The sequence below is a fragment of the Sorangium sp. So ce693 genome (genome assembly GCF_051521375.1).
In the GTDB taxonomy this organism is placed as follows: domain Bacteria; phylum Myxococcota_A; class Polyangia; order Polyangiales; family Polyangiaceae; genus Sorangium; species Sorangium atrum.
Genome location: NZ_CP150347.1, coordinates 5,595,145 through 5,957,500, shown reverse-complemented (window position 1 = coordinate 5,957,500; position 362,356 = coordinate 5,595,145). Strand labels below are relative to the sequence as shown.

Here is a 362,356-nt window from a genome sequence, read left to right as displayed (position 1 = left end):
GGGTGGGTCCACGCGGCGGGGGCGGGCGGGCGCGCTGGAGCACCGACCGAGGTGCCATGAGGCTCCCGGAGGCTCGAGGTTTCAGGCGCGCCTTATGTGGCGCGCAACATGACGTCCCAGGTGGCATGGCCCGAAGGGAGACATGCCGGGCGGTGTTCCACGCGTAAGCTCCAGGTCCCCGCCTTGGCGGATGGCCAGCGCCCGCCCGCCCCCGCCGCGTGGACCCACCCGCCGGCGCGGCTGGAACGATCTGTTGCGCCGCCTCCCGCCGCGAGGGATGGCTCTTGCATACAAGCGCTCCCCGCTCAGGCAGGGACCGCGCAAGCGCCGCCGATGGCCAAGAGACGCCCCCCCGCACCCGATCCGCTCGACCGCTTCCACCCCGCCACCCAGGCGTGGTTCCGCGCGGCTTTCGACGCGCCCACGCCCGCTCAGGTGCAGGGCTTCCCCCCCATCCTCGACGGCGCCTCCACCCTGCTGCTCGCGCCGACGGGCTCGGGCAAGACGCTCGCCGCGTTCCTTGCGGCCATCGACCGGCTCATGGCATCGCCCGAGCCCGAGGCCGCCGAGCGCTGCCGCGTCGTCTACGTATCGCCCCTCAAGGCGCTCGCGATCGACGTCGAGCGCAACCTGCGCGCGCCGCTCGCCGGCATCGCCGCCGCCGCCGAGCGCCTCGGCCTGCCCTACCGCGTCCCCCAGGTCGGCGTGCGCTCCGGCGATACAAAGCCCGAGGATCGTGCGCGGCTCGCCAAGAAGCCGCCGGACATCCTCATCACCACCCCGGAGTCGCTCTACCTCCTGCTCACCGCCGCCGCGCGCGACCGGCTGCGCGCCGTCGAGACCGTCATCATCGACGAGATCCACGCGCTCGTCGCGACGAAGCGCGGGGCGCACCTGGCCCTGTCCCTCGAGCGGCTCGAGGCGCTCCGCTCCGCGCCGCGGCCCATGCAGCGCATCGGGCTGTCCGCCACGCAGCGGCCGCTCGACGAGGTCGCGCGGCTGCTCGGCGGCGGCGAGACCGACGGCGCCGGCGGGCGCTTCGCGCCGCGGCCGGTGACCCTCGTCGACGCGAGCGCCCCCAAGGCCCTGGAGCTCCGCATCGAGGTGCCCGTCGAGGACATGACCAAGCTCGGCGAGGCCGCCCGCGCGGGCGACGGCCCGAGGGGGGCGCCCGCCGAGCCGGCGCAGCGCTCGATCTGGCCGAGCATCCACCCGCGCCTCGTCGAGCTCGTCCGCGCCCACCGCACCACGATGATCTTCGTGAACAGCCGGCGCCTCGCCGAGCGCCTCGCCGCGGCGCTCAACGACACCGCCGGCGCCGAGATCGCGCTCGCGCACCACGGATCGATCGCCCGCGAGCAGCGGCAGCAGATCGAGGAGCGGCTCAAGGCGGGCCTCCTGCCGTGCATCGTCGCGACCTCGTCGCTGGAGCTCGGCCTCGATCTCGGCTCCGTCGACCTCGTGATCCAGCTCGAGGCGCCGCCGTCGGTCGCCGCCGGGCTCCAGCGCGTCGGGCGCGCAGGGCACGAGGTCTCCGGCACGTCGCGCGGCGTCGTCTTCCCGAAGCACCGCGGCGACCTGCTCGCGTGCGCCGCGGCCGCGTCCCGCATGCGCGAAGGCAAGGTCGAGGCGACCCTGTACCCGAGGAACCCGCTCGACGTCCTCGCCCAGCAGATCGTCGCCATCGCCTCGATGGACACGCTCCACGTCGACGCGCTCTTCTCGCTCGTGCGCCGGGCGGCGCCCTTCGCCGAGCTGCCCCGCGCGAGCTTCGAGGGCGTGCTCGACATGCTCTCCGGCCGCTACCCCTCCGACGAGTTCGCCGAGCTCCGGCCCCGCATCGTCTGGGACCGGGTGGGCGGCGCCGTGCGCGCCAGGAAGGGCGCGAAGCGCCTCGCCGTCGTGAACGCCGGCACCATCCCCGACCGCGGCCTCTACGGCGTCTTCCTGGACACCGGCGGCGACGCAGCGCGCCCCGGCCGGCGCGTCGGGGAGCTCGACGAGGAGATGGTCTTCGAGGCCCGCGAGGGCGAGGTCTTCCTCCTCGGCGCCTCCTCGTGGCGCATCACCGACATCACCCACGACCGCGTCCTCGTCGTCCCCGCCCCGGGCGAGCCGGGCAAGATGCCGTTCTGGCGCGGCGACCAGGCCGGGCGCAACGCCGAGCTGGGCGCCTCCATCGGCGCCCTCGCGCGGCGCCTCGCCGCGCTGACCGACGGCGAGGCCGAGCGCGCGCTCGCGGACGAGCTCGGCCTCGACGAGCGCGCGGCCTCGAACCTCGTCCGGTACGTGCGCGACCAGGCCGCGGCCACGGGCGACGTCCCGAGCGACCGCACCCTCGTGATCGAGCGGTTCGTCGACGAGGTCGGCGACCACCGCATCTGCCTCCTCTCGCCGTTCGGCGGCCGCGTCCACGCGCCGCTCGCGACCTGCATCGCCGAGCGGTGCCGCCTCGAGCTCGGCCTCGCCGTCGACACCGTGTGGACCGACGACGGCATCGTCCTGCGGCTGCCCGAGTCGGAGTCGCCCCCCGACGCGAAGCAGCTCCTGCCGCAGGCCGACCAGGTGGAGGATCTGCTCGTCCGCGCCCTCGGCGACACCGCCCTCTTCGCCTCGCGCTTCCGCGAGTGCGCGGGCCGGGCGCTGCTCCTGCCGCGCAAGTTCCCCGGCAAGCGCTCGCCGCTCTGGGCCCAGCGCAAGCGCGCCGCCGACCTGCTCGCCGTCGCGTCGCGCTACGGCTCGTTCCCGATCCTGCTCGAGACCTACCGCGAGTGCCTGCGCGACGTCTTCGACCTCACGGCGCTCGAGGATCTCCTCCGGCAGATCGCCGCCCGGAAGGTCCGCGTCGTCACGGTCGACGTCCGCGCGCCCTCGCCGTTCGCGGCCACGCTGCTCTTCACCTACGCCGGCAACTTCATCTACGAGGGCGATCTGCCGCTCGCCGAGCGAAGGGCGCAGGTGCTCACCATCGATCACAGCCGCCTGCGCGAGCTGCTCGGCGAGGCCGAGCTGCGCGAGCTGTTCGACGCGGACGCCGTGCTGGCCCTCGAGGCGTCGCTCCAGCGCCTCGACGGCCGAGCGCCGCTCAAGCACGAGGACCAGGCGCACGATCTCCTGCTCTCGCTCGGCGACCTCACGCGCGACGAGATCGCCCGGCGCGCGGTCGGCCCGGACGCCCCACCCGACGCGGCCCGCGAGCGCGCCGACGCGTGGGTCGACGAGCTCGTCCGGGATCGGCGCGCCATCGAGGTCCAGATCGGCGGCGAGCGCCGCGTCGCCGCCGCCGAGGACGCGGGCCGGCTGCGTGACGCCCTCGGCGTGGTGCCGCCCCTTGGCCTCCCGATCGCGTTCCTCGAGCCCGTCGCCGACCCGCTCGGCGAGCTCGTCGCCCGCTACGCGCGCACGCACGGGCCCTTCCGCGCCGACGACGTGGCCCGGCGCTTCGGCCTCGGCCCTGCGCCGGTGCTGGCCGCGCTCGCGCGCCTCGCCGAGCGAGGCCGCGTGGTCGAGGGCGAGTTCCTCCCCGGCGGCCGCGGCCAGGAGTTCTGCGACGCCGAGGTGCTGCGCTCGCTGAAGCGCCGCTCGCTGGCCCGGCTGCGCGCCGAGGTCGAGCCGGTCCCGCCGGAGGCCTACGCCCGCTTCCTCGCCGACTGGCATGGCCTGCACCGCCGCAGGCGCGGCCTCGATGGCCTGCTCGCGGCGCTCGAGCAGCTCCAGGGCGCGCCCCTCTCGGCCTCCGCCCTGGAGGCCGAGATCCTGCCCGCCCGCGTCGAGGGCTACCGGCCCGGCGATCTCGACGCGCTCTGCGCGGCCGGCGAGGTGCTCTGGCGCGGCGTCGAGCCGGTCGGCGACGGCGATGGCCGCGTCGCGCTCTACCTCGCCGAGGCCTTTCCGTACCTCGCCCCGCCGCCTGGCCGCGCCGAGGGGGCGCTCGCCGAGGGCATCCGCGCCGCGCTCGCCCGCCGCGGCGCGCTCTTCTTCTCCGACCTGTCGCGTGAGACGGGCGCCTTCGGCGCGGACCTGCTCGCCGCGCTCTGGGATCTCGTGTGGGCCGGCGAGGTCACGAACGACACGCTCGCCCCGCTGCGCGCCCTCGGCCGCGCGTCCGGATCGAGCGGCCGCCGGCGCGACCGCGACCGCGCTGCGGCCGGCCGCGGCCTCTCGGCGCTGCGGGCGCGCCGGATCGGCCCGCCGGGGAGCGAAGGGCGCTGGTCGCTGCTGTCGTTTCCCGGCGCGTCCGGCGCTGCCGGCGGCGCGTCGTCCGGCGCGCCTGGCGAGACCGAGCGACGCGCGGCGCTCGCCCGCGCGCTGCTCGAGCGCCACGGGGTGCTCACGCGTGAGGCGGCGGCGGTCGAGGGGCTCGCTGGCGGCTTCTCCGCCGTCTACGACGTGCTCCGCGCCATGGAGGAGGCCGGTCAGGCGCGGCGCGGCTATTTCGTCGCCGGGCTGGGCGCCGCGCAGTTCGCGGTGCCCGGCGCCGACGATCGCCTCCGGGCCTGCCGCGAGCCGTCCGACGATCCGCGGACGCTCGTCCTCGCTGCCACGGATCCGGCGAGCCCCTGGGGCGCCGCCGTCCGCTGGCCCGAGCTCCCCGCGCCCGTCGACGGCGGCTCCGAGGGCGCCGTCCGTGGCCCGGTCCGGCCGCAGCGGGCCGCGGGCGCCCTGGTGATCCTGCACGACGGCCGGCTGCTCGCCTGGATGGGCCGCACCGAGCGGAGCCTCACCACGTTCCTGCCGGAGGCCGAGCCGGAGCGCGGCGACGCGATCCGGGCCATCGCGTCGGCGCTCGGGGCGCTCGTCGACGAGGGGCGGCGGCGCGCCGTGCTCGTGGCCACGATCGACGGCGAGCCTGCGCACAGCTCCCCCCTCGCGCGCGCGCTTTCGGACGTGGGCTTCACCTCCGGAGCGCACGGCTACCTCAAGCGGGCCATCGCGCCCGAGGGCGGCGGGTGGCGGCCGCGGCACGTACCGCCCCCGAACGCGCCCGACTGGGCTCGCCGCGCGGCGGCGGCGGGCCTCGATGCACCCGAGGACGAGGTCGACGGCTTCAGGCCGCCGCCCGGGCTCCGCTCGTGGCCCTCCGGGCCTCCGACCGGCGGATGGCGGATGTCGCCCCCCGGCGCACCCGAGGGCGGCGCACACGCCGCGGAGGGCGGCGCGCCGGACGAGAGCGACCTCGACGATGACGATCCGGCGATGTTCGAGGACGGAGCGGGGATCGACGACGGCCCGGAGTAGCCATCGGTCAGGGGCTGGAATGGCTCTCTTCGAGCCCGTGATTCCGAGTACTGGCGTCTGCGTTCCGGCGATCACCACCGTCGACAGCGCACGGGCGTGGCGGAGGGAGCGCTGCGGCGTCGCGCGCGTCGACAGCGCCAAGAAGGACCGCCGAGCAACCGTGAAAGGAAGATCCCTTTCGTGGTTCCTCGGCGGCTCTTCGTGGTCCTCGCGCCCTCGGGGGATCCCGAGAGGCGCGCCAGGACGGCTCAGTTCTGTTGGGGGTGCTCGTCCACCTTCACATGTTGCTCATGGCCTCCGCCGCGCCCCTTCCGGCTCCGGCCCTCGCCGTTCGTCGCCTGACTTCGCGCCTCGGCCCCCTTGCGCCCGATCTCGGCCATGTGCTCGCGGTTCTGACTGACAGCCTCGCCGCCCTTGCGGCCCGCTGCGCGCGCCTCCTCCGACGTGAACTCATGCGCCGTGCCCTTCTCATGAGCGGCCTTTCCGCCCTGACTCGCGATCTGGCGCTGCTGCTCCGCGTTCATCGCTGCGAAGCCACGCTTGCTCTCGCTGGTTTGTCCCATGAATCACTCCTCGGATGGATTGCCTTGTGAACGCCACTCGACGACCGTGGCTACCTGCTGCTTGGCCACATCAGGCCGGCGGTGCCGGCGACGCCGGGGCCATGCTGCAACGCGGGTGCCAGGCGGGGAGCTCGGACGAATCCGCCGATGCGTCGAGGCCGGACAATTGATGACCGTCGGGTCGCCTGGCGTGTCCTCTCGAGGGCTCGCTGTGGCAAATTGCCTCACTGTGCGCGCCGCCGTGTCTGGTCGCCCCACTCTGCGAGCTCCGCCGTGACAGGCTCATTGGACGCGTCCGGTCGTTCGGATCGTCTTCTGTCTCTCTCGCTGATCGAACGAGCCGGCGAGATGACTGTCATCATTGCGCAACACAAGAGCTCACCGTGGCCCTGTCAGGACTCGCCTGTGCGGCCGCCGCTGCTGAGGATCGAGCGTCTGGCGTCTCGGATGGCTCCCTTGCGTTCTGTCCGCTCCCACGGACCTGTTGATTCTCGTGGAGTTGTTATTTTGCGGTGACATGGTTGCGCCTCGATGGCCGAGGGGCCACCTTGACGGCTCTTGTGACGGCAGCTTTCAGGTGGGGCGTCGAAGGGCTGCGCCGCTGGCGCGTCGCGCCTTGACAACACGATGCCGCTGCCGCTCTCGTTGCACTGCATCATCACCTTCAGCGCCCGGCCCGACGACGAGGCTTCCGGGCGGCCGGGGTGACGGCATTGCAGGAGATTCACATGGCGCTTGCGATCCAGGGGGCCCGTCTCGATGGGGGCCAGCTCTGCTCAACGAACATGACATCATGGCCTCGCCGCGCGTGCGGCCGCTCTCCGGGCTGCGCGCGCGGCGCGGGCCTGGTCGCGCTATCCATGGCGCTCCTCGCCGGCTGCGGCGGTGCCAGCGGCGCGGCGCCCGCGGAGACCCCTGCGCCGGGCCCCGCGCCCGCGCCCGCGGCGAAGGAGCCTTTCGACATCGAGGAGGCGCTCGCCCGCGAGGCGGGCGAGCTGCCCGCCAGGGAGCTCCGCGCCGCGGACTGGTCGGCGCGCGTGTTCGGGGCAGGGGAGGCGAAGATCGAGCCGAAGGAGAAGCTCGTCGCGATCTCCATCCCCCTCGGCACGGACACCCATGTCGAGTGCTTCGTCTACAATACGATGCTCGACTCGGGCGAGGTGATAAGGAACTTCATCGAGCTGCTCGACCCTGCGAAGGTGGAGGTCGCTCGCGTCGTTCCCTGGGAGGTGAGCGTGCACCGGGAGAGCCCCGCGGTGTTCGTGCAGGCCCTCTACCTCGTCCCGACCGCCGGCGGGAAGGCCGCCGGCCTGCTCAAGATCGCGCTGCACGCGGACAGGGCGCGCCCCATCGCCTGCCTGCATGACGAGGTCGGGTATGTCCGCACGTTCGAGCGGCTCGCCAAGGGGCTGTTCGACTCGTTCGAGTCGAAGAGCGCCGCCCCGAAGCCCGAGTACACGGACACCGTGATCCTGCGCCTCGACAAGGTGCCTGTCGGCTTCGAGACGAGCGATCTGCTCAAGGACGACGCCGGCCAGCGGCGATGGCTCTCCCGCTCGGCCTCCTTCCTTCCGCGTGACCCAAAATCTCTGCACATCGAGGACGAGGCGTCGAACGTGCTCATCGATCCTCAGGGGCAGATCAAGGAAGGCGTCTGGATCGAGACGTCGGGAGGCAAGGCGAACCACCGTATCGAGCTGTCCCAGAGGAAGAACTTCGAGTACGAGTACTCGGGGGAGGTCGAGGGCAAGAAGGTCCAAGGGACGTTCACGCCGGCGGCCAAGGCGTGGCTCGCGTCGCCCGTCGCCACCGCCTCGGCGCTCGCCCGGCTCCTCAAGAAGAAAGGCTCCTTCGACCTGAAGCAGCAGGAATACATGCCCAGCGTCGATCCGACGAAGCCCGTCGACGTCCAGTACCTCCGCGACGCCTCGGGCGCTGTCACGGTCTCTCTGAAGACCATGCGCCTCGTGGGCAGCCTCGCGCCGGACGGCCGTCCGGAAGCGTTCGAGATCTCCGCCGGTCCGCCCAAGCTGACCATCCAGCGAGCCTACGTCAGGGGCAAGCTGTAAACCCACCCGCGGCTGCGCTTCCGGGCCTGTCCGGGAGCGCCAAGGCGCTCGCCGACGGCCATGCGCGGTGGGCCTCGCTGGTCGGACACAATCGAGCGCAATCGCCAGCCGGCGCCGTCGAGGGAGCCGGTTCCTGTGAAATTGAAAAGTTATCACACAGATGAAATGTCATCGGGTGCGCTGGCTGGCTTCAACGCTTGAGTATCGTCGTCATTTTTATCGATTCATGACGATTTGGTGATCCTGCCACGCTCAGATCAGGTTATATAACCCCTCCCGGTCGGCCGAACGACTCTTCGCTGGAACAAAGAATCATTTCTTCGAGCGGAAGGAGCTCTCAATGCGCTCTGTGAGATCGCGTAGATCGCGTGTCTGCGGCTCGGCCAGCTTCAAGCTTGGCGTAATGGTCGTGGGTGTATTCGCCCTTACGGCCTGCGTGTCGGATCTCGAGGACGAGCCGGTCGAGGACGTCGGCAGCAGCCGCGAAAGCTTCGAGGCGTTCGAGAGGGCTGCGTTCCGCGAGCCTGACTCTGGTGTCTACATTGTCAATGGGGACACGCCCGTCGCCGACATCAAGCATCTCCGGGAGTTCTGGGAGACGTACGTACGCGATGGCGCGCTCATCGTGCAACGCAGCGGCGGCAGCGATGTGGTCTGGTCGGCGGCCCAGAAGAAGAGCATCACCTACTGCGTGAGCACGACCTTCGGCGCGCGCTATGCCGCCGTCGTGGCGGCCATGGCTGCCGCCACGGCTTCCTGGGAGAGCTCTGCAGATGTCGATTACATCTACCAGAGCGCTCAGGACGCGAGCTGCACTGCTGGCAACAGCAACGTCGTCTTCGACGTGAGGCCGACGAACTCCGGCGGCCAGTACATCGCGCGGGCGTTCTTCCCCAACGATGCGCGATCGGTGCGGAACGTGCTGATCGACTTCAACGAGCTCGAGGGATCCGGCGTCGCGCTCGAGGCAGCCCTCCGGCACGAGCTCGGCCACACGCTCGGCTTCCGGCACGAGCACACGCGCCCCGAGGCGGGCGCCTGCTTCGAGGACGACGCGTGGCGCGCGTTGACCACGTATGACTCGGATTCCGTCATGCACTATCCCCAGTGCAACGGCACGGGCGACTGGGGCTTCGCGCTGACCACAAGAGACATCCAGGGCGCCCAGGCGCTCTACGGCCCGCCTGGTGGAGGCGGCGGAGCCGGTGGAGCCGGCGGTAGCGGCGGCGCTGGTGGAGGCGGCGGCAACGGCGGCGCTGGTGGAGCCGGCGGTGGCGGTGGAGCCGGCGGTAGCGGCGGCGCTGGTGGAGGCGGCGGCAACGGCGGCGCTGGTGGAGGCGGCGGCAGCACGACGGTGACCGAGAAGTTCAGCAGCAGCGTCAACGCTGGTGCGTTCGTGGACATCGGATCGAGCGCCGGTTTCGCTGTCACGCCGGGGACGGGCCTCACCGTGGTGATGACGGGCGCCGGCGATCCCGACCTTTACGTGAAGTTCGGATCGGCGCCCACGACCGCCTCGTACAGCTGCCGCCCGTACCTCTCCGGGGCGTCCGAGACCTGCACGTTGACCGTGCCGACAGGGCAAACCAAGGCGTACGTCAAGGTCAGAGGGTACACAGCGGCCACCTGCAACGTGGCGGTGACCTATACCCGACCGAGCGACGCCAGCGGCAGCGGTACGGCCACGTCGGCCACCTTCAGCGGTCGCCTCGCGGCGGGCGCATCGGCGTCGCACGGGCCCCTCTCGGTGGTTCCTGGCACGAGCTTCCGGCTCGTGATGACCGGCACCGGTGACCCTGATCTCTACGTGAGGTTCGGCGCCGCTCCGACCCTGACCTCGTACGACTGCCGTCCGTATCTGGACGGCGCCGCGGAGACCTGCAATCTGACGGTCCCGGCGGGGCAGACGCAGGCCTTCCTCTCGGTGAACGGCTTCGCGGCCAGCACATATCAGCTCAGCGCGACCTACACGGCTCCTTGAAAAAGCGGGGCGCATCTTCATGCGCTCCGCGGGGCCCCGCTGACGCACCGGGCCATCCGAGGCAATGGATTGGCCGAATGGTCGCCCAACCGGGTGTGCTCCCACCCATCGACGGCATCTTTTCGACGTGACGCGACGCGCCTCTGCTGGCGGCGACCTGGACACCACCGCTGACGAACCCTCGATACGGGGAGGTGGGTATCAGGCGCAGGATGAGCAGAGTACGGAGAGTCCATCGTCCAATCTGCGAGCGACATTCTGCACAAAAATCGTCACCGAAAATTGGGCACCTCAAGTGAACCCTTCCTAGGGTGCTCTCATGGACAAGAAAATTTTAGCCGCAACTCTCCTGCAGGCGCTCGCCATGGCTCAACGCGAAGGACGCTCCGAGACACTCGATTCGCTGGTCGAGAAGCTGCGCGTTCGCCGCCGCGATGTCCGCGGCACGCTGACCCTGCTCCACCGCCAGGGCATGCTGGACGTGCTCCACATGCGACTCACGCTCTCCGGGTTCGCCATCGGCTCGGCGCTCATCGGAAAGACGCTGCCGGCGCTCCGGGCCGCGCCGCGGGCTTCCACCGCGGCGGCGTGAGCCAGCGCCGCGCTGCACGCCACGCGCGGTGAGGGCGGCGCGCGAGCTTCCAGAGCTCGCCACGCGCCCCCCGCGCGACGCCGCATCCTAGGCCTCGACGAGGCCCGCTCGCACCGCGAGGCGGGTCAGGTCGGCCACGCTGTGCGTCGCCACCTTCGCGCAGAGCCGCGCCCGGTGCGTCTCGACCGTCTTCACGCTGATCGAGAGCTGGACGGCGACCTCCTTCGCCGAGAGACCCATCGCGAGCAGCCGGAGCACCTGCCGCTCCCGGTCGCTCAGCGCGGCCACAATGTCGCCGCGGGCGGCGCCGTCGCGCCGCTGGAGCGCGCGCACCATCGCGGCGCTCACGTCCGGCGATACGGCCGTGCGCCCCCGGACGACGGTGCGCAGCGCCTCCACGAGATCGGCGAGCCGGCTCTGCTTCGACAGATATCCATCGGCTCCAGCCCGCATCGCCTCGGCGACCCGGAACTCATCGCGGTGCATCGAGAGCACGATGACGCGGAGCTCCGCGATGCCCTTGAGCTCCCGGATGAGGTCGACGCCGCTGCGGTCGGCGAGGCCGAGCTCGATCACCGCCACCTGACAGCGGTGGACCTCCTGCGCTCGGAGCGCCTCCTGCCCGCTTGCAGCCTGAACGACCTCGCTCACCCCCGGCTGCGACGTCAGCGCGTACGCCAGCGCTTCCCGGACGACGTTCTGGTCATCGACGAGCAGGATATTCATGTCGAAGGCCCCCCTTACCAAAGGGCCTTGTAACAGACTACTTTGAGCTCCATGAACCTGTTTTCTCGGTAAGGGTTCGCCTGGCGACGGCGATTCGATTCCTGTGGTGCTGGACTGGGCTCCTCGCAGAATCGCCTTGGACGAGCGCAGGAGAGAAATCGACGTAGGGACGATGGTCCTGGAGCGTCGTTTCATCCGAGCGGGGCGTTGTGCCTCGGTGGGGACGCACGCGCTCCTTGAGCCTGCAGCCCGCAGCCCGCGCGTCTCGTGACGAGCCCTCGGCAGGCTTCGCCACGGCGGCGCGGGGCCCGGGCTCGATGCCTCTCCCTTGGCCGTTATGTTTGCGGTAGATAGGCATGCCTCATGGCTCGCCCGCTCGGAGCGCTCTTCTCCGGTCTACGACATGACTCGGCCTTCTGGCGCCGCGCCCTCACCGCGGGTGTCACGCGCGGGCCGGACCCCTTGGTGCGCCATAGCCCTCCGCTCTTCGGCGTGATCTTCGCGGCCGCGCTCCCCGAGCTGCGCCGGCGCGTCGAGGAGAACCTCCGCCGCGTTCGCGGGCCGCGGTCGCGCCTCGTCGACCTGCTCGACAGCAGCGCGGTGTTCGCCGCCTATGGAAGCTGCATCACCGAGGCGCTGCTGCTCGCGAGCGATCGCGGGTACACGGTGGTGCGGCGCTCCCGGGGCGTCGAGCACTACCACGCGTGCGCCGCGGCAGGCCGGGGGGTCATCATCGTCACCGCGCACACAGGGGGCTGGGACATCGCCGGCCAGATCCTGGGCGTTGTGCACCCGGCGGGCGTCATGCTGGCGATGCAGCGGGAACGGGACGCCGAGGCGCGCGCGATCCAGGATGCGGCGCGGCAGCGCGCTGGTGTCCAGGTGGTCCACATCGGCGAAGGGCCGCTGGACGCCCTGCCGCTCCTCAAGCACCTGCAGCGAGGCGGCGCGGTCGCGGTGCAGATCGATCGCGCGCCGCCCGGGATGCGCAGCCGGGAGGTCACGTTCCTCGGCGGCCGCTGGCGAGCGCCCGAGGGGCCGATCGCGCTCGCCGCGATGAGCGGCGCGCCGATCTTGCCCGTGTTCACGCACCGCCTCGGCTTCCTCGATTACGAGGCGGTCGTGGCGCCGCCGATCCGGCTCGCCCGCCGGGCGACCGAGGAGGAACGGGACGCGGCGGCGGCCGAGATGATGGGCGCCCTGGAGCGCTTCGTCCGGGCTCACCCGACGCAGTGGTTCCACTTCTCCGGCGACGGCCCGGTCGCGCCGGCGGAGGGCGGGGCGGGTTGAGCTGAACAGCGGAGAAGGCAGCAAGTGGACCGATGAGCGCAAAGCACGCAAAGGAGGAGAGGAGGATACGAGCCGAAAGAACGCCGGAGACATCGAGAGCAGAGATTCCTCTCCGTCTCCTCGTGACGCCTTTCTCTCTTGTTCCAGGGGTGCCTTGCGCGGCGCGGGCGCTGCTCTACAGCGGCCCTTCGGTCAGCCCGTGGACGAATTGCCTCACGCGCGGGTCGTCGCTCGCCTTCGCTTCTGCGGTGGTGCCGTCGAAGATGAGCCGTCCGCGGTAGAGCATCCCCACCCGGTCGGTGACCGTGAGCAGCCGGTCGAGATCGCTCGAGACCATCACCACGGTCGCGTTCATCGCCCTCTGCTCGGCGCGGAGCAGGTCGAAGATGCGCTGCGACGTGACCGGGTCGAGGCCGGCCGCGGGCTCGTCGTAAAGGACGATCTCGCCGCGCGCGATCGTGGCGCGGGCGACGCCCACGCGCTTCTTCTGGCCGCCGGACAGCCCCGCCGGTGTCCGCCCCTCGAAGCCCGCGAGGGACACCGCGCGGAGCCGCTCCGCGACCCGCTCCTCGATCTCGTCCTCGCTGAGATCGTAGAGGCGGCGCAGAGGGAACGCGATGTTCTCTCCGACGGTCATGTAGTCGAACAGCGCGTTGTTCTGGAACAGCATCCCGAACTTGAGGCGGAACGTCTGGAGCTCGAGCTCGCTGAGCGCGTGGACGTCCTTCCCATCGACGAGCACGCGCCCGTGATCCGGCCGCAGGAGCCCGGTGATCATCTTGAGCAGCACGCTCTTGCCCGAGGCGCCCGGCCCGATGAGCCCGTAGAGGCAGCCGGCCGGCACGTCGAGGTCGACGCCACGGAGGACCGGCATGCCCCCGAAGCTCTTCGTCAGCTGCTCGATCTGGATCATCGGTCGCGTGGACACGGTCGCCGGGGAGGGGCGCCCCAGCCTCGTCGTTCGGCGGGGGAGGGGCGCGCCGGTCTCCTTTACTTGAAACTCGTCCGGGCGACGTCGAGCCGCGGGTGGGAAGGGAACGACATCCCGCGGATTTGCCCGGAGATGCACGAAGCGATGCTCGGGTTCGACGGGCTCGTCGTGACGGTGACCCCCACGGCGCGGCCGTTCTGCACCGCGGCGCAGACGTTCACCTCCATGCTCGACGGCACGTTGCACGCATTCAGGTACGTGCCGCGGTTCAGGACGTTGCCGTAGGCGCCCGCCGTGAGATCGGGCGCGCCGTTGTTGCCTATCTTGTATTCCTCGACGTAGCGCGCCTGCGCCGCCTCACAGCTCAGGCCGCCGCCGAGCGTCGGGTAGCTGCCGCCGCCGGCCGGCCGCGCCCCGCCCCCGGCGCGCCCCGTCTTGCCGCTGCCGAGGCCGGCGTCGACCTCGATCGCGACGCGGTCGGTGGCGCCCTGCACCGCGAGCTCCTGCTCCTTGTGGCTGCGCTCGCGGTACCACCAGCCCGCGCCCGCGGCGAGGATGACGCCCATCAGGGCCAGACCGAGCAGCGCCTTGTACTGCGTGCCCTGCTTCTCGGCCGACACGACGGCGTCGAGCGCGCGCTTCTCCTGCACGATGTCCCGGTTCAGCTTCGCCTGCTCGGCGAACGGGGCGAACTCCTCCCAGTCCTGGATCGCGCGCTCCTCCGCGGAGAACGTGTCGCGCAGCACCTGATCCCCCGTGAAGGAGCCGGACGCGATCTGCTGGAGCAGCTCCACGGACGAGAACGGCCCATGGTCCATGCCGTCCTTGATGACGACGTACCGCGGCCGCGGATCGGACTCGAGGGCGGCCTTGAGATCCGCGAGCTTGCGGGTCGGATCGTTGCCGTGCAGGCGCTGCGGCTGGTTGACCGGGATGGCGACCGCGAACGGTCCGTCCCCGGAGACCGCCTGGATCCTCGGCACGGACGGCGCTGACGGGACGCGCGCTTCCTCTTGGTGCCCGGTCGGCGGCATCATCGAGAGGTTGACGTCGACCTCGAACTCGCCGTCGGCATCGAGGTGCGACGTGTCGGCGCTCGGGGGCTGCTCCGACGCGCTCGGGACGATCTGATAGAGCGCCTGCGCGAGGGCGGCGAGATCCGCCGGGCGGTGCTTCGGATCGGCCACGAGCGACTTGCCTAGCACCGTTTCCAGCGCGGGCGGCAGGTCCGGGATCACGTCCGCCGGACGCCGCATCCCGGGGCCGACGCTGCTGTTCGTGAGCATCTCGTAGAGGATGGCCCCGATCGCGAAGACGCTCGCGCGCGCGTCGCCCTCGTTGCCCTTGCGCTCCTCGGGCGCCAGGCAGGCGCGGTCGCGCGGCAGGAGCGGAGGGGTGTGGGCGAGCTCCTCGATCAGCTGGATCGTGCCGTTCGCGCCGTGACCGAGGCACGAGGGGTGCACGAACATGGTCCGCCCCTGCGCGTGCAGCTCGTGCAGCTGGGTGCAGAGCGGCACGGCGAGGCCGATGGCCTCGCGGATGTCGAAGCGGCGACCGGTCGCGCGGCGCGACTCCATCTCGGCGCGGAGCGTGCCGGCGGGGATGGACATTCCGGCCGGCAAGGGTGTGAGCAGGGGCTGAACCTGAGAAGACATCGGGGACGAACACTACGACAACACGCCGGGTCCGCTCAACGCCGCACCGCAACGTTGCAGTGTCGACGTGCGGCGAAGCCTGGCGCGAACGTGGGACGAGCAGTGACGGCGTGCGCTTGCGGCGTCAGCGTCCGTCAGCGCGCGTTCAGCGCGCGTTTGCGCTGGTCTGCGCCTGCTCGTGTCGGTCAGCGTCCGTCGGCGCGCGTTTGCGTGCGTCTGCGTCCGGGTGCGGCGGCCGGCGTCCGTCAGCGCGCGCTGGTGTCGATCTGCGTCCGGGGGCGCTCAGCGATCTCGGGCGGCGGCGTCCGCGCCGAGCGCCAGGACGTGCCCTGCGAAGAAGCGGAGCAGGTCGGTCTCGCGCGACTTCGGCCAGCGCGCGTGGTTGATGGCGCCCTTCTTCGCGGAGCAGCGGTTCCGGAGCGCGCAGTGGGGCTCGTCCCTGCTGGCCTCGTCGAGGCGCAGGAACGAGGTGTTCGCGGAGAGCGCGTCGCGCGCGCGCAGCCATCGCTCGACCGACTCACACGGGAACATGTCGTCGCACGCGCGGTAGACGGCCATTGCGGGTGGGGGAGGGCCGGGGCACGCCCACTCGGCGGGCGGCGCGTCGCTGCCGAAGGTGGCGAACGCCGCGACGCGGTCCGCGCGCATCATGGCGTACGTCGCCGCCATGTGGCCGCCGTAGGAGCCGCCGAGCGCGTAGATGCGCCGCCTGTCGACGAGCTTCTTCTCGAGCAGCTGGTCGACGAAGGCGTCGACGGTCACGACGTCGACGTTGCCCTCGCCGGTGAACTCGACGTCGAACGGCGCGGTCGCCGTGTACATCTTCGTGCCGCGCTCGCGCTCGGCCTGGCTCGGCGTCTTGAAGGCGCGGCCCTGGGGCGCGAGCACGATGAAGCCCGCGTGGGCGGGGTCGCCGGTCAGGTTCCACGTGGCGCCGAGCTTGCGCAGGCCCGTCTCCTTGTCGACGCTCGTCGGGTTGTCGCCGTCGGCGTGGAAGAAGACGATGAGCGGCAGCGGCGCGCGCGTCTCCACGCCGCTCGGCGCGATCACGCAGGCGTAGCGGGGCGATCCCTCGGCGTCGCGCGTCTCCAGCACCTGGGCGCCGCGGCACGGCGGCCTGCCGAGCGTCTTGCGGAGCTCTCGTCCGGGGCGCCCCTGCTCGGCGACGCAGCTCCCTTCGCTGGGCGGCCTCGCCTCGGGCGGCTTCGTCGGCGGCGCGGCCGCGCTGGCCGGACCGGCCGCGCGGGCGCCCGCGTCCTGCCGGGCCGCCGAAGGCCGCGGCTGCCCGCCATCGGCCGAGGCTGCGCCGGCGTCCTGCTCGAAGACGCCGAGAAGGTCGCCGCCGTCGACCCCCGACGAGGGCGTGGAGCACGCCGCCGCGATCCACGCTGCGGCGCCGGCGAGCGCGGCGGCGAGGAGGACTCGGCCGCGCAAGGGGACAGGGAAATCGGGCGTCGAGATGCGTCGCGGGCGGGTGCCGGGTCGAGGTCGAGGCACGCGCGCACTCTAGTACGACGTCGGCGGAGCTCCGCCCGGGATTTCTCCTTGGAGACCGCCGGTGAGCTCCGCGATCGCGCTTGCGCGATGCGCCGCGGCGCTGCCGGCGACGGGCTCGGCTGTACTGCTGGCAGCGAGCCGATCGCGCGCGCGGCAGTGGCGTCCCTCGGCAGCCCCGAACGGCTAGAGCGACCAACGGGTTGAAGCCGCCTGAAAAGCGCAGAGTTTCGAACCGCCAAGAACGCCACAAGACGCCAATATATTTGTGTTATTCATGGCGTATTATGGCCTCTTGGTGGCTCATTTCTCGCTTGAACAACGTGATCGGTGTCCTTGCGCATCGATCAGTTTGGAGTCCCGAGGAATCAACAGAAGGGAAGAGAGACCGCAAGGGGCGCAAGGGGAAGGAAAGATAATATCTCGTCTCTGGTCCCTTGCGTCCCTTGCGGTCTCTCTCTTTCCCGCATTCCTTGCCCTTGGAGCTTGCTTCCTGGCAGCTCGGCAGGGCCTCGCAACTCATTGAATCCGAACTCTGTCGCTGGTCCGTACTCCTCAGAGGTCCCGTGGTCGGCGACATCACCCGTGAAGCGGACGAGATCGATCGGGATCCCATCCTTCACGAGATCATCGAGGTTCATCTCCCACGCCTCACCGAGCACGCGCCTCCGGCGCCAGCCCTGTGTTTCGCACGGTCCGCGCACGTGGAGAGAGATCTGAGATGTGCAGGACCCGCAACCTGTGCTCGTGCTCATGGGCCATGCTCGCTCCGACGAGGGTCGCAGGTCCGGCAGATTGGCCCCTTGTCTGGATACGGTCAGAAAGGGCAGGCGGCGGGTTGCAGGGGAGGCAGGAAGTGTCACCGGAGGCGGTCGGAGCGAGCTGGAATGCAGTGAGGCAGCCCCGGGAGACGATCGAAGTAAGAGGCTTTACTCCGAAGCGCCGCCAGGAGGCGATCGGCGCGAGCTGGAACGCGGCGAGGCGCTCCCGGAAGGCGATCGAAGTAAGATGCCTTACTCCGAAGCGCCGCCAGGAGGCGATCGGCGCGAGCTGGACGCGGCGAGGCGCCCCCGGGAGGCGATCGAAGTAAGATGCCTTACTCCGAAGCGCCGCCGGGAGGCGATCGGCGCGAGCTGGAATGCGGTGAGGCGTTCCCAGGCGGCGCCTTGAGTCGGTTGAGCGCGCGGCGAGCGTCGATCCCGACCGGCTCATGGACCGCTCATGAACCATCAGGCCGTGCCCGGCGTGACGCAGCCGCGGACGGCCTCGCTCGGTCGCCCGCCCGCCGGTGCGTCGGCTCCGTGCCCGCCGGGGACGAAATCGCGACGGCAGGCGCCGCTGCCTTGCAGGGGGGCCCTTCATGGCTAGGCTGTCCGCGGCCCACCCATGACGCTCTTCGATATCCTCGTCGGTGCCGCGATCGCGGCGGTCCTTGCTTTCCAGGTCTACGTCACCGTGCGCGTCTTCCGGAGCCGCGTCTACGAGCCCAAGCAGAAGGTCTGGCAAGCGCAGCTCGTCTGGCTCCTGCCGATCATCGGCGCCGGCCTGGTGTTCACGATCCTCCAGGAGGAGGACCGGGCCCACCGCGACGCCTCCTCCCATCTCCGGAGCTGAGCCGGCGCCTCCCGGCCGCGCGGCTACCTCGGGCCACGTGCGGTCGCGTTGAACGGCCGGCCTCGCTCCCCTCTCCGTCCTCTACGCCCATCTGGTCACCCCGGCCCCTCCCCAACGCGGGGGGACCGGTGGACCTGGGACGATCGAACAGGAAAATTAGGTTTCACCCTTCGGTCCAGCGGCCCCGTGCGCTATGGCTCAGGGAGCATGGCGGACGACGTCTTCGGCATCGTCGGGACCACGCAGGCGGGTAATTTCCACGTCGAGCAGGTGGTCGCGGAGGGAGGGTTCGGCGTGGTGTACCGCGCGCTCCACGCCGGCTTCCGCGCGCCTGTCGCCTTGAAATGCCTGAAGGTGTCCGAGGCGAAGACCCCGCGCGAGCGGCAGCTCTTCCTCGAGAAGTTCCGCGAGGAGGCCCAGCTGCTCTTCCGGCTCTCGGCCTCGATCCCGGAGGTCGTCCGCCCGCTCCACGTCGACGTGCTGCACCTGAAGCGAGGGGAGTTCGTCCCCTTCCTGGCCCTCGAGTGGCTGGAGGGCGAGTCGCTCGACAAGGTCATCGATCGACGGAGGCTCAAGGGAGAGCCGCCGATCCCCCTCCACAGGCTGATGAAGATGATGCGCCCCATCGCGCAGGCGATCGCGCGCGCGCACCGCTTCCCGAGCCCGAACGGCACGGTGTCGATCATCCACCGCGACCTCAAGCCCGAGAACATCTTCATCACGACGCAAGAGGGGACGGAGCGCCTCAAGATCCTCGACTACGGCATCGCGCAGGCGAAGACGCTCGCCGAGCAGGCGGTCGGACGGGTGACGAACGGCGACCCGCTGAACGCGTTCTCCCCGGCGTACGGCGCCCCGGAGCAGTGGGCGCCGAAGCGGTTCGGGCAGGCGGGAACTTGGACCGACGTCTGGGGTCTCGCGCTCACGATGGTCGAGGCGCTCGTAGGGCGGCAAGTGATCGACGGCGAGGCGCAGGCGATGATGGGGACGGCGCTCGACGTGAAGCGTCGGCCCACGCCCCGGGCCGAGGGCGCCAACGTCCCGCCGGAGGTCGACGCGGTGTTCGAGCGCGCGCTCGCGGTGAGCCCGCGCGACCGCACGCGCGACATCGAGGCCTTCTGGACGGAGCTGGAGGCGGCGATGGGGCTCCCGTCGACGTTCGGGCGGACCTCCGCGCAGGACGACGCGTACTCCGTCCCGCCGCCGCCGTCGTCGTCGATGCGCGCGGCCCCGCAGGTCAAGCGCGCCGCGCACGTGTGGCTCGACACGCCCAGCGACGCCGGGTCGCTCGAGCTCGATCTCGACGTGGCCCCGGCCTCGATGCGCGCGCCGAGGGGAGGGCGCCGCGAAGGCCCTGCGAGCAGCGTGCGCCCGCCGCCGCCCTCGGATTCGGCCGGGCTCGAGATGGACCTCCCCGAGGCGCCGCAGAGCCCGCACAGCAGAGGCATGGGCGCGCTCGTCCCGGAGAGCGTGCCGACGAGCGCGCGAGGTCGCGCCGGCTTCGCGGAGGCGACGCCCGTGGGCGCGCTCCCGCGCGGCGGCGGGATGGAGAGCGCCGCGCCGAGCATGCTCGCGCGCGGGGGCGGGATGGGCGGGATGATCGAGAGCACGCCGCCGCTGGAGATGGCGCTCAGCGTCGCGCCGCGCACGACGACGTCGGTAGCGCCGGCCGCGGTGCGCTCGCTGTCGGACATGCCGTCGAGCAGGTACCGGCCGACGGCGCGTCCGCCGGCGGACGCGCGGCCGCGCCCGCCGGATCCGAAGCCGCTCACCGGGCCGACGCTCCTCCAGCAGCTCGCGCTGCCCGTGGTCTGCATCGTGTTCGCGTGCGTGGTCACGGTGGCCGACCTCATCATGAAGCAATCGGGCGAGGCGCTGAGCTTCGGCCCGGTGCGCTCGTTCTGGGTGGCCGGCGTGCTGCTCCTCTTCGGCGTCGGGCTGTTCTTCTGGCGCATGCTCGGAGATGCTGGAGATGCCTGAGCTGACGCACGGGAGCGCCGCCGCGGGCGAGCGCGCCGATCAGAGCGTGTCGGCCCGCTTCACGCGGCTGATGAACGCGTCGACCTCGCGGTGGGGCGTGCTCACCGATCCGCCGCTCGTGGCGCTCGCCTCCGGCGTCTTCCTGCTCCTCTTCCTCGGGGCGCTCGGCCGCGACGCGGGCCCCGAGGTCGCGCGCGCGCTCGGCGTCCTCGTGTTCGCGCCGATCTCGGTCGCGCTCGTCGTCAGCGTTGCGCTGCGCGGCGCGCGTCGCGCGGTCGTCGCGTGGCTCGCGCGCCAGCCGTTCCCGGTGGAGAACCTGAACGCCGTGCTGAACGGCCTGGGCGAGGCGCTGGAGGTCACCTTCGTCGGCGCGGCGCCGGAGGCGGCGGAGCTCAACGTCGAGCTCGACAAGGTGCACCCGGACGCGTTCGTGACGGGGGGGGTCGAGGACGCGCGCACGCTGGACATCCGCATCGGCGTCGTCGACTCGAAGCGCAATCCAGCCGCGACGAACCACCAGCGCTACGCGCGCGTCCGCGAGCTCGTCGAGCGCGTGCTCGTGCCGCTCGCGGAGCGCTACCCGATCCAGGTCGTCCGGGTGAAGTGAGCGCGCGTCGGACGCGCGCTTCCAGACGGCGGGGAGCCGTGCGGTCGTCGCGCGCGCTCGCGCGGGCGCTTGCCATGCCGCCCCGTTCCCCTGCTATCGTCGCGGCCCATGACCGCCTCGACCTCCGAGAAGCTCCTCTCCGATCTGGAAGCGCGGGGCATCACCCGCGCGAAGATCGGCGGGTTTGACATCGACGGCATCCTCCGCGGGAAGTACGTCTCGCTCGAGAAGCTGAAGAGCGCGCTCAAGAGCGGCTTCGGCTTCTGCGACGTCATCTTCGGCTGGGACATCGCCGACGTCCTCTACGACAACGCCAAGGTCACCGGCTGGCACACCGGCTACCCGGACGCGCACGCCGTCCTGGATCCGAGCACGCTGCGCGACATCCCGTGGGAGCCGGGGACCGTCGCGATGCTCGCCGACTTCCGCGACGAGCGCGGCGGCCCGCACCCCGCGTGCCCGCGCTCGCTCCTCCGGAGCGTCATCGCGAAGGGCGAGCGGATGGGGTTCTCGGCGAAGTTCTCGTGCGAGTTCGAGTTCTTCCTGTTCGAGGAGACGCCGCGCTCGCTGCACGAGAAGCGGTTCGCCGGCCTGACGCCGCTCAGCCCGGGCATGTTCGGCTACTCGTGGGTCCGCGAGGGGCAGAACAAGAAGCTCATGGCCGCCATCCTCGATCAGATGCAGGCCTTCGACGTCGAGATCGAGGGCCTGCACACCGAGACCGGCCCGGGCGTGTACGAGGCGGCGATCCGCTACGACGACGTGCTCCGCGCCGCGGACAAGGCCGCGCTCTTCAAGGTCGCCATGAAGCAGATCGCCCACGAGCACGGCCTCGCGGTCACGTTCATGGCGAAGTGGAACGCCGAGCTCCCCGGCTCGAGCGGGCACCTGCACCAGAGCCTCTGGAAGGACGGCTGCAACGTCTTCGAGGACGCGTCGTCGCCCGATCGGATCCCGGCGGCGCTGCGCCACTACGTCGGCGGCCAGATCGCCCTGATGCCCGAGCTCACGGCGATCTACTCGCCGACGATCAACGCCTACAAGCGGTACGTGCCCGGCGTCTGGGCCCCGCTCACCGCGAGCTGGGGCGTCGAGAACCGCACGGCCGCGATCCGCCTCATCGGCCTCGGCACGCCTGGCGCGCGCGTCGAGTACCGGCAGACGGCCGCGGACATCAACCCGTACACCGCGATGGCCGCGTGCCTCGGCGCGGGGCTCTACGGCATCGAGCACGGCGTCGAGCCGCCGGCGCAGGCCTCCGGAGACGCGTCGTCCGCCGAGTCCTCGCGCTTGTCGCTGCCCCGTACGCTCGCCGACGCGACCCGGATGCTCGCGGGCAGCAAGATGGCCCGCGAGATCCTCGGCGAGAAATTCGTCGAGCACTATGTCCTGACGCGCGACTGGGAGGTGCGGCAGTACGAGCGCGCGGTCACGGATTGGGAGCTGAAGCGTTACTTCGAGGCGGTGTGATCATGAGCCAGTTCACGGTTTGGAGCTTTCCCACACGCATCCTCTTCGGCGCCGGCGTCGTCGAGCAGACAGGCGCCGAGGCGCGCCGGCTCGGCGCTGCGCGGGCGCTCGTCGTCACGGACAAGGGCGTCGTCCGCTCGGGGCTGCTGGAGCCCGTCGCCGCGTCGCTGCGGAAGGAGGGCCTCGAGGTCGCCGTCTTCGACGACGTCCTCGGCAACCCCATCGAGAAGAACGTGCACGACGGCGTCGCCGCGTTCCGCGCGGCCCGCGCCGATCTCGTCGTCGCCCTCGGGGGCGGCTCGCCGCTCGACGTCGGCAAGCTCGTGCGCCTCGGCGTGAACCACGATCGGCCGCTCGTCGACTACGACGACGCCACGGGCGGCGATCGCTTCATCACGCCCGACGTGCCGCCGATGCTCGCGATCCCCACGACGGCCGGGACCGGCAGCGAGGTCGGCCGCTCGGGCGTGGTGACGCTCGACGTGAACCACCGGAAGACGGTGATCTTCTCGCCGCACCTGCTCGCGAACGCCGCGCTGCTCGATCCGGTGATGACGCGGTCGATGCCGGCCTTCCTCACGGCGGCGACGGGCTTCGACGCGCTCACCCACTGCATCGAGGCGTACGTCGCGAAGGGCGATCACCCGATGGCCGACGGGATCGCGCTCGAGGGGATCCGCCTCGCCGCCGCGCACCTCGCGCGGGCGGTCACGCACGGCGACGACCTCGAGGCGCGCGGCGGCATGATGAAGGCGGCGATGATGGGCGCCGTCGCGTTCCAGAAGGGGCTCGGCGCGTGCCACTCGCTCGCGCACCCGCTCTCGAGCGAGTGCGGCCTGCACCACGGCCTCGCCAACGCCCTCTGCCTCCCGCCGGTCGTCGAGTTCAACGTCGCCGCGGCCGCGCCGCGCCTCGCGCGCGTCGCGGCGCTGCTCGGCGCTCCCGAGGACGCCGCCGCGTGCGCCGACGCCATCCGCGCCCTGCGCGCCCGGATCGGGCTCGCGGCCGGCCTCGAGAAGGCGGGCGTCCCCCGCGACAAGCTCGACGCGCTGGCCGATCTCGCCGCTCAGGACGCGTGCCACACGAGCAACCCGCGCCCGTGCTCGCGCGACGATCTCCGCCATCTCTACGAGGCCTCCTTCGCGAGCTGATCGCGCGCGCATGCCCCGGGCGCGCCGCGCGGCTCGGGGCGGACGCAGGCTCGACCCGAACGCGTCGCCGCCGCGGAACGATCGCGCCGGCGAGCGCTCACCGTGACGGGATCATGGTCATTTCCCGGCGTCCAGCGGGCCGTTGGGCGTCGGGCTACCGCTGGCCGACAATGGATAAATGCGGTACCAGGGGTGCACGATGACCGTCACCTCCACCGAGCGCACCGCGCGTCCAGCGACATGCCAAATGTTCGAGACGCCGCTCATCGAGCGGTTTTCGCGGATCCATCCGATCACGCCGTTCGTCTTCTGGCTGCCGGTCTACAGCTATCTGGGCGTCCGCGCCGCCCGGCATGGTGTCGGCCTCCTGACCGGGCTCGGGCTCGTGCTGGTCGGCCTGTTTCTATGGACGTTGGCCGAGTACGTCCTGCACCGATACGTGTTTCACTACGTCGGGCCGCGCCTGTGGCAGCGCCGGATGCACTTCGTTCTCCACGGGGTGCACCATGATTTTCCGCAGGATGCCGACCGGCTGGTGATGCCGCTCGGCGCGAGCATCCCCCTCGGCATCGCGTTCTACACGCTGTTCCGCGTCGTCTTTGGGCCTGTTCCGGCGGATCCGCTGTTCGTCGGCTTCGGCCTCGGATACCTGGCGTACGACGGGACGCACTATGCCATTCATCACTTCCGGATGAGCTCGCGCTGGGGGAAGTGGATCAAGCGCCATCACATGGTCCATCACCACACGGGAGAAAATGCCCGGTGGGGCGTGTCGTCGCCGCTCTGGGACTGGATCTTCGGCACGATGGGCACGTCGCAGGCGGGAAAAGGCAGCTGAGCCGGAGAGCGGCGCGCTCCGGAGCGCGCCGGTGCCGATCATCGACAGGGTGGGAATGGGCCCCGAGCGCGGCAGGTTGAGGGGCCATGAATCGGTCGCGCCCGGATGCTCGCGCCTGCGCGGGAGATGCTGCGCAGCGGCGCCGCGCGGGGCCGCGCGGCCGCGACAGCGTGGCGCCCGCCCAGGCTCAGGCGCGCGGCGGATGGATTGGCGCGACGCGCGGACCGAGGAGGTCGCGGCGCATCGGGGGCCTCACGGCGAGGAGGTCGTGCCGGGAGGAACGAGCCCTGCCGCGGGCGATGCGCTCGCCGCAGGCAGCCGCCTCATGGCGCCCGCATCGAAGGTGCGGAGCGTGTTGCGCCCGCAGTAGGGGCACAACCACGCCACGTCGAACCGGTCGAGGTGAGCGTTGATGCTGTGCGCCGGCGCGAGCTCCTTGTCGGCTTCACCGGCGGCCGACCGGCCGCGGGGACTCCGGGTGGCCCACCCGGCGGTGACGTGCCGGTGCTCGTCCAGGGTGGCTGACAGGCTTGCCTGGCACTCGCAAGGAGTGGAGATGAGAAACCGACTCATGCGTGACCGTCCTTCGTAGATGTTTCCGTAGACCTTGCTGGCATGCCGCGTCGCGGCGTGGCTGTGAACCGAGACGAACGAGAACCAAGACGAACGAGAACCAAGAACCGGCGACGAGGAAAGAAGCGCGCCCTCATATAAAGGTTGGTCAGTTTGAGCTCAAGGGGTGTTAGCCTGGGGCACGGTTGCCCTGGTGTAGCTGAGGAAGGGGAGTCCATGACCGTTCGACGTGCACCTCGTGAGCGCGAGACGCCGCCCTCGGGCAGGTTGCAGGTCGTCGAGACCCGCCGGCCTGGGCCGCGCTCGGTGCGCGGCTTCAGGATCCTGCTCGCGCACGACGCCCGCGCCGCGACATGCGACGCGCTCGCCCGTGCGATCGAGGGTGCGCTGACGAACGTGGAGATCGTGGACGCCTCGTCGATCGACGACGCCCTGCTCGCGTCGGCGACCGAACGGTTCGACGCGTGCCTCGTCTGCCTCGATCTTCCGCCGGCCCCGCTCGGCGGCGCGCGCCTCGCGAGCGAGCTCGTGGACAGCAACCACCCGGTCGTGCTCGTCACGCGGAGCCTGCGCTGGCTGCCGCCGGACAGGCCCATCCTGCACGAGCTGCCCTGGATCCCGCCGGACGCGGGCACGATCGAGATCTCCAGCGCGATCGCGGCGGCGACCAGCGACTGCGACAGCGCCATCCGCGCGCGCTCGCCGCTGCCGGGTGAGGCGCTCGACGCGTCTGCGCTCCGCGCGCGCGCGCGCCGGTAGCGCCGCGGCTGGGCGTGGGCCGCTGGCGGCGCGGCTGGGCCGCTGGCGGCGCGGCTGGGCGCCAACGGCGCGGCTGGGCCGCTGGCGGCGCGGCTGGGCCGCTGGCGGCGCGGCTGGGCCGCTGGCGGCGCGGCTGGGCGCCAACGGCGCGGCTTGGAACGAACGTGGAGCGCGCGCCGAGCCCCGGCGCCTGTCGAACCAGGCGAAGACGTGAAGACGTGAAGACGTGAAGGCGCGAAGACGTCGGGATCGAAAACGAAATGAAGGGGTTGCTAAGCGGCCCCGGATTCGGTAGAAGCTTCCTCCACCTCGCGCGGGACTAGCTCAGTTGGTAGAGCATCAGCTTCCCAAGCTGAGGGTCGCGGGTTCGAATCCCGTGTCCCGCTCCGAGGATCGCCGACCCCCTTTTGCGCTGGCGATCCTCCTGCACTTCGGGTGCTTCGAGGTCGAGGGACGGCTCGCGTTGGAGCGCCGTTTCAAACGGCGTTTCCTGATCGAGCGGCGTCTCGGACGGCGCTTCCTGCCCGAGCCCGAGCGACGGCGCTCGCTGAGCGGAGGCTGCGCTCGCGCGGCCGGGCTGCGCTCGCTGCGCGAGACGGACGCTCTCTGGGGGCGCACGACGCTCGAATGGGGGCCGATCCCGCTGCGCGGACAGCGGTGCCCGACAGCATGGGGAACACCAGGAGGTGTTCATGAAGGATGGCCGGCGCATCGCGCTGAACGCGGCGCTGATGCTCCTGAAGCAGGCGATCATGGCCGTCCTTGGCGTCGTGTTCGTCGGCTATCTCGCGCGGAAGGTGGGGGTCGCTGCCTGGGGGGAGTTCCAGGCGTCGCTCGCGATCGCGGGGATCGTCACGATCGCCGCCGGCGTCGGGGTGAGGGGATATCTGGCCCGGGAGGTCGCCGTGAAGCCCGAGCTCGGACCGCGTCACCTCGGCGCAGCGCTCGCCATCCGGGGCGTGACCGGGACGGTGGTGCTCGGCGCGACCGTGGCCGTCGTGCTGGCGACGCGCTCGGGGCTCGGCGCGCAGCTCATCGTGCTCGCCGCGGCTTCCCAGCTCGCGACGCTGCTCTACTCGACCATGTGGCTCTCGTTCGAGGCCCACGAGCGGTTCCAGTACATCCTGTACGCGGAGCTCGGCGCGCGGCTCTTCGTCATCGCGCTCTCGGCCGCCTTGCTCGCGCTCGGCTTCGGCGTCGTCGCCGCGGCCGCGGCGTTCCTGCTCGGCAACGTGCTGGAGCTCGCCATCACCTCGCACTATCTCCGCTCCCGGCTCTACCGGCCCGAGCTCACGACGCCCCCCGCCGAGCTCTGGCAGATCGCGAAGCTCAGCCTGCCGATCGGCGCGCTCGGGGCGCTCTCGAGCGCGCTGCTCCAGATCGACCGCGTCATGCTCCGCGCCCTCTGCGACGAGAAGGCCGTCGGGGTCTTCAGCGCCGCCTGGGTGCTGAGCGAGAACTTCAGGATGCTCCCCGACGTCCTTCTCGGCGCCGCCTTCGCGGCGGGCATGCGCCTCTACGTCCAGGATCGCGACGCGTTCGGGCGCCTCTACGGCGGTTGCATGCTCGTCGCCGCGCTCTTCGGGCTGCCCGTCGCCGCCGGCATCTTCCTGCTCGCGCCAGACGTCATCCAGCTCGTCTACGGAGGGGCGGGCGACTACGCCCCGGCGGCCGACGTCCTCCGGATCCTGGCGTGCGGCGTCCCCGTGACGTTCGCGTTCCAGGTCGTGACGCTGCCGCTGCTCGCGGCGAAGCGCGAGGTCGCGATGGTGAAGCTGCTCGCGGTGGCGCTCGTCGTCGACGTCGCGCTGAACCTGCTCCTGCTGCCTCGCTACCGCGCCATGGGCGCCGCGTGCGCGACGCTGGCCGTGAGCGCCGGCGCGCTGATCGCGTCGTGGGGCATCTCCGCGCGCTGGGCCCACGTCGTGCAGCTCGGCCGCATCCTCGCGGTCCTCGCCGCGACCGCGGCCATGGTCACCGCGGCCTACGTCGCGCGCGTCCTCGCGGGCATGTGGGCGTCGATCGCGGTGGGCGTCGCTGTCTACGCCGTCCTCCTCCTCGCGTTGCGCGTCGTCTCCTTCCGTGAGCTGCGCGCGCTGCTCGCGCGCCGCGTCCGCGCCTCACCGGCCACCGTGGCCTGACCTGCGTTCCATCGCGGGCGGGCCCGGCGCTGTGCGCGCTCCTCTGCGCCGCTGTGTGGAACACGGGGCCATCGAGTTTTCCGCATTTTCCGCCGGGAGCAGCGCTCGCCGCGGGTCTCTGCGGCTGCCGACATGCGCTCTCATCCGGCGGGATCCACGCAGGACCGCGCGACGCCCATGGCTCGGAGGTGACGGTGCCGCGGCACTTTCCGTGGCATGCAGCGTGAATAGCGAAGGCGCGATGTGGCGGCGCGGGCAAGTCCGGGGGCTGGCCGGGGTGGGGCGACTCCGGCAGTGGATGGCGCGGCGGCCGTCCTCGCTTCGCGCGTTCGGGATGCCGGCGCGGAGCGAGGGGGGCGCGGCAGAGCTGCCGTGGAGGGGTCGAGAGATGGACCTGCCCATGGGCGACGGCGGCTATGCGTTGCTCGCGCGCCTGTCGGCGGGCGGCATGGCGGAGCTGTTCCTCGCGTGCCGGCGCGGGCCGGCAGGTATCGCCCACCCCGTCGTCGTGAAGCGCCTTCGGCCCGAGGCGAGGCGCGATCCGTCGATCGTGCGGATGTTCCTCTGGGAGGCCTGGATCAGCGCCCGGCTTCAGCACCCCAACGTGATCCGGTTCCACGACTTCGTCGTTCACGAAGGACGCCATCACCTCGTGATCGAGTACGTCCCGGGCTGCGATCTGGCCGCCGCGGCGCGCTCTCTCTTCGCGGAGGGGCGGCCGTTCCCGCTCGAGGCGGCCATCGAGATCGGCCTGGGCGTGCTGCGGGCGCTCGGGCACGCGCACGGGCTCCGCGACGACGGTGGGAAGCTCGTCGGTCTCGTGCACCGCGACGTGAGCCCGCAGAACGTGCTCCTCTCGCTCGAGGGGGAGATCAAGCTCATCGACTTCGGCGTCGCGCAGATGACGGCGATGAGCAGCGCGGAGGACGCCGACCCCTTCGGCTCCCCGTGCTCGTCCGACGACGCGGCCCCGTCGAGCGGCGGCGGCACGGTGAAGGGCAAGCTCGGCTATGTGGCGCCCGAGCAGCTGCGCGGGCAGAGGGTCGACGCGCGGGCCGATCTCTTCGCGGTCGGCGTGATCCTCTTCGAGCTGCTGACGGCGCGTCGCCTGTTCCACCGCAAGGACGACGGCGCGACGATGGGCGCGGTGCTCTCCGGCGAGGTGCCGGCGATCGCGCCGCTCCGCCCCGCGTGCCCGGCGCTGCTCGAGGAGGCGATCCGGCGCGCGCTCGCGCGCGATCCCGAGGGGCGCTTCGAGACCGCGGCGCAGATGGAAGAGGCGCTCGCCGAGGTGCTCGCCTCGCTGCGCCGAGCGCCGAGCGGCGGCGACGAGCCGAGCTCGAGCGAGCGCGGGCTGCTCGCGGGCCAGGAGATCGCCGCGCTCGTGCGCGAGGTCGCGAGCGGGCGCGATCGGCACCGGTCGCTGCTCGTGCGGGGCTGCCGGAGATCCGCCGGGTCTCGCGGGCGCACGGGCGCGCGGCGGACCGCCGCGGGCCGCTCAGGGGACGATCGCGGCGAGGTGACGCCGACGCTGCGCGGGACGGACGCGCGCCCATGCGCGCCGGAAGAAGGGAGCGAGCGCAGCGAGGCCAGGAGCGCCGTCACGCCGCACTGGCGGGACGCGCGCCCGCTGCGGCGCGTTCGACTCCTTCCCTGGCTCGTGATCGCGGCGGTGACCTTCGCCGCCGGGGCGCTCGCGGGCAGGGCGATCGGCGCGTTCGACGGCGGCGTTGCGCCGGCGAGCGGCGGCGCGCCCCGCGAGTGACGAGCGCTCCAAGGCCGGCGCCGCAGCGCGGAGAGCCGTGAGCCCGCGGAGATCTCCATTCGGCGCCGCAGTTGTGAGTCGTCGAACGAGAACGGCCGTTGGCGTTGGCGCGGGTAGCGACGGGCTCGCTAGCCTTGTCCGCCCTGATGCCCGTCCGGAATCTCCTGAGCCGTTCTCTCCCGATCGCTGCGCTGGCCGTCCTCCTCCTCGCGAGCTCCACGGGTGGGAGCGCGCTGCCGCGCACGGTCGCCGGTGATCCGGCGGAGCCGACGGAGCTCGGCGCGGCCATCGAGCGGCAGCCCGTCTGTGTCGGCTCGACGGTCGCGAGCGCGGGCGAGCTCGGCGACGTCCTGTACTACCGCAGCTCGGTCGGAGAGCGCGGCGAGGTCTCCGTCGGCTATTACGCGTTCTTCTCGGAGGAACGGCCGTGGGGCAACAACTGGCTGACCTGGACCGTGCTGCCCGCGCTCGCCGTGGACCTCGTCTACACGCACGCTCTGCTCTTCGCTCCGGGAGTCCAGCGCGCCGTCTACGGCAAGGGCGATGTCGAGGGGTTCAGGATCGTCTACAGCGTCGGCGACGGGGGGCGGCTCACCGCGGACCGCGGCGCAGCGGACGGCGGCGATCACGGCGATGTGCGGCTCGAGCGCTCGGATCTGCTCTCGGTCGATCCCGAACGCCCTACCGTCTACTCGCGGTGGTGGAGCCACCAGCTCGGCGGGCGGGGCGCTGGGCCGGGCGATCTCGTCTATCACCGCTGCTACGGCGCGGGCGCCATCCGGCGGCTGCCGCCGGACGTCGCGCTCGATTTCCGCCTGGATCGGCGCGCCGCGCCGGCCCGCGTGGTGCCCGCCGCCGCGCTGCTCGGGCAGCTCTCTGCCTCGCGGCGGGGCGAGCCCTTCGATGGTGGGAGCGATCAGGGCCTCATCGTTCGCCGGCCGATCGTCGCGTTGTAGATGGCGAGGATGACGATGGCGCCCAAGATCGACGTGAAGAAGCCGCCGCTCGACTGATACGACGGATAGAGCCCTATCGCCCGGCCGATGAAGCCGCCGAGCAAGGAGCCGGCCACGCCCAGCAGCGCTGTGACCACGAAGCCACCCGGGTCGCGGCCAGGGGTCAGCAGCTTGGCGATGACGCCGACGATGAGGCCAAACAGGATCCACAACAGCACGGACATGGTTCGCTCCTCTCGACACCGCGTGACGCCGAGGGCCGTCCTCCCGCGTCGACGCGGAGGCCAGCGTCCAGCGTTTCGCCCGGCGCCAGCATCTGCGCCAGCGTCTGCAGACGACGTGCCGCGCGCGGTGAGCTCCGTTCGCACCGCCATGAAGCGGAGACCCGGTGGCCAGCGTGAACTGCGTCGCCATCAGGCGCGCTGCGCTGGGCATCGGCTGTACATCGGCGCGCAGCGGCGCGGGCGGGATCGAGCATCGCGGCGCGCTCGGCGCGCTCCTGGCGCGGGGTGAGCGCTTCGTTCGCACCGCGCGCGCCTCGGCCCTCGCCGTCGGTCTGCTTCGTATCGTTCCTCGAGCGCTCCGAGCCCGATCCGGGCGTCGCGTGAGCGGGCGCGGGCGCGTCTCCCGCGCCCGTCGGCCCGCCGTGCCCCGGGGCGTACCCGGCGTGCGGCCCGGCTGGGGCGTTCACCGCGGCGGTCCCGCAGGGCAGGTGTGGTCCGGCTCTGGCGCGCGCGCCGGCCATGCGCGTCCCTCGGCGGTCGGGGGCGCCTCGCCCTCGCCCTCGCCCTCGCGCTCCGGCGATGACGATGGCGAGGTGAGCGTGGCGAGCGCCGCGCCTGCAGCGTTGAAGAGCAGGCACAGCGATCCGCCGAGCACCGTGGCAGCGACGGTGCCGATCACGACCGGCGCGAGACGCCCGCGCCGGCGTCGGCGGAGCGCGACCAGGCTCCGCGATCCGCAGGAGCGGTGCGCTCGAAGCAAGGAGAGCGGCTCGATCGTCGCGTCGAGCGCCGGTGCGCGCTGGGCGCTGGCCGGAGCGTGCGCGGGAGGCGGCGCCTCGGCGGGCGGGGGTGCCGCGTCCACCGGCGGCGCGCCGGCCGGCGCGGGGGGCGAGGCCGTCTCGACGAGCGCAGCCGGGAGACAAGGCGTGGAGCGGTGGCCGACCCACGTTGGAGCGGACGACTCGTCTCGCTGCGTGGTCGGCGGAGAGCCGGGGCGATCGAGGTGCGCGCTCTCCGGCAGAGACGGCGAGCGATAGCCCACCCACGTCGAGGCTCCCGCCGAGCGCGCCGTGGCGGCGTCCTCCGCGGAGGACCTCCAGCGCGACGAGGACGCCGTCGCTGGGCGCCCTCCCTCCGAGGGGCGCGGAGAGCCGCTGACCGCGGCGTGCTCGTCGGCGGCGGAGCGCGCCCGGCGAAGCGCGATGTGCCCGAGCGCCTCGCGCAGCGCGCGCGCGCTCTGCGGGCGGTCCTCTGGATTTTTGCGCAGGCACTGGAGGATCAGCGCCTCCAGATCCGGATCGAACGCCGGATGGAGCGCGCTCGGTCGGGGCGGCGGGGACTCGACGTGCGCGGCGGCGAGCGCGACGGGCGTCGGGCGCTCGAAGGGGAGCCGCCCCGTGGCCATCTCGAAGAGCAGCACGCCGCACGCGTAGACGTCGCTCCGCGCATCGACAGCCTGCCCTGCGGCCTGCTCCGGGCTCATGTAGGCCGGGGTTCCGATGACGAGCCTGCCGTTGTCCTCGTCGGGCACGGGGAGCAGGGGCGAGCCGCCGAACGCGCCGGATCGGTCGTCGTGGAGCAGCTTCGCCGTCCCGAAGTCGAGGAGCTTCACCTGCTCGAACGGCGCCCCGTCGTCGTCGACGCGGGGCACCAGGCGGATGTTCTCGGGCTTGACGTCGCGGTGGATGACCCCCGCGTCGTGCGCGTGCTGCAGCGCGGAGCACAGCTGACGCATGATCGAGACGATGCGCTCCGGTGGCAGGATCGGCGTGGCGTTCAGGAGGTCGATGAGGTCCTCGCCGTCGAGGTGCTCGGTGACCAGGTACCAGAGGCTGGGCGGCTCCGCCTCGTGTCCGCCGGCGTTCGCCCCGAGCGCGCCGTGCAGGCTCACCGGCTCGCAGCCGAAGTCGAGGACGCGCACGATGTTCGGGTGATCGAGCCGGCTCGCCGCGAGCGCTTCGACATGGAACCTCAGCACGGCGTCTCCGGCGCGGACGCCGCCGGAGCGCGACCTCTCTTCGGAGCGCGACCTCTCGCTCACGCCGCTCGAGCCTCGATGGCCGGCTCCCTCGCCGCGCGGCGACGCGGCGACGCGCGTCGTGCAGACGCGGTGGCTCGCTCTGCCGCCCACGCGCGGCGCGGCGACGCGCTCGTGGATGACCTTCACCGCGCACGCGCGCCCGAGCCCGAGGTGCCTCGCGCGGTAGACGCGCCCCATCGCGCCGGCGCCGATCATGTGCTCGACGAGGTACCGCCCCCCGAGAAGGCGTCCCCTGAGGAATCGCTCCGAGGACGGGAGTCCCGCGTCGAGGGGCGCGGAGGAGCGGAGGCAATCCATGGCGCGTTCCACGCAGCAGAATGGGTGCCATCGCGCTGTGCGGACGGTTCACAGGGGCCGCGAGGCGGAGCGTCGGGCGCGGCCGCGCCGCGGGCGCCCTGCGCCGGCGCTCGCGGCGCTGGGCCGAGCGGCCAGCTCGCCGCGCGCGTTTCGCGAGGGAAAGCGCCGCCTACGCCCGTGCAAGGGCGCCGCGAGGGCTGATTTGTTCCGTTGTCGACGGCGTGTGATAGCGTGGCGCGCGAGGAGGCCTGAGTGCTCTTGAGACGATGCGTTCCGTTCGCTGCGGCGCTGTTCCTGCTGCTCCCGACGGGCGAGGCACTTGCGCAGTCGGACCAGGACAGAGCAGCGGCGCGGTCGCTGGCCACGCAGGGCGCCGAAGCGTTCACGTCCGGCCGCTTCGAGGAGGCGATCGATCTGTTGGGTCGGGCCGAGGCGCTCGTGCACGCTCCGACGCACCTCCTGCTGATCGCGCGCGCACAGGTGCGCCTCGGCCGGCTCGTCGCTGCGAAGGAGACCTACCTGAGGATCGTCCGCGAGGAGCTCCCGCCCACCGCGCCGTCTCCGTTCAAGAGGGCGCAGCAGGACGCGAGGGAGGAGCTCGCCGCGATCGAGCCCAAGATCGCGTCGCTGCGCATCGCGCTGGAGGGCGCCGCCGGCCGGAAGATCGGCGTGAAGCTGGACGGCCAGCCGGTCGCGGACGCACTGCTCGGCGTGCATCGCCCGATCGATCCGGGGAATCACGTGGTCACCGTGGTTCCGCCGGGCCTCGCGCCGATCGAGCAGGGGGTCACCATCGGCGACGGCGAGCGGAAGGAGCTGAAGATCCCGGTCCCGGAAGGCCCGGCCGTGGTCCCCCCGCCGGGAGGCTCGGTCGAGGCGCAGGGCACCTGGGGCGGTGGGCAGACCGAGGTGCCCCCTGTCGCCCCGCACGGCACCCCGGAGCGAAAGACGAACGCGGCGATGCTGGGCGGGGGCATCGCGGCCACGGCGCTCGGGCTCGGCGGCGTCGTGATGGGCTCGGTGTTCCTGGCCAAGAGCAGCGGTACCCAGAAGGAAGCGAACGATCTCAGCGCCTCGCGCGGGTGCGAATCGCAGAGCGGTGTCGGCGCGGAGTGCGGCCCGTTGATCCAGGCCAAGATCAAGTCGCTCGACTCCGATGCTGCGTCACAGCAGACGATCGGCGCGGCCGGCCTCATCGGGGGTGGCGTGCTGCTCGCCGGCGGCGTGACGCTGCTCGTGCTGGAGCTGACGTCCAAGCCAGAGCCCTCGAGCGCCGCCTGGATCGCCCCCTACGTAACGCCGACCGGGCTCGGGCTGCGCGGCGCGTTCTGATCCCAGCGCTCTGCGCGGCGCGGGCGTCAGTAGCCGAAGTCGCCCGGTACCCCCGGCTTTTGCGGCTTCTGGGGTGACGTGCTCGGCTTCGTCGACGGGGCCGTGTGCGGCGGCCTCGTGACCGGCAACGGCTTCGTCTGGGGAGGCTGTGGGCGCGGCGGGAGCGGCTTCACCTGGGCCGAGGAGGCCGTCGGCGCTGCGACGGGCTCGGCGGTGACGGACGGAGCAGGCTCTGCGACCGTGGCGCTCGCGGTGACGATCGGCTCGGTCGGTGGGGCGGTCGGTGGTGCGGGAGGAGGGGGCGAGGGCGCCGGGATGGCGGTCGCGCCGACAGCGCTCGGACCCGCGCTGGCCGCGCCCGTCGTCCCGCTGTGTCCGAAGGCGAGCCAGACGGCGACGCCCGCGCCGAACAAGCTGGCCGCCCCGGCGATCGCGGCGAGGAGCGGCATCCTGGAAGCCGGGCGCGTCGAGCGGCCCGTGACCCCTGACGAGGCGCCCCACGAGTTCGCGGTCAGCTGCGGCGTCTGGCCCATGCCGGGCACCGCCGCCCCATGTTGGCCACCCCATGGCGGCTCGGTGCGGGTGGGCGGAGGTGTGGTCGTATCGGGCTGGGACGGCAGCGACAGCCGGGGGAAGGACGTCCGTCCCGTGGTCAGCAAGGCCAGGCTGGGCCGCGCTGCGGCCCAGGCGAGGAGCGTGTTCTTGAACTCCGCGCAGCTCTGGAAGCGGCCCCCCGGCTCGCGCGCCATCGCCTTCTGGATGATCCCGGAGAACTCGGCGTCGAGGTCGGGCACGAGCTGCTGGGGCAGGGGAGCCGGCTCGAGCACGATCTTGAAGAGCAGCTCGTTGAAGGTCGCCGCATCGAACGGCACCTGACCGGTCGTCGCCTGAAAGAGCAGAACGCCCATGGCGTAGATGTCGGTCCGCTGATCCACGGGGCTGGAGCCGCGGGCCTGCTCGGGCGACATGTAGTACGGCGTCCCGACCACCGCGCCCGTGCGCGTCATGCTCATCTCCGAGCCGGCGAGCTGCGAGAACTTCGAGACGCCGAAATCGAGCACCTTCACGAAGTTGCTGAGGCCGGCCTTCGACGGGATGACGAAGATGTTGTCGGGCTTGAGATCGCGGTGGATGATCCCCGCGGCGTGCGCGGCGCCGAGCGCCTCGAGCACCTGCACCATGATCGGCACGGTGATCTCGGGCCCGAGCCGCCCCATCCGCTCGATCTTGGCCCCGAGGGTCTCTCCCTCGAGGTACTCCATGACCATGTACCGCGTGCCGTCCGGCAGCACGCCGAGGTCGAGCACCTCGCAGATGTGATCGGAGCCGATGCGGGCGGCGGCCTGGGCCTCGCGCTCGAAACGCGCGACGGACTCGGCCTGGCTCGAGATGTTCGCGTGCAGCAGCTTGATGGCGACGCGGCGCCGGATGCGCACGTTCTCGCCTTCGAAGACCGCGCCCATGCCCCCCTGGCCGAGCAGCCGGACGATCCGGTACTTGCCGTCGATGATCTCGCCGACCAACGGATTCATGACAGCGTTCCCGGTCCGGAGAAGCAAATCACGCCGCCAGGCTAGCACGGTCGCCCGAGCCCGGCCTACGCCCTCGCAGAGCGACGACGGGCGTCGCCTTCGCCCACCGCCGTGCGGCGTGGACACCCACAGGAGGATCGATGGCGTGGGCGCCTGAGCGCCTGAGCGCCTGACAACCGACGCCCCGCTCCCGCGATCCCCGGGCCGGCGCAGGGGATCTTCGTGATAACGTCGCCCACGTATGCCGGTTTACGAGCTGTCCGTCGATGGTGCGCTGGTTCGCGAGGCGGAGAAGATCGTCTCCCTCGAGGGCCGCGCGTTCCCGACGCTCGTCATGCGCTGGGAATCGCGCCTCTTCGACCAACCTTGGCTCACGACGCTGGTGCTCGACTACGTGATCGCGTTACCGCCGCTCATCGTCGGGCAGGCGACGTTCAACGAGGTCAGGATTGCCGCCTTCACCGGGGGCGCCGGCACGAAGTTCATGTACTTCGGCACCGAGATGAGCGCGAGCGTGCCTCGCATCGCGCCCGAGATGGAGAACACGATCGCCCCGGCCGCGCTCTACCAGGAGTTCCGCCTGGACGAGCAGACTTGCCCGATCCCCTACCTGAAGCTGATCCAGGTCAGTCCGCGCATCTACGGTGAAGGGCTCCAGAACTACTACTCGCCGCCGATCAAGGTCGAGCGCTACGACGGGGTGGCCTCGCCGGAGCACATCGCGGACTTCTTCCCCAAGGTCGTCGCGAACCTCGATCCGGTGAAGGGGGCGACGCTGGTCGATCCCGCGCAGGGCTTCTGGACCGGCGCGCGCTTCCTCGGCGCGACGTCCATCGCCATCGTCCGACAGGGCCGCGTGGTCGGGCTGCACCGCCGCACCGGCAAGACCGACAAGGACCCGATCCCGCCCGAGGTGAAGCGGCGCGATCCCCGGCTCGACGTGCGCGCCGACTGGGTCGCCGTGGACGTCGGCGCGGCGTCGACGGCCGTCGCCGTCCGGGGCGAGCGCGGCGGCGCCGAGTTCGTCCGGATCGGCGCCGACGCGCCGGTCCGGGTCTCTGCCGACAACGAGAACCCGAGCGAGGTCGCGTTCGAGGCGCTGGCCCGGACGACGAAGGCCTGGCGCGATCGGGTGATCCTGCCCATGACGCGCTGGGGCGACGTGCTCGTCGGGCACGCAGCGCGCGACATGCGCCTCCGGCCGGGCGCCGACGTCCACGAGCGCGCCGCGGCCTCCCTGCCGGCCCTCCCGCTCCTGCGCGAGCGGACCGAGCGCGGCGAGCCGTTCCGCTTCCGGGGCAGGAGCGACCCCGACACGGCGGAGGCGCTGAAGAAGCCGGCGCCGCCCCTCATCGACGAGGAAGGGATCGGCGCGCACGACCCGTTCGATCCGCTCGAGCTCTACGCGTACTACGTCGGCCTGCACCTGAACCAGCGCTCGCGGGGGCTCTCCACGCGCTACGCGATCACGATGCCGACGGGCTGGTCGCCCGAGCGCCGCGAGAGCGTGCTCATCGCCTTCCGCCGCGGCCTGTTCCGGAGCCTGCCCGCGGGCCTCTGCGAGTACCACGACCTCGACGGCCTGCAGGTCGTCGACGGGGGGCCGTCCGCGATCGCCTATGCGGTCCAGGCGTTCCGGATGTTCGGGATCCAGCCGCGGGACGGCGGCGTCCCGTTCTGCGTCGTCGACGCAGGGGCCAGCGAGGCGGGGCTCGCCTTCGGCATCCTGCGGAGCGCGAAGGCGCACGAGGCCGCGCAGGGGCTGGAGCGGATGGTCGAGTACCTCGAGCCCACGGCGATCCCCTGGCTCGGGGGCGAGCGGCTCCTCCACCGGATCGCCTACAGGGTGTACTCGTCCAGCCAGGCCGCGATGCTCGATCACCGGATCCCCTTCGAGCGACCGCCCGAGGAGGATCCGATCGACGGCGCGGAAGATCTGCTCGTTTCGTCCCCCGATGGGCGCGCCAACGCGTGGGCCCTCAAGGAGCTGCTGCGGCCTCTCCTCGAGGGGGGGCCGAGCGCGCCGGTCGCGGAGCGGCTCTCGCTGGTCGGGCTGGACGGGGTTCCGGTCGTCGTGCCGCTCTCGATCGATCGCGGAGCGCTGAGCAGCGCGATCGACGCGTGGTTCCGGGACGGGGTCGAGGTGGTCCGCCGGCACCTCGAGGGCGCGGTGGCCAAGATCGGGAGGGAGCCGGATCCTTACCAGGGGCTCCGGATCCTGCTCGGCGGGCGCCTCGGGATGAACCAGCGCTTCGCGGAGCTGCTCGCCGGCGTGCTGCCGGCGGGCGTGCAGGTGCACCGGTTCAAGGAGCCGGACAAGGCCAACCTGGGCGCGCCCACCGTGAAGATGGCCGCCGCGCTCGGCGCGCTGTCGCTCCGGTTCGATCGGATCGGGGCCACGCTCCGCGCGGAGAAGCGCGACGCGTTCCGTTACCGCGTCGGGCGCGCCCGCCACGGGCAGCTCGCCGACGTCCTGGATCCGTCCGTCGACTACGACGTCTGGCGAGAGGTCGGCGCTTGCTTGAAGCCCGAGGTCGAGCTCCTGTTCATGGCCGCCGACGACGAGGGAGAGGTCGCGGCGGACGATCCGCGCGTGCGCCGCGCGATCTGCGCGCTCGGGCGCGGCGCCGTCGGACAGCGGCTCTACGTCCGTGCCGTCGGGCCGGCCCGCGCGGAGGTCAGCGTGGGGCCGCCCGGCGGTGAGCCGGCCTCCGGCGCCGTATGCTGGACGGTGCACCTCGAGAGCGGCGCCGCTGAGAAGACCGGCGGCTGAGCGCATGGGGGCTCCGCGGCTTCACGTGCCACACGACGATCTCGATCCCGAGGGACAGGCCTACGTCGGCGCAGCGCCAGGCGGCCTCGGCGAGGTCCATCCGACCGAGGGCCGGCAGGCCGAGGCCCGGCTGGCCGCGCACCTCGCGACGACGAGCGCGCTGTGCGGGGCGGCCTCGCTCGCGGAGGCTGCTCCGCGCGTGCTCGCCGCGCTGATCGACCACCTCGGCTGGGACGTCGCCGCGCTCTGGCTCGCGGAGCCGGAGCCGAGCGCCGCGGGCGACGCGCCGCGATCCGCGGCGAGGGCGGGCGCGCTCCGCTGCGTCGAGGCCCGGTCGGCGGCGCACGTCGATCGCGAGGCGCTCGCGGAGGTGCTCCGCCAGGGGCCGACCCTCGCCGCCGAGTCCGAGCTGGTCGGCGAGGCATTCCGGCGCGGCTCGCCGGTGTTCCGCGCCAGCGCGGGCGTCGTCGACGTCGACGAGCATGCCGCGGGCGCGCCGCACTGGGAGCGCGCGGCGTGCGCCGTCCCGATCCCGTGCGGCCCCCGCGTCGCCGGGGTGATCGAGCTGAGGAGCCGCGCCCCGCACCGCGGCGACGAGCAGCTGCTCCGCGTCCTTGCGTCCGTGGGCAGCCAGATCGGGCAGAGCATCGAGCGGTGGCGCGCCGAGCGGGAGGGCGCGCGCGCCGCGGGCGAGCTCCGCGCGCTATTTCACGCGATCCCCGATCTCTGCTTCCGCCTCGACGCCGAGCTGCAGATCGTCGACTTCAACCAGCCGCGGCTCTCCGAGCTCCACGTCGCGGCGGAGGCGCTGTCGGGCAAGCGCATGACCGAGGTGCTCCCGCTGGATCTCGGGGAGCGGCTCGAGCGCGCGAGCCAGGAGGCCCACGAGGCGGGCGCCGTGGTCGCGCTCGAGCACGCCGTCGCGAGCGCCGGCGGAGAGCGGCACGTCGAGGCGCGGGTGATGCCGTTCCTCGAGGGGCACGTCCTCGTCCTCGTCCGCGACATCACCGAGCGGCGGCGCACCGAGGAGGCGCTCCGGCAGCGCGAGGAGCGCTCGCGCGAGTCGCAGAAGATGGAGGCGCTCGGGCGGCTCGCCGGCGGCATCGCGCACGACTTCAACAACATGCTCATGGTGATGCTCGGCTACGGCGAGCTCCTCATCCGCCGCCTCGGGCCCGACAGCGCGCTGCGGCGCGACGCCCTCCAGGTCACGAAGGCCGGGGAGCGCGCCGCGGCGCTCACGCGGCAGCTCCTCGCGATGAGCCGCCGCAAGGCGCTGCAGCGCGAGGCGCTCGACATCAACGCGGTGGTGCTCGACATGCAGACGATGCTGCAGCGCCTCATCGGCGAGGACATCGATCTGCAGACGAACGTCGACCGGGATCTCGGCTCGATCAAGGTCGACAAGAGCCAGCTGGAGCAGGTCATCCTGAACCTCGTCGTGAACGCGCGCGACGCGATGCCGAGGGGCGGCAAGCTCGTCGTCGAGACCTCCCTGGGCGAGCCAGGCGAGAGCCCAGCGGCGAGGTCCTTCGCGCCGGCGGAGCGGGACGACGACGACACGCCCGCCGCCGGGGGCCCTCCCTACGTCGTGCTCTCGGTGACCGACAGCGGCAACGGGATGGATCACGACACGCTCTCGCACCTGTTCGAGCCGTTCTTCACGACGAAGGCGCGAGGCAAGGGCACGGGGCTGGGCCTCGCCACGGTGTACGGGATCGTGAGCCAGAGCGGCGGGCTCATCGAGGTCGAGAGCGAGCCCGGGCGCGGCACGACGTTCCGCGTCTACTTCCCGCGCGTCGAGGAGCGCGCCGAGGTGGCGCCCGCCCGCGCGCGGCCGTCGCCGGCGGGCGGCGACGAGACGGTGCTCGTCGTCGAGGACGACGACGCCGTCCGCAAGCTCATCGTCGATGTGCTCGAGCGGCGAGGCTACGGCGTGCTCTCGGCCGCGAGCGGTGAGGAAGCGCTGGCGGTGCTCGCGCGGGAGGGAGAAGACGCCGTGGACCTCCTGCTCACCGATCTCGTGATGCCGGGCATGAACGGCCGCGAGCTCGCCGAGCGCGCCGTCGCGATCCACCCGCGCGCCCGCGTGCTGTACATCTCCGGCTACGCCGAGGACGTCCTCGCGGGCGCCGAGCCCGATCGCGAGCTCGCGCTGCTGCAGAAGCCGTTCACCCCCGAGACGCTCGCGCAGCGCCTGCGCGACCTGCTCGATCGCCGCTAGTCGCGGCGAGGGCCGGTGGTCACCGCCCGCCGCGATCGAGGACGTCGCTCTCGGGCGCCGGATCGGCGATCCCGAGCGGCGCCGGCGGTCGACGGCGTCGCAGGTAGAAGAAGTCGCGCTGCGCCGGCTCCGCGACGTACTCCTCGGGCTTGAACTGCACGTCCGGGATCAGCGCCGAGCTGGCGCGCGGCCCCGCGCCGTCCGCGCCGCGGGCGTACAGGAGGAAGCGCGGGTAGGCGTGGTTGACGTCGAGCTCCGCCACGTCGTGCGCGCCCGCGGCCTTCATCCCCCGGGCGAGGCTGCGGGCCGTGACGGCCTCGCCGAGCCCGTAGAAGAGCAGCTTGCCCGTCGCGTCGACGCCGAGCGCCGAGCGCCGGATCACCGTCTCGCCGCTCACCGTCGCACCCCAGTCCCGGTTCGAGTCGTACAGCGCGTGGTGGAGCTCGCCCTGCTCGACCAGGCAAGGCGGCGTCTGCCGGTACGCGGCCATGCGGGCCTCGCCGTCGCGCAGCTCGGGCCAGGTCCGGATCCGCACCGCGCCGCTGCGGTAGAGCGCGATCGTGCACGCCCTGTCGCGCGGCGGCAGGAACGTGTCGCCGTCGAGCATCATCCCGTAGTGGCCGTGCATCGCCTTGAAGCCCCCGTTGAAGGCGGCGACGAGCTCCGCGGCGTCGCCTGCTGGCACGAGCCCAGGGCGCCGCTCTGCCGGGATGTCCGGCGAGAACGGCTCCTTGGTGCCCGCGACGAGCCGGAGGTCGACGCGCCCGAGATCGATCGCCACCACCGCGATGGCCGCGAACACGCGCTTCGGGTCCGGGTGCACGACGCTCTTCCAGAGCACCTGAGCGTCGCCGGGCCGGGCGGCGCTGTCGGCGATCGGCGTCCAGACGCCATCACCGGTGGCCGCGACCTCGGGGAAGGGCGGCTGGAACGAGGCGGGCGACGTGACCGGCTCCGCCTCCGGGCCCTCGGCGCTCTTCACCGCCTCCGCGGCGACGGCGGCGGGCGGGGGCTCCCAGAAGGTCTTCGGCGCCGCGTGGCGGTAGATGGCACGGTTCAGCCGATCGGCGACGCCGTAAGCGACGTCCTCGGCCCACGCGACAGGCGCAGGACCGACCACGGCGCGCACGCCGTCGGCGAGGGCCGGGCCGAAGCCGCGGACCTCGTGGATGCCGTACCAGAGCGCCTCGACGGCGATCGCGCAGATCGCCGCGCAACGCAGCGCGCGCTCGGGCAAGCGAGCGCGGGATCGCCGCCTGCGCAGGGACCCGCTCGCAGGAGGGGGCGAAGGGTTGTCCAAGGCGATGCCGAGGCTACCCGATCGCGCGGGCAGCCCCAAGTTTCGGGCTTCGAGCGAGCGCCGCGGCGCTCGTTACGGCTGCCCGTGCGCCATCGTCCGGGGGCCATCCTTGAACAGGATCTCGATCTTGCCCCGATCGATGACCTTCGCGACCACGCCGTCGCCGAACTTGCTGTGGTGGATCAGCTCGCCCTCGCCGAAGGTCAGCGTCACGCGGTACGGCTTGAACGCGCCGGACGGCTGCCCCGCGATGGCGCGCTCCCACGCGAGCGTCTGATCGCGCTCGGCGCGCTGGGCGGCCGTGAGGCGCTCCACGCCGCCGCGCGGCGAGCTCGACGCCGCCCGCGGCTCGCTGCTGCTGCGAGCGGAGGCGCGGGCCGCCGCGCGGTTCTCCCGTTCGCTCTTCGGCTGGCGGTAGAGGTGGTGCGACATGCAGGTCTTGCACTCGACCTTCTTCACCACGTCGCCGACCATCGCGATGATCCGATGGGTAAGATCGAGGCGGCACTTGGTGCACCAGGCGTCGACTTCGCCGCCTGTCCTAAGCTTTTTCGTCGTCACTTCTCCTCACGGCGCCGGTCTCGCCCGGTCTCTTTGCTTCGGTCTTTGACGTTCACCTGAGCGGTGACCTCCGGCTTCGGCAACCCGGTCCTCGGCTCGTCCTGGCTGTCGTCTCGCTTCGCCGCTTCGTTGGGAATGAAGCGGATCTCGGTCTTGATCTCGAAGGAGAGCTTCGTCAGCACCTTCGTGATCTCGTCCGCGAACTGGGTGTGCTCGAGCACGTCCCGGATCTCCTTCGCGACGACCCGGTAGAGACCGTTCTTGGTCTCGTCGATCTGGGTATAGAGGTAGTGGAGGACCTCTTTGGGAAGCTTGAGGTCGCCCACGAAGTGCCGGAGGTTCTCGGGCCCCTCGCTGAGCTTGTCGATGCCGCTCTCGACGGCGCGCTCGACCACGCGCTTGAAGATCTCGGGGATAGCGCGCTCGAAGAGGCGTTTCTTCTCGCCTTCGCCTTCCACCTTGTCCCCTTCGTCCTCGCGGAGCGGCTCGGTGTCGTCGGCCATGGCTCGGGCTCCCCTAGCGGGACGGGGCGGCCACGTCAATGCAGGGGTGCGTGCAGGGTGCCGGCGTCGCGCCATGGTCCATGGATCTGCCGGATTTTGATGACGATGGGGAGCCTTTCGCGCGCGTCCGGCAGCCAGCAGAGCTCTGCCTTGCAGCTGTCGGCAGCGGACACTGCAGTGACCCGGACGGAAATCGTGACGCCGCGATGTCTGTGGCTCGGGCGATGGTCGAGAGGGCGCCAGCTCAGAGCTCCTCGTAGGTGTCCGTCTCGTTGTTCATTTCGTACGTCTCGTCCTCTCCCGTTTCGGTGCCGGCGTCGCCTTGGCGCGCTCGTTTGTAGGATTTCAGCATCCAGACCTCCGCTGCGAACCGGCCACTGCCGCGGCGGGCGCTGATCTCCACGGTGGCGTCGTCGTCCTCGAGCGGGCAGAAGGGCCGATCCGGCTGGACGATCGGCCATGCGTCCTCGGTGCCATCGCTCGCGATCATCGCCCCGCGGCTGCTCCGCACGGCGACGTCCAGGTTGAGGACCCCCGGTCCGCCGACGGCGAATACCCGGTAACACGCGCCCCGGACCGCCTGCAGCTTCTCCGTGACGATCGCGCCGCCTTCGGCCACCTGACCTTCGATCGGCTTCGGCGAGATCCGGCGCATGCCGTTCTCCGGGCCGCAGAGCAGCGACAGGCGCGTCACGTCCTTCAGCGGATCGCCGCTGATCCTGAAGTTCCCATAGCAGCGTACCCAGGGACCGCCGACGCGCACCGGGAGGACCGGCAGATCGAGATCCGTGCGCGCGCCGGCGTCGCCGTCGCCCTGTCCTGCGTCGGCGTCCGCGAGCTCGCCGGTCCCGATCGTGGCGGCAGGGTGAGGCGGCGCTGCCGAGAGCACGACCGCGGGGCCTGGCTTGCCCTCCCAGGGGCGCGGCTCGTCGCGGCACCCGGGCGCGACGAGCCCGAGGAACAGCGCGGCGCAGAGGCGCGCTGCCCGAGGGAGCAGCTGGGGTGGGCAGGGGCGCCGGGACGACACCGCGGTCGGCTCTTGCGCTAGAGTCCCGCGCGATGGAAGCGTTTTCTGAGCACCGCGAGCGGCAGCCGCGCAACCTCAGCGATCCGTGCGGCCTCGGCGATCCGCGTCGACAGCGCAGAGGCGGGGCCTTTCGCGCGTGAGCACGACGTCGCGGCCGCCCGCGCGCAAGCGCGCGGGCGCAGACCAGCAAGAACCCGCGCGCAGCCGTGCGAGCGCACGCGAGGATGATCAGGAGCGGCAGCGCTCTCCGCGTCGCCGCGCCTCGTCCCGCGAGCAGGGCGCGGGCGCCCCTCCGCCGGAAGCGCTGGACCCAGGCGAGCGCGACCGGGAGATCGCTGCCGCCCTCGATGCCTGGTTCGGCCGCGTCGCGCGCGATCTGCCGTGGCGGAGGACGCGCGACCCCTACGCGATCTGGCTGAGCGAGGTGATGCTCCAGCAGACCCGCGTCGAGACGGTGATCCCGTACTACGAGCGCTTCCTCGCCCGCTACCCGACGGTCTTCGCCCTGGCTTCCGCCGAGATCGACGACGTGCTCTCGCTCTGGAGCGGCCTCGGTTACTACCGCCGCGCCCGCGTGCTCCACCTCGCCGCGCGCGAGGTCACCGCCCGCCACGACGGCGCGCTCCCTCGCGACGTCTCCGCGCTGCTCGCCCTGCCCGGCGTCGGCGCGTACACCGCGGGCGCGATCGCGAGCATCGCGTACGATCAACCGGTGCCGCTCGTCGACGGCAACGTCGCCCGGGTGCTCTCCCGCATCGAGGGCATCGACGACGACATCCGCAGCGCCTCGGGCACGCGCAAGCTCTGGTCGACGGCCGAACGCCTCGTGCGGGGCGTGCCGAGCAGCGTCCATCCCGGACGCTTCAACCAGGCCTTGATGGAGCTCGGCGCCACCGTGTGCACGCCCCGGAATCCCCGCTGCGATGCCTGCCCCGTCGACGGCGCGTGCGTCGCGCGCGCCACGGGGCGGCAGGCGGATCTGCCGGTGATCGCCCCGAAACGCGACGTCCCGGCGGTCGCGATGGTCGCCGCCGTGGTGCGGTCGGGCGATCGCGTGCTCTTCGTCCGGCGCGCCGAGGGAGGTCTCTTCGGCGGGCTCTGGGAGCCGCCCATGGTCGAGGCGCGCTCGCTCGCGGACGCCCGCGCGCTCCTGGAGCTGGTGGGCGTCGCGCGTGACGCGCCGCTCCGCGAGGTCGGCCGCGTGCGCCACATCCTCACGCACCGGCGCCTCGACGTGACGGTGGCGCGCGCCGAGGTGGCGGCCCCCTGGCGCATCCGGGCAAAGCTTGCCTCCCCCTACGAGAAGGCGGCGTGGCTCGATCCGGGCGCGCTGGATATCGGCGTTTCCAAGCTCGCGCGAAAGGTCCTGTCCGCGGCATCGGCGCCGGACGTCGGAACGGCGCGAAGACCGCGATGACCGCGCGCGGGCGGGCTGAACGCCTGCGCGCTTCGGCCGTCGGAGAGGCCAGAGACGGCTCGAAATCGCGGTCTTGCGGCGCTCCGGGCGCGCCGCGCTCCGCTGCGGGCGGGGAGCGGCGCCGCTCGCGGCTGAGCCGCAGCGACGCAGCGGCGCGGGCCAGGGCGAAAGCCATATGTCGCCGTGGAACGCCGCGGGCTCCGGCGCTGCTGCGCCAGCGTCGTGGCATGGAAGGCGCTTGGTGAGATGACGGGCAGGCCCTCTAGCCTCGCGGCGCCGGCGGTGGCCGGAGCTCGACTCAAGCCTGGGAGCTCAAGCGACATGGATGCGCGACGACGGACCACAGAGACGCTGCCCACGGCGAGCGCGCCTGTGCGATCCATGACGGTGATGGCGGACGACGGAGCGCTGTACGTGCTGCCGCTGTGCGAGCGGATCGTGCTCGATGTGCTGGCCTACGAGGACGAAGGTCTGCTGGCCTTCATCCGCATCGACGGAGAGGTGGTGGCGGAGCTGCCCGTGCTCGGTCAGGCGTGACCGGGCCAGACCTCGTCGCGCGCCGCGCGTGGCGGCGCGCCGCGACCTCACGCCGTCGCGCGCTGCCCGTCAGCCCGCGTGCCGCCGCATCCGCTGGGTCACCGGTTGCTCGTCCTCTCCTTCGGCGTCTGGCTCGACGGACTCGACGTCCTCGTCTTCCAGGAGATAGGGCAGGTCGCCGTCGTCATCGTCGTGCGACATCACGACGTCGCTGATGTCCTGGCCCCTCGTCGCGCCTTCCAGGAACTCCGCCCCGAGATCGCTCGCCAGATCGGCGGCGGCGTCGGCGGCGTCGGGGTTCACCTCGAACTCGGTGCAGCCGGCGTCGTTCGGGTGGTGGTGGTAGCCACGGACCTCGTCGTCGAGCGTCGGGATCACGTCGCTGATCTCGCTGCGCGGGTTCACCTTGCCCCGCAGCGGGGGCGCCGCCGCGGCGTCGAGCATGTCGACGAACGGCTCGTCCAGCTCGCCCGCGCCGGTCCACGCGGCGTCCTGGGCCGGGTTGCGCGGCCTTCCCGGTTCGCTGCGATCTTCTCGTTCTCGACGCCGCGTCGCGCTGGCGCGCGGCGCGCGCAGCGCCGACGGCTGTGCGGCGGTGCCTTGCCTGCCTCGGGTGCTTGAATTGCTCACGGTGGTCTCACCATGCAGGGTCCGGTCCGCAGGTGAAGCGGGCGGATACGCAGCGGTGGCGAGCGCCGTGCCGGGGGCACGCGGCGCGCCGTCGCCGGGCGGCGATGCCGCGGCGAGGCTCGCGCGGCGTGCGGGCGGGACGCAATTGAGCGTGCCAGCGGGCGCTGCCTCGGGGTAGAAGGCTCGTGGCAATGCTGGAACTCCGGACCGGGCTTGCGCTGGTGGCGGTTCTGCTCGGGGCATCCTGGGGGCGCGCCGCCGCGGCCCAGCCTGCCGCAGACAGCGGCGCCGAGGGGGCCGCGGCGTCGCTGTCCGGCGAGGATCGCGGCGGCGCCGAGCTCGATGCGTACCGCGCGCTCGCGCGGCCGCCGGGGACGGCGGCGCGGGTCGTGTCGACCGTCGCGATGGGGAAGGGGATCCGGTTCAACAACCCCTACCGGCTGCAGACGCAGCTCGGCGATACGGCGGAGTCGCTCTCGCTCACCGCGGGGTACCTCGATCTCGGGGTCGCGCTCGCGCTGGGGCCGGCCGACGGCGTCCAGCACGGCGGGGCGCTGCGCTTCTCGGTCGCCGTCGGCGGCGTCCCGCAGGAGTCGCTCACGCCGAGCTACTTCGTCGCTTACCGCGGCCTCACGCGCGTGCTCGGGTACGGGCGGCTCGGCGCGGCGATCCTGATCGAGCCCGACGTGAACGTCGGAGGCGAGCTCGCCCTGGGGCTCGGGTACTCCCTGCTCGCGGGCGTCGCGCTCTCGGGCGAGATCGTCGGGGATCTCTTCTATGGCGCCGCGACGTACGACGCGGCGTACACCGTCTACCCCGTCGTCTCGGCGCAGCTCGGGCTCATGATCGATCACGAGCTCCTTCCATGAGCTTGCCGGAGCGCGAGCGTCGAGGCGGGCGCCCACGGGCGAAGGAGATCGCCGGCGCGGCGGCGCTGCTGCTCTTCGTGGGCATCGCGCCGGTGGTCGGGGACATCGGCAGCTGCGGCCAGGCGCCGGAGGAGCTCGACCCCTACAAGTTCTTCGCCCTGAAGGCGCAGATCGACTGCGCCCGGTGCGACGAGTGCGGCCTGCGCACGCGCGCCTGCGACGCCGCCTGCGGCTTCGAGGCCGCGCCGGAGCTCCCGACCGGCTGCTATCCGCTGGTCCACGACGGCGAGGTGTGCCTGCACAAGCTCAAGTTCGCGAGCTGCGACGAGTACCGCGGCCACATGGCCGACGAAGGCGCGTCGACCCCGACGGAGTGCAATTTTTGCCCATTGGAAGAGGCGCCATGAGCGGGCGTGGCGCAGTCGCCTCCCGCCGACGCCTTGCGACTTCCGCTCGGATTTTCTCGTGCGCGGCGCTCGTCGCGGTCCTGTCCGGGTGCGCCTCGACGCCGGCGCTCCTGGCTGGCTACGACGACTACGCGGCGTACCGGGCGACGCGCGTGTCGAGGACCCTCGAGGGGCGGCTCGCGGCGGCGTCGGCCTACCTGGAGCGCCATCCGCGCGGGGCCTTCGCCGGCGAGGTGCGCGCCTACCTCACGCGCGCCGAGCCGATCTATTACGCAGCGAAGCGCAGGACGGCCGCGGGCCTCACCGCGTACCTCGCGACGCTGCCCAGGGGCGCGTTCCGCGATGAGGCGACCCACCGGCTGGGCGAGCTCGTCCGCGAGCGCAACACAGGCGACGTCCTCTCGCGCGCCGCTCAGCAGACGGAGGCGCAGCTCGCGACGCAGCGGGCGGAGCGCGCGCGGATCGGCGAGGAGGTCACAGCGTGGCTGCGCCGGTTCCTGGACAGGCGGGCCTGGGGGCGGCCCCTCGCAGAGGCGCCGGCGGAGGTGATCGTCCCGTTCAGCCTGGCGCTCCCGCCTCCCCGCTGCGCGCCCGCCGACGAGCGCGCGCGCCCGGGCGCGGCGGTCTGCGCGAAGCGGATCCCGCTCTGGTTCGTGGTGACGGCCGAGGGGGAGAGCGCGCCGCGGCAGGCGGAGATCGAGGTCGCCGTCCTCGAGGACGCGGCGGGCCGCCCGATCGAGGTCACGATCCGCGGGCCCGCCCTCTTCACGCGCCTCGAGGAGGCGCGCTCGGCGCGCGAGGTCGCCCCGGACGACGCGATGGGCCGCATCGGAGGCATCGCCCTGGCGGTCGAGCTCGCGCGCAGCGCCTTCGCGGCGCGCGTCTCGAGCGATCCGTCGTGCGGCCGCCAGGCGGTGGCGCCCGTCGTGCTCCACCTCGAGTGTGAAGGCGCCCGCCTCGTGGCGCGCGCCGGGATCGAGGCGGGCGAGGACGACGTCGTGACGCTCACCGTCGCCCCGCCGGCGCGCTAGCGCTGCTGCTCTGCGGCGCGCCGCTCCGCTCCGCGCGCTAGCACCGCTTGTTGCTCTTCTTCCCCTTGAGCTTCGCCGTGTTCTTCGGGCACACGTCCTTGATGGCCGCGGAGCGCTCCTTGTAGAGCGCCTTCATCTCCTCGAAGACCGGCGCCTGCGCTCGCTTGAGATCCTTGGTCTCCCCCGGATCCGCGACCACGTCGAAGAGGTCGAACGCGTCGTCGTCGCCGTATGCGATGAGCTTGTACTGCCCGTGGATGAGCGCCCTGCGCCGGTCGTTGTCGCTCGTGCGCGGAAGATCGACGATGACGTCGCGCGGCTCCGGCGTCGCGCCGTGGAGCTCGGGCACCAGGCTCTTGCCCGGGAAGGACGGCTCTGCCGGGGCGCCGGTCAGCTCCAGGATCGTCGGCGCCAGGTCGATCGAGCTGCGAGGCACGTCGATCCGGCGCGGGGTGATCCCGGGCGCCTGGATCATCAGCGGCACGTGGGCGAGCACGTCCCACACCTCGAAGCCGTGGCGGAACATCTTGTGCTCGCCGAACGCCTCGCCGTGGTCCGCGGTCACGATGATCGCCGTCTCCTTGGCCCACGGCTGCTGCGCGACGAAGTCCAGCAGCTTGCCGACGTGCATGTCGGTGAACCTGACCTCCCCGTCGTACTTGTCGCGGGCCCGCTTGCCGAACTGCGGGATCCCCTCGTGCGTCATGTACACGTCGTGCGGATCGAGGAAGTGGAAGTACGCGAAGAAGGTGCCCGACGTGTTCGCCTTGTCGGAGAGCATCTTCATCGCGAGCTCGAGGTGCCCCGGGCTCGTGACGTTCCGGTCGGTCGTGTTGTCGGCCGAGAGCCCCGGCACGATCTCGTACACGTCGAAGCCCTGACGGAAGCCCGCCTTCTGGTCGAAGTAGAAGTGCGCGTGCGCGCTCATCGTCCGCACCCCAGCCTTCTGCAGGAGCTCCGGGAACATGAGGACGCTGTCGGGGTAGTTGCCGAAGAAGTAGCCGCTGCGATCGACCTCGCTCGGGTACCGGCCGGCGAGGAATCCGCCGACGCTCATCGAGGTGTACGACGAGATCGCGTAGTGGCGCGTGTAGCTGACCGCCTTCTTCTCGAACGCGGTGAGCGCGGGCGCGATGTCGCGCTCGTAGCCGTTCCACGGCATGTCCGCGCGCAGGCTGTCGATCGAGACCACGAGGACGTTCAACCTCTCGCGCTGACCTGCCGGCGGCGCCGCCGCGCCGTCCTTCCTGTCCGTCGCGGCGGTCGCCCCGGCGCCCTCTGCCGTGGCGGCCGGCGCCGCCGCGGAGGGCTCCTGCCGCGCCGCGGGCTCCGGCGTGCGCGCGGGCGGCGGCTGGCCGTCGCCGTCGCGAGAGCAGCCCGCTCCAGCGCTGGCGAGCGCGAGCGCGAGCGCCGCCGCGACGCGCCGGCGAACCAGGCGCGGGTGCGCCATGGGCGAGGGGGCCGGCGAGGAGGGCGCCCGAGGGCCTTCCGGTCCCCCGGCGCACATCGATGAAGCGAGCGTGTGCATGGCCGCCGTCTTACTCCGACTCGCGCCGCTCCGCCAAAACCGCACACCACGGGCCAGTTCCGCTATGCTGTCGGGTCATGGCCCCGGTCCCTCGGAACCCTCCGCCGCTGCCGCCCTCGGGCCGATCGCAACCGGGGGGGAGGCCGGCGCCCGAGCCGCCGAGGCCGCTGCCGCCCGACGCGCCGCGGCGGGTCGGCGAGCACGTCAGCCAGGCGCTGAAGGACCACATCACCGAGATGGCGCTCGGCCTGCTCGAGGAGCAGATGCAGGCCCGCATCGTCCACTACCGCGCCGATCTCGAGACCAACCCCGAGCTCGACGCGGTCACCGCGCAGGTCGTCGCCCAGCTGAAGGTGATCCAGGCGTCGGCGGGCGCCGCGGATCGCGGGGCGAAGAACCGCGACGCGATCCGCGACGCGCACGAGAGGACGCTCTGCGCGCTGCTCGAGCGGGTCATCCGCGAGGACGGCATCTCGCTGCTCGTCGAGCGGCGGCTCAAGAAGATCCACAGGAACCTCGCCCGCCTGTTCTTCCAGTCCGAGCTCCACGAGAAGACGCGCGGCCGCGACGGCGCGCCGAAGGTGATCCACCACGGCGAGCAGGCGCTCTTCTACGTGCTGACCCGCTACAAGAACCGGATCGAGGCCGAGCTCGACGGCTTCGAGTTCGCGTCCGAGGACGCGCGGGAGCAGTCGTTCGAGCTGCTCGCGAAGCTCACGAAGGACATGCAGGACGCCTTCCTCTCGCGCCGATCGAGCGAGCTCAGGCGCATCGTCTCGGTGGTGCACGCCGTGCTCGTCGACTTCTTCAGCGTGCAGCTCGCCCAGAGCCTCGGCGAGATCTCCGCGCGGGTCGTGCAGGACGCGCGGACGTTCGAGGGCAGGGCGTACGCGTACAAGCTGACGAGCGAGGCGTTCCCCCGCTTCCGCAGCGCGTTCGAGCGCCACCTCATGGTGATGCTCGTCGGCTTCGCCGAGGACGAGCTGGTCGCCCAGCTCGCGGACACGGCGGGCGCCGAGCGCGACGAGACGATCCTCTTCATCACCGATCCCCACCTCTTCAGCATGATCTGCGGCGAGGTCTGCGAGGGGCTCTACGAGTTCCTCTGCAACGAGGGCTTTCTCGACCTGCCGCCCGACTGGCGTCGCGCCTCGACGGCGCCCTCCGACAGCTGACTCAAGCGAAAACCCAGGGACATTCATGAGACGGTACGACGTCGCGAGAGCGGGCTCCGGCCTGCTCCTCGCTCTCACGCTGCTCGCCGGCTGCGCGCGCGGCCCCGATGTGGACGCCTCGGGGCTCGCGCTGCGGCGCGTGGTCATCTACAGGAACGGCGTCGCTTACTTCGAGCGCCGGGGGCTCATCGACGCCGATCAGGTCACCTTCCGGGTCCGCAAGGAGAAGGTCGGCGATTTCCTCGCGACGCTCGCAGTCATCGAGGCCGGCGGCAGCAGCGTCCGGAGCGCGTCGTTCCCGGTCGAGGTCGACGACGGATCCGGCGAGGACGAGGCGCCGGATGAGCTCGGGCCCGATGTAGCGCCGACGCCGCCGCCGAAGGCCAAGGGCGCGGCCGCGGGGGAGAAGAAGCGCGACGACGAGCACGAGAAGGTGAAGCTCACCCTCGACGGGCGGGAGCACGATCTCGTGGTCGGCTACGTGGCGGAGACGCCCGTGTGGAGGCCGTCGTACCGGCTCGTGATGGGCGCGGGCGGGGCGCAGGGCACCGCGCCGCGCGCGGACGCGAAGCAGGCGCACCTCCAGGCGTGGGGCATCGTGCAGAACCTCTCGGGCGAGGACTGGAAGGGGGTGAAGCTGTCGCTCGTGGCGGGCGCGCCGCTCGCGTTCCAGGCGACGCTCGATCAGGCGGCGATCCCGCCGCGCCCCGTCGTCAGCGACCAGGGCGAGGTGATCGCGTCCGTGCCGACGAGCGAGACGACGCTGGCCACCGAGGCCGCGCCGCCGCCACCGCCGCCCGTCGCGCCTGCGCCCGCGGCGCCGGGCGACGACGGGGAGGGGTACGCGTTCGCCGACGAGGCCGAGCTCGAAATGGAGAAGGGCGGCGGCAAGAGGCGGAGCGCGGTTGCCACGGTACCCGCCGCGAAGCCGATGCCGAGGCTAGCCGACCGCGAAGACGCGCGCGTCGGCGGGCAACACGCGGGGCCGCAGTTGAAGCGGTCAGCGCCGGCGGCGGCGCACGCGCCGCCGCCCATGGCGATGAACCCCTCTCCGCCGCGCAACATGAGCGCCCTCGCCGCGGTCGCGATGGAGGCGGGCACGACCCGCTACGACATCCCGTTCCCTGTCGACATCCCCGACAAGAGCGCGACGATGGTCCTGCTGCTGGCCAGGCAGGTCCCGGGCGAGTCGATCTTCCTGTTCGCGCCCGACGGCGGCGTGCCCGCGTCGAGCTCACACCCGTTCCGGGTGGCGCGCTTCACGAACGACACGAAGGGGCTCCTCGAGCGCGGCCCCATCGCCGTCTTCGAGAACGGCGCGTTCCTCGGCCAGGGCATGGTCGAGCCGCTGCCGCCGGGGGCCACGACGACGGTGCCGTTCGCGCTGGAGCGGGGCCTCGCCGTCGACACGACGCGCGAGGAGAGCGCGGAGGGCGCGCGCATCGCGAAGATCGAGGCCGGCGCGCTCGAGATCGAGCGCGACTGGGTCACGCATACGAAGTACGCCGTCCGCAACGGCGGCGACCTCGCCGCGAGGACGCTCGTGAAGCACCCCCGCCTGCACGGGACGCGCCTGCACGCGCCCCCGAAGGGCACGGAGGACAACGTCGGCACGGGCAGCGCGCTCGTGCCGGTCGACGTGCCGCGCCGTGGGACGGCGGTGCTCGACGTGGACGAGCGGCGGCTTTTCCGGCAGCAGATCGACTGGCTCGACCAGCTCGCGGACGACGCGGTGCAAGGCTACCTGAAGGACCCGCGCGCGGACGCAGCCGTGGCCAAGCAGCTCGGTCAGGCCTGGGACATCCGGGGCAAGCTCCGCCCGGCGATCGACGAGCGCGACAGGATCCTCGCCGAGCAGCAGCGCCTCGAGCAGCAGAGCCACGAGCTCCGCCAGAACCTCAGGGCCATCGAGAAGAACAAGACCGCCGACGAGCTCCGCCGCGACCTCACGGATCGGCTCGCGAAGGCGTCGGCGCGCCTCGACGAGATCACGAAGCGCGTCATCGTCCTCGAGATGCAGATCAACGAGCAGCAGATCCGCTTCCGCGATCTCACGAACGAGATCAAGCTCCTCGCCCCGCTGGCCCCCGTGCGCGCGGCTCCCTGAGCGCTGCTCTCCCGCTCCCCGGTCCCCGGTGGAAGGCGGCTCCCGCGCTGTGGGGGCGGCCTCGCCACCGGGATCTCGGCCCGGCTACCTCGCTGGTTTGCTCGAGCTGGCCGGCTGCCGCACGGTGCCCGCGTGGGTCCAGCTCCGCTCCATACCGGTCGCGAGCCAGGCCACCTCGACGCGCTCGCTCCCGAAGATCGCCGCGACGCGATCGCCCCACTGCGCGGGGGCGGGGAGCTCCACGCTCTTCTGCTCCTTGATGCTGCCGAGCGCCTCCGTGCCGACGAGGAACGTGGCGATCCCCTCGCTCGCGAACGCCGACACCGCGGTGCTCGGGACGAAGGGCGCGACCACCGCGCGCACCGTCGAGAGATCGGTCGCGCGCTCCGCGACCGCCCGCACCTCGTCGAGCGTCGACAGGACGAGCGCCACGCCGCCGGCCGCCTTGCCCTCCGCCGGCGCGGCCTGCCCCTGCTGCTCCGCGGCGGCCGCAGCGGGCGGCTCGACCGGCGCAGGGGCGGCGCGCCCGGGTGCCCCGACCGCCGCGTGTCCGTTCACCTTCGGCACGCCGGCGAGCACGTCGAGCGTCAGCGGCCCCTTCCACGGCACCGCCGCGGGCGCCGGCGGCGGCTTCTTCGTGCTCACCTGCTCCCCCTTCTTGTCGCGGAGGATCAGCACGTCGTCGGTCGGCAGCGCCCGCGGCACGGTCACCCGCACCGGCCGCTTGAACGACCGCGGATCGCCGACCGCGCCCGTGGCCACCGCGTAGGCGAGGGTCTCCGCCGAGGCCACGACGAACGACGGCGCCCCGGCGATGCGCGGCTCCGGATCCGCCGTGCGCAGCGACAGGCTGCCGGGCGGCGGCGGGTAGATCTCCGACGTGACGACGCGCCTGTCCGGCTCGACGATGCGCGCGCCCGTCGCGACGAGATCGACGAGCGCGCCCGACTGCGCGAGCACCTCGAGCACCTGCCGCGACGGCGGCGCGACGAGCAGGTCGAGCCGCGACGGGACGCGCTTCGACTTGAGCAGCAGCGCGGCCGCGAGCATGTCGCGCAACGTCACGCCGGAGTCGCCGCCGAGGACGACCTGCGCCACGGGCTTGCCGGCGAGATCGCGGACGGGCCGGACCACGCCCTCCTCGTCCATGAGCAGCGGATCGACCGTGCCGAGATCGATCGAGACGACCTCCTCGCACGGCGCGCCCGGGTCAGGCACGAGCGCGCGGTGGGCCTTCGACCTGCGCTGATCGCGGAGGAAGACCTCCGTCTTCTCGTCGCTCACGAACAGCGCCGCCGCCGCGCCGACCTGCGGCGCGATGCCGCAGAGCACCGCGCGGTCGCCCACCGAGAGGAGCCGCGCGCTCGGCCCGGCGAACTCGAGGATCACCGGCGCGTGGTGCTCGCCTTCGATGCGGCGCACCACCTCGTCGAGGTTCCTGCGGAGCAGCTCGAGGGCGACGTCCCTGGCGCAGACGAAGGGCCGCACCCTGCCCGAGAGGTGGATCTGCACGCTGCGGGGCGGCCGGAGCCAGACCGAGCCCGTGGCGAGCGCCTGCCCGAGCTGGCTCGGCGAGACGACGAGCGACAGCATGCCGATGCCGCCGACGGTCGTGAGGCGCGGGTCGTCCGTGAGGGCGAGCCGCGCCGGCGCCGCGAAGCGCTCCAGGTGAACCGGCGCAGGAAAGCCGATGCCGGGCCGCGCGATCGGGATGTTGTAGGTCGGGAACTCGGGCGACACCGAGTGCGGGCTGCCCTCGTCGATATCCGCGAGCGAGCTCGCGTCGGCCACGCAGGTGCCGTCGTAGGCGACGGCGACTTCGACCGGCGTCTTCTTCATGCCCGTGGCGATGGCCTCGGCCAGCGCGCGCGACGGCGCCCTGGAGAGGATCACCTGGTCGACCTTGACCTGGACGAGATCACCGCGCAGCTGAGGATCCGCCGCCCGCCCGGCGAGGATCTTCTGGGGCATCGTGCGGGGGGGATCCCCGGCTCGAGCACGCATAGATGTTGGGCCGTCCTTGTTTTTCTTGATGAGATGGCGGGTACGGCGCACGCCGCTCCCGACCACGTTTGACGTCGGCCCCCCGGCGAGACGCGCCGGTGGGATCCGCCTCCGGGCCTTGCCGCGAGGCGAAAGAACGGCCGCACGTTAGCCGCTCGCCTGGACGAGGGTCAAGGCGTGCTTTGGAGCGGGCCCCCAGGGGCGGGAATCGCCCGGCTGGGACCAGGATGCAAGAGGCAAAGCGCCCGCCCGGTCCAACGTTTCGCAGCGCTTCGTCTGTCGCGTCTCGTGGCGTCTCGTGGCGTCGGTTGCGTGGTTGCGTCGGTTGCGTCGGTTGCATCGGTTGCGCTCGTCCCGCTGGTCCGGTGGCGGGCGGCCGGATCGAGCTTTCGTGGCGCTGCGCCCGCGCTCGCTCGCGCCGCTGCCGCGCAGCGCCATCCGCCACCGCCGCGCGCGGCCGGTCGCCATCGGCTCCGCTCGCGCGCGGCCGAGCGGGTCGGGCGACGATGATGAGCGCCGGCTCTCCCGGGCTGCGGCGCGAGATGCCGGCCCAGGTTCGTTTGTTTTCCCGATCGTGCCGCGCTTGGGTAATCTCGGCGCATGTTCCAGGCCGTGCTGAAGGAAGTCGTAGAGAACACCGAGGGCGGCATCGCGACCCTTCTCATGGATTTCGAGGGGATCCCGGTCGACAGCTATTCCAAGCCGGGGGCCGCGTTCGACATCACCACCATCGGCGCGGAGTTCAGCGTCGTGTTGAAGTCGATCCAGCGCGCCGCCGAGATGCTCGACGCGGGCAACGCCGCCGAGATCGCGATCCAGGCGGAGAAGGTCACGACCCTGATCCGCGTCGTGAACAACTCGTACTTCGTGGCCTTCTCGATGACGCCCGACGCGAACATCGGCAAGGCCCGGTACCTCCTGCGCACCAAGGTGCCGGTGCTGCTGAAGGAGCTCGCCTGAGCGGCTTCAGCATCTCGGTCATCTCCGGGCCGAACCTCGATCGACTGGGCAAGCGCGAGCCAGCGATCTACGGCAAGGCCACGCTGGATGACATCCACCGCGCCGTCGAGGAGGCCGCGAAGGGCCACGGCGCCTCGGTGTCGTGCATGCAATCGAACTGCGAGGGGGAGCTCGTGACCGCGATCAGCCACGCTGGCGATCGCGGCTTCCACGGCATCCTCCTCAACGCCGGTGCCTACACGCACACCTCCATCGCGCTCTATGACGCGATCCGCGCGAGCGCGCTTCCTACCGTCGAAGTGCACATCTCCAACCCGGACGGTCGAGAGCCGTTCCGCCGTCGCTCCCGCATCGCGCCTGCGTGCATGGCGCGCGTCGCGGGCTTCGGTGCGAGCTCGTACGTCCTTGGGCTGATCGGCCTGCTCGGGCATCTGGAGAAGCTGCGATCCGACGAAAGAGGTTGAACATGCGCCGTCACTCTGGTTGAAAGGCGGCAAACATCGATGGCCGAACGTCCTTCCATGAACATCAACCTCAAGCAGTTGCGGGCGCTGGTACGCATCTTAGAGAAGCGCAACGTGAGCGACTTCGAGTTCGAGGACGAACACGTTCGCATTCGCCTCACGCGCGGAGGCGTCATCCCGCAGGGCGCGGCGCAGCACCTCGCGCCCGCCGCCTTCCAGATCCACAGCGCGCCGGTCGCCGCGCCGGCGGCGCCGCCCGCGGCGGCGCCTGCGCCGGCTGCAGCGCCGGCGGCCGCGGCCGCGCCCGCGGCGGCGAGCGACGAGGGGATCTCGTATGTGACGTCGCCGTTCGTCGGCACGTTCTACCGGTCGCCGTCGCCCGACGCGCCCCCGTTCGTCGATGTGGGCAGCGCGATCCGCGTGGGTCAGGCGCTCTGCATCATCGAGGCGATGAAGCTGATGAACGAGATCGAGGCGGACTCTCCGGGCACGATCGTCGAGATCCTCGTCGACAACGGCAAGCCGGTCGAGTTCGGGCAGCGTCTCTTCAAGGTGCGGAGCAGCTAGCGCTGCCCGGGCGAGGGTGCCGTGTTCCAGAAGATCCTGATCGCCAATCGCGGCGAGATCGCGATGCGTGTCATCCGCGCCTGCCGCCTGCTCGGCATCCGCACGGTCGCCATCCACTCCGAGGCGGACGCCGCGGCGCTGCACGTCCGGTTCGCGGACGAGGCCGTGTGCGTCGGCCCTGCCGAGGCGTCGAAGAGCTACCTCAACATCCCGCAGATCATCGCGGCCGCGGAGGTCACGGGCGCCGACGCGATCCATCCGGGCTACGGGTTCCTCTCGGAGAACGCGAAGTTCGCCGAGCTTTGCAAGAAGTGCCGCCTCACCTTCATCGGGCCGACCGCGGAGGCGATGCGGACCTGGGGCGACAAGGTGTCCGCGCGCGAGGTCGCCAAGCGCTTCGGCATCCCCATGCTCAGCGGCACGGGCGTGCTCAAGAGCGCGGCGGACGCGGCCGAGCAGGCCGAGCGCGTCGGCTATCCGGTGATCCTGAAGGCCTCCGGCGGCGGCGGCGGCAGGGGCATGCGCATCGTCCGCGAGGCCGGCGAGGTGCAGCGCTCGTTCGAGATCGCGACGCAGGAGGCCCTGAGCGGCTTCAAGAACCCGGACGTCTACCTCGAGCGCTACGTCGAGGCGCCGCGCCACATCGAGTTCCAGGTGCTCGCGGATCAGCACGGGGGCGTGTGGACGCTCGGCGAGCGCGAGTGCTCGCTCCAGCGCCGGCACCAGAAGGTGATGGAGGAGTCGCCCAGCCCGGTGATGGACAACGAGAAGCGCTCCCGGATGGGCGACATCATCAGGGGCGCGATCCTCGAGACCGGCTACACCGGCCTGGGCACGCTCGAGTTCCTGATGGATGAGCGGGGCGAGCTCTTCTTCATGGAGATGAACACCCGCGTCCAGGTCGAGCACCCGGTCACCGAGATGGTGACCGGCGTCGATCTGGTCGCGCAGCAGATCCTCGCCGCTGCTGGCGAGCGGCTCTCGCTGCCCGACACGCGGCCCTGGAGCTTCCGTGGCCACGCCATCGAGTGCCGGATCAACGCCGAGGACGCGCGCTCGTTCGTGCCGTGGCCGGGCCTCATCACCGAGTACCACTCGCCCGGCGGCGTCGGGATCCGCGTCGACTCCGGCGTGTACGGCGGTTTCCGCGTGCCGAGCTCCTACGACTCGCTGGTGGCCAAGGTGATCGCGCACGGCGCGAACCGGGCCGAGGCGATCGCCAGGCTCCGGTGCGCGCTCGACGAGTTCATCATCGGCGGCATCCGCACGAATATCCCGCTGCACCAGGCGCTGCTGCGCGATCCAGAGGTCGTCGCGGGCAACATCTCGACGCATACGATCGAGCGCGTCGTCTCGCAGGGGTTCTGACGCTCCGCGCTGCCGGCAGCCGCGTCGATGAGCGCGCAGCCGTTGCGCGTTCGTCGAGCTGACAGACGCAATCCGATTGCGATGATTGTTGCCCGAGCGACAGGTCGAAGGTGCGGCCAGGTGCTACTTTACGTCGCTCTCGAGGCCGCGTGGGCAGGCCATCGTCGGGTGAGCGAACCCTCCTTGAAATAGAAAGCATTTGCCGCGGGTATGGAAGCGAACGCTGGAGTGCAGGCTGACTTCTCTTCGTGGGTGCAGGCGACCTCGGATGCCTCCGAGCTCGAGCTCGGGCTCCCTGGTTTCGGCTACGCCGACCTCTTCGACCCCGCGAGGCTCGCCGAGCTGACGGAGCGCTTCGAGGAGTATTTCCACGCGGCGGACGAGGGCGCCTACGCGCGCTTCGACGCGTACCGGGCCTCGCTGCGCGCGGCGCAGGCGGAGGCCTCCGGCGCGGAGGGCGGCGGCGCGGGACGGCCCGCGCTCACGCCGGAGCAGGTCTCGGAGGCGCTCCTCGCGGCGGCGCCCCACGTCGGCCGCTTCGTGGCGATGCTCTTCCGGGTCGAGCGGGAGACGCAGGCGCAGATCGACGCGACCCTCGAGCGGAGCGCGCTCTGGGACTTCAAGCGCGAGTTCTCGAAGAAGCGCCTGTTCAAGCCGAACCCGGGGAAGGCGTGGCGGGGCACGCACGTCGAGGCGGCGCACGCGGCGCGGCGGTCGCTCGCGGCCGTGGGCGCGCCTGCGAGCGCGCTCGACGGCGGCTCCGCCGCGGAGGAGCTCGCGATCGCGCGCGCGACGCTCGCCCTGATCGAGGTCGACGAGATCGCCCGCAAGGCCGCGAAGGCCGGCGGCGCGAAGTGGACGGACGAGCTGCGCGAGCGGGCGGCGAAGGTGCGCGCGGCGCTGCGGGAGGACCAGGCGCTCGCCGAGAGCGTGGCGCCGGCGGTGGCGGTCGCCGGCGCGGAGCCGACGGAGGCCGAGGACGGGGCGGTCGTGGCGCTCGCGCTCGACGCCGTCGAGGCGTGGCTCGCGGCGCGCCGCGCGGACGAGCACGATCCGGCGCGGCGGTGGCCGACGCTCAAGGCGCCGCGCACGCTGGACTACCAGGAGCTCGTCCAGCTGCAGAGGAAGGGCGCGAACGGCAGCCCGGGCTCGGCCGAGCTCCTCGTAGGCCCCGAGCACGAGCGGAGGGATCGCGACGGCTTCGCGCTGACCGACCGCCGCGCGCCGCCGCGCGAGGTCGAGAGCCAGGTCGACTACTGCCTCTTCTGCCACGATCGCGACAAGGACTCGTGCTCGAAGGGCCTGCGCGACAACAAGACCGGGGCGATCAAGGCGAACCCGCTCGGCGTCGAGCTGAACGGCTGCCCGCTCGACGAGAAGATCAGCGAGATGCACACCATGCGGGGGCGGGGCGAGTCGATCGCCGGGCTCGCGCTCGTCTGCGTCGACAACCCGATGTGCCCCGGCACCGGTCACCGCATCTGCAACGACTGCATGAAGGCGTGCGTCTTCCAGAAGCAGGAGCCGGTGGACATTCCGCAGATCGAGACCGCGGTGCTCACGGACGTGCTGTCGCTCCCGTGGGGCCTCGAGATCTACGGGCTCCTCACGCGCTGGAACCCGCTCGACGCGCTGCGGCCGCACGCGCTGCCGTACAACGGCAAGAACGTGCTCGTCGTCGGCCTCGGCCCGGCCGGCTACACGCTGTCGCACCACCTCACGCGGCAGGGCTTCGCGTGCGTGGCGATCGACGGGCTGAAGATCGAGCCGCTGCCGGCCGAGCTCACGGGCGACGAGTCGCGCCCGCCGCGCCCGGTCAAGGATTTCAAGCGGCTCTACACGGAGCTCGACGAGCGCGTCCTCCTCGGCTTCGGCGGGGTGAGCGAGTACGGGATCACGGTGCGATGGGACAAGAACTTCCTCACCGTCCTGTACGTCACGCTCGCCCGGCAGCGGCTGCTCCGGATCCACGGCGGCGTGCGGTTCGGCGGGACGATCGATCTCGACGACGCCTTCCGGCTCGGGTTCCACCACGTCGCGATCGCGGCGGGCGCGGGGCGTCCGACGATCATCCCGCTCAAGAACAACCTCGCGCGCGGCATCCGCAAGGCGTCGGACTTCCTGATGGCGCTCCAGCTGGCCGGGGCCTACAAGCGCTCGGCGCTCGCGAACCTCCAGGTGCGCCTGCCGGCGGTGGTGATCGGCGGCGGCCTCACGGCGATCGACACCGCGACGGAGCTCGCCGCGTACTACGTCGTGCAGGCCGAGAAGACGGCCGATCGGCTCGACGCGCTGGTCGCGGAGCGCGGAGAGGCGGCCGTCCTCGCGATGTTCGACGAGGAGGAGCGGGAGTTCCTGGCCGAGCAGCGGCGCCACGCGGAGGAGATCCGCGACGAGCGCGCGCGCGCCGCGCGCGAGGGGCGCCCGCCGCGGTTCCAGGGCCTGATCGACGCGTGGGGAGGCGTCTCGCTGGTCTACCGGAAGCGGCTCATCGACTCGCCGGCGTACCGGCTGAACCACGAGGAGGTCGCCAAGTCGCTCGAGGAGGGGATCCGCTACGTCGAGAACCTCGCCCCGGTCGAGGCGGTGCTCGACGAGCGCGGGTGCGTCTCCTCGCTCGTCTTCGATCGGCAGGAGATCGTGGACGGCAAGTGGCGGAGCGCGGGGCAGGCGGTCTCGATCCCCGCCCGCACCGTGTGCGTCGCGGCCGGGACGAGCCCCAACGTCACGTACGAGAAGGAGCGCCCGGGCTCGTTCGTGTTCGACAAGTGGCGGCAGTTCTTCCAGCCGCACCGCGCCTACGTCGACGAGGGCGGCGCGCTCAAGGTGGAGCCGGCCAAGCCGCGGGAGGGCTTCTTCACGAGCTACAACGACGGCGAGCACGCGGTGAGCTTCTACGGCGACAACCACCCCCACTACGCGGGGAGCGTCGTGAAGGCGATGGCGAGCGCCAAGGACGCGTACCCGTCCGTCGTCGCGCTGTTCCGCCACGACATCGCCCGGCTCGGCGAGGAGCCGCAGGCCGCGCGCGACGCGCGGCGGCGCGACCTCTTCGCCCGCCTCGATCACGACCTCGGCGCGGTGGTCGAGCGGGTCCAGCGGCTCACGCCGACGATCGTCGAGGTGGTCGTGCGCGCGCCCGCGGCGGCGCGGAAGTTCGAGCCCGGGCAGTTCTACCGGCTGCAGAACTACGAGGTGCGCTCGCCCGTGATCCGCGGCACGCGGCTCGCGATGGAGGGCCTCGCGCTCACGGGCGCGTGGGTCGACAAGGAGAAGGGGCTGCTGTCGCTCATCGCGCTCGAGATGGGCGCGTCCTCGCGCCTGCTCGCCGCGCTGCGCCCGGGCGAGGAGGTCGTCGTGATGGGGCCGACCGGGACGCCCACGGACATCCCCGAGGGAGAGACGGTGCTGCTCGCCGGCGGCGGGCTCGGCAACGCCGTCCTGTTCTCGATCGCGAAGGCGCTCAAGGCGCGCGGCGCCCGCGTGATCTACTTCGCCGGCTACAGGCGGGGCGAGGATCTCTTCAAGCAGGACGAGATCGAGGTGGCGACCGACCAGGTCATCTGGTGCACGGACGGCGGCGCCGAGGTCACCCCGCGGCGCGCGACCGACCGCCACTTCCGCGGCAACATCGTCCAGGCGATGCGGGCCTACGCCGAGCGCCAGTTCGGCGGCGAGCTGGCGGCCCTCTCGGAGGTCCGGCGCATCATCGCGATCGGCTCGGACAAGATGATGAACGCCGTGCGCGAGGCGCGGCACGGCGTGCTGGCGCCGCACCTGGATCCGAAGCACGTGGGCATCGCGAGCATCAACTCGCCGATGCAGTGCATGATGAAGGAGGTCTGCGCGCAGTGCCTCCAGCGGCACGTGGACCCGGAGACGGGCAAGGAGACGCTGGTCTTCTCGTGCTTCAACCAGGACCAGCTCATCGACCACGTCGACTTCAAGAACCTCGCCGCGAGGCTCCGGGCCAACACGGTGCAGGAGAAGCTGTCGAACGCCTGGCTCGATCACCTGCTGGCCGAGCGCCCCACGCTCCGGCACGTGTGACGTCGGCTCCGGGGCCTCGGCGATCCGAGGCCTCGCCGCCGGGGCACGTGGGAAGGCGGCCTCGGCGGCGTCTCGTCGACGTCTCGTCGACGTCTCGTCGATTCGATGCGCCCGAGGCCGCGCATGGGGTGGGCGCGCGCGCGGCGGGCGCTTGCGCTCAGCTGCCCGCGGGCAGCTTGATCTTCGGCTCCTTGGGGTGGCGCCGGTACAGCAGGATCGTCCGCCCCAGCGTCTGCGCGACCGCGGCGCGGAGCTTCTCGGAGAGGGAGTCCGCGACGTCGTCCAGCTCGTCCGGGCACTCGGTGCCCAGGCGTATCTTCACGAGCTCGTGCCGCTCCAGCGCGGCGTCGACGGCCGCGACGACGCCGTCGGTGAAGCCGGCCTTGCCGAGCAGCACGACCGGGTCGAGGTGATGCCCCAGCGCGCGGAGGTGGCGGCGCTGCTTTCCTGTCAGATCCAAAGCGTTCGGCCTTTCTTGAGGCGCTCGCGCGACTCGGGCGCTCGATGGTCGATGGGACGTCCCTGTCGCGGTCGCGCGCGCGGTCATACTGGCCTCCGGGCCGAGCGAAAAGGGCGCGCCGCGCGGGCTCGGGCTCTTCGCGCAACGCCCGGATCGCCCAGGCCCGGAGCCGGAAAACCGGAGGATGCAGCCTGCGTGGGTAGCACGTGGGTTTGCATGGGTAGATGTGCGACACGGACCAGCGGGGCGCAAGCGGGCGGAGCTCTCAGCGGGCCAGGGCCGCTCTGGGTTTTGCTTGACGTGGCAGTGCAACAGGCATCCCCTTGATCTAGCGGCCGGGAGCTCGATGGTGGGATCGAGCGCTCGGATCGACACCGACATGGGCTCATCGAGCGAGCGAGATTCGGTAGCGGGGCAGGACGCCGAGCTCCCTCGGCTGGACGAGGGAGCGAACCCTATCGAGCTCACGGTCCATGACGAGGTGAGCCCCTGTCCGTACCTGCCCGAAGCCGAAGCCCGGATGCCGCTGCGCGTGCCCATCCGCCCGCTCACCCGTGCGGAGTTCGACCAGAGGCTCGTCGCGGGCAACCGTCGCCATGGCAAGCTGCTCTACCGCACCCAGTGCCCCTCGTGCCGCGCGTGCGAGCCGATCCGGATCGTCGTTCGTGACTTCGTCCCCGGCCGCACGCAGCGCCGGGTGCTCCGCCGTGGAGAGCGGGTGGTGGACGTGGAGATCGGCCCGCCCGTGACCACGCGAGAGAAGATCATCCTGTACAACCGGCACAAGCGCGGCCGGGGGTTGATGCGCGACGACGGCCCGCTCGGCGCCGCGGGGTACGAGGCGTTCCTCGTGGACAGCTGCTGCGAGACGTTCGAGATGCGCTATCGCGTCGGCGGCCGTCTCGTCGGGGTCGCCGTCGTGGATCGGGGGCAGGATTCCCTGTCCGCGGTCTACTCTTTCTATGAGCCCGAGCTGGAGCCGCTGAGCCCCGGTGTCTTCTCGATCCTGAAGCAGCTCGAGCTGTGCCGCTCCTGGGGCCTCCGCTACCTGTACCTCGGCCTGTACGTCGAGCGCTGCTCGCGGCTTGTCTACAAGGCGCAGTACCTGCCGCACGAGCGGCTCATCGATGGCCGCTGGCGGCGCTTCGAGCGGCAGCCGCGCGCGGCGCCCTGACAGGAGCACGTCGCTGAATTTTGCGAGCGCGCCGCCCGGCGTCTCGTGGCAAGGACGTACCCATGTGGAATCGCGCTCTCGCTTTCACCTCGTGCGCTGTGCTCTGGGCTCTGCTCGTCGTCGCGTGCGGCGACACGAGGCCGATCTTCGACGCCGTCGGGGGCGCCGGGGGCGCCGGCTCGTCGGCGGGCGGGGAGGGCGGAGCAGGCGCCGGATCGTCCGGCGGCGGCGGTGAGGCCGGCGGTGATGGCACGGCCGGCGGTGATGGCACGGCCGGCGGCGGCACGGCCGGCGGTGGTGGTACGGCGGGCGGCGGGGCAGGGTAGGTAGGCCGGCGCGGCGTTGGCCGCGGGCCGGTTGTGTTCCGGCATCGCCGGGCCTAAGCCGCTCGCGTGCATCCGCTCGCAGACAGGGTCCTCGCCCGCGAGACGCGCGCGACGGCGCGGGCCTGCCGGCTCGTCGACGACCGCGTCGGCGACTATGCCGCGATCCTGAAGGATCTCTTCCCCCATACCGGCCGCGCCTGGATCCTCGGCGTGACGGGGAACCCGGGGGCAGGCAAGAGCACGCTCACGGATCGGCTGATCGGCGTGTTCCGGGGGCAGGGTCGCCGCGTCGCCGTGGTGGCGGTCGATCCCACGAGCCCGTTCACCGGCGGCGCGATCCTCGGCGATCGCATCCGCATGCAGGCCCACTTCGGCGATCCCGACGTGTTCATCCGGTCGCTGGCGACCCGGGGCGCGCTCGGCGGGCTGTCGCGCTCGGTGGTGGACGTCGTGCGGGTGCTCGACGCCTGGGGCGCGGACGTCGTGCTGGTCGAGACCGTCGGCGTCGGGCAGGACGAGCTCGAGATCACCCGGATGGCGCACACCACCCTGGTCGTCGCCGCGCCGGGGATGGGCGATGAGGTGCAGGCGATCAAGGCGGGCATCCTGGAGTGCGCCGACGTCTTCGCCGTGAACAAGGCCGACCGGGACGGGGCCGACACGGCGGTGCGCGATCTGGAGCTCATGATCGCGCTCGGCGGAGAGGTGGCGGCGGCCTCCGGGCGGGCGCGCGGGCACAGCGCCGCGGCGCTCCACGCCCGCGCGCAGGGGGCGCCATCTCCTGGAGGAGAGCCAGTCGAAGGGCCGTGGGAGCCCGTGATCGCGCGGACCGTGGCCACACGTAACGAGGGCGTGGCGGCGCTCGTGGACAAGCTGGAGGGGCACCGAGCGTGGCTGTTCGGGACCGAGGCCGGCGCTGCGCGCCGTGAGGAGCGCCTGCGCGAAGCGATGCACGTGCAGCTCCGCGACGCGCTCACCGACGCCGCCGTCGCCGCGCTCGGCCCTGCGCTCGAGGCCGCGGTGCACGCCGTCGCGCGGCGCACGGTCGACCCCTACACGGCGTCGGAGCAGCTCGTCGCGGCCTTCCGCAGCGCTGGCGCCTTCGCGCCCGGCGCCGCCGTCGCGCCCGGCGGCGGGACCTGAGCCGGCTGCCACGAGGCCGGGCGGCCGGCGCCGGTCGGGCGCCCGGCGCTACTAGTCGATGCAGCGATTCAGAGCGTCGTTCTCGTACTTACAGGACGTACTCCATTTATCATCGCGGTTGCAGACCCCGGTGTCGTCCTCGCACTCCAGGAGAGCGTCGTACTCGTCGACACAGTCGCGGCGGTCGGCGTCCACGTACCTGTGATCGTAGCGATCGAGGCAGTCGCCGTACTCGCGGTCGCTGCACCCCTCGCAGTCGCACTGGTAGTCGCAGAGATCGTCCTCCAGAGGGCTGCACGCGGCGGTGACGAGGCAAGCGAGGGCGAGGATCATGTGCGGAGCCTTCATTGGCCCAAGTTTATCCCGCGCCCTCGGCTCCAGCGCGATAAACAGCTCGCTGGGCGCTGGGCGCTGGGCGACGATGCGCCGCGTTCGCCTGCTTTTACCTTCCGTCGGTGCGCTCGACACCCAGCGTGTGCGCCGAGCGCGGCTGACGTTCACGGCGCGGCGCCGCGGCGCCGCGGCGGCTTGCGCCCCACGTTCTCTGCGTGGAATGCGCTCGGGCACGCGTCGCTGATCCCGCAGCCTCCGCACGCTGGCTTCTTCGCGAAGCAGATCCGGCGGCCGTGAAAGATCAGCGTGTGGGACAGCATGTCCCAGTCGCGCCGCGGGAAGAGCGCCACGAGGTCGCGCTCGATCTGCTCTGGCTTGTCGCTGGTCGTCCACCCGAGCCGCTGCGACAGGCGCTGCACGTGTGTATCGACCACGACGCCCTCCGGCGCTCCGAAGGCGACGCCGAGCACCACGTTCGCCGTCTTGCGCCCGACGCCGGGCAGCTTCACGAGCTCGGCGAGCGTCCTCGGCACCTCGCCGCCGTGCCGCTCGACGAGGCCTCGCGCGAGCCCCACGATGTTCCTCGCCTTCTGGTTGAACATGCCCATCCCGAGCCGCCGGAGGAGCGGGCCCACCTCGGCGGCGTCGGCGCTGGCGAGCGCGCGGGCGTCGGCATACGCGCCGAACAGGTGGGGTGTCACCTTGTTGACCAGCACGTCCGTCGTCTGGGCGCTGAGCACCGTCGCGACGAGGAGCTCGAACGAGGAGCGATGATCCAGCTCGCAGTGGGCGTCCGGGTGCAGCGCGCGCAGCCGCGCGAAGGTGGCCTGCGGCGCGCTCGGCGCTGCGCGTGCCGGCGTCGGCCGAGCCGCGTCTGCGACCGCCGCCTTCTCGGGCCTCGGCGCGCGCGTCTTCGCCGCCCTGAGGGCACCCCCGGGAGCCGCCTTGCTCGGCCGCTTCACCGGCGCGGCGACGCCCTCGTCTCGATGTAGACCTGCGGGATGGACAGCGACCGACGCGGGCGGTCGGCGCGCGCCCCGCCCAGTCAGGGCGAGGCCTCGCGCGCGACCGCCCTCTGCCGTCTCAGCTGACGAAGGCGCGCTTCCGCGTCTCATGCTCATCGAGGAGCTTCTCGACGCTCGCGAGCGCGTTTTCCACCGACTCCTGCACCATCTGCAGCACCGTCGTCGCCGAGCCCTTCAGCGCCTCGTAGTAGCGCTGCCGCTCGGTCGAGTGGATGATCGACGGAGGCAGGCCCGTGCGGAGCAGCAGCATGTTCATGAACAGCCTCGCGACCTTGCCGCTGTCGTTCGGGAACGGATAGACCCGCAGCAGATCGTAGTGCGCGCGCGCGGCGATCCGGATGCCGTTCCGCGTCTTCCGCGTCTCGGGGTCGTTCAGCCAGTCGATGATCTGACGCACCTTGTAGGCGATCTTGTCCGGCGGAGCGTACTCGTGGAAGTAGAGCCGATGCTGGGGGATGTCCTTGCGGTATTTGACCGTCTTGAGATCCCCCTCCTCCGGATGGAGGATCAGGTACAGCTTCTTCATGCAGTCGAGCGTGAGCGGGGCCCGCTTGTTCTCGCCCTGCTCGCGCACGTACGCGATGGCCTCCTTGTGCCGCCGGATGTCATCGTACGTCGGCTGAAGGCTCGAGTCCGTGACGAGCGGCGCCGGGCCGGCGAGGGCCGCGCGCAGCTCGTCGAACGTGTAGACCACCCCTTCGAGCGCGCTGTCGTGGTAAATCCACGACATATCGAGGCTGTCGATGTAGCGCCGCCGGAAGTCCTCCGACTGCGCGTTCAACCGCTGCTCGATGATCGCGCTGCGCTCCTCGATGGTGGCTCGCCGAGGCGGCGGCAGCATCGGCAGCGGCAGGGTGACCACCCGCGGCGCCTCCCGGAGCGGGGCGCGACCCGGACGGCGCTCGATCGACGCCCCTGCGCTCTTCCCCTTCGCCCCGCCAGGCCGCGCGCTCTTCTTGTCGGCGACCGGCTTGTCGCTCGTGCGTGACGGCCTGTCGCTCGCCCGGCGCGGTCGCTCGACCTCGCTCGGCGCGGCCTGCTCCGCGACGTCCTTGAGCTTCAGCTTCTCCTTGAGCTTCGGCTTCTCCTTGAGCTTCGGCTGATCGTCGAGCCTCAGCTTCAGCTTCTTGCGGAGCTTCGTCGGCTCCGCCGTCGGCGCCGCGAGCGCCCGCTCGGAGCGCGCCGCGACCTTTCTCCTGACGAGCCTCGGCTTCGTGACCTTGACCCGCACGAGCCTCGGCTTGGCGGCCTTGACCCGCACGAGCCTCGGCTTCGTGGCCTTGACCTGCGCGGCCTTCGTCTTCGCGGCCTTCGCTTTCCGCGCCCGCCCGGCGACCGCCCTGGTCTTCGCGGCCCTGACCTTCGCGGCCCTCGGCTTTGCGACCCTGGCGCGGGTCACCCTGGCCTTCGTGGCCTTGGCCCTCGCCGTCTTCGCCCGCGTCGCCCTGGCCTTCGCCGCCCTCGCCTTGACCTTCGTCGCCCTGGCCTTCGCCCTGGCCTTGGTGGTCCTGAGCTTGGCGGCGGTGCGCGTCGACCTGGCCTTCGTCCTGGCCGCGGCCTTCTTCGCCTTCGACGCGCTCGCTCGCTTCGCGGCCGCGCGGGTGGCCTTCTTCGCCCTCCCGACCGCCGCTTTCTTCCTCGCGCCCGTACGGGTTGCCCGCGCCGGTGTGCGCGCCGCCTTGCGCCGCGCCGGGGCAGCCGACTTGCGGGTGGTCGCCCGTTTTGTCGTGGTTTTCCGCCGCTTTGCCGCCTTCACAGCAGCGGTGCGTCGCGCAGCAGGACGAGAGGATGCGGCCTTCCGCTTCGGCTTGCGCGCGGCGGAGCGGGCGGCAGGCTTCGCCTTCCGCGTCCGCGCTGTCGAGGTTGCTCGCCTCGAGCTTGCCGCGCTGGCCTTGGTCGCTCTCTTCCGGTCTTTTTTCGAAGTTTTTCGGGTCTTCTTTGCCGCCATGGGCGTGCTTTCACACAATCGCTCAGGCTGCCCGCTGCCACGCTGCGGCGAGCTAACATACGATCGAAAAGGCCTAATGCCGGCCAGCAGCCTAGCAATTTGAGGATTTATCCGTCAACCAGTCCGGTGCGGAAGTGGGCAGGAAGCGACATTCCCCAGCTGGATCGCCGATGATCCAGTTGACCCGGCCTGCCAGATTTCACCGGCGGCGGTCCCGGCTGGCGCAGCTCGAGGCCGGGCGCCAGCGCTCCGCGGCCTGGGACGGTCCTCAGCTGTCGATGTTGATGCCGAGCCGCTGCCGGATGGCGAAGTACTCCTCGCTGGCCGCGTAGAGCGTGAGCTCCTTGAGCCTCTCCTTGTGGGGCAGGGCGGCGCTCGCCTCGTCGGTCGCCTTGATCATCTCCTGCGCCAGCTCGAGGTCGTTGGCGAGGAGGAACCCCGCGCGGTCGGCCGTCAGGTCGACGCCGGACACCCAGCGCTTCAGGTCGATGGCGCCGGCCTGGAGCAGCTTCGTCACGGCGCTCGCGAGCTGATCGCGCGCCGGCCCGACGAGGATGGGCTCCAGGACGGCCAGGTCGTCCATCACCGGCCCCTCCAGCTCCTTCGTGATCGGGAACGTGGGCGAGATCAGCTTGATCGCCGCGAACAGCCAGGCGCGCAGGCCGGTGCCCGTCGGCACCAGGTGCCGGAGGTACATGCCCGGCCGGTAGTAGGTGAGGTGGCGGGCCGCGATGAACGCGGCGGCCTGCGTGGGCAGGTCCATCTGGAGCGCCGCGGCGCCGAGCACGATCGCCGGGACGTGCGCGTGGAGGAACGAGACGCCGCCGCCGTCGTTCGGATCCTGGAACGTGAGCGGCGGCGAGAGCCCCAGGACGCCCGCCGCGTAGTAGAGCGTCTGCGACATGGGGTAGGGGTGACGCGAGAGATCGAGCTGGTAGGCGAGCTGGTAACCGAGCTCCTCCAGCGGCCGCCCGTTCTTCCTGAGCACGGCCGGCTCGATGACGCCGAAGACCGCGGTCAGGAGCGGATCCGCGTCGGGGTGGACGAGCGCGGTCGCCCACGCGTCGTCGTCGAGCGGCTGCTGCGCCGCCGCGGCCGTGTCGGGGCGCAGGCGCCGGAAGAAGCGCTCCTCGTCCGGCTCGGCGGCGCTCAGGCAGCAGAGCACCTGGCACAGACAGAAGGCCGCGTCGGCGCGCTTCGCCTCGGTGTACATCTTCCGGAGCAGCCGGTACGCGTCCGGCTTGTACGGGTTGCGCCGCAGGATCGGGGCCTGCGCGGCCACCGCCTTGTCCAGGTACTCCGCCGGGTTGCTGGCGTAGAGGTTCACAAGGAGCTCGTTCCGCTCCTCGCTGTCGGGATCGAGCGTCTGCGCTGCCTCGTAGGCGTCGATCGCCTCGCTCGTCCAGCCGAGCTTGTCCTTGTAGAGGGCGCCCAGCCGGTCGAACGTCTCGAGCATCTTCGCCGTATCGTTCTCCTCGGTCGCCCTGTCGAGCTCGACCTTGAGCAGGCGCTCCACCTCCTCGTGGTCGCCCTTCTCGCCGCGGAGCTCGATGGCCTCCGCGAGCGCCCGGGTGAGCGACGGGTCGAGCGCCAGCACCTCGTCGTAGAACGCGGCGGCCCGGTCGAGATCGCCGAGCTGCCGCGCGCTCACGATCGCCGCCGTGTGCAGGTACTTCGCCTTCTGCCGGCTGTCGTCGATCTTGGCGGCGAGCTTGAGGACGATGTCGACGAGCTTCGACCAGTCCTTCTCCTCGCTGTAGAGCTGCATCAGCTTGGTGAGGATCTTCCGGTCGTCCGGGCGCTCGTCCAGCGCGGCAACGTAGCTCTTCGCGGCGCGCGCCCGGTCGTGGAGGTGCGCCGCGAGCAGGTCGCCGATCTCGAGCAGGAGCGCGCTCCGCTCCTCGCCGGTCACCACGTCGAGCCGCCGGTGCTTGAGGCGCACGACCTCCTCCCAGTCCCCCTTGGCCTCGAACACTTTGGAGAGCAGGGCGAGCGGGGCAGGGGACTCCGGGAGGAGATCGGCGGCGCCGTTCAGCGCGGTCACCGCGCCGTCCGGATCGCCGGCCGCGAGCCTCGCCTCGCCGAGCCCGAGGAGCGCCTCCGCCCGGTCGCGCTCCGGCAGGCCGTCGCCGAAGCGGTCCACGAGGCGGCCGTAGAGCTCCGCGGCCTCCTTGGCCCTGCCCGCGTCGAGGTTGACCCTGGCGGCCCGCGCGAGCGCGGCCGGGTCGTCCGGCGCGAGCGCGAGCAGCGCCTTCACCGTGCCGATCGCCTTGCCGCTCGAGCCGCTCTTGCCGAGCGCGTCGACGTAGCGGAGGAGCAGCTTGAGCCCCTGCTCCTTCGGCAGGACGTCGACCCGGCTCGCCAGGAGCTCGTAGTGCCGCGCCGCCTCGAGGAAGCGGCCCGCCTCGAACGCGAGATCGCCCGAGATCATGAGCCCGGGCACGCACGTCGGATCGAGGTCGACCGCCCTCGTCGCGGCCTCCGCCGCGCGCTCGTCGTCCTTGAGGCGCTCCCGGAGCAGCAGGGCCATCTCGCCGTACAGGCGGCCCTTGGCGAGGTTGCCCTCCGCGGCCTCGGCCTCGCGCGCGATGAGCTCGACGGCGCTCGTCGCGTCGCCCCGGGCGAGGTAGGCCGCGCGCAGCGCCGAGGACGCGCCCGCGTTCTGCGGCTGCGCGTCGAGGGCCATCTTGTAGCGCTCGATCGCCCCGTCCCGATCGCCCTTCTCCTCGAGCATCTTCGCCGCGCGGATCCAGAGATCGGCCCTGCTCTCCGCGGTCTTCGCCGTCGCCGCGAGCGACTCGATCGCGCTCAGCGCCGCCGCGGCGTCGCCCGTCGCGGCCCGCACGTGCGCGAGCGACTCCAGGGCCCCCGCGTGGTGGGGATCGATCGCGAGCACCCGCTCGTAGGCCTTGCGGGCGCGCTCGGGCGAGCCGACCTGCTCGAGGAGCACGCGCCCCATCGCGAGCAGCAGCTCCTCCCGGCGCCTGTCGTCGGACACGATGCCGAGCTGCCGCTCGTAGAGCGACACCACGTCCTCCCAGCGCTCGAGGGCCCGGTAGTGCCGCCCGAGCGCGGCGAGCGAGCCCTCGTGCGCGCTGTCGATCCCGAGGATCGCCTCGAGGGCCTCGGCCGCCTTCGCGTGGTCGAGGAACTCCTCGTCGTGGATGCCGGCGATCCGCTCGTAGAGGTTGATCTTCTGGCGCGGCGTCGCGCTGACGTCGATCTGGCGCGCCAGGTTCTGGAGGAGCGCCGCGTAGCTGCCGGCGCGGCTGTGGATGCGATCGAGCCCGCGCAGGGCCGTCAGGCTGGCCGGATCGAGCTCGAGCGCCGCCTCGTAGCGGCGCGTCGCCTCGCCCAGGTCCCCGAGCCGGTCCTCGTAGAGCTCGGCGAGCTTGCAGATCGTGTCGACGCGCTCCTCGCCCCGCTGCGCCTCCGCGCGCCGCTCGAGGATCTTGGCGTAGCCCGCGTGATCCTCGGCGCGCCGGTAGATCCTGAGCAGCGCCTCGCACGTCCTCGTGTGCCCCGGATCCTCGGCGAAGATCTGCTCGTACAGGTCGCGCGCGCGGCCCGCGTCGCTCAGCTTCGTCTCCAGGAGCTCGGCCGCCGCGGCGCGGAGATCGCGCGCCTCCCCCGGCGTCGCGGCGCGGTCGGCCCGCGACAGCAGCACCTGGACGAGCTCCTGCCACTGCTGGGCGCGGCGGTAGACCTGCGAGAGCCCCTCCAGCGCCTCCTCGTTCGCGGGGTCGAGCCCGAGCACGAACTGGAAGCACGGGATCCCGAGGTCCGCCCGCGCGACCTTCTCCGCATACCAGGGCCCGAGCCGGTTGAAGAGCGCGAGCTTCGCCTCGGCCGGCATCGCCTCGTCGGTGCTCGCCTGGCTCAGGATCTGGAGCGCCTCGGACCAGATCTTCATGTCGTTGCCGGCCGCGCGCTCCAGGTCGACGGCGTAGGCGTCCTGCTCCGGATCCTGCGCGAGCGCCTGGGCGAAGGCGAAGACCCCCTGGTCCTTGTCGTCGAGCTCCCGCACGTAGAGGTGCCCGATCTCGTTGAGCGCCCGGGCGCGCTCGCCGGCGGTCTCGGCGCGCTCGCTCCGCTGGAGGAGCATCTCCACGAGCTCCTCGTGCTTGCCGAGCGCCTTGCGGAGCTCCTCGAGCGCGCTGAAGGCGATGTCGTCGCCCGGGGCGAGCTCGAGCAGGCGCAGGTAGACCGCCTCCGCCTTGTCGTGCAGCCGCCCCTTCTCGTAGATCCTGGCCGCCCGGAAGTGCAGGAGCTTCTTCGCAGCGGCCGCCTGGTCATCGCCCTGGCCGGGCGCCGAGCCCGCGTCGATCTGCTCCGAGGCCATCACGAGCGCCTCGGCCACGCGCCCCGGGTCCGCTCCCCGATCGACGGCCGCCTCGACGGCGAGCGCGAGCTCCGTGTCCATCGGGCTCGCGACGAGCCGATCGATGAGGTCGTTCAGCTGCGCGCCCTCGATCGCCGCCTCCTTCTGCTGCGGCTTGCCGAGCGGCTCGATCGCGTCGAGCACCGCGCGCGTCCCCCTCGGCCGGGCGTCCTGCGCCTTCGCGAGCAGGCGGCTCGAGAGCTCGTCGACGTCCTTGCCCACCCAGCCGCGCGGCGCGACAGCGCTCGGCGGCGGCGGCGGCTCGATGAGGTGCGCGACGGCGATGTCGACAGCGGCGGCGCCCGAGAACACGGGCTTGCCCGTGAGGAGCTCGAAGAGCAGCGCGCCGAAGGCGTAGAGATCGCTCGCGGGGCCGACGCTCTCGCCGCGCAGCTGCTCGGGGCTGGCCGCCTCGACGAGCTCCGGGCTGGACCACCCGGCGCCGAGCCGGTCGCCGCCGACGTCGACGAGGACCGGGAGCGGCTCCCCGTCCTCGCCGCGAGCCACGACGACGTTCTCGAGCTTGAGCGCGCCGTGGACGAGGCGCTGCTCGTGGAGCGCGGCGAGGCCGCCGAGGATCCCTCGGAGCAGCGGCTTCGCCTCGTTGATGTGGAGCGGCCCCGAGCGCGCGAGGCGCGCCGAGAGCGGCAGCCCGTCGACGTGCGCGTACGCCACGAACGCCCGGCCGCCCACGATCCCCGCGTCGACGCCGCTCGCCAGGTTCTCGTGGTGCACCTGCGCGGCCAGGCGGACGTGGGTGAGGTACCTGCGCACCGCCCGGCTGTCCCGGGTCGCCTCGCGCCGGAGCACCTTGAGCGTCCGCGGCTCGGTCCCCCGGGTCGCCGCGTAGACAAGGCCCCGGGGGCCCTCGCCGATTTTTCTCGTGACGATGTAGTCGCCGAACGCCTCGCCGGGCCCGATCTCTTCCGGCAGGCCGAGCCCATGCGCGCCGAGGGCGCGGACGCGCGCGTCGACCTCTGCGCGTGAGGCGATGACGGCATCGATCAACGCATCGATGGCGTCGAGCTCCACGCAATGATCCGTGAGGGCGCGCGCGAAGGAGGCCTTGGAGGCGCTGCCCCCGATCTCGGCCGGGTTGAAGCCGAGGAGGTCGGACGACAGGGCCATCATTTCATCGAGCGAAAAGAGGCGCTCGAGCTCGCCTCGAACGATATCAATGGACATGGGACTCCTCGGGCCGAGCCATCGTGCCGGCGTTGCGCGCGCAGCGGACCTACCGGACGGCGGGGGACGTGGGGCATGCTAGCGAAGCTTGGGGCTCCATGCGACATCCGACGATCGCCTGTTTTGCAGGGCGCTTCCGCGGCGCGCGGCGCGACGGCGGCGCTCGACGTGGGCGCAATCGACGTGGATCGACGTGGCGCGCGGGGTCGTGCTCACCGCGCCTGCCCGCCGAGAGTCCGGGTAAAAGGTAACGCGGAGTTGCAGGAACCCTGGAGGAAAGTTGACAGGAGCGCGGAGGACGTGCGAGCGGATGCCTGTGCGTCGAATAGCGCAGTTCCTGGAGCGGACCCTCCCCATCGCGGTGCTCATCGTCGCCGTCGTGGGCGCACCGATCATGATCTTCTCGCCGCAGGGGCTGCCCCGCCTGCGGGAGCTCGAGAGAGAGCTCGCCGACGTCGAAGAGGAGAATGCCGACCTCGGGCGGCAAATCGAGGCCCTCCGCGGCAAGGTGGCGCGCCTGCGCGACGACCCGACCGCCGTGGAGAGGATCGCGCGCGACAACCTGGGTCTCGTGCGGCAGAGCGAGGTGGTCTTTCAGTTCTCCCGCTGAGGACTCGAGGTCTCTCGGCCCTTCCCAGGCCTGTTGTTGTATCGGCCACAGGGCTCCGCCGCGGAAGCGCTCGACGTGAGGGCGTGAGCCAGCGCTCCACGCCAGGACGTGAGCCGGGGCTCGACGTGAGCGCATGAGCTCGCCTGGCCCGCTCGCTCGCCCAGCGCGCCACCCCGCCGCCCGCGCTGGCGAGGGAACGCGCCCGCTGCCCTCCAGCCGCCCGTCCGGAAGGCGCAGCGTCCGTCGTGACCGGATGCGGGGCGCTGCACGCTGGCAGCGTCCTTTCTGGTATTGTGCAGCGAGTGTCGCTAGACCTGGGCCGCCTCCTCATCGCCGCCGGCGCCGTCTCCAAGGCTGAGGTCGAAGCCGCCCTCTTCGTGGCGGTCCTGCGGGGCATCCCGTTCCCTCGCGCCCTCATCGACCGCGCCGCCATCAGCGAGCGCGCCCTCGAGGAGGAGCTCGATCGCCACGGCGGCCTCGCGCTCCGGCAGGTCGTCGGCGCGCGAGAGCTCGTCGCGCGCTTGCCGCGCGCCATGTGCCGCCGCCTCGGCGCCGTCCCGATCCGCATCGATCCCGGCGTCGGCACCATCGACGTCGCGGCGGCCGATCCGCTCGATCGCCACATCGCCGACGAGTTCAGCTTCCACCTCGGCGCGCCGGTGCGCATCGTCCGCGCGCCAATCACGGCGGTCGAGGAGGCCATCCGCGCCCTGGATCTCGACGAGCGGGAGCAGGTCCCCTCCCGCGCGCGGCGCGCGACCCCGGCGTTTCCGCACGGCGCGCCCCAGTCGACCATCCCCCCGCCGCCGTCGTCCGAGGTGCCCATCCCGCTGATCCGTCGCGCCTCGGTGCCCTCGTTCGACGAGGCGGGCCTCGTCGAGGCGCCGAGCGGCAAGCACGGCCACCGCGGAGCGGCGCACAACGGTCACGCTCAGCGCGCGGACACGCCGGCGGCGCACGAGGACGCGATCCTGCCGCTCCGCCACTCCAAGGCGGCCCCCGGCGCGCGCGGCTCTCCCTCGAGCGCTCGCCGCCCGGCGGACGCCGAACGCGGCGCGGGCGGGAGGGCGACCGGGCGTCAGGCGGCCCTGCGCGCTCCGGCGGTGGAGCCGCCCGCCGTCTCCTTTCCGCCGCCTCCGCCGGTGGAGATCTCGCCGCCCTTCAAGCTGCTCGCCTCGATCATGCCCCAGGCCTCGCCTGGCCCCGACCGCGCGCCGGACAGCGCCGGGCGGGAGCCGGCCCCCTCGACGCGGCGCCTCGGCCGGCTGCCGCTCGACGCGCCCTCCGGCCTCGCGCCGCTCTCGCGCCGCCGCTCCGCCACTGCAGAGGCCCCGGCGCCGGGCAGCGGCAGGGCTCGCCCGGAGAGCGCCGCGCCGCCGTCGAGCCGGCGCTCCGGGCGGCTCCCGGCGCTGCCTCCGGCGCCCGAGCCGGAGCGCGCCGATCCCCTCGACGACGATCCGCCGCCGCAGCCCTTCGTCGATCTGAGCGACGTCATCGACGCGCTGTACCTCGCGCGCACGCGCGACGACGTCATCCGGCTCGCGCTCCGGGGGCTGCGGCTGTTCGCCGGGCGTGTCGCCATCTTCGCCGCGCACCGCGGGGTCTTTCGCGGGTTCGCGTGCAACGCGGAGTTCGGCGACCAGGAGGCGCTGCGCAAGCTCTCCCTCCCGATGGATCAGCCGAGCGTGCTCGCCACGGCCGTGGCGACCCACCTCTACGTCGGCCCGATCCCTGGCACCCCCACCCACGCGCCGCTGCTCGACGTCATGGTCAACCCGAGCCTCGACGTCGCCGCCGTCGCCGTGCAGGTCGTCGGCCGGCCCGCGATGATCCTGGTCGCCGATCGGATCCTCGACACCTCGAGCGGCTCGCGCCGGATGGTCGAGCTCGCGCGCGCCGTCGGCGAGGCGTTCAGCCGGATCCTGTCAGCGCGCGGGTGAACGCCCGCCGTCGTCCCGCGCGACGAGCGCTGCGCGCTGTTCCGACGCCACCCTGAACGATCGCGCCGCGCTCGGCGTCCGCGGAGGCATCCGCGCGTCGTCGGCTGCCACGGCGCTCGCAGCTGCGCCCGCACGCGCCGCGCCGCAGCCGTCGCGTTGCATGCGTGCGTTCCGCGCCTTTCATCGACGCAACGAAGGCAGGAGGATCCTGATGCCGCTGCGATGCAAGTACGCATTGCCCGAGCTCAAGATGTGTTGTTTTCCAGTGTATCTGTCCGACGTGATCTGTTCACTTCGCGTGCGACAGGAATTTTCCCGTGACAAGGGAACCGTATCCGCTCTCTTCGAAATTTTTTACAATCCTGAACCCTTTTTATGAACGGCGGTCAGATTTGGCTATCCGACTGAGGGTCAAATCGGGTTAAGGCATTTGGGTCTCATCGAGTTCGCGTGGACAGCGTGATTCGCCTCCCCCGAAAGGAGCTCCAAATGCATCCTGCAAAGCCGCACGAGAGCAATGTGATCGCCCGTAAGCTCGTTTTGGTGATCGCTGGTTTGACCGCCGCCGCGGCCGGTTGCTCGGCAGACGTCGGTGGCGCCGACACCGAGGAAATCGGCACGAATCAGCTGGGATTTGAGCGGTTCGAGCGGACGGTGTTCCGCGAGCCTGACACTGGCATCTACATTGTTAACGGGGACACGCCGGTCGTAGATATCAAGCATCTGCGCGAGTTCTGGGAGGCGCATGTGCGCGATGGTGCGCTGATCGTCAACCAGGAAGGGGGGGAAGACGTCATCTGGACGGCGGAGCAGCGGCACAACCTCTCCTACTGCGTGAGCAAGAGATTCGGGGACAAGTACGGGGCGGTCGTGACGGCGATGGCGGATGCCGTCAAGGCCTGGGAGGACGTCACGGACGTCGACTTCATCCATGTCGAATCGGCCGACGCGAACTGCACATCGAGCACCAGCCAGGTCCTGTTCGACGTGAACCCCGTCAACACCGGCGGTCAGTACCTGGCGCGCGCCTTCTTCCCCGGCCAGTCGAGGTACTCGCGGAACGTGCTGATCGACGGGAACGCTTTCGACAGCACGCGGCCCACGCTCACGGGCATTCTCCGCCATGAGCTAGGGCACACCCTTGGCTTCCGTCACGAGCACACCCGTCCTGAGTCGGGCACCTGCTTCGAGGACGACAACTGGCGTGCCCTCACCGAGTACGATGGCGCGTCCGTCATGCACTATCCCCAGTGCAACGGCACCGGCGACAGCACGCTGGTCCTCACGGAGAAGGACATCGCGGGCGTCCAATCGCTCTACGGCACGCCGAGCGGAGGCGGCGGAGGTGGTGGAGGCGGCGGAGGTGGTGGAGGCGGTGGAGGCGGCGGAGGCGGCGGAGAGCCGACCGGGGAGCCGACCGGGGAGCCGACCACCGAGCACTTCAGCGGGCGCCTCGCCCGGGGAGCCTTCGAGACGGTCGGGCCCGTCGAGGGGTTCGAGGTCGTGCCCGGGACGACCCTCACCGTCGTCATGACCGGGACCGGAGACCCCGATCTCTTCGTGAAGTTCGGCGACGCGCCGACGGCGAGATCGTTCGATTGCCGGCCTTACCTCAGCGACGCCAACGAGACATGCACGCTCGATGTGCCCGCGGGCAAGACGAGGGCCTTCGTCAAGGTGAACGGCTTCACGGCCTCGACCTACGACATCGACGTGCGCTACTCCGCGCCGAAGGCGCCCGGAGGCGAGCCCGGAGGCGGCGGCACCGCGGGCGGCACCGAGACCTCGACGAGCTTCGAGGGCAGCGTCTCGCGGCGCGAGACGGCGTCCCATGGGCCGATCTCGGTGGTCCCTGGCACGACCTTCCGGGCCGTGATGAGCGGCACCGGAGATCCCGATCTCTACGTGCGGTTCGGCGAGCAGCCCACGCTGAGCGCCTTCGACTGCCGGCCTTACCTCGACGGGGCGGACGAGACGTGCGAGCTGACGGTCCCGGAAGGGCAGTCGGAGGCCTTCCTCCTCGTGCAGGGATATGCGGAGAGCACGTACACGGTGAAGGTCGATTACACGACGCCGTGACGCGACGGCCCCTCGGTCCGCAAAGGCGGAAAGGGCGCCAGACGCGACCTGCGTAGAAGAAATCGACGCGGCGGAGAGGCACCGAGGTGCAGGGGCTCAACCCCACTCTCCGCTGCGCGTCGTTCTTCCATCATGCTCGCTTCGCCTCTCACGGGCCGGCCGACCCGCGCGGGCGGCGCGAACGCCGTCGACGCGGGCGCGGGGGGAACGAAGCGGCGGGCGGCCGGCGGGGGGCAACGACGCGAGCCTGCCGCGCGAGGCGCCTGCGAGGAAGTCGACCCCCGTGCCCCGGTGAATGATAGGCTGCTGGCCCGGATCCTTTCCAGGCGCCGCCGCTTGCCCATGCCCAACGAGACCCCTCACGCCCTTCGCTTCACCTGGCTGTTGGCCGCGTTGCTCGTGGAGTCCGTCACGCTCGCCGGATGCATCGGAGAGCCCTTTCAGATCGGTACCGGCACCGGCACCGTGGGCTCGACCGGCGGTGGCGGCAGCGAGCCGATCGGCGGCGGGGGCGCCGGGGGAGGGACCGGCGGAGGGCCGCCGCCCGTGCCGGTGACATGGCCAGACTCGCCGACGACGCGGTGCTCGAACGGGACGACCGTGCTGGAGGAGTGCCCAGGACCCTCGGCGCCCTTCTTCGGACAGGACGGGAACTACGAGATCGCCGTTCCCTCCTACACAGAAGCGAACGGCGCGGTGAAAGACTCGGTGACCGGGCTCACCTGGGAAAAGGTAGCGGAGAACGCGATGTTCACGCTGGTCGGCGCGCAGGAGCACTGCGCGGCGCTCAGCGCCCAGGGGATCGGCGGCCTCTCGGACTGGCGCGTGCCGACGCGGATCGAGCTCGTCTCCATCCTGGATTTCGGCCATACGACGGCGTTTCCCGATATCTTCTTCACGTCCAGCCAGGACAGCTTCTACTGGTCCGCGACCGACGTCGCCGCAGACACGTCGTTCGCCTGGGGCGTGCTGGCCAGCGATGCGTCCCTCGGCTTCTTCCCGAAGGACGACACGGCCGGCGCGCGGGCGCTGTGCGTCGGAGGCGTGAAGGGGATCGCGCCGGCCGAGCTCTCGCCCGGCGAGGACTGGGTGCTCGATCGCTCGACGGGGCTCGTCTGGCAGCGCCACGCCTCCCAGACCCGGTTCATCTGGAGCGACGCGCTCGCGCACTGCGAAGGGCTCGACCTCGCCGCGAAGAGCGACTGGCGGCTGCCGAGCGCGAAGGAGCTGCTCTCGATCGTCGATGATCGGCTGTCCGGGCCGGCGATCGACCTGGAGGCCTTCCCGGGGACGCCGTCCGACGTCTTCTGGTCGTCGACGCCCGCCATCGGCAGCGCGGAGAAGGCCGTCCTCGTCAACTTCACGAACGGCGCATCGCAGGACCACACGGTCCGCGATCGGCGGCTCGCGCGCTGCGTTCGCTCCGACGGGTGAGCGCCGCCCTCGCCCCGAGGGGCGGCGGAGGCGGCGGATGGCGTGCGCCGCCGCCACCCGCTGCCAGCGATGAGCCCAGGCCGCCGCGGCGGCTCAGCCTCCGGGCTTGACGAACTTCAGGACGAAGCGATCGCTCGTGCCCCGCTTTTCGCCCGCCACCATGGGCGAGGCGTTCCAGTCGCGCGTGTCCGCGGCGCTCCGGAGGAAGGTCGCCTCGGCCGCAAGACGGAAGCCGGCCCGCTCGATCTCCTCGCGCACGATCTTCTCCTCGATGCGGTGGAGCGTCTTCACCTCGGTCACGCCTGTCCCGGCGCGCCCCGCATGATCGACGATCGCGAACACACCGCCGGGCTTGAGCGCGCGGAAGACCGCGCGGTTCATCGCGGCCCGGTCCGCCTCCATCCACACCGTGTCGTGGTAGAAGAGCACGAGGAACACGGCGTCGAGATCGCGCGCCTCGGGCGGCAACGGGTCGTCGAGCTCGCGATCGACCCGGACCACCGGCTTCATCACGGGCTTCTTGAGCCGCTCGCTCCACGGCTTCTCGGCGAAGCGCTCGAGGACGAAGCGGTTGTTCTGCGCATAGACGACCCCTCCCGGCCCGACCGCCCGAGCCAGGAGCTCGGCCGAGTAGCCGCCCCCCGCCGCGAGCTCCGCGACCTTCATCCCCGGCTGGATGCCGAAGAATGCGAGCATCTCCGCAGGCTTACGGCCGGCATCGAGCGCCCGGTCGGCGTCCGCGCGATCGGCGGCGTCGACGACGGCGCGCAGGGCAGCGGGCACGTCGACCGAGGTGGCCGGCGGCGGCGTCGAGGCGGCCGCGTCGCCTGGGGCGGGGGCCGCCGCAGCGGGCGGCGCGTCGGGCTGAGCCGGAGGCGCAGCCGTCGGAGGCGGAGCTGCGGGCGGCGAGGCGCTACAGCCGGCGAGCGCGGTCAGGGCGAGGGCAAGGAGGACGTGAGGGCGTCGCATGCCGCGCTGCTAACCGAGCGGACCGAGCGCCGCAAGCGAGGCGGCTCACGGGGTGTCCGTGGCCGGCGCAGCGGCGGGGGCGGAGACCGCGGCCGGCGCAGCGCCCGCGGTGGAGCCCGTGGCCGGCGCAGCGCCCTCGGCGCGGCTCGCAGGGGAAGGAGCTCTTCGCAGGGGCAACAGCGCGGCCTGCACGGCGGCGGCGATCTGCGGCTGCACTGCCCGAACGACGCGGTGCACGGCCGCGGGGGAGGCTGCGCTCGGTCCGCCGCGGCCGACGCGCACGCTGGCGATCGCGATCCCCGCCAGCGCGGCGCAGGCGATCGCCCCCGCGAGCAGGCGCTGCCGCGTCGCCCCGGCCGGCGGGAGGACCGCGCCCGGCGCCGAGGACGGAGGCCGCGCCTCGTCGCGCGGCCTCGGCGCCAGGGAGACCGCCCCCCTCAGGCTCGAGGCCAGGAGCGGATCGAGCGAGCCGTCGTCGCCGGACGCCGGCGCCACGGCGTGGAACCCGCCGCTCACCGGGGCGCTCGACGGCGCCGGGAGCGCCGCGTCGATGCCATCGAGCGCATCGAGCGCCTCGGCCTCGCCGCCGAGCACCTGCGACGATGCGCCGGGGCGCCGCGTCGCGCGCAGGGTGAAGGGGCTGTCCGCGTCGGCGCGCGTCAGCTCGCCACCCTCCAGGTCGTCCTCGTCCTCGGGGAGCTCGGGCGTGTGGGGGCCCGGCGGACGCGACTCCGGCGACTCCTTCAGCGCCGCGCTCACGAGCGCCCCGAGGTCCTCCGGCGTGCCGATCTCGTGGCCTGCCTCGCGCAGCGCCTCGATCGCCTCCAGCATCGCGCGCGCGTCGGGGAAGCGGTCGTCCCGGCGCGGCGCGAGCGCGCGCGCGAGGATCGCCTCCAGCGCGGGGCTCACCTCCGGGCGCAGCTCGCTCGCCCGCAGCATCTGCCCCTCGCGCGCCGCCGCCATCCGCGAGGCGGCGCTGCTCCCGGGGAAGGGCCGCGTCCCGGTGAGCATCTGGAAGAGGACCACCCCGAGGGCGAACACGTCGGCGCGCGCGTCGACGCGCTCGCCATCGAACTGCTCGGGCGGCATGTAGCTCGGCTTCCCGACCAGGTCGCGCCTGGCGGCGTCCCCCACCTCGCCCCGCGTGGCGATCGCCACGCCGAAGTCCGCGATCTTCACGACGCCGCTCAGCGAGATGAGCACGTTTCCAGGGCTCACGTCGCGGTGCACCATCAGCCGCCCCTCGGCGGCCGAGCGCTCGTGCGCGTAGCCCAGCCCCTCGAGCACCTGGGCGGCGACGAAGAGCGCGATCGGCACCGGCACCGACTCCCCGCGCGCCCAGAGCCCCTTGCAGAGTCGCCCGAGATCCGTTCCGGACACGAGCTCGAGCACCAGGTAGAAGTCGCCCGCTTCGTCGACGCCGAAGTCGAGCACCTCATCGATGTTGGGGTGCTTGAGGCGGGTCATCATGCTCGCCTCGGCGATGAAGAGCTGCCGGAGATCGTCGCTGCCGGCGTGCATCGGGACGATTCGCTTGATGGCGACCGGGACCTCCTCGCCGTCCGGCCCGAGCGCGACCGCGCGAAACACCTCGCCCATCCCGCCGCGCGCCATCCGCGGTCCAATGGCGTAACGCCCCAGAACAACCCCCCTCGATGGCGCGCTCTCCACGGTGCCCCGACTCTAGATTGCACCGAGGGGCGGGGTAAAGGGGCGACAGCGCTCGATCTCCAGAGATGCTGCGGTCGATTGCACAAATCGACTCGCGGTGTTCCCCTTTGTGCCGAAACATGGTTGTCACGATCGCCAGCGCGGGCGGCGGCGACACGTCCACGACGAGCGCCCATCGCGAGCGCGGCAGGGGCTCGGGGGCGCGGAGCCAGGTGGATGTCGCTGGATCTGCGTGGGTCTGGTACAAGTCCGCTCAGGACATGATGCACGCTGTCACGAACGATTCCGCGCCGGTTGTCTTCATCACGGGCGCTTCTGCTGGATTTGGCGCCGCGATCGCCCGTCGCTTCGCCGGCCTGGGCGCCCGCCTCGTCCTCGCGGCGCGCCGCTACGAGCGCCTGGAGGCGCTCGCCGCCGAGCTCATGGGTGGGGCGGGCGCGTCACGCGAATCCCGCGACGGCGCGCGGCCACGGGCCGCGGCGGTCCACCTCGTCCGGCTGGATGTGCGCGATCGGGCGGCGGTGGACCGGGCGATCGCGGAGCTCCCGGCGGAGCTGTCGGAGGTGTCGGTGCTCGTCAACAACGCGGGCGGCGCCATCGGCCTCTCGCCGGCGCACACGGCGGATCCCGACGACTGGGAGCAGATGGTCGACACCAACATCAAGGGGCTGCTCCACTGCACGCGGGCGCTCCTGCCCGGCATGGTGGCGCGCGACCGGGGGCACGTCATCAACATCGGCTCGGTGGCGGCCGAGACGCCGTATCCCGGGAGCAACGTCTATGGCGCGTGCAAGGCGTTCGTGGCGCAGTTCTCGCTGAACCTGCGCGCGGATCTCCTCGGCAGCCGGGTTCGCGTCACCGACATCGAGCCCGGGCTCGCCGAGACGGAGTTCTCGGTGGTGCGCTTCAAGGGGGATCGGGACAAGGCCGCCGCCGTGTACCAGGGAGTGAAGCCGCTCTCGGCCGAGGACGTGGCCGAGGCCGTCGTCTGGTGCGCGACGCTCCCGGAGCACGTCAACGTGAACCGGCTGGAGCTGATGCCCGTCATGCAGGCGTTCGCCGGCTTCGCTGTGAAACGGAGTTAACGCGCGCGTCGGGGCGACCGCCGCCGGGCTCACGCCTGGTGGAGCAAGATCGCGAGGAGCCCGAGCGCCGCGCGCTTGCGCTTCGCGTCGATGGTCTCCGTGGCGCCGACGCAGAGCGGGCAGCCAGCCTCGTCGCAGCCGCACCCGGCGATGAGCTGCCGCGTGCGCGCGAGGAGCTCGTCGCGCTGCTCGTAGATGCGCTCGGAGAGCCCGACGCCGCCTGGCATGTTGTCGAACAGGAACAGCGTCGGATCGAAGACCCCGGCCGCCTCTCCGCCGGCCGGGGCCTCCCGCGCCTCGCTCCCGTCCTCGAGGGTCTGGCCGATGTCGCGCGGATCGCACATGAGCGAGAGCGTCGCGACCGTCTCCAGCGCCCGCGCGATCCCGCGCAGGCCGTCGATGGCGGTCGCGCGGCCGAGGCCGAGCTCCTCGCAGAGCGGCTCGGGCACGGTGAGCCAGAACGAGGTCGTGTGCATCTGGATGTCGGGCAACCGCACGTCGCCATATCCCGTGTTCTCGTGCGTGTAGAACTTGATCTTCTTGTACCCGACCACCTTCTCCACGATGCTCACCTCGCCGAAGGAGGCGGTCGCCCGGCCGAGCGGGGCGGCCGCGCTCTCGTCGAGGATGCTCACCTTCCGGTGGGTGAGCGCGGTCGTGAAATAGTCGGGGACGACCTTCGTCACGAAGGCCTTGTGGTTCTCGTAATCGAGCCGCTCGACCTGGTACTGCTCGCCGTCGTGCTGGTAGATGGCCTGTTCGTGGAGCATCGTCGGCGCCGCGCGCCAGTCGAGCTCCGCGAGCGTCTTGCCAAGGGCCTTGTCGATGATGACGAAGTTGTCCCAGCCCACCGAGCGCAGGCTCACGTGGTTCGCCGGATAAGCGTCGGTCGCCCAGTGGAAGCGATCGTTCGACTCGTGAACGACCCCGTTGTCCTGCAGGAAGCGGAGCGCCGCCACGGTGTCGTCGGGCTGCATCGCCGCGTACGGCTCCCCCTTGAGGAACGGCAGCTCGAACGCCGCGCACTTGAGGTGCTGCACGAGGATCTCGGTGTTCTGCGGATCGATCCGGGCCGACTCGGCCCCGCGCTCCAGCAGGTACCCCGGGTTCCTCGCGAGGTACTGGTCGAGCGCCGCGCTGGTGGCGCACAGGACCGCGATGCTCGTCTTGCCGCGCCGGCCCGCCCGGCCGAAGCGCTGCCACGTCTCGGCGACCGAGCCGGGGTAGCCGGCGCAGATCACCGCGTCGAGCTCGCCGATGTCGATGCCGAGCTCGAGGGCGTTCGTGGCCACGACGCACAGGATCTCGCCCTCGCGCAGCCCCCGCTCGACCCGCCGGCGCGTCTCCGGGAGGTAGCCGCCGCGGTACGCCATGATCGCGTCCTCCGCCCCGATCTCCTTGCCGACGCCCTCGCGCAGGTACTTCAGCATGATCTCGACCGAGTTGCGCGACTGGCCGAACACCAGCGTGGGCACGCGGGCGCGGGCGAGATCCCCGGCGAGGCGCACCGCGCTCTTCAGGGTGCTGGCGCGCACCCCGAGCTCCGCGTTCACCACGGGCGGGTTGTACAGGAAGAAGCGCCGCGGCCCCCGCGGGGCGCCGGACTCGTCGATGAGCTCGAGCTCGTCCTCGGCGATGCCCAGCAGGCGCGCGGCGTGCGCCCGCGGGTTGCCGATCGTCGCCGTCGCGCAGAGGAAGGTCGGGCTCGATCCGTGGAACGCGGCGACCCGGCGCAGCCGGGCGAGGACGTGGGCGACGTGCGACCCGAACACGCCGCGGTAGGTGTGGAGCTCGTCCAGCACGACGTAGCGCAGGCGCTGGAACGTCCGCGCCCAGTGCGCGTGGTGCGGCAGGATCCCCGCGTGGAGCATGTCGGGGTTGGTCATGACGATCGGGCTGCGCTCGCGCGCCGCCCGCCGGGCGTCGCCCGGCGTGTCCCCGTCGTACACGATCGCCGGGATCGTGAGCCCCGCCTCGCGGATGAGCGCGTGCAGGCCGGCCTCCTGGTCCCGGGCGAGCGCCTTGGTGGGGTACAGGTAGATCGCGCTGCCGCCCTGGCCCGACGCGGCGCCCTCGGCGAGCGCGTCGAGCACCGGGAGATGGAAGCAGAGGCTCTTGCCGCTGGCGGTGGGCGTCGCGACGACCACGTGCTGCGCCGGCTCCGCCGCGGCGCGCGGGCCTGCGGGCTTCGCGCGGGCCGCCGCGAAGGCCCGCGCCTGGTGGTCGTAGAGCCGGGAGATGCCGCGCCGCTCCAGGGCGCCGCGGAGCGCCGGCGAGAGCGCGTCGGGCATCGGTGAGGTGCGCGCGTCGGCCGGCGGAAGCTCGCGATCCGCGGTGAAACAAGGGCGGACGTAGCCGGAGGCAAGCCACGACGAGATGACGGTCTCGACGCCGGTCTCGATCTTCCAGGGGGGCGACGGCATGACGCAGGTATACTAAACAGATGCGCCGTGTCACTCAACCGGATCGGGCGCGACGCACACGTCGACCGGCGTGGCGCTGCGCTGGTCTGCGCGGCCGGGATCTCGGCAGGCGGCGCGCGGGCGAGGGGAGGGCGGCGCGCGGGCGAAGCGCTGACGCGGCGGATCGGCGCGGCAGGCGGGCGTAGCAGACCGGCGCGGAACGCGGTCGCGGCGGGCCGCCGCGGCAGGCGGGCGTACAGCGGAGAGCGGGCCTCTCCCGTCCTCGAACGAGATCCGGTGTCTGGGGCTCTCGTGTGGTTCAGCCGCGGCGCGCGACATGCGCAGGGGCTCCGGCGAATGGCTCGTTTGCGCGCAACGGATGGGAAGCCCGGATACGGCGCGTGAGGCGATGTCTCAGTGCCGTCGTGATTCCTCCTGCACCGACGGACGCAGGGCGGCGCCTCTCGCGGGCGGGGTCAGGCGCCGCCCCGAGGCCGTCGGCGCTGGTGTGCTGGTTGCCTGAGGAAGAGCCGATCGACGACGGAGATCCGGAGTCGATGATCCCATCCGCTCTTTCACCCGCCTTCTCCGGACGACCCCTCGTCCGGGGCTGGCAACGAGGTGTCGCACATGAAAAACGCAGTGTTCTTGACGCTCTTCGGCGCGTCGGCGGCGGGGTGCGCCGCGTACGCTCCGAGCTTCGGCGAGCGGCTCGGCGCGTCGGAGGCGATGATTCGAGCCGCCGAGGAGGTCGGAGCCGACGAGGACCCGCGGGCGGAAGCCCACCTCCGCCTCGCCCGGGAGCAGGTGCAGCGGGCGACGACGCTGTCGGCCGACGGCGTGCCCGAGCGGGCGCAGCGCATGCTCCTGCGCGCGCAGGCGGACGCGGAGCTCGCGCTCGCCCTCCTGCGCGAGGCGCAGGCTCAGGCCCGCACGCACGAGGCGCTCGAGGAGGTCGGATCCATCCAGCGGCAGCTCCGCTAGGGCTCACGGACACGGAGAGGAGGCGCGGAATCATGCGAACCAATCACGGGACGGTGGCCATTCTGCTCGTCGGCGGTCTCCTGGGGTGCGCGAGCGCCCCGCTCCCGCCGAAGGAGCTCATCGAGGCGAGGAAGAGCTACGAGCGCGCCCGGACGAGCGCGGCGGCAGAGCTCGCGCCCGCGGACCTGCGGGGCGCCACCGAGGCGATGGAGCGCGCGGAGCGCGCGTTCGCCGGGGGGAGCGAGCTCGCCGAGGCGAGGGATCTCGCGTACCTCGCAGGGCGCCGGGCGCAGCTGGCCGAGTCGCTGGGGCGCACGGCGGCCACGGAGCGGCAGCGCGGCGCGGCCCTCCAGGCGTACGGCGAGGTGCACCTCGCGCTGCGAAGGAGGGGGGCGCCGGCGGTCGACCCGGCCGCTCCGGCCGCTCCTCCCGGACGGGAAAAGGCGCCGGCCCGATCGCGCGCCCCGGAGCGTCCGCTGGTGATCCTGAACCGGAGGTGAACCGGCGTGGCGATCGGCCGAGGAGGCGCGGGCGAGAACGGAAGACGGAACCGGAGGGCGCGAGACGGACGAACGGAAGCGTGGAAGCGCGAAAGCGTGGGAAGCATGGAAGCACGGAGGCAACCGCCGCCGGGCATCGCTCTGCTCGAGGCTGTTTGCTCCGTGCCACGCCATCGCGTAGAAGCGAAGACGATGTCCTCGGACGCACCGCAAGCGTCGCCCGCCGCGCACCTTCCCGACGACCTCCCCAGCGAGGAGCGCGCCTCGCTCCGCTTCTTGGCCGTCGTGGCGCTCGTCTCGTGCGCCGCCGACCTGGTGACGAAGGGGTGGGCGCACGCGCGCCTCACCGGGTTCGACCCGAAGCGGTCGGGCGCGAAGGTCCTCACGATCATCCCGGACCACCTCGATTTCATCTTCGCGCAGAACCCCGGCGGCGCCTGGAGCTTCCTGCGCGGCCTCCCGGACGGCCTGCGGCGGCCGTTCTTCCTGTTCGTCTCCGCCGCGGCGATGGTCTTCATCTTCTCGATCTACCGGCGCGTCCACAGGGACCAGACCGGGATGAAGTGGGGGCTCGCGCTGGCGCTCGGCGGCGCGATGGGCAACCTGGTCGACCGGATCCGCTACGGCTGGGTCATCGACTTCATCGACGTGTACGTGATCCGCGGCGGTCGGGAGTTTCACTGGCCGACGTTCAACGTGGCGGACATCGCGATCGTCGCGGGGGTCCTCCTGATGTCCAAGGACATGATCGTCGCGACCCGCAGGGCGAACGCGCCGTCGCCAGACGCTCGCGGCGCCTCGGAGGGCCTGGCAGGCGGCGACCCCACCCCTCCGCTATCGACGGAAGCGCCTCCGCCCGTGCCGCCGGCCAGCTGAAGGACGCGAGCGGGCGGCTCGGCCGGAGCGGATGGCACGCGGCGCGCGCAAGTCACGCAAGTCGCGCAAGTCACGCAAGGCACCTGCGACGCGCAAGACGTGAAAGACGCGCGCGGCGGCGCCCGCGGAGGGAAGCCTTTGCCGGAGCGCTCGGTTTGTCGTAGAGGAACGCGCTCCGCATGACTGAAGAAGCGACGCCGCGAGACGCTCCCGCCGAGAACGAAGGTGCCCATGCGGAGTCGCATCGCTCCGCCCCCGTGAACGCGCCGGCCGGCGAGCCGCTGGCCTCCGCCGGCGAACGCGACCACGACGGGCGCGGCTCCTCGCTGGAGGGGGACGCCGACGACGTTGTCGCGCCGACGAAGCCCACCTACCGGCCTTCGTACGTGTTCCTGATCGCCGTCTCGGCCATCACCCTGGCCGCCGATCTCGGCTCGAAGTGGTGGGCCAAGGACCGGCTGGATCCGCAGGCGCTCACGGACCTCACCGCCGCGCCGCGGCCGCTCTCGTTCCGGAAGATCGAGGTGATCAAGGATCACCTGAACCTGATCTTCGCGAAGAACCACGGCGGGGCGTGGGGCATCCTGGGCGACGAGAGCGAGGCGATCCGCCGCCCGTTCTTCCTGCTGGTCTCGCTCGCGGCGATCGTCTTCATCGTCTCGCTGTACCGCAAGCTCCACCCCTCCCAGATCGCGCTCAGGTGGGGGCTGCCGCTCGTGCTCGGCGGCGCGCTCGGGAACCTCGTCGACCGCATCCGTTACGGGTACGTCATCGACTTCATCCAGGTCCGGCTCACCTCGACGTTCGTGTGGCCGACGTTCAACGTGGCCGACATCGCGATCGTCGTGGGCGTCGGGCTGATGGCGATCGACATGTTCTCCCCCCACCGCCCCGAGCGCGCCGGCAAGGCGTCCGGCGCGAAGGCGTCCGCGGGCTGACCATGCGGCCCGAGCTGTTCCGCCTGCTCGACGTCGCGTTCCCCGCCTACTTCCTGCTGCTGCTGACCGGCTTCCTCTTCGCGACGGCCATCGGCGCGCTGTGGGCGCGGCGGATTGGCCAGGATCCGGACGTGATCGTCGACCTGGGGCTCGCCTGCCTGCTCGCGGGCGTCGTCGGCGGCAGGCTCCTCCACGTCGTCGCCGACGGGTACTTCTGGGATTACGTGCACCTGTGCACCGACCCGTCGCTCGTCGACTGGAAGGTCGAGCAGGCGCTCTGCGCGTCGCGGTACCACGGCGTCTGGGACGCGGCGAAGGGGGTCTGCCACCCGATCGAGCGCGATTGCCTGGCGTGGGCGAAGTTCTGGGCGGGCGGCCTGACGTACTACGGCGGCTTCCTTGGCGCGTCGGGGATGGCGTACTGGCTGCTCAAGCGCGATCGGTTCCCGTTCTGGAAGGCGGCGGACATGGCGGGCTTCGCCGTCCCGCTGGGCCTCGGGTTTGGCCGGATGGGCTGCCTGCTCGCCGGTTGCTGCTTCGGCTTGCGCACCGAGGGGGCGTTCGGGCTCTCGTTCCCGCCGAACAGCCCCGCGAGCGAGGCGCAGTTCAAGCTGCTCGAGCTCACGAGCCCGCGCCTGCCGTCGCACCCGGTGCACCCGACGCAGATCTACGAGTCGGCGATGTCGTTCGCCATCGCGGCGATCTGCCTGCTCTACGTGCACGGCCGGAAGCGGTACGACGGGCAGGTCTTCGCGACGTTCCTCGGCCTCTACGCGCTGGGGCGCTTCGTGCTCGAGTTCGTGCGCGCCGACGACCGCGGGGGCCTCCTCGGCCTGTCGACGTCGCAGCTCATCGGGCTCGCGATGGCCGGCGCCGCGGTCGCGATCCACGTGGCGCGGACCCGGAAGGCAGCGCCCGCGGCGGCCGCGCCCGCCGCCTGACCTCCGCCGCGGCGGAGGACGGTGCGCGGAGGAGGGGCGCAGCGTTTTGAGCTGCGCCGTCGCCGAGGAGGGCGCGCGGACGAGAGGGCGCAGCGTTTTGAGCTGCGCTGGTCGCCGAGGAGGGCGACCGGACGAGAGGGCGCAGCGTTTTGAGCTGCGCTGGTCGCCGAGGAGGGCGCGCGGACGAGAGAGCGCAGCGTGCCGAGCTGCGCCGCCCGTCAGCCCTTGGTGACTTCCTTGTCCTTGCGCGCCTTGTAGGCCGCGCGCTGGGCGTCGGTCGGCGGCTTGCCGAAGATGTACGCGAGGCCGATCGAGAGCACGTAGAGCAGGCACATCGGCACGGCCATGACGAGCTGGCTCGTGACGTCCGGCGGCGTCAGGACGGCGGCCACGACGAAGGCGCCGAACACGAACCAGCGGCCGAACATGATGAGCTGGATGTAGTTGACGAGGCCGGCGATGGAGAGAAAGAGCACGATGAGCGGGATCTCGAAGATGATCCCGAAGCCGAGCAGGAGCTGGGCGACGAAGTCGAGGTAGTCGCCCATCATCACGGTCGGCGTGATCGTCACCCCGTCGCCGCCGACCGTGCCGGCCAGGCTGAGGAAGTAACCGAACGAGATCGGGAAGGCCGCACGCCAGCCGAACAGGCCGCCGCCGACGAACAGGATCGTCGAGAACAGGACGAACGGGATGACGTAGCGCTTCTCGCGGGCGTAGAGGCCGGGCGCGACGAACGCCCACAGCTGGTAGAAGATGAACGGCGAGGCCATCGCCGCGCCGCCGATCATCGACAGCTTGAAGTAGGCGACGAAGGCGGCCGCGGGCGCGCCGAAGTGGAGCGAGGGGTTGCCCGGCAGGTTCTGCTCCCGCCACGCCTGCACGAACGGGACGGTCAGGAAGTGCAAGAGCTCCTCGCGCACCTCCCACCCCACGACGCAGGCCGCGAAGAAGACAAGGATGCTCCGGACGAGGCGCTTGCGCAGCTCGTCGAGGTGCTCCCAGAACGACATCGGTTTGTCTTCGTCGGGCTCCGTCGCGGCGTCGCTCGACGCGCCCGTCGCCTCCGGGGAGCCGCTCTTCACCGCCGCCGCCTGCTCCTGGCTCATGACGTCGCTCCGGTCGCCACGCCCTGCGTCGCCGCGGCGGTGTCTGCGGCCGCGGTCGCTGTGGCCGCGGCGGTATCTGGGGCCGCGGTCGCTGTGGCCGCGGCGGTATCTGGGGCCGCGGTCGCTGTGACCGTGGCGATGTCTGCGGCCGCGGTCGCTGTGGCCGCGGCTGACCCCGCGTCGGCCGTGGCGTCTGCCGCGCCAGCCGTGGTGTCTGCGCCGGCCACGCCGGCCGTGGCGTCCACAGCGCTCGCGGTCTCCGTGGGGGTCGCGCTCTCTGCTGCGGCCGGCAGGCTGGTCGCGCCGTCCGGCGCCGCGTCCAGCGTCACGCCGTAGGCGTCGCAGCCGAGGACGGGGTACTCGCGCTCCCGGAGCGGCTTCACGTCGGGCGGCGGCGGCGGCTCGGGATCGGGCGGCCTCACGCGCGGCGTGGACGAGGCGACCGTACCGGCGGTCACGGCGCCGACGACGGGGTTCACCAGCGTCTCGATCACGTTGACCCGCGACAGGGCGCGGAGCTCGCGGAGCTCACGCTCCAGCCCCTCCTGGCGGATCAGATCGTCGATGCCGCTCTGCGTCCGGAGCTCCGTGCTCAAGCGGCGGAGCTTGGCGATCCAGCTCCCCGCTGTCCGCATCATCGCTGGCAGCCGCCGGGGACCGACCACGATGATGCCCACGATGGCGAGCACCATGATCTCGCTGAAGCTGAAGCCGAACACGCGCGCAAGCTAGCGCGCGCGGGAGCGGGGATCCATAGCGACGCTCACGCTGGCCTGGGAGGCGCGCCTGGCCCGGCGTCGGCCGCGCCCGCGGTCGCCCCGGCGCGGGGCTGCGCCCGGCGGCCGCCCGGCCGCTGCGCCTCCGCCAAAGGCCGCGCGAGCTGCCCGCACGCCGCGCCGACGTCGCCCCCGCCCGAGTAGCGCACGATCGAGCCGACGCCGGCGGCGGAGAGGACCGCGCGGAACGCGTCGAGCCGCGCCGAGCGCACGAACGGATCGGCCGACGCGCCGCGTTCATCGCCGCCGCCCGGCGAGGGCGGGGGATCGCCGGGCGCGCCTATCGCGTTGTAGGGGATGAGGCTGAGCCGGGGAGAGATGCCGTGCTGCGCCGCGAAGCCGCGGGCGAGCGCGGCCAGGCACGCGGCGTCGTCGTCCGTGTCGTTCTGGTCCGCGAGGAGCGTGTACGCCCACATCGGCGCGTGCCCGCTCGCGCGCGCGTGCTCGCCCACGGCCGCGAGGACCTCGTCGAGCGGGTGCGCGCCGTCGATCGGCATGAGCAGGCGCCGCTTGCCGGGGCGCACCGAGCCGAGCGACAGGCCGAGCCGGACCGCGGGGACCTCGGCCGCGAGCCGCCGGATGCCGGACGGGAGCCCCGCCGTACAGACGGTGATGTTGCGCATGTCGATGGCCTGCGCGCTCGGCTCGGAGAGCACCCGGATCGCCTGGATGACCCGGTCGGCGTTGGCGAGCGGCTCGCCCATGCCCTGGAACAGCACTCCATGGACGCGCGCGCCGCCTCCGACGGTGGCGTCGAGATCGCGGCGGATGAGCCGCACCTGCTCGACGATCTCCCAGGCCTCCAGGTTGCGCGTGAGGCCCATGCGCCCGGTGGCGCAGAAGGCGCACGCGAGCGCGCAGCCGACCTGCGAGCTCACGCACGCCGAGTACCGGCCCGGCCGCTCGAGCGGGATGCGCACCGACTCGACCATCGCCCCGTCCTCGAGGCGGAAGGCGTACTTCACGAACGGATCCTCGGCGCTCGCGCGCCGCTCGACGAGCGCGAGCGTCCTGATCTCGCCCGCCGACCGCGCCGCGTCGAGCGCGGCGCGCCGGACGGTCGCGGGCGCGCGGGCGGGGAGCTCGCCGAGGCGGTGCGCCAGGGAGACGATGCGGCGCGCGTCGGCGATGTCGATGCCGCACGCTCCGGCGAGCTCCTCCGGCAGCACGGCCTGGAGCGCGAGGCGGGGGCGGCGTTCGTCCGGGCTGCTTCGAGGGCTGAGATCCACGGCGGATACCGACTAGCGCGCCAGGGCGGCCCAGTCTACGGTCGCGCGCGCATGTTTCGCCGGATCCGCCGGAGGGGGCGCGGGTTCGCGCCGCTCCTGGCGGCGGGGCTCGCCCTCGCACACGGCGCCGCGGCGCAGGCGTCGCCGGAGGACGTGCTCGGCTTCGGCGCGCGATCGAGCGCCCTGGGCGCGACCGGCGCCGCGGCAGCGGAGGGCTACGAGGCCGTCCACGCGAACCCGGCGCTCCTGTCGCTGTCGCGCGAGCGCCGGCTCACGCTGGGGCTCGCGGGCGCGATCTTCGACCTCCGCGCCGGCGACGTGCGGCTGTCCTACGCGCCGCTGCGCGGCAGCGTGATCGGCGCGACGGTGCCGATCCCGTTCGGCGGCGCGCTCGCGGATCGCGTGACGATCGGCCTCGGCTTCTTCGCGCCGTTCGACGTGGTGGTCCGCGGGCGGATCCTCTACCCGGAGACGCCGCAGTTCCCGCTGGCGGATCGCACCCAGTCGGTCGCGGTGCAGGCGGCGCTCGGCGCGCGGCTGGGCCGCGGCGTCCGGGTGGGCGCCGGCTTCGCCGCGCTGGCGGCGCTGTCCGGCGCGGTGACGGTGGCGACCGACGCCTCCGGCCGCGTGGGCACCCTCGTCGAGGACACGCTCGTCGCGAGCTACGGGCCGATCCTCGGCGCGAGCTACGACGTCGGCGCCTACCGCGTCGGGGCCGCGCTCCGCGGCGCGCTCGTCGGGCGGTTCAACGTCGTCATCCACGCCGAGGATCTCGGGGGGATCGCCGTGCCGCCGCTCCACATCGCGGGGATCGCGCAGTACGATCCCGCGCAGATCGCGCTCGAGGTGGCGCGCGTGAAGGGGCCGTGGAAGGTGGCGATCGGCGCGACGTACAAGCGCTGGTCGGACTACCCAGGAGCGCTCGAGGCGACGGTTCGCTGCCCGGAGGTCGACCCCGAGACGGGCGAGCCATTCGCCGGCTCGTGCGCGGCGCCGGCGCCCGAGGACCCGGGGTACTCGGACACGGTCGTGCCGCGCGCCGGCGTGGAGCGCAGCCTCGCGCTGGGGCGGGGCGCCACGGCGTACGCGCGCGCCGGCGCGTTCTTCGAGCCGTCGCCCGCGCCGGAGCAGACGGGCGCGTCCAACGTCTACGACAACGCGCGCGTCGCGCTCTCGCTCGGCTACGGGCTCGCGCTCTCGGCGCCGCTGCCGCGGCTGACGCTGGACCTGTTCGGCCAGGTCCAGCTGCTCCTGCCGCGCGCGCACCGGAAGCGGGAGGAGGGAGCGGCGGGCGACGTGGAGCGCGGCGCCGGCGCCGTGCGCACGCGGGGCGTGCTCGTCGCGGGCGGGACGACGCTCGGGGTGGCGTTCTGATGCGCCGGCTCCCCTGCGCCGCTGCCGCGCTGCTCTCGCTCGCCGCCGCGGGTCGAGCGCGCGCGCATGCGCCCGACGCGTATGGCCTCGGCTCGCGCGGCGCCTCGATGGGCGGCGCGCTCGTGGCGGACGCGACCGATTTCTCGGCGAGCTACTACAACCCGGCGGGCCTCTGCGGCGCGACGGGCCTCGGCCTCTCGATCGGCTACGGCTACGCGTCGAACCGCCTGCGCACGAACGGCCGCGACAGCGGCGTGCGCGACGTCCACGGGCTCGCGGGCGGCCTGGTCGTGCCCGGCGAGGTGCTCGGGGTGCCGTTCGCGCTCGGCCTGGCGACGTTCCTGCCGGACGACGGGCTGTCGCGGATCGAGGCGATCCGCCAGGAGACGCCGCGCTGGGAGCTCTACGACGACCGGCTGTCGATCCTCTTCCTCGCCGCGAGCGTCGCGGTCCGCCCGCTCCCGTTCCTCGAGCTCGGCGGCGGCGTCGCGTTCCTCGCCTCGACGCGGGGCCGCTTCGCGGTGACGGGCCGCGCGGACGCGCTGTCTCCCTACGACTCGGCGCTCCGTCACGAGGTGGACGCGGATCTCACGTCGATCCGCTATCCGCACCTCGGCGCCCGGGTGCGCGTCGGAGAGCTCGGCTACGTGGGCATCGCCTACCGCGGGGAGGCGAAGCTCCCCCTCGCGATCGACGCGCGCTTGCAGGGGGTCGTGGACTTCGCGGGCATCGAGGTGCCGCTCCTGTACGAGCTCGAGTCGCGCACCGTCGACGCGTTCCTGCCGCGGCAGGTCGTCGTGGGGGCGAGCTTCCAGCGGATCCGCGGCCTCCGCGTGAACCTGGACGTGACGTGGGTGAACTGGTCGGCCTACGAGAGCCCGGTGGCGAGGACGCGGGCGCACCTCGAGGCGGCGCCTCCGCCGGAGGTGCCGATCGACCTGCCCGACGATCCGAGGCCCACGGCCGTCGCGCCGCTCCGGTTCGGGGATCGGTTCGTGCCGAGGCTGGGCGTCGAGTACGTCATCCCGGCGGCGGGGGGCCTGCGCAAGGTGGCCGGGCAGGGCGAGCGCCGCGCGATCGAGATCCCGCTCCGCGCGGGCTACGTCTACGAGAGGTCCCCGGTGCCGCCGCAGGGCGGCGTGACGAACTACGTCGACGCGGACCGGCACACGATGTCGCTGGGGGCGGGCGTCGTCCTGAACCGGCCGCTGGAGGAGCTGCCAGGGTCGCTCCGGATCGACCTGCACGGGCAGCTGTCGGTGCTGCCAGAGGTGGTGGTCGAGAAGGACAATCCGGCGGATTTCGTGGGGGATTACCGGGCCGACGGGACGATGCTGAACCTGGGGGCGACGGTGACGGCGGCGTTCTGAGGCGGCGCACACATAGTGACATTTCACATGCAGATCGATGAACGTCGGCACACATGTCGTGTCACCGCCTGTTCGCCAGGGACTGGGCCACGTCTGGCGTTGCAGCCATCGTCTCTGCGGGCGCTCGCGCTCGTCGCAGCAGGGTTGTTCGCCGCCTGCGCGACGCTCCCGTCGGAGGGCGGCGAGGGCAGCCTGCCGAACGCCCACGCCGGCCCGTTCCGGGAGATCGCGGGGGAGGAGCTCGGCAACGCGCGGACGGCCCCGCACGTCATGGAGGACGACGAGCGCTTCGTGCGCGACGCGTCTGTCGTCGATCTCGACGGCGATCCCTCGACGCTCGCCGCCGCCGGCTTCTTCGCGGCCACCCTCCACCCCGAGGACGCCCCGCCAGACCCCCTCGCTCCGCCGAACGCCGTCGTCCGCTACGATGCCGCGGACGGCCGCTCGTTCGAGCGATCGTCGGCGACGGTCCTCGCGCCGGAGCTGCCCTGGGAAGGCGGCACGGTGGCGGCCCCCTCGGCGGTGCTCGTGCGCGGCGAGATCTGGCTCTACTACGCGGCGGCGGGCGGCATCGGATTGGCGCGCAGCGCCGATGGGCTCGCCTTCACGCGCGAGCCGGCGCCCGTGCTCGCGCCGGCCGCTGACGGCGACGGCTGGGAGCGCGGCGCGATCCCGAGGAGCCCCGGCGTGGTCCGCCTGCCCGACGGCTCGCTGCGCATGTTCTACGAGGTCGCCGGTGAGGCGGGCGCCTCGTTCCTTGGCGAGGCGCGCAGCGACGACGGCCTCGTCTGGGAGCGCGTCGGCGGCGGTCCCGCGCTCGAGCCGGCGTCCATCGTCGGCGCCGGTGCCCCGGAGGGCGCCGGCGCGCCGGCGGCGGAGGGCGAGCCCTTCGACAGCGCGGCCGTCTCCGATCCCGCCCCGGCGCTCGCCGTCTCCGCCACGGGCCGCCCGCTCCTTCGCGTCTACTACGCCGGAAGGGACAGCGCCGGGCGCTCGGCCATCGGCCTGGCCGCCCGCCTGGGCCACGACGGCCCGCTGGAGCGCGCCGTCGCGCCGGTGTTCGGCGCGTCGTCCGCGCTCTCGCCGCGTGCGCCCGCGGTGGCGGTCTACCCCGGGTTCTCGCTGCTGTTCGTCACGCAGGCGGCCGGGACGCGCCGAGGCCAGGGCTACCCCGTGGTCGCCGCCGGCGTCGCGCCCGCCGACGCCGCGCTCCCGCCCCCGACGCGGTGAGCGCGAGACGTGAGAGCGCCTCGGCGCGAGCCGAAAAACTTGCGTTCGGCCGCCCGCGACGAAACATAGGGGATCATGCCCGCCAGGTCGTCGGGAGGCGGGGCCCCGGGCCGGATCGCGCGGGTTGCCCGGAACCGCAGGTAGACAACGAGCCTGACGAGCTCTCGCCAGGGAGGCGGACCATGGCGTTCAAAGGCGCAGTCATCGGTCACACGACGCAGACAACCAGCAGGATCTTGGCCGTCTTCGAGAGGCCCAAGGCGAGAGCGAGGCTGGCGTTCGCGGACGACAACGGCGTTCGCACGCTCGACGTGCCGATCAACAGCGCGCCGCCCTTCGGGCTCGCCACGTTCGAGCTGAGCGGGCTGAGCGGCGAGAGGGTTCGCTACGGCATCGTGGAGCACGACGCAGGAGATCCGCTCCCTACACCCGCGGACAACCTGAGCATGAACGGCTCCGCCTTCCGCACCGTCGCGAACGGGCCGATCCGTATCGGCCTCGTGAGCTGCAACGACATCGACAATCACGAGTTTCCCAAGGAGCGACGCGGGGCGATGTGGCGGGCGCTCAAGGCGCTCGTGGACGAAGGCAAGGTGAACCTCCTTGTCCACGCCGGAGACCAGATCTACGGCGACGGCGATCCCACGGGGTGGTCGCCCTCGGAGGGGCGCACCGCCGCGTACCGAAGGCACTACGCGCAGACGTGGTCGCACCCCGACGTGGCGGCGGTCCTCGGGAGCTGCCCGAACATCATGATGTGGGACGACCACGAGATCTACGATGGCTGGGGGTCGAACAACAACGACGGCACCGCGCAGGCCGTGGAGCGCTACAGGGCCGCGGAGCAGGCGTTCAAGGAGTTTCAGATGGCGCTGAGCCCAAGGGACCGCCTGAGCAGCTCGGGGTTCGGCTGGATCGCGAAGTATGGCGACGTCGCCATCCTCGCGGTCGATGGGCGGTCACAGCGCTCGTGGAAGAACGGGACGATCCTCGGCAAGCAGCAGCTCGACGACCTCGAGCTCAGGCTCAACGAGCTCGCGGCGCTCGATCTCAGGCACCTCCTTGTCGTTGTCGGCACGCCGGTCGTCTACCTGCCGCTCGCGGCCGCCGAGGCGCTCTCGAGCGTGTTCAGCAAGGCAACACTCGACGATATCCGGGACGGCTGGGCGGCCTCCAACAACCAGAACGAATGCAGGCGCTTCCTGATGTCTCTCATGAATTTCGCCGGCTTCAGCCCTGGCACCCAGGTGACGCTCCTGGGCGGCGATATCCACGTGGGCACCATGGCGCACATCGACACGGGCCTCGGGTTCGGGAAGCCGCGCTCGCGGCCGCGCCTGTACCAGGTGACCGCATCCGGCATCGCGCGCCCACCTCCCAAGGGGATGTTCGGCATGATCCTCTCGGTGCTGACGAACGGCGGTAGTCAGAACCTGTTCAACGGAGACATCAAGGGATCCCTCCGGGAGATCGCGGGATCGGATCACAAGTACTGCGTCACGCACCGCAACTTTGCGATCCTCGATCCGAGCGACGGCGGAGATGACTGGGACAAGAACAACAACCTGTCGGTCCGCTTTCATGTAGAAAGGGACAACGGCACCGTCGGCGTCCTCGAGCAAGTGCTCCCGAGAGTGCACACGTAAGCAACGATAAGCCGTGAGCTGGCCCTCCGCGTAGCGGAGAACGCCCCGTGGGTGCGAGACGAGCGGGCGGCGCCGGCGGGACCGCGGTCACGCACCGTCACGGCGGAGGGGCGTGAGCACGTCCTGCACGCCTATCCAACGAGCGGCCGCTCGTCGCCATCCTGCTCCGAGGTGGTGTCTCTCCTGCCATGGCAGTCGCCGCTACATGGCACGGCCGATGCTCAGACCTTGGCGCTCGTCGCGGGGGTGCACGCAGCGCCAGCACCGGACCGGAGACACGATGAACACGAGAACGCCGTCCCTGCTCTTCTCCGTCGCGCTCTTGCTGGTCGCCTGCCAGAAGGAACCTCCCTCGCGCTGGGACGAGGCGGCCGCCAAGGCGCCCACGCCTGCCGCGAGCGCCGCCCCTGACATCAAGCCAGGATCCGCGTTCAATGCGTTCTTCCCCCCGGAGGGAGCCGAGGGGACGAGCCGCGTCTTCACCGCGGAGAAGCCTGGCTACGCGGAGGCCAAGCTGCGGAAGGACGGCGGCGACGTGGCCTCCCTAGCCATCTCCGACACGGCGGGCGATCCCCAGGTCGTCGCCAAGTTCGCGAGCGCGACGGATCACCTCGCCGGCATGCCGGTCGTGACCGTCGGGAAGAACCAGTCCGCGCTCCTCGTCAAGAATCGTTTCCAGGTGAAGGTGTCATCCCAGACCCTGGACCCCGAGGCGCGAAGAGAATGGCTGAAGCGATTTGACCTGAGCGGTCTAGCGAACCTCTGAAGGGCCCCCATGACGCGCGAATCGATTCACTCCATCCTCGAAGACCTCCCGAAGTCGAGCATGACCACTCGGCTGCTGGGGGCGCTCGACTACATCGTGCCGGGCGAGTGGAAGAACGTCACGAGCTTCGAGGAGATGATCAAGCTCGTCACCGGCGAGGAGGATCAGGGCCTCATCCAGCAGGTCGGCGAGCGTGCGATCGCCCTCTATGCGGAGTCGGAGCAGGGCTACCAGCGCGCGGTCCAGATCTTCCGGCTGGTCGACGACACGAGCGGCCTCGCCGGCGTGGCGACGATCGCGCGCAAGATCGGCGATGCGTCCGATTTTCTCTCCTTCCTGTCGAAGATCACGCCCAAGGCCGACACCACCCAGGCCATCGATGCGGGCGTGAAGCTCGTCGCCGAGCTCGCGGCGTTCTGCTCGATCAACGGGCTGCCGGGCGACAGCATCGGCGACTTCGCCGCCTCGCTCGCCAGCTACGAGAAGGACGACGCGATGCGCCTCGCCGCCTGGATCGTGTGCGACGGCATGATCCCGCTCGGCCCCGACTTCCTCGCTCGGGTCGTGGACACCGTTTCGAGCGCGACGAACGAGCAGCTCGGCCAGCAAAGCCGCTTTGCGCGCCTGCTGGGATACCTGCCAGGCGGGAGCGTGGATGCCAAGCGCGAGATCATGAAAGAGAGCCTCGGCGCGTCGCAAACGGCGATCACCGGCTTCATTGCGAAGAAGGGCATCGAGCGGCAGGGCGTGCTCGAGCGGATCAGCGGGCACCTCGGCGCGGCGGGCGGCAAGCTCGATGGCCTCGCGGCCGCGATCGATCTCGCCACCAACTACTTCGAGCACACCGGCATCCAGTCGGTGGCCCGCCGGGTGATCGCAAGGGCCTACGGGGAGATCTGAAGATCGGCGCCGGTACCCTGCTTCCGCAGGCCGGCGCCGGTACCTTGCTCCTGGCGTGGAGGGGGTGAGCCGCGGCTTCAGCGGCTCAGGACCGTGACGTCGATCCGGCGGTTCTGCGCGCGTCCCCCGGCGGTGTCGTTCGGCGCCACCGGTTGATCGGCGCCCATCCCGGCCACCTCGATGCGATCGGGAGCGATCTGCCGCGCGGCGAGCTCGTCGCGCACCGCCTCGGCTCGCGCCAGAGAGAGCGATTGGTTCCCCTCGGCGCCGCCCATGGAGTCGGTGTGCCCTTCGATGCGCACCCGCGCGGAGGGATAGGCGTCGAGGATGGTGGCCAGCGCGTCGAGCTTCGGTCGCGACGCGTCGGTCAGCTCCGTGGTCCCGAACTGGAAGTTGATGCCTTCCATCGAGAAGCGCTTGGGGCCATCCGCGGCTCCGGCGTCGAGGTACCGCGCGATCTCCGCCTCGGAGCCGTGCTCGTCGACGGAGAGGACCTTGCCGCCCGGGAGCGTCATCTCTCCGGCCGTGATCTTGAGCTGCTCGACGATCTCCGGCGCGCTGGGCGGCGCGTCGCTGGGCGCGGCGGCCGTGGGCGCTTCGGCGCGCGGCGGCTCGGCCTGCGGCGGCGGCGCGGCGGGCTGAGCGAGGTCCTCCCTCGGAGCCGCCGCGATCGGGGCTTCGTGCGTGGGCTCGGCGGCGGCGCGGTCCAGCCTTCGTTCGCGGACGAATGCCCAGAGGCCTCCGAGCACCGCCGCTGCCAGCAAGGTCGGGAGCAGCCATTCTCGCGTCTGCGTGTTGCGGAGGAGCCCTTCACGTGAGGAAAGCGGGGTCGAAGAGGTCGCCATTCGGGGCGGGGCCGACGACACCGCATCGCGCGGCCGTTCGCGCGCCGCCGCGACGAAGGGAGCGCTCGCCGCGATCGAGGGAGCGAGGAAGCCAGGGAGGCCCGCCGGGGCGCGTGGATCGTCCTTGAAGGCTTGCTTCTGATGGGAGAGCAGATCGGCGAGCCCCCGCGCGGTCAGCCCTCTCGACCTCACCTCGCGGCCGAGCACGCACGCGACGATCGGAGCGACCAGGCCCAGCATCGCGGTCGAGCACCGCTGCTCCGCGCCGGAGGAGCGGGAGATGAGCTCGATCATCCCGCTCGCGCGCTCTCCGAACAGGCGGGCGATCATCGACTGCCCATGATGCGAGAGCTCCTCGGCCTGCTCGGCGCGGAGGGGCCCTGCTCTCCCGAGGAGGCCTTCGTAGTCCCGCTCCGTGATCATCCTGAACAGCTGCGCTGCGCCGCCCTCCGAAGAGGCGACCTGAGCCATTCCGGCGAGCAGCGTCGGCACCGAGCTCTCCGCGGCGGCGCGCACGCTCGTCGGCGATTCATCGCTCAGGCCCAGCCCCTTCGTTGCGGCCGAGATGAGCTCGGGCGTCAAGAAGCCCCTGGTCGTGTCCAGCAACGACATGGTTCCGATCCCTCCGGGAAAGTGGTCATCGGCGCGGGCGAGGCAGCGTCATCGCGGACGCGATCCTGACCGCACGAGCGTCGATCCCGTATCTGTCTTCGTCTGTCTTCTTCCGTCGACTCTGCGCGATGCGAGCGACGTGCCGGCACGACCGCGCATCGCGCGCTGTGCCGCGGCTGCACACGGTCTGCTCCTGCCGCGCGCGTCCCGACGCTCGTGCTCGCCGAGGCGAGCCGGCGGCGATGGCGCGCGGAGCTCAGCGCTGTGCGAGCGCGGCTGTGCGGGCCTCGGCCGTCAGCGCGGCGAAGGCGTCCGTGCGCGTATAAACGTGGTTGCCAGCCGCGGTGCACCCCGCGCCTCGCGAGGTGACGCCCACCACGTCGCCGCGGTCGGCGTCGATCACCGGACCCCCCGAGTCGCCGGCGCAGGTCGCCCCCTCGATCTCGAACTCGCGCGGACCGAGGACCTTGCCGGTCGCCGGATCGGCGCGGGGCCCGACGGCGGCGACGAGGCGCGGACCGCGCGCGGCGCGGACGCCGAGCCGGTTGGACGCTCCGCCGCCGTACCCGACGGCGATCACGCTGTCGCCTGGATCGATCGCCCCGACCTCGCGCATCCGCAGGGGCGCGACGTCGGTGAGGGGCCGATCGAGCACGAGATAGGCGATGTCCGCGTCGCAGAGGACGCGTTCTTTCCCGTGCAGCGTGGCCACGGCGCGCGCCCGCGCGGCGTCGCGGGAGACATCGATATGGTCCCCTGTGTAAATGGCGATCTCGGAAGGATCGATGGTTGCGCCGACGTGATCGCCGTTGTGCGACTTGCCCGAGCGATCGCAGCGAGGGGCCGCTGTCAGGCTGCGCGAGATGCAGTGACGCGCCGTCAAGACGAGGTTCGGCTCGACGAGCGCGCCGCTGCACAGGCTCACGCGTCGCTCGCCGCTCCTGGGATCGTGGTGCGATACGGCCACGGCGACGACGGAGCGCGCGGCGCCCGCGATGACGGGCGCGGGCGCGCCGGTCGCGAGGGGCAGAGCCGCCGCGGCGGGCGCGGCCGCCGCCTCCAGGGCGGGCGAGGCCTTGGCCGGGAGGACGGCGATGACGCTGCGTGGGACGAGGGCCGCGACAAGACAGCCAATGCACCCTGCGAAGCGCAGGACGAGAGAGGGTGACGCCATGGATGAGGGGTGCCGACAAAGAGCATGGGAGGAGCGGCCGTGCAAGCCGACCCTGGAGCTTTTCTCCGCCGTCCCAAGGGGTCACCCCCAATGGAGTGTTGTCCCTGCCGAGGGGAATCAGAGATGGAAACCAGGCCAGCCCGGTGAGCGGCGCCCGGCCGGACACGCGTTCTCCGGACGCTCACGCTCGTCCCCCGCGATCGCGGATCGGCGAGCGATCGGGACAGGCGCCTGCGTCGGCCCGCCGCTCCTCGAGGGGGCAGACCCTGGCGAAGAAGCTGAGCATCCGACCGGGGACGGTCGGCGAGCGGGCGTCGCCCGGAGCACCGGCGGTGCTCGGCCGGCGCGCAAGGCTCGCGTGATCGCGGTACATTTTTGACCCGGGGAGGCGCCCCGGAGACAATGCACGGCGAGCCACCTCACGCGGAGTGGCAGCACAGCGCCGGCCGCTGCCGGCGTGAGTGTCTCGAATCGCCTCTGGCGGAATCACGAGCATGCCCTCCTACGACGATCTCGACCTGCTCAAGAAGCCCACGCGCGACCTCGACCTCGACCGCGTCACGAACCACCACGTCGGGGAGCTGCAGAATCGCATCGCCACGACGCCGCGCAGGAACATGGTGCGGCTGCTGGAGGCCGGCGCATCGCCGCTCGAGAACCGGCCCCAGGCGCTGCTCGGGTTCTGCATGCTGAGCAGGTCGATCCTCCGGCGCTATGGCAAGGAGACGCTGTTCGTCTGTCTCGGGCGTAGCCCGACCCCGATCGCGGCCTGGCTGATGAGGCACACCCCTCATGTCTGTATTCTACCGTTCTCGTCGGCGCGGCTGGCCGGAGATGCGGCGACGGCGCAGGAGAGCGAGCGCGCCGGCACCCACTTCCGCAACGTGCTCCTGCCCTATGTGCAGAACGCAGGCGGCATCACCTCGATCGCGCTGATCGACTATTCGACGTCGGGCGAGAGCCTGCTCACGACGTACCGGCTGGTCTACGACTTCCTGATCGTCCGGTACGCCCCCCTCCTGAACGGCCGCGTTCGCCTGCGAGCGCTCTCGATCTGGGCCCGAAAGAACACCCACGAGGCGGCGGCGCCGCAGTTCGATCACCATGCCCAGCGGCTCAACCTCACGTCGGCCGCCACCCAGGGCTGGCTCGACTGGTTGCGCGGCCGGCGAGCCTTGATCGAGCACCTGTATCTCCACGAGGCCATCGAGGATCAGTTCGGCTTCGCCTTCACCTACACGACGCGGCTCAGCCAGCGCGTCAGAGCGTCGATGTTCCGCGGGATGATGGACATGCTCGACAATCAGAGCTTCGATTTCCTGTCTCCGTACGGGAGGGCTCCCATCCTGGTCAACCCCAGCCCGCGCAACTACATGACGGCGGATGGCTGGAGCCGATTCCTGCGCCTCCAGCAGGATCTCCAGGAGGCGGAAGCCCAGCACGCCGAGCTGCAGGACCTGGTCTTCAGGGCGTACGATGAACGCCCCTTGAGGGTCGACACCGCCAATCAACGCTGACGCGCTGCAGGCGGGAGGACGCGTCCGCGGCTTGTTCCCGCCACGGATCGCGACAGGCGGAGCTAGCCGCGGCCCTCCAGCGCGCGCGCGGCGCCGGCGCTGCTCGACGCCCCGAGGGCGAGGTGCCGCTCGATCAGGAAGATCAAGCAGGACGACGCGAGCGTGAGCGCGATCGCCAGCGCGGCCACGGCGTCCATGCCGTCGAGGCGCCGATCGGGGAGCTCGTGCAGCATCCGGGCCGCGAGGAACGCGGCGAGCGCCGACGAGAGGTGATCCACGGCCGACTGGATGGATCCGAAGCGCGCCCGTTCGGAGGGGAGCGGCACCTTCGAGGCGAGCGTGCTGTGGGAGATGTTGCGGATCGCCGTTCCCGTCATGAAGGCGACGAAGACGACGAGCACGGGCAGCCCCGGCACGTACGAGTGGAACCCGGCATAGAGGACGGCCACGAGCGTCGCCGCCCCGACCAGGCTCGTGCGGAACGCGCCGATGCGATCGATCAGCGCGCCCGCGGTGCGCATCACGACGAAGGTGAGCGCGCCGCCCACGAGGTAGAGCAGGCCGAGCCGCTCGCGCGGATAGCCGAGGTTGTGCTGCACGTAGGCCGAGATGTTCGGGATGACGAGGAACGACGCCATCGTCATGGCCGCCGTCGTCGCGTACGAGAGCAGCACGAGCGCGCGGAGCTCGCGCAGGGCGTTTTCCTCGGCGCGCGCCCGCGCCCCGGCGAGGTGGCCGCGCATCGAGGGGAGCAGCAGCAGGGCGAGCCCCGCGACGGCGAGCCCGAGCGCCGCGACGGCGAAGAACGGCGCCTGGAAGCCGCCGCGCCGCGCGAGCTCGAGGCCGGCCGGCACGCCGAGCACCGCGGCCAGGGAGTAGGCGCCCATCACGACGCCCATCGCCTTGCCGCGCCGCTCCGGCGGGATCGCGTCCGCGACGATGGAGAAGGCGATCGAGGTCGCGGGCCCCCCGAACGCGCCGGCGAGCACGCGCGCCGCGAGGAGGCTCGGCAAGCCGGTGGCGAGGCCGCCCGCGGCCGTGCCGAGGACGAGGCCGAGCATTGCGACGGCGAGCGCGCTGCGCCGGTCGAAGCGGTCCAGGAAGAACGCGCCGGCGACCCCCGAGACCGCCGCCGCCGCTGTGTAGCTGCCGCCGATCAGGCCGATGTCGGACATCGGGATGCCGAGCGCGACAGCGAAGTCCGGCCCGAGCGGCATGACGACCATGAAGTCGAGCAGGTTGACGAACTGGACCGCGGCGATGAGGAACAGGAGGGTCCGTTCGGAGCGAGCGTTCTGCACGACGGTGGGCTCAGCTCTGGGCCTTCGCGCCCGCGCCGCGCTCGATGACGCCGCGGCTCGCCAGCTCGATCAGCGCGTCGTGCGCCGCGTCGATCGTGTGATCGATCTGCGCCTCGGTGTGCGCGCCGCAGAGGAAGTTGACGTCGCGCCGCAGCAGGACGCCGCGCCTCGCCATCGCGCCGACGAACGGCTCCATGCGCTTCGTGTGGACCGCCAGATCCTCGGCCATGAGGAAGAAGGGGATCGCGTCGTACCCCACGACGCGCAGCGGGAAGCCACCCTGCTCCGCGCGCCGGTTGATGCCCTCGCGCAGCCGCTTCCCGAGCGCGGCGACCTTCGAGATGGTGTCGGTCTCGCGGTACTCGCGCAGCGCCGCCCTGCAGACCTCGAGCGAGAGCATCTCGCCGCCGAACGTCGTCGACACCTGGAGCTCCGAGAGCCGGCTCATCACGTGGCGCGGCCCGGCGATCGCCGAGAGCGGCATGCCCGCGGCGATGCCCTTCGAGAGGCACACGAAATCAGCCTCGATCTGGTAGAACTCCTGCGCGCCGCCGAGCGCGAGACGGAAGCCGGTGACGACCTCGTCGAGGACGAACAGCACGCCGTGGGCGCGGCACGCCTCGCGCACATTGCGCAGGTACTCCGCCGAGACGCACCGCTTGTAGGGCAGCGAGAGCAGCACGAGCGCGAGCTCCGAGCCCTTGCTCGCGATGAGATCGAGCAGCGGCTGCTCGTCGGCCTCGGCCATGAGCGGCATGCGGTGTGTGTACTCGCGCAGCACCGCCGGGACGCCGGGGGTGTCGAACATGAAGTGATCGTGCCAGCCGTTGTAGCCGACGGTGACGACCTTCTCCTTGCCGGTCACGTGGCGGGCGAGCCGGACGGCCGCGGACGTCGCGTCCGCGCCGGTCTTGAAGAAGCGGGCCATCTCGGCGCCCGGGGTCAGCGCGACGAGGTCCTGCGTGGCGGTGACCTCGACCTCCGTCGGCAGCGAGTGAAGGATGCCCCTGTCGAGCCGCCGCCGGATGGCGTCGACGACCGCAGGGTGGTTGTGCCCAAGCGTGTTCGCCCCGAGGCCGCAGATGTAGTCGATGTACTGGTTGCCATCGACGTCGCGCACCAGCGCGCCCTCGCCGCCCTCGAGGTACACGGGGAACGAGCCGAGCGCGAACATCTCTGGCCGCTTCATGAGCGACTGCGTGACGCCGGGGATGAGCCTTCGCGCCTCGGCGAGCAGCGCGTTCGAGCGGTCGAGGCGGAGCCCCTCCGCGGCGCCTTGCGGCGCGCCGCCTCCCTGCTTCCTGTCCCGTGTGTCGATCGTCTGTGTGGTCATCGTGGTCGTTCTCTCAGGCTGGAGGTTGTCGTCCGTGAGCCGGTGTCATGAGGGTCGCGGCGCCCGCTGCGCCGCGCTGGAAGGGGGCGGCAGGAGGCCTTCCTCGACGCAGCGATCGAGGTAGCGGTAGAAGAGCGCGCGATCGATCGGCGGGCACGCGATGCCGGCGCCGGCGAGGCCGCGCTCCAGGTTGTCGCAGCGCACGCGCCCGATGCCGAAGGTCGCCTCTCCGTCGGCCGGGGCCGACTGCAGATCGAAGAACGCGAGCGTCGCGCTGTCCGCGGCGTCGGCGCCGTCCTTGAGCCGCGCGCGCCACGCCGCGACCGGGCGGCGCTCGACCGGATAGCCGTAGTCGCGCGCCCAGTCGAAGAGCTCCGTCAGCCGGACCTCGGGCGCGGGGGCGACGTTGACCACGGCGCCCGTGGCCTGCGTGGTGAGCGAGAGCCGCACGATCGCGCGCGCCACGTAGTCGACGGGCGTCCACACCTCCCGCACGTCGAGATCGGGCAGGACGCCGGCCGGGATGCCTGCCCGCAGCAGCCGGAAGACCAGGTCCTGCTCGTTGACGACGCCCGTGCCGGGCGCGCCGACGACGCGGCCCAGGCGGTACACGGCGACCGGCAGCCCGCGCTCTGCGGCCTGCTGCACGAGGCGCTCGGCCGCCCACTTGCTCTGCTGGTAGCCGTCGCGCAGGCCGGGGTGCGGCGGCACGAACGCCTCCGCGACCTCGGGGCTCGCCGCGATGCCCGGGGCCACGGCGAGCGTCGACACGTGGTGCAGCGGCTTGGGGCGCGCCGTCGCGGCCAGGCGGAGCGCCTCGCGCGTGCCGATCACGTTGGCGGCGCGCAGGCTGCGGTAGTCGCGCACGAGGCTGACCACCGCGGCGTTGTGGTAGATGGCGTCGCACTCCGCGGCGAGCTGGCCGAACCGCGCTGCGCTCAGGCCGAGCCGGGGCTGCGTCAGGTCGGCGGGCACGGCCAGCACCCGCGCGTCGATGCCGTCGACCGGCAGGCGCTGCTTCGAGAGCGCCTGCCGGATCCGCTCCGCGGCGCGCGCCTCGCTCTCGGCGCGCACCAGGCAGACCACTGTCGCGTCGGTCTGTGTCAGGAGCTCGTGGAGCAGGTGCGCGCCGACGAAACCGCTCGCGCCCGTGAGCACGACCTGCCGCGGGCGACCGCGGCCGCCGGACCACGCGAGCGATCGGGGGACGACGTCCTCGGGGAGCTCGGCGTCGGCCAGCATGGCGCCGGGGGGCCCGCCGCTCGTCTGCGCCGCCGCCGCGCCCTGCGCCTCGTCGAGGGCGCGCGCGAGCGCCGCGACGGTCGGGTGGCGGAAGACCATCGCGACGGGGATCTCCCGCCCGAGATCGACGCTGAGCCGGTTGGCGACCTGGATCGTCTGCAGCGACTGGCCGCCGCGCTCGAAGAAATCGTCGTGCGCCGACAGGCCGCTCACGCCGAGCACCTGCTCCCAGACCTGCAGCACCTGCCGCTCGAGCGCCGTCGCGGCGGCAGGCGGCTCCGCCGTCGCGGCGATCGGCGCCTCGCGCAGCGCCTTGCGATCGATCTTGCCGGAGCTCGTCCTCGGCAGCCGATCGGTGAGCACGAAGGCCGAGGGGATGGCGGCCGCGGGGAGCAGCGAGCGCGCGTGCCTGCGGAGCTCGGCCGGCGAAGGGGCGGGGTCCCCGGCGACGAGGAACGCGGACAGGCGCTTGCCGCCGCCGGCCGAGGCGTGCCCGATGACGGTCGCCTCCCGCACGGAAGGGTGGCGCAGGAGCGCGGCCTCGATCTCGAGCGGATCGACGCGATGGCCGCTGATCTTGAGCTCGTCGTCGACGCGCCCGACGAAGACCATCTGCCCGTCGGTCCGCTGGAGGACCAGGTCGCCGGTGCGGTACGCGCGCGGGCGGCCCTCCAGCTGGTCGAGGACGACGAAGCGCGCGGCGTCGAGGTCCGGCCGCCCGAGGTACCCCCTCGCCAGGCCGGGCCCGATGAGGTGGAGCTCGCCCACGGCGCCCTGCGAGACCAGCCGGCCGTGCGCGTGTGTGTCGACGATGGCCGCGCGGACGCCGGGCAGCGGCGTGCCGATCGGCGCCTCGTGTTCATCGTCCGGCGCGTCGCCGCCGCTCAGCGTGGCGGCCGAGGCGACGACGGTCGCCTCCGTGGGGCCGTAGGTGTTGAGCAGCCGCGCGCGCCGACCGACGGCGCTGCGGAAGCGCTCGACGCGCTCGGGCAGCGCCGCCTCGCCGCCGATGATGACGGTGCGGACGCTCGCGGGGAGCGACGCCGCGCCGGTGGAGAGTCCGTAGGCGAGCTCGTGCCAGAACGCGGTCGGCAGATCCAGGATGGTGATCCGGTGCCTTTCGCAGGCGTCGAGCAGCCGCGGCACGGACTGCAGCATCTCGTCCGTGCGCAGCACCAGCGCGGCGCCCGCGCACAGGGTCAGGAAGATCTCCTCGACGCTGGCGTCGAAGTGCAGCGGCGCGAACTGCAGCACCCGGTCGTCGCGGCGCAGATCGTAGTGGTGGGTCGCGGCTGCAACGAAGTGCGCCAGCGCGCCGCGCTCGATCATGACGCCGTTCGGGCGGCCGGTGGAGCCGGACGTGTAGATCACGTACGCCAGGTGCTCCTCCGCGCCCTGGACCGGCGCCCGCGCCGGCGCCGGCGCGCCGCGCGTCGCCTCGTCCAGGAGCACGAGGTGCACCGCGCGATCGCTCCCCACCTTCGCGGTGTGCTGCGACGTCGTGACGAGGATTGCGGGCCCGGCGTCGTCGAGGATCGCCGTGGTCCTCGGCTGCGGCCCGTCCGGATCGAGGGGGAGGTAGCCTGCGCCGGCGTAGAGCGCGCCGAGGATCGCGGTGATGGCGCCGACGCTGCGCGGCAGGAGCACCGCGACCAGCGTGTCGGGCCCGGCGCCGAGCGCGGCGAGCCGGGCGGCGAGGTGCCGGGCGGCGAGGTCGAGCTCTCCGTAGGTCACGCGCTCGAGGTCGTGGTGGAGGGCGGTCGCGTCCGGCTGCTCGCGCGCGCGCAGGGCGATCTGCTCGACGACGGGGCGCGCCGGCGCGGGCAGCGGGCCCCCGTCGAGCAGCGCGCCGGGCCGCCCGGCCGCGGCCGCGTGCGCGCCCGGCGCGCGCGCCGCGGCGCGCGGGAGGTCGATCTCGGCGCGATCGAGGGCCTGCTCGGGGGCGGCGGCGACCGCCTCCAGGAACGCGAGGAACCGGCGCTGGTGCGCCGAGAGGTCCTCGTCGCCGTAGCAGGCCGGGTTGGCGTCGAGGTCGAGCCGCGGCCCGCGCCCGTCCGACCTCGCGTAGATGCCGAACGACAGATCCTCGACCGGGCCTGCGGCGATGTTGTGCGCGATGCCGCGATGCCCCGCGAAGCGCAGGTCGTAATCGAACGGCATGATGTTGATCACCGGGCCGAACAGCCGGCGGCTGCCGCCGATCAGCTTGAGATCCCGGCGGAACTGCTCGTAGCGATACCGCAGGTGGGGCCGGATGGCCGCGAGCTCGGCCGCGACCTGCCGGGTGACCGCGGACAGGCTCGCGCCCTCCGGGATCGGCACCCGGAGCGGGACGATGTTCATGACCATGCTCGGGATGCGCAGCGACACCGAGCCGAGGCGCCCCATCACGGGCAGCCCCAGGACGATCTCGGGCGCGCCGGTGAGCCGGTGCACGTACGCCGCGGTCGCGGCGACCACGACGTCCGGCCACGTCGCCTTCGCCTGGCGCGCCACGTCCTTCAGCCGGTCGACGGTGGACGGCGCGAGCGAGGCCGTCCGGCGCAGGCAGGCGCGCGACGCGGGCGCCGGCTCGTCGCCGAGGCTCACCGGCTCGGGCCGGTCGGCGAAGCGCTGCGTCCAGAAGGCGCGATCGCGCTCCAGATCGGGGGAGGCGCGGTAGGCCAGATCCTCGTCGACGACCCGGCGCAGCGAGCCGAAGGCGCCGCTCTCGCTCGAGCGGCCCTCGGCGCGCGCGGTGTAGATCTCGGCCACGCGCCGCGCGATCAGCGAGAAGCCGTAGCCGTCCAGCGCGATGTGGTGCGCGCGCTGGTACCAGAAGAGCCTGTCGGGCCCCGCCGTGAACAGCGCCTCCGTGAAGAGGGGCCCGCGCGCGAGGTCCAGAGGCCTCGCGAGATCCTCGCGCATCCACGCCTCGGCCGCGGCGAACGCGTCCGGCGCCGCGCTGACGTCGACGCGGTGGACAGGGAAGTCAGGGGACAGGTCGAGTCGCTGGCGCGGTCCATCCGCCTCGCTCGTGAAGCGCACGTGCAGCGTCTCTGTCTCGGAGACGGCCTGGCGTATCGCGGCCTCGAGGGTGGCGAGATCGATGGGCCCGCAGATCTCGACGCACTCGCCCGCGTTGTACACAGGGCTCGCCGGGTCGAGCTGCTGGCCTAGCCAGATACCGTGTTGCGCGGCCGACAGCGGCCAGCGCGCGTCCTGAGGAGCGACCATGACGACAACCCTCCTGGTTCAACCGGCGCTCGACGGGACAGCCGCCACAGGCACGCTCGCGGCAGGCGATCTGCGGCCCGCGACGACGGCGCAACGGCGGCCGTGACGTCCGAGCCAGCCCGTTAAAACGAAAGCGGCGCCCGCCGGCGCAGCAGGGCCCGAGCCCCGAGAGCACGCAGGGCAGGGGCGCCGGACATCGTCCAGGCGGCGGACGCAGCTCGACGACCCCGCGATGAGCGCAGCCACCTCGGCATCGGCGATTGAGTGAAAATGAAAACTACTTTCAAGTTCGTTTATGGTGAGGTAGGGTGGACATTGTCAAGTGAATTCGTTGGGACCCCAGCCGCGGGCCACCGTCCGGTGGGGGGCCGCCCGCGCCATCGAGGCACGGCGCCGGCGACCCGAGCGAGCGCGCCGATCGCGCACATCGCCTCCGTTTGGGCGCGATCTCGCGCTGCTCGGACCTGCGGACCATCGCGGCCCTCCGCGGATGTCGCGGACGCCCCCCGACCGCTTTCGCTTGACAACGCTGTTGGTAGCATGGCAGGTTCCGGATTGAAATTGAAAGTGACTTTCAATATTGAAATGGGGTTCCACGATGGACAACCTGATGTCGAAGGCGACGGCTCCGCTCGACAGCCGGTGTGATCACTGCGGCGTTGCTGGACATGCCGAGCCCAACGCCGTGCGCTGCGGGTGCGGCAGCCTGCTCGCCCGGTATGTGCCCGGCGGCGTCGAGCTGAAGTGCCGGCGGTGCAAGCGCGTCGTCGTCGTCCCCGTCCCGGCGGCGGAGGACGTGAGCGGTTGAATCCCCGAGAGCCCTGACATGACTGCTCGCGGCGGCGATCCCTGGCCAGCGCGGTTTGCGCCATCCGAAGAGGCCTGAGGAGCCGGCGAGCGAGACGCCACGACAACCAGCTTGCGCAGAGCCGGCCAGAGCGCCGCATCGTCACGCTCCGGTGAGCATGCCCGGTGATCTCATGATTCGATTACGCCCCTTGCGTTGCGCCGCGCTGGCCGGGACTCTGGTCCTCGCCCCCTGCGGTGCCCTGTTGGCCTTCGCAGCGGACGCGCGGGCGAGCGACGAGGCCCCTGCCGACGAGGGCGTCGAGGGAGCGGCTCCGCAGGCCGAGACAGCGCCGGCGGCGCGCGCTCCGGGCGATGGCGCCGCGCCCGCGGTGCGCCCGCCCGAGCTCACGGGCGCCGTCGAGGCGGCGTATCCGCAGGCCGCGCGCGAGGCGGGGTTGGAGGGGAGCGTCGTGCTGCGGCTGACGATCGACGCGGAAGGGCGTGTCACCGGCGCAGAGGTCGCCGAGCCTGCGGGCCACGGGTTCGACGAGGCCGCGCGGGAAGCCGCGCTGCGCTTCCGCTTCACGCCGGCCCGGCGGGGCGACCGGAGCGTCGCGTCGCGCATCCTCTACCGCCACGACTTCCGGCTGCCTGCGTCGCCCCCCGCGGCGGTCCCCGGTGCGGGGATGCCGGCCGGGCGGGCAGTCCCCGCGGCCGTGCCGGTCGCACGCGCCGCCGAGGCCGCGCCCGCCGCGGGCGCCGCCGGGCCAGCTCTGCCCGCGATCGAGGTGAGCGTGCGGGGGGCCTCCGAGGCCGAGCGGCTCCGGACCTCCGCGCAGGCGGTCCAGGTGATCGAGACCGTCGAGGCCAGGCGGCAGGCCGCGGATCTCGGCGAGGTGCTGTCGCGCGCCGAGGGCGTGAGCGTGCGCCGCCTCGGCGGGCTCGGCTCCGACGCGCGCTTCTCGCTGAACGGCCTCACCGACGACCGGATCCGCTTCTTCCTCGACGGCGTGCCGCTCGACCTCGCCGGGCACTCCTTCGGGGTCGCCAACGTGCCTGTCAACCTCGTCGAGCGCGCCGAGATCTACCGCGGCGTCGTCCCGCTGCGCTTCGGCTCGGACGCGCTCGGCGGCGCGGTGAACCTGGTGACCGATCAGGACACGCGCGGCACGGGCGCGGCGGCGTCCTACCAGGTCGGCTCCTTCGGCACGTACCGGCTGACCCTCGGCGCGCGCCACGCGCACGCGCCGAGCGGCCTCTTCGCCCGCGCGAGCGGGTTCGTCGATCGCGCGCGGAACGACTATCCGATCGACGTCATGGCGTTCGACGAGAGCGGGCGCCCGTCGCCCGCACGCGTCCGGCGGTTTCACGATGGCTACGTCGCGGCCGGCGGCGCGGCCGAGGTGGGGGTCGCCCGGCGGCCGTGGGCCGACCGCCTGCTCGTTCGCGCCTTCTTCACCTCGCACGACAAGGAGCTGCAGCACGGCCCGCTCGTCACGATGCTCGACGGAAGGGTCACGTCGCCGCCCTTCGGAGAGGCGACCTTCGGCAGGCAGACCGGCGGCGCGCTGCTGCGGTATGCGCAGCCGTTCTTCGGGAGGGCGCGGCTCGACGCCCTCGCGGGGTACTCGTACGCGCGCACGACCTTCCTCGACACGGCCACGTGCACCTACGACTGGTCCGACCGCTGCAAGGAGCGCCCGTATCGGGGGGAGGTCGGGGACGACGCGAACGACCAGCAAGTCCGTCAGCACACCGCCTTCGCCCGCATCAACGCGGCGTGGCACCCCGCGACCGATCACCTCCTGCGCTTCGGGCTCTCTCCGACCCACGTGACGCGCACCGGGAGGAACCTTGTCGTGGCCGAGCGCGAGAAGGACCCGCTGACCGCGGAGCGGGACCTGTGGAGCGGGGTGGCAGGCGTCGAGTACGAGGCGAGGCCGCTCGAGGGCCGGCTCGCGAACATCGCCTTCGCCAAGCTCTACCTGCAGTCGGTCCGCGCCCGGGAACACCTGCCGAGCGGCCGGATCGGCGACGTCGATCGGGCGACCCACCGGGTGGGGGCAGGGGACAGCCTGCGCTTCCGCTTCACCGACGCGATCTACGCCAAGGCCTCGTACGAGGTCGCCACCCGCCTGCCGACGCCGGAGGAGCTGTTCGGCGACGGAGGGCTCGTCGTCTCGAACGTCCACCTGGAGCCGGAGGCGAGCCACAACGTCAACGTCGGCGTGACCCTGGAGCGCGCGGAGACCCCCGTGGGACAGCTCCGGTTCAACGTCAACGGCTTCGGTCGCTTCACCGAGGATCTGATCACGCTGCAAAGGTTCCTTGGCTACTCGGCGTACGGCAACACGCTGTCGGCGCGATCGGTCGGCTTCGAGTCGACAGCCGGGTGGACCTCTCCGGGTGACTGGCTGTCGGTGGACGGTCACGTCACATGGCAGGACTTCCGGGACGGCTCGACCGACGTTCGCATCCAGAACCTCCCGTACCTGTTCGGCGGCGTCGCCGCGCGCGCGCAGTGGCCCGAGATCGCGGCGCGGCGCGATGTCCTGTCGCTGACCTGGATCACGGATTACGTACACGCGTTCTTCGTCGGCCCGGAAGGCCGCGGCGCGGCCCGCTCCAAGGCGGAGATCCCGTCGCAGCTCCTGCACACGCTCGCGCTCACGTACCTGGTCGAGCGCGGCGGATGGACGGTGAGCTCGACCGTCGAGGTGCAGAACCTCACCGACGAGAAGGCCTTCAGCTTCCACGGCATCCAGCGCCCCGGGCGAGCGGCGTACGCCAAGCTCGCCTTGAGCCTGTGAGCCGATGTTCGTGCGACGGCAGTTGAAACCCGACACAAGGAGATCCTTCATGTTATTTCGTGCGCGCTACGCGAATGCCCTCCTCTTGACCCTGCTCCTCCCGTGCTTCGCCGCCTGCGGCGACGACACGAGCGATGGCACGAGCAGCGGCGCGGGGGGCGGCGGCGGTGGAGGCACCGGCGCCGGCGGAGCCACCAGCGGCACGGGGGGGACACCCAGCGCGGGGCCGGCGTACGCCCTCACGATCCAGGTGTTCGGGCCGGACGGCGGCGACACCCAGAGCTACATCGCCGTGACGGACGACATCGACTCCGCCGAGGCGCTGTCGCTGGAGAACGCGATCGAGGTGCAGGGGCGCGCCCTCGGCGTCGGGCTGGACGGCGGAGGCGCGGTGTTCGTGGCGAGCGACGCCGCGGCGACCGTGACCCGCTACGACCTCCAGGAGGACGGCAGCCTCGAGGAAGGGGACACCATCAGCTTCCAGGGCAAGGGCCTCGCGAAGATCGGCGAGTACGGCACGCAGTTCCACTTCGTCTCGGAGACCAAGGCGTACTTCTTCGATGGTCCCACCGCCCAGGTGGTGGTCTGGAATCCCGCGGAGATGACGGTGACCGGAGACATTCCGCTCGAGGATCTTGTGATCCCGGACGCCACGCTCACCTATTCTTCCTCGCCGCCGCTTCGCCAGGGCGACGACGTGATCACCTTCGGCGGGTGGCGCGTCGGCCCGGAGGTCCCGAGCGTGGCCGCTGTCATTGTCGTGGACAGCACGGCGGACGAGGCGACCGTCGTCACCGACGATCGCTGCGGTTACGTGCGCGATGGGGTCGAGGGGCCCGACGGCATGATCTACGTGGCCACCGAGGCGTACGGCGCGGCGGTGCACCGGCTCAACCCCGAAAACGCTGCTGCCCCGTGCATGCTGCGCTTCGACCCCGAGACGAGGCAGTTCGATCCCGAGTTCCACGTCGAGCTGAGCGCGCTGTTCGACGGCGACACCGCCGGCTCGCTCTTCGGCGGCCCGGACGGCAAGGCGTTCCTGCGCGTGCTCGACGAGAGCCTCTTCGCGATCGCGGACGACACCCACCCGCGCGTGCTGGCGAGCGCCGCGGCGTGGCGGTGGGCCAGCGTGACGCTCGGCGATACGCCGACCGCCACAGTGCTCGACGCCGCGCCCGGCGGCGGCAGCGTCCTGTCCGTCGCGCTCGGCGACCGCACCTACCTGCTGGAGTTCGAGGGCCAGGAGTCGACGACGCTCCGCGAGATCGGCGAGGACGGGCCCGGTGAGGCGGGCGTGAGCGCGCCTGGGCTCACGTTCTCCGTCGCGAAGATCCGATGACGCTCGCGCCCGATCACGAAGAAGCGGTGAGGGACGACGCCGCGCGAGGGCCCCGTTCGCCACGGGGCCCCCGCGGGCGGCCACGTTACGGCGCGATCATGAAGGTCGTGCGCCGCGTGCACATGTACCTGGGCTTGCTGCTGTTCCCCTGGATACTGCTGTTCGGGATCAGCGGCACGCTCTTCAATCACCCGCAGATCGGGCGAGACATCGACAGCCGGTCGCTCTCGGGAGAGCAGCTGTCGGCGCTCACCGGGTTCCAGCCCTGGGATCCCGGCGAGCTCTCGCGCCAGGTCGTCGAGCAGCTCAACGCAGGCTCGCCCTCGCGCTACACGCTCGATCCGGGGACCCAAGGCGCGTTCTCCGGGTGGCCCCTGCTCGCGGCGCCGAGCGCGGGCGGGGGACGCCAGGTGGTGATCGTGCGCCTCGACGACGGCAGCGCGACGGTCTCCAGCCATCCTCCCGAGCCCGATGCCCCCGCGCCCCCGTTCGCCGGCGTCGCGATCGACCTGCCTGGATACAGGATGGCGGCGGTGCAGGAGCAGATAAAGGATCTCCTGCCCAAGATCGGCGTCGACGCCGCGGGACCGCTGCGCGCCCACCCGAAGATCAGCCCCGAGCTGCGCTTCGGTATGCGGGACGCGGACGGCCGCGCCTGGAACGTCACATACAACCTGGGCACGGGGCGGCTCGACGGGCGGCCCGCCGGCGCGCGGGGGTGGCCTCGCTTCGTCGAGGTGCTCGAGACGCTTCACAAGACGCATCATTTCCCCGTGCACGGCGGCGTGGCCTGGCTCTGGGCGCTGTTCGCGGACATCACCGGGATCACGCTGGTCGTGTGGGCGCTCAGCGGCCTCGCCATGTGGTGGCAGATGAAGCCCTCGCGGGTCCTCGGCGCCCTCGCGATCGCCGCCGCCGTGGCGCTCGCCGCGGTGGTGATGGTCGGCACGGCGTCGGACGCGCTGTTCGGGAACGTCGCGAAGGAAGGCCCTTAGAGCGACAAACAGCGCGATCGCCGTTCGTCGAGATCAAAAAGACCGCCGAGGGCGACCGCTCGAGCTTGCACGCACGCTGCTGCGTCGTTTAGAGGATGGAATCGATGGAAGCACACGACGCCCCCACCGCTCGTCCGATCACGCTCTACGGCTTCGGCAAGGTGCCCAGCGTGGTGATCGGCCTCACGCGAGACCTCCGCATCCTCTGGGCGCTCGAGGAGCTCGGCCTTCCGTACGAGGTGCACGGCCTCGATCAGCCGAAGGGCGAGCTGAACGAGGGGCATTTCGCGCGGATCAGCCCGTTCAACCAGGTGCCGGTGATCGAGGACGACGGCTTCGTGATCGCGGAGAGCGGCGCAATCCTCCTCCACCTTGCAGAGCGCGCGGGGGAGCTATCCGACCTCCGGAAGCGCGCGGAGGTCACGCGCTGGACGTTCGCGGCCCTCACCACGGTCGAGCCGCCGATCGCGCAGATCGTACTGCTCGATCTGAAGGCCAAGTTCGGAAAGACGGCCGGCGCCGACCTCCGACCGGAGCTCTGCGCGTGGGCGCAGCGCTGCCTCGGTGCCCTCGACCGCTGGCTCGACGGCAAGCAATTCGTCACCGGCGACGACTTCACCGTTGCCGACATCGCGATGACTACTGTCCTCCGCCAGGCCTGGCGTGCGGATCTCCTCGGCGACCATCCGCACGTCCGGCGCTACCGCGAGCTCTGCGAAGCGCGTCCGGCCTGGGCCCGCGCGCTCGCCAGCTACGAGCAGCGCCTCGGCGTGGCCGCGGGCGCCGCCAGGACGATGTCGGCTTGACGGACGTGCGCCGATAAGGCGCCAGGGACGCCAAGATAGGATTCTGTTCTTGGCGTCTTCGTCTTGGCGTCTCATTGCTCGCTCGAACGAAGTCCGGCCAGGATCAGGCGCCCAGCGTGGCGCCGCCGTCGACGCAGAGGTCGTGCATCGTGATGTGCCGCGCCTCGTCCGAGAGCAGGAACAGCACCGCGCTGGCGACGTCGTCCGTCGTGGCGATCCGGCGCAGCGGGATACCCAGCCGGAACGCCTCGGGAGCGCCGGCGATGACCGCCTGAGCGCCGCGATCGTCCGCCCAGAGCGCGCGCTGCATCGGCGTGTCCGTCGAGCCAGGGGACACCACGTTGCACCGGATGTCGTGCTGCGCGAGCTCCAGGCCGAGGCACTTCGTCCACTGGGCCGCGGCGGCCTTCGAGGCCGCGTAAGCGCCCATGTTCATCCGCGGCGTGCGCGCGGCGTTGGACCCGACCGTCACGATCGACCCCGATCGGCGCGGCACCATGCGGCGCGCCACGGCCCGGCTCACGTTGAACACCCCCCTGGTGTTGACCGCGAACGTGCGCTCCCAGTCGTCGCTCGTCAGCGAGAGGGCGCCGCCCACGCGCAGCACGCCGGCCACGTTGACGAGGATCTCGAGCGGGCCGAGCTCGCGCTCGATCCGCTCCACCGCGCCGTCGACCGCCTCGCCGTCGGCCACGTCTACCGCGAACGCCGCGGCGCGATGGCCGCTCGCCTGGAGATCGGCGACCACGGCGCCCAGGCGCTCCCGATTCGCGTCCACCGCCGCCACCGCGGCGCCCCGCGCGGCGAGCCTCCGGGCGACGGCCTCGCCGATCCCCTGGGCCGCGCCCGTGACGAGCGCCGCCTTGTGTTTGAACTCCATCGTTCGCTCCCGTCAGGCCCTGTCGAGCCCGTCCATGATCCGGTGCCGCTCCGCGTGGTACGCCTCCTCGGACTGGCTCGCCTTCCAGTAGGGGATCGCGTACAGCGCCTCGCGCCCGAGCCCGCGCTCGTCGAGCAGGTGATCGCGGATCGCGACGACGGACGACGACTCGCCCGCGACCCAGGCGAAGACGCGGCCGTCCGGCCACCCCAGGGCGCGGACGGCCGCCTCGAGCCGGGGGCCCGGGGCGTGCTCGCCCTGCAGGTAGATCCAGGTCAGCGCGACGTGCGGCGGGTGATCGATCTCCTGCACGTCCGCCGCGTCGGGGACCGCGACGACGGCGTGGCCGCGCGCCGTCTTCGGCAGGGCCTCGAGCAGCGCGCCGATGGCCGGCAGCGCGGAGAGGTCGCCGGCCAGGAGGTACCAGTCCGCGGGACCGAGCATCGGATCGGGGCCGCCCGGCCCGGCGATGCCGATGCGGTCGCCCGGCCTGGCGCGGTGGGCCCACCGCGACGCGGGGCCGTCGTCCCCGTGCAGGACGAAGTCCACGTCCAGCTCGCCGGCCTGCGCGTCGAACCTGCGCACCGAGTACGTGCGCGTGATCGGCCGCCGACGCATCGGAGGCCAGACGGGGCCGTCCGGGCCCAGCGTGGGCAGCTCCGGCGCCGCCTGGTCGCCGCGCGGGAAGAAGACCTTGATGTGCGCGCCGCCGCAGCGCGCGGGGAACCCCGCGATCGCCTCGCCGCCCAGCGTGATCCGCCGCATGCGGGGGGAGATCGCGGTCGTGCGCAGCACCTCGAGCAGGCGCGGCGGGGTGCGCGCCACCGGCCCGGGTGGGGATGTCGCGACTCGATTCATGGTGACCTGTGCCATGGGGAAGCCGTCGTGCAGCAAGCTCGGCCGGTCAGCCTGTAGCTTCCTGGATGGGCGCCTCCGCGCGGTGTCGGGGCGCTGGCCTCGCCTCGCGCGGCAGCCGGGTCGACAGGAGCTCCCACCAGTGCCCGAGCGTCGGCAGCTCGGCGAGGTCCACGAACGCGACGTCGATCCCCGCGGCGCGCCACTGCTCGACGAGCGTCATGAGCCGTATCGAGTCGAGCCCCAGATCGAGGACGTTGTCGCGATCGGAGATCGCCGAGGGGAGCTGGTCGAGGACCTCGGCCACGTCGCCGCGCAGGCGCTCGACCCACGGCGTCCGGTCCTGCGTCCCCCCGAGCGGCGCCGGCGCCTCGCGCCGCGGGGGGCTCGCCCGCTCGCGGGGCGCGAGCGCGGCCGCGAGCGCGGCGAGGACGTCGCTCGTCGGCAGCGCGACGCCGCACCGCTGCGCGACGTAGGTGATGGCCATGTCGTGCTGCTGCCGGGAGAAATCGGCGGTCCCGTCGGTCACGAGGAACGGCTGGACGTCGTTCATGAACGCCTCGCACGCGGTCAGCAGGCACCCGATGTGCGCGTACACGCCGCACACGATCAGCTGATCGCGGCCCCACCGGCGCATGAGATCCAGGAGCTCCGTGCGCTGGAAGGCGCTGTAACGCCACTTGGTGAGGACGGTGTCGGCGCTTCCCGGCGCGAGCTCGCGCACGATCTCGTGTTTGTCGGGCTGCTGCGTCAGACCGGGCCCCCAGAGATCCGTCAGCAAACCGCGCTGGGCTCTCGTCTGCTCTGCCGGCTGCTTCGTGTAGACGACCGGGATCCCGCTCGCCGCGCACCTCTCCCGGAGCAGGCGGACACTTTCGATCAGCTCGACCATCGGGGACGCGCTCGCGTCGTAGAAGCCGAGGAAATACTCCTGCATATCGTGGATCAAGAGGACGGAGCGCCCCGGATCCGGCCGCCATGACGCCCGGCTCTCCGGGAGCTCATCGGCTCGTGGCATGCGATAGGTCTGGATGCGGGGGATGGCCATGGTCGTTCCTCTCTCTCTTCTCGTCTCTTGTGGTCGCAGCGCTCCTGTCGACGGAACGGCCGCGGGCGTCGCTGCGCCGCCTCGGCTCGCGCTGTCCTCTCAGGCGCGCGCTCCCTGCGCGAGCCTGTCGGCGATCCAGCGGCGGAGCGCCTTCTTGTCCACCTTGCCGACGCTCGTCGTCGGGAGGGCGTCGAGCCACTCGATGCGATCGGGCACCTTGTACGGGGCGACGCCGCGCTCGCGCAGGAAGGCGTTGATCTCCCTCGCCGGCGGCGGCTGCCCGCGCGCCACGAGGAACGCGCACGACCGCTCGCCGAGGTGGGCGTCCGGCATGGCGACGAGCGCCGCGTCGCGCACCGCCGGGTGGGCGAGGACGTGGTTCTCGACCTCCTCGGCCGCGATCTTCTCGCCGCCGCGGTTGATCTGATCCTTGGCGCGGCCCTCCACGACGAGGTAGCCGGCGGCGGTCCGCCGCACGAGATCGCCCGTGCGGTAGAAGCCGTCGCGCGTGAACGCCTTCTCGTTGTGCGCGTCGGCCCTGTAATAGCCGCGGATCGTGTAGGGCCCTCGCGTGAGCAGGTGGCCGACCTGCCCGGGCTCGACGTCGCGGTCCTCGTCGTCCACGACGCGGACCTCGTCGTGGGGCGAGATGGGCCGACCCTGCGTCTCGAGCGCGATGGCGTCGGGGTCGTCGAGGCGGGTGTAGTTGACGAGCCCCTCCGCCATCCCGAACACCTGCTGCACCTTGCAGCCCAGGGTCGGCCCCACGCGGCGCGCGACCTCCGCGGGGAGCCTGGCGCCGCCCACCTGGAGCACCTTCAAGCTCGACAGGTCGTGCCGCGCCGCCCGGGCCGACTCCAGCCAGACCGAGGCCAGCGGCGGCACGAGCGCGGTCAGCGTGACCCGCTCCCGCTCGATCCACGCGAACGCCTCGTCCGGGCTGGGGCGGCGGCAGAGCACCACGCGGCCGCCGGCGTGGAGCGCGCCGAGGCTCCCGGGAGAGCTGAGCGTGAAGTTGTGCGCGACGGGGAGGACGGCGAGGTAGACGCTGCCCTCGTCGAGCCCGCAGATCTCCGCGCTGGCCCGAACGCTGTAGAGGTAGTCGTCGTGCGTCCTCGGGATGAGCTTCGGTACGCCGGTGCTCCCGCCGGACAGCTGGAAGAACGCGACGTCCCCCGCGGCGGGCTCCGGGAGCTCGACGGGCTCCCGGTCCAGGCTGGAGAGCGCCGTGTGCTCGCCCGGCTCGCCGGCCACGAGCACGTGCCGCAAGGTCCTGACGTCACGCCGGATCTGGCTCGCCAGCTCCCGGTAATCGAACCCGCCGTCCCGGTCGGCGATGACGTACGCGACCGCCTCGGTGTGCTCGCAGAAATACGCGATCTCGGCGCGCCGGTGCGCGGGCAGGGCCAGCACGGGGAGCGCCCCGAGCCGGAACAGCGCGAAGCACACCTCGAAGAACTCCGCGATGTTCGGGAGCTGGACGACGACGCGATCCCCCGGCCGGAGCCCGAGGCGCAGGAGGCCCGCGGCGAGGCGATCGGCGCGCCGATCGAGCTCACCGTAGCTCAGCCGGCGATCGCCGCCGACGAGCGCGATCCGATCCGGGTGCCGCGCGGCCCGCTCGCGGAGCAGGCGCCCGAAGGTGTCGCCGCGCCAGTAGCCGGCGCGCCGGTAGAGATCGGCCATCTCGGCCGGCCACGGAGTCCAGCCGTCGAGCGCCTGCGTTCGCGCCTGCGCGGGCGCCTGCCGGCTTTCCTCCTGAGAGCTCATGCCCTCTCCGGCGCCTTGTCGAGGCCGAGCGCGTTCAGCATCGTCCCGAGCTTGGCGGTGGTCTCGGCGAGCTCGTGCTCGCCGCTCGATCCGATGACGATCCCGGCCCCGGCATAGAGGCGGAGCGCCCGGCCGGCGACGTCGGCGCAGCGGATGACGACCGCCCACTCGCCGTCGCCGCTGGCGTCGGACCAGCCCACGAGCCCCGTGAAGAACCCGCGGTCGAACCGCTCGATCGCCTCGATGGCGTCGCGGGCGCGGTCCGTGGGGTATCCGCACACCGCGGGGGTCGGGTGCAGCGCTGTGGCCAGCTTCATCGAGGAGATCGAGAGATCGCGCAGCTCCCCGGTGAGCCGGCTCGACAGGTGCCACAGCGTCGGGGTCTGCGTGAGCGAAGGCTCGTCGGGGACGCTGAGGCGCCGGCAGAACGGCCGGAGCGCGGCGGCGACGGCGTCGACGACGATGGCGTGCTCGTGCCGGTCTTTCTCGGACGCGAGCAGGGCGATCGCCCGCCGGCGGTCCTCGTCGGGGTCCGGGCTGCGGATCGCGGAGCCGGCGAGCGGATTGGCGATCACCCGGAGCCCGGAGCGCGACAGGAGCAGCTCCGGGCTCGCGCCGAGGAGCGTCCGCGCGCGCGACGTCGCGCCGCCGCGCTCCGCGCCGGAGAGCCCCGCGGTCGGATCCGAGAGGTTGGCGGCGAAGGTGTAGCCGTTCCGGTTCTGCTGCGAGAGGCGCTGGAGGACGAGGCGGAGATCGACCGGCTCTCGCAGGACCATCTCCAGCATCCTGGAGAGGACCACCTTGCTCAGCACCTCGGACCGCATCAGGCCCACCGCCGCCTCGACGCCGCGCACGTAGTCGCGGGGCTCCGGGACCTGGCGCAGCTCCTGGATGGCAATCGGCAGGTGCGCCCTCGGCGACTCCGACGTGTGGTTGAGCGGGCCTGCGCTCTGGATGGTCCGCGGCACGATGAGGTGAGCGGGCGACGTGCTGTTGAACGGCACCGCGCCGACCACCATGGGGAGGCCCTGACCGGCGCCGGTCCTCGAGGCCGCCGCGAGCACCCTTGTGACGCGGTCCGCGAGGCGATCGCCCTGATCCGCGCCGTTCGGCTCGAGGATCATGTCGTGTACGCCCTGCGCGAGGAGGGTGCGTGTCGGCGACGCGAAGAAGAACGCCGACTCAGGGGTGTATTGCTTCAACAGCTGCCCTGCGTTCACCGCGGGCAGCGCGGCAGAGGCCGGCATCGAGATGGAACTCGTCACATTCAGCTCCGATGGGCGTCGAGAGCCACGTGGGCTCGGGTCATCGGGCGCTGGACGTCAGGTCTCGGGCCGCTTGATCCTGATAAAGAAAATCAGTTTCAAGTAACTCATGGCACGGCCGAGCAAGACTGTCAAGGGACTCCCGATTCCGTCTCGGGTGTGTGCCGTCGGTGGGGCCCGTGGACGGGGCGCTCCGGGGCTTCGCTTCTGCGTTGACATCCTGCGTGACGGGTGCGACGAGTCGCCCCGCCATCGGTGCTCGTCCGGCCATCGCCGGGCGAGCTGAAAAGGGAACCCGGTGAGAATCCGGGACTGCCCCCGCAGCGGTGAACGGGAACGACGATCACCAAGAAGCACTGGGCATGCACCAGAGCAGCCTGGGAAGCGGTGATCCGTAGGAGAGCGGCCGGCGATGGCCGCAGCGCCCGTGAGTCCGAAGACCTGCCGAAGGTGCGCGCGCCGGTGCGCTGGCGCGCGCTGACCTGAGCCTTCGAGGGGAAGGCGCGCAGGCTCTCGACCACCTCGCTCGCGCGCGGTGCCGTGGCCCGTCACGCAGCCCCCTCGCTTCGGCTCTCGGCTCACCCGGAGCAGCGCTGGGTCGACGCGGGCAGGCGGCGCGTGAATGGTTGATTCCTCTGATCGTCGGTCGCGTCGGCGCCGGAGCGCCGGCGCGGCGTGCTGGCTCGCGCTCGCGGTCGGCAGCGTCGTGGCAGCCTCGCCTGCCGCCCGCGCCGACGATCGGCGCAGGCCGGCGGGCGAGCAGGGGGGCGATCGCGCTGTCGCTCCGCCGGAGACAGCCCCGCTGGAGGTGCGCGTCGAGGGCGATCGCCTGCGCGCGCCCGCGCCGCCCAAGGACAGGTCCGTCGCGGGGTCGGTGCTGAGCCGCGATCGCCTCACCGGCGCGGGGCTCGGGGCGGCGGACGTGCTCCGCACGCAGCCGGGCGTCCGCGTGGAGGAGTCGGGCGGCTTCGGCGGGCCGGCGACCGCGGCCCTCCGGGGAGCGACCGCCACGCAGACGCCTGTGTACCTCGCCGGCGTCCGCCTGAACGACGACGTCGTGGGGACGGCGGATCTCTCCCTCGTGCCCCTCTGGCTCATCGAGCGCGTCGAGATCTACCGCGGCAACGCGCCCATCGAGGCCGACCGCCTCGGCCCCGGCGGCGCGATCTTCTTCGAGCCGCGGCGGCCCTCCCGGACGACGGCCGGCGTGGGGGCGATGGCGGGCTCGCTCGGCGCGCGGCGCGGGTGGGCGTTCGCCGGCGCCAGCGCGGGGCCGGTGAGCTCGATCGTCGGGGTGAGCGCCGAGGCCGCGGAGAACCGCTACACGTTCGTGGACGATCGCGGGACGCTCTTCGACGAGAGCGACGATACCCTGGAGCGCCGGCAGAACGCCGACGTGCGCACGATCGACGCCTGGGCGCTCGCGCGCGTCGAGCTCGGGGGCGGCGCGATCGTCGACGTGATCGCGAACGGCACCGATCGCGAGCAGGGGATGCCGAGGCTCGCGCTCCTGCCGTCCCGGAAAGCGCGGGGGGAGTCGCGGCGCGCGCTGACGTCGGTCGTGGCGCGCGTGCCGTTCGGCGGCGAGGCGCAGCACGCGATCGAGGCGCGTACCTCGTTCATCGAGGCGCGCTCGGAGGTCCACGACCCCCTCTTCGAGCTCGCGCTGCTCACGCCGGAGCTCCGCCTCGCCGGCCGCCGCCTGGAGCAGACGCTCGGGGCGACGCTCGCCTTCGCCGACCGGCTCCGGGTGCGGCCCGTGCTCTCGGTCGCGCGCGAGGGCATCTCGCGCGCGCCGGACGACGTCCCGCTCGCGCGGGCGCGGCGCTCGTTCGCGCGTGGCGCCGTCAGCGCGGAGGTGCGGCTCGGCGAGGGGCTCGCGCTGCACGCCCTCGCGAGCGGGGAGTGCCACGCCACCGGCGCGGACCCGGAGCGCCCTTGCGACGTGCTCGTCCCGACCGGGCGGGTCGGCGTGGAGGCGGGGAGCGACCGGATCCGGCTCCTCGCGACCGTGGGCCGCTACGTCCGCGTCCCGACGCTCGGCGAGGTGTACGGCGTCTCCGGCGTCGTCCACGGCAACGTGGAGCTCGAGCCGGAGTCCGGCGCCACGATCGAGGCCGGGATCCGGGCGCAGACGGGGCGCGGCGCCGTCGTGCGCGGCGCCTTCATCGACGTCTTCGCGTTCGGGAGCGCGGTCTCCGGGCTCGTCGCGTACGAGAGATCCGGCCAGGGCTACGTGAGCCCGTACAACGTCGGCCGCGCCCGCGTCGTGGGCGCAGAGCTCCTGGCCGGGGTCGAGGTGACCCCGTTCCTCCGCGCCGAGGTTGCGGCGACGCTGCTCGATCCGCGGGACACGACGCCGGGGCGGACGACGAGGAACGACATCCTCCCGTTCCGCTCGCGCCTCGTCGTCGCGCCGCGCCTGCACGCCGAGTGGAACCGCCCGGACGGCGCCGTGTTCTCGGGCGCGTCGGGCGAGCTCCGCGCCGTGTACCAGTCGAGCCGGTACGCCGATCCCGCCGGCCTCGGCGTGATCGCGGAGCAAGCGACCCTCGACCTCGACGCGGAGGCGAGGTGGCTCGACGGGCACCTCGCGGTGAGGGGTCGCGTCGCGGACCTGCTGGACGCGCGGCGCACGGATGTCGTCGGGTATCCGCTCCCGGGACGGAGCGTGTTTTTCACACTGGAGTCAACATGGTGAAGATCAGTCTATCTGCGATCGCGATCTCGATTCCGCTCCTCGGGTGCAACGTGGATTCGCCGCCGCCGTCGACGGGCGGCGTCCACGGCGGTGGCGACGGCGACGCGTGCGAGGGCGGCGTCGTCATCGTGACGAGCGACTACCAGTCGACGAACATCGCTGTGTCGGAGCTCGACGGGACCACCCTGTCGCCCTCCTTCGTGTCGAGCGGCGCGGCGAAGCCGGGGCTCAGCCTCGCGCTGTCCGGCGACGTCGACGTCCCGCGGGCGGCGCCGCCGTCCGGCCGCGTGGTCCTGCTCGATCGGTTCGGCACGAACGTGATCACCTGGATGGATCTCGAGACCGCCGAGGTCCTCGCGCAGCTCCCGGTCGGGCAGGGGTTCGAGTCGAACCCGCAGGACTACATCGAGGTGGGCGCGGACCGCGCGCTCGTGTCGCGCTACGGGAGCAACCCGACCCCGGGCGTGGAGCCGTTCGACGAGGGCGGCGATCTCCTGATCGTCGACACGAAGGAGTACTCCATTGCGGGGCGCATCGCCCTTCCGGAGGAGGAAGAGGGGCTCCTGCCGCGCCCGTCGGGGATGGCGCGCATCGGCGACGACGTGGTCGTATCGCTCGGCCGGCTCGCCGCGGACCTCTCGACCGCGGGCGAAGGGCGCTTCGTGGGCGTCTCGCCGGAGCAGGGCGCTGTCACATGGACGGTCGACGTGCAGGGGCTCTACGGCTGCGGGCGCCTCGCCGTGTCGCCCTCGGGAGAGCGGCTGGCGGTCGCCTGCTCGAGCCGCTTCAACGCCGAAACGATGGAGTACGACCCGGCGACGAGCGACATCGTGATCTACGACGCTCGCACCTCGCCCCCGGAGGAGATCAAGCGGCTCGGCGTGGCCCGGGCGCTCGGCGCCGCGGTCCAGCCCACGCTCGCCTTCGCCTCCGAGGACGTCCTCCTCGGGACGGCCTACGCGGGCAGCGCGTCCGCCGGGGATCGCGCCTTCTCCGTGAGCATCGCCACGGGCGAGGTCACGACGCTCGCCCTGGCAACCCAGGCCTACGCCTTCGGCGGCGTCCACTGCTCGCCCGGCTGCGGCGACGTCTGCCTGCTGAGCGACGCGGAGAAGAACAAGCTCCGGCGCTGGAAGGTCGCTGCGAACGGCGCGCTCGAGCCCCTGGAGGACGCGACCGTCGACACCGAGATCGGGCTCCCGCCGCGAGGGATCGGCGGGCTCTGATCGGCCCTGCGGGCGGTAGGTTGATCGCGTCAGAACGAGGCGTCGAGGACGACCTCGCCGGAGACGCCGACCTGATACGCGGAGACGCGGCGCTCGAAGAAGTTCGTGACCTCCTGGACGTCTTGGAGATCCATGAACGAGAACGGGTTCTTCGCCCCGTAGCGCTTCGGCATGCCGAGCGTGGCGAGCCGCTGGTCGGCGCAGAACTCGAGGTAGCGGCGCACGTCGCGCGCCGACATGCCCGCCACGCCGGCCCCGAGGAGATCCTCGGCGAACCGGGCCTCGCAGGCGATCGCCTCATCCATCATGTCGAGGATCGACTGAGAGAGCCCGGCGTCGAAGAGCTCGGGCTCCTCGCGCCGCACCGTGCTCACGACCTCGAAGGCGAAGCGCATGTGCGCGCTCTCGTCGCGGAAGACCCAGCTCGTCCCCGCGGCCAGCCCGTGGAGCAGGCCGCGCGAGCGCAGGAAGTACACGTACGCGAACGCGCCGAAGAAGAAGAGCCCCTCGACGCACGCGGCGAAGCAGATGAGGTTCAGCAGGAACCGCCGCCGATCGGCGCGCGAGTCCAGCCGGCCGAGCGACTCGATGGAATCGATCCACCGCATGCAGAAATCGGCCTTCTGGCGGATCGAGGGGATGTTCTCGACGGCCGCGAAGGCGCGGTGACGATCCTCGGGATCGGGGACGTACGTGTCGAGGAGCGTCAGATAGAACTGGACGTGAAGCGCCTCTTCGTAGAGCTGCCGCGACAGGTACATCCGCGCCTCCGGGGCGTTGATGTGCCTGTACAGGTTGAGGACGAGGTTGTTCGCCACGATGGAGTCTCCCGTGGCGAAGAACGCGACGAGGCGCTGCACGAGGTGCCGCTCCGCGTCGGTCATCTTCCGCAGGTCGCCCACGTCCGTGGAGAAATCGACCTCCTCCACGGTCCACGTGTTCTTGATGGCGGAGCGGTACATCTCGAAGAAGGCCGGATAGGCCATCGGGCGCAGGGTGAGGCACTGGCCCGGATCCAGGAGGCGCGCGGGGCGGCTGACGCGGCTCACTGGCAGGCCTCGCAGGCTTCGGGGTTCTCGAGCGCGCACGCCACGTCCGCGGCCGCCTTCGCCGGCGGCGCGGACACCCAGCCGCCCTCGCGGCGCGGCGCGGCGCCGCCCTCGGGCGTGCGGTCGGGCGCCGCCTCCACGGTCGCCTTGGCGATGCGCGTCGCGGGGCGTGATCGCAGGTAATAGGTCGTCTTGAGCCCCTTCTTCCATGCGTGGAAGTACATGCTCGAGAGCTGACCGATCGTGGGGTTCTCGACGAAGAGGTTCAGCGACTGGCTCTGATCGATGAAGGCGCCGCGATCCGCGGCCATGTCGATGAGCGAGCGCATCGGGATCTCCCACGCCGTCCGGTACACGGCGCGCAGCTGCTCGGGCAGCTCGTCCATGCCCTGGACCGAGCCCTCCGCGAGCTTGAGCCGGGTGCGCGCCGCGTCGTTCCACGCGCCGAGCCGCTTGAGCTCCGCGACCAGGTAGCGGTTCATCTGCAGGAAGTCCCCCGAGAGCGTCTCGCGCTTGAAGAGGTTGGACACCTGCGGCTCGATGCACTCGTAGCAGCCCGCGATCGACGCGATGGTGGCCGTCGGCGCGATGGCGACGAGCAGCGAGTTCCTGAGCCCCTCGGCCTGGACGCGCGCGCGGAGCGCCTCCCAGCGGGCCGTGTCCTCCGGGACGGCGTTCCACGCGTCGAACTGGAGCTCTCCGCGCGCGGCGCGCGTCTCGTCGAACGCCGGGTGTCGCCCCTTCTCCGCCGCGAGGTCCGCGGACGTCGAGAGCGCGTGGTGATACACCTCCTCCGAGATCCGCCTGGAGAGCTCCCGCGCGGCCGGGGCGTCGAAGGGCAGGCGCATCTGGAAGAACACGTCCTGCAGGCCCATGAGCCCGAGCCCGACGGGCCGCCAGCGGAGGTTCGAGCGCCTCGTCGCGGGGATGGGGTAGTAGTTGAGGTCGATGACACGGTCGAGCTGGCGGACCGCGGTCCGCACCGTGCGCGCGAGCTTCTTGAAGTCGAACGCGATCGCGCCGTCCGCCAGCGTGGTCGTGTGGCGAGCGAGGTTGATCGAGCCCAGGTTGCAGACGGCCGACTCCTCGTTCGAGGTCACCTCCAGGATCTCGGTGCAGAGGTTCGAGAGGTGCACAGTCCGGCCCGGCAGCGCCGTCTGGTTGCAGGCGCGGTTCGACTTGTCCTTGAACGTCATCCAGCCGTTGCCCGTCTGCGCGAGCGTGCGCATCATCCGCGCGTAGAGCTCGCGGGCCTTCATCGTCTTCTTGGCGAGGCCCGCCCGCTCCGCCTCGACGTAGCGACGATCGAACTCCTCCCCGTAGAGATCGGGGAGATCGCGCACTTCCTTCGGGTCGAACAGGCTCCATTCGCCGTCGGCCTCGACCCGCTTCATGAAGAGGTCCGGGACCCAGCTCGCGAGGTTCAGGTTGTGCGTGCGCGCGGCCTCGTCGCCCGTGTTGTCGCGCAGCGAGAGGAACTCCTCGACGTCGGCGTGCCACGGTTCGAGGTAGACGCAGCAGGCGCCCTTGCGCTTGCCGCCCTGGTTCACGGCCGCGACGGACGCGTCGAGCGTCTTGAGCCAAGGCACGATCCCGCTGGAGTGCCCGTTGGTGCTCTCGATGAGCGAGCCGCGCGAGCGCACCCGGTGGTAGGCGAGCCCGATGCCGCCCGAGAACTTCGAGAGCATCGCGACGTCGGTGTAGCGCTGGTAGATGGTCTCGAGGTGATCGTCCGGCGAGTCGAGCAGAAAGCAGCTCGAGAGCTGCTCGTGGCTCGTCCCGGAGTTGAACATCGTCGGTGAGCTCGGGAGGTAATCGAGCGACGAGAAGAGCCGGTAGAGCTCGACGGCCTGCGCCACGGTCTCGGAGAGCGCGCATGCGATGCGCAGGAAGAACTGCTGCGGCGTCTCGATGACGAGGCGCGTCTCCGGGTGCTTGAGCAGGTAGCGGTCGTAGAGCGTCCGCAGGCCGAAGTACTCGAGCTCGTGGTCGCGCCCCGGCTCGATGGCGTCGTTCAGCTTGCGGGCGTTCTGCGCGACGAAGCCGTGGAGCCGATCGTTGATGAGGCCCAGCCGCCGCCCCACGGCGATGGACTGCGAGAAGGCGTGGATCTCCTGATTGCGGACCTCCTTGTCGATGTAGGTCGCGAGCAGGCGCGCCGCGAGCTTCGCGTACTGGGGCTCATCGGCGATGAGCGACGCCGCCGTCTGGATGGAGAGCTGATCGAGCTCGCGCGTCGTCGCGCCGTCGTAGAGGCCGCTGATGGTCTTTGTCGCGACGCGGAGCGCGTCGACGTCGGACAGGGCCGCGCAGGAGCGGCTCACCGCCCGGACGATCTTGTTGACGTCGACTGGCTCGCTCGAGCCGTTGCGCTTCTTCACGCGCATCGTCGTGTGCGGGAGCGTCTCCTCCGCGCCGGCGCTCGTCATGGCGGGCGCGTGAGGCGCGTGGGGTGCGTGGAGCGCGCGCAACGGCGCCGCGCCGTTGCTCTTCACCAACGGTTCGTTCAGCATGGCATCCTCCTCGTCGTGCTCGTTCCGAGCGGTCTCGGACCGCTCGCGTCGATGCCGCGAGAACGAGAAAGCCAGCCGATGCGCACGGGTGCGCCAGGCTCTTTGGAGGAGCCCTCGGACCGACCGCTCGCCCCCGCGGACGAAAGGAAGACAACGCGGGAGGGGGTCGGAACCGGGACAAGCGCGAGAGTCTGCGCCAGCTCGGACCTACCCGCCTCCCACGAGGCTTCCAGGTCAAACCGGCGCGGGATGTCTCCCCAGCGCAGGATGTTGGCAGGTCTTCGGGCTCACGAGCGCTCCGGCTCTCGCCGGGTTCCTACGGTCCACCGCTTCCCAGCCCGAGGGCCAGTGCGCGTCGTGGAGATCGTTCTCGCTTACCGCTGCGGGGCAGCCCCGGATTCACACCGGGTTCCCTTTTGAGCCCCGGGCCGAAGCCCGAGGCACCAACATGGCCACTACATATGGTGGTGCAGTGAGCCGGTCAAGCGAGATGTTGTGGGGGAGCTCCTTTGCCCGGTTGCATGATTGCACGGTTGACGCTGGCGGTGCGCGCAGCGACGGGCCACAACCCGGGCGTATGCCGCTCAGCGAAGCGCTCCTCGCGGATCCGTTCGACGACCTCGTCGCGCTCCTGCGCGGCAAGCGGATCGTGGCGCTGACGGGCGCGGGGTGCAGCACCGAGTCCGGCATCCCGGACTATCGAGGTCCCGAGACGCGGCGCCGCGCGCGGAACCCGATCCAGGGGCGGGAGTTCTCCCGCTCTGCCGAGATCCGGCAGCGGTACTGGGCGCGCGCCGTGATCGGCTGGGAGCGGTTCTCGAGGGCCGAGCCGAACCCCGCCCACCGCGCCCTCGCGCAGCTCGAGCACGGCGGGCAGCTCGACGGCCTCATCACGCAGAACGTCGACGGCCTCCACCAGGCCGCGGGCAGCCGCCGCGTCATCGAGCTGCACGGGACGCTCTCCGAGGTCGCTTGCCTCGCGTGCGGCGCGATGGAGCGGCGCGCCGCCCTCCAGGAGCGGCTCCTCGCGCAGAACCCCGGCTGGCTGCGCCTCGCGGCCGACCTCGCCCCCGACGGCGACGCCGACCTGCCCGCCGAGCACGTGGCGGGCTTCCGGGCGCCGCCGTGCCTCCGCTGCGAGGGGCCGCTCAAGCCGCGCGTCGTCTTCTTCGGCGAGAACGTGGCCCGGCCGATCGTCGACGCGGCCTTCGCGCTCGTGGACGCGGCGGACGCGCTCCTCGTCGTCGGCTCGTCGCTGGCGGTCTTCTCGGGCTACCGCTTCGTGCTGCGCGCCGCGCAGCGAGGCATGCCGATCGCCATGATCAACCTCGGCTCCGCGCGCGGCGAGGAGCTCGGCGCGCTCAAGATCGAGGCCCGGGCCGGCGAGGTGCTGCCGCGCCTCGCCGAGGCGCTCGGCGTCCGCGCGACCGCGGCGCCCCGGTGAGGCGCCGAGCGCCGATGCTCGCGCGGCGCTGACATCACCCGCGCCGGTACATCACATCGCTGCGGAGGACGTACTTGCTCCCCCGCGTCACGGCGGCCCCGCGGTGGAGCCGGCGGTGCTCGAACAGGAGCGCCATCCCGCGCCGCGGGGCGATGCTCCGACCGCCCCAGAAATCGGTCGTGCCGCCCTCGAAGTCGTCGTTCAGGTAGATCATCGCGGTGAACAGGCTCCGCTCGCCGTCGGATCGCACGAACGACCCGTCGCCGTGCCAGTTGAAATATTCGCCTTTGGTGTACCGGTAGTAGCGGAAGCGCTCGTTCAGCCCGACGGCGCGGTGGAGGCCGAAGCTCGGCGGCGTCCACGGCGCGAGCCGCTCCCAGAGGCTCGCGGCGAGCTCCGGATCGTCGACGATGACGCGGCCGTTCTTGCGCACCTCGAGGTTGATGATCTCGGTCCCTCCGATCGGCGCCTGCTCGAAGCCTCGCGCCTCGGCGAGCGCGATGAAGCCCTCGCACTCGTCGGGCGACAGGACGTTCGTCACCGTGAAGATGCGGAGATCGTCGGTGTAGTCGGTGCACTGGACGGTTCGTTCGGCGTGCAGGGTGCTCATGCGTGGAGCGTGGGCCCGGGCGGACCGGATCCGGAAGGGCGGGACCCGGGCAGGACCGGGCAGGACCGGGCAGCGTGGTGGACAGGAGAGCGCCGCATCGCCCATGATCGAGCGCTCGCACCGATGGCACGGGTCTCCAGGGCGGGCGGCGGCATGGAGCCCGCGGTCCGCTTCAACCACACGCTCCTCCAGCGGGCGCGGCTCGAGCTCGACCTGACGCAGGAGCAGGTCGCCGCGTCGATCGGCGTCGACGTGCGGACCTACCGCCGCTACGAGTCGGGCGCGGTCAACGATCCGCGGCTCGGCTTCTCGGTCCGGAGCCCGTCCCGGCGGCGCATCATCGAGCGCCTCGGCGCCGAGCTCGGCCTCGCCGAGGCGGAGCTGCTCGTCGTTGGGGCCGAGGCGGCGCCGGGGGCGGAGCCCGCCGCAGAGGAAGCGGGTGCATCGAGCCAGGCCGCGGAGGCGCCCGCGGGGGCGGGGAAGGCGCCCGCGGGAGCGGGGAGGGCGCTCGACGAGGAGACAGGGGGGAAGGCGCCGGCCGGCGGGCCCGCGCCGTTGCAGGGAGCCGCCCCGGCGTGGCGCCCGCTGCACGCGCACACGCTCCAGCGAGCGCGGCACTTCGTCGGGCGCGCGGAGACCCTCGATCGGCTCGCCACGTGGGCCGACGCGTCACCCCCGTGCCCCCGGGTGATCGCGCTCCTCGGCATCGGCGGGGCGGGCAAGACAGCGATCGCCGAGCGCTTCCTCCAGCGGCTCGGCGACACCCCGCGGCCCGGCGGGGTGCTCGTCTGGAGCTTCTACGACGACCCCAGGACCGAGGCGTTCCTCGAGCAGGCGGCGGCCTACTTCGCGCCGGGCGCGGGCGCCTCGAGTCCGGTGGCGCCGCGGCCGCCGGCGGCGCCCGGAGAGCAGCTCGCGCGGCTGAAAGAGGCGCTGGGACAGGGGCCGCCGCACCTGCTCGTGCTCGACGGGATCGAGACCGTGCAGGCCGAAGGGGGCGCAGGGCGCGCGCACGGCGAGCTCCACGACGCGCTCCTCCGGCGGCTGCTCTGCGCGGTCGCGTCCGGGCTCGGCGGCGCGCGGGCGCTCGTCACGTCGCGCTTCGAGCTCGCGGATCTGTCCGCCTGGGCCGAGGGCGGGCTCGCGACGATCCGGCCGGAGCCGCTCTGCGAGCGCGACGCCGCGTCGCTCCTGCGCCGCTGGGGCATCCGCGGCGACGACGGCGCCCTCGGCGCGCTGTTCGAGAGGACGGGCGGCCACGCGCTCTCGGTCGCCGTCCTCGGCTCCTACGTGGGCGCGTTCCTCGGCGGCGACGCGGGGCGGCTCTCCGCGGCGCAAGCGGCGCACCTCGCCGAGGCCGAGCACGACGACGTCCTCGCCCGCCGCCTGAGCTCGGTGCTGTCGGCCTACGCGCGCGCGCTGCCGCCGGGCGAGCGGGACCTGCTCGCGCGCCTCTCGGTGTTCCCCGGCGGCGCCGGCGAGGAGGCGCTGCTCCAGCTGGTGCGGGCCGGCGGCGAGATCGCGGGCGCCATGGCGGGGTGGGGCGCCGCGGAGCTCGCGCGCGGGCTCGCCCGGCTGGAGCGGCTGGGGCTCGTGTTCGCGGCGCGCCCGGGCGAGCGCTGCTACTCGACGCACCCCTTCGTGCGGCAGCACTTCAAGTCGCTGCTCGGCGTGCCGCCGGAGCGCGTCCACGCCGCGGGGAGCGCCGCGCCGCCGCCGCGCCTCGACGAGGCGCCGCGCCGGGCGCCGCGGGAACGCGAGGCGGTCGACGCGTACGAGGCCATCCTCACCGAGCTGCTCGGCGCCGGGCGGGCGGGCGAGGCGTACGAGATCTACGCGCTCGTCCTCGGGGGCTTCGCGCACCTCGGGCTCAAGCTCGGCGACATGGCCCGCGGCGCCCGCATCCTGCGCGCGTTCGCCTGCGGCGACGACCCTCGGGACATGCCGGCCTCGCTGCCCGCGCGCGCGAGGGCGTCGCTCGCGTACGACGCGGGGCTCTACGCCGGTGCGCTCGGGGATCTCGCGTTCGCCTGCGCCTGCTACGAGGCGCACAACGAGCTCGCCGGTGCGCTGGGCGACCCGGCGCTGCTCGCGATGGGCCTGCGCACGCTGGCGTACACCGAGCGGCTGCGGGGCAACCTGACCGGGGCGCGCGGCCTGCTCGAGCGATCGGCGGAGATCGCCGGAGGCGCCGCGGGGAGCGCCCGTCGCGCCGCGGACCAGGTCCACGCCGTGCGCGCGCTGGCGCTGCTCGCCGCGGTGCTGCACGACCTCGGCGAGGTCGACGCGGCGGGCGAGCGCTTCGCGCGCCTGCGGGAGCTGGGCGACGCGCCGGTGGCGCGCCGCGCGCTCTGGGAGGCGGAGCACGCGCTCGCGGTCGGGCGCCGCGACGAGGCGCGCGAGGCCACGGAGCGGAACATCGCCGAGTGCAGGCGGAGGGGATGGGAGGGGCACGTCGCGCACGGCCACACGCTGCTCGGCCTCGCGCTGCTGGACGGAGGCGACGGCGGCGGCGGCGACGTCGCGCCGGCCGAGGCACACCTCGTCGAGGCGCGCCGCTGGGCTTCCGCGACGGGCGAGGTGGAGGTCGCGCTGCGGTGCCACGAGCTCGCGGCGCGGATCGCGCTCGCCGCTGGCCGGCTCGACGACGGCGCGCGGCAGGCGCTGGAGGGGCTGCATGTCGCGGAGGCGTGCGGGTTCGGCCCGTTCCGCGCGCGGCTCGCGGTCGTCGCCGCGCGGTGCGCGCTGGCCCGCTGCGCGGGGGCGGCGGCGTCCGCGACGGCGCTCGCCGACTCGGCTGTCGCGTGGGCGGGCGAGGACGCGTGGGCGAGGGCGGATGCGCTCCACTGGGCGGGCGTCGCGCGCGCGGCGGCGGCGCGCGGCGAGGAGCGCGCGCGAGGGCGGGAGCTGCTCGCCGAGGCGGCGGCGCTGCGGGCGCGCCTGCGCCATCCCGGGGCCGCGGCGACGCGGGAGGCGCTCGCGCGGCCAGGCGGATGAGGGCGTGGCCCGCTGCGCGCGCCGGCGACGAACGGAGCGCCGCGGGCGGACACTCCGCTGCTCGCCGTCGGGATCTTGCCCGCGAAGGGGATCTATGGGCTCCGCCTTACCAGCACGGGATAACGTGACGTGCCGTGCGCCGCGGGTTGCATGTGAGCGGCCGCGTAGTTGCGCTGTTTCCCTTGCCAGGAGCGACCATGTTCCACCGACGTCCCAAGCTGACGATCTCTTTCGTGCTCGCCCTCTCCACGGCGCTGGGAGCACCGGGCTCCGCGAACGCCGAGCCGGTGATCATCGAAGGAGGTCCTGTAGCTCCGCTCCCCGCCGGGGGAGGAACGGGCCTGTGCGGCGCGCAAAGGTCATCGTCCGAGCCAGATGTCGACTTCTGGGTTTCGACGAGCGACGGGGCGGGCTTCATCGAGAAGATGAACACGTTCTTCGACGCGGGGCAGGAAGAGCTCGTGAGCTCCGTGGTGCGCACACCGCTCGATCTCTCGAACAAGTACGGCGCCGGGGGCGAGGTGAGCTTCGGCGATTTTCTGGACGCTGCCTCCGACTGCCCGGCAGGAGGGTGCGACTTCGTCGCGAACGAGCCCGACGTGGCGTTCGGCATGCGCCTGCGCGGCTACCTTGCCGTGCCGCCCGAGTACGTCGAGCAGCCGGTCCACTTTGGCATTTACGCCGACGACGCCGTGGCCCTCGTGATCTACGACTCGGCGCAGGCCGCCTATCCGGTGCTGGTGCAGCCACCCGCGCTCGGCGCACCCAGCTGGCGAATGACGAATACCGTCACGTTCGCCGAGGAGGGCCTGTACCCCGTCGAGATCCTCTATGCCGCGATCGTCGAGCATTCAGAGCTCGAGGTGTCGCTCCTGGTAGGCGAGTTCGCGGATTTTCAGCTCAGGGCCGGCGAGGCAGCCAGCACGAACCTCGCCGAGTCCGGCTTCACGCTGCTCGAGCCGGCGGCGTTCCATCGGAGCGTGGCGGGCGACGCCTCCGCGTCGGACGAGGACGCCTGTGCGCAGTGCGGCCGCGAGTTCATCGGCCAGAGCGGAAACAACGGCTGCGAGGCGGGCTCCTACTGCAACGACGCCGCGCTGTGTGCGCCGTGCGCCGTCGACGCCTTCTGCGGGCCTTCGTGCGACGCGTGCAGCGCGGCGGCGCCGCGCTGCGCCCTCGTGGAGGGCACGCCGGCGTGCGTCGCGTGCGTGAGCGATGCGGACTGCGATGACGGCGAGGTCTGCGACTCCGTGGCGCACGCCTGCGTCGCGCCGCCGCCCGAGCCGGGCCCCGACGCGGGCTCCGGCGGCGCGGGCGGCGCCGGCGCGGGTGGGGGCGGGGAGGGCGGTGGCGGGGCGTCCGAGCCTGTCTCTGTGAGCGGTGACGGCGGCTGCGGATGCCGGGTCGGCGGCGAGGGGCGGCCGGGCGGCGGGCTCGCCTTCGCGCTCGCGGGGCTCGGGCTCGGGCTCGCGCGCGCTCGTCGCCGGACGCGCGCGGCCTCGCGGTGGAGCGCGTCCACGGAGCGCGGCTCGCGCTGAGCTCCTGCGGCGCGGCCTTGCCGCGCGTCAGACGGCTGCCGGGCCGCGCCTCGGCAGCCGCTGCAGAATGTCCGTCGTCTCGGCGCTCTGCTTGAGCCCGGCGAGGCGCTGCTCGATGTCGCGCTTCAGCACGGCCGCCATCACCGGCTCCAGCACCGGGGCGAGGACCTGCGGGCGCGCGGTGAAGTTGTAGCGGAAGGTGACGCGGGTCCGCTGCGGGGACAGCGCCTTGAAGAGCCACGCGCCCGAGAACTGGCGGAAGATCCGCGGCCCCTCGACCATGGTGATGGCCACCTGCTCCGGCGGGTTCAGGGTGATGTAACGGGCCTCCATGGACAGCCCGTTCTTCGCCCGCACCCACACCCGCACGCCGACCGCCGGCTCGGTCGCGCCGTCGCGGTAGCGCATCTCGCGGAGGAACGGGTCCCACTCGAGCCGGAGATCGTAGTCCTGGGACAGCGCGAAGAGCGCGTCGCAGGCGGTGTCGATCTCGGCGGTGCTCTGGATCGTGGGCATGGCGCCGAGCATAGGGTCGCGACGCGCTGGCGTGGCATACTGCCGGACCATGAACGAGCCGGCGCGCAGGATCGTCTGGACATACGCCGAGTATCTCGAGCAAGAGCGGGCGAGCCCGACGAAGCACGAGTTCCTGAACGGCGAGATCTTCGCGATGGCAGGCGGAACGCCGGAGCACGCGCGCCTGTGCCTGAGCGTCGGCGCCGAGCTCCGGGCGCAGCTCCGCGGGCGGCCCTGCGCGGTCTACTCCGCTGATCTGCGCGTCCGCGTGCAGGCGACCGGGCTCGCCACGTACCCTGACGTCAGCGTCGTCTGCGGGAGGCTCGAGCGCGATCTCGCGGACAACGACGCAGCGCTCAACCCGATCGTCCTCGTCGAGGTCCTCTCCGAGAGCTCGGAGGCCTACGACCGTGGGCAGAAGTTCGCGCACTACCGGCGGATCCCCTCGCTCCGGGAGTACGTGCTCGTCTCGCAGCACGAGCAGCGCATCGAGGTGTTTCACCGCAACGAGGACGACTCGTGGACGCTCCGGGAGGCCCGCGCTGGAGAGGGCGTGCACCTGGAGGCGATCGGGTGCGCGCTGTCGGCCGACGAGGTGTACCGGGACCCGTTCGCCCAGGTCGCGACGGAGGTGGAGGGGTGACTCCAGTATTGATGATGAGCTTCCTCCACCGCCGCGGCGTCCTGCCGGGTAACACTACGTGCGTCCTCCCGTTGAGAGCAGGGCATCCGGAGTGACACTATGCGTATCTCGCCGTTTATGAGGTGACGGTGACGGAACACGACCACCCGCCCTCCCGCTGCGGCGAGGTCGACGTGGAACCTGCCGTGGTGATGCGCAACGGCGCCGAGGGCGTTCAAACGTCCCTCACACGCCATCGACGGCGTCCTGGAGAGAAATTTCGCCTCCGGACGTGAACGATCCTCCCGAGTCCGGGAACAGAGCTCCGAAATCGAGCGGCGCGCTTCGAGCAACGTGGCGATGCCCGGGGGCGTGAGCCGCCGGTTCGCGACGGTCATTCGAGGGAGCCGGTACACGACCAGGAGCCGATCATGAAATCTCCGCACCATCGCTTCGCTTCCCCGAGAACACCGGCCGCCCGCGCAGCAACCATGCGCTTGCGAAGCGTGCTCTCGACGGTCCTCGTCTCGGCGCTGCTCGGGTCTTCAGCCCTGCTCGCGGGCTGCTCCGACGGCAGCGGGGCGCCGGCGACGACGCACGCCGCGAGCGGCGCGGGCGGCAGTGGCGCCGAGAGCGGTGCAGGGGGAGACGAGAGCGGCGGTGGCGGCGAAGACGCCGGCATCGGCAGCGGGAGCGGCGGAGGCGGAGGAAACCCGTCAGGTGAGTGCACCGGCGATCCCACCCTCCACGCCAACACCGATCCCGACGACATTGTGCAGCAAGGCGCGGACCGCCTGGTGCGCGACGACAAGTTCCCCGCCGTCGTGGCCGCCGTCCGTGATCGCGACGGGCAGACCCGTCACTACACCGCCGGTGTCGGCGACCTGGAGACCGGTGCGAGCGTGCCTGTCGATGGACAGGTGCGCATCGGGAGCAACAGCAAGCCCTTCACCGCGGTGGTCGTCCTGCAGCTCGTCGGCGAGGGCAAGGTCGACCTCGACGCGCCGATCGAGACGTACCTGCCGGATCTCGTCCGCGGCGACGGCATCGACGGCCGCGAAATCACGGTGCGGCAGCTGCTGCAGCACACGAGCGGCCTGCCTGATTACGTCGGGCTGGCCCTGGGCGACGACGTCTTCGACGTCCTGCACACCTACTTCCAGCCCCGCGCCCTGCTCGACCTGGCGCTGACGCAGCCGGCGACGTTCGCCCCCGGCGCCGAATGGGCGTACAGCAACACCAACTACATCGTCGCCGGCTTGATCGTCGAGAAGGTCACCGGCCGCCCTCTGGCCGAGGAGATCACGCGCCGGATCATCGAGCGCATCGGGCTGCGCAGCACCTATATCCCCGACGTCGGCGAGCAGGGCATCCGGGGGTGCCATCCCAGAGGCTATCACGCGGCGCTCGGTGAGCCGCTGCGCGACGTCACGGAGCTCGACCCGTCCCAGGCGGGGGCCGCCGGAAACATCATCTCCACGCCGAGCGACGTGAACCGCTTCTTCTCCGCCCTGCTCGGCGGCGAGCTGCTCGATACAGCGCAGCTCGAGGAGATGCGTACGACCGTGGACGCTTCCGCCATGTGGCCCGGCTACCGGTACGGGCTCGGCCTGAGCAGCAGCCCGCTGAGCTGCGGCGGCGTCCTCTGGGGCCACGGAGGCGACATCTTCGGCTACGAGACCAGCGGCGGTGCCACCGAGGACGGCCGCGCCGTCACCGTCGCCGTCACGGCGCTGCCCTCGGCCGTGCCGAGCGTCCACACCCGCGAGGAGGCCTACGCCGCGTACGCCAACGTCCTCGCGCTCTCCGACGCCGCGCTGTGCGAGTGAGCCCTGGGCGCGCCCCCGCGCCGGTGGTCACGACCGCCGCGTCGGCAGGATCCAGAGGATGAGTTCTTACGACAGACTCGTGGGAGGCATGAACGAACCTCACGAGTCCGGGAACAGCGTTACGAAAACGAGGGGCGCTCTCCGAACAGCGTGGCGATGCCCGGCGGCGCAAGCCGCCGGCTCGCGGCGGTGAACAGAGGGCGCCCGCACGCGACCAGGAGCCGATCATGAGATCTCTGCACCGTCATTTCACTTCTCCGAGAACCGCGGCTGCGAGCGCAGCAGCGATGAGCTTGCGAAACGTCTTTTCGATGGTCCTCGTCTCGGCGCTGCTCGGATCCTCGGCCCTGCTCGCGGGCTGCTCCGACGCCGGTGGGACGCCGGAGAACACGGGCGGAGGCGCCGGCGTGGGCGGAGACGCCGGCAGCGGGGGCCAGGACGCTGGCAGCGGCGGTCAGAACGGCGGCAGCGGGGGCCAGGACGCCGGCAGCGGCGGCCGGGACGCCGGCAGCGGGGGCCAGGACGCTGGCAGCGGCGGCGGAGGCGATCCGTCGGGCGAGTGCACCGATGGTTCCACGGACGGCGCCAACACCGATCCTGACGATCCGGTGCAGCAAGGCGCCGATCATCTGGTGGGCGACCTCAAGTTCCCCGCCGTCCTGGTCGCGGTCGGTGGTCGCGATGGGCAGACCCATCACTACACCTCAGGTGTCGGCGACCTGGAAACCGAGGCGAAAGTGCCTGTCGACGGGCAAGTGCGCATCGGCAGCAGCAGCAAGAGCTTCACCGCGGTGGTCGTCCTCCAGCTCGTCGGCGAGGGCGAGGTCGACCTCGACGCGCCGATCGAGACCTACCTGCCGGACCTCGTGCGCGGCGACGGCATCGACGGCCGCGAGATCACCGTGCGGCAGCTGCTGCAGCACACGAGCGGGCTGCCCGACTACGACGATGTGCTCCTGGCCGAGGGCGTCTTCAAGCTCCAGCACACCTACCTCGATCCCCACGCGCTGCTCGACATGGCGCTGGCGCAGCCGGGGAAGACCCCCGGCTCCGAATGGGCGTACAGCAACACCAATTACGTCCTCGCGGGCATGATCATCGAGAAGGTCACCGGCCGCCCTCTGAACGAGGAGATCACGCGCCGGATCATCGAGCGAATCGGGCTGCGCCACACCTACCTCCCCGGCGTCGGCGAGCAGGGCATCCGCGGGTGCCATCCAAAGGGCTATCACACGGACGTGCCCGGCGAGCCGCTGCAAGACATCACCGAGCTCGACCCGGGATGGGGATGGGCCGCCGGACAGGTGATCGCGACCCCGAGCGACCTCAACCGCTTCTATACCGCCCTCTTCGGCGGCGATCTCCTAGAGCCGGCGCAGCTGGAGGAGCTCCGCACAACGGTCGACGCCCCCACGATGTGGCCCGGCGCCCGGTACGGGCTCGGCGTGGTCAGCACCCCGCTGAGCTGCGGCGGCCTCGTCTGGGGCCACGGCGGCGACATCCCCGGCTACCACACCCGCGGCGGAGTCACCGACGACGGCCGTGCCGTCACCGTCGCGATCACGGTTCTCCCGTACTTCCTGTACGGCGAAGAGGGCGCCGAGCAGGCGTACATGGACGTCCTCGACCTCGTCGATACCGCCCTGTGCGAGTGAACGCTCGGGGGCGCTCGCACGCCCTGTGCGAGTGACCGCCCGGGGGCGCTCTCGCGCTCCGAGCGGCGGCGAGCCGACGGGCGCATCGCTGCCGGCCGAGCGGCCCGCTCGACCGGCGCTTGCCCACCTGCGGATCGTCGCGGCACGCGGCTTGCGACGCGCGCGGGGTGGGGGACGCGGCCGCCGCTCATGGCGGGATCGCTCCACCCTGGAGCAGGGCAATGGATGGCGCAGCCAGGGATATCTTCGTCATCAGCGATCTGCACATCGGTGACGGCGGCGCGCGCGACAACTTCGAGGCAGGCAAGAAGACGTCGCAGCTGCGTGCATTCCTCGACCACGTGGGCAGCGAGGGGGGCGAGCTCTTCATCCTCGGGGACCTCTTCGAGCTCTGGCAGATGAACCTCAGCCTCCTGTTCGTGAAGCGGCGGGCGCTCCTCGACCAGCTCGCCGCGCTGAGGCTCGTCTACGTGCCCGGCAACCATGACGTCGATCTCGTGCACTTCATCGAGACGGACCTCCTCAATCACCCCTTCTTCGCGTGCATGCGCGCGCCGTTCACCCGGGAGCTCGACGGCAAGCGGTTCCACTTCTGCCACGGGCACGAGACCGATCCGTTCAACGCCGGGGACGAGCCTGGCTTCGGCCGCATGTTCTCCATCCTCGCCGGCGTCGCCGAGGACGAGAACGGCTCTCCTCTCCTCAAGGGCGGCGAGAGCGTGGAGGACGTCCTCGAGAAATTCGGCGACTCGATACTGACGATCTGGAAACGCACCCTGGCGACGATGAGCCAGCGCGTGACGGAGAGGGACCCGTCCCCCCGCGGGGCATTGACGCCGGCGCAGAACCCGGACCGGCTCGGCGAGCACGTTGTCGGGGTCCGCGCGGAGCTCGACACGGGCGCATACGACGTGGCTGTCCTCGGCCACACCCACAAGGCAGGCTCTATCGGTGACTGGTATTTCAACAGCGGTTCATGGGCCGGGCCTCTCAACTCGTTCCTTCGCATCTCTCCGGACGGACATGTCCGCTATCTCGAGTGGAAAGATGGTCGCGCCGTCGAGCGCGCGATGCCCCTCGTGCTCCCGGATGCGAAGCCCGATCGCGCACGTTCGGCGACGAAGAGCCCGGTCGCCGCGGCCATCTCCGCCGCGAGGACGATGTTCCCGAAGCCGACGCGCCCGGAGCGCTCCCGATGGATCCTCATCGCGCAAGGCGCCCTCGCGCTCTCCGTGGGCGCCGGCGCCCTGGCGATCTCCGCCGGTCAGGGCTCCTCCGCGGGGTGGCGCCTGCTCGTCTCGGCCTTCGCTGCCTACGCGCTCGTCGATGGCGCCCTGTCGCTCGTCGGTGCGTTGCGGGAGCCGCCCATCCGACGCCTCCTCTCCCGCGTGCGCGGCGTGGCGAGCCTCCTTCTGGGCCTCGTCGTGCTCCGTCGCGGTCACATGGTCGAGATGTTCGTCGTCCTCGTGGGGTTCTTTGCGTTCATCTCCGGCACGCTGCGCGTCGCGGCGTCGATCGTGCTCAAGGGAATGGTGGAGTCGAGGTGGCTCTTCGTCGTGGGCGCTGGCTCGACGGTCGCCGGCCTCGTCCTGCTGCTCTTGCCCGCGTCGGCCGTGCCGCTCAAGTTCGCGCTGGCCGGCTACCTCTGTTACTACGGCGCGGGGGAGCTCCTGGCAGGTGTCTTCGGGCAGCGGCTGCCCAGGGCGGCAGGCGTCCGTCCCTCCGCATGAGGCCGCTCCCGCGCCGTTGATTAACGCTCCTTCCTGCCCGCGCGCAGAAACACCCCCTCTCCGGGCGTCCTTGATCTACGCTCCCGCGTGCCTGGCAGTCCGGCGGCCGATCGCGCGGGGAGGCGTCCTCGCGGCGCGACCAGGGCCCCGGGCGCTCTCGCGGCGCGCCTCCTCGCTCTCGCTGGCCTCCCGGCCGTCCCGCGCGCCTCGCAGGTCAAGGGCCCCTCGGAGCTCCAGCCATGAAGATCCCCCTCCCGATCCCGCCGTTCCGCCGCGCTCCGCTCGCCGCGCTCGCCGCGCTCGCCGCGCTCGCCGCGGGCGCCGCCTGCTCTGCTCCGCACCCCCCTCTGCCCGCCGAGCCGCCCCAGGCAGTTCCTCCTGCGCCCACACCCACCCAGGGCGCGCCCCAGGCCCCGCGCTTCGATCAGATCCCCCGGCTCGAGTTCAACCGCATCGCCGTGGAGCTCGATCTCCCGCTGTTCTGGATCGCCGACCGCAACGGCTCGGGCGCCGTCGACCCCGACGAGGTCTCCGCCCTCTGGTATCACTCCCCGGCGCCGGCCTGGGTCGCCTCCGGGGCCTTCACCCCGGCGTTCACGTCGGCCTATGCCGCGATGACCAAGGTCAAGGCCGAGGGCCACCTGCGCGCTGGCCTCGACGAGGCCGAGGTGCGCCGCCGCGATGCCGTCCTCGCGGAGCTCGCGGCCGGCCGCCCCTCGCTCCTCCGGGCCGACCTCCGCGGCGCGTCGGCCGAGGACCGCGCCGTCGTCGACCACCTGCTCAAGGTGGCCGAGCTCATCGAGCAGATCCACGCGAAGCAGCTCGGCTCCGCCGGCATGGCCGACAAGATCCCGGCCGACGACCCCGCCAGCCGCGCGCTGTTCTGGCGCAACCAGGGGCCCTGGTGCCAGCAACCCAGGACGCGCGACGATCCGAACTGCAGCGCGCTGCCGAGCAGGCCGCCTCGCGTCACCGGCGTCTATCCGGCGCGCCTCCAGCAGGACAAGAAGTTCTGCGCCGCGCTCGAGGCGCGCCCGGATCAGAAGGCGCTGCTCTCCCCGTTCACCGTGGTGGTCGAGGAGCGCGGCGCCCTCAAGGCCGTCCCTTACAGCGAGGCGTACAAGCCCGAGATGGAGGCGGTGAGCCGGGAGCTCAAGGCGGCGGCCGAGGCGATCCACAGCCCGAAGGAGGCCGCCTTCAAGGCGTACCTGCTCGCGGCGTCGCAGGCGTTCCTCGACAACCGCTGGGAGCTCGCGGACGAGCCCTGGGCGAAGATGAACGCCGAGAACTCGGCGTGGTACCTGCGCGTGGGGCCGGACGAGACCTACTGGGAGCCGTGCAGCCGCAAGGCGGGCTTCCACGTGAGCTTCGCGCGCATCAACCAGGAGTCGCTGACCTGGCAGAAGAAGCTCGATCCGGTGAAGTCCGACATGGAGACGGCCTTCGCGAGCCTCGCGGGGGCGCCGTACAGGGCGCGCAAGGTCGCTTTCCACCTGCCCGACTTCATCGACATCCTCCTGAACGCCGGCGAATCGCGCGCCGCGACCGGCGGGACGTCGGGGCAGAGCCTGCCGAACTGGGGGCCGGTCGCGACCGAAGGCCGCGGCCGCACCGTGGTCATGGTGAACCTCCTGCAGGACGACGACAGCCGCGCCGCCCTCCGGGAGGCCGCCGCGTCGCTCTTCTGCAAGACCACGATGGAGAGCGTGTCCCTCGAGGGCCCGGTGGCCGCGCTCGGGACGGTGCTGCACGAGGCGTCCCACAACCTGGGCCCGGCGCAGGGCTACAAGGTGCAGGGCAAGACCGACGACGAGATCTTCGGCGGGCCGCTCGCCTCGATGCTCGAGGAGCTCAAGGCCCAGACCGGCGCGCTCTTCTTCACCGGCTGGCTCGCGCAGAAGGGCGTCCTCGACCCGGCGCTCGCCCGCATGTCCGAGGTGAGGGACGTGATCTGGGCGCTCGGGCAGGCGGGGCAGGGGATGTACACAGCAGGCGGCGAGGCGCGTCCTTACGGCCAGCTCGCCGCGATCCAGCTCGGCAGCCTGCTCGACGCAGGCGCGCTCGGCTTCTACCGCGGCGAGACCGCGGCGAACGGCGCGGACAAGGGGTGCTTCTCGATCCAGGCGGACAAGCTGCCCGCCGCGGCCGAGGCGCTCGCGAGGACGGTGCTCGGGATCAAGGCGCGCGGCGACAAGGCCGGCGCGCTGCGCCTGCGCGAGACGTACGTCGACAAGCCCGGCGCCTGGAAGGCGCTCCGCGGGGTGATCGAGGAGCGCATGCAGCGCATGCCGCTCGGCAGCGTCGTCTACGCGATCGAGCTGTAGGGTTCCCCGTGATCCCGGCGCAACCCCGCGAGACCACCTCGCCCGCGGGCGAAGCGACGAGCGCGCGCGGCCGGCGCCGCGCCCTCGGCCTGCTCGCCCTCCTCGGCCTGCCGGCGCTCGGCCTCGGAGAGCTCGTGGCGCACGTCTACTTCAGCGAAAGAGCTCCGGATTTCGACGCCTGGCGCGAGGTCGCGGCCCCCCTCGCGGCGATGAAGCAGCCCGGGGATCTCGTGGTCGTCGCGCCGGGATGGGCCGATCCGGCCGCGCGCCGGGCGCTCGGGGACGAGCTGATGCCGCTGCGCGACGCCGCCCGGCCCGACGAGAGCCGCTACGCGGCCGCGGTCGAGATCAGCGTCCTCGGCCAGCGCGCCGAGGAGCTCGCGGGCTTCCGCGAGGAGGCGCGGCAGGAGCGCGGCCCCTTCGTGCTCCGGCGCCTCGTGAACCCGTCGCCCGCGCGCGTCGTCTACGACTTCGTCGACAACGTCGCGCCGGCGTCGGCCGACGTGCGGGTCACGGATCCTCCGGCCGCGTGCCGCTGGAACCCGCGCGCGCGGATCGCCGCCGGCGGGCTCGGCGGGAACCCGACGTTCCCCGCCGAGCGCTTCGAGTGCCCCGGCGGCCCGTTCTTCAACGTGGGCGTCACGGTGATCGCGGACGAGGAGTTCCGCCCTCGCCGGTGCATCTGGTCGCACCCGCCGAGGGACGGCGAGATCGTCACGCGCTTCCGCGGCGTCCCGCTCGGCTCGGTGATCCGAGGGCACGCGGGCATGTACTGGATGATCGAGCGGGAGCGGCGGGGCGCGCCGGTCACGCTGTCCGTGCGCGTGGACGGCGAGGCCGTGGGCGAGGCGACGCACGCCGACGGCGACGGGTGGGCGGCGTTCGAGTTCCCGCTCGGCGCGCACGCGGGCGCGGCCGAGGCCGAGGTGGAGTTCGCCGTGCGATCCGCCGACTACACGCACCGCCACTACTGCTTCGAGGCGGACACCCGATGAAGCGCTCGGCGCCCCTCGCGCCCTCCGACGGCCTGATCGCGCTCGCGTTCGCGGCGGCGTACGTCGCCCTGCTGCTCGCGACCGCGGGCGATCTCGGCTACGCGCGCGACGAGGGCTTCTACTTCTTCGCCGCGAACCGCTACGGAGCGTGGTTCCAGGCGCTCCTCGACGCGCCGCGCGCGGCGCTCGATCCGCAGAGCGTCGACGCCGCGTGGTCGGTGAACCACGAGCACCCCGGCCTCATCAAGTCGCTCTTCGCGCTCTCCAACCTCGTCCTGCAGAAGCGGCTCGGGCTCTTCGCCATGGAGGGCACGAGCTACCGGTTCCCCGCGATGGTCCTGTCGGGCGTCGGGGTGGCGCTCGTGTACCTCTGGGGCACCCAGGCGCGCGATCGGCTCGCCGGCGCGTCCGCGGCCGCGCTCTTCGCGATGCTGCCGCGGTACTTCTACCAGGCGCACCTCGCCTGCTTCGACGCGCCGATCGTGACCGTCTGGGCCCTGTGCGCCTACGCCTACTGGCGCTCGCTGCGGGACGGCGGCGCGCTGTGGCCCGTGCTCACCGGGGTCGCGTTCGGCCTCGCGCTCGACACGAAGCACAACTCCTGGTTCTTGCCGATCGTCTGCGTCTCGCACGCCGTCGGCATGGAGCTCAGGGATCGGATCGTCGCGCGCGCCAGCGCGGCGGGGGCGGCGCCCGCGGCCTCGCCTGCGCGGGCCGGAGGCGCCCGGCGATCTCTCGCCGCGCTCGCCGCGATGGCGACGATCGGCCCCCTGGTCTTCTACGCGCTCTGGCCGTGGATCTGGCGCGACACGCTCCCGCGCCTCCGCGAGTACGCGTCGTTTCACCTGAACCACGAGTACTACAACATGGAGTTCCTCGGCCGGAACTACTGGACGCCCCCGATGCCGAGGGCCTACGCGCCCGTGATGACGGCGGCGACGGTCCCCCTCGTGACCCTGTGCCTCTTCGCCGCGGGGCTCTGCGCGGCGGCACGCGAGCGCCTCCTCCATCCGCTCGCGTGCGCGGCGGCGCGGCTCGCTCCGGAAGGCGGGAGGCTCGCGCTCGCCGCAGAGCGGGCGCTCGCCGCGCGGCTCCGTCCGCCCGCGGACGACCCCGGCGGCACGGCGCTCCTCTGGTTCCTCGCCATCGCCGCTGTGTACGGCGCCTGGCTCTCGCCGAGCACGCCGATCTTCGGCGGCACGAAGCACTGGATGACGGCCTACCCGTTCATCGCCCTGTTCGCCGGCGCAGCGTTCTCCGCGGCCGTGCGGCGCGCTCGCGTCGGTCTACGCGCGCTGCTGCTCGCCCGGCGCGGCTCCGGCGCGCGGGCCGGCGTCGCCACGCGCGCGGCCGCGCTCGCGCGCGGCCCGCTGGTCCCGGCGCTGCTCGGGGCGGCGGTGGCCGCGGCGCCCGTCGCCGAGACGCTGCACGCGCACCCGTGGGCGCTCTCGAGCTACACGCCGCTGGTCGGCGGCGCGCCCGGCGCGGCGAACCTCGGGCTGAACCGCACCTTCTGGGGGTACACGACGGGCGCGGTCGTCGCGTACCTCAACGAGCACGTCCCACCCCGAGGGACTGTGTACATCCACGACACCGCCGGCCCGGCATGGGAGATGCTGCTGCGCGACGGGCGCCTGCGAAAGGACATCCGCGGCGTGGGGGCGGTCGCGGGCGCGGACTTCGCCCTCTACCACCACGAGAAGCACATGCTGGGGCAGGCGTACCAGGCGTGGGTCGCGTTCGGGACCACGAGCCCGGATCACATCGCCGGGCCCGACGGCGTGCCGGTGATCCTCGTCTACCGCAACCGCGCCCGCTGAGCGCGATCAGCGCTTCTTCGCCGCGGACTTCTTGGCAGGTGCCTTCGCGGCCTTCTTGGCGGGCGCCTTCGCGGCCTTCTTGGCGGGCGTCTTCGCCGCCGCCTTCTTCACGGAGGCCGGCGCCGCGGTCTTCCCGGTCGCCGCCTTCTCTGCCGGCGCGCTCGCCTTCTTGGTCGCGGCCGCCGGCTTCTTGGCCGGCTCCTTCTTCGCGCCTCGGACCGCCACGGCTCTGGGCTTGCTCGCCGCGGGCTGCTCCACCGCCGGCTCGGCCGGCTTGCGGGGCTTCTCACGCGGAGCGGCCTTCCTGGAGGGCGCCTCCTCCTCGTCGAGGTCCTCGTCCTCCTCCTCGTCAAGGTCTTCGTCCTCGTCGTCCGCGTCCTCGTCGAGATCTTCGCCCTCTTCCTCGAGGTCCTCGTCCTCCTCGTCGAGGTCTTCGTCCTCTTCCTCCTCGTCGAGGTCTTCGTCGTCGAGGTCTTCGTCCTCTTCCTCCACGGCCACCGCCACCGCCACCGGAGCAGGCTCGCGGCGCCGCGACGGCGGGACGTCGTTGCGCGGCGGAGCGGCGGCCGGCTTCCCGGCGACCTCGAGCTCGTCGAGCGGGTCGCCGAGCACCACCGCGATCTCGCGCTTGAAGTCGGTCATGTGGCTGTCGACCTCGAGCGCATCCTGCTCGGACAGCGGCGTGAGCTTGAGCTTGAGGACGCGGTCGCCCGCGAGCTCCCACGACGCGGCGCAGCCGCCCTCGCGCAGCATCTTCGAGGCGATGGAGTCGATCCGCTGGCGCAGACCGCCGCGCGCTCCGGCCTCGATCTTGCGCTGCAGCTCGAAGCGGCGCTCCAGGATCGGGAGCGTCACGACCTTCGCCTCGACGAGGTCGGAGAGCTCATCGGCCACCGCCTCCTCGATCTCGAGCCGCGCGTCGGGATCGCTGCTCTCGAGCGAGAACGTCGCCTCGCGGAGCTCGGCGTCGTAGCCCGTCAGCTTGCCGCCGGCGCTCTGGGCCGCGCGCGTCAGCGATTCGCGCAGCACCTGCGCCGGCGCGCGCTTGCCGACCGTCGAGGCGACGTAGCCGAGCATGTCCAGGCGCACGTGCACCGGGCCGTCGTCCTCGAGGCCGATCTCTGGCCGCGGCCCGAGCAGCGCGTCGCGCATCACGCGGAAGACATCCCGCTTGATCACGTTGTCCTCGGTGAAGATGTCCTCGACGTGCTCGGACTCCATCAACGTGCTCGTGAGGCTCGCCACGAGCTCCTCGACCTGGTCGTCGATCTCGTCGGTGCCGAACGTGGTCGTGGGCTCTCCGTCGACGAGGGCCCACGGCTCGAGCCGGGGCGTGATGGCCGCGATGTCCGCAGCCATCTTGTCCTCCAGCTCGCGCGCGAGCGCCGTCGCGCCGCCCCTGGCCACGAGGATGTGCCCGTGCGCCTTCAACGCGTCAACGATGCTCGTGGAAAGTCGGCGGGAGAGATTGCGCTCGTTCACGAGGCGCGCAGCTTACACGGTTTGCGCGGCCTGGCGATATTTGAAGACCGCGGATCGGCCGTGCTCAGGGGTCGTTCTCGATCACCTTGATCAGCACGCCGCCGATGCGCTCCGGGATGACCGCGCGCGCCGCGTCGGCTCCTCCGGACCGGATGCTGACGCGGACGATGAAGCCGACCCCGTCCTCCCGCTCGACGCCGATGCCGACACACCACGGCTCGCCGCTGATCTTGGCCTTGAGCTCGTCCTTGGCCCGCCGGGCCGATCCCACGTCGCTCATCTCGTTCACCTCTCCTGATTTGGAGCGCGCTGCAGCAACCTCTCGCGCTCACTCGCTGGTTCCGACCGCCAAGACCTGCCACGTCGCGGGCGCGTCGGCGACGCCCACGCCGCTCGCCGCGAGCTCACCGCCCGCCTCAGAGGTGCCTGCGCGCGATCTCGGCCCACGTGCCGGTCGGCTCGATCTCGAGGTACCTGCGCCAGCACGGGCGCGCCTTCGTCGGATCGCCGATCTGCTCGTAGGCCATCGCGAGGTTGTAATAGGCGTCCGCGAAGCGCGGATCACTCTCGATCGCTCCCTGGAAATAGCGGATGGCCTCCGCCGCCTGGCCGCGCTCGAGCATCACGTAGCCGAGGTTGTACTGCGCCTCCGGCTGGGCCGCGTCGAGATCGAGCGCCTTCATGTAGAGCGCCTCGGCCTGCTCCTCGGCGTTGCGCCGGAAGCAGATGTTGCCGAGGTTCGTGTAGGCGATGGCCAGCCACGGGTCGATCTCGAGCGCGCGACGGTAGAGCGCCTCGGCCTCGTCCATCGTCGCCGGATCCTCATCGAGCTGGCTGGCCTGCATGTAGAGCTCGTAGGCCGTGCGCGCGCGCTCCCGGCCCACCTTCGGGCGGAGCACGCGCACGACGTCGTCGCGCAGCTCCTTCACCTCGAAATCGAGCACCATCTGCCCCGTGAGCGGCTCGAACGCGCCCGACGCGCCCCGGACCACGACCGCCTTGCCGTCGAAGGCGACGCGGAGCTCGGCCAGGGGGCGCGTCACCTTGGGGAGCGCGGTCCGGATGTTCTCGATCGCCCGCGCGACGTCGCGCAGGCGCACCTTGCGGGCGATCAGGTCGCGCGCGGCGCGCAGCGCGATCAGGTCCGAGAACGTGTACGCGCGCCGCCCCCGCCGCCGGCCGCTCGGCGCCGCGATGCCGGCGCGATCGAGCGAGCGCAGCCGCCCGGGCGAGATGCCGAGCAGCCGCGCGACCTCGGTGCCGGTGAACATGTCGGTGACCGGCTCGCGGGCGCCCGGCGCAGGGAGCGGCGCTTCCGTCGCGCCCTCCCGCGGCGCAGGCGGGGGCTGCGACACCCGCCCGCCACCCGGGCCGAACACGACGTGGATCACCTTGTCGGAATTTCCGGAGGCGGAACTATCCTTCTTGCTCATCGCAGCGTCACCGGCTCCGCGTCGACGATCGGCGGGGGCAGAGCGCGTCGTGGGGAGCGTACCCCGCCTCGAGCCGGATTGCTCCCGTTCTCCACGTCGACACGCGCGTCAAGGGGGCACGGCGCGCGGTCGCGCTCACGGTCTCCGCTGACACGGTCGACACGCGCGAGCCCGTGTAGCGCGAGCCTGCAGCGGCGGGCGTCGTGCGGCGCGCTCGCGAGGGACGCGCGCCGCCGAGCGGTCGTCGGGAAGGTCCTTGCATCGACATCACGCGCGCGCCGTCCTGTCCGTCGTTATCAGCACGCGCGCCGTGACGTCCACGGTCAGCGCGAACGAGACCGCCGCCGCGCGTGGCGCGAAGCCGCAGCGGATCTCGGCCTGCATCGGCCCGAGCGGGCCCCCCGCGCGCGCGGCCGCCTCTCGGTGCGCCACGCGGAGCGCGCGCAGCCGGAGGTGGGGGTCGAGCGCGAGCGCCCGATCGAGCAGCGCCGCCAGCGGCGCGTCCGACGGCAGCGCGACGTGCAGGCTGGTCGACCCATAGTAGACGAGCGCGCCCCCCTCGTCGCGGGTGCTGCCCTCGCTCAGCACGTCGGCGCTCTCGAACAGCGCGTGGAGGCGCCCCGTCGAGCAGGTCACGAGCTCGATGTGCCTCCGCTGGAGGAGCGGGGGACGCTGGACCTTCGCCAGACCGGGACCGGGTAGACGCTCGCTGCGCGACATGGCGATCGCGATCGTGGCACCGCCGCGCGCCGCGTCCCAAAAGCGCGCGGAGATTCGCACAAAGTTGCTGCGGCGCCTCATTTCGTGCGGGACGCCGGGGGCCGCGCGGCCGCGACGAATTTGGCCACGCGCGGCGCGCCTTGCCACGATGCGCGCCGCGCCGAAGGGCGCGAAGGAGCGAGCATGGACTACACCGGCAAGGAGCGCCGCAAGCACCGGGTCTTCATCACCCGCAACACGGAGTATCACGTCCGCGACGACATCTGCGTCGCGGTCCGCGATCGGGCCGCGCGCAAGTTCAGGCCGGCCCACCTCGCGCTGCACCTGAAGCTCCAGGGCGCGGTTCGGATCAACGCGAACGGCGTCGTGATCCCGGAGCCGCAGAACGCGCGCATCGGCTCCCCCATCTATTTCACCCAGATGGATCAGGACGGAATGGAGCGGCAGATCGTCACGAGCCGCGTGGAGTCGATCGAGCGGCCCGAGAAGGCCACGGTGCTCCAGTACCCCTCGTGACACAGCGGAGCGCCCCCGCCGCACGGCGCGGGCGCTCGTGGTCGTCGTCGTGGACGAGCGCCCCGCAGCGCGGGCGCTCGTCGTCGAGCGCGCCGCGCGTGGCGTGTGCGCTCAGCCGAGCGAGCAGAAGCCTTCGTAGTCGATGTAGCTCGTGATGGTCGGCGACTCGCCGCAGACGGGGCAGCTCTTGTCGCGGCGCAGCTTGAGCTCGCCGAACTTCATCCGCAGCGAGTCGTAGGTGAGGAGCCGGCCGATGAGGGGCGCCCCCTTGCCGAGGATCAGCTTCACCGCCTCGGTCGCCTGGATGATGCCGATGATCCCCGGCAGGATCCCGAGCACGCCCGCTTCCTGGCAGCTCGGCGCGAGGTGCGCGGGCGGCGGCTCGGGGTAGAGGCACCGGTAGCAGGGGCCGACGCCCGGCATGAACGTCGTCACCTGGCCCTCGAAGCGGAAGATCGAGCCGTGCACGACCGGCTTCTTCTTGAAGACCGAGGCGTCGTTCACGAGGTAGCGCGTCGGGAAGTTGTCGCAGCCGTCGACGATGATGTCGAACTGCTCGAAGATGCGGTCGACGTTGCCGCTGTCGACGCGCTCCTGGAACTTCACGACCTTCACGTCGGGGTTGAGGTCGCGGATCGCCGCCTCGGCGCTGTCGACCTTGGGCATGCCCACCCGCGAGGTCGCGTGGAGGATCTGCCGCTGGAGGTTCGAGTTGTCGACGACGTCGGCGTCGACGAGGCCGAGCGTCCCCACGCCCGCGGCGGCCAGGTACAGGGCCGCCGGGCTGCCGAGGCCGCCGGCGCCCAGCAGGAGCACCTTGGAGGCGAGCAGCTTGGCCTGCCCCGCCTCGCCGACCTCGGGCAGGAGCAGGTGCCGGGAGTACCGATCCCGCTGCGCGTCCGTGAGGTTGGGCGGCATCTCGACCGGGTACGCCATGTCCTTCCAGCGGGAGAAGCCCGGGTTGGCGCTCTCCACGTTGGTGTAACCGAGCTCCTGGAGCGTCTTCGCGGCGAGCGCCGAGCGCGTGCCGCCCGCGCAATAGGCCACGATGTGGGCCGACTTGTCCGGCAGCCTCTGCTCGACCTGTATCTCCAGGAAGCCTCGCGGGATCGAGATCGCGCCCGGGATGAAGCCGGCGCGGTACTCCTCCTTCTCACGCACATCCAGGAGCACCATCGGGGCCTTGTCGTCGAGGCGGCGCTTGAGCTCAGTCAGCGAGAGCTCGCGGATGGACTTGCGGACGTCGGAGATGAGGTCGCTATAGGTCGTGGGCATCGTGGCTCCTCAGGGATGCAGAGACTTAGGTGCCCGGCGCTACGAGTCAACGACGGACGGCCGGCGGTCGACAATTGTGGCCACGCGGGCAGGGCGAGCGCCGCGCGCGTCGGCAGAGGCGAGGCGCGGCGGCCCGGTCTGCCGGCGAGGCGCAGCCAGCCGCCCGGCGGCGGCCGGAGGGCCGGCGGGGCTCCGAGAGCGCGGCGCTAGCGGCTGCGGGGCAAGAGCTCGGGCCGCGATCGGAGCGAGGCGAGGGGCTCCTCCTTCTGCATGCCTCCCTCGCACTGGATGAGCGCGACGCGGCCTGCGGGCGGCACGTCGATGATCGTGGCCGGCTCGTTCTCCGACTTGCAGAGCGCGAGCACCTTGGTGCCCGGGGCGAGGCGCCCGCTGCGGAGCTGCTTGCGTGGCAGCTTGATCTCGGCGTCGTCGGCGAGCCGCCGGACGGTGATGTCGGCTCCCTGGACGTCGCTCACCACGCCGAGCTCGAGCGTCGGCTGCTTCTCCCGGAGCGGGCCCCACACGCGCTCGCCCTTCAGCTGGTCGTTCGGCGGCAGCCAGTCGACGGTCGGCTCCCGGGCGAGGCGCGCCAGCGGCACCCACCCGATCGCGACGTCGAACGCCGCCGTGACCACGGCCGTGCCGGGGTCGACAGCGGTCACCAGCGCGAGGTCCTTGGTCTGGCCGATGACCCATACGGGGGTCGAGGGCGGGAGGCTGCGCTTCGGCTCGCCGTCGCTGTCCGACGCAGGCGACGCCTCGACGGTGCCGTGGGACCAGCGCTGTTCCGGCTTCTTCATGGGCTTCATCCCGACCTTCCGCGCCTCGACCCACGCCGCGAGGGCGGCGCGCTTCCGCGCGAGCGGCTCGGGCAGCGCGCTGCTCCCTGGCAGCTCGGCCCCGTCGGGCGCGAGCGCCTCCCAGCGCAGGAGCGCGATGGTCGCGTCGAGCTGTCCGAGCGTCGCCTCTGCGTTCTGGGCGCCGAGCGCTCTGCCGGCGAGCTCGGCCAGCCGTGGCGCCGCGGCCGCGCGGACTCGCCCGAGGATCGCGCTCCCTTGCTCCTCGGAGACGTCTCCCCGCTTGATGGCGGCGTCGAGCTTCTCGACCACGCTCGCCCAGCGTCCGGCCGAGACATCCGCCTCGACCTGGCCATAGAGGACCTCGGCGATGGTGGCGTCGAGCTCCGCCGTGAGCCGGTCCGTGCCGGCGTCGCCGAGGACCGTCCTCGTCGGCGGGGCCGCGAGGAACGCGCGCGCCTCCGCGAGCTTGCCGGCGATGGTCGCGTCGTCGACCTTCTTGCTCGCGCACGCCGCGGCCTGCGCCGCCACGAGCCGCCGGACCTCGTGGGTGAACGCCTCGCTCTTCAGCTCGTCGATCCGCGCCGACAGCTTCTCGAACGCGGCTTCGCACTGCTTCTGGTCGAGCAGTTCGGCGGCGTCGTTGGCCCAGTCCTTCGCCTCGCGCCTGTCGACCTTCTCGCGCAGCTCGCCGATCTGGTACCGGTGCGAGTCGACGCCGAGCCCGCTCGCCTTGTCGAGCAGCCCGCGTGCCTCGGCGTACCGCTTGTCGGACAGCGCGCGGCTCGCCTCGTCGACGCGGCGCTGGCTCTCCGCGATGCGCGCCATCTCCGCCGTGACGGCGGGCTGCGGCGCCGGTCGCGCGGCGGGCTCGGCGGCGCAGCCCGCCGCGACGGGGATCGCGGCGAGGACGAGGACGAGGGAGAGGGGATGACGGAGCAGCGGCCCTGCTGAGCGCATAGGACAGGACTGTTCCACTTCCTCCGGAGGAACGTCAACATCGCCTCCGGCGGCGTTTCTTGACCCTCGTGCGACGACGCCTTACGTGAGCTCCCCGTGAGCGACGACGATACGCGCAGGACGGGTGACCACGCGCCGGCTGCCGGGGAGAGCAGCGGAGCGCGCGTCTTCAAGGCGCCGAAGATCACGATCAACCGCGTCTACACGCGGCAGGGGGACGGCGGGCTGACCCGGCTCGTCGGCGGGCAGCTCGTCCCGAAGGACGACGCGCGGATCGAGACCTACGGCACCGTCGACGAGCTCAACGCGCTCGTCGGCGCCGCGCGGCAGACGTTGATCGAGCTGCTCCCGGGGGCGCCGGGCGAGGGCGCCCAGCGCCTCGTGGAGCTCGGGCGCACGCTGCTCCGCGTCCAGCACGAGCTCTTCAACCTCGGGTCGATCCTCGCGACGCTCCCGGAGGACGTCCACCCGAAGCAGCCGCGCGTGACGCAGGCCGAGATCGATCTCCTCGAGGCCGAGATGGACCGCTGCCAGGCCGAGCTGCCGCCGCTGCGCTCGTTCGTCCTCCCCGGCGGCTCGCGGCTCAACACCGACCTCCACGTCGCGCGGACGGTGTGCCGCCGGGCGGAGCGCTGCTGCGTGCGCCTCGCCCAGGCTGGCCAGGCCGATCCGCACGCGGTCCGCTACCTGAACCGCCTGAGCGACGCGCTCTTCGTCTGGAGCCGCTGGGCGGCTGCGCTCCTCGGCACGCCGGAGCTCCTCTGGGAGCCCGACGCCTCGGCGAGCGGCAAGGCGCCGCCGGCCTGAGCCGCGCCGCCCTGGTCGGCATCACAGCGGCGCGCTCGTGGCCTTTCCGCCGCGGAGCAGGCGCGGGGGCTCTCCGCCGGAGCGCGCGGTCGTCCTCGACCCGGGCAGCGCCGCCGCGTCGGCCGCCGCGAGGGCGGCGCGCGTGCGCTGCACGAGCCGCAGGCCCGCGGCGAGGCCGACGCCTGCCACGAGGGCGAGACAGCCGAGCGTGATCGGGAAGGGGAGGGCGCCGGTCAGCCGCGTGGCCGGCACGGCCGGGCCGAAGACGAGCGCCGCGACGAGGTAGGCGAGCCGCTCGTGCCGGCGCATCAGCCCGTCGGGCAGCGAGATCCGGTAGGCGTCGGCCTTGGCGCGCGCGTAGCTCACGAGCGACGACGCGACCATCGCGACGAGCGGGATCGCGAGCGCCGCGGGGTGCTCCCTGTAGAAGACGGCGAGGCCGATGAGCGGCGCGGCGTCGGACAGGCGGTCGAGGCACGAGTCGAGCACCGCCCCGGCGCGCGACGCCCTGCCGCCTTCGCGCGCCACCATGCCGTCGAGCGCGTCGAGGACGGCGCCGGCGATGAGCAGCGCCGCGCCGGACCGGAAGCGGCCGGCCGCGAGCAGCGGCGCGCAGGCGAGCGCCAGGCCGAGCGAGAGGTAGGTGAGCGCGTCCGGCGAGACGCCGAGGCGAACGAGCGCGCGCGCGGGGGCGTGGAAGGACCAGTAGAAGGCCTCGACCACCGGCCTGGGGAGCAGCGCGCTCCCTGGAGAGGCGCCGAGCCGCGGCATCGCGGGTCGGCCGTGGCGCGCGACGCGCACGGCGTAGGCGCCGAGCACGGCTGTGCAGATTAGGATCGCAACGGCGCAGGGGAGGACGGCCACATCGAGGGCGGTTGCAGGGTTCGATCCGGGCCGCGTCAGGCGACGCGGGCGCCTCGCCGCGGCCGATCGGGCTGCGCTGCGTCGAGCGATGACCTCGCGCCGTCGCGGGCGGCCAGGCCGCGTCCCCGCGCGCCGCCGTGCGCGCGGCGCGGGATGCGAGGACCCCTCGTGGAGGGCCGCGCCGCGCGGGCTCGACGAGCTACGGGCAGCTGGCGCGCGAGAGCCGGATGCCCTGGTCCTGCTCCGTGTAGGCGATTCCGAGCTCCTGGCCTGTCCAGGCCAGCGCCGGGTACCGGGCGGTCGCGCCGCCGCTCGCCTCGAGCTCGCCGCCCACGGGCTCGAGATCCCGGCTCAGCAGCGTGACGAAGACGCCCGGGGGGCCGTCGCGGAACTGGTAGTACGCGACGGCGAGGCCGTGCCCTGTCCACGCGAGCGCCGGCCAGTTGGCGCTGCCTTCGCCCCGCGAGACGATGGCCTCGGGCGATACCTCGTCCTGCGCGGAGATCCGGAGCGCGCGGATCTGCTCAGCGCCGCTGCGGGTGTCCTCCCAGGCGAGGAAGGCGTCGTCCCCGCCGAGCACGACGCGCGGCAGCTTCGCGGTGACGCCCGGGTGCGCGATCGGATCGAGCGGAGCGCTCTCCTGGCCCGGCCTGGCGAAGTCGAGCGCGTCGCCCTGGGTCCAGACCACCGCGGTCTTCTCGCCGTCCGAGGCGACGGCTGGAAATTGCGCCTGATCCAGCGGCACCGAGCTGCTCAGCGCGCCGCTGTCGAGGTGGCCGAGCTGCGACCCGCCCGTGTCCATCCACGCGACGAGCGTCCCGTCCTGGCTCGCCGCCGCGGTGGGCCAGGACTCGGCCGCTCCGCTCCTGGCCAGATCGAAGGCCGCGCCTTCGGCCGCGCCTTCCAGCGTCGCGCGGCGGCCGCGCACGACGCTGCCCGCGCCGTCCTGATCCTGCCAGAGGACGAGCAGGCCCTGCCCGTCGCGGTGAACGCTCGGGTGGCTGGAGACGCCCGGCCCGTCATCGATCACCTCCTCCCGCAGCTTGTTGCCCTCCGCGTCGACCATGGCGAGGTGGATGTCGCCCTCGTCGGCCGCGCGCTCCTGCCAGGCGATGGCGAAGCCCGCCCCGGTCCACGCGATCGAGGGCGTGATCCCGCGGCCGCTGCTCACCTTCAGGCCCGCGGCCGTGATCGTGCAGGCTGCGGCCTGGCTCCCGGTCCCGCCGCCTCCCGCTGCGTGCCCGCCGCCTCCTGCTGCGTTTTCGCCGCCTCCCGACTCTGCTTTCCCGACTCGTTCGTCGGAGCCGCAGCCCCACGCCGCGGCGAGGATCGCCGCGCTGATGGAGCCAAGAACCCAGTGCCTCATTGTTCCCCCGTCGTGGTGATGAGAGGCGCTCGGCGCGGCGCGCGCCGCGCGGAGATCGCGCCGAATGCCTCGATTCACGGGTCCGGCGCGGCGACATCCTCTGTCACGGAGACGGCGAGGAGCGGATCGCCGTGCGGACGACCGCCGTTTCTCCGTTCGATGTCGGGAGGGGCTGCGGGTCGCGGCCCAGCCCTGCGCTTCGCGCGGATCACACCCGCGCGCCGAGCTTCGGGGCGCGAAGCGCCGTTCGCTCGGCGCGCGGCGGCTCGAGCGCCGTGCGCGCCTGCAGGCATTCTCCGACCGGCGCTGCCCTCGCTGGATCGCGCGCCGCGCGCGCCGATCCGACCAGCCGCGCTACTCGTCGCCCTGCTGCGGTTGCAGCGCCTCGGCGACGGCCGCGAGCACGTCCTGCGCTGCGTCGAGCTTGCGTCGCGGCACCGACTTCAGCGCCTGTCGCACGGCCGCCTCCACCGTGCCGGTGCGGAGGCTGTCGAGCTCGCGCCCGCGCGCGGTGAGGCCAAGGAGCGCGCGGCGCCCGTCCTTCGGGTCGGCCCGGCGCTCGATGATGCCGCGCTCTTGCAGCCGCTTGAGCACGCCCGTGAGGGTGCTCGGGTGCAGCTGCATGATCTCGGCGAGCTGCCCGGCGGAGATCCCGGGGTAACGCCCGACGATGCGGATGACGAGCCGCTGCGGGCCCGTCACGCCCATCTTCGCCTCCATGCGCTTCGACGTCGACTGCAGGCCGTGATCGACGGCCCACAGGAGCTTCATGAAGTCGAGCACCTCGCCCAGCCGAGAGCTCTTCTCTGAAGGGGGGCCGGCTTGAGACGAGCGCATCGCTGACGCTTGCTAGCTCGCCCGGACGCGGGCGGCTAGTGCTGGTCGCAGCGAGGGCCGTCGGCGCCGGGCGCGCGCTGGGCGCGACGCCGGGGCAGATCGCCGAGGAAATCGAGCGGGAAGATCGCCGGAAGCCGCGGATCGCCGCGGGCGCGCCGGCACGCACCGGGAAGGGCGGCGATGTCGAGTTACCCACAGCGCCGTCGTTGTCTCCGCGCTTTGCCGTAGCGCCGGCGGGCGGTTTCGGAGCAAGATCCACGTCGATGAGCTGGGCACGGCGAGCCGCTCTGTGGACCGGGCTCGGCGCGCTGCTCTGCATCTCGGGCGCGGCCGTCGGCCAGGCGCCGTCGGTGCGCGCGTCCTTCTCGGCGGCGTACCGCGCCTTCCGCGATCCCAGCCTGCTCGACCGCGCGCCCGCCCTCGCGGCGACGGCCGACGCCTGCCCTCCGCCCGCTGGCGACGCGCCGCCCGCCCTCACGGCGCTCCTCGTGCACGAGTTCCAGCCCGCGGCGGACGAGGATCTCGAGGACCCCGAGGGCGCGGTGCTGGCCACGCTGGCGATGCCGGACCTCGACGTGCCCCTCACGCGCCGCGCGATGCGGTTCGTCCGCTTCTTCGCGCAGTCCGAGGAGGGACGCGCCCTCTTCCTGCGCCGCTTCCGGCGCGCCGGCGCGTACCGCGAGATCATCGAGCGCTCGCTCCGCGAGGCGGGCCTCCCGGAGGATCTGCTCTGGGTCGCGGCGATCGAGAGCGGCTTCGACCCGCGGGCGGTCTCGCCGGCCGGCGCGGCGGGGCTCTGGCAGTTCATGCCGAGGACGGGCGAGGCCTACGGGCTCGAGCAGTCCGAGTGGATCGACGCCCGCATGGGCATCACGCGGGCCACGGACGCCGCGACCGCGCACCTGCGCGACCTGTACGAGCGCTTCGGCCGCTGGGACCTCGCGCTGGCGGCGTACAACCTCGGTCACGAGGGCGTCCTCCGCGCGCTGTCGAAGGTCGCGGCGGCGCGCGATCCCGAGGCCCGCGGGCCCATCGGGCTCGCGGAGCTCTCGCAGGCCGGCGCCATCCCCAAGGAGACCGCGGACTACGTGCCGCAGATCATGGCCTTCGCGATCGTCGCGGCGAACCGCGGGCGCTTCGGGCTGGACTTGCCCGACGTCGCGCCGCTCCCGCCGCTCGACCTCGGCGAGGTCGCGGTGCCGCCGGGGACGCGGCTCCGCACGATCGCGCGCGCCGCGGGCATCTCGACGGCCGTGCTGCGCGAGCACAACCCCGAGCTCCTGCGCGACCGGGTCCCGCCCGGCCGCGTCGACCACCTGATCTCGCTGCCCGCCGATCGCGTCGCGCGCGCGATGGCCCTCTTTCCCGCCTACCTCGACCACGAGGAGCTCGACGAGGACGAGGGCGACGGCGCGGCGAGCGCCGGGCTGCCGCAGCGCGCCGCGATGGGCGAGCTCGCGCTGGACGGCGCGTCGCTGCCGCCCCGCCCCGTGTCGCTCGGTCGGAACCGGCTCCCTCTCTTCACCCCGCCCGGCCAGGCGCCGGCGCCCATGCCGCTCCTCGGCAACCCGGAGGCGCTCGACGCGAGGCTCCCGATCGTGATGATCGGCGGCGGCGTCGGCTTTCGCCCTGCCTTCGAGGACGACCCGCTCGGCGTCCGCAGCGGGCACCTCGCCTCGACGTCGCCCTTCGACGACGTCGGGGGCCCGACCGCGCGCCGCGCCCTCAAGGGGCGCGAGGCGGCGATCGAGAAGCAGATCGGCCTCCTCGCGGGGCGAGGCCAGGAGCAGGTGCAGCGCTTCCGCCTCCCGAACGGCATCGCGGTGGACCTGCGCGAAGACCCCGCGGCGCCGCTCGTCTCGATCAGCGCGGCGGTCGCCGTCCCGGTGCGGTCCGCGAGCGACGCCGGCGCGGCGGGGCCCGCGCTCGCCAGCGAGGCGCGCGTCGCGATCACCGTGCCCCCGCGGGATCTCGACGTCGGCATCGATCTGGTCGCCGCGCGGCTCAGGATGCTGCTCGGCGAGGCGAGCGACGCGCGCGTGGCCGAGCTCAGGCGGCAGGCCAGCGCGGCCTCGCGGCGCGCGCTCGAGCGGGCGCCGTACGGCCCCTCGTGGCTGGCGCTCGGAGACGCGCTGTTCCCCGCCGGCCACCCGCTGGAGGGCACCTTGATAGGGGCGCGCGGCGACGCAGGCGCGGCGAGCGAGCTCCTGCTCGCCGAGTCGCTCCGGCGCGAGCGCGCCGCGGCCCAGGCGACGATCGCGCTCTCGGGCGACGTCTCTCGCGCGGCGGTCGAGCAGGCGCTCGCGCGCTCGCTCCAGCGCGCCGTCGAGGAGCCGGAGCGGCCCATCGGGCCGCATCCGCGCGAGGAGCGGATCGTCATCGAGGACGCGGTGCCGGCACCGCGGCTGCTCTATGGCTGGATCGCGCCGCCGGAGGGAGGCACGGAGGAGGCGCCGCTCCGGGTGGCGATGGAGATCCTCGTCAGCCCGCGCGTCGCGCGGCTCGCGAAGGCCCTCGTGACCGAGGGGCAGCTCGCGTCGGAGGTGACGGGGCGCCTGTCGCTCGGCGCCCAGGCGAGCGTCGCGGCGGTGGAGCTCACCCCTGCGCCGTCGCGCAGCGCCGCCGAGCTGGAGCAGCGCCTCGACGCCGAGCTCGCGTCGCTCGCAGCGTCCGGGCCCACCTGGAAGGAGCTGGCCCTCGCGAAGGCCTTGCTCAAGCTGGATCTCGAGAGAGAGCTCACGCGGCGCGCCACGGTCGCGCCGCCGCCCGCGTCCCCTCGGCCGATCACGGACCTGCGGCTGCGCGCTGCGCTCGACCCAGGCAGCCTGCCGAGACTGCTCCGCGCGCTCGAGGAGGTCGAGCCGGCCGACGTCCGCGCCGTCGTCGCGCGGACCTTCGGCCGAGAGCGTCGGGTGAGCGTCACGACCTGGCCTCGCGGCGGAAGCGCCGCGGCGACGGCGGCCTCTTCAGCGCCCCCGCCGCCCGCTCCTCCGCAGCCCTGAGGCCGCTGGGCCTGTTCAATCGGCCGAACGCGGCCGAGCATGTCCGAACGTGGCTAAACGTGGCTGAACGCCGCTGAACATGTCGCTGTGTGACCGGCGTCACATGTTCAGCATCTCGTGTGCCAGCCGGCCTTTTTCATCATGAACTTATGGACAGGTATGGACAGCTGGTAGTGATTGGAGATAGCACGAGAGAATGACGACCCCTGTGAAGCCGCTGATGGCTGCGGTAGCGGCGAGCGAGCACTCCGGCCATTTCCAGGATGGTGTCTATCGGCCTTCCCTCTCGTCGCCCGCGGAGGCGCCGGCGCTCCGGGTGACGCGAAGCGGCGTCGTGGAGCGCCCGGCGCGGACCACCGCGAGGACGCACTCCGGCGTGCGGCTCTCGGAGGTGTCCGAGCTGCCTTCGCTGCTCGACCATGTGCCTGCGGTCATTGCGCTGGAGCGGCAGCCGGTGCTGCGCAACCTGCTCATCACCCAGTGCTACTACGAGATCTCCGCGGAGCTCGTGAAGCTGCTCGGCGGACGCAACGCCCACTGGTGCACCTTCGCCACGTGGGCCTCGAAGACGGCCGGGCGTTTCATCCGCAACGAGGAGGTGCCGGCGGTGCTCCGGGAGCTGATCCTCTCGGACGAGGACGAGCGGGAGGTGATCTCGCAGCGCGCCGGCATCGCGACGGGGCGCGGCAAGGGCGAGCCCGAGCGCGCTCCGCTCGTCAGCGGCGTCAACCTGCTCACGCCCTGGTGGGGTCATGGACTCGATCTGATGGAGATCCCAGAGCGGATCTTGCGCGAGCTGAGCTCGGACATCGCCCTCGGCAATCTCAAGGTCTTCGAGGAGCTCGGACCCCTGTTCGTCCGCATGATCCAGGTCTATCGAGAGTGCCCGCGGCCCGGCGACGCGCAGCTCGCCGCCCTGCTCGACGGGCTGCAGACAGGGGAGTCTCGGGAGGGCGGACAGGGGCTGCTCCGCAGCGCCGTGGCGCGCTACCACGAGGCGATGCTCACGGAGGACAAGGACAGGAAAGCGGAGCTGATCCTCCTCGCCAACGCGCTCGTCGGGCTGCACGAGCAGGTGCGGCTCCAGCCGTACATCGCGCGGGCGCTCAACGCGCCCGTCCGCTGCGTGCGCGACTCGGTCGGCGTCCCCGGACGGCTCCTGCCCGAGGCGCTGAGGTCCGTCATCCGGGAGCAGGCCGAGAAGGTGCAGGAGCTCTGGCGCCTGCTGGCCACGAAGGAAATGATGACCATGCGCCTGCCGGACGAGCTCCTGGATCTCGGCCACGACCTGCCCGCGCCGCCCGGCTTGCCGCTCCACTGCGCCGAGCTCGCGACCATCGAGGATCGCGAGCTCCTCGAGCTCCTGAGCGAGTACGACGCGCACGACCAGACGACGCACGGCTGCGGCGCGGAGGACTGGGCGTCGCTGCCCGAGCGCATGGGCTACATCCTCGAGCTGTTCCGCTCACGGCAGTCCTGCTCGCGGCTCCTCGAGCGGCCCTTCAGCCGCGAGCAGCACGCCGAGATCGCCGCATGGCGGGTGCCGATGCCCAGTCACGGCGCGCTCTAGAGCGGCGGTCACCCGCTTCGGATACGGGCCCATCTCGTCGTTTTCGGTGCTCAGCGCACTGGAGTGCGCTTCCGCGCCGAAAACGCCGATCTGGACCCGTCTCCTGTGCGGGAGACCGCCGCTCTGCGTCGGGTGTACCGGAGGGGGTGGGGACCGCTCTAGGGGAGCGCCGCGCGGCGCTCGGAGAGGCGCGCCAGAAGGCCGAGCGCGCCCTGACCCTCCGCGATCTCGCGCCCGCGCCGGAAGGCCGCCTCGGCCCGATCTCGCGCCTCCGCGGCCGTCGGCGCGCCGCGCGCGAGGGCGATCTCGCCCTCGAGCCGATAGAGCTCTGGCTCGAAGTAGCGCTCGTCGCTCTTCTCGACGAAGCCCCGCGTGTCGGCGAGCAGCGCGCTGGCCTCGTCGACGTTGCCCGCGCCGAGCTCCGCCTCGATGAGCGCTGAGCGCCAGTAGGTGAGCGACACGCGGCTGCCGACGCCCGTCAGCATCGCCAGGCCTCCGCGGATGCGCGCGGCGCCCTCCGCGTAGCGCGCGCGCGCCGCCTCGCCGGCCGGGCCATCGGCCGCGCGCGCCGCCGTCGCCCAGCCGAGGTCGATCTGGCTGAGCGCCGCCCAGTGGGGCATGCCCACCTCCTCGGAGAGCTTGCTGAGCGCGTGCGCGTGCGCCTCCGCGCCCGCGAGATCGCCGAGCAGGCAGCACAGCACGGCCGCGAAGTGCTCGACGAAGCCGCGGCTCACGGGCTGGTTCAGCTCCTCGCACAGCGCGATCGCCTCGTCGACCGAGGCCCTGGCGCGCTCCGGCTCGCCGAGGTGGAACGCGATCCAGGCGAGGTGGGACAGGGAGAACGCCGCGGCGTCCTGGCCGAAGAGGAAGGCGAGCGGGAGGTGACGCGCGGGATCGTAGAGCGCGAGCACCTTGTTGAAGTGCTCGCGGGCCTCGCGGAGGTGCCCGCGGAGGAAGCGCGTCGCGCCGAGCGCCTGGTGGGCGCCCAGCGTGATGCCGGCGTCGCCCGTGCTCTCCGCGAGCGCGAGCAGCTGCTCGCCGTGCTGCTCCGCCAGCGCGTAGTCGCCGCGGACGTGGAAGAAGATCCAGAGCCCCCACAGCGCGGGGAAGAGCTGCGGCGAGGAGCCCGCCTCGCGGCAGAGCGCGTGCGCGCGCGCGTACGTCGCCTCGACCTCCGGGGCGGCGTAGCCGCGCGTGATCATCAGCGGGACGCCGAGCGTGGTCTGCAGCGTGATCTCGTGGCGCGTCCGCTCGTTGGTCTCCGGGAGCTGCTTGAGGAGCTCGAGCCCGCGGCTGAGCTGGCTGATCGCCTCGGCGTGCGCCGACGAGAACAGCGAGGCCTCGCCCGCGCGCTGCCACGCCGCGACGGCGGGGCCGATCAGCGCGGCCTCGGTGTAGTGCCGCGCGAGCAGCTCGGGCGGCGTATCCGTGGAGCGCTCGGCGAGGACGGCGGCGATGCGCGCGTGGTACACCTGCCGGGTGCTGCGGAGCAGCGACTGGTAGGCGGCGTCCTGCACCAGCGCGTGCTTGAACGTGTACGTCGAGCGCGGGGGGCGCCCCCGCTGGAAGAGCAGCTCGGCGTCGACGAGCTGCGCGAGCGCCTCGCGCAGCGCCTCGGGGCTCGACGCCATGAGCAGCGGCTCGGCGCCCGCGCTGCCCGCCGCGCACTGCTCGAGCGCCTCGTAGCCGAACGATCGGCCGAACACCGCGCCGAGCTGCGCGACCTCCTTGGCAGGGCCCAGGCGGTCGAGGCGCGACATCAGCGAGTGCTGGAGGGTGGTCGGGATCTCGAGCGCGCCCACCCCAGGGCGCGCGGCGCTCGGCGCGCCGGTCGACTCCCCTGCGGCGGCCTGCGCGGCGGCCGACTCGACCACCATGCGCGTGAGCTCCTCGGCGAACAGCGGGACGCCGTCGCTGCGCTCGGCGAGCGTCCGGATCACCTCGTCCGGCAGCGACGCCTTCATGCCCGGCGCGCCGCTCGTCGCGTACGCGCCGGCCAGCTGCTGGACGAGCGCCCGCATCCGCTCGGCGTTGAGCGGGGCGAGGTAGATCTGGGTGAAGTGCGAACGCACCGGCCACGGCGGCGCGAACGTCGGGCGCGCGGTCAGGAGCAGCAGCAGCGGAGACGGCCGCCCCTCGTCGATGAGCCGGCCGAGCAGCTCCAGGGTCGACGGGTCGGCCCAGTGCAGGTCCTCGGCCGTGAGCACGAGCGGCTGCCGATCGGCGAGCCCGAGGAAGAGCTGCAGGAGCGAGGAGATGGTCTCCTGCCGCTGGCGCTGCGGGGTGAGCGCCGGCGCGGGGTGGCGTCCCTCGGTCGGGATCGACAGCAGCGCGGCGAGCAGCGGGACGGCGAGCGGCCCCGCCTCCGCCTCGGCGAGCAGCTTCTCCAGCCGCGCGAGCCGGTCTTCGCGCGGCTCGACCCCTGCGCCGCGCTCCGTCGACGGCGCGGCGCCGCTCAGCGTGCTCGCGCGCTCGCGATCGCCCGCGAGCAGCGCCTTGAGCAGCTCGATCACCGGATAGAAGGCGCTGTTCTGGAGCTGCGGCGAGCAGCGCGCCTCGAGCCACAGGTGCGGCGTCCCGGCCAGCCGGTCGCGGAACGCGCGCACGCTCCGCGACTTGCCGATCCCCGCCTCGCCCGTCATCAGCACGACCTGCCCCGCGCCCCCCGCGGCCCGCGTCCACCGGGCGGCGATCTCGTCGAGCTCGCTGTCTCTCCCGACGAGCGGCGTGAGCCCGTGCTGCATCCTCGCGTCCAGCCGGTCCCGCGCGGTCGTGCGCCCGTGCACCGCGAAGACCTCGATCGGCTGGCGCGCCTCCTTCGGGCTGATCTCGCCGAGCGCGTCCACGTGGTAATAGCCCTCGACGAGCTTCAGCGTCGCGCGGCTCACGAGCACCGTGCCCGGCTCCGCGTGGGCCTTCAGCTGCGTCGCGGCGTTCAAGGTCGGGCCTGCGAGCGAGGGCGCGGCGTCGCTGTCCGCCACGACGACGATCCCTGTGTGCACGCCGACCTGCACGGACAGCGGCATGGACACGAGCTCGCGCGCGTTCAGGCGGGACATCTGCTCGACCAGATCGAGCGCCGCCTGCACGGCGCGGAGGGCGTCGTCCTCCCTCGCGACGGGGTGGCCGAAATACGCGATCGTCTCCTCGCCTGGAGAGCGGAGGAAGACCCCCTCGTGCGCCCCGATCACCTGGGCGCACACCGCCTGATACATCTGGACGAGCTCGTGGAACGCCTCGCTGTCGACCGTGTCCGCGATGCGCTCGGCGCCGGCGAGCCCGCAGACCAGCACGGTGAGCTGGCGGCGCTCGCCGCGCCCGCTGGTGGACATCGGCCGCGTCCCGGGCGCGACGCTGGGGCGGGAGGTGAAGCTCATCGCCGGCGCCGTCTCTGGGCTCCCGGAGGCGCCCAGGTGGATCGACGCGTTGCGGATCGGCCTCGCCGGCGCCGCGGCGGGCGCGAGGTTGCGGCCTGGGATCGCGAGCGTCGGCGCGGCGCCGAGCCGCTCGTCCTGCCGCTGCTGCTCGGGGGATTTGCGCACCGTGCCCGGCGGCGGCTCGATCTGCTCGGAGGGCACGAGCTGGGTCTCCTGCTCGGCCTCGACCTGTCGCGCCGGTCGCGTCACGATCGCCCGCTGCTCCAGGGCGCCGCCGCGCTCCTTCTGCGAGGCGGCGTGGCCGGGATCGGGCGGCAGCGGCCACGGGATCTCCGACACGTCGCACTCGTCCAGCAGCTCGTAGGCCTCGCGGGCGGACCGGAAGCGGTGCGCCGGCGACTTGGCGGTCGCCTGCTCGAGCAGCGCGCCGAGGGGGTGGCCGCGGAGCGCGCGGGGGATCGGCACCGGCTCGGGGCTCAGCTGGCGGAAGATGACCTCCGCGACCGTCGCCTCGTGCATCACGGGCGCGCCGATCAGGCACTCAAGAAAGGTGAGCCCCCATGCATAGATGTCCGCCGCTGTGGTCGGGGTGGACTGCACGAGCTGCTCCGGGGCCATGTAGGCCGGGGTCCCGTTGAACTCCCCGGTGGGGGTGAGCGCGCGGTAGTCGGCGGACCGGGCCTCGCCGATGAGCGCGGCGATGCCGAAATCCAGCACCTTGGCGTGTGTCCGCTTGCCCGACCCGGCGACCATGATGTTGTGCGGCTTGAGGTCGCGGTGCACGACGCCGCGCTCGTGGGCGAAGCCGATGGCGTCGAGCACCTGCAGCATCAGCCGCTTCGCCTCGCTCGGCTCGACCCCCCTCGTGCGCTGGCAGCGCGCGGTCAGCGTCTCGCCGTCGACGTACTCGAGCGCAAGGTAGAGCTCGCCCTCGGGCAGGCGCCCGGCGTCGAGCAGGCGAACGATGTTCGGGTGGCTCAGCTGGGCGATGACCTGCATCTCCCGCTCGAAGCGCGCTTCCTGGGAGCCCGACTCGCGCGAGCGCCGCAGCACCTCGGGCCGAAGCAGCTTGAGCGCCACGCGCTGGGTGGTCACGATCTGGCGCGCATCGTAGACGACGCTATGGCCGCCGCTCCCGAGGTGGCCGAGCACCTGATACCGGCCGTCCACGAGCGCGCCGACCTCGAGCAATCCATCGCGAGCGGGCATCTCCTGATCTCTTACCGCCGAACGCCGCCGGAGTGGATCGTGAACGCCGCTGCCGGTCCAGGTTGATCGCTCGCGCCGCCTCGAGGTCGGCTGAAGCGACGCGAGGCAGGCCGGGGCCGGTCGGGTGTCGGGTCGACGCGAGTCCCACCTCTACCGGCCTTCCCGTGGTGTCGTGCGCTCGGCTGCCTTCGCTGGCGTGATGCAGGCAACCAGATCGCCTCGGCTTGAGCGCGTGGTGCGGGAGGAAGAGGTCTGATACCCTCGCGCTTGATGGGCAATGCCCCGCACTCCGGCAGCATGCCGCCACCTTCGAGTGGTCGGGGCCAAGGAGCCCTCCTCTACGCCGTCGACGATGAGGAGCTCAACCTGGACCTCATGGATCGGGCGCTCCGCTCCGGCTACCAGGTCCGCACCTTCGGGGACCCTCGCCGCGCGCTGGCGGCCGCGGTGAAGGAGCCGCCCGCCGTGGTCGTCGCCGACTACCGGATGCCTCATTTCAGCGGGCTCGCGCTGCTGCGCGAGCTGCGCCGGCAGGGGCTGAGCTACGTCCCGGTGCTGGTCTGCGCCCCGACGGACGTCGAGCAGATCCAGAAGATCTCCCGGGAGAGCGCGGCCTTCCGGATCATCACGAAGCCCTGGATCGCCTCGGATCTGCGCCGCCAGGTCGACCTGGCGGTGAGCCTCCACCAGCTCCAGGTCGCTCGGAACCACCGCTGAGCCGGGGGCGCCCCGTGGCGTTGCGCTGCGCTGTCCAGGGCGACGCGACCGGATCGCCGCCGGGCGGCGCGGGAGCGTGCTCGCGGTGCGGGCGCGTCCGGTGGTGCCCTTGAGCGATCGCCTCCTCGACGTGGTCGCGCTCGAGCTGCCGCAGCGCTTCGGCGACCAGCAGGGCGCGCTCGCCGAGATCGACCGTCTCCTCGCCTCGTCCGCGCTTGCGGGGGCCGAGCTCGTGCTGCTGTCCGAGCTCATCCTCACGGGCTACGTCTCGCCGCGCGGCGACAGCGATCTGCGCCGCTTCGCGGAGCCGATCGACGGCGAGTCGGCGGCGCGGCTCGCCGAGCTCGCGCGAAGGTACGGGATCGCGCTGGCCGGCCCCCTCGTCGAGGCGAGCGGGGGCCGCTTCTACAACAGCTTGCTCGTCTTCGACGGCGACGGACGGCGCGTGGGCCATTACCGCAAGCGTCATCCGTGGTTCCCGGAGCGCTGGGCGGCGCCTGGAGATCTGGGGACCCCGGTCGTCGAGCTGCGCGGCATCAAGCTGACCGTCGCGATCTGCTTCGATGTTCACTTCCTCTCCGAAGACGCGGGCGACGCGCTCGACGAGGCCGATCTGCTGCTCTTCCCCACGGCGTGGGTCGATTCGCCCGGGGAAGGGGACATGCGCGCCGACCTCCTGCCCGCGCTCGCCCGGCGCCATCGCATCTCGATCGTGAACGCCAACTGGGGGCCGTCCCGCCCTGCGCTCGAAGGCCAGGGCGGCTCGCGCATCCTCGACGCGCAAGGGCGGTCGGTCGCGGCGGCGCCGCCCGGCCCGGGGCCGAGCGCGGTGCGCGCCACCTTGCGCTTCGCGCGAGACCGGCGCGGTACCTGAGGGGGAGCGGGGAGCGCCAGCGCGCCCTCCCGGGGAGGATCGAACGCTCGATCGCGCTCGGGCAAAGGATCGCGTTGCCCCGCGCGGGCGCGGCGCAGCCGGGGCGCCCGCGTGGCTCCCTCGATCGCGCTCAGGTGAAGGGGAGCCGGGTCAGATCGACGTTGCCTCCGCTCAGAATGACCCCGATCCGCGCTCCCTGAACCGAGCGCCGCAGGACCGCCGCCACCGCGACGGCCGCGCTCGGCTCGATGACGAGCTTCATCCGCTCCCAGACGACGCGCATCCCCTTGACGATGTCCTCTTCGCTCACGGTGACGATCTCGACCCCGCGCTCGCGCAGGATCGCGAAGGTGAGCTCGCCGAGCGAGCTGCGGAGGCCGTCGGCGATCGTGACCGGGTCGTTCGAGGGGAGGATCCTCCCTTCGCGCATCGATCGCGCGGCGTCGTCCGCGGCCTCGGGCTCGGCGCCGATCGTGCGCGCGCGCGACAGCGAGCCGGTGGCGATGGCCGTCCCGGAGAGCAGCCCGCCGCCGCTCACGGGCGCGACAACGGCGTCGAGATCGTCCACCTGGGCCGCGAGCTCCAGCGCGGCCGTGCCCTGGCCGGCGATGACGCGCGCGTCGTTGTACGGATGGACGAGGATCGCGCCCGTCTCGGACATCACGCGGGCGATCGTCTCCTCGCGTGACCGAAGCGTGGGGGCGCAGCCCACGACCCGGGCGCCGTAGCCCTCCACGGCGGCGCGCTTCACGGCCGGCGCGTTCTCGGGCATCACGATGTACGCGGCGACCCCGCGGATGCGGGCAGCGAGCGCGAGCGCGGCGGCATGGTTGCCCGAGGAGTGGGTGGCGACGCCGCGCCGCGCCTCCTCGTCCGAGAGGGACAGCACCGCATTGCACGCGCCGCGGAACTTGAACGCGCCGACCCGCTGCAGGTTCTCGCACTTGAAGAAGACGCGCGCCCCCGCGATGCCGTCGATCGTCCGGCTGGTCATGACGGGCGTCACGTGGGCGTGCGGCGCGATGCGCACGGCGGCGCCGCGGATGTCCTCGACGGTAGGCAAACGGCTCATGGGACGATCATCGGAGCGCGGTCCCGGCCCGGCGTCCACCGCGAGCGCCGAGCGCCCGGGCGCTGCCGTCGCGGCGCTGCTTCAGAACAGGTCGGCCGCGATGCCGTCGGCGAAGACCCAGGCGGCTCGCGGGACGCGGACCCGCCCGCCGGCCACCTCCAGGCGGCCGGCGCGCTCGAGCCGCTCCGCGGCCCGCCGCCGCGAGGGCGGCCACGCCGGCATCCCGAGCGCCGCCGCAGCGGCCTCGAGATCGAGCCCCTCGCGCAGCCGCAGCCCGAGCATGATCCGCTCGGACAGCCGCGTCTCCGGCTCGAGCCGCTCCTCGCTCTCCACGGCGATCGCCTCGTCGCCATCGGCCATCGCAGCCATGTACCGTTCCGGACTCACGATGTTCCGGTACCGGACCGCGAACGCTCCTCCATGGCCCTCCGCGCCGCCCGAGCGCAGGCCCCAGCGCGGATCCGGTCGCGACACCGTCCCGTAGGCCGCGCACCCGAGCCCGACGTAGTCGATGCCTTGCCAGTAACCGAGGTTGTGGCGCGCCTCGTGGCCCGGCCTCGCGTAGTTCGACACCTCGTAGTGGGCGAGCCCCTCTGCCTCGAGGGCCTCGTCGATGGCGAAGAACGTGTCCGCCACTCCATCGTCTCCGGCGAGCGGCAGGCGACCGCGCCGCGCGAGCTCTCCAAACGAGGTGCCGGGCTCGACCGTCAGGCTGTACGCCGAGATATGGGTCACCCCCGTCGAGGCCACGGCGCGCGCCTCGGCGGCGGCGTGCTCGGGGCGTTGCTCCCGCGCCGCTTCGGCCGTTCCGACCGCGACACCGTAGATGAGATCGCCGCTCACGCGCGGCATCCCGGACCGGAGCGCCGCCGAGAGCGCGCCGAGACCGCCCTCTGGGTCGTGCAGGCGCCCGAGGAACCGGAGGCGCTCGACGTCGAGGCCCTGAACTCCGATGCTGAGCCGGTTCACTCCGATCGCTCGGAACGCTCGGGCCCGCTGCTCATCGAGCGACGTCGGGTTGCACTCTGCGGTCACCTCCAGGTCCGGCGAGAGCCGGCCGGCGGCCGCGGTGATGGCCGACAGCACCCTGCCCATCTCGTTCGGCTCCCACAGGGACGGCGTCCCGCCGCCGAAGAAGATGCTCCGGAGCTCGCGCTCGCCCAGCACATCCTCCCGCTTCCGGAGCTCGGCCAGCACGGCGTCGGCATAGCCGCGGTGGTCGATCGCCTCCCGCGCCTTCGCGAAAGACACGAAGTCGCAGTAGGGACACTTCTTGAGGCACCAGGGGAAGTGGACGTAGACGGTGATCGGCTCCATGGTTTTCATGAATCCGCGACAACCTTCGACCCGACGCAGGCGGGCGAAGCGGAAACTCCGAGATGAATCGAGATGAACGGAGAGGAGGACGAGGACGCGTGCAACACGTATGAGGACGACGAGAACGACGAGAACGACGAGGGCGCGCGGCGGAGCGCGCGTGCCCTGCGCCGGGCAGCGCGCGCGCCGCGCATGGTGACACAATTGCGGGGTCTAGATCGCGGTGTTAGCGTGCGAAAGGGAGGGGGCGCATTGCGCCCACCGAACTCTTCATGCTGACGTTGACGGAGCTTGTCGATCGCGTTCGGACCTACCAGCCGGCTGCAGACGTCGATCTCATCGCCCGGGCCTACGCCTACAGCTCTGACGCTCACAAGGGGCAGACCCGCAAGAGCGGCGACCCTTACTTTTCCCACCCGGCGAGCGTCGCCGCGATCATCACCGAGCTCAAGCTGGACACGGCGAGCGTCTGCGCCGGGCTCTTGCACGACGTCGTGGAGGACACGCTCGCGACGACCACCGACATCGAGAACAGCTTCGGCCAGGAGGTGGCGTTCCTCGTCGACGGCGTGACGAAGCTCTCGAAGATCAACTTCGCTTCCAAGGAAGATCGGCAAGCCGAGAACTTCCGCAAGATGCTGGTGGCGATGGCGCGGGATATCCGCGTGCTCCTCGTGAAGCTGTGCGACCGCCTCGACAACATGCGGACGCTCGAGTTCATGAAGCCCGAGGCGCAGGACCGGATCGCCCGGGAGACGATGGAGATCTACGCGCCGCTCGCGAACCGCCTCGGCATCGCGCGCTTCAAGAGCGAGCTCGAGGACCTGTCGTTCAGGTACATCGAGCCCGAGGCTTGGTCGGACCTCTCGCAGAAGGTCAAGACGACCGCGAAGGAGCGGGACAAGTACATCCACGAGGTCTCGAAGGTGCTCGCGGGCAAGCTCGCGGAGCAGGGCTTCGCGGTCGACGTCACCGGCCGCGCGAAGCACCTCTACTCGATCTGGCGCAAAATGCAGGCGCAGCAGTGCGATTTCGATCAGGTCTACGACGTCATCGCGTTCCGCGTCCTCGTCGAGTCGGTGGCGGACTGCTACGCGACGCTCGGCGTGATCCACTCGCAGTGGACCCCGGTCCCCGGCCGCTTCAAGGACTACGTCGCGCTGCCCAAGCCGAACATGTACCAGTCGCTGCACACGACGGTCATCGGACCCGGGCGCGAGCGGATCGAGATCCAGATCCGCACCCACGAGATGCACCGCGTCGCGGAGCAGGGCATCGCGGCGCACTGGAAGTACAAGGAGAACAACTCCGGCGGCATCGACCCGAAGGACGCCGCGCGGTTCGGCTGGCTCCGCCAGCTGATGGAGTTCCAGAAGGAGCTCAAGGATCCGGCCGAGTTCCTGGAGAGCGTCAAGGTCGACCTGTTCCAGGACGAGGTGTACGTCTTCACGCCGAAGGGCGACGTGCGCGTCTTCCCCCGCGGATCGACGCCCATCGACTTTGCCTACGCGATCCATACGCAGGTCGGAGAGCACTGCTCCGGGGCGCGGGTCAACGGCGCCATCGTCCCGCTCCGATCGAAGCTCCGGAACGGCGATGTGGTCGAGGTGATGACCAACCCGAGCCAGCACCCTTCGAAGGACTGGCTCGATTACGTCTCGACCAGCCGCGCGCGCTCGAAGATCCGAAACTTCCTGCGCACGGAGCAGCGGGAGAAGTCGCTCAAGCTCGGTCGCGAGCTCCTCGAGAAGGAGATGCACCAGCGGAGCATGAGCCTGAGTCGCCTCACGAAGAACGAGGGCGAGCTGCGCAAGGTCATGGAGCGCTTCGGGGTCGCCTCGGCCGACGAGCTCTTCATCTCGGTCGGCTACGGCAAGGTGAGCGTCCGCGCTGTGTGCGAGTTCCTCGCGCCCACGCCCAAGGAGAACGAGAAGGGCACGCCGACCCCGCCGCCCGAGTCGATCAAGGAGGGGCGCATCGAGTCGCTCGTCCGCAAGGTCACCGGGCGCGACAGCCACGGCATCCGGCTGAACGGCATCGACGACGTCCTCGTCCGCTACACGAAGTGCTGTAACCCGCTCCCAGGCGACGAGATCGTCGGCTTCATCACGCGCGGCCGCGGCATCACCGTCCACCGCCGCAACTGCGCCAAGGCGTTCGACACGGACCCGGAGCGCCGCGTGGAGATCTCCTGGGACGCGCGCGCGAAGATCAACCGCCCCGTGCAGATCAAGGTGATGACGGCGAACCGGCCGGGCATCCTCGCGACGGTCGGCCATACGTTCCACGAGCAGGGCATCAACATCAGCGAGGCGACCTGTCGGGCGGGCGACGACGGCCGGGCGATGAACACGTTCACGTTCCTGTGTTCCGACCTCGCGCAGCTGAAGAGCGTGATCCGGCGCCTGCAGCGGATCCCCGGCGTGATGGCCGTCGAGCGGACCTGAGCGGTGGACCTCAGCGGCCGCGGCGAGCGCGCGCCGCGCTGCTCGTCCTGGGCGGCGCGCCCGCGGCGCTCGGTCCGGCCTCCGCCAGGGCGCGGGTGAGCGGACGGCCGAGGTCGCCACTCGGCTCGTGTCGCGCAGCGATCTCCTGCACCTTGCGGACGAGCCGGGTCACGTCGTTGTGGCGGACCGGGGATCCAGCGGAGGCGCGGTCACAAAAGAACGTGCGGCACCCGAGGGGCCTCGCGGCGTAGATCGCGCAGCGGCCGGCGTCGGTGAGCATCGGGCACCGCCGCTCCGACGCCTGCGGCAGCGCGCGTCGCCGGCTCGGGCCGCCGGCAGACACCCCCGGCTCGGGCGGCCCCGCCCCGTCTGCCCGCACGATCCCTTCGAGCGCTCGGCGGCCCCCGCGAGCCGCGATCGCGCGCCGGACGGCAGCGAGCTCGACGGACGTCACGTACGGCTCGCGGCCCGTGATGCCGAACCGACAGCACTCGGTCGAGGCCTCGCACGTCCAGCCGCTGAAGACCTCTTCCGCCTCGCGGTACACGGCCGCGAGCTCGGTGAGCAGATCGGCTTCACGGACGGGTGGATCGAGGGGCGTGGATCGACGCATTCGTTCGGAGGCGCTCTCGTGGTGATAGGACGTACTGCCAGCCCGAAGCGGCTGCGGCGCAAGGGGTGGGGGAGCAGGGCGGAGCTCCAAGAGGCGACCCTAGTTCCACGCGGCGCCGCTGCGAAGCGGCAATCCGCGATCATGACGCGCGCTCTGACGCGGGGCACCAGCGCCGTCCGTTCTGGAGCGAGCCGCCGCTGTGACCGCGGGGGCGTCGGCGCTGTTCCCTGTTCCGGATGCTGCGATGCCGCGCGCTGGGCGGCGAGCGCGCACGCGCTATTCTCGCGGTGGATGCCGGTGCTGCGCCCGAAGCTTCGAGCTCTAGAGATCGTCGTCATCCAGGATGAGCGCCATGGCCGCGCGTTGATGCTGCGCGACACCGAGGGCATCGCGCCGGCTCCTGTCGTCGTTCCTGGCGCGAGCGCTGCCGTGCTCGCGCGCTTCGACGGGAGGCGATCGATCGACGAGATCGCGCGTGACGCCGCCCGGTCGACGGGCCAGCCCGTGGACGCCGCCCATGTGTCGCAGCTGGCCGACGAGCTGGAACGCGCGTGGATGCTCGACAGCCCGCGATTCCACGCGCGCCGGCGGAGCGTCGTGCAATCGTTCGACGCGGCGCCGATCAGGATGGCCGCGCACGCGGGCGGCGCGTACCACGGTGATCGGCGGAAGCTCGCCGACTTCATCGAGCGAAAGTGCCTCCAGGTCGCGCGGCCGCAGGGCGGAGCGACGCGCGCCGTAGCATCGCAAAGCGCGCCGACGCGCATGGTCGGGCTCTGCGCGCCGCACATGGATCTCTGGCGGGCCGCGACGGGCTACGGGCACGCCTACGCAGCGCTGGAGCAGGCGCTGGCAGGCCCAGGGCTCGAGAACGTCGATACGTTCGTTCTGCTCGGGACGTCGCACGCCGCGATGCGCCGTCCGTACGCCGTGTGCGAGAAGACGTTCGCGACGCCGCTCGGTCCTCTCGAGCCAGATCGAGAGATGATCGCGGAGCTCGCGGCGGCGAGCCGCTTCGACGTGCGCGAGGACCAGTACCTCCACAAGAACGAGCACTCGATCGAGTTTCAGGCCGTGTTCGTGCGGCACCTCCTCGGCGGCCGCGCGGCGTCGATCGTGCCCATCCTCTGCGGCCTCTCGGAGTGTCAGGCGCGGCGTCGCGACCCCGCGCAAGACGATGGGGCCGAGTCGTTCCTGATGGCGCTCGGCGACGCCCTGGCGAAGCGTCCCGGTCGCGTCCTCGTCATCGCAGGAGCGGACCTCGCCCACGTCGGCCCGCGCTTCGGTGATCCTGCGCCCCTCGACGAGCGCCAGCGGACGGCGCTGCGCGACCGCGACCTCGCCTCGATCGAGCGCGCGACGTCGATCGATGCGCCGGGCTTCTTCGTCGACGTCGCCCGGGACCTCGCCAGCCGTCGCGTCTGCGGCCTCGGCCCCATCTACACGTTGCTCCGCGCGCTCCCGCCGTCATCGCGCGGCGAGATGCTGCACTACGAGCAGTGCGTCGACCCCGAGGAGGGATCGATCGTCAGCCATACGTCTCTCGGATTCTACGGTTGAAGATCCGCGCCTGGGCGTCCGCCTGGCGCGCGCTGGCGTTTCATCACGAAGCGCGCCGAGAGCCCCCTTGGCGATGACGCCACGCGAGGCTCACGGGCCGTGTGATGGGCGTCAGCTCAGCCGCGCGGGACCCTGCGGCGCGCGATGTCGAGGCCGAGCCGGTCGGCCTCGCGGTAGATCGCCTGCCGCGACATGCCCAGGGCACGCGCAGCCGACGCGACGGAGCCGTTGGCCCGGGCGAGGGCGTCCTCGAGGCGGGCGCGCGCGAGCGACGGATCCGTCGCGGGCGGGAGGTTCGGCTTGATGCGCGGGCCGCGTGCGAGCGATCCCGCGATCGGCGTGACGGAGAGCGGACCGTCCGGCGAAGCCTGGGCTGCGGTCACGATGGCGGACTCGAGCTGCGGCACGCCGCCCGGCCAGCCGGCGCGGACGAGCGCCTCCAGGAGCTGCGGGGTGAAGCGATCGAGTCCGATCGCGTTGCGCTCCGCGATGTCGCGCACGATGAGCGGAACGTCCTCGCGCCGCATCTCGAGCGTCGGGATCGTGATCCGCTTGCCGGAGAAGAGCGAAGCGAACCACGGCGCCACGCGCCCGTCGCCGGCGGCGCGGTCGAGCGGCTGTCCGGTCGTCGCGATGATGCTGACGCCGTTCGAGCGGCCGACCGAGTGCGCGATCTCCAGCTGCTGCGGGCGCGGCAGGCGATCGGCATCAAGGACGAGCCATGTCATCGGTCGCGCGCCCGGCGGAATGACCGGCTTCGTCTCGGCGCTGCCGTCGACGACCAGCGTCTCACCCAGGCCCTCGCGCACCGCAGCCGCGAGGCGAGCCAGCGTCCGCTTCCCGACCCCGGGCGCGCCCTCGATGCAGACGCTGGAGCCCGACTGAACCAGCTTCATCACCGGATCGATCCAGTCCTTGCGCTGCTTCGAGCCGAACACCAGCGGCCCCAGCCGAGACGGCGCGCCGTCGTACAGCGCGAGGTGCCGCTCGACGAAGACCGCGAGCTGATGCCCGAGGCGCACCACGTCGCCGTGCATCACGCCGATGCGCCGGGCGCGGACGCCGTTTACCCACGTGCCGTCGTGGGTGTCCATGTCCTCGATGTAACAACCGTCGGAGCGGACGCTGATCTTCGCGTGCTCCGGCGCGATCCCCTGGCCCTCGATGCGGCCGTCGCGCGCGGCGCTGCCGATCACGGCGCCGTCCATGAGGCTCACGATCCGCGGCGGAGCGTCGAGCCCGATCAGGACGAGCCCCCACCCGCCGTCGTCATCCTGTCGCTTGGCGTGGACTCCGGACCGGTACTCTTTCTGAAGGACCGGCGCCGTTGTCTCCGCAACGTCCACTCGCAAAGCAGTCTGTTCGTTCATGCTCCCCCCAAGTCCAAAGGACCTGCCTGGTCGACCCAGGCCAACCAAGAGCGCGCCGAGTGGCGGGCACCCTTATGATGTAAGAGCCCCCCACACGGTGCCGCTGTCGCGAACGCGAAGGCTTTTGTGAGCGGCACCGTGCGCGGTGCTGCTTGGCGAGCCCCCTCGCTCGCAATGGCCACACAATACTCGACCAGAGCGGCCGTGCAACCTGCCGGCGACGGAAGTTTTGAGGTTTTGTTGTTGAGAGCTTGACTCTCACCACGCCGATTGGTACTCATCCGCCACGCATCGACGGAGCGAACCTCCGGTGATGACCCGGCGCGAATCAGGATTTTTCTGACAAACGCCTTGAGATGTGGTTTCCTGAATTAAGTGATTGACATCTGCGGGAGTAACTCAGTGGTAGAGTGCAACCTTGCCAAGGTTGACGTCGCGGGTTCAAATCCCGTCTCCCGCTCCACGACATAGGCTCTGCGACAGCGAGCAGACCCTGCGAGGCCGGTGTGACCCACCGGCCTCTGTGTTTTGTTCAACGTTTCGCTCAACGTTTCGCTCAACCGCTCGGCGCGGCGGCGTCCTGGGAACGCACGGGGCGATGCGCCGATCGGTACGCCAGGCGGCGGGCCTGTGATACGAGGATTCGCCTCATGTCCGCTCCGCTCCACGAGCGCCTGCGCCTGCTTGCCCATAGCCTCGAGCGGCAGTTCCTAGGCAAGGACGAGATCATCCGCCTGCTCATGATCGCGGTCGTCGCGGGCGAGCACTGCGTGCTGCTCGGCCCGCCGGGGACCGCGAAGAGCGCGCTCATCCGCACGCTCGCCGAGCTGATGCAGGCCCGGTACTTCGAGTACCTCCTCACGCGTTTCACCGAGCCGAACGAGATCTTCGGCCCGGTCGATATCGGTGCTTTTCGCGAGGGCGTCTACCGCCGGAACACCTCGGGGATGCTCCCCGAGGCGGAGATCGTGTTCCTCGACGAGGTCTTCAAGTCGAACAGCGCCATCCTGAACGCGCTGCTCACGCTGCTGAACGAGCGCAAGTTCGCGAGCGGCGGCCAGGTGCTCCGCTGCCCGCTCATCAGCGTCTTCGCGGCCTCGAACGAGGTGCCCGGCGACGAGACGCTGACCGCGATCTTCGACCGCTTCCTCCTGCGGGTGCAGTCCGACAACCTCGACGCCTACCACTTCAGCGAGCTGCTCCAGCGCGGCATCCAGCAGGAGATCCGGCACATGGCCGGCGAGCCGCTCCGCCCGCTCGTCGCGGCGCGCGAGCTCGCCGAGCTCGGCCGAGGGTTCGGCGCGCGGATGAACTTCGGAGATGCATTCCTATCGGCCTACAAGGGGCTGGTGTTCCAGATCCGCGCCGAAGGGATATCGCTCTCGGATCGCCGTGTCGTGAAGATGCTCAAGCTCTTCGCGGCGAGCGCGTACCTCGATGGCCGCCAGACGACCGACGCGAGCGACTTCTTCGTGCTCAAGCACATCTGGAACAACCAGGATCAGGCGGCGATCCTCGAGGGCATCGTGCAGCCGGTGCTCGAGGCCTTCTTTCGTGAGCACCCGGATCGCCGCCGCGTCGGCGCGCTCGGCGTCGGCGTGGAGGCGCTCGCCGCGGAGATCGATCGGATCCGGCAGATCCTCACGGGCGGCGCCTCGCTGGGTGACGTCCAGCTGTTCAGTCAGCTGAAGGCGCTCGGCGAGATCAAACAGGCGCTCGCCGGCATCAACGACGCTCGCGCCCGCGAGCTCGAGGCGCGCGTGTCTCAGCTGCTCGAGGCTTCGTTTCGGAGCGGGCGCTTCGCGCAGATCTAGCCGCGCCCGGTCCGGGCGCGGCCGGCGCGGCGACGTCTGTCCTGGAGCGGGCCGTACGCCCAGCCGGGGTCCGGGCGGGCGTGCCCGGGGCGGCATCGGTCCTGGAGCGAGCCGTACGCCCAGCCGGGGTCCGGGCGGGCGTGCTCGTGACGGCGTCGGTCCTGGAGCGAGCCATCCGCCCGGTCGCGCTCTGCCCAGGTGCGCTCGGGACGTCGGCGTTCGCTCTTGAGCGAACCCTCGGCTGCGCCGGTCCTCGGCTGCGGGCGGCTGCACCAGCGGCCTCCGGCGCAGGCCGAGGTGACGCCTTCGCGTCCGACCGGGCCGAGCTGGCCTTGCGGCGGTAGTCGACCGGACCTGACGACGCGCCCATCATCGCGCCTCGGATCCGCTTGGGCACGCCGAACGCCTCGCGGATGTGGAGGAGCTCATCCACCGTCAAGGCGCGCCACTCTCCCGGCCGGAGGCCTTCCGAGCTCACGCCGGCGAACGTCGTGCGCGCCAGGCGCATCACGGGCCAGCCGGTCGCCTCGCCCATGCGCCGGATCTGCTGGTTGCGGCCCTCGCGGAGGGTCACCTCGAGCCACGTCTTGTCGCCCTCGTGGCGGAGCAGCCGCGCCTCGGCCGGCAGCGTGACGCCGTCCTCGAGGCGGATCCCCTCGCGCCACGGCGTGAGGTCGTCGTCGCTCATGACGCCCTGCACCTTCAGCACGTAGGTCTTCGGCACGCCGCCGCGCGGATGGAGCAGCGCGTTGGCGAAGTCGCCGTCGTTCGTCATGAGGAGGATGCCGCTCGTCGCGAAGTCGAGCCGACCCACGGGGTAGAGCCGCGCGCCCGTGCCGCGCACGTGGTCGGCGACCGTCGGCCGCCCCTCGGGATCGCGCATTGTCGAGACGACGTTCCGTGGCTTGTGCAGCGCGACATAGACCGGCGCCTCGGAGACGAGGCGCTTGCCGTCCACCTCGATGCGGTCCTTCTGCCGGTCGGCCTTCAAGCCGAGCTCGGTCACGACGCGCCCGTTCACGCGCACCCGCCCGGCGAGGATGAGCTCCTCGGATGCGCGGCGCGAGGCGACGCCGGCGCGCGCGATGATCTTCTGCAGACGTTCTTCCATGGTGTGTGCTCGGGACCTACGCCGACGCGGTGGTGTCGGCCGACGGCACTGATAAGCACGCCCCTCGCGCCGCGTCGACCGACCTGGGCGGTGCGCTGCCGGGATCCGAGGCCGACGCCGGTGCGCCTGCACGCCTGCCCCGGCGAGCGCCGGCTGTGGCAAGAGCACCCGGGCGCGCTCGCGCCGTCAGGGCAGGGGGCGAAATCGACCTCCGCTCGGCTCGAAGGAGGCGCGCTCTATTTCTTCTTGTCGCCGGAGGGCGCCGCGCTCCCGCTGTCGTCCACGGCCTCGTTCGCCTTGTCCGCGGCGGCCTGATCTTCTGCAGCCTTCTTCGCGGCTGCAGCGGCGGCCTCGTCCTCTTTCTTGCGCTCGTCGTCCTCGAGGCGGCGCTTCAGCTCGTTGTCGTGATCCCACCGATCGACCCGCTCGTCGGCGTCGATGTCCACGCCCATGCGCTCGAGCCGGCCCATGCGGTAGATCTCCCAGACGTCCGGCTTGCCGTCGCGGTTCGTGTCGCGCTTGATGCGCGCGAGCTTGCCGCCGCTGTAGTACTTCCACTCGTCGGGGTTGCCGTCGTGATCGGAGTCGACCCTCACCTCGGCCAGCCTTCCGCCGGCGAACGTGAGCCATGTGTCGATACGGCCGTCGTAGTTCGAGTCGGACTCCTCGTGAAGGCTCTCGCCCTTGTCGTTGTACTTGCGGACGACGTCCTTCACCCCGTCGAAGTTGGTGTCGATCTCGCGGCAGACGAGCGCCCTGTGACGGTCTTCGCCCGTGCCCACGATCTGCCAGACGCGCCTCACGTTGGGCTGGATCGCGCCTGGCCCGGCGGTCTCGCTCGTCTCGCGATCTTCTTTGCCCTTCCAGTCGCACATCGAGCGATCGTCGATGCTGCCGTCGGCGTTGCGAGCCGTCTCGACCTTCGGCGCCTTCGCGCCCTCGAACCCTGGATCCGAGCTGCACGCCGCGCCGAGCAGGCTGAGCGTGGCCAGCGCGATGAGCGCTTGTGTCCTCATGTCACGGTCCCTTCTTGGCGGCCGGCTGGCCGGGCGCGGAGCCCGCGGGCGCGGCGCTCGCCGCCGTGGCCGCGCCCGCAGCCGGGGCCGATGTGGGCGCGGGGGTCGCCGATGCAGGCGCGCCCGCGGCGGGGGTCGCTGTGGGCGCGGCGCCCGGCGCCCCGGCGGCCGCGGGCTGCCCTGCTCCCGCCCCTCCCTCCGGGGGCGCGGCGCCGCCCGGCGGGGTCATGGGCGCTTTCGGCGCGCCGTACGACTCGGCGCAGAGATCGACCACGCTTCCGGGATCGGCCTTGCCGTCGGCGTTCTGATCGCTCGCCACGACCGCGCACTTCGCGTCGTTCGGGTTGTTGAACTGCCACCACTGGTCGATGATCCCATCGCCGTCGGAGTCGCGTTCGCGGCGCACGAGGCGCTGACCCTCGTAGTAGTCCCAGGTGTCGAGCTTGTCGTCGAAGTTGGTCTCGCGCTCCTTCAACACGACGGCGCCGCGCTCGTAGTGCGCGATCTCGTCGGCCCGCCCGTCGCGGTCGAAGTCCGATTCGCGGCGCCGTTCCACCCCGTTGACGTCGTAGTAGATGAAGGCGTCGATCGAGCCGTCCAGGTTCAGGTCGACGACCCGACAGACCTCCCGACCGTCCTTCTTCACGTGGATGATGTCGGGTATCCGGTCGCCGTTCACATCGACCTTCTCCGCAGAGGCGGAGTCCTTGTCGCAGGGCTCGTGGACGACCGCCGTGTCCCGTTCGCTGGTGGAGCCCTTCGCGCTCGAGGGCTCCGGCGTCGAGGACGCGCAGGCAGCGACGGAGATGGTCATCAGGGCCACGAGCGAGCACCTGGGCGACGGCCAGGTGAGCGGGAATCGCGTCATCAAGAGATTCCTCCGGCCAGCCCGGAACCCTCGGGACAGAAGCTCGACGCGCCGGGCGAGCCGTCCCGACGCGGACCAGCTTCGGCCGCAGTCTAGACCGCGGCCCGCGCGCACATCAAGAAGCCCGCCCGGCGCGACGCGACGGACACGACGAACGCGACCCACAACCCAGCCCGAGCCGATCCCCGAACCCCGGCGAGCGCGGTGGCGCCATTCCGATTGACATCATACGTACCGGCATCTAGGGTAACGTCTTGTCAGTCGTCCCCTTCGAGACTGGCGGGTTACCCTCCCGGGCGTGACATGTCGCGGAAGAAAGTCTCGACGACCATCTACATCACGCCCGAGCAGGCCGAGCGGCTGAAGATCCTGCACGAACGCACCAAGGTCCCGATCGCCGTCTACATCCGCGAAGGGATAGATATGGTCCTCAAGCACTACGAGCACGTGCTGCCAGGGCAGATGTCCCTGGAGAGCCCGCCGGTCGCCGCGCCGCCGATCCCGAAGAAATGACCGGCGCCGGGGGCCGCGAGGCTCTGGGCCTGGGAGGCAGGACGCCTGGGCGCCGGTCGCTCGGGGTGGATAGCTTCGCGGCGCGGGTCGCGCTAGGAGCAGGCACGCCGCGGTCCACCATTTCCCTCGGCGCTCGTAGAGCCGCGCGCAGCGGCTCGCTCCCCGGAGGGGCGCGGACGTTCCAGTCCGCTCCCTCCCATCTCGGTCGAGGCCGCGCGCTGCGGCCGCCAACGCTGGTCAGGTCGCCGCGCCCTGAAGCTCGCTATGCCCGTTGATTCCAAGCTCATCCGCAACTTCTCGATCATCGCCCACATCGACCACGGCAAGTCCACGCTCGCCGACCGCATCCTCGACGTGACCGGGGCGCTCACCGCCCGCGAGCAGAAGGAGCAGTTCCTCGACAAGATGGACATCGAGCGCGAGCGGGGGATCACGATCAAGGCCCAGACCGTTCGCCTGGACTACACCGCCAAGGACGGGCAGACGTACCGGCTGCACCTCATCGACACGCCCGGGCACGTCGACTTCAACTACGAGGTCTCGCGCAGCCTCCAGGCGTGCGAGGGCGCGCTGCTCGTCGTCGACGCCACCCAGGGCGTCGAGGCGCAGACCCTCGCGAACGTCTTCCTCGCCCTGGACAACAACCTCGCGATCATCCCGGTCCTCAACAAGATCGACCTCCCCTCGGCCGACGTCGAGCGGACGACGCGCGAGATCGAGGACGTCATCGGCCTCGACTGCTCCGGCGCCATCCCCGCCAGCGCCAAGACGGGGATCGGCATCGCGGAGATCCTCGAGGCGGTGGTCGAGCGCATCCCGGCGCCGAAGGGCGACCTGAACGCGGCGCCCCGCGCCCTCATCTTCGACAGCTGGTACGACAGCTACCGCGGCGCGGTCGTGATGGTGCGCGTCGTCGACGGCATCATCAGGAAGGGCCAGAAGGTCCGCTTCATGGCGACCGGCCGCGACTACGAGGTCACGGAGATGGGCGTGTTCACGCCCCACGCGACCGCCATCACCGAGCTCGGGCCGGGGGAGGTCGGCTTCCTCGTCGGCAACATCAAGAGCGTCGTCGACACGAAGATCGGCGACACGGTGACCGACGCCGTCCACCCCGCGACGACGCCGCTGCCCGGCTTCAAGGAGGTCAAGCCGATGGTCTTCGCCGGGATCTTCCCGACGGACTCGGCCCAGTACGAGGACCTCCGCGACGCCCTGTCGAAGCTCCACATGAACGACGCCGCGTTCGTCTTCGAGCCCGACACCTCCGAGGCGCTCGGCTTCGGCTTCCGGTGCGGCTTCCTCGGCCTGCTCCACATGGAGATCATCCAGGAGCGGCTGGAGCGCGAGTACAACCTCGACCTCATCACGACCGCGCCGAGCGTCGTCTACCACTGCTACCTGAACGACGGCTCGATGAAGTCGATCGAGAACCCCGCGAAGCTCCCGCCGCCGAACCTCACCGATCGCATCGAGGAGCCGATCTTCCGGATGACCGTCCACGTGCCCTCGGCGTACGTGGGCGCGGTCCTCGCCCTGTGCCAGGAGCGGCGCGGGGAGCAGAAGTCGATCCAGTACGCCTCGTCCGACCGCGTGATCATCACCTACGACATGCCCCTCAGCGAGGTGCTCTTCGACTTCCACGACAAGCTGAAGAGCGTGTCGCGCGGCTACGCGTCGATGGACTACGAGCTCGTCGGGTACCGCGCCGACGATCTCATCAAGCTGGACATGCTGGTGAACGGCGACCCGCTCGACGCCCTCAGCGTCATCGTGCACCGCGACAAGGCGTACGCCCGGGGCCGGGACCTCGCGGTGAAGCTCAAGGACATCGTGCCGCGGCAGCAGTACGAGGTCGCGATCCAGGCGGCGATCGGGTCGAAGGTCATCGCGCGGACGACCGTGAAGGCGATGCGCAAGGACGTGACCGCCAAGTGCTACGGCGGCGACATCAGCCGTAAGCGCAAGCTCCTCGAGAAGCAGAAGGAGGGCAAGAAGCGGATGAAGATGGTCGGGAGCGTCGAGATCCCGCAGGAGGCGTTCCTCGCCATCCTGAAGATCGACTGAAGCGCGGGGGCGCTGGTCGCGGCGCGCCGCCCACGAGCGCCGCGCGGCCACGCGAGCGTGGCGGCGCGCGGCGCTCGCTCGTATAAGCCGCCCATGAAGCCCGCCCCCGTCCGGCCGCGCGAGCTCCGCGCGGCGACCCCTGCCTTCGCCCTCGCCCTCGCCGTCCTCGCGTGCGACGATCCGCGCGCCGCGGCGCCTCAAGCGGCCGCCTCGGCCTCCGCGCCGCCGGGCGCGGACAGCGCGGCGCCGGCCCCGAGCGCCGCGGCGACCCCCGCGGCCGCGGAGGCCGCGAAGCGCGATATGCCGCCGCGGCCGATCCCGATCGGGTCGAGCGGGCCGATCCAGCCGAGCGCGCCGCCGGAGCAGCAGATGATGGCGATCCAGTACACGCTCGCCATGGTGTCGCCGCGGTCGACCGACCCGCTCGTCGACAAGCCCTACCTCGAGGGCATCCTGCCGAAGCTCGCCGCGGCGGTGCGCACCGCCGACAAGGGCAAGACGCCGCCGAACCCCGTCAAGGCGACCAAGGGGAACAGGAAGATCGAGGTCGACATGGGCAAGGGGTGCACCGAGCGCACCCCGTCCAACCTGCTCGCGCAGCGGGCAGGCTCCTCCCTGAAGGAGGCGTACGACGCCGGGATCCTCGTCGTCTCCTGCCACGACGACCGGTGGGAGTGCCACCAGTCGACGCGGGATCCGAGCGACGTCTTGTGCCACGCAGCGCCGCGGCGCTGAGCGTGGTATGGGCTGCGCCTGCCATGCAGGAGACGCTTGCCTACTCGGTCCCCGGCGCCAACGCGCTCCCTCGAATGGGTCCGCTCGCCGAGATGCTCGTCGAGCTGAACCGCGAACGCCCGCCGCTCGCCCGGCTGCGCCACGACGCCACCGTCGCGTTCGGCCCGACGATGCGCGTCGAGCGCTTCGCCCTCGGGAACGGGCTCAAGGTGCTCGTGCTCGTCGACCCCTCGGCGCCCGTGGTCTGTCTGCAGACCTGGTTCGGCGTCGGCTCGCGCCATGAGCGCGTGGGCAAGACCGGCATCGCCCACCTCTTCGAGCACCTCATGTTCGGCGAGACGGAGAGCGTCGCCCACGGCGCGTTCGACCGGATGCTCGAGGAGGCCGGCGCCGAGACGAACGCGGCGACGTTCCTCGACTGGACCTACTACCACACGAACCTGCCGAAGGACGCGCTCGAGCTCACCCTCCGCCTCGAGGCGGAGCGCATGGCGCGGCTCGTCCTCCGCGATCCGCAGGTGTCGAGCGAGAAAGAGGTCGTCGCCAACGAGCGGAGGCAGCGGGTCGACGACGACGTCGACGGGGCGGTGAGCGAGCTGCTCTACAAGGAGGCGTTCACCGAGCACGCCTACGGGTGGCCGACCATCGGCTGGATGGAGGACATCAAGGGCTTCACGACCGAGGACTGCGTCGAGTTCTACCGGACGTACTACGCCCCCAACAACGCGGCGCTGGTCATCGTCGGCGACGTCGCGCTCGACGAGGCGCTGCGCGGGGTGCAGGACCACTACGGCGCGCAGGAGCCGTCGAAGATCCCGGTCGAAGAGGTGTGCCCCGAGCCGCCGCAGATCGCGGAGCGCCGCGCCGAGGTGGTGAAGCCGACCGCCACGCACAAGGTCGCGATCGGCTATCGCGCGCCGGCGCTCGGGGATTTCGACCACGCGCCCCTCGCCCTGCTGAACGAGATCCTCTTCTCCGGGCGGTCGTCGCGCGTGCACCGCGCGCTCGTCCAGGAGCAGGAGATCGCGAGCGAGATCCGGGGCTGGGTCGGCTCGTTCCGCGATCCTTCGCTCTATGACATCTACCTCTCGGCCCGCGGCGAGCACACCGGCGAGGCGCTGCTCGCGGCCCTCGAGCCGCTCCTCGAGGCGGTGCGCCGCGCGCCGGTCACCGAGGCGGAGCTCGATCGCGCGAAGGCGCGCATCGAGCTCTCGGTCCTGCAAGGGCTCGAGACCGTCGCCGGCAAGGCGGAGCAGATCGGCTTCTACGAGACGGTGCTCGGCGATCCCGCGTCCCTGTTCGAGCGGCTCGCCGCCTACCGGCGGGCGACCGTCGGGGACCTGCTGCGCGTGGCGCGGCGCTACCTGGTGACCTCGGCGCGGACGGTGATCCACGTGATCCCGGACGGGACGAGCGACGAGGACGACGAGGACGGGACCGACGCGGAGAGCGAGGAGGCATCGTGAGCCAGAGCGTGAAGAGCGGCCTCGCCTGGGGCGCCGAGGGGCAGGGCAGGGGAGCGACGGGCGGCCGCGTGGCGCCCCGCGAGGGCGCGGTGCTCGTGGAGACGAGCCACGCGCTCCCCATCGTCAGCATCGTGGTCGCGTTCCCCTCGGGCTCGGCGCACGATCCGGCCGGGCGCGAGGGGCTCGCGCGCATCACGGCGCGCATGCTCCGCCGCGGCGCGGAGGGCTACAGCGCGAACGAGATCGAGGAGACGATCGACGCGCTCGGCGGGGAGTTCGGCACCGACGTGGCGACGAGCGCGACGACGGTGCATTTCGAGGTGATCAAGCGCTCGCTCGATCGGTTCGTCGAGCTCGGGGCCACGCTCCTCGCCCGCCCGACGTTCTCGCCGCCGGAGCTCGCGCGGCTCCTCCGCGAGGCCGAGGCCGAGCTCATCGAGGCGCGCGACAGCGATCGCTCGCTCTGTAGCCGCGCCTTCCGGCGCACCCTGTTCGCCGGGCACCCCTACGGCCGCCGCACCGCGGGCACCATCCCGACGCTGCGGGAGATCACGCGCGACGAGGTCGCCGCGTTCTACGCGCGGCACTACACCCGGCGCAACGCGATCGTCGCCATCTCGGGGGACATCGAGCCCGGCGAGGCGCACGTGGTCGCCGAGCGCCTCCTGTCCGGCCTGCCCGAGGGCGAGGCGATCCCCGATCCGGTGACGGATCCCGGGGCGAGGCCGGGGCGTTGCCTCGTGTTCGTCGATAAACCCGAGCGGACGCAGACGCAGATGGTCATCGGCGGGCTCGGCACCGACGCCCACGACCCCGATCACATGGCGCTCCTGGTGGCGAACACCGCCTTCGGAGGCACCTTCTCGTCGCGGCTGATGCAGGAGGTGCGCGCGAAGCGTGGCTGGTCCTACGGCGCCTCGTCGCGCGCGGGCTTCGATCGGCACCGCGACGCGTTCACCATGTGGACAGCGCCCGCGGCGCAGGACGCCCCCGCCTGTCTCTCCCTGCAGCTCGGGTTGCTCGAGGCGCTGCGGCGCGACGGGATCACCGAGGACGAGCTCACGTTCGTGAAGCGCTACCTCGTCCGCTCGCACGCGTTCGAGATCGACACCGCGAGGAAGCGCGTGCACCAGAAGCTCGACGAGCTCCTGTACGATCTGCCGGAGGGGTACCACGAGACCTACCTGAAGCGGATCGAGGACGTCACGCTCGAGGAGGCGAACGCCGCCGTGCGGCGCCGGATCTCCGAGGACGATCTCGTGATCGGCGTCGTCGGAACGCACGAGGAGATCGGCGAGGCGATCGCCGCGGCCGTCCCGAAGCTGGCCGAGGTGAAGGTCGAGCCGTACGATCTCGAGTAGCCGGCGGCGCGCCGAGGGCGATCACGTCGCGGCGCGCAGGCCGCGAGACCCGGGCGCGCGCCGTCTCGGGCGGCCTCGACCGAGGCGGCGAGGCCTGGCGCTCGCGGTGCTGGCGGCCTGCACGAGCGGCGTCGGACGACCGGGAGCGCGATCGGAACCGCCCGTCGGCCGCCGGCATCCAAGGCGCTGCTCCTTCGCGAGATCGTGGCAGGGCTCGCGGCCCGCTCCAGGATCATCGACGCCTCCGGGCGCGATTGCTCAGCGCGCGCCGCGCGATGTCTGCCACGGCGCACCTTGCGCCGGCTCGCGAGGGCGAACGAGGGGAGCTCGCGATGAAGGCACGAACCATCCACGCGCCGGTCCTTGCGGCGGTGACCGCGCTGTCCGGGCCCGCTGCCGCGGCGGTCCCCGTCACGATCACCCACCAGGGGCGCCTCTTCGATTCGGTGGGCCAGCCCATCGACGACACGCTCGATGTGGTGTTCGCGTTCTACGACGCGCCCGACGCGCCCGTGCCCGTCTGGAGCGAGCTCCACACCGTCACGTTCGACCAAGGCTATTTCTCGGTCGACCTCGGCGAGCTCGCGCCCGTCGACAAGCCGGTCTTCGACGGCACGGCGCGCTACCTGGGGATCACCGTGGGGGACGACCCCGAGATGCTGCCGCGCGCCAGGATCGCGAGCGTTCCGTATGCGCTCGAGGCCAGCAACGTCGCGGGGGACATCACGCCGAACTCGATCTCCATAGGCGGTCGCCTCGTCGTTGACAGCAGCGGCGTGTGGGTCGGCGATCCGATCGGCCTGCAGGGCGCGCCGGGGCCGGCGGGACCGCCCGGCGCGGTGGGCCCGGCCGGTCCGAGCGGGCCAGCTGGGCCGCCCGGCGCTGCCGGGCCGCCTGGAGCGCCGGGGGCGGAGGGGCCGCAGGGACCCCCTGGCGTCATCTCGAGCACCTACGTTTCCGGCGCCGGCGCAGCCCCTCAGAAATCGCTGCAGTTCCTGGCTGCGCCCGCGACCGTGAGCGTGACGGCCTCGGGGCAGCGCGTCGTCGTCGTCTCGAACAAGGCGCTCGGCGCGGCGTCGACCCCCGCGGATCAGCTCCACCTCTGGATCTGCGCTCAGCAGCTCTCGCCTCTCGGGGAGCTCAGCCCAGAAGGGACGGGCGTCTATGCGGTCCAGGTCCCGGCGCACACCCGCATCTCCATGGGGCTGAGCGCCGTGCTGTCGCCGCCCCCGGGCCAGTACAACGTCGGCCTCTGCGGGAAGTCCGATAGCCCCTTCTGGACCAACAACGACTATTCGTACACCTCCGCTGTCGTCGCGATGCAGTAAGGTCGGGCCGGGCGGCCAACCTCGCGCGCCGCGAGGTGCGCGGCGCCTGCCCTCCGATCGCCACCATGCAGAAGGAGCTGATGACCCCCGCGGCGATCCTGCTCGGCAGCCTCTTCATCGCGGCAGGGCTCTACCTCGGGCTGCAGCGTCCGCCGCCGCCCCCTGCGCTTCCGTCGGCCAGCGTGGAGGCCTCGACGGCGCACTCGGGCGCGCTGCCTGCGCTCGCGGACGCGCCCGCCCCTTCGCTGCCTGCGCCTCACCCCGCGTCGGCAGGGGCCTCGCCTCTGACGAGCGAGCTCTACAAGCGTGTCGAGGGGGACGCCGCCAAGGAGCTCGAAGCGCGCCGGTCGCTCTTCGTGAAGCAGTGCTGGGAGCCTTCGCTCAGGAAGAACCCGGCTCCAGCCCGCGCCAGGTACATCTTCAACATGACCTTCGATGCCTCGGGGAACGAGATCGCCCGCGGCATCAGCGAGGTGCGCGGGATGGATCGTCCCGACGCGGCGCAATGCCTGCGGATGATGCCGCTCGGGCTCGTCGTGCCGCCGCCCGGAAACCGCGTCTCCGTCGAGGTCGAGATGACCCTGCCATGAGCGCGCCGCGGCCGTGAGCGCGCCCTCTCCGCGGCGGCCGCGCTGCAGCGATGCCTCTCCGCCGTTTGGTCCGCGATGGGCGGTGGGCTAAGGTCACGCCGTGTCTTGGCTTGCTGAGCTCGCCCTGCACCTCTGCCGCGCGCTGCACCTCCTGGTCCTGGCGATCGCGCCCACGTGGCTCTCGCCTGAGCCGCTCCCGGCCGGCGCGCTCGCCCTCTCGGGAGCGCTCTCGGCGGCCGCGCTCGCCGCCGCGCTCGGCCTGTCGGCGTGGTTCGCCGCGCGGCTCGATACACGGCTCGCCAGGAACGGCGCGGCGCTGCTGTGGATCGCGATCGCCGCGGCGCTCGCGGCCACGCTCTACTACCGCGGGCCTCGCGCGCCGCTCGCGCAGGGGGTCGTTTTCGTCGCATTGCCCCTGTGGGCGGCGCTCGCGACGCTCGCCGCTGCCGCCGCGGAGCGCTGGCTCGGTTCGAGCTTCAAGCACCGGCGCATGGGGGCCGCGATCGTCGTGATCGGCCTCGGCGTCGTCCAGCTGAACGGGGCAGCGCCCCTGCTCGGGTCGCGCGAGCGGATGTGGTGGGCGGCGCTTCGCCGCGACGGCGCACACCTGCGCGCGATCGACGAGCTCGCGAGGCCGCTCCGCGAGCGGCGCAAGCTCGACGATCTCGACGGCGTCGCGGCGCGCTGCTTGAAGATGCACCCCGCCTCCGCCGCGCCCGCCGCGCCCGCCACGTGTGCCTGCCTCGCGCTGCGCGCCGAGGCGAGGCTGCACGCCCGCAACGCTGGGGCCGCCCTCCGCGACGCGGAGTCCGCGCGCGAGCGGTGCCCGGAGCAGAGCGGCACGCGCGCGGTCCTGGCCGAGGCGCTCGCCGTCGCCGGCCGCCCCGAGCGCGCCGAGGCCGAGGCGCGGGCCGCGCTCGAGGAGGGCGGCGACCCGTCGCGGCTCCGCTATGCGCTCGCGCTCGCGCTCGAGCGCGCGGGTCGCCTGGCCGAGGCCAGGGCCGAGGCGGATCGCGCGATCGACGCCGGCGCTGGCCGGAAGGCGCAGCTCCTCGCGGGAGCGCTCGCGATCCTGGCCGGGGATCTCGACGGGGCGAAGGCGCGCCTCACGCCGCTCGCCGAGCAGGATCCCTCGGACGCCGAGGCGCTCTACAACCTCGCGCTCATCGCCGACAAGCGCGGCGACTACAACAGCGCACGCCAGGGCTACCTCGCCGCCCTGAAGGCCGATCCCAGGAGCGCCGATGCGCGCTACAACCTCGCGCTCCTGACGTTCCGCGCGGGCATCGTCGAGGAGTCGCGCCACCACGTCCGCAAGTTCCTCGACGCGTTCCCGGACGATCCGCGGGGCAGCCAGCTCGCGCAGACGACGGGCACGCCGCTCGGCAAGGCGGACAAGGCGGACACGACCGACGGCGCTGCGCTTCCGGGCCGGCCCGGCGCGCGGCGGTCTCTGCAGGAGCCCGCCGCCGCGAGCTCGGGTTCTCGCTAGCTTCCGCCGCGAAGCGTCGTAAACGTCGCAAGCGGTGCAACTGATGCAACTCATGCAACTGATGCAAGCGTCGCAAGCGTCGCAAATGCAGGGCGCGCGCGGGGGATGGCGGCGCTTCTGCGCCATTTCGCGCTGTCGGCCCCAGCTCACTTTTGCACGGCGCGAACGTGACCCTGGACGACGACCTGTGTTATTCCAGAAGGTCTGGGAGGCTGCGTGACACCCGCCGCGGGGAACACCGTTGCCGATCGCTTTCGCCTGGTGCGTCCGCTCAGGCAAGGTGGGATGGGCTCGGTGTGGCTCGCCCAGCACCTCGGCCTCGACATCCCGTGCGCGATCAAGTTCATGAACGCGCAGGGCGTCTCGAAGGAGGTGCGGCACCGGTTCGAGCGCGAGGCGAAGGTCGCCGCGCAGATCCGCAGCCCGCACGTCGTGCAGATCCTCGACCACGGCGTCTGGCAGGGCACGCCGTACATCGCGATGGAGTACCTCGAGGGGGAGGACCTCGATACCCGCATCCAGCGCGTGGGGCGGCTCGACCCGCACGACACGATGGCGATCACGGCTCAGGTGGCGCGCGCGCTCACCAAGGCTCACGCGAGCGGCCTTGTCCATCGCGATCTCAAGCCGGCCAACATCTTCCTCGTCCGGGACGACGACAGGGAGATCGCCAAGGTGCTCGATTTCGGCATCGCGAAGGACAGCACGCATCAAGTCACCTCCACCACGAAGACCGGCTCCCTGCTCGGGACGCCCGCGTACATGAGCCCGGAGCAGGCGCAGGGCACGAAGAGCATCGATCACCGCTCGGACCTCTGGTCGCTCGCCGTCGTCGTGTTCGAGTGCCTCACCGGCAAGCTCCCGTTCAACAGCGAGGCGTTCGGCGATCTGCTCCTCAAGATCATGGTGAAGCCGCTGCCCGTGCCGTCGCAGCTCGCCCCCGTGCCGCCCGGCTTCGACGCCTGGTGGGCCCGCGCGGCGTCGCGCGAGCCGGAGGCGCGGTTCCAGAGCGCGAAGGAGTTCTGCGACGCGCTCGCGATCGCGCTCGACCTCGCGAGCGAGAGCTTCGAGCCCAGGACGAGCATCGTCGGCCCGTTCCGCGTGTCCGGCGAGCGCATCTCGGTGGAGCTCGGGTTCGCGCCACGATCGAGGGAGAGCGCGGCGCTCCCCGACGCGGGGCCCGACAGCGCGGCGCCTTCGTTCGGGGACGCGGTCACGCTGATCGCCTCGTCGGACGCCGAGGTCGCGCGGACCCCGGCCGGGTCCGGCGCGACGGTGGCCTCGCCAGGAGCCGCGGAGGCCGCGTCCGCGATGGCCGGCCGCCAGATGCGGTCGCACACCGCCAGCGCGCTGGTCTCGGTGGTGTCGACCCCGGTCCGGCGGCCTGTCGTCGGACGCGCGCTCGCCGCCGCGGCGGCCGGCGCGGTCGCTCTCGTGGCCGTCGCGTTCTTCGCCCTGCGCGGCGGGAGCCCTGACGCGACGGGGCAGCCGCTCGCGCAGCCGGCTCCCACCGCGTCGGTGTCCGATGCGCCGCGGCGGCCCGACGTCGTGGCGCCGGCCACCGCCTCCGCGCAGGCGCCGGAGCCGCCCCCCTCTGTGGCCCCGGCGGCCGCGGGCTCTGCGACGGCGCCCGCGGCGTCTACGACGGCGTCCCCGGTCTCGGCGACGCCGGCGAGCGGCCCGCGTGCGCCAGCGGCTCAGCCCGCCCAGGCGAAGCCGCGCTCCCCCACGCCGCCGGGGAGCGCGCGCCGCAAGCCGAAGCCGACGGACTTCGGCATCTGACGTTCACCCGCAGCACTTCGCACGGACCTCCTTCGTATGGCTCGTCGACTAGGGATCGCTTCCTTGCTGCTCGCCCTGACCTGCGCGCCCGCCGCGCTGGCGCAGGTCTCGGACGCCGATCGCGCGACCGCGCGCTCGCTCGCCGTGGAGGGGCAGGAGGCCCTCGAGCGAAAGGACTTCGCGGCCGCGCTCGATCGGTTCAGCCGCGCCGACGCCATCATCCACGCGCCGACGCTGCTGCTCGGCGTCGCCCGCGCCCAGGTGGGCGCGGGCCAGTGGATCGCGGCCCAGGAGTCGTACAGCCGCATCCTCCGCGAGGGAGCGCCGGAGAAGTCGCCCGAGCAGTTCTTCGAGGCGATCGCGGCCGCCCAGCGCGAGCTCGACGCGCTCGCGCCCCGGATCCCGCAGGTGCTCATCTCGGTGAGCGGGCCGGACACCACCTCGGTCACGATCGACGACGCGCCGGTGCCGCGCGCCGCGCTCGGGGTCCGGCGGCCGGTCGATCCAGGCGACCACGTCGTCCGGGCGTCGGCCGCGGGGTTCGCTCCGATCGAGGTGAAGGTGACGCTCGCCGAGGGCGCCAGCGAGACCGTCGCGCTGGAGCTCAAGCCGGCCGCGCCGCCGCCTCCGGTCAAGCCGCATCTGTCTGTGGCGCCGCGGCCAGATCAGGGCGCTTCTGCTTCCGGTTCCGGCGGCAGCAGCCGCACGGTGCTGGCGGTCGCCGCGCTCGGGCTCGGCGGCGCCGGGCTCGCGGCCGGCGCCGTCGGCGGCGTGCTCGCGCTCGGGAAGCACGGCGATCTGTCGGAGCGCTGCCCCGGCGGCCGGTGCGACCCGTCGCTCAAGGGCGAGCTCGACAGCTACCACGCGATGGGCACCCTCTCGACGATCGGGTTCGCGATCGGCGCGGTGGGCGTCGGCGCGGGCACGGTCCTGCTGCTCACAGCGCCGAGATCGCCGCAGCGCGCCGGGATATCGATCACGCCCGTGATCGGGCTCGGCTCCGCGGGGGCGAAGGGGAGTTTCTGATGCGCCAGGCGTTCGGAATCGGCTCGATTCTCTGCGTTGCCATCATGGCCGCCGCGGCATGCACCAGCGTGCTCGGGGACTTCACGGTGAGCGAAGCCAGCGCGACCTCGACCGGTGGAGGCGATGGGTGCGCGGCCGGCACGGCGGACTGCGACGGCAACCCCGACGACTGCGAGGTGAACCTGCTCGACGACCCGCAGAACTGCGGCGCTTGCGGCGCGGTGTGCCTGGACGGCGGGAGGTGCAGCGCGACCGGCTGCAGCGGGGTCACGGAGATCGCGCGCGGGTTTCCGACCATCGAGGCGCCGAACGCGAACCTGCTCACCGTCTACCAGGGCGAGGTCTACTGGACGGCGGGCGAAGGCACGGATGGCAGCGTGCAAAAAGTGTCGGTCCTCGGCGGAGCCGTCACGACGCTCGCCGTCGGCCAGAACGCTCCGTACGGGATCGCCGTCAACCAGCACGGCGTCTTCTGGTCCAACCTCAACGACAAGGACGTCTTGACGGTGGACCGCAACGGAGCACGCACGCCAGAGGTGCTCTTCGACTCGGACTTCGCGACCCTCGGCGTGGCCGCGGACGAGGACGCGGTGTTCTGGGCGCAGCGCGCGGCCGGCATCGGCACGCCGGGCGAGGGGAGCCTCATCGGCAAGATCACGATGCCCGACGCGGAGGTGGACGACGAGTTCCACGAGGACAACAACGTGTCGCCGCACCTCATCGCGATCGACCGAGAGCACGTGTACTGGGTCGATCGGAGCCTGCGCGGCTCGGTGAACCGGACGCAGCGGGCGACCGGCGACACGCAGCGACTGGCCAGGGAGCAGCCGTTTCCGTACGCGATCGCCGTGGACGACGACCACGTCTACTGGACCAACAGCCCGCGCGGGGATCACGCCGGCGAGCTGTCTGCCGTGATGAGGGCGCCGAAGGACGGCTCGGAGGACGCGGCGGCCGTCTGGACGGCCATCGAGGATGATGACGTGGCGCATGCGTCCCCCGACTGCATCGCCGTGGATGGGTCCGATGAGTTCGTCTACTGGACCGACCAGGGGTCGCCCCGCGTGATGCGGAAGCGCAAGGACGGCACCGGCAGGGCGCGGCCGCTGTACGAGGGCGGCACGCCGCGCGGCATCGCGCTCGCCGGCGGGTTCGTCTTCTGGGCGGACGAGAGCAGCGGCACGATACGCAAGCGGGCCCGCTGAGGGCGGCTCCCATGCGCCCCGCGGCGCCGCGGACCGGCTCAGCGCGGGGCCGAGCGCGCCCGCTCAGCCCGCGGCGTCGCGCACCCGATCGACATCGACGCCCAGCCGGCCGGACGTGTCGTCGGCGGCCGAGACGACGCGCGCACCCTGGATGATGTCGCGCGCCATGAGCTGCGTGGAGAGGATGGCGCAGAACGCCATGTCGTCGGTGTTGCTCATCGACTTGCCGCCGGTCTTGCGGCACTTCGCGATGAGCGCCGCGACGGGCTGCGCCTGCCAGATGCCGGCGTCCTTGATGGCGTCCGGCGACAGGCACGCCTCGACATAGTCCGGCGTCCCGCTCCCGAAGAAAGGCTGCACCACGGGCGCGCGGTAAGGCTGCTTCTTCCGCTCGAGGACGCCGGGCGGCAGGAGATCGCCCATCGCGCGCTTCAGCACGTGCTTCTCGTCGAGGGTGCGGAGCTTGAGCGCGTCCGGCAGCGCGTCCGCCACGTCCATCACGTTGGGATCGAGGAACGGGAAGCGCCCCTCGACCGAGTTCGCCATCATCATGCGCTCGCCCTGGGAGGAGAGCAGGTAGCCGGAGAGCAGCGTCGTGATCTCCAGGTACTGCGCGCGCGCGAGCGGCGTCCATCGCATGAAGCCGCGCGGCAGCTGCTCCCTCAGGCGATCGGCCGCGGCGGTGTCGCCGATGCCCTCGCGCATCGCGGGATCGAGCATCAGCTTGATGCGGCTCGTGGCGTCCCACCGCGGGCGGTGGGAGTAGAACGGGTCGTCCGTCTGCGCGAGGTTCCGCCCGAAGAAGGCCTTGGCCATCTCGACCTGCGCGACCGGCGACCGCTGGAGGTAGGGGTAGAGCCGGAGGAGGAGCTGCGGCCTTAGCTTGCTGTCCGGGTGGCGCGCCCAGAAGCGGCGCACCCGGTCCTCGCGGAAGATGTCGTAGCCGGCGAAGAACTCGTCGGCGCCCTCGCCCGTCAGCACCACGCGGTAGCCGCTCTGCCGGACGAGGCGCGCCAGGATGAACAGCGGGGCCGGGGCGGTGCGCAGCAGCGGGGCCTCGGCGTGGTAGACGACCTCCGGGAAGACGCCGGCGATGTCGGCGTCGCGGCACTGGATCGACGCGTGCGACGTGCCGAGGTGCGCGACGGCGGCGCGCTGGTACTCGGCCTCGTCGAACTCGCGCTCGGCGAACTCGACCGAGAACGTGCGCAGCGGCACCTCGCGGTTCGACGCGATGAGCGCCGCGACGATCGTGGAGTCGAGCCCGCCGCTCAGGTAGCTGCCGACGGGGACGTCGGCGCGCAGGCGGATCGTCGAGCCGCCGCGGACCGCCTCGCGCACGCCGGACACGAGCCCGGCCTCGTCGCCGCCGGGCGCGCGCCCGACGGGGAACTCGGGGCGGAAGCGGACCGAGACGCGCGGCGCCACGTCGCGATCGAGATCGAGCGTCGCCACCGCGCCCGGCGGGATCTGCTGGATGCCCTCGTACGGCGTGAGCGGGGCGATCGGCGCCCAGAACGTCAGCGCCTCGTCGAGGCCCTCGCGGGAGATCGCGCGGGGGATGGTGGGGTCCTGGAAGAGCGACTTCACCTCGCTGGCGAACCGGAGGACGCCGCGGTGGACCGTCCAGAAGAGCGGGTTGATGCCGACGCGGTCGCGCGAGAAGAACGCGCGCCGCTGCTTGACGTCCCAGACGACGAACGCCCACTGGCCGTTCAGCCGATCGACCATGGCCTCGCCGTACTCGGCGTAGGCGTGGATCAGCGCCTCGGTGTCGCTCTTGGTCCGGAAGTGGTGGCCCTTCGCCGTGAGCTCCTCGCGGAGCTCGATGTAGTTGAAGATCTCGCCGTTGAAGCAGACCCAGAGCGTCTCGTCGGCGTTGGCCATCGGCTGCCAGCCGCCGTCGAGGTCGATGATCGACAGGCGCGAGTGGGCCAGCGCGACGTGACGATCGCGGTAGATGCCGAAGCCGTCGGGGCCGCGGTGGCGGAGCGCCCGCGCCATCTTGAGGGCCAGCTCGCGGTCGGGGTTCGGCGCGTCGGTGCGTAGGTTGATGAGGCCGGCGATACCGCACATATCAGATGAGCTCGCTCTTCTTGACTTTGCCGCTCGCCGTCTTGGGGAGCGAATCCATGAACTCGACGAACTTGGGCACGGCGACCTCGTCGAGCTCGGACCGCACCTTCTTGCGGACGTCGTCGGCGGTCACAGCGGCGTCAGGGGCCTTCACCACGGCGGCCTTCACCGCGACCCCGAGCACCTGATCCGGCACGCCGACGACCGCCGCCTCGATGACGCCCGGGACCTTGCAGATCACGGACTCGACCTCGAGGGGGCTCACCTTCTCGCCGCGGGTCTTGATGATGTCGTCCTTGCGTGCGACGAAGTAGAGGTACCGGTCCTCGTCCATCTTGAAGAGGTCGCCGGTGTGGAGCACGACCTCGCCCGGGAGGGGCCCCGGCCGGAGCGCGCGGGCGGTCGCCTCGGGGTTCCTCCAGTAGCCGCGCATCACGTTCGGCCCGCGCACGACGAGCTCGCCCACCTCGCCCGGCTCCGCGTGCGTGCCGTCCTCCCGCTCGATCCAGAGCTCCTCGTTCGGCATCGCGATGCCCACGGAGGACGGCCGCTCGAGCGCCAGCAAGGGCGGCAGGTAGCAGACGCGTGTGCACTCGGTCTGGCCGTACATCGCGAAGAAGGAGACGTTGGGCAGGAGCTCGCGGAGGCGCAGGAGCTGCGGCGCCGGGAGCCCGTACGCGGCGTTCGTCATGTACCGGAGCGCCGAGAGATCGGCCTTCGCGAAGTTCTTGAGCGAGAGCATCGACGCGAAGATCGTCGGCACGCCCGCGAAGCCGGTCGCCCGCTCCTCGGCCATCCGCTGGACGATGGGCCACGGCATGGAGAAGCCCTTCTCGAGCACGACGGTCCCGCCGAAGGCGTGCGTCACGAGCAGCTGGAAGAGCCCGTAGGTGTGCGACAGGGGCAGCACGCAGAGGATCACGTCGTCCGCCGTGTGCTCGAGGTACGCGCCGATGGCCGCGGTGCTGTTGCGGAGGTTCTGGTGCGTCAGCATGACCCCCTTCGACTCGCCCGTGCTGCCGCTCGTCCAGCAGAGCGTCGCCAGATCGAGCTCGATCGCGCGGCGCGCAGGGGGCTCGCCGGGCGCGCCGGCCAGGGCCTCCTGGAAGTCGCGCCCCTCGGGCGGGGGCCCGGCCGCGGTCGGGGGAGCCGCGCCGCTCAGGAACGTCGCCGCCGGCCTCGCGCCGGGCGGGAGCTCGGCCACCGCGGCGAGGCCCTCGCGCATGCCGCGCGCCGCCACAAACACGCGGGGGGCGGCGAGCTCCATCACCTGACCGAGGCGCCGCGGTCGCATCGCGGTGCCGAGCAGCGACGGCACGCCGTCGGCCCGGAGCGCTCCGTAGTACGCGACGACCGCGTCCACGCCGTTGTCGAGCGCGACCATGACGCGATCGCCGCGCTGCACGCCCGCCTCGCGGAACAGGGCGGCGCAGCGATCGGCGAGCGCGTCGAGCTCCCGGTACGTGAGCCGCCGTCCCTCGCAGACCAGCGCGACGTGGCCGGGGCGCGACGCGGCGAACGATCGCAGCGCGGAGTCGATGAGGAAGCGATCCGAGCGCGGATCGCGACGAGCGGTGTGCTGCGTGCTCATGCGCCCCCCGGGGTTCGGGCTAGTTGCTGTTCTTCTTCCCGCTCACGTAGGTGACGAGCCTGGCGATCGAGCCGAAATTCTCCGGCACCATCTCCTCGTCGGCGACCTGGATGCCGAGGTCCTGCTCGAGGAACTGAACGATCTCGAGGACGGCCGTCGAGTCCAGGATCCCTTGATCAAGCAAAGCGACCTCGGACCCGAGATCGGCGGTAGCGCCCCGGTATCCGAACGAGGTCACCAGGAAGTTGCGAATCGTCGATTCGATGCTGGAAGTGCTCATGGAGGTAGTCTCGACGTCTATCACCCCCCCGGCTTTCCTGTCGAGAACACTCCGCGGAGCGACGGCCAACGCGCGGATCGCGGCAGGACGCGGTTGCGGTTCATCGCTCACGCTCGCGTCCGCGCTCGTTCGTGTGCGGCGTCGTGCCGTCCGCGTCCGAAGGCCGCCGCCAGGGCACGCCGCTTAGGTGAGATTGGCGACTGACGATCTCGCTGCGAGCCCGTCCGTCATGGTCGTCAACGTGAGTGAATGTCAGCGCGGTTTCGCGCTGTTTCCGGCGGGTTTCACGCCCGCGGAACGGCGTATCAGGCTGAGAATCCCGTTGACAGCGGCGTGCGCGGTCCGATGGCGCGGATCGTCAGGCGTGGCCCTGATCGCGGACGAGCAGCGGCTGCGCGTGGAGGTACTGCGCTACCCGGCGCTTCGCTTCGATGTCCTTGAACACGCGCTCGACCTGCTGCGGCGTGATGCCGACGGCGGCAGCCGCGTCCGCGGCCGGGACGTTGTTGTTGTAGGCGTACAGGCAGAGGTCCATCTTGTCGTAGGGGAGCGCGAAGTAGAACTCGTCCTGCCCCTGCGGCATCGAGAACGTGTCCGTCGTCGGCGCGCGCCTGCGGATATCGGCAGGGACGCCGATGTACTCGGCGAGCGCGTAGACCTGGCTCTTGTACAGGTGCGCGATCGGCTTGAAGTCCGCGGCGCCGTCGCCCTGCTTGACGAAGAAGCCCTGATCGTACTCCAGCAGGTTCGGCGTGCCGGCGACGGCGTAATTGAGCCTGTCCGCGTGGTAATACTCCATCATCTTGCGGATGCGCTGCTTGAAGTTCGTCGCGGCGACGAGCTGCAGGTACGCGTTCAGGGGGATCCGCTTCACGCGCGGCTCCTCGCCGGGCGGCTGCGCCGTCAGCTGCGAGACGTTCAGCCTGTCGCTCTCGAGGATCGAGGGGAGCGTGATCTTGAACTTCCAGCTCTCGTTGTAGTCCGGGTAGACCATCCGGATCGCCTCGTCCTGCCGCTCGTAGCAGCGGAGGCCGGTCAGCGCGGGCTTGATGTTCTCGATGACCGCCTCGATGCCGAGCCCCTCGGCGAGCAGCTTGCCGAGGCGGAGCGCGTCATCGGAGGTGTCGCGCTCGGGCATGAAGATGCCAAGCACCTTGTCCTTGCCGAGCGCGCGGACGCACAGCGTCGAGACGACGGAGCTGTCGATCCCGCCCGAGATCCCGACCACGGCCCCGCGCCGCCGCAGCGTACCGAACACCTGATCCCGGATGGCCTGCTCGATCTCTTGCGCTACTGCCGGGGCATCGATCCTGAGGACGTCTCGCGAAAACATGGTTGGCTCCACCCTTTCAAAAAGATGGACCAGCCTATTAAAACGGGGCGCAACAGGGAACCCTGTTCGCTGCGAGCGGGCATATGCCGCGGGGAGCTGCGCGCGCGGGCCGCGCCTTCCATCCATGGTTCCGTGGGTTCCACGCGCCAGGGCGTCCGTCTGCCCCGGCCGCGCCGCCACGCCCCGCTCGGGCGGCCGGGGCGGTCGTCAGGGCGCTGGCCGTGGCTCGCCGGTCGCGGAGAACTCGTTGGCCTCCGCGGCCAGGATCCAGAGCACGGCCATCCTGACCGCGACGCCGGCCTCGACCTGGTCGAGGATCACGCTCTGTGCGCCGTCCGCGACGCGCGGATCGATCTCGACGCCGCGGTTCATCGGCCCCGGGTGCATCACGATCGCGTCCGGCTTGGCGAGCGCGAGCCGGGCCGGGTTCAGCCCGAACGTGCGGCTGTACTCGCGCGTGCTGGGCAGGAAGCTGCCGCTCAGCCGCTCGCGCTGCACGCGCAGCATCATCACCACGTCGGCCCCCTCGAGGGCGGGCTCGATCCGGTCGTAGACGGTCGCGCCGAGCGACTCCCCCGCGACCGGAAGGAGCGTGCGCGGGCCGGCGAAGCGGACCCGCGCGCCCATCGTCGTGAGCAGGTGCGCGTTCGAGCGGGCCACGCGGCTGTGGACGATGTCGCCGCAGATGGCGACCTCCAGCCCTTCGAGTCGGCCCTTCGCGCGCCGGATCGTGAACGCGTCGAGCAGCGCCTGCGTCGGGTGCTCGTGCGTGCCGTCCCCCGCGTTGACGACCGCGGCGCGCGTGTGCGCGGCGACGTGGTGCGGCGCGCCCGACGCGGCGTGCCGGATGACCAGCACGTCCGGCTGCATCGCCTGGAGGTTCTGCACCGTGTCGAGCAGCGATTCCCCCTTGACCGCGCTCGACGTGGAGACGCTGATGTTGATGACGTCGGCGCTGAGCCGCTTGCCCGCGAGCTCGAACGACGTCCGCGTGCGCGTCGACGGCTCGTAGAAGAGGTTCACGACCGTCTTGCCGCGGAGCGTGGGCACCTTGCGCACGCTCCGCCGGGAGACGTCGAAGAGCGACTCGGCGGCGTCCAGGAGGGCCACGATCTCGGTTCGCGAGAGACCCTCGATGCCGAGCAGGTGTCGGTGCGGGTAGATCCTCCTCATGCGCTGGCTTACGTTCCTTCCGGTGGCGGGGGGGGCTCCGAGAGCTTTGTGCCGGCGGCGGTGACGAGAGCCCAGAGCTCGCCCGCGCGCTCCACGACGTCGACGCGCTGCCCGGGGGCGAGCTCGACCGCGCGGACGACGTAGTCGGGGTGAATCGGCAATTCCCTGCCGCCGCGATCGACGAGCGCGACGAGCTCGATCCGCTGCGGTCGCCCATAGTCGAGCACGGCGTCGAGCGCCGCGCGGATGGTGCGACCGGTGTAGACCACGTCGTCGATCAGCACGATGCGCCGGCCGTCGACGGGGAAGGAGATGTGGCTTGGGCCGATGCGCGGGTTCGGCAGGGCGGTCGCGGCGTCGTCGCGGTAGAGCGTGATGTCGACGGCGCCGACAGGCGGCGCGTGCCCCTCGATCTCGAGGAGCAGCGCGGCCAGCCGCTTGGCCAGCGGCTCACCGCCCCGTCGGATCCCGATGAGCGCCAGATCGTCTATGCCGCGGCCGCGCTCGGCGATCTGGAGCGCGACGCGCCGGAGGCCGCGCCCGATGGCGGCCGGGTCGAGCAGAGCTTCCATGGCGCGGCGAGGGCTAGCACGGCGAGCGCCCTGCACCCAAGGGCCGCGTGCGCCGCCCGCTGGATCGCCCGCGCGCCCGAGGGAGCGCGCCCCCTCCGGCGGTGCCGAGGAGGAGGAGCGTCCTCGGCGCGGCGTCGGGGCAGCGGCGCGGAGGCGTGGGCCGACTCAGTCGGGCTGGTGCAGCACCCGCTGGGTGCGCTCGACGAAGTAGAACCGCTCGAAGCCCGCGCGCTGGAACGTGAGCGCGCCGAACCCGTTGACGGCGATCGCGGCCGCCCCGAGGGCGTAGAACGGCACGCCGAAGCGGCGGCCGGAGACGGCGATCATGGCGAAGAGAAACGGGGCGAAATCGTTGGAGAAGCGGTAGCCGAACTGGAGCCAGCCGGTGTTCTGGTAGAGGAGGCTCGGCAGCGCGACCGCGGATACCGTGGCGGCGAGCGCCCAGAACGGGGGCGGCGTGCGCCGGGGCCAGAGGGCCCACGCGTAGATCGGCGTGGTCACCCAGAGCGCGAGCCCGTGAGCGTTGATCTGGAAGGGGGCGCCCTGCACGTGGGTGTACGGCAGGCCGGTGAGCACCACCGCGAGGTTGCGCGGCAGGTAGTGGTACGAGAAGAGCCCCCACTTCTCGATCCGCGCGCGCCACGCGATGTGGAGGTACCGGTGGCCGAACTCGACAGCGTCGCCGAAGCGCGCGTGGTTGTGCCAGAGCAGCGCCGAGAGCACGAGCGCCGCCGGCGCGGCGAACAGGGCGAGCCGGCGCAAGAGGGCGCGCGGGTCCGAGCGGTCCACGCGGAGCGCCTCGAACAGGAACAGCGGCAGGGCGAATCCGAGCGGCGTGCGGGTCGCGAAGCCGAGGCCCAGGGCGAGCCCCGCCGCGAGCGGATGGGCGGCTTCGAGCGCGCAGTAGAGGTAGACGCACGCCAGCGCGACGCCGACGACGTGCGCGGCGAACCACACCGTCCCTTGCACCGCGCTGAACCAGTAGACGCTCCCGAGCGCGAAGAGCAGCGAGAGCGCGACGTTCTCGGCCTGCGTACGGTGGCTGCGGCGCGAGGCCGAGAGCTTCTCCAGCGCGAGGAAGAGGACAGCCGGCCCGATGCCGGCGAACGCCAGGAAGAACTGCCCGTCGCGCACGCGCTCGGCGCCGCCGGCGAGCTTCACGAGCGGCGCGATGAGGACCGCGGGGAAGGGGGGGAAGCTGACGTAGTAGCGGTCGCCGAACACGGCGAAGTCGTTGCCGCCCGCGTGCGCCGGCGGCGGTCCGCCGAGATCGAGGCGGCCGTGGAGCCACGCCTCAGCGAGCAGCGCGTAGTGGTTGTAGGGCGTGTGGACGCCGAAGATCTCGCGGGAGGAGCTCGCGGCGTACACGAGCGTCACGAGCGCATAGAGGGCGATCGCAATCGCTGCGCGGCGGCCTGCTCGCCGTGCTTCCCCTGAAGGTTCCGGCCGCCGATCGGCGGCGCCCGGCGGCGGCGGGGGCCTGGCCTCGGGCGTGGCGCTGGGGTCCATGCGCGGGCGACGCTACCATGCAGCCCGATGTGACGGCGGCTGCGGGTCGTTCTTGCGAGCCAACGCACCCCGCGCTAAACGCTCCGCTTTCACTGGACCGGAACCCATGTCCCAGTTTGCCGTCTCCGCCAACGACATCGACATCTCCGGTATTTCGCTGGACCTGCCGCTGCCGCTCGACTGGATCAACACGACGCTCGCTGACGCCGACGTCACCGGGCGCGCGCCAGGCCACATCACGGCCCGCCTCTCGCGGACGGGGAACGAGATCGTCGTGCGCGGCCGCGTCAAGGCGCCCGTCGCCACGCCCTGCGCGCGGTGCCTCGCCCCTGCTGCGCTGGACATCGACGCCGAGCTCTCGCTCCTCTTGCGTCCTGCCCCGAAGGCGGACGGCCACGGGCACGGCCACGGCCACGGCCACCGGCGGGACGACGCCGCCCGCAACGGCGCGGCGAAGGCGGGGGCCGGCAAGGTCAAGGAGCCGGAGTACGAGTTCACAGCGGACGAGGCCGACGTCGACACGTACGATGGCGAGTCGGTCGAGCTCGATCCGTTCATCCGCGAGGCCATTCTCCTCGAGATGCCGAACTTCCCCTTGTGCTCGGAGGCTTGCCCGGGTATCGGTCCTGCCGCGTCCCGAGAGGACCGCGAAGGCGGCTCCTCGGCCCTCGTCCGCGGGGTGGCGGAGGAGGATGAGGCCGCTCCAGGCCTCGACCCGCGGCTCGCGCCGCTCAGCGCGCTCCGAGAGAAGCTCGGACAGAAGCCCAGCGGCTCTGACAGGCGCGCAGAACCTGCATCGACCCCCCCGGCCAAGGCCGGGACACCGAAGAAGAAGACCAAGAAGGAGTAGTTCCGTGGCCGTCCCCAAGAGGAAAACCACCCCCAGCAAGCGCGACATGCGGCGCGCCAACCACGACAAGGTGACCCCCGTCCAGCTCGTCTCTTGCGAGAACTGCGGGGAAGCCCGGCTCCCGCACCGCGCCTGTGGCGCCTGCGGGCACTACAACGGGCGCAAGGCGAAGGCGACCAAGGCGACCGCGGCCTCATGACGGGCGCGGGTGCGCCGGCGCGCGCGAACGCTGCGCCCGCGCACCTGGGCGCGGCGCCGGCTCGCGCGGATGCGCGAAGGGCCGTCGCATGAGCTCCCCGCAGCCGAGGAGCCGCATCCTCGGGACGGGCAGCTACGCGCCCGCCCGAGTCCTTCACAACACCGATCTCGAGAAGATCGTCGACACCTCCGACAGCTGGATCAGCGAGCGAACGGGGATCCGTCGGCGCCATGTCGCTGCCGAGGGAGAGCTCACGAGCGACATGGCCGCCGCGGCTGGCCGCTCTGCTCTGGACGCCGCCGGGCTCTCGGCGGCCGATCTCGACATGATCATCGTCGGGACGATCAGCGGCGACACCCCGATGCCCTCCTGCGCCGTGTACGTGCAGCAGAAGCTCGGCGCTCAGGAGATCCCCGCGTTCGACATCTCGGCGGCCTGCGCCGGCTTCGTCTACGGCCTCACGATCGCCGATCAGTTCATCGCGAACGGCGTGGCCCGGCACGTCCTCGTGATCGGCGTCGAGCTGCTCTCGCGCATCCTGAACTGGAAGGATCGCACGACGTGCGTCCTGTTCGGCGACGGCGCGGGCGCGGTCGTGCTCGGGCCTGCGTCGGGCGACGGCAGGGGCATCATCTCGACCCGGATCTTCAGCGACGGCGTCCTCGCGAACTCGCTGGTCATCCCGGGCGGCGGCACGGCCGAGCCGCTGACGGCCGAGGGCATCGAGCAGAGCCGCAACAAGGTCCACATGGTGGGGCAGGACATCTTCAAGGTCGCCGTGAAGAACCTGTCCAGCGCGTCGTTGATCGCGCTCGACACGGCGGGCATGGCGGCCGCGGACCTGGACTGGGTCGTCGCCCATCAGGCGAACCTGCGGATCATCAGCCAGGTCGCCGCGCGGCTCAACCTCCCCCTGGAGAGGTTCGTGCTCAACATCGAGGAGTACGGCAACACGTCGAGCGCATCGATCCCCATCGCCCTCGACGAGGCGGTCCGCGATGGGCGCATCAAGCCGGGGCAAAACGTCCTGTTCTGCGCGCTCGGCGCTGGTATCTCCTGGGGCGCGTCCGTCATCCGGATGTGAACGGGCCCATGCGCGTGTGCCTGCGTCGGGGTCGAGGTCTACGCGTGGCGGTCGAGCTCGCCGGGCGATCCAGCCTGAGGTAGTCTCGCGCGCGCCGGCCGCATGACGTGGTTCGGGGGACGGACGGCGTCCGCCTCCCTGGCTTGGAATTGAGGGCAAACGTGAAAATCGCTTGGCTGTTTCCAGGGCAAGGGGCGCAAGAGGTGGGGATGGGCAAGGCCCTCGCGGAGGCCTCGGCGGCCGCGCGCGGCGCGTTCGCGCGAGCGGACGCAGCGCTCGGCGAGCCGATCTCGCGGCTCTGCTTCGAGGGGCCGATGGAGGCGCTGACGCAGACGAGCAACACCCAGCCCGCCATCGTCGCGACGAGCTGCGCCGTGGCCGCGGCCCTCATCGAGCACCTGCCCAACCTCGAGCCGCCGCTGTACGCGGCAGGCCACTCGCTCGGCGAGTACAGCGCGCTGGTCGCCGCCGGCGCGCTCGAGATCGAGGATGCGGTGCGGCTCTGTCGGATCCGGGGCAGCGCGATGCAGGAGGCCGTGCCGTCGGGCGAGGGGGCGATGGCGGCGCTCATCGCGCTCGACCAGGAGGTGGTGCTCGCGATCTGCGCCGAGGCGGCGCAAGGCGAGGTGGTCGCCCCGGCGAACTACAACGGGCCGGGGCAGATCGTGATCGCCGGGCACGCCGGCGCGGTCGCGCGGGCGGGTGAGCTCGCCGTCGCCCGCGGCGGCAAGGCCATCCCGCTCAAGGTGAGCGCCCCCTTCCACTGCGCGCTGATGCGACCCGCGGCCGAACGCCTGCGCCCCGAGCTCGATCGCACCCACCTGATGCCGCTCGCCTTCCCCGTGATCGCGAACGTCGACGCCACGCCGAACGCCGATCCGGAGCGGGTACGGTCGCTCCTCCTGCGCCAGATCGATGGAACCGTGCAGTGGATGCGGACGATCGAGCGCATGGCGGAGGACGGCGTGACGCACGCCCTCGAGATCGGCCCTGGCAAGGTGCTCGCCGGGTTGGTGAAGCGGATCACGAAGCAGATCAAGGTGCTCAGCGTGAGCGACATGGCGGGGATTGAGCGCGTGAACGCGTTCCTTTCGGAGGCATAGGCATCGATGTTCGACCTTACGGGCAAAGTTGCGATCGTCACGGGTGGATCGCGAGGAATCGGGCGTGCCGCGTCGGAGGCCCTCGCGGCGCAGGGCGCGCACGTCATCGTCAACTACGTGCGCGGAGAAGCCGAGGCGCGCGCGGTCGTCGAGGCGATCACCGCGCGCGGCGGCAAGGCCGAGGCGCTCGGCTTCGACGTCGCGAACCTGCAGGCGACCGAGGCCGCCATCGCCGAGGCGGCGAAGCGCCTTGGCCGGCTTGACATCCTCGTCGCGAATGCGGGGATTGCGATCGACGGCCTGCTCCTGCGGATCAAGGAGGAAGACCTCGATCGCCTCTTCGCCGTGAACGTGAAGGGCTCGATCGCGTCCGCGCGCGCCGCGACCAAGGTCATGATGCGCGCGCGCACGGGCCGCATCGTGTTCCTCTCCAGCGTTGTGGCGGAGATGGGCAACGTGGGCCAGGCGGCCTATGCGGCGACGAAGGCGGCCCTGCTCGGCGTGACGAAGTCGCTCGCCCGCGAGTACGCGGGGCGCGGCATCACGGTCAACGCCGTGGCGCCCGGGTTCATCGACACCGACATGACGACGACGATCACCCCGGAGATGAAAGAGGGGCTGACGAAGATGGTCCCGCTCGGGCGCACGGGCCGAGCGGAGGAGGTCGCCGCGGCGATCGCATTCCTATGCTCCGACGAGGCGAGCTACGTGACGGGCGAGACGCTGCGCGTCAACGGCGGAATGTACGTGTGAGAGCGCTGGCTTGAGGACCCCGTCTGCCAGGCGTCACGCACAGCGGCAAACCAGGCGCACACGAAAAAAGCGGTCGCAGGTAATTCGATGGTGCAACGCTGATGGCGATGGGCTACTAGGGGTTCCGTTTTCCCGGGAGGAATACCATGGCTGAAGGTCGCGACATCACGGCCGAAGTAAAGCGGATCATCAAGGAACAGCTCGACGTCGACGAGAAGGACATCAAGCCTGAGGCGAGTTTCATCGACGATCTGGGCGCCGATTCGCTGGGCCTGGTGGAGCTTGTCCTCGCGTTTGAGGAGGCGTTCGAGATCGACATTCCGGACGAGGACACGGAGAAGATCCGGACTGTCCAGGATGCGATTGACTACATCGAAAGGAATGCCAAGGACAAGAAGTAGCGTCCCCACCGCCCTACCGGACGCGGCGTCACCATGGAGGTGGGTTGGCGCGTGAGCCAGCGAAGGGTCTGCTCTTCGCCGATGCACGCGCTCTCACCTCTGTGGTGGCGCTAGGGCAAGAAGAGCCATGGAACGCGTTGTCATCACCGGCATCGGGCTCGCTACGCCCAACGGCCTCGGGACGCAGGCCACCTGGCAATCTTTGCTGGCTGGTCAGTCGGGTATCGCACCCATCACCCTCTTCGACGCGAGCACGTTTCCCACGCGCTTCGCCGGCGAGGTGAAGGGCTTCGTGCCTGAGGAGTACATCCCCAAGAAGAAGGTGAAGGAGATGGGCCGCTTCGCCCAGCTCTCCGTCGCCGCATCGCAGATGTGCATGCAGGACTCGGGGATCGAGCTCACCGACGAGGACCGCGATCAGTGCGGCACGTTCATCGGTGTCGGCCTCGGGGGCCTCGAGTACCTGTTCCAGCACTCGATCACGCTGCACGAGAAGGGGCCTCACAAGGTCAGCCCCTACTTCATCCCGACGGTCATCGCCAACCTCGCCGCGGGGCAGGTGGCGCTGTCGCTCGATCTGCGGGGCGCGAGCTACTGCAACACGAGCGCGTGCTCGTCGAGCGCGCACTCGCTCGGAGAGGCGTTCGAGTGGATCCGCCGAGGTCGCTCGCACATCATGCTCACGGGCGGCGCGGAGGCGACGATCACCGGCCTTGGCATCGGCGGCTTCTGCGCGATGTTCGCCCTCTCGAGGCGCAACGACGAGCCGCAGCGGGCGAGCCGCCCCTGGGACAAGGGACGCGACGGCTTCGTCTGCTCCGAGGGCGCCGGGTCGCTGCTGCTCGAGTCGCTCTCCCACGCGAAGAAGCGCGGCGCGAAGATCTACGCAGAGGTCGTCGGGTACGGCGCCTCGTGCGACGCGTACCACATCACGAAGCCGGCGCCCGACGGCGCCGGGGCGCAGCGAGCGATGAAGATGGCGCTCGACGACGCCAAGCTCGCGCCGGACGCGATCGACTACATCAACGCTCACGGCACCTCGACCCCGCAGGGGGACATCGAGGAGACCCGGGCGATCCTCAAGACGTTCGGCGATCACGCGGCGTCGAAGCGCCTCTGGGTGAGCTCGACGAAATCCGCGATGGGCCACCTGCTCGGGGGCGCAGGTGGGGTCGAAGCGGCGGTTTGCGCTCTCGCGCTGCGCCACGGCGCCGTGCCGCCGACGCTCAACCTGGACGATCCCGACCCCGAGTGCACCCTCGACTACGTGCCGTTCACCTCTCGCGAGCGCCGCCTGAAGCATGTGATGTCGAATTCGTTCGGGTTCGGTGGCACCAACGTGTCGCTCGTGTTCTCCCAGTTCGACGGCTGATCGCGCGCCGCGCTGGATGACTCGATGAAGTGCCCATTTTGCGGCCATCTCGAGGACCGGGTCATCGACTCCCGCGCTGGCGGCGCGGGTGAGGTGATCCGGCGTCGGCGCGAGTGCGCCTCGTGCGAGCGCCGGTTCACGACGTACGAGCGCGTCGAGGACATCCTGCCGACGGTCGTCAAGAAGGACGGTCGGCGCGAGTCGTTCGACCGGCAGAAGCTCGTGCGAGGGCTGCGGATCGCGTGCAACAAGCGGCCCGTGTCCACCGATCAGATCGAGGCCATCGCCGACGCGATCGAGCGCGAGGCGCAGGAGTCCGAGCGGCGGGAGATCTTGTCGACCGAGCTGGGCGAACGGGTCATGAACCACCTGCGTACCCTCGATGAGGTCGCCTATGTCCGGTTCGCAAGTGTTTATCGTTCCTTTCGGGACATTGACCAGTTCATGGTCGAGCTTGGCAAGCTTGTGAAGGCCAAGGCGCCCTAGTAGATCCGGCACTTCGATGTCTGCGAAGCCCCCCAGCCCCGATCCCGAGCTCGACGTCGCGATGATGCGCCTCGCCATCGAGGAGGCGCACAAGGCGATGCCGTCGCCGAACCCCCCGGTCGGCGCGGTGGTGCTGAACGCCGCAGGGGAGGTCGTCGCCGTCGCGCACCACGCGCGCGCGGGCGAGGAGCACGCGGAGGGGCTGGCGCTCGCGGCCGCCGGCGACGCGGCGCGCGGCGGGACGCTCTACGTGACGCTGGAGCCCTGCAACCACGATGGGCGCACGCCGCCCTGCGTGGATGCGGTGCTGAGCGCCGGCATCAAGCGCGTCGTTGTCGGCGCGCCCGATCCGAACCCTGCGGTGGTCGGCGGCGGGGCGCAGCGGCTCAGCGACGCCGGGCTCGCCGTGGAGATGGGCGTGGCCGGCGCCGAGGCTCGCGCGCTGATCGCGCCCTGGACCAAGTTCATCACGACGGGCATCCCCCACATCGCGCTCAAGCTCGCCCTGTCGCTGGACGGTCGCATCGCGACCCGCACGGGCGCCTCGAAGTGGGTCACCGGCCCCGAGGCGCGCGCCAAGGTCCAGGAGCTCCGCTCGCGCCACGACGCGGTGGCGATCGGGATCGGCACGGCGCTCGCCGACGATCCTCGGCTCACCCTGCGCGAGCCTGCGCTCGCGCCCGGGGGGCGGAGCCCCATCCGGCTGGTCTTCGACACGCGGCTCAGGCTGCCGCTCCACACGCGCCTCGTCCAGACGGCGCGGGAGGTGCCGACCTGGGTGCTCACGGGCGCCGACGCGCCCGAGGAGGCGGAGCAGGTGCTCGTCGACGCTGGCTGCGTCGTCCTGCGCGCGCCAACCTCGGCGGAGGGCCGGGTCGACGTGACCGCCGCGATGCGCCTCTGCGCCTCGCAGGGGATCGTCTCCATCCTGGTCGAGGGAGGCGCCGAGCTCGCCGGCAGCCTGCTCGCGTCGCGCCTGCCCGACGAGCTGCACGCCTTCGTCGCCCCGATCCTGCTCGGCCCCCGCGGCCGACCGGGCGCTGTCGACTGGGCCGGCCCGGACACGCCAGGCGACGCACCCCGGATCGTCGATCCTCGCTGGGAGCTCTGCGGCCGCGACGCGTACGTCAACGGCCCGCTCGCCTTCCCGGCGCGCAGCTGAGCGCAGGGCGCCCGGGCCGGTCAGCTCGCGGCTTCTGCGCCGCGCTTCTGCATCTTCCGCTGGACGATGCGCTTCTTGAGCGTGCCCATCCGGTCGATCATCAGCACGCCGTCGAGGTGGTCGAGCTCATGCTGGACGGCCACGGCGAGCAGGCCGTCGGCCGCGATCTCGAACGTCGCCCCGTCGCGGCCGCGGGCGCGGACGGTGACGCGCTCGGCTCGCTTGATGTCCTCGCTGATGCCAGGGAACGAGAGGCACCCTTCGGGGCCGGTCAGCTGCCCCTCTTGGCGCACGATCTCCGGGTTGATGAACACGAGGAGGTTGCTCGGCTCGTTGTCCGCGGCGATGTCAACGAGGAAGACGCGGTGTGGCTCCCCGATCTGCGTGGCCGCAAGGCCGACGCCGGGCGCCGCGTACATGGTCTCGGCCATGTCGTCGATAAGCTTCGTGATTTCGGGCGTGATGTCCCCGACCGGCTGTGCCTTCTGGCGCAGGCGCGGGTCGGGATAGTGGAGGATGGTGCGGATGGCCATGGCTACTGAGCATCATAACCTCCGTTCCTAGCTGGCGCCCGTCAAGACGCTCTCATCTCGCGGGTTCCGCGTGCTCTGCGTGCTTCGCGCCGGCCGCCGTTTGTACAGCCAGCCGCTAGCGATTTCGTCGGAACGAGGTCGACGTATCGACGCTGAGCCCGCGGGACTGAAGATCTTCCACGATGTCCGGCACCAGCCCGGAGGGGTGAAACGTCCCCTCGAGCGCGCCGCCGGCGGCCGTCCGCTCGACCACGAACGTGAAGACGTCGCGAATGGCGATCTGCCCGCCCTCCACCGCGAGCTCCGCGATGCGGAGCACCCGGTGGCGACCGTCGCGGAGCAGCGCGATCTCGATCGCGAGGTCGAAGGACGAGGCCAGCCACTCGCGCGCCGTCTCCGGCGTGATCCCGGGGCGGGTCGCGGCGATGTCGGCGGGGAGCCTCGTCACTGCCTGCCGCAGCGTCGGCGCCCGTGAGGCCGCGAGCACGCCGTCCATGCCGCCGCCGATGGCGTCCACGATTTCGGCCGCGACGTGGCCCGAGAACGAGCTCACGACGACCCGCTCCGGCCGGATCCGCACGGCCGCCCGCACGGCCCGGGTGCGTTCGTCCGTCGTGGCGCCGAGCGCGATGGACAGCGTGTTCGGCTGATCGAGGGCCAGCTCGTCCTCCTCCTGGAGCACCACGAACCGGTCGTCGGGCGGCGCCGCGGCAGCGAGCGCGCCGAGCAGCCAGCCCGTCCCGGCGTCCCGCGTCCCGGTGACGAGGAGGTTGCCGCGACCGAGCACGCACTGGGCGAGCAGCCCGGCCATCGCGCGCGAGATCGTCCCGTTGCGCACCAGGTCGTCCAGCGTGACGTCGGGGCGCTGCGGCTTACGGATCACCAGGGTGGAGCTCGCGGCCGGCGGCAGCACGGCGAACAGCCGGCGCCCCTTCGGCAGGGTCCGCTCGATGAAGCTCGCGCCCGCCTCGATCGGCTGGCCGGCCGTCATGCAGAGCCGGCGGATGGCCCGGCCGACCGCGCGCTCGCTGCTGAACCCGACCTCCGCGATGACGCGCCGGCGCCCGTGCATCGCGATCACGTGGTCGTAGCGGAACACCTGGATCTCGCTCACCTCGGCGTCTTCGAGCAAGCGATCGAGCGGACCGAGCGTGAAGAGCTCCCGCTGCGCGTCGGCCAGGAGCGCCTCGACGTCGACCTCGGGGGGGAGCTCGCCCGCCGCGCGCAGCGCCTCCGCGCCCGCGGCGATCGCCTGCGTGATGCGCGGGGTGAGCGCGCTGTCCGGCGGGGCGCCGCTGTCGAGCGCCGCGAGGTCGACCACGTCGGCGAGCCGCTCCATGAGGCGCCCGAGCGCCCGGCGGTGCGCCACGGCTTGCGCCGAGTCCCCCTGTCCCCGGTCGACCCGATCCGAGACGGGCGGGATGGCTCGTCGGCTCGGGATGGGGACCACGCTGGGGTGGACGGCGACGTTCGAGGCGCCCTGCGGCGACACCGCGGCGGTGCTCGTTGCGCTCTGCGCCGGCAGCGGGGTCGCTGTCGCGTACGGGCGCGGCGCCTGTGGGGGCGGGATGGCGGCGTTGACGGCGCGGCCGTCGCGCGCCGGCGGGGCGTTGGTCGCCGCCGGGTGCGCAGGCAGCGGCGGGACGGACGCGCCGCTCGGCGAGAGGGGCGGGCGAGGCGAGGGGATGCGCGGCGGACCGGGGACGGGGATGGCCCCGGCCGCGTCGACCGACTCGTCCGGATCGTTCTCGAGGGGGAAGTGGCTGATCACGCCCTGGCTGGTGCGCGACGGCTCGCCCCTCTCGTTGATCAGCGGCAGCGGCGCCGACCGGTGCAGCCCCTTCTCGGCGGACGGCGGCGGCCCGCGATCGGGCAGAGGTCCCGGCTCTCCGGACATCTCTTCCGGCGCGCGCGGAGGCGCCGTGCTGTCCGGAGGGGCCGTCCCGGCCGCCGCCGTCTCGATCCGCAGCACGAAGTCGCCGATGTAGATCTTGTCGCCTTCGCGGACGATCGTCGCCTGAGCGATCTTCCGGCCGTTGACGTACGTGCCGTTCGTGCTCTTGAGATCGGTGACGATGAAGCGCCCGTCGCGGAAGAGCAGCCGAGCGTGCCGCTTCGACACGTTGCCCTTCGGCAGCATCAGGTCGTTGCCCTGCACGCGGCCGACGTTGATCTCTGTCCGGTCGAAGGTTTCGCGGCGCTCCGCGCCCCCCTTCTCGCTGATGATCACCGAGAACATCTCGTCGCCTCGCGGGGCCAGGGCGGAGGTGAGACCCGATGCCCTCGCCACGCCATACGAGCAAGCTCGAACAGACATGTCAACGAGGTGCCTTCGATTCCTGCTCCCGGGCGGCGAGCGGGCTCGAGCCGGGGACTGAGCCGCCTGCGCCCCTGAGCGCATGCAGCGCGGTGCAGGTCGAGCGTGCGACGCCGGTCCTGGGATCGATCCGCCGAGTTTCCGGACCAGCCGTGCGTCGGGACCACCTCGTCGAACAGGCTGAGCCTGTGCCGCCCGGCGCCTGGCGCCCTCCGAGCAGGCCGCCTGCTCAGGTGAGGCGCTCGATCGATGTTCTTTGCAAGGTTCGGCAAGCGCCTGGCTCGCGCTCGGCGGGCTCCTGGCTCGCGCTCGGCGAGCGCGCTGCACGAGGAGCGCGCCCCAAGTCGCGCCCCATCGCGGCGGAGGCCAGGAGATCGCCGCCCGACGTGCGAGGCTCGCTGCGTGACATGGCGAGGCCCTCACGGATCACGCGACGCCCTGCGCGGGTCGAAGGACAAGGCTCTTCGATAAGAGCGCAAATCTTGACGGTTGCGCGAATCCTGCTTCGCACCCCACGGCGCGCCGTCACCACGCGTGATCGTGTACTGCCGTCGGGATCCGCTGTACGGCGCGAAAGTCTCGTCGGAGGCTGCTGCAACCGGAGACTGCCGGTGAAGCGGTACTGCCTCGCGTAAGCACCGGCCGAACCATCATCGCTGCTTGACCTTGGCGCATCGAGCCGTTTACGTTGGCGCCCGCTCGGACCGGGGAGAATCGTCGAAGTCGCCGCGCACGCACATCAACCAGCGGCTGGGCAGCCGCCCTGCGCAAGCTGGATCTGTCTACGAGGGGGGTTTGCTGCATGCAGCCAAGCCCGCATCGGAATCAGGGACCGCACCCGTGGTCACCTCCCGACTGCCAGCCTGCGCGCCTCGGGTATCGACGAGCTCTGAAGTGGAGGAAATATGGCAGTTGGCAAGGTTAAGTGGTTCAACGACGAGAAGGGTTGGGGCTTCATCAAGCAAGAGACTGGCCCCGACGTCTTCGTTCACTATTCGCAGATCAACGGGGAGGGGCGCCGCCGTCTTTTCGAAGACGAGACCGTTGAATTTGAGATCAAAGAAGGTCCCAAAGGTCTGCAGGCGGTCAACGTGATCCGCGCCACCGCCTGACTTTCCTCCTGACCAGAGCCCCACCGGATTGCCCGCGCAGCGCCCCCGCTGCGCTCGAGTCACGGCATCGCCGAGCCCCGAACATCGCGCGCCCGCTTGGAGGGTCCTGCGTGTAGCGGATGGATTGCGCGCGGCTCCGGTGGGGCGCTCGGCGGAGCGTCGATTCGAAGGGGAGCGCTCGGCGGACGGCCGAGCGCGCGGCGGGCTCATCGCTCGGGGACCGGGACCTCGCGGAACGCGTCTTGACCCGGGACGAAGCGGTGCGACGTGATGCCCCCGATCGTCCCCGCGTCGTCGATCTCGTAGACATTGAACCCGGCCATCCGTTCATCGCTGTCGTGAAGGAGCGAAGCGCTGGTTGCGCCCACGGCGTCGATGTGACCCCGCTCGGTGTGCAGCTTGCGGTGAATGCGCCGGTGCAGGTGCCCGTGCAGCAGCAAGCCGCGGCGAACCTGCCGCAGCAACCGCCCCTCGGCTGCGGCGTCGCCCAGGCCTTCCAGCAAGGTCTTCGCCCGGCTCGCCGGGTTGTGGAAGGGGTGGTGCTGGAGCACGACCGGCGTTCGCCGTCGCACCTCCGGGTGCGCTAGCACCCGCTCGAGCGCGCGCAGCTGGACCGGCCCGAGCCGCCCCGATGCCACCAGCGGGGGACGCGGCCAGGCGGTCGAGAGGCCGATGATCGCGACCGGCCCGCGCAGGTGCACGAAGGGGAACGCCGAGCCTGCGTCATCGCGGCCGGCCCCGCCGTCGTCGCTCTTCCCAGGCGCGTCGAGGACGAGGTCGGAGCGCAGGTACGGCGCGAAGTACCGAGAGAAGCGCTGCGAGCGGTGCGCGCCCTTCGTGTACGCGTCGTGGTTCCCCGGGACGATGCTCACCCGCTCGGGAGGAAGACCGAGATCGCTCTGCAAGAAGTTGCGGACCAGGACGAACTCTCGCTCGAGCGCGAGGTTCGAGACGTCGCCGGTGATGACGACGTGGTCCACGCCGAGCCGCCGTATCTCCCGCGCCGCTGCTTGCACCGCGTGCGGCTTGTGGATGGCGTGGCGCCGGAAGCGGAGGTTGAGGTAGCCCGTGAGACGCTTGTTCAGGAGCCGGAACGGGATGGCCCCCTCGAGGGAGAGGAGGTGCAGGTCGGAGAGATGCGCGATCCTCACGGGCGCAGTATGGGCTCTTCCGGCGCGGCGGCCAACCGCCGCGCGCCTCGGCCCGCGTGGCGGCCCACCGCCGCGCTCCTGGGATCGAGCGTCGTCCGCCAGGGCTCAGGCGTCGCGGGCGCAGCGGAAGCCGCGCCACGCGCGGCGGCTGGTCGGTGAGTCGTGCCCCCGCGCGGCGCCGCGCAGCCAGGGCCGGCCCAGGATGTAGCTGCCGCCCCGCAGCACGCGCTCCTCCCCCATGTCGGGCCCACGCGGGTTCTTCGCGCTGCCGCTTGGATACTCGGGATGGTAGTAATCAGCGACCCACTCCTCGACGTTGCCGGCGAGGTCGTCGATGCCGTCGGGGGTGCGGCCGGCCACGAGCGAGCCGACGGGCGCGAGCTCGAGGAAGCCGTCGCCGTCGTCGAGCTCGTCGAACGACAGCCTCCCGTGGTTCGCGTGGAAAGGGTTGTAGACATGGCCCCACGGGTAGCGGCGCCCGGCCGCGCCGCGCGCAGCCCGCTCCCATTCGGCCTCGGTCGGCAGGCGACCGCCGGCCCAGCCGCAGTAGCGCTGCGCGTCGCTCCACGAGACGAGCACCACCGGATACCCGGGCCGATCGAACCGCTGCCCGCCGGAGGCGTACGGAGGTTCGGCGCAGACGCCGGCCGAGACGCACCGGCGGTAGCTCGCGACGGTCACCTCGGTTCGATCGATCCAGAAATCCGACAGGTACACCTCGTGGGGCACGAGCTCATTCGCGAAGCTCGCCTCGGTCTCGTCGACGCACAGCTCACCGGCCGGCTCGAGCTTGCAGAGCGTCACCGCGTGCGCGATCTCGACCTCGCTCGATCCCATCATGAAGCTCCCTGCGCGCACGAGGACGGCGGGCGGGCCGGGCGCGCGCAGCGCGACGACGCTCGCGGGCGAGCGCGCGCGCTGGCCCTCGGCGCCCGCCGAGAGCGCGGCCTCCGGGCGCGCCGGGAGGCGCGGGGCGCGCCGCGCGCGGGGTGGTGGAGCGGCCGCGCCGGCCAGGGAGAAGGCGACGAGCGAGGCCACCGTGGCCAGCGTGAAGAGGGCCGCCGGGCGCATGTCGGAGACGTAGCATGCTCCAGCCTCGCGGACTGTTTCAGCTCTTCCGACTCCGCTCGAGGGGGCGGTCGGTCGTCTGGGACGTCACGAACACAGCGGGCCGCCTGGTCGGGCGGTCGACCCTGCGTCACGCGACGCACTTTTGCGCCGCACCTTCGCCGCGCGTCACGCACGGCGCTCGCCGCGCGACGCGCCGCAAAAGTGCGCTGGGCGCCGAGGAGCGATAGACTCGAGGGGCTCGATGTCAACCCTTATGGACAACGCGAACACGGTGAGCGCGGAGGTCGACGCCGCGGTGATCGAGGCGCTGCATGAGGCGCTCGAGAGCGGAGAGCTCGTGCTCTTCGTGGGGGGAGGCATCTCGGCCGCGGCCGGGCTGCCGACGTGGCGTCAGCTCGTCGACCTGCTCGTCGAGAGGGTGCGCGAGCAGGCCAGCGACGAGGTCGCGATCGCCGAGGTCGCGGCGCTCGCGCGATCGCAGCGCTACAGCGAGGCGCTGGGCGCGGCGGAGCAAGCGCTCGGCCCAGCGGAGTTCAACGCGTTCGTCGAGGATGCGCTCGACGACGAGGGGCTCGAGCCGCCGCGGATCGCGATCGCGATCGCCGCGCTGCGAGACAAGCTGCGCGCCGTGCTCACCACGAACCTGAACCACCTGCTCGAGCGCGCCTTCGGCTTCGAGTGGGACACCCTGTGGCGCGTCACCGACGAGGTCGCGTGGCGGCGGCGGTTCATCCTCAAGCTGCACGGCACGCTGAAGGAGCCGCACAGCTGGGTGTTCGCGCGCGAGCGCTTCCTCGCGTCGATCGCGCCGCCCGACGTGCGCAAGTCGCTCACGACCGTGCTCTCGAGGTGCCCCGTGCTCTTCATCGGCTTCGGGCGCGCCGACGGCAACTTCGACGAGATGCTGGCGGACATCCACGCGCTCTCGGGCGCCTCGCCGCCGCCCCGCTTCGTCATCGCCCCGGGCGCGAGCCTGACGCCGCTCCGCCGCAAGACGCTCGCGGACATGGGGTTCCTGCTCCTGCCTTACGACACCCCCGACGGCAGCCACGACCGGGTGCTCGCGCTCCTCGATCGCACGTGCGCGCCCCGGCCGCGCGCGGTCACGTCGCGCGGCCGCTCGATCCTTCCGCCCCCGATCCCCGATCTCGAGCTCCCGCCCTCCTCGTCGCCGCTCGGCGCACCGTACGACCTCCCGCCCGACTCGGCCGCGTACGACGACACGGTCACGATGACGGGGGCGCTCGAAGGGTCGCGGCGCGAGCGCGTCTCCGAGCCCCCGGCGAGCCCGATCGAGGTGTTCTTCTCGTACTCGGAGAGCAACCGCGAGCTGCGCGACAAGCTCGAGACGCACCTCGCCATCCTCAAGCGCAAGGGCGTCATCCGCGGCTGGCACGACGGCGAGATCGGCGCTGGCGAGGAGCGCGACGCGGCGCTCGCCGAGCACCTCGAGACCGCGAAGGTCATCCTCCTGCTCATCAGCGCGGACTTCCTCGCGTCGGACTTCTGCTACGACGTCGAGATGCAGAAGGCGATCGAGCGCCACGATCGGGGTGAGGCGCGCGTCATCCCCGTCATCCTCGACGCCTGCGACTGGGAGGGCGCGCCCTTCGGCAGGCTGGCCAGCTTGCCGCGGGGCGGGCGCCCGGTGACGAGCTGGGTCAACCAGAGCGAGGCGTTCACCGACATCGCAAAGGGCATCCGAAAGCAGGTCGAGCAGCTCACCCAAAACCCCTCCTGAGCTCACCGAGCGCCGGCACCCAGCCGGTGAGCCATTCAGAGGTGCCACCGCCGCCCGGGATCTGGGGCGTTCCCGCGTCGACCAGCCGGAACCTGGCCGCGCGCGACGATCTGCTCGCCGAGATCGGCGCCGCGCTCGCCAGGCGGGGCGTGGCGCCGCTCTGCGGGCTCGGCGGCACCGGCAAGACCAAGCTCGCGATCGAGCATGCGTACCGCAACGCCGGCGCCTACGACACCGTCTTCCTGATCGACGGCCAGAGCCAGGCGACGATGGACGCCTCCTTCGTCACGCTCGCCGCGGAGATGAGGCTGCCCGAGCACGAGCAGCTGGATCCCGCTCGCGCCGTCGCCGCGGTGCGCGCCAAGCTCGGGCGTCGCGGGCGCTGGCTCCTCCTCTTCGATGGCGTGCGCGACCCGAGCGAGGTCGAGCCCTATATCCCGAGCGTCTCCCACGGCGGCCGCGTGCTCACGACGTCGCAGAACCCTATCTGGCGCGGCCTCACGACGGTGACCGTCCGCGGTATCGAGCGCGCCGAGTCGGTGCGCTTCCTGCTCCAGCGCACGGGCGAGACCGACGCGGAGTCGGCCGACGCGCTCGCAGAGGAGCTCGGCGATCTGCCGCTCGCCCTGGCGCAGGCCGGCGCGTACATCGAGGAGACCGGACGCCCGCTCGCGGAGTACCTCGCGCTGTTCCGCCAGCGGCCGGCCGCGCTCCTGGAGCGCCCCGCCAGCTTCCCGGTGACGGTCGCGACCGCCTGGGAGAGCGCGCTCGCGGCCGTGTTCAGCCACCAGGCAGCGGCAGAGCTCCTCAGCTTGTGCTCGTTCCTGCCGATGGACGCGATCCCTCGGCGGTCGCTCGGCGAGTACGATCCGCTCGCGCTCGACGACGCCATCGCGATGCTGCGGCTGCACTCGCTGATCGAGGTGCGGCCGCACGCCCTCAGCGTTCACCGCCTCGTGAAGATCGTCGTCCGCAACCAGCTGCGGCGGGACGATCGGCGGCGATGGATGGAAGCGGCGCGCCGCATCGTTCAGGCTTCCGGCCGGATCTCCCCGAGCACGGAAGAGGAGCGCGAAGGTAGGACGGAGCCGGAGTCGGGGTAAGGCAAGCCCCCCACGAGACGATGGAGGTTCGACCCGCATGTATCCGCCGACAGCGTCAACTACCGTCTCTTCCTGGGTCTTTTCCGACCGCGTATTCTCGTTGCGCGTCAGGTCCGTCGTGAGACTTTAAGGCCCGCGAGAGGAACTATGGTTGCCTTGGCGACGAGCCCCGCCGATGTGTTCTTCTCCTACTCTCCGAGGGACGAGGACCTGCGGCCCAGGATCGAGACCCACCTCGACGCGCTGAAACGGCAGGGGGTCATCCGGAATTACCAGGGCTTCGCGCTCGGCGGAGGGAGGGAGCGGCGAGAGGCGACCGCGGCGAGGCTGCGCGAGGCCCGGGTCGTGCTGCTGCTCGTGAGCGCGGATTTCCTCTCCACCGACGCGTGGCTCTCTGCGGAGATGCGGGAGGCGATCGCTCGCCACGAGGCCGGCGAGTGCCGGGTCATCCCCGTGATCCTGCGGCCCTGCGCCTGGGAGAAGACGCTGCTCGGTGCGCTGCAGCCGCTGCCGAGCCGCGCGCGGCCCGTGACGAGCTACCCCAACCAGAGCGAGGCGTTCACGGAGATCGCGAAGGGGATCCGGAGCGCCGTCCGCGAGACGGAGCCGCCGACGCAGCGGCCTGCCGCTCGAAGGCCGTCGAGCTCGCCCGACGCGGAGCCACACATCAAGAAGCTGCCGCCGCGCAACCCAGGCTTCACCGGGCGCGACCAGCTCCTGAGCGAGCTGCGGAGCACGCTCACGACGGGGGGGCCCGCGGCGCTCACGCAGTCGATCAGCGGCCTCGGCGGCGTCGGCAAGACGCAGCTCGTCGCCGAGTACGCGCACCGGTACGCGAGCCAGTACAACGTCGTCTGGTGGATCCGCGCCGAGGAGCCGGCCATGGCGGCCGAGGACTTCGCGCGCCTCGCCGCGGCCCTCGACCTGCCAGAGCAGAACGAGGCCGATCACCGGATCGCGATCGAGGCGGCCCGGTCGTGGCTGTCGCGCAACGACAAGTGGCTCCTCATCTTCGACAACGTGAACGATCCGCAGGACGTCGCCCCGTACCTGCCGCACCCGCGCACCGGGCACATCCTCATCACCTCGCGCAACCCGAGCTTCCGCGGCATCGCCACCCCGCTCACCGTTCCGGCGCTCGACCGCGCCGACTCGGTGAAGTTCCTGCTCGATCGGACAGGGCAGAGCGACGCGCGCGCCGCGGAGAAGCTCGCCGAGACGCTCGGGGATCTCCCCCTCGCGCTGGTGCAGGCGGCGGCGACCATCAAGGAGACGGGATCGTCGATCGCGACCTACCACGCCGCCTTCGGCGATCACCAGCGCGGGCTCCTGCTCCGCGGCATGCCGATGGACTACCCGACGCCGATCGCCACGACCTGGGGCCTCGCGTTCCAGGAGGCGCAGCGCTTCTCGCCCGTCGCGGTCGACCTCTTGAGCCTGTGCGCGTACCTGGCGCCCGATGACATCCCGCGCGAGGGCCTCGCCGACGCCGCGCCGCACCTGCCGGCGGCGCTGGCGGAGGCGCTGAGCGATCCGCTGATGCTCGACGAGGCGGTCGCCGCGCTCCGCCGCTACTCGTTCATCGACGTGCACGAAGGCGCGCTCTCCGTGCACCGCCTCGTCCAGGCGGTGGTCCGCGATCGCCTCTCGCCCGAGGACCGGAAGGTGTGGGCCGAGGCGGCGGTCCGGCTCGTCGACCACGCGTTCCCCGAGAGCAGCGACGAGGTGGAGACGTGGCCCTTCTGCGCCCGATGGCTGCCGCACGCGCTCGCCGCGGCGAGCCAGGCCGAAGCGCACGACGTCGCGAGGGAGGTGCGCGGGCGGCTCCTCGCTCGGTTCGCCGTCTACCTGCAGGGGCGCGCCGCGTTCGCGGAGTCGAAGGGGTACCTGGAGCGGGCGCTCGCGCTCCACGAGGCGGTGTTCGGCCACGACGATCCGAAGGTCGCGGCCGTGCTGCGCAGCCTCGGCAGCGTCCTCCACGACCTCGGCGATCTCGGCGGCGCGCGGGCGCACCTGGAGCGCGCGCTGGCGATCGACATCGCGAGCTTCGGCCCCGATCACCCGGACGTCGCGCGCGACGTGAACGACCTCGGCAGCGTGCTCATGGATCAGGGCGATCTGCCGGGCGCCCGCAAGCACCTGGAGCGCGCCCTCGCCATCGACGAGGCGACGTACGGCCCCGACGATCCGAGCGTCGCGATACGGCTCAACAACCTGGGCGCGCTCTTCCGCGACCTCGGCGACTTCGCGGGCGCGCGCGTGCACCTCGAGCGGGCGCTCGCGATCGACATCCGCGCCTACGGTCCGGATCACCCGACGGTCGCGATCGGGCGCACGAACCTCGGTCGGCTGCTCCACGATCTCGGCGACCTCAAGGGAGCGCGCGATCAGTTCGAGGAGGCCCTCAAGATCGACGAGCACAGCTACGGCCTCTACCACCCGCGCTTCGCGCTCGCGCTGAACAACCGCGGGCGCGTGCTGCGCGATCTCGGCGACCTGGCCGGCGCGCGCGCCGACTTCGAGCGCGCGCTCGCGATCGTCGAGGACACCTACGGGCCGGACCACCCGGACGTGGCGCGGGACATCAACAACCTCGGCAGCGTGCTGCGCGACCTCGGCGATCTCGAGGGCGCGCGCGCGAACTTCGCGCGCGTGCTGAAGATCGCCGAGGCGACGTACGGCCCGGACCACCCGGCGGTGGCGATCGGCTGCAACAACCTGGGCAGCGTGCTGCAAGCGCTCGGTGAGCTGCCCGGGGCGCGCGAGCAGCTGGAGCGCGCGCTCGGCATCGCGCAAGCCACGTACGGCCCGGATCACCCGGTCGTGGCGAGCATCGTGAACAACCTCGGGCGCGTCTTGCAGGCGCTCGGCGATCTGTCGGGAGCGTGGCAGCAGATCGAGCGCGCCGTGGCGATCGCCACGAAGGCGCTCGGGCCGTCGCACCCGTCCGTGCAGATCTTCTCGCGGAACCTTGCGCGCCTCGGCGACGCCCTCGGGAGCAGCGCCGGGGCCACCTGAGCGCCGCGCAAGGAGGACGCCGGGGCGACGAGCCCCGGCGTTCGCTGCGCCCTGGATATTCCTTGAGCCTGGGTGTGCGGAGCTAGCCGAGCAGGATCTGCGTCGGGTGCTCCAGGAGCTGGCGCAGGACCTTGAGGAAGGTCGCGCCGACCGCGCCGTCGACGACGCGATGATCGCAGGAGAGCGTCATGCTCAGGCGGCGGCCCGGCACGATCTGCTCGCCGCGCACGACGGGCTCCTGGCGGACCTGGCCGACGGCGAGGATGGCGCCCTCGGGCGGGTTGATGACGGCGCCGAAGTTGTCGATCCCGTACATGCCGAGGTTCGAGATCGAGAACGTGCCGTTCGCCATCTCCTCGGGCCGCAGCTTCTTCGCCTTGGCCCGCCCGGCGAGCTCGCGCACCTCGGCCGCGATGTCGAGCACCTGCTTGCGATCGACGTCGCGCACCACCGGCGTGACCAGGCCTTCGGGGACGGCGACCGCGACCGAGATGTCGACGCGCTGGTGGACGAGGATCGCGTCCGGGGTGAACTGCGCGTTGCACTCCGGGACGCGCACGAGCGCGATGGCGCACGCCTTGACGAGGAGATCGTTGAAGCTGACCTTGGCCGGCTTCTCCCCCTCGGCGGCGGTCGCGGCGAGATCCGCGTTGATCTGCTCGCGCAGCGCGTTCAGCGGATCGGCGTCGACGTCGATCGAGAGGTAGAAGTGCGGGACCGTCTGCTTCGACTCGGTGAGGCGCCGGGCGATCGCCTTGCGCATCATGCTGAGCGGCCGCACCTCCGGCGCAGCGAGCTCGCCAGGGGCGGTCGCCTTGGCCGCCGCGGCGGCCGGCGCCGGCTTCAGCCCCTCGAGGTCGCGCGCGACGATGCGCCCGCGCGGGCCGCTGCCGGCGACGCTGCTGAGGTCGAGCCCACGCTCTCGGCCGAGCTTCCGCACGTAGGGCGACGCCTTCACGCGCCCGTTCGACGACGGCTGCGGCGCGGCCGGCTGCGTGGGCGGCGAGACCGCCTCGCCGCGCGCCGCGGGCGGCGGGCTCGTCACGGGCGCGTCGCCGCCGGCCGGCGGCGCGGCGCGCTCTCCCTTGGGCTGAGCCTCCGCCGCGCTCGGCTTCGCCGCGGCGGCGCCGCCGCTCCCACCGGCGAGGGCGCTTACGTCCTCGCCCGGGGCGCCGATGATCGCGACAGGCTGGCCGAGCTGAACCACGCTGCCCGCAGGCACGAGGATCTTGAGCAACGTCCCTCGATCGAAGGACTTGTACTCCATGGTCGCCTTGTCGGTCTCGACCTCTGCGAGCAGATCGTCGATGTCGATCGCGTCGCCTTCCTTCTTGTGCCAGGCACTGATCTGCCCCTCCTCCATGGTCGGGGACAGCTTCGGAAGTTCCAGAACCTTCGCCATGGGTCTATCAACCTTGATCGGGGATGTGGGTCCGCTCAGTCAGCTTTTGTAAAGAACGCGGTGAACATTTTCGATGATCCGCGAAGCCTGCGGGATCACGTACTGCTCCAGCCGCGCGTTGTAGGGCATCGGGACGTCGAGCGTCGTCGCGCGCAGCACGGGCGCGTCCAGCTCGTCGAACGCGAGCCGCTGGATGCGATCGGCGATCTCCGCGCCGACGCCGCCGTACGGCCAGCCCTCGTGCGCCACGACCGCGCGGTGCGTCTTCGTGACGCTCTTCACGATCGTCTCCTCGTCGAGCGGGCGCAGCGATCGCAGGTCCACGATCTCCGCGCTGATGCCCTCCTTCTCCAGCTCCGCGGCCGCCTCGAGCGCGACGTGCACCATCCGGCTCCACGCGATGATCGAGACGTCGGTCCCCTCGCGCACGATCGACGCGACCCCGAGCGGCACGATGAAATCGGGATCGTCGGGCACCTCGCCCTTCACGCCGTAGAGCGTCTCGCTCTCCATGAAGAGCACCGGGTTGTCGTCCCGGATCGCCGACTTCAGGAGACCCTTAGCGTCCGCCGGCATCGCGGGCGCGAGGACCTTGAGGCCGGGGACGTGCGCGTAGAAGTGCTCCATCGCGTGCGAGTGCTGCGAGCCGACCTGCTTCGCCGAGCCGTTCGGCGCCCGCAGCACGAGCGGGATGCTGAGCTGCCCGCCGGACATCTGCCGGAGCTTCGCCGCGTTGTTGAGGATCTGGTCGAACGCCACGGCGGAGAAGTTCCACGTCATGTACTCGACGATCGGCCGGAGCCCGACCATCGCGGCGCCGATCGAGATGCCCGTGAACCCGCTCTCGGTGATGGGCGCGTCGATCACGCGCCTGCTCCCGAACTTGTCGAGCATCCCCTCGGTCACCTTGTAGGCGCCCTGGTAGTGCCCGACCTCCTCGCCGACGAGGTACACCCGCTCGTCGCGCTCCATTTCCTCGACCATGGCGGCGCGAACCGCCTCACGGAATCTTAGGACGGTCATCGCGCAAAAGGTCCTGCATAGGTTGTGGGCTCGAGCACCTCGGGCCCGGGTTCGGGGCTCTCCTCGGCGAAGCGGATCGCGTCGGTGATCTCGTCTTCCACCTCTTTCTCGATCGCCTCGAGGGCGGCCTTGTGGCCCTTCTCCTCGAGCTCGACGCGAGAGCGGAGGAGCACGTCCTTCTTCTTGCGCTCCTCGAGCTCCTCCTTCGTCCGGTACTTGCCGGGATCGCTCATCGAGTGGCCCCGGAAGCGGTACGTCCTGATCTCGACCAGCGTCGGCTCCGAGTTCGTGCGCGCCCGCGCGACGGCCTCGGCGAGGCGATCGCGCACCTGGAGGACGTGCTCGGAGTTGAAGCGATCGCGCTCCATCCCGTAGGCGAGCGCCTTCAGCGAGACGTCCTCGACCGAGAGCGTCCGTGAGAGCGGCGTCCCCATCGCGTACTCGTTGTTCTCGCAGACGAACACGATCGGCAGCTTCCACAGCGCCGCGAGCGACATCCCTTCGTGGAAGTCGCCGATGCTCACCGCGCCCTCGCCGAAGAACACCATCGAGACCCGGTCCTCGCCGCGGTACTTCGACGCGAACGCGGTCCCGACGGCGATGGGGATGTGCCCGCCGACGATGCCGTAGCCGCCGAGCATGTTGTGCTCTTTGTCGAAGAAGTGCATCGAGCCGCCGAGCCCCTTCGAGCACCCGGTGACCTTGCCGTAGAGCTCGGCCATCGCGGCGCGCGGGCTCATCCCGCGGGCGAGCGCGAGCCCGTGATCGCGGTAGGTGGTCATCACGTAGTCGTCGGGGCGGAGCGCCGCGGAGGCACCGACGGCGATGGGTTCCTGACCGATGTACAGGTGAAGGAACCCTCCGATCTTGCTCTGCGCGTACGCGCGGGCCGCCTCTTCCTCGAAGCGGCGTATCTGAAACATCTTTCGGTAGAGCGACAGATGGAGATCGTCGCCGTTTGTCAGGGTAGTCATCGCGGAGATCTCAAGGGGCAGAACAGCAATTCAGACAGTCGCTAGGGCAGAGGTCGGCGTGAATCCAGGGCGCCTCTCCGGGTCCTGCGATGGACCCAGCGAGCCGCTTGACGTCGGCCGTGCAGGACAGCGACGGTGCTTACTCGGGCTCCTTTACGGGAGTTTTTTCCGCGTGACAACGCATCCGCGATGTCACGCGTTCAACGCGCAGCAGCATCGGCACCACCGGCGTCCTGCGCGCCGGGCTCTGTGGCCTCTGGCACGTCGAGGTCGTCGGTCTCCGGCGTTCCGGCGTCCGCGGCCTGCTCGTCCTCGGGAAGCGGGGTCGACACGGGCGAGGGCGCGGCGCTGCCCGGCGCGCTCGCGCTGGGCTCCGCGGCGCTGGGCTCCGCGGCGCTGGGCTCCGCGGCGCTGGGCTCCGCGCTGACCGTCGCGCGCGCCGTGGTGTCGGCGGGGTCGTGCTTCGGGCGCGCAGGCCGCGTCGACGGCGCGGGGCGCGGTCGCGGCGCCGTCGTCGCCGACGACGCGATCGGCGCTGCTCCGACGGCGGGCTCCTCGGCGGGCGTGTCTGCAGATCGCAGCGCGGTGTGGAGGAGCAGCGCGGCCGTGGCCACGACCACGGCCGCGCCCACGGCGATCTGCCCCGCCTTCCGCTCGCGGGGAGGGAAGTTGATGTCGAGCGGATCCGCGCGCACCGCGGCTGGCTCGGCGGACAGCGCCGGCGTCGCCGTGACGGCGCTGTCCAGCATCCGCCTCGGCATCTGGCTGGAGGCGGCCCACTCGAGGCTGTTCGCGAACGCGGCGCCGAACTCGTCGCAGCTCGGGTACCTGTCCTCGGGTCGCTTCGACAGCCCGCGCGCGAGCACCTGATCGAGCGACGGCGGGAGGCCGAGCTCCCTCGCGATCGGCGGCGGCTCGTCGGTCGCGATCCGCGACGCGACCGAGACCGCGTCGTCGCCCGGGAACGCGCGGCTCCCGGAGATCGCCTCGTACATGACGGCGGCGAGCGAGAACTGATCGCTCTCGGGCGAGAACTTCCCGACGCGGAACGTCTCCGGCGCGCTGTACGCGGGCGTCCCCATGAGCCCTCCCTGGTGCGTCAGCGTCGAGTCCGGGATCCGCGCGATGCCGAAGTCGGCGATCTTGCCGCCGTTCATCGAGAGGATGATGTTCTCCGGCTTGATGTCGCGGTGGACGATGCCTGCCCGGTGCGCGATCGTGAGCGCCTCGCCGAGCTCGCGCGCGAGGCGCGCCGCCTGCGCCGCCGAGAGCGGCCGCTCGAGGAGGTGCTGCTTCAGCGTCGGCCCCTCGACGTACTCGAAGACGAGGTAGAGCCCGAAGTCCGGGTCCTCGCCGACGTCGTGGAGCGTGACGAGGTTCGGGTGGGTCACCCGGGCGGCGGCGCGCGCTTCGTGGCGCATCCTCACGATCAGCTGCTCGCGGACGTCGCGCGGGATGCGCAGGTCGTCGCGCAGGTGCTTCAGCGCGACGTCGCGATCGAGCAGCGGATCGTGCGCCAGCAGCACGCGCCCCATCGCGCCCTCGCCGAGGAGGCGCTGCACGTGGTAGCGGCCGAGGGCGGCGGGCAGCACGGAGCTATCGCTCGGCTGTGCGAGCGCGCCGCCGCCATCGGAGGACGAGGATCGAGGCACGTCGCGTCGGTTCTAACCGGCCAGAGGCCCCGGCGGAAGGCCTGGCCGGCGTCTCGCTTCCGGTTATGCTCTGCCGCAGCGCGCCCCGGGTCCACGAGCGGCGCTCGCGGTCCTGCGGAGGCGGTCCCCGCAGGGCCCTGGCGGCGTGCGGCATCCCAGAGAGGGCGCAGCGAGCACAGATGAGCACCGAGAGCGCGTCGAAGCCGGTCCAGGTCGCCGGAGCTACGAAGAAGCGGGGCAAGGCCAAGTACATCGTGCTCGTCGGCCTCGTGCTCATCGTCGTCCTCGCCCAGCAGACGGGGCTCCTCGGCTTCGGCGTGGCGCACCTCCGCGCCGCAACATTCCCGAGAGACGAATCGCTGCTCGAATATGTCCAAGGCAGCGCCCCCGGCGTGGTGATCGTCGACCCTCACCAGATCGACCTGCAGGCGCTCGGCGCGGAGGGGGGCGCGGTGCGGCTGCACATCGAGCGCACCCGAGACGACATCAAGAAGGCGACGGGCATCGATCTCGGGTTCGACGTCGACAAGCTGGTCGTCGCCCCATCGCTCGTGGTCGCGCGCGGGCGCTTCAACGAGCAGAAGCTCGCGGAGCGCCTGGCGACGCACAGCTACGTCCAGGCAGAGTACAAAGGCGTGAAGTACCTGCTCCGCGCCGGCGAGGACGCGATCGCCGTGCGCAACGGGTCGATCCTGCTGTACGGCGCCGAGCCGGAGATCCGCGCGAGCATCGACGCCGAGGAGGCCGGGACGTCGCTGGCGAGCCGGGACGAGGCGACGTCGCGCCTCGCGCACATCGGGTGGGATCGTCCCCTCCTGGGCGTCGCCCTCCTTTCCGAGAGCAAGCCGAGCCTCCGCGCGATCCTCACCGGCTCCACGGGCCCGCGCGCCGTCACCGTCGGCGTCTCGACGAAGGGCGGGCTCTCGGTGACCGTCGCGATCGACGCCGCGTCGGCCGACGCGGCCGAAGAGCTCCGGAAGCTCCTCGAGGAGAAGCGCGCGAACGTCGATGCGCTGAAGGCGCTCGTCGGCCCGGAATCCGGGGCGGCGCTCGCCGAGATCGCGAAGCGCGCGACGCTCGCCGTGGAGCCGGGCGCCGGCCGGCTGACGGTGCAGGCGGAGGTGCGCCCCGAGGAGATCGAGCTGCTCGCGAAGGCCGGCCATGCGGCGGCGGGCTCGCTCGGGGAGATGTACAAAAATGTGCGGCTGCTTCAGCTCCTCGCGCCGGGCCCCTGACGCCGTCGTCCGAGCGGAAGGCGCGCTCGGCCCGTCTCGATCTGGATACGGCTGTGCACGACGGCAGCACCGCTCATATCGAGCGGGCGCTGCCGGCGGTGCGGCCCTGGTCGAGGCTCAGAGCTCGGCGCAGCGCGGGCACCGCGCCTCGACCCGGTCTGTCGCGCTCTTGACCCGGGCGCGCGCGGCATCGCACCGCTGGTCCGCATCGCCGGCGAGCCCGCAGAGATGCTGCGCGGCGCGGCTCATCGACGCGAGCGCGCGGCACGCTGTCTCACACGGCGGCGCGGACGTCGGCTCGGCCTCGAGCTTCTTGGCCGGGGGCTCCCCGCCGGCGGCCGTCGCCCGCGGTGACGGCGCGGTGCGGCTGTCGGGTACGCTCGGGCTCGGCGGCGAAGGCGCCGCCGGCGGCGGCGCTCCCGGCTGCGCCGCTTCCGCCACGGCCCGGCCCTCGTCGCGCTGCGCGGGCGCGCCGATCGCCTGATCGAGCTCGTCCTCCGCGCGCTCGAGCTCCGCGAGCGCATCATCGGCCGTCTCGATCGAGCTTCCCTTGTGCGGCGACATCGAGGTCGCACCGGCGGCCTCCGGCGCCACGGGGGCTTGGGCGACGGAGGCTCCGCCGCAGCCCGAGAGCGCGGCGGCGCTGATCCACAGGGTGGCGGCCGCGGGAGACCAGGCACGGTGTCTGTTCATCGGTCCTCCTGCGCCTGACGCGCGGCGCCCGGCTTTCGGCTCATCGCGGCGCCGCGGCGCCGCGACTGCGCGCCGAGATCTTGCGTGCGGCGCGGCGAGGATGACCCCCTCGCCGTGCGCTATGCTCGCGGCGATGAATCTGCTTCGACCGATCGGCGCCTTCGTTCTGGCTCTCGGACTGGTCGCAGGCTGTCAGCGAGGCAGCTCGCGCCGGCCTGCGTCTCAGCCGTCATACGGCCAGGCCTATCCTCCCTACGGCGCGCCCCAGCAGGGGGCTCCCCCACAGCAGCCCGGGTACCCGCAGCAGCCCGGGTACCCGCAGCAGCCCGGGTATCCGCAGCAGCCCGGGTACCCGCCGGCGCAGACCGGGCCCGCGCCGGCGCCTACGTTCAGCGTGCCCACGATGCCGGGGCTGCCGGTGCTCGGCGATCCCATCAACGACATCAACATCGGCTGGCTCCAGTCCGAGGCCGGCGTCGTCATGGGCGCGTTGATCGGCGCGCTGCCGGCGGCCTCGCAGCAGAAGGTGAGGGGCATCCCGTTCATCGCCGATCCGACGGTGGGCGAGGTGAACGCGTTCGCCGGCTGTGACGACCAGCGGATGCCGTTCATGGCGATCACCGACGGGCTGCTCGAGGTAGAGGCGCAGATCGCGCAGTTCAAGGCGACCGACGAGGTCTTCGGGACGAGGAAGCTCGACGAGTTTCTGCGCATGCTCGCGCAGCGACAGCGGCCTGGGCAGCCGATCGTCCGGCCGCCGGCGGGCTTCGTCGATCCGGTGCAGCACACGGACGCGCGCAAGGTCGAGCGGCAGCGCCAGCTCTACGACGAGCAGCTCGCGTTCGTCCTCGGCCACGAGCTCGGCCACCACCACCTCGGGCACACGGGCTGCGCGAACGGGCAGGGGGGGAGCCGGGGCGTCACGCCCGCGGATCTCGGGCGGATGCTGTCGCGCACGCTCCCCATCTTCAACCAGCCGAACGAGATCGCGGCGGACGTGGCGGGCGTGAACAACCTGCTCTCCGCTGGCGCGCGGCAGCAGGGGTACCGCTGGACCGAGGGGGGCGCGATGCTCACGCTCGGCTTCTTCGCGTCGCTCGATCAGCTCACGCCCGCCTCGATCTTGTTTGCCTTCGAGCAGACGCACCCGCACCCGCTGCTGCGGCAGCCCGTCGTCCAGCAGACCGCCAACACCTGGCGGATGACCGGAGGCGCGCCCGTGTTCACGTTCCCCGGTTTCGGCGGCTGAGCCACGATTTCCCGAGCGTCTTTGCGCTCGCGGGCGCTCGTCCGGAGAGCTCGTCTGCTGCTTCGGCTTGACGCGACCGCGCAGCGCTCCTCCCATCGCGCCGAAAGGAATCGACCATGCAAGCAGAGCTCGGGATCGAGGACCTCAAGGAAGGCACAGGCGCCGAGGCGAAGCACGGCCAGCTCGTGACGGTGCACTACGTCGGCACGCTGACCAACGGCGACAAGTTCGACAGCTCGCGCGACCGCGGCCAGGGCTTCTCGTTCAAGCTGGGGGCCGGGCAGGTGATCAAGGGATGGGATCAGGGGGTCGCCGGCATGAAGATCGGCGGCCTCCGCAAGCTGACCATCCCGCCGGAGCTCGGTTACGGCGCTCGCGGCTTCCCGCCCGTGATCCCGCCGAACTCGACCCTCGTCTTCGAGGTCGAGCTGCTCGCGGTCAAGTGATCCGCTGCGTCGGCCCGCTGCGCCGGCCGCTGCGCGCGACCGGCGCTCGGGGCGGTGCGCAGGTCGACGCGGACGACGCGCCTGCGGCGCTGCTCACGGCTTGATGGGGGCGCCGCACTCGACGCAGAACCGGTTGCCGATGAAGAGCTCGTGCTTGCAGTGCGCGCACCGCGCGACCCGCACCTCGGTCTGGCGCTTCGCGGGCTTCGATGACGGGGCTTCCTTCACGGGAGGCCTCGCCGCCGTCGTCACGGCAGCGTAGCGGCCGGAGCCAGCGGCGGCCCGCGAGCGCCGATCCGTGAGCGGCGCGGCGGCCATCCGCGACACCGCGCCTGGCGCGCCGTGGGCCTGGCTCCGCAGGCCGTTGTCCGCGATGGAGTGGATCTGGTGCGCCGCGATGCGCTCGCTGTCTGACGAGGCAGCCGCGTCGAGATCGACCTCCTCGGCCGGGAGCTGTGCGTCGTTGACCACCGCGGGCGGAAGCGCGTCGCCGAACTCGTCGACGTGGAGGGGCCGGGTGTCGTCGAGCTCGGCGCTGTTCGGTTGCCGCTCGTCCTGCGCGTCGAGCTGGATGCGGACGATCAGCGCCGAGATGTTGTCGGTGCCGCCCGCCTCGTTGGCCATCTCGATGAGGAGCTCGCAGGCCTCGTGCGGATCCTGGGTGATGTCGACCACATCGAGCATCTGCTGCTCCGAGATCATCCCGCTCAACCCGTCCGAGCAGAGCAGGAAGACGTCGCCGGGCTGGGTGGGCTCCGAGCGGATGTCGACCTTCACCGCGTCCTTCATGCCGAGCGCGCGCGTGATGATGTTCTTCGGGAGCCTCGCCAGCTCGTCCTGGCTCAGGTCGGGCTTGAGCGCGAGGGCGTCGTTGATGAGCGAGTGGTCCTTCGTGAGCTGCTCGATCTCGCCGTGTCGGATCCGGTAGCAGCGGCTATCGCCGACGTGCCCGACGTGGATCTGCTCGGTTTCGCACGACACGTAGGCGGCGACCACCGTCGAGCCCATGCCCTGGTGCTGGGTGTACGTGTTCGAGATGACGAACACATCGTGGTTCGCCTTGCGGATCGCCGCGACGATGCGCCGCGCTTCCGGGTCGAGCTCCTGCTCGTCGGCCGGGACGGGGCCTGGCAGGCTGCCGGCGCGGGTCGCCTCGAAGAAGTTGTCGAGCGATTTGGTCGCGAGCGCGCTGGCGACGTTGCCCGCGTTGTGCCCGCCCATGCCGTCCGCCACGACGAAGAGGCCGAGCTCGGACTTCACGAGGACGTTGTCCTCGTTGTGCTTTCGCTGGCGACCTACGTCGGTCACGGCAGCCGCGACGGGTCGGGTGCGGCTGCTCGTCCTGAACTCGCCCATTCGCGGCAGATTATACCTGCCCCTCGCTCTCGACCGCCCACATTCCGGCTGCTTTAGCGGCGGGCTGCTCCCTGGGAGCCGGTCGCCTGAGCGGCGATCCTCGGCGACGTACCGGCCGAGGCCGTCGGTGGCCGCGTGCCCCGGGGTAGGGGATCCAGCGCGAGGCGCACACCGATCTGGAAGAATCCGTAAGCCGTGGGGTCGGAGCCCTTGTCAGGGCGCGAGAGGTAGGTGCCGGCGTCGAGCTCGGCGAACACACCGACGCCAAGGATCGGCGCCGGGTAGAAGTCGGCGCCCAGCGCGATGCGGGCGACATCGAGCCCGTGGAACACGTGATCGGTCGCTGTTGAACCGGCCGCCGAGGCCTCCGGCCATGTGAAGACCGCTCGCCGGTACCCCACGCCGTAGCTGATCCAGGGGTCGACCGCGATCCCCTGGGCGACGTGGTAGACGAACCCCAGACCCAGGTCGAGGCTTCGGCCGGAGCAGTCGCTGCAGCCTGCCGCTGCCGGGAGCAGGGTGTAGGAGCCGCTTGCTTCCAGGACGGTCACACGGCTCAAGCCGATGCCGAGGTTGGCGCCGAAGGCGAACCCGCCCGAGACCGTGTCGGTGACCGGTTGACCGGCGGCCATGCCGCCGAACGGCTGGCTGTACGCGGCCCGCCCCTGGAGCAGGAGGTGTCCGCTCCGCTCGTCGGGCCCGGCGGGGCGCTTCACCCCGGCTTCCGGCCCGGCCTCGTCTTCCTCAGCTACCTCGGCTGCGGCCGTCGTTTGATCTGCGGGCTGGGCGAGGGCCTGGTTGGCCGAGAGCACCCAGCCCGCTGCCGCCACGCCGAGCGCCGGCGCGGTCCACCTTGTCGAGCGCGATCTCACGAACGGCCTCTAGAACAGCGCGGTCCAGAGCGCAAAGGGGGCGCGCGCCGACGAGCAGGAATGTCGCCCGGGCGGCGCGGGCGACGCGACTCGACGCGACTCGACGTAACTCGACGCAACTGCGCCTCGCGTGCCGACGACAGACCTCCTGGACATGGACAACGCACCGACCGGCAGCGACCACGACAGCCCTTCCAGACCCCTCACTTCTGCTCACCGCGATAGAGCGGCGTCCGCGCCGCCGCCGGCGCCGGCCGCGCCCCACGTGGCGCTGCCGGGAGCGCTCGCCGGAGCGCCCGGCGATCGAGCGGACCCTGGCGTGCGCGGCGGCGAGTCCTTCTCGGCCCGGGACGTCACCCTCGATCTCGTGGACGACAACGACGTGCTCACCACAGTGTGGCTCCGCTGCGAGCACCCCGGCGGAGGCGCTCCGGTGCGCATCGCCGTCGCGCCGGGGGCCGAGCTCACCCTGGGCAGCGCTCCGGCTGCGGACGTGAGGCTCGACGATGCCGCGGTGAGCGCCCGGCACTGCCGCGTCGCGCACCGCGGCGCCTCGATCGAGGTGACGGACCTCGGCTCTCGCAACGGCGTTCGCGTCGGCGGCGTCCGCGTGCGGCAGGCGATGCTCGTTCCTGGCGGCTGCTTCGAGATCGGTCGCACGGCGATGTGCGTCGAGTCGGCTCGAAAAGTGCCGGTGATCGAGGAGGATGGGCCGCCGCTCCCCGGTCTCATCGGCCGCTCGCGGCCCATGCGGCAGCTCGCCGCGGCGGCCCGGCGGGTCGCGCCGCTCCAGCTCCCCGTGCTTCTGCGCGGCGAGTCGGGTACGGGCAAGGACGTCGTGGCCCGGGCGATCCACGCGGAGAGCACCCGGGCCGACCGGCCGTTCGTGGTCCTCAACGCCGCCACGATCCTGCGCGAGCTCGCGGAATCCGAGCTGTTCGGCCATCGTCGGGGCGCGTTCACGGGCGCGGTTCGGGAGCGTCAGGGGGCGTTCGTCGAGGCCAACCACGGGACGCTCTTCCTCGACGAGATCGCGGCGCTCTCGCTGGAGGTCCAGGCGAAGCTGCTGCGCGTCGTGGAGGAGGGGATGGTCCGCCCGCTGGGGGCAGAGAGGGCGATGCAGATCAACGTGCGGCTCATCGTCGCGACCTGCGAGCCGCTGGAGACGCTCGTCGCCGAGCGTTGCTTCCGCGCGGATCTCTACGAGCGCCTGGCGGTGTGCCGCATCCAGCTCCCCGCGCTGCGCGATCGGCCCGACGACATCCCGCTGCTGGCCGAGCACCTCCTGGCGAGCTCCGAGATTGGCCGGCGCCAGCTGTCCCCTGGCGCGCTCGCCGCGCTGAGGGCGCACCGCTGGCAAGGCAACGTCCGGGAGCTGCGGAACGTGCTGATTCAAGCCGCGCTGCGCGCGCACGGCCGTGTGTTGCCCGAGCACATCACGGCGGTCATCGCCGATCGTGAGCCCCCGGTCCGCCGGAAGATCACGCCCGCCGATGCGCTCCGCGCCTTCGAGGAGGTGGGCGGCAACGTCAGCGCCGCGGCGCGGCTTGCGGATATCCCGCGCTCGACGATGCGGGATCTGCTTCGCGTCGCGAAGGACAGGTGAGGGCGGCGGATGCGGCGGACGTCGCCCCGATGCAGCGGAGCACCTCCTCCAGCCGACGAGCGGAGCAGCCGCTCGACCTCCCGTCATCGATCTCGATGCGCCCAGCGCTCGCCGCCGTTGTGACCTCGACGGTCGCCCTCGGGCGCACCAAGAGCTTCTGCATGATCGTGGAGTCCTTGCTCCCCTGGCCAGCGATGAGGCTGACCAGCACGGGTGAGGTCCAGGCAAGCGCGTCCTTGGGCGAGCTCCTGGAGATGGAGTCACCGACCCCGGAACGCCTGTCGGAGCGCTTCGAACTATCCCGGCTCGGGAGCCGGGCAGCCCTCGCCGAGCATGAGCTGCCGTGGCGGCGCGCCCTCCGCGGCGAGTCCTTCAGCGACGAGGAGGTCTGGTACGATCGACCGACCGGCCGCAGCTTGCTGTTGCTGGTGCGCTGCCGCGCGTCGGCCGGCGAGGCGCTGCTCGTGTTCGAAAACGTCGCCGATGAGCCCTTCGCGATCCGGCTCGCCGACCTCGTGGCCAGCATCGGCACGGCGCTGCCCGGCGCGGATGAGCCCTCGGCCCTGGCCCATGGGCTGCTCGACGAGGTGGCCGCCGCCGTTCGCGCCGACGCCGTGTTTCTCGTCGCCACCGAGGGCGGCGAACGCCTCAGGCTGGTCGCCTCGGTCGGCCTTCCCGAGGCATTCGCGCAAGGTGACAACCTGAACCTGGCTGCCAGCGTCATGGCGCTGGCAATCGAGACCGGCGACATCCAGGAGGTCGCGCGCATCGAGGATCTGCCAGAGGGCGCCTTCCGCGGCACCCTGCGCCTGCTCGAGCTCGGGCTCCACGCGGTGGCGGCGTTCCCCCTGAGCGCAGGCGGCGAGCGTGTCGGGGTGCTGGGGCTCGCGCGGCGGAAGCCGGGGAAGCTCAGCCGGATCGAGCGCCGCTTGCTCCGGGGCGTGGCGGGCGCCTGTGCGCTCGGGCTGCGGCAGGCGCGGCTGCGCGACGCCGAGCGCCGCGAGGCCCACCGGCTGCGCTTGCTCCGCGACGTGGCCATGGACATCGAGGCCGCCATGCCCCTGCGCGCGTTGCTGCACCGCCTGGTGGAGCAAGCCTGCGAGCTGACCCGCGCTCGTTACGGCGCCCTGGGGGTGCTCGACGCCGAGGGCACCGGGCTCTCCGACTTCATCTACGTGGGCGTCGACGAGAAGGTCGCCGGCGACATCGGCAGCTTCCCCCAGGGCCGCGGGCTCCTGGGCGCGCTCATCCGCGACCCGCGGCCCAGCCGGGTGGCGAATATCCACGCCGATCCGCGGTCGGTCGGCTTCCCGGCGCATCACCCCGCGATGACGTCCTTCCTCGGCGTCCCGGTGCTCATCGGGCAGAAGGTGTTCGGGAATTTTTACCTTTGCGACAAGGATGGTGGCGCCGAGTTCGCGGAGGAGGACGAGCGTATGGTCCGGCTCTTCGCCGCGCAGTCGGCGCTGGCCATCGCCTACGCCCAGCAGGTCGAGCGCACGCAGGAAGCCCATCGCGAGATGGACCGCCTGCGAAACGAGTTCGCAGCCGTCATCGCTCACGATCTCCGCAACCCCGTCGCGGCCATGGCGCTGCTCCTGGACGCGCTGCTCGCAAAACGCGAGGACAGCTCGGTCGTCGTGTCGGTTCAGCACCTCCAATGTTTGCGCCGGATAAGCAGCCGGATCTCGCGCATGACGCAGGACCTGCGCGACGTCTCTCGCATCGAGCTCGGGCGGCTCTCGCTCGAGCGCCAGTCCGTGTCGCTGGAGGAGGCGACGCGCGCGCTGCTCACGGAGATCGAGCCGACCCTCGGGCAGCACCCGGTGACCCTCGACGTGGAGGGGCGTGTGCCCGAGGTCTTCGTCGATCCGGCCCGGCTGTCGCAGATCCTTGCGAACCTGCTCGACAACGCCGCCAAATACTCCGGCGCCGGCTCGCCGATCCGCGTGACCCTCCGTCCGGAGGCGGGAGGCGCGGCGCTGACGGTCGAGGATCGCGGCCCGGGTATCTCGGCGGCCGATCTGGGCAGGCTCTTCGATCGCTTCTTTCAGGCCCCGCGGGCGCGCGAAAAGAACACGGGGCTCGGCCTGGGCCTCTACATCGTCAAGGGGCTGATGGAGGCGCACGGCGGCAGCATCGCCGTGGAGAGTACGCCGGGCCAGGGCTCGACCTTCCGGCTGTGGTTTCCGGCGGCTCAACCCGCGAAGGCGGCGTAGCTCGCGATTCTCTCTTCGGAGCCCAGGCCGGGCTCCTGGGAGGTGGAGTCAGAAGGCGCCCGCGACGCTGAGGGTGGCCTGACCTGGCGCCACGAACGGCGCGATCGCGGTGATGCGCGGCCCGTCGGCCGCGGTCTGCTGCTTCTGCGGGTACCAATCGATCATGGCGTAGGTCGCGGTGCCGACGACCCCGACGCCGAAGAGGACCCACCCGGTGATCGCCCAAGGGACCGCGCCGTCAAAGCGGTCGAGCTTCTCGCGGAGCTTTCCGCACGCGTTCCTGAAGTCGGGCAGGTCGCCCGACGGATCTTCGCGCGCGCCACAGGGCTGAGACCTGCGGTTCGCGGGGATCGCGCTCTGGTGACCCGCGACGTACGCCTCGATCTGCCCCCCGATGTCGTCGGCGCTGCTGCGCGCGTCGACCGTGATGGCCGAGCCGACGATCCCCATGACCAGGCCGACCCCGGCGACGCCGGTCCCCGCCCAGGCGAGCGGCTTGCGCGCGTACCAGTGGAAGAACGGCTCGCGTCCGCCGGAGGCCTGCGCCGGGCCCATCGAGCCCATCGTGCTGCTCGTCGAGACGCTGAAGCCGCCGGAGCCCGCCGGCGCTGCGGGTGACGGTGAGGGGCTCGGCGCGGCTGCGCCAGGAGGCGTCGCGCCGGGAGCGGGCGCGCCCGGCGCCGGCTGCGCGATGTTCGTCGCTGGAGGCGGTGCTGGCGCCGGCGGCGCCGCGGTTGAGGTGGGCGCACCGGCCGGCGTCGCCGGGGTTGGCGCGCCGACTGGCGGCGTCGCGGGCGTCGCGCCGGTCGTCCCCAGGGTGAGCGTCGCGGGCGTGGCTGTGCCGACCTTCGCGTCCACCTGGGTGGTCGCTGATCGGTCCTGGTAGGTCGCGAACAAGGTGTGCTTGCCGGGCTTCACGAACACCGGATCGAGCAGCGGCGCCTTGCCGACGAGGACGCCGTCCACGCTGATGTCCGCGCCATTCGCGTCGGCGCTCACGATGAGGAAGCCGGTCTTCCGTTTCACATCGGCGATCGCCTTCTCCGCTGCGGCGCGCTGCTCCGGGGTCGCCGCGGCGTGCTCGCGCAGGAACTGCTGCAGGTGCTTGCCGGAGTCTTCGAGGTGATTGGAGCGAAGCTCGCTCTGTCCGAGGTTGAGCAGCACGGCCGGGTGTCGCTTGAGCGCGTAGACTTGGAGGAAGGCGGTGCGTGCCTCCTCGAAGCGACCGCCGTCGTACGCCTTGACCCCTTCCTCGTAGCGCTGGCGAGCGACCTCGGTCACGGGATCGGACGGTTGCGCGAAGCTCAGCGGCTCGCTGAGGAGAGAAGGGGGGAGCCCGGCCTCCGTGAGCACGGCGGGAGCGATCAGCGAGAGCAGGAGGACTGGGGCGCAGGCGCGTGTTTTCATGGCTCCTCAGATCGGGCTTCGCCTCGTCGGCGTCCGCGAAAGGGTACGAACGATTGCAGCAGGCCTCGCTGCCGAGGCGAGAAAGAGGTGCGCTTCAGAACGGCGCATCGCGGATGATGCCGCCGCCCTTGCTGCCTCCGGTCGAGCTCGTGCCACGCTGCGCCGGCGCTGGAGGCGCGGGCCTCTGTGCAGGGGGGGCCGCCGTCGGCCTGGTCGCTGGCACCGCGGGCGCCGCTGCGCTCCCGGTGGAAGCGGGCGCCGTGGCAGAAGCAGGCGCCGTGGCCGCGGGAGGCGTCGCGACAGAGGCAGACGGCGTCGCGCCGGCAGACGTCGTCGCCGCGGGAGCCGGAGGAGGCGACGGCGCTGAGGCGCTCGGCGCCGGCGAGGCGCCGTCGTCCGCAGCCGCGGCGGCGGTCGATGCACCGTGGGGCGCCTGCGAGGCGGCGGGGGGCGTGGTCGCTGCGGCGGGCGTCTCCGCCACCGACGATGCCGCCGGGGGCCCGGCATCCTCTCCGGCGTCGTCTTGACGCAAGCTGCGAACAACGACGAGCAGCAAGGCCACACCCGCGAGCGCGAGCACGACCCGCAGCGCCGTCTTGTTCGGCGTGGACACGGGGATCTCGATCGGATCGTGGTCTTCCGTGCGGACGCCGGACGCGGCCACGGAATCCGCGCTTTCCCTGGGTAGATGCGCCGTGCGGGAGCTCTTGCGCGCCCGCCGCGCCGACGGCGGTTCATTCTCTCGGGGCGGGGAGGGGGACCGGTCCACCCGCGGCTGTGGCTCTGCGGCGTGCGCGCCGGCCGCGGCGTCCGGCGCGGCTGTCGGCGCGCCCGCCGCGGCTGCTGGCTCTCCCATTCCTGCCTGCGTTCTCCCGGCCGGCGCGGGGGGCTGGCCCCGCGTCACCGCGCCGCCCTCCAGCGCGATCGGGGCGCCCGCGTCCGCGGCGCCGCCGGCCGTCCGAGCGTCGATGAGCGGCTGAGGCGCGGGCCCGGCCTGCTCACTGGCCCCCGCCGTTCCGGCGTCGCGGGACGTGGCCCCCGCCGCGGGCGGCCCCGGCGGGTCGTCGCCGATGGCGATGGTCGGGACCCCCTCGATCACGGTGTCGGACACGCTCGCCGCGCCGGCCGGGGGGGCTTCGAGCACGCGCGTCGTGGGCGCCGCAGGTGCAGCAGGAGAAGGCGCCGCCGCGGGTCCGGGCTTCGCCGCGGGCGCTTCGGCGGGGGACGCCGTCTGAGCACCCGACGATTTCGCAGCGGATGCGCCGGGCTCCTGAGCGACGGCGCCGCCGCGCGCGTCGCCTCGTGCGCCCGACAGCTCGTCGAACCCCTCCCAGGATGGCCGGATCGACGAAGCGATCCGCTCCGCCTCCTCCGCAGAGAGGGAGCGCTCACCAGGTTCCGCGGTTGTCGATTGCTCCCCCGCAGTCATCGCGGTGAGGAACTTACCACCCGCGTCTGCTGCACCGCAATCTCGCGACGGATCGGCGCATCACCGGCTGCCGCGCACGGCGGGGGCGCGCGCCCCCCGGCGCCCCCGGAAACCACCGCGAACGGCTCACCCGCCGCGCACCTCGCGCAGCAACGCGTCATCCCAGGTGTCGGCGACCTGGCTCACCGTCGTGACGATATCCTCGAACTCTTCGTACTCGAGGGCGCTGAGGCGCCGCAGGCAGCGCACCACCACCTCGTTGCGCGACTTGTCGATCGCGAAGGCTGCGTCGGAGGTGGCGATGAAGCTGAGCTCCAGGAGACGCCGGTAGAAGGCCTCGCGCCCGCTCAGGGGGACGGCCATGATGGGCGAGAAGACCATCAGGACGCCCTGAGCCTCCAGCACGTTGACGCCGATCGTCGCGCTCCCGTGCTGAAGCTGCGCGTATCCCGTCTCGTCGAGCGTGCTGGCGCCAGCGCCGCTCGGAGGTCTGGCCCCGCCCTGAGAGCTCGCGTTGTACCGGGCGAGATACGCGTTGACCATGCTCGTCGCGTCGGCAAACCTCTCCCCCGACGCGCGGTCCGCGTAGAGGGGTAATGTGGATGAAGTGGGCGTGAGGTCGGGCACGTGAAACCTCCTGGACGCATCGCCAGTCGCTCGGCGCGCGGGGCTGAACTGGCGAGCCGACAGCTCATCAGCCCGGCGTGGTTGCATCGTAGCGCCCCGGCGTTCGCGGCGATCTCGCTTTTTGCAGTGGTGGCGCACGCCACCTTCGGGTGCAGCGCGGAGGGCAGCGCGCCGGCCGCGCCCGCCGGCATCTCCGACGAGGAGCGCGCCGCCGCGCTGCTCGATCCGGCGGCGCTCCTCCCCCCCCGCGCCGAGACGGTCGCCCTCGCCGATGCCGTCGCCATCGCGTCATCGCGCGCCGGGGCGCCGGCGCAGGCGGCCTCGCTCGCGGAGCTGGCCGGCGATCTTCGCATGCGGCTCTTTCGCCTCGATCAGGCGGTCACCGACGCGCGCGAGGCGATGGAGCTCTACGGCGCGGCGGCGACGGCCTTCCGCGCCTCGGCCGATCCGGCCCACGTCGAGCGCGCGTGCCAGGCCGAGCGCCGCCGCGCGCTGCTCGCCGGCGAGCTCGCTCACGACGCGGCCGTCGCGTACCGCGAGCTCTACCTGGTCTCGCGGCGCTACGCGGCCCTCGCCCCGCCCGCGCCGTCCGGCGGCGGGCCGCGCTCGCAGTGCCTGGGCGCGCTCGCGCTAGCGCTCGCGCAAGCCGCCGCCTACCGGCCGAGCGGGGACGCGCTGCGCGCGCTGGAGCAGGAGGGGCACCGCGTCGAGGGCGTCGCGCTCGCGCTCGCAGCGGGGCCCGCGCCGGGCTCCTCCGCCGCGCCCGCGAGCTCCGCGAGCGCGGCGCCGGTGCAGGTGACGACCGCCGAAGCCACCGGCGATGTCGTCGTCGCCCCCCGGGCGCCGGCCGCGCCCACCGGCCCGGTGAAGATCACCTCGATCGAGCGGCACGGCTCGGACAAAGGGGCGCGCGTCGTTGTCGAGCTCTCCGCGCCGACGACGTTCGACGTCGGCACGCTCGCGGCGGACGAGAGCGCCGGCAAGGACGCGCGCGTGTTCGTCGACATCGCCAGGGCGACGTCGCGCGGCGTCGCGCGGGAGATCGAGGTCGGCGGCGTCCTGCGGCGGGTGCGCGTCGGCGTCCAGCCGAACGGAACGCGCGTCGTCCTCGATCTCGCCGCCAACCTGCACCGCCGGATCTTCTACCTCCCCGATCCGTTCAGGATCGTCGTCGACGTGAGCACCCGCGCTCCGCTGCGCGACGACAAGGACAACCCCGGCGGCGCGCGGGAGGTCCGGCGCGTCGCGATCGACCCGGGGCACGGCGGGAACGACACCGGCGCCGTCGGCCCCACGGGGTTGAGGGAGAAGGACGTGACGCTCGACGTCGCCCACCGCGTCGCCCCGCTCCTCGCGCGCGAGCTCAAGATCGAGACGCTCCTCACGCGGGACAGCGACACCTACGTGCCGCTGGAGCTCCGCACCGCGCGCGCGAACGCGTTCCATGCCGACCTGTTCGTCTCGATCCACTGCAACGCGAGCGAGAACGGCCGCGCTCGTGGGGTCCAGACGTTCTCGCTCGCGGCCCCTCACGACGGCGAGGCGACGTCGGCGCAGCTCGCGGCGCGCGAGAACGCCGCCCGCGCCGAGCGGGGAGGGCAGGGCGTGGACCTGGGTGATCCCGGCGCCCGCCTCGAGGTGGCGGCGATCCTGTCGAACCTCAATGTCGGCGACATGGCGGCCCGCTCGCGCCACTTCGCCGAGCTCCTCCAGCGGTCGTCGCTCGCGTCGCTCTCGCCCCGCTACCCCGACACGAAGGATCAGGGCGTCAGGGGCGCGGGCTTCTTCGTCCTCGCGGGCGCCGACATGCCGGCCGCGCTGTTCGAGACGTCGTTCATCTCGAACCCCGAGGACGAGGCTCGCCTCGCGACCGCCGACTTCCGGCAGAAGATGGCGGACGCCATCGTGAACGCGATCCGCGCCTACCGCGAGGGCAAGTGAGGGGCGCCGCCGGCGCGCGCGGGCCGCGCAGGCGTCGCCCGCGCAGGCGTCACCCTCGCTCGAGGCCCATGAGCCGCTCGAGCGAGTCGCGCAGCTCGCCGGCCTCGCCCTTCTTGATGAAGTCGTAGGCGCCGGCCTCGGTCGCGTTCTTCTTCATGTCCTCGTGGTTCGAGTACACGATGCAGCGGATGTGCGAGGTCGCGTCGATGGAGCGGAGCCGCTCCAGGCAGCGCACGCCGTCGAGGCCCGGCATCATGATGTCCAGGATGAGCGCGTCGGGCTGGAGGTTGCCCACCGCGACGAGCGCGTCGAACGGATCCTGGAACGTGGTCAGGTCGAACCGCCGCGAGAGCGTCTTGCGGAGCGCGGCGAGGACGGAGGGGTCGTCGTCGACCACGACGACCTTCGGCTTGCCCATCCGGAGGATCTCCGGGATCGGGTAGCCGTACTTTCGGAGGAAATCGAGCACGTCCAGCCGCCGGAAGCGGAGGTGCCGTCCGGGCGTGCGGAAGTGGCGGATCTCCCCCTTGTCCGCCCAATTGTGGATGGTCTTGAGGTCCACCTGACAGAAGCGCGCGACGTCGCTCGCGGTGAACAGCTCGGGCTGCGTCGTGTTCTCTTTCGGGTTCGTTTCCATGGCTCACTCCTCGAGATCAGGCGTCGCCGGCACGGAGGGGGCATTCGTCTGGGGGGCGTCGAAGCTGGTCGGCACGGGTGGATCTGGCTCTCGTTCCTGTTTGATGTGGATCAGGGATCCATGTGCGCAGCATTCTTCGGCGACGAAGCGCCCGTTGCGCAGGACATAACGGGTCGGCCCCTCGGCGCGCCGATCGCGGGCCTCGTGCGAAGGGTCGCCTGGCAGCGCCAGGTAGGGCGGCTCGGCCCCGTCGCCCGGGACGAAGCGCGGACAGATCGGCAAGAGCGACTGGCGTTCCGCGAGCGCCACGGCGCTGCGCACGTCCAGGGCCGCGGCGAGGAGCTCGAGCGTGCGTGAAGTCGGCGGAGCGAGAAGGATCTCCCCACGCGCGGCGCGCTCCAGGACCTCGGACGGCGCCGCCCAGAAGCTCATCGTCGTCTCGTGTCCGTCGTGTCGCCCGATCTGGCCCGGCGGTAGCGGCAGCAGGAAGAAGCGCGCGTCGAAGCGCCGCGCCTCCGCGACGGGGGTGATCCACCGCGCCCACGGGACGAGCGCCGCGAGGGCGAGCTTCAGGCCACGCCGCGCGAGGACCGCATCGAGCGGCGCCCCGGCGGCGAGCTCCCGCCCGACCTCGTCGACGTCGTCGCCAGACAGCGGCAGATCGGTCGGCAGGATGCTCCCTTCCTCCAGCGTCTCGCGGCACGCGGCCACGCACAGCGCTCGCGCAGGCGTCTCGCCCGTCGCGAACGCAGCGGCGCGCGCTGGCGGCTCGGTCGCCCGATCCCTCCAGACTTCCGCGCCGTCCTGCGCGTCCACCTTCCCACCGGGGAACACCACGGCGCCTCCCATGAAGCTCGAGCTCGCGTGGCGGCGAACGCAGAACACCTCGATCCCCGCGTGACCGTCACGGAGGACGATCACCGTCGAGGCATCGCGGGGACGGACAGGGGTTCGGTTCTGATCGAAATCCAGCAATATGGGATAAATTTGTTCCACGTGAGCTGCCTTTCGTCAAACCGTCCGCTGCGTCTCACTTCCGGCGTGCTCTGTGGTGAGCATGCGGATTCGAGGCCAAGTCCGCCGCCTTTTCCGGTGGCTCGGGGACTTCCCGCAGATGCTTTCCACGCTGTCCCGACAACCGATGCCGACCGATGCCGCAGCGTCCGGTCGGTCGCGGGCGAGATGGCGCGTGACGACGCGCGTGACGACGCGCGTGACGACGCGCGTGACGACGCGCGTGACGACGACTGATGGCGAATCGAGAGGCGTCGGCTGCAGTGACAACGGGCGATCTCTGCCTGCGACGGAGGCGTCGTTGACGGGCTCGGCTCCCACGCTTAGAATCCCGCGCCTCGCAATTTCGGGGGGGTGTCTGGCCTCTCCGGACATGTCGCGGAGCCGTAAGCCCCGTCCCGGCAGCCGGGGTCAGCGCCCCGCGGCTTGCATGCGCCAGGGAGCTCAGGACGGCAGCGCCGAACGGCGCATTCGACGCGAGAGGACCTATGAACAAGGCCCAGCTGAAAAAGTTCAAGACCCTGCTTGAGACGAAGCGCGACGAGATCGTCAAGAAGGCCAAGCAAACGCTGACCGAGGACATGATGCTCGACGCGAACGATCTCCCTGACGAGATGGACCTCGCGTCGAGCGAGTACCTGCAGTCGTTCACCTTCCGGCTCCGTGGCCGCGAGAAGTCGTTCCTCGACAAGATCCAGAAGGCCCTCGTGAAGATCGAGGACGGCTCGTTCGGCAAGTGCGAGGAGTGCGAGGAGGAGATCTCGGCGAAGCGCCTCGAGGCGCGCCCCGAGACGACCCTGTGCATCCGCTGCAAAGAGGATCAGGAGAGGGTCGAGAAGGACTACGGCTGACGCTGCGCCGCGCGCGGAGGCCGCCCGTCGGTGGCCTCCACGCGCGATGGTGCCTCCGCGCCGTCGGGCGTGCGCTCCCGCTCCCGGTCCGCGTCGTGCGGGCCGGACGGGGCCACGCCCGTTCTGCTATTTGCGGGCGGCCGCGCGGGCGCGCGGCGGCTGCGGGGTGCGACGCTTCGCCGCCGTGAGCGTTTCACGCAGGTACGCGCCGGTGAACGACGCCTCCTCCTGCGCGATGTCCTCCGGGGTGCCGGCGGCGACGATCGTCCCGCCGCGCTCGCCGCCCTCGGGCCCGAGGTCGATCACCCAGTCGCTGCAGGCGATCACGTCGAGGTTGTGCTCGATCACGAGGACCGTGTTCCCCGCGTCGCGCAGGCTCATCAGGCTCGCCGTGAGCACCTCGATGTCGGAGAAGTGCAGGCCCGTCGTCGGCTCGTCGAGCACGTAGAGCGTGCGGCCGGTGGCCTTGCGCGCGAGCTCACGCGCGAGCTTCACGCGCTGCGCCTCGCCGCCCGAGAGCGTCGTCGCAGGCTGCCCGAGCGTGATGTAGCCGAGGCCGACCCGCGCGAGCGCGGCGAGCCGCTCCCGGACGCGGGGGAGCGCCTCGAACTGGTCGATCGCCTGCTCGACCGTCAGGTCGAGGGCGTCGGCGATCGACATCCCGCGGTAGAGCACCTCGAGCGTCTCGCGGTTGTACCGGCGGCCGCCGCACGTCTCGCACGTCACGAAGATGTCGGGCAGGAAGTGCATCTCGATCCGGAGCACGCCGTCGCCCTGGCAGGCCTCACAGCGGCCGCCCTTCACGTTGAACGAGAAGCGGCCCGCCTTGTACCCGCGCGTCCTCGCCTCCGGCAGGCCCGCGTAGAGCTCGCGGAGGAGCCCGAAGACCCCCGTGTACGTCGCAGGGTTGGACCGCGGCGTGCGGCCGATCGGGGCCTGATCGATCGAGATGACCTTGTCGATGTGCGAGAGGCCCTCGATGCCGTCGCAGGCGCCGATCGGGGCGGAGCTCCTGTACAGCTCGTTCTTCGCGGCCGGCAGCAGCGTGTCGACGATGAGGCTCGACTTGCCCGAGCCGGAGACGCCGGTGACCGTGCAGAAGAGGCCGACGGGGATCTCGGCCGTGACGTTGAGGAGGTTGTGGGCCCGCGCGCCGCTCACGCGGATGAAGCGCCCGTCGGGGCGCCGGCGCTTCGTGGGGATCGCCAGCTGCTTCTTGCCGCTGAGGTAGGGGCCCGTGATCGACGCCGGATCGGCGCTCAGCTCCTCCGGCGTGCCCTGCGCCACCACGTTGCCGCCGTGCACGCCCGCGCCCGGGCCCATGTCCACGATGTGGTCGGCCGCGAGGATGGCGTCGCGGTCGTGCTCGACGACGACCACGGTGTTGCCGAGGTCCACGAGCCGCCTGAGCGCCTCGAGCAGGCGCGTGTTGTCGCGCGCGTGCAGGCCCACCGAGGGCTCGTCGAGCACGTAGAGCACGCCGACGAGCGCGGCCCCGATCTGCGTCGCGAGGCGGATGCGCTGGCCCTCGCCGCCGGAGAGGGTCTGCGCGGAGCGGTCGAGCGTGAGGTAGTCGAGCCCGACGTCGATGAGGAACCCGAGGCGGGCGATCACCGCCCGGAGCAGCGGCTCGGCGATCGCGCGCTCGCGCGGCGCGAGCGCCCCGTCGACGTGGGCCTCGCCCGCGGCCTTCCCATCGGCCGGGGCCCGCGGCGCCCCTTCCTTGGGCGGCATGAGGCCCTCGAGGAAGACGCGCAGCGTGCGCAGCGGCAGGGTGCCGACGTCCGCGATGTTGCGATCCCCGAGGCGCACGGCGAGCGCCTCCGGGCGCAGGCGCCTGCCGTCGCAGGCGTCGCACACGCGCGTGATGACGAAGCGGCCGATCTCGTCCGAGAGCGCGGCGCTGTCCTCGTCGGGATCGGCCTCCTCCTCATCGGCGAGGGCGGGCTCGCCGCTGCTCAGCAGGCGCTCGAGCCGCGGGATGATCCCCTCGTAGGCGGCCCTCTTCTTCCCCCGACCGCCGGCGGCCGGGGCGTCGCTCCCCTCGAGGATCGCCTGCCGCACCGCCGCCGGCAGCTTCGCCCAAGGGACGTCCGGATCGCAGCCGAGCGCGCTGACGGCCCGCTCCGTCTCCGTGGCGAGCGAGAGCGAGCCGCGCCGCCCCCAGGCCACCACCGCGCCCTCGCGGAGCGTGCGCCGAGGATCGGGGACCACGCGGTCCGGATCGATGCGGGTCCTCGCGCCGATGCCGTCGCAGGCGGGGCACGCGCCGTGCGGGCCGTTGAAGGAGAACATCCGCGGCTCGATGGGCGGCAGCGAGATCCCGCAGTCGATGCACGCGAAGCGCTCGCTCATCCAGAGCGGCTCGATCTTCATGCCGTCGCTGGAGATGTCGACGAGCAGCCTGCCCTCGCCCAGCTTGAGCGCGAGCTCGACGGAGTCGGTGAGCCGGCCCTTGATGCCGTCCTTGACCACGATCCGGTCCACGACCACATCGAGGTCGTGCGCGCGCGTCCGGTCGAGGACGATCTCGTCGCCGAGATCGACGATCTCGCCGTCGATGCGCGCTCGCACGAAGCCCTCCCGGCGCAGCCGCTCGATGTCGAGCTTCAGCTCTCCGCGGCGGCCGCGCGCGATGGGCGCCATGATCGTGACCCGCGTCTTGTCGCCGAAATCGAGGATGCGGTCGACGATCTGCTGGACGGTCTGGGCCTCGATCCGCTTGCCGCACGCGGGACAGTGCGGCGTGCCGACCCGCGCGAAGAGCAGGCGGAGGTAGTCCGAGATCTCGGTCACCGTACCGACGGTCGATCGCGGGCTCTTCGCCAGCGCGCGCTGCTCGATCGCGATGGCGGGCGAGAGGCCCTCGATCGACTCGACGTCCGGCTTGGACAGCTGCTCGAGGAACTGCCGCGCGTAGGCGGAGAGCGACTCGACGTAGCGGCGCTGCCCTTCCGCGTAGATGGTGTCGAACGCCAGGGACGACTTGCCCGAGCCGCTCGGGCCGGTGATCACCACCAGGCGGTCGCGCGGAAGCGACACGCTGACGTTCTTGAGGTTGTGCTGCCGGGCGCCTCGAACGACCAGTCGATCCATAGGGGGAACCGGAGAGCTATCACACACGGAAGCGGGCGTGGCGCCGCTCCTGCTCGCCGCTCGCTGCTCTGTCGGCTCTGTTGCCCCGCCCCGTCGTCGCGCGCCGCGACGCGCCGCGCACGGCGCGGGCGCGGTCTTCCGGTTGTCTTGCAATTCTTCTCACGTCGCTGCGCTGCGAGCTGGACTATGAGAGGGCGCGCAGGTGGAAGCGCGTGCAAGGAGTGTCCTGATGGCGGTCGGCGCCGGCGCTGCGCTCGGCGTGGTCGCGCTCCTCGCGCGGTACGCGCCTGAGCTCGACGCGCTGCTGCTCGCGCCGCCCTCTCCGTCCGGGCGCTTCGAGCCCGGTCCCGCTGCGGCGCGTTCTGCCGGGCCCGCGGCGCCCGCGTCGCTCACGCCAGCACCCGCAACGGCCGTCGGTCAGGGGGAGCCAGCAGCGCCCGCGCCGGGCTCGCCTCCCGGTGCGGCCCCGGCCTCACGAAGCGCGAGCCCGCGGGCCGCCGCGGCGGCCCCGCTGGTCGATCCCTTCGCGGCGGATCCGGTGGCGCGCGCTGCGTGTCCCGCCGACATGACCTTCGTGGAGGGCGATTTCTGTCCATCCCTCCCGTATGTCTGCACCCGCAGCGGCGACGGAGCCGGCCATGGCTGCCCAGAGTACGGGCGCGGCGCCCGCTGCGGGGCTCCGGTGGATCACCGGCGCTTCTGCATCGACCGCCACGAGTGGCCGAACCGGGTGGGCGAGCTCCCGCGCGTCTACGTCGACTGGTACGAGGCGAAGTCGCTCTGCGCCTCGATCGGCAGGCGGCTGTGCCGGCGCTCCGAGTGGATGCTCGCTTGCGAAGGCCCGAAGCGCCTGCCGTATCCTTGGGGCTTCGTGCGCACGCCCAGCCCTTGCAACATCGACCGCGCCGCGATCGAGTTCGACATCGACGCCATGGTGGACGAGGCGACCCGCGAGGGCGAGATCGCCCGGCTGTGGCAGGCCGATCCCATCGGATCGCACCCGAACTGCATCAGCGCCTACGGGGCGTACGACCTCTCCGGCAACGTCGACGAGTGGACCGACAACCTCGCCGACGATCCGGGCACGTCGCGCCCGGCCACGCTCAACGGCGGCTACTGGGGTCCTGTTCGGAACACCTGCCGCCTCACGACCGGAGGGCACGGGCCGAGGTTCAAGTTCTACCAGGTCGGCTTCCGCTGCTGCGCGGACACGGTCGACGGCGTCGTCACGCCGCCGCCGCGGCCGTTCATCGAGCGCGACCGCGAGAAGGACGGCGTGTACGACTGACATGCGCGAGCGCATCGCCTTCATCGCCGCCCTCGTCGTCGCCGCCCTGGTGAGCGCGCTCCTCTTTGCCCCCCGCTTCCAGAGGCCGCCTGGGCAGCTCGACGCGGCGAGCGCGGCCCCGGTCGCGAGCGTCGCCCCGCCGGAGCCGGCCCCGCCGGCGCCCGCGCTGGCGCCTCCGGCGCCGCCGCCGCTGCCTGCGTACGTGCGCGTCGACCCGGAGAGCCGCTCGGCGTGCCTCGGCGGGATGGTGCTCGTCGACGGCATCTACTGCCCGTACGTCGGGCACCACTGCGCCGCGTACATCGACGAGGAGAAGGACATCTGCGCGCGGTTCGAGCCGGAGGTCCTCTGCGAGGGGCGCCTCCAGCACCGGCGCTTCTGCATCGACGTCTTCGAGTACCCGAACATCGAGGGCGTCCGCCCGGTGGTGATGGTCAACTGGCTGGAGGCGAAGCGCGCCTGCGAGATCGAGGGCAAGCGGCTCTGCTCCGGCGAGGAGTGGGAGTTCGCGTGCGAGGGGCCGCAGATGTGGCCCTATCCTTACGGGATCGCTCGCGATCCCGACGCCTGCAACATCGACAGGAAGATCTCGATGCCGGTCCTCGAGACGTTCGCTGATCCATGGAAGATCTCGGCGGAGGTCGAGCGGCTCGATCGCCGGGTTGCGTCCGGGGAGATGAGCCGGTGCGTCAGCCCCTTCGGCGTGCGCGACATGACCGGCAACGTGGACGAGTGGGTGAACAACGAGCTCGGCATGCTGGACGAGAAGCCGTTTCGATCGACGCTGAAAGGGGGGTACTGGGGGCCGATCCGCTCGCGATGCCGCCCGGTCACGTCGACGCACAACCGGTGGTTCCGCTTCTATCAGGTCGGGTTCCGGTGCTGCTCCGACGCGCTCGACGGCGGCAAGGCCGTGACCCCGGCAGCCAAAACGGCGCGCATCCCGCGCCGCAGCCCGATGGTCGATCCGGGCGGGCGGCAGGGGCCGTGAGGGGCCGCGGCTCGATCGGGCCTGTGGCGCGGCCTCGGGCGTGGCCTCGGGCGTGGCCTCGGGCGTGGCCTCGGGCGTGGCCTCGGGCGTGGCCTCGGGCGTGGCCTCGGGCGTGGACTGACCGCGCACGCCGGCGCAATGTCCGTGCGCGATGTCCGGCGAGGGCCCTCGTCGCGCTGCGCCCCGTCGGCGGACGGGCTTCCTTCACGGCCGAGCCACCCCTGACCGCCGTGGCCCCATCGGAGAACCCGGTCCGGCCGAACCGCTCCCCTTCCAACTGCGCGCCGCTTGGACTACGTTGTCCGCCGGTGCGAAAGTGGGCGGACCCGATCGGGGGTTCGCCCTTGTACCAGGGCCTATAGCTCAATCGGTCAGAGCCCCCGGCTCATAACCGGGCTGTTCCTGGTTCGAGTCCAGGTGGGCCCACGAAAGCCACGAAACAGAAGGAGACAAGGAAGCACGTGAGCATCCGCGAGCAGATCGCATTCCTCGAAGAGCTGTCGGCCATCGACAGCGAGATCCGCCGCATCGATGAGCAGCTCGACAAGCAGCGCGGCAGCCTGGAAGGGATGCGGTCCGATCTGAAGCGGCTAGAGGAGCGGCTGAAGGGCGATCGGGAGACCCTGGCGGCGATGGAGAAGACGCGCTCCGAGCTCGCCGTCGAGCTCCGCCAGATGTCGAGCCAGATCGAGCGCTCGCGGGAGAAGCTGCAGCGCTCCCGGAACGAGCGCGAGTCCAACGCGGCGCAGCGCGAGATCGAGGAGCTGCGCAAGCTGCACCGCGATCGCGAGGAAGAGATCGAGCGGCTGAGCTCGGCCTCGGAGGGTGCGCGCTCGGCGATCGATGTGGCGGAGGCGAAGCGCGTCGACCTGGCGGGGGCGATCGACGGCAGCGCGCCGGGGACGCAGGCGTCGCTGGCGGCCCTCGAGGCCGAGCGCGGCCAGCGCGCCGAGGCGCGCCAGCAGGTGGTCGGTAAGCTGCCGGTCGTCCTGTACCGCCGCTACGAGTCGATCCGGACGCGCAGGCCCGTCGCGATCGCCCGCACCTACGACGGCACATGCCTCGGCTGCCACCTGTCCGTGCCGCCGATGATGTTCCAGAAGATGCGCCGCCAGGAGGAGTTCGAGCGGTGCCCGAACTGCAACCGGATCCTCTACTACATGCCGCCGGAGCCCGCGACGGGCAGCACGCCGGCCGCGGACCCTTCCCGCGCCTGATCCAGGGTGCGCGGCTTGAAGACGTGTTCCGCCTGCTTCAGGCTCTTCTCGCACGACAGCGGCTTCTGTCCGGTCGACGGGCAGCGCCTCATCCCGGTCGCTGAGGTATCGCCGCCGGTCCACCCGGAGGACAGGCGCGTCGGCGCGACCCTCTGCGGTGGGCGCTACCAGGTCTGGCGGATCGTCGCCGACGGCGGCATGGGGCGCGTCTATCAGGCGCTCGATCTGCGGACCGGCCGCAGCGTCGCCCTGAAGATCCTCCACCCCGAGGTCGCGCTCGACGAGGTGAGCGTCGAGCGCTTTCACCGCGAGTTCGAGGTCAGCGCGTCGCTGCCCCACGAGCAGATCGTCGACGTGCTCGCCTTCGAGAAGACCGAGGACCACAGCTTCGCGCTCGTCATGGAGTACCTCGAGGGCGAGGAGCTGCGGACGGTCCTCAAGCGCGACAAGGTGCTGCCCCCCGAGCGCCTGGTGCGGATGCTGTCGCAGATCGCGCTCGGCCTCGAGGAGGCCCACAAGCGCAAGGTCGTGCACCGCGATCTCAAGCCGGACAACATCTTCCTGGTCGGCACGCACGACGGCGACATGGTGAAGATCCTCGACTTCGGCAGCGTGCGCGACAACAGCGAGGGCGCGAAGAAGCTGACCGTCGTCGGCACGACGATCGGATCTCCCTTCTACATGTCCCCCGAGCAGGCGCAGGGGCTGCTCGCGCTCGACCATCGCGCCGACGTCTGGTCGGTCGCGGCGATCGTGTTCGAGTGCGTCACGGGGAAGGTCCCGTTCCACGCGCCGACCGGTCCGATGATCCTCGTGGCCATCATGGGCAGCAACCCGCTGCCTCCGAGCGTGGCGGGCAAGGCTTACGGGGCGCCGGCCTCGCTCGATCCGGTGATGGAGGAGGCCTTCATGAAGAGCCCGGAGGCGCGCCTCCCCTCCGTCGGCCTGCTCGCCGATCGCGTGGGCCAGGCGTACGGCCTCGCGGGGTCGCACCGCGACTGGGCGTACCTGCCGCAGAAGGAGCTCGCGGCCCGGATCCGCGCCGCGCCGCCGTCGGTCCTGGCCCGCCAACCGCATGCCCCGGCGAGCGTCGGCGCGGTCCCCGCCGGTGCGAGCGGCGGGTCGATCGCCGCCGCGGCCATCGCGCGCTCGCCGGACGCTGCCGAGGCGTTTGCCGAGGACATCGTGATGGGCGTGCCACAGCGCTTGCCGCGCTGGGTCATCCCTGCAGCGGCTGGCGCGGCGGTGCTGCTCTGTGCGCTCGTCGCGCTGCTGATTTCGCGCTGACGGCGGCGCCGGGCCGCGCGCTCGTGCGACGTTGCGCCTTACGCGCCGCGGCGGCGGCTGGGGCGTAAAGCGCGCGCGCTCCGGTTCAGTGCGCCATCGTCCTGGGCGCCGGGGCCCCGCGTTCGCGCTGGCGCCGCCGCTGTGTTATTTGTGTTGACCATGAGCACTCATCCTTCAACTCGGACCCGCAAGCCCCTCTCCGCCGCGATGTGCCTGATCGCGCTCTCCGGGCTCCCCGTCCTCGGCTGTAGCCAGAGCGAAGCGGCGACCTCTCGCGGCGCCCCCGAGGCTGCACCTGCGGCCCCACCCCAGGGCGGAAAATCGAAGGTCGAGGATGCGGTCTACATCCTCGAAATGAAGCCGACGGGGACGTACAAGGCCGGCCAGGAGGGGCTCGTGGAGGTGTCGCTCCTGTCGAAGGGCGACTACCACATCAACGACAAATACCCCATCAAGTTCAAGGTCACCGAGGCGGCTGCCGAGGGCGTTTCGTACCCGAAGCCCTTGCTCAAGCGCGAAGACGGCATGTTCGAGGAGAGAAAGGGCCTCCTCAAGGTCCCGTTCGTGGCGGCCAAGAAGGGCAAGACCAAGGTGGCGGGCGTGCTCTCCTTCAGCATCTGCAGCGCCGCGAATTGTTTGATGCAGAAGCAGGAGCTCGAGGCGGCCGTCGACGTGCAGTAGGCAGAACGGTAAACTCAGCCTCACGTGAACAACGACACCTCCGGTTGCCGGGGGGGCCAGCCCAGCGAGGTCGGCCCCAGCCAGACGGTCCAAGGCAGTGCGGCTGAGCGGGCTCGAAAGGCCCTCTCCGAGCTCGATGCCATCGCCTCCTCGATGGCGCGGCGCTTCAACGAAGAGCAGCGGGTCCTCTCGTTCCAGCAGTACCTGGAGCTCTTCGCTTCCAATCCGGTCCGCTTCGGACGCGACGCGGCTCGCTACGTCCGCGACATGTTCGACCATTTCGGCACGCGGACGATCAAGAAGCCCTGGGGGGAGCTGACCCGGTTCCAGCTCTTCGATCTGCCGTGGGAGCTCCCCGCGACCGAGCCCGCGCAGCAGGGCGCGCCGGCCGTGGCCTCCTACCACGGGCGGGACTTCGCGCTGATCGGCCACGAAGAGCTCCAGGCCGAGGTCTACCGGGTGCTCTGCAACTTCGTGCGCGAGGGCAGGGCCAACAGGCTCGTCCTGATGCACGGGCCGAACGGCTCGGCGAAGAGCACGCTCGCCGCCTGCATCCTGCGCGCCCTGGAGCACTACTCGACCCTCGATGAGGGGGCCGTGTACCGCTTCCACTGGGTGTTCCCGAGCCGCAAGACGATGCGCGGCTCGATCGGCTTCGGCGGCGACGTGAAGGCGAGCGCCGCGGACGGCACGAGCTACGCCCACCTCGAGGACGATCAGATCGACGCCCGGCTCGTGATCGAGCTCAGGGATCACCCGCTGTTCCTGCTCCCGGTCCGAGAGCGTCGGGCGCTCATCCTGAAGCTCTACGAGGACGCCGGCGCGACGGAGCCGCCGCCCGAGTGGCTGATGAGCGGCAAGCTGTCCCACAAGAACCAGCAGGTCTTCGAGGCGCTCCTCGTGGCGAGCGGCGGCTCGCTCGTCGAGACATTGCGGCACGTCCAGGTCGAGCGGTACTTCATCTCCCGCCGTTACCGCGTCGGCGCCGTCACGATCGGCCCGGAGCTCTCGGTCGACGCCGGCGAGCGGCAGATCACGGCAGATCGCTCGCTCGCCTCGCTCCCGACCTCGCTCCAGGCGACGACGCTCTTCGAGGCGCACGGTGAGCTCATCGAGGCCGCCGGGGGCGTGCTCGAGTTCAGCGATCTCCTCAAGCGACCGCTCGACGCCTTCCGGTACCTCCAGCTCACGCTGGAGACGGGAGAGGTCAGCCTGCCGCAGCAGACGGTGCAGACGAACGTCGTGATGATCGGCAGCGCCAACGACGTGCACCTCAACGCGTTCCGGGAGCACCCGGAGTTCCCGAGCTTCCGCGGGCGCTTCGAGCTCCTGCGCGCGCCCTACCTCCGGAGCTACCCCGACGAGCAGGCGATCTACGACACGCAGATCGTCCCGTTCGTGACCCGCCACGTCGCCCCGCACGCGACGCGCGTCGCCGCGCAGTTCGCCGTGCTCACCCGGATGCGGCAGCCGGAGGCGAAGCGGTACCCCGACGCGCTCGCGCCGCTCGTCTCGAGCCTCACCGCCGTCGAGAAGATGGAGCTGTTCGCGACGGGCACGGCGCCGGAGCGGTTCGACGCCGAGGCGCAGAAGGTCCTGCGCGCGGGCATCGAGGCGATCTACCACGAGAGCGACGCGTCCGTGGACTTCGAGGGGCGCCTCGGCGTCTCGCCGCGGGAGGTTCGGACGCTCCTGCTCGACGCGGCGCAGAGCGAGGACCACGCGTGCCTCTCCCCGTTCGCCGTGCTCTCGGAGCTCGACGCGCTCTGCAAGCGGCAGGCGGAGTACGACTGGCTCAAGGAGAAGCAGCTCGCGGGCGGCTACCACGATCACCGGCTCTTCCGCGAGGTCGTGCGCACGCGCCTGCTCGACACGACCGAGGAGGAGATGCGGACGGCCAGCGGCCTCGTCGACGAGACGCGCTACGCCGAGCTGTTCGATCGGTACGTCTCCCACGTCGGCGTCTGGGTGAAGGGGGAGAAGATCAGGAACGCGCACACCGGCGACTTCGAGAACCCGGACGAGCGCATGATGCGCGAGGTGGAGGCGCTCCTCGGGGTCCGCACGAAGCACGACGATCACCGGCGCGGCCTGATCTCGGCCATCGCGGCGTGGGCCATCGATCACCCTGGCCAGAAGATCGTCAACGCGGTCGTGTTCCCGCAGCAGATCCGCAAGCTGCGGGAGGCGGTCTTCACGGAGCGGCGCAAGGGCGTGGCGCTCCTGGTTCGCGACCTCGTCGCGCTCCTCCGCGACGCGCAGAGCGACGGCAAGTCCGAGAAGGGCTGGGGCGAGCTGCGCGAGGAGGAGCGCAGGAACGCGACGCGCGCGCTCGAGCGGCTGCGCGGGATGGGCTACTGCGACCGCTGCGCGCTCGACGCCGCGAGCGCGCTGCTCCGCGCGCGCTTCGCGGAGCTCGTCACCTGAAGCGAAGCATGATCATCGACTCCCACTGCCACGTCGACCCGCGTCATTTCCGCGAGGGAGCGGACGCCGTCCTGGACCGCGCGCGGGCCGCCGGCGTGGACGCGTTCGTGGTCGTCGGCGTCGACGCGGATCTCTCCGCGGCGCGCTTCGCCGCGGATCTCGCCGCGCGGCGCGCCGACGTGCACGCCGCGGTCGGCGTCCATCCGCACGACGCCTCCGCCGTGGACGACCGGATGCTCGCGGAGCTCGAGGTCCTCGCGCGCCGGCCCGAGGTCGTGGCCGTCGGCGAGATCGGCCTCGACTACCACTACATGCACTCGTCGAAGGACACACAGCAGCGCGTCTTCGCCGACCTCGTCGCCCTCGCTCGGAGGGTGGAGAAGCCCATCGTCATCCACACGCGCGAGGCGCCGGAAGACACGCTCGCGATCCTGGAGCGCGCCCAGGCGAGCGACGTGGGCGGCATCATTCACTGCTTCTCCGAGGATCGCGCGTTCGCCGAGCGGGCGCTCGCGCTCGATTTCGACCTCTCGTTCTCGGGCATCGTCACCTTCAAGACCGCGCGCGCGATCCAGGAGGTCGCCGCATGGGCTCCGGCGGATCGGATCCTGGTCGAGACGGACAGCCCTTACCTCGCGCCGGTGCCGTTCCGGGGAAAACGGTGCGAGCCAGGACACGTGCTGCACACGGCGCGCTTCGTCGCGGAGCTCCGGGGCGAGCCCTTCGAGGCGCTGGCCGCGCGCACGGCGGAGAACACCCGCAGGCGGCTGCGGCTCCCGCTGGACGGCGCGCTCACCGGCTGAGACGAGCGCGCGGTCCCGCCTGCGGGCTCGCCCCAGGCGCGCCTCGAGGCATAGTGACAGCACGATGGCGCAGAGGTCTCGCGACGGCCGCCGGATCGCCTCCGCGTGGGCGCTCTCCGTCGCAGCCCACGCAGGGCTGGTGGGCGCAGGCGCGCTGGCCGTCGCAGGCTCGTTCTCGGCACGGGAGGTCGCGCGCGCGCGGACGGTCGGGTCGCCAGCCGCTGTGAGCGCGCCGATCGAGATCGAGCTGCCCGTCGTCTCGGACGGCACGCTCGACCGCGCGGCGGCGACCGCGCCCGAGCCGGCCGTCCTCCTTTCGCGCGGCGGAGGGGAAGCCGCACCGCGGCCGGACACGGGGACGAGCGGACGCGGCGGCACCGACGCGGCGGAGCTGCCTGCGTTGAACCTCGCCGACAGGGACGACGCGATCTTCCTGTCTCCAGAGATCCGCTCGCGCCTCGACAGGAGCCAGATCCAGCGTATCCGCTCGTCGCCCCAGCGCGCGTCGCGCGAGGACTGGCGAGCCAGCCGGGAGCCCATGGAGCTCACGTTCCTCGCGGGGGGGCGGGTGGGCCGTCGGCCCGAGCGACGCACGTCGGCCGAGCGCGATCCGTCGCTCGGGGCGCGCGATGGCGGCGCGCCCCAGCGTCGAGGCGGCGTGCTCGGCGCTGCGGCCCAGCCTGCCGGCATCGAAGGCGCGAGCGACGTGCCCGCTGCGCGCGACGCGACGCTTCCCCTGGGGGCGAGCCCGCGCGCCGCCGGCGGCGCCGTCGAGGGAGGCGCGCGCGCCTCCGCGGGGCTGGGCGTTCGCGACGCGCGGCCCGGCGAGGATCACCGCGAGAGCGCGGCGGTTCCGCTGGCCCGGCCGATGGTCGCGGTGGGCACGCCATCCGTCCCCGCCGACGCCGTGGGGCACCCGAACGACACGGTGGACAGCGAGCAGGAGGTGGCGACGGCGATCCAGTCGCTCGTCCACGCCAGCTCGGCCGGAGGGGCGCGTGGGTTCGGGCCAGGCGGACAGGAAGGACCGGGCGCGACCGGCGCGGGTGGCGTGGCGGGCCGCGGTGCGCGTTCCAGCGCGCTCGGCTCTGGGCGCGGCCGGCTGCTCGACAACGATCCGCTCGATCGCAGGCGCAGCCACTACATGAGGCAGGTCATGGCCAAGCTGCACCCGCTGTGGGCCGACGCGTTTCCCAAGTGGGCCGCGGGCGAGGGGCTTCAGGGGACCGTGATCGTGACCTTCGTGATCCGCGCGGATGGGACCGTGGGAAGCGCGTCGGTGACGCGGCCGAGCGGCATCCCCGAGTTCGATGAGAACTGCCGGCGCGCGGTGCTGCGCGGTTCACCGTACCCTCCGGTGCCGCCCGAGCTCGGCGAGAGCTTCCGGTGGTCGATGCCGTTCGACGCGAAAAACCCGGCGGTCCTGCCGAAGCACCGAGAGCGCGAACGGTGATCCCGAGCAATCTTCTGGGATGACTGCGGTGACCGTGATGACCGTGAAGACGGAGATGACCGTGAAGACGGAGATGACCGCGATGACCGCGTGTCGCGACGCGCACGACCTCGCTTGACAGAGTGGAGACGTGGCGGTACTAGTCCGCCCTCACTTTTGCCGAAGTAGCTCAGCTGGCTAGAGCAGGCGTTTCATACGCGCCGGGTCGGGGGTTCGATTCCCTCCTTCGGCACCAGCAATGGTGACAGTCGGCCGCTGGCCTCCCTCGGAGGGCCAGCGGTGGCTGAGTGAACATCAAGGCCGCACGTGGACGAGGGTTCCTTCCTCGTCGTTGCTGTACACAGCGTGCCAGCCTTCGGGGAGCTCCGGCTCGGCCCACAGGAAGATGCGCCGCGCATCGATGGGCGTCAGCGCGATGTCGTGGAAGCCCTGCGCTTCGCCGACCCCTGCGCCCAAGTACATGCCGGTGATCGCCTGGCCCGGCGCGAGGTCCATCACCCACGGGGCGTCGGTGACGTCGAAGCTGTCGGCGACCTCGCGCGGATCGATGTTGCGCGTGACGTGCTTGCTCCGCACGCGGAAGGTGCCGCGCGCGGTGGACGCGCTCGATTCAGGGTCGCGCAGCTGGTCGCGTCCGGACGAGATCAGCGTGGCGTAGATGGGCTTCGGCCCCTCGTAGGCCGTCAGCGTCTGGTTCACCAGGCTGACGTCGAGCCAGCGCTGCGAGCCTTTGGCGAAGTCGGGGAGCTTGGTGCGACGCACGACGACGACGAGGTCCTGCGCGCGCAGCCAGAAGCCGTCGCGCGCCTCCTCGAAACGGACGCCGTCCACCGTCCTGAACCTGCCCGTGAGCGGCACGCCCGTGTGGCGCTCGAGCTCCTCGTCGTTCTCGCTCGCCTTGCCGCGGCCGAGCGACCACGTGTGAACGTCGTGGCGATGGACGAAGGCCACAGGCAGGCCGAGCTTCTCGACATCGAGGCCGTGCCACGGTGATCCGAGCGCGGCCTGGAGCCGGTCGGCCGGGATGAGCCGTCCGTCGGGCGTCACGCCGAACCTGCGCCCGTCGGCCGCTCCCGCCGTGAACGCGCGGGTGATCGCGACCCCGCTGCCTTTGCGCAGCGCAACCGTCTTCAGCGCGGCGCGCAGATCGACGTGGGCGCCGTCCTTTCCGCCGATGTCGATGCCGAGCGCGGCGACGGGCGGGAGCGGCGCGACCGCGTCGGCGATCGGGAAGAAGAAGTATCCGGCCTCGGTCCTGCGCCCGTCCTCGCCGATGCCGTCGCCGCGCGGCAGCAGCACCGGGGGCCCCGAGGAGACGCCGCGCGCGTCCAGCGGGACGTCGTTGGCTGACGCGCCGAGCTGCGCGTCGCTGCGCTGCACACGCTCGAGGTGGCGATCGAGATCCGGCTCGGCGTGCTGCACCTCCTCGCGGCTCGGCACCCCGAAATACACCGGGGTGCCCTGGGTTCGCGCGCGGCCGTAGCGGTAGGGGAGGGGCCGCGACGTGTCGGGTGGAGCCGGCAAGAGCGCGAGCACGTCGGTGTTCAGCGTCGCGCCGTCGCCTGCGCAGACGAACCCGCGGGGGCGGACCGCATACCAACCGCCGCTGCACCCCGCGCGTCCGTACGGCTCCGAGGACCTCACGACGGCGGCGCCAGGATAGAGCTCGCCGAGCTTGCGTGCGCCCGCCTGCGGACGCGCGAGCACGGGCGTCCCTGCGCGAAGCGCGACCAGCTTGGGGCCGTCCGCCGGCAGCGCGGCGACCTCGAGCGCACCGTCGTCGCTCGCCCCCTCCTTCGACAGCTCCACCGCCGCGCCTGCCGGCTTGCATCCGCACATGGTCAGCGCGACGAGCACGCTTGCGAGCCGCCCATCGACGCGTCGCGAGCGGGGACCGCCCTCGGTGCGCCGTGGCGCGCAGAGCAGCGGCGTCCGGCGGCGCGGAGACGAGGCCGAGCGGGAGAGATCCGTCGGCATGGAAGCGAGCGGCATCTGTCGATGCATGCCCGGCTGGCGCGCGCTGGGCCAAGTTCCGTGGCGTCGCCGGCGCATCGTCGGTGCGCTCGGTGCGCGTGTCATGGACGCGCGTCATCAGCGCGCGTGCCGCCCGGCCGCTGGCGCGGCGCCAGCGTCGACGCCATGAGGTGCGCGTGCGCCTTCGCCCTGCGCTGGTGTTCCTCCTGCTCGCGCCGTACGCCCTCGTTTTCTATGCATTCCTGGCGCTGCGCCGCGCCTCCGCGTCGCTCCGGCCGCGGCACCCGTGGCGCACGTGGGTGAGCCCGAACCTGCTGATCGGGGGGTTCCTTCTCCCAGGCGACGTCGCCGAGCTCCGTCGCCTCGGCGTCCGCGCCGTGATCAACGTGTCGCGCGAGCTGTACGACCCGGTGCCCGCGCTGCGCGCGGCGGGGGTCGAGTACCTGCGCATCCCCTGCTGGGACATGTGCGCTCCCACGCTCGAGGAGGCCGCGCGCGGCGTGGCGTTCCTCGAGCGGCATATCGTCGCTGGCCACCGTGTCCACGTCCACTGCGCGAGCGGCGTGGGCAGGAGCGTCACGCTCGCGCTCTGCTACCTCGCCACCCGCGGCGGCATCGAGGTGGGCGACGCGCTCGCCCTCATCGAGCGACGGCGCCCGCGCGTCGCGCTGAACCCCGTGCAGCGCGCGTTCGTCGAGCGCTACGTCGCGTGGCACCGGGCGCACGCGGAGGGCCGTGCGCGCGCGGCGCCGCCCGTGATCACCTCCGGCGCAGGAGGGACTTCAGGCTGAAGAGCCCGAGCGCGGGCGCCGCGACGGCGAAGGCGCCGCCGCACGCAGCGAGGATGAGCGCGGCACCCCACGGCGCCGCGGCCGCCGCCTCCGGCAGCGCCGCCTTCACCGCGGCGCCGCAGCCGACCGATATGGCCGCGAGCAAGGCCACGCGGCCGATCCGGATCTGATCCAGGCCGAGCCCGCCGATCTCGCGCCGCAGGCGGTGCCCGAGGGCGATCGCCTCGACCCACCCTGCGATGACGGCGCCGAGCACCACGCCGAGCACGTCGAGCCACCGCATCAGGAGGAGCGCGACGGCGGTGCTGACGACCACGCGATAGAGCGCGTAGCGGGCCGGGGTCCTCGTGTCCCCCAGCGCGAACGAGGCGGTGATCAGCACGCGCCCGGCGGCGTTCCCGAGCAGCGCGAGCCCGTAGGCGCATACGAGCGGCTCGACCCGCGCCGTCGACGCCTTGTCGAACGTCCCGGTCTGCAGCAGCAGCGTGATGAGCTCCCGCCCGAGCACCATGAACACGGCCGCGGCCGGCACGGTGAGCACCGTGATCCGCGCGAGCGACGCCCCGAGCCGGCGCGACAGCGCCTCGTTGCGCCGCGCGACGTCGGCCTCGGCCGTGTCGCGCGCCATCTCGGGCAACGCGACCGCGGCCTCGCCGACGCCGAGGACGCTCATCGGCAGGAGGTAGACCGTCTGCGCGTAGTTGAAGGCGGCGTTCGCGCCGGCGCCGAGGAAGCTCACGAGGAGCGTGTCGACGAGCCCGGACACCTGGATGATCCCGCGGCCGAGCAGCGCGGCGGGCAGCTTGCTGCCGGCCTCGCGGACGCTCGGGTCGCGCGCGTCGAGGCGCGGCGTGAGCCCGCCGAGCAGCGAGCGCGCCGACGGGAGCAACAGCGAGAGCTGCAGCGCCGCGCCCGCGAGCGCGCTCCACGCGAGCGCCTCGGCGAGCGGCTCCCCGCGCATGCCGAGCCACGCGCCGCACGCGAGCAGCCCCGCGATCTGGGCGGCGCTCCACGCGACGGGCGCGGCGTACGGGAGGAAGAAGCGCCGGTGCGCGTTCAGCACGCCGAGCCCCCACGCCGACAGCACGAGCAGGCCGGTCATCGGGAAGATGATCCGGACGATCCGGGTCGTGCTGGCGAGCTTGTCGGCGTCGAAGCCTGCGGCGACCACGAAGGACAGCCACGGCGCCGCGAGCACGCCGGCGATCGACGCGACCGCGGCGGCGACGAGCAGGAGTCCGAGGGCGGAGAGCGCGAAGTGCGACGCGCGTCGCGCGTCGCCGGCCGCGCGGAGGCGCGCGTAGACGGGGATGAAGGTCGCGGAGAGCGTCCCCTCGCCAAGCAGGTTCTGGGTGATGTTCCCCGCGCGGAACGCCGCCGCGATCACGTCGGCGAGCTCGGATGTACCGAAGAAGTGCGCCGTCACCCGCTGGCGGAGCAGCCCGACGAGCCGCGAGAGGATGATCCCTGCGGTGACCATCGCCGAGGAGCGCGCCGCGCTGGTCGCCGTCTGCGTCTGCTGCCCGGCCGCCGGCGGGCCTGCGCTGGTCGCCTGGGGCGCGCCCAGGGCTGCGCTCGCCGGCGTGGTCCCTGCCTGAATGGCGGCGGGCGGATCGAGATCGGGCGGCACGGCGGCGCTTCTATCAGACCTCCCGCCCCCGGGCGACCTCGGCGCCGGCTGGCCGGCGCCTCAGTCCCTGAGCCTCGCCGTGCCGAGCCGCTCCGCGTGCGCCAGCACCCGCCGGGCGATGGCCGGACCCTCGGCCCGGCGGTCGAGGTGCCGCGGGATGAGCCCGCGCTCCGCGGCCTCCCACAGCTCCGGCTGAGAGATCCCGGACTCGGTGCGCGAGCGCAGCCGCGACAGGGAGATGTCCATCGCGGGCAGCAGGATCGGCTCCTGAGGATCGCGGAGGAGCGCCGGATCGACGCAGCACGACAGATCGTTCGCGCCGGCGGAGCGCGCGTTCAGCGAGGGGAGATCGAAGCGCGCTTCCAGCGTGCGGATCACCGACGCGTGATCGAGCACGGTGCTCACCGCGCAGCCCCTCCGGACGAACGGGCCCGCGACGATCGACGGCACCCGGAACCCGAGCTGGGTGAACAGGGGGTCGTCGTCCGTCGTCGTCGGCGGCGCGACGTGGTCGAAGAAGCCGCCGTGCTCGTCGTAGGTGATCACGAGGAGGCACTGGCCCCACTGCGGGCTCTTCGCCAGCGCGTTGTAGATGCTGGCGATGAGCACCTGACCGAGCTGCACGTCGTGGTCCGGGTGGTCGTCGTTCGCGGTGGCGCCGAAGAACTGGGGATCGATGACGGAGAACGAGGGGAGGATCCCCGCGGCCGCGTCCTCGAAGAAGCGCTCGATCCCGGACACGCCCTTGAATCTGAAGTACGCACCCGAGCACCACGGGACGTCGTGGAAGTAGTTTCTGCTCGAGATCCCTGCGTCGCTCAGCAGCTCGAACACGCTCGTGAAGCCGGTGACCGGCACGTTCCTCGAGACGCCCCTCGACGTGGCGCCGTGCAGGAAGAACCGGTTCGGCCACGTCGGGCCGAGCACCGAGGAGAACCAGCGCTGGCAGATCGCCGACGCGTCTGCGAGCGCGTAGAGGATCGGCAGCTGCTCCCGCACGTGATAGCCCATGACGTCGCGCTGGTCGGGCCCTGCGTGCGCGATGACGAACCCGTCGTTCCTCCCTTGATTCCACTGCGTGTGGGCTGCGTCCCAGCTGTGCGGCGGGTCGGTGGGCGTGAAGTTGTCGAGCCGGAAGGGCGAGATCAGCGTCCCATCGAGCGCTCGGTTCGATTCTGTGCCTGTCAGACCGTCGATCTGCCGGCCCTCCTTCAGCAGCAGCGAGCCGAGATAGTGGTCGAAGGAGCGGTTCTCCATACAGAGGACGACGATGGTGTTGATGGGCGCCAGCAGCTCCGCCGGGCTCAGACCTCCCGTCTCCGCGCAGCGATCCGGAGCGCCGCCGGCCTCGCCATCTTCCGGCTGTCCCGAGCTGACTGTTCCTCCTGAGCCACCCGCGCCACCCGCTCCGTCGCTCTCGCCCGCGCCGCCCGTGCTCGGCGGGGCGTTGTCGAGCACCACCGCGCCCTCTGGGGTGCTGCATCCGAAGGCCGTGGCGCCGAGCGCAGCGCCGAGCCCGGTCAGCACATGGCGGCGGGTCAGAGGATCACGCGTCGAACCATTCCGTTTGTTCATCACACACAGGATTCGCACGAAGGCGGGGCCCATGAAGGAGTTTTGGTCTCCTCCAGCAGAGGTGACGAATCGTCCGCTGCGTAATCGATGAAGCGGACGTAGCGGACGTAACTGAAGCAGATGCAACCGTTGTAAGATACATAACTGGTGTGATGGGCATAACGAGCGGAACGGATGTGACGGATGTGGTCGACGTAAAGGGATCGACCGATGAAGTCGAAGTAGCGGGAACAGTCGGCGTAACCGACGCAACCGGCATAGCCGACGTAGCCGACGTAACCGGCATAGACGGCGTAACCGGCGTAACGGAGAAAACCATTCTTTTCGCGAGGGCGGAGGGGTGGTATGGGTAAAAAAGGCGGGGGTCTACGTCTGCAAACAGTCACCTTCCGATGAGCTCGAATCCACTTCCACCTACTCCCGGCCGGCAAGCTACCGTCGCGAACGGCCGGCCGCTGCGGTTGTGCATCGTGGACATGAACAATGGCCACGTGAACCAGGCGATGCGCTGTCTACGCGGGCTCGCTGCGGGGTTCTTCGAACGCGTCCAGGCGCACAATCCCGGCCTACCCTGCGAGGTCGTCGAGGTGTCTCCCAGAGACACCAACGCACCCATCCCCACGGACTGCGATCTGTACCTCGCGTCAGGCGGGCCCGGCTCTCCCTTTGATGGGGAGGGCGAGCCCTGGACGCAGGATTTTGCGCGCTTCGTGGACGGCGTGGTCGAGTCGGCGAGCCAGGGGGGCGCGCACCGGCGTGCTCTCTTCGCGATCTGCTACTCGTTCGAGCTCGTCGTCCATCACTACAAGCTGGCCGACGTGGTGCCGCGCGCCGATCGCAAGTTCGGCGTCATGCCGATCTACACGACCCCCGTCGGCCAGCACCACCCGCTCCTGGCGCCGTTCGGGGACCGTCTCTTCGCGTTCGAGCACCGCAACTGGGAGGCGGTGAACCTCGACGAGCGCCGGCTGAGCTCCCTCGGCGGCCAGCTCCTCGCCCGCGAGAGCCGTGACGGCATCTCCAAGGGGCGGGCGATCCTCGGTCTGCAGGTCGCGCCCGGCGTCGAGGCGGTCCAGTTCCACCCAGAAGCGGATCGCGCCGGCGTCATGAGCTGGTTGGCGCGCCCTGAGCAGGCGGCTGCCTTCAAGGCGACCTATGGAGAAGTGACCTACCTTGCGATGCTGCGCACGCTCGACGATCCTCGCCGGCTCGCGCGCACCTACGCGCTCGTCATTCCGGGCTGGCTCGGGCGCTGCTTCAACGACATCGCCGGTCCCCGGGGCTATGCGGAGCTCCCATCGCTCGAGGACGTCCCGTGCTCTCGCTTCAACGCGCACTGCCGCGCCGAGGAGGCGTCCGCGCCGCCCGCGCGATCGCCCGGCTCTGGCGAACGCGTTGTGCGCGAGATCTGAGCGGAGCGCCGAGGCCGCCTGCAAGTGTGCGTCCGAGGGCTACACTGCAGAAACGAAAGAGAAAGAACTAGGAAGTAGAGGCAGTAGAGGCAAAGAAAACAAGGCAGCGAGCGAGAGGAGGAAGGGGAGGAAACAAAGCGGTAAAGTCCGAAAAGGGAGAGAAGGGGCGGAGAGCCGTGCGGCTCAGTGGGCTGCATACCGCGTGGCGCCTGATGCGTGCGGCTACGCCGCAGCGCCGACGAAGTGCTGCTCGCGCCTTGCGCGCTGGGCGACCTCTAGCTTATGGTCATAGGATAACGGGACGAGCGCGAGCAGGGCTCGCGGGCCAACATTTCGAGCCGGAGGCTCCTCGGGCACGCATGAGAGAGAAGGCATGAATCACCCGCGTCCGGCCGCTCCGACGAGTCTATCTTCGCCGGACGTCCGCGAGCCGGGCGCGTCCGAGGAAGGCCACGCTGGCGTCGACTTGCCTGTGGATACCAAGGTCGCACGGCCATCCATGCCGCACGACGACCTCGGAGCACAGGACGTCCAGTACGAGTCGCAGCTGGGCGTGACGGACCCGATCGCCATGTCGCAGGTCCGTGATGCGTTGACGCAGCTGAGCCGCGAGCGCGGGACGCAGCCGCACGTGCTGCTCATCATCTACCACCGGCAGGGCGCCGAGACGGTGCGGCTGATGGAGGGGGTCGGCGTCGTCATCGGCCGCGATCCGAGCGCCGATGTCGCGATCCCCGAGCGCAGCCTGTCGCGACGCCATGCGCGCTTCACGTTCCAGCGCGGCGACGTGCTCATCCAGGATCTCGGCTCCACGAACGGCACCTTCCTGAGCGGGCAGCGCGTCGAGCGCGGCGTCTTGAAGCCCGGCGACGAGGTGGTGCTCGGGGAGATCACGGCGTCGCTGCGCGTGATCGCGAGCGCCGAGCTGCCGGTGCTGAACCTCGACGCGCTGGACGGGCGTCGTGGCGCCCCGGAGCGGAGAAAAATGCCGAGCATCGAGAACCTGGTGGGCGGACCCACGCCGGTGGGCGCGCTGCGCACGGCGGGCGACGAGGGGCTCGTGATGCGCAGCCCCGCGATGCGCCCGGTGCTCGAGACCGCCATGCGCCTCGCGCGCTCGTCCGCGCCTGTGCTGCTTCAAGGCGAGACGGGGACCGGCAAGGACGTGCTCGCGCGGCTGATCCACGAGGCTGGCCCCCGCCACAAGATGCAGATGATCCGCGTCGGATGCAGCGGCGTGCCTGCCCAGCTCCTCGAGAGCACGCTCTTCGGCCACGAGGCCGACGCCTTTCCCGGCGCGATCCACGCGCAAGAGGGCGTCTTCGAGGCGTGCGCTGGCGGCACCGTGGTGCTCGATGAGGTCGGCGACCTCCCTCCGTCCTGCCAGGCCGCGCTGCTGCACGTCCTCGACACCGGTCGCATGGTCCGCGTCGGCTCGACCAAGGAGATCGAGGTGGACGTGCGGGTCGTCGCGACGACCTACCGCGATCTCGAGGCGATGTGCGAGGCGGGCACGTTCCGTTCGGATCTGCTCTACCGGCTCAACGCGGTGCCGCTGCGCATCCCGCCGCTCTGCGAGCGGCGCGAGGACATCGGACCGCTGGCGCAGCGCTTCCTCCGGCAGGCGAGCGAGGTGCATCGCAGGAACGTGCGCTCGCTCGATCCGGAGACGCTCGCGCTCCTGGAGCAGTATCCCTGGCCGGGCAACGTGCGCGAGCTGCGCAGCGCCATCGAGCGCGCCGTCGTCATCGCGCGGGGGCATGTCATCACTCCGCTCGACCTGCCGGAGAGCATCCACTCCCTCTCGGCGCCCAAACGCACCACGCCGCCGCCGGATCGGCCTCCCATCGAGCTCGCAGGGCCGCCCAGCTCCGCGCCGGCGATCGGGCTCAAGGCACAGATGGACCGTCTGGAGACGGAGATCATCCTCGATGCCCTCCGCGGCACCAACGGCAACCTGGCGATGGCCGCCCGGCGGCTCAGGATGCCGCTGCGCACGCTCCAGGAGAAGATCGCGAGCCACGGACTGAAGCGCTCCGACTACCGGGACGGCCCGTCGTCGCGGTCGAAGTAGCGAAGCGCGGCGCGCTAGCCCTCGTCCTCCAGCACCGCCAGGGCCGCATTGCGCCCGCACGCGCCGTGGACCCCGGCGCCGGGATGCGCATAGGACGAGCCTAGATACAGGCCGCGGAGCGGCGTCCGGTAGCGGAAATAGGGGAACACCGGCCGGAAGATGAGCTGGTGCCGGATATCGGCCGAGCCTCCGCCGAGATCACCGCCGATGAGGTTTGCATCCATCGCCTCGAGATCGTCCGGCGCCCAGATCGTCCGGGCGATGATCCTCTGCCGGAAGCCGGGGGCGAGCTCCTCGATCCGCGCCTCGATGCGATCGGCGAAGCGCTCGCGCGAGCCCGCCCAGCCGCCCTCGATGGAGGAGGGGACGCGGGAGTAGGCCCACAGGGTGTGCCGGCCGGCCGGCGCGCGCGTCGGATCGACCAGCGACTGCTGCCCGATCACGAGATAGGGGTGCTCGGGGAGCGACCCGGCGCGCACCTGGCGCGTGAAGGCCGAGAGATCGTCGAGGCTGTCGCCCGCGTGCACGACCGCCGCGCGCGCGGCGTCCTCGTGGGACCACGGCGTCGGGCCGTCGAGCGCCCAGTCCATCTTGAAGGTGCCGAACCCCTGGCGGAACCGGCGCATGGCGCGCTGCACCCGCTCAGGAACCAGCTCTGACGCGAGCAGGCGGAGGTAGAGCGTCGGCGCGGCCAGATCGGCGACGATCGCGCGGCGGGCGCGGATCTCCTGGCCGTCGTCGAGCCGGACCGCGGCCGCCCGGCCCTGCCTGGCGATGATCTGGTCGACCCGGGCGCCGCAGCGGAGGGCGCCCCCGCGCTCCTCGACGCGCCGGAGCAACGCGCTCGTGATCGAGCCGGCGCCGCCCTCGGGCACCGCGAAGCCGCCGCTCGAGGCGAGCACGGTCAGCATGAAGCCGACGATCGCTCCGCAGGGATCGTCCGGGCCCACGTCGGTGTGGAGGGCGAGCCCGGGGACGACGCGTCGGGCCGCCTCGGTCCGGAAGGTGCGCGTCGCGAAGCCACGTCCGCTCGAGAGGGCCACCTGCGCGAGGCGGAGCAGGTTGAGGGGTCCGAGCCGGAGCAGCTGCCCGAGGGCGGGCGGCGTGGACAGGAGCGCGTTCAGCATCCGCTCACGGGTGGCCGCGTGCCAGCCGGCGATCCGGCGCCATGCGGGGCCGTCTTCGCCGAGCGACCGCGCCGTCGCGTCGACGTCGCGCGCGATCGAGGCGCACGTCCCGTCGGGCGCCGGGTGAGCGCTGTCGATCGGCGCGTGCCGCCACACGAGGCCGGCCCCCGGCAAATCGAGCGGCACCAGCGCCGGGCTCGTCTGCCCGAAGGGGAAGAACGCCGCGCCGAGATCGTGGCGGAACCCCGGGAGCGTCACCTCGCGCGTGCGGACCGCGCCGCCTGGCTCTCGCTCGGCTTCCAGGACGAGCACCGAGAAGCCCGCGCGGGCGAGGTACGCCGCCGCTGTGAGGCCGTTCGGTCCCGCGCCCACCACGATCGCATCAGGGTCTCCACTCTGCATCGTCGTCTGCGGCTCCTCAGCCCACGAGCTGCGCGCTCGGCATGGTGCGGTTCGAGGCGATCGCCTGGCCGCTCCGCCCCACGACGAGCACGCCGATCGCGAGAACGTCGGGGAACATCGCGACGCCGCGCTGCGCGGCGCGCGCGGGCGCGACGCCGTCGGCGAGCCAGTCGTAGACGGTCCGCGCGAGGAAGCGGCGCGCGATCTCCTCGCCGACGCCCGTCGCCGCCACGGCGCCGTGGGGGCCGGCGTAGATCCCCGCGCCGAGGAGCGGCACGTCCCCGATGCGGCCGCGGAGCGAGTAGGTCGACCCGCCCGTCGACGCCGCGGCGGCGAACCGGCCGTGCGTGTCGCGAACGACGGCCCCGACGGTGTCGCACTCGATCGGCTCGGCGTCGAAGTTCCAGAACCGCGTCGCCGTGAGCGCATGGAAGCGCGCCGCGTCGTTCGTGGTTTCGTCGTCTCCGCCCTCGCCCCGCAGCGCCGCGAGGGAGCGGTCGTGCTTCCGGCGCGCTTCCTCGGTGACCGGATCATGGTCCGCGAACCCCAGCCGGCGAGCGAACGCCGTCGCCCCGGCGCCGGCGAGGAGCAGGTGCGGCGTCTCCACCACCTTCGCGGCGACAAGGACGGGGTTCTTCACGCGCTCGATGCACGCCACTGCGCCGAACCGTCCATCGCTGGCCATCACGGCTGCATCCATCTCGACCGTCCGCCCGTCGAGGCGGAGGTTTGAGCCCGTCCCGGCGTTGAAGCGTGGGTCGTCCTCGAGGCGCGCGGTCGCCCCGATCGCCGCCGCGAGCGCCTCTCCGCCCGCGTCCAGCGCGCGGCGCGCCTCGTCGGCGGCCCTGGCGCAGCTCTCCGAGCCGCTCTGCGGCGCGGTCACCCCGCCGTGCGTGAGGATGACGTAGTTCACGTCGTTCTCCTGCGCGTACCACGACGGCGCGCCGCCGCGAAGGCAGCCTGGCGCGCGGCGGCCGGCGGGGCGAGCGGCATCGCTCCAGCCGGCGGGAGGGCCGCGAGGCTCCGGCGCTGGGACCGCTGCGCTCGACACCCTGCCGCGCTCCTGATACGTCGCGCGCTCAGCCCGGAGCGGGGGCCGGCGCCAGCCGACCGTCCGCAGCGGGACGAGGCGGCCCGGTCGAAGGCCGCCGGCCGAGCCGCCCATCGAGGAGAGCAGAGACCGTGGCCAAGAACGAAGCGCCGAAGACCGCTATTACGCCCACCCGCAACGAGGACTACCCGGAGTGGTACCAGCAGGTCGTGCGCGCGGCCGACCTCGCGGAGAGCTCCCCGGTCCGCGGCTGCATGGTCATCAAGCCGTGGGGCTACGCGATCTGGGAGAACATCCAGCGCGAGCTCGACAGCATGTTCAAGGCGACCGGGCACAAGAACGCCTACTTCCCGCTGTTCATCCCGAAGTCGTTCCTCGAAAAGGAAGCGGAGCACGTCGAGGGGTTCGCGAAGGAGTGCGCCGTGGTCACCCACCACCGGCTCGTCCCCGGCCCTGGCGGCGGGCTCATTCCCGACCCTCAGGCCCGGCTGGAGGAGCCGCTCATCGTGCGCCCCACGTCCGAGACGATCATCGGCGCGGCGTTCGCGAGCTGGGTGCAGAGCTACCGGGATCTCCCCTTGCTGATCAACCAGTGGGCGAACGTCGTGCGCTGGGAGCTCCGGACGCGCCTGTTCCTGCGGACGGCGGAGTTCCTGTGGCAGGAGGGGCACACGGCGCACGCGAGCGCGGCCGAGGCGCGCGAGGAGACGCTGCGCATGCTCGGGGTCTACGCGACGTTTGCGCGCGACTTCATGGCGATGCCCGTCCTCGAGGGGCCCAAGACGGCGAGCGAGCGCTTCCCCGGGGCGGTCGACACCTATGCGATCGAGGCGATGATGCAGGACCGGAAGGCCTTGCAGGCCGGGACGAGCCACTTCCTGGGGCAGAACTTCGCGAAGGCGAGCGGCATCAAGTTCCAGACCAAGGAGGAGACCGAGGAGTACGCCTGGACGACGTCCTGGGGCGTGTCGACGCGCCTCGTCGGCGGGCTGATCATGACCCACAGCGACGACGACGGCCTGGTGCTCCCGCCGCGCCTCGCGCCCGCGCACGTCGTGATCCTCCCCGTTTACCGGGGCGACGACACGCGAGCCAAGATCGACGAGTACATCGACGGGCTCGCGAAGGAGCTCCGGGCGCAGCGCTTCGGCGAGCGCCGCGTCGAGGTCGAGATCGATCGGCGCGACATCCGCGGCGGCGAGAAGCAGTGGGAGTGGGTGAAGAAGGGCGTCCCCCTGCGCATCGAGATCGGGCCGCGCGACGTCGACGCCGGCGTGGCCATGGTGATGCGCAGGGACCGCTCGCCGAAGGACAAGTCGAGCATCGCGCGCGGGGAGCTCGTGGGGCGCATCACGGAGATCCTTGGCGACATTCAGGCGACGCTCTACGCGCGCGCGCTCGCCGTGCGCGACAGCAACACGCACGTCATCAACAGCCGCGCAGATTTCGACGCGTTCTTCGCGTCGACCGGGGGCAAGGAGGCGCAAGGCGGGTTCGCGCTGGCGCACTGGTCCGGCGATCCGGAGATCGAGACGGCGGTGAAGGATGCGCACAAGGTGACCATCCGCTGCATCCCGACCGGGGGGTTCGAAGGGGCGCCGTGGGCCGACGCGCTGACGGGTGAAGGGCAGTGCATCTTCACCGGCAAGCCCAGCCCGCGGCGCGTGGTGTTCGCGAAGTCGTACTGAGCCGCGGAGGTTCGCCGGGCGTGCGCCGACGCGTCGGCGCGGAAAAGACGCCGCGCGCTTCCTCGCATCAGCGGCGCCTCAACGGCGAAGGGCGGGGAGCACGTGCTCCGTCAGGATCGCGGGGAGCAGCCGCAGCTGCGCGCAGTGCTCCCCGGGGCCCGTTCCGGCGTAGCCGCGCACGTAGAGGCTGCCGCCGTCGTACATCCCGGTGAGCCGGAGCGCGTCTCCTGCCTCCTCGGCGCGATCGCCCGGCGCAGCGGAGGGCCCGTCGTCCCCGCTCGAGGTCACCGCGATGGGGGTGGCTCCAAGCTCACGAAGTAGGAACGTGGCCGTCTCTTTCGTGGACGCGTAGCCGCTGGTCGGGATGTCGGTGTGCGTCAGGTAGAAGACCGGCGCGCCGCGCGCGGCGGCGTGGGCCAGCGCCACGTAGGGTGCGAGCTGCCCCGGCGCGAGCGACGTCTGCCCCGGCATGTAGGAGCCATAGAGGGAGTCGAGCAGGATCAACGCATCCACGTGGCTGCTCCCGCGCTCGATGATCCTCCCGATCGCGCCGGATCCAGCGCTCCAGGAGGACAGCACAAGGCGGCGGACGCGTGCGCCCGCGCTCCCGGAGGCGCTCTCGACCTCGCGGTCGATCGCCTGGAGCAGCGCGTCCCAGCCGCCGCCCTCGAGGGCACGCGCGTAGTCGCTCGAGCGGGTCCCCAGGTCGACCCCGGCGATGACGAGATCCATGCCCCTCGGGGCAAGCACCTTCCGGACAGGCTCGGCGCCGTGGAAGTGGACCAGAAGATCGTAGCCGCCGTCCGAGCGAATCGCGTTCGCCGGCGGGACGAGGAGCCTGCCCAGCGGGAGCGGGCGCCATCGCTCGTAGACGCCGAAGCCATGGTCGGCAAAGCCGCACCCCGCTTGCGTTTCGTGCTCGTCGAGCGCTGCGCGCTCGGGCTCACCGCCCCTGGGCAAGGGCGACGGTTCCGCGGGCGCGCTCGCCAGCGCCGGCGTCGGCGAGGCGCTGGACGCTCGGCTCCGCCGCAACGACACGGCGCCGCCGACGACGCCCAGGCTTGCTGCCAGGAGGAGCGCGTCGCGGAGCTGCCGTGCCCTGCGGCCGCTCAGAACCCGGGATTTGTCACGGTCGGTACCCACTTCGTCGAGGGGCGCTTGCCCGGGTTCGTTCTGCGCGCGCTGGTGCTCGAGCCAGCAGCCGTCGCGCTAGGGGTTGCGGTGGCCGTCGCGCCCTTGGCCGTCGGGTCCGGAGCGCTCGCTCCACGCCCCGGGTCGCTCGCCTCGGGGGCGGATTGAGCGCCCACGCCCACGTGGTCGGCCAGGAGCGCGGGCGCGCCGTCCGGCCCTGGCGGTGCGCCCGTCGCGGCTGCGGCCGTCGAGCCAGCGCCGAGGGCGTGCACCGGGAGCTGCTCGGACGCGCTCTGCTCCGGCGTGGGCCGCCCGAACCACATCACCCCGGCGCCGAGCAGCGTGATGAGCGCGAGCGCGGCGGCTGCCACCCGCGTCCCCGAGCGACGGCGCGCCGCCGGGACCTCGATCGGGCCCAGCTGCGTTTCATGGCCAGGCCAGCTCGGGATCAGCGACTCGGATGGCAGCGCCGGCCGCGAGGGCGCGGGGGTGCTCCGGCGAGGCGCGGGGAGCTGGGCGCTCGGTTGACCAGGAGGGAGCTGCGTGAAGAAGAGCTCGCTGATGCTGTCGCGAAGGAGCATCACCTCGGGCGGGCTGGAGGCGCGCTCGTCGAGCACGCGGACCGTGTCCCGCAGCGCTGCGCGCCGGCGCTGGTTGCGCTCTCCCAGGAGCCCGCGCACGAACGCCCCCACGTCGTGGTCGGTCACCGTCGGCTCCTTGGCCAGCACGGCCTCCAGCGCGCGCTCCAGCTCGAGCATCGTCTGGTATCGGCGCTCCGGCTCCTTCTGCAGGCACGTCATCAGGACCTGGTCCAGCTCGGGCGGGAAATCCGGGTTCTTCAAGCGAGGTGAGAGCGCCGGTCGCGAGGTGATGTACTTCAGCGTGAGGAGATCGTTCTCTGCGGCGAAGGGGTGCTCTCCGGTCGTCAACTTGTAGAGCACGATCCCCATCGCGAAGACGTCGGTGCGCCGATCGACCCGATCGCCTCGCGCCTGCTCCGGGGACATGTACGGCACCTTGCCCTTGATCTGTCCCGCGGTCGTATCGTTGTGCGCGCGGTTGGTCGCCTTGGCGACCCCGAAGTCCACGAGCTTCACGTGGCCGTCGTACGTCACGAGGATGTTCTGGGGTGACACATCGCGGTGCACGAGCCCGAGCAGCAGATCATCGTTCTGCGGGTCCCGGAGCTCGTGCGCGGCGTGCAAACCGAGGCAAGCGCGGCCGAGGATGCGGAGCGCGATGCGCAGCGGGATGGCCACGCCGCTCTTGCTCGCCGCCTTCGCGATGACCGACAGCGCCTCGCCGTCGACCCACTCCATCACGATGTAGAGGACGTCGTCCTGCTCGCCGAGGTCGAGGATCTCGGCGACGTTCGGGTGATGGATCCCCGAGGCGAGCCTCGCCTCCTCGAGGAACATCTTCTCGAACTGGGGATCATCCGAGAGCGACGGAAGCATCGTCTTGATGGCGACCGTCTTCTGGAAGCCGCGACGGCCCTTGTGGCGCGCGGCCCACACCGTGGCCATTCCCCCCTGCGCGATGGGCAGGAGGAGCTCGTAGTGCCCGAGCTCCTTTCCCGGCAACAGCTGGGGTTGGGGGATCATGACGTCGTGCGGCGCGCTCCTGACCGATACGCGGGACCTCGGAAGCTCGATCAAGTCTAGCCATCCGGACCCTGCGGTCACGATATGTGGTGCTGATTACAAATTAGACGGCGAACTCCTCGCCGCGGCAGGGGATCACGCGCCGGGCGGGACCGACTGTCCCCAGAGCTGCTGGTAGATCTCGCTGAGCTTCTGGTGGGTCTCGGCCGAGAAGCCGTTGGTCGCGTAAGGCCAGCGGAAGCCGTCTCCCATGGCCTGGTTGCACGAGAAGGAGATGAGCAGATCGACCGGCGTGGGGTTGTTCGGCCGCACCAGCGAGATGCCCAGGCCGGGATAGAAGCAGTTGCCGCGGTCCGCGGTGAAGCTGTCCTCGTCGCCGAAGACGTCGAGGATCTGGTCCTTGAGCTCCTCGTCGGCGTCGCTGGTCGTGAGCTGACGCTGCTGGAGGATGACGAAGTTCTTGAAGCGCGGCTGCGCCGGCAGGACCGGCGTGCTGGCGGTCTGCCCCGGGATCAGGTTGGGCGGGATGAGCCCGGGCAGCGCCTGCTGCAGTCCTTGCAGGGCTGCCTGCCCCATCTGCTGGAGCTCGGGCGGGATGCCCGGGATGAGGGTGGGGGCCCCGGTCGTCGCCGCGGGCGTCGGAGCCAGCTCCTGCCCCTGGAGGCGGAGGACCGTGATCTGCGCCTTGTCCATCTCGTCGAACGGCGCAGTACGGGCCGCGCAGCCGAAGACGAGGGGGGCCAGCAAGGCGATGCCTGCGAAAGTACGGGTGGTGAGGTTCATGTTCACTTTGACGGTCGTCTAGCACGGCTATGCGCCGGAAGGTGAACAGCGACCGCACACGGCGGGCTCTCGCGCCAGCGCCGCTCCAGGGCAGGCTGCTTCACATCGTGCTCGCGCCGAACTCGTACAGCGCCCGGATCTCGGTCAGTCGCGCCGCGATCTCGGCGCGCGTCACCGTCGCGATCCGCCGCGTGCCAACCGCTTCAACGCAGAACGACGCGGTCGCCGTCGCATGGAGCATGCCGCGCCGGAGCGCGAGGGGCGTGATCTCCGGCTGGCACGCCAGGTAACCGATGAGCCCGCCGGCGAAGGCGTCGCCGGCCCCCGTGGGGTCGATGACGTCCTCGAGCGGGAAGCCGGGCGCGGCGAACACGCCCTCTTCGTCGAAGAGCAGCGCGCCGTGCTCTCCGCGCTTGATGATCAGCCGGCGCGGACCACGGGACAGGATCTCCTTCGCCGCGCGGCGGATGTTGTACTTGCCCGACAGCTGGCGCGCCTCCTCGTCGTTGACCACGAGCGTGTCGATTCGGCGCAGCATCGCCGCGACCGCCTTCGGCTCCCCCTCGATCCAGAAATTCATCGTGTCCGCGAGGACGAAGCGCGGCGCGCGGACCTGCTCGAGGACGTCGAGCTGGAGCGCGGGATGGATGTTGCCGAGCAGGAGGAAGGGCGTGTCGCGGTAGGTCTCCGGCAGCTTCGGCGCGAACGACGCGAACACGTTGAGCTGCGTGTCCAGCGTCGTGCGATGGATGAGATCCACGTCGTAGCGCCCGGCCCAGCGGAACGTCTTCCCAGGAGCGCGCTCGACGCCCTCGATCGAGATCCCTCGGGATCGCATCGCCGCGAGGGTCCCTTCAGGGAAATCATCGCCCACCACGGCCACGGTGCGCACCGGAGCAAAGCACGAGGCAGCGAACGCCGAGTAGGTGGCGGAGCCACCGACGACGTCTCTCTCGTTGCCGGAGGGGAGCTCGAGGTCGTCGAAGGCCATCGAACCGATGATGAGGATCGCGGATGAGGTCGTCACAGGACGCCTCTTAGCCAGGTTTGTGCGTAGCCGCTAGCCGCGCGTTTCGTTTCTGCGACGGCGCCGCCGCGCCGCGGCCGCACCCGACGCCAGCAGAGCCCGCCGCGCCCCTCCCGCCCGCTGCGCCCCCTTCAGGAGCGGGCGCAGCGCCGAGTGGGCCCGAGGGCGGCTCAGCCGGCCTTGCGCCGAGGGCCGATGAGCCACTCGAGCCGCGCCTCTGCGTCGGGCGATGACGCGCCGGCCGAGGTCATGATGCACTTCTCCAGCGCGTGACGGGCCGGGCTCTGCGACACGTCGGGGAGATTGCGGGCGAGGGACTTCGCGACGTCCCGCGCAACCACGATATTGCGGTTGAGCACGGTGATGACCGCCTCGACGCTCACCGCCTCCTCGCCGACGTGCCAGCAATCGAAGTCGGTGGTGAGCGCGAGCGTGGCGTAGGGGAGCTCCGCCTCGCGGGCGAGCTTCGCCTCGGGCAGGTTGGTCATCCCGATGACGTGCGCGCCGAACGTCCGGAACATGCGGCTTTCGGCCCGCGTCGAGAACTGCGGGCCCTCGATGCAGACATAGGTGCCGCCGCGGTGGACGCGCGCGCCGGTGGCGAGCGCCGCGTCATGGACCGCGCTCGCCAGGATCGGGCACACCGGATCGGCGAACGGCACGTGGGCGACGACGCCTTCGTCGAAGAACGTCGAGATCCGGCGCTTCGTGAAATCGATGAACTGGTCGACGACGACGAGGTCGCCAGGCGCGATGTCCTCACGCAGGGAGCCGACCGCGCTCACGCTGAGCACGTGGGTGGCGCCGAGCATCTTCAGCGCGCAGATGTTCGCTCGGTAGTTGATCGTCGACGGCGAGAAGCGGTGCCCGCGGCCGTGGCGCGGCAGGAAGAGCACGGTCGCGTCGCCCTCCTTGACCCGCCCGCGGAGCACCACGTCGCTCGGCAGCCCGAAGGGCGTGGAGACAGAGACCTCCTCGACGTCCTCCAGCCACCCCATCTCGTAGACGCCGCTGCCGCCGATGATGGCGAGCACGTCGCCCGCGCCGCTGGCGCTCATCGCTCGAACCTCCGCTCGGAGAGCAGCCGCTCGCAGAGGGCCGCGCGCCGCTGGCGGCGGCACCGCTCGGCGAAGACGAGCGACCGCAGCTGCTCGTAGGCGCGGTTGATCTCGTCGTTCACGATGACGTAATCGAAGAAGCCGTAATGCTCGATCTCGCCCTTCGCGTTGCGGAGGCGGCGGAGCGTCGTGGGCTCGTCCTCGGTCCCGCGCCCGCGCAGGCGCCGCTCGAGCTCGGCGAGCGACGGGGGAAGGATGAACACGGCGACCGCCTCGGGCAGGCTCGCCTTGATCTGGCGCGCGCCCTGGTGGTCGATGTCGAACAGCACGCCGCGCGCGGTGGCGCGCGCGATCTCGATCTCCTTCAGGCTCGTGCCGTAGAGGTGATCGTGCACCCTGGCCCACTCGGCGAACGCGCCGATGCGGATCATCTGCTCGAACGTGTTCGGGTCGACGAAGTGGTACTCCCGGCCGTCGACCTCGTTCGGGCGCGGGCGCCGGGTCGTGTGGGAGACCGAGAAGCGCAGATCGGGGAACTCGCTGCGCAGCCTCCCGCAGAGCGTCGTCTTCCCCGCGCCGGACGGGGACGACACGATGAGGAGGAGGAAGTCGTCACTGAGTGCTTCGGTCGACATGCTCTCCTGTCACTCGATGTTCTGGACCTGCTCCCGCAGGCGTTCGAGCTCCACCTTCATCGCCACTACGTGATGGGAGATGGCGGCGTCCTGCGCCTTGGAGCCCAGCGTGTTCGCCTCGCGTACCATCTCCTGAAGCAGGAAGTCGAGCCTCCTTCCACAAGGGTCGCCGCTCGGCGCCGCGAGCGCGCCGCCGAACTGGTCGAGGTGGCTCCGGAGGCGGGTGATCTCCTCGGTGATGTCGCTGCGTTCGGCGAGCAGCATCACCTCCGCCTCGATCCGCGTCGCCTCGAAGCCCGCCTCGACCCCCTGGAGCAGGCGCTCGACCCGCTCGCGCAGGCGGCGCCTGAGCGCCTCGCGCGCCTCGTCCGCGCGCGCCACGACCTCGGACGCGAGCGCGCGCAGCGTGGCCACCCGCCCGCGCATGTCGCCGGCGAGCGCCTCGCCTTCGCGCAGGCACATGCCCTCCATCGCGTCGATCGCGCGCTCGATGGCCAGCTTGAGCGCCGCGCGGACGGCCGCGATCTCGTGGCCGCCGGCGGGGGCGAAGAGGTCCGGCACGGCGCACAGCAGCGAGAGCGGCACGTCGGCGCCCGGCGCGAGCTCGTCGCGGAGCTCCGCCAGGGCGTGGAACGCCGCGCGCGCCTTCGATTTGTCGAGCGTGCTCGGGGCCAGCACCGCGCCCTCGGTGCGCACGATGATCTCGATGCGCCCCCGCCGCAGGCGCTCACGCGCCACCTGCTCGGCGAACATCGTCAGATCGACGAGCTCGCGCGGGAGCCGCGCGCGCACGTCGAGGAAGCGCTGGTTCACCGAGCGGATCTCGGCGACGACACGCCCATCGGTGAGCGAAGCGTCACCGAGCCCGAAGCCGGTCATGCTCCGCACGAGCCGCCCCGCTCTACCTAGCTCGCCTTCTGTCCGATGTCCGAGGCCCCTTGGGCCTTGGGCAGCGGAACCTTGCCACAGGTGACCGTGGCCGACGCGGCCGCGGGTCCCTTCTCACGGAGCGTCCGCAGGTACGTGACCGTGGGGACGATGCCGTCCTCCCAGCGCACGCGGGGCTCGTACCCGATGAGCTCGGCCGCGCGCGAGATGTCGGCGAGCGAGTGGCGGATGTCCCCGGCGCGGGCGGGGAGGTGCTCGACCGCGACGTCCCGCCCGAGGGCCCGCGAGATCTCCTTGCAGAGCTCATTCAGCCCGATCCTGCGTCCGCCGGCGATGTTGATGACCTCCCCCTTGAACTTCTTCGACGACGTCGCGCCGAGCAGGTTCGCGAGGACGGTGTTCTCGATGAAGCAGAAGTCGCGCGTCTGCTCGCCGTCGCCGAAGATCGGGATCGGCCGGTCCTGCAGGGCGGCGTCGACGAACCGCGGGATCGCCGCGGCGTAGGCGCCGTCCGGCGTCTGGTTCGGCCCGAAGACGTTGAAGTAACGCAGGCTCAGGGTCTCGATGCCGTAGATGCCCGCGAAGACCTTCATGTAGTGCTCGCAGGCGAGCTTCGTGACCGCGTACGGCGACAGCGGCATTGGCTCCATGCCCTCATGCTTCGGGAGGACGGGCGTCTCGCCGTACGCGCTGGACGACGCGGCGAAGAGCACGCGGCGCACGCCCTGCCTGCGCGCCACGTCGAGCACCGTGACGGTGCCGCCGACGTTGACGGCGTTCGACTCGACGGGCGACTCGACGCTGCGCGGGACCGAGCCGAGCGCGGCCTGGTGGAGAATGACCTCGACCCCCTTGGCCGCCGACGCGACGGCCGCCGCGTCCCGGATGTCCCCCGTGATGCGCTCGATCAGCGACTGGTGCGGGAGCCCGTCGAGGTTCTCCCATCGGCCGGTCGCGAGGTTGTCGAGGACGCGGACCCGCTCGCCGGCGGCGGTCAGCGCCGCGACGAGGTTGCTTCCGATGAACCCGGCACCGCCGGTGACCAAGTAGCGAGGCGTGGACATGTGCGTGCTCCCCCAGCGGGCGCCTACTTCTTCTTGAAAAGGTTGTCGAGCTTGGAGCGAGAATCCGCGATGCGCTTCGAGTTGTCTTCCGGTACGCCGTTCTTGAACGTGAAGAAAGTACAATAATTCGCTCTCTCCCGATCCGGGATGTACTCGGCGATGTGCTCCTTGCACTGGTTGTGCGCGGCCGGGTCCCAGTTCTCGCAGTTCCTGCAGCAGTGGAGGTCGACACCGCAGTGGGGACAGGTGTCCGCGCGCTGGAGCTTCACCTCGAAGATGAGCTCGTTCTTGCATTTATGACAGAAGTGGCGCTTCGCCTCGACCTTCGGAATCCAGCTCATGATGTCCTCCGGTACCACGACGAAGCCCGATCTGGCAGAAGGAACGCTCCGCAGAGGGTACGGTCGTAGATGGTGCGTGCCTATCCCACAACGGCGTCCCGCGGAGCGAGCGCTGCGGGGTCGGGCGGGGTCTTGCTGGACCAGCGAACGCCACAGACGGTTCGCTCGCTCGGTGTAGAGCTGGCCTGCCTGGCGGCGGCGTTTACAGCAGGCCCTTGCGTCGCTGGATCTCGCCCATGACCCGCTGGTATTCGATTTCCCAGGTGCGGGACCCTTCCTGCACGTGGCGGAGCTTGCCGCGCACCTCGGTGTCGAGCGCCTCGTCCATCTCGAGGTACTTCCGGAGGATGGGCCTTATCCGGCGGCGCAGGTCGTGGTCCTCGACGAACACCTCCTCGACGTTGTTCGAGTGCATCAGCATCTCGAGCAGCTGATCGAGGAGATAATCCATCGTTTCCTCGCCGGTCTTGATCCCCTTCTGCTCCGCGGCCAGGCGCTTGACCCGGTTGAACTCGCCTTGAGGCAGTCCGCGTGCCTGGAGGATCTCTTTCGCCCGCTCGGTCGCTTCCCGCTCTGCGTGCAGGTAGCTCGTGAAGACCGACTCGACGTCGAGCGCGACCTCTTTCTTCGATTCGCACTCGATATCGCGGTTGTCCACGAGCGCGCGGACGAGTTCTTCTGTGAGGGGAGTAATTTTGCCGCTAAAGAGGCGCATCCAACGTCCGTAGCTGGAGGAGCGGTCGAACTGGCTCCCCCGTGCAGGGGTTCATTCACGGGGCGTGCCCGGCTCGAACCGAAAGGTACGGGCCGCGTATCCAGGATGTCAACGCAAGTGGGAGGTTCCGGCACAAGTCGGGCCCCCCCCGGCCGGTGGGGGCCCCCCGGAACAGTAGGACCGCGACACCGCAAACCGCAGGAGCAGCCGCGATGATGATGGGTAAGGATGCGATGGCACGGAGCGTCAGGGTCCAGCCTGGCGCGCTCGGGAACGACGGTGGACTCGACCTGGACTCCCGCAAGCGGCGGGTTGTCCGGCGCGGCGCGATCGGCAACGCGGCCTCCCCGGCCACGCAGTCGGCGCTGGCGGACGGAGGGACGATTCAACGCGTCGCGAAAGGGCGTCACCTCGTGACGCAGGGCGACGCCGCGACCGCGCTCGCCATGCTCAGCCTCGGCCGAGTCCGGCTGGTACGTGGGATGAGCGACGGGCGCAGCCTATCGCTCGGCTACAGAGGGGCCGGCGACGTGCTGGGCGAGGCTGCGCTCGGGGGCGTCACGGCCCACCGGGAGAGCGCGATCGCCACGGAGGACGTCGAGGCGCTCCTCGTCCCGCTCGCGACGGTGCGCAACCTGATGGCGAGCGACGCCAACTTCGCCGCCGCCATCGTGACCACGCTGGTCGAGCGGCATACGGACACCGAGGAGCGCCTGGCGTCCATGCTCTTCCGCAACGTGGAGGCCCGCCTCTGTGAGTTCCTGCTCAAGGCCGCGACGCGCTGGGGCATCCCCGATCCGCGCGGGGTGCTCATCTCCGCGCCGTTCACCCATCAGGAGATGGCGAGCATGATCGGCTCCACGCGCGAGACCGTCACGCTCACCCTGGGCGATCTCCGTCGCAAGGGGGTGATCGAGATCGATCGCCGCCGGATCGTCGTCCTCGATCGCGACGCGCTGAAGGGCCGCATCTGAGCCCGCTCGTCCGTCGGTGTCGTTGAGGGGTCCCAAGGCCTCCTCGATCGAGCGCCGTCGGGCACCGTCCAGGCTGTTCGCTCGGCGGCCTCTGCTCCGACAGCCCTACTGCTCCCGGCGTCGCAGCGGCGTTCGCCGCGCTGCCCACGCGTTCCGCGCTCCAGGCACCCACCCCTGGATATCCCGCGGATCTCTCCGGTCTGCCCGCTCGATTCGCCGCGGTGTTGCTCCAATACGTCCGCCGCAGCCATCCTGTCCGTGCGCTGCGCGGTCGGATGTGCTGCGTGGCCTGGTTCGCCGCGCGGTCCAGGCTCGCTGCCCGGTCCAGTGCGCTGCGCGCTGGCGGCCTCGTCGCCGCGGCGTCTCGACGGTGTCCCGCGGCGCCTAGCGCTCTCGCTTGGGTCCGCCGCTCGCCGGGTCACGGGTGGAGCGGACCCCCAGCTTGAGCCTGCGCATGACGGCCTGCTTCTGCCGTTCCTTGTACCTGGCGTGGCTCGCCTCGCCGACCTCGTTCGCCGCCTCGGTCTCTCGGTCGATCAGCTGGAACTCGCACAGCACGAAGATGATCGGCCCGAGCGCCCAGGCCGCGGGCGGCGCCATGTCGAGGATCTCGGCGGGGAGTCGCACCGGCAGATCGACGACGAAGTGGATCACGCGGTAGCTCCGATCGCTGAAGCTGTTGTCGCCTGCCGTGAGTCCGTCGTCGACGTCGGTCTGCAACGCGTCGAGCATCGGCAGAAGGAAGGGCCGCGTCTCGCAGTAGCTCCGGAACCGCAGGATCGTGTTGGTGCTCTCGCCAGGCACGACGTAATTGAACGGAAACAGCCGCTCGGACAGGTACAGGAGCACCGGCAGCAAGTCGTCCACGGTGCGGCAGACGATGCGGAAGCGGAGCTTGTCGTAGATGGCCGCCGCCGTCGTGTCGGTCTTCGACAAGAGCTTCGTGTAGAGCGAGTCCTTGTTCTTGCGCCCGCCGATGAACTCGGTGATCGGGAAGCCCGCCGCGAGCATGCCGCCGATCACCCGGTACACCTTCTCCTCGACGAGGTGGAAGACGTCCTGGTCCGACATGGGGATCGAGAAGAGGAGCTCGCGTCCGGCCAGGTGATGGATGATGTGCATCGCCTTGAGGATCGTGCAGGCGCAGAGCTGGCGATGGCCCTTGCCCGAGGCGAGCAGCAGGATCTCCTCGACCGAGGCGCGAGCGACAGGGCTCGGGATCGGGAACTCGAAATGGCGGCGCAGGTACGCGATCGCTTCGTTCTTGACGCTCTCGAGGTGGGCGCGATCCCCCGGCTCGTCCGGGCGGAACTCCTGCGCCAGCAAGAGGTCCCGCGCCGCCTGCTCGCCTTGCAGGTTGAGCCGCCTCCAGTCGATGACCGAGTCGCCGCGCAGGATGAGGTGCACGGACTCCAGGTCCATGAGCGTGAACTCTTCGAGCCGCTTGAGCCGGCCGACGGAGGCGTCTTGCGTCATGACCTCACGCTCCCCGAGCGTAAGCGCCAGCGCTGTCGTGCGCTCGGGAAACCCTCGCGTCGAGGTGCAGCAGGCGGTAGCTGGGCGAGAAAGTCAGGAGACAGGGGCGTTCGGCGGGGCGGGGCTCGAGCTCGGGGTGCGGCCGAGCGAGAGGGTCCCGAGGAAGATGCCGATCGTCAATGCGACAACGGCGGCGTGGCCGAGATAGGCGCCACTGCAACCAATGGCGGCGAACGGGGCGAGCGCAGCCAGATACCACGGGGTGATCCTCATCGGTTCTCCTTCTCCGCCTCCAGCGGCACTGTACAGGCCGCATGGTCGCTCCCTCCGGGGGGGCACCACGATGCACCACGGTCGTCCCAGTCAGAGCGTGTAAGTGGTTGTAGGATAAGGTGCCACGCCCTGCTTCCGCGGGCCAAGAAGTAGCGGTTTCGGGGGGAACGCATCAAGGGAATTCGTTCTCACATTCCATTCCCACCCGAAACGCTGTCACTGGAAGCAGTAAAACATCAACAATAACAACGTCTTGTACTCAAGGACGAAGGTTTTTCATCAAGGACTGCGTGCGGCTTGCTGGACGCGAGGTGGTACCTCAGAGACACGCCTCCAACTCAGGGCGCTGCCTTGCTTGTCGGTTTCCGGGCGTCAACGGTCTCGTGCGCCGGGCGACCGCAATGAGCGGCAGCAGGTCTCCGGCGCATCTGGACGCTGTTGGGCTCGCTCCAGGAGCGCCGGCCGAAGCGCGCTCCGCGAGGCCGGCGGGAGCGCGCGGGGCGCCGCTCAGTGTACGAACAGCGTGATCCGGGACTCGTCCGCGAGCGTGACGGCCCGGCTCGTCACGTCGTGCTCGCCCTTCCTGCTGACCGTGATCTCCACCTGGTAGAGGCCGTCCGGGAGCGACACCTTCGTGAAGACAGCCCGTGGGGCCGTCCCCTCGGCGAACCGCCATGAGCTGTCGATGGCCGGCGCGGCGTCGTCCGCGCGGTCGCCCGAAGAAGAATCCGTCCACGTCACGTCGAGCCGCACGACCGTCGCTGCGTCATCGAGCCGCAGCTCGACCTCCCGCTCCTCGGGCAGCCGCTTGAAGAGGATGCTCCCCGCATAAAGCGCACCCAGGAGGAGGAGCGCTGGCGCGAGACGTCGGAGCCACGGCGGTCGGGTCTCCGGCTCCGGCGGCCTCTCCTCGGATGCTTCATCGAGATCGTGCTGCGAGGTCGAGCTCATCGGGCTTCAGCGCGCGCGGTTGGTGCGGACGCGCTTCACGAGGCCCTCGATCACCGGCTGCGGCAGGTCGAACGCGGGCATCTTGTTCTTGCCCTTCCTGATCGTGTCGGCCATCTGGGCGTCGGTCACCCGATCCTGCCACGCCGCGTCGGTGAGGTCCGGGGCGCGGACCATCGGACCTTGCGGGCCGTCGCCGCGCCCGGCCCTGCCGTGACAGGTGGAGCAGTTCCGCTGCCAGGCGAGCTCGATCAGCCCCGGATCGGTCTCATCCGACGCGATCGGCCGAGCGGCCACCTTGCCGCCCTGCCCCTCGCCGGGGTTCGGCGGATCGTGGTCGTCCCGCGTCCACTGGCGGACGTCGCCCGCCCCGGAGTTGCAGCCGAAGAGGCCGACCCAGAGGATGGCTATGGAAAGGAGGCGACCCAGGGACTTGTCGTGACGTCTCCGCATGTCGTGGAGACGTACCGATAGTGAAGCTGGTGGGGGAGGCAAGAAAAGAAGGATCGCGGGGCGGCGCCGGCCGCCGGTGAGCGCGGAGAACGCAGCGGCGCCGGCGGCCGGCACGCCCCGAAGGGCGCTGGGCGCCGGCCACCGGGTGCAGCCGTCAGCCGTCAGCCCAAGGCGAACGCCCCGACGGCCCGTGCCCGCGGTGATCGCGGCGCGCGGCCCGAAGCGCGCCCGGGCGCAGCGGCGTCACTTGCAGGCGTCGCCGGCGACCTTGCCGCCGCCGTCGACGGGCTGCTTGTCGACCGCCTTGCCCTTGATCGCCGCGATGAAGAACCCGGTGCGGCGGTTCTGGGCCTTGCCCTCGGGCGTGCCGTTGTCGGCGACCGGCTTGGTCTCGCCGAACCCGACGGCGATGAAGCGCTTGCAGTCGTGCCCCTTCGCGACGAGCCAGCGAGCGACCGCCATCGCGCGCTTCTCGGACAGCGTCTGGTTCGCGGCGTCCTCACCGTCCGAGTCGGTATGGCCCTCGATGCGGAGCAGGCTGACGTCCTCCCGCTGCTTCAGGAAGTCGTCGACGAGGTTGAGGACCTCGTCGCTCTCGGGCAGGAGCTTGTCGCTGTTCGTCTCGAAGACCACCGGGCCGGGGAGAGCGACCTCATTGCCCTTGAGCTTGAACGTCAGCTTGAAGCGCGGGCGGGGCTTCTTCTCCTCCTTCGGCTCGGGCTTCGGCTCCGGGGGAGGCGGGGGCGGGGGCGCGGCCGCCGGCTCCTTGCCGGAGCCGAACGAGGCGCTGGCCGTGCAACCCGCCGTCGCGGCGGCAGCGCCAATCATCATCACGGCGCACAGAACGGAAGCGACGTATCTACGCATGGACCTTGTTCTCCTCTGAGGGGCACGAGCCAGAGCTCGCGTCGGCGACCCGCCGGGCTGACGCCCTTGGACGGCAGCTCGCCATGAATCTTCACCGCCATCGGGTACTTGCGTGGTGGACGCTCGAAGCGATGCCGCCTTCTAGCGAAAAGTCAGGACGAACGAAACCAGGAAGAGGGCGCCTCGCGGCCCGCCCACCAGCGGGCGGACCGAGAGAGCGCGCTGGCAAGACCTCCCTCGCCTGAGCGCGTACCCTGGACGGGCGGGGTCGCTCCTTGAGACGCTCGCAGGGGGCGCGACGGCTCAAGCGCGAGCACGATCTTCGCGGATGGTCGGAGCCGACCGAGCAGGTTGCACGTCGCAGGCTGTGTGGATTCCGGCGGGCGCGGGCACCCGGGAGGTGCCCGCAAAGCCCAGGAGGCGCGCTCGACGCAGCGGCCGTCGGTGGAGGGGAGTCGCGCGGCGCTCAGCCTCCGTCTGCGGGCGCCGGCTGGCACGGCACGCCGGTCGTCACGGCTGGCGGCGCGATCTCGCCCAGCTGGACCGCTCTCGCGGTGAACCCGATGCCGATGGAGATGGCGTCGCACTCCTTGCTCGGGTCCTGGCCGCCATCCTTCATGATGTCCGACGCGCGGCGGACCTGATCGAGGATCGTCTCCAGCGCCGCGCCTTCGCAGAAATTCGGCTGTACGGCGCCGATGACGCCGCGGAGCTCCTCGACGAGGACAGCCGTCTCGAGCACACCCGCGATGGTCCCTTTGACCACCGATTTGTGATCGGGCGCGAGATCCATCGCGATCCTCACATTGCGGATCGTGAGACCGATGATGGTGTCCGAGACCGTCAGGTTCAGCCGGAACGTGACCTGTGAATCCGGGCCCGACACCCATGTATCGTCGACGACGTAGCTGGCCGGGAACACGACCTTGGAGCTCTCGACGTCCTGAGCGTCGTCGAGGAGCTCAGGCACGACAGGCCACCGGTCGGTGCCATCCCAGGTGGGCGCCGCGCCCAGCGTGGCGCCGCCGTAGAGCTTCGCGGTGAGGGGGTTGTAGGAAGGCCGCTCGCCGAGCCCGTCGACCTTGAAGATCACCGTGAAATCGCCCTTACCGATGGCGTCGCTGACCCGGGTCGACGGGTCGGTCAGGAGGTTGGAAATGAGGCCGACGAGCTTGCTGCCAAAGGAGTTGTCGATCCCGTCGGCGCCGTCCGGATAGACCTCCGAAGGGGCGGTGTCGTCCACCGGCTTGCACAGGTCTTGTGATACGGTGCTGGACACCTTGCCGTCGAGGTTGAATCCGTACTGCTTCCAGCTGCCGGCCGCCTTCTTCCCGTCGCGATCCGTATCGCCGAGGAAGAGCCGGTCGATCGCGAACGCGACGCCCTCGCCATCCCCTGCCTGCTCCGGGCCCGGCGCGGGCGGTTGACCGAGGTCGACGTCTTGAACGACAGGCGCCGCGGCCTCGGAGCCACAACCGGCAACGGAAACGAGCGCGGTCGCCAAATACACCGCGACGGCGATACGGGATTGACGCATCATCGACCTCACTTTCTGGAAACCCCACCCCAGATCAGGCAAGTGCTCTCAGACGGGCGCACATGCTAGCGCCGGCCTGCGCGGCTCATCAAGCGCGATCCCCGCTGCGCAATGCGCTATATGTGAGCTCGCCGGCGAGCGCTGGTGGATTGTCCCGATGCCTCCCGCTCTCGCTCACCGCGCCCTCTCCCCGATTACCGGTCTTTCCCGACTACCACCACGATGAGAAGCCACCTGGAAGCCTGCTGTGACCGCTGAGTTCATCCACCTCCACGTGCATTCGCAGTACTCGCTCCTCGACGGCTCGCTGCGCGTCAAGGACCTCGCCGCGCGCGCCAAATCGCTGGGAATGCGCGCCGTCGCCCTGACCGACCACGGGAACATGTTCGGGGCGATTCAGCACTACAAGGCCTGCAAGGACCAGGGCATCGGCGCGATCATCGGTTGCGAGGTCAACGTGGCCCGCAGCTGGGGCGCGTCCGCGGGGCAGGTGTCGCGCTCGGGCGTGGACGAGACGCCCGTCGATCACCTCGTGCTGCTCGCCGCGTCCGAGGAGGGCTACAAGAACCTCGTCCGCATCGTCTCCAAGGGGCACGTCGATCCCGCGAGCGGGCTCGCGCCGAGCGTGCGGCTCGACACGGTGGCGCAGTACAGCGCGGGGCTCATCGGCTTGACCGGCTGCATGGGCGGCGTGGTCGCCCAGCGGATCCTCGAGCAGGGCGAGGGGGAGGGGCGCGAGGCGCTCAGCCGGCTCAGGGACTGCTTCCAGCCGGGGAGCCTCTACGTCGAGCTGCAGGACCACGGGCTGGTCGAGCAGTCGGTGCTCAACAGCATCCTGGCGCGGGCGGCGGGCGATCTGGGGCTTCCGCTCGTCGCGACCAACGACGCGCACTTCGGCGCGCGCGAGGACGGCGAGGGGCAGCTCTACCTGTCGTGCATCGCGGCCAACCGCACGTTCGCGGAGGCGAGCGCCGCGCACCACGGCAGCTTCGAGATGTTCCTCAAGCCCGCCGACGAGATGATGCACCTGTTCCGCGACCACCCGCAGGCGGTGCGCTCGACGCTCGAGATCGCCGAGCGGTGCTCGACGCTCAAGCTCAAGCTCGGCAAGCCGATGCTCCCGACGTTCCCGCTGCCGAGCGGGTTCGCGGACTCGGCAACGTACTTCCGGCACGTGGCGCACGACGGCCTCACGAAGCGGCTCGCCCAGATCGCGCAGACGGGCAGGAGAGTGGACGAGGCGACCTACCGCGCGCGGCTCGACGTCGAGCTCAACGTCATCGTTCAGATGGACTTCCCTGGCTACTTCCTCATCGTCTGGGACTTCATCAAGTACGCCAAGGACCACGGCATCCCGGTCGGGCCGGGCCGCGGCTCGGGCGCGGGCTCGCTCGTCGCCTATGCCATGGAGATCACCGATCTCGATCCGCTGCCGTACAACCTGCTGTTCGAGCGCTTCCTGAACCCGGAGCGCGTGAGCATGCCGGACTTCGACGTCGATTTCTGCATGGACCGGCGCGACGAGGTCATCTCCTACGTCACCAAGAAGTACAGCAAGGAGGCCGACAAACCCTCCGTCGGGCAGATCGCGACGTTCCACGAGCTCAAGGCGCGGAGCGTGATCAAGGACGTCGCGCGGGCGATGGCGTTCCCCGCGAACGAGGCGCAGAAGATCGCGAGCCTCATCCCGCAGAAGAGCCCGGGGATCATGTACACGATCCCCGAGGCGCTCGACATCGAGCCGAAGCTCAAGGCCCTCAAGGAGAGCGATCCCACGGTCGCGGAGCTCCTGAAGCAGGCGCAGAAGCTCGAGGGGCTGACGCGGCACGCGGGCATGCACGCCGCCGGCGTCGTGATCAGCGAGGGGCCGCTCTGGGATCACGTCCCCTGCTTCAAGAACGGCGAGCAGCTCGTCACGCAGTACTATAAGGACGACGCAGAGCTGGCCGGGCTCGTGAAGTTCGACTTCCTCGGGCTGAAGACGCTCACCGTCATCGACATCGCGGTGCGGCTCGTGAACGCGCGGCCGGACCTCGCGGACAAGGAGGGCAAGCGCTTCGACGTGAACACGGTGCCGCTCGACGACACCGCCACCTACGCGCTCCTCCAGTCGGGCGAGACCACGGGCGTGTTCCAGCTCGAGTCGAGCGGCATGCAGCAGCTCTTCAAGGACCTCAAGCCGGACGCCTTCGAAGACATCGTCGCCGCCGTGGCGCTCTACCGGCCCGGGCCGCTCGGCACCGGCATGGTGAAGGACTTCGTCGACTGCAAGCACGGCCGCAAGCCGATCGAGAAGATGCACCCGCTCGTCGACGAGCTCCTCCAGCCGACGTACGGCGTCATCGTCTACCAGGAGCAGGTCATGCAGATCGCGCAGAAGCTCGCGGGCTACACGCTCGGCGGCGCCGATCTGCTCCGGCGCGCCATGGGCAAGAAGAAGCCCGAGGAGATGGCGAAGCAGAAGGCGACGTTCGTCGACGGCTCGCTCAAGAACGGGGTGAAGGGCGAGGACGCCGAGCGCATCTTCGGGCTCCTCGAGTACTTCGCGGGCTACGGCTTCAACAAGAGCCACTCGGCGGCGTACGCGCTGCTCACCTACCAGACGGCGTACCTCAAGGCGCATTACCCGGTCGAGTTCCTCTGCGCGTTGATGACCGCCGACCGCGACAAGATCGAGAAGGTCGTGCGGATCATCGCGGAGGGGCGCGCGTGGGGGGTCGAGATCCTCCCGCCCGAGATCAACGAGTCCAAGACGGACTTCACCGTCGTCTACAGCGCGAAGCCGGCGACGAACGGCAGGCGCATGGCCGGCACCCGGCGCGGAGGCTCGCGGGTGAGGGACCCGTACGACCCGAAGATCCGCTTCGGAATGGGCGCGATCCGCGGCGTCGGCGAGTCGGCGCTCGAGGCGATCCTCGAGGCGCGGGACGCGGGCGGCGCGTTCGCGGATCTGTTCGACTTCGCCGAGCGGGTCGATCCGCGGCGGGTCAACAAGGGAGTGTTCGAGGCGCTCGTGCAGTGCGGCGCGTTCGACGCGAGCCTCCACGCGCGGGGCATCTCGCGGGCGCGGGCGTTCACCGGCATCGACAGGGCGCTCGAGCGCTCGCGCTCCGCGAGCAAGGAGCGGAACAGCGCGCAGATCGGCCTGTTCGCGGCGGTGGCGTCCAAGAGCGAGGTGAGGCTGGACGATTACCCGATGGCCGAGGACTGGGATCTGCGCGAGACGCTCTCGCGGGAGAAGCAGTCGCTCGGGTTCTACGTCTCGGGGCACCCGCTCGATCGGTACGGCGTCGACATGAACCGCTTCGACGTGACCGCGGTGAGCGCGCTGGCCGGCATGGATGCCTGGTCGAGGGTGCGCGTCGGCGGGATGGTCGAGGGCTACCGCGAGCGCATCTTCAAGGGAGGTGGCGGCAAGATCGCGTTCTTCGTGCTCGAGGACACGACCGGCCGGGTCGAGGTCAAGGTGCGCGAGAAGCAGATCGAGAGCTATGCGGACCTCTTGAACCGAGGGGAGCCGGTCCTGATCTCGGGGAAGATCAGCTTCCCGATGGTGGAGGAGGGGGCCGAGGAGGCCGAGGCCGCGCCGCGCGAGCCGACCCTGCTGCTCGACGAGGTGCAGCCGCTCGCCGACGCCATCCTCGCGCAGACGCGGAGCGTGGCGATCACGCTGAAGTCGCGCAGCGCCAGGCGCGAGCACATCGATCGGCTCGGGGCGCTGCTGCGGGCGAGCCCCGGGGTGTGCCCGGTGCAGCTCGTGATCCAGCTCGACGACGGGGCAGAGGCGGTGCTGGCGCTGGGGCGCGATCTCCGCGTCGAGCCCAACGACGCCATGCTCGGGCGGCTCGAGAAGCTGTTCGGCGAGAAGGTGGCCGAGCTCAGGTAGCCGGCTCGCCCGCGCCCGCGTGCTCGGCGGCCCGCACGAGGGCGCCGAGCTTCGCCTCCGCGTCGCCGCGGTCGCTCTGGTGCTTGAGCAGGACGCCGAGCGTGTCGCGCGCGATCTCCGGCGTCACCGCGCGCTTGCCGAGCAGGAGCAGCGCGCGGGCCCAGTCGATCGTCTCGCTGATCGCGGGAGACTTCCGCAGATCCATGGCCCGCAGGGCGCCGACGAACGCCACGATCTGCGCCGCGAGGCGGGGCTCGATCCCCGGGAGGGCGACCTTCAGGATGGCGACCTCGCGCGACGGCGGCGGGTAGTCCAGGAACGCGTGCAGGCACCGGCGGCGCAGCGCCTCGGTCATCTCGCGCGTCGCGTTCGTCGTCAGCAGGACGAGCGGCGGGCGCGCGGCGCGGATCGTGCCGAGCTCGGGGATCGTGACCTGCATGTCGGAGAGCACCTCGAGGAGGAACGCCTCGAACTCAGGGTCCGCACGATCGACCTCGTCGATGAGCAGGACGACCGGCGCGGCGCTCCGGAGCGCCGCGAGGAGCGGGCGCGCGATCAGGAAGTGCTCGCTGAAGAACGAGGCCTCGCTGCCCGCGATCGCGCGCGCGGCCGCGGCGAGGCTCGCCGCGCCGGCGATCTCCTTCACGACGGCGTCGCGCAGCAGCTGCGTGTAGAGCATCTGCTTCGCGTAGTCCCACTCGTAGAGCGCCTTCGCCTCGTCGAGGCCCTCGTAGCACTGGAGCCGGATGAGCCCTCGGCCGAGCGCCTCGGCGGCGGCGCGGGCGAGGTCGGTCTTGCCGACGCCCGCCGGCCCCTCGAGCAGCAGTGGACGATCCATCCGGAGGGCGAGCCAGAGCGCGAGCGAGGTCGCCGGATCGGAGATGTAGCGGGCCGCCGAGAGGTGGGCGTCGAGCTCGGCCGCGGTGGCCGGCGTGTCGTCGCAGGCGCCCCGATCGTCGAGCGCGCCGCCGTCGTGATCCGGAGGAGGCGTCACGGCGGGACGGTAGCACGCCGCGCGCGGGCTATCGGGCGGCGCGGCGCGGCGTGGCGCGCCAGAGCCCGCTAGCCGCGCGGCTCGGCGAGGATCTCGGCGGCCAGGAGATCGAGGCGCGGCGCCGCGCGATCGGGGCACGGGAGATCGGCCTCGCTGCGGAGCGGGCACAGCTCGCAGCGGCGTCCATCCATGATGAGGCCCGCCCGCATGCCCGCCGCGCGCGCGGCCGCCACGTCGCTCGGCGCGTCGCCGATCATCCAGCTCGCCGCGGTGTCGAGCTCGAGATCGCGCGCGAGCGCCGTGAGCATGCCCGGCTTCGGCTTCCTGCAATCGCACGGGCCGATGAGCGCCGGATCGCCGCCTGGCCCGCCCTCGGGGTGGTGCGGGCACACCGCGAGCGCCGCGATCGCGACGCCGGCCTCGCGGAGCCGATCGACGAGCGCGCGGTTCGTGCGCTCGATCGCCCCCCACGGGACCTGGCCCTTCGCCGCGCCCGGCTGGTTGGTCGCGATCGCCAGCAGGAACCCCGCGCCTGCGAGGCGCCGCAGCCCCTCGATCGCGCCTGGGAGGAGGCGGATCTGATCCGGATGAAACGCCGTCACGACGACGCCGAGCTCGGGATCGCGCACCACGTCGATGAGCGTGCCGTCGCGGTCGAGCAGGATCCCGCGCCTCGCCACGCGGCGCTCAGCTCTCGGCCACGAGCTGGAGGAGCCGCTCGCAGATGAGGTGGTGGTAAACCTCGTGGAAGCCCTCCACGTGCGGTGTCGACGTGTAGCCCGCCCGCGTCCTCGGCACGATCACGCTGGCGTCGGCCATCTGGCGCAGGGCGCCGCCGTCGTAGCCGACGAGCGCGACCACCTTGGCCCCCGCCTTCTTCGCGAAATCCGCGGCGGCGACGAGGTTCTGCGACCACGGGCCGGCGCGATCGGCGCCCGAGCCGCCGTGCACGCTCAGGCACACGAGCACGTCGCCCGCGACCACGCGGCCGTCGAGCTGCTCGAGGAAGATCCGGTTGAAGCCGACGTCGTTGGTGAGGGCGCTGAGGAGCGCCGCGTTGTCGCAGAGCGAGGTGCACTTGAAGCGCCGCTTGCCGTCGACCCACGTGAACTTGGCGATGTCGCAGGCGAGGTGGCTCGCGTTGGCCGCCGAGCCGCCGTTGCCGCACGTGTAGATGGTGCGATCGCTCCTGTACGCATCGAAGAGGATCTCGATGACGCGAGCCATGTCGTCGGGGCTCGTCGCGAGGGCGATCTCGGACGTCTCGCGGAGGTACTTTTCGACGAAGTCGTGCGTGCTCTGAGGCATGGCCGATCTATAGCCAGAGTCCCGCTGAAATGCCCAGCAGGAGGGGGCGCGCCGGCGCGCCCGCTCACGATCGGTGCAGGTTCGCGACGATGCGCGCGCCGTCGAGATCGAAGCGGAAGCGCAGGACGCGCAGGCCCTTCGCGGCGAGCGCCTCCAGCACCCGGCGCCGCTCCGCCGGCCGGACGTAGAACATGAAGAAGCCGCCGCCGCCGGCGCCCATCAGCTTGCCGCCGAGCGCCCCCGCGCCTCGAGCGATCTCGTAGATCTCGTCGAGGACCTCGTCGGTCATCTTGGACGCGAGCTTACGCTTCTGGGTCCAGTGGGCGTGCAAGAGCTCGCCGTAGTCGTCGAGCCTGCCCGTGACGAGGATGCGGTGCACGTCGCGGCCGATCTCCTTGATACGGTGCATCCGCTCGACCACCTCGGGCTCCAGGTCTTGCAGCCGCCGGCCCTGCTCCGAGAGCACGATCCTGGCCGGCCTTTCGACGCCGCTCCACACGATGAGCAGGTTGCTCTCGAGCTCGTCCAGCACCTCGTCGCGGACAGGGACGGGCTCGACGTGCACCGAGCCGTCCGGAGAGAACGTGAACGCCGTGACGTTGCCGTAAGCGGCGATGTACTGGTCCTGCTTGCCGATCGGCTCTCCGAGGCGCTCGATCTCGATGGAGCAGGCCTCACGGGCGAGCTGCTCGGACGACACGAAGTCGCGCTTGTACGCGTGCAGGGCGTTGAGGAGGGCGACCGTGAACGAGCTCGACGAGCCGAGGCCCGAGTTCGCGGGGAGATCCGCGACGCTCGTGAGCTCGATCGAGTGCTCGATTCCCAGCATCCGGAGCGCTTCCCGGAAGATCGGGTGCTCGATCGCGTCGACCGAGGGGACGATCTCGGTCTTGGAGTACGCGAGGCGGATGTCCCGGTGGAAGCGCTTGTTGGCCGTCACGTAGATGTACTTGTCGATGGCGGCCGACACGAGGTAGCCGCCGAAGCGGCCGGAGTACGCGGGCAGATCGGTCCCACCGCCGCCGAGGGAGAAGCGGACCGGGGCGCGAGAGACGATCATCCCCGCGCCTCCGTCGCGGCCGCGGTCGCGAGCGCGGCCGCGAGATCGCGGAGGCCCTGCTCCGAGCCGATCTCGTAGAAGCGCGCCGCGACCGGGAGCGCCCGGAGGCGGCCGCGCGCCGCGAGGTCGCGATGCACCACCTCGAAGCCGAGCGGCGCGTCGGCCGGCAGCGCCTCGATGACCTCGCGGCGGAGCGCGGTCGCGCCGTAATCGATGTGGTCGAGCGCAGGGTCGGGCCGCGCGCCCGCGCGCCGCTTCTCGTAACGCACCACCAGGTCGCCCGATATCGCGGCGTTCGACGCGTCGAACCGACCCTCGTTCCGGTACACGGCCATCGTGCCGAGCGCGCCGGGGTGTGTGCAGAGGTCCCGGAGCGGGGCCAGGTAGTCGAAAGGGAGGTAGGAGTCGCCGTACGTCATGAGGAACACAGGGGCCAGCTGGGGCAGCGCGCGGCGCAGCGCGCCGGCCGTGCCCAGGAGATCGGGGCCGTCGTCGGCATAATGGAGCGGCAGGCCCGCGAACCGGTCGCCCATCGCCTGTCGGATGGCGTCGCCGAGGTGACCCACGCAGAGGACCACCTCGGCGAAGCCCGCTGCGGCGAGACGCTCGAGGAGCCACGCCCCGAACGGCCGCCCGGCCACGGGCAGCAGGAATTTCGGGGTGCGCTCCGTCCGGGGGCGCATCCGGGTGCCGAGCCCGCCGGCGAGGATCACGGCTTGAGGAGGTGAGTCGTCGGCGCGCACGGGAAGGACCTACCACAGACGACGGCTGTCTTCGGGGCGTCTCCAGCGCTCCCCGCAGCCGGCTCGGAGAAAACGTCGTCACAAACTGTACGGCCGTTCAGGCGGCGGTTACGGTGTGCACCATGACCAACAAGGACCTCGCTCCGCATCTTCTCCGGACGCTGGTTGCCCTCCAGAGCGAGGGCAAGACGGTGACCCTCGACACATTGACCACGGCCCTTCAGGTGCGCCGGACCGACGTCCGCCGGGCGATCACCGCCCTGCACCGCGAGGGGTATCTCGACGTCCTCCACATGCGGCTGACGCTCCGCGGGCTCGCCCTCGGCGCGGCTTTTGCGGCGTCGCAGCTCCGCCCGTTGCGCCGCGCGTCGCTCCGCGCTGTCAAGGCTGCTTGAGCACACCCGTAGGTCCGCCCCCCTGGCGCAGCCGCGAGCGGCGAGTCGACCTCTGCCCGGACGCGAGGCTCATGCGTGCGGACGGAGGGTCCCGACATGATCTGTCGATGCGTTTCAGATCTTGCCAGCAATTCATTTGATAAAACGGCAAATTCACAGCGGACGCGCGCGGCCCCAGCGAGGGATCCGGCGCCCGGTCCCGAGCGCCGACCGGCGCAGGAACGCCTTGTTTCTCCGGCCTGTGCGGGCCACTGTGCGTGGAAGACGTTGACATTCCGGGGGATTCATGAGACGGCGGCTGCGTGATATCCGATGTCGAGATCGAGAATGAGATTCGTGCTTCCGTGGCCGAGTTCCTGGAGGGCATGAGAGCGCTGGTCCGTGAGGACGTTCTCCGGGCCGCTGCGCAGTACCTGCAAGTCGACATCAGCGCCGCAGGGATATCGACCGGGCCGGCCGCGACTCCCGCCAAGCCGGTCCGCAAGGCCGAGCGCGCTCCGGCGCCGAGCCGCCCGGCCGCACCTCCGCGCAGCGCCCCGTCGCCCAAGACGCCGACGCGCGCTGCGCCGCGCAAGAAGGCGGCCGCGCCGCGGACGACCGGCGGTGGTGCGCGGCCGGCCGTCGCTCCGCCGAAGGCACGCGCCGCGCGTACCCCGGCGCCCGCCGCCGTGGCGCCCGTGAAAGCCGCCGAACAGGCCGCTCCGGCGAGCCCGGTGAGCCTGCCGTCCGGGAGCTCCGGGGACGAGATCGCCGAGGCGCTGCTCGCCCATGTGGAGATCGAGCCTGGGCAAGGGATCGACGACCTTGCGCTGGCGATGGGGACCCCTGCAGCGGAGCTCCAGGAGCCGCTCAAGAAGCTCCTCGCGGAGAACAAGATCACCGAGGAGCTGCGTCAAGGCCAGACGTCGTACTACCCGGCCTGAGCGACATCGGTGGAACGGCCAGCCAGGCACGAGCGTTGCTTGGATCCGGCCGCACGTTGCCTGGAGCCGGCCGTAGACCGTCCGGTCGGCGCGGGCACGGGCCAGGTGACGCCCTGCGCGATGCAGACGACGGACCGACCGAGCCCTGCTGGCGCTGACCGGCCGGAGCCCGGCGGTTTCCGCGTTACAGCTGGCGAACCCGGCGATGCCATCGCCGCGTACTCGACGCGGACCCAGGGCCCCGGTACCCTGCCGGTCCAGGCGCTTTCCGGATGACTCCCGCGCACGAACAGATTCTCAACGTCCTGCTCGGCTATCTCTCGGCGATGAACGCAGAGGGAGTCCTGCTCCGGGCCATGCGGGAGGCGGAGATCCAGCCCGAGGAGTTCTCGCTCGAGGACCTCCCCGACATCCTTCCGAGCATCGAGCGCCGAGCCCGTCTCTATGTCGATCCAACGCGGCTCGGTCGGCTCAGGTCGGAAATTTCGGCGATTGGCGGCGATCGGCCTTCGCGGCGCTCGAAGGTCATGGTCATCAACGTCGAGGCCGACATCAGCGAGGCCCGCCTGAGCGCGAAGGCCGTTTGCGATGCGGCCGGCGCAAAGAGCTTCACGTCGCACAAGGTCGCGACCATCGTCAGCGAGCTCGCGCGAAATATCGTCCACTATACCCCTGGCGGGACGATCGAGCTCGCGGTGCAGCGCGACAGCCCGGTCCGCTTCCTCATCGTCGCCGTGGATGAGGGCGCAGGCATCCAGAACCTGCAGGAGATCCTCGCCGGGCGTTACAAGAGCAAGACCGGTATGGGGCGCGGCATCATCGGGGTCAAGCGGCTGGCCGATCGCTTTCATATCGACTCGGGGCCGAAGGGCACGCGGGTGGAGATCGAGGTCCACCTGTGAAGCTCTCCGTGGAGTACGCGATCCTCCCCAAGGACGGAGAGCTCGTGAGCGGCGACGCCGCGTTCGTGCGGGCCGGGGAGGACGGCGTCCTCTTCGCGGTCATCGACGCCCTCGGCCACGGCGAGCACGCGGCGGCCGCGGCGAACGTCGCGCTCAAGGCGCTCGCCGACGCGCCGAGCGGCGAGGACGTCCGCGCCCTCATCGATCGCCTCCACGTGCGGCTCCGCGGCACCCGCGGCGCCGCCGGCATGATCTGTCGCTTCCGGGAGGGGCGGCTCCAGGGCTGCGGCATCGGCAACGTCGAGCTGATGTCGCACGGCACGCGCGTCCAGTGGCTCCAGAGCCCGGGCATCCTCGGCGCATCGCTCAGCAAGGTCCGGATCTTCGATGCGCAGCTCGCGCGGGGCGACCGTCTCGTCGTGTTCACCGACGGGGTCTCCCCTCGCTTCGATCTATCGCTGTTTCGTGGAATGAAGGCCGCGGATGCCTGCCGCGCCCTCATGAGCCGACACCGGCGCTCGCACGATGACTCAACGGTCTTGATCGCCGACATCGAACCTTAGGATGACCATGGAGCTCAAGCGCCTTCCGATCATCAACCTGTGGGACCGGATCCTGGTGCCCATCCAGGGGGACGTGACCGATGACCTCGCGGAGCAGCTGAACACCGAGGTGCTGCGGGCCATCCACGAGAGCGGCGCGAAGGGGCTGGTCATCGATCTCACGGCCGTCTGGATCATGGATAGCCACCTGTGCGCGGTGCTCTCGAACCTTGCCTCCGCCGCGCGGCTCATGGGCACACCGACCATCCTGTCCGGGCTGAGCCCCGAGATAGCGATGACGCTCCAGGCCATGGGGGTCGAGCTCGAGGCCGTGAAGACGGCGCTGACGCTCGAGCAGGCGCTCACGATGCTCGGGCTCGAGGTGCGCAGGGCCGAGGCGCGCGACGAGGACGACGACGAGGACGACGACGACCTGTTCGACGACGAGGACGAGGACGACGAGGACGACGACGGGTGGGAGGCGGACGACCGCGGCGACGCCCGCCGATCGCCGACGAACGGGCGATCACCTCGGCCCACGACGAGCCTCGATCGGCGGCAGAGCGGGAAGAGCCGGCTCAGGCGCCGCTGAGGCCGAGCGTGCGCGTCTACGTCTACGACGACATCGACACGCCGAACGCGCCCGCCTGACGGCAGGGTGACGGTGATTGTCCGGGTGGGCAACGCCGTGGGTCCCTGGTATGCCTCACGACCGCTCTCCGGGCGATCACCATGGACAAGCTGGATTGCCTCGCCGCCCCGCCGCCCAAGCAGCGGGGGATCTTCTGCAACCGGACGCTGAATCTCCGTTCGATCAAGGCGATCGGATACGACATGGATTACACGCTGATCCACTACCGGGTGGAGGCGTGGGAGCGTCGGGCCTATGAGCACCTCCGGCACCTTCTGGAGAGCGAGGGCTGGCCAGTCGGCGACCTGACGTTCGAGCCGGACCTCGTGATCCGAGGGCTCATCCTGGACACCGAGCTCGGCAATCTGCTCAAGGTGAATCGGTTCGGCTACGTGAAGCGGGCCTACCACGGCACGAAGCCGATCGACTTCGAGACACAGCGCGCGACCTACGCGCGGACGATCGTCGACCTCGCGGACGGGCGCTACGTCTTCCTGAACACGCTCTTCTCGCTCTCGGAGGGGTGCATGTACGCGAAGCTGGTCGATCTGCTCGATCAGCGCCGGCTGCCCGAGGTGCTCGGCTACAGCGATCTCTATCGCCGTGTGAAGGATCGCCTCGACGCGACGCACATGGAGGGGCAGCTGAAGGCCGAGATCATCGGCGATCCGGACCGGTTCGTGCTGCTCGATCCGGAGATCCCGCTCACGCTGCTCGACCAGAGGGAGGCGGGCAAGAAGCTCGTCCTGATCACGAACTCGGAGTGGGTCTACACGCGCGCGATGATGAGCTACGCGTTCGACCGCTTCCTGCCGGGCGGCATGACGTGGCGCGACCTGTTCGACGTGGTCATCGTCTCCGCGCGAAAGCCGGAGTTCTTCTCGAGCCGCAGCCCGCTCTTCGAGGTGGTCACGGAGGACGGCCTCCTGCGCCCGGCCGGCCGGCTGCGCGTGGGCGGGCATTACCTGGGCGGCAACGCGGGGCTCGTCGAGCACCACCTGGGGCTGTCCGGCGACGAGATCCTCTACATCGGCGATCACATCTATGGAGATGTGCACGTGTCGAAGAGCGCCTTGCGGTGGCGCACGGCGCTCATCATCCGGGAGCTCGAGGACGAGATCGTCGCGATCGAGGAGGCGCGCGGGGCCGAGGCGCGCCTCGATCTCTGGATGCGGGAGAAGGAGGACGCCGAGCGCGTCTATGCCAGGCTGCGCCTGGAGCTCCAGCGGATGCGCGCCGGCTACGGGCCGGTCTCCGGGGCGACGGAGGGCGAGATCCAGGTGAAGATGAACGAGCTCAAGGCGAGCCTCGCGGCGCTCGACGCGCGGATCGCGCCGCTCGCGAAGGCGTCGGCCGAGACGTTGAACCCGAGGTGGGGGCTGCTCCTCCGCACGGGCAACGACAAGAGCCACCTGGCCCGGCAGATCGAGCGTTCGGCGGACATCTACACGTCCCGCGTCTCCAACTTTCTCCTGGCGACGCCTCACGTGCTGCTCCGCTCGCACCGCGGGAGCCTGCCGCACGATCCCATGGGCGCGCCGCCGGGCGCCGAGCGGCAGAACGGCGAGCCCGCCCCGGTCGACGACGCGACGCCCGTGGGCATGTAGGCGGCGCCGCCGCCGGCCTGCCGCGCGGCGGCGGCCTCAGGCCGCGAGCCGCTGCGCGGCGCTGTCGAGGATGTCGAGGCACCCCGACAGGCTGTCGCAGAAGAGCAGCTCGCGCCGGAGGGCCGACGCGCCGGGGAGGCCGCGGAGGTAGCCGGTCAGGTGGCGTCGCGTCACGCGCACGCCGTGCGGCTCGCCGCGCGCCTCGGTGTTCGCGATGAGGTGCGCGCGGCACAGGGCGAGCCGCTCCTCGGCCGTCGGCGGCGGGAGGTGCACGCCATCATCGAGGAGGGCCCGGGCCTCGCGGAAGATCCAGGGGTGGTCGATGGCGGCGCGGCCGACCATCACGCCGGCGCAGCCCGTCTCGCGGAGGGCGCGGGCCGCGTCGTCGGCGGTCTTGATGTCGCCGTTCACCACGACGGGGATGGATACGACCTCGCGCGCCCGGGCGGCCCAGCCCCAGTCGGCCGCGCCGCTGTGCCCCATCTGGGCCGTGCGGCAGTGGATCGTGAGCGCGGCGACGCCGGCGTCCTCGAGGCGGCGCGCGAGGTCGACGATCGGCATATGGGACTCCGGTCCCCAGCCGATGCGCGTCTTCACGGTGACCGGGAGCGCGACAGAGCGCGTCACGAGGCGGGCCATCGCCACCATCGCCTCCGGATCGCGGAGCCAGCCCGCGCCCGCGCCTCGACCGGCGATCTTCGGCACCCAGCAGCCGCAGTTGATATCGAGGAACGCCGGCCCGGCCTGCTCGGCGACGCGCGCGGCCTCGGCGAGGCGCTCCGGGTTGGCGCCGTAGATCTGGATCGCCGTCGGCTGATCGCCGTCGGCCAGGGCGAGCTTGCGCCGCGCGGTCTTGCACCCGCGCAGCAGCCCCTCGACGTTGACGAACTCCGTCACGCACAGCTCGGCGCCGAGCTCCCGGCCGACGCGGCGGAACACGGCGTCCGTCACGTCCTCCATGGGCGCGAGGACGACGGGGCGGCTTGCGAACAGCCGGCGAAAGCTTTCGGGCGACAGCGGCACGGTGGCGAGCTTTCAAGCATGGATCCGGCCGGTTGACCAGGGCGACCGCCTCGGCACGAGGCGCAAGGGCCCGCTGAGCTCGAGCCCGCGGCGTCGGGGCGCGAGCGGCGCCGCGGCTGCCAGGGCCGCGGGCCGGCGGCCGAGGCGAGAGCGAGACCCCAGGCGCCCGGTCACCTCGCCGCGCTTCGGCGTCCCGCCACGCCGCGCCCCCGAGGCGCTGACAGGATTCATGACCTCGCGGGCTTGTGTGCGCAGGGTGGACGAACACGGTATGTGGGGCAGCGAACGGTCATGTTGGTACGACATCCGGGGTGGGAGACGGCGGGCACCGCAGCCCGGCGTCGTGGCCGAGGAAACCTGCCGCGCGAGAAGCCAACAACGCTCGCTTGACGTTCGTCGTGGCTCTGGCGACCCTCGAGATTGCCATGAAGCGTGCGCTGCTCCGAGAGGCTCTCCGCGCTGAGCGATCGGCCGCGGCGCGCATGCTCAGAGAGCGCGAGACTCGCCCGCTCGGCACGCGGCGCAGCGCAACGGGCGCCCACGACACCGAGAGCGTCCGCCGCGCGGTCCGCCGCGCTTTCCGGGTCGCGCTCTGGATATGGCCCGCGTTCACGCTTGTCGACATGTTCATGGCGACCGTGCTGTACCCCGCGGCGCCGGTGTGGCGCTGCATCGTCCTGCGCGTCGTCGAGCAGGCGCTCTCCCTGGCCGTGTACCGGCTGTCGGGGCGCCCGACGCTCTCGGGGCGCGTCGTGCTCCTCGGGTACGAGGCCGCGTTCCTCACCGCCGCGATCTTCATCTCGCTGATGGCGCTCGATTTCGGCGGCCTGACGAGCGCGTACATGCACGGGCTCTCCATCGTCGTGCTGCTCCGCACGGCGCTCGTTCCCGCGCCGTTCAGCAAGGCGCTCCTCGCCTCCGCGCCGATGTTCCTCGCCTTCCCGGCGACGATGGGCATCGCCGCGATCTTCTCCCCGTCGATCCATGCGGCGTGGCTCGATCCGACGACGCTGCTCACGGCCGCGAGCCATTACATCTTCGTCCCCGCCTCGGGGGTGATCGGGGCGCTGTCGAGCCACGTCGTGTGGGCCGCGCAGCAGCAGGTCTATCAGGCGCGCAAGCTGGGGAGGTACCGGCTCGAGGCGCCGATCGGCAAAGGGGGGATGAGCGAGGTCTGGCTCGCGTGGGACGAGACGCTCCACCGCGACGTCGCCCTCAAGCTCCTGAGGACGCGAGACGCGCCGGACCCGGCGGTGCCGAAGCGCTTCGAGCAGGAGGCGCACGCGGCGAGCAAGCTCAGCGATCCGCACACCATCCGGATCTTCGACTTCGGAGCGAGCGACGACGGCATCTACTACATCGCCATGGAGCACCTGCGCGGGGCCGATCTCGCCGCGATCGTGCGCAGCTACGGCCCCATGCCCGTGGCGCGCGCCGTGCGCTTCGCCCTGCAGGCCTGCCGCTCGCTCATCGAGGCGCACGAGGCAGGGATCATCCACCGGGACATCAAGCCGCAGAACCTCTTCGTCACCCGCGTGGGCGACGATCACGACTTCCTCAAGCTGCTCGACTTCGGGGTCGCGCGGATGGTCGAGGGCGGCCGGGACGCCGAGCTCACGAACAGCGGTATGCTCTGCGGGACGCCGGCCTATATGGCGCCGGAGGTGTGCCGCGGGGATCGGGCGGATGCGCGCAGCGACATCTACTCGCTCGGGGGCACGCTCTACTTCCTGCTCACCGGGGAGCTGCCGTTCGAGGGCTCGTCGTCGGGGCAGCTCTTCGTCGCGCACATGACGAAGGCCCCCCACGCGCCGTCGGTGCGGCGCGGCCCGGCCGTCCCTCGCGCGGTCGATCGCCTCGTCCTGCGGTGCCTCGCCAAGGACCCGCGCCACCGTTTCCAGAGCGCGCGCGCGCTGTTCGATGCGCTGCTCCCGCTGCTCGACGAGTCTGCCTGGACGGCGGCCGACGCGGAGCGCTTCTGGGTGACCGAGCGCGCGGAGAAGCTCGGCCGCCCGGAAGCGCCGCTCGAGCGCCCCACGACGGCGCGCGGGGGCTCGACGCGGACCGCCTCCGCCCGATAGAGGCAGCGCGCCGTCGCGCCGCGCGCGCGGCCTCCGCCGCGCCGGCGACCGCGCGGTATCGACGCTGCACGGTAGTAGCGCATCGAAACGGCGCGGAGACGCACGAGGAGCTGCGATTTTGGATCATTCAATGCAGGAGATGAGGACCGATGTCGAGCGTGGGTTGAACGGGCCTCGGCCGCTCCGATTCGCCATGGTTCATGGCGGCAGCGCCCCGATCTCGGTGAGGAGGACCGATGCCCACTTTGATTACCGAGTGGAATCCGGACGATGATGGGTTTTGAGAGAAGACAGGGAAGCGAATCGCCCGTCGGCGCCTCGATCAAGGCGACGGGCGGGGCGACGACGTCGCTCATGTGCCTCTTCGCCTTCTATCTCACCTCCATGGGGGTCATGTGGTGGTGCTGCATGAGGCCCCGCTTCCTCATACGCCGCGTCCCGAGCCTCGCCGAGGCCGACGCCTGATCCCGGAGTACCCCGGACCGCTCGCAGACCCGTGCGGGCGATCCGGGGGCACCGTGGTGGCGGTCGAGGCTCTCTCCGCGGCCGCGTGAGGGAGCCTCGACCCGTCAGGGCGCCCGTCGCTTCATCGTCCGCTCATGACCCCTTGCCGGCGCCTTGACATGGCGAGGACCGAGCCGCGGCGGCGCCGCAGGGGGCGCGGAGCGAGCGTCAGCAGGGCTCCCCGTCATGCGGGTAGCCGTGATGGCGAGCGCGGCACGCTACCAGCCGCAGCCGCTCCAGCCGCCGCAGCCGCCGCCCCAGCCGCCGCCCCACCAGGGCCGGAAGCCCCAGCCGCCCCAGCCGCCGCCCCACCAGGGCCGGAAGCCCCAGCCGCCGCCCCAGCCCCAGCCGGGCCGGAAGCCCCAGCCGGGCCGGAAGCCCCAGCCGCCGCCCCAGCCGGGCCGGAAGCCCCAGCCGCCGCCCCACCAGCGCGCCGCATCGGGCTTCTCGCTCGTCGAGCCGGGGTCCGCGGCGCCGACATCGGGCGCGCCGGGGGCCGGCGCGCTGGCGCCTGCTGCGCTGGGGTCCGTCGCTCTCTCGTCCATCGCCGGATTCGCGCTCGACTCCTGATCAGCGGAATCCGTCTCGGCCTGGAACGCCTGCTTCGCCTCGTGGGTCTCGCTCATCACGTCGTCGGTGGGCGCGTCCGACGTCGTCGTCTCGGCCATGCAACCTGCCGCAGAGAGGGCCGTCGAGAGGGCGATGAGCGATGCGAACTTCGTCAATTGGCTCATGTTCCCGTTCTCCTGTGCACATCAATCCATGTCGAATGGAGTCATCGCCCGTCATGGCGACGAGCGTTGACACGCGGGGACCTGAGATCCCCCGCCGCACGATCATGTGTGGTGTCCGGGAGGTGATGTCGATTACCCCATAAAGGACACCTGAGACACCATGGACGCTTTCTGCGAGGCCGGCGGCGCGCGGAGAGGGCAGCATCGCGCGCTCCTTCCGCGAGGGCGCGAGGCGCGGCCGCGCGGCGCTCACCGGCCCCCGCGCCCTCCGGTGGGGCCGCGCGCTCTTCGCTGATCCTGCGCGCCGCGCGCAGCGTCATCGCTCTTGCTGGCCAGCGCGGAGGAGCGCAAGCGCGCCGGACTGCGATGCTGGCGAGGACCGGCCGCGGGAGGCCCTGTCCTCATGAGGCTGCGGTGGCGGTGCCTGGAACGCGAACAGCTCGATCAACGGAGATGGATCGGATGGCGCGGAGCACCCAGGCGCCCGCCGCGCGGCAGGCGCGGCGCGCGGCGAACGAGGCTTCATGAAGGCTCGCGCGATCGTGTCGTCCGCCCGGATCTCCAGCGTGAAGGGTGATAAGGAGATTCCCGCAGCTGCGCCTTCGAAGCACATGCGCTCGCGGTTCGCACCGGAGAGCGTCAGGCCCATCGTCGAACCAGCCGACGGCGCGCCACGTCCCGTCCTGGTCGATAGTCGGGCGCGAAGACCGATGGATTCGAGCGAAAGGAACGCGGTGGACTGGACGACGTGGGAGCAACGCGCAGGAGCGGCCCGCGAAGGGGCCTTGTGTCCACGCGTCGATGGCTGCGAAGGGAAGGGGCGCGAAGAGCGCGAGCGCGCCGTCGATGCGCGCGGCGAGCGCCGGGGAGGGGCTCGCCCGAGGCCGCCTGGAGGGAGCGCTCAGCCCGCGAGCTTCGCGCGGACCGCGGCGCCCATCCCCTGGGTCGACAGCTTGCCGCCGAGGTCCGCCGTCCGTGCGCCGCCGGCGATGGCCTGCGCCACCGCGCGCTCGAGCACGGCCGCCTCCTTGTCGAGCCGAAGCGAGTGCCGGAGCAGCATCGCGGCGCTCAGGATCGTCCCGATCGGGTTGGCGATGCCCTTGCCAGCGATGTCGGGCGCAGAGCCGTGGATCGGCTCGTAGACCCCGCGCGTCCCGTCGCCCAGCGACGCGCTCGGACAGAGCCCAAGCGAGCCGGCGAGCACGGCGGCCTCGTCGGTCAGGATGTCGCCGAACATGTTCTCGGTGACGATGACGTCGAACGCCGCGGCCGAGGTGATGAGCCGCATCGCGCACGAGTCGACGAGCTGATGCTCGATGCGGATCTCCGGGTGGCGGGCGGCGACCTCGGTCGCCACCGTGCGCCAGAGCCGCGACGACTCGAGGACGTTCGCCTTGTCGACGGACGTGACGAGGCGCCTGCGCGACGACGCGAGGCGGAACGCGAGCTCGACGACGCGCTGGATCTCCTCGTCCGTGTACTCGAGCGTGTCGACAGCGCGCCGGCGCCCGTTCACCTCCTCGCGGATGCGCGGCTTGCCGAAGTAGAGCCCGCCCGTCAGCTCACGAACGACCAGGATGTCGACGTCCGCGAGCCGCTCCGCCTTGAGGGGAGAGGCCTGGATGAGCTCCGGGAACAGGCGGATCGGCCGCAGGTTGGCGTACAGGCCGAGCCCCTGGCGCAGGGCGAGCAGCCCCTGCTCGGGGCGGACGCTCGCGCTCGGGTTGTCCCACTTGGGGCCGCCGACGGCGCCGAGCAGGACGGCATCCGCCGCGCGGCACGCGTCGAGCGTCTCCTGCGTCAGCGCCGTGCCGGTCGCGTCGATCGCGCACCCGCCGATGAGGTGCTCCGAGTAGCTGAAGCTGTGGCCGAACTGGGCGGCGACAGCGTCGAGTGTGGCGCGGGTTTCGGCGACCACTTCGACGCCGATGCCGTCGCCGGGCAAAAGAACGATATTGGCCTTCATGCGACCTCGCTGGCAGGCAACGTGGATGTGAACTGCTGCGGCTCTCTCGCTGCGAGCGTGAGCCCATACTCGATCCCGTCCGCGAGCGCATGCCAGGACGCATCGATGATGTTGGTCGACGCGCCGACGGTGCTCCACTCGCGGTGGGCGTCGCGGCTGTTGATGAGCACGCGCGTCGTCGCCGAGGTGCCGTCGCGCCCGTCGAGGATGCGCACCTTGTAGTCGACGAGCTGGATGTCACGCACGGCCGGGAACACGGGCGCGAGCGCCTTGCGGAGCGCGCCGTCGAGCGCGTTCACGGGGCCGGATCCCTCGGCCGCCGTGATCACCACCTCGTCGTCGACCGCGATCTTGATCATCGCCTCGGCGAAGGTGCCGACGCCCTCGCGCTGGCCCGCGATGACCTTGAAGTCGAGCAGCCGGAACGGCGGCTTGTAGCCCGGCGAGCTCCGGCGGAGCAGGAGCGCGACGGACGCCTCGGCCGCCTCGAACGACGAGCCGCGCGCCTCGCGCTCCTTGATCTGCTCCAGCACCTCGACCTCGGCGCCCGTCGGCACATCGAGCCCGAACTCCTCGGCCTTGCTGAGGAGGTTGCCGCGGCCCGACAGCTCGCTGACCACGGTCCGCATCGCGTTGCCCACGAGCGCGGGATCGATGTGCTGGTAGGACGCAGGCTCGCGCCGCATCGCCGCGACGTGCACGCCGCCCTTGTGCGCGAAGGCGCTCCGCCCGACGTAGGCCATGTGATCGTCGGGGGAGAGGTTCGCCACCTCGGCGACGTAGTGCGAGAGCTCGGTGATGCCGCGGAGCGCGCCGTCCGGGAGCGCCCGGAGGCCGAGCTTCAGCTCCAGGTTCGGGACGATCGCGCAGAGGTTCGCGTTCCCGCAGCGCTCGCCGTAGCCGTTGATCGTCCCCTGGACGTGGCGGGCGCCCCCGCGCACGGCGGCGATCGAGTTGGCGACCGCGCACTCGCCGTCGTTGTGGGCGTGGATCCCGAGCGGGTGGCCCAGCGCCGCCTTCATCTCGGCCACCACCGCCTCGATCTGCCAGGGCATCGAGCCGCCGTTCGTGTCGCAGAGCGTGACCACCTCCGCCCCGCCGCGCACGGCGGCGCGGAGCGTCTCGGTCGCGTACGACCTGTCGAGCGCGAACCCGTCGAAGAAGTGCTCGGCGTCGTAGATCACGCGGCGGCCGTGCGCGCGAAGGAAGGCGATGGTCTCCTCGATCATCCGGAGGTTCTCGTCGAGCGTCGTGCGCAGCACCGCCGTCACGTGCTGGACCGAGCTCTTGCCGAAGATCGTGCAGACGCTCGTCCCGGCGGCGAGGAGCGCGCGCAGCCCGGGGTCGTCCTCGGGGGCCAGCGAGGCCCGGCGCGTCGAGCCGAACGCGGCGATCTTCGCGTGCTTCCACTCGATGTCCTTCGCCCGCTCGAAGAACTGCGCGTCCTTCGGGTTCGAGCCAGGCCACCCGCCCTCGATGAAGGCCAGGCCGAACGCGTCGAGGTGGCGCGCGATATGCAGCTTGTCCTCGCACGCGAGCGAGATGCCCTCGCGCTGGGTGCCGTCCCGTAGCGTTGTGTCGTAGACGTCGACGCGGTCCGCGGGGCGGGCGCCCTGCTCCGCGCCGTTATGAGGCGGATTCATAAGGTTCGACTTCCTTGTGCGTGCAGCGAGATCGGGTCGCCGAGCTCATCGCCCCCCTGGGGGGCCTCCTGCGCTCGGCGCACGGCCCTACCTCGCGCTCTCGACGGCGGCGCCGTGGCCGCTCTGGTTGCTCTCTGACGCCGCCGCGTCGTCCTTGGGCTCGACGCCGTAGGTCGCGAGGAGCCGGTTCAGGGCGGTGAGGTATGCCTTCGCGCTGGCCACCAGGATGTCGGTGTCAGCGCCGTGGCCGTGGAAGACCCGCGCCGCGGCGTCGTGCTGCGGGTGCCGCTTGTTCGACGTCGCGTCCGCCCGGACGCGGACGCTCACCTCGCCGAGCGCGTCGATGCCCTCGGTCACCGCGTGCACCGAGAACTCGAGGAGGCTGCTCGGCACGCGGACGATCTCGTCGATCGCCCGGTAGGCGGCGTCCACCGGCCCGGTGCCGATCGCGGCGCGGACGTGCAGCGTCCCGTCCGGCCCGCGGAGGCGGACCGTGGCGGTGGGCATGCCGGTGGTCCCGCAGGCGACCTGGAGCGCGTCGAGCGTGTAGAGATCGTCGGCCTGCGCCCGCGTGGTCGAGACGATCGCCTCGATGTCGGGATCGGTGACGTGCTTCTTCTTGTCCGCGAGCGCCTTGAAGCTGGCGAACGCCGCCGCGAGCTGGGCCTCGTCGAGGTGGTAGCCGAGCTCCTCCAGCCGGTTGCGGAGCGCGTGCCTGCCCGAGTGCTTGCCGAGGACGAGCCGGGTCTGCGTCACCCCGACCATCTCCGGCCGCATGATCTCGTACGTCTCCTGGTGCTTCAGCATCCCGTCCTGGTGGATGCCGGACTCGTGCGCGAAGGCGTTGGCGCCGACGATCGCCTTGTTCGGCTGGACGTTGAAGCCGGTCGCCGCGCTGACGAGGCGGCTCACGGTGGCGATCTGGGTCGTGTCGATCCCGGTGCGCAGCCCGAAGACGGCCCGGCGCGTCGCGAGCGCCATGACGATCTCCTCGAGCGCGGTGTTGCCGGCGCGCTCGCCGATGCCGTTGATGGTCACCTCGGCCTGGCGCGCGCCCGCGCGGATGCCCTCCAGCGCGTTGGCCGTCGCGAGCCCGAGGTCGTTGTGGCAGTGGACCGAGACGATGGCGCGGTCGATCCCCGCCACGTTCTTGCGGATCCCGGCGATGAGCGCGCCGAACTCGCTCGGGATGGTGTACCCGACCGTGTCCGGGATGTTGAGCGTGGTGGCCCCGGCGGCGATCGCGGCCTCGAGCACCTGGTAGAGGAACTCCGGCTCGCTCCGGCCGGCGTCCTCGGGGCTGAACTCCACGTCGGCGCACAGGTCGCGCGCGTACGCGACCATGGCCCGCACGCGGTCGAGCACCTCGGCCCGGGTCATCCGGAGCTTGTGCTTGAGGTGGATGTCGCTCGTGGCGAGGAAGGTGTGGATCCGCGGGTGAGCGGCCCGGGCGACGCCCTCCCACGCCTTGTCGATGTCGACCTTGGTGGCGCGGGCGAGGGCGCAGATGATCGGCGGGTTCGCGGCCGGGCGGCCGGGCACCGCGGCCGCGCCCACGCGCTCGGCGATCGTCTGGACGGCGAGCAGATCGTCGGGGGAGGCGGCGGGGAAGCCCGTCTCGATGACGTCGACGCCGAGCTTCGCCAGCGCGAGCGCGATCTCGAGCTTCTCCGACGACGTCATCGTCGCGCCCGGCGACTGCTCGCCGTCGCGCAGCGTCGTGTCGAAGATGCGGACGTAATCGGACGGGGGCATCGCTTGATTGGCAATCATCTCAGGCATGGTGTTCTCCGCCGCCTCCCACGAGTGGAGAGGCTCAGTCGCCGGGCTTGATGGTGACGGGATCGATGAACGGCATCATCTTGCGCAGGTTGGCGCCCACGATCTCGAGCCGCTGCTCCCGCTCCTTCGCCCGCGTCGCCTCGAACTTCGGCCGGCCCGCCTCGTTCTCCGCGATCCACTTGCGCGCGAACTCGCCGCTCTGGATCTCGCCGAGGATCCGCTTCATCTCCTCGCGCGTCTTGTCGGTGATGACCCGCGGGCCCGACACGTAGTCGCCGTGCTCGGCGGTGTCGCTGATCGAGTACCGCATGTAGTTGAGGCCGCCGCGGTACATGAGGTCGACGATGAGCTTGAGCTCGTGCAGACACTCGAAGTACGCGATCTCCGGCTGGTAGCCGGCGTTGACGAGCGTCTCGAACCCTGCCTTGACGAGCTCGCTCGCGCCGCCGCAGAGCACCGCCTGCTCGCCGAAGAGGTCGGTCTCGGTCTCCTCCGCGAACGTCGTGAGGAGCACGCCGGCGCGCGACGCGCCGATGCCCTTCGCGTAGGCCAGGGCCTGGGCCTCCGCCTTGCCGCTCGCGTCCTGGTGGACGGCGAGGAGGGCCGGGACGCCGCCGCCGGCCTCGAACGTCTCGCGCACCCGGTGGCCAGGGCCCTTCGGGGCGATCATCGACACGTCGACCGACGGGGGGGGCGTGATCGTGTTGAAGCGGATGTTGAACCCGTGCGCGAACATGAGCGTCTTGCCCGGGCCGAGGTGCGGCGCGATCTGCTCGTTGTAGATGCGCGCCTGCGACGTGTCGGGGGCGAGGATCATGATGACGTCGGCGGCCTTCGCGGCCTCGGACACCGTGGCCACCTGCAGCCCCGCGGCCTGCGCCTTGGGCCGGCTCTTGCTGCCCTCGGGCAGGGCGACGATCACCGTGACGCCGCTGTCGCGCAGGTTCAGCGCGTGCGCGTGCCCCTGGGAGCCGTAGCCCACGATCGCGACCTTCTTGCTCTGGATGAGCGAAAGATCCGCGTCGTTATCGTAAAAAATCTTAGCCATCTCTCTCTCCTTACAACAGGGACCCGCACCTCGCGGCTCCCGTCCTTCACGTCATTCACGTCTCGCGCGCGCTATTTACACCGTCTCGCGCCGTCAGGAGGCGCCGTTCTCGGCCGTGCGCACGGGGATCGAGTCGAACCTGGCCTCGGCCTCCTCGGCGCCGCGGGTCATCACGATCATCCCTGTCCGCACCATCTCGATGATCCCGAATGGGCGGAGCACCTCGAGCAGGCCCTCGATCTTGTCGCCGGTCCCGGTGATCTCGATGGTCAGCGCCTCGGGGGCGACGTCGACGGTGCGCGCGCGGAACACCTCGCAGAGCTGGAGCACCTGCGCCCGGCTCGTCGCGTCCGCCTTCACCTTGATGAGCGCGAGGTCGCGCGCGACGGAGGCGGTGTGGGTGACGTCCCGGACCCAGAGGGTGTTGACCAGCTTGTAGAGGTTCGCCTCCAGGCGCCTCGCCCCGTCCTCGTCCGCCTCGAGGACCAGGGTCAGGCGCGAGATCCCGGCGATGTGGGTGCGCCCGACGCTCAGCGACTCGATGTTGTAGGCGCGCCGCCGGAAGAGGGACGCGACGCGGTTGAGCACGCCGGGGCGGTCTTCGACGTAGGCGATGAACGTGCGCAGGATGGGTCGATCCATGGATGCCTCTTGAAAGTCCCTCTTGTCTGTGGTGCGCGCGGCTCCAGCCGCGGCGCGCTCGGGCGCGCCTCGCCCGTCCGACGGGCGCACGCTCACGCTGGAGCGCGCGCCCTGGGCGCGTGGGTCTACGGGCGCGTTCACGGATCCTCCCCGGTCTCCACGATGGGGCTCGGGCGCCGGATCATGTCGTTCAGGTCGGCGCCGGCGGGGACCATCGGATAGACGCTATCCTCCTGCTCGACGCGGAAGTCGACCACCACGGTGCCCGGCGTGGCGCGGGCGCGCTCCACGGCGCCGGCGATCTCCTCACGCTTCGTGACGCGGATGCCCGTCAGCCCGTGGGCCTCGGCGAGCTTTACGAAATCCGGGCTGCGCATCGGCGTGGCCGAGTAGCGCCGGTTGTAGAAGAACTCCTGCCACTGCCGCACCATGCCGAGGTAGCCGTTGTTGATGACGGCCACGTGGACCTTGAGCCCCTCCTGCGCGCAGGTCGAGAGCTCGCACGCGGTCATCTGGAAGCCGCCGTCGCCCACGACCACCCAGATCTCGTCCTCCGGCTTCGCGAAGCGCGCGCCGATCGCCGCCGGCAGGGCGAAGCCCATCGTGCCGAGGCCGCCGGAGGTGACGAGCTTCCGCGGGTGATCGTGCTTGTAGTACTGCGCTTCCCACATCTGGTGCTGGCCGACGTCGGTTACCACAAGCGCCTTGCCGTCGGTGAGCCGCCAGAGGTCGTGCATCACGTGCGCGGCGTACAATTTATCGTTGTACGGCAATTGTTGAATGTCACGGACCGCCGAGTCGCCCTTCAGCAGGTTGATGCGCTCGACCCACGGGCCCCGGTTGCGCTGCTTGCACCCGGGGATGAGCGACAGGAGCGTGTCCCGGACGTCGCCGATGAGGCCCACGTCGACCTTGACATTCTTGTTGATCTCGGATCGGTCGATCTCGACGTGGATCTTCTTCGCCTTCACGGCGTAGGTCTTGAGGTTGCCGGTCACGCGGTCGTCGAAGCGCATCCCGAGCGCGATGAGGAGGTCGGCCTCCTGGATGGCGTTGTTCACCCACGCCTCGCCGTGCATGCCCATCATGCCGAGGCTGAGCGGGTGCGTCGCCGGGAAGCCCCCGAGGCCGAGCAGCGTGGAGGCGACGGGGATCCCCGTCTTCTCCACGAAGGAGAGGAGCTCGCGCGTCGCCTCCGCCCTGACGATGCCCTGACCGGCCAGGATGAGCGGCCGCTCGGCCTCGTCGATGAGGTCGATCGCCTTCTCGATGTCCGTCTGGACGGCGTGCTGCGAGGGGCGGTAGCCGGGCAGCCGGACCTCGCCCTTCGGCGGCTCGAAATCGATCGACGCCTGCTGGGCGTCCTTGGTGATGTCCACGAGCACGGGGCCCGGGCGGCCCGAGCGCGCGATGTAGAACGCCTCGCGGAGGGTGGGAGCGATGTCCTGGACGTCGGTCACCAGGTAGTTGTGCTTGGTGATGGGCAGCGTGACGCCCGTGATGTCCGTCTCCTGGAAGGCGTCGGTCCCGAGCAGCTTGGACGAGACCTGCCCGGTGATACAGACGATGGGCGAGGAGTCGAGCATCGCAGTCGCGATCCCGGTGACGAGGTTCGTCGCGCCCGGCCCCGAGGTGGCGACGCAAACGCCGACCTTGCCCGAGGCGCGGGCGTACCCGTCCGCCATGTGCGACGCGCCCTGCTCGTGCCGGACGAGCACATGGCGGATCGGGTAGCCGAGGATCGTGTCATAGGCGGGCATGATCGCGCCGCCCGGATAGCCAAAGACCACGTCCACGCCTTCGCGGACGAGGACTTCCCAGATAATCTGTGCACCGGTTCGTTTCATAATTCCCGACTCCATCGAGTCACGCGGGTGAAGGTGGGGCCCATGGGGGCGCCTTTGCCGCGGGGTTCTGCCGTTTCTCAGAGGCTCAGCTACTTAGGCGATCGCGCGCTGCAGATCCTCCCGAGGGCCGCCGCCGCTGCTCTCCTCGCGGCGGATCGCGTCGAGCACCCTGCGCGCGTCGTCGAGCGACACGACGCGCGAGCTGCTCGGTGCGCTCGCCGGCTTGGCGCGCTGGTCCACGCTGGAGCGAGCGGAGGGCGGGTCAGCATGGAACTCGAACGAGGCCTCCGCGGCGTCGCCGTGCGGGCGCGCGCCCTTGAGGTGCGTCGAGGAGCGCTGGGGCGCGCGGACGGCGCCCCCGCTGGCTCGGGCGCGGATCTCGTCGACGAGCGCCTCGAACTCCTCTCGCACGGCGCTCGACGCGACGGGCCCCCCACATCCCGCGGCGACGAGCTCTGCGAGCTCCGCGATGCGCTGGTCGACGGCCTCGATCGAGGCGTCCTCCCGATTCTTCCTCGAATGTTCCTTGCTCACCTGATCCTCCTTCGACGACGGCTGCTCTCCGTGAACCCTCAGGCCGAAAAAAACGAAAGCCCCCGGACCATCTCGGTGCGGGGGCCTATCTCCATGCTGTTTCAGCTCAGAGCGGCGGCCCGCAACCGTTCCCGACGCGAATCAGCCCGACGACGTCAACTAGGCTGAAGAGCGCAGGAATGGCTAGGCCCGCTAGGAGCCCGACGGACACGCCGCCTTCGACGACGACGAACGAACGCGTCGTCGAGGACGCCAACGAAGCGTGGTGCACAACCTTCTCAGCGGGGGTCCCGTCGCCGGAGGCGTGGGCGCTGGTGGTGCACATCGGCTTCTGCATGGCGTAGATGCTTCTACCCTACAGAGCTGCTGCGTCGCGTCAAGTTGTTTCTTTACAGAACGCTTGTTTCTGCGGCATTTCGTGCAGTTTTTTGTTCGAGCACACGCACGTGAACCGCGTGATGTTCGGCACGGACCGGCGCTGTCCGGGAGCTCGGCCAGCGGTGTCTCGAACGGCGATGCATCGCGCTCGATGTGCACGGATGTATCGCTCGAGCGCGACTCGATCGCGACGCCGGGGGAGTCGAGCGAGGCGCGCCGAGCGCGTCGCGTGGAGCGCGCGGAGGCGAGGGCGCGGCCAGGATGCTGGGGCGCCGGGGGAGAGGTGCGCAAACACCGGACGTCGGATCATGCGCGCCCGAGGTGCAGACTGCTGTCTTGAACCGACTGCCGCCAGATCGCGCGACACACCCATGAACCTGGCATGCAAGCGCATCGCGTCGCGCAGGCGCGCCCTGCCGATCGACCGGTCTCGCCCTGTGGTCTGCAGCGCCGCCGCGTGGCCTCTCTCGGCACGGTCGGGCTCCTCGTGTTGAGCGGCGCCTCTACCGGCGCCGCCGCGGCCCGCGCCGATCCTGCGCATCCAGCGGATCCCATGGCGCTCGCGGGCGCACAGCCCGCGCGGCCGTCGCTGCCACCCGCGCCGCCTGCGCAGCCGCCTGCTGCGCCGGAGCGGCCCGCCGCAGCGGCGCCCCGGACGCAACCGAGGGCGGCCGCCAACTTCAGCACGTTCCTCGAGCTCCGGAACGATTACTCGCAAAGCAAGACCAGCTTCTTCAACGCGGCGGTGCTCCGGGGGGACTACGCCTTTACGAGGACGTTCTCGCTGCGCGCAGATCTGCCGCTCGCGTACGCGGGTGACATCGAGGGCCAGCGCGACGTGGGGCTCGGCGACGTCCTGATCCGGCCGCTCGTCCGCGTGGTCGGCACGCCGCGGTTCGCGCTGGTCCTCGGCACGGATCTCGTCCTCGACTCGGCGACGAAGCGCGCGCTCGGCTCGGGAAAGAACCAGGTGGCGCCCCTCGTCCAGGCGTACGTCCGCGTGGCGCGGCCCGCGCGGCTCGGGGCCCAGCTGCAGCACTCTGTGTCGTTCGGCGGTGACCCGGGGCGGAACGCCATCCAGAAGTCGACGATAAGGGAATTCGCCATCATCGAGCTGCCGCGCGGGTTCTGGGTGAGCCCGGACCAGGCGTTCTCGATCGACCACCGCGGCGCGCACCGCGTCGTGTCGACGAGCGTGCTGGAGGTCGGCGCAGAGCTCAGCGAACGGGTGCAGGTATACCTCGATCCCGGCATCCAGGTCGACGACCGGGGGGCGGTCGACTGGCTGGTGACCGGGGCGGTGCGCTGGGCCTTCCCGCAGCGAGCGCGGGAGCGCGCGGTCGCCGCCGCGCCGGTGCAGCGCGCGGGCGCGGGGCAGGCCACGGGCGCGGTGCAGGCTGCGGGCGCGGTGCAGGCTGCGGGCGCTGGGCAGGCTGCGGGCGCGGCGCAGGCCGCGGAGGAGTAGGCGGCCAGCGCCCCCGGCGCCCAGGAGGACGCTCGGCGAGGGCCGCGCGCGTCTCGCGCCCGGGATGGGGCGGGGGCGATCGACGGACCCGGGGTGGCGGACCCTTGACCTGGGTCGTCGTCCCGAGCCTGATCCTCGCCGCACGCATGCTGTCACGAGATCCGCTGCTCCTGCTCTCCGCGACCCGGCTCGCTGCGCTGATCCGCGAACGAGCCGTGACGTCGGCCGAGGTCGTGGAGGCCCATATCCGGCACATCGAGCGCGTGAACCCGACGCTCAACGCGATGGTGGCGGACCGGTTCGAGGCCGCCCGCGCCGAGGCGCGCGCGGTCGACGCGCTCCTCGATGAGGGCGGGGCCGCGGGCGCGCCGCCGTTCCTCGGCGTCCCGTGCTCCATCAAGGAGAGCTTCGCCGTCGCCGGCATGCCGAACTCCGCGGGGCTCGTCGCCCGCGCCGACGTGCGCGCGGAGGAGGACGCCGTGACGGTCACGCGCCTGCGCGCCGCAGGCTTCATCCCGCTCGGCGTCACCAATGTGTCGGAGCTCTGCATGTGGATGGAGACGAACAACCGGCTCTACGGCCGGACGAACAACCCCTACGACCCGGCGCGCACCGCGGGCGGCAGCTCGGGCGGCGAGGCCGCGGTGATCGGCGCGGGCGGCGCGCCGGTCGGCCTCGGCTCGGACATCGGCGGATCCATCCGCATGCCGGCGTTCTTCAACGGCGTCTTCGGCCACAAGCCGACCGGCGGGCTCGTGCCGACCACGGGCCAGTTCCCGCTGCCGGGCGAGCGGGGGCTCCGCTTCATGACGACGGGCCCGATCGCGCGGCGCGCCGAGGATCTCATGCCGGTGCTCCGCATCCTCGCCGGCCCCGACGCGCGCGATCCGGGCTGTGCGCCGCTGCCGCTCGGCGATCCGGCCTCGGTCGATCTCGGCGCGCTGACGGTGCTCTCCGTCGAGCACGACGGCGTGCGCCGGGTGAGCGCCGATCTCGTGGCCGCGCAGCGGAGGGCGGCGGAGGCGCTCGCCGCCTGCGGGGCGACGGTGGTCGAGGCGAGGATCGACCTCCTCGCGCGGGCGCTCGACATCTGGACGGCGATGGTGGGCACGTCCGGGGGCGTCACGTTCCGGGCGTTGCTCGGTGGTGGCCGCCCGGTCAGCCTGCCGCGTGAGCTCGCCCGCTGGTCGGTCCGCCGCTCGACGCACACGCTGCCCGCGCTGGGGCTCGCGCTGCTGGAGGACGTCGGCGGGCTGCTGCCGGCGCGCGTCGAGCGCGCCCTGGAGCTCGGCAAGGCGCTGCGCGCCGAGCTCGTGTCGCGCATCGGCGAGCAGGGCGTGATGCTCTACCCGTCCTATCCGAGCCCCGCGCCGCGGCACTACGCGCCGCTGCTGCCGCCCTTCCAGTGGACATACACCGCGGTGCTCAACGTCATGGAGATGCCGGCGACGCAGGTGCCGCTGGGCCTCAACGGCGAGGGGCTGCCGCTGGGCGTCCAGGTGGCGGCGATCCACGGCAACGATCACGTGACGATCGCCGTGGCGGAGCACCTGGAGCGCTCGTTCGGCGGCTGGGTGCCGCCGTCGCTCTCGTGGTGCCGGCGCTGACCGTTCCCGCCCGCGGTCGTGGTATCAAGGCTGCCCCCCATGACCAGCGACCGCGCGTACGACGTGATCGTCTTCGGAGCGACCGGCTTCACCGGTCGCCTCGTCGCCGAGTATCTCGCCACCAAGGGCAAGGACGCCTCCGCCCGTGGCGCAGAAGAGCGGCCCATCCGCTGGGCGATCGCTGGCCGGAGCGCCGGGCGCCTCGCCGAGGTGAAGGCGGCGATGGAGGCGATCGATCCGGCGTGCTCCTCGCTGGGCGTCATCGAGGCGGCGTCGGACGACGCGGCGTCGCTCGAGCGCATGGCTCGCCAGGCGCGCGTCGTCATCACGACGGTCGGTCCTTACACGGCGCTCGGCGAGCCGCTCGTCGAGGCGTGCATCCGCGCGGGCACCGACTACGCGGATCTCACCGGCGAGCCTGGGTTCGTCGACCGCCTCATCGAGCGCCACCACGAGGCCGCCCGCGCGCGGGGCGTGCGGATCGTCAACTGCTGCGGCTTCGACAGCATCCCGCACGACCTCGGGGTGCTCTTCACGGTGACGAAGCTCCCCGCGGGCGAGCCGATCGTTGTGGAGGGCATCGTGCGCGCGCACGGCAGCTTCTCCGGCGGCACCTGGCAGTCGCTGCTCGAGATCATGGCGCACGCCGGCCCCAGGAAGGGCGCCGCGCGCGGCGAGGGCGCGCACGGGGCGCGCAGGGTGCGGGGGCTCAAGGCGCGCATCCGCTACGAGAAGGGGCTGCGCGCATGGCTCTGTCCGATGCCCAGCATCGATCCGCTCGTCGTGCTCCGGAGCGCGCGGGAGCTCGACGCTTACGGCCCCGACTTCCAGTACAGCCACAACGTGCAGGTCAAGTCCGGGCTGCAGCTCGTGATGGGGATCGCCGGCTTCGGCGCGGTCACGGCGCTGGCCAAGGTGGGACCGACGCGGGAGCTGCTCCGCAAGGTGCGGAGTCCTGGGGAGGGGCCGAGCGCGGAGGAGCGGGCGCGCAGCTGGTTCCAGGTGACCTTCCAGGGGAAGAGCGCGTCGCGCAAGGTGGTGACGCGCGTGAGCGGCGGCGATCCGGGGTACTCGGAGACGGCCAAGATGGTGGCGGAGTCGGCGCTTTGCATGGCGTTTGACCGCGAGCGGCTGCCGGCGCGCGCCGGGGTCATCACGCCGGCCGTCGCGATGGGGGAGCGGCTCATCGAGCGGCTTCAGGCGGCGGGGATCCGGTTCGAGCTGCTCGAGGGGTGAGCTGCAGCGGCTGACGGCCGGCGCGGTTTGGTACAATCGCCCCGTGGACCGCGAGGCGTGGATCTTCGGTTACGGTTCGTTGATCTGGCGGCCTGCCTTCCGCTTCGAGCGGATGGTGCCAGGGTACATCACGGGGTGGGCCCGCCGCTTCTGGCAGGGGTCCACAGACCATCGGGGCGTCCCCGGGGCGCCCGGGCGGGTGGTCACGCTCATCCCGTCGCCTGGCGCCCTCTGCTGGGGGATGGCCTATCGCGTTGGCGAGGCCGAGCTCGACGAGGTGCTCCGCGCGCTGGACCACCGCGAGAAGGGCGGATATGCGCGCCACGACGTGCCGCTCCACCTTGCGGATGGGGCGGCGGTGCGCGCGGAGATCACGGCCCGGTCGGCCATCGTGTACCTGGCCACGCCGGATAACCCCGATTACCTGGGCGCTGCGCCGCTCCCCGAGATCGCCGCGCAGGTGCTCGCGTCGCACGGCCCGAGCGGCTCGAACGTCGAGTACGTCCTGCGGCTCGCCGACGCGCTCGTGGCGATGGGCGCGCACGACGAGCACGTGAACGAGCTAGCGGCCCTCGTCGGCCACCGAGCTCCCCGTCCGGTCGACCCGAGGACCACTGTCGGCCCCTCGTGTGGCGGTCGCGCGGCGGGGGCTGCGGACGGGCCGCCGACCGAGCTCGGCACCCGGTCGACCTCTAGTTGACCTCGCTGCTCCCGTTCCCGCCGGCGTGATCCGCGACCCCGTTGGTCCCGTCCGCGCCGGCCGCCGGCGGCGTCGACCCGCCCTCCTCGGCCTCGGCCGCTTCCGCTTCCGCCGCGAAGGCCTCGACGGCGACGACCCGCTCGTCCTGGCCGACGTGCATGATCCGCACGCCCTGCGCGTTGCGCCCCGTCTCGCGGATCTCGCTCGTCTTGGTGCGTATCATCTGCCCGCGATCGGTCACGATCAGCACCTCGTCGCTCGGGCTCACCATGGCGACGCCCACGACCGGCCCGTTCCGCTCGCTCGCGTCGATCAGGATCACGCCCTTGCCGCCGCGGCTCTGGAGCCGGAACTCCTCGAGCGGCGTCTGCTTGCCGTACCCGCGCTCGCAGACCGCGAGCACCCGGTCGCGCCCGTCGCCGCTCACGCCGAGGCCGACCACCACGTCGCCCTCGTCGAGCTCGATGCCCTTCACGCCCATCGTCGCGCGGCCCGTCGGGCGCACCTGGTCCTCGGGGAAGCGGATGCTCATCCCGCTCCGCGTCGCGATCACGAGCTCGCGCTTGCCGTCGGTGAGCGCCGCCGTGAAGAGCTGATCGCCCTCCTCGATCCGCACGCCGATGATCCCCTTGTCCCGGTAGTTCTCGTACTCGTTGAGCGCCGTCTTCTTGATCTGCCCGCGGCGGGTCAGCGTCACCACGAACGTCTCGCCGTCGAAGCTCGGCACCGGCGTGATCGCCGCGACCTTCTCCCCCGGCTCCATCCCGACGAAGTTCACGATCGCCCGGCCCTTCGCGTTCCGCGGCGCCTGCGGGATCTCGTAGACCTTCTTGACGAAGACCTTGCCCTTGTCGCTGAAGAAGAAGACGTACGAGTGCGTCGACGCCACGAAGAGCTGGCTCACCCAGTCCTCCTCGCGCGCCTCCATCCCCACCATCCCCTTGCCGCCGCGGCGCTGCGCCCGGTACGTCGAGGTCGGCGTCCGCTTCAGGTAGCCGGCGTGCGAGATGGTCACGACCATGTCCTCTTCCTGGATCAGGTCCTCCATCTGGATCTCGGCCTCGGCCGGCACGATCTCGGTGCGCCGCTTGTCGCCGAAGCGCTCCTTGATCTCCTCGAGCTCCATCACGATCACGTTCATGAGCAGCCCCATGTCGGCCAGGATCGCCCGGAGCCGCTCGATGGTCTGCGACAGCTCGCCGTACTCCTTCGCGAGCTTCTCCCGCTCGAGGCCGGTCAGGCGCGACAGCCGCATCTCGAGGATCGCCTTGGCCTGCCGCTCCGACAGGAAGTAGTCGCCGCGCGTGTCGGCCTCGGCGCACTCGGGCTCCGGCCGGCCGGCGCGCCGGAGGAACTCGCCGAGCCCCCGGAGCGGCAGCTTCTGCAGGTTCTCCCGCGCGTCGTCCGGATCGCTCGAGGCCCGGATCGTCGCGACGATGCGATCGATGTCGCTCGTCGCCATCCCGAGCCCCTCGATGAGCTCGCGCTGCGCCTCGGCCTGCCGGAGCTCGAACCGACAGCGCCGCGTCACGACCTCGCGCCGGTGCTCGATGAAGTGCGAGAGCGTGTCCTTCAGGCTCAGCACCGCGGGGCGCCCGTTCGCGATCGACAGGTTGATGACCCCGAACGTCGCCTGGAGGTCCGTCAGCCGGTAGAGCTGGTTGACGACCACCTGCGGGAAGATGTCCTTCTTCAGCTCGATGACGATCCGCATCCCCTCGCGATCGCTCTCGTCGCGCACCTCGCTGATCCCCTCGATGCGCTTCTCCTTCATGCACTCGGCGATCTTCGCGACCAGCCGGGCCTTGTTCACCTGGTAGGGGATCTCGGTGAAGACGATCTGCTCGCGGTCGCCCTTCATCGTCTTCTCGACCTGGTGGCGCCCGCGCATCGTGATCGAGCCACGGCCGGTCGTGTACGCCTGCACGATGCCGCTCTTGCCGTAGATGAGGCCGCCGGTCGGGAAATCGGGGCCCGGGACGAGGTGGAGCAGCTCCTCCAGGGTGATGTCGGGGTTGCGGATGATGGCGATCGTCGCGTCGATGATCTCGCCGAGGTTGTGCGGCGGGATGTTCGTCGCCATGCCGACGGCGATGCCGCCGGAGCCGTTCACCAGGAGCTGCGGGAACTTCGCCGGAAGGACGCTCGGCTCGAGCTCCGAGTCGTCGTAGTTCGGGACGAAGTCGACCGTGTCCTTGTCGAGATCGGCGAGCAGCTCGACGGCCATCCGCGACAGGCGCGACTCCGTGTACCGCATGGCCGCGGGCGAGTCGCCGTCGACCGATCCGTAGTTGCCCTGCCCGTCGATGAGCGGGTAGCGCAGGCTGAAGGTCTGCCCCATCCGGACGAGCGCGTCGTAGACCGCGAGATCGCCGTGCGGGTGGTACTTGCCGAGGACGTCTCCGACGACGCGCGCGCACTTCTTGTGCGAGCCGGTGGGGCCGATCTTCTGCTCGTTCATCGAGTAGAGGATCCGGCGGTGCACCGGCTTCAGGCCGTCGCGCACGTCCGGGATCGCGCGGCCGATGATCACGCTCATCGCGTAGTCGAGGTAGCTCGTCCGGAGCTCGTCCTGGATGCTGACCGGAACCTTCTGCTGGATGTTCGACGTCTCTTCCATGGGGGACCTGCACCCGAGGCGCGGGGGGCGGGCGCGGCGCGCGCTCGGCCCCCGTCGTAGAGGCCCATCCCAGCGCGGATCGAGCGTCGAGCGGAGCGGCGGAAGCGGCCCTGGCCTCGATCGACGAGCGACGAGGTGGAGCCCGGCCTTCGCCGCGCGCCCTATGACCCACGCTGTTCAGGGGATGCGACGGATGCGTTCAGGTACTCCAAGGGGCAGGCTGGCGCAAAGGGTTTGCCGGCCTCAGAGGGCGTTCCTCCCCGCGCGCGGCGGGCGCGGATCACGGCCTGCCGCCGGCTCCTCGGCGGACGCTGCGAGGCGCCGTCGAGGGCGCATCAGGGGTGCCGGACAGCGCGGCTGGAGCGTCCTGGGCGGGGGCGCTGGACAGCGCGGCGGGAGCTTGAGGCGGCGCAACGGGGGCGCCGGAAGGGTCAGGGCTCGAAGCGGGTGGGCGGGGCGCACGTCCGGACGACGATTTCTACGTCCTTCTCCGCCACGATCGATCCGGCGCTGTCCGGGGCGTCGGGGTCGGGGCCGGGGCACTCCCACGTCCAGATCGGGTCGGCCTTGTCGCCGTTGGGGAGCAGCATTTCGGGGTTCCCGGAGGTCTCGCCACCTTCGGGCGTGAGCTCGTCGGCGAGCTCCCCCCCGTAGCCGTCGATCCTGACCGTGTACTTGTGCCCCTCGACGACGGAGGTGAACGACACGCTCCACGCACAGGAGACTGGCGGCGACGAGGCGAGGGGGGACGGCCCGCCCTCCGCGCTGTTGTCGGTGAGCGTGGCGACGTAGCTGCGGATGGCCTCCGGCTCGTCCGAGCCCGAGCACTGGACGTCGCCAAGGAAGGCGAGCGGGTCGATGGTCACCGACGTCCCGAGCTGCAGGTCGTCGTCGCTGTTGGACCCGTCAGCGCAGGCCGTGAGCGCGAGCACGGCGAGCGCCAGGGCGCACCGGCCAGCCCGGGGTCGCGGGGAGCGCCCGCGCGCGCGATCCGCTGCGAACAAGGTTCCGAAACCAGCTCGAGCTCGGCCCATCGGCAGGGGGCACTAGTCCAAGCCGGGGAACGGCGCCACATGAAACGCGGCCCCGCTGCGCGGGCGCCGCGCCCGGCGCGGCGCGCGGCCGAGCGAGGCCCGCGGGAGGAGGCGCCGGGGACGACGGCGCTCGCGGGCGAGCTGGCGGATGCGCCGCCCGCGCGGGGCGGCGCCGCGGCTGCGCCTGGACGCCGGGGGCCTGGCCGCCGCAAGGCTTGAAATGAGCTCGCGGAAGCAGCGGGCGCCCTCTACGGGAATCGACCCCGCAGCGCCTCTTCACGTCGAATCTCGATGACGAGAGGCCGATTCATCCGGAGCAGCGCGACCGTGGCGCGGCCTGTCGGTGTTTTTCCGGCGATCAGCAGATCGCTCGTGACGTCGAAGTGGTCTTCCCAGCGACCCCAGCGAGGGTGGAAGAGGCTCGCGTGGTCGCCCGTGGTCGGATCCTCTCCATGGGTCCGCGCTCCCTTGCGCAGGGAGCACGACACACAGGCGAGCGCCAGGTTCTCCGGGGTGGTCAGGCCACCTGCGTGCCGCGGCTGGATGTGATCGACATGGAACGCGGCCTCCTGGCTGACCTGGGAGAGCCGGCAATACTCGCATCGATCGGCGGCACGCTTGCGGACGCGACGCTGGAGCGCCGCGGGCACGCTGTCGCGGCTCATCGCGTCAGCGCAGGCTCCTTCCGCGATGCGCGGAGGCGCAGCAAGCTGAGCAGCTCGGCGAGATCGACGAGCCCCTCGGCTTCGATGGCCTCATCCGCCGACAGCTTCTCCCCGCGGTCCTGCTTGTCCAGGAGCGCCTGCAGCCTGCGATCGACCCCCGCCGGGAGGCGGAGCTGTGCGAGATCGGAAGGGAGCTCCACATCGACGTGGACTGTTGCCGGCGTAGCCATGGTCGAACTCCTCCCTGAACCTAGCAGGTTGGTGCGGGGTGGGCGATCAGCCTGAGAGCGGTCCGAGGGAGCTTCCCGCAGCGGTATCAGGGCCCGCTGGAGCCACCGCTGCCGCCGCCGGAGCCGCCGCTGCCCGCGCTGCCGCCGCCGGAGCCACCGTCGCCTGCGCCGTCAGAGCCACCGTTGCCGGCGCTGTCGCCGCCGGAGGCGCCGCTGCCCGCACTGCCAGAGCCGCCGCTGCCCGCACTGCCAGAGCCCCCGCTGCCCGCACTGCCAGAGCCCCCGCTGCCGATGCCTGCGCCGCCGCCGTTCGGGGCGGCGACGAACGCGCAGGCCTCGAGCGCCTCCGCCTGCGCGGTGATCACCACGCAGGGGCTGATCGCGGGGTCGATCCCCTCGGCGAGCGGCGCCGCGGAGCACTCCGCCATGGACGCGACCTTGGCGCTGGCGCAGGCGCGCGCCTCGCCGACGGCGGCGACGCAGGCATCGACCTGGGCGGTCGTCGGCTCTGCCGCGGCCTGGCCGCCGCCGGCGCCGCTCTCGATGCCGTGCAGGCACTGGTCCCAGTAGAACTCGACGCAGGTGTTCACCCGCTCTTCGGCGTCCCCAGAGCCGATCCACTCCGGGCACATGGCAGCCGCCTCGCACCGGGCACGCTCGATGCGCCGGCAAGCGTCGACGCCCACAGCGTCGTTGCCGCAGCTCGGCGCTGTGATGACGGTCACGGCGCCGAGGCCGAGCAACGCGGCCGCGGCCCAGGGCGCGGAGCTCCGCCTCGCGGCGGAGAGGACGGCGAGCGCAGACGAACCCACCCGGCGGAGCTACCACGCGGCCGCCGGAGGCGTCGAGTTTTCAGGCACACCAGCTGCCCACCCCACCTCGGGGGCGCGAACGGCGACCGGACAGGGCCCGGTCCGATCTATGCTCCAAGGGCCGCGATCACCCCATGGATCCGCCGAGCCTCGCGCAGCTCCGACCCGACACGCCTTTCCATGGGCGGTACCGCGTCGTGCGCCCCATCAAGACGGGCGGAATGGGGGCGGTGTACGAGGTCGTGGACGAGGTCACGGACCGCCGCCGAGCGCTCAAGGTGATGCTCCCCGGCTCCATCCAGGACCCGGCCCAGCGCGCCCGGTTCGCCCAGGAAGCCAAGATCACGGGCGCGATCGAGAGCGATCACATCGTCCACATCTCCGATGCCGGCATCGACGCCGACTCGGGGATGCCCTTCCTCGTCATGGATCTGCTCCAGGGCGAGGAGCTCGCGAGCCTGTCCGCGCGCCGCGGCCCGCTGCCGCCGGCCGAGGTGGTCCTCTACCTGGGCCAGGTCGCGCGCGCGCTCGACAAGATGCACGCGGCCGCCATCATCCACCGGGATCTCAAGCCGGCGAACCTCTTTCTGACGAGGCGGGACGACGGCTCCCCTTGCGTGAAGGTCCTGGATTTCGGGCTGGCGAAGGTCGTGGCGCACCGCAGCGTGGCGGACCGCACGGCGATGGTCGGGACGCCCCTCTACATGGCGCCCGAGCAGATCCGCGGCGACGTCGCCGTCGGGCCGAAGACCGACATCCATGCGCTCGCGCACGTCGCCTTCGCCCTGCTCGTGGGCAGCCCGTACTGGCTGACCGAGGCCAACGTCCTGCCGTCGGTCTACGCGCTCCTCCAGCGGATGGTGGCGGGGCTGCCCGAGCCGCCGAGCGTCCGCGCCGCGCGGCGCCGCAGCAGCATCCGGCTGCCGCCCGCCTTCGACGCGTGGTTCCAGCAGGCGACCGCGATCGACCCGAAGGACCGCTTCGAGCGCGCGACGGCGGCCGTCACGCTGATGGCGGAGGCGCTCGGCGCGCCCGCCCCGTCGACCCCGCCCCCCGCGCCCGATCGGCCCACGAACCCGCCGCCGTCGTCCCGCCGCGGGGTCGAGAGCCGCGGGGGCGAGACGGACGACCGGCGCGCCGGCGACGACCGGCGCGCCAGCTCGCCGTCGGACCCGGGGCCCAAGCCTCCGGAGCCTGGGCCCAAGGCCGGCGAGTCACGCCACCGCGACGAGGACCTCGCCGCGGTCGTCCACGAGGAGCGGCTCCGGGCTTTCCTGAAGAAAGAGGTGCAGCGCGCCAAGGAGCAGCGGACGAGGAGGCTCTCGCTGCTGCTGCTCAGCGTGGAGGGGCTCCAGGGCGTCGAGGAGACGCAGGGCCGCGCGGGGGTCGATCGCATCCTCGGCGACCTCGCGCGCATCGTCAGGATCTATGTGCCGGAAGGCGGGCTGCTGGGGCGCTACCGCCGCGACACCCTCGCGATCGTCTGCCCAGGGATCGGCCGGACCCGGTCGTCCGCGTTCGCGAAGGTGCTCGGCGAGAAGGTGCGCCAGCACCGCTTCCGGCGCGCAGCCACGACGCCCTTCCGGATGACCCTCCGCATCGGCGTCGCGCACCTCGAGGAGGGGGACGCGACGGGGCACGAGCTGCTCGAGCGCGCGGCGCGGGGGCTGCCCGAGCGGGGGGAGTGAGCCGAACCAGGGATGGGGCCGATGGCCGCGATCTCCGCTGGCGTCGTCGCACGGCTGCGCGGTCGCGCCGTAGCGACCTCGATTTCTTGAACGTTCCCCGTGAAGGGGCGATCCTCGCGGCCATGGCGTCTGCCATGATCCTCGCGGCGGGGCTCGGGACCCGGCTCCGCCCGCTCACGGACGAGATGCCGAAGCCGCTCCTGTGGCTCGGCGATCGGCCGCTCATCGCGCACATCGCCGAGCGGCTCGTCGCGGGCGGCGTCGTTCGCGTCGCGGTGAACAAGTCCCACCTCGCGGAGCGATTCTCGCGCGATCTGCTCGCGGCGTTCCCGGCGCCCGTCGAGGTCCTGCACGAGCCGGAGCCCCTCGGCACCGCCGGGGGCCTCGCGAACGCGGCGGGCGCGCTCGGCGAGGGTGACGTGGTCCTCTGGAACGGCGACATCCTGATCGATCTCGACGTGGCGGCGCTCTCGGCGGCGCACGCGGCGCACGGCCGGCACGGCGCGGGGGCGACGCTCGCGGTCGCGCCGCGGCCGGTCGGGGAGGGGACGATCGGCGTCGGCGCGCGGGGCGAGGTGGTGCGGCTCCGCGGCGAGCGCTTCGGCGACGAGGTCGCGGGCGGCGATTTCGTGGGCGTGCACGTGACCGGCGGGGCGCTCCGGCGAAGGCTGCCGCCGCGCGGGTGCATGGTGGGGGACGTGTACCTGCCGTGGCTGCGCGAGGGGCGCTCGCTCGCGACGTTCGCGGCGCCCGCCGTGTGGCACGACATCGGAACGCTGGCCGCGTACCTGGCGGCGAGCGCGCACTGGCTCTCGCAGCGCGGCCTGGGGAGCTACGTCGGCCCGGGGGCGTCCGTCGCCGAGGGCGTGGACGTGGCGGGCAGCGTGGTCGGCGCGGGGGCGCGGGTCGAGGGGGCCGGCGCGCTGCGCGGGTGCGTGGTCTGGCCGGGCGCGCAGGTGGTCCTCGGCGCCGGCGCCCCGCTCGAGCGCGCGGTGGTCACGGCGAAGGGGACGGTCGCGCGCGCGGCGGCGTGACCGCCGCGCGCGGCTCACTTCCCGAGGTCGGCGAGCGCGGCCTTCGCGGCGTTGTGCCCCGCCGCGCCGATGACCGACCCGGCCGGGTGCGTCCCCGCGCTGCACGAGTAGAGCCCGGCCAGCCCGAACCGGTAGGGCACGCGATCGGCGAAGCCGAAGCTGTTGTCGATGTGGTGGATGTGCCCCTTCGTGATCCCGAAGTGCCGCTCGATGTCCGGCGGCGCCAGCGTGAACGTCTCCAGCACGAGGTCGCTCATCCCGGGCGCGAAGCGATCGCAGATCGAGAGGAGGTGCTTCACGTAGCGCGGCGCGGCCTGGTCCCACGTCTCGCCGCCCGCGAGCGCGTAGGGCACCCACTGCACGAAGAGCGCCGCGTTGTGGTGGCCCTCCGCGTCGCGCAGGCTCGGGTCGATCGGGGTGTGGAAGTACCACTCGATCGCGGGGAACTCCGGGAGGCGCCCGCTCATCGCGTCGCGGTGGGCCTGCCGCAGCGTGTCCATCACGACGTCCTCGTCCGGCAGGAGGTGGATGGTCGGCCCGAACTGCCCGCGGTCCTCCGGCAGGCACGTGAACGTGGGCAGGCCGGTCAGCGCCATGTTGACCTTGAGCGTCGAGCCGTCCTTCGCGAGGGCGTCGAGCCGCCCCGAGAGCGAGGCCCCGATCGCCGCCTCGCCGGCGAGCGCGCGGGTGCGGTACGGATCGGCGTTCGAGACGACCACCTTCGCGGCGATGCGCGCGCCGTCCTCGAGGAGCACGCCGGAGACGGCGCCCCCGGACGACTCGATCCGCGCGACGCGGGCGCCGGTGACGATCGTCGCGCCCTCGGCCCTCGCCTTCTCGGCGAAGAGGCGGGAGATCGTGCCCATCCCGCCCTCGACGATCATCCAGGTCCCGTCGGCGCCGGGGAGGCGGCACATGTTGTGGATGAGGAAGTTCATGCCGGTGCCGGGCGATTCGAAGCCGCCCGCGAGCCCCGAGAAGGCGTCGGTCACGGCGTACATCGCCTGGAGGAGGTCGCTCTTCCAGCCGAACCGCGCGAGGTAGTCGGAGATCGTGCCCCGGCAGAGCGCCACGAACGTCTGCCGGAGGGCGGGCCGCACGTAGCGCTCCGCCGTCTCCTCGATGGAGAGCGGCTCCTCGAGCCACGTCGGGGCGATGTCGTCCCGGAGCGCGGCGAGCTCGGCCTGGAGCGCGCTGTTCGCGTCCCAGTCCGCCTGGGAGAAGAACTCCAGGAACTGCCGCTTCATCGCGGCCTGATCCGAGCCGAACAGCAGGTAGCGCCGGTCCGTGGTCGGGAGGAAATAGTGCGGATCGCGCCGCCGCAGGGGGAGGGTGACGCCGACCTCGCGGAGCAGCTCGGGGGGGGCGAGCCCGAGCAGGTAGGCGCCGCTCGATACGCCGAGGCCCGGCGCGTTCCGGAAGGGGTGCTCGGTCTTCACCGCGCCGCCGACCGCGTCCTTCTCCTCGAGCACCACCACGTCGAGCCCGCGGCGGGCGAGGAGGACCGCGGCGACGAGACCGTTGTGGCCGGCGCCGACGATGACCACATCGGCGCGGGCCGGAGCTTCACTGCGTTTCACTGGGCACCTCCAAGCGCTGTGCGCGTCCTCTGCCGCGGCCGGCGCGCCGGCGCTTGGGCCGTGGCGCACGAGGTGTTGCACGGATGGTGCGGCGAGGAGAGCCCTTTTCGCGCGCGGTAGCCGGAGGGATGCGCAGCGCCCGCCCCGAGGCCGCCCGCACGGCGACCCTTTCCAGCCTGTCCTCTCCACGGCGCTGGCGCGCGCGTCGCGCCGGCCGGCGCCGTCCTGCGCTGGTCGGGCTCACCCGCCGGCGGTCGTCGTGGGCGCCGTGGGCGCGCGCCACGCGGCGGCGACCTCCTCGGCGACGGCGCGCACGGTCAGGGGCGCCGAGCCCTCGGCCTTGTTGTTCACGAGCGTGAAGCTCTCGATGCGCAGCGCCGCGGCCTCGCACAGGATCCGCGCGACCTCCGCGCGCATCTCGGGATCCGGCTCGACCACCCGGTTGAACGGGTGGAACCGGCGCTTCTCCGCCTCGTAGCGGCGGCCAGGCTTGAGCGAGAGCCGGACGACCGCGAACGGGGCGTTCGAGACGGGCACAACCTCCGCCTGGGCCCCCGGAGACGGCATGTTGCGCCAGTAGCTGTAGGCGTGGGCGACGCCGCGGGCGCCGAGGATCTCCCGGTACTCGCCGGTGAAATACGCGCGCTCCCTGAGCTCGACCGCGCAGGAGAGCTCGCGCGGCAGCGCGCCGAGGAACGCGTCGAGCCGCTCGAAGAACGCGCGAGGCGGGAGCCGGTGGGGCGGGCCGACCGGGGGCAGCTCGAGCAGCACCGGCCCCGCGTGCGCCCGGAAGACCGTGAGCAGCGGCGCGGCGACGCGCGAGAGGAAGAGCGGCACCGAGAGGAAATCCGGGTTCGGCTCGAGGCGAGCGGGGCCCGCGCTGCGCCCCTCGTCCTCGCCCGGCGGGGTCTGCGATCGCTCCATCGTCTGGGACACGACCGCATGCAGCGCCTTCGACACGCAGCGGAAGCCGTCCGGCAGCTGCGCTCCGTAACGGCGGAAGTCGCTGTCGGGGACGGGGGCGTAGAAGCTGCGGTCGATCCCGACCGTCGTGAGCAGCGGGTGCCGGGCGTACTCGGCGAGGCCGTCGCGCGCGAGCTCCTCCGTGCTCTGCCGCGCGGCGTAGACGAGGCCCTGCCAGCCGGGGAAGCTCCACGAGCTCGTGCCGAGGTGGAGCCCCGGCGGCAGCCGCGCCGCCAGGCGGGCGGCGTCGTCGTAGACCGCCGCCATCGCGTCGCGCTCGCGCGCCGCCTCGACAGCGGCGGGCTCCGGCGCTGGACCGAACAGCGAGAGCTGCGACGGGTCGGCGCCACGGCGCCCAGGGGAGCGGCTCACCCGGTCGAGTCTACTGCTTCCGGCGCGCTCCGCGACAATCGGCCACGCGGGCGGGGAGGGCCGCTGCGCTGGCCAGCGCGGCAGGGGGGCGGGCGGCGCGCCGGGCGCCGAGCGGCAGCGCCGGCCTGCGCCGGTGGCGCACGCGCTTCCAAGGGGAGCATCCGGGCGGTGTGGGGTACAAACACGTGGCGTGCTGCGCCGCTTCGCCCTCGTCCTGCGCGTCCTGGTCTCGACGGCCGGGAAGGACGCCTTCGCGCGCGCCATGCCGCTGTACATGGGCATGGGCCTCGTCGCGGCGGTCGTGTTCGGCGGCAACGGGATGCACCCCTCGCAGCTCACGGGCCTCGCGGGCGAGTCGCCCCTGTTCCGGGTCGCGCTGTGGGGAGCGTGGTTGCTCGTCGGGACGCCGGCGGCGCGCGCGCTGCTCCGGGCGCCGGCGACGTTCTTTCTCCGCGCGCTGCCGGTCCCGCGCCGCGAGCTGCTCTCGGCTCATGCGCTGCTCCTCGCCGTCGCCGAGCTCCCGTGGGCGGCGCTCTGGGCGGTCGGCGCCGGCGCGCTCGCCGGCTGCGCCGCTTGCGCCGCGGCGCTGGCGGCGCGCTGCATGCTCCTGGCCCGGCCGCGCGGGGCGCGCGAGCTCTCGGCGCTCGCGCTGCTCGCGGGCGCCATCGCGCTCGGGGCCCCGGCGTCGGTCCTGCTTGCCTGCGCCGCGCCCGCGCTCGCCGTCGGGCTGCGCGCGGCCGTCGTCCGCGCGCCGGAGGTCGCTGCCGGCCGCGAGCGCTCGATGATCCCATCGGCGGCGCCCGCGCTCGTCGCGCTCTCGTTCGCCTACCTGGCGGCGCTCCTCCGCGGCCACCGCGCGGTGCTCGTGCGGGGCCTCGCGCTCGCCGCGATCGGCGCGCTCGCCGCGGCGGCCTGGGCCCGGAACAGCGGGCGGCTCGGGGGCGAGCCGCTCGCGGCGGCGTCGCTCGTCGCGCTCGCGCCGGTCGCGCTCTGCGCGGGCGCTGGCCTCTCCGGTCCGGTCCTGCGCGAGGAGCGGCGGCTCGCGTGGCTCCTCGACGCGTGCGGCGCGGCGGCCGGGCTCCGCGCGGGCGCCGTCGCCGCGGCGGTGGCCGCGCCGCTCGCGGCGCTCGCGCTTGGACATGGCGCGGTGGTCGGCGCGCTCACCGGCGCGGCGCCGTCGCTGGCGCTGCGCCTGGTCGGCGGCGCGGGGCTCGCGGGGCTGCTCCTCGCCGCGATCGCGCTCGGCTGCGTCCGGTGGTCCGTTCGGCAAGACGGCCGCGACAGCAGCCGGGTGCTGCTCTCGGTGCTCGCCGCGATCGCGGCCTCGATCGCGGCCGCGTGGACGCTGGGCGAGCTCGCGCTCGCGGCCTTCGCCCCGGCGGCCGCGCTGCTCGCGGGGCCCGTCGGGGCGCGCTGGATCTCGCCGCGCCGCGGGCGCGGTGCGGCGGCAGGAGAGGGGAGGGCGCTGTGACGCTGGAGGCGACGGGGATCCACAAGCGGCTCTCGGGCAGGGACGTGCTCTCGGGCGTCGACCTCCGCTGCGGACCTTCGGAGGTGGCGGTCGTGATGGGCGAGAACGGCGCCGGCAAATCGACCTTGCTGCGGGTCGTCGTCGGGTTGCTGGAGCCCGATCGCGGCGCCGTGACGCTCTCGGGGGAGGCGGTCCACGGCGCCGCGGCCTCGGCGCGGCGCTGGCTCGGCTACGCGCCCGACGCGACCGAGGCGCTGCCCGATCTCCAGGTCGCGGAGCTCTGCGCCCTCGTGCGCGCCCTCAAGCAGGCGCCGCCGCTCGACGGCGCGTGGCGCGCGTGGATCGAGCGGCTCGGCGCGGCCGCCTTCTACCGGCAGCGGCTCTCCGGGCTGTCGTTCGGTCAGCGCAAGCGCGCGCTCCTGCTCGCTGCGCTGGTGGGCGATCCTTGGCTGCTCGTGATCGACGAGCCGACCAACGGGCTGGACGTCGAGGGGGCGCGCACGGTGCTGGAGCTCATCGAGCAGCGCCGCGCGGAGGGGAAGGCGACGCTCCTCACGACGAACGACGCGGCCTTCGCGGCGGCGATCGGGGGGCACGTGCGCCGGCTGAACGGAGGGCGGCTCAGCGAGGAGTAGGGGGCGGGCGCCTCGGTCTGCGGGGCGACGCGCCCCCGGACGCGGCCTACGGGCTGGGCTGCCCCTCGCCGCGGTCCGAAGGGCGCGGCAGCAGCCGCAGCACCCGCGTCTCGCGCTGCTCGCGCCCTTCGAGGTCGAGCGGCGTGGGGACGAGGTACCGCGCGAGCTCCTCGATCGCCTCGGAGGGGCAATAGGCGCGGCCGGGATCGGCGACGATCACCGCGGTGGCGCCCGCGGCCTTCTGGCGCAGCCACGGGAGCACGCGGTCGACCATCGCGCGCTCGTAGCAGACGTCGCCCGCCACGATCACGTCCCACGCCGCCGTCGCGGCGCTCGCCGTGAGATCCTCGGTGATCACGTCGACGGTGACGCCGTTCAGGGCCGCGTTCAGCCGGAGCGCCGCCGCGGCGAACGGATCGATGTCGGCGGCGCTCACGCGCCCCGCACCGGCGAGCACCGCGGCGATCGCGACGATGCCGCCGCCGGAGGCGAGGTCGAGGACGCGCTTGCCCGACACCGTCGCGGGATGATCGAGGAGGTACCGCGCGAGCGCCTGCCCGCCCGCCCACGCGAACGCCCAGTACGGCGGCGGCACGCCCGCGCGCGCGAGCGCCGCCTCGGTCGCGTGCCAGAGCGGCGTGACCTCGGTCGCCAGGTGGAGCCTGACCTCGGGGACGAACGGCGGACAGGCGACGGCCGTCTCGCGCGCGACGAACGCCGCGGCGCGCTCGGCGGCGGAGGCGGCCTCCGCGTCGGCGTCGAGCTGCGGCGCGGGCGCGAGCTCCCCCGTCACGGCGGCGCTACCGCTTCGCGACGCGCGCTTCCGCGGCGCGCAGCGTCGTCGCGAGCAGCGAGGCGATCGTCATGGGGCCGACGCCGCCGGGCACCGGCGTGATCCAGGCGGCCCGCTCCCTGGCGGCGTCGAAATCGACGTCGCCCACCAGCTTGCCCGCGTCGTCGCGGTTCATGCCGACGTCGATCACCGTGGCCCCTTCCTTGATCCAGTCGCCGCCGATGAGCTTCGCCTTGCCCGCCGCGGCCACGAGGACGTCGGCCTCGCGGCAGAGCGCCTTCAGATCGCGCGTGCGCTTGTGGGCGATCGCGACCGTCGCGTGCCGCGCGAGCAGCAGCTGCGCCATCGGCCTGCCGACGAGGTTGCTCCGCCCGACCACCACCGCGCGGGCGCCGCCGAGCTCGACGCCCGCCTCCGCGAGCAGGCGCATGCAGCCGACCGGCGTGCACGGCGCGATGGCGCCCGGGCGGCCCATCGCGAGCAGACCCGCGTTCATCGGGTGGAGGCCGTCGACGTCCTTCGCGGGGTCGATGGCGTCGAGCACGGCGTGCGCGCGGATGTGCGCCGGCAGCGGCAGCTGGACGAGGATCCCGTCGACGGTGTCGTCCGCGTCGAGCTCCGCGACGCACGCGAGCAGCTCGGCCTCGGTCGTCGCGGCAGGGAGCGCGCGGAGCCGGCCTCGAATGCCGACCTCGTTCGACATCCTCTCCTTGCTCCGCGTGTGGGTCACGCTGGCCGGGTCCTCACCGACGAGCACCACCTCGAGGCCGGGGGGCCGACCGTGGGCGGCCGCGAAGCGCGCCACCCCCTCCCGCACCTCGTCGCGGACCTTCTGCGCGATCGCCTTGCCGTCCAGGATCTTCGCCGCCATGGCCGCGGAGCTTAGTCCACCCGCGGCCGTCGCGGGGGCGCTGCCCGCAGCGGCCTGTGGCGCGATCGTGAGGACGGCCGGCTCACCGCCTCACGTCACGCCATCTTCCGGTTGACCCGTACGTCCAGCGTCTCTAGCCATGATCTGTGGACGCCCTGCACACCGATCTGTACCAGCTGACCATGGCGGCGGGCTATTTCCACCGCGGCATGGCCTCGCGCGTCGCGACGTGCGAGCTCTTCGTGCGGCGGCTTCCCCGGCACCGGCGCTTCCTCGTCGCGATGGGCCTCGCGCGGGTCGTGCGATACCTCGAGGAGCTCCGCTTCACCGAAGAGCAGATCGCCTACCTGAGCGCGCTGCCCGCCCTCGCGGACGCGATGACGCCGGCGTTCTGCAGCTACCTGCGGGACTTCCGCTTCCACGGCGACGTCTGGGCCATCCCCGAGGGCACCGCGTTCTTCGCGAACGAGCCGGTCCTGCGCGTCACGGCGCCGCTCATCGAGGCGCAGCTCATCGAGACGTTCGCGCTGTCCGCCATCAACCACGCCACCGCGATCGCGTCGAAGGCCGCGCGGATCGTCCTGGCCGCCGGCGACGCGGGGGTCATCGAGTTCGGCACCCGGAGGGCCCACCCGGAGGCGGCGATCGACGCCGCGCGCGCCGCGTACGCGGTCGGCTGCGTCGGCACCTCCAACGTCGAGGCCGGGATGCGCTTCGGCATCCCGGTGCTCGGGACGGCCGCGCACATGTGGACCATGGCCCACCCGACGGAGCAGGCCGCGTTCGAGGCCTACGTCGCCGTCTTCCCGAGCGCGGCGATCCTGCTCATCGACACCTACGACACGCTCGTCGGCGCGGCGCGCGCCGCGGCGATCGCGCGCGACAAGCTGAAGGGGGTCCGGCTCGACTCCGGCGACCTCGGCGCGCTCAGCGTGGCCGTGCGCAGGATCCTCGACGACGCAGGCTGCACGTCGGCGAAGATCGTCGCCTCGGGCGATCTGAACGAGCACCGCATCGCCGAGCTCCGTCGCGCCGGGGCGCCCATCGACCTCTACGGCGTCGGGACGGATCTCGTGACGTCGATCGACGCCCCGGCGCTGGGCGGCGTCTACAAGCTCGTGGAGATCGGCGATGTCGAGCGGGGCGCCGGCGGAGAGCGCACGCCCATCGCGAAGTTCTCGGAAGGGAAGGCGACCCTGCCCGGCGCGCACCAGGTGCACCGCTTCCGCGATCGATCGGGGAAGCTGGCCCGCGACGTGATCGCGCTCGACGGCGAGCCGATGAGCCCCGACGCAGAGCCGCTGCTCGCGCCCGTGATGGCGCGCGGCGCCCGGGTCGCGCCGCGCGAGGGGCTCGACGCCGTCCGGCTGCGCGCGCGCGCGGAGCTCGCCGGGCTCCCGGAGGCGCTCCTCTCCATCGACGACGAGCCCGAGCCGGGTGCGCCCTTCGCGGCCGAGGTGTCGCCGCGGCTCGGCGCGCTCGTGGAGGCGGTGCGCGCCCGCGTCATCTCCGGCGGAGGAAAGCGGTAGCGAGCGAGTCCCTGACGTGCGCGGCCGCGAGGCCGCGCGCTCCCACGACAGGAGAAGAGGACATGGTGAGCGGCAAGGTGACCCGGCAATCTTCGCCCCCGAGGGTGTTCGTCGACGTCGACGTCCAGCGGGACTTTTGCGAGGAGACGGGCGCGCTGTACGTGAAGGGCTCCCCGAACGCGCTGTTCCGGAGGCTCACCGAGCACGCCGTCGCGCGCGGGATCCCCATCGTCGGCTCGGTCGACTCGCACGCGTGGGACGCGTGGGAGTTCGCGTCGAACGACACGCCGGCCCCCGAGGGCAGTAAGCCGGGCTTCCCTGACCACTGCGTGAAGGGGACGCCGGGCTGGCTGAAGGTCGATGGGACGCTGCCGCCGCGCTTCCGCTTCCTCCCGAACGTGGAGCGCGCGCCCATCGACGCGGCGGTTCGCGAGCTGGCCGCGCGCGCGACCCACGCCGTCTACTTCGAGAAGGAGGTCTACAGCCTCTTCGCGAACCCGCTCGCCGAGGGGTTCTTGCGCGAGCTCGCCGCGGCGCTCGGCGGTGCGCCGGAGCTCGTCGTCTACGGCGTGGCGACCGACTACTGCGTCCGCGCCGCCGCCCTCGGCCTCGCCCAGCGCGGCTACCGCACGGCGCTCCTGACCGACGCCGTCGCCGGCATCACCGAGGCCGGGGTCGCCGCCGCGCTCGCCGAGATGCAGGCCGCCGGCGTCACGCTCACGACGTCGTCGGCGCTGCTCTCCTAGGTAGGCGCCGGCGGATCGCGCGGCGAGACCGGCGCGTGGCGCGGCCGGGCGCCCGCCGCGATCGCGTCAGCGGCCTTCCGGCGAGCCGCTCGTGTCCGGGATGCTCGGCTCGCCCTGGGCGCGCAGGGACCCGCAGAGGTCCACGAGCGGCTGCGGCTTGTCGAAGTGCCACCCCTGCGCGTAGTGGATGCCCATCGACGTGAGCAGCTCGGCGATCTCCTGGTTCTCCACCTGCTCGGCGACCGTCTTGATGCCGAGCGTGTCGCCGATGCGGTGCACCGACTCCACGATCGCGCGGTGGAGCGAGTTGTCCTTCAGATCGCGCACGAACATGCCGTCGATCTTGACGTAGTCGACAGGCAGGCTCTCCAGGTAGCCGTACGACGCGTGCCCGCTGCCGAAGTCGTCGATCGCGAACCGGCACCCCATGGCGCCGAGCTCCTGCATGAACCACAGCACCTCGCCGAGGTTGGCGAGCGCCGCCGTCTCGGTGATCTCGAAGCAGATCTTGCTCGGCGGCACCTGCGCCCGGTGCAGCTGCTCGACGAGGAAGTCGAGCAGGCCCTCGCGCAGCAGCGACACGCCCGACAGGTTGATCGAGCACGTGTCGAGGCGCCTCAGCGCGTGCTGCGGCAGCGCGCCGATGAGCCGGAACGCCTGGCGCGCGACGTAGCGATCGATCACGTGGATCAGGCCGCTCTGCTCCGCCGCCTGGATGATGCCGACCGGCGAGTAGAACCGGCCGTCCTCGCCGAGCTGCCGCACGAGCACCTCGAAGTGCGCGCCGCGGGGGGTGTGCGCCGCGCCCGGCTTGATGAGCGGGTGGATGCCCTGCGAGTAGAGCCGGAGCCGCCCCTCGGCGAGGTGGCGCTGCAGGCTCGCGACCCACTGCATCGAGCGCCGGCTCGTCGTCATCTGCTGGTCGTCGAGGTAGACCTGCAGCCTCCCGCGCCCGTTCTCCTTCGCGATCCGGCACGCGTGATCGGCGGCGCCGAGCACGTCGACCGCGCGCTCGAAGTGCGGTGTCAGCACCACGAGCCCGATGCTCGCGCCGATCGAGAACGTCTTCTCCGCCCACCCGAACCGGAACTCGAGCAGGCAGATCTGCAGGTCGCGCGCGATCCGCTCCGCTTCCCGCTCGTTCTTGTCCGCGAGCAAGAGGACGAACTCGTCGCCGCCGATCCGCCCGGCCGCGTCCTTCGGGCCGACGATCTCGTGCACGCGCGTCGCGACCCACTGGAGCAGATCGTCGCCCGCCTCGTGCCCGCACGTGGCGTTCACGAGCCGGAAGCGATCCAGGTCGATGTAGCAGAGCGCGTACGGCGTGTTGTTCGCCCTGCAGTCGTTCAGCGCCTCCTCGATGCGATCGATGATCGCGTACCGGTCGAGGAGCCGCGTCAGCGCGTCGTAGCGGGGCTTGGCCGGGTGGATCGGCAACGGCCCCGGCGCGCCGAGCTCGCGGAAGAGGATGATCTGTCCGGGCGGGGGCGGCGGCGGCCTCGAGTCGCGCTGGCTCTCGCGCGTGGGGCGCCCCGCGAGCGTGCCGATCGTGTGGAGCACGGGGATGACGGAGCCGTCGCGGCGCTCGAGCAGCGCGGTGTACCGCGCGGACGTCGGTCTGCCTGCCGCGGCGGCCTCCGGCGCGCCGAGCGGCGCGCCCGGCGTGCGCAGCGCGCCCTCGTCGATGATCACCGGCGCGAGCGGCGCCACCGGCTCGCGCCGCGGCGTGAGCGCGAGCGGCGGAGCGGCCTTCGCCGGCGCGCCCTCGTCGAACAGCTCGGTCATCTCTCCGACGTCGATGTCCGGATCTCCGCTCGTCGTCCCCGCCGCCGGGATCAGCCGGAGCACGCGATCGAGCAGCGCGCCGCGCGCCTCGACGATCGACCAGCCGGTCAGCCGCTCCGCTGCGCCGTTGACGCGCACCACGCGCTGCTCGGCGTCGACTTCGATCACGCCGACGTCGAGCTCGGACAACCACGCCACGAGCTGCTTGTCCGGCGAGCCGCGGTGCACGTCCGAGCGATCGAACGCGGCGTGCAGGCTCGACTCCGGCCGGTCATCGATCTTTGCCACCACCCAGTTATGGTAGTTGCATTCCCGGAGAAGCGGACTTCTTAAGCGCCGACGGCGAGGAAACTCGACGGTCGCAGACCCCCCTTCGAGGTAGGCTGGGGTCGTGGTGGTCACGAGGCGAGCAGGCGCTCCGGGCAGACGTGGGCGCCGGCGCAGGTCGCACGTTCCTCCGACGCCCGCCGCGCTCGACCTTCGGGACGATAAGGTCAGGTTTAACGCTATGCGTTATGACGCTGGGTCGAGATCAGACAGCGGAGAGGCGTGCCGGTCGCTCCAGGGAGGGCGGTGAGGCGGCCATGGGGATCGTCCTGTTCGGGCTCACGGGCGGCCTGGGATCCGGCAAGAGCACGGTGGCGGCTCACTTTCGCGCGCGGGGGCTTCCGGTCCTCGACGCCGACGCGCTCGCCCGCGAGGTGGTGGCGAAGGGAACCGAGGGGCTCGACGAGGTGGTGCGCACCCTGGGCCCGGAGGTGGTCTCGCCGGACGGCTCGCTCGATCGCGCGCGCGTCGCCGCTGTGGTGTTCGCCGACCCGGACAAGCGCCGCCAGCTGAACGCGATCGTGCACCCGCGCATCACCGCGCTCACGCTGGAGCGCGCCGCCGAGCTCCAGGCGCAGGGCGAGCCGCTGGCCTGCTACGAGGCGGCGCTCCTCGTCGAGAACGGGGTCGCCGACGCGTTTCGCCCGCTCGTCGTGGTCGCTGTGCCCGAGGCGGTCCAGATCGCCCGCGCGATGGCGCGGGACGGCGCGACCGAACACCAGGTGCGCGCCCGGCTCGCCGCGCAGCTCCCGCTCGCCCGCAAGGTCGCGGTGGCCGACTACGTCATCGAGAACTCCGGCGATCGCGCCGCGACCGAGCGGCAAGCCGACGAGGTGCTCGCCTCGATCCGGGCGAAGCTCGGTGTCGGTCCCAGCGCCGCGCGCCAGGGATCGGGCCAGGATCCCTGACAGGCATCCGCTGGACCACTGACTTGATGCGCAGTGCCCGGCGTGGAAACCTCGCGACTGGCCGATGACGTCGTTCAAGTCGAAGCTCGCGCGGCTCGGGCCGCTCCCGGCGGAGCGGCGCGGCGCTGCGCCGCTCGCCCCCGCGCCGGCGTCGCTCGACCGCGGTCCCGCCGTGGACGGCGTCGGCCCCTCCGATGCTCCTCCCGCACCGCCGCCCGCGGCGTCGGCTCCGAGCGACGCGGCGCCGGCCGCGGTGGTTGCGTCCACGGGCGTCGCTCGACCGTCGCTCGACGATCTGCGCGAGCGCATCTCCCGCATCGTCGCCCGGGGCGCGCCGCCGACCCCCAGGGCCGATCCCGCGCGCGGCGAGCTCCCCTTCCATGTCGAGCAGACGCCCGGGGGGCCTCTCTATGCGAGCCGCACCCGCTCGCTCGCGGCGGCCCGCGTCGGCCGCGCGCCGCTCGTCGCCGCGCGCGACGCCGACCCGGCCATGCTCGCGCTCCTGTCGCTCGACCCGGCGCTCGCCGGCTGCGACGTGCGGCGGGCGCTGTTCCTCGACACGGAGACCACGGGCCTCGCAGGCGGCACGGGCACCGTGCCGTTCCTGATCGGCCTCGCCTGGTTCGACCCCGGGGCGGACAGCGCGGGGCCGCTCGGCGAGCCCTCGTCCGACGGCTTCATCATGGAGCAGCTCCTCCTGCGCCGCCTCGGCGAGGAGGAGCCCATCCTGCGCCGCCTCGCCGAGCGCCTCGCCGGCGCCTCGATGATCGTCACGTACAACGGCAAGGCGTTCGACATGCCGCTCCTGCGCACGCGCTACGTGATGAACCGCCTGCCGCCGCCGCCGGAGCTGCCGCACCTCGATCTCGTCCACGTCGCGCGCCGCATCCACAAGGCCCGCCTGAAGAGCCGCACCCTCATCGCCCTCGAGCACGACGTGCTCGGCCGGGTGCGCGTCGGGGACGTGCCCGGCGGCGAGATCGTCGCGTGCTACGCCCACTTCCTGCGCACCGGCGACGAGGAGGCGCTGCTCGGCGTCGTCGAGCACAACGCCGCCGACGTCCTCGCGATGGTCGCGCTGGTCGGCCTCTACGGCGAGCCGCTCGGCAGCCTCGCCGCCGGCGATCTCGCCGGGGCGGCCGCGACGCTGCGGCGGGCGGGCGCGCTCGAGCGCGCGGCCGAGCTCGCGGACGCGGCCGTCGAGCGCGGCGGTGGCGCGGTCGCGCGGCGCGCGCGCGGCGACATCGCGAAGGCGCGCGGGGACAAGGCGCGGGCGCTCGCGGACTACGAGGCGCTCGCCGCCGAGATCGACGACCCCTCGGTGCGCCTCGAGCTCGCGAAGCTCTACGAGCACCACGTGCGCGCCTTCTCCCGCGCCCTCGAGCTGGCCGACCAGGGCACCGCGGAGCCCGAGCCCGCGCAGGCCCGCCGCCGAGCCCGCCTGCAGCGCAAGGTCGATCGCAGCGCCGCCGTGCTCGCGCTGCCGTTCGGGCAAGCCACCGGCGCGGGCGCGGGCGCGGTCGACGGCGCCGCGGCGCGCCCAGGCTCCGAGCCAGGGGCGCCGCGGCGCGAGGGCGAGGAGTGAGCGGGCATGCACTGCGTCTACTGCGTCCTCGCGCCCGCAACCTCGCCGCGCGCCGCGTCTCGTTCGGGCGTCCAGGCGAGCCGAGCGAGAAATCCATCGGTCTGGCTTCTCGCCAGCGCGCGCGTGGGCTAGGGTGGGGGCGATGATTACCGTCGGCTGCGCCGGTTTTCCCGTCCCAGCGACGCGCTATTTCCGCGAGTTCATGTTCGTGGAGGTGCAGGAGACCCATGTGTCCCTTCCGGGACCTGGAACGATCCGGCGCTGGCGGCGCGAAGCTCCAGGCGGCTTTCGTTTCGCCCTGCTCGGTCCGCGCGAGATCGGGCAGGAAGGGTTTCGCGACGGCAAGGTGATCGAGACGGCGCTCAAGAGCATCGAGGCGGTCGCGGACGAGCTCGAGGCGAAGCTCGCCGTCTTCGTCGGCCCCCCGGAGTTCACGCCGACGCGCGCGAACAAGGCCATCCTGCGCGACTTCCTCGTCAACGTGAAGAAGCGCTTCGAGCGCGTCGTCTTCGAGCCTCCGCCGGGGTGGGATCCGGACGAGTGCGACGAGCTCACCCAGGAGGTCGGCGCGCTCGCCGCGCGCGATCCGCTGAACGCGGGCCTCTCGCGGCTGAAGGTGGCCTACTACCGCCTGCACGGTCCCGCGGGGCACAAGTCGCGCTACGAGGATCCGGCGATCGAGCGGCTCGCGGAGATCGCGCGCGGCGCGAAGCACGACGACGCGACGTACGTGTTCACGAACGTCGACATGTTCGCCGACGCGAAGCGCTTCAAAAAGGCAATGAAGCTCTAGAGCGGCGGTCACCCGCTTCGGATACGGGCCCATCTCGACGTTTTCGGTGCTCAGCGTACGTGAGTACGCTTCCGCGCCGAAAACGCCGATCTGGGCCCGTCTCCTGTGCGGGTGACCGTCGCTCTCTGGTCGCTCCGGCGTCAACCGGGCCGCGCGCGGCGTTGGCGAGTACGACGCGAACGCGCGCGCAGCTCAGGCTTCGCCGCGCCGGAGCCGCCAGCGCTTCGGCCGCGTGAACAGCGCCATCGCGGCGCTCACGATCGCGGCGACGTACCACGGGATGTCCTTCACGGTCCCGTAGACGGTCTGCCCGTGCATGAACCGGGCTTCGCCGAGGAGCGACTGCTCCTTGAACGTGTCGCTGTGCGTGACGACCCGCCCGACCGGGTCGACGATCGCGGAGACGCCGCTGTTCGTGGCGCGCACGAGGTAGCGGCGGTGCTCGATCGAGCGCATCTTCGCGAGCGCGAGGTGGATCCACGGCTCTGTCGAGTCGCCGAACCAGGCGTCGTTCGTGAGGTTGACGAGGAGATCGGGGTCGCCCTGGGCGACCAGCTTGTTCACGAAGTGGGGCAGGATGTCCTCGTAGCAGATCATCGTCGCGAGCCTGTGGCCTTCCCACTCGAGCGGAGCGAACGACGTGCCGGAGCTGAAGCGGCCCGAGTTCGGCGACAGCTTGTAGAGGTACGGGACCATCTCGCCGAACGGGAGGTACTCGCCGAACGCGAGCAGGTACTGCTTGTCGTATCGACCGAGGATCTCGCCGTCCTTGCCGGCCATGAGCGCCGTGTTGAAGCTGACGCCGCGCTCGTTCCGGTCGGCCGCCTGCCGGTGGATGACCGTGCCGACCACCGTGGGGACGCCGAGGCGGCGCGTGAGCGACCGCTGGACCTCTCTCTGGTAGGCCGACTCGCGGAAGGCTTGCGGCACGCCTGCCTCGCTCCACACGACGAGCTCCGCGCCCTGCTGCGCGAGCTCCCGGGTCCGGCTCACGTGGATCTTGAGCGCGTTCCCACGGTCGAAGAGCGCGAGGTTCGGCTGGACGATCCCGATCTTGATCGGCTCGGCCGCGGCGGCGGCCGCGTCCACGGCGCGGATCCGGAGGACGCCATACACGGCGGCGAGGGCGGGGGCGGCGATCCCCACAGCGAGGACCGCGCGGTTCAGCGGGCGGCCGCGCCGCGCCGGGCCGGCGTCGCCCGGCGCAGGGCTCGGGGGCGCGCGATCCAGCCGGTGCATCACGAGCTCGGCGATCGCGAGGTTCGCGGCGACCAACACCAGGCCGACGAGGTAGGGGCCGCCGAGATCCGCGACCTGGCCCATCACCGGCGCGTTGTGGACCGAGGCGCCGTAGTACCAGGGGAAGAGCAGCGGGTAGACGAGCTCGCTCGTCACGAACGCGAGCGCGAGGGCCACCGAGCCAGGCCATCCGCGCGCCTCGGCCCGCCCGTAGAGCCAGCCGCACAGGGCGATCCTCCCGGCCTGGTAGCCGCAGAGGATGGCCATGAAGAGCGCGCAGAGGACCGTGGGGAATCCGCTGAACACCCGCAGCATCTCGAGCAGCCAGTAGAAGCCGCTCATCGTCATGACGAAGCCGGCGATCCAGCCGAGCAGCGCTGCGCGCGCGGGCGTCTGTCCGCGCAGCGCGACGATCAGCGGGACGAGGCCGAAGAACGAGATCGGCCAGAGATCCACCCCAGGAAACCCGAGGAAGTAGAAGAGCCCGCTGAGCGCCGCGAGCGCATAGGCGAGGCGGGCGGGCAGCGCGCGGGCAGCGCTCCCCGCGCTCGCGGGGGGGTCGCCCGCGCTGCGCGGCGCGTCCGGCAGCGGGAGGCTGGCGGTCTCTCCACCCCCGGCGTCTGCGACGGCAGCCTCGTTCTCTTGCTGGTGCGCGGTCGTCATCGGGAGCGCCCGAGGAAGGGAAGGCAGCGCGCCGTCGTGACGGCGGCGCGGTGGAACCTGGAAGGGCCGAGCATGGCGGCCCCCGTATTGAAGGGATGCTGCCCCTCCGTCAACCCGCTCGGCGCGAGCCCGGCAACCCGCTCGGCGCGAGCCTGGCAACCCGCTCGGCGCGAGCCTGGCAACCCGCTCGGCGCGAGCCTGGCAACCCGCACCGCAAACGAGCGCTACGAGCGGACGATCCCGGCGCCGGGCGCGCCCGCACGTCCCGGCCAGGCGGTGGAAGTTCGCGCAGAACGTGCCTGAACCCCCGCGATCGCGACTACTATGCGCACGCAGAGCCCATGTCGAAAATCCTTCACATCGAGGACGACCCCGCGAACCGCCTGCTCGTCCGCAAGCTGCTCCAGAACGCGGGCTACGAGGTCCTAGAGGCCGCCGACGGGCTCGAAGGGGTACGTCTCGCCTGTACGCAGCACCCCGACCTCGTCCTCGTCGACCTGAACATCCCGGGCCTCGATGGATTCGAGGTCACCCTGCGCCTGCGCGGCGAGGCGTCGCTCGCCGGCGTCCCCATCGTGGCGATCACCGCCGAGGGCGACCGGGACACGAGCCTCGCCGTCGGCTGTGACGGCTTCCTCCAGAAGCCGATCGACGCGCGCTCCTTCCCGTCGATCATCGCCCGGTACCTCAGCGGCGCGCGCGAGGAGCTCCCCGCGTCCCAGGGGCCGCTCCGGCTGCGCGAGCAGAGCCAGCGCATCGTCGCCCACCTGGAGCAGAAGGTGGCCGAGCTCTCGCGCGCCAACGCCCGGCTCCGCGAGCTCGACGCCGCGCGCACCGAGTTCTACCGCAACATCTCCCACGAGCTCGCGACCCCGATGACCCCGATCGTCGGGTACGTGAAGCTGCTCGCCGACGAGGAGCTGGGCCCGCTCAACAAGGCGCAGAAGAAGGCGCTCCTCGCGATGGAGGACTGCGTCCGCAGGCTCCGCTCGCTCATCGACAACCTCCTCGACGTCACCGGCATCGAGACGGGCCGGATGCGCTTCATGCACTCCGAGTACGATTTCCTCGACACCACGCGGCGCGCCCTCGCCCAGGTCGCCGACCGCTTCGCCGAGGGGAAGGTCCAGCTCGTCGAGGAGCTGCCGCGCGGCCCGCTCCCCGCGTGGGGCGACGCGGGCCGCCTGCAGCGGGCGATGATCCAGCTGTTCGAGAACGCGGCGAAGTTCACGCCGGCCGGCGGCACCGCGGGCGTGCGGGTCACCGTGCTCCAGTCGGGGCACTACGAGCTCTGCGTCGCCGACACCGGGCCCGGGGTCAAGGCGGACCGCCAGTCGCGCATCTTCGAGCCGTTCTACCAGGTCGACGGCTCGGCCACGCGCGCCTACGGCGGCGTCGGCGTCGGGCTCGCGATCGCGCGGCGCACCGCCCGGGGGCTCGGCGGCGACGTGCGCGTCGCGTCTCCCAGCAACGAGATCATCGAGGGAGAGACGCTGACCGGGGCCGCGTTCTACCTGACGGTCGCCCGGCGAGCGCCCTTCCAGGACGATGGCAGCTCCCCCGGCCGGCTCGGCCCGCCCTCGTCGCCGCCCACCGATCCCTCGTCGTCCATCTGATGCACCCGGCCGCTCGCGCCATCTACCTCGACTGGAACGCGACGACGCCGCCGCACCCCGAGGTCCTGGCGGCGATGCAGGCCGCGGCCGAGGTGGCCTGGGCCAACCCCGCGAGCGTCCACGGACCCGGGCGTCGGGCGCGCGCGCTCATCGAGCAGGCGCGCGAGGCGGTCGCCCGGCTGACGGGCTTCGACGCGCGCGACGTGGTCCTCACCTCGGGCGGCACCGAGGCCAACAACCTCGCGCTCTGCCACGCGTTCGACGAGCGATCCGGGGCGCTCGTCGTCTCGCGGATCGAGCACCCGTCGGTGACCCGCGCCGCCGAGGCGCTCGCCGGCCGCGGCGTGCACGTCGCGTGGATCGATCCCGAGCCGTCCGGCCGGGTCGCGCCGGAGGCGATCGCTGCCGCCGTGGATCGAGCGGCGGCCGTCGCGCCCGTGCGGCTCGTGAGCCTCCAGGCGGTGAACCACGAGACGGGGGTCATCCAGCCGATCGCCGAGGCAGCGGCGATCGTCCACGCCCGCGGGGCGCGCCTTCACGTGGACGCCGTCCAGGCCGTGGGACGCCTCCCGCCGGAGGCGTGGGCCGGGGCGGATCTCGCGTCGGTCGCGGCCCACAAGCTCCGCGGGCCGAAGGGGATCGGCGCCCTCGCGGTCCGGCCGGGCATCCGGCTCCGCCCCGTCCTGCTCGGAGGCGCGCAGGAGCGCGGGCTGCGGCCCGGGACGCAGGACCCGCTCGCGGCGGCCGGCTTCGCCGTTGCCGCGCGGCGCGCGATCGACGGTCCTGCCCGCTACGCAGCGCTCGCCCCGCTCCGCGATCGCCTCGAGGCCGAGCTCGTCGAGATCGGGCGCGCGGCGGGCGCCGCGCCGATCCGCAACGGGGACGGCGACCGCGCCCCCCACGTCACGAACCTCTCCTGGCCCGGCTGGCGCGGCGACGAGCTCTGCGCCGCGCTCGACCTCGAGGGCGTCGCCGTGTCCAGCGGCTCGGCCTGCAGCGCCGGGACCGCCGAGCCTTCCCCGGTCGTCACGGCGATGCTCGGACCAGAGCGCGCGGCGTCCGCCGTGCGCTTCTCGATCGGCGAGGACACGACCGAGGCCGACCTCGTCGAGGCCACGCGCCGCGTGGCCCGCGTGCTCTCCCGCCTGCGATCGCTTCGAGCTGGAAGCTGAGCCGATCCCGTCGCTTACCGGGAACCGGTCGATTCTTGAACCATCCCTCGAGCCATTCCGGATTAGCGCGCAGAGAAGGATGAGTCCACAGGGGTATCTATTCGTAGCGATTGAGCTTTTTGAGGGGGCTGTGGATTCTTTAGGTCGATCCATTGAATGGATCGAATCGGTCGTCTTGCTGTGAGCCTGTTCAGGGTTCGACGAGGTGCTCGATTTTGCTTCAGGTTTCGTTTGTATCTGTTCGAATTTATTGTCAATTTTGTTGATGTAAAGGGGCGGCCTACGGCGCTGCCCGACGAGCTCGCGGCGCGCGATCACGCTGGCTCCGAATGCATCGATCGAGGGGCGTCCAGGTCAGCCCTCGGGTGAGCTCGCGCTCGACGTGCAGCGCTGCCAAGCGACGTCACGGCGCGCGAGCGCCCGGGTCACCTTCACCTGGAGGCGTCTCGCGAGAGGCCGAGCTTGCTGTCCGAACTACGCGCTCGATGCGCGGCGCTGCCGGACGACTTCGTAGAGCGCGATCGCCCCTGCGACCGAGGCGTTCAGCGAGGAGATGGGGCCGGTCATGGGGAGCCGGGCGACGTGCTGGCAGACGCGGCGGACCGAGCGGCGCGTGCCCTTGTCCTCGGCGCCGATGACGATCGCGACAGGGCCTGTCAGGGGCAGCTCGCCGAGCTCCACCGGACCCTGGGCATCGAGCGCTATCGCGGCGACGCCTCGGGCGGCGAGCGCCTCCAGGGCGTCGGGCAACGAGGGGACGCGGCACAGCCTCGCGTGCTCGATCGCGCCCGCGGACGCCCGAAAGGTCGCCGGGGTGAGCGGCGCCGAGCTGTGCTCGGGCCACAGGATGGCCCGGGCGCCCAGGGCGACGGCGCTGCGGATCACAGCGCCGAAGTTCTGCGGGTCCATGACGCCGTCGAGCGCCACCGTGATCGTGCCGGCGCCGGGCTGGCCCTCCTCGACGACCGGGATCTCGTCGACACCGACGATCCGGAGCTCGGGCGCCGAGGCCACGGCCCCCTGGTGGCGGCCGCCGGCGCTGCGGCGATCGAGCTCGTTGCGGGGCGCGCGCTCGGTCGGGATGCCCTGGCCCTCCGCGAGGCGCGCGAGCGCGTCGAGCTTCGGGCCGCCGTCGCGCTGGACGAGGACCCACCCGACCCGCGCGCCGTGCGCGCGGATCGCCTCACGAACCGGCTGGAGACCGTAGACGAGGCGGCTCACGTCAGCGCGGGGGGTGGAGCGTGTGCGCGATCTCCTGGACGATCGAGCGCGCCGTGGCGAGCGGATCGGCCGCGTCGCGGATCGGGCGGCCGACCACGAGGAGATCTGCGCCGGCCGAGATCGCGGCCGAGGGGGTGGCGATGCGCTTCTGATCATCGCCTTGCGCGCCGCCCGCGCCTGGGCCGAGGCGGATGCCCGGCGTCACGATGAGCTCGCCCCGCCCGAGCGCCTCCCGCAGCGCGGGCACCTCGTGCGGCGAGGCGACGAAGCCGTGGACGCCGGCGCCGCGCGCGAGCTGCGCCAGCCGGACCACGTGCTCGGACGCGCTGCCCTGCACGCCCTGCGCGGCGAGATCGCCGTCGTCGAGCGACGTGAGCACGGTGACGGCGAGCAGGATCATGTCCTGAGAGCGCGCCGCCTCGAGGGCCGCGCGCCTCAGCATCTCGGCGCCGCCGGCCGCGTGCACCGTCAGGTACCGGACCCCGAGCGCGGCAGCGCCCGCCACCGCCCGCGCCACCGTCTCGGGGATGTCGTGCAGCTTCAGATCGAGGAAGACGTCGAGCCCGAGCGACTTGCCGAGCTCGACCGCCCTCGGCCCCTCGCGGACGAACAGCTCCAGACCGACCTTGAGCACGCCGATCGAGGGGGCGATGCGGGTCGCCGCCGCCCTGGCGTCGTCGAGGTTCGCGTAGTCGAGCGGGAAGACGAGCCTGCGGCGCGCCTCGTCGAGCGAACCGCTGCCGAGGCTCGTTCTCTGCCTGACGGAGCTGAAGTTGACCATGCGGGGACCCCGTTCCGCGTCAGAGGCAGCTGCAGAGCGGATCGCCAGGCGCACAGTTGCAGGGCGCCTTGGTGCCGCCGCCGCTCGCCGGCGCGCCGCCCGCGGCCGGGCGTCCGCCGCCGCCGCGGCGCAGCTGCTCCTGCTTCTGCTGCTCGGCCTCGAGCTGCTTCTGCAGGGCGAGGCGCGTCGCCTCGTCCTTGGCGGTCGCGAGCTGATCGCGCAGCCCGGCCATCTTGCCTTCGGACTCCTTGAACTGCGCCTCGAGGCGCTTGTTCGCCTCCTCGAGCTCGCGGGCCCTCGCGGCCTCGGCCTGGATGCGCGCCTCGTTCTTCTGCGCCGAGTCGACGGCGACGACCGTGACGATGCCGATCACCAGCACGCTCGCGATGGCGCCGCCGATGAGGAGCTTGCGCAGCTTCTTCTTCCCTTCGTCCTGCTGCAGCGCAGCGAGCGAGCGCTCGTGGTGCTGCTGCGCGGCCATCGCCTCGAGCCGCGCCTTCTGCTCGGCCTCGACGCGCGCCTTCTCGATCTCGGCCTGCCGGATCGCCTCGAGCCGCGCCGCCTCCTCGCGGGACCGGCGCTCCTCGTTGCGACGGCGCTCCTCCTCGGTGCGGATGCGATGCTCCTCGGCATCGCGCGCGGCGCGCTCCGCCTCGACGCGCGCCTTCTCGGCGGCGGCGGCGGCGGCGGCCTTCTGGGCCTCTTCGCTCTTGATGCGATCCTCCTCGAGGTTCATCAGCTCCTTGAGCGAGAACAGGACCGAGCTTTCCTTCTGTTCCGACATGACCTCGTGGCTCCTTCGATCGAGCGCGTGCGGTTTGGCTACCAAGGGGCGGTGCGGGGACCTGCAGGTCGCCCTCGGAGGGCCACCGAGCAGGACGATTCTGACCCGCAGAGCGGCTTTGACGCAATTATTCGCGAACGCCACGACCCTCGTGATGTCGAGGCGCCGCGGAGCCGCCAGCCAGAGTATCGCCGTGGTGCACCGCAGGTACCAGCGGAAATCGCTGCGCTCCGTCCCTTCCACCTCACCTCCACGTCGGTCACGTCGGGCGCCCTCGGTCCTCCTTGGCTCACCTCCGTTCCCCCCGGTCGTCGCCGCGCGCCTGCGCCGCCAGACGAACTGGTCCGTCGTGGAGGGCGCCCAGGGCATCACCGAAGAAGGGGCCGCCCGACGGAGGGCACCGTCGCTCACAACGGCCCCGTTGGATTCTCGGTGGCTCTCCGGTAGCGTCGCGCGCCCATGGCGAAGCTCATCAAGGCGCACATCACCGGTACGGTCTGGAAGATCGAGGTCAAGCCGGGCGACGAGGTCGAAGAGGGGACCGTCGTCGTCATCCTCGAGTCCATGAAGATGGAGATGCCCGTCGAGGCCGAGGAAGAGGGGACGGTCGAGGAGATCCTCGTCACCGAGGGGGCTGCCGTCACGGAAGGTGCCCCGCTGGTCAGGCTGGCCTGATCGGCTGTCAGGGCCGGCGGGGGGCTCGACCGTCCACGGACGTACATCGCGCTCACGCCCGGGTCATCCGCTCGGCGCGTGGGGCGCGGTCGCGCGGCGCCGCTCCCTCTCAGGACGCGCGCGCCGCGCCGCTCACTCGCGCCAGAAGAACTTCCAGGGGTTGTGCTTGAGGTCTCGCGCGAGCTCCTGCAGGTCGTCGAACAGCTGCTCATCCATCACGAGCGCGCCGACCGTCCCCTTGCCGCGCTTGACGTGGGCGAGGACCTCCTGGGCGTCGGCCGTCGCAGCCCTCGCCCTGCCCGCGATCTCGGCGATGTCGTCGAGCGTCTTCCTGATCTTGACCTGCTCCGTCTCCCCGCCGACCGTGGTCGAGAGCCGGCGCGCGTTCGCCAGCGTCTCGCGCGCGTCCGCCATGAGCGGCGGCAGATCGCGCGCGGCCGTCCCCGTCAGCTGATCGGTGTTCGCGAGGATGCGGTCGATCTGCGGGTTGTTCACGTACCGCTGCCGGGCGTCCTTCACGAGATCGGTGCCGTCGACGCTCATCTGCTCGACGTTCTCGGCGATGCGATCGAGCCGATCCTGGTTTCTGTGCATGAAGTCGCCGGTGCCCTTCAGCGTCTTCCGGAGCCCGTCGAACGCCTCCCCGACCTCTTCGCGGTGCTCGCGCATCGCGGAGACCGTCGCGTGCAGGAGCTCGTAGCCCTCGGCGAGGAGCATGTCGAGGCGCGGCGGATCGAGCCCCCGGACGACAGCGTTCGGCGGGATCACCGGCCGATCGGTCGAGCCGGGCTCGATCGCCAGGAACTGCTCGCCGAGCACGCCCTGCGTGGTGACGTAGAACGTGGCGTTGTCGTGGATGCTCTGCTGGTAGCGTTCCTCGAGGCGCAGCTGGATCCGCACGAGCGGCTCGCGCTTGCCGTCCTTGCCTATCTTGCCGCCGCTGAAGTGGATCTCGCTCAGCTTGCCGACCTCCACGCCGGCGATCTTCACCGGCGCCCCGGTCTGGAGGCCGCCCGGGTTGTCGAACTCGACGTAGATCGAGTACTTCGGCTGGAAGTTGACCCCGCCCATCACGAGGATGAACGTGGCGAGGAGCCCGAGCGCCGTCAGGATGAGGATCCCGACCTTGACCTCGATCGATCGCGGGCTTGCCATGAGTTCGTTATCTTCTCCGATCTGGCGGCGGCCGGGTGAGGGAAATAGGCCAAGATCCGCCTACCGCGGCGCGATATTCCAGCGGGCGGCGTGACGCTTCGCGCAGCCATTGCTTTGACGCAACTGCGCTTCTCGCTTCCTCTCGCTTCTTCCCGCTCCGTTTCGCTCCTTCGCTCCTTCCCAGATTGCCAGGCCCCGATGATTTCGTTCCGGAATGTCAGGAAATCCTTTGGCCCCAAAGATGTCCTCAAGGACGTCTCGTTCGCCGTCGAGGACGGCGAGGTGTTCTTCATCATCGGGCAGTCGGGGGTCGGGAAGAGCGTGCTCATCAAGCACCTCGTGGGGTTGCTCTATCCGGACGGCGGGGAGATCTGGCTGGACGGAGAGGAGGTGAGCCGCTTCGACGAAGCCCGGATGTACCCGGTGAGGATGAAGTGCGCGATGGTGTTCCAGCACTCGACGCTGTTCGACTCGATGACGTGCGCCGAGAACGTTGCGCTCCCGCTCCGCAAGCACAAGGGGCTCAGGCCGAAGGAGGCGCTCGCGGAGGCGCGGCGGCGGCTCGAGCAGGTGCATATGCGCGAGTTCGGGGACCGCTTCCCGCCGGAGCTCGGCGACGGGATGCGCAAGCGCGTCGCCATCGCCCGCGCGCTCACGCTCGACCCGCGCTACGTGCTCTTCGACGAGCCGACCACCAGCCTCGACCCGGTGAGCGCGCGGCGCGTCGACAAGCTGATCCGCGAGCTCAGCGACACCCTCGGCGTGACGAGCATCGTCGTGAGCCACGACCTCGTCAGCATCTTCACGATCGCCGACCGCATCGTCATGCTCTATCAGGGCCTCGTCCGCCTGCTCGGGGATCGCGCGGCATTCCAGGGCTCGCCGGACCCGGTCGTGCAGCAGTTCATCACCGGCAGCGCCGAGGGGCCGATCGAGTGAGGCGCCGGCGCGGCGCGGCGGGGCCGCCCGCCTAGCGGAAGATCAGGAAAGCGGCCGCCGAGATCAGCATGTTGAGCACGATGACCGCGAGCGAGGAGTTCACGACCGCGCGCGTCGTCGCCCAGCCCACGCCCTCGCTGCCGCCGAAGGTCGACAGGCCGGAGTGGCCGGAGACCACCGGGATCGCGGCGCCGTAGGCCACGCACTTCGCGAGCCCGGTCGCGAGATCACCCGCGTCGACGAGGCTGACGTTCATGAACGTCTCGGGGCTGACGTCGAACATGCTGTACGCGGTGATCATCCCGGTGGTGAAGGAGACCGCGGCGCTCCAGACGATGAGGCACGTCGTCATGAGGACGCTCGCGATGAACCGCGGCTTGATGAGGTAGTCGATCGGATCGGCCGCGCACATGCGGAGCGCGTCGACCTGCTCGGTCACCACCATCGAGCCGATCTCGGCGGCGATGCCCGCGCCGACCCGCGTGGCGAGCATCAGCGCGGCGATCGAGGCGGCGAGATCGCGGACGAGCAGCTCGAGGTACGTCGCGCCGAGCATGGTCAGATCCGGGATGACCCGCTTCGCCTGCTGGCCGGCCTGGAAGACCATGATCATCCCGATGAAGCCCATCACGACCGTCAGGAAGAACAGCGACTTGTTGCCGATCTCGTACATCTGTTGGAGCACCGCGCCCGGCTCGCGGCGCCCCTTCGCGCAGTAGTAAAGCGTGCTCACGAATACCGAGTAGAGCTCGCGCGCCGACCGGAAGAGGGACAGCGCGGCGGCGCCGAGCGCGGCGACGCCGGACGCCTCCGGCGCGAGATCCCTGAGCTCGCTCGAGGGCGGGCCGGCGCTCGGGCGATCGGGGGGGCTCTTGTCCGGGGAGGGCATGCGCGGCGCCGCCGATCAGTCGAGCGTGAACGAGACGAAGTAGTCGAGGATGAAGATGCCGGCGGCCGAGGCGACGACGGTCGCGTTGACCGCGCGGCCGACGCCGGGCGCGCCGCCGGTCACGCCGAGGCCGTACTGGCAGCTCGAGAGCGCGAGGACGACGCCGAAGACGACGCTCTTGACGAGGCCGCTCGTGACGTCGCCGATGTCGAGCAGCCCGCTCGTGAGGCCGTTGTAGAAGACGGCCGGCGCGACGCCGAGGAGGAGGTCGCCGGTCAGCGCGGCGCCGAGCAGGGCGAGCGCGTCGGCGAAGATCACCGAGAGGAGCAGCGTCAGCACCATCGCGAGGAAGCGCGGGGCGATGAGGAAGCTCACCGGGTCGATCGCGAGGACGCGGAGGGCGTCGATCTGCTCGGTGACGACCATGGTGCCGAGCTCGGCGGTGTTGTTGGCGCCGACGCGGCCGTTGATCATGAGCGCCGTGAGCAGCGGGGCGATCTCGCGGAGCGTGCCGAAGCCGGCGCCCCAGCCGAGCAGGCCGTGCGCGCCGAAGCGCTCGACCAGCGGCGCCGCCTGGATGACCATGATCGCGCCGGTGAAGAGGGCGGTCACGATGACGATGGGCATCGACTTGACGCCCATCCTGTAGAGGTTGCGCATGAACTCGGCGCCGTCGACGCGGAGCGTGGCCACGCGCGCCGCGATCTTGCCCGCGAGCACGGCCATGCCGCCCACGGTGGCGGCGATCTGGAGGAACGAGCCGCCGAGCTGGTGGACGCCGGAGGGCTCCTGCGCGAGCGGCGCGCGCGGCCGCTTCACGGGTGGCGCGGGCGGCGCGCCGGACGAGGCGAGCGCGCCGCCGCCGTGAGCGCGCGCGGCGGTGCCTGGGCCAGCAGGAGACGTCATGGGAGACCGGAGCTTAGCCCAAGGCCCCCGGGGAGCGCGGCGCGATCTGGCGCCCCGAGAGGCCGACGTCCGAGAGGTCGAGACCGCTACCCAAACAGGAGATCGTCCTCTACCTGAAATGTGCCCGCCTCACCCCGAGGCCGTCCCGTGCGATGGCGAACGCGCGCTCCTGCGCGCAATGCCGGCGCGCCTCGCCGGAGGAGCGCGCCGGCCCGGAGGCGGGCTGTCGGCGACGATGTCCGGTCCCTGGTGGAGCGAGCCTGGTGAAGAGCAGAGAAGCAGATGCGATGTCCCCTCATGAGGGCGTGGGCGCGTCGACGGGCGAGCTCCGGGCTGGCCTCCTCGACGACGGCCGGACGTTCGCCGTCCTCTCGGCCGCGACGTTCGCGCTGAAGGCGATCTTCGTGAAGCTCGCCTACGCGGCGCACCCCGTCGACGCGGTGACGCTGCTCGCGCTGCGGATGGGCATCGCGCTGCCGTTCTTCCTGTGGCTCGCCCGGAGGGAGCGCGGCGCCGCCGAAGGGCCCCTGACGCCCCGCCTCTGGGGAGGTGTGCTGATCGTCGGGTTCATCGGATATTACCTCTCCAGCCTGTTCGACTTCATCGGGCTCACGTACATCAGCACCGGCCTCGAGCGGCTGATCCTGTTCGTGTATCCGACGCTTGTCCTCCTGATCGGCGCGGCGTGGCTGAAGCAGCCGGTGCGCGGGAAGGCCTGGGGAGCGCTCGCCGTGTGTTATCTCGGGCTCGCGGCGGCGGTCTGGCACGATCTCGAGCAAACCGGAGACGTGCGGGCCGTCGCCGTCGGCGGAGCGTGGGTGTTCGCGAGCTCGGTGACCTACGCGCTCTACTACATCGGCGTCGGCAAGCTCGCCTCCAGGGTCGGCTCGACGCGCCTCGCCGCGTACTGCGGGGCGGCCTCGTGCCTGATGGTGCTCGCGCACTACGCGGTGACGGGGAGCCCGGCCAGGCTGGGCGAGCTCCCGGCGTCGGTGTGGGGGTACGCGGCGGCGATGGCGACGATCAGCACGGTGCTCCCCATCGTGCTGCTCGCCGCCGCCATCCGGCGGCTCGGCGCGGGCCGCGCGGCGACGTTCTCGACGCTCGGCCCGGTGCTCACGATCGCGTTCTCCTGGATCATCCTGGGCGAGCCGGCCACGTGGCAGCAGGTCGCCGGGCTCGCGCTCGTCGTGGGCGGCGTGACCTGGCTCGGCAAGTCGAAGTGAATCTGCACCCCGCTCGGGAGCGCCGGGGCCGCGGGGCGCGGCGCATGCCCGCCGCGAGGTCAGGCGTCGTGCACCGCGGGGCGAGGCCCTGGTGAGCCGCCGCCGAAGAGCTCGCTCCGGACGCGATCGCGCTCGCGTTCGAGCTGCTCGGACGTCGCGCCCAGCCGCACGAGGAGGCGCTCGGTCATCGAGAACGCGACCTCCGCCTCGCCGGTCACCACGACGTCCGCGCCCGCCTTCTTCAGCGCGGTCACCTCGCGCAGGTAGAAGGCGCGGGCGAGGACGAACAGCCGCGGGTTCACGCCCTTCGCCTGCTCGATGACGCCGTCCCCGGGCGCGCCCGCCGCCGTGAACAGCAGGCTGTCCGCCGTCCCGACCCCGGCCCGCTCGAGGATCTCCCGCTGCGTGGCGTCGCCGTAGATCGCGCGGATGCCCTGGTCCTGCAGCTGCTTCACCGTGTCGAGGTTCAGCTCGACGACGGTCGGCGCGATGCCGTTCTCACGGAGCAGCCGCGTCAGCGTCTTCCCGACAGGGCCGTATCCCACCACGACGGTGCGGTGGGCGTGCTCGTCCGCCGGAGCGGCCTCGGCTGCTGCCTCGCGCCGCAGGAAGAGCGCCGACGTCCATCGCGCGAGGCGATCCCGGAGGCCGAAGAGCACCGGGTTCAGCGTGATCGACACGATGGCGGCGGCGACGAGCGCCTGCTCGGCCTCGACCGGGAGGACGCCGAGCTTCTTGCCGAGCGCCGCGAGGATGAACGAGAACTCCCCGATCTGCGCGAGCGAGAGGGCCACGGCGAAGCCGGTCTGGAGGGGGCGGCGGAGCAGCGTCGTCACCGCGAGCGCGGCGAGCGGCTTGCCGATCAGCACCACCGCGAGCGTCCCCGCGGCCAGCTGCCAGCCCACGGCGAGCTGCGCCGGGTCGAGGTGCATCCCCACCGAGACGAAGAACAGCACGGCGAACGCGTCGCGCATCGGGAGCGCCTCCGACGCGGCGCGCGAGCTGAAGTCGGACTGGCCGACGACCAGGCCACCGAGGAAGGCGCCGAGCGCCA

Annotated in this window: 284 protein-coding genes, 4 tRNA genes and 2 riboswitches (1 of these 290 cut by a window edge); of the genes, 152 read left to right on the top strand and 136 right to left on the bottom strand. The window is 71.8% G+C overall.

The annotated features are described in order from the left end of the window. Nucleotides 1-333 precede the first annotated feature (333 nt). Nucleotides 334-5,238: an Lhr family helicase gene (locus WMF14_RS22320; RefSeq protein ID WP_437803489.1), complete on the top strand. Its 4,905-nt coding sequence runs from the start codon at nucleotides 334-336 to the stop codon at nucleotides 5,236-5,238. A gap of 248 nt (nucleotides 5,239-5,486) precedes the next feature. Here the strand turns inward: WMF14_RS22320 and WMF14_RS22315 are convergent, their stop codons facing one another. Next, nucleotides 5,487-5,801 carry a KGG domain-containing protein gene (locus WMF14_RS22315; protein WP_272099874.1) on the bottom strand — a complete coding sequence of 105 codons (315 nt, stop codon included), beginning with the start codon at nucleotides 5,799-5,801 and terminating at the stop codon, nucleotides 5,487-5,489. Between the two features lie 860 nt (nucleotides 5,802-6,661). Between WMF14_RS22315 and WMF14_RS22310 the strand changes: the two genes are divergently transcribed. From WMF14_RS22310 to WMF14_RS22300, 3 genes are all read left to right on the top strand, one after another. Then, complete coding sequence (locus WMF14_RS22310; protein WP_272099872.1) at nucleotides 6,662-7,870, top strand: hypothetical protein; 1,209 nt, start codon at nucleotides 6,662-6,664, stop codon at nucleotides 7,868-7,870. Between the two features lie 340 nt (nucleotides 7,871-8,210). After that, nucleotides 8,211-9,851, top strand: a complete 1,641-nt coding sequence (locus WMF14_RS22305; protein WP_437803488.1) for a pre-peptidase C-terminal domain-containing protein — start codon at nucleotides 8,211-8,213, stop codon at nucleotides 9,849-9,851. Nucleotides 9,852-10,170: 319 nt separating this feature from the next. Beyond that, nucleotides 10,171-10,443 carry a hypothetical protein gene (locus WMF14_RS22300; protein WP_437330642.1) on the top strand — a complete coding sequence of 91 codons (273 nt, stop codon included), beginning with the start codon at nucleotides 10,171-10,173 and terminating at the stop codon, nucleotides 10,441-10,443. 87 nt (nucleotides 10,444-10,530) lie between these two features. On the opposite strand, the gene WMF14_RS22295 is transcribed toward WMF14_RS22300, so the two are convergent. Beyond that, on the bottom strand, nucleotides 10,531-11,169 hold the full coding sequence (locus WMF14_RS22295; protein WP_272099866.1) for a response regulator: 639 nt from the start codon (nucleotides 11,167-11,169) through the stop codon (nucleotides 10,531-10,533). A gap of 363 nt (nucleotides 11,170-11,532) precedes the next feature. On the opposite strand from WMF14_RS22295, the gene WMF14_RS22290 reads away from it, so the two are divergent. Beyond that, entirely contained in the window at nucleotides 11,533-12,459 is a 927-nt protein-coding gene (locus tag WMF14_RS22290; protein ID WP_437803487.1) for a lysophospholipid acyltransferase family protein, read from the top strand. A 175-nt stretch (nucleotides 12,460-12,634) separates the two neighbouring features. Here WMF14_RS22290 and WMF14_RS22285 read toward each other — a convergent pair whose 3' ends face one another. The 3 genes from WMF14_RS22285 to WMF14_RS22275 form a co-directional block, all read right to left on the bottom strand. After that, on the bottom strand, nucleotides 12,635-13,387 hold the full coding sequence (locus WMF14_RS22285; protein WP_437803486.1) for an ABC transporter ATP-binding protein: 753 nt from the start codon (nucleotides 13,385-13,387) through the stop codon (nucleotides 12,635-12,637). 62 nt (nucleotides 13,388-13,449) lie between these two features. Beyond that, nucleotides 13,450-15,000: a hypothetical protein gene (locus WMF14_RS22280; protein WP_437803485.1), complete on the bottom strand. Its 1,551-nt coding sequence runs from the start codon at nucleotides 14,998-15,000 to the stop codon at nucleotides 13,450-13,452. A gap of 327 nt (nucleotides 15,001-15,327) precedes the next feature. Further along, entirely contained in the window at nucleotides 15,328-16,479 is a 1,152-nt protein-coding gene (locus tag WMF14_RS22275; RefSeq protein WP_437803484.1) for an alpha/beta fold hydrolase, read from the bottom strand. Nucleotides 16,480-17,925: 1,446 nt separating this feature from the next. Here WMF14_RS22275 and WMF14_RS22270 point away from each other — a divergent pair. The 6 genes from WMF14_RS22270 (at nucleotide 17,926) to WMF14_RS22245 (ending at nucleotide 24,199) form a co-directional block, all read left to right on the top strand. After that, entirely contained in the window at nucleotides 17,926-18,153 is a 228-nt protein-coding gene (locus WMF14_RS22270; protein WP_272099857.1) for a hypothetical protein, read from the top strand. A gap of 207 nt (nucleotides 18,154-18,360) precedes the next feature. Next, nucleotides 18,361-20,133, top strand: coding sequence for a serine/threonine protein kinase (locus WMF14_RS22265; RefSeq protein WP_272099854.1), 1,773 nt, complete (start codon nucleotides 18,361-18,363; stop codon nucleotides 20,131-20,133). After that, nucleotides 20,126-20,740, top strand: coding sequence for a hypothetical protein (locus tag WMF14_RS22260; protein ID WP_272099852.1), 615 nt, complete (start codon nucleotides 20,126-20,128; stop codon nucleotides 20,738-20,740). Before WMF14_RS22265 ends, WMF14_RS22260 begins: the two co-directional genes overlap by 8 nt. Before the next feature lie 108 nt (nucleotides 20,741-20,848). After that, on the top strand, nucleotides 20,849-22,210 hold the full coding sequence (locus tag WMF14_RS22255; RefSeq protein WP_437803483.1) for a glutamine synthetase family protein: 1,362 nt from the start codon (nucleotides 20,849-20,851) through the stop codon (nucleotides 22,208-22,210). Further along, nucleotides 22,207-23,361 carry an iron-containing alcohol dehydrogenase gene (locus WMF14_RS22250; protein ID WP_437803482.1) on the top strand — a complete coding sequence of 385 codons (1,155 nt, stop codon included), beginning with the start codon at nucleotides 22,207-22,209 and terminating at the stop codon, nucleotides 23,359-23,361. Before WMF14_RS22255 ends, WMF14_RS22250 begins: the two co-directional genes overlap by 4 nt. 199 nt (nucleotides 23,362-23,560) lie before the next feature. Further along, complete coding sequence (locus tag WMF14_RS22245) at nucleotides 23,561-24,199, top strand: sterol desaturase family protein (protein ID WP_437803481.1); 639 nt, start codon at nucleotides 23,561-23,563, stop codon at nucleotides 24,197-24,199. Between the two features lie 252 nt (nucleotides 24,200-24,451). On the opposite strand, the gene WMF14_RS22240 is transcribed toward WMF14_RS22245, so the two are convergent. Beyond that, nucleotides 24,452-24,772 (bottom strand): hypothetical protein, encoded by a 321-nt coding sequence (locus WMF14_RS22240; protein WP_012236580.1) that lies wholly within the window; start codon nucleotides 24,770-24,772, stop codon nucleotides 24,452-24,454. Nucleotides 24,773-24,988: 216 nt separating this feature from the next. Here WMF14_RS22240 and WMF14_RS22235 point away from each other — a divergent pair, with 216 nt between their 5' ends. The 5 genes from WMF14_RS22235 to WMF14_RS22215 all read left to right on the top strand — a co-directional run bounded on the left by WMF14_RS22235 (nucleotide 24,989) and on the right by WMF14_RS22215 (nucleotide 30,393). Continuing rightward, the gene (locus WMF14_RS22235; protein WP_437803480.1) at nucleotides 24,989-25,531 is read left to right on the top strand and encodes a hypothetical protein; all 543 of its coding nucleotides are present in this window, start codon (nucleotides 24,989-24,991) and stop codon (nucleotides 25,529-25,531) included. Nucleotides 25,532-25,844: 313 nt separating this feature from the next. Continuing rightward, a tRNA-Gly gene (locus tag WMF14_RS22230) sits at nucleotides 25,845-25,917 on the top strand. A gap of 306 nt (nucleotides 25,918-26,223) precedes the next feature. Then, a complete protein-coding gene (locus WMF14_RS22225) occupies nucleotides 26,224-27,672 on the top strand; it encodes a flippase (protein ID WP_437803479.1) in 1,449 nt (482 codons plus the stop codon). Nucleotides 27,673-28,060: 388 nt separating this feature from the next. After that, nucleotides 28,061-29,437, top strand: coding sequence for a serine/threonine-protein kinase (locus WMF14_RS22220; protein ID WP_272099840.1), 1,377 nt, complete (start codon nucleotides 28,061-28,063; stop codon nucleotides 29,435-29,437). Nucleotides 29,438-29,583: 146 nt separating this feature from the next. After that, complete coding sequence (locus WMF14_RS22215; RefSeq protein WP_437803478.1) at nucleotides 29,584-30,393, top strand: hypothetical protein; 810 nt, start codon at nucleotides 29,584-29,586, stop codon at nucleotides 30,391-30,393. Here the strand turns inward: WMF14_RS22215 and WMF14_RS22210 are convergent. Together WMF14_RS22210 and WMF14_RS22205 are read right to left on the bottom strand one after the other, a co-directional pair. Next, nucleotides 30,354-30,617, bottom strand: a complete 264-nt coding sequence (locus tag WMF14_RS22210) for a GlsB/YeaQ/YmgE family stress response membrane protein (RefSeq protein ID WP_272099836.1) — start codon at nucleotides 30,615-30,617, stop codon at nucleotides 30,354-30,356. The genes WMF14_RS22215 and WMF14_RS22210 overlap by 40 nt on opposite strands. A gap of 463 nt (nucleotides 30,618-31,080) precedes the next feature. After that, nucleotides 31,081-32,955: a serine/threonine-protein kinase gene (locus WMF14_RS22205; protein WP_437803477.1), complete on the bottom strand. Its 1,875-nt coding sequence runs from the start codon at nucleotides 32,953-32,955 to the stop codon at nucleotides 31,081-31,083. A gap of 252 nt (nucleotides 32,956-33,207) precedes the next feature. Between WMF14_RS22205 and WMF14_RS22200 the strand changes: the two genes are divergently transcribed. After that, entirely contained in the window at nucleotides 33,208-34,287 is a 1,080-nt protein-coding gene (locus tag WMF14_RS22200; protein WP_437803475.1) for a hypothetical protein, read from the top strand. A 26-nt stretch (nucleotides 34,288-34,313) separates the two neighbouring features. On the opposite strand, the gene WMF14_RS22195 is transcribed toward WMF14_RS22200, so the two are convergent. Then, a complete protein-coding gene (locus WMF14_RS22195; protein ID WP_272099830.1) occupies nucleotides 34,314-35,819 on the bottom strand; it encodes a serine/threonine-protein kinase in 1,506 nt (501 codons plus the stop codon). A gap of 241 nt (nucleotides 35,820-36,060) precedes the next feature. Between WMF14_RS22195 and WMF14_RS22190 the strand changes: the two genes are divergently transcribed. After that, a complete protein-coding gene (locus WMF14_RS22190) occupies nucleotides 36,061-38,592 on the top strand; it encodes a hypothetical protein (RefSeq protein WP_437803474.1) in 2,532 nt (843 codons plus the stop codon). A gap of 25 nt (nucleotides 38,593-38,617) precedes the next feature. After that, nucleotides 38,618-40,816 (top strand): ATP-binding protein, encoded by a 2,199-nt coding sequence (locus WMF14_RS22185; RefSeq protein ID WP_437803473.1) that lies wholly within the window; start codon nucleotides 38,618-38,620, stop codon nucleotides 40,814-40,816. Nucleotides 40,817-40,835: 19 nt separating this feature from the next. Here the strand turns inward: WMF14_RS22185 and WMF14_RS22180 are convergent, their stop codons facing one another. From WMF14_RS22180 to WMF14_RS22165, 4 genes are all read right to left on the bottom strand, one after another. After that, complete coding sequence (locus WMF14_RS22180; protein ID WP_437803472.1) at nucleotides 40,836-42,053, bottom strand: phosphodiester glycosidase family protein; 1,218 nt, start codon at nucleotides 42,051-42,053, stop codon at nucleotides 40,836-40,838. A 135-nt stretch (nucleotides 42,054-42,188) separates the two neighbouring features. Beyond that, nucleotides 42,189-42,677: a hypothetical protein gene (locus WMF14_RS22175; RefSeq protein ID WP_272099823.1), complete on the bottom strand. Its 489-nt coding sequence runs from the start codon at nucleotides 42,675-42,677 to the stop codon at nucleotides 42,189-42,191. Beyond that, on the bottom strand, nucleotides 42,674-43,180 hold the full coding sequence (locus tag WMF14_RS22170; RefSeq protein WP_012236567.1) for a hypothetical protein: 507 nt from the start codon (nucleotides 43,178-43,180) through the stop codon (nucleotides 42,674-42,676). Before WMF14_RS22170 ends, WMF14_RS22175 begins: the two co-directional genes overlap by 4 nt. A 244-nt stretch (nucleotides 43,181-43,424) precedes the next feature. Continuing rightward, nucleotides 43,425-44,207, bottom strand: coding sequence for a hypothetical protein (locus WMF14_RS22165; protein ID WP_437803471.1), 783 nt, complete (start codon nucleotides 44,205-44,207; stop codon nucleotides 43,425-43,427). Between the two features lie 136 nt (nucleotides 44,208-44,343). Between WMF14_RS22165 and mutY the strand changes: the two genes are divergently transcribed. Together mutY and WMF14_RS22155 are read left to right on the top strand one after the other, a co-directional pair. Then, the gene (mutY, locus tag WMF14_RS22160; protein ID WP_437803470.1) at nucleotides 44,344-45,624 is read left to right on the top strand and encodes an A/G-specific adenine glycosylase; all 1,281 of its coding nucleotides are present in this window, start codon (nucleotides 44,344-44,346) and stop codon (nucleotides 45,622-45,624) included. Nucleotides 45,625-46,005: 381 nt separating this feature from the next. Then, nucleotides 46,006-46,161, top strand: a complete 156-nt coding sequence (locus tag WMF14_RS22155; protein WP_020736650.1) for a hypothetical protein — start codon at nucleotides 46,006-46,008, stop codon at nucleotides 46,159-46,161. 69 nt (nucleotides 46,162-46,230) lie between these two features. On the opposite strand, the gene WMF14_RS22150 is transcribed toward WMF14_RS22155, so the two are convergent. Then, complete coding sequence (locus tag WMF14_RS22150) at nucleotides 46,231-46,791, bottom strand: hypothetical protein (RefSeq protein WP_272099814.1); 561 nt, start codon at nucleotides 46,789-46,791, stop codon at nucleotides 46,231-46,233. A gap of 191 nt (nucleotides 46,792-46,982) precedes the next feature. Here WMF14_RS22150 and WMF14_RS22145 point away from each other — a divergent pair, with 191 nt between their 5' ends. The 3 genes from WMF14_RS22145 to WMF14_RS22135 are packed head-to-tail and all read left to right on the top strand — an operon-like array spanning nucleotide 46,983 to nucleotide 49,098. Then, nucleotides 46,983-47,660 (top strand): hypothetical protein, encoded by a 678-nt coding sequence (locus tag WMF14_RS22145; protein ID WP_437804264.1) that lies wholly within the window; start codon nucleotides 46,983-46,985, stop codon nucleotides 47,658-47,660. After that, the gene (locus WMF14_RS22140; protein WP_272099813.1) at nucleotides 47,657-48,067 is read left to right on the top strand and encodes a hypothetical protein; all 411 of its coding nucleotides are present in this window, start codon (nucleotides 47,657-47,659) and stop codon (nucleotides 48,065-48,067) included. The genes WMF14_RS22145 and WMF14_RS22140 overlap by 4 nt, the downstream gene beginning before the upstream one ends. Beyond that, nucleotides 48,064-49,098: a hypothetical protein gene (locus WMF14_RS22135; protein WP_437803469.1), complete on the top strand. Its 1,035-nt coding sequence runs from the start codon at nucleotides 48,064-48,066 to the stop codon at nucleotides 49,096-49,098. The genes WMF14_RS22140 and WMF14_RS22135 overlap by 4 nt, the downstream gene beginning before the upstream one ends. Before the next feature lie 37 nt (nucleotides 49,099-49,135). Here the strand turns inward: WMF14_RS22135 and WMF14_RS22130 are convergent, their stop codons facing one another. Next, nucleotides 49,136-50,626 carry a sulfatase gene (locus tag WMF14_RS22130; protein WP_437803468.1) on the bottom strand — a complete coding sequence of 497 codons (1,491 nt, stop codon included), beginning with the start codon at nucleotides 50,624-50,626 and terminating at the stop codon, nucleotides 49,136-49,138. A 77-nt stretch (nucleotides 50,627-50,703) separates the two neighbouring features. Here WMF14_RS22130 and WMF14_RS22125 point away from each other — a divergent pair, with 77 nt between their 5' ends. Together WMF14_RS22125 and WMF14_RS22120 are read left to right on the top strand one after the other, a co-directional pair. Then, entirely contained in the window at nucleotides 50,704-51,801 is a 1,098-nt protein-coding gene (locus tag WMF14_RS22125) for a hypothetical protein (protein WP_272099807.1), read from the top strand. A gap of 25 nt (nucleotides 51,802-51,826) precedes the next feature. Further along, the gene (locus tag WMF14_RS22120) at nucleotides 51,827-53,908 is read left to right on the top strand and encodes a hypothetical protein (RefSeq protein ID WP_437803467.1); all 2,082 of its coding nucleotides are present in this window, start codon (nucleotides 51,827-51,829) and stop codon (nucleotides 53,906-53,908) included. An 84-nt stretch (nucleotides 53,909-53,992) separates the two neighbouring features. Here the strand turns inward: WMF14_RS22120 and WMF14_RS22115 are convergent, their stop codons facing one another. Beyond that, on the bottom strand, nucleotides 53,993-55,879 hold the full coding sequence (locus tag WMF14_RS22115) for an aconitase family protein (RefSeq protein ID WP_437803466.1): 1,887 nt from the start codon (nucleotides 55,877-55,879) through the stop codon (nucleotides 53,993-53,995). Between the two features lie 645 nt (nucleotides 55,880-56,524). On the opposite strand from WMF14_RS22115, the gene WMF14_RS22110 reads away from it, so the two are divergent. The 5 genes from WMF14_RS22110 to WMF14_RS22090 all read left to right on the top strand — a co-directional run bounded on the left by WMF14_RS22110 (nucleotide 56,525) and on the right by WMF14_RS22090 (nucleotide 63,321). Continuing rightward, nucleotides 56,525-56,872: a roadblock/LC7 domain-containing protein gene (locus WMF14_RS22110; protein ID WP_272099801.1), complete on the top strand. Its 348-nt coding sequence runs from the start codon at nucleotides 56,525-56,527 to the stop codon at nucleotides 56,870-56,872. Continuing rightward, nucleotides 56,869-57,336 (top strand): type II 3-dehydroquinate dehydratase, encoded by a 468-nt coding sequence (locus WMF14_RS22105; RefSeq protein WP_272100043.1) that lies wholly within the window; start codon nucleotides 56,869-56,871, stop codon nucleotides 57,334-57,336. The genes WMF14_RS22110 and WMF14_RS22105 overlap by 4 nt, the downstream gene beginning before the upstream one ends. 39 nt (nucleotides 57,337-57,375) lie before the next feature. Next, nucleotides 57,376-57,903: an acetyl-CoA carboxylase biotin carboxyl carrier protein gene (accB, locus tag WMF14_RS22100; RefSeq protein WP_437803465.1), complete on the top strand. Its 528-nt coding sequence runs from the start codon at nucleotides 57,376-57,378 to the stop codon at nucleotides 57,901-57,903. A 21-nt stretch (nucleotides 57,904-57,924) separates the two neighbouring features. Next, nucleotides 57,925-59,271: an acetyl-CoA carboxylase biotin carboxylase subunit gene (gene accC, locus WMF14_RS22095; RefSeq protein ID WP_437803464.1), complete on the top strand. Its 1,347-nt coding sequence runs from the start codon at nucleotides 57,925-57,927 to the stop codon at nucleotides 59,269-59,271. 210 nt (nucleotides 59,272-59,481) lie between these two features. After that, nucleotides 59,482-63,321, top strand: coding sequence for an FAD-dependent oxidoreductase (locus WMF14_RS22090; protein ID WP_437803463.1), 3,840 nt, complete (start codon nucleotides 59,482-59,484; stop codon nucleotides 63,319-63,321). Nucleotides 63,322-63,478: 157 nt separating this feature from the next. Here the strand turns inward: WMF14_RS22090 and yhbY are convergent, their stop codons facing one another. Continuing rightward, on the bottom strand, nucleotides 63,479-63,781 hold the full coding sequence (yhbY, locus tag WMF14_RS22085) for a ribosome assembly RNA-binding protein YhbY (protein ID WP_437803462.1): 303 nt from the start codon (nucleotides 63,779-63,781) through the stop codon (nucleotides 63,479-63,481). A 379-nt stretch (nucleotides 63,782-64,160) separates the two neighbouring features. Here yhbY and WMF14_RS22080 point away from each other — a divergent pair, with 379 nt between their 5' ends. The 3 genes from WMF14_RS22080 (at nucleotide 64,161) to meaB (ending at nucleotide 66,424) form a co-directional block, all read left to right on the top strand. Beyond that, nucleotides 64,161-64,955: an arginyltransferase gene (locus WMF14_RS22080; protein ID WP_437803461.1), complete on the top strand. Its 795-nt coding sequence runs from the start codon at nucleotides 64,161-64,163 to the stop codon at nucleotides 64,953-64,955. A 62-nt stretch (nucleotides 64,956-65,017) separates the two neighbouring features. Continuing rightward, a complete protein-coding gene (locus WMF14_RS22075) occupies nucleotides 65,018-65,281 on the top strand; it encodes a hypothetical protein (protein ID WP_437803460.1) in 264 nt (87 codons plus the stop codon). Nucleotides 65,282-65,347: 66 nt separating this feature from the next. Continuing rightward, a complete protein-coding gene (gene meaB / locus WMF14_RS22070; RefSeq protein WP_437803459.1) occupies nucleotides 65,348-66,424 on the top strand; it encodes a methylmalonyl Co-A mutase-associated GTPase MeaB in 1,077 nt (358 codons plus the stop codon). A gap of 51 nt (nucleotides 66,425-66,475) precedes the next feature. Here the strand turns inward: meaB and WMF14_RS22065 are convergent, their stop codons facing one another. The 3 genes from WMF14_RS22065 to WMF14_RS22055 form a co-directional block, all read right to left on the bottom strand. After that, on the bottom strand, nucleotides 66,476-66,757 hold the full coding sequence (locus WMF14_RS22065) for a hypothetical protein (protein WP_437803458.1): 282 nt from the start codon (nucleotides 66,755-66,757) through the stop codon (nucleotides 66,476-66,478). Between the two features lie 164 nt (nucleotides 66,758-66,921). Then, complete coding sequence (nth, locus tag WMF14_RS22060; RefSeq protein ID WP_437803457.1) at nucleotides 66,922-67,719, bottom strand: endonuclease III; 798 nt, start codon at nucleotides 67,717-67,719, stop codon at nucleotides 66,922-66,924. Nucleotides 67,720-67,840: 121 nt separating this feature from the next. Beyond that, the gene (locus tag WMF14_RS22055; protein WP_437803456.1) at nucleotides 67,841-69,043 is read right to left on the bottom strand and encodes a Fic family protein; all 1,203 of its coding nucleotides are present in this window, start codon (nucleotides 69,041-69,043) and stop codon (nucleotides 67,841-67,843) included. Between WMF14_RS22055 and WMF14_RS22050 the strand changes: the two genes are divergently transcribed. Beyond that, nucleotides 69,024-69,833: a hypothetical protein gene (locus WMF14_RS22050; protein WP_437803455.1), complete on the top strand. Its 810-nt coding sequence runs from the start codon at nucleotides 69,024-69,026 to the stop codon at nucleotides 69,831-69,833. The two genes, WMF14_RS22055 and WMF14_RS22050, sit on opposite strands and share 20 nt — an antisense overlap. 165 nt (nucleotides 69,834-69,998) lie before the next feature. Here the strand turns inward: WMF14_RS22050 and WMF14_RS22045 are convergent, their stop codons facing one another. Next, nucleotides 69,999-75,296 (bottom strand): protein kinase domain-containing protein, encoded by a 5,298-nt coding sequence (locus WMF14_RS22045; protein ID WP_437803454.1) that lies wholly within the window; start codon nucleotides 75,294-75,296, stop codon nucleotides 69,999-70,001. Nucleotides 75,297-75,606: 310 nt separating this feature from the next. On the opposite strand from WMF14_RS22045, the gene WMF14_RS22040 reads away from it, so the two are divergent. From WMF14_RS22040 to WMF14_RS22025, 4 genes are all read left to right on the top strand, one after another. Further along, nucleotides 75,607-75,906: an FtsB family cell division protein gene (locus WMF14_RS22040; RefSeq protein ID WP_272099776.1), complete on the top strand. Its 300-nt coding sequence runs from the start codon at nucleotides 75,607-75,609 to the stop codon at nucleotides 75,904-75,906. Nucleotides 75,907-76,208: 302 nt separating this feature from the next. Beyond that, the gene (locus WMF14_RS22035; RefSeq protein WP_437803453.1) at nucleotides 76,209-77,846 is read left to right on the top strand and encodes a hypothetical protein; all 1,638 of its coding nucleotides are present in this window, start codon (nucleotides 76,209-76,211) and stop codon (nucleotides 77,844-77,846) included. A gap of 489 nt (nucleotides 77,847-78,335) precedes the next feature. Next, the gene (locus WMF14_RS22030; RefSeq protein WP_437803452.1) at nucleotides 78,336-79,925 is read left to right on the top strand and encodes a pre-peptidase C-terminal domain-containing protein; all 1,590 of its coding nucleotides are present in this window, start codon (nucleotides 78,336-78,338) and stop codon (nucleotides 79,923-79,925) included. A 342-nt stretch (nucleotides 79,926-80,267) separates the two neighbouring features. Further along, nucleotides 80,268-81,359: a DUF1566 domain-containing protein gene (locus WMF14_RS22025; protein WP_437803451.1), complete on the top strand. Its 1,092-nt coding sequence runs from the start codon at nucleotides 80,268-80,270 to the stop codon at nucleotides 81,357-81,359. Nucleotides 81,360-81,452: 93 nt separating this feature from the next. On the opposite strand, the gene WMF14_RS22020 is transcribed toward WMF14_RS22025, so the two are convergent. Further along, nucleotides 81,453-82,328: a class I SAM-dependent methyltransferase gene (locus WMF14_RS22020; RefSeq protein ID WP_272099768.1), complete on the bottom strand. Its 876-nt coding sequence runs from the start codon at nucleotides 82,326-82,328 to the stop codon at nucleotides 81,453-81,455. Between the two features lie 45 nt (nucleotides 82,329-82,373). Continuing rightward, the gene (locus tag WMF14_RS22015) at nucleotides 82,374-83,942 is read right to left on the bottom strand and encodes a protein kinase domain-containing protein (protein ID WP_437803450.1); all 1,569 of its coding nucleotides are present in this window, start codon (nucleotides 83,940-83,942) and stop codon (nucleotides 82,374-82,376) included. A 317-nt stretch (nucleotides 83,943-84,259) separates the two neighbouring features. Here WMF14_RS22015 and WMF14_RS22010 point away from each other — a divergent pair, with 317 nt between their 5' ends. Further along, complete coding sequence (locus WMF14_RS22010; RefSeq protein WP_437804262.1) at nucleotides 84,260-85,084, top strand: SDR family NAD(P)-dependent oxidoreductase; 825 nt, start codon at nucleotides 84,260-84,262, stop codon at nucleotides 85,082-85,084. Nucleotides 85,085-85,113: 29 nt separating this feature from the next. On the opposite strand, the gene WMF14_RS22005 is transcribed toward WMF14_RS22010, so the two are convergent. After that, nucleotides 85,114-87,507 (bottom strand): DEAD/DEAH box helicase, encoded by a 2,394-nt coding sequence (locus WMF14_RS22005; protein ID WP_437803449.1) that lies wholly within the window; start codon nucleotides 87,505-87,507, stop codon nucleotides 85,114-85,116. Nucleotides 87,508-88,116: 609 nt separating this feature from the next. On the opposite strand from WMF14_RS22005, the gene WMF14_RS22000 reads away from it, so the two are divergent. From WMF14_RS22000 to WMF14_RS21980, 5 genes are all read left to right on the top strand, one after another. Next, on the top strand, nucleotides 88,117-88,470 hold the full coding sequence (locus tag WMF14_RS22000; protein ID WP_272099763.1) for a DUF4398 domain-containing protein: 354 nt from the start codon (nucleotides 88,117-88,119) through the stop codon (nucleotides 88,468-88,470). Nucleotides 88,471-88,502: 32 nt separating this feature from the next. Continuing rightward, nucleotides 88,503-88,970, top strand: a complete 468-nt coding sequence (locus WMF14_RS21995) for a DUF4398 domain-containing protein (RefSeq protein WP_437803448.1) — start codon at nucleotides 88,503-88,505, stop codon at nucleotides 88,968-88,970. Between the two features lie 192 nt (nucleotides 88,971-89,162). Next, the gene (gene lspA / locus WMF14_RS21990) at nucleotides 89,163-89,846 is read left to right on the top strand and encodes a signal peptidase II (protein ID WP_437330587.1); all 684 of its coding nucleotides are present in this window, start codon (nucleotides 89,163-89,165) and stop codon (nucleotides 89,844-89,846) included. A gap of 179 nt (nucleotides 89,847-90,025) precedes the next feature. Beyond that, complete coding sequence (lspA, locus tag WMF14_RS21985; protein WP_437803447.1) at nucleotides 90,026-90,784, top strand: signal peptidase II; 759 nt, start codon at nucleotides 90,026-90,028, stop codon at nucleotides 90,782-90,784. 2 nt (nucleotides 90,785-90,786) lie between these two features. Further along, nucleotides 90,787-91,725 carry a prolipoprotein diacylglyceryl transferase gene (locus WMF14_RS21980; RefSeq protein ID WP_437803446.1) on the top strand — a complete coding sequence of 313 codons (939 nt, stop codon included), beginning with the start codon at nucleotides 90,787-90,789 and terminating at the stop codon, nucleotides 91,723-91,725. Between the two features lie 218 nt (nucleotides 91,726-91,943). Here the strand turns inward: WMF14_RS21980 and tatC are convergent, their stop codons facing one another. From tatC to WMF14_RS21965, 3 genes are read right to left on the bottom strand one after another with little or no spacing between them, the layout of a single operon-like run. Then, nucleotides 91,944-92,834 carry a twin-arginine translocase subunit TatC gene (gene tatC, locus WMF14_RS21975; RefSeq protein WP_437803445.1) on the bottom strand — a complete coding sequence of 297 codons (891 nt, stop codon included), beginning with the start codon at nucleotides 92,832-92,834 and terminating at the stop codon, nucleotides 91,944-91,946. Beyond that, complete coding sequence (tatB, locus tag WMF14_RS21970) at nucleotides 92,831-93,553, bottom strand: Sec-independent protein translocase protein TatB (protein WP_437803444.1); 723 nt, start codon at nucleotides 93,551-93,553, stop codon at nucleotides 92,831-92,833. The genes tatC and tatB overlap by 4 nt, the downstream gene beginning before the upstream one ends. Before the next feature lie 44 nt (nucleotides 93,554-93,597). Beyond that, nucleotides 93,598-94,839, bottom strand: a complete 1,242-nt coding sequence (locus WMF14_RS21965; protein ID WP_437803443.1) for a radical SAM protein — start codon at nucleotides 94,837-94,839, stop codon at nucleotides 93,598-93,600. Between the two features lie 51 nt (nucleotides 94,840-94,890). Here WMF14_RS21965 and WMF14_RS21960 point away from each other — a divergent pair, with 51 nt between their 5' ends. From WMF14_RS21960 to WMF14_RS21935, 6 genes are all read left to right on the top strand, one after another. Next, nucleotides 94,891-96,213 carry an OmpP1/FadL family transporter gene (locus tag WMF14_RS21960; RefSeq protein WP_437803442.1) on the top strand — a complete coding sequence of 441 codons (1,323 nt, stop codon included), beginning with the start codon at nucleotides 94,891-94,893 and terminating at the stop codon, nucleotides 96,211-96,213. Beyond that, a complete protein-coding gene (locus tag WMF14_RS21955; RefSeq protein WP_437803440.1) occupies nucleotides 96,213-97,583 on the top strand; it encodes an OmpP1/FadL family transporter in 1,371 nt (456 codons plus the stop codon). The genes WMF14_RS21960 and WMF14_RS21955 overlap by 1 nt, the downstream gene beginning before the upstream one ends. A 99-nt stretch (nucleotides 97,584-97,682) precedes the next feature. Further along, nucleotides 97,683-98,813 carry a hypothetical protein gene (locus tag WMF14_RS21950; RefSeq protein WP_437803439.1) on the top strand — a complete coding sequence of 377 codons (1,131 nt, stop codon included), beginning with the start codon at nucleotides 97,683-97,685 and terminating at the stop codon, nucleotides 98,811-98,813. Between the two features lie 182 nt (nucleotides 98,814-98,995). Beyond that, nucleotides 98,996-100,459, top strand: coding sequence for an alkaline phosphatase D family protein (locus WMF14_RS21945; protein WP_437803438.1), 1,464 nt, complete (start codon nucleotides 98,996-98,998; stop codon nucleotides 100,457-100,459). A 280-nt stretch (nucleotides 100,460-100,739) separates the two neighbouring features. After that, a complete protein-coding gene (locus WMF14_RS21940; RefSeq protein ID WP_437803437.1) occupies nucleotides 100,740-101,225 on the top strand; it encodes a hypothetical protein in 486 nt (161 codons plus the stop codon). Nucleotides 101,226-101,285: 60 nt separating this feature from the next. Further along, complete coding sequence (locus WMF14_RS21935; RefSeq protein WP_437803436.1) at nucleotides 101,286-102,125, top strand: hypothetical protein; 840 nt, start codon at nucleotides 101,286-101,288, stop codon at nucleotides 102,123-102,125. A gap of 77 nt (nucleotides 102,126-102,202) precedes the next feature. Here the strand turns inward: WMF14_RS21935 and WMF14_RS21930 are convergent, their stop codons facing one another. Next, complete coding sequence (locus tag WMF14_RS21930; protein ID WP_437803435.1) at nucleotides 102,203-103,582, bottom strand: OmpA family protein; 1,380 nt, start codon at nucleotides 103,580-103,582, stop codon at nucleotides 102,203-102,205. Between the two features lie 256 nt (nucleotides 103,583-103,838). Then, nucleotides 103,839-104,756 (bottom strand): trypsin-like serine protease, encoded by a 918-nt coding sequence (locus WMF14_RS21925; protein ID WP_437803434.1) that lies wholly within the window; start codon nucleotides 104,754-104,756, stop codon nucleotides 103,839-103,841. Nucleotides 104,757-105,250: 494 nt separating this feature from the next. On the opposite strand from WMF14_RS21925, the gene WMF14_RS21920 reads away from it, so the two are divergent. Further along, a complete protein-coding gene (locus WMF14_RS21920; RefSeq protein WP_437803433.1) occupies nucleotides 105,251-106,273 on the top strand; it encodes a hypothetical protein in 1,023 nt (340 codons plus the stop codon). 62 nt (nucleotides 106,274-106,335) lie between these two features. On the opposite strand, the gene WMF14_RS21915 is transcribed toward WMF14_RS21920, so the two are convergent. Genes WMF14_RS21915 through mxcG form a run of 3 tightly spaced genes read right to left on the bottom strand, consistent with a single transcriptional unit; the run spans nucleotide 106,336 to nucleotide 113,365 of the window. Continuing rightward, nucleotides 106,336-107,574: an MFS transporter gene (locus tag WMF14_RS21915; protein ID WP_437803432.1), complete on the bottom strand. Its 1,239-nt coding sequence runs from the start codon at nucleotides 107,572-107,574 to the stop codon at nucleotides 106,336-106,338. 10 nt (nucleotides 107,575-107,584) lie between these two features. Then, nucleotides 107,585-108,907 carry an aminotransferase class III-fold pyridoxal phosphate-dependent enzyme gene (locus tag WMF14_RS21910; protein ID WP_437803431.1) on the bottom strand — a complete coding sequence of 441 codons (1,323 nt, stop codon included), beginning with the start codon at nucleotides 108,905-108,907 and terminating at the stop codon, nucleotides 107,585-107,587. A 45-nt stretch (nucleotides 108,908-108,952) separates the two neighbouring features. After that, nucleotides 108,953-113,365 carry a myxochelin non-ribosomal peptide synthetase MxcG gene (gene mxcG, locus WMF14_RS21905; protein WP_437803430.1) on the bottom strand — a complete coding sequence of 1,471 codons (4,413 nt, stop codon included), beginning with the start codon at nucleotides 113,363-113,365 and terminating at the stop codon, nucleotides 108,953-108,955. Nucleotides 113,366-113,963: 598 nt separating this feature from the next. On the opposite strand from mxcG, the gene WMF14_RS21900 reads away from it, so the two are divergent. The 5 genes from WMF14_RS21900 (at nucleotide 113,964) to WMF14_RS21880 (ending at nucleotide 120,104) form a co-directional block, all read left to right on the top strand. Beyond that, on the top strand, nucleotides 113,964-114,173 hold the full coding sequence (locus tag WMF14_RS21900; RefSeq protein ID WP_272099725.1) for a hypothetical protein: 210 nt from the start codon (nucleotides 113,964-113,966) through the stop codon (nucleotides 114,171-114,173). A gap of 244 nt (nucleotides 114,174-114,417) precedes the next feature. Further along, nucleotides 114,418-116,964: a TonB-dependent siderophore myxochelin receptor MxcH gene (gene mxcH, locus WMF14_RS21895; protein ID WP_437803429.1), complete on the top strand. Its 2,547-nt coding sequence runs from the start codon at nucleotides 114,418-114,420 to the stop codon at nucleotides 116,962-116,964. 49 nt (nucleotides 116,965-117,013) lie between these two features. After that, complete coding sequence (locus WMF14_RS21890) at nucleotides 117,014-118,303, top strand: hypothetical protein (protein ID WP_437803428.1); 1,290 nt, start codon at nucleotides 117,014-117,016, stop codon at nucleotides 118,301-118,303. Nucleotides 118,304-118,401: 98 nt separating this feature from the next. Continuing rightward, entirely contained in the window at nucleotides 118,402-119,298 is an 897-nt protein-coding gene (locus WMF14_RS21885; protein WP_437803427.1) for a PepSY domain-containing protein, read from the top strand. Between the two features lie 104 nt (nucleotides 119,299-119,402). Next, a complete protein-coding gene (locus WMF14_RS21880; RefSeq protein ID WP_437803426.1) occupies nucleotides 119,403-120,104 on the top strand; it encodes a glutathione S-transferase family protein in 702 nt (233 codons plus the stop codon). Nucleotides 120,105-120,207: 103 nt separating this feature from the next. On the opposite strand, the gene WMF14_RS21875 is transcribed toward WMF14_RS21880, so the two are convergent. The 5 genes from WMF14_RS21875 to dhbC all read right to left on the bottom strand — a co-directional run bounded on the left by WMF14_RS21875 (nucleotide 120,208) and on the right by dhbC (nucleotide 125,922). Then, nucleotides 120,208-120,984 (bottom strand): 2,3-dihydro-2,3-dihydroxybenzoate dehydrogenase, encoded by a 777-nt coding sequence (locus WMF14_RS21875; RefSeq protein WP_437803425.1) that lies wholly within the window; start codon nucleotides 120,982-120,984, stop codon nucleotides 120,208-120,210. Nucleotides 120,985-120,996: 12 nt separating this feature from the next. Further along, nucleotides 120,997-121,842, bottom strand: a complete 846-nt coding sequence (locus WMF14_RS21870; RefSeq protein WP_437804260.1) for a siderophore-interacting protein — start codon at nucleotides 121,840-121,842, stop codon at nucleotides 120,997-120,999. A gap of 46 nt (nucleotides 121,843-121,888) precedes the next feature. Next, a complete protein-coding gene (locus tag WMF14_RS21865) occupies nucleotides 121,889-122,887 on the bottom strand; it encodes an isochorismatase family protein (protein WP_437803424.1) in 999 nt (332 codons plus the stop codon). A gap of 99 nt (nucleotides 122,888-122,986) precedes the next feature. After that, nucleotides 122,987-124,657, bottom strand: a complete 1,671-nt coding sequence (locus tag WMF14_RS21860; protein ID WP_437803423.1) for a (2,3-dihydroxybenzoyl)adenylate synthase — start codon at nucleotides 124,655-124,657, stop codon at nucleotides 122,987-122,989. Further along, entirely contained in the window at nucleotides 124,654-125,922 is a 1,269-nt protein-coding gene (dhbC, locus tag WMF14_RS21855) for an isochorismate synthase DhbC (RefSeq protein WP_437803422.1), read from the bottom strand. Before dhbC ends, WMF14_RS21860 begins: the two co-directional genes overlap by 4 nt. 236 nt (nucleotides 125,923-126,158) lie before the next feature. Further along, nucleotides 126,159-126,385, top strand: a riboswitch (cobalamin riboswitch). A 159-nt stretch (nucleotides 126,386-126,544) separates the two neighbouring features. Here dhbC and WMF14_RS21850 point away from each other — a divergent pair. Both WMF14_RS21850 and WMF14_RS21845 read left to right on the top strand, forming a co-directional pair. After that, complete coding sequence (locus tag WMF14_RS21850) at nucleotides 126,545-128,623, top strand: TonB-dependent receptor domain-containing protein (protein ID WP_437803421.1); 2,079 nt, start codon at nucleotides 126,545-126,547, stop codon at nucleotides 128,621-128,623. Beyond that, complete coding sequence (locus WMF14_RS21845; RefSeq protein ID WP_437803420.1) at nucleotides 128,617-129,849, top strand: hypothetical protein; 1,233 nt, start codon at nucleotides 128,617-128,619, stop codon at nucleotides 129,847-129,849. Before WMF14_RS21850 ends, WMF14_RS21845 begins: the two co-directional genes overlap by 7 nt. 29 nt (nucleotides 129,850-129,878) lie before the next feature. Here WMF14_RS21845 and WMF14_RS21840 read toward each other — a convergent pair whose 3' ends face one another. Together WMF14_RS21840 and WMF14_RS21835 are read right to left on the bottom strand one after the other, a co-directional pair. Next, nucleotides 129,879-130,835, bottom strand: a complete 957-nt coding sequence (locus WMF14_RS21840) for a ribonucleotide-diphosphate reductase subunit beta (RefSeq protein WP_437804258.1) — start codon at nucleotides 130,833-130,835, stop codon at nucleotides 129,879-129,881. A 59-nt stretch (nucleotides 130,836-130,894) separates the two neighbouring features. Further along, on the bottom strand, nucleotides 130,895-133,411 hold the full coding sequence (locus WMF14_RS21835) for a ribonucleoside-diphosphate reductase subunit alpha (protein WP_437803419.1): 2,517 nt from the start codon (nucleotides 133,409-133,411) through the stop codon (nucleotides 130,895-130,897). A 255-nt stretch (nucleotides 133,412-133,666) separates the two neighbouring features. Further along, nucleotides 133,667-133,874: riboswitch (cobalamin riboswitch) on the bottom strand. Nucleotides 133,875-133,988: 114 nt separating this feature from the next. On the opposite strand from WMF14_RS21835, the gene WMF14_RS21830 reads away from it, so the two are divergent. Beyond that, the gene (locus WMF14_RS21830; RefSeq protein ID WP_437803418.1) at nucleotides 133,989-134,855 is read left to right on the top strand and encodes an NAD-dependent protein deacetylase; all 867 of its coding nucleotides are present in this window, start codon (nucleotides 133,989-133,991) and stop codon (nucleotides 134,853-134,855) included. A 34-nt stretch (nucleotides 134,856-134,889) separates the two neighbouring features. On the opposite strand, the gene WMF14_RS21825 is transcribed toward WMF14_RS21830, so the two are convergent. Next, a complete protein-coding gene (locus WMF14_RS21825) occupies nucleotides 134,890-135,465 on the bottom strand; it encodes a prolyl hydroxylase family protein (RefSeq protein WP_437803417.1) in 576 nt (191 codons plus the stop codon). A gap of 123 nt (nucleotides 135,466-135,588) precedes the next feature. On the opposite strand from WMF14_RS21825, the gene WMF14_RS21820 reads away from it, so the two are divergent. Together WMF14_RS21820 and traA are read left to right on the top strand one after the other, a co-directional pair. Further along, a complete protein-coding gene (locus tag WMF14_RS21820; protein ID WP_437803416.1) occupies nucleotides 135,589-138,462 on the top strand; it encodes a helix-turn-helix domain-containing protein in 2,874 nt (957 codons plus the stop codon). A 197-nt stretch (nucleotides 138,463-138,659) separates the two neighbouring features. Beyond that, nucleotides 138,660-140,000: an outer membrane exchange protein TraA family protein gene (gene traA, locus WMF14_RS21815; RefSeq protein ID WP_437803415.1), complete on the top strand. Its 1,341-nt coding sequence runs from the start codon at nucleotides 138,660-138,662 to the stop codon at nucleotides 139,998-140,000. 27 nt (nucleotides 140,001-140,027) lie between these two features. Here the strand turns inward: traA and WMF14_RS21810 are convergent, their stop codons facing one another. Next, entirely contained in the window at nucleotides 140,028-140,516 is a 489-nt protein-coding gene (locus WMF14_RS21810; protein WP_437803414.1) for a type II toxin-antitoxin system RatA family toxin, read from the bottom strand. A 49-nt stretch (nucleotides 140,517-140,565) separates the two neighbouring features. Between WMF14_RS21810 and WMF14_RS21805 the strand changes: the two genes are divergently transcribed. The 7 genes from WMF14_RS21805 to WMF14_RS21775 all read left to right on the top strand — a co-directional run bounded on the left by WMF14_RS21805 (nucleotide 140,566) and on the right by WMF14_RS21775 (nucleotide 151,491). Then, nucleotides 140,566-141,159 (top strand): Uma2 family endonuclease, encoded by a 594-nt coding sequence (locus tag WMF14_RS21805; RefSeq protein WP_437803413.1) that lies wholly within the window; start codon nucleotides 140,566-140,568, stop codon nucleotides 141,157-141,159. 410 nt (nucleotides 141,160-141,569) lie between these two features. Beyond that, nucleotides 141,570-142,967, top strand: coding sequence for a serine hydrolase domain-containing protein (locus WMF14_RS21800; RefSeq protein ID WP_437803412.1), 1,398 nt, complete (start codon nucleotides 141,570-141,572; stop codon nucleotides 142,965-142,967). 227 nt (nucleotides 142,968-143,194) lie between these two features. Next, nucleotides 143,195-144,622, top strand: a complete 1,428-nt coding sequence (locus tag WMF14_RS21795) for a serine hydrolase domain-containing protein (protein WP_437803411.1) — start codon at nucleotides 143,195-143,197, stop codon at nucleotides 144,620-144,622. 221 nt (nucleotides 144,623-144,843) lie between these two features. Beyond that, nucleotides 144,844-146,352 carry a metallophosphoesterase gene (locus tag WMF14_RS21790; protein ID WP_437803410.1) on the top strand — a complete coding sequence of 503 codons (1,509 nt, stop codon included), beginning with the start codon at nucleotides 144,844-144,846 and terminating at the stop codon, nucleotides 146,350-146,352. Between the two features lie 239 nt (nucleotides 146,353-146,591). Then, a complete protein-coding gene (locus WMF14_RS21785) occupies nucleotides 146,592-148,676 on the top strand; it encodes a hypothetical protein (protein ID WP_437803409.1) in 2,085 nt (694 codons plus the stop codon). Between the two features lie 8 nt (nucleotides 148,677-148,684). After that, on the top strand, nucleotides 148,685-149,671 hold the full coding sequence (locus WMF14_RS21780) for a hypothetical protein (protein ID WP_437803408.1): 987 nt from the start codon (nucleotides 148,685-148,687) through the stop codon (nucleotides 149,669-149,671). Further along, complete coding sequence (locus WMF14_RS21775) at nucleotides 149,668-151,491, top strand: ArnT family glycosyltransferase (protein WP_437803407.1); 1,824 nt, start codon at nucleotides 149,668-149,670, stop codon at nucleotides 151,489-151,491. The genes WMF14_RS21780 and WMF14_RS21775 overlap by 4 nt, the downstream gene beginning before the upstream one ends. A 6-nt stretch (nucleotides 151,492-151,497) precedes the next feature. Here the strand turns inward: WMF14_RS21775 and WMF14_RS21770 are convergent, their stop codons facing one another. From WMF14_RS21770 to WMF14_RS21755, 4 genes are all read right to left on the bottom strand, one after another. Continuing rightward, nucleotides 151,498-152,973, bottom strand: a complete 1,476-nt coding sequence (locus tag WMF14_RS21770) for a hypothetical protein (protein WP_437803406.1) — start codon at nucleotides 152,971-152,973, stop codon at nucleotides 151,498-151,500. 64 nt (nucleotides 152,974-153,037) lie between these two features. Continuing rightward, nucleotides 153,038-153,253 carry a hypothetical protein gene (locus tag WMF14_RS21765; RefSeq protein WP_272099673.1) on the bottom strand — a complete coding sequence of 72 codons (216 nt, stop codon included), beginning with the start codon at nucleotides 153,251-153,253 and terminating at the stop codon, nucleotides 153,038-153,040. Between the two features lie 136 nt (nucleotides 153,254-153,389). After that, nucleotides 153,390-154,406 (bottom strand): tetratricopeptide repeat protein, encoded by a 1,017-nt coding sequence (locus WMF14_RS21760; RefSeq protein WP_437803405.1) that lies wholly within the window; start codon nucleotides 154,404-154,406, stop codon nucleotides 153,390-153,392. A gap of 267 nt (nucleotides 154,407-154,673) precedes the next feature. Then, a complete protein-coding gene (locus WMF14_RS21755; protein WP_272099669.1) occupies nucleotides 154,674-155,126 on the bottom strand; it encodes a hypothetical protein in 453 nt (150 codons plus the stop codon). Nucleotides 155,127-155,309: 183 nt separating this feature from the next. Between WMF14_RS21755 and WMF14_RS21750 the strand changes: the two genes are divergently transcribed. Continuing rightward, the gene (locus WMF14_RS21750; protein WP_272099667.1) at nucleotides 155,310-155,642 is read left to right on the top strand and encodes a hypothetical protein; all 333 of its coding nucleotides are present in this window, start codon (nucleotides 155,310-155,312) and stop codon (nucleotides 155,640-155,642) included. A 111-nt stretch (nucleotides 155,643-155,753) separates the two neighbouring features. On the opposite strand, the gene moeB is transcribed toward WMF14_RS21750, so the two are convergent. Both moeB and WMF14_RS21740 read right to left on the bottom strand, forming a co-directional pair. Then, nucleotides 155,754-156,917, bottom strand: a complete 1,164-nt coding sequence (moeB, locus tag WMF14_RS21745; protein WP_272099665.1) for a molybdopterin-synthase adenylyltransferase MoeB — start codon at nucleotides 156,915-156,917, stop codon at nucleotides 155,754-155,756. Between the two features lie 206 nt (nucleotides 156,918-157,123). After that, complete coding sequence (locus WMF14_RS21740) at nucleotides 157,124-158,674, bottom strand: hypothetical protein (protein WP_437803404.1); 1,551 nt, start codon at nucleotides 158,672-158,674, stop codon at nucleotides 157,124-157,126. A gap of 96 nt (nucleotides 158,675-158,770) precedes the next feature. Here WMF14_RS21740 and WMF14_RS21735 point away from each other — a divergent pair, with 96 nt between their 5' ends. Then, nucleotides 158,771-159,481, top strand: coding sequence for a cob(I)yrinic acid a,c-diamide adenosyltransferase (locus WMF14_RS21735; protein WP_437803403.1), 711 nt, complete (start codon nucleotides 158,771-158,773; stop codon nucleotides 159,479-159,481). A 21-nt stretch (nucleotides 159,482-159,502) separates the two neighbouring features. Here WMF14_RS21735 and WMF14_RS21730 read toward each other — a convergent pair whose 3' ends face one another. From WMF14_RS21730 to WMF14_RS21720, 3 genes are all read right to left on the bottom strand, one after another. Further along, nucleotides 159,503-160,300 carry a CDP-alcohol phosphatidyltransferase family protein gene (locus WMF14_RS21730; RefSeq protein WP_437803402.1) on the bottom strand — a complete coding sequence of 266 codons (798 nt, stop codon included), beginning with the start codon at nucleotides 160,298-160,300 and terminating at the stop codon, nucleotides 159,503-159,505. Between the two features lie 244 nt (nucleotides 160,301-160,544). After that, the gene (locus tag WMF14_RS21725; protein ID WP_437803401.1) at nucleotides 160,545-161,711 is read right to left on the bottom strand and encodes a hypothetical protein; all 1,167 of its coding nucleotides are present in this window, start codon (nucleotides 161,709-161,711) and stop codon (nucleotides 160,545-160,547) included. Nucleotides 161,712-162,065: 354 nt separating this feature from the next. Next, nucleotides 162,066-162,548, bottom strand: coding sequence for a MarR family winged helix-turn-helix transcriptional regulator (locus WMF14_RS21720; protein WP_437803400.1), 483 nt, complete (start codon nucleotides 162,546-162,548; stop codon nucleotides 162,066-162,068). Between the two features lie 263 nt (nucleotides 162,549-162,811). Here WMF14_RS21720 and WMF14_RS21715 point away from each other — a divergent pair, with 263 nt between their 5' ends. Both WMF14_RS21715 and WMF14_RS21710 read left to right on the top strand, forming a co-directional pair. Further along, the gene (locus WMF14_RS21715; protein ID WP_437803399.1) at nucleotides 162,812-165,550 is read left to right on the top strand and encodes a transglycosylase SLT domain-containing protein; all 2,739 of its coding nucleotides are present in this window, start codon (nucleotides 162,812-162,814) and stop codon (nucleotides 165,548-165,550) included. A 196-nt stretch (nucleotides 165,551-165,746) separates the two neighbouring features. Then, the gene (locus WMF14_RS21710) at nucleotides 165,747-167,120 is read left to right on the top strand and encodes a hypothetical protein (RefSeq protein WP_437803398.1); all 1,374 of its coding nucleotides are present in this window, start codon (nucleotides 165,747-165,749) and stop codon (nucleotides 167,118-167,120) included. Between the two features lie 158 nt (nucleotides 167,121-167,278). Here WMF14_RS21710 and WMF14_RS21705 read toward each other — a convergent pair whose 3' ends face one another. Then, the gene (locus WMF14_RS21705; RefSeq protein ID WP_437803397.1) at nucleotides 167,279-171,706 is read right to left on the bottom strand and encodes a protein kinase domain-containing protein; all 4,428 of its coding nucleotides are present in this window, start codon (nucleotides 171,704-171,706) and stop codon (nucleotides 167,279-167,281) included. A gap of 270 nt (nucleotides 171,707-171,976) precedes the next feature. Here WMF14_RS21705 and WMF14_RS21700 point away from each other — a divergent pair, with 270 nt between their 5' ends. Both WMF14_RS21700 and WMF14_RS21695 read left to right on the top strand, forming a co-directional pair. Continuing rightward, the gene (locus WMF14_RS21700) at nucleotides 171,977-172,423 is read left to right on the top strand and encodes a response regulator (protein ID WP_012236479.1); all 447 of its coding nucleotides are present in this window, start codon (nucleotides 171,977-171,979) and stop codon (nucleotides 172,421-172,423) included. A gap of 103 nt (nucleotides 172,424-172,526) precedes the next feature. Continuing rightward, nucleotides 172,527-173,297, top strand: coding sequence for a carbon-nitrogen hydrolase family protein (locus WMF14_RS21695; RefSeq protein ID WP_437804256.1), 771 nt, complete (start codon nucleotides 172,527-172,529; stop codon nucleotides 173,295-173,297). 130 nt (nucleotides 173,298-173,427) lie between these two features. On the opposite strand, the gene WMF14_RS21690 is transcribed toward WMF14_RS21695, so the two are convergent. Both WMF14_RS21690 and hemW read right to left on the bottom strand, forming a co-directional pair. After that, entirely contained in the window at nucleotides 173,428-174,369 is a 942-nt protein-coding gene (locus tag WMF14_RS21690) for a pyridoxal-phosphate dependent enzyme (protein ID WP_437803396.1), read from the bottom strand. Nucleotides 174,370-174,450: 81 nt separating this feature from the next. Continuing rightward, nucleotides 174,451-175,695 (bottom strand): radical SAM family heme chaperone HemW, encoded by a 1,245-nt coding sequence (gene hemW, locus WMF14_RS21685; RefSeq protein WP_437803395.1) that lies wholly within the window; start codon nucleotides 175,693-175,695, stop codon nucleotides 174,451-174,453. A gap of 263 nt (nucleotides 175,696-175,958) precedes the next feature. Between hemW and WMF14_RS21680 the strand changes: the two genes are divergently transcribed. Beyond that, the gene (locus WMF14_RS21680; protein ID WP_272099646.1) at nucleotides 175,959-178,133 is read left to right on the top strand and encodes a RelA/SpoT family protein; all 2,175 of its coding nucleotides are present in this window, start codon (nucleotides 175,959-175,961) and stop codon (nucleotides 178,131-178,133) included. A gap of 10 nt (nucleotides 178,134-178,143) precedes the next feature. Here WMF14_RS21680 and WMF14_RS21675 read toward each other — a convergent pair whose 3' ends face one another. Continuing rightward, nucleotides 178,144-178,746, bottom strand: a complete 603-nt coding sequence (locus WMF14_RS21675; protein ID WP_437803394.1) for a YkgJ family cysteine cluster protein — start codon at nucleotides 178,744-178,746, stop codon at nucleotides 178,144-178,146. An 18-nt stretch (nucleotides 178,747-178,764) separates the two neighbouring features. On the opposite strand from WMF14_RS21675, the gene amrB reads away from it, so the two are divergent. Further along, on the top strand, nucleotides 178,765-180,306 hold the full coding sequence (gene amrB / locus WMF14_RS21670; protein ID WP_437803393.1) for an AmmeMemoRadiSam system protein B: 1,542 nt from the start codon (nucleotides 178,765-178,767) through the stop codon (nucleotides 180,304-180,306). A gap of 116 nt (nucleotides 180,307-180,422) precedes the next feature. On the opposite strand, the gene WMF14_RS21665 is transcribed toward amrB, so the two are convergent. Beyond that, entirely contained in the window at nucleotides 180,423-181,652 is a 1,230-nt protein-coding gene (locus WMF14_RS21665) for an FHA domain-containing protein (protein WP_272100039.1), read from the bottom strand. 412 nt (nucleotides 181,653-182,064) lie between these two features. On the opposite strand from WMF14_RS21665, the gene WMF14_RS21660 reads away from it, so the two are divergent. Further along, nucleotides 182,065-182,139, top strand: a tRNA-Gly gene (locus WMF14_RS21660). 187 nt (nucleotides 182,140-182,326) lie between these two features. Next, entirely contained in the window at nucleotides 182,327-183,490 is a 1,164-nt protein-coding gene (locus WMF14_RS21655) for an AAA family ATPase (RefSeq protein WP_012236471.1), read from the top strand. Here WMF14_RS21655 and WMF14_RS21650 read toward each other — a convergent pair. From WMF14_RS21650 to WMF14_RS21640, 3 genes are all read right to left on the bottom strand, one after another. Next, nucleotides 183,402-184,601, bottom strand: coding sequence for a pseudouridine synthase (locus WMF14_RS21650; RefSeq protein ID WP_437803392.1), 1,200 nt, complete (start codon nucleotides 184,599-184,601; stop codon nucleotides 183,402-183,404). The genes WMF14_RS21655 and WMF14_RS21650 overlap by 89 nt on opposite strands. A gap of 236 nt (nucleotides 184,602-184,837) precedes the next feature. Further along, on the bottom strand, nucleotides 184,838-185,617 hold the full coding sequence (locus WMF14_RS21645; RefSeq protein WP_272099636.1) for a hypothetical protein: 780 nt from the start codon (nucleotides 185,615-185,617) through the stop codon (nucleotides 184,838-184,840). Between the two features lies 1 nt (nucleotide 185,618). Continuing rightward, the gene (locus WMF14_RS21640; protein ID WP_437803391.1) at nucleotides 185,619-186,485 is read right to left on the bottom strand and encodes a hypothetical protein; all 867 of its coding nucleotides are present in this window, start codon (nucleotides 186,483-186,485) and stop codon (nucleotides 185,619-185,621) included. A 303-nt stretch (nucleotides 186,486-186,788) separates the two neighbouring features. On the opposite strand from WMF14_RS21640, the gene WMF14_RS21635 reads away from it, so the two are divergent. From WMF14_RS21635 to WMF14_RS21585, 11 genes are all read left to right on the top strand, one after another. Continuing rightward, nucleotides 186,789-186,998 (top strand): ribbon-helix-helix domain-containing protein, encoded by a 210-nt coding sequence (locus WMF14_RS21635; protein ID WP_012236467.1) that lies wholly within the window; start codon nucleotides 186,789-186,791, stop codon nucleotides 186,996-186,998. Nucleotides 186,999-187,262: 264 nt separating this feature from the next. After that, nucleotides 187,263-189,065, top strand: a complete 1,803-nt coding sequence (gene lepA / locus WMF14_RS21630; RefSeq protein WP_272099632.1) for a translation elongation factor 4 — start codon at nucleotides 187,263-187,265, stop codon at nucleotides 189,063-189,065. A 93-nt stretch (nucleotides 189,066-189,158) separates the two neighbouring features. Continuing rightward, a complete protein-coding gene (locus WMF14_RS21625; protein WP_437803390.1) occupies nucleotides 189,159-189,800 on the top strand; it encodes a hypothetical protein in 642 nt (213 codons plus the stop codon). A 23-nt stretch (nucleotides 189,801-189,823) separates the two neighbouring features. Then, nucleotides 189,824-191,266, top strand: a complete 1,443-nt coding sequence (locus tag WMF14_RS21620) for a M16 family metallopeptidase (protein WP_272099628.1) — start codon at nucleotides 189,824-189,826, stop codon at nucleotides 191,264-191,266. Continuing rightward, on the top strand, nucleotides 191,263-192,627 hold the full coding sequence (locus WMF14_RS21615; protein WP_437803389.1) for a M16 family metallopeptidase: 1,365 nt from the start codon (nucleotides 191,263-191,265) through the stop codon (nucleotides 192,625-192,627). Before WMF14_RS21620 ends, WMF14_RS21615 begins: the two co-directional genes overlap by 4 nt. Nucleotides 192,628-192,959: 332 nt before the next feature. After that, nucleotides 192,960-193,955: a collagen-like protein gene (locus WMF14_RS21610; protein WP_437803388.1), complete on the top strand. Its 996-nt coding sequence runs from the start codon at nucleotides 192,960-192,962 to the stop codon at nucleotides 193,953-193,955. 65 nt (nucleotides 193,956-194,020) lie between these two features. Then, a complete protein-coding gene (locus WMF14_RS21605) occupies nucleotides 194,021-194,545 on the top strand; it encodes a hypothetical protein (RefSeq protein WP_437803387.1) in 525 nt (174 codons plus the stop codon). A 100-nt stretch (nucleotides 194,546-194,645) separates the two neighbouring features. Then, nucleotides 194,646-196,037, top strand: a complete 1,392-nt coding sequence (locus tag WMF14_RS21600; protein ID WP_437803386.1) for a tetratricopeptide repeat protein — start codon at nucleotides 194,646-194,648, stop codon at nucleotides 196,035-196,037. A gap of 216 nt (nucleotides 196,038-196,253) precedes the next feature. Then, complete coding sequence (locus WMF14_RS21595; RefSeq protein WP_437803385.1) at nucleotides 196,254-197,819, top strand: protein kinase domain-containing protein; 1,566 nt, start codon at nucleotides 196,254-196,256, stop codon at nucleotides 197,817-197,819. Nucleotides 197,820-197,882: 63 nt separating this feature from the next. After that, nucleotides 197,883-198,845: a hypothetical protein gene (locus WMF14_RS21590; RefSeq protein WP_272099618.1), complete on the top strand. Its 963-nt coding sequence runs from the start codon at nucleotides 197,883-197,885 to the stop codon at nucleotides 198,843-198,845. Further along, nucleotides 198,845-200,050: a lipoprotein receptor gene (locus tag WMF14_RS21585; RefSeq protein ID WP_437803384.1), complete on the top strand. Its 1,206-nt coding sequence runs from the start codon at nucleotides 198,845-198,847 to the stop codon at nucleotides 200,048-200,050. The genes WMF14_RS21590 and WMF14_RS21585 overlap by 1 nt, the downstream gene beginning before the upstream one ends. Nucleotides 200,051-200,113: 63 nt before the next feature. Here WMF14_RS21585 and asnB read toward each other — a convergent pair whose 3' ends face one another. From asnB to WMF14_RS21550, 7 genes are all read right to left on the bottom strand, one after another. Beyond that, nucleotides 200,114-202,126 carry an asparagine synthase (glutamine-hydrolyzing) gene (gene asnB, locus WMF14_RS21580; protein ID WP_437803383.1) on the bottom strand — a complete coding sequence of 671 codons (2,013 nt, stop codon included), beginning with the start codon at nucleotides 202,124-202,126 and terminating at the stop codon, nucleotides 200,114-200,116. 1 nt (nucleotide 202,127) lies between these two features. After that, nucleotides 202,128-203,717: a class I adenylate-forming enzyme family protein gene (locus tag WMF14_RS21575; protein WP_437803382.1), complete on the bottom strand. Its 1,590-nt coding sequence runs from the start codon at nucleotides 203,715-203,717 to the stop codon at nucleotides 202,128-202,130. Nucleotides 203,718-203,736: 19 nt separating this feature from the next. Further along, entirely contained in the window at nucleotides 203,737-203,997 is a 261-nt protein-coding gene (locus WMF14_RS21570; protein WP_272099611.1) for an acyl carrier protein, read from the bottom strand. A 358-nt stretch (nucleotides 203,998-204,355) separates the two neighbouring features. Beyond that, the gene (gene nadE / locus WMF14_RS21565; protein WP_272099610.1) at nucleotides 204,356-205,330 is read right to left on the bottom strand and encodes an NAD(+) synthase; all 975 of its coding nucleotides are present in this window, start codon (nucleotides 205,328-205,330) and stop codon (nucleotides 204,356-204,358) included. Between the two features lie 207 nt (nucleotides 205,331-205,537). Continuing rightward, nucleotides 205,538-206,503: an aspartate carbamoyltransferase catalytic subunit gene (locus WMF14_RS21560; RefSeq protein ID WP_437330507.1), complete on the bottom strand. Its 966-nt coding sequence runs from the start codon at nucleotides 206,501-206,503 to the stop codon at nucleotides 205,538-205,540. A gap of 8 nt (nucleotides 206,504-206,511) precedes the next feature. Beyond that, the gene (gene pyrR, locus WMF14_RS21555; RefSeq protein ID WP_272099607.1) at nucleotides 206,512-207,075 is read right to left on the bottom strand and encodes a bifunctional pyr operon transcriptional regulator/uracil phosphoribosyltransferase PyrR; all 564 of its coding nucleotides are present in this window, start codon (nucleotides 207,073-207,075) and stop codon (nucleotides 206,512-206,514) included. Nucleotides 207,076-207,240: 165 nt separating this feature from the next. Then, nucleotides 207,241-208,584: a hypothetical protein gene (locus tag WMF14_RS21550; protein ID WP_437803381.1), complete on the bottom strand. Its 1,344-nt coding sequence runs from the start codon at nucleotides 208,582-208,584 to the stop codon at nucleotides 207,241-207,243. A gap of 106 nt (nucleotides 208,585-208,690) precedes the next feature. On the opposite strand from WMF14_RS21550, the gene WMF14_RS21545 reads away from it, so the two are divergent. From WMF14_RS21545 to ribD, 9 genes are all read left to right on the top strand, one after another. Next, nucleotides 208,691-209,434: a YceD family protein gene (locus tag WMF14_RS21545; RefSeq protein WP_437803380.1), complete on the top strand. Its 744-nt coding sequence runs from the start codon at nucleotides 208,691-208,693 to the stop codon at nucleotides 209,432-209,434. Nucleotides 209,435-209,438: 4 nt separating this feature from the next. Then, entirely contained in the window at nucleotides 209,439-209,633 is a 195-nt protein-coding gene (rpmF, locus tag WMF14_RS21540; protein ID WP_012236448.1) for a 50S ribosomal protein L32, read from the top strand. An 88-nt stretch (nucleotides 209,634-209,721) separates the two neighbouring features. Continuing rightward, on the top strand, nucleotides 209,722-210,717 hold the full coding sequence (locus tag WMF14_RS21535) for a beta-ketoacyl-ACP synthase III (protein WP_437803379.1): 996 nt from the start codon (nucleotides 209,722-209,724) through the stop codon (nucleotides 210,715-210,717). Between the two features lie 161 nt (nucleotides 210,718-210,878). Continuing rightward, nucleotides 210,879-211,820, top strand: a complete 942-nt coding sequence (gene fabD, locus WMF14_RS21530) for an ACP S-malonyltransferase (RefSeq protein WP_437803378.1) — start codon at nucleotides 210,879-210,881, stop codon at nucleotides 211,818-211,820. A 6-nt stretch (nucleotides 211,821-211,826) separates the two neighbouring features. Then, on the top strand, nucleotides 211,827-212,573 hold the full coding sequence (locus WMF14_RS21525; RefSeq protein WP_272099596.1) for a 3-oxoacyl-ACP reductase family protein: 747 nt from the start codon (nucleotides 211,827-211,829) through the stop codon (nucleotides 212,571-212,573). A gap of 146 nt (nucleotides 212,574-212,719) precedes the next feature. Further along, the gene (acpP, locus tag WMF14_RS21520; protein ID WP_012236444.1) at nucleotides 212,720-212,974 is read left to right on the top strand and encodes an acyl carrier protein; all 255 of its coding nucleotides are present in this window, start codon (nucleotides 212,720-212,722) and stop codon (nucleotides 212,972-212,974) included. Between the two features lie 127 nt (nucleotides 212,975-213,101). Continuing rightward, the gene (gene fabF, locus WMF14_RS21515) at nucleotides 213,102-214,346 is read left to right on the top strand and encodes a beta-ketoacyl-ACP synthase II (protein WP_272099595.1); all 1,245 of its coding nucleotides are present in this window, start codon (nucleotides 213,102-213,104) and stop codon (nucleotides 214,344-214,346) included. A gap of 24 nt (nucleotides 214,347-214,370) precedes the next feature. Next, nucleotides 214,371-214,832: a transcriptional regulator NrdR gene (gene nrdR / locus WMF14_RS21510; protein WP_012236442.1), complete on the top strand. Its 462-nt coding sequence runs from the start codon at nucleotides 214,371-214,373 to the stop codon at nucleotides 214,830-214,832. A 16-nt stretch (nucleotides 214,833-214,848) separates the two neighbouring features. Continuing rightward, entirely contained in the window at nucleotides 214,849-215,994 is a 1,146-nt protein-coding gene (gene ribD / locus WMF14_RS21505; RefSeq protein WP_437803377.1) for a bifunctional diaminohydroxyphosphoribosylaminopyrimidine deaminase/5-amino-6-(5-phosphoribosylamino)uracil reductase RibD, read from the top strand. Nucleotides 215,995-216,014: 20 nt separating this feature from the next. Here the strand turns inward: ribD and def are convergent, their stop codons facing one another. Beyond that, nucleotides 216,015-216,527 carry a peptide deformylase gene (gene def, locus WMF14_RS21500; RefSeq protein ID WP_272099591.1) on the bottom strand — a complete coding sequence of 171 codons (513 nt, stop codon included), beginning with the start codon at nucleotides 216,525-216,527 and terminating at the stop codon, nucleotides 216,015-216,017. 115 nt (nucleotides 216,528-216,642) lie between these two features. Beyond that, on the bottom strand, nucleotides 216,643-218,766 hold the full coding sequence (locus WMF14_RS21495; RefSeq protein WP_437803376.1) for an ATPase, T2SS/T4P/T4SS family: 2,124 nt from the start codon (nucleotides 218,764-218,766) through the stop codon (nucleotides 216,643-216,645). Between the two features lie 983 nt (nucleotides 218,767-219,749). Here WMF14_RS21495 and WMF14_RS21490 point away from each other — a divergent pair. Further along, a complete protein-coding gene (locus tag WMF14_RS21490) occupies nucleotides 219,750-219,956 on the top strand; it encodes a cold-shock protein (RefSeq protein ID WP_012236438.1) in 207 nt (68 codons plus the stop codon). Nucleotides 219,957-220,162: 206 nt separating this feature from the next. On the opposite strand, the gene WMF14_RS21485 is transcribed toward WMF14_RS21490, so the two are convergent. Both WMF14_RS21485 and WMF14_RS21480 read right to left on the bottom strand, forming a co-directional pair. Next, nucleotides 220,163-221,107 carry a metallophosphoesterase family protein gene (locus WMF14_RS21485; RefSeq protein ID WP_272099585.1) on the bottom strand — a complete coding sequence of 315 codons (945 nt, stop codon included), beginning with the start codon at nucleotides 221,105-221,107 and terminating at the stop codon, nucleotides 220,163-220,165. Nucleotides 221,108-221,212: 105 nt separating this feature from the next. Continuing rightward, on the bottom strand, nucleotides 221,213-222,178 hold the full coding sequence (locus WMF14_RS21480) for a formylglycine-generating enzyme family protein (protein WP_437803375.1): 966 nt from the start codon (nucleotides 222,176-222,178) through the stop codon (nucleotides 221,213-221,215). 241 nt (nucleotides 222,179-222,419) lie between these two features. Here WMF14_RS21480 and WMF14_RS21475 point away from each other — a divergent pair, with 241 nt between their 5' ends. The 3 genes from WMF14_RS21475 to fxsT all read left to right on the top strand — a co-directional run bounded on the left by WMF14_RS21475 (nucleotide 222,420) and on the right by fxsT (nucleotide 228,040). Continuing rightward, the gene (locus tag WMF14_RS21475; RefSeq protein WP_272099581.1) at nucleotides 222,420-223,919 is read left to right on the top strand and encodes an SIR2 family protein; all 1,500 of its coding nucleotides are present in this window, start codon (nucleotides 222,420-222,422) and stop codon (nucleotides 223,917-223,919) included. 26 nt (nucleotides 223,920-223,945) lie between these two features. Then, on the top strand, nucleotides 223,946-225,022 hold the full coding sequence (locus tag WMF14_RS21470) for an ATP/GTP-binding protein (protein ID WP_437803374.1): 1,077 nt from the start codon (nucleotides 223,946-223,948) through the stop codon (nucleotides 225,020-225,022). 147 nt (nucleotides 225,023-225,169) lie between these two features. Further along, on the top strand, nucleotides 225,170-228,040 hold the full coding sequence (gene fxsT / locus WMF14_RS21465) for an FxSxx-COOH system tetratricopeptide repeat protein (RefSeq protein ID WP_437803373.1): 2,871 nt from the start codon (nucleotides 225,170-225,172) through the stop codon (nucleotides 228,038-228,040). Nucleotides 228,041-228,122: 82 nt separating this feature from the next. On the opposite strand, the gene WMF14_RS21460 is transcribed toward fxsT, so the two are convergent. The 4 genes from WMF14_RS21460 to WMF14_RS21445 form a co-directional block, all read right to left on the bottom strand. Next, nucleotides 228,123-229,442 (bottom strand): pyruvate dehydrogenase complex dihydrolipoamide acetyltransferase, encoded by a 1,320-nt coding sequence (locus tag WMF14_RS21460; protein ID WP_272099576.1) that lies wholly within the window; start codon nucleotides 229,440-229,442, stop codon nucleotides 228,123-228,125. Between the two features lie 39 nt (nucleotides 229,443-229,481). Next, entirely contained in the window at nucleotides 229,482-230,465 is a 984-nt protein-coding gene (locus tag WMF14_RS21455) for a pyruvate dehydrogenase complex E1 component subunit beta (protein ID WP_437803372.1), read from the bottom strand. Continuing rightward, nucleotides 230,462-231,439 (bottom strand): pyruvate dehydrogenase (acetyl-transferring) E1 component subunit alpha, encoded by a 978-nt coding sequence (pdhA, locus tag WMF14_RS21450; protein WP_272099573.1) that lies wholly within the window; start codon nucleotides 231,437-231,439, stop codon nucleotides 230,462-230,464. Before pdhA ends, WMF14_RS21455 begins: the two co-directional genes overlap by 4 nt. 200 nt (nucleotides 231,440-231,639) lie before the next feature. Then, entirely contained in the window at nucleotides 231,640-233,091 is a 1,452-nt protein-coding gene (locus tag WMF14_RS21445; RefSeq protein ID WP_437803371.1) for a protein kinase domain-containing protein, read from the bottom strand. A 179-nt stretch (nucleotides 233,092-233,270) separates the two neighbouring features. Between WMF14_RS21445 and WMF14_RS21440 the strand changes: the two genes are divergently transcribed. Then, on the top strand, nucleotides 233,271-234,326 hold the full coding sequence (locus WMF14_RS21440; protein WP_437803370.1) for a hypothetical protein: 1,056 nt from the start codon (nucleotides 233,271-233,273) through the stop codon (nucleotides 234,324-234,326). 117 nt (nucleotides 234,327-234,443) lie between these two features. Here the strand turns inward: WMF14_RS21440 and WMF14_RS21435 are convergent, their stop codons facing one another. Further along, on the bottom strand, nucleotides 234,444-235,019 hold the full coding sequence (locus WMF14_RS21435) for a hypothetical protein (RefSeq protein ID WP_437803369.1): 576 nt from the start codon (nucleotides 235,017-235,019) through the stop codon (nucleotides 234,444-234,446). 403 nt (nucleotides 235,020-235,422) lie between these two features. Here WMF14_RS21435 and WMF14_RS21430 point away from each other — a divergent pair, with 403 nt between their 5' ends. Continuing rightward, nucleotides 235,423-236,268 carry a M48 family metalloprotease gene (locus WMF14_RS21430; protein WP_437804254.1) on the top strand — a complete coding sequence of 282 codons (846 nt, stop codon included), beginning with the start codon at nucleotides 235,423-235,425 and terminating at the stop codon, nucleotides 236,266-236,268. A gap of 116 nt (nucleotides 236,269-236,384) precedes the next feature. Continuing rightward, the gene (locus WMF14_RS21425; RefSeq protein WP_012236426.1) at nucleotides 236,385-236,714 is read left to right on the top strand and encodes an FKBP-type peptidyl-prolyl cis-trans isomerase; all 330 of its coding nucleotides are present in this window, start codon (nucleotides 236,385-236,387) and stop codon (nucleotides 236,712-236,714) included. Nucleotides 236,715-236,807: 93 nt separating this feature from the next. Here the strand turns inward: WMF14_RS21425 and WMF14_RS21420 are convergent, their stop codons facing one another. Both WMF14_RS21420 and WMF14_RS21415 read right to left on the bottom strand, forming a co-directional pair. Continuing rightward, the gene (locus WMF14_RS21420; protein ID WP_437803368.1) at nucleotides 236,808-238,070 is read right to left on the bottom strand and encodes a Stp1/IreP family PP2C-type Ser/Thr phosphatase; all 1,263 of its coding nucleotides are present in this window, start codon (nucleotides 238,068-238,070) and stop codon (nucleotides 236,808-236,810) included. A 53-nt stretch (nucleotides 238,071-238,123) separates the two neighbouring features. Beyond that, nucleotides 238,124-238,942 carry a hypothetical protein gene (locus WMF14_RS21415; protein WP_437803367.1) on the bottom strand — a complete coding sequence of 273 codons (819 nt, stop codon included), beginning with the start codon at nucleotides 238,940-238,942 and terminating at the stop codon, nucleotides 238,124-238,126. Between the two features lie 130 nt (nucleotides 238,943-239,072). Between WMF14_RS21415 and WMF14_RS21410 the strand changes: the two genes are divergently transcribed. Beyond that, nucleotides 239,073-240,548 (top strand): sigma 54-interacting transcriptional regulator, encoded by a 1,476-nt coding sequence (locus tag WMF14_RS21410; protein WP_437803366.1) that lies wholly within the window; start codon nucleotides 239,073-239,075, stop codon nucleotides 240,546-240,548. Beyond that, complete coding sequence (locus tag WMF14_RS21405) at nucleotides 240,545-242,767, top strand: GAF domain-containing protein (protein ID WP_437803365.1); 2,223 nt, start codon at nucleotides 240,545-240,547, stop codon at nucleotides 242,765-242,767. The genes WMF14_RS21410 and WMF14_RS21405 overlap by 4 nt, the downstream gene beginning before the upstream one ends. 48 nt (nucleotides 242,768-242,815) lie before the next feature. Here the strand turns inward: WMF14_RS21405 and WMF14_RS21400 are convergent, their stop codons facing one another. The 3 genes from WMF14_RS21400 to WMF14_RS21390 all read right to left on the bottom strand — a co-directional run bounded on the left by WMF14_RS21400 (nucleotide 242,816) and on the right by WMF14_RS21390 (nucleotide 246,230). Continuing rightward, the gene (locus WMF14_RS21400; protein WP_437803363.1) at nucleotides 242,816-244,174 is read right to left on the bottom strand and encodes a hypothetical protein; all 1,359 of its coding nucleotides are present in this window, start codon (nucleotides 244,172-244,174) and stop codon (nucleotides 242,816-242,818) included. A gap of 94 nt (nucleotides 244,175-244,268) precedes the next feature. Continuing rightward, complete coding sequence (locus WMF14_RS21395; protein ID WP_437803362.1) at nucleotides 244,269-245,318, bottom strand: hypothetical protein; 1,050 nt, start codon at nucleotides 245,316-245,318, stop codon at nucleotides 244,269-244,271. Nucleotides 245,319-245,729: 411 nt separating this feature from the next. Next, the gene (locus tag WMF14_RS21390) at nucleotides 245,730-246,230 is read right to left on the bottom strand and encodes a YbjN domain-containing protein (protein WP_437803361.1); all 501 of its coding nucleotides are present in this window, start codon (nucleotides 246,228-246,230) and stop codon (nucleotides 245,730-245,732) included. A 129-nt stretch (nucleotides 246,231-246,359) separates the two neighbouring features. On the opposite strand from WMF14_RS21390, the gene WMF14_RS21385 reads away from it, so the two are divergent. Beyond that, nucleotides 246,360-248,171 (top strand): N-acetylmuramoyl-L-alanine amidase, encoded by a 1,812-nt coding sequence (locus WMF14_RS21385; protein WP_437803360.1) that lies wholly within the window; start codon nucleotides 246,360-246,362, stop codon nucleotides 248,169-248,171. 49 nt (nucleotides 248,172-248,220) lie between these two features. On the opposite strand, the gene WMF14_RS21380 is transcribed toward WMF14_RS21385, so the two are convergent. After that, nucleotides 248,221-248,808 (bottom strand): response regulator, encoded by a 588-nt coding sequence (locus WMF14_RS21380; RefSeq protein WP_012236418.1) that lies wholly within the window; start codon nucleotides 248,806-248,808, stop codon nucleotides 248,221-248,223. 3 nt (nucleotides 248,809-248,811) lie between these two features. Further along, nucleotides 248,812-249,804, bottom strand: a complete 993-nt coding sequence (locus WMF14_RS21375) for an NUDIX hydrolase (RefSeq protein WP_437803359.1) — start codon at nucleotides 249,802-249,804, stop codon at nucleotides 248,812-248,814. Between the two features lie 506 nt (nucleotides 249,805-250,310). Between WMF14_RS21375 and WMF14_RS21370 the strand changes: the two genes are divergently transcribed. After that, on the top strand, nucleotides 250,311-250,673 hold the full coding sequence (locus WMF14_RS21370; protein ID WP_012236416.1) for a TraR/DksA family transcriptional regulator: 363 nt from the start codon (nucleotides 250,311-250,313) through the stop codon (nucleotides 250,671-250,673). Nucleotides 250,674-250,799: 126 nt separating this feature from the next. Here WMF14_RS21370 and uvrA read toward each other — a convergent pair whose 3' ends face one another. Then, nucleotides 250,800-253,769 (bottom strand): excinuclease ABC subunit UvrA, encoded by a 2,970-nt coding sequence (gene uvrA / locus WMF14_RS21365; protein WP_437803358.1) that lies wholly within the window; start codon nucleotides 253,767-253,769, stop codon nucleotides 250,800-250,802. A 229-nt stretch (nucleotides 253,770-253,998) separates the two neighbouring features. Between uvrA and WMF14_RS21360 the strand changes: the two genes are divergently transcribed. The 10 genes from WMF14_RS21360 (at nucleotide 253,999) to WMF14_RS21315 (ending at nucleotide 264,151) form a co-directional block, all read left to right on the top strand. Further along, entirely contained in the window at nucleotides 253,999-255,057 is a 1,059-nt protein-coding gene (locus WMF14_RS21360; protein ID WP_272099540.1) for a formylglycine-generating enzyme family protein, read from the top strand. A 1-nt stretch (nucleotide 255,058) separates the two neighbouring features. Further along, nucleotides 255,059-256,048 carry a formylglycine-generating enzyme family protein gene (locus tag WMF14_RS21355; protein WP_272099538.1) on the top strand — a complete coding sequence of 330 codons (990 nt, stop codon included), beginning with the start codon at nucleotides 255,059-255,061 and terminating at the stop codon, nucleotides 256,046-256,048. Nucleotides 256,049-256,400: 352 nt separating this feature from the next. Continuing rightward, nucleotides 256,401-256,474, top strand: a tRNA-Ile gene (locus WMF14_RS21350). Nucleotides 256,475-256,509: 35 nt separating this feature from the next. Next, entirely contained in the window at nucleotides 256,510-257,265 is a 756-nt protein-coding gene (locus WMF14_RS21345) for a zinc ribbon domain-containing protein (protein ID WP_272099536.1), read from the top strand. 15 nt (nucleotides 257,266-257,280) lie between these two features. Further along, nucleotides 257,281-258,552, top strand: a complete 1,272-nt coding sequence (locus WMF14_RS21340; protein ID WP_272099534.1) for a serine/threonine-protein kinase — start codon at nucleotides 257,281-257,283, stop codon at nucleotides 258,550-258,552. A gap of 159 nt (nucleotides 258,553-258,711) precedes the next feature. Next, on the top strand, nucleotides 258,712-259,233 hold the full coding sequence (locus WMF14_RS21335) for a hypothetical protein (protein ID WP_437803357.1): 522 nt from the start codon (nucleotides 258,712-258,714) through the stop codon (nucleotides 259,231-259,233). 24 nt (nucleotides 259,234-259,257) lie between these two features. Continuing rightward, nucleotides 259,258-261,660 carry a PrkA family serine protein kinase gene (locus WMF14_RS21330; RefSeq protein WP_437803356.1) on the top strand — a complete coding sequence of 801 codons (2,403 nt, stop codon included), beginning with the start codon at nucleotides 259,258-259,260 and terminating at the stop codon, nucleotides 261,658-261,660. Between the two features lie 8 nt (nucleotides 261,661-261,668). Then, on the top strand, nucleotides 261,669-262,463 hold the full coding sequence (locus WMF14_RS21325) for a TatD family hydrolase (protein WP_437803355.1): 795 nt from the start codon (nucleotides 261,669-261,671) through the stop codon (nucleotides 262,461-262,463). Nucleotides 262,464-262,527: 64 nt separating this feature from the next. After that, nucleotides 262,528-263,916 carry an energy transducer TonB family protein gene (locus WMF14_RS21320; RefSeq protein ID WP_437803354.1) on the top strand — a complete coding sequence of 463 codons (1,389 nt, stop codon included), beginning with the start codon at nucleotides 262,528-262,530 and terminating at the stop codon, nucleotides 263,914-263,916. Between the two features lie 158 nt (nucleotides 263,917-264,074). After that, nucleotides 264,075-264,151: transfer RNA gene (locus tag WMF14_RS21315), tRNA-Met, on the top strand. 59 nt (nucleotides 264,152-264,210) lie between these two features. On the opposite strand, the gene WMF14_RS21310 is transcribed toward WMF14_RS21315, so the two are convergent. Beyond that, nucleotides 264,211-265,908, bottom strand: a complete 1,698-nt coding sequence (locus WMF14_RS21310) for a L,D-transpeptidase (RefSeq protein ID WP_437803353.1) — start codon at nucleotides 265,906-265,908, stop codon at nucleotides 264,211-264,213. A 158-nt stretch (nucleotides 265,909-266,066) separates the two neighbouring features. Here WMF14_RS21310 and WMF14_RS21305 point away from each other — a divergent pair, with 158 nt between their 5' ends. Beyond that, nucleotides 266,067-266,681 (top strand): protein-tyrosine phosphatase family protein, encoded by a 615-nt coding sequence (locus tag WMF14_RS21305; RefSeq protein ID WP_272099523.1) that lies wholly within the window; start codon nucleotides 266,067-266,069, stop codon nucleotides 266,679-266,681. On the opposite strand, the gene murJ is transcribed toward WMF14_RS21305, so the two are convergent. After that, entirely contained in the window at nucleotides 266,650-268,311 is a 1,662-nt protein-coding gene (murJ, locus tag WMF14_RS21300; RefSeq protein ID WP_437803352.1) for a murein biosynthesis integral membrane protein MurJ, read from the bottom strand. The genes WMF14_RS21305 and murJ overlap by 32 nt on opposite strands. A 60-nt stretch (nucleotides 268,312-268,371) precedes the next feature. After that, nucleotides 268,372-269,886 (bottom strand): alkaline phosphatase family protein, encoded by a 1,515-nt coding sequence (locus WMF14_RS21295; protein WP_437803351.1) that lies wholly within the window; start codon nucleotides 269,884-269,886, stop codon nucleotides 268,372-268,374. A 152-nt stretch (nucleotides 269,887-270,038) separates the two neighbouring features. Between WMF14_RS21295 and WMF14_RS21290 the strand changes: the two genes are divergently transcribed. The 3 genes from WMF14_RS21290 (at nucleotide 270,039) to WMF14_RS21280 (ending at nucleotide 273,372) form a co-directional block, all read left to right on the top strand. Continuing rightward, nucleotides 270,039-270,239, top strand: a complete 201-nt coding sequence (locus WMF14_RS21290) for a hypothetical protein (RefSeq protein ID WP_437803350.1) — start codon at nucleotides 270,039-270,041, stop codon at nucleotides 270,237-270,239. 123 nt (nucleotides 270,240-270,362) lie between these two features. Then, a complete protein-coding gene (locus WMF14_RS21285; protein ID WP_437803349.1) occupies nucleotides 270,363-271,298 on the top strand; it encodes a hypothetical protein in 936 nt (311 codons plus the stop codon). Nucleotides 271,299-271,797: 499 nt separating this feature from the next. After that, nucleotides 271,798-273,372, top strand: coding sequence for a sigma 54-interacting transcriptional regulator (locus WMF14_RS21280; RefSeq protein ID WP_437803348.1), 1,575 nt, complete (start codon nucleotides 271,798-271,800; stop codon nucleotides 273,370-273,372). Between the two features lie 14 nt (nucleotides 273,373-273,386). Here the strand turns inward: WMF14_RS21280 and WMF14_RS21275 are convergent, their stop codons facing one another. After that, nucleotides 273,387-274,901, bottom strand: coding sequence for a phytoene desaturase family protein (locus WMF14_RS21275; protein ID WP_272099515.1), 1,515 nt, complete (start codon nucleotides 274,899-274,901; stop codon nucleotides 273,387-273,389). Between the two features lie 16 nt (nucleotides 274,902-274,917). Beyond that, a complete protein-coding gene (locus tag WMF14_RS21270) occupies nucleotides 274,918-275,814 on the bottom strand; it encodes an isoaspartyl peptidase/L-asparaginase (RefSeq protein WP_272099514.1) in 897 nt (298 codons plus the stop codon). A gap of 269 nt (nucleotides 275,815-276,083) precedes the next feature. On the opposite strand from WMF14_RS21270, the gene proS reads away from it, so the two are divergent. Next, nucleotides 276,084-277,640 carry a proline--tRNA ligase gene (proS, locus tag WMF14_RS21265; protein ID WP_272099512.1) on the top strand — a complete coding sequence of 519 codons (1,557 nt, stop codon included), beginning with the start codon at nucleotides 276,084-276,086 and terminating at the stop codon, nucleotides 277,638-277,640. A gap of 78 nt (nucleotides 277,641-277,718) precedes the next feature. Here the strand turns inward: proS and WMF14_RS21260 are convergent, their stop codons facing one another. The 10 genes from WMF14_RS21260 to WMF14_RS21215 all read right to left on the bottom strand — a co-directional run bounded on the left by WMF14_RS21260 (nucleotide 277,719) and on the right by WMF14_RS21215 (nucleotide 286,886). Then, nucleotides 277,719-278,600 (bottom strand): hypothetical protein, encoded by an 882-nt coding sequence (locus WMF14_RS21260; protein WP_272099510.1) that lies wholly within the window; start codon nucleotides 278,598-278,600, stop codon nucleotides 277,719-277,721. A 149-nt stretch (nucleotides 278,601-278,749) separates the two neighbouring features. Next, the gene (locus tag WMF14_RS21255; protein WP_437803347.1) at nucleotides 278,750-280,375 is read right to left on the bottom strand and encodes a serine/threonine protein kinase; all 1,626 of its coding nucleotides are present in this window, start codon (nucleotides 280,373-280,375) and stop codon (nucleotides 278,750-278,752) included. A gap of 135 nt (nucleotides 280,376-280,510) precedes the next feature. Beyond that, nucleotides 280,511-281,158, bottom strand: a complete 648-nt coding sequence (locus tag WMF14_RS21250) for a hypothetical protein (protein WP_272099506.1) — start codon at nucleotides 281,156-281,158, stop codon at nucleotides 280,511-280,513. A gap of 100 nt (nucleotides 281,159-281,258) precedes the next feature. Beyond that, nucleotides 281,259-282,185, bottom strand: coding sequence for a PfkB family carbohydrate kinase (locus tag WMF14_RS21245; protein ID WP_272099504.1), 927 nt, complete (start codon nucleotides 282,183-282,185; stop codon nucleotides 281,259-281,261). 170 nt (nucleotides 282,186-282,355) lie between these two features. Beyond that, nucleotides 282,356-283,243: an S-methyl-5'-thioadenosine phosphorylase gene (mtnP, locus tag WMF14_RS21240; RefSeq protein ID WP_272099502.1), complete on the bottom strand. Its 888-nt coding sequence runs from the start codon at nucleotides 283,241-283,243 to the stop codon at nucleotides 282,356-282,358. Next, the gene (gene gmk / locus WMF14_RS21235; protein ID WP_012236392.1) at nucleotides 283,240-283,878 is read right to left on the bottom strand and encodes a guanylate kinase; all 639 of its coding nucleotides are present in this window, start codon (nucleotides 283,876-283,878) and stop codon (nucleotides 283,240-283,242) included. Before gmk ends, mtnP begins: the two co-directional genes overlap by 4 nt. 9 nt (nucleotides 283,879-283,887) lie before the next feature. Next, nucleotides 283,888-284,757, bottom strand: a complete 870-nt coding sequence (locus WMF14_RS21230; protein WP_272100036.1) for a YicC/YloC family endoribonuclease — start codon at nucleotides 284,755-284,757, stop codon at nucleotides 283,888-283,890. 26 nt (nucleotides 284,758-284,783) lie between these two features. Further along, complete coding sequence (locus WMF14_RS21225) at nucleotides 284,784-285,830, bottom strand: SDR family oxidoreductase (RefSeq protein ID WP_437803346.1); 1,047 nt, start codon at nucleotides 285,828-285,830, stop codon at nucleotides 284,784-284,786. Nucleotides 285,831-285,853: 23 nt separating this feature from the next. Further along, entirely contained in the window at nucleotides 285,854-286,171 is a 318-nt protein-coding gene (locus tag WMF14_RS21220; RefSeq protein WP_012236389.1) for a hypothetical protein, read from the bottom strand. A 202-nt stretch (nucleotides 286,172-286,373) separates the two neighbouring features. After that, nucleotides 286,374-286,886, bottom strand: a complete 513-nt coding sequence (locus WMF14_RS21215) for a DUF507 family protein (protein ID WP_012236388.1) — start codon at nucleotides 286,884-286,886, stop codon at nucleotides 286,374-286,376. A gap of 233 nt (nucleotides 286,887-287,119) precedes the next feature. Between WMF14_RS21215 and WMF14_RS21210 the strand changes: the two genes are divergently transcribed. Beyond that, nucleotides 287,120-287,860 carry a Crp/Fnr family transcriptional regulator gene (locus WMF14_RS21210; protein ID WP_272099495.1) on the top strand — a complete coding sequence of 247 codons (741 nt, stop codon included), beginning with the start codon at nucleotides 287,120-287,122 and terminating at the stop codon, nucleotides 287,858-287,860. Nucleotides 287,861-288,244: 384 nt separating this feature from the next. Here the strand turns inward: WMF14_RS21210 and WMF14_RS21205 are convergent, their stop codons facing one another. From WMF14_RS21205 to WMF14_RS21180, 6 genes are all read right to left on the bottom strand, one after another. Next, nucleotides 288,245-289,336 carry a TIGR04552 family protein gene (locus tag WMF14_RS21205; RefSeq protein WP_272099493.1) on the bottom strand — a complete coding sequence of 364 codons (1,092 nt, stop codon included), beginning with the start codon at nucleotides 289,334-289,336 and terminating at the stop codon, nucleotides 288,245-288,247. Between the two features lie 93 nt (nucleotides 289,337-289,429). Next, nucleotides 289,430-289,609 carry a hypothetical protein gene (locus WMF14_RS21200; protein ID WP_012236385.1) on the bottom strand — a complete coding sequence of 60 codons (180 nt, stop codon included), beginning with the start codon at nucleotides 289,607-289,609 and terminating at the stop codon, nucleotides 289,430-289,432. Between the two features lie 507 nt (nucleotides 289,610-290,116). Continuing rightward, complete coding sequence (locus WMF14_RS21195; protein ID WP_437803345.1) at nucleotides 290,117-290,560, bottom strand: hypothetical protein; 444 nt, start codon at nucleotides 290,558-290,560, stop codon at nucleotides 290,117-290,119. Nucleotides 290,561-290,566: 6 nt separating this feature from the next. After that, nucleotides 290,567-291,010, bottom strand: coding sequence for a c-type cytochrome (locus WMF14_RS21190; RefSeq protein ID WP_272099488.1), 444 nt, complete (start codon nucleotides 291,008-291,010; stop codon nucleotides 290,567-290,569). Between the two features lie 243 nt (nucleotides 291,011-291,253). Then, nucleotides 291,254-291,877 carry an OmpA family protein gene (locus WMF14_RS21185; RefSeq protein WP_272099486.1) on the bottom strand — a complete coding sequence of 208 codons (624 nt, stop codon included), beginning with the start codon at nucleotides 291,875-291,877 and terminating at the stop codon, nucleotides 291,254-291,256. 466 nt (nucleotides 291,878-292,343) lie between these two features. Beyond that, nucleotides 292,344-293,417 carry a hypothetical protein gene (locus tag WMF14_RS21180; protein WP_437803344.1) on the bottom strand — a complete coding sequence of 358 codons (1,074 nt, stop codon included), beginning with the start codon at nucleotides 293,415-293,417 and terminating at the stop codon, nucleotides 292,344-292,346. A 244-nt stretch (nucleotides 293,418-293,661) separates the two neighbouring features. On the opposite strand from WMF14_RS21180, the gene dnaE reads away from it, so the two are divergent. Further along, nucleotides 293,662-297,300: a DNA polymerase III subunit alpha gene (gene dnaE / locus WMF14_RS21175; protein WP_437803343.1), complete on the top strand. Its 3,639-nt coding sequence runs from the start codon at nucleotides 293,662-293,664 to the stop codon at nucleotides 297,298-297,300. On the opposite strand, the gene WMF14_RS21170 is transcribed toward dnaE, so the two are convergent. From WMF14_RS21170 to WMF14_RS21150, 5 genes are all read right to left on the bottom strand, one after another. After that, nucleotides 297,293-298,294: an AAA family ATPase gene (locus tag WMF14_RS21170; RefSeq protein ID WP_437803342.1), complete on the bottom strand. Its 1,002-nt coding sequence runs from the start codon at nucleotides 298,292-298,294 to the stop codon at nucleotides 297,293-297,295. The two genes, dnaE and WMF14_RS21170, sit on opposite strands and share 8 nt — an antisense overlap. Before the next feature lie 68 nt (nucleotides 298,295-298,362). Beyond that, nucleotides 298,363-298,974, bottom strand: a complete 612-nt coding sequence (locus WMF14_RS21165) for a D-glycero-alpha-D-manno-heptose-1,7-bisphosphate 7-phosphatase (RefSeq protein WP_437803341.1) — start codon at nucleotides 298,972-298,974, stop codon at nucleotides 298,363-298,365. A 7-nt stretch (nucleotides 298,975-298,981) separates the two neighbouring features. Beyond that, nucleotides 298,982-299,602 carry a D-sedoheptulose-7-phosphate isomerase gene (locus WMF14_RS21160; RefSeq protein ID WP_272099478.1) on the bottom strand — a complete coding sequence of 207 codons (621 nt, stop codon included), beginning with the start codon at nucleotides 299,600-299,602 and terminating at the stop codon, nucleotides 298,982-298,984. A gap of 64 nt (nucleotides 299,603-299,666) precedes the next feature. Continuing rightward, nucleotides 299,667-300,662 (bottom strand): GHMP family kinase ATP-binding protein, encoded by a 996-nt coding sequence (locus WMF14_RS21155; RefSeq protein ID WP_272099477.1) that lies wholly within the window; start codon nucleotides 300,660-300,662, stop codon nucleotides 299,667-299,669. Then, nucleotides 300,659-301,405 carry a nucleotidyltransferase family protein gene (locus WMF14_RS21150; RefSeq protein WP_437803340.1) on the bottom strand — a complete coding sequence of 249 codons (747 nt, stop codon included), beginning with the start codon at nucleotides 301,403-301,405 and terminating at the stop codon, nucleotides 300,659-300,661. The genes WMF14_RS21155 and WMF14_RS21150 overlap by 4 nt, the downstream gene beginning before the upstream one ends. Before the next feature lie 122 nt (nucleotides 301,406-301,527). On the opposite strand from WMF14_RS21150, the gene WMF14_RS21145 reads away from it, so the two are divergent. The 6 genes from WMF14_RS21145 (at nucleotide 301,528) to WMF14_RS21120 (ending at nucleotide 306,405) form a co-directional block, all read left to right on the top strand. Then, entirely contained in the window at nucleotides 301,528-301,800 is a 273-nt protein-coding gene (locus WMF14_RS21145; RefSeq protein ID WP_272099474.1) for a hypothetical protein, read from the top strand. A 344-nt stretch (nucleotides 301,801-302,144) separates the two neighbouring features. Continuing rightward, nucleotides 302,145-302,723 (top strand): hypothetical protein, encoded by a 579-nt coding sequence (locus WMF14_RS21140; protein ID WP_437803339.1) that lies wholly within the window; start codon nucleotides 302,145-302,147, stop codon nucleotides 302,721-302,723. Between the two features lie 272 nt (nucleotides 302,724-302,995). After that, entirely contained in the window at nucleotides 302,996-303,625 is a 630-nt protein-coding gene (locus WMF14_RS21135) for an ATP-binding protein (RefSeq protein WP_272099470.1), read from the top strand. Next, nucleotides 303,622-304,188: a SpoIIE family protein phosphatase gene (locus WMF14_RS21130; protein ID WP_272099468.1), complete on the top strand. Its 567-nt coding sequence runs from the start codon at nucleotides 303,622-303,624 to the stop codon at nucleotides 304,186-304,188. The genes WMF14_RS21135 and WMF14_RS21130 overlap by 4 nt, the downstream gene beginning before the upstream one ends. 7 nt (nucleotides 304,189-304,195) lie before the next feature. After that, the gene (locus WMF14_RS21125; protein ID WP_272099466.1) at nucleotides 304,196-304,759 is read left to right on the top strand and encodes an STAS domain-containing protein; all 564 of its coding nucleotides are present in this window, start codon (nucleotides 304,196-304,198) and stop codon (nucleotides 304,757-304,759) included. A gap of 140 nt (nucleotides 304,760-304,899) precedes the next feature. Beyond that, entirely contained in the window at nucleotides 304,900-306,405 is a 1,506-nt protein-coding gene (locus tag WMF14_RS21120; protein WP_272099464.1) for an HAD-IG family 5'-nucleotidase, read from the top strand. 36 nt (nucleotides 306,406-306,441) lie between these two features. On the opposite strand, the gene dusB is transcribed toward WMF14_RS21120, so the two are convergent. After that, nucleotides 306,442-307,428, bottom strand: a complete 987-nt coding sequence (gene dusB / locus WMF14_RS21115) for a tRNA dihydrouridine synthase DusB (RefSeq protein ID WP_272099462.1) — start codon at nucleotides 307,426-307,428, stop codon at nucleotides 306,442-306,444. Nucleotides 307,429-307,910: 482 nt separating this feature from the next. On the opposite strand from dusB, the gene WMF14_RS21110 reads away from it, so the two are divergent. After that, a complete protein-coding gene (locus tag WMF14_RS21110) occupies nucleotides 307,911-309,509 on the top strand; it encodes a serine/threonine-protein kinase (RefSeq protein ID WP_437803338.1) in 1,599 nt (532 codons plus the stop codon). 722 nt (nucleotides 309,510-310,231) lie between these two features. On the opposite strand, the gene WMF14_RS21105 is transcribed toward WMF14_RS21110, so the two are convergent. From WMF14_RS21105 to WMF14_RS21065, 9 genes are all read right to left on the bottom strand, one after another. Beyond that, nucleotides 310,232-310,747 carry a hypothetical protein gene (locus WMF14_RS21105; RefSeq protein ID WP_437803337.1) on the bottom strand — a complete coding sequence of 172 codons (516 nt, stop codon included), beginning with the start codon at nucleotides 310,745-310,747 and terminating at the stop codon, nucleotides 310,232-310,234. 901 nt (nucleotides 310,748-311,648) lie between these two features. Beyond that, complete coding sequence (leuB, locus tag WMF14_RS21100) at nucleotides 311,649-312,713, bottom strand: 3-isopropylmalate dehydrogenase (protein ID WP_272099456.1); 1,065 nt, start codon at nucleotides 312,711-312,713, stop codon at nucleotides 311,649-311,651. After that, complete coding sequence (gene cimA / locus WMF14_RS21095; protein ID WP_437803336.1) at nucleotides 312,710-314,356, bottom strand: citramalate synthase; 1,647 nt, start codon at nucleotides 314,354-314,356, stop codon at nucleotides 312,710-312,712. Before cimA ends, leuB begins: the two co-directional genes overlap by 4 nt. 87 nt (nucleotides 314,357-314,443) lie before the next feature. Beyond that, nucleotides 314,444-316,138 carry a 2-isopropylmalate synthase gene (locus WMF14_RS21090; RefSeq protein ID WP_437803335.1) on the bottom strand — a complete coding sequence of 565 codons (1,695 nt, stop codon included), beginning with the start codon at nucleotides 316,136-316,138 and terminating at the stop codon, nucleotides 314,444-314,446. A gap of 34 nt (nucleotides 316,139-316,172) precedes the next feature. Next, nucleotides 316,173-317,186, bottom strand: a complete 1,014-nt coding sequence (gene ilvC, locus WMF14_RS21085) for a ketol-acid reductoisomerase (protein ID WP_437330431.1) — start codon at nucleotides 317,184-317,186, stop codon at nucleotides 316,173-316,175. A 93-nt stretch (nucleotides 317,187-317,279) separates the two neighbouring features. Further along, complete coding sequence (ilvN, locus tag WMF14_RS21080; RefSeq protein ID WP_012236361.1) at nucleotides 317,280-317,828, bottom strand: acetolactate synthase small subunit; 549 nt, start codon at nucleotides 317,826-317,828, stop codon at nucleotides 317,280-317,282. A 137-nt stretch (nucleotides 317,829-317,965) separates the two neighbouring features. Continuing rightward, nucleotides 317,966-319,675 carry a biosynthetic-type acetolactate synthase large subunit gene (gene ilvB, locus WMF14_RS21075; protein ID WP_272099449.1) on the bottom strand — a complete coding sequence of 570 codons (1,710 nt, stop codon included), beginning with the start codon at nucleotides 319,673-319,675 and terminating at the stop codon, nucleotides 317,966-317,968. Between the two features lie 93 nt (nucleotides 319,676-319,768). Then, nucleotides 319,769-320,209: a hypothetical protein gene (locus WMF14_RS21070; protein WP_437803334.1), complete on the bottom strand. Its 441-nt coding sequence runs from the start codon at nucleotides 320,207-320,209 to the stop codon at nucleotides 319,769-319,771. A gap of 106 nt (nucleotides 320,210-320,315) precedes the next feature. Beyond that, complete coding sequence (locus tag WMF14_RS21065; RefSeq protein WP_272099445.1) at nucleotides 320,316-320,546, bottom strand: hypothetical protein; 231 nt, start codon at nucleotides 320,544-320,546, stop codon at nucleotides 320,316-320,318. A gap of 423 nt (nucleotides 320,547-320,969) precedes the next feature. Here WMF14_RS21065 and WMF14_RS21060 point away from each other — a divergent pair, with 423 nt between their 5' ends. From WMF14_RS21060 to WMF14_RS21045, 4 genes are all read left to right on the top strand, one after another. After that, nucleotides 320,970-322,052, top strand: coding sequence for a hypothetical protein (locus tag WMF14_RS21060; protein WP_437803333.1), 1,083 nt, complete (start codon nucleotides 320,970-320,972; stop codon nucleotides 322,050-322,052). Between the two features lie 104 nt (nucleotides 322,053-322,156). After that, nucleotides 322,157-323,659 (top strand): amidase, encoded by a 1,503-nt coding sequence (locus WMF14_RS21055; protein WP_437803332.1) that lies wholly within the window; start codon nucleotides 322,157-322,159, stop codon nucleotides 323,657-323,659. Between the two features lie 39 nt (nucleotides 323,660-323,698). Beyond that, nucleotides 323,699-324,895 (top strand): saccharopine dehydrogenase family protein, encoded by a 1,197-nt coding sequence (locus WMF14_RS21050; RefSeq protein ID WP_437803331.1) that lies wholly within the window; start codon nucleotides 323,699-323,701, stop codon nucleotides 324,893-324,895. Nucleotides 324,896-324,938: 43 nt separating this feature from the next. Beyond that, nucleotides 324,939-325,595, top strand: coding sequence for a gamma-glutamylcyclotransferase (locus tag WMF14_RS21045; RefSeq protein WP_437803330.1), 657 nt, complete (start codon nucleotides 324,939-324,941; stop codon nucleotides 325,593-325,595). On the opposite strand, the gene gyrA is transcribed toward WMF14_RS21045, so the two are convergent. From gyrA to WMF14_RS21020, 5 genes are all read right to left on the bottom strand, one after another. Beyond that, entirely contained in the window at nucleotides 325,588-328,215 is a 2,628-nt protein-coding gene (gyrA, locus tag WMF14_RS21040) for a DNA gyrase subunit A (protein WP_272099435.1), read from the bottom strand. The two genes, WMF14_RS21045 and gyrA, sit on opposite strands and share 8 nt — an antisense overlap. A 431-nt stretch (nucleotides 328,216-328,646) precedes the next feature. Next, a complete protein-coding gene (locus tag WMF14_RS21035) occupies nucleotides 328,647-329,147 on the bottom strand; it encodes a hypothetical protein (protein ID WP_272099433.1) in 501 nt (166 codons plus the stop codon). A gap of 350 nt (nucleotides 329,148-329,497) precedes the next feature. Next, nucleotides 329,498-329,914, bottom strand: coding sequence for an HNH endonuclease (locus tag WMF14_RS21030; RefSeq protein WP_437330423.1), 417 nt, complete (start codon nucleotides 329,912-329,914; stop codon nucleotides 329,498-329,500). Beyond that, complete coding sequence (locus WMF14_RS21025) at nucleotides 329,911-330,144, bottom strand: hypothetical protein (RefSeq protein ID WP_044965251.1); 234 nt, start codon at nucleotides 330,142-330,144, stop codon at nucleotides 329,911-329,913. Before WMF14_RS21025 ends, WMF14_RS21030 begins: the two co-directional genes overlap by 4 nt. Before the next feature lie 86 nt (nucleotides 330,145-330,230). Then, nucleotides 330,231-330,956, bottom strand: a complete 726-nt coding sequence (locus WMF14_RS21020; protein WP_437803329.1) for a hypothetical protein — start codon at nucleotides 330,954-330,956, stop codon at nucleotides 330,231-330,233. 134 nt (nucleotides 330,957-331,090) lie between these two features. Between WMF14_RS21020 and WMF14_RS21015 the strand changes: the two genes are divergently transcribed. Both WMF14_RS21015 and WMF14_RS21010 read left to right on the top strand, forming a co-directional pair. After that, on the top strand, nucleotides 331,091-332,644 hold the full coding sequence (locus WMF14_RS21015; protein ID WP_437803328.1) for a protein kinase domain-containing protein: 1,554 nt from the start codon (nucleotides 331,091-331,093) through the stop codon (nucleotides 332,642-332,644). A 122-nt stretch (nucleotides 332,645-332,766) separates the two neighbouring features. Continuing rightward, complete coding sequence (locus tag WMF14_RS21010; protein ID WP_437803327.1) at nucleotides 332,767-333,678, top strand: sugar phosphate nucleotidyltransferase; 912 nt, start codon at nucleotides 332,767-332,769, stop codon at nucleotides 333,676-333,678. A gap of 14 nt (nucleotides 333,679-333,692) precedes the next feature. Here WMF14_RS21010 and WMF14_RS21005 read toward each other — a convergent pair whose 3' ends face one another. Continuing rightward, complete coding sequence (locus WMF14_RS21005; protein WP_437803326.1) at nucleotides 333,693-335,258, bottom strand: phytoene desaturase family protein; 1,566 nt, start codon at nucleotides 335,256-335,258, stop codon at nucleotides 333,693-333,695. A gap of 240 nt (nucleotides 335,259-335,498) precedes the next feature. After that, entirely contained in the window at nucleotides 335,499-336,593 is a 1,095-nt protein-coding gene (locus WMF14_RS21000) for a DUF72 domain-containing protein (RefSeq protein WP_437803325.1), read from the bottom strand. Nucleotides 336,594-336,783: 190 nt separating this feature from the next. Between WMF14_RS21000 and WMF14_RS20995 the strand changes: the two genes are divergently transcribed. Together WMF14_RS20995 and WMF14_RS20990 are read left to right on the top strand one after the other, a co-directional pair. Further along, a complete protein-coding gene (locus tag WMF14_RS20995; protein ID WP_437803324.1) occupies nucleotides 336,784-338,064 on the top strand; it encodes a hypothetical protein in 1,281 nt (426 codons plus the stop codon). Then, nucleotides 338,061-338,699 carry an ATP-binding cassette domain-containing protein gene (locus WMF14_RS20990; protein WP_437803323.1) on the top strand — a complete coding sequence of 213 codons (639 nt, stop codon included), beginning with the start codon at nucleotides 338,061-338,063 and terminating at the stop codon, nucleotides 338,697-338,699. Before WMF14_RS20995 ends, WMF14_RS20990 begins: the two co-directional genes overlap by 4 nt. Nucleotides 338,700-338,745: 46 nt before the next feature. Here the strand turns inward: WMF14_RS20990 and WMF14_RS20985 are convergent, their stop codons facing one another. Continuing rightward, complete coding sequence (locus tag WMF14_RS20985) at nucleotides 338,746-339,492, bottom strand: class I SAM-dependent methyltransferase (protein WP_437803322.1); 747 nt, start codon at nucleotides 339,490-339,492, stop codon at nucleotides 338,746-338,748. A gap of 7 nt (nucleotides 339,493-339,499) precedes the next feature. Then, on the bottom strand, nucleotides 339,500-340,363 hold the full coding sequence (gene folD, locus WMF14_RS20980; RefSeq protein WP_437803321.1) for a bifunctional methylenetetrahydrofolate dehydrogenase/methenyltetrahydrofolate cyclohydrolase FolD: 864 nt from the start codon (nucleotides 340,361-340,363) through the stop codon (nucleotides 339,500-339,502). A 146-nt stretch (nucleotides 340,364-340,509) separates the two neighbouring features. Between folD and WMF14_RS20975 the strand changes: the two genes are divergently transcribed. Continuing rightward, nucleotides 340,510-341,892 carry a nicotinate phosphoribosyltransferase gene (locus WMF14_RS20975; protein ID WP_437803320.1) on the top strand — a complete coding sequence of 461 codons (1,383 nt, stop codon included), beginning with the start codon at nucleotides 340,510-340,512 and terminating at the stop codon, nucleotides 341,890-341,892. Nucleotides 341,893-341,954: 62 nt separating this feature from the next. Further along, nucleotides 341,955-342,638 carry a cysteine hydrolase family protein gene (locus WMF14_RS20970; RefSeq protein ID WP_437803319.1) on the top strand — a complete coding sequence of 228 codons (684 nt, stop codon included), beginning with the start codon at nucleotides 341,955-341,957 and terminating at the stop codon, nucleotides 342,636-342,638. Between the two features lie 66 nt (nucleotides 342,639-342,704). On the opposite strand, the gene WMF14_RS20965 is transcribed toward WMF14_RS20970, so the two are convergent. Beyond that, nucleotides 342,705-344,711, bottom strand: coding sequence for a putative bifunctional diguanylate cyclase/phosphodiesterase (locus WMF14_RS20965; protein WP_437803318.1), 2,007 nt, complete (start codon nucleotides 344,709-344,711; stop codon nucleotides 342,705-342,707). Nucleotides 344,712-345,007: 296 nt separating this feature from the next. Between WMF14_RS20965 and coaE the strand changes: the two genes are divergently transcribed. The 3 genes from coaE to WMF14_RS20950 all read left to right on the top strand — a co-directional run bounded on the left by coaE (nucleotide 345,008) and on the right by WMF14_RS20950 (nucleotide 348,036). Beyond that, complete coding sequence (gene coaE, locus WMF14_RS20960; RefSeq protein WP_437803317.1) at nucleotides 345,008-345,658, top strand: dephospho-CoA kinase; 651 nt, start codon at nucleotides 345,008-345,010, stop codon at nucleotides 345,656-345,658. Nucleotides 345,659-345,722: 64 nt separating this feature from the next. Next, the gene (locus WMF14_RS20955) at nucleotides 345,723-347,243 is read left to right on the top strand and encodes a ribonuclease H-like domain-containing protein (RefSeq protein WP_437803316.1); all 1,521 of its coding nucleotides are present in this window, start codon (nucleotides 345,723-345,725) and stop codon (nucleotides 347,241-347,243) included. Nucleotides 347,244-347,385: 142 nt separating this feature from the next. Then, nucleotides 347,386-348,036: a DUF72 domain-containing protein gene (locus WMF14_RS20950; protein WP_012236337.1), complete on the top strand. Its 651-nt coding sequence runs from the start codon at nucleotides 347,386-347,388 to the stop codon at nucleotides 348,034-348,036. A gap of 192 nt (nucleotides 348,037-348,228) precedes the next feature. Here WMF14_RS20950 and lnt read toward each other — a convergent pair whose 3' ends face one another. Continuing rightward, entirely contained in the window at nucleotides 348,229-349,938 is a 1,710-nt protein-coding gene (gene lnt / locus WMF14_RS20945) for an apolipoprotein N-acyltransferase (RefSeq protein ID WP_437803315.1), read from the bottom strand. Between the two features lie 341 nt (nucleotides 349,939-350,279). Here lnt and WMF14_RS20940 point away from each other — a divergent pair, with 341 nt between their 5' ends. Next, nucleotides 350,280-351,554, top strand: coding sequence for a hybrid sensor histidine kinase/response regulator (locus WMF14_RS20940; RefSeq protein ID WP_437803314.1), 1,275 nt, complete (start codon nucleotides 350,280-350,282; stop codon nucleotides 351,552-351,554). Next, complete coding sequence (locus WMF14_RS20935; protein ID WP_437803313.1) at nucleotides 351,554-352,726, top strand: cysteine desulfurase family protein; 1,173 nt, start codon at nucleotides 351,554-351,556, stop codon at nucleotides 352,724-352,726. Before WMF14_RS20940 ends, WMF14_RS20935 begins: the two co-directional genes overlap by 1 nt. A gap of 474 nt (nucleotides 352,727-353,200) precedes the next feature. Here the strand turns inward: WMF14_RS20935 and WMF14_RS20930 are convergent, their stop codons facing one another. The 3 genes from WMF14_RS20930 to WMF14_RS20920 are packed head-to-tail and all read right to left on the bottom strand — an operon-like array spanning nucleotide 353,201 to nucleotide 355,512. Next, on the bottom strand, nucleotides 353,201-353,947 hold the full coding sequence (locus WMF14_RS20930) for a TrmH family RNA methyltransferase (protein ID WP_437803312.1): 747 nt from the start codon (nucleotides 353,945-353,947) through the stop codon (nucleotides 353,201-353,203). Between the two features lies 1 nt (nucleotide 353,948). Beyond that, on the bottom strand, nucleotides 353,949-354,728 hold the full coding sequence (gene pyrF, locus WMF14_RS20925) for an orotidine-5'-phosphate decarboxylase (protein WP_437803311.1): 780 nt from the start codon (nucleotides 354,726-354,728) through the stop codon (nucleotides 353,949-353,951). Between the two features lie 19 nt (nucleotides 354,729-354,747). Beyond that, nucleotides 354,748-355,512 carry a hypothetical protein gene (locus WMF14_RS20920; RefSeq protein WP_272099391.1) on the bottom strand — a complete coding sequence of 255 codons (765 nt, stop codon included), beginning with the start codon at nucleotides 355,510-355,512 and terminating at the stop codon, nucleotides 354,748-354,750. A 459-nt stretch (nucleotides 355,513-355,971) separates the two neighbouring features. On the opposite strand from WMF14_RS20920, the gene WMF14_RS20915 reads away from it, so the two are divergent. Continuing rightward, complete coding sequence (locus tag WMF14_RS20915) at nucleotides 355,972-356,187, top strand: biotin/lipoyl-binding carrier protein (protein WP_272099390.1); 216 nt, start codon at nucleotides 355,972-355,974, stop codon at nucleotides 356,185-356,187. Nucleotides 356,188-356,319: 132 nt separating this feature from the next. Here the strand turns inward: WMF14_RS20915 and WMF14_RS20910 are convergent, their stop codons facing one another. After that, entirely contained in the window at nucleotides 356,320-357,342 is a 1,023-nt protein-coding gene (locus tag WMF14_RS20910) for an MlaD family protein (protein ID WP_437803310.1), read from the bottom strand. A 198-nt stretch (nucleotides 357,343-357,540) separates the two neighbouring features. Here WMF14_RS20910 and WMF14_RS20905 point away from each other — a divergent pair, with 198 nt between their 5' ends. After that, nucleotides 357,541-358,281: an ABC transporter ATP-binding protein gene (locus tag WMF14_RS20905; RefSeq protein WP_437803309.1), complete on the top strand. Its 741-nt coding sequence runs from the start codon at nucleotides 357,541-357,543 to the stop codon at nucleotides 358,279-358,281. Nucleotides 358,282-358,312: 31 nt separating this feature from the next. Here WMF14_RS20905 and WMF14_RS20900 read toward each other — a convergent pair whose 3' ends face one another. Continuing rightward, nucleotides 358,313-359,170: an MlaE family ABC transporter permease gene (locus tag WMF14_RS20900; RefSeq protein WP_437803308.1), complete on the bottom strand. Its 858-nt coding sequence runs from the start codon at nucleotides 359,168-359,170 to the stop codon at nucleotides 358,313-358,315. A gap of 15 nt (nucleotides 359,171-359,185) precedes the next feature. After that, entirely contained in the window at nucleotides 359,186-360,076 is an 891-nt protein-coding gene (locus tag WMF14_RS20895) for an MlaE family ABC transporter permease (RefSeq protein ID WP_272099383.1), read from the bottom strand. Nucleotides 360,077-360,363: 287 nt separating this feature from the next. On the opposite strand from WMF14_RS20895, the gene WMF14_RS20890 reads away from it, so the two are divergent. After that, nucleotides 360,364-361,302, top strand: a complete 939-nt coding sequence (locus WMF14_RS20890; RefSeq protein ID WP_437803307.1) for a DMT family transporter — start codon at nucleotides 360,364-360,366, stop codon at nucleotides 361,300-361,302. A gap of 59 nt (nucleotides 361,303-361,361) precedes the next feature. On the opposite strand, the gene WMF14_RS20885 is transcribed toward WMF14_RS20890, so the two are convergent. Further along, nucleotides 361,362-362,356, bottom strand: partial view of a cation:proton antiporter gene (locus tag WMF14_RS20885; protein WP_272099379.1) — the 3' portion only. Its footprint extends 742 nt past the window's final position; the window shows 995 of its 1,737 coding nt (coding positions 743-1,737); its start codon lies beyond the right edge, outside the window; the stop codon is at nucleotides 361,362-361,364.

Excerpts from the sequence above, each read along its gene's own strand:
- WMF14_RS22320 (WP_437803489.1), top strand. The coding sequence starts at position 334 with ATGGCCAAGAGACGCCCCCCCGCACCCGATCCGCTCGACCGCTTCCAC.
- WMF14_RS22315 (WP_272099874.1), bottom strand. The coding sequence starts at position 5,801 with ATGGGACAAACCAGCGAGAGCAAGCGTGGCTTCGCAGCGATGAACGCG.
- WMF14_RS22310 (WP_272099872.1), top strand. The coding sequence starts at position 6,662 with ATGGCGCTCCTCGCCGGCTGCGGCGGTGCCAGCGGCGCGGCGCCCGCG.
- WMF14_RS22305 (WP_437803488.1), top strand. The coding sequence starts at position 8,211 with ATGCGCTCTGTGAGATCGCGTAGATCGCGTGTCTGCGGCTCGGCCAGC.
- WMF14_RS22300 (WP_437330642.1), top strand. The coding sequence starts at position 10,171 with ATGGACAAGAAAATTTTAGCCGCAACTCTCCTGCAGGCGCTCGCCATG.
- WMF14_RS22295 (WP_272099866.1), bottom strand. The coding sequence starts at position 11,169 with ATGAATATCCTGCTCGTCGATGACCAGAACGTCGTCCGGGAAGCGCTG.
- WMF14_RS22290 (WP_437803487.1), top strand. The coding sequence starts at position 11,533 with ATGGCTCGCCCGCTCGGAGCGCTCTTCTCCGGTCTACGACATGACTCG.
- WMF14_RS22280 (WP_437803485.1), bottom strand. The coding sequence starts at position 15,000 with ATGTCCATCCCCGCCGGCACGCTCCGCGCCGAGATGGAGTCGCGCCGC.
- WMF14_RS22270 (WP_272099857.1), top strand. The coding sequence starts at position 17,926 with ATGACGCTCTTCGATATCCTCGTCGGTGCCGCGATCGCGGCGGTCCTT.
- WMF14_RS22265 (WP_272099854.1), top strand. The coding sequence starts at position 18,361 with ATGGCGGACGACGTCTTCGGCATCGTCGGGACCACGCAGGCGGGTAAT.
- WMF14_RS22260 (WP_272099852.1), top strand. The coding sequence starts at position 20,126 with ATGCCTGAGCTGACGCACGGGAGCGCCGCCGCGGGCGAGCGCGCCGAT.
- WMF14_RS22255 (WP_437803483.1), top strand. The coding sequence starts at position 20,849 with ATGACCGCCTCGACCTCCGAGAAGCTCCTCTCCGATCTGGAAGCGCGG.
- WMF14_RS22245 (WP_437803481.1), top strand. The coding sequence starts at position 23,561 with ATGACCGTCACCTCCACCGAGCGCACCGCGCGTCCAGCGACATGCCAA.
- WMF14_RS22240 (WP_012236580.1), bottom strand. The coding sequence starts at position 24,772 with ATGAGTCGGTTTCTCATCTCCACTCCTTGCGAGTGCCAGGCAAGCCTG.
- WMF14_RS22235 (WP_437803480.1), top strand. The coding sequence starts at position 24,989 with ATGACCGTTCGACGTGCACCTCGTGAGCGCGAGACGCCGCCCTCGGGC.
- WMF14_RS22225 (WP_437803479.1), top strand. The coding sequence starts at position 26,224 with ATGAAGGATGGCCGGCGCATCGCGCTGAACGCGGCGCTGATGCTCCTG.
- WMF14_RS22220 (WP_272099840.1), top strand. The coding sequence starts at position 28,061 with ATGGACCTGCCCATGGGCGACGGCGGCTATGCGTTGCTCGCGCGCCTG.
- WMF14_RS22215 (WP_437803478.1), top strand. The coding sequence starts at position 29,584 with ATGCCCGTCCGGAATCTCCTGAGCCGTTCTCTCCCGATCGCTGCGCTG.
- WMF14_RS22210 (WP_272099836.1), bottom strand. The coding sequence starts at position 30,617 with ATGTCCGTGCTGTTGTGGATCCTGTTTGGCCTCATCGTCGGCGTCATC.
- WMF14_RS22205 (WP_437803477.1), bottom strand. The coding sequence starts at position 32,955 with ATGGATTGCCTCCGCTCCTCCGCGCCCCTCGACGCGGGACTCCCGTCC.
- WMF14_RS22195 (WP_272099830.1), bottom strand. The coding sequence starts at position 35,819 with ATGAATCCGTTGGTCGGCGAGATCATCGACGGCAAGTACCGGATCGTC.
- WMF14_RS22190 (WP_437803474.1), top strand. The coding sequence starts at position 36,061 with ATGCCGGTTTACGAGCTGTCCGTCGATGGTGCGCTGGTTCGCGAGGCG.
- WMF14_RS22170 (WP_012236567.1), bottom strand. The coding sequence starts at position 43,180 with ATGGCCGACGACACCGAGCCGCTCCGCGAGGACGAAGGGGACAAGGTG.
- WMF14_RS22155 (WP_020736650.1), top strand. The coding sequence starts at position 46,006 with ATGACGGTGATGGCGGACGACGGAGCGCTGTACGTGCTGCCGCTGTGC.
- WMF14_RS22145 (WP_437804264.1), top strand. The coding sequence starts at position 46,983 with ATGCTGGAACTCCGGACCGGGCTTGCGCTGGTGGCGGTTCTGCTCGGG.
- WMF14_RS22140 (WP_272099813.1), top strand. The coding sequence starts at position 47,657 with ATGAGCTTGCCGGAGCGCGAGCGTCGAGGCGGGCGCCCACGGGCGAAG.
- WMF14_RS22135 (WP_437803469.1), top strand. The coding sequence starts at position 48,064 with ATGAGCGGGCGTGGCGCAGTCGCCTCCCGCCGACGCCTTGCGACTTCC.
- WMF14_RS22130 (WP_437803468.1), bottom strand. The coding sequence starts at position 50,626 with ATGCACACGCTCGCTTCATCGATGTGCGCCGGGGGACCGGAAGGCCCT.
- WMF14_RS22125 (WP_272099807.1), top strand. The coding sequence starts at position 50,704 with ATGGCCCCGGTCCCTCGGAACCCTCCGCCGCTGCCGCCCTCGGGCCGA.
- WMF14_RS22120 (WP_437803467.1), top strand. The coding sequence starts at position 51,827 with ATGAGACGGTACGACGTCGCGAGAGCGGGCTCCGGCCTGCTCCTCGCT.
- WMF14_RS22115 (WP_437803466.1), bottom strand. The coding sequence starts at position 55,879 with ATGCCCCAGAAGATCCTCGCCGGGCGGGCGGCGGATCCTCAGCTGCGC.
- accB (WP_437803465.1), top strand. The coding sequence starts at position 57,376 with ATGGCCGAACGTCCTTCCATGAACATCAACCTCAAGCAGTTGCGGGCG.
- WMF14_RS22090 (WP_437803463.1), top strand. The coding sequence starts at position 59,482 with ATGGAAGCGAACGCTGGAGTGCAGGCTGACTTCTCTTCGTGGGTGCAG.
- WMF14_RS22080 (WP_437803461.1), top strand. The coding sequence starts at position 64,161 with ATGGGCTCATCGAGCGAGCGAGATTCGGTAGCGGGGCAGGACGCCGAG.
- WMF14_RS22075 (WP_437803460.1), top strand. The coding sequence starts at position 65,018 with ATGTGGAATCGCGCTCTCGCTTTCACCTCGTGCGCTGTGCTCTGGGCT.
- WMF14_RS22065 (WP_437803458.1), bottom strand. The coding sequence starts at position 66,757 with ATGATCCTCGCCCTCGCTTGCCTCGTCACCGCCGCGTGCAGCCCTCTG.
- WMF14_RS22045 (WP_437803454.1), bottom strand. The coding sequence starts at position 75,296 with ATGTCCATTGATATCGTTCGAGGCGAGCTCGAGCGCCTCTTTTCGCTC.
- WMF14_RS22040 (WP_272099776.1), top strand. The coding sequence starts at position 75,607 with ATGCCTGTGCGTCGAATAGCGCAGTTCCTGGAGCGGACCCTCCCCATC.
- WMF14_RS22030 (WP_437803452.1), top strand. The coding sequence starts at position 78,336 with ATGCATCCTGCAAAGCCGCACGAGAGCAATGTGATCGCCCGTAAGCTC.
- WMF14_RS22025 (WP_437803451.1), top strand. The coding sequence starts at position 80,268 with ATGCCCAACGAGACCCCTCACGCCCTTCGCTTCACCTGGCTGTTGGCC.
- WMF14_RS22020 (WP_272099768.1), bottom strand. The coding sequence starts at position 82,328 with ATGCGACGCCCTCACGTCCTCCTTGCCCTCGCCCTGACCGCGCTCGCC.
- WMF14_RS22015 (WP_437803450.1), bottom strand. The coding sequence starts at position 83,942 with ATGGCGCGCGGCGGGATGGGCGAGGTGTTTCGCGCGGTCGCGCTCGGG.
- WMF14_RS22010 (WP_437804262.1), top strand. The coding sequence starts at position 84,260 with ATGATGCACGCTGTCACGAACGATTCCGCGCCGGTTGTCTTCATCACG.
- WMF14_RS22005 (WP_437803449.1), bottom strand. The coding sequence starts at position 87,507 with ATGCCGTCGCCCCCCTGGAAGATCGAGACCGGCGTCGAGACCGTCATC.
- WMF14_RS22000 (WP_272099763.1), top strand. The coding sequence starts at position 88,117 with ATGAAAAACGCAGTGTTCTTGACGCTCTTCGGCGCGTCGGCGGCGGGG.
- WMF14_RS21995 (WP_437803448.1), top strand. The coding sequence starts at position 88,503 with ATGCGAACCAATCACGGGACGGTGGCCATTCTGCTCGTCGGCGGTCTC.
- lspA (WP_437330587.1), top strand. The coding sequence starts at position 89,163 with ATGTCCTCGGACGCACCGCAAGCGTCGCCCGCCGCGCACCTTCCCGAC.
- lspA (WP_437803447.1), top strand. The coding sequence starts at position 90,026 with ATGACTGAAGAAGCGACGCCGCGAGACGCTCCCGCCGAGAACGAAGGT.
- WMF14_RS21980 (WP_437803446.1), top strand. The coding sequence starts at position 90,787 with ATGCGGCCCGAGCTGTTCCGCCTGCTCGACGTCGCGTTCCCCGCCTAC.
- tatC (WP_437803445.1), bottom strand. The coding sequence starts at position 92,834 with ATGAGCCAGGAGCAGGCGGCGGCGGTGAAGAGCGGCTCCCCGGAGGCG.
- WMF14_RS21960 (WP_437803442.1), top strand. The coding sequence starts at position 94,891 with ATGTTTCGCCGGATCCGCCGGAGGGGGCGCGGGTTCGCGCCGCTCCTG.
- WMF14_RS21955 (WP_437803440.1), top strand. The coding sequence starts at position 96,213 with ATGCGCCGGCTCCCCTGCGCCGCTGCCGCGCTGCTCTCGCTCGCCGCC.
- WMF14_RS21945 (WP_437803438.1), top strand. The coding sequence starts at position 98,996 with ATGGCGTTCAAAGGCGCAGTCATCGGTCACACGACGCAGACAACCAGC.
- WMF14_RS21940 (WP_437803437.1), top strand. The coding sequence starts at position 100,740 with ATGAACACGAGAACGCCGTCCCTGCTCTTCTCCGTCGCGCTCTTGCTG.
- WMF14_RS21935 (WP_437803436.1), top strand. The coding sequence starts at position 101,286 with ATGACCACTCGGCTGCTGGGGGCGCTCGACTACATCGTGCCGGGCGAG.
- WMF14_RS21930 (WP_437803435.1), bottom strand. The coding sequence starts at position 103,582 with ATGTCGTTGCTGGACACGACCAGGGGCTTCTTGACGCCCGAGCTCATC.
- WMF14_RS21925 (WP_437803434.1), bottom strand. The coding sequence starts at position 104,756 with ATGGCGTCACCCTCTCTCGTCCTGCGCTTCGCAGGGTGCATTGGCTGT.
- WMF14_RS21920 (WP_437803433.1), top strand. The coding sequence starts at position 105,251 with ATGCCCTCCTACGACGATCTCGACCTGCTCAAGAAGCCCACGCGCGAC.
- WMF14_RS21910 (WP_437803431.1), bottom strand. The coding sequence starts at position 108,907 with ATGACCACACAGACGATCGACACACGGGACAGGAAGCAGGGAGGCGGC.
- mxcG (WP_437803430.1), bottom strand. The coding sequence starts at position 113,365 with ATGGTCGCTCCTCAGGACGCGCGCTGGCCGCTGTCGGCCGCGCAACAC.
- WMF14_RS21900 (WP_272099725.1), top strand. The coding sequence starts at position 113,964 with ATGGACAACCTGATGTCGAAGGCGACGGCTCCGCTCGACAGCCGGTGT.
- WMF14_RS21890 (WP_437803428.1), top strand. The coding sequence starts at position 117,014 with ATGTTATTTCGTGCGCGCTACGCGAATGCCCTCCTCTTGACCCTGCTC.
- WMF14_RS21885 (WP_437803427.1), top strand. The coding sequence starts at position 118,402 with ATGAAGGTCGTGCGCCGCGTGCACATGTACCTGGGCTTGCTGCTGTTC.
- WMF14_RS21880 (WP_437803426.1), top strand. The coding sequence starts at position 119,403 with ATGGAAGCACACGACGCCCCCACCGCTCGTCCGATCACGCTCTACGGC.
- WMF14_RS21875 (WP_437803425.1), bottom strand. The coding sequence starts at position 120,984 with ATGGAGTTCAAACACAAGGCGGCGCTCGTCACGGGCGCGGCCCAGGGG.
- WMF14_RS21870 (WP_437804260.1), bottom strand. The coding sequence starts at position 121,842 with ATGAATCGAGTCGCGACATCCCCACCCGGGCCGGTGGCGCGCACCCCG.
- WMF14_RS21865 (WP_437803424.1), bottom strand. The coding sequence starts at position 122,887 with ATGGCCATCCCCCGCATCCAGACCTATCGCATGCCACGAGCCGATGAG.
- WMF14_RS21860 (WP_437803423.1), bottom strand. The coding sequence starts at position 124,657 with ATGAGCTCTCAGGAGGAAAGCCGGCAGGCGCCCGCGCAGGCGCGAACG.
- WMF14_RS21850 (WP_437803421.1), top strand. The coding sequence starts at position 126,545 with ATGGTTGATTCCTCTGATCGTCGGTCGCGTCGGCGCCGGAGCGCCGGC.
- WMF14_RS21845 (WP_437803420.1), top strand. The coding sequence starts at position 128,617 with ATGGTGAAGATCAGTCTATCTGCGATCGCGATCTCGATTCCGCTCCTC.
- WMF14_RS21840 (WP_437804258.1), bottom strand. The coding sequence starts at position 130,835 with ATGGCCTATCCGGCCTTCTTCGAGATGTACCGCTCCGCCATCAAGAAC.
- WMF14_RS21835 (WP_437803419.1), bottom strand. The coding sequence starts at position 133,411 with ATGCTGAACGAACCGTTGGTGAAGAGCAACGGCGCGGCGCCGTTGCGC.
- WMF14_RS21830 (WP_437803418.1), top strand. The coding sequence starts at position 133,989 with ATGCCGCTCAGCGAAGCGCTCCTCGCGGATCCGTTCGACGACCTCGTC.
- WMF14_RS21825 (WP_437803417.1), bottom strand. The coding sequence starts at position 135,465 with ATGAGCACCCTGCACGCCGAACGAACCGTCCAGTGCACCGACTACACC.
- WMF14_RS21820 (WP_437803416.1), top strand. The coding sequence starts at position 135,589 with ATGGCACGGGTCTCCAGGGCGGGCGGCGGCATGGAGCCCGCGGTCCGC.
- traA (WP_437803415.1), top strand. The coding sequence starts at position 138,660 with ATGTTCCACCGACGTCCCAAGCTGACGATCTCTTTCGTGCTCGCCCTC.
- WMF14_RS21810 (WP_437803414.1), bottom strand. The coding sequence starts at position 140,516 with ATGCCCACGATCCAGAGCACCGCCGAGATCGACACCGCCTGCGACGCG.
- WMF14_RS21805 (WP_437803413.1), top strand. The coding sequence starts at position 140,566 with ATGAACGAGCCGGCGCGCAGGATCGTCTGGACATACGCCGAGTATCTC.
- WMF14_RS21800 (WP_437803412.1), top strand. The coding sequence starts at position 141,570 with ATGAAATCTCCGCACCATCGCTTCGCTTCCCCGAGAACACCGGCCGCC.
- WMF14_RS21795 (WP_437803411.1), top strand. The coding sequence starts at position 143,195 with ATGAGATCTCTGCACCGTCATTTCACTTCTCCGAGAACCGCGGCTGCG.
- WMF14_RS21790 (WP_437803410.1), top strand. The coding sequence starts at position 144,844 with ATGGATGGCGCAGCCAGGGATATCTTCGTCATCAGCGATCTGCACATC.
- WMF14_RS21785 (WP_437803409.1), top strand. The coding sequence starts at position 146,592 with ATGAAGATCCCCCTCCCGATCCCGCCGTTCCGCCGCGCTCCGCTCGCC.
- WMF14_RS21775 (WP_437803407.1), top strand. The coding sequence starts at position 149,668 with ATGAAGCGCTCGGCGCCCCTCGCGCCCTCCGACGGCCTGATCGCGCTC.
- WMF14_RS21765 (WP_272099673.1), bottom strand. The coding sequence starts at position 153,253 with ATGAGCGACGTGGGATCGGCCCGGCGGGCCAAGGACGAGCTCAAGGCC.
- WMF14_RS21760 (WP_437803405.1), bottom strand. The coding sequence starts at position 154,406 with ATGAGCAAGAAGGATAGTTCCGCCTCCGGAAATTCCGACAAGGTGATC.
- WMF14_RS21755 (WP_272099669.1), bottom strand. The coding sequence starts at position 155,126 with ATGTCGCGCAGCGAGCGTCTACCCGGTCCCGGTCTGGCGAAGGTCCAG.
- WMF14_RS21750 (WP_272099667.1), top strand. The coding sequence starts at position 155,310 with ATGGACTACACCGGCAAGGAGCGCCGCAAGCACCGGGTCTTCATCACC.
- moeB (WP_272099665.1), bottom strand. The coding sequence starts at position 156,917 with ATGCCCACGACCTATAGCGACCTCATCTCCGACGTCCGCAAGTCCATC.
- WMF14_RS21740 (WP_437803404.1), bottom strand. The coding sequence starts at position 158,674 with ATGCGCTCAGCAGGGCCGCTGCTCCGTCATCCCCTCTCCCTCGTCCTC.
- WMF14_RS21725 (WP_437803401.1), bottom strand. The coding sequence starts at position 161,711 with ATGAGGCACTGGGTTCTTGGCTCCATCAGCGCGGCGATCCTCGCCGCG.
- WMF14_RS21720 (WP_437803400.1), bottom strand. The coding sequence starts at position 162,548 with ATGCGCTCGTCTCAAGCCGGCCCCCCTTCAGAGAAGAGCTCTCGGCTG.
- WMF14_RS21715 (WP_437803399.1), top strand. The coding sequence starts at position 162,812 with ATGAGCTGGGCACGGCGAGCCGCTCTGTGGACCGGGCTCGGCGCGCTG.
- WMF14_RS21710 (WP_437803398.1), top strand. The coding sequence starts at position 165,747 with ATGACGACCCCTGTGAAGCCGCTGATGGCTGCGGTAGCGGCGAGCGAG.
- WMF14_RS21705 (WP_437803397.1), bottom strand. The coding sequence starts at position 171,706 with ATGCCCGCTCGCGATGGATTGCTCGAGGTCGGCGCGCTCGTGGACGGC.
- WMF14_RS21700 (WP_012236479.1), top strand. The coding sequence starts at position 171,977 with ATGGGCAATGCCCCGCACTCCGGCAGCATGCCGCCACCTTCGAGTGGT.
- WMF14_RS21690 (WP_437803396.1), bottom strand. The coding sequence starts at position 174,369 with ATGAGCCGTTTGCCTACCGTCGAGGACATCCGCGGCGCCGCCGTGCGC.
- hemW (WP_437803395.1), bottom strand. The coding sequence starts at position 175,695 with ATGAAAACCATGGAGCCGATCACCGTCTACGTCCACTTCCCCTGGTGC.
- WMF14_RS21680 (WP_272099646.1), top strand. The coding sequence starts at position 175,959 with ATGCTGACGTTGACGGAGCTTGTCGATCGCGTTCGGACCTACCAGCCG.
- WMF14_RS21675 (WP_437803394.1), bottom strand. The coding sequence starts at position 178,746 with ATGCGTCGATCCACGCCCCTCGATCCACCCGTCCGTGAAGCCGATCTG.
- WMF14_RS21655 (WP_012236471.1), top strand. The coding sequence starts at position 182,327 with ATGTCCGCTCCGCTCCACGAGCGCCTGCGCCTGCTTGCCCATAGCCTC.
- WMF14_RS21650 (WP_437803392.1), bottom strand. The coding sequence starts at position 184,601 with ATGGAAGAACGTCTGCAGAAGATCATCGCGCGCGCCGGCGTCGCCTCG.
- WMF14_RS21645 (WP_272099636.1), bottom strand. The coding sequence starts at position 185,617 with ATGAGGACACAAGCGCTCATCGCGCTGGCCACGCTCAGCCTGCTCGGC.
- WMF14_RS21640 (WP_437803391.1), bottom strand. The coding sequence starts at position 186,485 with ATGACGCGATTCCCGCTCACCTGGCCGTCGCCCAGGTGCTCGCTCGTG.
- WMF14_RS21635 (WP_012236467.1), top strand. The coding sequence starts at position 186,789 with ATGTCGCGGAAGAAAGTCTCGACGACCATCTACATCACGCCCGAGCAG.
- lepA (WP_272099632.1), top strand. The coding sequence starts at position 187,263 with ATGCCCGTTGATTCCAAGCTCATCCGCAACTTCTCGATCATCGCCCAC.
- WMF14_RS21625 (WP_437803390.1), top strand. The coding sequence starts at position 189,159 with ATGAAGCCCGCCCCCGTCCGGCCGCGCGAGCTCCGCGCGGCGACCCCT.
- WMF14_RS21620 (WP_272099628.1), top strand. The coding sequence starts at position 189,824 with ATGCAGGAGACGCTTGCCTACTCGGTCCCCGGCGCCAACGCGCTCCCT.
- WMF14_RS21610 (WP_437803388.1), top strand. The coding sequence starts at position 192,960 with ATGAAGGCACGAACCATCCACGCGCCGGTCCTTGCGGCGGTGACCGCG.
- WMF14_RS21605 (WP_437803387.1), top strand. The coding sequence starts at position 194,021 with ATGCAGAAGGAGCTGATGACCCCCGCGGCGATCCTGCTCGGCAGCCTC.
- WMF14_RS21585 (WP_437803384.1), top strand. The coding sequence starts at position 198,845 with ATGCGCCAGGCGTTCGGAATCGGCTCGATTCTCTGCGTTGCCATCATG.
- asnB (WP_437803383.1), bottom strand. The coding sequence starts at position 202,126 with ATGTGCGGTATCGCCGGCCTCATCAACCTACGCACCGACGCGCCGAAC.
- WMF14_RS21575 (WP_437803382.1), bottom strand. The coding sequence starts at position 203,717 with ATGAGCACGCAGCACACCGCTCGTCGCGATCCGCGCTCGGATCGCTTC.
- WMF14_RS21570 (WP_272099611.1), bottom strand. The coding sequence starts at position 203,997 with ATGAGCACTTCCAGCATCGAATCGACGATTCGCAACTTCCTGGTGACC.
- nadE (WP_272099610.1), bottom strand. The coding sequence starts at position 205,330 with ATGTTTTCGCGAGACGTCCTCAGGATCGATGCCCCGGCAGTAGCGCAA.
- WMF14_RS21560 (WP_437330507.1), bottom strand. The coding sequence starts at position 206,503 with ATGAGGAGGATCTACCCGCACCGACACCTGCTCGGCATCGAGGGTCTC.
- pyrR (WP_272099607.1), bottom strand. The coding sequence starts at position 207,075 with ATGGAAGCTCTGCTCGACCCGGCCGCCATCGGGCGCGGCCTCCGGCGC.
- WMF14_RS21550 (WP_437803381.1), bottom strand. The coding sequence starts at position 208,584 with ATGGACCCCAGCGCCACGCCCGAGGCCAGGCCCCCGCCGCCGCCGGGC.
- WMF14_RS21545 (WP_437803380.1), top strand. The coding sequence starts at position 208,691 with ATGTCCCAGTTTGCCGTCTCCGCCAACGACATCGACATCTCCGGTATT.
- WMF14_RS21535 (WP_437803379.1), top strand. The coding sequence starts at position 209,722 with ATGAGCTCCCCGCAGCCGAGGAGCCGCATCCTCGGGACGGGCAGCTAC.
- WMF14_RS21525 (WP_272099596.1), top strand. The coding sequence starts at position 211,827 with ATGTTCGACCTTACGGGCAAAGTTGCGATCGTCACGGGTGGATCGCGA.
- acpP (WP_012236444.1), top strand. The coding sequence starts at position 212,720 with ATGGCTGAAGGTCGCGACATCACGGCCGAAGTAAAGCGGATCATCAAG.
- fabF (WP_272099595.1), top strand. The coding sequence starts at position 213,102 with ATGGAACGCGTTGTCATCACCGGCATCGGGCTCGCTACGCCCAACGGC.
- nrdR (WP_012236442.1), top strand. The coding sequence starts at position 214,371 with ATGAAGTGCCCATTTTGCGGCCATCTCGAGGACCGGGTCATCGACTCC.
- ribD (WP_437803377.1), top strand. The coding sequence starts at position 214,849 with ATGTCTGCGAAGCCCCCCAGCCCCGATCCCGAGCTCGACGTCGCGATG.
- def (WP_272099591.1), bottom strand. The coding sequence starts at position 216,527 with ATGGCCATCCGCACCATCCTCCACTATCCCGACCCGCGCCTGCGCCAG.
- WMF14_RS21495 (WP_437803376.1), bottom strand. The coding sequence starts at position 218,766 with ATGTTCTCGGTGATCATCAGCGAGAAGGGGGGCGCGGAGCGCCGCGAA.
- WMF14_RS21490 (WP_012236438.1), top strand. The coding sequence starts at position 219,750 with ATGGCAGTTGGCAAGGTTAAGTGGTTCAACGACGAGAAGGGTTGGGGC.
- WMF14_RS21480 (WP_437803375.1), bottom strand. The coding sequence starts at position 222,178 with ATGCGCCCGGCGGCCCTCTTCACGCTGGCCACGGTGGCCTCGCTCGTC.
- WMF14_RS21475 (WP_272099581.1), top strand. The coding sequence starts at position 222,420 with ATGTCAACCCTTATGGACAACGCGAACACGGTGAGCGCGGAGGTCGAC.
- fxsT (WP_437803373.1), top strand. The coding sequence starts at position 225,170 with ATGGTTGCCTTGGCGACGAGCCCCGCCGATGTGTTCTTCTCCTACTCT.
- WMF14_RS21460 (WP_272099576.1), bottom strand. The coding sequence starts at position 229,442 with ATGGCGAAGGTTCTGGAACTTCCGAAGCTGTCCCCGACCATGGAGGAG.
- WMF14_RS21455 (WP_437803372.1), bottom strand. The coding sequence starts at position 230,465 with ATGACCGTCCTAAGATTCCGTGAGGCGGTTCGCGCCGCCATGGTCGAG.
- pdhA (WP_272099573.1), bottom strand. The coding sequence starts at position 231,439 with ATGACTACCCTGACAAACGGCGACGATCTCCATCTGTCGCTCTACCGA.
- WMF14_RS21440 (WP_437803370.1), top strand. The coding sequence starts at position 233,271 with ATGAGCACCGAGAGCGCGTCGAAGCCGGTCCAGGTCGCCGGAGCTACG.
- WMF14_RS21435 (WP_437803369.1), bottom strand. The coding sequence starts at position 235,019 with ATGAACAGACACCGTGCCTGGTCTCCCGCGGCCGCCACCCTGTGGATC.
- WMF14_RS21430 (WP_437804254.1), top strand. The coding sequence starts at position 235,423 with ATGCCGGGGCTGCCGGTGCTCGGCGATCCCATCAACGACATCAACATC.
- WMF14_RS21425 (WP_012236426.1), top strand. The coding sequence starts at position 236,385 with ATGCAAGCAGAGCTCGGGATCGAGGACCTCAAGGAAGGCACAGGCGCC.
- WMF14_RS21420 (WP_437803368.1), bottom strand. The coding sequence starts at position 238,070 with ATGGGCGAGTTCAGGACGAGCAGCCGCACCCGACCCGTCGCGGCTGCC.
- WMF14_RS21400 (WP_437803363.1), bottom strand. The coding sequence starts at position 244,174 with ATGAAAACACGCGCCTGCGCCCCAGTCCTCCTGCTCTCGCTGATCGCT.
- WMF14_RS21380 (WP_012236418.1), bottom strand. The coding sequence starts at position 248,808 with ATGGAAACGAACCCGAAAGAGAACACGACGCAGCCCGAGCTGTTCACC.
- WMF14_RS21370 (WP_012236416.1), top strand. The coding sequence starts at position 250,311 with ATGAACAAGGCCCAGCTGAAAAAGTTCAAGACCCTGCTTGAGACGAAG.
- uvrA (WP_437803358.1), bottom strand. The coding sequence starts at position 253,769 with ATGGATCGACTGGTCGTTCGAGGCGCCCGGCAGCACAACCTCAAGAAC.
- WMF14_RS21360 (WP_272099540.1), top strand. The coding sequence starts at position 253,999 with ATGGCGGTCGGCGCCGGCGCTGCGCTCGGCGTGGTCGCGCTCCTCGCG.
- WMF14_RS21355 (WP_272099538.1), top strand. The coding sequence starts at position 255,059 with ATGCGCGAGCGCATCGCCTTCATCGCCGCCCTCGTCGTCGCCGCCCTG.
- WMF14_RS21335 (WP_437803357.1), top strand. The coding sequence starts at position 258,712 with ATGAGCACTCATCCTTCAACTCGGACCCGCAAGCCCCTCTCCGCCGCG.
- WMF14_RS21325 (WP_437803355.1), top strand. The coding sequence starts at position 261,669 with ATGATCATCGACTCCCACTGCCACGTCGACCCGCGTCATTTCCGCGAG.
- WMF14_RS21320 (WP_437803354.1), top strand. The coding sequence starts at position 262,528 with ATGGCGCAGAGGTCTCGCGACGGCCGCCGGATCGCCTCCGCGTGGGCG.
- WMF14_RS21310 (WP_437803353.1), bottom strand. The coding sequence starts at position 265,908 with ATGCCGCTCGCTTCCATGCCGACGGATCTCTCCCGCTCGGCCTCGTCT.
- WMF14_RS21295 (WP_437803351.1), bottom strand. The coding sequence starts at position 269,886 with ATGAACAAACGGAATGGTTCGACGCGTGATCCTCTGACCCGCCGCCAT.
- WMF14_RS21290 (WP_437803350.1), top strand. The coding sequence starts at position 270,039 with ATGGGCATAACGAGCGGAACGGATGTGACGGATGTGGTCGACGTAAAG.
- WMF14_RS21285 (WP_437803349.1), top strand. The coding sequence starts at position 270,363 with ATGAACAATGGCCACGTGAACCAGGCGATGCGCTGTCTACGCGGGCTC.
- WMF14_RS21280 (WP_437803348.1), top strand. The coding sequence starts at position 271,798 with ATGCCGCACGACGACCTCGGAGCACAGGACGTCCAGTACGAGTCGCAG.
- WMF14_RS21275 (WP_272099515.1), bottom strand. The coding sequence starts at position 274,901 with ATGCAGAGTGGAGACCCTGATGCGATCGTGGTGGGCGCGGGACCGAAC.
- WMF14_RS21255 (WP_437803347.1), bottom strand. The coding sequence starts at position 280,375 with ATGATCCCCCAACCCCAGCTGTTGCCGGGAAAGGAGCTCGGGCACTAC.
- WMF14_RS21250 (WP_272099506.1), bottom strand. The coding sequence starts at position 281,158 with ATGAACCTCACCACCCGTACTTTCGCAGGCATCGCCTTGCTGGCCCCC.
- mtnP (WP_272099502.1), bottom strand. The coding sequence starts at position 283,243 with ATGAGCGCCAGCGGCGCGGGCGACGTGCTCGCCATCATCGGCGGCAGC.
- gmk (WP_012236392.1), bottom strand. The coding sequence starts at position 283,878 with ATGTCGACCGAAGCACTCAGTGACGACTTCCTCCTCCTCATCGTGTCG.
- WMF14_RS21230 (WP_272100036.1), bottom strand. The coding sequence starts at position 284,757 with ATGACCGGCTTCGGGCTCGGTGACGCTTCGCTCACCGATGGGCGTGTC.
- WMF14_RS21225 (WP_437803346.1), bottom strand. The coding sequence starts at position 285,830 with ATGTCCACGCCTCGCTACTTGGTCACCGGCGGTGCCGGGTTCATCGGA.
- WMF14_RS21220 (WP_012236389.1), bottom strand. The coding sequence starts at position 286,171 with ATGAGCTGGATTCCGAAGGTCGAGGCGAAGCGCCACTTCTGTCATAAA.
- WMF14_RS21215 (WP_012236388.1), bottom strand. The coding sequence starts at position 286,886 with ATGCGCCTCTTTAGCGGCAAAATTACTCCCCTCACAGAAGAACTCGTC.
- WMF14_RS21210 (WP_272099495.1), top strand. The coding sequence starts at position 287,120 with ATGGCACGGAGCGTCAGGGTCCAGCCTGGCGCGCTCGGGAACGACGGT.
- WMF14_RS21205 (WP_272099493.1), bottom strand. The coding sequence starts at position 289,336 with ATGACGCAAGACGCCTCCGTCGGCCGGCTCAAGCGGCTCGAAGAGTTC.
- WMF14_RS21200 (WP_012236385.1), bottom strand. The coding sequence starts at position 289,609 with ATGAGGATCACCCCGTGGTATCTGGCTGCGCTCGCCCCGTTCGCCGCC.
- WMF14_RS21195 (WP_437803345.1), bottom strand. The coding sequence starts at position 290,560 with ATGAGCTCGACCTCGCAGCACGATCTCGATGAAGCATCCGAGGAGAGG.
- WMF14_RS21190 (WP_272099488.1), bottom strand. The coding sequence starts at position 291,010 with ATGCGGAGACGTCACGACAAGTCCCTGGGTCGCCTCCTTTCCATAGCC.
- WMF14_RS21185 (WP_272099486.1), bottom strand. The coding sequence starts at position 291,877 with ATGCGTAGATACGTCGCTTCCGTTCTGTGCGCCGTGATGATGATTGGC.
- WMF14_RS21180 (WP_437803344.1), bottom strand. The coding sequence starts at position 293,417 with ATGATGCGTCAATCCCGTATCGCCGTCGCGGTGTATTTGGCGACCGCG.
- WMF14_RS21160 (WP_272099478.1), bottom strand. The coding sequence starts at position 299,602 with ATGCCTCAGAGCACGCACGACTTCGTCGAAAAGTACCTCCGCGAGACG.
- WMF14_RS21155 (WP_272099477.1), bottom strand. The coding sequence starts at position 300,662 with ATGATCGTCTCTCGCGCCCCGGTCCGCTTCTCCCTCGGCGGCGGTGGG.
- WMF14_RS21145 (WP_272099474.1), top strand. The coding sequence starts at position 301,528 with ATGACCAACAAGGACCTCGCTCCGCATCTTCTCCGGACGCTGGTTGCC.
- WMF14_RS21135 (WP_272099470.1), top strand. The coding sequence starts at position 302,996 with ATGACTCCCGCGCACGAACAGATTCTCAACGTCCTGCTCGGCTATCTC.
- WMF14_RS21125 (WP_272099466.1), top strand. The coding sequence starts at position 304,196 with ATGGAGCTCAAGCGCCTTCCGATCATCAACCTGTGGGACCGGATCCTG.
- WMF14_RS21120 (WP_272099464.1), top strand. The coding sequence starts at position 304,900 with ATGGACAAGCTGGATTGCCTCGCCGCCCCGCCGCCCAAGCAGCGGGGG.
- WMF14_RS21110 (WP_437803338.1), top strand. The coding sequence starts at position 307,911 with ATGCTCAGAGAGCGCGAGACTCGCCCGCTCGGCACGCGGCGCAGCGCA.
- WMF14_RS21105 (WP_437803337.1), bottom strand. The coding sequence starts at position 310,747 with ATGAGCCAATTGACGAAGTTCGCATCGCTCATCGCCCTCTCGACGGCC.
- leuB (WP_272099456.1), bottom strand. The coding sequence starts at position 312,713 with ATGAAGGCCAATATCGTTCTTTTGCCCGGCGACGGCATCGGCGTCGAA.
- cimA (WP_437803336.1), bottom strand. The coding sequence starts at position 314,356 with ATGAATCCGCCTCATAACGGCGCGGAGCAGGGCGCCCGCCCCGCGGAC.
- WMF14_RS21090 (WP_437803335.1), bottom strand. The coding sequence starts at position 316,138 with ATGCCTGAGATGATTGCCAATCAAGCGATGCCCCCGTCCGATTACGTC.
- ilvC (WP_437330431.1), bottom strand. The coding sequence starts at position 317,186 with ATGGCTAAGATTTTTTACGATAACGACGCGGATCTTTCGCTCATCCAG.
- ilvN (WP_012236361.1), bottom strand. The coding sequence starts at position 317,828 with ATGGATCGACCCATCCTGCGCACGTTCATCGCCTACGTCGAAGACCGC.
- ilvB (WP_272099449.1), bottom strand. The coding sequence starts at position 319,675 with ATGAAACGAACCGGTGCACAGATTATCTGGGAAGTCCTCGTCCGCGAA.
- WMF14_RS21065 (WP_272099445.1), bottom strand. The coding sequence starts at position 320,546 with ATGCAGAAGCCGATGTGCACCACCAGCGCCCACGCCTCCGGCGACGGG.
- WMF14_RS21060 (WP_437803333.1), top strand. The coding sequence starts at position 320,970 with ATGCAAGCGCATCGCGTCGCGCAGGCGCGCCCTGCCGATCGACCGGTC.
- WMF14_RS21050 (WP_437803331.1), top strand. The coding sequence starts at position 323,699 with ATGACCAGCGACCGCGCGTACGACGTGATCGTCTTCGGAGCGACCGGC.
- gyrA (WP_272099435.1), bottom strand. The coding sequence starts at position 328,215 with ATGGAAGAGACGTCGAACATCCAGCAGAAGGTTCCGGTCAGCATCCAG.
- WMF14_RS21030 (WP_437330423.1), bottom strand. The coding sequence starts at position 329,914 with ATGAGCCGCGACAGCGTGCCCGCGGCGCTCCAGCGTCGCGTCCGCAAG.
- WMF14_RS21025 (WP_044965251.1), bottom strand. The coding sequence starts at position 330,144 with ATGGCTACGCCGGCAACAGTCCACGTCGATGTGGAGCTCCCTTCCGAT.
- WMF14_RS21015 (WP_437803328.1), top strand. The coding sequence starts at position 331,091 with ATGGATCCGCCGAGCCTCGCGCAGCTCCGACCCGACACGCCTTTCCAT.
- WMF14_RS21010 (WP_437803327.1), top strand. The coding sequence starts at position 332,767 with ATGGCGTCTGCCATGATCCTCGCGGCGGGGCTCGGGACCCGGCTCCGC.
- folD (WP_437803321.1), bottom strand. The coding sequence starts at position 340,363 with ATGGCGGCGAAGATCCTGGACGGCAAGGCGATCGCGCAGAAGGTCCGC.
- WMF14_RS20970 (WP_437803319.1), top strand. The coding sequence starts at position 341,955 with ATGGTGAGCGGCAAGGTGACCCGGCAATCTTCGCCCCCGAGGGTGTTC.
- coaE (WP_437803317.1), top strand. The coding sequence starts at position 345,008 with ATGGGGATCGTCCTGTTCGGGCTCACGGGCGGCCTGGGATCCGGCAAG.
- WMF14_RS20955 (WP_437803316.1), top strand. The coding sequence starts at position 345,723 with ATGACGTCGTTCAAGTCGAAGCTCGCGCGGCTCGGGCCGCTCCCGGCG.
- WMF14_RS20950 (WP_012236337.1), top strand. The coding sequence starts at position 347,386 with ATGATTACCGTCGGCTGCGCCGGTTTTCCCGTCCCAGCGACGCGCTAT.
- lnt (WP_437803315.1), bottom strand. The coding sequence starts at position 349,938 with ATGACGACCGCGCACCAGCAAGAGAACGAGGCTGCCGTCGCAGACGCC.
- WMF14_RS20940 (WP_437803314.1), top strand. The coding sequence starts at position 350,280 with ATGTCGAAAATCCTTCACATCGAGGACGACCCCGCGAACCGCCTGCTC.
- WMF14_RS20935 (WP_437803313.1), top strand. The coding sequence starts at position 351,554 with ATGCACCCGGCCGCTCGCGCCATCTACCTCGACTGGAACGCGACGACG.
- pyrF (WP_437803311.1), bottom strand. The coding sequence starts at position 354,728 with ATGGTCAACTTCAGCTCCGTCAGGCAGAGAACGAGCCTCGGCAGCGGT.
- WMF14_RS20920 (WP_272099391.1), bottom strand. The coding sequence starts at position 355,512 with ATGTCGGAACAGAAGGAAAGCTCGGTCCTGTTCTCGCTCAAGGAGCTG.
- WMF14_RS20915 (WP_272099390.1), top strand. The coding sequence starts at position 355,972 with ATGGCGAAGCTCATCAAGGCGCACATCACCGGTACGGTCTGGAAGATC.
- WMF14_RS20910 (WP_437803310.1), bottom strand. The coding sequence starts at position 357,342 with ATGGCAAGCCCGCGATCGATCGAGGTCAAGGTCGGGATCCTCATCCTG.
- WMF14_RS20905 (WP_437803309.1), top strand. The coding sequence starts at position 357,541 with ATGATTTCGTTCCGGAATGTCAGGAAATCCTTTGGCCCCAAAGATGTC.
- WMF14_RS20900 (WP_437803308.1), bottom strand. The coding sequence starts at position 359,170 with ATGCCCTCCCCGGACAAGAGCCCCCCCGATCGCCCGAGCGCCGGCCCG.
- WMF14_RS20895 (WP_272099383.1), bottom strand. The coding sequence starts at position 360,076 with ATGACGTCTCCTGCTGGCCCAGGCACCGCCGCGCGCGCTCACGGCGGC.
- WMF14_RS20890 (WP_437803307.1), top strand. The coding sequence starts at position 360,364 with ATGTCCCCTCATGAGGGCGTGGGCGCGTCGACGGGCGAGCTCCGGGCT.